Here is a 444,849-nt window from a genome sequence, read left to right on the forward strand (position 1 = left end):
CGAAGGTGCTTGGCCTGCCCGTCGACAAGGTGCGCATCGTGCCGACCGCGACCGGCGGTGGCTTCGGCTCGAAACTCGACGTTTCGCTGCAGCCGCTGATCGGCCTTGTGGCGCTTAAGACCGGCCGGCCGGCCGCCTTGGCCTACACCCGCAACGAATCGATGATGTCGACCACCAAGCGCCATCCGGCCGAAATGAAGGCGACCATCGGCGCCGATGCCGACGGCCATGTCACCGGCATGATCTTTTCAGGCGATTTCAACACCGGAGCCTACGCCAGCTGGGGGCCGACCGTCGCCAACCGCGTGCCGGTGCATGCTTCCGGCCCCTATGCGACGCCGAACTACCGCGCCGAGGGCCGCGCCATCCATACGCATGGCCCGATCTCCGGCGCCTTCCGTGGCTTCGGTGTGCCGCAGGCGACGATCATGCAGGAGACGCTCTATGATGAGCTGGCCGGCAAGCTCGGCATCGACCGGCTCGACTTTCGCCTGAGAAACTGCCTTCGGAACGGCTCCGAAACGGTTACCGGCCAGAGGCTGGAGTCCGGCGTCGGCATTGCCGAATGTCTTGAGGCCCTGCTGCCGCATTGGGCGCGGGCGCAGGCTGATGCGGATACTTTCAACAGCAACCATGAAGAAAAAAAGCGCGGCGTCGGCGTGGCTTCGTGCTGGTATGGCTGCGGCAACACCTCGCTGCCCAATCCGTCGACCATCCGGGTCGGCATCGCGGCTGACGGCACCGTCATCCTGCATCAGGGCGCCGTAGATATCGGCCAGGGCTCCAACACCGTCATCACGCAGATCTGCGCCGACGCGCTTGGCCTGCCGCTGGAAAAATTCCGGCTGAAGAGCGCCGATACGGCAATCAGCCCCGACGCCGGCAAGACCTCGGCCTCGCGCCAGACCTTCGTGACCGGGAAGGCGGCCGAAAAAGCCGGGCGGGCCTTGCGGGAAAAGATCCTGCGCTTCGCCAATGTCTCCGCAAAGGCAACTTTGCAACTGGACGGCGCGGCGATCGTCATCCGCGAGGGCGAAGCCACACGCCGCGTCGATCTCGCCTCGCTCGACATGGATGCCGCCGGCTTCGTCTTCCGCGCCGAGGAGACCTACGACCCGCCGACGCTGCCGCTCGATGCCAAGGGCCAGGGCAAGCCCTACGCCGTCTATGGCTATGGCGCGCAGATCGCCGAACTCGAGGTCGATCTCAAGCTCGGCACGGTGAAGCTGATCAAGATCACCGCCGCGCATGATGTCGGCAAGGCGATCAACCCGCTGCTGGTCGAGGGCCAGATAGAAGGCGGCATCGCGCAAGGCATCGGCATGGCGCTGATGGAAGAATACATTCCCGGCCGCACCGAGAATCTGCACGACTATCTCATCCCGACCATCGGCGACGTGCCGCCGATCGAGACCATCCTGGTCGAGGTTCCCGATCCCGAGGGGCCGTTCGGCGCCAAGGGGCTGGGCGAACATGTGCTGATCCCGACCGCACCCGCGATCCTCAACGCCATCCGCCACGCCACCGGCGTGCTGGTCACCAAGGTTCCGGCGACGCCGACGCGCATCCGCGCTGGCATCCTTGAAAAAGATGGCATCCGCGAAAAGGAGGCACGCGCATGAGCGAGCTTGCCGAGCGTTTTGAGACCCATGACCCCGGCGAGAAGCAGGTGGCGGAGAAGATCCGCTGCGATGCCTGCCCGGTCATGTGCTACATAGCCGATGGCCGCACAGGCGCCTGCGACCGCTACGGCAATGCCGGCGGCCGGATCGTGCGCATGGATCCGCTGACCATTCTCGACCACGCGGCCGAGTCCGGCGGGACAATCGTGCCCTTCGTCGCCGAAGGCGAGGCATGGGACGGCGAACTGGTCAACACCGGGCGCCGCTTCGTCACGGCAATCGGCGCCGGCACCACCTATCCCGACTACAAGCCGGCGCCGTTCATCGTCAGCCAGCAGGTCGAAGGCGTCGATCTCGTCACCGTCGTCACCGAAGGCATTTTTTCGTATTGCGGCGTCAAGGTGAAGATCGACACCGACCGTCATATCGGACCCGAAACGGCAATCGTGCGCTCGCAAGGCGAGGCGATCGGCCATGTCACCACGGGCGAATACGGCTCGCAGATGCTGTCGCTGGGCGGCGTGCATCATCTGACCGGCGGCTCCAAGGCGGAAGGCCGGGCAACTTGCGATGCGCTGCTCAACCTGTGCAACCGCAAGCCGGTGGAACTGACCATCGATGGCGGCGCCACCATCATCGTCGAAGCCGGCAAACCACCTGTCATCGACGGCAAGCAGGAGCACCGCATGCGCGTCGGCTGCGGCTCGGCCACGATCGGCATGTTCGCCACGCAATGGCGCGGGCTGGTCGACGAGGTGGTGGTGGTCGACGACCATATCACCGGCGTCGTCTCCGAACACCAGGCCGGCAAGGTGCTGGGCTGGCAGGACACCGGCATCAAGATCATCGGACGCCGCTCGACGCCGGGTCGCTATTTCAAGGTCTCCGAGCCCGGCCTCGGCTGGGGCGGCACCTCGATTTCCGACCCGCTCTCGATCCTTGGTGAGTGGAACGCCAAGAAGGGCGCGCGGCCGGGCCTGTCGATGCTGATGGTTTCGACCACCGGCGAGCAGTACGCCTATTACGAACTCGACGACGAACTGAAGCCGGTCGAAAAGCCGTTTCCAGAACGGCTGCAGAAGTCCGTGAACCTGATCGAGGACAATTGCGAGCCGGCGCTATGCACCGTGCTGTTCATCGGCGGCGCCGGCGGCTCGCTGCGCGCCGGCGTCACCGAAAACCCGGTCAATCTCACCCGCTCGGTGCAAGGCCTGACGACTTATGTGACGGTCGGCGGCGCGCCGGTCTATGTCTGGCCGGGCGGCGGCATCACGCTGATGGTCGACGTGACGCGCGTGCCGGAAGGCGCCTTCGGCTATGTGCCGACGCCGGCGCTGGTGGCGCCGATCGAGTTCACCTTGCGCCGCGACGACTATGTCAGGCTCGGCGGCTACGAGGCCGAGATCCGCAGCGTCGAGGACATCGTCGCCAAGGGCGGCGAATACCTCAACCCGCGCCACGGCACTGGTGCGCCGTCCGACAATCCATGGCCGCCGCTGGCGCAATTGCGGCGCGCCGCGTCGAACGGAGCCGGATGATGGACGGCCCGCAAGCGCATTGGCTGCAGGACGGCAAGCGGCTGCATCTCAACCATGGGCCGATCGACCTGATCATCGAGGCCTTTGGCGAGGCGCAGGAATGCCGTCTGGCCTATGAGCAAGCCGTGTCGCGCTTCCAGACGATCCTGATCGAGCTGGTCAGGGAGCTTCCCGAATTGCGGCTCCCGGCATTTTTCCTGGCGCCGCGCGCCTTTGACGGCCCGACGGCGCGCCGCATGGAAGCGGCCGTCATGCCGCTCGCGGAATGTTTCATAACACCGATGGCCGCCGTTGCAGGATCGGTAGCCGACGAAATTCTCGCCGCATTGCTTGCCGGCCGCAAACTCGAGCGCGCCTATGTCAACAATGGCGGCGACAGCGCCCTCCACCTCGGCAAGGGCCGGTCGATCGGCCTGGCGGTCGCCGGCACCGGCAACGGCATGGCCGACCGGATCACGATCCGCGCGGAGGATGGCGTTCGCGGCGTCGCCACCAGCGGCTGGCGCGGCCGTTCCTTCTCGCTTGGCATTGCCGACGCCGTCACCGTGCTGGCGCGGACCGGCGCCGAGGCCGATGCGGCGGCGACACTCATTGCCAATGCGGTGGACCTTCCCGGCAATCCCGCCATCAAGCGCATACCCGCACGCGAACTGTCGCCCGACAGCGACCTCGGCGCGCGGCTGGTGACGCAAGGCGTCGGCATGCTTGCGCCTGGCGAGGTGGCGCGGGCGCTGGACAATGGCCTTGCCGTCGCCGAAGATTTTCGTCGGCGCGGCCTGATTGCCGGATCGGCGCTGTTTCTTGGCGGTGAGGCCCGCATCAGTGGTTCCGTGGCGCTTGCCGCGCCCAACAAAAATCCGAGGGAGGAAGTTGCCCATGCCTGAGTTTCCGATCCGCAAGATCGCGGTGCTGAGCGAAGAGATCTTTCATGATGGCGGTCCGGTCGCGGACGTGCCGCGCCGGCGTGCGGCGGCCATGGCCGTGGTCAAGAACCCATTCGCCGGGCGCTATGTCGAGGATCTGCAGAGCGCCATGGACGATCTGAAGCCGCTTGGCCTGCTGCTTTCCGACAGGCTGATCGCCGCGTTGGGCGGCGACGTCAAACAGATCGATGGCTACGGCAAGGGCGCCATTGTCGGCACGGCGGGCGAACTGGAGCATGGCGCGCTCTGGCATGTGCCGGGCGGCTACGCCATGCGCGAGCGGCTCGGCGACGCCAAGGCGATCGTGCCCTCGGCCAAGAAGGTCGGCGCGTTCGGCTCAAAGCTCGACGTGCCGCTCGGCCACATCAACGCCGCCTATGTGCGCAGCCATTTCGATGCCATGGAAGTCGGCATCAGCGACGGGCCGCGTCCCGACGAGATTCTTTTTTGTCTGGCCATGACCTGCGGGCCGCGCATCCACAACCGCATGGGCGGGTTGGCGGCAGCCGACATCAAGGCCTGGGACGGGCTGCGGTGAGCGGCGAGGACAATCTGCTCAAGCTGGTCGAGGTCGAAGAGCCCGAGGACCAGGATTACCTCCTGCAGGAGCAGGTCGGCTTCATCCTGCGCAAGGCGCACCAGCGCCATGTCTCGATCTTCGCCGCGCATATCGGCGACCTGACGCCGCCGCAATTCGCCGCACTGGCCAAGCTGCGCGATGTCGGCGAGACCTCGCAGAACCAGCTCGGCACGCTGATCGCCATGGATGCGGCGACGGTGAAGGGCGTGATCGATCGCTTAAAGGCACGCGGCCTGGTCGAGCTCTCCAAGCATGAGGTCGACAAAAGGCGGCTGCTGGTCAATCTGACCGCCGAAGGCCGCGACGCCATCGAACGCCTGATCCCGTTGGCGCGCGAGATCACCAGGGAAACGCTGGCGCCGCTCTCGGCCAAGGAGATCGCCACCTTCATGAAGCTGCTGGCCAAGCTGGCGTAGGTGCCGCCACGATCCATCGCGTCAAATGGCGATCAGAGCGGGAACGCTTCCCTGCACAGGTCCTGCAGCTTCGAAAAGACGCCCTTGCCGCCGGTGATGACCTGCGTGCCGCTCTGCAGCACCGTCTTGGGATCCGCCTTCAGGACGGTGCCGCCGGCCTCTTCGATCAGCAGCATGCCGGCCAGGCAGTCCCAGGCGTTCATGTGTTCCTCGACATAGCCAAGCAGCCGGCCCGAGGCCACATAGGCCAGCATCAGGGCGCCGGACGCATTGCGGAAGAAGACACCGCCTTCGGCGAGGAGCTTCTTGATCAGCACGGCGATGTTCTCGGCCTCGGCCCGGTTCGAGAATCCGGTCCCCACCGAGCCTTCTTCCAGGCTGGCCGCGGCACTTGCCTTCATCGGCCTGCCGTTGATGAAGGCGCCGCCACCGAGCCTGCCGTGAAACGTCTCGCCGGTCGACGGTTCGTGGATGACGCCGACGACCGTCTCCCCGTCCTTTGCGCAAGCGATCACCACGCACCAGGCCGGAATGCCGCGCACGAAATTGGCGGTGCCGTCGATGGGATCGATGACCCAGGCATAGCCGCTCGAGCCGGAAACCGAGGCGTGTTCCTCGCCGACGATGCCGTCCTGCGGATAGTCCTTGGCGATCGCCGCGCGGATGAACAGCTCGACCTCGCGGTCGGCTTGCGAGACCAGGTCCTGATGACCCTTGCTCTCGATGGTCAGGCTTTCCAGATCGCGGAAATATTCGAGTCCGCGTTCGCCGGCCCGCCGCGCCAGATCGATGGCAAACTGCGTGCGGGCGTCGAGTTCATGGGTCACGGTAAGGCTCGCTCTGCGGAAGGATGCGCCGCACTTAGAGCAATTCCAGGAAAAGTGTAAGCGGTTTTCCGTCTGGAATTGCGTCAAAACAAAGAGTTAGAGCATCGCTGCCGGCAAAAGCATCTGGCCGATAAAAGTCAGGCCGCCTGCGACAGCGATTTGTGCGCGTCAGCCAAGATCTCGAATGACCGCACCCGCGCGGCATGATCAAAGATCTGCGCGGTCACCATCAGCTCGTCGGCGCCGGTGCGGCGCACGAAGGCGTCGATGCCCTGGCGGACGGTTTCGGGAGAGCCGACGACGGCGCAGGACAGCGCCTGGCCGAGCATGGTCTTGGCCATCGGGTCGAGATCGCGGTCATAATTCTCGACCGGCGGCGGCAAGCGTCCGGGACGGCCGGTGCGCAGATTGACGAAGGCCTGCTGCAGCGACGTGAACAGCAGCCGTGCCTCGGCATCGGTGGGCGCGGCAAAGACGTTGAGGCCGAGCATCACATGCGGTCTGTCGAGCTGTTCCGACGGCTGGAAGCGCGAGCGGTAGATGTCCAGCGCATGATCGAGCTCGGCCGGCGCGAAATGCGAGGCGAAGGCGTAGGGAAGGCCAAGCATGGCGGCGAGCTGCGCACCGTAGAGGCTGGAGCCGAGAATCCAGATCGGCACGGTCTGGCCCTCGCCGGGCACGGCGCGCAAGCGCTGGCCTTCCTCCGCGGGCAGGAAATAGCCCATCAGTTCGACGACATCCTGCGGGAAACTGTCGGCGCCGGCCTCGAGGTTGCGGCGCAAGGCGCGCGCGGTGTTCATGTCGGTGCCTGGTGCCCGGCCGAGGCCGAGATCGATGCGGCCCGGAAACAGGGCGGCTAGCGTGCCGAACTGCTCGGCGATGACCAGCGGCGCATGGTTGGGCAGCATGATGCCGCCGGCGCCGACGCGGATGGTTTTGGTGCCGCCGGCAACATGGGCGATGACCACGGATGTGGCGGCGCTCGCAATGCCCGGCATGTTGTGGTGCTCGGCCAGCCAGTAGCGCTTGTAGCCCAGCCGCTCGGCATGGCGGGCGAGATCGAGCGAGTTGGCCAGCGACTGCGAGGCATCGCTGCCTTGGATGATCGGCGACAGGTCGAGAACGGACAGTTCGGTCATGCGGTGGTCTCCACGATCTTCGTCTCACGCACTTTGGCCTCGAAAGCCGTGCGGTCCGGAATGATGATGCCGAGCAGGCCTTGCAGCGTGTCGGCGAGTTCGGCGGCGGTGGCTATCTCTGTCTGCTCGGTGCGGCCGCCAAGGTGATGGATCGACAGGCGGTTTCCGCGCAGCGCGTAACGCCGGTCCGGCGCGGCGCGGGCCGCTATGACGGAGGAGAGGAAATGCGATGCCGGGCTGGTCGACAGGAAGTAATTGGTGACGGAGTAATCGACCTCGTATTGCGGCTGCAGATCGAAGCGGTAGAGCGAGCGCCAGTCGCCGCCGATGGCGGCCTGCAGGCGGAAATGATCGCCGGCCTCGACGATGCGGAACGGCTCATGCGGGGTTTTCTGTTCGCGGCCCGGTTCCAGCTGCAATGGCGCGGTCAGGGTCAGGCCGCCGAAGCCGACATCGGCGATACAGGTCCGGCCATCGAGCTCGACGCGCAAAAGCATGTGGCTGCGCGCGGTGATGGCGTCCTCGCTCTGGCCCCAGAGCACACGCGCGGCCAGGCCGACGACCTCGAAGCCGAGCGCCCGCAGCGCATGCATGAAGAGCAGGTTATGCTCGAAGCAATAACCACCACGCCCACCAAGGACGATCTTGTCGTGCAGCGCGGCGAGGTCGAGCCGGACCGGGCGGCCAAGAAACGGATCGATGTTCTCGAAGGGGATCGACTGCGGATGCGCGAAATGCAGCGCCCTCAGCGTATTCAGCGACGCGTCACGCGGACCGGCGTAACCGATGCGCGCGAGATAGGCGTCGAGGTCGAAGGCGGGAGCATCGCTCATAAGGAAGGCACCGGGCGTTGATCGGCCGGATATAGGCATTCGATCCAGCCGCCGCAAACGGCGTCCGCCTTCTATGCCGTGGCCTTGCCGTTCTCCTCGACGGGTTCGTCCTCGACCACGGCGGTTTGCTGCGCGGCGAGGAAATTGCCGACATGGCCAAGTCCCTCGAAATGGTCGCAGAACACCTTGATGACGACCAGCAGCGGCACCGCCATCAGCGCGCCGACGAAACCCCAGAGCCACGACCAGAAGGCAATGGCGATGAAGATCGCCACCGCGTTGATCTCGAGACGCCTGCCGACCACCATCGGTGTCACGAACTGGCCTTCGACGACATCGCACAAAAGCACGAAGGCCGGCGCCAGAAGCGCGTAGGAGATGGTGTCGAAGCTGATCAGCGCCATCACCGCGACCAGCACGATGGTCAGCAGCGCGCCGACATAGGGCAGGAAGTTGAACAATGCAGCGGCGACACCCCAGACCAGAGGGTTCGGCATGCCGAGCGCCCACAGGCCTAGGCCGATGACCAAACCGAGGCCGACATTGATGATGGTGACGGTGAGCAGATAGTGCGAGATTTCGCGCTCGACGTCATAGACGACGCGCAGCGCCCGCTTCTTCTCGCTTAGGCTGGCGAAGGACTGGATGATCTTCTCGTAGAACATCGTGCCCGAGGCGAGCAGGAACAGCGACAGCACGAAGATGATGGTCAGGCTTGTTCCCGCCGCCAGGATGTTGCCGGCGGCCGACGACAGGATGCCGGACTGGGCGACCGCCACCTTCTGGACGCCAGGCTCCTGCGAGGTCTCGGTCATCTGCTCGACCTGATGCGAGACCTGCATGATCTTTTCAAGCGGACGCCGCAACTGCGCCAGCCGCTCGGTGAGCTGCTGGCCGATCGACGAGGTGTTGTTGAGGAGATCGATGACAGGACCTGAGAGCAAATAGCCGGCGATGGCGAAGACGCAGATCGACAAAAGCACCAGGAGCGTCGCCGAAACCGCTTCGGGAATACCGCGCTTGCGCAGCAGCCGCACGATCGGCGTCAATGTCAGCGCCAGAAGGAAAGCCAGCATGACCGGCATGAAGAAGGCGCGGCCGAAGTAGAGCGCATAGACGCTCATGAAGATGAATATGCCGACCAGCAGCGAACGCATCAAATGCGTGTCCGCGCGGGCCTCGACGCGCGGATCCGGGCTTTCGGCAACGCCTGCGCCCGTAGCGGCGGGTTCGGCTTTCATCATGGACCCTCAGCGGTGCACCGCAACTGGTGCAGTCCGTTGATGGAAACGCCCGCGTCGCTTCAAGGTTCCTTTAGCCGGCAAGGCCCGCGGGTACGGAGCTTTGCCGTTGGCTCATGCGACGGGCGCTGCCACCGCCGGCGCGGACTTCGCCGTTTCCTTGCGCACGATCGGCGCCACTTTGGTGCCGTAGAGTTCGATCGCCTTCATGATCTTGGCATGCGGCATGGTGCCGATCGCCATCTGCAGCAGGAAGCGGTCATTGTTGAAGATCCTGTGCTGGGCGACGATCTTTTCCGCCACCTGCTCGGGGCTGCCGACGAACAGGGCGCCGTTGGGACCACGCGACTGGTCGAAATGCGCCCGCGATGTCGGCCCCCAGCCGCGCTCGCGGCCGATGCGGTTCATCACCTCGGCCTGCGGGCCGTAGAAATCGTCGGCCGCCTGTTCGGTGGTGTCGGCGATGAAGCCGTGCACGTTGATGCTGGTCGCGAGACCCGCCGGGTCGCTGCCGGCGCGCCTGGCGGCCTCGCGGTAGAGATCGAACAGCGGCGCGAAGCGAGCCGGCTCGCCGCCGATGATGGCGAGCGCCAGCGGCAGGCCGAGCGCACCCGCGCGGGCCGCGGACTGTGGCGTCCCACCAATCGCGATCCAGACCGGCAACCTGTCCTGGAAGGGCCGGGGATAGACACCGCGATCGTTGATCGGCGCGCGCAGATTGCCGGACCAGGTGACCTTGACGCTATCGCGGATAGCGAGCAGCAGGTCGAGCTTTTCGGCGAAGAGCTCGTCATAATCTTCCAGATTGTAGCCGAACAGCGGGAAGGATTCGATGAACGAACCGCGCCCGGCCATGATCTCGGCACGGCCGCCCGAGAGAAGATCGAGCGTGGCGAACTGCTGGAAGACGCGCACCGGATCGTCGGAGGACAATACCGTGACCGCGCTGGTCAGCTTGATGCGCTTCGAGCGCTCGGCGGCAGCGGCGAGCGCCACGACTGGCGCGGAGGCGGCGTAGTCGGGTCGGTGATGTTCGCCGAGACCGAAGACGTCGAGACCGACCTGGTCGGCGAGTTCGACCTCCTCGATCAGGTTGCGCAGGCGCTCATGCGGCCCGATGGCGCCCGGGCCTGGCTGCGGGCTGACGTCGGCGAAGGTGTAGAGACCGAGTTCCATGTGATGTCATCCTGGTGTTGGGTTTTGCCGCTAGAAGTAGCCACCGGCTCGCCTCGCCGCCAGAGGGGCTATCGGTGAACAGTGCATGTCGGTTTGGGCGGCAAAAGGCGTCTCCCGGCTGCAACATCGCGGAATTTCATGGCTGGCATACCGATTTGGCGCTTGAACTCTCGGCATTCGCGCGTATGTAAGCCTCGCGAATTGACTTCAGGGAAGTGGACTTGGCTATCTACAGGGAAAAAGACATTTTCGAGCGGCGCAATGCCGCGAACGAGGCAAAGAAGGCGCTTCTGGAGCGCTTCAAGTCAAAGCCGGCGGCAGATGATCCTGCGGTGCTGGCGCGACAGGCCGAACGCAAGGCAATCCTCCAGGCTCGTGAGATCCGCGAAGCCGAGAAGGCTAGGCTGAAGCAGGAAAAGCTGGCACGCGAAGCCGCAGAGAAGGCCGAGCGCGAGGCAGCAGCCGAAGCGGCACGCATCGCCGCCGAAGAGGCAGCCCAAGCCGAGGCCAAAATTCGGGAAGCCGAAGAGACCGAGCGCATTGCCCGCCTGCTCGCCGACGAGGCCGAGCGGAAGGCCAAGCGTGACGCACGCTATGCGGCGCGCAAGGCACGGACCGGCCGAGCTCCTCCGGGCTTCTCGGCCCGCTAGCAGCTTCGGCGCAGCCAAGTTCGAACATTGAATCAGGGTCGCCTCGCAGCGGCCCTGAAGGTGTTTGTGCGGAAGGTGCGCTTTTTTGGGCGACTTCCGCTCAGGCCGCGAATTTCAGCCCCATAATGCCGCAGACGATCAGCGCGATGCAGGCAAGCCGGATCGCGGTGGCGGGCTCGCCGAGCAGCCAGATGCCGAGCAGGGCCGTGCCGACCGTGCCAATGCCGGTCCACACCGCATAGGCGGTGCCGACGGGAAGCGCCTTCAGCGCCAGGCCCAGCAAGGTAAGACTGACGATCATCGAGGCGACCGTGAGCACGGTCGGAACAAGCCTGGTAAATCCGTCAGTGTATTTGAGGCCGATCGCCCAGCCGATTTCGAAGAGGCCGGCGAAAAACAGAAAAGTCCAAGACATCGGAACGCTCCATCCAGCATCGGGCCGGAGACAGGATCCGATCCTCAGATGCCGATCATTATGGCGGGTCGTCCCGACCGAATTGTTGGGGAGGCGCGGGGTCGTCCCCGCACTATCGATATAGGTTATCCAAATACCCGATCAACCCGGCGGCATTGTCTGACGCCGCCGGTGGGATTTGCCGCGCCTGACCTGCCGAGGCCTACTTTTCCTTGATGCGCATCGCCTTGACCGGCGGCGCCTTCAGGACGGGAGCGGGCGCCGGCTTCTTGGCATCCTTCTTCGGCTTGCGGGCTTCCTTGCCTGCCTTCATCGCGCCTTTAGCCATGATTCGTTCCTCCTGTTGCGGGGAGCGAAGTGAAACAAGAGAAACGCTTTGCTGCAAGAGGGCAGCGCTGGCGGGAAGCCTCAGGCTGACTGCTTTCAACCAATTTCTAATTTGCTCGCAAACCATGGCCGTCCGTGCCATTCTCTTCTTCGCACTGCAACATCGACCCGCGCTTTCGCCGGGTGATCGTCGGGCAGGCCGGTCAGGACGACAATGCGGATCCACATCGGCTGCGAGATGAGCTTCGACTTCCCGCAGGAAACGCCGCTCATCGCGATGCTCAATGTCCACTATTCGCGCGCCTCCGACCTCGAGCGCCCGGATTTCCTGACCTCCAGCCCGCCGGTGCCGATCGAGAGCTACCGAGATAGTTTCGGCAATTGGTGCAACCGCTTCGTCGCGCCGCCCGGACGGTTCACCTTCGGCACGGATGCGGTGATCCGCGCGCCCGGCACATTCGAGATGGCCGAGCTGATGGCCTGGCAGCACGAGGTGCGCGACCTGCCGGCCGAAACCCTGCTTTTCCTGCTGCCCAGCCGGTTTTGCGAGAGCGACCTCTTGGCCAGCGAAGCGTGGCGGCTGTTCGGCCACACACCGCTCGGCATCCCGCGCGTGCAGGCGGTGTGCGATTTCGTTCACAACCACATCGCCTTCAACTACGGCAATGCGCGGCCGACGCGCACCGCGGCGGAAGCCTATCGGGAACAGAGCGGCGTGTGCCGCGACTTCGCGCATCTTGCCGTCACCTTCTGCCGGGCGCTCAACATCCCGACGCGCTACTGCACCGGCTACATCAGCGATATCGGCATGCCGAAGCCCTGGTCGAGCATGGATTTCGCCGCCTGGATGGAAGTCTATCTCGGCGGCCGCTGGCATGTCTTCGACCCGCGCAACAATGCGCCGCGCATCGGCCGCATCCTGATCGCTTCCGGCCGCGACGCGGCGGATGTGCCGCTGACCCATATTTTCGGACCGGGGACACTGGCCGGCTTCAAGGTGTGGACCGACGAGATCGTCGAATAGTCGCCGTCTCCGCGGCCGATCCAAACAAATCGCGTCTTGAACGACCCGGCCGTTGGCGCGTTATGGTGGAGCTGCGGCCATCCGGCCGCTAGACTGGGCACGTTGAACGGGGACCAGACCGCATGGCCGGGCACGGCGGCTCCAAGATGGTCATCTATGCGGCGCTCGCCGGCAATCTGGCAATCGCGCTGACCAAATTCGCCGCCGCCTTCTTCACAGGCAGCTCGGCGATGCTGTCGGAAGGCGTGCATTCGCTGGTCGATACCGGCAATGGCGGCCTTCTGCTCTACGGCATGCACCGTGCCGCGCGCCCGGCAGACAGCACGCATCCGCTTGGCTATGCCCGCGAACTCTATTTCTGGAGCTTCATCGTTGCCCTCCTGGTCTTCGCGCTGGGCGCCGGCGTGTCGTTCTACGAGGGCATTGTCCACATCATGACGCCGGAGCCTGTCGCCAACGTCAAGGTGAACTATGTCGTTCTCGGCTTGTCCTTCCTGTTCGAGGGCAGCTCCTGGCTGGTGGCGCTGAAGGAATTCCGCCGAGAGAAAGGCAAGCAAGGCTGGCTGCAGGCCGTGCAATCGAGCAAGGACCCGAGCGTCTATACCGTGCTGTTCGAGGACAGCGCGGCGCTTCTCGGCCTGATCGTCGCCTTTGCCGGCATATTGGCGGCGGAGCTGCTGGAGATGCCGGAGCTCGACGGCGCCGCCTCGATCGGCATCGCGCTCATTCTCGGCGCCACGGCGATTTTCCTCGCCCGCGAAAGCAAGGGGCTGCTCATCGGTGAGCCGGCTTCGCCCGAGGTGCAGAAAAAGGTGCTGGCGATCGCGCAGCAGGATCCGGCGGTGCAGCGCGCGAACGGTGTCCTGACCGTCCATATGGGACCGCAAGAGATCGTTGCAGGGCTCAGCATCGAATTCGAGGACCATCTGTCGGCGCCGGAGATCGAAGCCTGTGTCGAGCGCATCGAGGCACGGCTGAAGAAGGAGATGCCGGAGATCACGCGGCTGTTCGTCAAGCCGCAGACCACGGGCACCTGGGAGCAGCGGCGCAAGCTGATCGAAGCCGCTTCCAATTAGTCCTGGACCAGCGTTGCACCGTTGCCCCGTCGCGTTGCCTTGCTAAGATCAGGCGATGGATTTCGGAGGATAGACCATGAAGATCGACGGCGGGTGCCATTGCGGCGCCATCACCTACGAGGCGGAGGTCGACCCGGCAAAGACCTCGATCTGCCATTGCACGGATTGCCAGCAATTGACCGGCACGGCCTTTCGCGTCACCGTTCCCGCGCCCGAGGATCACTACCAGATCACCAGAGGCACGCCAAAAATCTATATCAAGACCGGATCGAGCGGCGCCAAGCGCGCCCAAGCCTTTTGCGGCGACTGCGGGGCGCATCTTTACGCGACGTCGGTTGGCGACGGCCCGAAGATCTATGGAATCAGGACGGGCACCGCGCGGCAACGCGAGGATCTGGTGCCGACACAACAGAAATGGCACCGGTCGGCCCTGCACTGGCTTCCCGAATTCGAAGGCATGAGCATCGTGGAGGAGCAGTAGCACCTGCCTCCCGGCCGAAAGCCGCCCAAGACAGGCAATTCTGTGCTAGCTTCGCTCACCTCAGACGGGCGGATAATAGCGATGTTGGAAACGGACAAGCTGTTTGCCGGCTCGATCCCGGAAAACTACGACCGCTATATGGTGCCGTTGATTTTCGAGCCGTTCGCCGCGGACCTTGCACGGCGGGCAGCGTCCTTCTCGCCCAAAGCCGTGCTGGAAGTCGCCGCGGGCACCGGGGTCGTCACCCGTGCCTTGGCGCCGAAACTGTCCCCTGACGCAAGCTATGTCGTGACCGACCTGAACCAGCCGATGCTCGACTACGCCGCTTCGCTACAGGCTCCCGACAGTCGCATCAAATGGCGCCAGGCCGATGCCATGGCGCTGCCGTTTGAAGACGCGGCCTTCGATCTGGTTTGTTGTCAGTTCGGCGCGATGTTCTTTCCCACCCGTCCATCCGCCTACCGCGAGGCCAGGCGGGTGCTGAAGCCCGGCGGACATTTCCTGTTCAACGTATGGGACCGCATCGAGGAGAATGTCTTTGCCGATGATGTGACCAATGCGCTGGCCAGGCTTTTTCCGAACGATCCGCCGCGCTTTCTGGCCCGCACGCCGCATGGCTACCACGATACGGCGCTGATCCGCGGAGACCTTGAGGAGGCCGGCTTCTCCGATGTGGCGATCGAGACGAGAGCCGAACAGAGCCGTGCGCCCTCACCGCGCATTCCGGCCGTTGCCTATTGCCAGGGAACGGTGCTTCGCACCGAAATCGAGGCCAGGGATCCCGGGAAACTGGACGCTGCAACGGATTATGCCGCATCCGCGATTGCGGCCAGGCATGGCAGCGGTGCGGTTGCCGCCAAAATTCAGGCACACGTCATCGTGGCGGTGGCCTAAGCCGGGATTGCCGGCTAGTCGTCGCCTTCGACGACCCGCAGCCTGAGCTGCCCGGTCTTTGAATCGGCAACGCGCGGGCCGGGCTCGATTTTCGCCGCAGGCGCCCGTGACGGCGTCTCCGGGCCGGCATCGCCATCGGCCTGCGCGCCGAACTCCAGCGCCTCGATCTTCTGGCCGCGCTTGGTCACCTTCGACGTCGAGACGAGGATGTCGTCGATGTCCTTGGCCGACTGGCCGAAATGCACCTGCAGCTTGCGCACACGTTCGTCGACGCGCGCGACATCCTCCATCAGCCGGATGACCTCGCCCTGGATCAGATGCGCCTGTTCGCGCATGCGGGCGTCCTTGAGGATCGCCTGGATGACCTGGATCGACAGCATCAGCAGCGACGGCGAGACGATGACGACGCGGGCGCGGTGCGCCTTGTGGACGATCGCCTCGAAATTCTCATGGATCTCGGCGAAGACCGATTCCGACGGCACGAACATGAAAGCTGTATCCTGCGTCTCGCCCTGGATCAGGTATTTTTCCGAGATGTCGCGGACATGGATTTCGATGTCGCGGCGGAAGGCCTGGGACGCGACCTTCTGCAGGTCCGCACCGTCGGCGGCGCGGATGGCGTTCCAGGCTTCCAGCGGAAATTTGGCGTCGATGGCAAGTGACGGCGCGCCGTTCGGCATCTTCACCAGGCAATCGGGCCGGCTGCCATTCGACAGCGTCGCTTGGAATTCATAGGCGCCATGCGGCAGGCCGTCGGCGACGATCGCCTCCATGCGCGACTGACCGAAGGCACCGCGCGTCTGTTTGTTGGAGAGGATGGCCTGCAGCTGCACGACCTGGCCGGCGAGCGACTGGATGTTGCCTTGCGCGGTGTCGATGATCGCCAGCCGCTCCTGCAGTTTCGCCAGGCTCTCATGGGTGGATTTGGTCTGCTCGGTCATGGTCTGGCCGATGCGGCCGGTCATGGCGTCGAGGCGCTGGCCGATTGACTGCGTCAGCTCCGCCTGGCGCGCGCCGAACACTTCGGCAATGGCGCCCATGCGGCCCTGCATCTCGGCCTGGCTTTGCAAGATGCCGGCCATCCGCGCCTCGGCGTCGCGGGCATGGTCGGCGGCTTCCGCCGCAGCGACGGCGCGCGCCTTGGCCGACCGCCACAGCGCGATGACCAGCGCCACGAACAGGCCGAGAAACAACAAGGCGCCGAAGGCCAAGGCGTGGCCCAGCGTGATTGTCGACGCGCCAAGCCGTGCGACAGGCTCGGAAAGGATGGTGCTCAGATCATTCATGTGGACAGCATAGCCGATTCGTGGGGCCGGCACAGATCAAAACGTGAACGAGGCTCAGGTCCACCGGTTGACGCTTTTCGCTGGACGTCTTACGTGGGACGCCATGCCGATCAAGCAGCTCATCATCCTTCCCGATCCCATCCTGCGCCAGGTTTCCAAGCCGGTGGAGCGCATCGACGCGCCTTTGCGCAAATTGGCCGACGACATGCTGGCGACCATGTATGACGCGCCCGGTATCGGCCTGGCGGCAATCCAAATCGGCGAGCCGCTGCGCATGCTGGTGATCGACCTCGCCAAGGAAGACGAAACGCCGGCGCCGCACGTCTTCATCAACCCGGAGATCCTGGAAACCGCTGAGGCGCGCTCGGTCTACGAGGAAGGCTGCCTGTCGATCCCGGACTATTATGCCGAGGTCGAACGCCCGGCTTCGGTGCGGGTGAAATATCTCGACCGCGACGGCAAGCTGCAGGAGATGGAGGCCGAGGGGCTGATGGCGACCTGCCTGCAGCACGAGATCGACCATCTCAACGGCGTGCTGTTCATCGACCACATCTCGAAGCTGAAGCGCGACATGGTGGTGAAGAAATTCAAGAAGCTCGCCAAGGACAAGGCGCCGGGCAAGCTGGTGGGATAGGGGAAAGAATGCCCCTTCGCGTCATCTTCATGGGCACGCCGGAGTTTTCGGTGCCGACGTTGCGCGCGATCGCCGAGGCCGGACATGAGGTATCGGCCGTCTACACCCAGCCGCCACGCGCGGCCGGCCGGCGCGGGCTGGAGCTGACGCCGTCGCCGGTACAGCGCGAGGCCGAGCGTCTGGGCATCGCGGTGCGGACGCCGGCCTCCCTCAAGGGCGAGGCCGAGCAGGCTGCTTTCAGCGCCCTGCGGGCCGATATCGCCGTGGTCGTGGCCTATGGTTTGCTGCTGCCTAAGGCAATTCTCGACGCGCCCCGGCTTGGCTGCATCAACGGCCATGCATCGCTTTTGCCGCGCTGGCGCGGCGCCGCCCCCATCCAGCGCGCCATCATGGCGGGTGACCTGGAAAGCGGCATGATGGTGATGCGCATGGAAGAGGGTCTCGACACCGGTCCGGTGGGATTGCTTGAAAAATGCGCCATCGACCCCGATATGACAGCCGGCGATCTGCATGATCGGTTGATGAGCGTTGGTGCTGCCCTGATGGTGGAAGCGCTGGCGCGGCTGGAAGGGAACATCCTGACATTTACCGCGCAAGCGGCGGAAGGGGTGACTTACGCCAGAAAAATCGATAAATCCGAGACGCGGGTGGATTGGACGCGGCCCGCGGCCGAGGTCCATAACCATCTTCGTGGCCTGTCGCCCTTTCCCGGCGCTTGGTCCGAAATTGACATTGGCGGCCGCGTGGAACGGCTGAAACTGCTTCGCTCGACACTATCCGAAGGCCTGTCGCTTTCGGAAGGTTCGGGCGAGTCGGGAGGAATTCTCGATGACCGGCTGACGGTCGCCTGCGGGGCAGGCGCGATCAGGCTGGTCGAAGTTCAACGTGCGGGCGGAAAGCCCGCCGCCGCGTCGGAGTTCCTGCGCGGAGCCAAGATCGTAAAAGGAATGAAGTTCTCATGAGCATGATGTCGATACGCGCGGCGACGCCGCGGGATCGCGAGGCCATTCGCCTCGTCGAGGAACATGCATTCGGCCAGCAGGCGGAGGCCGGGCTGGTCGACGCGCTGGTCACCGGCGGCGACGCCGTCGTCGAACTGGTGGCGGAAGAAGATGGCCAGGCGGTAGGCCACATCCTGTTTTCCCGGCTGTTCGTCCAGAATGGCGGCAAGAGCTTCGCGGCCGTGGCGCTAGCGCCGCTGGCGGTGGAACCTTCGTTCCATGGCAGCGGCATTGGCGGCGCGCTGATCCGCGAGGCGCATATTCGCCTGAAGGATGCCGGCGAGACGCTGGCCGTGGTGCTGGGCGACCCGGCGTATTACGGCCGTTTCGGCTACAGCCATGCGCGGGCCGAAAAATTCGAGAGTGAGTACCAAGGCGAGGCGCTGCAGGCGCTGGCCTGGGGCGACGCTCCGGAGGCCGGCAGGCTGGTCTACGCTTCCGCCTTCACCGCTCTCGCCGCGTAGAGCAGTCCACCGTTTCATGGAAACGGTGACCTGCTCTACCTCTTTGTTTTAACGCAATTCCGGACGGAAAACCGTTTCACACTTTTCCAGGAATTGCTCAAGGCGAGAGCTCTAGCCGCAAATGCCGCGTTTTCGCCTCGACATCGAATATGACGGCAGCCTGTTTGCCGGCTGGCAGCACCAGGCCGACCAGCCTTCGGTGCAGCAGGCGATCGAGCAGGCGATCGAGAAATTCTGCGGCGAGGCGGTGCGGCTGCGCGCCGCCGGCCGCACCGATGCCGGCGTCCATGCGACCGCTCAGGTGGCGCATGTCGACCTCGCCAAGCCATGGCCCGGCGACAAGGTGCGCGATGCCGTCAACGCCCATCTGCAGGCGGCCGGCGCGCATGTCGCCATCCTGAAGGCGGCGATCGTTCCCGACGATTTCGACGCCCGCTTCTCAGCCACCGGCCGCCACTATCTCTATCGCATCCTCAACCGCCGCGCGCCCGCGGCGCTGGAAAAGGGCAAGGTGTGGTGGGTGCCGAAGCGGCTCGATGCCGGCACCATGCACGAGGCCGCGAAACTCCTGCTCGGCCGGCATGACTTCACCACCTTCCGTTCGACCCAGTGCCAGGCCAACAGTCCGGTCCGGACACTGGAACGGCTCGATGTGAGCCGGGCGGGCGACATAATCGAGGTGAGAGCTTCGGCCCGTTCCTTCCTGCACAACCAGGTGCGCTCCATGGTCGGCTCGCTCAAGCGCGTCGGCGATGGCGGCTGGACCGAGGCCAACCTCAAGGCGGCGCTCGAAGCGCGCGACCGCGCCGCCTGCGGCCAGGTGGCGCCGCCCGACGGGCTTTTCCTCATTGGCGTCGATTATCCCGGATGAGCCGGCAGGCTCTATTCTGAACAGTGCCCAGAAGCTCTGTTCAGAACAGAGTCCGTAGCCGCTATTCAGAGCCCAGGCAGGCTCTACCCCGGTAGAGCCAGGCAGGCTCTACCCCGGGAACGGTCCGGAAAGGCTCTGAGCCCCGATATCGTCCGGCACGGTGATGCCAAGCAGTATCTGCAGCCCGAACAGCACCAGCAGCGAAGCAATGAACATGCCGACGAAAACGGCGGTGCCGACCGCCGCGCCCTTGCCGATTGTGGCATTGGTCATGCGCCAGGTCAGCGCCATCGACAAGGCAAACAGCAACAGCGACACAAGGCTCGCGACCTGGCTTGCCGACGACAGGAAAAGCCTGATCAGCGCCGAGGGCAGCATGAGCCAGGCGGTGATGGCGGAGGCCCAGTTGCTGGCGACGACATAGTGCACGAAGCGCCCACCAATGCCGGCGCGCGGCGCGACCAAGGCGAGCGCGACCAGCGGCAGCACCCAGGAACCGATATCGACCGTCGCCAGGCGCAACAGCATGCCGAAACGGCCCACGAAGGCGTCGGGATCGCCGATCTGGTTGGCGATGCCGACCCAGCCCACGATCAGCGCCGGCGCGGCAACGACGATGGCGAAGAAGGAATTCCAGAAGCCGTCGGCCGACAGGTCGAGCAGGCGCAGGCCGTCGGCCTTGCCGAGCATCAGCCGCCAGGCACCGGTCAGCGAAGCTTGGGTTTCATCCGCCGAAAGCATGCTGCTCAGCCCTGCCCGAACCAGTCTTCGATGAAGCGCTGGTAGATCCGCGTCAGCGTTTCGAGATCGGCAAGGGCGACGCGCTCGTCGACCATATGCATGGTCTTGCCGACCAGACCGAACTCGACCACCGGGCAGTAATCCTTGATGAAGCGCGCATCCGATGTGCCGCCCGAAGTGGACAGCGCCGGCTTCTTGCCGACCGCCGCCTTGATCGAACCGGCAAGCGTGTCGACCAACTTGTCGTCGCGGGTCAGGAAAACATGGCTTGGCCGGTCGCGCCAGACAAGGTCGTAGTCGACCGGCGTCTTCTTGCCCGGCCGGTACTTCTTGCGCTTCGCCGCCTGGTCGAGCCGGTTGTGGATTTCGGCCTGGACGGTCTCGGCCGTCCAGGTGTCGTTGAAGCGGATGTTGAAGGTCGCGGTGGCCTTGGCGGGGATGACATTGGTGGCCGGGTTGCCGACATCGATGGAGGTGACCTCCAGATTGGTCGGCTGGAAATCCCTGGTTCCCTTGTCGAAGACGGGATGCAGCAAGGCGTCGACCAGGCCCATCAAGCCGCGCACCGGATTGTCGGCAAGCTGCGGATAGGCGGCATGGCCCTGGCGGCCATTGACCGTGATCGACCCGGACAGCGAGCCGCGCCGGCCGATCTTGATCATGTCGCCGAGCGCATCCGGATTGGTCGGTTCGCCGACGATCGAGGCATCCCATTTCTCGCCCCTGGAAGCGGCCCATTCGAGCAGCTTGACCGTGCCGTTGATGGCCGGGCCTTCCTCGTCGCCGGTGATCAGCAGCGAGACCGAACCCTTGGGGCCGCCATTGTTCTCGACATGGCGCGCTATCGCCGCGACGAAGCAGGCAATGCCGCCCTTCATGTCGACGGCGCCACGGCCATACATCTCGCCATTGGCGATCTCGGCGGCGAAAGGCGGATGCGTCCAGGCGGCTTCGTCGCCGACCGGCACGACATCGGTATGGCCGGCGAACATCAGATGCGGACCGTTGCCGGACCGCCTTGCATAGAGGTTCTCGATGTCTGGCGTGCCGTCTTCCGAAAAGACCGGCCGGTCGACCAGGAAGCCGAGCGGCTTCAGCATCGTTTCCAGCGCGCTCAGCGCGCCGCCTTCGGCTGGTGTCACCGAGGCACAACGGATAAGGGCGGCGAGGTTTGCGGCGGGGTCGGTCGGCAGCGTCATGGCAAAAGCGATAGTCGAAAGCTGAGGGCCTGTCACGGGCAGACATAGGGGCCAGCGCAATGGCAGACGATGCCGCCGACATTATGGTTTTCATGTCGTATAGTCGGGCCGGTGCGGAGCAAGAGATGGCAGACGGGGAAAAACGGATCGTCATCGCAGGCGCCGGCAGCATCGGCTGCTATGTCGGCGGTTGCCTGGCGCTCGCCGGGCGGCAGGTTGTCCTGCTGGCCCGGCCGCGCATCGAGGCAGCGCTGCGACAGGGCGGATTGCGTGTCAGCGACCTTGAAGGCCGCGATCGCCTGGTCAAGCCGGACGCGCTCGGGGTCACCGCCGATCCCGCCGTCGCTCTGCCGCAGGCGGATGTGATCCTGGTGACCGTCAAGAGCGGCGCGACACAGGAGATGGCGGCGCTGATCAAGGCCCATGCCCGACCCGATGCGGTGGTGATCCGCCTGCAGAACGGCGTCGACAACGCCGACAGGCTGCGCGCCAGGTCTGGCCAGCGAACCGTGCTGGCCGGCATGGTGCCGTTCAATGTGGTGCAATCGCTTGACGGCGAGCTGCCGCTGCGCCTCCACCGCGCCAGCGAGGGCAAGGTGATGATAGAGGATGGCGGCCTTGCCGGCCTTCTCGATGTCGCCGGTGTTCTCGATGTTGAAGGGCTGGCGGTCGAGACGCATGGCGACATGAAGGCTGTGCTGTGGGGCAAGCTTTTGATGAACCTCAACAACGCGCTGGTGGCGTTGTCGGACCTGCCGTTGGCGCGCGAACTCGCCGATCGTCGCTGGCGGCTGATCCTGGCCGGCCAGATCGACGAGGCGCTGCGGGCGATGAACGCCTCCGGCATCGCGCCGGCGCGTATCGCCGGACTGCGGCCGGCGCTGCTGCCGAAAGTGCTGCGGCTGCCTGACTGGCTGTTCAAACTGCTGGCGCGGCGCATGCTGGCGATCGATCCTCAGGCGCGCTCGTCGATGTGGGACGATCTGCAGCGAGGCCGGCCGACGGAGATCGGCGAGCTGCAAGGCGCGGTGCTCGGCCTCGCCCAGAGAACGGGGACGCCGGTGCCGCTCCTGAAAAGCGTTACCGCTTTGGTGCGCGCGGCGGAAGCGGCACGGCTTGGCTCGCCCGGCCTGGCGCCGGAACAGGTTGTGCCGCCGGGTGCCTCTCGATCAGCGTGATCTTCTGCCAGATCTTGCGCGACAGGTTGGACGCCAGGTTCTCGATGTCATTGACGCCGTCGATGACGACATCGTCATTGACCGACTGCGCGAACAGAGCGGCGATCTTGCCGGTGATCGACAGCATTTCGGAGCAATAGTCGAGGTAACGCGCGAGATCAGCGGCATTGGTGATGCGGGCCGGGGAATGCGCCGTCGGCCTGAAATCGGCCGAAAGAGCCGCCGGATCCTTGGTCAGCTGATGCATGTCGATGACGTGGATCAGCGAGCGCAGACCGTGCAGTTGGCGAAACACCCGCTTGCGCTTGATGCGCTCCTCGGTGCGAATCAGCGCCAGCAGGCCGAGCACGGCAAGGATGATCATGTTGATCGTGGCTTCGATGCCTTGCACCGACTGCACCGCATCGTCAGCCTGGGAGATGTGGATGAGCGGCAGGATGGTGCCGACGAACAGGAAGATCAACGCGCCGGCGAGGACGGCGGCGATGATGAGCCCGCGCAGCCACCAGATCGGCGCTTCGAGCGCCTGGGCCGCCTTAGCCAGATCGCGAGACAGCGACACCAGTTCGGCGGCGACGCCGCGCAGCCCGGCCTGGGGAAACCGTTCCGCAACGCGCTCTTCAAGCCGTTCGGCGGTCTCGATGATCAGTTTCGGATCAAGCGTGCGGTAGCGCATGTCCGATCGGCCCTCAGAGCATGATGCCGAAAAATGTGAAGCGGTTTTCGGACGGCATCATGCTCTATCTCTTTGATTTAGAGACGAATTCAGATTTCAGGTCGATTCGACCTGAAATCATCCGGCTCTAGGGTTGTGCCGGCTCGTTGGTGCGCCGGCCATAGCGGTTGGGTCCAGGCTGCCCTGGAAACAGACACAACACAAGAAAGGCGACGATCGAGACGACCGGTACGAACAGAATCAGCGCGGCAATGCCCGGCTTGTCGAGGTCGTGCAGCCGCTTCACCGCCAGCGCGATGTTCGACCATAGCGAGGCAATGAAGGCGATGAAGAAGATGAACGACCACATATTGCTCTCGGCCGAGCCTTCCGGCACCAGCGTGAAGCGGTAGAGCGGGAAGGCCTGGATGATGGCGACGAGCAGGCCACCAAGAAAATAGGCCGCGCGGCTGACGCGGCCCGATATCTTGAAGAAAAGCCAGGTGAGATTTGAACTGTCAGGCAAGCGGGTCCGGTCCGTATTGATTGGCACCCCTGGCGCCTTCGAGAATGCCGCATTCCACCAGGAACCAGATCGCGCCGATAAAGGGTACCAGGATGATCAGGCTCCACCAGCCGGACTTGCCCCGATCATGCCAGCGCTTGGCGTAGACGGCGAAGACCGAATAGAGCATGGCCAGCCCATAGAGCAAATAGATAAAGCCGTAGGGCATTTGGTTGAATGTCGTGCCCAGTATGTTGTCGAGGATCATCGCGATGACCGCGCCAACGAAAATGATGCCAACGCAGGCCCAGAACTTGGCGCGGTTGATGCGGCCGTCGAAACTTGTGAGCAGATATTTCCAGTCCATGTCACCCCTCCATGTCGAACCAGCGCGACGGATTGTCGCGTCGGCGGAAGGTGCGCCCGCTTTGCGGAAAGATCAATCGCGCAGCAATTCGTTGATCGAGGTCTTGGACCGGGTCTTGGCGTCGACGCGCTTGACGATGACGGCGCAGTAGAGGCCGGGGCCGGGCTCGTTGTTCGGAAAAGGCTTGCCCGGCAGCGAGCCGGCGACGACCACCGAATTGGGCGGCACTTCGCCGTAGAAGATTTCACCGGTGGCGCGGTCGACGATCTTGGTCGACTGGCCGATGAAGACGCCCATGCCGAGCACCGAGCCTTCGCGCACGATGCAGCCCTCGACGACTTCTGAACGCGCGCCGATGAAGCAATTATCCTCGATGATGGTGGGGCCGGCCTGCATCGGCTCCAGCACGCCGCCGATGCCGACGCCACCCGACAGATGTACGTTCTTGCCGATCTGGGCGCAGGAGCCGACGGAGGCCCAGGTGTCGACCATGGTCCCCGTATCGACATAGGCGCCGACATTGACGAAGGATGGCATCAGCACGGCGCCCGGAGCGACATAGGCGGAACGGCGCACGATCGACGACGGCACGGCGCGGAAGCCTGCCTTCTCGAAATCGACGGCGCTCCAACCATCGAACTTGGACGGCACCTTGTCCCACCAGACGGCCTGGCCCGGGCCACCCTTGATGATCTCCATCGGGTTGAGCCGGAAGGAGAGCAGCACGGCCTTCTTGAGCCACTGGTTGACGTGCCACTTGCCGTCGGCCTGGCGCTCGGCGACGCGCGCCGTGCCACGGTCGAGCAGGTCGAGGGCCGACTGGATGGCGTCGCGCGTCTCGCCGCGGGTCGCGGTCGAAATCGTATCGCGTTCGTCGAAGGCCTTCTCGATGGTCTTTTCGAGGCTCGCCAGATCGGGCTTCGACATGAATTCGCTCCATTACCAAGCTGTTAAGGGGCTGCGCCTTAACCTGTTTTGACGTCGCGTGGACCGCAGGCATGCTTCGTCTGCCTGGGTCTTTGCATGTAGCAGGTTCTTGTCGCAAAACCGCCGGACACGTTTGCGCGACCTGCTTATGTTAAGGCTCAGTGAGGGTCAATCGCACCTGCGTCATGGGACGGCGCAGTCAAGGAAATTTGGACGGGTAATTTGATGACACCTATGGAAAAGGCGGGGTGGACGCCGCTGCCGCATTCGGACGAGGATCTGGAGCGGTCGAAAAGCGTGCCGGACACGCCGCAGACGCGGGCCGAGACCTACCGGCTTGCCTGGAACGATCCCGACTTCATGACGCGGCGCGAATTGCGCGCGGTGCGTCTGCAGCTCGAACTCTTGAAGCCGGAAATGATCCTGGCCGAGCGCGGCATCCGATCGACGGTGATCCTGTTTGGCGGCGCGCGCCTGCCGGAACCCGGCGGCGTGGCCTGGGCGGCCAAGAACGAGACGCAGAAGAAGAACCTCGAGGAAAACAGCAAATATTACGAGGAGGCGCGCAAATTCGCCCGCCTGTGCTCGCAGCAATCGGCCGCCTCGTATTACCGCGAATATGTCGTGGTGACCGGCGGCGGCCCCGGCGTGATGGAAGCGGGAAACCGCGGCGCCGACGATGTCGGCGCACCGTCGATCGGGCTCAACATCGTGCTGCCGCATGAACAGGCGCCGAACGCCTATGTGACGCCGGAGCTGTGTTTCAACTTCCACTATTTCGCCATCCGCAAGATGCATTTCGTCATGCGCGCCAAGGCGGTGGCCGTGTTTCCCGGCGGCTTCGGCACGATGGACGAGTTCTTCGAGACGCTGACGCTGATCCAGACCGGACGCATGGAGCGCGTGCCGGTGATCCTGTTCGGTAAATCGTTCTGGAAACGCGCGATCAATCTCGACTTCCTCGCCGAGCAAGGCACGATCAGCCCCGGCGACCAGGACATCATCGATTTCGTCGACACCGCCGACGAAGCCTGGGGGATTGTCAGCCGGTTCTACAAGTTGGGGGAGTAAGGCAGTAGGCAGTAGGCAGTAGGAGGATAAGGCGTTTGCAGTCGCTGCTTCCAGATCAATTTCCCCTACTGCCTACTGCCTGTTCTCCCGCAACTATCGCCGTCAGAAACCCCGCCAGATCGTCGGTGACGAAATCGACGTCGTCTTCCTGCGCGGGGTCGCGTTCCCAGATCTCGGCGAAGGTCGGCTCGAAATTGCGCGGCACGACGAGCACGGTGGTCATGCCCAGTGCCTTCGGCACCTCCAGGTTGCGGGCGAGGTCCTCGAACATCACCGCATTGTGGCCGGTAACGGCATGCAGCTCGGCGAACTTCTCGTAGGTCTGGCGCGCGGGCTTGGGATTGAGGCCGGCGGCGACGATATCGAAAATGTCGTCGAAATGGTCGAGGATGCCGAGCTGGCGCGCGGTGCGCTCGGCGTGCCGGCGGTCGCCATTGGTGAAGATGAACTTACGGCCGGGGAGCTGGCGGATGGCGGTGCCCAGGACAGGGTCGGGCACCAGCCAAGAATAGTCGATGTCATGCACCTTCTCGAGGAAATCATCGGGATCGATGCCATGGCGTGTCATCAGCCCGTTCAGCGTCGTGCCATATTCGCGATAAAGCTCCTTCTGTAGCTTGCGCGCCTCCTCGCGCGGCAGCGACAGCAGTTCCCCGACATAGGCGGTCATCTTGACGTCGATCTGCGAGAACAGATTCGAATGATGCGGATAGAGCGTGTTGTCGAGGTCGAACACCCAGTCGGTGACATGGGCGAAGCGGGCGGGATCAGGCTGCGTGGTCATGCGCTCCTTATGGCATGAAACGCGGATACTGAAAGAGACTTTATCCACAACTTCCACGCGCTTTTAGTGGCAGAAATGGCCGCACGATTCAAATTTTATGCAACCGGGAAAGGTGGCCTTCAGGGCTTGCTGGCACAGAGACAGTCCTGTGGGGAGCCCGCGATGAACAGCATCATTCTGAAATCCGCCGCTATCGCTTTCGCCTCCGTCGCCGCCTCGCTTCTTCTGACGCTGATCATCGTTCCGGCCCTGGGATTCCCGGTCAACCGAACGATCTGGCTGAGTTCGACGCTCTGTCCGCTGGTGCTTGCATGGGTGGCCTGCGCCAGCACCTTCTGGCAGAGCGACCGGCTGAAAAACGCGCACCGCGAACTGGCCCGGGCGCACGCCCAGCTTGCAGCCGCGCACCGCCGCCTGTCGGAGAAGGCTAGCCGCGACGACATGACCGGCATGCTCAACCGGGAAAGTTTCTTCGCCGCGCTCGACGGTTCGCGGCGCAAGTCCGACCGCGGCGCGCTGCTGATCATCGACGCCGATCATTTCAAGAAGATCAATGACAGTTTCGGCCACCTGACCGGGGACGACGCGCTGCTGCTGATCGCCAGCGCCATCGAGCGCGGCGTGCGCAGCGGCGACGTGCTTGGCCGCATCGGCGGCGAGGAATTCGGCGCCTTTCTGGTCGGCGCCACCGAGCAGGAAGCCAAGCGTGTCGCCGAGCGCATTCGCCGCGAAGTCGAGCTGATCCGCTTCCGGCCGGTGGACGAACGCACCATTCCACTGACCGTCAGCATCGGCGGCACCGTGTGCGGCGAGGACGTCAACGTATCGGAGCTGATGCGCGCCGCGGACCGGCGCCTCTACCAGGCCAAGCATGGCGGCCGCAACCTGACGATTCTCGATACGGACATTTCCGCGGCCGCGTGAGCCGGCCGGTCCGGCACACCTCGCCCGTTAAGGAATTTCTAACCCTGTTTGCATTCGGTTGTACCGCTTGCCCGCCTTTTCACGCCTTGGGGCCGGGCTTGGCACGATACTGGCCTCTGTGACGATGCGTGTGCCGTTCGGGGATTGTCATGCGCGCATCGAGGCCCTATCCGAGAGACCTGGCATGAGTTTCTTCAAAAAAATGTCGCGCCGCACGCTCGTGCAGGCGCTGATCGCCCTGCCTGCCCTGTCCTTGTTCCGCAAGCTGCCTGAAGCCGACGCGGCCCGTGCCGGTCCTTCAAGGTCCGATCCATCACCGGACGACCCGAATGAGATCGTCGAGGTCAATGGCTGGATCCTGAAGCGGAGCGACCTGGCATGATCTTCGACAGCTATGAGGCGTATCGCGCCGCCAACTTCAAACCCAAGGTCTGCATCCTCGGTTCGGGTCCGGCCGGCACCACCATTGCCCGCAAGCTGGGCGCCGCCGGCATCCCGGTCGTGGTGCTGGAGGCCGGCTCGCGGGAGTTCAGCGACGAGTCGCAGGATTTCTACCGCGGCACCACGGTCGGCGATTTCTATTTCGACCTCGACATCACCCGGCTGCGATATATGGGCGGCAGCTCCAACCATTGGGCCGGCTGGTGCCGCGTGCTCGACAAGCAGGATTTCGAGCCGAAGGCCTGGGCACCCGACACAGGCTGGCCGATCCGCCGTGCCGACATCGAGCCCTATCTGCCCGAGGTGCACGATATTCTCGAACTTCCCGATTTCCGGCCCGATGTGCCGATCTCGGACGACATTCGCTGGGTGCAGCTGATCAAGAGCCCGGCGGTGCGCTTCGGCGAGAAATTCGCCGACGAGCTCGACAAGAGCCGCAACATCGCCGTCGTGCTCAACACCTATGCCACCGAGCTTGCCGGCGACGGCAAACGCGTGAACGGCGCCAAACTATGGTCCAACGGCCAGGACGCGGGCGCTTTCAGTGCCGACTATTTCATCGTCTGCACCGGCGGGCTGGAGAATTCGCGGCTGCTTCTGTGGTCGAACCAGCGCTCCAACGGCGGCGTCGTCCCGAACGCCACGGCACTTGGCCGCTACTGGATGGAGCACCCGACCTTCGAGGGCGGCAATGCCATCCTGGCCGACTACGGTGAGTTCGAGGTCGATGCCGTCAATGAGGCCTTCTTCTCGCCGACGCTTGCCGCGATGGAGCGCCTGCGGATCATGAATTTCGGCATCCGGCTGATCGAGACGCCCTATGCCGGCGTCAAGCATGTGATTGCCGACCTCGCCTGCACGGCGCCCGACATGGCCGAATGGGTTGCCTATCAGCTCAGCCAGAACCTGCGCTGCGCGGCCCAGCTCTACGTCGCCTGGGAACAGGCGCCGCTGGCCTCCAACCAGATCGAGCTGTCCAAGACCGATGTCGACCATGCCGGCGTGCCGCGCATCGCGCTGCACTGGAAGAAATCGGAGCTCGAACGCCGCACGCTAGTCGAAGGCCTGAAGCTGTTCGGCACGACGCTCATCGAAAAGGATCTCGGCCGTGTCCGTCTCATGGACTGGATTGCCAATGGCGAGGATTATCCGACCGACGAGGAGACCGCTGGCCACCATCATATGGGCGGCACGCGCATGGGCACCGACATCACCAGAAGTGTTGTGGACGCCAACTGCAAGGTGCACGGCATGGACAATCTCTATGTCGGTGGCTCCTCGGTGTTCTGCACATCCGGTCAAGCCAACCCGACGACGACGATCACCGCGCTGGCCTGCCGGCTGGGCGATCATCTGAGCAAGGTGATCGCTGTCTGAACGGCTGGGGTCTTCCGCGCCCGCGACCGGCGCGGAAATCCAGTCAGGTCGACGGTTTTTCGAGCGGTGTCAGGTCGGCACGGTAACGCGTCATGGCGCGGTTCGTGCGTGCGCCCAAGCGGACGAAGAACGGCAACATGAGGTCACGCAGGAACAGAGCGACGCGGCCTTTCACCTGCTTTTGCGCGCCGATCCGCCGGCTGACCTTGACGATGTGCTCGACGCGGTCCTGGCGCAGCGCCTGAAAGGCGGCGAAGGCCTGCGCCGGCAATGGTGTCGCATCCAGGCACGCGGTCAGCACGACGGCGTCCTCGATGGCCATCGACGCGCCCTGCCCGGAATGCGGCGCGACGGCATGCGCGGCATCGCCCAGCAGGACCACCCGGCCGGTGTGCCATTTTGGCAGATGCAGCATGTCGAACACGGGGTAGGCGCGCGGGATTTGCGTGACGGTGTCGACGATCTGGCGGATCGTCCGGGGATCGCCGGCATGCAACTGGCGAACGGTTGCCGCCAAATGCAGGGGATCAGGTCGAACCAGGGCGGCATCCTCGTCCAGCGGGAAGGACGAGAACCACAACACCGGTCCGTCATCCGGTTTCATGTAGCCGAAGAAGGCTTTCTTGCCGAACACCATATGCATCAGGCCGTCGGTCGACTCGACAAAGGGCAGTTCCGCCACGCCGCCGACGCCGGTCAGTCCGGTATAGACCGGATCCGGGGAGGCTGGAAAACAGACGCGACGGACGCGTGACCAGACGCCATCGCAACCGGCCAGCCACGCGGCATCGACCGTGACGCCATTGCCGAAGGCAAGGCGCACACAATCAGGCTGGTCTTCGATTTCGGCGAGCGCATGGCCAAAACGGATGTCGGCGCCAAGCGCCAGCGCCTCATCCAGCAGCGCGCCGAGCAAGTCCGAGCGCCGCAACGTGACGCTTTCGGCGCCGGCCTCGCGCATCGATAGCTGCTCGTCAAGATGGATGAGCCGGCGCCCGGCGGCGTTCATGATCTCGAAGCCAAGGGTGCGAATGCCCAGCGCGCTTACCCGCTCGGCGAGCCCAAGCGCACGCAGCGCGTTGATGCCGTTGGGGGCCAGAGTGAGGAAGGCGCCTTCGCTCAACGCTTCGCGCGACCGCGCCTCGAACAGGCGGACGGCAAGCCCCTGCCGCCGAAGCATGACGGCAAGGGCCAGCCCGGCAACACCGGCGCCAATGATGGCGACCAGCAATGCCGAGGGGGTGGTGACGGCCATGGTCACAGGCCGTAGATGGCGATGCGCACCAGCACCGCCGCGGCGGCCAGCGCCACGAGCAGGATGCCGAGGCCGATGGGGGAACCCCAGCCATACCATTCCATCGCCAGCTTGGCGTATTTGAATTCATCCTCGTGGGAGAGAGGGGTACGTTGTTGAATCAAGCTCATTTTTTCACTCCTTGTCGGCGGCCGGCTCTTGCCTTGTCGGTGCTACGGCCGCATATTGCTGCGACAGTCTAAATGTTAGACGGATTGATAGTTAGATGATCGAAATAAATTCGTCAAGCAGGTATCGCGACGAAATCGCGGCCGCGATCGGCCTTGCCGTGATGCAATGGCAGGACGCCACGCAGGCCTATGACGAGGCGGTGGGGGCGAGGCTCGGGCTGAACATGGCCGAGCGCCATTGCATCGGACTGCTCTATGGCGGCCCGCAATCGGCCGGCGCGATCGCGACCGCGACCGGGCTGACGCCGGCCGCCGTGACGGCGCTGATCGACCGGCTCGAGGCACGCGGGCTGCTGACGCGCACGCGCAGCCTCGAGGACAGGCGCAAGGTGGTGATCGAAGCGACCGAGGCGACGCGGGACCTGTCGGCGCGCTATTACGGCGCCATCGCCAAGGAGGGAGAGAAGGTGATCGCCACCTTCAGCGACGCCGAACTCGCGACCATATCACGCTTCGTCAACGCCGCGCTCGACCTGCAGCGCGCCCAGCTTGCGCGGCTGAAAGCCGAGGGGTCGGACACCTCAGGGCGATAGGGGCGCATTTTTTGTTCGCGGCGTTACCGCAATGTCGGCGGGGAACGCGACTATTTCGGCTGGACCCCATAGACGGCCAGAAATGCCTCCACCGAGGCATCCGCGTGCCGTTCCAGTTCGGCTTTGGAGCGCCGGTTGCTTCCCGTGAACATGGCTTCATTCATGGGGATCCAAAGAAGCATTCCAAAAAGATGGCTGGCTGCCAGATAGGGATCGCTGGTCTGTATCAGTCCTCGATCGGTGAGCTTTTGAAAGCAGGACGCCGTCGAGGCAAGCATGCGCTCAAAACCTTTTTCGTACCAAGCGCGGCCAAGCTGCGGCATTCGATCCGCGTTGGCGATGATCAAGCGCCGCAGCTTCAACAACTCTTCGTCCATGAGAACCGCTATCAGACGTCGGGCAAGCTGCTGCAGGCCGCCTTCCATGAATTTCGCCTCGGAAAGCAGCGTCGTCACGGACTCGATAATATCGTTGACCTGGCCAGCGGTTGACAGAACGACTTCGCCGAACAACGTCTCCTTGTCGGTGAAATGCTTGTAGACGGTCTGCTTGGAGGCCCCCGCTTTGGTAGCGATTTCCTCCATGCTGGTCCCGTCATAACCCTTGCCGATGAACGCCGCCGTGGCGGCCTGGATGATCTCGCGATCCTTGCGTTCCGATCTGGTCTCACCGTCGATTTTCAAGGCGCTCTCCTGGCCAGTACTAGACGGTACCGTTCCCGCATGGTAGCCATGAAACGGTACTGGACTGACTAGTACCTGTCAACAAAGGCAAGGCTTAGACCGATGACCAAGATGATCTTCATAAATCTGCCGGTGCGCGATCTGCAGGCGGCGACCAACTTCTATCTCGCGATCGGCGGCACGCTCAATCCGCAGTTCTCGAACGACCAGGCCAGCTCGATCATGTTCTCCGACTCGATCGGGGTGATGCTGCTGACGCACCAGCACTACGGCCAGTTCACGACGCGCCAGATCGGCGACGCCAGGCGCGACAGCCAGATGCTGATCGCGCTCACCGCCGGCAGCAAGGACGAGGTCAATGCCACGATCGAGAAGGGCGTGGCGGCCGGTGGCCGCGCCGATCCCAACCCCGCGCAGGACCTCGGCTTCATGTTCAACCGCCACATCGAAGACCCCGACGGCAACGTCTGGGAGTTCCTGTGGATGAACCCTGCCGCCATGCAATAGCCCCGCGGATCAAAGCGTCCAAAGCGCGTCGCGTTGAAACGGATTCATGCGACGCGCTTTGCGTTTTAGACCGTCGCCGGGTCGAGCGCCTTCTGGTCCTTGTGGCGCGCGACAATCGCCTCGAAATCGGCGGTCTGGAAAGCGTCGCGCAAGGCGTCGAAGGACGGCAGCACGAAATAGGCGCGCTGGAACTTGTCGATCTCGTAGCCGGTGCGCATCACCATTTCCAAGTCGAAAGGCACGTGATGGGCGTCCTTGCCCTCGACGGCGAACTGCAATTCGGTGAAGGACGACATCAGGCCGGCGCCAAAGGCCTTCAGCGGCTGGCCGGCCTCCTGCATCAGGCCGTATTCGGCCGTGTACCAGTAGAGCCGGGTGATCATCTCGTCGCCGCCGAGCGCGATGATGTCGCCGGCCTTCTTGCCGTACATCTGCATGAAGTCGGCGAAGACCGGCTGCGACAGCACGGGCACGTGGCCGAAGAAATCATGGAACATGTCCGGCTCGACGATGTAGTCGAGCTCCTGCCTGGTGCGCAGCCAGTTGGTGACCGGGAAGCGGCGGTTGGCGAGATGGTCGAAGAAGGGGGCGGCGGGAATAAGACCCGGCACGGCAACGATCTCCCAGCCGGTCAGCTTGCGCAGCTTGGCGCTGACGTCCTCGAAATCGGGAATGCGGTCAAGCAGGCCAAGTTTTTCAACACCGTCGAGATAGGAATGATGGGCGAGCTTGCGCGTCAGCTTCGTCTGGCGATCGCACAGAGTGCGCCACACCGCCTGTTCCTCGTCGCTGTAGTCATAACCCTGGGCCACGGTGAAATCGGCACGGCAGACCGAATAGTCGCCGCGCAACCCCTGCGCCGCGCAATCGCGGGCATATTCGGCAACACTCATCGTCGTCATGGTTTTTCTCCTCGCAAATCGGCAATTGCAGACGTGTCCATAGGATAACCGGATTTGGCGAGGCAATTCGGTTTTGATGATGGCTCATCAGCAATGTTCGGGATAATATTCACTCACAATCCGCATCCGAGGAGTGAAAATGCCTCAATTCGATGATTTAGAGATCAAGATGCTCGATGTACTGCAACGCGACGGGCGCAAGCCTGTCTCGGAACTGGCGCAAGAGATCGGCCTGTCGACGACGCCATGCGCGCGGCGCTTCGAGGCGCTGCAGGATGCAGGTGTCATCAAGGGTTTTGCCGCGGTGATCAGCCGCCGCGCGGTCGGCCTGACGGTCGAGGTGTTCATCCAGGTGCGCCTTGTCAGCCACAGCGATGGCTCGCCGGAGAAGTTCATTGCCGCGGTGCAGCGCATGGACGAGGTGTCTTCGTGCTGGACGATGACCGGCGACCACGACTTCCTGCTGCATGTGATGGTACCTTCGGTCGACGAGCTGAACGCCTTCGTCATGCACCGGCTGATGCGGCTCGACGGCGTGCGCGACGTCCACACGCAGCTGGTGCTGCAAAACATCAAGGGGCCCGGCCACGTGCCGCTCGCGCATCTCAGGAAGTAGCGCCATCTCCAGCGCTCCTGCGGAAAAGCTGCACGCAAACTGCTGAAACGGGCCAATTGGGCGGCTAGATCGCCGGCCAGCATATGCGGACCAACTGCCTAAGAGGTCCGCCATGAAAATCGTCCTGATCAATCCACCGCACACAGCCATCGGCAGCCGGGTGCCGGACGATCATTTGCCGCCGCTTGGCCTGCTGGCGATCGGCGGCCCGCTGATCGATGCCGGCCATGATTTGCGGCTCGTCGATGCCGAACTCGGGCCGATGCCGCTCGAAAAGGTGGTGCGCGACGCCCTGGACTGCTTTCCGGACTTCGTCCTGATCGGCCATTCCGGCTCGACCTCGGCGCACCCGACCGCCTTGCTGATCGCCAAGATGATCAAGCAGCGCGAGCCGGCGACGATCGTCATCTATGGCGGCGTCTTCCCGACCTACCACTGGCGCGACATATTGGCGGCGACCGACGTCTTCGACTTCATAGTGCGCGGCGAGGGCGAAGCGACCGTCGTGGCGCTGGTCGAGGCGCTGGAAATGCACCAGCCGCCGGCGAGCGTCGCCGGCATCGCCTTCCGTGACGATCTGCGCCGTCCCTTTGCCACGCAGGGCGCCATGACCATCGCCGATCTCGACGCTTACCGCGTCGGCTGGGAGCTGATCGACCACGGCCGATATAGTTACTGGGGCGGCAAGCGCGCCGTGGTGATGCAGTTTTCGCGCGGCTGTCCGCATCTGTGCAACTATTGCGGCCAGCGCGGTTTCTGGACCCGATGGCGGCACCGCGATCCCGTAAAATTCGCCAAGGAGATCGCCTGGCTGCACCGCGAGCACGGCGTCAAACTGATCAACCTCGCCGACGAGAACCCGACCGTTTCGAAGAAGGCGTGGCGCGCCTTTCTCGACGCGCTGATCGCCGAGAACGTGCCGGTGCTGATCGTCGGCTCGACCCGCGCCGACGACATCGTGCGCGACGCCGACATCCTGCATCTCTACCGCAAGGCCGGTGTCATCCGCTGGCTGCTCGGCATGGAGAACACCGACGAGCAGACGCTGCAATTGATCCGCAAGGGCGGCAGCACCTCATCCGACCGCGAGGCGATAAGGCTGCTGCGAAAGCACGGCATATTGTCGATGGCGACCTGGGTGGCCGGCTTCGAGGATGAGGGGTTTCGCGACCTGTGGCGCGGCTTTCGCCAGCTCATCGCCTATGACCCCGACCAGATCCAGGCGCTCTATGTGACGCCGCATCGCTGGACGCCGTTCTTCCGCATCGCGCGCGACCGCAAGGTGATCCAGAAGGATGCCCGGCTGTGGGACTACAAGCACCAGGTGCTGCAGATGACGCGGCTGAAGCCGTGGATGCTGTTCTTCAGCGTCAAGCTCATCGAGCTCGCCGTGCAATCGCGGCCGAAGGCGCTGGCGCGCATCCTGTTCCACCCCGATCCCGAGCAACGGCATTCGATGCGCTGGTACACCAAGATGGGCCGCCGGGTCTGGTTTCGCGAGGTCTGGGGTTTCCTGGCCCGTGATGGCAGGGTGAAGGACGGTCCGACGCTTGCCGAATTCTGGGGCGCGCCGCAGGACGCGGAGGAGGAATCGATGATCGTCGCGCGACAGCCGCGCAAGCCGGAGCTTTCCGCCTCCAAATAGCGGGCTGCCGGCCAGAAGATTAGCCGGCTGAGGCCGACTAAGGCACGATCAGCGTGCCGGCGCCGTGTTCGGTGAAGAGTTCGAGCAGCACCGCATGCGGCGTCTTGCCGTTGAGGATGACCACGCCTTCGACGCCGCGCTCGATCGCCTCGATGCAGGTCTCGACCTTGGGGATCATACCGCCCGAGACCGTGCCGTCCTTGATCAGCGCCCTGGCCTCGGCGACGGTCAATTCGTCGATCAGCTTCTTGTTCTTGTCGAGTACGCCCGGCACGTCGGTAAGGAACAAAAGGCGCGAGGCCTTGCAGGCGCCGGCAATGGCGCCGGCGAAAGTGTCGGCGTTGATGTTGTAGGTGTGGCCGTCGCGGCCCGGCGCCACCGGCGCCAGCACCGGGATCATTTCGGAGCGGGCCAGGAGGTCGAGCAGCGTGCGGTCGACCTCGACCGGCTCGCCGACGAAGCCGAGATCGAGCACGCGCTCGATGTTGGAATCGGGGTCGATCATGGTCTTGCGCGCCTTTTCGGCGAACACCATGTTGCCGTCCTTGCCGCAGAGGCCGATCGCCCATTCGCCTTCGGCGTTGATGAGCGCAACGATCTCCTTGTTGATCGAGCCGGCCAGCACCATCTCGACGATCTCGACCGTCTTCTGGTCGGTGACGCGCAGGCCGCCCTCGAACTTGGATTCGATGCCCATCTTGGTCAGCATGGCGCCGATCTGCGGCCCGCCGCCGTGAACGACGATCGGGTTGACGCCGGACTGCTTCAGCAACGCGATGTCGCGGGCGAAGGCCTTGCCGAGCTCGATGTCGCCCATGGCGTGGCCGCCATATTTCACCACGACGGTCTTGTGTTCGTAGCGCTGCATGTAGGGCAAAGCGCGCGACAGCAGGGCGGCCTGCATTTCGGCGGTGGCGGCGATGTCCGTCATCGGGCGGTTCCCTGGCTTTTTGGTTTATGCATGTCGTTGCTCCAAAACCGCCGGGCACTTTTGGGCGACATGCATCAGGTAAAGACGGCGGCGTCTTAGCGGGATTTGGCCCGGGGGGCAAATGGCATTGCTGTCATATTCGCCGCGTTCACGGCCTCGTCATCATGACGGCACCATGAGCGGCGCCCGCCGTTTCAGCCAACCCGAAAGCTTCTCCATCTGCGCGGCGAAGGACAAAAGCGTCTCCTCGTCGCCCGGGCGCCCGGCGGCCTGGATGCCGAGCGGCAGGCCGGCCTCGGTGACATGGACGGGCAGCGCGATCGACGGCTGGCCGCTGACATTGTGGATTGCCGGCCAGTGCGTGAACAAAAGGCTCTTGTCCATCAGCTGGCCGAACAAGGGTTTCAGCTTGAGCAAAGACGTCAGGTGAAGCTTGTCGAGAAGGTTTTCGACCAGCTCATCGGTGCCTTTCGGGTCCATGGCGCCGCAGGCGAGCGGCGGGTGCGCGATAACAGGCATCAGCACAGCGTCATATTGCGCGGTTTCCTCGATCATCCGGCGCGAGGTGGCATGTAGCCGCTGCAGGCCGGCATAGATTTCGCCGGCCGAGACCATTTCGCCCAACCGGCCGAGCACCCGCGTGGCGCGCTCGACGTCGCCGGTGACGGGACGGCCGACGCGCAGCGCTTCGGCCCGCAGCGTGCCGGCGACGGCGGAAGCAACCGTCCTGCAGAAGTCGGCCATGAAATCGCGGCCGATGAAGGGCAGGTCGATTTCCACGGTGGTGTGGCAGCCCTCGCGCGCAAGCGCCACAGCCGTGTCGAGCGCTTTCATCGTCTCGGCCGAGATCGGCAGGCCAAGCGGCGACTTGCGGTAGACGGCCAGGCTGAGCTTGCCGGGATCGCGCGCGGCGGCGGCGGCGAACGTGCCCTTTGGCGGCAGTGCCGCATAGGGCGACAGGGAGTCGGGACCGTGGGTGAGGTCGAGCAGCAGCGCGCTATCGCGCACCGAGCGGGTGACGGCATGATCGACCACCATGCCGTACCAGCTTTCGCTGACCAGCGGCGTCAGCGGGATTCGACCCCGCGAGGTCTTGAGGCCGACCAGGCCCGTGCAGGCGGAAGGCACGCGGATCGAGCCGCCGCCATCGGAGGCATGCGCCACCGGCACCACGCCGGCAGCGACGAGGGCCGCCGCGCCACCCGATGAGCCGCCGCTGGTGTGGCCGGTGTTCCAGGGATTGCGGGTGATGCCGAAGGCCTTGGATTCGGTCATCAGCCGCAACCCGTGCTCCGGCGAAGTCGAAGTGACGATCGGGATCAGCCCGGCGGCAAGGTAGCGGTCGGTCATCAGCGAATTGACGTCGGGCACCGAGGCCGGAATGCGGCTGCCGCCATGCGAGGGCACACCCTTGATGGCGATGCCGAGGTCCTTGATGGCAAAGGGCACGCCGGCCAGCGGCAGCGAGCGGTCCATGGTTTTCGCCCGCGCCCGCGCGGCCTCGTAGAGCGGCTCGGCCGTGGCATTGATTTCAGGCCTTGAGGCCTCGGCGCGCGCGATCGCCGCTTCGGTCAACTCGATCGCCGACAGTTCGCCCTTGCGCACCAGACCGGCGAGGCCGGTGGCGTCTTCTTGCCACAGAATGCGTTCGACCGACATCGGCGCCTCCCCGTTCCCGCCAAGCTAGCCAGCGGCTGATCCCTTGGCAATCGAAGCCTGCGCCAGCACGCCGGACTTTAGGTGCACGGAATATTTCCAGCGTTGCAAATACAACGCAATCGCCTAACTTGGCGCACATGACGCCGCAGGACATCACCAAGCTGATCGTCCGGACTTCGATGAAGGATCGGGCCGCGTTCGATCTGCTCTACCGGCAGACCAGCGCGAAACTTTTCGGCGTGTGCCTTCGTGTATTGAACGACCGGGGAGATGCTGAAGAAGCGCTGCAGGAAGTCTTCGTGAAGATCTGGACGAAGGCGGATCGTTTTGCCGTCTCCGATCTGAGCCCGATCTCCTGGCTGGTGGCAATCGCCCGCAACCACGCGATCGATCGCGTCAGGGCGCGGCGCAAGCCTGCCGCCGATATCGATGCCGCGCTCGACGTGGCCGATCCGGCAGCGGGACCTGAAGCGATGGTGGTGGCGGGCGACGAATCCGTACGCATCCATCATTGTCTCGAGGAGCTGGAGAAGGACCGGGCGGCGGCCGTCCGGGGCGCTTATCTCAAGGGCGAAAGCTATGCCGAACTGGCGGAGCGCCACGGCGTGCCGCTGAACACGATGCGTACCTGGCTGCGCCGCAGCCTGATGAAACTGAGAGAATGTCTGGAAAGATGACACTGGCAGAGGACAACGGACCGGAACGCGGAGGCGACGACCTGCTCGCCGCCGAACACGTTCTCGGCGTTCTGCCGGTGGAAGAGCGGCAGATCGCGTCCAGGCGCATCGAAACCGAGACCGATTTCGCGCGGCTCGTCGATGGCTGGGAGGTTCGCCTGTCGCCACTGGCATCAGCCTATGCCGAGGTCGAGCCGCCGGCTTCGGTGAAGGCGGTTATAGACCGCCGGCTGTTCGCATCGACCGCGTCCCCGCCGGCCGAGGCGCGCGCCGGCTTGTGGTCCAGCCTCGCCTTCTGGCGCGGCCTTGCCGTCGCGGCTGTTGCTGCTCTGGCGCTCTATATCGCCGTGCCCTATGTCAATCGGCCGGCCGAACAGCCGCAGGCGCGGCTTGTTGCCTCGCTGGCGGCCGACGGCAGCGATGTAAAATATCTCGCCGTCTATGATTCCGAGCGGCATGACGTCAGCCTTTCGCACGTTTCCGGCACGCTCGCTTCCGGCAAGGACTTCGAACTTTGGATGATCGAGGGCAAGAACGCTCCGGTCTCGATGGGCGTCATCCCGGCCGGCGCGACCGCGCATATCGGGGTCTCGCCCGCCACGCAGCAGAAGCTGGCGCAGGGTGCGGTGCTGGCCGTCAGCCTGGAACCGGCCGGCGGCTCGCCGACGGGACAACCGACCGGACCGGTGGTTGCCGCTGGCGACCTGAAGGGCATCTGACCTGCTGCATCTCGCAGCGAATCCGTTTCCGGAATTTCCCAAATATATCTTATGTAACACCTGCCTAAAATAGGTGTGCGTGCCGGTAAGAAGGTGCGCCATAAAATCTCTTTGCCCGAGCGAAAAATTCAAAAATCCAAAAATATTCTGAAACTCGCGCGTTTGTGTTGCGTATCTCCTCGCGTCCCCAACAATGGGAAGAGAAAACCGAGGAGTTCGAACATCATGCGTAGATACGCCACCCTTTTGCTTGCCGGTACGATCGCTGTTTCCGCGCTTGCCACCGCCGCCTATGCCGAAAACCCAATGGTCGGCGGCGCCGCCATGTATGCCCAGAAGAACATCGTCGAGAACGCCGTCAATTCGAAGGACCACACCACGCTGGTCGCCGCCGTCAAGGCGGCCGGCCTGGTCGACACGCTGCAGGGCGCCGGTCCGTTCACCGTCTTCGCGCCGACCAACGAGGCATTCGCGGCACTGCCGGCCGGCACGGTCGACACGCTGCTCAAGCCCGAGAACAAGGACAAGCTGACGAAGGTCCTGACCTGCCATGTCATCGGCGCCAAGGCGATGGCGGCGGATGTGGCCTCGATGGCCAAGGCCGACGGCGGCACGCACAAGGTCAAGACGGTCGGCGGCTGCGAGCTTTCCCTGAAGGCCGAGGGCGGCAAGGTCACCGTTACCGACGAGAACGGCAATGTCGCCAATGTGACGATCGCCGATGTCGAGCAGTCCAACGGCGTCATCCACGTCATCGACAAGGTTCTTTTGCCGAAGATGTAACAAGGGGCCAGCCGCGGACGAACCTGCGGCAAGAGCTCTCCGCCGATTGCGTCGTCCCGCTCCCCTGATCCGCAATCGACACGCACGCTCCGCGCCGCCCACAGCCAACTGTGGAACGGCGCGGAGTGTCGTTTGGGGGCAACCGTCACCGGCTTTTGATTTTGGCGTGGCGGTATAGTTTGGCAAAAGGAACAACCGGAGGAATGGTCATGAACCGTCGCGACTTTCTTTTGAGCGGTGCCGCCGCCCTTGGCGTCGTCGGGGCCGCCGCAACCATGCTGCGCATGGGCGCTCCGCAGCCCGCGCTGGCGGCCGAAAAATTCGAGATCACCAAGACGGATGACGAGTGGAAAGCCATCCTGTCGCCTGCCGCCTTCGACGTGCTGCGCAAGCAAGGCACGGAATATCCGGGCACCAGCCCGCTGCTCAACGAGCACCGCAAGGGTATCTTCGCCTGTGCCGGCTGCGACCTGCCGGTCTACCCCTCTGAGACGAAATTCGATTCCGGCACCGGCTGGCCGAGCTTCTGGCAGGAGATCGCCAACGGCGTCGGCAAGACCGAGGACAGGTCGCTCGGCATGACCCGCACCGAGGTGCATTGCCGCCGCTGCGGCGGCCATCTCGGCCACGTCTTCGACGACGGTCCGGCGCCGACCGGCCTGCGCCACTGCATCAACGGCGTGGCGCTGACCTTCAAGCCGGCCACGGCCTGACGAAATTCGACCGGAAACGAAAAACTCCGGGTCTTGCGGCCCGGAGTTTTTTGCGCGGTCAGAGCTTTTCGGGCGTGGACTGGAGGAGCTTCCCGAAACCGCTGCCCACGTCTGTGTTTCTGTCTTGACGCAATTCCTGTGGGAAAACCGCTTCACACTTATCCTGGAATTGCTTAGTGCCCGCCACCTCCGCCACCACCGGGCGCGGCCGGCTTGTTGATCAGCATCGTGAACAGGCCGAGCGTCGCGAACAGCACCGTCAGCATGTAGAACACGTCCATGAAGGACAGCAGCGCCGCCTGCTGCTGGACCATGCCCGACAGCTTGGAGATCGCCGCGCTGGCCGCATCCAGGCCAGTGGTCTGTTCGAAGTTCAGCGTCATGTTCTGCAGCTTGGTCTGCGCGGCGGCACTGCCCCACTGCACATGCTCTGCGAGCCTCGCATAGTGGAAGGCGTTGCGGTCGATCAGCACGGTGTTGATGAGGGCAAGGCCGACAGCGCCGCCGAGGTTGCGGGTGAGGTTGAACAGGCCGGAGGCGTTCTTCAGCCGGTCGGGCGGCAAGGTGCCGAGCGCGATGTTGTTGATCGGCACCATGCACAGCATCATCGAACAGCCGCGCAGGATCTGCGGGATGAGCAGTTCGTAGAAATCCCAGTCGGCGGTCAGATGCGTCATCCACCAGGTGCCGGTGGCGAAGCCGAAGAAGCCGATCATCATCATCAGCCGCAAGTCCATCTTGCTCGACAGGATGCCGGAGATCGGCGCGGTGACGAACATCGCCAGGCCGCTGACGAACAGCGCCTCGCCGATCATCATCGAATCATAGCCGCGGATACGGCCGAGGAAGACCGGATAGAGATAGGTCAGGCCGTAGAGGCCGATGCCGATGACGAAGGAAAACAGCGAGCCGAAGGCAAAGTTGACGTTGCTGAAGGCCCGGAGGTCGACGATCGGCTCCTCGGCGGTGAAGACACGCCAGAAGAAGATCACCGCGCCGACGCTCATGACAATGGCGCAGATGAACACGCCCTGGTCCTGCAGCCAGTCATTGTTCGGACCCTCTTCCAGCACGTATTCCATACAGCCGAGGAAGGCCGCCATTCCGGCGAGGCCCCACCAGTCGAACTTGTTGAACAGCTTGAGATTGGGCTTGTCGAAATCGATCAGCGCCCAGGCGGCGCTCGCCACCAGGATGCCGGGCACGACATTGACCAGGAACAGCCAGTGCCATGAAAAGGCGTGGCTGATATAGCCGCCGACGGTCGGGCCGATGGTCGGCGCCAGCGTCGCCACCAGGCCGATCATCGGCGAGACGACGGCGCGCTTGGAAGGCGGGAAGATGGTGAAGGCCGCGGCAAAGACGCTCGGGATCATGCCGCCGCCGATGAAGCCCTGCACGGCGCGGTAGACGATCATCTGGTCGATGTTGGTGGCGGTCGCGGCAAGCGCGCTGGCCGCGGTGAAGCCGGCGGCGGCGATGGTGAACAGCACGCGCGTCGACAGCATGCGGCTGAGGAAGCCCGACAGCGGGATCATGACCACCTCGGCAATCAGATAGGCCGTCTGCACCCACGGAATTTCATCGGAGCTGGCGCTGAGGCCCGCCTGGATCTCGGCCAGCGAAGCCGACACGATCTGGATGTCCAGGATCGCCATGAACATGCCGAACACCATCGCCAGGAAGGCGATGACGCGGCGTGTGGAGATGGTGTCAGGGACCGCCGGTCTTGCCGGCGGCGATCCTGCGGTGATGGTAGCGGTTGCCATTTCATGGGCCTCCTTGAGGCCGGCCGGGCGGCCCAGCGCTTCATCAGCCGCCGAGCCACCCTCCGAAAGCGCTTAGTTGGTCGTCGCGGCAGGTGCGGTGCGGCTGTCAACGTTGACGACAACGCTGAGGCCAGCACGCAGCTTGCCGGTCTTCAGGGCATCGGCCGGCACGTCGATGCGGACCGGGACGCGCTGCACAACCTTGGTGAAGTTGCCGGTGGCGTTTTCCGGCGGCAGGAGCGAGAAGACCGCGCCTGAAGCCGGAGCGAGCGACGAGACGGTTCCCTGGATGGGATGGCCGTCGATGGCGTCGACCGAGATGTTGACCTTTTCGCCCGGAACCAGCCGGGCAAGCTGCGTCTCCTTGAAGTTGGCGACGATGTAGAGCTTGTCCAACGGCACGACGACGGCGAGCTTCTGGCCGGGGCTGACAAGATCGCCCTGCTCGACCGAGCGGTTGCCGACGACGCCGTCATAAGGCGCCTTGAGCACGGTGAAGGACAGGTCGCGCGCGGCCTTGTCGCGGCTGAGCTGCAGCGAAGCGAGCGTGCTCGCCGACTCGGCGCGCTGCGCCTCGAACACGCCGATATTGGCCTGTGCAGCGGCGATCTGCGCATCGGCGCCAACCAACGCGGCATTCGCCTGGTCGAGCGCAGTCTGGGCATCGTCCAGTTGCGCCTGCGTGCCGACATGCGTCTTGACCAGTTGCGCGGCGCGCTGCTGGGCACGGGCGGCGTTGTCGGCCGCGGCCCGATCGGCGACCTTCTGCGCCTGCGCCTGCTGCAGGGAGGCCTGCGCCGCCTTGGTCTGCGCGTCGATGCGGTCGAGCGTCTTGGACAATGTGGCGATCTGCGCTTCGGCCTGGGCAACGGCGATCTTGTAGTCGCCATCGTCGATCGTCAGCAGCGGGTCGCCGGCCTTGACCAGCTGGTTCTCGCTGACCTTGACCTGATCGACATAGCCGGAGATCTTGGGCGAAACGAACGCCATGTCGGCCTGGACATAGGCATCGTCGGTCGAGATCATGAAACGGCCCGTGGTCCAGTAGTCATAACCGTACCAGGCGCCACCGCTCAGGAGGGCAAGGCCGATGATCGGCAACAGGAAGGAACGCACCGAGCGCTTCTTCTTGGCTGGAGCTTCGGCCGCCGGCGGCGGTGCCACGGGCAGGACGGGAATCTCCGGTGCTTCCGTCGCCGGAGCGACCTTGGCGTTGGGGAAGGGGCGGACTTCGGCTGTGTTGGGCGCGTTCGAGGACATGACATCTCTCTAAAGTAATAATACTGAACCGTTCGGTTCGATCCGGCCGTTGACATAGCGTGAAAAGAGGACCATATCAAGGGGCAATCGAACCGGTTGGTTCGAATTATTTTCGAGGTGTGACTTTTATGGCCGAGACAACGCCTGACGTCGAAACCGACAACTGCAACGACCTGCTGGAAAGCCTGCGCCGCGGCCGCCCGGCGGCCGGACAGGATCCGGCCAAGCGCAGCCAGATCATCGACGGCGCCCGCCGAGTCTTCATAGACAAGGGCTTCGAGGCCGCCTCGATGAACGACATCACGCGCGAGGCCGGCGTTTCGAAGGGCACCATCTATGTCTACTTCGCCAACAAGGAAGAGCTGTTCGAAGCGCTGATCGAGGAAGAGCGCGGCACCATCTTCAAGAATATGTACGACATGCTCGACCGCGCCGACGATCTGCGCCAGACCCTGGTGAAGTTCGGCAAGGTGCTGTCGATGAAGATCACCTCGGCCAGGGTCATCCAGGCGCAACGCACGGTGATCGGCGCCTCCGACAGGATCCCCGACATGGGCGCGCGGTTTTATGAACGCGGCCCCAAACGCGGCCATGACAAGGTGGTGGAGTTTCTCAATGCCGCCATCGAACGCGGCCTGCTCAAGATCGACGATGTCGATCTTGCCGCCTACCAGTTTACCGAACTGTGCCTGGCCGGCCTCTTCCGGCAGTGCATCTTCGCCTACCGCACCAAGGCTCCGAGCGACGAAGAGATCGACCACATCGTCAGGTCGGGCGTCGGCATGTTCCTGAAGAACTATGGCACCGAACGGCTCGCGGAGGAAGAAAGCCACCAGATGATTGCGCTGGAGGCAAAGGCCTAGAGCGTTTCACCGTTTCATGGAAACGGCGAACCACTCTGACTCTTAGTTTGACGCAATTCCCAAGGGAAAACCGCTCACACTTTTCCTGGAATTGCTCTAGCCGCCATTGGCGGCAAGCACGATGGCGGCCTGCAATTCCTCCAGCCCCTCGCCCTTTTCCGATGACGTCGCCAGGACGAACGGAAACGCCGCCGGCCGTTTCTTGATCTTTTGCAGCGTCTCCTCGATCAGCCGCGGCACGCCGGCGACCTTGATCTTGTCGGTCTTGGTCAGCACGATCTGGTAGGACACCGCCGCCTTGTCGAGCAGCGACAGCACCTCGTCGTCCTTGGCCTTGATGCCATGGCGGGCGTCGATCAGCACATAGACCCGCTTCAGCGTGACCCGGCCCTTGAGATAGTCGAAGACCAGCTTGGTCCACTCGTCGACTTTCTCCTTGGGCGCGGTGGCGTAGCCGTAGCCCGGCATGTCGACCAGCGCCATCGGCGGCAGGTCAGCGCCCTCGCCGGAAAATCCGTCCGGCACGAAATAATTCAATTCCTGCGTGCGCCCCGGCGTGTTGGAGGTGCGCGCCAGCCCCTTCTGGTTGACCAGGGCGTTGATCAGCGACGATTTGCCGACATTGGAGCGGCCGGCAAAGGCGATTTCCGGCGGCCCTTCCGGCGGCAGGAACTTCATGGCCGGCACGCCGCGGATGAAGATCCACCCGCGCGTGAACAGGTCGGTGGTGATCACAGTGCTGTTCAGAGCGTTCAAGCTGCTGCCTCCAGAAGAGAGATATCGGCGCCCCTGATGGCATCGAGGTTGCGGCCGATCATGTCCACGGGCCAATGCCACCATGCCAGTGCCAGCAACCGCCTGATCGTCCTGTCGTCGAAACGCATCTTCACCACCTTGGCGGCGTTGCCGGCGACAATGGCATAGGGCGGCACATCATGCGTCACCACGGATTTGGCGGCGATGATGGCGCCATGGCCGATTTCCACGCCGGGCAGGATAACCGCCTCCATGCCGATCCAGACATCGCTGCCGACTACCGTGTCGCCGCGCACCTCCTTCGACCATGTCGCCGGGTCAAAGCCTTTTTCCCAGCCATGGCCGAAAATGTTGAACGGATAGGTGGAAAAGCCGGACATTGCGTGGTTGGCGCCGTTCATGATGAAGCGCGCGCCTTCGGCGATGGCGCAGAACTTGCCGATGATGAGCTTGTCGCCGATGAAGGGATAGTGGTGCAGCACGCATTTCTGCGCGAATTTGTCCGGTCCGTCCGGGTCGTCATAATAGGTGAAGTCGCCGATCTCGATGTTCGGCTCCGTCACCAGCGGCTTCAGGAAGCCGACGCGCGTGTGCATCGGGATCGGGTGCTTGATGTCGGGGTTGGGTCCGTCCATGTCGGGTCTTCCGGGAATTGGCAGACAGGCGCATCCGAACCGGAGGCGCCTGGTCAAAATAACGTGATCCGCCCTATAGCACCAATCGGCCGGGGTGCGAGTCTTCCGTGCGTGCCAGGCTCATTTGTCGCCGCGGCAGATCACGATCGGATTGGACAGCGCGCTGTCGAAACCGCTGCCCTGGTAGACGGTGACGTTGGCCGCACCTGGCGGCAGCAGGAACGTGCCTTCGACGACCTTCTGGTCGCCCGCCATGGTGTGGAGAGCCCAGCTAAACGTGCAGAATTGCGGCGGTGCCGCGGGTTCGACGTGGCTGCAGTTCAGCTGCGCGCCACCCAGCATGGCGGCGCCGCCGCAGCTCACCGCCTCCTTTGCAACCGCGATGCCGGGACACCCGACGAGAGCCGTCACGGCTGCGATCCTAATCCAGTTCATCGTCGAAATCCTTGCCGGAAAAATTCGCGCCGCAGGGGCGCCTCTTCCGTGTCGTGGCCCATGCGATTTTTGGCCAACGCGGCTTAGTCCGTCTTGCACGCGCCGTCCAGCGGGATTATGTGCATGATGATAATAAGCATGCTCACGAAAACTTGTCCGTAGATCCCGATCTCTTCCCATGTCCTCCTCGCCCCATATCAGCTTCGTGCTGCACAACGTCGCGCGCCTGCTTCGAACGCGGTTCGAGCAGCGTTTGCGGGCGTCGGCGCTGAGCCGTCCCCAATCGCAGGTGCTGGCCTGGCTGCCTTACCTGGCCCCGCTGGTCCGCCGGCTGCTCGAGATCATGCGCGGCAACGGCCGGAGAACGCGAGACGAGGCCTTCGCCGGCCCTTCTCCTGAAGAAACACGGCAGCATCGGCTGCAAACCCCAAACTTTATCGAATCCAATCTGCTCGCGGCTCGCACCCAGCCAGCCGGCGACCGGGAGAAAGTCCATGGCTGAATCAACATCCCCCAAGAAGCCTGCCGAAAACGACCCCGCCACGGGTCGCCCCGGCGACCAGATCATCCGGCTGGACAGCGAGCGCGAACAGAGGCGTGCCAATGTCGTCATCGACAATGACGAGCTGGAAGCGCCGGTTGCGCTGCAGCCGGCGGCACTCGAGGCGCCGACCAAGGAGCCGCAGCCGCAGCCGGCTCCTATCGCCGTTGCCCCTCCCCCTGCTGCCCCGGCCAAGCCGAAGCGCAGTCTGAAGCGGCCGGTGCTGTTTGCCTTGCTTCCCATCGCGCTCGCCGTAGGCGGCTATTACTACGTGACCGGCGGCCAGGTGATGACGACCGACAATGCCTACATCCAGGCCCAGTCGCTCGGTGTGTCCACCGACGTCTCCGGCACCGTGCAGGAGATCGACGTACACGAGAACCAGGTGGTGAAGAAGGGCGACGTGCTGTTCCGCCTGCGGCCGGCCTCCTTCGAAACCGCTCTTGCCGCCGCCCAGGCCCAGCTCGGGACGGTGCGCAACCAGGTGCTGACCCTGCAGGCGAGCTACCAGCAGTCGCTGTCGCAGATCGAACAGGCGCAAGCCGACATTCCCTATTACGAGGCCGCCTTCCAGCGGCAGCAGGACCTTCTCAAGACCTCCACCGCCTCCAAGGCGTCTTTCGATAGCGCCCAGCACGACCTCGTCGCGGCGCGCCAGAAAGTGGCCGTCGCCAAGGCGCAGGCGCAGGCCACGCTTGCCCAGCTGGGCGGCGACGCCAACCAGCCGGTGGAAAAGAACCCGTTCTACCTGCAGGCCCAGTCGGGCGTCGACGATGCGCAGCGCAACCTCGCCGATTCCGTGGTCAAGGCGCCGTTCGACGGTGTCGTCACCAATGTCGATGCGCTTCAGGTCGGCAAATATCTGCCGGCCTCGCAACCGGCCTTCAGCCTGGTTTCGTCGACGGATCTGTGGATCGAGGCGGAGCCGAAGGAAACCGAACTGACCTATGTGCGGCCGGGACAGACGGCGACGATCAGTGTCGACACCTATCCAGGCGCCGTCTGGCACGGCACGGTTGCCTCGATCAGCCCGGCCTCGTCGTCGAGCTTCTCGCTGCTGCCGGCGCAGAACACCACCGGCAACTGGGTCAAGGTCGTGCAGCGCATCCCGATGCGCGTGACGGTCGATGACACCAAGGGCAAGCCGCCGCTGCGCGGCGGCATGAGCGTGGTGGTCGACGTCGAGACCGGCCATGCGCGCGGCCTGCCGGACTTCGTCACCAACCTCATCGACCGGTTCGGACAAAAATCATGACCAGCGCGACCGCGGCAGGTGCCACACCGGTGGTCGCCAATCGCGGCGCCATCACGGCTTGCGTGATCCTGGCGGTCATCATGCAGGCGCTGGACACGACCATCGCCAATGTGGCGCTGCCCTACATACAGGGCAGCGTTTCGGCCAGCGCCGATCAGATCAATTGGGTGCTGACCTCCTATATCGTCGCGGCCGCCGTCATGACGCCGCCTTCGGGCTACCTTGCCAACCGCTTCGGCCGCAAGCGCATCCTGTTGACCTCGATCACCGGCTTCGTGGTCGCCTCGGTGCTGTGCGGCTTCGCGCAGTCGCTGCCGCAGATCGTCGGCTTCCGCCTGCTGCAGGGCCTGTTCGGCGCCGCACTGGTGCCGCTGTCGCAGAGCATCCTGCTCGACATCTACAGCGTGGAGGAGCGGGGCTCGGCGATGGCGCTGTTCGGCGTGTCGGTGATGGTCGGGCCGGTGTTGGGCCCGGTCATCGGCGGCTGGCTGACCGAGAACGTCTCCTGGCGCTGGGTGTTCTACATCAACGTGCCGATCGGAGCGCTGGCTTTCGCCGGCGTATCGCTGTTCGTGCTCGAAACCAAGCTGGACATCAAGGCAAAGCTCGACTGGCTGGGTTTCGGCATGCTCAGCATCACCATCGCGGCGCTGCAAATGTTTCTCGACCGCGGCGAGCAGCTCAACTGGTTCTCCTCATCCGAGATCATCGTCGAGGCGCTGATCTGCGCGTCGGCCTTCTACATCTTCCTCGTCCACACCTTCACCGCCAAGAACACCTTCGTGAACCCGCGGCTGTTCCTGGACCGGAATTTCGCCGTCGGCATGATCTTCATCTTCATCGTCGGCATCACCTATCTCGCCTCGCTGGCGCTGATGACACCCTATCTACAGACGCTGATGGGCTATCCGGTGGTGACGGCCGGCATCGTCATGGGTCCGCGCGGCCTTGGCACGATGGCGTGCATGTTCCTGGTCGGCAGGCTGGTCGGCAAGGTGGACACACGCTGGCTGCTGTTCATCGGCCTCGCGATCACCGCCTGGGCGATGTACGACATGACCGGCTGGACGCCCGATGTCTCGCAATGGACGATCATCAGCACCGGCTTCATCCAGGGTGCGGGGCTCGGCTTCCTGTTCGTGCCGCTGACCACCATCACCTTCGCCACGCTGGCGCCGGAACGGCGGGCGGAAGGCACCGGGCTTTACAATTTGTCGCGAAATATCGGCTCCAGCGTCGGCATCTCGGTGGTCACCGCGCTCCTGACGCAGAACGTGCAGATCAACCATGCCAACATCGCCACCTATGTGACGCCCTTCAACCAGGCATTCGGCAATCCGGCGATCGCGCAGGCGATGAACCCCTACACCGCCGCCGGTCGCGCAGCACTGGACGGCGTGGTAACGCTGCAGGCGACCGTTATCAGCTATATAGACGACTTCAAGCTGATGATGATCCTGTCGCTGGCCGCCATCCCGCTGGTACTCTTGCTGCGCAAGCCAGGCACGCCGGCCAAGGTCGACCATAGTGCCGTGATGGAATGATGCGCTGGAAGCGGTCGAAGTTCGATCGCTGAAGCCAAGCGTCTTCACGGTACGCAAAAAGAAACCGGGGCCCTGTGAGGGACTACAGGACCCCGGCCTCGCCGATAACGACTTCCCCAAGAAACTTGGCGCCTCGTCACGAGGCGGGGATGGCAGGCCAAGAAAGCCCCAACGACCTGCCACTGCCCCTTTCACCGGAAGCCGTTACTTCGGCAACAGCACCTTGTTGACGACATGGATGACGCCGTTCGACTGGTTGACGTCGGCGATGGTCACCTTCGCCTCGCCGCCGGACTCATCCATGATGAAGAGCTTGCCCTTCTTGACCTCGGCGGTGAGCGTGTCGCCCGAGACGGTCTTCATCTCGTATTTGCCGCCCATCGCCTTGGCCTGCTTCATCATCTCGGCGCCCGAGATCTTGCCAGCCACGACATGCGCGGTCAGGACCTTGGTGAGCTTGTCCTTGTTCTCGGGCTCGAGCAGCGTGTCGACCGTGCCGGCCGGCAGTGCCGCGAAGGCCTCGTTGGTCGGTGCGAAGACGGTGAACGGGCCGGCGCCCTGCAGCGTGTCCACCAGCCCGGCGGCCTTGACGGCGGCGACGAGCGTGGTGTGGTCCTTCGAATTCACGGCGTTCTCGACGATGTTCTTGGTGGTGTACATCGGCGCCCCACCGACATTGGGGTTCTTGGCGTAGGCGGGGGCGGCAATCGCCACGCCGGCGACGAGAGCGGAAATGGCGATGATCCTGAATGACGGCAAGTGCATGTGGTCTTCCTCCGGGTGAGGGCTGATCGGAATTGATAGCCTTTGGAAATGCACACGCAGTCACGCTCCGCGACCGCTCGCAGTTTCGCCGATCACGGGAACGTGAACGGATATCCACCCAAAGAAAAAGCCCGGACGAACCGGGCTTTCGCGAAGAGAAAGCTTCTATTCCGCCGGTGACGGTTTCTTTTTGAACAGGGCCATCAGATTGTCCCATAGCTCGATCTTGGCGCCCTGGCGCTTCATGATCACACCCTGCTGCAGGATCGACAGCGTGTTGTTCCAGGCCCAGTAGATGACCAGGCCGGCCGGGAAGCCCGCCATCATGAAGGTGAAGATAACAGGCATCCAGGTGAAGATCGCGGCCTGCGTCGGATCCGGCGGCGTCGGGTTCATGCGCATCTGCAGGAACATGGTGACGCCCATGATCAGCGGCCACACGCCGATCATCAGCATGTGCGGCAACGTCACCGGGATCAGACCGAACAGGTTGAACAGCGACGTCGGATCGGGCGCGGCCAGATCCTGGATCCAGCCGAAGAACGGCGCGTGCCGCATCTCGATGGTGATGTAGAGCACCTTGTAGAGCGAGAAGAAGACCGGGATCTGCAGCGCCACCGGCCAGCAGCCGGCAAGCGGATTGATCTTCTCGGTCTTGTACAGCTCCATCATCGCCTGCTGCTGCTTCATCTTGTCGTCCGCGTATTTCTCGCGGATCTCCAGCATCTTGGGCTGCACCTTCTTCATGTTCGCCATCGACGCGTAGGACTTGTTGGCGAGCGGGAAGAAGATGGCCTTGACGATAACGGTGGTGGCGAGGATCGCCAGGCCGAAATTGCCGAAGAATTTGTAGAGCGTGTCGATCAGCCAGAACATCGGCTTGGTGATGAAATAGAACCAGCCCCAGTCGATCAGCAGATTGAACTGACGAATATGACGGTCCGCCTCGTAGGCGTTGATCTTGGCGACTTCCTTGGCGCCGGCGAAGATCTCAGTCTCCACCGTCGCGGACTGGCCGGCCTCGACATTGATGGCATCGGTCAGGAAGTCGGACTGGTAGCGGTGCCGGCCGTCCTCGAAAAAGGCGTAGCGCGGCTGGAAAGGCTGCTTTTCGGTCGGCACCAGCGTGACGGCCCAGTATTTGTCGGTGATGCCGAGCCAGCCATCGGTCGACTTGCCGGGCGTAATCTGCTTGTCGGATTCGATCTTGGCGTATTTGTACTCGGCCAGGCCCTCGGTGCCGGTAACGCCGATCAGACCTTCGTGCAGCACATAGGTGCTGGCAACGGCGGGCTTGTCGTAGCGCGTGACGCGGCCGTAATTGAACAGCGAAACCGCGCTCGAGCCGGAATTCTGCACCGTGTCCGACACCGTGAACATGTAATTGGCGTCGACGGAGAAGATGCGCTTGAAGGTCAGGCCCTTGTCGTTGGTGTAGGTGAGCGTCACCGGCGTCGATGGGGTCAGCGTCGGGTTGCCCTCGACATTCCACACCGTTTCGGCACCCGGTACCGTACCCGTCTTGTCGTTGCCGACGAAGCCGATCTCGGCGAAATAGCCGGTGGGCAGCGCCTGCGGGTTGAGCAGTTCGATCTCGGGCGAATTCTTGTCGACGGTCTCGGTGTAGTGCTTGAGCTTGAGGTCGTCGAGGCGCGCGCCAGTCAGGTTGATCGAGCCCTCGAGGCTCGGCGTGTCGATCTTGACGCGCTTGGAAGCGGCCAGCGCCTGATCGCGGCCAGCAGCGGTGACGGTGTCACCGCCGGGCGCGTTGGGAATGGTGCCCGGCGCCGGAGCCGGCGTTCCAGCACCCGGATTGGCGGCCTCGGCCGCCTTCTTCTGCTCTTCCACCCGCTGCTGCTCGATCTTGGCGGCCTCGCGCTGCTGCTCCACGCGCGGGTTCATGTAGAAAACCTGCCACAAAGTCAGGATCAGCACCGACAGCGCGATGGTGATGAAGAAGTTCCGGTTGTTTTCCATCGAGAGCCTTTGGCCTATCGTGTTCCGCGAAGTCGGCGGGAGAGTTCAGCCTTCAACTGGCCGAAAGGGGCGCGCAGCGCATCGTCGCGCCCGACGATGACATAATCATTGCCGGGCACCATGTCATCTGCGGCATGGACGCGGACGGCCTCTTTAAGCCGCCGCCTGACGCGGTTGCGCACAACAGCGTTGCCGACCTTCTTGGTGACGGTGTAGCCGACGCGCGGCACCCCGCCATCGCCGCGGTCGAGGACCTCGACGAGGAAAAACCGTCCGCGTCGCTTTTCACCACGACGGACGGCCAGGAATTCCGCGCGTTTCAGAAGCCGCTTGGGATTTTGCCCCACTGGCTTGCCGGTTGCGGGCAACGATATCGTCTCGCTTAGGCGCTGAGCCGCTTGCGGCCGCGGTTGCGGCGAGCTGCGACGACTCCACGACCACCCTTGGTGGCCATGCGGGCACGGAAACCGTGCCGGCGTTTGCGGACGAGTTTGGACGGTTGGTAGGTACGCTTCATTTGTTTTAATACCGCGGGGTGCGGCCCTTCTTGATTCTGTCACTCTGTAACAGGAGCTTTGCCGGGCCGGCTTTGGCGCGATCGAAACCGCGCCGGGACGAGTGGCCCGAGCGTGAGCGGGCTTATAGAAAGAAGGGTTTTGGAAGTCAATCCGGCGTCGGCGCGGCGCGGACGCCGGCTTCATGACGGTAATTTAATGTTCCGGCCAAAGGATGAAATTGGCAAAAATGCCGTAATCGCCTAATCTTGGCCGATCAAGTGATCGTGAAGACAGAGTCGCATGAGCGAAACCAGCCAAGCGGGGGAAGGGAACGGAACGGCGCCCGCCGCCGTCCGCACGGTACCCCTGTCACGCGGCCTGTCGACGAAACTGCTGCTGCTGACCATCGTTTTCGTGCTTCTGGCCGAAGTGCTCATCTTCCTGCCCTGGATCGCCAGCTACCGGCTGAGCTGGCTCAAGGAACGGCTGAGCACGGCGGCGGCCGTGTCGATCGTGCTGGTGCAGGGCGAGTCGACCTCGCTGTCGCGCACGGCACAGAATGACGTGCTGATGGCGATCGGCGCCAAGGCGATCGCGGTGCGCGACGGCGGCGTCTCGCGGTTGCTGGTGGTGGCGGACATGCCGCCGCAGGTCGACGAGCATATCGACCTCGCCAGCGTCGGCATGATCAAAGGCATGACCGGCGCGCTCGACACGCTGTTCTTCGGCGGCGACCGGATGCTGCGCGTCTTCGGACCGGTCGGCGACAGCGACAAGGAATTCGAGCTGATCATGCCGGATTACTCGCTGCGCAAGGCCATGCTCATCTATTCGCGCAACGTCGCCTTCGTCTCGCTGCTGATCTCGCTGTTCACCGCCATGCTGGTCTATGCCGCGATCGACCTGATCATGATCGGGCCGATCCGCACGATGACGCGCTCGATGCTGTCCTTCTCCGAAGCGCCCGACGACCCTGGCCGCATCATCCATCCCGCCGCCCGCTCCGATGAGATCGGCGTTGCCGAACGCGAACTGTCGCAGATGCAGGAGCGGCTGCAAAAGATGCTCTCCGAGCAGAAACACCTTGCCGATCTCGGCCTGGCTGTCTCGAAGATCAACCACGACATGCGCAACATCCTGGCCTCGGCGCAGCTGATTTCGGACCGCCTGCGCCTGGTCAAGGACCCGACCGTGCAGGCCTTCGCGCCGAAGCTTTTGCGCGCGCTCGACCGGGCCGTCTCCTATTCCGAAGGCGTGCTTCACTATGGCCGCACGCAGGAGCCGCCGCCTTCGCGCCGCCGGGTGCGGCTGCGCCAGCTGGTCGAGGACGTGCACGGCCTGCTCGACATCGAGGAAGGCATCGAGTTCATCAACGCCGTCGAGGCGGCTTTCGAGGTGGACGCCGATTCCGACCAGCTGTTTAGGGTGCTCACCAATCTTTGCCGCAACTCGGTGCAGGCGATGGCGGCCGACACCGAGAGCGCCGTGGTGCGGCGGCTCGCCGTATCGGCCGAGCGCATGGGCAGCGTCAGCCGCATCGCCGTCACCGATACCGGCCCCGGCCTGCCGCCGAAGGCGCGCGAAAACCTGTTCGCGGCGTTCCGCGGCTCGGCGCGCAGCGGCGGCACCGGCCTTGGCCTGGCGATCGCCCATGAACTGATCAGGGCGCATGGCGGCACGGTGGAACTGGTCGAATCGATTGGCGGGCGCACCACTTTCGCCGTCACCATCCCCGACCAGCCGGTGCGGCTCGACCAGGCCCGCGGCAGCCTGCGCCGCCCGGCGTGACGGGCTCGGCGCTGCTTTCCCGAGGCTTCTGCCCTTCAAGCCTGACGCTTTCGATGACCTTCGCCGCGACTTTTCCCCACTCGGCCTGAATCAGACTGGCTTCGCGGCAGCTTCAAAGCCCTGAGATCGGGGCCGTCGTCACTGGATGACACACCCACGACAAAACTTTTGCCGGATCGGCTTGCTTTTCCCAAATTCAGTCGTTAGGGAACTGCACACATTCGCGGCCGGTCCTTGGGATCGGATCGCGGGGCCGTTGAAAACATGGCCTGATGCGCGCCCGTAGCTCAGCTGGATAGAGCACCAGACTACGAATCTGGGGGTCAGGAGTTCGAATCTCTTCGGGCGCGCCAAAAACTCATCCATGTCGTTGGGTATTCGGATCGAGTGGCCCCGTCGGAAGCCACGCGAGAGTCGATCTGTCGCACAGGTGTCACACCGAGGCGGATGATAAATCGTGGCGACGATCCGGAAACGAGGTTTCAAGCCCTCTCTGCCGGCGGCATGCAAGCGAATCGCGGTTCAGTTCCTCGGACAGACGCGCGCAAATCGGACCTTGCGCGGCAACCAGCATTCCGCCGATCACCGCGCTCATGCCAGCGAGAATCAGACCCGCTGGCACCCGGCTATATCCGCCTGAACATGTAGGTCGTCGCGTGCAGCGCCTTGCCGTCCGGGTCCCAAGCGAAGTCGGGGATCACACCAGCCACCTCGAAGCCGACGGAAGCGTATAACGGCTCCGCGGCGTCCCCGGTTCGCGTGTCGAGGGTTACGAGGGTTTTCCCCAGTTCACGCGCGCGATCCAGCGCTTCATTCATCAGGGCTCGCCCGATGCCGAGCCTGCGTGCCTGCGGATGGACGATCATCTTTGCGATCTCGCAGCGATGCGGCTGGTTGGGCGGCATGACGGTGAGAAGCTGGACGGTTCCGACGATCTCGCCGTCCCGCTCCGCGCCGAAAAGCACTCTGCGTCCTGCAGCGACCTCACGTCGAACATCGCCCGACCAGAACCGAGCCGCGTCCTCGTAGGGCATGGGCGCCATGAAGCTGATAGCCGCGCCATCGGCTACGCTGTCCGCGAGAACCCTGGAAAGCTCGCCCAGCCTTTTTTCGATGGCGAGACCGTCGAGTTCAATGATCTGCATTTCCATGTATGGCGGTTCCTTAAGCCATGGCGATAATGTAGCGGGCCGATTGTTCGCCGGTCTCAAAGGAAGAGGCGCCACGCAGCCGATAGCGCAGGCAGTCACCGGGACGCAGGTCGTGCCGAACGCCATCGACGATCAAAACAAGCGCACCTGCCAAAAGCACGAGGTGGTGTTCGTGCCCCGAAAGAGCGGGCCGATCGTAGACGATGCGCTGGTTGGGCGCGATCTCGCACTCGATCATTTCGAGCTTCAGCTGTCCGCTGGGCGGCGAAAGAGCACGACGAGTGAAGCCCTTCTCCTGATCCGACCATATGCTTTGGTCAGCGTGGTGGACAAGCGGGGGAAAGTCCGGCTCGAGCGGCGCCAGAAGCTGGGAAAGCGGCAATGCGAAAGCCGACGCCAGACGACCAAGCGTTTCCGCTGTGGGGCTGACTTCGCCATTCTCGATCCGCGACAGCGTCGCCCGACTGACCCCGCTGTTTGCCGCGAGCTCCTGAAGGGTAAGCCCACGATCTGCTCGAAGCAGACGAAGATGGTCGGCCAAGGCTTTAACGTGGCGAGACGCTGTGTCCATATGTGGGAAAATATCCCAAGTCAGGGAAATTGCAAGCGCGAGACCTGATCGTAAACATGTCTGTCGCACGGCCCCAAAGGCAGTTTCTGGGAACGCTGGAAGCGGCGGTGAATGTCTCGAGGAGGCCGGAAGCGACGCGCCAAAGCGCATAGCCGGCGGCTCGAAGCCTGGGCCATCTGCAAGAAGGAGGACCTGGAGGCGATAGCGTAGACAAGTGATCATCTTAGCCCGGTGGGCCCAACCCAAGACCGGACTTCAGCGGCGATTTCATTCGACGGGCCGCGAGCTTATACAGGAACGTAGGTCAACCTGATCACATCCTCGCCGATCCGATCGTGGGTCATAAGGCGCAGCGGTGGCCGGGGTCCGGCAAAATAGGGCTTGCCGTGCCCAAGCACGACGGGATGCAAGTAGATCCGATACTCATCGATCAGGCCAAGTTCGGTGAGGGTTTGCGCCAGGTTCGGGCCGGCAACTTCGATCTCCCCATCGCGGTCGGCCTTCAACTCTCGCATCGCGCCCTCGAGATCATCCCCGACGAGCCTGGCGTTGGGACCAACCGACTTCAACGAGCGCGAGACGACCCATTTCGGGTGGTTCCGCCACGCCGCCGCGAAGGCGCGTTCGTCCGCATTCCATTCGGGATGATCGTCGTCCCAGTACCGCATGATTTCATACATCCGGCGGCCATAGACACTGCCCGCCTGCGCCTGAGCCTCCTCGATGAAGTGGCGGAAGAGCGTGGGGCCTGGCGCAAATCCCATATGGTCGACATAGCCGTCCAGGGACTGGTTCATTCCGAACACGAGCTTGGCCATACCTCTTCCTTCCTCACCGGCACGTCCGCGCGGTTCCGATTGTGTTATGCAATCGGTTATAGGCTAGATCGACTGATTTTGGATCGCAATTGGTTTTTGGCGGGGTCGCGCTCGGCGAGGTCGAGCAAACCTACATGGCCCGGCTCAGCGAACGCGACGCCTTCTGGCGGGCGATGGAAAGCTGTCAGGTCACGCGCGTGGGTCGAGGCGTCCTCTAAAGCGCGCCGCGCCTGAACGGATTCATGCTTCGCGCTTTGGTCTCCTCAGGACGCCTTGGCGAGAAAGCTCTGGTAGTCCGACTTTGCCTGCAGCAGGCGCAGCACGTTTTCGCGTGAGCCGCGCACATGGGCGCGGGCCAGGGCGCCGGCCCGGGTGGCATCGCCGGCGCAGATCGCTTCGACGATCTCCGCATGCTCGTCGCGGGCGATCTTCCATTCGTCGAGCCACAAGAGTTCGGTCCAGACATAGTGCTGGCACTTGTCGAGGATGCCGCACAGCATGCCGTGCAGCATGGCATTGCCGCTGATCTCGGCGATGACGCGGTGCAGGTCGATGCCGACCTCCAGCTCCTGGAATTTTTCCTTTGTGGTGCGGTCCGGAATGGCGGCCAACCGCTCGCATTCGGCCAGCATGGCGCGCAGCCGCGCTTTGTCCTTGTCGGTCGCGGCGGCCGCGGCCAGTTCGGTCGCATGGCCGTCGAGCAGTTCGCGGATGGCGAAGGCCTCGCGGAACATGTTGATGTCGAACTCTGTGACGACATAGCCCTGGCGCGGCCGGCCGGTGACCAGGCCGTCGCGCTCGAGGCGGTTGAAGGCTTCCCGCACCGGCGTGCGGCTGACATTGAGTTTTGCGGCTATGTCGCTCTCGGTGACGCGCGAGCCGGGCGGAATCTGGCCGGTCACGATCATCGCCTTCAGCGACGTGTAGACCGAGTCGCGCAGTGTGTTTTTGGGTTGCTTGCTCAAAGATCCGTCCCCACCGGCAATCGATATTTGCCTATCTCTATTCGCAGTCGGCGCGATTTGCCACGCCTTGACGGCGCTGCTCACGCCCGCCTGCATCGTGCCTGTCAGCCAGGTTCGGACGGTGTTGACATCGTCGATCCCTAGGCTACACTTAAAATTGTATACAAAATCGCATGCTAAATCAAAACAAATGGGAACACCGGCTGGAGAACCGACATGAAAACCATCAATAGCCTTGGGATTGCCGCGGTCGCGGGCCTCATGGCATCGGCAGCGGCGCCCGCCTTTGCCGCCGATACGATCACCGTCGCCTCGTGGGGCGGCACCTATCAGGAGGCGCAGACCAAGGCGTTCTTCGATCCGACCGCCAAAGCGCTCGGCATCACCATCAAGCAGGACACCACCAACGGCCTCGACGATGTGCGCCTGCAGGTGACCGGCAATGCGGTGAAGTGGGACATCACCGAACTCGGCGCCGACGAATGCGCGCGCGGCTCGAAGGAAGGGCTGTTCGAGAAGCTCGATTACGGCTTGATCGACAAGAGCGGCATCAACCCGAAGCTGGTCCATGACGACTGGGTCGGCATTTCCTACACCTCCGTCGTGCTGATCTACCGGACCGATGTGTTCGGCGACAAAGGCCCCAAGACCTGGGCCGATTTCTGGAACGTGGAAAAATTCCCGGGGCGGCGCGCGCTCTCCAGCAGCCAGGCGACCGAGACGCTGAGCGTCGCCGCTCTCGCCTCCGGCCTGCCGATCGACAAGGTCTATCCAGTCGACATCGACGGCGCCTTGAAATCGGTCGACAAGATCCGCGGCCATGTCGACGCCTGGTGGACATCAGGCGCACAGGCCATGCAGCTGGTCAAGGACGGCGAGGTCGACATGGCGAGCATCTGGAACGGCCGCGCCGGCACGCTGAAGAAGGAAGGCGCACCGGTCAGCTTCTCGTTCGACCAGGGCGTGCTGACCGCCGACTGCATGGTCATCCCCAAGGGCGCCAAGAACAAGGAAGCGGCGATGAAGGCGCTGGCAATGTTCGTCAGCCCGCAATTGCAGGCCAACCTGCCGCTCTATGTCGACAATGGGCCGGTGAACGAAAAGGCCTTCGAGACCGGCAAGATCCCGCCCGAGCGGATCAAGGACATCAACTCGGCGCCCGAAAACGTCAAGAAGCAGGTGCTGCAGGATGCCGAGTTCTGGCGCGACACGCTGGTCGAGGTGACCGAGAAGTTCAACAATCTGATCCAGCAATAGCTGCCCGGCAGACACTTCACGGCAGGGCGGCGCAAGCCGCAAAGGCTGCTTCGCCCCGCCCTCCTCTTCGCCGCCCAGAGCAGTTCACCGTTTCTCCGAAACGTCGAACCACTCTATCTCTTTGTTTTTACGCAATTCCTGAGGGAAAACCGCTCCTCACTTTTCCTGGAATTGCCCTAAGGAGAAAAGAATCTTGTCCATCGCGCCATCCGCGCTGCCGATCAGCATGCGCCGGATCGAGAAACGATTTGGCAGCGTATCGGTGCTGCGCGACCTGAACCTCGATGTCGAGGCCGGCGAGTTCCTGACGCTGCTCGGGCCTTCCGGCTCCGGAAAGACGACGCTGCTGATGATCCTGGCAGGTTTCGTGCGGGCCGATGGAGGGTCGATCCGGGTCGGCGACGACGAGATCATCACCACGCCGCCGCATAGGCGCAACATCGGCATGGTGTTCCAGAACTACGCGCTGTTTCCGCATATGAACGTTTTTCACAACATCGCCTTTCCGCTGAAGCAGCGCGGCGTGGCGGCCACCGAGACCGCCGAGCGTGTCGAAAAAGCACTGGAACTGGTGAAGCTCAAGGGCCTAGGCGAACGGCGTGTCGACCAGCTTTCCGGCGGCCAGCGCCAGCGCGTGGCGCTGGCGCGCGCCATTGTCTTCGAACCGCGCATCGTGCTGATGGACGAGCCCCTGTCGGCGTTGGACAAAGGCTTGCGCGAGCATATGCAGATCGAGCTGCGCGCCCTGCACCGGCGGCTTGGCATGACGACGGTCTATGTCACGCACGACCAGCGCGAAGCCATCACCATGTCGGACCGCATCGCGGTGATGAATGCCGGACGCATCGAGCAGCTCGACAAGCCCGAGACGCTCTACGCCGCGCCGAAGACGCAATTCGTCGCCGGCTTCATCGGCGAATCGAATTTCATTCCGGTCGAATGCCGCAACGGTTCGGTCTGGTATGAGGACAGGCGCATCCAAACGGCGGGGGCGGCACCGGCCCCCGGCCAACATCTGATGGTGGTGCGGCCGGAAAAGCTGCGGCTGGTCACGGCGGCCGAACCGTCGAGCGGCATCAATGTGCTCGATGCCACGGTCGGCGACATCATCTACCAGGGCGACAGTTTCGTCTGCTACGCGGTCCTGCGCGACGGCCGCCAGCTGACTCTGCGCGACTACTGCCGCAGCGATGTGCTGGCCAGGCTGCCGGCGCCCGGCCAGCCGATCCGCCTCGGCCTCGATGCGCAGGACACCATCCTGGTGGCGGCCGAAAGATGAGCGCGCCATCCGCCCTCCTGAGAGAACCAGCCGGCGCGGGCCGGGACCTCAACGCGCAGGCGCTGCGCGCCGACGCGCGGCGCGAGTCGCTGCGGCTGCTGGCACTTTTGTCGCCCAGCCTGTTCCTCGTCTTCGCCATCATCATCGTGCCGATCGGCTGGCTGTTCTGGCTATCGCTGTTCGACGAGGCCGGCGCCTTCAGCACATCCAACTATGCGCGCTTCTTCGAGCAGGCCTCCTACATCAAGACCTTCGTCACCACCTTCAAGGTCGCCTTCATCGTCACCGGCGCCTGCGTGCTGCTGGGTTATCCCCTCGCCTACATGCTGTCGCAGCTGCCGCGCCGGGCGGCATCGATCTGCCTGATCTTCGTGATCCTGCCGTTCTGGACGTCGGTGCTGGTGCGTACCTATGCCTGGCTGGTGATCCTGCAGCGCAAGGGCCTGATCAACAGCTGGCTGATCGACCTCGGCGTGATCAGCCAGCCGCTGTCGCTCGCCAACAATCTGTCCGGCGTGGTCATCGGCATGACGCATATCCTGCTGCCGTTCCTGGTGCTGCCGCTCTACGCCTCGATGAAGACCATCGACACCGACTGCCTGCGCGCCGGCATGAATCTCGGCGCCGGTCCGGTCGCAACCTTCCGGCAGATCTTCTTTCCGCTGTCGCTGCCCGGCCTTGCTTCGGGCGTGGTCATCGTCTTCGTGCTGTGTCTCGGCTTCTTCGTCACCCCGGCGCTGATGGGCGGTGGCAAGGTGATCATGTGGGCGATGCGCATGGAGCAGACCACCAGCCTCTATTCCAACTGGGGCGCGGGTGCCGCGCTCGGCGTGGTGCTGCTGGTGGTCACGCTGGCGCTTCTCGGCCTGTTCCAATGGCTGCTTGGCGCGCGCGCCACCGGCGTGTGGAGTTCGCGATGAGCGCAGATGTCGGCCTGCCAATCTCGCATCGGCAACGCCTGTGGCTTTACGCTCTGGGCGGCCTGGTGCTGCTGTTCCTGATCGCGCCGTCGGTGATCATCGTCATCATGTCATTTTCGGATTCGACGCTGCTGCAGTTCCCGCCGCAGCAATGGTCGCTGCGCTGGTACGAAACCTATTTTCAGTCGGTGGAATGGCGTGATGCGACCATCGTCTCGGTCAAGGTGGCTGTCATGACCGTGCTGGTGGCGACACCGCTCGGCACCGCCGCCGCCTATGCGATCAACCGGGGCACGCTGCGCTTCAACGGCACCATCAATGCGCTGCTCACCGCATCGCTGATCATCCCGGTGATCCTGATCGGCATCGGCACCTTCTTCCTCTATGCCCGCATCGGTCTCAACAACACGCTGACCGGCCTGGTCATCGCGCATACGGTGCAGGCCTTGCCGCTGGTGGTGCTGACCGTGCTGTCGGGCCTGCGCTCCTACGACATGAACCAGGAGCGCGTGGCGCGCAGCCTGGGCGCCGGGCGCATCGGGGCCTTCTGGCAGGTGACGATGCCGCAGATCCGTTTCTCGATCGTCTCGGGCGGGCTGTTCGCCTTCATCACCTCCTTCGACGAAGTGGTGGTTTCACTGTTCATCTCGGGCGGCGAGACCACCACGCTGACGCGGCGCATGTTCAACGCGCTGCGCGACCAGATCGACCCGACCATCGCCGCCATCTCGACCTGCCTGATCGTGCTTTCCGTCCTGCTCCTGTCGGTGGCGCAGATCTTCGGCCGGCGGCATTGATTTCATCAGACCATGGGATACCCAGACGACAATGCGTGATTTCCAGTTTCCCGGCCGCTCCCCGGTTCGTGCCACGCAAGCGATTGCCGCGACCTCACACCCGCTTGCGACCCTTGCCGCGATCGAGATGCTGCGTGCCGGCGGCAACGCCATGGACGCCGCCGTCTGCGCCGCCGCCGTGCAGGGCGTGGTCGAGCCGCAATCGACCGGCATTGGCGGCGATTGCTTTGTCCTCTACTGCCCGAAGGGACAAGGCGACGTGCTGGCCTTCAACGGTTCGGGCCGCGCGCCCGCCAAGGCCACCGTCGACTGGTACCTCGACAAGGGTTTCAGCGAGCTTCCCAAGCAGGGACCTCACGCGGTGACCGTGCCGGGCGCCATCGACGCATGGTGCCGGCTGCTCGATGACCATGGCAGCAAGGACCTTGCCGAGGTGCTGGCGCCGGCCATCCATTATGCCGAGGACGGCTATGTCGTGCATGACCGCGTCGCCTTCGACTGGGCGGACCCGGAGATCGACCTTACCGCCGACGAACACGCCGCGCGCATCTTCCTGCCAGGCGGCCAGGCGCCGAAGGCCGGCGACATCCACCGCCAGCCGGAACTCGCCGCCACCTTGCGGATAATCGCAAAGCATGGCCGCGTCGGTTTCTACGAAGGCGCCGTTGCCGACGACATGGTGCGCCGGCTCAACGAACTGGGCGGGCTGCATAGCCACGAGGATTTTGCCGCGACCAAGGGCGACTATGTGGCGCCAGTCAGCACCGCCTATGGTGGCTATGACATCCACCAGATGCCGCCGAACAACCAGGGGCTGACGGCGCTGCTGATGCTGAACGTTCTGTCCGGCTTCAAGCTCGGCGGCCTCGACCCCAACGGCGCCGAGCGCCTGCATCTGGAGATCGAGGCCGGTCGCCTGGCCTATCAGGACCGCGACCGTTTCGTCGGCGACCAGGACCAGGTTCATGTGCCGATAAAGCAGCTCCTGTCCGGCGCCTATGCCGACCGGCTGCGCGCCGAAATCCATCGCGACCGCGCCATGACGCATCTGCCGCGCCTGGAGCTGCCGGGCAGCGACACGGTCTATATCTCGATCGTCGACCGCGACCGCAATGCGGTCTCCTTCATCAACTCGACCTATTATTCCTTCGGCAGCGGTGTCGTCGGGCCGAAGACCGGTGTCGTGCTGCAGAACCGTGGCTCGAGCTTCCGCCTCGACCCGGCGCATCCGAACGCGATCGCGCCCGGCAAGCGGCCGATGCACACGATCATGCCGGGCATGGCGACCAGGAATGGCCGCGTGGTGATGCCTTTCGGCGTCATGGGCGGCGGCTACCAGCCGTTCGGCCATGTCCATCTCCTGACCAACATGATCGACTTCGGCATGGACCCGCAGCAGGCGCTGGATGCGCCGCGTGTGTTCTACAATGATGACACGGTGGAGGCGGAGCGCAGCGTTCCCACTGCTGCGATCGAAGGCTTGCGCGAGCGCGGCCATCGCGTCGTCGAGCCGTACCAGCCGCTCGGTGGCGGCCAGGCGGTGCTGATCGACTGGGACAAAGGCACGCTGACCGGCGCCTCCGATCCGCGCAAGGACGGCATGGCGCTGGGATATTGAGGGCCGCCGGCTTCACACTGTGTGTCGCTGCTGGATTTCGACAGATTGGAACAATAGTCGGTGACCATGAGCACGAATTCAAAAGACCTTTCCCATCGCCTCGCCGCAGGCGCCGACGACGCGCCGGCGATCCTGGCGCCCGACAGGGCGACGCTGACCCATGGTGGGCTGCGCGCCCTGATCAAGGCCACGTCCGAGCGGCTGCATGCGCTCGGCATCGGCCGGGGCGACAGGGTGGCGATCGTGTTGCCGAACGGGCCGGAGATGGCCACCGCCTTCGTCGCTGTGGCGGCGACAGCCTCGACGGCGCCGCTCAATCCTGCGTACCGCGCCGACGAGCTGGATTTTTACCTGACCGATATCGGTGCCAAGGCAATCCTGGTTTCGGAGACCGAGACCGGTCCGGCGGTGGCGGTTGCCGAACGTCTCGGCATCGGCGTGCTCAGGCTTGTCGTGCAAGCCGACGCGCCTGCCGGCTCCTTCACCATCGAGGGCGCGGCGATCGGCCCACAGGCGGCGCCCGACATGGCGCGGGAAGGCGACATCGCGCTTCTGCTGCACACATCGGGCACGACATCGCGGCCCAAGCTGGTGCCGCTCAGCCATGCCAACATAGCCGCTTCGGCCACCCATATTGGCGCAACCCTTGGCCTGAGCGCCGATGACCGCTGCCTCAACATCATGCCGCTGTTCCACATTCACGGCCTGATTGCCGCGGTGCTGTCGTCGCTGGCTGCGGGCGGCAGCATCTACTGCACGCCAGGCTTCAACGCGCTGCGCTTCTTCCAGTGGCTCGCCGATGCCAGGCCAAGTTGGTACACGGCGGTGCCGACCATGCACCAGGCGATCCTGCCCCGAGCGGCGCGCAATGCAGAAGTGCTGGCGGCGGCGCGCCTGCGCTTCATCCGCTCGTCCTCGGCATCGCTGCCGGCGCAAGTGATGGGGGAACTGGAAGCGACCTTTGGCTGTCCGGTGATCGAATCCTACGGGATGACCGAGGCGGCGCACCAGATGGCGTCGAACCGGCTGCCGCCGGGCCAGCGCAAGCCGGGCAGCGTCGGTGCCTCCGCCGGCCCGGACGTGGCTGTCATGGCGCCCGACGGGCGGTTGCTGAAAGCCGGCGAGACCGGCGAGATCGTCATTCGCGGACCCAATGTCACGGTGGGCTACGAAAAGAACCCGGATGCCAACGCCACGGCTTTCGCGCATGGCTGGTTCCACACCGGCGACCAGGGCGTGCTTGACGAGGACGGCTATCTCCGCGTCACCGGACGGCTGAAGGAGATCATCAACCGCGGCGGCGAAAAGATCTCGCCGCTCGAGGTCGACGATGTGCTGATGGATCATCCGGCGGTGGCGCAGGTCGTCACCTTCGCCATGCCGCATGACAAGCTCGGCGAGGAGGTGGCGGCGGCCGTGGTGCTGCGCGAAGGCATGATCGCCACCGAAAGCGACATCCGCAGCCATGCCGCCACGCGGCTCGCCGACTTCAAGGTGCCGCGCAAGATCCTGATCCTGGACGAGATCCCCAAGGGCGCGACCGGCAAGCTGCAGCGCATCGGGCTTGCCGCCAAGCTCGGGCTCTAATGCATGTCGCTTGGAAGTGTCCTCGGTTCCAAGATAACGACATGCATGAAATAAAAGGCCACTAAGATGAAGATCACCATTTTCGGCGCCGGCGCCATCGGCGGCTATCTCGCCGCCAAGCTGGCGCTCGCCGGCCGTACCGACCTGTCGATCGTCGCGCGCGGCGCGCATCTGGAAGCGATCCAGGCAAACGGCCTGCGCCTGATCGAGGACGGCGAGGAATCGGTTGCGCCTGTGAGAGCCGCCGCCAACGCCGAAAAGCTCGGCGTCCAAGACATTGTCGTGCTGGCGCTGAAAGCCCATTCGCTGACCCCGGCGCTTGACCAGATCGCGCCGCTGCTCGGGGATCACACATCCGTCGTCACCATGCAGAATGGCGTGCCATGGTGGTATTTCCATCAACTGGGCGGGCCGCTCGAAGGCACAAGGCTGAGCGCGGTCGATCCCGGAGGGGCGATCTGGCAGCGGATCGGGCCGGAGCGCGTCATCGGCTCGGTCGTCTATCCCGCCGTCGAGGTCGACGCGCCCGGCCTCATCCGCCATGTCGAGGGCAAGCGGTTCTCGCTCGGCGAGCCCTCGGGCGAACGCAGCGAACGGGTGACGCGACTGGCGGAGGAAATGGTCAAGGCCGGCCTGCAGGCGCCGGTGCGCGAGGATATCCGCAGCGAAATCTGGGTGAAGCTGTGGGGCAACCTCTCCTTCAACCCGATCTCGGCGCTGACCGGCTCCACGCTTGCCGCAATCGTCGCCGACGAAGGCACCCGCGCGCTTGCCCGCACGATGATGCTGGAGGCGCAAGCGATCGGCGAAAGCCTCGGCGTGCGTTTTCCGATCGGGGTCGACCGCCGCATCAAGGGCGCCGGCGATGTCGGCGAGCACAAGACCTCGATGCTGCAGGACCTGGAACGCGGCCGACCGATGGAAATCGACGCGCTGGTGAGCGCGGTGCAGGAGCTTGGCCGGCTGACGGACAAGCCGACGCCGACCATAGACACGGTGTCAGCACTGGTGCGCCGGCTGGCAGTGGAGCGGGGGTGTTACGGGTGATGGCGGCACGGCGGGCCGAACCTTGACGCGCTGACGCCCTGCCCAACATATCGTGGGCCGCCCTCGTTGCCGATCCGAGATGGGCGTGCCGAAACAGATATGCCCTGACCCGCATCCAGCCTTTGGTATCAAGGAACCGCCTCCATGCTCCGATATGCCTGCCTCTTCGGAATTCTGGCCATGACAACGGCTCATCCAGCGATGGCGCAGAGCGATGATGAAATGAAAGCGTGCGTCGACCGGTCCGGCGGTGCCACGTCGGAAATGCTGGATTGCGGGAAAGTCGAGATCGACAAGTTCGATGCCAGGTTGAACGCGGCTTACAATACGCTGATGCATCGCGAACAAGGCCCTCAACGTGCCCGGTTGCAGCGCGAGCAGCGCGCCTGGCTGAAACATCATCTGCGGGAAGCGCATCGTCTTGCCGCCGATCCGAACAACGGATCGGCCGCTTTCCTTACATCTCAAAGCTTTGAATTGGACGATTTGAGCGCGCGCACAGCCGAACTCGAAAAACGTGTCCAGCAAAACCCGTAGTCGCTCAACCGGGGGTCATCGTTCGCCGGCACCCTGGCGTGGCCCGATCAATCGCGCCCGGTCGATCTGGAACTGATCAGTGCTTGCCCTGTCGCTTGAGAAGCCGCGCATAAAGTTCGCCGACAATGCCGCGCCGGAAGACCAGCACGCACACCATGAAGATCAGCCCGGTGGCGATGGTCACCGGGAAACCGGAGGTGGCAAGCGTGTTCTCCAGCCCGACGACGAGGCTGGCGCCGACAATCGGCCCGACCATAGTGCCGATGCCGCCCAGAAGCGTCATCAGGATCACCTCACCCGACATCTGCCAGGTGACGTCGGTGAGCGTGGCGAACTGGAAGACGATCGCCTTGAGGGAGCCTGCCAGCCCGGCCAGCGCCGCCGACATGACGAAGGCGCCGAGCTTGTAGTTGGCGACGGAATAGCCCAGCGAAATGGCGCGGCTCTCGTTTTCCCGGATCGAGCGCAGGATCATGCCTAAGGGTGAATTGACGATGCGCCAGATGGCGAAAACGCCGATCAGGAATACCGCGAGCACGAAGTAATACATATTCAGCGAGACGTTCAGGTCGAGGACACCGAACAGCATGCCGCGCGGTACGCCCTGAATGCCGTCCTCACCCTCGGTGAAAGGCGCCTGCACGCTGAAGAAGAAGAACATCTGTGATAGCGCCAGGGTGATCATGGCGAAATAGATGCCTTGCCGGCGAATGGCGAAGAAGCCCATGACCAGGCCGAGCAGCGCGCCGCCCGCCATGCCGAGCAGGATGCCGGCTTCCGGCGGCCAGCCCCACACCTTGACGGCATGCGCGGTGAAATAGGCGGCGCCGCCAAAGAAGGTGGCGTGGCCGAACGACAGCAGGCCGGTGTAGCCGAGCAGGAGATTGAACGCGCAGGCAAGCAGCGCGAAACACAGCATCTTCATCAGGAAGATCGGGTAAACCAGGAAGGGCGCTACCAGCAGCGCCGCTATGCCGAGCCCGACCAGCGTCCATTCGAGCCATGCCGGGGTTCCGGCTGATGTCTCGCGACGCGACAGCCCGGCCATGTCAGATGTCCCTTCCGACATGTCAGGCATCCCTTCCGAACAGGCCGGCCGGCCGGACCAGAAGCACGATCGCCATGATGACGAAGACCACGAGGTTGGAGGCCTCGGGATAGAAGACCTTGGTCAGGCCCTCGGCGAGGCCGAGCATGTAGCCGGTGACGATCGCGCCAAGAATCGACCCCATGCCGCCGATGACGACGACCGCGAAGACGACGATGATGAGATCCGATCCCATCAGCGGGCTCACCTGATAGACGGGGGCGGCCAGAATGCCGGCAAGCCCGGCAAGGGCGGAACCGAGGCCGTAGGTCAGTGTCAGCAGCAACGGTACGTTGACGCCGAAGGCCTGGACGAGACGGGGATTCTCGGTTGCCGCGCGCAGATAGGAGCCGAGCCTGGTCTTCTCGATCAGCGCCCAGGTTCCGAAGCAGACGATCAGCGAGGCGACCACGACCCAGCCGCGATAGTTGGGCAGGAACATGAAGCCGAGATTGGTGCCGCCCGCAAGCAGCGGCGGCACGGCGTAGGGGTTTCCCGACACGCCGTAGTAATAGCGGAATATGCCTTCGAGCACGAGCGCGAGACCGAAGGTGAAAAGCAGGCCATAGAGCGGATCGGTGTCGTAAAGCCGCGACAGCGCCAGGCGCTCGACCACGATGCCGAAGAGGCCGACGATCAGCGGCGCGAGGATCAGCGCGGGCCAATAGCCGATGCCGAGATGGGTCAGCAGCAGGTAGCCGACGAAGGCGCCGAGCATATACTGGGCGCCATGGGCGAAATTGATGACGCGCAGCAAGCCGAATATGACGGCCAGACCCAGGCTCAGCATGGCGTAGAAGGAGCCGTTGATCAGCCCCACCAGCAATTGGCCAAGCAGTGCCTGGACGGGGATTCCGAAGATCATCGTCATGGCGTCCTCATACACCCAGAACGTCGTGGAGCTGCCCCATGCGGTTCGTCAGTTCGCCGACCGGGAACCCGGCGACGACCTTGCCGTGCTCCATCAGGTAGAAGCGATCGGCGACACGGCTGGCGAAGCGGAAATTCTGCTCGACCAGCAGGATCGTCATGCCGCGCTTCTTCAACGTCACCAGCAACTCGCCGATGCGCTGCACGATGACGGGAGCCAGGCCCTCGGTCGGCTCGTCGAGAAGCAGCATCTTGACGCCGGTTCGCAGCATGCGGGCGATCGCCAGCATCTGCTGTTCGCCGCCCGACAGCCTCGTGCCGGGACTGTTGCGGCGCTCCTTCAGATTGGGGAAGAGGTCGAATATCTCCGCGACGCTCATGCCGCCCTCGGCGACGACCGGCGGCAGCACCAGATTCTCGTCGACCGTCAGCGTCGCGAAAATGCCGCGCTCCTCCGGCACGAAGCCGATGCCTTGATGCGCGGTGCGGTGCAGCGGCAGGCGCATCAGATCCGCACCGTCGAAAACGACCTCGCCGGTCCGAGTGCGGATCAGCCCCATGATGGCGCGCAGCGTCGTCGTCTTGCCGACGCCGTTGCGGCCGAGCAGCGTGACCGTCTCGCCCGCAAACACCTCCAGATCGACGCCGTGCAGCGCATGGCCCTCGCCATACCAGGCGTTGAGGCCGCGGACCGCAAGCAGGGGGGCGGCACTAATCATCGGCGGTGCCCATGTAGGCGACCTTCACGCGCTCGTCGCGGCTGACCGTCGCGTAGTCGCCGGCGGCGAGCACCTCGCCGCGCTGCATGACGGTTATCCAGTCGCAGAGATCGGCGACAACAGTCAGATTGTGCTCGACCATCAGCACCGCGCGCTCGCTCGCCACCGAACGGATGAGGTCGGAAATCATGGCGACGTCCTCATGCCCCATGCCGGCCATCGGCTCGTCCAACAGCAGCACCTTCGGGTCGAGAGCCAGGGTCGTGGCGATCTCCAGCGCGCGCTTCCTTCCATAGGAAAGATCGCCGGCCAGCCTGTTCCTGGCGTCGTCGAGACCAACGGAGCGCAACAGTTCGACGGCTCGCGGCGTCAGCCTATCGAGCGCCGCCAGGGAACGCCAGAACTGGACGCCGAGCCCACCCGGCCGCTGCAATGCGACGCGCACATTGTCGAGCACGCTAAGGTGCGGAAAGATCGCCGATATCTGGAACGAGCGCACCAGCCCCATGCGCGCCACCTTTGCCGGTGGCGTGCGGGTGATGTCGTGGCCGAGCAGTTCGATCCTGCCGCTGGTCGGCGCCAGGAACTTGGTGAGCAGGTTGAAAACGGTCGTCTTGCCGGCGCCGTTAGGCCCGATCAGCGCATGGATGTTGCGATGGCGGACGTCGAGATCGACATTCCTGACGGCGACGAAGCCGGCAAAATCACGCCGCAGCCCGCGGGCGGAGAGCACCACCGGCGGCTCGTCGGCGTTGAGATCAGACGGCGCCACGGGCCGCGCCGATCACTGGGCCGCGGTTGGACAGCCGCTTTCCTTCTCGCTCAGGAAGGCCTCGTTGCCGGGGATGGTTGCGAGATATTTGTAATAGTCCCAGTCCTTGGTGCTCTCGCTGGGCGCCTTGACCTGGTAGAGATACATGTCGTGGACCATGTTGCCGTCCGCCTGCACCTTGCCGTTGGTCGTCACGGCGTCGTCAACCGGCATCGAATGCAATTGCTTGGCGACGGCCTCGGTCTCGTCGGTGCCGGCTTTGTCGATCGCCTTCAGATACTGCGTCACCGCCGAATAGGTCGCGGCCTGGATCATGTTCGGCATGCGGTTGGTGCGTTTGAAAAAGCGCTGTCCGAATTCGCGGCTCTTGTCGTCGCGATCCCAGTAGTAGCCCTCGGTCAGCACGACGCCCTGCGCGGCCTGAAGGCCCAACCCATGTACCTCGGCCAGCGTGAACAGAAGTGCCGCAAGGCGCTGGCCGCCCTGGACAATGCCGAATTCGGCCGCCTGCTTGATGGAATTGGACGTGTCAAGGCCGGCATTGGCCAGCCCGATGACCTTGGCGCCCGACGACTGCGCCTGCAGGAGGAAGGATGAATAATCGGTCGACCCCAGAGGATAACGCACTTCGCCCAGCACCTTGCCGCCGTGGCTCTCGACGAATTTGGCGGTCTGCTCCTTGAGCGAATAGCCGAACGCATAGTCGACGGTGACGAAGAACCAGCTGTCGCCGCCCTGCTGCACGAGGGAGCCGCCGGTTCCCACCGCCTGCGAATGGGTGTCATAGGCCCAGTGGAAGCCGTAGGGCGAGCATTGCTTGCCGGTGAGATCGGTGGTTGCCGCGCCGGTAACGATGTCGATCTTCTTCTTTTCCTTGGAAATCCCCTGGACGGCGAGCGCGACCGATGAGGTTGTCAGCTCCATGATGGCATCGACCTGTTCGGTGTCGTACCATTGCCGCGCGATGTTGGAGGCGATGTCAGGCTTGTTCTGATGGTCGGCGCTGATGATCTCGATCGGCGCGCCCTGTACCTTGCCGCCGAAATCCTCGACCGCCATCTTGGCCGCCTCGACCGACCATTTGCCGCCGAAATCGGCATAGACGCCGGATTGATCATTGAGGATGCCGATCTTGACTTTTCCGTCGGAAATTTCAGCGGCCGAGGCGGGGATAGCGGCCGCGGCAAGAAGCGCGGCGGAAACGAAATAGCATACCTTCATTATCGACTTCCTCCCATGATGAATCCGACCGTTCCCCCGGACGATCACCAGCAAGCGGTATTGAACATGAGCAAGATGGGGATGAACGGCAAGGGGCCGATGCGGATTTCTGGTTCGAAGCAGCCCTTCCTCGCCGGGAGTTTACCGAGGGCAGCCAAGCCGATTGGCGATCACGCCAGCCGGAAACCTCGGAAGCAGCAAGACTATGTGAACCGTGACCGGCGGCTTGGCGAGACCGCGCGTCCATGCCCACGAACTTAGTCGGGAGTATTGACTCGACCGCCGGAGTCGCAACGCTTAGATTGCGTACGGATCACTAGCCTTTCCACGGGGGAAGCCAACTGAGGTATCAGGGTGGCTTTGGCAATGAACAGGTCGATAACTGCCATTACTGTGACGCACAACAGCGCGCATACCGTGCGGGGCGCGCTCGCTCGCCTGCCTCCAGGGGTGGAGATCGTATGCGTCGACAATGCAAGTACTGACGATCTTTCCACCGCGCTGTCCGGCCTTGCCGTTCATCGTATCGACAATCCTGTAAACCTCGGCTTCGGGCGCGCCTGCAACATCGGGGCGGCGGCGGCGACGGGGGAGTTTCTGCTGTTCGTCAACCCCGACGTGCGTCTTGGGACGGACGCCGTCGATGCGCTCATGCAGGCGGCTGAACGCTATCCAAATTGCGGCGTCTTCGTGCCGCGCACCAATACGGTGGATGGCCGGCTCTGGTTTCGCGAGGAGAGCGAGATCGATCGCCTTTCCGGCGTGTCGCTGCCCACACGCATCCGGCAGGTCTGGGGAGATTGTTGCGTCCGCTTCGTCAATGGCGGCGTGTTTATGATCAAACGAACGCTCTTCCTCGATACGGGCGGGTTTGACGAGGATATTTTCCTGTATTTCGAAGATGACGACCTTTCATATCGTCTGCTGCAGCGTGACGAACCCATGATCCTTGTCAGCGGCGCGCATGCTGTCCACGACATTGGCACGTCGGTTGCGCAATCAACCCGGTCGCGCATTTTCCGGTATCGCTCGAAGATGCGATCGGAGATCCACTTGCGCAAGAAATACGGCATCGCCTATAGCCCGTTTGTGGACATACTCCGTTACTCGACGAAAATTGGCTTCTATTGCCTGACGCTTAATCGAAACAGATTGATCAATTCCCTGGGCCGACTGATTGGCATATTCGACAGCATCCTTGACCGATCGCGCGCGAATCGGAACGGCGGCTATGTCGCCTGACGCTGCCGACACGAGGGGCGCCTTGCCTGATGTCCTGTCCAGCGAGCCGCGAAAAAGCGACGCCGACCCAAGCAGTGCCGTGAGCGAAATCCACATCCACGCGCCAGGACGCTATATCGTCGAGTTTCGGCCGACAGAGAGGTGGATGCCGTTTCTCCGGCTCGATGTGCGCCGCCCCGGACATGCGGACAGAACCGTCTATGTGCCGGTCACCACGCGGACGTCCTATCTGCTCACAAGCAGCGAAGGCGGCCTGGTGCTGCAATTTGATAGAGGCGACGTCGTTGCGGCGCGTGTTAGGCCCTTAACCATCGGGGATATTGGCGCGCTGCTGCGTCGGCGCCGTCGCCACAAGCGATTTCAGCTGCCGCTTGGCGAAGGCCTGGTCTTGCAGCCTCTTTTCCACGTCTCGGGATCGCAAGGGCGTGAATTGGCCCGGGCGCTCGGCAGTCTTGCCGGTTGGGGCTTTGGCACTGCAAGCGACAATCTGCAGAAGACCCTGTCGCGGCACTTTGATGGTCCGCCAGCCGAGGCCCCCGAGCGCCGGCCCACCGTCGAGCCGAAGATTGCCGTAGCGCTTCACCTGCATTACCCCGATCTCTGGCCCGAGTTCGAGGCGTTGCTGGAAGCAACCGGTCGTCAATTCCAGCTCTTTCTCACGCTGACCCAGCCTGACGCGGCACTTGCGCAACGCGTTCAGGCAAGATTTCCGGGTGCCGAGATCACGGTCTACGAAAATCGTGGCCGCGACGTCGGCCCTTTCATCCAATTGCTTCGCGAAGGAAAGTTCGATCCCTTCGATCTTATCTGCAAGCTGCATGGCAAGAAGTCGGGGCAGAGCGGGCCGCGCATGGTTCTCGGCGAGATCTGGCGCCAGGTGAGCGCGTTCGACCTGATCGGATCCCGCGGCGTGGTCGACCGCATCATCGCTGAGTTCGAGCGTTCCCCCGAAACCCAGATGATTGGATCCAGACGCTTTCGGCTGCCCAATGAATGGAAGGGGGAGAAGGCTGCGTGGGGCGAGAACAGGGCGATGGCCCTCAATCTGCTGGAGGCAATGGGGATGCCCGGTTCTCGCCTCGATTTCTTTGCCGGGACGATGTTCTGGGTCCGCCGCGGCGCGCTGGAACCACTGCGACGGCTGGATCTGCCTTTGGCAGCCTTTCCCGAAGAGGCAGGCCAACAAGACGGCACATTGCAGCATGCCCTCGAGCGTGTTCTTGGAATGATCTGCACAAAGATCGGCGTTGCCTCGGATGGTGACATGACGACGGATTCCCGCGAGGCAGACCCGATTGGATAGATCCGAATTTTTGATCTTTGTAAGATCGCTCACCAGCAGAAGCCGATGGAAGAGATTTCGCCTGCGGCAACGAATTCGGGCCAGCGGCCTGTTCGATGTGTCGTGGTATATGGTTCAAAATCCGGATTTAGCCCGGAGCGGGAAAGATCCGATCCTGCATTACATCAGGTACGGTGCCGCGGAGTCCCGAAACCCGAGTCCGGACTTCGACAACGAATACTATCTGGCGAAAAATCCCGACGTGGCCGCCGCGTCGATGAATCCGTTGGATCACTACATTCGTTTCGGCAAGAGCGAGGGGCGCAGCCCCCGACGTGCTCCGGGCACAAATGCCGGCGCCATCCAGAGACCCGACACCTACGTGCCGCGATCCAACGAGAGGCGACCCGCCGCATTAAAGGCGCGCCTCATTGCCTTCTACCTACCACAGTTTCATCCGATTCCTGAAAATGACGCCTTTTGGGGAAAGGGCTTCACGGAATGGACGAATGTGACACGCGCGACGCCGCAGTTCGACGATCATTATCAGCCCAGGCGGCCGGCGGACCTCGGCTTCTACGATCTGAGGGTGAAGGACATCCAGAAGGAACAGATCGAGATTGCCCTTCAGTACGGCATCTCGGGGTTCTGCTTTCACTTCTACTGGTTCAACGGCAAGCGCGTCCTCGAGATGCCGATCACACAATTTGTCGAAAATGACGCGCACGAACTGGGCTTCTGCATCAATTGGGCAAATGAACCCTGGAGCCGCCGTTGGGATGGGCGCGAGCAGGAGGTGCTGATTGCGCAATCGCATTCACCCGAAGACGACCTGGCCTTCATCGAATATGTATCCCGCTATTTTCGCGACCGGCGATACATCCGCATCGGCGGCAAGCCACTCCTGATGATTTACCGGCCCGGATTGTTTCCGTCAGCCGCTGAAACAGCACAACGCTGGAGAGCCTATTGCCGGGAAGCCGGCATCGGCGAGATTTTTCTTGCCTATCCGCAGTCGTTCGACAAGGACGATCCCGCCAAATTCGGATTCGACGCTGCCGTCGAATTTCCACCGAATCTTGGGAAATTTCGCGAGATCAGCGACAGAATTCCAACGCTCAAGAGCGGCTTCAGGGGAAAGATCTTCGACTGGACGGAGCTCCTCAATCGCAGCCGCGCCTACCCACAGGTTCCCTACACGCTGTTTCGCGGACTTTGCCCTTCCTGGGACAACACCGCACGGAGAATGGAGGCAGCCCACATTCTGATGAACGCATCACCGTCGCGCTACGCAGAATGGCTCGCCAACGCGGTCGCCGATACGTGCGATCGTTTCGCCGATTTCGACAGCCGCCTGATCTTCGTCAATGCCTGGAACGAGTGGGCGGAGGGAGCCTATCTCGAGCCCGACGCCCGCTATGGCTATGCCTATCTGCAAGAGACGCGGAACGTCCTGTCGGCTCCGTCAGCGGCCGGTAAATTCCCCGGGGATGCGTCCTGGCGCGTTTTGTTCGTTTCGCACGATGCGGCTCTCGGTGGGGCGCAGGCTTCGTTGATCGACATCGTCCAATGGCTGCAATCGCACACGGAGCTGGAGGTCAAGGTGCTGTGCCTGGCAGGCGGTGAACGGCTCGAACAGTTTCGACGCATCGTCGATACCGCCCTTCTGGACGATCTGGTTTCGCCGACCGAGACGACCGCCACGAAGCTGGTCCGCATCGCCGATTGGTACGGTGGCAGACCGGACCTGATCTATTGCAACAGCCTGGCCACCGGCCGTGTGCATGCGCTGCTTGGTGAACTGGACATTCCTATCCTGACGCATGCCAGGGAATTGGCAGCGAGCGTCGCCCGATACGCCAAGGACGATATGGAGGATGTCGTTTCCCACACGCGGAGATTCGTTGCGTGTTCGCCAAGCGTTCGGGACTACCTGGTGGCCGAGCACAAGGTCGAAACGAACGCCATCGACGTCATTCCAAGCGCGGTTCCGCAGCCCGGCGCCGATCCCGGTCAGACGGAAATCCAGCGTCTTGAACGTCGCCGGCTGGCCGGCTGGCCCGTGGACAAGACCATCGTCCTGGGATCCGGCCTCGCAATGCCATTCCGCAAGGGTGCCGACCTGTTTATCGAGGTGGCCCGAATTCTTCGGGTGCGGGGGATTGAGGACTATCATTTCTACTGGCTCGGCTCGTTTCCGGAGCGGGAACGGGATGAGGTTCTCGGCACCTGGTCGCAGCACCTCGACCGGATGCGGGCGGACGGGTTGGACGAAAAAGTTACATTTCTGGGCGATGTCGACGATGTGAGCGGCTATCTTCGGGCTGCCGATCTGTTTCTTCTGACATCCCGCGAAGAGCCGTTCGGCCGCGTCATGCTGGAGGCGGCATTCGCCGAGTTGCCGGTGATCTGCTTCGCAGGCAGCGGCGGGGCGCCGGATTTCGTCGAGGACGATGCCGGCATCATCGTCGAACGGGTCGATCCGGCCGCCATGGCCGATGCCACGCTGAAACTGATCCGGAACCAGCCGTTGCGGATGCAGCTCGGCAGGCAGGCGGGCGCCAAGGCGCGGCGGCATTTTTCCACCGACCAGGTCTTTCCGCGCCTGCTGTCGACCATGCGGAAGGTTGCAGGCCAGACGCCCGCGGTTCCGATCATCGTGCCTAACTAAATTATGCCCGCCTATGTACGATCAGCGCCGTGCAACTGCTTCCGCCGCCAGGCGGCAGGCGCTTCGCCGACGCGTCCGTGGAAGAACCTTGGGAAATAGGCGGGGTCGTCGAAGCCGATCTCGTAGGCGATGTCTTCGACCATGCGCACGGTGAACAGCAAGAGCCGCTTGGCTTCCAGCAACCGCCGTTCGCTGACGACGCGCTTGACGCCGCTGCCCAGCAACATCCGCGCGGCCTTGTCGAGAAGATGCGGCGTCGTGGCCAGCGTCTCGACGTAGCGGTCGACCGGCCAGTTATCGCGGAAAATGCGCATGACCGTGGAAAGTTCTGCCGCGACGAACCGAACGCCTCAGCTCTCACCCTCGATCAGACCCTCCAGGAGATCGAGCAGCAGCTCTAGCTTCTCATGCCCAAGCCGCCGCTCGATGTCGTCGTAGATGACGCGGCGCTCGGGCGACAGGGCGTCGATCAGGGCGGAACCGGCCGGGGCGATGGTCAGCACGACGCGGCGGCCGTCGCCTTCCGCCTTGTTGCGGGTGATGAACCTTCGGCCCTCGAGCGCCTTGATGATGCGCGTCAGGCTGGGCGGCAGCACCGATGCACGATCGGCGAGCTCGGTCGCCTCGACCGGGCCGGCCTCACTCAGCACGCGCAGCACACGCCATTGCTGCTCGGTGACGTCATGCGCGGCGAGCATCGGGCGAAACCGCGCCATCACCACTTCGCGGGCATGAAGCAGCGCCATTGGTAAGGACCGGCGGGTGTTCTCGGGCAGCAAGTGAAATTCTCTCCAGCGCAGGCTTGCAATCGGCAGGCTTTGCCGAGCGCTAGCCCTAAAGCCGGTCACCTTCATCCCGTATCGTCGCCTCAGGCCTGATGCAAGGCTTGACTTCCGATGTCCCCGGATCGCGGCGCGCTGGCGCCATGGTCGGTCCGGCGCCGTCTTGTGCTCCCGCCCTTCAGATTTTTGAGAGAATATTCCCGGCTTTGCCGAGAACGGCGAAACACGTTCTTTGATAAAATCGATAGAATTTCTGACGATGTGACCAAGCTTGGGCAATCCGCCTTGCTGTCATGACTTCACAACCGCAGAGATCAATCATGTCCGACGTCAACAACACTTTGCCCTCTTCCCTTTGGTCAACCCTCAACCGGCGCGGCGGCCTTGCTCTGCTGTTCGCATCGGCCGTCGCGGTCGGCAGCCTGATGGCGCCGCATGCGTCCTTCGCCGAGGACAAGAAGGCAATCAAGGTCGGCATCATCAGCGGCGAGGACGAGGATGTCTGGCGCGTCGTGGTCGCCCAGGCCGCCGAGAAGGGCCTGACCATCGAGACCGTGGTGTTCAACGATTACACGCAGCCCAACGAAGCGCTCGAGCGCGGCGAGATCGACGCCAACGCCTTCCAGCACCAGCCCTATCTCGACAACCAGATAAAGACTCAAGGCTATCACATCGTGCGCGTCGGCTATACCGGGGTCTGGCCGATCGGCCTTTACTCCAAGAAGTACAAGGCGGTCGCCGACCTGCCGGGAGGCGCTGTCATCGGCGTGCCGAACGACCCGTCCAATGAAGGCCGGGCGCTGCGCGTGCTGCAGAACGAGGGCGTGATCAAGCTGAAGGACGGTACCGGCATTCTGGCCACCACCGCCGACATTGCGGAGAACCCCAAGAAGGTCGAGATCAAGGAACTTGATGCCGGCATCGTCGGCCGCTCGGTCGAGGATCTCGACGCCGCCGTGGTCAACACCGACTGGGCGCTGAAGAGCGGCCTGACGCCGGAAAACCGCATCGCGCAGGAACCCATTGCCGACAATCCGTACCGCAACTTCATCGCGGTCAAGGTCGGCAATGAAAACGACGCCTGGGTGAAGACGCTGGTGGCCTCGTACCAGAACGACGCGGTCAAGGCCGAGTTCGACAAGGTCTACAAGGGCACCGGCCTCAGCGCCTATTGATCCGCGACCGGACGCCCGGTTCGAGAGCAAATGCGGTCCGCGCCTGAGCGCGGGCCGCACTTGCATTTTCGGATGGCGAGAGCAGGAACACGCATGAACCAGCATATCACGGCATCCCAGGCGATCGCCGATCCGAACCACGCGAGACCCGACGCGTCGCAAGACGTGGTGCGCCTTGTCGACCTGAAGCGCCACTTTGGCGCCACGCCGGCGATCGACGGCATCTCGCTGACGGTGCGCAAGGGCGAGATCCTTGGCATTATCGGCCGCAGCGGCGCCGGCAAATCGACGCTTATCCGCTGCCTGAACGGGCTGGAGCGGCCCGATTCCGGCGAGGTGTTCATCGAGGGTCGCGAGATCAGCCAGCTCGGCGAGCGTGACCTGCAGCCGCTGCGCCGACGCATCGGCATGATCTTCCAGCACTTCAACCTTTTGTCGGCCAAGACGGTCGAGGACAATGTGGCGCTGCCGCTGAAGATCGAGGGCCGTCCGAAGGCCGAGCGGCTGGCGCGGGCGGCGGAGCTGCTTGAACTTGTTGCCCTGTCGGAGAAAGCCCGGGCCTATCCGGCATCGCTGTCAGGCGGCCAGAAGCAGCGCGTCGGCATCGCCCGGGCGCTGGCCGCGCGCCCGGCGCTGCTGTTGTCGGACGAAGCAACTTCGGCGCTCGACCCGGAGACGACGCGCTCGATCCTGGCGCTGCTGAAAGACATCAACCGGCAGCTTGGCCTGACCATTCTGCTGATCACCCATGAGATGGAGGTGATCCGCTCGATCGCCGACCGTGTGGCGGTGATCGATGCCGGGCGCATCGTCGAGGAGGGGCCGGTCTGGTCGGTGTTCGCCGACCCGCAATCGGACATCACCAAAAGCCTGCTCGGCGCCATCCGGCCGCAACTGCCGGCCGAACTGGCGGCGCGGCTGCTGCCGGCTTCCGGCGCGGAGACGATCCTGCGTATCGATGTGGCTGGCGAGGTCGCGCGTGGACCATTGCTGTCCGACCTTGCCACTTCTGTTCCGGGCGCCTTCCGCCTCGTCCATGGCGGCATCGACCATATCCAGCAGCAGCCGATCGGGACGCTGTTTCTCTCCGTTCCCGGCAGCGATGCGAGCCATCTCGCTGCCGTCATCACATTCCTGAAGGCCCGCCAGGCGCGGGTGGAGGTGCTTGGCCATGTCGCCAATCCTGTTTGAGCTTCTGCTGCGTTCGATCTGGGAGACGGTGCTGATGATGGCCGCCTCCGGCCTGATCTCGCTGGTCTTCGGCCTGCCGCTTGGGCTGGCCTTGATATCAACCGAACGCGGCGGCATCGCCGAGAGCCTGTGGGTCAACCGCGTGCTCGGCGCCGTCATCAACGGCTTCCGCTCGGTGCCGTTCATCATCCTTCTGGTGGCGCTGATCCCGCTGACGCGGCTGATCGTCGGCACCTCGATCGGCACCTGGGCCGCCATCGTGCCGCTGTCGATCGCCGCCACGCCCTATTACGCCCGCATCGCCGAGGTTTCGCTGCGCGAGGTCGACCACGGCCTGATCGAAGCGGCGCGCGCCATGGGCGGCAACCGCTGGACGATCATCCGCGAGGTGCTGGTGCCCGAGGCGCTGCCCGGCATCGTCGCCGGCTTCACGGTAACGCTGGTGACGCTGATCGGCGCCTCGGCCATGGCCGGCGCCATCGGCGCCGGCGGCCTCGGCGACCTCGCCATCCGCTATGGCTACCAGCGCTTCGAGACCTCGGTGATGGTGGCGGTGGTGATCGTGCTGATCATCCTGGTGTGTGGAATCCAGTGGGCGGGGGATCGATTGGTGGCGCGGCTGTATCGGCAGGGGTGAGCCGGTGCCTCGGACCCACTAAAACTGTCAATCAGGGCCTGAATCACCCGGTCACGGTCGAGGATATCGGCGTTGAACGTGAAGCCTGCGTGCTCGGCGAGCATGGCAAGGAATGTAAGCTGGGTACGGCCATTGCCTTCACGAAATGGGTGATGGCATTGATCTCCGCGATGATGTGCGCCAGATGCTTCGCAAAGCTGACTCTATCAACGATTCCAGGCAAGCCGGGCTACCCCCTCAACCTCATACCCTCCGGATCGAAAAACGGCATCGGCGCCACGACCGCGCGGGTCGGCACGCCATTAATGTCGATGCTGAGTTCGGTACCGACCGCCGTGAACGGCAAGCGCAGATGCGCGGTGGCCAGCACCCTGCCGAGAGAGTAGCCGTGGTCGCTGTAGGTGACGATGCCGGCATCCTCGCCATCGGCCAGGATCCTGGCGTCCGTCGCCGCCGGTTTGTCGCCGTCGAGGATCAGTCCCGTCCAGCGCTCGTCGAGGCCCTTGTCGCGGATTTTGAGCAGCGCTTCGCGGCCGATGAAATCGCCCTTGTCGAACTTGATCCAGCGGTCGAGGCCGACATGGAACGGCGTGCGGCTCTCGTCCATGTCGATGCCATGCGCCGGATAGGCCTTTTCCAGGCCGAGCGTGAACATCGCCAGCACGCCATAGGGTTTCAGGCCGAAGTCCTTGCCGGCCCGCATCAGCGTATCCCAGACGGAGGCCGCCTCGTCGGCCGGCACGAAGAGTTCGAAGCCGAGCTCGCCGGTGACGCCGGTGCGCGAGATCAGGACGCGAGTGCCATTGACATGGCCCGACGTGAACGCCCAGCGCTTGAGACCGTCCAGATCGGCATCCGAGATCATCGCCTTCAACAGTTCGCGCGAGCGCGGACCCTGGATGGTCGGGAAGGCGACGGCGGCGGTGATGTCGGTGACATAGGCCTTGCGGCCCTGGGCATGGTGCTGCAGCCAGGGCAGCATCTTCAGCCGGTTGACCGAGCCGGTGACCAGCATGAAATGCTCAGTCGCCAACCGGAACACGGTGAGGTCGTCCATGATGCCGCCATCCTCGCGGCAGACCGTGGAGTAGCGGACCTGGCCCGGCTTCATCGCCGCCGCGTCGTTGACGATGACATGGTTGACCAGCGCCTCGGCCTCCGGCCCCTTGATGTCCATCTTGCCCATGGTGCTGAGATCCTGCACGCCGACATTGGCGCGCGTGTTCAGGTGCTCGTCGGCGATGCCGGAATAATATTTGGCCGAGATGAAATCGCCGCCGACCCGACCCATGGTCGCGCCGAGCCCGACGATGCTGCTGTAGAAGGGGGAACGCCGCTCAGCCAAGAAGGTCTCCATCATTCATGAAAAGCAGCAGCGCCAAGCGGCGCTGCCGGAAGGCATTGGTTGCCGGTCTCAGTTGCCGTAGACGTCGAAGGCAAAATACTTGTCGTTGATTTCCTTGTATTTGCCGTTGGCGCGCAACGCGTCGATCGCCGCATTGAACTTACCGGCAAGTTCCTTGTTGCCCTTCTGCAGGGCGATGCCGACGCCGGGTCCGTGAATGGCCGGATCGGCCGTCAGCGTGCCGAGCAGCTTGCAGCAGGCGCCATCGGGCTTCTTCAGCCATTCGGTCAGGATGATCGAGCCGTCCATCATGGCGTCGAGGCGGCCATTGGCCATGTCGGTGCGGGCATCGTCGCCGGTCGGGTAGGCCTTGACGGTCGAGCCCGCATATTTCTGCTCGGCGAATTTCTGGTGGATGGTGGCGGTCTGCACGCCGAGCGCCTTGCCCTTCAAATCGTCGGGTGAGGTGCCCGCGATGGTCGAATCCTTCGGCACGGCGATGGCCGGCGGCGTCTGGTAATATTTGTGGGTGAACTCGACCTTCTCGGCCCGCTCGGGCGTAATGGTGATGTTGATGATGGCATCGAACTTGCCGGCTTGCAGCGCCGGAATAGAGCCGTCGAAATCCTGAACGGTGAATTCGCATTCGGCCTTCATCTCAGCACACAACGCCTTGCCGAGATCGATGTCGAAGCCGCCGAGCGTGCCGTCGGCATTGGCATAGTTGAAGGGCGGATAGGCGCCCTCGGTGCCGATCCTGAGCTTGTCCTGGGCGCTGGCGGCACCGCTGGCAAGGGTAAGGGCGACGGAAGCGGCAAGCACGAAACGACCGAAAAGACGCATGTTCCAGATCTCCGTTGACTGGGGAAGTCTACGGGCTTTGGTGCTTTCGGCGGAGACGGAAGCGACATGTGCTGCGGCGATCACGGCGCCGTGAGCGATCCACGCCGTGGCGGATAGCAGTGCGTCAGCCGGCGCGCTGCCTGTCCGTCGCCTTGCGGTCAATTGTGAGACCGCCCGCCGAAAGAACCACGCCGAACTTCTCGCTGGCTTCCTCTGAGGTGTAGTACCCCAGCGCAACGTCGCGAAGCACGAGATTGGCGTCACGCTCTAACGGATCGCCATAGCCGCCACCGCCTGGCGTGCCGACGCGCACGCGGTCGCCGGCCTTGAGCGGGATGTCCTGCTCCTTGGACAGATGCGGCGGCACATGTTCGACGCCGCCACGAAAGACGGTCACGCTGTTGGGTTCGCCATCCTTGCCGCCGAGCGCGCCTTGCGGGCCGAAACGGCCGTGATCCATGACGAAGGAGGCCCGCGCATCGCCGCGCAGGATCTCCACCTCATAGGCGAGGCCAAAACCGCCGCGATGCTTGCCGGCGCCGCCCGAGCCTTCGCGCAGGGCGTAGTGGCGGTAGAGCACCGGGAAGGCCTGCTCCATGATCTCGACCGGCGGCGATTTGGAAATGCCGATGGTCGAGCAGCCATTGGTCAGCCCGTCATGGCCCGAATTGCCGCCATAGCCGCCGCCGGAGATCTGGTACATGACGTAATCGCGGCCGCGCGCCGGGTCGTTGCCGCCCAGCGCGAAATTGCCGCTGGAGCCGGCGGGTGCGGCCGTCACCTTGTCCGGCAGAGCCTGCACCATGGCCGCGAACACCGCTTCGGCGATGCGCTGCGAGACTTCCGCCGCGCAGCCCGACACTGGACGCGGATATTTGGCATCGAGGAAGGTGCCTTCCGGCCGCTTGACGATCAACGGCTCGAAGGCGCCGGCGCTGATCGGCACGTCCGGGAAAATGTGGCGCATGGCTAGATAGACCGAGGACAGGGTCGTCGCCAGCACGCTGTTCATCGGCCCGGCGCAGGGCCTGGACGAGCCGGCGAAATCGAAGGTCAGCGTGTCGCCCTGTTTCTCCACCGCAAGCGCGATGGTCAGCGGCTCGTTGACCACGCCGTCGGAATCGACAAAGGCCTTCGAATGATAGGTGCCGTCGGGAATGGCCGCGATGTTGGCGCGCATCTGCTCGGCGGCGCGGCGGCGCAGTTCGGCGATCGCCTCGACAACAGTTTCGTCTCCGTAACGATCCAGGATTCCATTGAGCCGATCCTGACCAATCAGCAGCGCCGCTGCCTGCGCCCTGATGTCGCCGATGCGCTGGTCGGCGACGCGGATGTTGGAGCAGATGATGGCGTAGATTTCCGCGTCGAGCACGCCCTTCTTGAACAGTTTCACCGGCGGCAGCCGCAAGCCTTCCTGCTCGACCGCCGTCGCGGAAGCCGAGAAACCGCCCGGCACCGAGCCGCCAATGTCGGGCCAGTGGCCGGTGTTGGACAGCCAGCAGAAGATCTTGCCGTCGCGGTAGACCGGCATGGCAAAGCGCACATCCATCAGATGCGTGCCGCCGAGATAGGGGTCGTTGACGATGTAGATGTCGCCCGGCTCAGGGGCCAGGCAACGGCCGTCGGCGATCATCTCGATCACCGTTTTCGTCGAATATTGCATGACGCCGACGAACACCGGCAGGCCTTGCGATCCTTGCGCGATCAGCGAGCCGTCGACGGCCGAATAGATGCCGTCGGAGCGGTCGTTGGCTTCCGCAATGACCGGCGAGAAGGCAGCGCGCGAGAATGTCAGGTCCATCTCGTCGCAGACCTGCTGCAAGGCAGCCTGGAGGACCGAAAGCGTGATGGCGTCGAGCTTTGCCATATTGATGTCAGACATCTCAGGCCTCGCCAATGTCGATGATGATATTGCCGTCGGCGTCCGACCTTGCGCGGTCGCCGGGTTCGAGCACCGTGGTCGCATCCATCTGTTCGAGGATCGCCGGCCCTTCGATGACTGCATCGATCGGTAGCTTTTCGCGTGCGTATACCGGCGTGTCGTGCCACTGGCCCGCATACCAGACCGGTCGGATCTCGCGCCGCGCCGCGTCCAGCGTCTCGGCGCGCCCGGCCGGGTCGATCAGGCGCGACAGGTCGATCGCCGGGCGCACGCCGGTAACCGAGGTGTTGAGGTTGACCAAGTTGGCGCGGATTTCCGGCAGCTCGACCTTGAAGCGGGCGAAATAGGCCTTTTCGAACAGGGCTTGCAGCTCCTGCCGGCTCACGGTCGAGGACGGCAGCGGCACGTTGATGATGTGGGTCTGGCCGACGAACTGCATGTCGGCGGAGTGGGTGACGCGGATCGTCTCCGGCTTCACCGCTTCTTTGCCGATCAGCTCCTCACCTTCGTTTCGGTGCCGTTCCAATACTTGGCGCATCTGAGTTTCGTCGAGCACGGCAACCGGCTGGTTGATGGTGTTGACGAAGTCATGGCGCAGGTCGGCGACGACGCAGCCGAGCGCATTGGTGATGCCGGGACGCGCCGGCACCAGCACCCGTGGCAGGCCGAGTTCGCGCGCCAGCGCGGTCGCATGCAGCGGCCCGGCGCCGCCGAAGGCAAACAGGGCGAAATCGCGCGGGTCATGGCCGCGCGAAACAGAAACCATGCGGATGGCGCCCGCCATCTTCATGTTGCCCAGCCTCAGCACCGCGCCCGCCGCTTCGACGCCCGACAGGCCGGTTGCCTTGCCGATCTTGTCCTCGAAAATGCCGGTGACGCGCTCCACGGTGACCGGGTTTTCGACGGCCAGCAGCTTCTTCGGCGCCAGCCGGCCGAGCACCAGATTGGCGTCGGTGATGGTCGGCTCGAGGCCGCCGCGGCCATAGCAGATCGGGCCGGGATTGGCGCCGGCGCTCTCGGGACCGATCTGGATCAGGCCGGCCGCGTCGACGCGGGCGATCGACCCGCCGCCGGCGCCGACCGTGTGTACCGCCACCATCGGCACATGGATCGGCATCGCATATTCGATCTCGATCTCGTTCGACACCGCCGGCTCGGCGTTGCGGATCAGCGCCACGTCGGTCGAGGTGCCGCCCATGTCGTAGGTGACGAGGTTTTCGAAGCCGGCACGCTTGCCCGTATAGGCGGCGGCGATGACGCCCGAGGCCGGGCCGGACATAACGGTCTTGGCCGATTCACGTGTGACGAAGCGGGCCGAGATCATGCCGCCATTGCCGTTCATGATCAGGAAGTCGCGGGCATAGCCTTTTGCCGCCAATTCCTTGCGCAGCCGCTCGACATAGCGCTCGAGGATCGGCTGCACCGAGGCGTTGACGGAAGCCGTGACTCCGCGCTCGAATTCGCGCGCTTCCGACAGCAGCGCATGGCCCGTGGTGATGTAGCCGTTCGGCCAGAGCTCCGCGGCGATCTCGGCGGCGCGCCGCTCATGCGACGGGTTGGCGTAGGAATGCAGGAAGTGGATGACGAGGGATTCGCAGCCGGCCCCGATCAGCGCCTTCACCGCCTCGCGCATCCCGGCCTCGTCGAGCGGCGTGCGCACCGCGCCGGAAGCCTCGACGCGCTCCGACACTTCGAGCCTCAGGTTGCGCGGAATGACGGGGACGAAAGTGCCGGTCATGCCATAGGGTTGCGGCCGCGTGCGCCGGCCAAGCTCGATCACGTCGCGAAAGCCGCGCGTGGTGATCATGCCGGTCTTGGCCAGCCGGCGCTCCAGCACGGCATTGGTGGTGGTGGTCGTGCCGTGCACGATGAGGTCGATGCCGTCGATCGCAAATCCGGTGGCGCCAAGTGCCGAAACCACGCCGAAGGCCTGGTTGTCGACCGTCGTCGGGGTCTTGGCGATATGCACCTTGGCGCCGTGCTTGCCGTCGATCAGAAGCAGGTCGGTGAAGGTCCCGCCGACATCGATGCCGGCCACGACGCTGCCCAGGGAATCCGGCGGCTGCACCGAAAAATTCTCTTTCATTGTCGAAACCCGAAATGCTGGGACTACGGATATGGCACAGTTTGGAAAGGTGTTTCGCGGCGGTATCTTGACGCAAATATCGTTTGTATACTAATAAATTCCGGACACAAGAGCTTACCGCTTTGGAGTGTGCGAGCAGCACGCCGGGACCTGAACGGTCCGGGCGCGCAGGTAAAAGTTTGGCGCCCGCGTCCCCGGTTGGGCCAGAAAGTTGGATTTGATGAACACCACATCCGCCTTCAACACCGCCGGCGCCCGCCTGCTGCAGTTTCCTGTACCGGCCAATGTCTATGCCGAAACCGTCGTCTCGGTGAAGCACTACACCGACCGGTTGTTCTCGTTCCGCATCACCCGTCCGCAGTCGCTGCGCTTCCGCTCCGGCGAGTTCGTCATGATCGGCCTGCCCAATGCCGAGAAGCCGGTGTTCCGCGCCTATTCGGTGGCAAGCCCGGCTTGGGACGAAGAGCTGGAATTCTTCTCGATCAAGGTGCCGGACGGCCCGCTGACCTCGGAACTGCAGAAGATCCAGGTCGGCGACACCGTTATCATGCGCCAGAAGTCGACCGGCACGCTGGTGGTCGACGCGCTGACCCCGGCCAAGCGGCTGTTCATGATTTCGACCGGCACCGGCATCGCGCCGTTCGCCAGCCTGCTGCGCGACCCCGACACCTATGAGAAATTCGACCAGCTGATCCTGACCCATACCTGCCGCGACAATGCCGAGCTGACCTACGGCCAGGAATTGGTGGCGGCGCTGGAAAGCGACCCGCTGATCGGCGAACTGACCACCGGGCGCGTCACGCTCTACAATTCGACGACCCGCGAAGAATCAGCTCGCATGGGCCGCATCACCGCGTTGATCGGCTCTGGCAAATTCTACGCCGATCTCGGCATCGAGAAGCTCAATCCGGAAACGGACCGCATCATGATCTGCGGCTCGATGCATATGCTGAAGGACGTCAAGGAACTCGCCGAAAGCCTCGGCTTCCAGGAAGGCTCGCTCAGCCATCCCGCGACTTTCGTCGTCGAGCGCGCTTTCGTCGGCTGAGGGCCTCTGCCCAACCTGAGGACAGGCTGCCTTTCCAGGCGAATACCGAAGCCCGGATAGACTGCCGCAACAGCTCCGGCCACTCCTTCCCAATAGCGAATACGGCAAGCGCGCGCCTGTCGCGTCGTCCCAGCCATATCTGATTTCAGGCCAGGCGAAGTGCCCCGCAATGGCAATGGCGACGTCTCCTGCGTCGACCGGACCGATGTATCCGTGGGCGGTTAACAAGCGCCTCGCATCCCCCCGGTCGATCGAGGCTCAGCCCTGACCCCGGGAGTAACTTTATTGCGATGGTGCATTCAGCGCGGCCTCACGCATCCTTGAATGCTGCGGCGCAACATGACCGACTTGTAACCTGACAGGGCTGGGTCGTCGGGACTACTGTCCCGGTGATCGACGCGGTCGGTCCTAACCCCCAACCATCCCGAAAAAGGCTTGATATCCTTGCCAGCCAGGTGGACGGCACCATGACTAATTCCACGACACAGCAAGCCAGGCGAAAACGACCCATGCGCTCTCGGGGCATCGTCCTGTTGACCACACTCCTCCTGCTCGGCGGCGGTTACGGCATATGGCGCAACCACGCCGAGGCAAGGGCAGCCACTCAAACGACGCCGCCCGCACCCAAGGTGCCGGTTACCGTGGCCACCGTGCAAAAGACCGATTTCCCGCTCTACCTCTATGGACTCGGCACGGTTACGCCGCTGAACAGCGTCAGCATCTCGAGCCGGGTCGCCGGTGTCGTCAACCAGGTTCCGGTCGATCAGGGACAGATGGTCAAGCAGGGCGATCTGCTCGCCGAGATCGACCCTCGCCCGTATCAGGCGGCGCTCGACCAGGCGAAGGCCAAGGAGGCGCAGGACGAAGCGACGCTCAAGAACGCGCAGGTCGTTCTCAATCGCCTTTCCACGCTCCTGAAAAAGACGTTCGAAACGCAGCAGGATGTCGATAACCAGCAAGCAGTGGTCACGACGGCAGCCGCCACGATCGAGGGTGACAAGGCCGCGGTCGAGGCGGCGCAACTCAACCTCGATTTCACCAGGATCAAGGCGCCGCTGACCGGCAAGACGAGCTTCCGCACCATCGATCCGGGCAACATCGTGCAGGCCGGCCAGAGCCCCGGGCTTTTCACGGTCGTGCAGCTTCAGCCGATCTATGTGTCATTCACGCAACCGCAGGACGAGGTTTCGACCATCAACAAGGTTTTCGCGGCCGGTCCGGTTGCGATCGACACACTTGGCGCGGATATGAAGACCGTGCTGGCGAGCGGCAGGCTGGAAGCGATCCAGAACGCGGTCGACCAGGCTTCCGGCACGATTTCGCTCAAGGCAACGTTTACGAACCAGGACAATGCGCTATGGCCGGGCCTGTCCGTCAACACACGCATACGCATCGGCACGATGGCAGGCGCGATCGTGGTGCCCGACGAAGCTGTCCAGCATGGCCCTGACGGGCTCTTCGCCTATGTCGTCGGCGACGACGGCAAGGTCCGTCGCCAGACCGTCAAGACAGGCCCTTCCGATGGCGGCGAGACGGTCGTCACCGACGGTCTCGCCGCGGGGCAACGTGTCGTGGTTGCCGGCCAATACCGGGTGGTTGACGGCGCAAGCGTCGACGCCGCCACGGGTCCCGGCGCCGGACAGGCGCAGAGCGGCGCTGCCGGAGGTGCAAGCTGATGGCACAGATCGGTGTTTCCACGCCTTTCATCCGCTATCCCGTCGCCACGTCGCTTCTGATGATCGGCGTGCTGTTCGTCGGCGTGGTCGCCTATCTCAACCTGCCGGTCGCGGCGATGCCGAACGTCGACTTTCCGACGATCCAGGTGTCCACCAGCCTGCCGGGCGCCGATCCGATCACCATCGCGTCGTCGGTGACCCAGCCACTCGAGACGCAGTTCGCGCAGATACCGGGCATTGCCGAAATGACATCGAGCAGCCTGTCCGGTTCCAGCCAGGTCACCTTGCAATTCGCGCTCGACGTCGACATCGCATCGGCGGCCGGGCTGGTGCAATCGGCCATCAATGCCGCCGGCGGACAGCTGCCGAAGAACCTTCCCAATCCGCCCACCTACCGGGAGGTCAACCCGACGGATTCGCCGATAATGCTGATCGGGGCCAGTTCGACCGACTTGCCGCTGACAACGTTGAGCGACGACGTCTACACCAAGCTCGCGCAGGTGATCAGTCATGTCGACGGCGTCGGCCAGGTGCTGGTCGGCGGCCAGCAGACACCGTCGATCCGCGTCCAGCTCGATCCGGCCAAGCTCGCGGCAAGGGGCCTGTCACTGGAAGCGGTGCGTACCCCGCTGTCGATCGGCACGGTGGACCTGCCCAAGGGCAACATCCAGGGCGAAGTACGCTCCTTCACCATCTTCTCCAACGACCAGATGACAGCGGCCGATGACTGGAACAACGCCATCATCGCCTATCGCGACGGCGCGCCGGTGCGGGTCAAGGATGTCGGCCGGGCCGTGCTCGACGCGCAGGACTACACCCAGGCCGGTTGGACCGACACGACACGCGGCGTCGTGCTCGTCATATTCAAGGAGCCCGGCGCCAACATCATCGACACGGTCGACAGGATCAAGGCGGAGCTGCCGATGCTGACCGCCTCGATGCCGGCTTCACTGAAGCTGCAGGTGCTTTCCGACCGCACCCAGACCATCCGCGCCTCGGTGGCGGACGTGCAGTTCACGCTGATGCTCACCATCGGGATGGTGGTGATGGTGATCTTCCTGTTCCTGCGAAATGTCTGGGCAACCGCCATCCCGGCTTTCACCGTGCCGCTGGCGCTGCTTGGCGCATGCGCCTTGATGTGGTCCGCCGGCTACAGCATCGACAATCTGTCGCTGATGGCGTTGACGATCTCTATCGGCTTTGTCGTCGACGACGCCATCGTCATGCTGGAGAACATCGTCCGCTACATCGAGCATGGCGAAAAACCGATGGATGCCGCGATCCGCGGTGCCAGCGAGATCGGCTTCACCATCATGTCGATCTCGATTTCGCTGGTGGCCGTGCTGATCCCGCTGCTCCTGATGAGCGGCATTATCGGCCGCCTGTTCAAGGAGTTCGCGGTGACGCTGGCGATGACCATCCTGGTTTCGGCCTGCGTTTCGCTGACGCTGACGCCGATGCTGGCCTCGCGTTTCATCAAGCCGGCGAACGAGGAGCGTCACGGCAGGCTCTACAGGTGGAGCGAAAGCGTTTTCGACGGGATGCTGCGCGCCTATGAGCGCGGCCTCGACCATGCGCTCGGGCATCGTTTCATCACGCTGCTGGTGTTCCTGACCTGTGTGGGCCTTACCGGCTATTTCTTCACGCTGGTGCCGAGCGGCTTCTTCCCACAGCAGGATACCGGCCTGATCTTCGGCCAGGTGATCGCCGGGCAGGATGTCTCCACCGGCCAGATGCAGTCCTACATGGCGCGATTTGCCGGGATCGTCTCCAAGGATCCGGCGGTGGCGCATTTTGCGGCATCGACGGGCGGCAATGGCAACACGCAGAACACCGGCCGCATGTTCATCCAGCTGAAGCCACGCGACGAACGGGACGTTTCCGCCGACCAGATCATCCGGCGGCTGCAGCCGAAGCTTTCAGCCGTCCAAGGCGCGCGCTTGTTCATGCAGGCCTCTCAGGACGTGCGCGTCGGCGGCAAACTGTCCGCGTCGCAATATCAATATGTGCTGGAAAGCAGCGACCTCGACACGCTGGATAGCTGGGCGCCCAAGCTGTTGACGGCCTTACAGCGCCTACCCGAATTGCGGGACGTCTCGACCGACCAGATGAGTTCCGGCACGACGCTGACGCTGCAGGTCGATCGCGATCAGGCTGCCCGCTATGGGCTAACGGCGAACGATGTCGACAACACGCTCAACGATGCCTTCGGGCAACGCCAGATCGCCCAGTATTTCACGCAGCTTTCGACCTATGACGTGATCCTGGAGGTGCTGCCGTCACTGCGCGGCGACATCAAGGCGCTCAACCAGATCTATCTGACGACGCCGAGCGGTTCGCAGGTGCCGCTCTCGGCGATTGCCAGATGGACCACGAAGCCCGTACAGCCGCTGGTGATCAACCATGAAGGCCAGTTCCCGTCGGTGACGATCAGCTTCAACCTGGCGCCCAATGTCGCGCTCGGCCAGGCCACCGCCGCGATCGACAGAACCGCCGCCGAGATGCGGCTGCCGGCGACCATCCAGACCAATTACACAGGGACGGCGCAGGCCTTCCAGCAGTCGCTGTCTTCGGTGCCAGTGCTTATCCTCGGCGCCCTGGTCGTGGTCTACCTGATCCTCGGCATCCTCTACGAAAGCTACATCCACCCGCTGACCATTCTCTCCACGCTGCCCTCCGCCGGGCTTGGCGCGCTGGGTACGCTGCTCGTCTTCCATATGGAGTTCAACCTGATCGGCCTGATCGGCGTCATCCTGCTCATCGGCATCGTCAAGAAGAACGGCATCATGATGGTCGACTTTGCCATCGCGGCCGAGAGGGACCAGAACCTCAGCTCGCTGGAATCGATCCGCCAGGCCTGCCTGCTGCGCTTCCGGCCGATCATGATGACCACCATGGTCTCCATGCTGGGCGCGCTGCCGCTGATGCTGGAGAACGGTACGGGGGCGGAAATCCGCCAGCCGCTCGGCTACACGATGTTCGGCGGGCTGCTTGTCAGCCAGGCGCTGACGCTCTTCACCACGCCGGTGATCTATCTCTACCTCGACGACCTTTCCCATTGGCTCACCTCATTGCGCAGGCATGAGCAGGATGACGGCGAACCCGAAGGCGTGGAGGCTGAAATCGGCCCGGCTCGGCGTAAGCTGGCGGCCGAGTAGGCCCTACGTCAACGCCTAAGGTCGGCATCGGACCGACAGGCTTGTGGCCTCGGTCCAAACGATCGTGTAAGTATCGCCCTAAACGAGAAAGGGCAGGAAATGAGCAACACGATCCGCGAAGCCGAGCCTGGCACCAGCGCGTCCAAGGTGACGCCGCTGCCGGCCCGCGCCGCCGCCAACACCCCCGTACCGCTGGACCATCGCATCGCGCGCAATCCCGGCATGAAACTCGACCTCGGCTTCATGGAATCGGTGCGCAGCGTCAACCGTTCGGCGCTGGAACGGCGCGTCGCCAGCCTGACCAAACGGCGTTCGATCAAGGCCGACAACCAGGCGGCCTGGCTGCTGCGCGCCGTCGCCTGCATGGACCTGACGACGCTGAACTCCAACGACACCGAGGAGCGCGTGCGCCGGCTCTGCGCCAAGGCGATCAACCCGTTCCGCCGCGACATCGTCGAAGGCCTCGGCATTGCGGGTGAAACCATCCGGCCGGCTGCCGTCTGCGTGTATCATCCCTTCGTCGCCACGGCCGTCGATGCCGTGCGCGGCACCGGCATCCACGTCGCCGCCGTCTCCACCGCCTTTCCGCATGGCCTGGCGCCCCTGTCGACCCGGCTGCAGGAGATCGAGGCTTCGGTGCGCGACGGCGCCGACGAGATCGACGTCGTCATTCCGCGCGGACTGGTGTTCGGCGCCAAGTGGCGGGAGCTCTACAACGAGATCGTCTCGATGCGCGCCGCCTGCGGCGACGCGCATCTGAAGGTGATTCTGGGCACCGGCGACCTCGCCACTTTGCGCAACGTCATGCTGGCCTCGATGGTGGCGATGATGGCGGGCGCCGATTTCATCAAGACCTCGACCGGCAAGGAAAGCGTCAACGCGACGCTGCCCGTTGGCCTCGCCATGGTGCGCGCCATCAGGGCCTATTTCGAGGAAACCGGCTATCTCATCGGCTTCAAGCCGGCCGGTGGCATTTCCACGGCAAAAGCCTCGCTCGACTGGCTGGTGCTGATGAAGGAAGAACTCGGCCGGCCATGGCTGGAGCCCGAGCTGTTCCGCTTCGGCGCGTCGAGCCTTTTGACCGACATCGAGCGGCAGCTCGAGCATCATCTGACCGGTCACTATTCGGCCAATCACCGCCACGCAATGGCTTGAGCACCCACCCCGATCGGCCTGGCCGGTCGACCCTTCCCGCGAAGGGGAAGGGTGAAGGAGGCACCCCCATGAATATTCTCGACCGCTATCATGCCATGGAATACGGCCCGGCGCCGGAAGCCCGCAACGAGGCCGATGCGTGGCTTGCCGCGCGCGATTTCGGCAAGGCGCTGTTCATCGACTGCAGCTGGAAAGCCGCTTCCGGCGGCAAGACCTTCGACACCAGCGAGCCGTCTTCCGGCAAGCTGCTGGCCAAGGTCTCCGACGCCAGTGCGGCCGACATCGACGCGGCGGTTGCGGCCGCCACCAAGGCGCTGCCGAAATGGAGCGCCAGTTCAGGCTACGCCAGGGCAAAGGTGCTCTACGCCATCGGCCGCGCCATGCAGCGGCATCAGCGCCTGTTCGCGGTGCTGGAATCGATCGACAACGGCAAGCCGATCCGCGAAAGCCGCGACATCGACGTGCCCCTGGCGATCCGCCATTTCATCCATCATGCCGGCTGGGCGCAAGCGCTGGACAAGGATTTTCCCGGCCACACGGGCGTCGGCGTCGTCGGTCAGATCATTCCGTGGAATTTCCCGCTGCTGATGCTGGCCTGGAAGATCGCGCCGGCGCTGGCAGCCGGCTGCACGGTGGTGCTGAAGCCGGCGGAGTTCACGCCGCTGACCGCCATCCTGTTCGCCGAAATCTGCGAACGCGCCGGCGTGCCGAAGGGTGTCGTCAACATCGTGCAGGGCGGACCGGAAGCGGGCGCGGCCATCGTCAACCATCCCGGCATCCAGAAGATCGCCTTCACCGGCTCGTCAGAAGTCGGCAAGATCATCCGGAAAGCCACCGCCGGGTCCGGAAAAAAGCTGTCGCTGGAGCTCGGCGGCAAGTCGGCCTTCATCGTCTTCGAGGACGCCGATCTCGACAGCGCCGTGGAAGGCCTGGTCGACGGCATCTGGTTCAACCAGGGCCAGGTCTGCTGCGCCGGGTCGCGGCTCCTGGTACAGGAAGGCATCGCCGAGGCCTTGATCGCCAAGGTCAAGACGCGGATGAGCCGGCTGCGCGTCGGCAGCCCGCTCGACAAGAACACCGATATCGGCCCGCTGGTCGACTTGACCCAGCTTGACCGCGTCAAAGGCCTGGTCGCCGAAGGCGCCAGGCAGGGCGCCGTCTGCTGGCAGCCGGACGTAGCACTGCCGTCTTCCGGCTACTACCATCTGCCGACACTCGCCACCGGCGTTTCGCCGGCTAATATCCTGGCGCAGGAAGAGGTGTTTGGACCGGTTCTGGCGACCATGACCTTCCGCAACACCGAGGAAGCGATCGAGCTTGCCAACAACACGCGCTATGGGCTCGCGGCGAGCGTGTGGAGCGAGAACGTCAACCTCGCCTTGCACGTGGCGCCGCAATTGAAGGCCGGCGTGGTCTGGGTCAACGGCACCAACATGTTCGACGCCGCTTGCGGCTTCGGCGGCTACCGCGAGAGCGGCTTCGGCCGCGAGGGCGGGCGCGAAGGCATGTTCGAATATCTCGCGGCAAAACTGCCGCTCGGACCGGTCATCAAGCCGGCGGCGGTTTCAGCGCAACCCGTCGAGCAGGCTGACGGCGCGGCCATCGACCGCACCGCAAAACTGTTCATCGGCGGCAAGCAAATTCGGCCCGATAGCAATTATTCGCTGGCTGTCGCCACCGCCAAGGGCAAGCTGGCCGGCGAAGTCGGCTTTGGCAACCGCAAGGACATCCGTGACGCCGTCGCCGCCGCACGCGCCTGCAAGGGCTGGCCGGAAGCCACGGCCTATAACCGCTCCCAGGTTCTGTATTACCTGGCGGAGAATCTTTCCGGCCGCGCCGGCGAATTCGCCGCCCGTCTCAGTGAGCTGACCGGCGCCAACGCCAAGGCCGCGCGGGAAGAGGTAGAGCAATCCATCGAAAGGCTGTTTCTCTATGCCGGCCTCGCCGACAAGTTCGAGGGGCGCGTGCACCAACCGCCGGCTCGCGCCGTGACGCTGGCGCTGCATGAGCCGGTCGGCGTCGTCGGCATCGTCGCGCCGGATGCCTCGCCGCTGCTCGGCCTGATCTCGCTGATCGCGCCGGCGCTGGCCATGGGCAATACGGTGGTCGCGGTGCCTTCGGAACGCTATCCGCTGCTCGCCACCGATCTCTATCAGGTCATCGAATATTCCGACGTTCCGGCCGGCGCGATCAACATTGTCACCGGCCGCACGGCGGAACTTGCCGGCGTGCTGGCCAAGCATGACGATGTCGACGGGCTCTGGGTGTTCGCCGACGCCGAGACCTGCGCCAAGGCGGAGGTCGAATCCATCGGCAACCTCAAGCGCGTCTGGAGCGGCAATGGCCGCAGCCTCGACTGGGCATCCGACGAGGCGGCCGGCGATGCTTTCCTGCGCCGCGCCGTCGAGGTGAAGAATGTCTGGGTGCCTTACGGCGACTGACATTTCCAGACGGTCGCAATGGTGATCGTGTTCGGGCTTGACGCCCGGACACATGTTCTTTAACGAGAAAAAACATCTTTATCAGTGAACTGGCTGCGACACAGGCCGCACAATCGAGCCTGACTGGCACATGACGCCTTGGCCGGCCGCCGATAAAGGCAGTTGACCCAAGCAGGCGAGGAAAGAAGCATGGCGGATCTGGCAGGCAAGGTGGTTGTCATCACGGCGGCGGCGCAAGGCATCGGCAAGGCGAGCGCGCTGGCCTTCGCCAAGACTGGAGCCACCGTCCACGCCACCGACATCAACGAGACGCTTCTCGCCGAACTCGCCAAGACGCCAGGGATCAAGACCCGCAAGCTCGATGTGCTCAACGACGAGGCGGTCAACGCCGCCTTCGCCCAGATCGGCCGCGTCGACGTGCTGTTCAACTGCGCCGGCTTCGTCCATTCCGGCTCGATCCTGGAGATGAAGGATGGCGATCTCGATTTCGCCTTCAACCTCAATGTCCGCGCCATGATCCGCACCATCAGGGCCGTGCTGCCCGGTATGCTGGAGCGCGGCGACGGATCGATCGTCAACATGTCTTCGGTCGCCGGCGCCGGCAAAGGCGTGCCGAACCGCTTTGCCTATGGCGTTACCAAGGCCGCTGTCATCGGCCTGACCAAGGCGATTGCCGCCGACTATGTCGGCAAGGGCATACGCTGCAACGCCATCTGCCCCGGCACGGTCGAGAGCCCGTCGCTGCAGGACCGCATGCATGCGCAAGGCGACTACGAAGCCGCCCGCGCCGCCTTCATCGCCCGCCAGCCGATGGGCAGGCTCGGCACGCCGGAGGAAATCGCCGATCTCGCCGTCTATCTGGCCGGCGCGACCTACACGTCCGGGCAGGCCTATAATATCGACGGCGGCTGGTCGATCTGAGATCGGGCTCCGCCCTAATTTTTGCCGGGGATCGGGAAGTCTGAAAATCCAGCGCGCGGGCCCGCCCAACAGCTGTCCGCGCTTGCCCGAGATGAGGTCGATGGGTACGGTCCGCCCGGCTCCTCGGGGAGCCATCGCCTCGGCGGAGAGTTTGCAAAAGGCCGCGAGGCCGCAACCAGGAGAAGGATTTAGATGAAACTGCTGCGCTATGGCGAGGTGGGGAGCGAACGTCCCGGCCTGCTCGATGCGGATGGAACGATCCGCGATCTCTCCGCCCATGTCGCCGACATTGCCGGCACCACGCTTCATCCGGCCTCGTTGGAGATGCTGGGCAAGCTCGATCCGAAGTCGCTGCCGGTGGTTTCCGGTAAGCCCCGCCTCGGCGCTTGCGTCGCCGGCACAGGCAAGTTCATCTGCATCGGCCTCAATTATTCCGATCACGCCGCCGAAACCGGCGCCACCGTGCCGCCGGAGCCGATCATCTTCATGAAGGCAAGCTCGGCCATTGTCGGGCCGGACGACGACGTGCTGATCCCGCGCGGCTCTGAAAAGACCGACTGGGAAGTCGAGCTCGCCGTGGTCATCGGCAAGACGGCGAAGTATGTCAGCGAAGCCGATGCGCTGGATTATGTCGCCGGCTATGCCGTCGCGCATGACGTCTCCGAGCGCGCCTTCCAGGCCGAGCGTCAGGGCCAGTGGACCAAGGGCAAGAGCTGCGACACGTTCGGCCCGACCGGCCCGTGGCTGGTGACCAAGGACGAAGTCGCCGATCCGCAGAACCTGAAGATGTGGCTGACCGTCAACGGCAAGACCATGCAGAACGGCTCGACCAAGACCATGGTCTATGGCGTCAAATATCTGGTGTCTTATCTCAGCCAGTTCATGTCGCTGCATCCGGGCGACATTATTTCGACAGGCACGCCGCCCGGCGTCGGGCTGGGCATGAAGCCGCCGGTGTTCCTCAAGGCCGGCGACGTGGTGGAACTGGGCATCGAGGGCCTGGGCCAGCAGAAGCAGACGTTCAAGGCTGATTTGTAGGCGGCGGCTCCTGACCTTCTCCCCTTGCGGGAGAAGGTGGCCTCGCGAAGCGAGGTCGGATGAGGGGTGCTCCAGGGAACGCCGACGTCTCACTCCGCTGGAGCACCCCTCATCCGTCTCGGCGCTAGCGCGCCGATCCACCTTCCCCCACAAGGGGGGAAGGAAGAGCGCGGTCCCGCGCTACTTGATCGTCTTCCCATCCGCGCCAAATCTATACGTCTTCGCCGGATCCGGCGTCGCATAGAGCGTCGCGCCCGGCTCGGCGTCATAGACGCCGAAAATCCGCACCGTAATCAGTCCGGCCTTTTCGCAATCAAGATAAAGATTGGTGTCGGCGCCGAGATGCTCGGCATGCACCACCGTGCCCTTCCAGGCGCCTGATTTCGTGTCGACGGTCAGATGCTCCGGCCGCACGCCGATGGTCTTGGCCGTCTCGCCGAGGCGAGCGCCGTCGATGAAATTCATCTTCGGCGAGCCGATGAAGCCGGCGACGAATTCGTTTGCCGGTGAATTGTAGAGCTCCATAGGACCGCCGATCTGCTCGATCCGGCCGGCGTTCAGTACCACGATCTTGTCGGCCAGCGTCATCGCCTCGACCTGATCGTGGGTGACGTAGATCATCGTTGCCTTCAGCCGGCGGTGCAACTGCGCGATCTCAAGCCGGGTGTTGACGCGCAGCGCCGCATCGAGGTTCGACAGCGGCTCGTCGAAGAGAAACAGTTTTGGCTCGCGCACCACCGCGCGGCCGATGGCGACGCGCTGGCGCTGACCACCGGAGAGTTCGGCCGGGCGCCGTTCGAGATAGGGCTCCAGCGACAACATGGACGAGGCGATGCCGATACGGCGATCGATCTCCGGGGCGGGCGTGCCGGCCTGTTTCAGGCCGAGGCCCATATTGTTCTTCACCGTCAGATGCGGGTAGAGCGCGTAGGTCTGGAAGACCATGGCGATGCCGCGCTTGGCCGGCGGCGTGACGGAGACGTCCTGACCGTCGATGACCACGCGGCCCGAGGTCGAATCCTCCAGCCCGGCGATGACCCTGAGCAAGGTCGACTTACCGCAGCCCGACGGGCCGACGAAGACGACGAATTCGCCATCGGTCACTTCGAGGTTGATGCCCTTCAGCACCTCGACCGGCCCGAAGGCCTTCTTCACATTCTCGATCTTCAGCGAGCCCACAATATTGTTCCTAGCTTTAGAGTTTGACGGCTGCGCCGCTGCGCACGCTCTCGTCGGCGGCAAGGCAGACGGCGAGCGACTTGACCGCGTCGTCCATGTGGCGGGTGAGATCCATGTCCTCGCGGATCGCCTTCAGCACGAAGGCCTGTTCGAGATCGCAGAGGTCCTGGTGGCCGGGTTCGCCCGCCATGGACAGCATCTCGTCCGCCTTGACAAACTTCCCGTCCGGGCCGGTCGCCGCACTGTGCAGCCGGATGGTCGAGGTCTTGGTATGGGTGTCGATGTCGTCGGACTTCACACCTTCCTTCATGACGATCGACACGCAGCCATTCGGCGAGATGACGTCCTTCACGAAGAAGGCGGTTTCGGAAATCATCGGCCCCCAGCCGGCCTCATACCAGCCGACCGAGCCGTCATCGAACAGCACCTGCAGGTGGCCGTAATTGTACATGGTCGGCGCGACCTCCTGCGTCAGCCGCACGCCCATGCCACGCACCTCGACCGGCCTGGCGTCGGTGATCTGCAGCATGACGTCGAGATAGTGGACGCCGCAGTCGACGATCGGCGAGGTCGTCTGCATCAGCTGCTTGTGCGTCTCCCAGGTATGGCCTGAGGATTGCTGGTTGAGGTTCATGCGGAAGACATAGGGGCCGCCGAGCTTGCGCGCCTCGGCGATCAGCCGGATCCAGGACGGATGGTGGCGTAGTATGTAACCGATCACCAGTTTCCTGCCGTTGGCCTTGGCGGCGGCGACGACGCGTTTGGCGTCGGCCACCGTCGTTGCCAGCGGCTTTTCGACAAAGACGTGGCAGCCGGCCTCGAGCGCTTTCACCGCATAGTCGGCATGGCTGTCGGAATAGGTGGCGATGCAGGCGACATCGGGCTTTTCCTCGCGCAGCGCCTCGTCGAAAGACCGCCTGATGCCATAGGCCGACAGGCCTTCCGGCAGCGGCACGTCGGAGCGGTTGATCAGGGCTGCGATCTCGAAGCCCGGATTGGTGTGATAGGCCAGCGCATGGCTGCGGCCCATATTGCCGAGCCCGGCGACGACGACGCGAAGAGGCTTTTGCGAACTCACTTGACGGCTCCGGAAGTAATGCCGCGGATCAGCTGCCGCGAGAAGATGACGTAGAGGATCAGCACCGGCATGATCGCCAGCGAGAGTGCGGCCAGGATGGCGTTCCAGTTGGTGACGAACTGGCCGAGGAAGAGCTGCGCGCCGAGCGTCACCGTCTTGGTCTCTTCCGACGGCGCCAGGATCAGCGGAAACCACAGATCGTTCCAGATCGGGATCATGGTGAAGACGGCGACCGTCGCCATCGAAGGCCGCACCAGCGGGAGCACCAGCCGGAAGAAGATGGTGTATTCCGACAGGCCGTCGATGCGGCCGGCATTCTTCAAATCGTCGGACACCTGCTTCATGAATTCCGACAGGATGAAGACGGCGAGCGGCAGGCCTTGCGCGGTGTAGACCAGGATCAGCGCGGTCAGCGTGTTGACCAGCCCGCTTGCCACCATCAATTGCAGGATGGCGACGGTACCCAGCCGGATCGGGATCATGATGCCGAGCGCGAGATAGAGCCCCATCAGCGAATTGCCGCGGAAGCGGTATTCCGACAGCGCGAAGGCCGCCATCGCGCCGAACAGGAGCACGAAGAACAGCGAGGCGACGGTGACGACGAGGCTGTTCTGGAAATAATGGATGAAGTCGCCCTGGCCGATCACCGTGGTGTAGCCGATCAGGTCGAAGGTCTTCGGCGTCGGCGGCGTCAACGGCGCGCCGAAGATGCCGGCGCGGGATTTGAACGAATTCATGATGACCAGGATCACCGGGAACAGCGCGATCGCCGTGTAGGTCAAAAGGATTGCGTGGGCGCCGATGGTGCGAGGCAGCGAACGGGTGGCGGTGCTCATTGGATGGTCTCCTGGACAATCGCGATCCGTGAGGTCGGCGCCCAGGCACCCCCCTCTGCCCTGCCGGGCATCTCCCCCGCAAGGGGGGAGATTGGCAGCTTTTGCGTTGCCGCACGTCTTGCAACGCTGGAGATTGGCGAAGGCCGAAATGACATCCGATCTCCCCCCTTGCGGGGGAGATGGCCGGCAGGCCAGAGGGGGGTGTTCAGCCGTAACATATCCACCCCTCAGAACTGGTAGCGACGCAGGCGCGTCTGGACGAGGAAGAGGTATACGCAGACGCCGCCGAGGATGATCATGAACATCATCGTGGCGATCGCCGCGCCCATATTGGGATCGCCGACCTGCAGCTGGAAGCCGAAGAAGGCGCGGTAGAGGAAGGTGCCAAGAATGTCGGTCGAATAGTTCGGCCCGGCGAGCGCGCCCTGTGCGGTGTAGATCAGGTCGAAAGCGTTGAAATTGCCGACGAAGGTGAGGATCGAGATGATGCCGATCGACGGCAGGATCAGCGGCAGCTTGATCTTCCAGAACTGCGACAGGCCGGTGATGCCGTCGCATTCGGCGGCCTCGATCACCTCTTCGGGAATCGACAGCAGGGCGGCGTAGATCAGCATCATCGGGATGCCGACGAACTGCCACACCGAGATCAGGCTGAGCGCGGTCAGCGCGTACTGCTCCTTGCCGAGCCAGGGCGTGAACAGGCTTTTCAGGCCGATAAGGTCCATCATATGCGGCGCCACGCCCCACAGCGGCGACAGTATCAGCTTCCAGGCGAAGCCGACGATGACGAAGGACAGGATGGTCGGCACGAAGATCGCCGTGCGGTAGAAGGCCGCGAACCTAAGCCTGGGGCTGGACAAGAGGGCGGCCAGCATGACGCCGATCGGGTTCTGCACCAGCATATGGATGATGAAGAACCAGACATTGTTGCGCAGCGCATTCCAGAAATTCACCGACCAGTTGGGATCGCCGAACAAGGTGCGGAAATTGTCCAGACCGACAAAGACCTGGTGCTGCTCGATGTTGCGGAACAGCGAGAGCTGCAGCGTGCCGGCAAGCGGCAAGATCATGATCGCCGTATAGACGAGCACGGCCGGCGCCAGGAAGATGGCGATGTGCCAGCGAAACGGTCTTTTCGGTCTGATATCTGCGGCCATGAGTTCGGTTCCCGCCGTCTCTCGGTTCCAGACGATGTTGTTGCTAGATGATGCCTCGATGCACGGCCCCAACCTCCTTGCCCGGTGCGGCAAGAACAAAGGCCTCGACTGATCAGCTAGCCTTCCCCAAGACGAGCAAGGGTAAGGCCGCGAGGCGGTGCCGACAATCGCTATCTGAACGGACTTATTCTGAAGGCCAGGGTATCCGGAACCGGCCAGGCAAGCGCCCGGCCGGCTCCGTTGCCTGAGCTCTTACTTCGCCGGCTTATACCAGCTGTCGAGACCGGTCTGCAGCTTCTTGGCCGCGGCTTCCGGCGTGTCGGTGCCGTTGATGACGTTGGCCGATTCAACCCAGGTCTCGTTTTCGAGGTTCGGCGTGCCGCGCGACAGGATCTGGTAGGTCGAGCGGATCGTCGACTTGCACTTGCCGCGCCAGGAGACGAATTCCTGCGCCAGCGGGTCCGCCATCTTCACCGGCGAGGAATTCAGGCTGAAGAAGCCCGGCAGCGCGTTGGCGTAGATGGTGGCGAAGTCCGGCGAGGCCACCCAGGACAGGAAGGTCTTGGCCGCGTCGGCATGCTTGGAGGCTGCATTCAGACCCATACCGATATCGGTATGGTCGGAGATGTAGCAGGTGTCGCCGGCCTTCTCGACCGGTGGCGGGAAGGCGCCCATCTTGAACTGGGCCTGGGTGTTGAACAGGCCGATCTCCCACGAGCCGGCCGGGTAGATGGCGGCGCGGCCGAGCGTGAACAGGTTCTGGCTGTCCGGATAGGTCTGCGCCTCGAAACCGTCGCCGAGGTAAGGCTTCCACTTGGCCAGCTCCTCATAGGGCGCGACCCAGTCCTTGTCGGTCAGCTTCTGCGTGCCCTTGATCAGCGCGGCGCGGCCGTCCTCGCCCTTCCAGTAGTTGGGGCCGATATTCTGGTAGCCCATGGTCGCGGCTTCCCAGAGGTCCTTGGTGCCCATCGCCATCGGGATGTAGGTGCCGTCTGCCTTGATCTTGTCGAGCGCGGCGAAGAACTCGTCGCGGGTCGTCGGCACCTTGATGCCGAGCTTGTCGAAGGCGTCCTTGTTGTAGATGAAGCCGTGGATGACGGACGCCATCGGCACGCAGAAGCTCGCCTTGCCGTCATCGGTCTGCCAGGCGGACTTGGCGACCGGCGAGAAGTTCTCCATGCCGGGCAGCGCCGAGAGATCGGCGAGGTTGCCCTTCTTGTAGAGCTCGAGCGACTTGTCGAAGGGGCGGCAGGTGATCAGGTCGCCCGCCGAGCCGGCGGCGAGCTTGGCGCCGAGTGCTGCGTCATATTCGGTCGGAGCCGATGGCGCGAACACCACCTTGATGCCGGGATTCTTGGCTTCGAAGGCCGGGATCAGCTTGTCCTTCCAGATGGCAAGGTCGTCGCCGCGCCAGCTTTCGATGTTGAGCGTTACGTCCTCGGCATGAGCCAACCCGGCCGAGCCGAGAATGCTGGTGCCCAGAAGCAGTGCCGTCAGTAATTTCGTTGTCATGCTCAGTCTCCCTGTTGACCTTTTTCAGGTTCGGTTTTGATGAGAACAGAGGTTTTAGGCCCCTTGCTCCCCTCGATCGCGGAAAGCGCCGGTCGCAGCTTCTGGCCGGTTCCTTCCAGCAGTTTCTCCGCCGCATCGGCGCTGTCGGCGCCGGCGGCGAGCAGAATGGCGGTCTTGACCGCGCCGCCGCTCTTTTCGAGCAGCCGGGCGGCTTCGTCCCTGTCGCGCCCGCTGATGGCGGCGACGATACGCGCGGCGCGGTCGCGCAGCTTGATGTTGTCGGACATGAGATTGACCATGTAGCCGTCATGGACATGGCCGAGATGGACGGCGGTCAGCGTCGACAGCATGTTGAGCGCGATCTTCTGGGCGGTACCGGCCCCCATGCGCGTCGAGCCGGCGATCACTTCCGGCGGCGTTTCCAAGAGGATGGCGGTTTCCGCCTGACGCAGCAGCGCTGAGTCCCGGTTGTTGGCGATGCCGATGGTGGCCGCGCCACGGCGCCGGGCGTCCTCGATGGCGCGCACCGCATAGGGCGTGGTGCCGCTGGCGGAAAGGGCGATCAGGCAATCGCCGGCGCCGATGCCGGCCTTGGCGACCGCCGCCGCGGCTTCCTCCGTATCGTCCTCGGGGCCGCCGGCCAGCGTCTTGAAGGCCTCGTCGCCGCCGGCGATCAGGATGGCGATGCGGTCGCGCTGGATGCCGAAAGTGCCGGGAAGCTCCAGGGCGTCGGCCAAAGCCATCAGGCCGGAACTGCCGGCCGCGGCATACGCAAGCTTGCCGCCGCCGTTCAACCGGCTGGCGATGATCTCGGCTGCCCGAGCGATGGCGGGGATGGCGTTGTGGACGGCCTTGGCGGCTTCGATCTGCGCATCGGCCAGCGAAACAAGGATGGCTTCCGGAGCCTGGATATCCAGCCCCTCGGCATTCCTGTGAAGCGCTTCGGTGCGCGTTTCAGCCATCCGTGTTCCTCCAATACCAGAACAATACCAAAAAAATACCACTTGTCCACACGCATTAACGAAATCGCGGAGAGGAAATCGTTCAGCCGACGAAATGTTCAGGATTTTCAATAAAATACGGCTTAATCTTTTTGAAACGGAAATTAACTCTTGGCTATTGGTATTTTATTGGTATTATCCGCCCGGAGGAGAAATCGCGTGAAATTCGTGCTCGGTATCGATGGCGGCGGCACCAGCTGCAGGGCCGCCCTGGCAACGGTTGAAGGTTCGGTCATCGGCCGTGCCAAAAGCGGCGCCGCCAACATCCGCACCGACCTCACCGGCGCGCGCTCGAACATTGTCGACGCCGCGCGGCAAGCCTTCATCGCCGCCGGGAAGGATCCCGAACTCATCCCGCAAACACCGGCCATTCTCGGCCTTGCCGGTGCCAATGTCGGCACCTACCGGCAGCAGCTCGAAGCCATCCTGCCGTTCAGCACAAGCCGTGTCGAGACCGATGCCGAGATCGCGCTCGAAGGGGCCGTCGGCTCCGGTGACGGCGCCATGGCCATCCTCGGCACCGGCACCGCCTATATGGCGCGCAAGGATGGCACGTCGCGCGCCATCGGCGGCTGGGGCTTCCAGGTCGGCGACCAGGGCAGCGGCGCCCGCATCGGCCGCGACCTCCTGGAGCAGACGCTGCTTGCCCATGACGGCGTGCGCGCGGCTTCGCCGCTGACCGACGCCATGATGGCGATCTTCCGCAACAATCCCGAGGACGTGGTCGAATTCACCACCAATGCCAAGCCCGGCGATTTCGGCGGCTTCGCGCCGAAAGTGTTCGAGCATGCGCAAAAGGGCGATGCCGTCGCCAACTGGATCGTCGACAAGGCGGTCGGCGATGTCGAGGCCTCGCTGGGCGCACTCGGCCTTTCGGATGACGCACCGCTTTGCCTGCTCGGCGGGCTGGCGCCGCTTTACGCGCCGCGCCTGTCGGCGCGCTACCGGGCACTGCTGAAGCCGCCGCTCGACGACGCGCTGGGCGGCGCGGTGCAGATGGCAGTCCGGCTTTTCGCCAAGCCAGTGGAGGCGGCGCGATGAGCGACGCCGCCGACCAGATCTTCGCCACGCTGAAGCAATCCGCGCAAAGCGGCGCGCCGCTCTACCTGCAGCTGCGCAAGAGCATCGAGGACGCCGTCAACCGCGGCCTGATCGGCCCGGGCGACGCGCTGCCTTCCGAACGCGACATCGCCACCAAGGCCGACATTTCGCGCGTCACCGTGCGCAAGGCGGTGCAGGATTTGGTCAAGGGCGGGATTCTCGTGCAGCGCCACGGCTCCGGTACTTTCGTGGCGCCGCGCATGGAGCGCGTCGAGCAATCGCTGTCGCGGCTGACCTCGTTTACCGAAGACATGGCGCGGCGCGGCATGGCGGTGCGTTCGGCATGGCTGGACCGCGGCCTCTACGCGCCCTCGCCCGACGAGATGATGGTGCTTGGCCTGTCGTCGAGCGAGCTGGTGGCGCGCGTGGCGCGCCTGCGCATCGCCAACGACACGCCGCTGGCGATCGAACGCGCCTCGCTGTCAGCGAGCGTGCTGCCCGACCCAGCTGGTATCGGCTCCTCGCTCTATGCGGCGCTGGAATTGACCGGCAACCGCCCGGTACGGGCGGTGCAGCGCATCTCGGCCGCCAATCTCGGCGACAGCGATGCGCGTCTGCTCGAAGTGCCGCCCGGTATCGCCGGCCTGCATATCGAACGCATTTCCTATCTGGCAAGCGGCAAGGTGATCGAATTCACCCGCTCCATCTACCGGGGCGACGCCTATGATTTCGTTGCCGAACTGCGGCTGACAGGGCCGAGCGAAGAGGGCCGACCATGATCTCCAACACCACCCATATGCAGCGCGAGATCGAGGAGATCCCTGAGGCCGTCGCCCGGCTGCTCGACGGCTCCGGCGCCGTGCTCGCCGAGGCCGGGCGCGGTATCAAGGAGCGCGACCCGCATTTCGTCGTCACCGTGGCGCGCGGGTCGTCCGACCATGCGGCCACCTTCATGAAATATGCCGTGGAGCTGACCGCGGGCCTTGCCGTCGCTTCGGTCGGTCCGTCCATCGCCTCGATCTATGGCCGCAAGCTGAGGCTCGACGGCTCGGCGTGTCTCGCGATCTCGCAGTCGGGCAAGAGCCCCGACATCGTCGCCATGGCCGAAACCGCCCGCGCCGGCGGCGCGCTGACCATCGCCGTCACCAACACCGCCGACTCGCCGCTGGCGCGCGCCTCGGACTATGCGATCGACATCCTTGCCGGGCCCGAGCGTAGCGTCGCGGCCACCAAGACCTTCGTCAATTCCGCGGTCGCCGGTCTCGCGTTGATGGCGCATTCCACCGGCGACGAAGCACTTCTGGCAGCGTTGGCCCGCTTGCCCGAGCATTTCGGCAAAGCGATCGCCTGCGACTGGATGAGCGTGCTGGCTGAAACCATCGAGAAGCAGAAATCGCTGTTCATCCTTGGCCGCGGCCCGTCGGCGGCGATGGCCAACGAGGCGGCGCTGAAGTTCAAGGAAACCTGCGGCATGCATGCCGAGGCCTATAGCGCGGCCGAAGTCATGCATGGCCCGCTGGCGCTGATCGGTCCCGATTTTCCGGTGCTGGCGCTGGCCGCGCGCGATGCGTCAGAACCGTCCATCACTGAGGCGGCCGACGGGCTGGCGGCCAAGGGGGCGCCGGTGTTCGTCACCTCAGCGCTTGCCAACCGCGCCACGCGCCTGCCGCATGTCGCCACCGGTCACCCGCTGACCGATCCGCTGACGCTGATCGTTTCGTTCTACGTGTTCGTCGAGGCCTTCGCGCGCCATCGCGGCCTCGATCCGGACACGCCGCGCAATCTTCGCAAGGTGACGGAGACCGTATGAGCGACCGTTTTGCCCTGACTGGCGCCCGCATTTTCGACGGTGACGACTGGCATGAAGGCCACGCCCTAGTCGTGCGCGACGGCCTGGTCGAGGCGATTTTACCCACCGGCGCCATTCCCTCGGATATCCGCGCCGCCGACACAGGCGGCGGCATGCTGGTGCCGGGCTTCGTCGACATCCAGGTCAATGGCGGCGGCGGCGTCATGCTCAACGACCACCCCGATGTCGCCTCGATCGAAACCATATGCCGGGCGCATGCGCCGTTCGGCACGACGGCGCTGCTGCCGACGCTGATCACCGACACGCCCGCGATCACCGCTGCCGCCATCGCCGCCGGCGAGGCCGCCGCGCGGCAAAAGGTGCCGGGCTTCCTCGGCCTGCATCTTGAAGGCCCGCATCTGTCGATCGCGCGCAAGGGCGCGCATGATCCGGCGCTGATCCGGCCGATGACGGATGCCGACCAGGCAATGCTGATCGCGGCGCGGCCGAAACTGCCGGTGCTGCTCACCACCATCGCACCGGAATCCGTCGATCCGGCACGCGTTACGGCCTTGGCCAAGGCCGGCATTGTCGTCAGCCTCGGCCATTCCGACACGGGCTACGCCACGGCAAAGGCCTTTGCCGAGGCCGGTGCCGGCGTGGTCACGCATCTGTTCAACGCGATGAGCCAGATCGGCAACCGCGAGCCTGGCCTCGTGGGCGCGGCCGTCAACATCGGCACATTGTCAGCCGGACTGATCGCCGACGGCATCCACGTCCATCCGGCCAGCATCCGGATCGCGCTCGACGCCAAGCAGGGGCCGGGCAAGATCGTGCTGGTCACCGATGCGATGGCGACGATCGGCACCGACATGACCTCGTTCACGCTCAACGGCCGCACCATCTACCGCAAGGACGGGAGCCTGCGGCTTGCCGACGGCACGCTGGCCGGCGCCGATCTCGACATGATCTCGGCTGTGCGGTTCATGCATGAAGTCGTCGGTGTCGATCTGTCCGAGGCCTTGCGCATGGCCTCGCTCTATCCGGCGCAGGCGATCGGCCAGTCGCACCGGCTTGGCCGTCTGGCCAACGGCACGGCGGCCGACATCGTTGCGCTGTCGGACGATCTTGGCATAGGAAGCGTCTGGATCGGCGGCGACAAGGTGTTCGAGGCCGGCGCTTCACGCTGAAGGCGGGGCCATGCAGACAATCGATTGTGTCGTCGCCGGAGCGGGCGTCGTCGGGCTTGCCGTCGCCAGGGCGCTGGCCGTGTCGGGCCGCGAGGTGGTGGTGGTCGAGCAGGCCGATGCGATCGGCACCGCCACCAGTTCGCGCAATTCCGAAGTCATCCATGCCGGGCTCTATTATGCGCCGGGAAGCCTGAAGGCCCGACTCTGCGTCGAAGGCCGCCGGCGTCTCTACGCTTACTGCGCCGAGCACGACATCGCCCATAAGCGCACCGGCAAGCTGATTGTCGCCAGCGAGCCCGGCCAGACCGACGGGTTGCGGAAGATCGAGGCCAATGCGCGACGCAGCGGGGTTGATGATCTCGAGTTTTTGACGCAAAGCGAGGCCGAAAGCCTGGAGCCGGCACTGACCTGCGCCGGCGCACTGCTGTCGCCATCGACGGGCATTGTCGACAGCCATGCGCTGATGCTGTCGCTGCGCGGCGAGGCCGAAGCCGCCGGTGCGTCCTTTGCTTTCCTGACCACCGTTGCAAGGGCGACGGTGGAGGCTGGCGGGATCCGGATCGAAACGCGCGATGCCAATGGCGAGGCCCTCGCCCTGGATGCCGGCGCTTTCATCAACGCTACGGGCCTCGATGCGCAGGCCCTGGCCGGCCGGATCGACGGTTTCCCCGGGGATTTCATCCCCCGGCAGTGGCTGGCGCGCGGGAATTATTTCGCGCTTCCCGGCCGGTCGCCGTTTTCGCGGCTGATCTATCCGGTTCCGGTCGAAGGTGGCCTCGGTGTCCATCTGACGCTCGACCTTGGCGGCAGCGCGCGCTTCGGACCCGATGTCGAATGGATTGACCATGTGGATTACACGGTCGATCCCGGCCGAAGTGCTGCCTTCTACGAAGCGATCCGGCGCTATTGGCCCGATCTTGCCGACGGCGCCTTGCAGCCAGCCTATGCCGGGGTCAGGCCGAAACTATCAGGTCCCGGCCAGCCTGCCGCCGATTTCATCATCCAGGGTCCGGCCGACCACGGTGCAGGACGGATTGTCAACCTGTTCGGCATCGAGAGCCCCGGCCTGACGGCAAGCCTGGCCATCGCCGACCATGTCGTCGAACTGCTGTACCCGCGATAGCGGTCGCAGCCGGGAATTTTGCCATATCAAGCGGGCGGCATGAAACCTTTTGATTTCAAGCTCGTTGTCGGGGCGTATGTCCGAGGCGAAACCCAGATCGAAACCGGCCGACGGCATCAAACCGCGCGGCACCCCCAAGCCGCGACGGCAAAAGCCGCGTGACGAGAGACCGCGCGGGGAGGAACCGGGCGAAAAGAAGCCGCGCGACAAGAAGGCATCGACCGTGGAAGCGGCGGCGTCCGAGATTGTCGGCGAAGCCCCACCGCCGGAGGCCGCCGAACCCGATCCCGAGCTGACGCCCGAGCAGGTAGAACAGGCGCGCAAGAAATATTTGCTGAAACGGTTCTGGATCAGCGGGCGCGGCTATTGGGGGCGGCACGGCGACAGGCTCGGCTGGCCATTGACGATCGGGCTGCTGATCCTGATCGGCATCAATGTCGGCTTCCAGTACGGGATCAATGTCTGGAACCGCTCGATTTTCGACGCCATAGAGAAGCGCGACGCCCACACCGTCTATTTCCTGAGCGCGGTGTTCGTGCCGCTCGTCATCGGCAGCATCAGTCTTGTCGTCACGCAGGTCTATCTGCGCATGACGATGCAGCGCCGCTGGCGCGCCTGGCTGACCACCTCGGTGATAGCGCGTTGGCTCGCCAATGGCCGCTACTACCAGCTGAACCTCGTGCAGGGCGACCACCAGAACCCCGAGGCCCGCCTCTCGGAAGATCTGCGGGTCGCCACCGAGGCGCCCGTCGACTTCGTCGCCGGTGTGATTGTCGCCACCCTGTCGGCCTCGACCTTCATCGTGGTGCTGTGGACGATCGGCGGGGCCTTGAGCTTCACCCTGGGAGGCTCGACTTTCACGGTGCCCGGCTTCCTCGTCGTCACGGCGGTGATCTATGCCGCGATCACCTCCACGTCGATGTTCGTCATCGGCCGCGATTTCGTGCGGCTGTCCGAAGAGAAGAACCAGGCGGAAGCCGAATTCCGCTACGTGCTGACGCGCGTGCGCGAAAACGGCGAGAGCATCGCCTTGCTCGGCGGCGAGGAGGAGGAACGCAGCGGCATCGACAAGACCTTTGCCGGCGTGCTGAAACGCTGGGCACAACTGACCGGCCAGCACATGCGCACGGCATTGGTGTCGCAGGGTTCGAGCCTGTTCGCACCGGTCGTGCCGGTGCTGCTGTGCGCGCCAAAATTCCTTGAAGGCTCGATGTCGCTCGGCCAGGTCATGCAGGCGGCGTCCGCCTTCGCCATCGTGCAGGGCTCTTTCGGCTGGCTGGTCGACAATTATCCGCGCCTCGCCGACTGGAACGCCTCCGCACGCCGCATTGCTTCGCTGATGATGTCGCTCGACGGGTTGGAGCGCGCCGAGCAGAGCGACGAGCTCGGGCGCATCCAGCACGGCGAGACCAAGGGCGACACCATGCTCTCCCTCGACAATCTCTCCGTGACGCTCGACGACGGCACGTCCATGGTGAAGGAAACGGAAGTCGCGGTCGAAGCGGGCGAACGGGTGCTGGTGTCGGGCGAATCCGGCTCGGGCAAGTCAACTCTGGTGCGGGCGATCGCCGGCCTGTGGCCATGGGGAAGCGGCAGCGTCAATTTCCATCCCGACAAGCGGTTGTTCATGCTGCCGCAGCGGCCCTACATCCCTTCGGGCACGCTGCGCCGGGTGGTCGCCTACCCCGCGGCCGCCGACAAGTGGAAGCTCGACCAGATCAAGGCCGCTCTCGACAAGGTCGGCCTCGGCCACCTCGCCGGCCGGATCAAGGAGGAAGCGCCCTGGGACCAGATGCTGTCGGGCGGCGAAAAGCAACGTGTCGCCTTCGCGCGCCTCTTGCTGCATCGCCCCGACATCGTCGTGCTGGACGAGGCAACGTCGGCGCTGGACGAAAAGAGCCAGGACCAGATGATGGAAACGGTGATCCGCGAACTGCCTGAGGTTACCATCGTCAGCGTGGCGCATCGCACCGAGCTGGAAGCGTTCCACACCCGCAAGATCACGCTGGAGCGGCGCAAGGGCGGCGCGAAACTGGTCGGGGATATCGATCTCGTGCCGCGCAACCGCAAACGCGGGCTATTTCAGCGCGCCTTGTGGGGTTCCGGCACCAGGATCAACAAGCCGCGCAAGACGGCGAACGGCAGTTAGGACGCGTAAATATCCTTATAGGCGTCGCGCAGAAGATTCTTCTGGACCTTGCCCATCGTGTTGCGCGGCAATTCGTCGACGAAGATCACTTGCTTCGGGTGCTTGTACCTGGCCAGTCGCCCGGCGATGGCGCCGAGGATTTCGGCTGCGGTGATCGCTGCCCCCGGCGCCCGCACGACGACCGCGGTGACGCCTTCGCCGAAATCCGGATGGGCGACGCCGATGACGGCGCTTTCGCTCACTCCATCAAGCGCGTCGATCTCGCTTTCGAGTTCCTTCGGATAGATGTTGTAGCCGCCCGAAATGATCAGGTCCTTGCCGCGGCCGACGATATGGACATAGAAGTCGGCGTCGACCATGCCGAGATCGCCGGTGATGAAGAAACCGTCGGCGCGGAATTCCGCCTTGGTCTTTTCCGGCATGCGCCAGTAGCCGCCAAAAACGTTCGGACCCTTGACCTCGATCATGCCGACCTGCCCTTGGGCCAGCGGCTTGCCGCTGTCGGGGTCGACGATGCGCAAAGCGACACCCGGCAAGGGGAAGCCGACCGTGCCGGCGCGCCGTTCGCCCTCATAGGGGTTCGAAGTGTTCATGTTGGTCTCGGTCATGCCGTAGCGTTCGAGGATGGCGTGGCCGGTGCGCTCGCGCCAGGCCTTGTGCGTGTCGGCCAGCAGCGGCGCCGAGCCGGACACGAACAGGCGGATGGTCTTCGTCGCCTGTCGGTCCAGTCCATCCTGCTGCAGCAGCCGCACATAGAAGGTCGGCACGCCCATCAGCGCGGTGGCGCGCGGCAGCAGCGCGACGATCCGGGCCGGGTCGAATTTCTGCTCGAACAGCATCGAGGCGCCCGCCATCAGGACGACATTGGTGGCGACGAACAGGCCATGGGTGTGGAAGATCGGCAGCGCATGGATCAGCACGTCGCCCGATGTGAAGCGCCATTGCTCCACCAACACCCGCGCATTCGAGGCCAGGTTTTCGTGGCTGAGCATGGCGCCTTTCGAGCGGCCTGTGGTTCCCGATGTGTAGAGGATTGCCGCGAGATCATCGGGCCCGCGCGCCACATCGTGAAAATCCGACGGCAGACGCGAGGCCTGGTCCGCCAGCGATCCCCGGCCGTTGCGGTCGAGCGTGACGACGACGGCGCCGGATGGCTCGACCATGCGCCCGATATCGGCCGCCCTTGCCGGATCGCAGACGATGACGCGCGGCGCCGCATCCCCGAAGAAATAGGCAAGCTCGGTCAGCGTGTAGGCGGTGTTGAGCGGCAGGAAGACAGCGCCGGCGCGCACGCAGGCGAGATAGAGCAGCAGCGCCTCCGGGCTCTTGTCGACCTGCACGGCGACCCGGTCGCCGGGCTTGACATCCAATTGCAGCAGCGCATGCGCGAACTGTGCCGACCGCGCCAGCATGTCGCCATAGCTGAGCGAGCGCCCGTCATCGGTTTCCATCAACAGATGCCCGGGCGCCGGCATCCGGGACTTGAACGCATCGAACAGATGATTGCTCATGAAGTCTTCCCGCAGTGACGGCAATGGCGACGCCGGCAACGCCTTGAGGGCTACATGAGTCGGCGGCGAAGAGTTGGCGTTTCCAAGCCATGCCGTCAAGGCCGCAAACGGCGGTCCAGCACGTCACTCCCGCCGAAGGTCGCGACAAGGCGCCAAGGGAAAGATCGTTACCGCCGGGCGCGTGCGGCCGAGGCGGCGACCTTTGAGACTTCACCTTGCTTGAAACGCTCCATGCATATGGAAGCGGTCAGCTGGTAGTGCTCGATCAAGGCCTGGACCGCGCCATCGGCATTGCCGTCCAGCGCGTATTCGGCGATCAGCCGGTGTTCGGCGGAACCGTCGCGCGGGACGCTTTCGCCGCCATTGGCCATTTGCCGGTAGCGATAGGCGTGATCGGAAAGCTGATCGCAGAAACCCACGAGCCAGTGCGACCGGCAGGCGGAGATGAGCACGCGATGGAAGGTGCGATGCAATTTCTCCCAATCCGGATCGAGCGACGAGGGATCTTGCTGCGAAAGACGTGACGCGCGGCCCAGGCGATGCAGCGCCAGCACCAGTTGTTCTTCCCATTCCGCGGTGCGGTGGGCGATGGATTCGCGAAGCGCCCGCTCCTCGAGCCAGCAGCGGGTGCGCGTCAGCTCCTCGAGCTCCGCCGCACTGACCGGCATGATGAAAAAGCCACGCTGGTCGTGGCGACCAAGAAGTCCTTCGGAGGCAAGGCGATTGAGAGCTTCGCGAACCGGGGAAGCGCCGGCGCCATATTTGGAAACAACCCACTCGACCCGCAGCTTGCTTTCGGTTTCAAGAGCGCCGCTGAGAAGATCCTCCCGCAATTGTTGGTAGACCGTACTGGCAAGTGTGCTCTTGGATCCTGTGCCGTCGTCGTTCAGGTTGGCAGCTCCGTATGTCAAGGTTGACTCCTTGTCCCCAATTTTCCGGGCAATGCGAGTCCTAGAAGAATCTTCCGTACGTGTACCATACAATGTCTGCGTCAAGGGGCTCAAGCAGAAGATGGCGCTATTGTACTTAAGCACAAAGAAATATACTCCGCTCTGCATCTGATCGTGGAAACTTGCGCATCTCTACAACCAGCAGAAACTTAACGTGTTTTGTATACACGCAGGTTTATCCGTTTCTTGTGTGCCTGTGCGAGCATCTTTTCTGTCGCGCGCAAAGACTGCGGGCGGTTTGCCCCAATCAGGCCCGTCAGCGAATCCGATTCGTGGCGGCGCGTTAGAGCAATTCCAGGAAAAGTGTGAGCGGTTTTCCCGGGAAAAGCGCGGAGCGCTTTCCCTTGAGAATTGCGCCAAAACAAAGCGTTAGAGCGATCCGCCGTTTCCGTGAAACGGTGAAACGCTCTAGCCGGCGGCCTTGTCGGCCGCTGTCCTGATCGCCTCGATGTTGGCGCGGTAGGCTTCAACGCTGCCGCCCTTGAAGATGGCCGCACCCGCCACCAGCACATCGGCACCGGCTGCCGTGACCAGGGGGGCTGTCTCCGGCGACACACCGCCGTCGATCTCGATGCGGATCGGCCGGTCGCCGATCAGCGCCTTGACCCTTCTCACCTTGTCGACGACCCCCGGGATGAAAGCCTGGCCGCCAAAACCCGGATTGACAGTCATGATCAGGATCAGGTCGAGCCGGTCGAGCACATATTCGATCATCGTTTCCGGCGTCGCCGGATTGAGCGACACACCGGCCTTCTTGCCGAGATTCCTGATGGTCTGCAGCGAACGGTCGAGATGCGGCCCGGCCTCGGCATGCACGGTCATGCCGTCACAGCCGGCCTCGGCGAAAGCGGCGAGGTAGGGATCGGCCGGCGCAATCATCAGATGGCAGTCGAAGAAGGCCTTGGTGCGGTTGCGGATCGCCTTGATGACGGGCGGGCCGAAGGTGATGTTGGGGACGAAATGGCCATCCATGACATCGAGATGGATCCAGTCGGCGCCTGCCGCCGCGACGGCTTCGACCTCGTCGCCGAGCCTCGAAAAGTCCGAAGCCAGCACCGATGGTGCGATCAAGGTCTTTCTGCTCATCCTGCGGCCTTTCCGGGCGCCCTTTTCATACCGGTCACTCTGGACCGACTGCCTAATGCCCGGCGGGTGACTTGTCGAGGGTGCAGACGTGGCGGCTCCACAGGCTTGGGTGGCGTTGCCGCGTCTGCGATCCCCGATTGCCGGTGCCATGAAGAAAAACCCGCCGGATTGCCCCGGCGGGTTTCTGGTCTGGCGTCGAGCAGCTGGTTACTGCTGCTGGAGCTTCAGGATTCTGTTTGGTGCTGGATCCTGCTGCTGGTCGACCTGCGGCTGACGCCGTGGCAGCACCTGCTGCAGCAGCAGTCCCGGGTTGATCTCAAGCGATGGTTGTCCCCGGATCGGACGGCAGTTTGGATACCGTCCGATCGTGCCTTCCGGGCAGCGCCGCTTGAAGATCGGCTGGCACTGGCCATTGATCATCTGGGTGCCCGGCGCGCACTCCGTCTGCTGCCTGGGCCTGCGGCATGCGCCGTCGATCACCTCGGTCCCGCGCGGACAGACACACTCGCCGCGCTTGTTGTGGACCTGGCCGCGTATGTCGCATTGCTCCAGTTGCGGCTGCTTGCGCCGACATGCGCCGTCGATCACCTCAGTCCCACGCGGGCAGACGCAATCGCCATTGGCATCGTGCACCTGGCCGCGGATAGCGCACTGCTCAGGCTTCGGCCGGACCGGACGGCAGGCGCCGTTGCGCACCTCGGTGCCCTGCGGACAGACGCAATCGCCATCGCCATTGCGGATCTGGCCGGGGATGCGGCACTGCTGAGGCTTCGGCCGCACTGGACGGCAAGCGCCGTTGCGCACCTCGGTCCCCTGCGGGCAGACGCAATCGCCATCGGCATTGCGGATCTGGCCGGGGATGCGGCACTCCTGGGGCTTCGGCCGGATCGGGCGGCAGGCGCCGTTGCGCACTTCGGTCCCTTGCGGGCAGACGCAGTAGCCGTCGGCGTCGTGGATCTGGCCGCGGATGGTGCACTGCTCGGGCCTGTTGGTGCTGACGCACTTGCCGTTCTCCAGCGCCGTGCCGCGCGGGCAGATGCAGCGCCCGTCCTCGGTGCGGATCTGGCCTTCGAGCAGCACGCAGCGCTTCGGCGGCGGTGGCGTCGGCAGAATGTTGGTGCCGCCGCCGGTGCACTGGCCGTTGCGGAAGGTGGTGCCTTCCGGGCAGACGCAGCGGCCGGCATCGTTCATGACGAAGCCCGGCGAGCATTCCTTCTTCACCTCATGGGTGATGATGAAGGGATGGCACGCATAGGCTTTGCCGCGATCGCCCTGCACATTGGCCGCATCCTTGGACAGCACGTCGCCGCCGTCCTCAACCCGCGTGTCGGGAGACAGGACGCCAACGCAGTTCTGGCCATTGACGTTGCCCTGCAGGTTGGCCAGACGCCCGTCGTCGGGAATGACTACGGTGACATGATGCGACTGGCTCTCGCCGGCGCCGAGCGTCAGGTTGGCGATGCAGGACAGAGGCAGGGTTGCCGGTTCGGGCGAGCAGCCGAAGGGCGGATCGATCGAGGTGATCGCGACGCCGTCCAGCCGGCCGAGACCTTCGACGCCGATCGCATCGCCGATGCGGACCGGGCCGGAGAAGGGGCTCGTCCCGTCATTTGATATGGTGATGTCGAACGAGCAGGGCTGGCCGAGCCGGCATTCGCGGTCGCCGGTCTTCTCGACACGGATGGTCGAAGCGCCGCCGCCCTTGGCGCAGGCCTGGCCGATCGGATAGACGATGTCGTCGCCAGGCGCCCGACCATAGGAGCCGCGCGCGCAGTTTTCGAACTCGCCATTGGCCGAGACCGTGACGTCGAAGTGCCTGCTGGTTCCGGGCGTCATGACGGCGCCGGGAATCTGGCACGACAGCGTGTTGGCCGGAACCGGTCCGCACGCCCATTCCGCGCCGTCAGGAGTGACGGTCTGGATCTGGACGGGCGCGCCGCCCGACACCAGCGTGGCGGCATCGTTGACCCGCACCGGCCCGGTGGGGGCGGCCGTGCCGGCGTTGGAGACGGTGATGCGGCAAGAGACGACCGCGGCACCGGCCAGCGAGCCGTTGCACACCTTGGTGATGCGCAGGCCAGGCTTGCCGCCATTGGGACGACGGATGCGTTCCTTGGCGCAGGCCTTGTTGTTGGTGAGATCGACCTCACCGGGAATGGCCTTCACCGCGGCGCAGTTCTCGACCGTATCCGACTGATAGTCGGCCGGCATGACCGCCTTGACGAAGATCGGCGTCGAGGCGCCCGCGGGCAGCGAGATGCCGGCATTGTCGCAGCGGAACTGGCCGGGGCCGTTCGGACCGCATGTCCAGGGCGGGCTCGGCCCGAAGGTCGAGGAGCTCGGTGCGCCGCCAGGATAGTTGTCGATCACCGTCAGCGGCCCGTTATAGGTCGATGTGCCGTTGTTGATGATGTCGATCACGAAGTAGCAGACGCCGTCCGGCGTGCAGACCGGGATGCGCGCGCGCTTCTTCAGGATCAGGTCGACCTTCTTCTCGACCGGCGGCTGGCAGTCGCGGTCACGATCGCCACGGCGGCAGATCGGGATCGAGGCGCAGCCACGATCATTCGACTGGCTGCCGAACAGCGGCTTGCCGCTGGCGGCATAGTTGTAGGTCGCGCAGTTGCGCAGCGCACTGCCTTGCCAGCCCCCGGCCTGCTTGAAGCCGAGCTTGAGGTCGACAAAGGCCCCCGGATTGAGCGTGGTCACCGGATAGGTGCATGTCATCGGCGTGGTGCCGGGCACGCAGACCCAGGGCGGATTGGGCCCTGAACTCAGCGTCGAGCCGGCCGGCAGCGTCACCTCGTCGAGCACGATCTTGCCGTCGTAGGGCGCGGTGCCGACATTGGTGACCCTGATGGTGAAGTCGCAGCCGCCGGCCATGGTGCAGCGTGGGACATCGGCGCGTTTCTCGACCTTGAGATCCGGCTCCTTGTCCTTGGGCGGGCACCGCTGGTCACGCGGGATGACGATGTCGATGGTCTGCGTGCAGCACAGGCCCCAGCCCTCCTTCGGCCCGGCATAGGTCTCGATGCCGGTGACGATGAGGTGGATGACGTCGCCGGGCGATGCGCCGACGATCTTCCAATTGAGCACACCGCCGCCCACCGGCACCAGCTGGGTGTCGGGGATGATGGTGATGCCAGGCGTGGTGGTCGACACCTGCACCCACTTGCCGCCCATCTCCGGACCGACCGGCATGTGGTAGATGAAGGCGCCGCCGCCGGGCACGCAATCGACCGTGCCGCGTTCCACCTTGAAGCATTCCTTGCCGGGAGGTGGTGGCGGCGGGTTGCATTTGGTGACATCGATCTTGATCGAGGTCTTCACACCGGTCTTGTAGTCACCATCGTCAGGCTTGCTCGGATCTTGCGACGGGATGATGGTCCCGGTGCCGGCTTCGTTGCTCACCTTGATCAAGCCCTGATTGTCGACGATCGTCGGCGCGGGAAACGCCGCATGGTCGATCTTGGCGGTGATCTGGAAATTGATGACACGTTCATTGGCGGCACCGGCGCCGTCGAGATCGGCGGCGGAGAGCCGGAAATCGGACACCGTGGCGGTATCATTGGGACCCGCCGTATTGCTGATCGTCGCGCTCGGCAGGGGTCCGCCGGAGGCATCCGTGCCGTCGCCGGACACATTGACGTTGACGATGGCAAGGCCGTGCGGAAGCTGGTCCTTGAACTCGATCTTGAGTTTCTTCAGCAAGCCCATCAGGCCCGGATCGGCAAAACCCTGCGGGTCACCGCGCAGGCCGAAGCTCAGGGAGTAGACGACATAGTCGCAGCCTCTCTGGGTGCCTTGCTTGGTGAAGAACGGGACGACCCGCTCCGGCCTCGGATTGACGACGCGCGAATTGTCGAGATCGAGCCTCAGTTCCGGGGTGATCGGAGCGGCGTCTTCCGCGTGGCTCGCGAACGGGGTTAGCATGGCGACCGCGATACCGGCCGCCATCAGCCAGCGCGCGCCGCGCCTGGCGTATGACAGGGGTTTCATGATCGTCTCCATGACGGTTGCGTGGTTTTGCGCGAGCGGGGAGAGTGCGAGATTGTTCATCTTCCCCTCCTCAACGTTCGCAGCTGACGGCTGGGGTGCGGAGCGGCAAGGTCATCTTGCAGCAAGGGTAGTAGCCACCCTTGTCCTTGTCGGACTTCCTGTAGAAGCAAAGTCCAACATCCACTCTGTCGCCCGGATAATGGCCGGTGATGCCGATCGTGTAAGGCTTGCCGGGCGCATGCGACATGGGTGACGTCACCGCGACGCCTGGCGTCCCGGACTGGGCCTTGATCGAATCGCCGCCGAAGCCGGCATGGTCATGGAGATAGAGATCGGCCTCGAGGCCCGAAGGCGTGCAGTAATATTGCACGTCGTCGACATCGAGACAGGGAGGCAGATTGCCGGGCGGTGGGAAGTCCGGCGGGTAGAAGGGTGGCAGATAGCCGCCCGGGATTTCTTCATAGTAGCCGGCGCGGCCCTCGCAGGGGTGCCAGACGGCGACGTCGCCGACATGGCCTTCCACCTCGGGATCCTCGAAATAGCCGTCGAAATCGACGAACCAGGAACCGAAGGGCGGCACGTTGGCCGGCTTGACCAGGTCCTTGGGCGTGATCTGCACGCCGTGCACGGCGAGCGGCCCGCCGGCGGCGAGTTGCTCGGCAAGCGTCGGATTGTCGCGCAGTTTGTCGCCGGTGTTGACCAGCGTCTGCGTGCATACCGAGGTGTCGAGATTGCCGTCGGCGTCATAGCCATATTGCAGGTCGAGGCCGCCGGCCGACTGCCGGTTGCCTTGCGGGAAACCGACCGCGTATTCCTGCGGCACTTCCACCCAGACCGATTCCGTTGCCGGATCGTCCGGATTCTCACGCCAATAACGGATGACCTCGCCTTTGCCGGAATCCGCGAACTGGCTGTAATCATAACGGTTTTCGACCGGGCCGCGCTGGGCGAGATACATGAAGCCGCTGTTGTCGAAGGCGATGTCGGTGACGGCGTAGTCCTTGTCGGCCTTGACCGTCAGTTCCCAGCGCGGGTCGCCGGCAAAGCTGCCGTCGCGGGCAATGCCCACCGACCAGATTTCCGACTTTTCGCCGACCGAATAGTAGAGCCGGCCGCCATGGTAGGAGACGGCCCAGACGCGGCGCTCGTCCTGGGTGTAGCCCCAGGTCTCGGGGTCTTCGGTGTCGAAGGCGGCACCCTGAATGTCCATCACCGCGCCGTCGTCGGCGACGGGAGCCAGGCCATGCGCCGGGCGCCCGGCGACGCCATGATCGAACGTGTCGATCAATCTGCCGGTGGCGTCGATGCGATGGATCAGGCCGGTGTCGAGATCCGAGGCGAAAAACTGGCGGTGGTTGGGATCGAAGGTGAGATTGCCGATGCCGGGGCCGCTGTTGGTGTCGATGTCGGCGAATTTGGCGACCTGGCCGGTGATGCCGTCGATCTTCCAGATGGTGCCGGGTCCGCCGCCGTTTTCGGTGCCGAACTGGCCATCCATGAAGGCGGCGCCCGCCGTGCCGCGGCGCTGCCGCTCCGGCCTGCCGTCATTGTCGGTATCAGGCGTGACGATGCGGATGCCGTGCAGCGAGGTGGCGGCGGCGTAAAGATTGGGAACGCCAGACGGAACGCCTTCGCGCACGCCGTCATCATAGGTGAGGCCGAAAACCTGGCCGATCTGGCCGGCCGTGACCTCGAAGGGCGGCGGCGTGAAGACGAGCTGGCCCGAGGCCGGCCCGCCGAGATGCGAAACATCGAAAACGCGCAAAGTGGCGCGCGTGGTGTCGATGAAGGTTTCGTCGACCGGATCGACACCGGGCGGCAGGCCTTCGTCGAAATTCGGAATGATGGTGCCGGAAAATCCGGTGACCGCCATCGAGCCGGGATAGATGATCTGGGTGTCCTGCGCCCGGGCGACGCCGCCAAGCCAAAGGCCGGCGGTCAGGGCAAACACAAGAAGTTCGCCGGTTGCCTTGATCAGGCGGTGCAACCGGCTGGTGCGAGAAGACACGAACGGGCCGTGATCGCAAGACATGGAACTCCCCCCGAAGTCTGCGGGAGGAGCCTCCGGCTGTGCCGCGCGAACCAGGGCAAGGCGCGGCGGTCCGGCTCGTTCTTCCCTGCTCGAATTGTCTGCTTTCCTCGTTGTTACGATACGCCTGCTCTTACGCAGGGTCAACGGAATCAGCGGGAAGCCCAGCGCATCGACCCCGTCCCGAAGGCGGTGGTCGCGCCGAGCTCCTGTTGTTCCCGGAGACCTCAGAGCCTCTGGGTTGCTGGTCATGGGGGCTTCCTTTCCGGGCCGCACCATGCGGCACCTTGACCTCTGTCGCGGACGGAGGTGGAAAGGTTCATGGAAGCCTTGCGCAGAATGCTTGCGCCCGATGCTGCCTGTTCTTATATACGCGCCAAGCCGTGCGACGCCGGGACACCGGTGGCCGGACGGGATTTCTTATGAACAGGGGCTTTCGTCGGAACGCCTTCATGGGTCCTGAAAGCCTGCTTAGAGGAGAGACTAGAAAAATGGCAAAAGTAATCGGTATCGATCTCGGCACCACCAATTCCTGCATCGCCATCATGGATGGCAAGGAGCCCAAGGTGATCGAGAATGCGGAAGGCGCGCGCACGACGCCTTCCATCGTCGCCATTTCGGGCGACGGCGAACGTCTGGTCGGCCAGCCGGCCAAGCGCCAGGCGGTCACCAATCCTGAAAACACCATCTTCGCGGTCAAGCGCCTGATCGGCCGCCGCTATGACGATCCGGTGACGGAAAAGGACAAGAAGCTTGTCCCCTACAAGATCGTCAAGGGCGACAATGGCGATGCCTGGGTCGAGGCCGGCGGCAAGAAGCAGTCGCCCAGCCAGATCTCGGCCATGATCCTGCAGAAGATGAAGGAAACGGCGGAAGCCTATCTCGGCGAGAAGGTCGAGAAGGCGGTCATCACCGTTCCGGCCTATTTCAACGACGCCCAGCGCCAGGCCACCAAGGACGCCGGCAAGATCGCCGGCCTCGAAGTGCTGCGCATCATCAACGAGCCGACGGCTGCCGCGCTCGCCTACGGCCTCGACAAGAAGGATGGCAAGACCATTGCCGTCTATGACCTTGGCGGCGGCACGTTCGACATTTCGGTGCTCGAAATCGGCGACGGCGTGTTCGAGGTGAAGTCGACCAATGGCGACACCTTCCTCGGCGGCGAGGATTTCGACATGCGCCTGGTCGAGTATCTGGCGGCCGAGTTCAAGAAGGAACAGGGCATCGACCTGAAGAACGACAAGCTCGCCTTGCAGCGCCTCAAGGAGGCGGCTGAAAAGGCCAAGATCGAGCTGTCGTCCACCACGCAGACCGAGATCAACCTGCCCTTCATCACCGCCGACGCGACCGGCCCGAAGCACCTGACGCTGAAGCTGACGCGCGCCAAGTTCGAAAGCCTGGTCGAGGATCTCGTCCAGCGCACCATCGACCCGTGCAAGGCGGCGCTCAAGGATGCCGGCCTGAAGGCCGGCGAGATCGACGAAGTGGTCCTGGTCGGCGGCATGACCCGCATGCCCAAGATCCAGGAGATCGTGAAGCAGTTCTTCGGCAAGGAGCCGCACAAGGGCGTCAACCCGGATGAGGTCGTTGCTCTCGGCGCCGCCATCCAGGCCGGCGTGCTGCAGGGCGACGTCAAGGACGTGCTGTTGCTCGACGTGACGCCGCTGTCGCTCGGCATCGAGACGCTGGGCGGCGTGTTCACCCGGCTGATCGAGCGCAACACGACGATCCCGACCAAGAAGAGCCAGGTGTTCTCGACCGCTGAAGATTCGCAGTCGGCCGTGACCATCCGCGTCTTCCAGGGCGAGCGTGAAATGGCCGCCGACAACAAGGCGCTCGGCCAGTTCGACCTGGTCGGCATCCCGCCGGCGCCGCGCGGCGTGCCGCAGATCGAGGTCACCTTCGACATCGACGCCAACGGCATCGTCAACGTTTCGGCCAAGGACAAGGGCACCGGCAAGGAGCACCAGATCCGCATCCAGGCCTCGGGTGGTCTTTCGGACGCCGACATCGAGAAGATGGTGAAGGACGCCGAAGCCAATGCCGAGACCGACAAGAAGCGGCGCGCCGTGGTCGAGGCCCGCAACCAGGCCGAGGCGCTGGTGCATTCGTCCGAGAAGTCGCTGAAGGAATATGGCGACAAGGTCTCGGAAGCCGAGCGCACGGCGATTTCCGATGCCATCGCGGCGTTGAAGACCGCCGCCGAGGGCGACGACGCGGCCGACATCGAGGCCAAGAGCCAGGCGCTTGCCGAAGCTTCGATGAAGCTTGGCCAGGCCATGTACGAGGCTTCGCAGAAGGAAGCGGCGGAAGCCGATGCCAAGGCGGACGCCGCCAAGGACTCCGACGTGGTCGATGCCGATTTCGAGGAAATCGACGAGGACGACGACAAGAAGAAGTCGGCCTGAGCCGCCTGACGGCAAGATAAAGCGGAAAGCCCGGCATAAAGCCGGGCTTTTTTGCAACCCTTGCCGGAAAAGTGCGGGACCTCCCCGAAAAAAAGACAGAAAAACCCGGACAGAGGCACGCCAGCACTGGCATCCGGGCGGCACCGATCCTAAATCGAGACAGCGTGCCGGCAAAAGACGCAACAATGCATCAAGACGTTGAGCATCCGGACAGCGGGAAAAAATGAAAGCTGATTTCTACGAAACGCTGGGCGTGCAAAAGGGCGCCGACGAGAAGGAGCTCAAGAGCGCTTTTCGCAAGCTCGCCATGCAGTTCCATCCTGACCGCAACCCCGGCGATCATTCCTGCGAGCACAAGTTCAAGGAAATCAACGAAGCCTACGAGACGCTGAAGGACCCGCAGAAACGCGCGGCCTATGACCGTTTCGGCCACGCCGCCTTCGAACAGGGCGGCATGAATGGCGGCGCGCAAGGCTTTGGCGCCGGCGGCTTCGCCGACATCTTCGAGGATATTTTCGGCGACATGATGGGTGGGCGCCAGCGCCGATCGTCAGGCGGCCGCGAGCGCGGCGCCGACCTGCGCTACAACATGGAAATCTCGCTGGAAGAGGCTTTCGCCGGAAAGACCGCGCAGATCCGGGTGCCGGCCTCGATCTCCTGCACGGAATGCTCCGGCAGCGGCGCCAAGCCCGGCACCCAGCCGGTGACCTGCTCGATGTGCCATGGCCACGGTAAGGTGCGCGCCACGCAAGGCTTCTTCTCGATCGAGCGTACCTGCCCGCAATGCCAGGGCCGCGGCCAGACGATCAAGGATCCGTGCCCGAAATGCGCCGGCCAGGGCCGCGTCACCGAGGAGCGTTCGCTGTCGGTCAACATTCCGGCCGGCATCGAGGACGGCACCCGCATCCGCCTTGCCAATGAGGGCGAGGCCGGCCTGCGCGGCGGGCCTTCGGGCGACCTCTATATTTTCCTGGCGGTGAAGCCGCATGAATTCTTCCAGCGCGACGGTGCCGACCTCTATTGCAAGGTGCCGATCTCGATGACGACGGCCGCCCTTGGCGGCTCCTTCGAGGTGACGACGCTGGATGGCAGCCAGACCAAGGTGAAAGTACCCGAAGGCACGCAGAACGGCCGCCAGTTCCGCCTCAAGGGCAAGGGCATGCCGGTGCTGCGCCAGCCCAATGTCGGCGACCTCTACATCCAGACCGCTGTCGAGACCCCGCAGAACCTGTCGCGCCGCCAGCGCGAGTTGCTGGAGGAGTTCGAACAGCTGTCCTCGCAGGACAATTCGCCCCAATCGAGCGGGTTTTTCGCCCGCATGAAGGATTTTTTCGAGTCTTTCGGCGAGCGCTGATAGTGCAAGAACGGCGCGGGAATGCATGAAACGCGCCGTGTTTTGAGACGCGACGAAATCTATCTTATCCACGACATGCGTCTCGCAACGCCTTGCCTTGCGTCAACCAGATGTTAAGTAGCTTTGCGGGGAGCCTTGAGGAGAGCTTGCATGACACGTGGTCACGGACTGCGGAAGGCGCTTGCCGAGAAGTTCGACGACGAACTCAAATTCTTCAAGGGCTGGATCGACAAGCCGAAGACGGTCGGTTCGATCGTGCCGACCAGTTCGATCACCGCGCGCAAGATGGCCTCGATCGTCAATCCCAGGTCCGGCCTGCCGGTGCTTGAAGTCGGTCCGGGCACCGGTGTCATCACCCGCGCCATCCTCGCTCAGGGCGTACGGCCCGAAAACCTCTATGCCGTCGAATACAACACCGATTTCGTGCGCCATCTGCGCCAGCTCTATCCCGGCGTCAACGTCATCGAGGGCGACGCCTTCAACCTCAACGCGACGCTTGGCGAGAGGAGCGGGATGATCTTCGATTCCGTCGTGTCCGGCGTGCCGCTGCTCAATTTCCCGGTCGCCCAGCGCATTGCCTATATAGAGAGCCTGCTCGACCGCATCCCGGCGGGCCGCCCGATCGTGCAGCTGACCTATGGCCCGATGTCGCCGATCCCGGCCGGCCGCGGCGACTACACTGTCAAGCATTTCGATTTCATCTTCCGCAACATCCCGCCGACGCAGCTGTGGATCTATCGAAGAGAGGGATAAGGCAGTAGGCAGTAGGGAATAGTCAGGAACCGCTTATCTCCTACTGCCTATTCCCCACTGCCTACTCTCTTTGCGAAGCAATGGCAGTGATCCCGAAAATCCTCGTCTTCGCCGGCTCGGTGCGCAGCGGCGCCTATAGCGGCAGGACCGCCGATGTGGCGCAGAAGGAACTTGCGGTGCAGGGCGCCGAGGTGACCCGCATTTCGCTCGCCGATTATCCCTTGCCGATCCTCGACGAGGATCTGGAGAAGGAGGAGGGTGTCCCCGAAAACGCCGTCAAACTCGGCCGTCTGATTTCAGCCCATGACGGATTGCTGATCGCCACGCCCGAATATAACGGCTCGATCCCGCCGCTGCTCAAGAACACGATCGACTGGGTGAGCCGGGTGCGCCGCGATGGCGGCCGATCGGTCAGGCCGCTTGCCGGCAAGGTCGTCGGGCTGTGTTCGTCCTCCAATGGCCATTTTGCCGGCATACGCTGCATCAACCATCTGCGCGCGGTGCTGGTACGCTGCCAGATGGAGGTGGTGACACCGGAATGCTCGGTGCCGAACGGCGGCGACGCCTTCGACGAAGGCGGCAATTTCCGTGACGAAAGACTGTACAAATCGATGGAGCATTTATGCCGCACGCTGATCGAAACCTCGCGCATGCTGTCGACCCGGATCGAGGCGTGACCGCCACGACCATGCAGGCCAAATCCATCCGGGCCCAGTCCATCCAGGAAAGACTGATCGTCGGCCTCGACGTGCCGACCGTGCGGGAAGCCGAGCAGGCGGTGCGCGAACTCGACGGCGTCGTCTCCTTCTACAAGATCGGCTATCAGCTGGCCTTCGCCGGCGGGCTCGACTTCGCCAGGGAGCTGGCCAGCGGCGGGACAAAAATCTTCCTCGACATGAAGCTGCTCGACATCGACCACACGGTGGCCAAGGGCGTCGAGAACATCGTCAAGATGGGCATGACGATGCTGACCATACACGCCTATCCCAAGGCGATGCGTGCGGCCGTGGACGCGGCCAGGGGCAGCGACCTTTGCCTGCTCGCCGTCAGCGTGCTGACCTCGATGGACGAGCAGGACATGATCGATGTCGGCTATGAATATGACCCGCACACGCTGGTGCTGCGGCGCTCGGAACAGGCGCTGCATGCCGGCATGGGCGGCATCGTCTGCTCGGCCGCGGAAGCCGAAGCGGTGCGCCGCATCGTCGGACCCGACATGGCGGTGGTGACGCCCGGCATCCGGCCGGTGGGCAGCGACCATGGCGACCAGAAGCGCGTGGTGACGCCGGCGCAAGCGATCCGCAACGGCGCCAGCCATCTCGTCGTCGGCCGCCCGATCGTCGCGGCAAGCGACCGCCGCGCGGCGGCGCAGGCGATCCTCGACGAAATGCGCTCTGCATAGAATAAGGGAGAGAACAATGCCCAAGGGATACTGGATCGCCCGCGTCGATGTGCGCGATGCCGAAGGCTACAAGGAGTATATCGCCGCTTCGAAGCTCGCCTTCGACCGTTTTGGCGCGAAATTCCTGGCACGCGGCGGAGCCCATGAGCTGGCCGAAGGGCCTGGCCGCGCCCGCAACGTGATCATCGAATTCGAATCGCTTGCGATCGCGCACGACTGCTACCATTCGCCGGAATATCAGCGCGCGGTCGCCATCCGCCAGAAGGTCGCCGACGGCGAGATCGTGCTGGTCGAAGGGGCCTGAAGCGCGCCGCGCTTTTCCCCGGAACTGCTCTTTCAGACGAAGTCCTGAAGGTTCACATCCCGCAGCTTGGCCCCGCCAAGCAGCGCCCCGACCAGTTGATGCTTGAGGGCAAGGCACTGCGAGCGGGCGAGTTTCACGATGCCAGGAACGTCGCTCTTTTCGCAGGCCTGCAGCAATTGCTTCTGCTGTTCGATGATCAGCGGCATGAAATCGCGCGACTTGAAGCCGAGATGGAGCGCCCGTTCCGACTGGTCGAGGATCTGGCTGAGCAGCTGTGCCAGCCGCAAATTCTCGGAAAGCTCGGCGATCGCCAGGCGGAAGGCACGGTCGGCCGCGAGGAACGCAACAGGGCTGCGCAGCGTCTCCGGCTTCAGCACCTTTCTCGCCGCCAGCCTGATCTCGTCCAGCCCGCGCTCGGTGATGCCCGTGGTGGCAACCCGGAACACTTCCGGCTCGACCAGGCTGCGCACGTCGAAGATCTCGTTGACGTCGCGTAGGGTCAGCGTGGTGATGACATAGCCGCGACGCGGCTCGCTCCTGACCAGACCCTCCTGCATGAGCCGGGCAAGTGCGGAGCGGATCGTCGCCTTCTTGATGCCGTAGCGTGCCTCGATCTGCTTTTCGGTCAGCGCTTCACCAGGCGACAGAACGCAAGCGACGATATCGCTCTTCAGCTGTTCGTAGGCCTGTTCGCTGCGCAGCACATCCGCCGTCGACAGCGCCGGCGTACCATCCGGGGACGCGGCCGATTTCGATGGCGTGGCTTTTGTCGGCTTCATGCTTGTCTCGCCTTGCATCGGTCTTGACATTGGCCATCTTAGCTATACTAACTGAGCATCTCAGTCAGGAGCTGTGGCATGCCTCTATCGGCCGACTCCCCTCTCTACCGCGCGATCAGGGATATCGTCAACGCGGCGGCCGGCGCCAATCCCTTCGAGGACGTCAAGGCTGTCTTGAGCGACTATACCAACCGCTTCCATGCGCTCGGCGGGCTGGTTCACGAGGAGGAGGACGACGAGCTTTTGCTGCATGCCAGCCCGAAGCTGACGATCTACCACATCACGCTTTCGCCCGGGGTGCAGTATCCGCCGCATAACCATCTGATGGACGCCCTGGTCGGCATCTATTGGGGCGGCGAGACCAATTTCATCTACCCGCTCGCCGGCGAAAAGGTCGACGAGCCGGAGCGGCAGGATTTTTCGGCGCCCTCGCTGGTGCACATGTCTTCCAGCACCATCCACTCAGTCGCCAATACCGGCAGCGCCCGCTCCGGCGCCCTGCATGTCTATCTCGGCGATCTGCCGGGCACCGACCGCCAATTGTGGAGCCTGGCCGACAACCGGCCGGAACCCTTCGACAACGCCAGGTACATGGCCGGCGCGCGACCGATATAGGCCAAGCCTAGCCGCTGCGGCGCTGACCGATAAATCGGCCTGCCGCCGTCGCCGCCATGGCATCGGCGAGGTTCAGGCCCCATTGCTGGCGGCAATAGGCGCGGAAATCGAAGCAGGGAAGGCCGGGGCAGACCTCGAACTCGATCAGGTGAACCGTGTCGTCGGCCTCGACGCGCAGGTCGATGGAAAACACGTCGCGCAGGCCGAGCCCGCCGATCAGCCGCCCGGCGATCGCCCTGACCCTGGCGTCGGCGACCGGCTGGGCATCGGCGACGGCGACGAGCTCCGGTTCGGCATAAAGTCCTGCCGCCTTCGCCGCCTCGCCGGTTTCGCCGTAGAGCGCCATGCTGTCGGCCATGGTCTGGAAATCCGCGCCGGAATCGACAAAGGCGATGCCGAGCGCCTCGACACCGGTTTGCGGCGTCAGCCCGAGGAAGCTGGCGCGCACATTGCGGCCGGCGACATAGGGTTGGACGACGACATCGTCGCGATAGGCGGCGAAGACGCGCCGGCTAAGCTCCAGCGCATGGGCCAGCTCATAGCACCGGGAATCCGGCCAGATGCCTATCTTGGCGCCAAGCCGATTGGGCTTGACGAACCAGCCGGCGGTGGAGGCCGGCGGCTCGACCAGCCATTTGCCATCGCGGGCAAGGCCGGCCTGCGGCGCCGGCAGGCCGAGCGCGCCAAGGACGGCGCCGGAGCGGAACTTGTCCTGGCAGAGCGCGAGCAGCGAATCGTCGGCTCCGATCGTCCGCAACCCCTTGAGCCGGGCCAGCGCAGGAGCCGCGCCGCCACGGAAATAGGCGACGCCATCAGACAACGTCCAGACCAGCGTGTTCTCAACATCCTCACCCTCCAGCGCCTCGGCGGCATCGTCGAGCGCCACCGGCGCAAAGGCGAGACCGCGCGCCTCGCAGGCGACGGCGAGTGCCGCGAATTCGGGAGCGATGTCCGTCGACTGCGCCAGGTAGGACGAGATTTCGGTGGCGCGCCGCGGCGGGAAGCCGTCGGCGACCAGCCGGTCGAAGCAGGCCTTCTCCGGCTCGTAGACAAGGATCAGCTTCGGCTTGCGGCTCGACATGAGATGGACGATTCCCGGCGATGCGATCGCCTACCATCGCACGGCCGACGCAAACAGCTTTCGCGAAACCGACCCAAGCCGGACGCCTGCGTGACAACACCGCTATGAAGAGGGGCGGCGCCGATCGCCCAGTCTGTTCGGGCGCTCTCTGTTCAGGCGATCAGCACGCGCGGTTCGAACCGGCCGTTGACGGGGATGTCGATGAGGAAGGTCATGCCCGCCTGCGGATCGAGCTTGCGCTGCTTGTCGTCCTTGCCCTTCCAGGCCGAGGTCACCGCCAGACGGTCGGCCTTGGCGCCGACAAAGGCCGGACAGGAGGCCTGCGTCACCGGCATGGGAATTTCGCGCAGCAATGCGCCATCGGGCGAATAGGCCTTCACCGCCGCGCCGCCCCAGACGGCATTCCACAGCACGCCATCGCGGTCGACGACGGAGCCGTCGACATAGCCCTTCGAGGAGCGATGGTCGACGAACACTTTCGGTACGCCAACCGGCAGGCCAGTCGCCGAATCGCAGGCGACGCGCATCAAGAGGCCGGTCGCGGTGTCGGTGTAATAGGCGATCGTCCCGTCCTGCGAAAAGCAGATCGAGTTCGACACGGTGATGTCCGAAAACAGGCGGCGCAACTCGCCCCTGAAAAACCAGTAGATCGCGCCCGCACCCTTGCTCTCGTCCTTGGCCATCGTGCCGACCCAAAAGGCACCGCAGGGATGGACGCGGGAATCGTTGGAGCGGGTGAGCGGATTGTCGGCCTCGATGGGCGTATGCAGCGTCATCGCACCGGTCGCGACATCGCGGACAAAAAGCCCGGTCTCGGTGGCGATCAGCTGGCGCTGGTCGTCGATGATGGCGATGGCACTGGCCATCTGGCCAAGCTCGTGGATTTTCAGCGCGCCCGTGAGCGGCTTTTCCAGAAGCTTGCCGTTGACGATATCGAACCAGAACAGCGCATCGCTGGCCGGATCGTAGCTCGGGCCTTCGCCGAGCTGGCAGATGTGATCGGAAAAAACCGAAACTTCGCTCATCATGCTTCTCCGAACACCGCGTCCCAGGCCGCGACGGCGGCGTGCGCACGCGCCGCGACGTCGTCGACGCTCATGCCGGGCTTGAACAGGCTTGAGCCCAGGCCGAACACCGTGACGCCCACCGCCTTGTAGCCGGCAAAATCCTTCTCCGAAACGCCGCCAACGGCACCGACCAGCGTCTGTGCCGGCAGCACCGCCCGGATGGCGGAAATGCCGGATGCGCCGAGCGCGCTTGCCGGAAAGAATTTCAAGGCCGAGGCGCCCAGCCGGATCGCCTGAAAGGCCTCCGTCGGCGTGAACACGCCGGGCATGGTCACCATGCCGTAGTGCATGGCGCGCGCCATCACCTCGGCATCGATGTTGGGGCTGACCAGCAGCCGCCCGCCGGCCTGGTGCAGGCCGTCGACATCGGCCGCCGTCAACACCGTGCCGGCCCCGATCAAGGCCGACTTCGGCAGCACTTGGACAATCCTGGCGATCGACGAGAAGGGCTGGGGCGAGTTGAGCGGCACTTCGATCGCCTCGATGCCGGCATCGAACAGCGCCTGCCCCATGGCAATCGCCTCGGCGGGTTTCAGGCCACGCAGGATGGCGACCAGCCCGCGCTTGAGTTTTGGAAAGGCTGCGGTCTCGGTCATGCCAAGGCTCCGGTTCTGGCGATCATGCCGTTTTCGCGCGCGGCTTCGGTGAGTCCGGCGCGCACCGCTTCGTCGGCGTCGACGGCGCGGACGGCAAGCCCTGCGAGGTCGAGTGCAGCCTGGTAGAGCACAGCGAGCGTACCCGAGGCAATCAGCACGACCGGCGCATCGCCGGCGCCATAGCGGCGCTTCGCCGAGGCGATCTCGCCGCCGATCAAAAGCCCGGACAGGCCGGCCGCCGCATCTTCCGACTTCAGGTCCTGCAAGAGCCCGGCGGCACGGATGGCAAACAGCTTCGAGGTGACATCGCCACCCTCGCCGAGCGCGCGTTCGCACCATTGCCGGAAGAATGGATTGTCCCCGGTGACGGGAGCCGGATGCTCGCCCAGCGAATGCTTGAGGATGGAGTGCGCGGCCAGCACCGAAAACAACTCGCCGGTCGGCCATGTGCCGAAGCCGGCAACCGCGCCATCCTCGACCAGCACCCATTTCGAATGGGTGCCGGGCATGCAGGCGAGATGTCGCCCCTTTGCCGGCAAACCGGCGCCGGCCAATTGTGTTTCCTCACCGCGCATGACATCGGGCGCATCGGCCAGGCGCTGGGCGAGGCCCGGCACGATGCGGATGTCGCGTTTCTGATCAGCCACGCGAGCGGCACCGCCAAGGATGGCGCCGATCGGCGCCGGTACGGTCACATACGGCGCCTCGATCCAGCCCTGACGAGAGCCGGCCATGCCGCAGATGATGACGGGCAGTGTTTCCGGCGCGCCCATGGCGGCCAGATGGCCTTCCAGAACGTTCGAAAATCCTTTTTCGCGCGCGGTGATCAGGCCGTCATCGCCGCGGCGCTCGGCCAGCACCTTGCCGCTGCCGTCGATCAGCCATGCGCGAAGCCGGGTCGTGCCCCAATCGAGCGCGGCGACCGCCGGAGCGTTGCCGGCAAATTCCGGGCTCACAGAAAACCTCCGTCGACGATCAGCATCTGCGCGGTCAGCATGCGCGAGGCGTCCGAGGCGAGGAACAGCACCGTGCCGACCATGTCGTCCGGGCGTATGACCTCCTTGATGCACTGCTTGGCGACATGGGCGGCAAGCGCCCCTTCGGTCACCCAGCGTTCCTGCTGCCGTTCGGTGATCACCCAGCCTGGCGCGACGGCGTTGACGCGGATGCGGTCAGGCCCGAGCTTGCCTGCCAGCCCCTTGGTGAGGCCGAGGATGCCCGCCTTGGCGGCGGTATAGGCCGGCATGTCAGGGTGGTTGATGAGGTAGGATGTCGAGGTGAAGTTGATGATCGAGCCGCCGCCGGCCCGCTTCATGCCCGGTGCCACCGCCTGCGCGGTGAAGAAATGTGGTCTGAGGTTGATCGCCTGGTTGTTGTCCCAGAACTCCACCGTCACGTCCTCGACGGCGTGGCGCTCGTCCCAGGCGGCATTGTTGACCAGCACGGTGACATCGCCATGCGCCTGTGCCGCCCTGGCAGCCGAGGCGCGCAGCGCCTCGATGTCGCGCAGGTCGGTCTTGAGGTAGAGCGGCCGGCGGCCGAATTCCTTCTCGATGCGGTCGGCAAGCAGCGTGCTCGGCCCCTCGGCGATGTCGATGAAGGCGACATTGGCACCCTGGCGCACGAAACCCTCGGTCAGCGCCGCGCCGATCCCGGAACCGCCGCCGGTGATCAGCACCGAGGCTCCCTTGAGGTCGGCAAAATCCGCCGATGGCATCATATTCTTCTCTCCCGGCGCATGACCCCGAAAATCGGATCGATTTTCGGGGTCATGCGCAAATATAAGTTGCTACAGCGTCCTTTGCGCGTCCCAAGGACGCGCGGTGCTGTAGGCATGAACGGCGCGCATCCTAGCCACGCAAGTCGCGCGGGCAAGGGCGAAACGTCGGATTTGCAGGCTTATGTCGGACAAAACGACAATGCGCCGCACCGGAAGCGCGCCGCGATATCGGCGGAATGTCGATTAGGCCGAAAGCGCCAGTCAGATCGCCTTGGCGCGCAGGGCGCCACGGAAGGAATCGCGGAGATAGCCGAGCGTGGCGTCGGCATCGACCGGCTTGCCGAACAGATAGCCTTGCCCGCCGGCGCAGCCGAACTGGACCAGGCGATCGGCCTGCGCTTCCTCTTCTATGCCTTCGGCGACCACATCCATGCCCAACCCTTCGCACATGGCGAGAATGGCGCGGATGATGTGTTCGGACGGGCGGTCGTCGAGGATGGAGGCGACGAAGGCGCGGTCGATCTTGAGCTTGTCGAAATGGAATTCGCGCAGGCGGCCGAGCGAAGACTGGCCGGTGCCGAAATCGTCGAGCGAGACGCGGATGCCGACGCGCCGCAGATCCTCGACGATCTGCGCGGCGGAGGCCGGGTCGTTCATCAGGCCGGTCTCGGTGATCTCGATCTCGAGACGGCGCGGATCGAAGCCGGTGCGGTCGAGGATCGCCAATATGTGCAGGCCGGTGTTCTGGTCGACGAGCTGCGAGGGCGACAGGTTGAAGGACAGGAACAGGTCGCTCGGCCAGCTCCTCGCCGCCTCGGTCGCCTTGCGCAGCACCAGCTGCGACAGCGGGCCGATGATGCCGCGTTCCTCGGCGATGGGGATGAAGACCGTCGGCGGCACGGCACCGAGATCGCGATCGGTCCAGCGCGCCAGCGTCTCGAAGCCGATGGTGCGGCGCGTGGTGAGGTCGACGATCGGCTGGAAATGCGGTTCCACCTCGCCGGCCGAGACGGCGCGGCGCAGCGCCTGCTCGATGCGGGTGACGCGCTTGGCCGCCTCTTCCATCTCGCGGGTGTAGACGACGACGCGGCCACGGCCGGAACGCTTGGCGTGGTAGAGCGCCGTCTCGGCCTTGTTAACGAGGATCTCGGTGGTCTCGTCGCCGGAATAGAACAGCGAGCAGCCGACCGAGGCCGACAGCCTGGCGGTGCGTTCGCCGACATCGTACGGCGCCGACAGGATCTCGATCAGCATGCGGGCTTTTTCCGCCGCCGCGTCCTCGGAGAACACCAGCGGATAGAGGAAGGCGAATTCGTCGGCGCCGATCCGGCAGACCGTCGAATGGCCGTCCATCGAGGCGCGCAGCCGCATGGCGACCTGGATCAGGATGTCGTCGCCGGCCTTGTGACCGAACAGATCGTTGATAGGCTTGAAGCCGTCGAGGTCGAGAATGCCGACTGTGAAGGGCGCGGGATCATCGGCGCGGTCGCTGATCAGGCGATCGACCTTGTCGAAAAAGCGGCGATGGTTGCCAAGCCCGGTCAACGGATCGGTGAAGGCCAGATCCGTGCTCTCCCTGTTTGCCTGACCGGTGCCAAACGGAGTTTGCATCGGTGTCCCTGTTTTAACGTCGGAATTTGTGTCGGAGACTGCCAGCAAACCCTTTAGGAAACGTATCTCGAAAATCGATTTTTCGCGGCCGGAACGTAATCCGGAAAAGCGGAATCCGGGTTTCACCGGCGATCTTGCCGGGGCAGAAAGCCGGATACCCCGGGGAGCCGGCTAAACCAAGCGTCAAGCCTTTGTTTTCGCGCTGATTTTCAGCCGCCGAGCTTGACGCGATAGAGCTCGAGCTGGGCACCCCGTGTCTCCGCCACTGGCTCCAGCCAGTCCGGCAAATTGCCGCGCGTCAGCCCGGCCAGAAAGCCGTCCGGCGCCCTGCCGACGAGCAGGCGGGTTTCCGGGTTGCCGCGGCAGAGCGCGACAAGCCCGACATGGTGGCTTTCGACCACCGACCTGGCATCGGCGGCCGATCCGAGGAAGGTATCGAGTGCAAGCAGGTTTCCTGCGACGTTTCGATGATACGGCCCGGCGAACACGCGATGTCCGGAATAGGCCAGGATGGGCGAGCCAAGATTGGAAATGGCGAGCACGGTGGTGTCCGGCAGCTGGCTGAGCGCTGCGAACGCGGTCTTGCCTTGGCAGTTCCCATCGACACTGGCGGCCTTGACGGCCTCAGCGGTTTCGAAGGCGCTCGATGCGGCCACGGCCGCGCACGCCCAGAGTGCGTTGACCGAGACCAGCCAGGCTGCGGCCACCCTGAGCGCGGCACCGCGCGATGGGCTGGCTTCGGCCCGCTGCCGCCATTTGGCGATCCAGGCGCAAAGCGGGATCACCGCCAAGGCAATGGAGAAGGTCGAGCCGCGCACTTGCCAGGCACTGACCAGGAACGCCACCACCAGCAGCGCGCCAACGAGGCTGTCCTGCCGCCGCGAGCCGCCACGGCCGAGGCCAAGCGCCATCAGCAGGATCGCCACCAGTGGCGTGGCGAAACGCTCCACCACCGCGACCTGGTTGTAGATGACGAGCTTGTACAGCGACTGCGCCTCTTCGATGTTGTCGAGCCACAATTCCTTGAGGCGCGGATCGAGGTTCGCATAGGGGGCTGCCAGGCATTGCGGGAAAAGCGACACCACGACAGCGCCCAGCACGAGCACGAGCAGGCCGAGCGCAAACAGGCGACGGCCGAGCGTGGCGTTGGCCATGTCGAGCGATGCCACGGCGGCAAGGCCGCATCCGGCGAGCGCGGCCATCACGAACTGCACTGTCGAGAAAGCATCGCATTGCGGCTGGCCCCACGCCGATGGGGCGATGGTGGTGAGGAAGACCAGCCCCGAAACGCCGGCAAAGCCAAGGCCGAAATCCCTGGCGATCCGCCCCTCGCCGCTGGGGTCGGCGACAAACAGCAGGGCAATGCACGCGCCGATGGTGGCGACGTAGGGCGCCGTTTCCATGCCGACGGCCAGCATCAGCGCCGCGCACAGGCCCGCGAGCAGCGCCGCCCAGCGCTGCACGGGTGCATCGAGCAGCAGGCTCAGGCAGGCCATGGTCAGCGTCAGCTGGACATTGTGATGATCGAGCGAGCCGGGCGAAAAGATGCCGATGAAATGCAGCGCCGCGGCGCCGATGACGACAGCCGGCAGCACGGCCGCGGCACCGGCGAAACTGCGCGCCGCGCGGGCGGTAAAGAGCAAAGCGAGGTAGAAGAGCAGTGCCGGCCAGAGCACCTCGGCGATGGTCTCGGCCCTGGCCATGCTGCCGGTCAGCGCCGAGGCTACGAGAACGATGGCGGCGAGCGGCGCGTCGACCAGCCGCGACCAGTGCATGACGAAGCCGCCTTCAAGACCCATCCGGTACTGATGCAGGTCGAACCAGCCCTGGCCGGCCAGCATGTCGCGAACCTCGACCAGACGCAACAGATTGTCATTGTCGCCGCCGGCGTCGGTCAAGTCGCGGAATCCGCTGAGGGCGCTGACGGCAACCATCACCAGCGTGGCGACGAGCACGAGCGCGAGGTCGTTGCGCCGTGACGGAAGTGGCTTGGCCTCGACGGAGATCATGGTATCGGCAGGAGTCACGGGACGGCCTCTGGGCGCTCTTTTCGCGACGGAAGTTATCGCGAACTCACTGCGCAAATCTTAAACCAGCCTTGCACGTCGTCGCATCGCGTCGGCGGGCCGCCGTCGAATGCCTTCACGCGGCTCTTTGATCGTCGCGAAACACCCAGACCGATGAGAGCACATAGCTCGCGGCGCTTGCGGCGACGGTGATAATGGCTGACATGATCAGCGGCGAGGCGGAAAATATCGACACCGCGACATGGGCGGACAGGCCTGCAAACGCTGCGCAGACCAGCTGGGTGACGAGATAGCGTGGAAACGCATGGGCGTGGTCGTGGCGTCCCTCGAACGTCCAGCCACGTTGTGCCGAATATGCCACGACGAAGGCCAGCATATAGGCGATGACGCTTCCGACGAATGGCGGCAAACCGGCCGACACCAAGGCCCATGACAGCATGAACAACAGCAGCGCCGCGCCAACGCCGACGATGACAAACCGGACAAGCCGTACCGCGGCGAATCTTCGTAGAAGCCGGCTCATTTTTCGGCAGTCGCGGCGGCTTCGCCGGATCCGCCGGGCTGGCCGGCTTTCAGCCGCTTGACCGGGATCTCCAGGACACCGAGCAGGAATGCCGAAAAGAAGGCCTGGAACGAAATGACGATCAGGCTCAGGCCCAGCACGACGATGCGCGGGATTTCGGAATCGTTCAGCGGGCCGAAGCCAAGATGCGCCCAGCGCAGCACCGCATAGCCGAAGAACAGGACGCCGCCGGCAAAGCAGATGCCGGCATTGGCGGCAAGACGGTCGGTGCTGATGGTCCTTCTCAGCCAGTCGGACCCGCGGCTGCGCGGCAGGATGCCGGTGATCTCGGCATAGTATCGCGATATGGCGCCGAAGGTGATGAGCTGGATGCCGGTGATGATCATGAAGCAGGCGGCGACGAAAGTGTTGAGGTCGAGCGAAAGATTGTCGATCACCCGCAGCGGTCCAAACACCAGCAGGGCTGCGAACAGCATGCCCAGGCCGCACAACGCCGCGCCCGGGATGAAGAACATCCAGCGCGGATTGTAGACGAGCAGGAATTTGAGATGCCGCCAGCCGTCACGCCAGGTCCTGAGATGCGGCGGCCGGCTGCGGCCGTCGGGTTTGAGCGTGGTCGGCACTTCCTCGATGCGCAGCCCGGCAAGCGCGCTGCGCACCACCATTTCGCTGGCGAATTCCATGCCGGTCGTCTGCAGGTCGAGCTTGCGGATGCTCTCGGCGTTGAAGCCGCGCAAGCCGCAGTGGAAGTCCCCGGTCTTGATGCGGAAAAACAGGCGGCCGACGAAGCTCAGCACCGGATTGCCGAGATAGCGATGCAGCGGCGGCATGGCGCCGGTTTCGATGCCGCCCTGGAAGCGATTGCCCATGACCAGGTCGGCGCCGTCGCGCAGGCGCGTCATGAAGGCATCCAGCGCGCCGAAATCGTAGCTGTCGTCGGCATCGCCCATGATGATGAAGCGCCCCCTGGCGGCGGCGATGCCGCCGAGAAGTGCCGCGCCATAGCCCTTCTGCGCCACCGGAACGACACGAGCGCCGCCCTGGGCCGCGATCTCCTGCGAACCGTCGGTGCTGCCATTGTCCGCGATCAGCACCTCACCCAGGATTCCGGCCTTGTCGAGGAAAGCCCTGGCCTTGCCGATGCAAACGGCCAGCGTCTCGGCCTCGTTGAGGCACGGCATCAGGATGGTGAGTTCAAGCTGTTTGGTCGCGGCGGCGCGGATGGCGGTGAGCGCGTTCATGGTCGTTGTTCCATCGAGGGCCCCCGTCCGGCGCCTGCCGTTGGGGTATTCGAGGCCTATTCTTGTACAGCAAGGCTTAAGAAAACGATGACGCGGCCGCTTGCCTTGTCGCGATCGGGCTGGCGGGGATTGTGCCCTGCTGTTGCCGATCTTCAGATGTCGCGATTGGCAGAAGGCGCGGCGACCCTTATATCGCTCTCGTCGACTGCGCTGGGGACCCGCCATGAAGCTGAAAATCGCCGTCCAGATGGACCATATCTCCACCGTGTCGATCGCCGGCGACACGTCGTTCGCGCTGTCGCTGGAAGCGCAGCGGCGCGGCCACCAATTGTTCCATTACACGCCCGACCGGCTGTCGCTACGCGACGGCAAGGTGTTTGCGCGCATCGAGGAGATGCAGGTGCGCGACGAGAAGGGCAGCCATTACTCGCTGGGCGACAAGGTGCGCACCGACCTGTCGGAGATGGACGTCGTCCTGCTGCGCCAGGATCCGCCCTTCGACATGAACTACATCACCACCACGCATATCCTCGAGCGCATCCACCCGAAGACGCTGGTCGTCAACGACCCGGCCTGGGTGCGCAACAGCCCGGAAAAGATCTTCGTCACCGAGTTTGCCGACCTGATGCCGGACACGCTGATCACCAAGGACAGCCAAGAAGTCGCCGCCTTCCGCAAGGAATTCGGCGACATCATCGTCAAGCCGCTCTACGGCAATGGCGGCGCCGGCATCTTCCATCTGCACGAGGCCGACCGCAACCTCGCCTCGCTGCTCGAAATGTTCGGCCAGCTGTTCCGCGAGCCCTATATCGTGCAGCGCTACCTCAAGGATGTGCGCAAGGGCGACAAGCGCATCATCCTGATCGACGGCGAGCCGGTCGGCGCCATCAACCGCGTGCCGGCCGAGCATGATTCCCGCTCCAACATGCATGTCGGCGGCCGCGCCGAGAAGACCGAACTGACCGAGCGCGAGCGCGAGATCTGCGCCCGCATCGGGCCGTCGCTCAGGGAACGCGGCTTCATCCTGGTCGGCATCGACGTCATCGGCGACTACATGACCGAGATCAACGTTACCTCGCCGACCGGCGTGCGCGAAGTGCAGCGCTTCGGCGGCGCCGACATTGCCAGCCTGTTCTGGGATGCGGTCGAGGGGAAGCGGAAGTAACCTCCGACACCCTGCTGCCTAAGCGACCCTGGAGGAGAAATGTGGCAAGCATCCTATATGGAAATGTCTTTTTAATACTCGCCGTTTGTTTCGGTATTGCGGCATCACTGGTGAATTTATTTGGGTTGACAGCATGCGAGGTAAATTCTTTCGTCCTCTCGACGAGAAGGACCGAAGCCTTTACGGACTTGCTTCGATACTGGTTATCCTGGCAGTCATTTTCATGGCTGCTCATATTCACTCCCTGGGTGGATCGAAATGAGACCTGCCGCGAGACTGGGGCTGACAATTCTGTGACGATGTCGCGCCTCACTGCGGTCATAGGCACACAGCGATATTTTCCGTTTTCAGTTCGTATTAACCATGTTCCGCCTTTTCAACCGGGCTCAATCCGGCTGCAACCATAGCGATTGCCTTGTTCTCGTAATGTTCTTGATTTGACCGGCAATCTGTGATTGTCTTCTGCCGGGGCCACGTTCCAGGCCTATCGCATGGGTTGCGGCCCATATCCGGGGTGGGAAAATGGTGGCGCGGGTTCGCACGGTCGCTTTCCAGGGCATCGAGGCCGTGCCGGTCGACGTGCAGGTGATGATCGCGCCCGGTAAGGTCGGCATGCAGATCGTCGGCCTGCCCGACAAGGCGGTGGCCGAAAGCCGTGAGCGGGTGCAGGCGGCGCTGCATGCGTCGGGCCTGTCGATGCCGTCGAAGAAGGTGACGGTCAATCTGGCGCCGGCCGACCTGCCCAAGGAAGGCAGCCATTACGATCTGCCGATCGCGCTTGGCCTGATGGCCGCGCTTGGCGCCATTCCGGGCGACATGCTGGCCGGTTATGTCGTGCTTGGCGAATTGTCGCTCGACGGCACCATTGCCGCCGTCGCCGGTGCCCTGCCGGCGGCGATCGGCGCCAATGCCGAGGGCAAGGGGCTGATCTGTCCGTTCGCCTGCGGGCCGGAAGCCGCCTGGGCCGGCAAGGACTTCGATATTCTGGCGCCGCGCAGCCTGATCGCCATCGCCAACCATTTCCGTGGCACGCAGGTGCTGTCGCGGCCGGAGGCCGGTATCCACGCCGCGGCGCGCGACCTGCCCGACCTTGCCGACATCAAGGGCCAGGAGACGGCCAAGCGGGCGCTGGAAGTGGCGGCGGCCGGCGGCCACAATCTGCTGATGGTCGGCCCGCCAGGCTCGGGAAAATCGATGCTGGCGCAGCGGCTGCCGTCGATCCTGCCGCCGCTGGCGCCGAAGGAATTGCTCGAAGTCTCGATGATCGCCTCGGTGGCGGGCGAGCTCGGCGAAGGCAAGCTGACCGACCGGCGGCCGTTCCGCGCCCCGCACCATTCGGCCTCGATGGCGGCAATGGTCGGCGGCGGGTTGCGCGCACGGCCGGGCGAAGTCTCGCTCGCCCACCACGGCGTGCTGTTCCTCGACGAGTTCCCCGAATTCACGCCGCAGACGCTCGACGCGCTGCGCCAGCCGCTGGAGACGGGCGACTGCATGATCGCGCGCGCCAACCACCGCGTCACCTATCCGGCGCGCATCCAGCTGGTGGCGGCGATGAACCCGTGCCGCTGCGGCATGGCCGGCGAACCGGGCTATCGCTGCCTGCGCGGCGAACGCTGCCGCACCGATTATCAGGCACGCATTTCCGGTCCGCTGCTCGACCGCATCGACCTGCGGATCGAAGTGCCGGCGGTCTCGGCCAGCGACCTGATAAGGCCGGATCGAGCGGAGAAGAGTGCTGATGTGGCGCTGCGCGTCGCACGCGCCCGCACCCTGCAGCGCGAGCGTTTCGAACGGCTCGGCGTGACCAGCGCCACCACCAACGCCCATTGCGCACCTTCTGTCATCGAGGACTTCGCGATGCCCGACGCAGCCGGCCTGTCGCTGCTCAAGGACGCCAGCGAGAAACTCGCTTTCTCGGCGCGGGCCTATCACCGCGTGCTGAAAGTGGCGCGCACGCTGGCCGACCTCGACGCCAGCGAAACCGTCGGCCGCATCCATCTTGCCGAAGCGATTTCCTATCGCATGAGTTCGGAACGCGTGGCGCAGGCGGCGTAGAGCGCCTTCCGCCGTCGCCAATCACTTGCGCAGCACCCAGGTACTGTCTCGCCCCAAAGCCGGCATCCATGCCTCGGTGCGCGACCTGCTTCGTGAGCGCACCCGGCTGAATCCCACGAAGCCGGTGAAGCGAGTGCGCTCCGAATGCGTCGCCTCGTCCGGCTTTTGCGAGATGCGCAGCCTCGTCGGCTGCCGCTCATGAAGGAAGTTCATCCCGCCATTTGATAGCTTCCATCTCGACGCGGACCGCGTCCTGAACGTCGATGACCTGATGGACGTCGAATTGGAACGCCGGGAAGGTCGAACACATTTTGTGGACTACCAGCGGGTCATCTGCCTCGATCAGCATGCTGCCACCCCATTCACCCACCCGCGCCACGAAGGCATGTACCTTGACTTCGCTGGGTATCTCCCAGTGCCGGAAGATTTTCAGGATGCGCTTTTGGACGTTCTCGTATTCGATCGCCGATCCCTGTGGCCGCTCGTTCCAATTTACGAGGTATTTCATAATCTCCTCCCTCTGGGGTGACCGTAAATCCCCGAGCGGCATTGTAGCTCCCCTCCTTCAAAAAGAGGTAGGCATCACGACACGCGCGCGACCAGCCCGTCGCTGGGAGCTACAGGTGCGGCTTCGGGGGAGCCACCTATGCTAACATTGTGGTCAATTAAACCGCGCGTCGGGCCGATCCGCCTTTGCCCGGATCAATCGGTCGCGGGGATCAACTTCTGCAGCGTCGGCGTCAGGATCATGCCAAAGGTCAAGGCATCGCCATAGGCTCGCGCGGAAAGCATTGCCCCGTGGACGGTCGCCATGAAGGCTTCCGCTTCCACACGCGGCGCATTCGATATTGCCAGTGTCCTCTGTTCTGCGCCGCGCTCGATGACGCCAGTCAGCCATCCCGAGAGAAACTGGAAATACGCCCGGACTTCCACGGCAACCTCCGGCGGAAGGGCGGGCAGCTCGCTGGCAAGCAGCGCGCAGACGCAGAACGGCACGCTCGCATCCTCGATGCATCGGGCCCAGATGCCGGCATAGGTTCGAAGCAACTCGGGCGGTTCGGGGACATCGCGCTCGAGCCCTCCCATGCCGATGACGGCATCCTCGAGGTAACGCTTGAGCAGGGTCTGCACGAGGTCGACCTTGCTGGGGAAATGGTGATGGATGCTGGCTTTGCGGATGCCAACCACCTCGGCGATATCGGCGTAGCTGAATCCATTGTAGCCGCCCGCGACGATGAAGGCTCGCGCGGCGGCCAGGATCTCGTCGGCGGTGTTCGAAGGCTTGCTCATGACTTGCTCCGGCGGAGGGCTCCTCTGCACTTAGAGCGGTTCGCCGTTTCATGGAAACCGGCGAACCGCTCTAACCCGTTTGTTTTGAAGCGATTCCCAAGGGAAAGCGCTCACACTTTTGCTGACATTGCCCTAACTTGCGACCCGCGGCGACTTGCGAAGGACGTCGCTGACCGACAGCCACAGAGCGGACACGAAGAAGTAGAAGGCGCCGAACGCGGCATAAGGTGCAACATTGGCGATGCCGATGATCTCCGTGCCGCCGGCCATCTTGACGAAGAACAGACCCGCCAGCGCCGATTGGGCGCCGCTCAGGATCATCGGCCATTGCGCACCGTTGGTTTTCCAGCGCCGCGCCGCGGTCAGGAGCTGAAACACGCCGGAGACAACGGCCCAGACGCCGTAGACCGAGAGCACCGCATTCATGCTGTGACCGAGCGCGATGGCGACCGCAATCGTGGCGACGATGCTGACGGCGAAGTTCAGCAATTGCGACTTGTTGCGGCCGAGCCCGCCGGTGCGCCGGGCGTCGATGTAATTCGCAAGCGCATCCCATGCAGGATAGGCAACCAGCATGGCGGCAGCGAGCGGCGGGCTGCTTTTCGCGACGGTGAAAGCCGCCACAACCCAGGCTGCCGATACGGCAAACCGCAGATAGTAATAGCTTTTGAGCCAGCCGTTTGATGACGGGCTCTGATCGTTCATTTGTCCAGGCATGATGGGGTCTCTCGTTTAATCTACCTACCAACTAGTAGGTAGATTAATGGTCGTCAAGGCGCCTGGAACTGATTGCCGGTCACCTCGACATCGCATTTATGTGATCAGCATTCGCTTGCGCCTGCGCTGGCGCCAAGGAACGACAGTGGCTGCTTTAGGCATGTTTTTGACTTGAGTGGCAGCCTTCGCTAGCGCGCGCACTGGCCGGCGCCAGCGAGACGGTCGGGCGCATCCACAGCGTCGAGGCGATTTCCTACCGCATCAGAGCGCGTGGCGCAGGCGGCGAGGCGCTTGGGGCCGGCCCTGCTTTTCAGGTCCTATCGCGCGCCTTCAGCTCCAGCCGCCGCGCGTGCAGCACCGGCTCCGTATAGCCGTTGGGCTGGCTGGTTCCCTTGAACACCAGGTCACAGGCGGCCTGGAAGGCGATGGAGGTGTCGAAATCCGGCGCCATCGGCCGGTAGAGCGGATCGCCGACATTCTGGCGGTCGACGATGGCCGCCATGCGCTGCAGGGAATCGCGTACCTGGATCTCCGAACACACCTTGTGGCGCAGCCAGTTGGCGATGTGCTGCGAGGAGATGCGCAGCGTGGCGCGGTCTTCCATCAGGCCGACATCGTTGATGTCGGGCACTTTCGAGCAGCCGACGCCCTGGTCGATCCAGCGCACGACATAGCCCAGAATGCCTTGAGCGTTGTTGTCGAGTTCGCGCTGGATCTCGTCGGGTGTCCAGTTCGGCCGCACGGCCACCGGAACGGACAAGATATCGTCGAGTTTCGCCTTCGGCCGGCTCTTCAACGCCGCCTGCACGGCATGGACGTCGACCTTGTGATAGTGCGTGGCATGCAAGGTCGCGGCCGTCGGCGACGGCACCCAGGCGGTGTTGGCGCCGGCCTTGGGATGCGCGATCTTCTGTTCCAGCATCGCCGCCATCAGATCCGGCATCGCCCACATGCCCTTGCCGATCTGGGCATGGCCGGCGAGCCCGCATTCGAGCCCGGTGTCGACATTCCAGGCCTCGTAGGCGGAGATCCAGGCGGCCTGCTTCATGTCGCCCTTGCGGATCATCGGGCCGGCTTCCATCGAGGTGTGGATCTCGTCGCCGGTGCGGTCGAGGAAGCCGGTGTTGATGAACACCACGCGTTCCTTCGCGGCGCGGATCGCTTCCTTGAGGTTGATAGTGGTGCGCCGCTCCTCGTCCATGATGCCCATCTTGATGGTGTTCTTCGCCATGCCGAGCAGCGCCTCGACACGGTCGAAGATCTCGACTGCGAAGGCGACTTCCTCCGGCCCATGCATCTTGGGTTTCACCACATACATCGAGCCGGCGCGGGAATTGGCGCGGCGGCCTTTCGACCCGACATCGTGCAGTGCGATCAGCGCCGTCAGCGCGGCGTCCATGATGCCTTCTGGCACCTCGTTGCCGTCGCGGTCCAGGATCGCCGGATTGGTCATCAGGTGGCCGACGTTCCTGACCAGCATCAGCGAGCGGCCGGGCAGCGTCAGCGTGCCGCCGCCGGGCGCGGTGTAGGCGCGGTCGGGGTTGAGCTTGCGGACAAACGTCTTGCCGCCCTTGCTGATCTCTTCGGCGAGGTCGCCCTTCATCAGGCCGAGCCAGTTGCGGTAGACGACGACCTTGTCCTCCGCATCCACCGCCGCGACCGAATCCTCGCAGTCCTGGATGGTGGTCAGCGCCGATTCCAGGATGACGTCGGCAATGCCCGCCGGATCGGTGCGGCCGATCTGGTTGTTGCGGTCGATGACGATCTCGATGTGCAGTCCGTTCTTCACCAGCAGCACGGCATCGGGGTTGGCGGCATCGCCGCGATAACCGACGAATTGCCTGGGGTCGGCCAGCGTGGTGCCGCCGGCGCCGGCGCCAAGCTTCAGCGCGCCATGCGCCACCGACAGGCCGTTGACCCCCGCCCATTTGCCCGAGGTGAGCGGCACCGACTGGTCGAGGAAATCCTTGGCCCAGGCGATGACCTTGGCGCCGCGCGCCGGGTTGAAGCCTTTACCCTTTTCCGCGCCGCCGGTCTCGGGAATGGCATCGGTGCCATAGAGCGCATCGTAGAGCGAACCCCAGCGCGCATTGGCGGCGTTGAGCGCATAGCGCGCATTCATCACCGGCACCACCAACTGCGGCCCGGCAACAACGGCGATTTCGGGATCGACATTTCCCGTCGACACGCTGAAGGCCGGCCCTTCGGGAACGAGATAACCGATCTCTTTCAGGAAGCCCCTGTAAGCCTCCATGTCGACCGGCGCGCCATTGTCGCGATACCAGCCGTCGAGCTTTTCCTGCATGGCGTCGCGTTTTTTGAGCAGCGCCCGGTTCTTCGGCGCGAGGTCGTGGACGATGGCCGAAAAACCGTTCCAGAACGCATCTGCGGCGATGCCGGTGCCGGGCACGGCCTCGCCAGCCACAAAATCATGCAGCGCGCGGGCAATCCGCAATCCAGCGATCTCGATGCGATCGGTCATCAGCTTGTCTCCAGACGAAAGGCTCGGGCGGGCCTTTGGCATGTCAGGTCTACAGGGTCAATTCGGCTTAAGGTGAAGGGGACATTTAGGCAAGGTTGGCGAAGCTGCGTCCTTCTCCCCGTTCTATGGGCAGAAGATGGCGGCAGCCAGATGAGGGGGCGGCGCGGCGTTGGCCGAACGGGCGGCACAGTGAAACTGCATTCCCTTGGCTCTGCCCCTCATCCGCCCTTCGGGCACCTTCTCCCCGTGAACGGGGAGAAGGAAGGCGCTCACATCGCGATCCTTGGCCGTCCCGAGGCGACCGCCACCACATGCGCCTCGATGAACATGCGCTGGGCTTCGACGGTGGAAACCTTGAACTCGGTCGCGACGTCGATCTCGGCATTGTCGGTACCGGCGTCCCGGGCGCGCTCGGCCACGATCGCTCGCACATCGGCCTCGGCAGCGGCGATCGCCGCAGCCTCGTCGAGGAAATCGCGCACCGTTTCTCCGGAGGCCAGACGGAACAGCCCTTCCCTGGGCTGGCTGACCCGCGCTTCGGCCGAGACCCTGACCTGGCCGACGACGGCGCCGAGCGCGTTGGCGACATCGGTGTCCTCGGGCACCACGCAGTCATTGCCGACCAAGGGCGCCAGGCCGGCGTAGTGCAGCGGCGCGGAAGCGCCGAGGCCGATGACCGGGCGGTCGAGCGCGACGCTCAACCGGGCGATGCCGGGATGGGCATCGACGGCGCGCTGCACCAGCGCGTGCGCCACGGTCGCGGCGCCATCGAGCCCGTCCTCGGCGAAGGCGGTTTCGAGGATGTATTCGGCCGACCAGCGCGTCAGCGTCACCAGCACGCGCTCCGAGATCACTTCCGGCGACGCGGCGATAGGCTGGCCACGGCCATCGCGCTTGCGGGCGAACAGCTCGGCGCCGAGGCGGGCGGTGGCGGCATCCCAATTGGCTTGCTTGCCCAGCACGTGTGCTGCGTCCGACGGGGTGAAGCCTGAGATATGCACCAGCCCACGCGAGACTAGCCGGTTCAAGGTGGCGTTCTGGGCATTGGACGTCAGCAACCTGTCGAGGGCAAGCGGCGTCGCGCCGATCGCCTCGTAAAGCCGCGCTTCCGGAGCGGTGAGACCCGCCGCAAGCCTGTCCGGCACGCCGGTGCGCACCGCGAAGCGGCCGTCCATGCGGCCGGGATTGGGCGAACGCAGCTGGCGTTCGAGCTCCGATTTGACGGCGTCGCCATGCGCCATGCCGGCCAGCGCCAGCGGCACCAGGCGGCGCGGCCCGAGCAGGATTTTTGGATTGAGCGCGCCGTCCTCCAGCGCCACTTCGGAATCGCCGCCAAGGCCGAAGGTGCGCATGGCGACCGCCTCGACCATGGTGCGGAAGCCTCCGACGGTGGCGCCTTCGGGATCCAGGCGCGGCCGGCCCTTGTCGAGCACGGCGACATCGGTGGTGGTGCCGCCAATGTCGGAGACCACGGCATTGTCGAGCCCGGTCATGTGGCGGGCACCGACCAGGCTGGCCGCCGGACCGGAGAGGATGGTCTCGATCGGCCGCTGGCGGGCGAACACCGCCGAGACCAGCGCACCGTCGCCGCGCACCACCATCAGGGGAGCGGCGATGTTGCGGGCTTGCAAAAACCCTTCGGTCGCCGCCACCAGCCGGTCGATCATCGAGATCAGCCTGGCGTTGAGCAGCGTGGTCAGCGCCCGACGCGGGCCGCCGAGCTTGGCCGAGAGTTCGTGGCTCGCGGTGACCGGCAGGCCGGTCTTGTCGCGGATCAGTTCGCGGGCGGCGATCTCATGCGCCGGGTTGCGGGTGGCGAAATAGGCGCACACGGCAAAGCCGGACACCGAGGCACCGAGTTCCGGCAGGGCCTCTTCCAGCCCTGACAGATCGAGCTTGGCGGCATTGCCGTGGACATCATGGCCGCCCGGGCAAAACACCACCGGATCGGTGCCGAGCGCGGTCTTCAGCCCATCGCGGGCGAGGTCGGCTTCGGAAAAGCCGATCATGACGAGCGCGACGCGGCCCCCCTGGCCCTCGACCAGCGCATTGGTGGCCAGCGTCGTCGACATCGAGACCAGTTTGATCGCGGCCGGATCGGTACCGGCCTTTTCGAGCACCGCGTCGACCGCGCCGGAAATGCCGACAGCGAGATCATGCCTGGTGGTCAGCGCCTTGGCCTTGGCCAGCACCTTGCCCTTGTTCGGCCCCTGCTGCGGGCCCTCCGTCTCGGACCACAGCACGGCATCGGTGTAGGTGCCGCCGGTGTCGATGCCGAGGAACAGAGGTTTTGACTTGGTCTTGGCGGTCATTGGCAGTCCGGGCGGTGGGGAATTTTGCTTCCCGCCCTTAGCCTATCGCGGCCGGCCGATAAAGCCACGAGCGCTGGGCCAACACGCGATGACCGCAATAGGATCCCCGATCTCCCCCTGGGAGGGGATCGGCGGCTTTGACCGCAACGCCAGGGACCCTCTGGCGAGGCTGCCGCTATTTGGCTGTGACAATGCCCTTCATCGAGCTGTGGATCGCACAATGGAATGGATGTGCGCCGGCCGCCGATACCTTGACCTTGGCGCTCTTGCCGGTGGCGAGATGGCCGGTGTCGAAGGAGCCATCGAGCGCGGTGGCGGTGTGCGTCATCGAGTCGGCATTGGTGAAAATGATGGTATCGCCAACGGCGACCGCGATTTTCGGTGGGTTAAATTTCATGCCCTTGATCTGGACCGCATGATTGGCGGCGTAGGCGGGCACGGCAAAGGCAAGCAAAGCAAGAACGAGCATGGTGCGCATGATGGATTTCCTCCTGAGCGCGAACCCTCATCCTACACTAACGCTGGCGAACGGCCTTTTATGCCACGAAGCCGATCTTCTTATGCGTATTGTCACAAAACGGCTTGTTGGCCGAGTGGCCGCAGCGGCAGAGGAAGGTGCGCTGCGTGCGGTCGATCGTGTGGCCGGTGCCGGTGACGATCTCGACATTGCCTTCCAGCTTGAGTGGGCCGTTGGTGGTCGGCGTCACTTTCAGCGGGCCGTTGCGCGCTTCGAGCGCCGGCGTGTCCTTCAGCGGCGGTTCGCCGGTGGCGGTGAAGCCGGCCTTGCTGTGGCTGCCGTCGCAGAACGGCTTGTTTTCCGAAGCGCCGCAGCGGCACAGCGTGGCGCGATAGAAGGTTTCGCCGTCGAGGACGATCTCGGCGTGCACGGCAAGCGGGCCGTTTTCACGCAGCCGCACGGTGTTGACCACCGGCGGCTGTTCCTGCGGCCCGCCATCCTTCCTGACATAGGTGATGGCGCCCGACGGACAGCTTTCGGCGATGGCGACAATCTTTTCGACACTGGCCGCGTCGGGATGGATCCATTGCCCCGGCGCGTTGGGCACGAAGACATGCGGGTCGCCGAGCACGCAATTGCGCGAATGGATGCAGCGCTTGCCGGAAAAGCCGACGTCGATCTTCTCACCCTCGACCGTGCCTGCCATTGCCGTACTCCTCTTGCCTGGGGCGCGTCGCGGCTGAACCGACGCGGCGCGCTTTGGGTATCGGCACAGGCTATCGCTCCCATGGGGGAGACCGTCAAGCTGGCAAACCGGTCAGGGGACGAGATTGATCTCCTCGGTCTCGCCGCCGCTGCAGGTGTAGCAGCAATCCTCGCATTTTTCCTTGTTGCCGGGGCCGACGCCCCAATAGGTGCCCTCGTCGCCATCGACCCAGGCGCCGTAGCAGATGGATTCGCCTTCGTTGCAGGAGATCGGCAACGACTTGGTCTCGCCGTCATCGAGATAGAAGTCCTTGCCGTTGCCCGGCCAGACATAATCGCGATCCTGGCTGTAGAGCTCAAGGCGCATGGCGTTGGGATGGCTGTTCTTGATGGCAAAGGTGACGTCGCCGGCATGGGCGGCTGGTGCAAAAAGGATGGCAAGCGAGAACGCGGCGGCAAGCCGGCGCGCTGGTATGAAAGACATGGAAACCCCCGATGAAGAATCGGCCCCCACGGCCGATGGGGTCATCATGCCATGACGGGGGCCGGTGCTAAAGGGGGATGACGACAATCCCTGATAGAATCGCGGGAGCTAAACGACGAACCGGCGTCATTGCAGGCTTCGCCCTATCGTTGCCAGAACGGCAGCTTGGCGATCTCTTCATCGACCTCCCGCCTGGTCAGGCCGATATCGTCGATCAGATGCGGATTGACTTCCGAGATCCGCTTGAGGTCCCAGCGATAGCGTGTCTGTTGACGCCAGGCCGCGATGGTGTTCCGCAAGGTGGCAAGGCTGTAGCGCCGGCGCGATGTCTGCCCCACGCGCGCTCTACACCGCACTGCCTGATGCGGGGCCGAAGCAAAGATATTGGTCATGACAACCTCCATATGTTTTGGCGCCCACAGGCTTGAGAATGGGCGGCCTTTGATCTGAACGAGGTTGAATTCTGCAGGATATGGAGGGCGCCGTAATTAAGCCCCGCCAAATAGTTCTCAAAAGTTCCAAACAGGCGCTAACGCGTTGTTTTGACGCCATTCCCTAGGGAGGCGCCGCGCGCTTTCCCCGATGAAACCGCCTCACACTTTTCGCGGAATTGCTCTATAGATGCGCCCTATGCAGGGATCGCGCTTTGCCTTTGGTCCGTTCGTACTTGATCCGGGTGCGGGAACGCTGCTTCGGAACGACGATCCTGTTGCTGTCGGCTATCGTGGGCTGAAGCTGCTTGCCGCGCTCGTCGGACGGCCCGGCGAAATCCTGGAGAAAGCCGAGCTGATGGATGCGGCGTGGCCGGGAACGGCGGTCGAGGAAGGCAACCTCACCGTCCAGATCGCGCAGCTGCGCAAGCTGCTTGGTCCGCCCGCCGATGGCGGAGAATGGATATCGACGGTTCCGCGCGTCGGCTACCGCTTCACGGGCGCCATCGAAAAGCTCCACCGGGCAAAGCGTAAACCCTTGCCGCTGCCCGACAAGCCATCGATAGCGGTGCTGCCTTTCGTCAATCTCAGCAACGACCCCGAGCAGGAGGCCTTCGCCGACGGGTTAACCGAGGATCTGATCACCGACTTGTCCAGGGCCCCGGGCCTGTTCGTCATCGCCCGCAACTCGACCTTTGCCTACAAGGGCAAGGCGATGGACGTGCGCGCGATCGCCGAAGAGCTTGGCGTGCGCTATCTGCTGGAGGGCAGCGCCAGACGCGCCGCGGGGCGCGTGCGCATCAACGCCCAGCTGGTCGACGCGATAAGCGGCGAGCATCTGTGGGCCGAACGCTTCGATCGCGGCCTGGACGACATATTTGCCGTTCAGGACGAGGCCACGGCCAAGATCGTCGAGGCGCTGCTCGGACGGCTGCGGGCGCCGCCGCCACGCAACCGGCCGACAAATCTCGAGGCCTACGATCTGTGCGTGCGGGCGCGCAAGCTGATCGACGAATCACCACAGACGGCAAGGGAAGCGCATCTGTTGCTGACGCGCGCGGTGTCTCTCGACCCGGACTACGCCGAGGCTCATCGCTGGCTTGCCATGAACCATTGGATGGGATGGGTGCATTGGGGCGAGCCGGTCGACCCCAACCGTCGCATCGCGCTGGAACTGGCGCGCAAGGCCGTGGCGATCGATCCCAACGATGCCGGCTGCCGTTGGGTGCTCGGCAATCTGCTCGCCTATGAGCACAGTTTCGAAGAGTCGGAAGCCGAATTCGCCAAAGCGTTCGAACTCGACCCGAACGAGGCCGACGCCTGGGCGACCTTGTCCGACATCGCGGTGCTGGCCGGACGAGTCGAGGAAGGCCTCGAGCACATCCGCAAGGCGTTCCGGCTCAATCCCTATCCGGCAAGCTGGTACTATCTGACGCTCGGCGAAGCACAATATGCGGCGCGCGACTACGAAGCCGCCGTCGAGACCTTGCGCCGGGAGGAGACTTACCGGACGAGCTCACGCCGTTTCCTGGCGGCGAGCCTGGCGCAACTCGGCCGGCTCGACGAGGCGCGGGCCGAGGTCGAAATGTTCCTCATCGGCAACCCGCACTTCACGACCAGCTACTGGGTCTGGACGGAGCCATTCCGCGACACCGCGATGCGCGATCATTTCGTCGACGGTTTTCGCAAGGCGGGCCTTCCCTAGAGCAATTCCTGACCGAAACCATTTCACAATTTCCCGGAATTGCTCTGGTGACGCCCGGCCAATCACGGCACCAGATCGATCGTCTCGGTCGTGTGTTCCACGCAGATGAAGCAGCAGGTGTCGCAAGGCTGGTCGTTATCAGGCCCGACGCCGGCCGAGATCCGGTCATTGCCGTCGACCCAGGCGCCATAGCAGATGCGCTCACCCTGATTGCAGGAAAGGGGCACCGATTTCTGGGAATTCGGGTCGATCAGGAACACCTTGCCGTTGCCCGGCCAGACGGTCTCGCGGTCGCGGCTGAACAGCTCGACCGCTACCGCTTCCTTGCGCAGGTTCTTGACGAAGAAGGCCATGTCGGCGGCCTTGGCCGAGGTCGTGCAGACGAGCGCCGCGAGCACGGCCATACGAAACAGCGTCACGGTCGGACCTCCCGAATCACCACCGCAGAATCGCATGACCGCCCATGCCTGTCGCTTCGCTTTTGGAACTATTTCACGGAAGAACCTTCCGCCATGATCTGCCGCCCCAGCCGCACCGTTTCGCCGACCAGAAGATCGAGATCGTCGCGCCTTGTGCGGTGGTTGGCGATCGCCACGCGCAGCCAGTGTTCGCCATAAAGGGTGGTGTCGGAAAGGGCGGCAATGCCCTTTTCCTGCAGCCGCAGCATGATCTCGGTGTTGAGCGCCTTCAGTGCCTCGCCGGTGACGCCGGGCTGGTAGCGGAAGCAGACGATGTTGATGGTCGGCGCCATCGCCAGCTCCAGCAGCGGCTCGGCCTCGATCAGCCCGGCGAGATAGGAGGCCTGCGCGATGTTCTGGTCGATGAGGCGGCCGAATTTATCGGCGCCATGTTCCTTCAGCGCCATCCAGACTTTCAGCGCGCGAAAACCGCGCGAGGTCTGCAGGCCGTAATCGTGCAGCCATTCGCCTGAGGCGAGGCCGCGCGGCGTCGATTCCAGATATTCCGGCGTCACCGCGAAGGTCCGGCGATGCGCGACGGCGTCCCTGACCAGGGCGCAGCCGACCTCGAACGGCGCGTGCAGCCATTTGTGCGGATCGAGCGCGACGGAATCCGCCCATTCGATGCCGGCGACGCGATGCGCATTGTCGGGCGCGATCGCGATCAGCGCGCCGATGCAGCCATCGACATGGAACCATAGGCCTTCCTCATGCGCGAGCTTGGCGAGCGCCCGCAGATCGTCGATCGCACCGGTGTTGACGGTGCCGGCATTGCCGATGACGCAGGCCGGATTGAAACCGCCTTCGCGATCCTCCGATATCGCCGCGCGCAAGGCCGGTATGTCGATGCGCAGGCCGGCATCGGTCGGGATGCGGCGCAGCGCCCGGTTGCCGAGGCCGAGCGCTTCCATCGCCTTCCGGTGGCAGGAATGGATCTGGTCCGAGCCATAGAAGCGCAGCGGCTTTTCGATTGCGGCGACGCCGTGCTCGCGCACGTCGATGCCGGCCTTGGTGTTGCGCGCCACGGTCAGGCCGATGATGTTGGCCATCGAGCCGCCGCTGACCAGCGTGCCAGAGGCGGAAGCGGGAAAGCCCAGCATCTGCTTGCACCAGTTGACCACCTGGCTGTCCATCAGCCCGGCGGCGTGGTTGCCGCCGCCGAGATTGGAACCCTGGATCGCCGCCAGGAAATCGCCGAGCGCGCCGGTGAAGTTGCTCGACCCCATGTACCAGGCCCAGAAGCGCGGATGGATGTTGCCCATCGGATAGGACATCACCGTGCGCGACACCTCGCCGTAGACGGCGGCCAGCGGCGCCGGCGATCGCGGCAAGGGTGCCGCGAAGGCTTCTCGCACCTCCGCCGGCATCTCGCGCCAGGCCGGGCGGTCCCTGATGTCGCTGAGGTAATCGACAGCATCATCAATGACCTGGTGCGACAGGGCTTGCACTGCGGCCCAGTCGGCGGGGTCGAGCGTTTCCTCGGCGGCCACGCCGAGGGTTTCCTGCGCGATGTCCATGACCGGTCTCCGTCAAGCCGCCGGGAACTGGCAGCCGGGCGTCGAGCGCGACAGCGCCATCTCCTCGGCATCCATCTCGGCCTCGATGCCGTCGAACAGCGGCGTCGACATGTAGCGCTCGCCGGTGTCGGGCAGCATGCACAGGATCACCGATCCGGCCGGCGCCTTTTCCGCGACCTGCCGCGCCACGGCGAAGGTGGCGCCGCCGGAAATGCCGGTGAAGATGCCCTCCTTCTGCGCCAAGGCCTTGGCCCACTTCATGCCTTCGGGTCCGGCAATCGGCACCACCTCGTCATAGAGGCTAGCGTCGATGGCTTCCTGCAGCACGTTGGGGATGAAGTCCGGCGTCCAGCCCTGGATCGGATGCGGCTCGAAGGCCGGGTGGCTGGCGGCAGGGGCGCCATGGGCACCGCGCTGCTGCGCCTTGCCGCTGCCGACCAGCTGCGCATTGGCCGGTTCGGAGAGCACGATGCGGGTCTCCGGCCGCTCACGGCGCAGCACGCGCGCCACACCGACGACCGTGCCGCCGGTGCCATAGCCGGTGACGAAGCAATCGAGCCGCGACCCGGCGAAATCATTGATGATCTCGCGCGCCGTGGTGGCCTCGTGGATGGCGGCGTTCGCCGCCGTCTCGAACTGCCGGGCGAGGAACCAGCCATTGGCCTCGGCCAGTTCCACCGCCTTCTTGTACATGCCAAAACCCTTTTCGGCGCGTGGCGTCAGCACCACCTTGGCGCCGAGCATGCGCATCAGCTTGCGGCGCTCGACCGAAAAGCTGTCGGCCATGGTGACGACCAGCGGATAACCCTTCTGCGCGCAGACCATGGCCAGCCCAATGCCGGTGTTGCCGCTGGTTGCCTCGACCACCGTCTGGCCGGGCTTCAACGCGCCGCTGCGCTCGCCCTCCTCGATGATGTTGAGCGCCAGCCGGTCCTTCACCGAGGCGGCGGGGTTGAAGAACTCGGCCTTGACGTAGATTGTCGCATGGGCCGGTGCCAGATTATTGATGCGGATCACCGGCGTGTCGCCGACGGTGTCAAGAATGCTGTCGAACAGGCGACCGCGCCCGGTGGTGGTTCTGATTTTCTGTCGATTCAACATGTTTGATCTCCTCGATCGTGTTCGTCTTCACAGGCCGGTTACAAACCGGCGGGTTGGGCGGCGAGGTTTCGAGACATGGCCGCGCTAGGACTGACATGCCGACGATGCGGCAATGACGGTATCCGGCGCGAGATTCGCCCCGGATGCGCCGTGTCACGTTTGGTGATACAGCAAGGGTCGACGGGCCAGCGTGGGAGCAGGCGTGGAAACGCACGTGGAATCCGCACCATCGAGGCTGGAGGCTGACAGGCCGATCCTGTCCTTGCGCCTGCTCGGACCGCTGGAAATCCTGCGCGACGGCGTGCCAGTGGCGCTGCCGGCATCGCGCAAGTTGCGCGCGCTCCTGGCCTATCTGGTGCTGGCGCCGCACGCCGTGGGCCGTGGCCGCCTGTGCGAGTTGCTGTGGGATGTGCCCAACGACCCCCGCGGCGAATTGCGCTGGTGCCTGAGCAAGCTGCGCGCCGCCCTCGACACGCCGGACCGGCGTCGGGTCATCACGCCAGGCGATACGGTCGCGCTCGATCTCGAAGGCTGCCATGTCGATGCGCTGGAGATCAGCCATGCCGCCGCGCAAGGGATCGCTACGCTTGATGTGGAGCGGCTGCAGGCGCTGGCAGGACTCTTCGCCGGCGATCTGCTCGACGGGCTGGAGCTGGAGCGGAGCCCGCTTTTCGACGGCTGGCTGGTCGCCCAGCGCCGGCGTTTTCACGCATACCACGCCGCCGTGCTGGAACAGCTTGCCGCAAACCATCCGGCGGGCTCGCCCGAAATGTCCACGCATCTCGATAAATGGGTCGAGCTGGCGCCTTTCGACACGCGCGCTCATCTGGCCTTGCTATCCAATCTGGCCGAGCGCGGCGCTATCGGCGCGGCCGAGGAGCATCTGGCGTCGGCTGCTCGCCTATTCCAGTCGGAAGAGCTGGATTTCGCCCCGCTTCGCGCGGCCTGGCAGGCCATCCGCCATCAACAGTCAAGCAGCCCGCTCAAGTCACAGCCGGCCGGCCTTTCCACACTGCCGCAATTGGTGGTCACAGCGGATGACGTGGCCACGGTCGAGCCAAGCCAGGCGTCGCTGGCGGTGATGCCTTTTGTCGAGGAAAGCGGCGGGCGTGGCGGGCTCGCCGACGGTTTCACCCACGACATCATCACCCGGCTTGCCAAGCTTAGGGATTTCTTCGTCATCGCACGCGGATCGGTTTTCGCGCTGGCCGAGAAAGCCATCGCACCCGAGGAGGCAGGCAGAAAGCTTGGCGTCGACTATGTCGCCACCGGCACGGTGCGCAGCCTGACCGGCCGCCTGATCGTCAGCGTCGAGCTGGTCGAGGTGCGCACGGCCAGGATTGTGTGGGCCGAAACCTTCGAGCGGAGGCCCGACGACCTCTTTGCCGTGCTCGACGATATCGGCGACAGCATCGTGTCGTCGATCTCGGCCGAGATCGAAACGGTCGAGCGCAACCGCGCCATGCTGAAGGCGCCCAACTCGCTCAATGCCTGGGAAGCCTATCATCGCGGCCTCTGGCACATGTACCGCTTCACCCAGGCCGAGAACGAGCAGGCGCGGCATTTCTTCGACAAGGCCTTGCAGCTCGATCCGACCTTTGCCCGCGCCTATGCCGGCCTGTCCTTCACCCACTGGCAAAATGCCTTCCAGCGCTGGGGCGACCGCGACCGGGAAAGCGCGCTGGCCTATGAGAGCGCCGGCCACAGCCTGCTGGTCGACGATCACAATCCGGCCGCGCACTGGGCGATGGGCCGGGCGCTGTGGCTGCGCGGCGAGCAGGACGGGTCGCTCTCCGAACTGGAGCGGGCGGTGGATCTCAGCCCGAATTTCGCGCTTGGCCATTACGCGCTGTCCTTCGTCCACTCGCAGTCGGGCGACCCGCAGGCGGCGATAAGCTCGTCCGACCATTCGCGGCATCTCAGCCCCTTCGACCCGCTGCTGTTCGGCATGCTGGGGTCGCGCGCCATGTCGCATGTCCGGCTCGGCCAGTTCGAGGAGGCGGCCGAATGGGCGCTCAAGGCGGCGGCGCGGCCCAACGCGCATACCATCATCCTGGCGATCGCCGCGCACTGCCTGGCGCTTGCCGGCCGGCTCGAGGAGGCGCGCGGCTTCGCCGCCGCGATCCGCAGGACATTGCCTGATTACCGTGCCGACGATTTCATCGGCACCTTCCGCTTCGACCCCGATGCCGAGGCGCTGTTCCGGCAAGGCGCGAGGCGCATCGGGCTCAGCTGATTTCGCGCTTGCGGCCCCGTTAACGAAGTCGGAAGGAGTTGCTTAACAGTTCACCTCTATGTGACCCCTCGGGGGGTCCATGGCAAAGTGAGTATGATGAGCGACAGCCCGGACAAGCGCAGCAACGAATGGCGCGCCATTCTTCATGTACAGGCCCGTGTCGCCGTCCTGTTCGTTCCGGTGGTGGCCAGCCTGCTGCTCATAGCCGCGCTTGCCGGCAATGACCGCAAGTCCGTTCCGGATGTAGACCGGACCGTTACCGGATCCGTGCGATAGGCGGCACCACAACCGGCCGCGAACGCCTGTTGGACGGCCGCGCATGTCGAGGGGCCGCCAGCCATCCTGCCAGGCGGCCAGCGTGCGCTATTGGGCGCGTCATCCTTTGGCGCTATGGTCATCCAATGGCAACATTGAGCGAATGGGCCCGGGCGATCAAGCGCGACGTGCATGCGCTCTACCTTGCCGCGCGCGATCCCCGAACGCCATGGTACGCCAAGGCGCTTGCTGTGTGTGTCGCGGGCTACGCCTTGTCGCCAATCGATTTGATTCCCGATTTCATCCCCGTGGTTGGCTACCTCGACGATGCGGTCCTGGTCCCCTTGGGCATCCTTGCCGTGGTCAAGATGATACCGCCCGAGGTCATGGCAGAACACAGGGCGGCCGCCGCCCTCGCTGTCGACAGGCCGGTGAGCCGCGGCGCGGCGCTGATCATCGCCTGTATCTGGGTCGCTTCGGTGGCGCTGGCGGGATGGCTGGGGTATCGGTACTTCGCGGGCTGATCCTGAAGAGCCGTCCCGTCGATCGCGTTCTGAACGCGTCCGTTGGCGGCCTAAAGAACTTTGGTCACCAGATTGTCCAGCCGGGAGTTGTCGCGGTAAGCCAGTCGTACCACGTGGCTGGTTGTGAGGTGGATTGTTGAAACCCGTCGATGAACACCGCATCCATCAGATCTTCGAAGTCAGCGTATGGCTGAAGGGCGCGCATGCCCTGATCGAATGCATCGGCGGGCTTCTGCTCTATGTCGTCACCACCGATACCATCGCCTCCTGGGTCAATGCCCTCACCGCGGAAGAATTGATCGAAGATCCGAACGATTTCATAGCTGGGCATCTGTCGCAGATGGCAAGCCATTTTTCGATCGCCAGCAAACAGTTCTACGCCTTCTACCTGCTCAGCCACGGCCTGATAAAGCTTGCCCTGGTTGTCGGGCTTTTGAGAGGCAAGCTCTGGTCTTACCCGGCCTCGCTCGCGGCCTTGGGCCTGTTCATGATCTATCAAGTCTACCGCTACTCATACACCCATTCACCCGGCCTGCTGGTCCTGACCGTCTTCGATGCGGTCGTGATGGTGTTGATCTGGCATGAGTGGAGGATCGTGCGACAGCACAAGCCGGCATGACGGTGCCGGCACAAGGTGGACCGACGGTAAACGCTGCTGCTGTCCGGCCACAAACGCCTGATTGCAAGGCGCGCCTGCTTTGCCGGCGGAACCGCGTGCCGCGTCGAACATTGTCTTCCAGGACAGCCCTGGAGGACATCATGACCCGAGCCCTCGACGTCAACGAAAACACCGAGCAAAATCCCGAGGGTCCGCCGCAACCGCAGACCGGCGACGATCTCAGGAAAAAGAAGGTCGAAGGAAAGGCCTTCCAGGTGAATGAGAACAGCGTCGACAATCCGGCACGCGCGCCCGTGACGCCAAAGCGGGACTGATCGCGAGATCGGCAGTATCGGGCGGAAACTTGGCCGCGTGCGCGGCGCCTCAATAAAACCTTGGGATCGGCCCGTTCTGCGGCGTCGTGCGGTCGCCGAGGTCGAGAAAGACCTCGTCGACATAGCACCAGCCCCAGCCTTCCGGCGGATCGTAGCCCTCGATGACGGGATGGCTGGTGGCGTGGAAATGCTTTGTCGCGTGGCGGTTGGGCGAGTCGTCGCAGCAGCCGACGTGTCCGCAGGTGCGGCAGAGCCGCAGATGCACCCACCACGAGCCGCTCTTCAGGCATTCCTCACAGCCGAGCGCGCTCGGCGTCACATCCTTGATCCCGGCCGCATGCTTGCATTCGTCCGCCATCACTCTCTCCTGAAATATCTCTTCGTTGAAGCGTGATCTTCTTCCGAAAACCGGTTGCCACTTTTCGGGATCATGCTTTGAGGCGTGACGGCGGGGCTGCCGTCCCGCGCGAGATAGGCATGCAAGGCCGCGACCACCTGGGCACCTTCGCCGACGGCGGCCGCGACGCGCTTGACCGAGCCGCAGCGCACGTCGCCGATGGCAAACACGCCGCTGCGGCTGGTCTCCATCAGGCCATGCTCCGGTCCGAGCTCAGATCCGGTGCGGACGAAGCCCTTGGCGTCGAGCGCCACATTGCATTGCGCCAGCCAGTCGGTGTTGGGATCGGCGCCGATGAACAGGAAGAGGTGGCCGATCGGTCGTGTCGTCTCCTGCCCGCTGACACGGTTGCGCCAGCGGACAGTGGCAAGATTGCCTTCCTCGCCCTCCAGCGCCTCGATTTCGGTCTCGGTCAGCACCTCGATGTTCGGCTGCGCCTTGATGCGCTCGACGAGGTAGCGCGACATCGAGGCATCGAGGCTGCCGCCGCGCGCCAGCAGCGCCACCTTGCGCGCATGGCTGGCGAGATAGACGGCCGCCTGCCCGGCCGAATTGCCGGCGCCGACCAGCGCCACCTCCTGCCCGGCGCAAAGCCGGCCTTCGATCGGCGAGGCCCAATAGTGGACGGACGTTCCCTCGAACTGCGACAAATTAGCGACATCGAGGCGGCGATAGCGCGCGCCGCTGGCGATCACCACGCTGCGGGTGCGCACCGTCTCGCCGTCGCCGACATCGAGCAGGTAACGGGCGCCCGAATTGTCGGTCGCGGCACTCAAAAGCTTCGCCTCGTCCGGGATCACCATTTCGACGCCGAATTTCTGCGCCTGGTTGTAGGCGCGCGCCATCAGCGCCATGCCGGTGATGCCGGTGGGGAAGCCGAGATAGTTCTCGATGCGCGAGGAAGCGCCGGCCTGGCCGCCGAAGGCCCGGCAATCGAGCACGATGGTCGACAGCCCTTCGGAGGCGGCATAGACCGCCGCCGCCAAGCCCGCAGGCCCGGCGCCGACAATGGCGACATCATACAGCGTATCGGCATCGATCGGCCGCAGCAGGCCGATGCAGCGGGCGAGGTCCTTCTCACCGGGATTCATCAGCAGCCTGCCGTTCGGGCACAGCACGACCGGCAGATGGTGCGGGTCGACATCGAAACGCTCGACCAGGGTTTTGGCGCAAGGGTCGCTGCCGGAATCGAGCACGCGGTGCGGCTGGCCGCTGCGAGCCAGGAAGCCCTGCAGCCGCAGCACGTCGGCATTGCCTGATGGTCCGATGATGATCGGCCCGCTTGTGGCGCTTTCCAGGAGCCCGACGCGGCGCAGGATCAGCGCCCGCATGATGCGCTCGCCGAGATTGGCCTCCTGCACCATCAGGTCGCGCACCCGCCGCGAGGGAATGACGAAGGCCTCGACCGGCTCGGCGGCCTCGGCATTGACCAGCGAGGGCCGGGCCGAAAGCTGCGCCAGCTCGCCGACGAAGCTGCCGGGGCCGTGGGTGACGATCGTCTCGCGCCGGCCAAGACCATCCTGGGTGATATCGACCTTGCCCGACAGCACGACGATGAGACCCGGCGCGACATCGCCGGCCCTGATGATGTGCTCGCCGGCCGCATAGGCGCTGGCCTCGCCGAAACGGCGCATGTGGTCGATGTCGGCCTCGCTCAGCGTGGGAAACGCCTGGTCGCGACGGGCGCCGAAGATCGCGGTGCTGGATTGAGACATGGCCGCAAGCGTAGCGAAGCCGCGGCCCGGTTTGAAGTGGTTTGTTCAGCGCCTAGCCGCGAGGGCAGGTTTGGTTGACGGCCGCCGTCGTCCCGTTCGTTTCGAGGTGACGACTGGAGGCTCAAGGATCGGTGCTGTCGACGGTGCCGGGGCCTGACAGCCAATTGTCAGGTGGATCGTGAGACATTGTTTCCGAATAGCCGCGAAGCCGATTCGCCGGCACGGGATTCAAGGTGAAACGAGCCCATGAAACAGATTGCCCTGTCACTTTTCGTGATCGCGTCTTCGGGCGCCTATGTATGGGACCAGGCAGGCAAGGGTCCTGCCGGCGACATGATCGACACAGCGGGTTCCGCCAATGCGGCCGAGGACAGTGTGGTGCAGCCCCCAGCTCCGGCCAGCCCCGTTCGGACCGATCCCACTCCAGCGCCTGCGCCGCCATCGCCTGGGATCCGCCAGCAGAGTGTGCGGTTCGATCCTCCTGCACCCAAGCCAACATCGGTCGGCGACGAAACCACCGCCGCGATCTCGGCGCCCACCCCGAAGCAGCAGGCGATAAAGCCGCCGCTCTCATCCAGCCCTCCGCAGCTTTCTCAAGCGCCCGCAGCCCAGCCCGAACAGGCGCCAGTTCAAACTGGCGCCGATGCCGCGCCACGGACGGCATCCTTCACCATAACCCCGGCCGTCTATATCCCCATTCCCCAGCCGAGGCCGGACTATCCGCAAGCACCCGCCCGCGTCTTCAAGGCCGCCATGAAGCTGGCTGTGAGCCCCAAGCCGGCGGGGCACGGCTTTGCCGACGGTACCTACACCGGTCCTGCCGCCGATGCCTATTACGGCCTCATCCAAATTCAGGCCTCCATCCAAGGCGGCCGTCTCACGGCGCTCAAGGTGCTGAAATACCCGAATGACCGCCGCACCTCGGTCAGCATCAACAGGCAGGCGCTGCCGATGCTGCGTGACGAGGCGATCAGTGCGCAGAGCGCCAATGTCGACATCATTTCGGGCGCCACGCTGACCAGCAAGGCCTTCATCCAGTCGCTTGGCGGCGCATTGAAGAAGGCATCGTCCTGATCGATGCGCGACACGAGGATCTTGATGGGCATGCCCATCACCGTCGACATCGCCGGTGCCTCGGGTGCGACCCTTGTAGAAGCGGCCTTCGATTATTTCGAGCACATCGACCGCCGCTTCAGCACCTACAGGACCGACAGCGAGATTTCGGCCATCAACCGGGGTGATCTTCCGATCCGCGACTGGAGCGCCGAAATGATGGAAGTGATGGCGCTTGCCGCACAGACGAAAAACCAGACGGACGGATATTTCGACATCCGCAAGCCCGACGGATCGCTGGACCCGTCCGGTATCGTCAAGGGCTGGGCCATCCGCAATGCCGCCGGGATCGTTCGCCGGGCCGGCGTCGGCGATTTCTTCATCGAGGCGGGCGGCGACATCCAGTCCTGCGGCCGAAATGCTTCGGGTCTCGACTGGAGCGTCGGCATCCGCAATCCCTTCAATGCCGAAGAGATCATCAAGATCGTCTACCCGCGAGGACACGGCGTCGCCACCTCCGGCACCTATGTGCGCGGGCAGCACATCTACAATCCGCTCGGAGCCGATCCGATCACCGAAATCGTCAGCCTGACCGTCATCGGCTCGGATGTGTTGGAGGCCGACCGTTTCGCCACCGCCGCCTTCGCCATGGGCCGGCAGGGCATTCTCTTTCTCGAACAGGCGCCTGGCCTCGAAGGCTACGTCGTCGACAGCAACCGTCGGGCCACGCCGACGAGCGGCTTCGGAGCTTTTTGCCAGCCATGATCAAGACCATCGACCGGCTTCTCGACCATCAGACCATGTACCGGCTGGTCCTCTATTACCTGATCGCCCTGCTGGGCACGGCCTTCGTGCTCGGTTTCCTCAAGCTGGTGCCGCATGACCCGGTCATGCTCGCCTTCACGACGGGGCTGATGCTGGCAGCCTGCTGGATCACCAACAGGGTTTTTGCCGCCGTCTTCAAGGTTCCGGCCAACAACGAGTCGGTCTACATCACCGCCCTCATCCTGGCGCTCATCCTCGATCCGGTGGCCGCCACGGACCTCAAGGGGATATGCGCGGTGGTATTCGCCTGCGTCTGGGCGATTTCATCCAAGTTCATCCTCGCCATCGGCGGGAAACACCTGTTCAATCCCGCGGCGCTGGGCGTGGCGCTGACCGCGCTGCTGCTCGACCAGCCGGCCACCTGGTGGGTCGGCGGCAATTTGCCATTGCTTCCCGTCGTGCTTCTTGGCGGCCTTCTCATGGTGCGCAAGCTGCGCCGGCTCGATCTGGTCGCCACCTTCGGTGTCGTCGCGCTGGCGACAATCCTGGCAACCACCGAGCCGTCGCAATACGCTGCCGCGCTGACGGAGACACTGGGCTCGTCGCCGCTGCTGTTCTTCGCCTTCGTGATGCTGACCGAGCCGCTGACGGCGCCGACGACACGGTGGCCACGCATCGCCTTCGCCGCCATCGTCGGCTTCCTGTTCGCGCCCAACATCCATGTCGGCTCGTTCTATTTCACGCCGGAACTGGCGCTTCTGACCGGCAATCTGTTTGCCTACGCCGTGAGCCCGAGAGGACGCCTCGTGTTGACGCTCGAGCGCATCGAGCAATCGGCGGTCGACAGCTATGATTTCATCTTCAGGTCACCGCGAAAGCTTGCCTTCCAGGCTGGACAATATCTGGAATGGACACTTGGGCTCGACCGATCGGACAGTCGCGGCAACCGCCGCTATTTCACGGTGGCGTCGGCGCCCACGGAGCAATCCATACGGCTCGGCGTCAAGTTCTACCCGCAATCGAGCGCCTTCAAGCGAATGCTGGGCGCGATGAAGCCGGGCAGCACGATCCACGCCTCCCAGCTGGCCGGCGACTTCACCTTGCCGGCCAATCCCCAAACCAAGATTGCCTTCCTGGCCGGCGGCATCGGCATCACGCCATTCCGCTCGATGCTGCAATATCTCATCGACAGCCATGAAAGGCGGCCCATCGTCGTCCTCTACGGAGCAGAGACCCAGCAGGACATCGCCTATCGCGACGTGCTCGGCGCGGCGAGACGGGAACTGGGTATAAGGACGGTGCTTGCCGTGGCCCGGGGGGCCGAGCGGGGCCAGTATCCCGGCTATATCGACGCGCGCCTGGTGCGCCTGGCCATTCCCGACTATCTGGAGCGGACCTTCTACATTTCCGGCCCCCAGGCCATGGTCAAGGCGCTGCGCGACACGCTGCTGGCCATGGGTGTTCGCCGCTCGAAGATAAAGGTCGACTATTTCCCCGGCTTTGCCTGAGTGTCGATCAACCCTGGCGGGGGAGGGTGATGGTCACGACCAGGCCGGGATCGGCGTTGGCCATGGTCAGCCGCCCGCCATAGGCTTCGACAATGTCCGAGACGATGGCCAGGCCCAGCCCGCTGCTGCCGCCCTTGCTGTCCAACTGCACCCCGCGCGACAGGGCGGATTCCCGGTCGGCATCGGGGATGCCCGGGCCGTCGTCGGCGACGGCTATGGACACCTCGCCGCCGGTTGCCCACGCATTGACCTTGACCGAGGATCTCGCGAAGCGCGCGGCGTTCTCCACCAGATTGCCGAGGATTTCCGAAAGGTCGCCCTCGTCGACCGGCGCCATGAAATCGTCCGCGACGTCGACCAGGAACGAGAGCTGCTTGCCGCCCGGCGTGCGCTTGATGACGGCGATGACGCCGGCCGCGGCTTCCCTGACGCGGCACGATGCCTTGCCGGAAACGCCGGGCGCCAGACGGGCGCGCGCGAGTTCGCGCTCGACATGACGTCGGATCGCTCCAGCGCTCTTCTCGATCTCGTCGGCCAACTCGGTTTCGCCCTTCCCGCGCAGGGCCCGGATGTCGGCCGACAGCACCTGCAGTGGCGTTTTGAGGCCATGCGCCAGGTCGGTGGCGCGCGACCGGGCGCGTGCAAGGGCCTTCTCCTGCGCATCGAGGAGGCGGTTGATTTCGTCGGCGAGCGGCTGCACCTCGCTCGGCGCCGCCACGTCCAGTCGCGCCGTCCGCTGCGCGATCACGTTTCGAACGGCGACCCGCAGGCTTTCCAGCGGCGCGAGGCCAACGGTGATCTGGACGAAGAAGGCCGCCATGAGGGCGGCGGCGAGCAGGATGAGCGCCGGGATGAGATCGCGTACATATTCGCGCACCGACACTGTGACGCTGCTATGATCTTCCGCCACGATGGCGCGAAACGACCGGCCGTCTGCATCGGTTATGGTGCGCACGACGGCTACGGTGAGTTCGTCGCCAGGCCCCTTGAGCTCCTCGATCGTTCTCAGTTCGCCGCTCGCGCCTTGGCCGGGCAATGCAAGCTTTGCGTCCCACAACGAACGCGAGCGCACCAGGCCATGGCTGGCCAGGTCTTCCACCTGCCAGTAATGACCCGACAGCGGATTGGTGAAGCGCGGGTCGGTCAGGCCCGGGGCGACCGAAAGCTGGCCGTTGGCCGCGAAGCTGGTCGCGCCGATCAGTTCATTGAGATCGGCGGTCAGTTCGCCGACGATACGCCTCTCGACATTCAGCTCGAACAGATAGCGTAGCCCGACCCCGGCGATGGCAAGGGCGACGAGGATCGAAATGGTGGCCGCCGACCAAAGCCTGAAGCGGATCGAATTGCCCATCAGGACGGCTCGTCGGGTACGAAATATCCGAAGCCGCGCCGAGTCTCGATGACGTCGTTGCCGAGCTTGCGGCGCAGGCGCGCGACAATGACCTCGATTGTGTTCGGATCGCGATCATTGCCGGAATCGTAGAGATGCTCGGCGAGTTCGGTCGGCGCCACCACGCGCCCGGCATGATGCATCAGGAACGCCATCAGCCGGTATTCCAGCGGCGACAGTGCGACGGGAACGCCGCGCAGCGAAATGCGCATCTGGCGCGTGTCGAGGACCAGCGGTCCGGATTTCAGCACCGGTGCCGCCTGGCCTGTCGAACGGCGAAGGATAGCGCGCAGCCGCGCCAGCAGCTCGTCCATTTCGAACGGCTTGGGCAGGTAGTCGTCGGCGCCCGCATTGATGCCTTCGACGCGCTCGGTCCAAAGGCCCCGTGCCGTCAGGATCAGGACGGGAAAGCGACGCGTGTTGGCCCGCCAGCGCTTCAGCACCGTCAGGCCATCGAGTTTCGGCAATCCGAGATCGAGGATCGCCGCGTCGTAATTCTCGACGTCGCCCGCGAACCACGCGGCCTCTCCGTCGCGCACGGTATCGACGGCCATCCCCGCGGCCTTGAGCACTGCCGCGATGTCGCCCGCGATGCGCGGCTCGTCTTCGGCAAGGAGTATTTTCATCAATCACCACCCCTGTCGCGCATCAGCACGCCGGCGCCGGCGTCGACGTCAACGATCCTGCGGCGTCCGTCAGAGGCGACGACCTGGAAGCGATAGACCCAGCGGTCGCCAATCCGGATGAAATCGACGGCCACGATGTCGCCGGGAGCATCGGCGTGAACCACGCCCAGTATATTGGCCAAGCCCTTTATTTCGCCACGCTCGTAAAGGTCCCGCGCCCGGTCGTGATCGCCGTCGTCATCCTCGTCCGCGCGGGCGTGGAACGGTCGAAGCAGGACAAGCCCGACCAGGCTCGCCGTCGCCAGATGTTTCAGTATCGGTTTCATCCAAGGGCCATGCAGCAGACCTTGTGTTTCAATCCGGCTCGTCACCTGGCCAGTCTCCTGGCCCACGAACACGACAAAGGGCATCGCCCGCCGACGTTTGACTCGCGATCAGGGGCCACTTGTCCCCGGCAGCATACGCTTGAGCACGTCGTCCCGGCGGACATAGTGATGCCAGAGCGCAGCCGCCGCATGCAGGCCGGCAAGGATAAGGATCAGATTGGCGCAGAGGCTGTGCAATTCTCTTATGGTTCGGGCCGTGGCGCTGTCCGCGGAGACCGGAGCGGGGATGGTGAAGAGGCCGAAGAAACTCAAGGCGTCGCCCCTGTACCAGGTCACCAGGATGCCAAGAACCGGAATGGCCACAAGCAGCCCGTAAAGCACGAGATGCGCGACCTTGGCCACCCATCGTTCCAGCTCCGACATTTCCCGCGGCAGCCCCGGGGTTCCCAAGATCAGGCGCAGGCCAATGCGGATGACGACCAGCGCAAACAGCAGCATCCCGAACGAGATATGGAACCACCAGACGAGTGCCCGGCCGGGGTCGTTGCGTGGAAAGATATCCGCGACATAAGTCAGGCCGTAAAGGCCGATAACCAGCAGAAACACGGCCCAATGAATGGCCTTCTGTGCGCTTGTGTAGGTAGGATTCATGCAGGGCTGTCCAATTTCGAATGTTTCTAAACTAGCCGCGATCATGTCAAAGCTTTGTCAGGTCCCTTCGACGGCAATCGAGGGGGCCGTGACGGTTCCCCGACGAGAGCGGTCCTGGAACCGGGCTTTGGCGATCGTGACCTAGTGGGACATTGGCTGGAGGAACCTGTCAATTCGCTGACAGTCGGACACCGGACAACGCCGATATGCCGGACAAAGAAAAAGCCCGGACGAACCGGGCTTTTTCTTTGGGTCTCTGAACCATCGAACGGTTCGAAACGGGAATTTGGTGCCCAGAAGAGGACTCGAACCTCCACTCCTTGCGGAACACGGACCTGAACCGTGCGCGTCTACCAATTCCGCCATCTGGGCTGGTGCGGGCTCATGTAAGCGGGCAAGCGATTGCTGTCAACGCGCTTTTTGGACCATGTCGCCGAAAGCTGGAAACACAGCTTTGGCAAAAGCGCCACGTTCCAGCCAGGGCCTGGACTTCCACTTGCCGGCTCAGCAAGCGTCAGCTCTCCAGCACTTCCTTCGACGCCACGGTAGAATCGGCGTTCAGCTGGTAGATGACCGGCACGCCGGTGCCCAGTTCCAGCTTGACGATCTCCTCGCCCGACTTGCCGTCCAGCGCCATGATCAGTGCGCGCAGCGAATTGCCGTGCGCGGCGACCAGCACGGTGCCGCCGCGCAGCACGTGCGGCTGCAGGTCGTGCAGGTAGTAGGGCCAGACGCGGGCGCCGGTGTCCTTCAGGCTCTCGCCGCCGGGCGGCGGCACGTCATAGGAGCGGCGCCAGACATGCACCTGCTCCTCGCCCCATTTCTTGCGGGCATCGTCCTTGTTGAGGCCGGAAAGGTCGCCATAGTCGCGCTCGTTGAGCGCCTGGTCGCGGATGGTCTTGAGATCGCTCTGGCCGACCGCGTCGAGAATATGCTGGCAGGTCTTTTGCGCCCGGCTCAGCGCCGAGGTGAAGGCGATGTCGAACTTCAGGCCGCGCGCCTTGAGTTTCTGCCCGGCGGCCTTGGCCTCGGCATGGCCCTGCTCGGTCAGGTCGACGTCACGCCAGCCGGTGAACAGGTTCTTCAAATTCCATTCGCTCTGGCCATGGCGCACGAGCACGAGGGTTCTCGACATGTTTGCTCCTTCAGATTGGCAAAATTGGCAGATTGGCCGCTTCAGCTCAGGCCGAGCACGTCCCGCATCGAATACAGTCCAGGCTTCTTGCCACGGGCCCACAGCGCCGCCTTGACGGCGCCGCGCGCGAAGATGGCGCGGTCCTCGGCATGATGGGACAGCGTGATGCGCTCGCCGGTGCCGGCCAGGATGACGCTGTGGTCGCCGACCACCGAGCCGCCGCGCAGCGTGGCGAAGCCGATCGACCCGGTTTTTCGCACACCCGTATGGCCGTCGCGTGAACGCACATCGTTGCCGGCGAGCGCAATGCCGCGCCCGGCGGCGGCGGCTTCGCCGAGCAGCAGTGCCGTGCCCGACGGCGCGTCGACCTTGTGCTTGTGGTGCATCTCCAAAATCTCGATGTCGAAATCGTCGGCGTCGAGCGCGCGTGCCGCCTGTTCGACCAGCACCGCCAGCAGATTGACGCCGAGGCTCATATTGCCCGACTTGACGATCGTCGCGTGGCGCGCCGCGGCCGCGATCCTGGCATTGTCGTCGGCTGAGCAGCCGGTGGTGCCGATGACATGGACGATGCGCGCCTGCGCCGCGTAGCCGGCGAATTCGACGGACGAGGCCGGCGTGGTGAAGTCCAGCACGCCGTCGGCCTTGGCGAAGACCGGCAGCGGATCGTCTGATATCGGCACGTTGATGATGCCTATGCCCGCGAGCTCACCGGCATCCTTGCCGAGATGGGGCGAATCCGCGCGCTCGACCGCGCCGATGACGCGGGCGCCCGGAATGGTGTGGATGGCGCGGATCAGCGTCTGGCCCATGCGGCCGGCTGCCCCCACCACCACAAGGCCCATATCGCCTGCTTCGCTCATGTGCTCCTCACCGCCGTCTTTTTCGCACGCGTGGCCCGGACCGGAGTTTGGATCGGCTTGCTGTCATCGACAAGCCCCAGACCCTTCTTGCCCTGCACCCGGTGGAACCGTGCATAGACACTGTGCTGGTCGGCCATCAGCTCGGCATGCGTGCCTTCCTCGACCACCCGGCCCTGTTCCATGACGACGATGTGGTCGGCATTGACCACCGTCGACAGGCGGTGGGCGATGACGATGGTGGTGCGTCCTTCCATGACATGGGTCAGCGCTTCCTGGACACGGGCCTCCGCCTCGTTGTCGAGCGCCGAGGTCGCCTCGTCGAGCAGCAGGATCGGCGCCTGGCGCACGATGGCGCGGGCGATCGAGACGCGCTGGCGCTGGCCGCCGGACAGCGTCGCGCCGTTCTCGCCGACCGGCGTGTCGTAGCCTTGCGGCTGCTGGCGGATGAACTCGTCGGCCGCCGCCTGGCTTGCCGCGCGCTCGATCTCGGCGTCGGTGGCCGAGATACGGCCGTAGCGGATGTTGTCGCGAATCGTGCCTTCGAACAGATAGGGCGACTGCGAGACATAGGCGATCGAGCCGCGCAGCGACTGTTTGGTGACCTTGGAAATGTCCTGGCCATCGACCTCGATGGTGCCGGACTCGACGTCGTAGAAACGCTGCAGCAGCGCCACCAGCGTCGTCTTGCCGGCGCCCGAGGCCCCGACGATGGCGGTCATCTTGCCGGCGGCTGCGACGAAGCTCAGTTCCTGCAGCACCGGCGTCTCCTCGACATAGCGGAAGGACACGTTGTTGAAGCGCACTTCACCCGACGTGAAGTGTGCCTCGACGGCATCCGGCGCGTCGCCCTGCTGCGGCTTGAGGTCGAGCAGTTCGTAGATCATGCGGGCATTGACCAGCGCGCGCTCCATGCCGACCTGCATGCGCGCCAGGCGCCGGGCCGGATCGTAGGCCAGGATCAGCGCGGTGATGAAGGAGAACACCGCGCCCGGCGGCTGGCCGAGAACGAGTGCCCGGTAGCCGGAATAGGCGATGACGGAGGTGACGGCGAGGCCGGCCAGCATGTCGGAAATCGGCGCCAACCGCTCCGAAACGCGGGCGATCTTGTTCGAGCGCTGTTCGGCCGTGTCGGCCAAGGCGCCGATGCGGCTCGCCAGCTGGTCCTCCATGGTGAAGGCCTTGACGATGGCGATGCCTTGCGTGGCTTCCTGGACGGCGCCGATGAGCCGGGAATTGATCAGCACGGATTCCCGCGTGATACGCCGCACGCGACGCGTCAGGTAGACGACCGCCCAGATCAGCGGCGGTCCGATCAGCAGCGAACTCAGCGATAGAACCGGATCCTGGTAGATCATGATGCCGACAAGGCCGACCAGGGTCACCGCGTCGCGGGTGATGGATGTCAGCGTGATCGACAAGAGGTCGCGGATGCCGCCGACATTCTCGTTGACCTGCGCCGCCAGCCGGCCGGAGCGCGTATCGTTGAAGAAGCCGACGCCGAGCTTCATCAGATGGTCGAAGATGCGTTTCTGGTAGCGCGCCACCAGATTGTTGCCGATCGTGGCCAGCGCCACCGCCTGGCCGTAGCCGGCGAAACCGCGCACCAGGAAGGCCGCCATGATCCCGGCGCAAATCCACACCACCAGGTCGCCGCGCCGTTCGTAGAAGATCTGGTTGACGATCGGGCTCATGATCCAGGCCGTGAAGGCCGTTGTGCCCGACACCAGCAGCATGCAGGTGATGGCGACGACATAGGACCAGCGATGATCGCGGCCGTTTTCGGAGAGGATGCGGCGCAGCACCGCGTTGACTTCGCCAACGCTGGCTTTCTGCTTGTTTGGAGCTTGAAGTGTCAAATCGGGAGCTTCGTGGGTTTTTCGCCTGGGGCCGGGCTGCAATTCGGCACTCCTCTTAGCGCCATGCGGCCGGCTTGCCTATGCCCGCGGCTGATTAACTTCGTCGCGGGCGCCCCGACGCTTCGCGCCGAGGGTTCAGGCCTGCCAGCGCCGGCCGGCCGTCTGGACGCCGAACAGCGACGGGTTCCTGGCATAGGCGGCAAGGCCGAGAAGGGCCGCCAGCGGATGGGTAATGACATAGACGGGCATGGTGCGCATCAGCGCGCTGTGCGGTGCCTTGTCCTCGAAGGCGGCGCGGAAATTGCCCTCCTTCAGCGCCGGCACGATTTTTTGGGCGATGCCGCCGGTCAAGAACACGCCGCCACGGCTCATGAACACCAGGGCAAGATCGCCGGCGGTGCGCCCAAGGCAGGTGACGAAGGTCTCCAGCGCTTCCTGCGCCACCGGATCGGTCTTGGCCAGCGCCGCGCCGGTGATCTCGGCCGGCGTGGTGAAAGGCGCCGGCTTGCCGTCCGCCTTGGCGACAGCCCGGTAGACGTTGACGAGGCCGCGCCCGCACAGGATCTGTTCGCCGGAAATGCGGCCCTCGAGCTTCTCGATATGCGGGAAAACCTCGAAATCGCGCGGCGTGCGCGGACCGATGTCCATATGGCCGCCCTCGCCGGGCACCGGGATCCAGTGGTGCAGCGCATGGACCAGCCCGGCGACACCGAGCCCGGTTCCGGGCCCGAGCACGACGCGGCCGGCATTGGGCTCCGGCGTGCCGCCGCCGATCTTTTCCATATGCTCTTCGCCGAGCGCCACGACGGCCAGCGCCTGCGCCTCGAAATCGTTGAGCACGACGATGTCGCTCAAGCCGACATTGGCGAACATCTGCTTCGGCTTGACGACCCACGGGCAATTGGTGAGTTCGATCTCGTCGCCGTCGACCGGACCGGCCACCGCCAGCACCGCCGAATTGGGGCGGACCGACGAGCGGTCGAGCACCGCCGCCTGAATCGCCTCGTCGATCGTGTTGAAACTTGCGGTCTGGACGATCTGCGGCTCGGTCGGTTCGGAATTGGCGTCAAGCACGATCGAAAAGCGCGCATTGGTGCCGCCAATGTCGCCGATCAGGATCGGAAACCGCAACGACGTGTCGGTATCGCTTACGCTTGGCATGCTCTCGTCCGTCCCCGGCGCCCCCTGACGGCGTGTCGCCGTTCCTCCGTTGACTAGCGCATGAGTTTGAAAAGGGAAACGGTTTTCGAACCCGTCGGTGCGCAGAGAGGGGTTCTGCGGCCAAACGGCCACTATTTCCCGAAAACGGCTGGCTAAACCGATTGAGCCGACCGGTGGCGCGGAGGCAATCAGTTCGCGGGCGGTCGAGGCCTTGGCACCGGCGCGCCCATTCTGGGGGTCGCGGCGAATGCATTTGCCGCGCTCGGCAAATCGCCGCTATCGCTGGCCGGGGTGGCGGGCTGGGACGGCGCCTCCGGTTCAGGTGCCGCGGCCGCGACCGGCACGGCGCCGCCATGAAAGGTCGCCGCCTCGGCTGACACCGGCCCCGGCGCGTCGAGCACGGCGCGGCATTCCTTGGGCAGGTTGGCCATCGTCATCACGTCGCGGGCCTTCGGCGCATCCGGGTTCTTGTTGGGCCGCCACGGTTCTTCGGTGAACCACCAGGCCAGCGGCTTGCCGCAGCCGTCATCATCCGGCGTCGCCTCCTGCGCCTTGCAGTCGGGCGAGCCCGGCTGGCAGCCGATGCGCATGTGGAAATGATAGTCGTGGCCCCAGAACGGCCGGATCTTGCGCAGCCAGCTACGGTCGCCCTTGACGGTGTCGCAGAGCTTTTTCTTGATGCCGGGATTGACCAGGATGCGTTCCACCTCGGGGTAGCTCGCCGCCCGCTTCAAGAGCGCCGTGTGCTGGGGCGTCCACAGCGCGTCCTTCACCAGATGGGTCTTCTCGTCGACCATCAAGGTGGCGCTCATCGATTCGCGCTGCGCCCTGGTCATGGCGCGGTCAGGCATCGGCGTCAGCCAGATGTCGGCATCGAGCCCGATCTGGTGCGAGGCATGGCCTGTCATCATCGGGCCGCCGCGCGGCTGCGAAATGTCGCCGACCAGAAGGCCCGGCCAGCCGTCGGCGGCGGCGTCGCGCGACAGTTTCTCGATCAGCGCGATCATCGCCGGGTGGCCCCAGCGACGGTTGCGCGAGGGCCGCATGACCTGCCAGGTCGGGCCGTCCATGGGGATGGCGACACCGCCGGCGAAGCAGCCCTTGGAATAGAAGCCGAAGGATTGCGCGGCGGTCGCGGCCGGCAGTTTTTCGGCGCCGAACAGGTCCTTGGCCCGTTCCTCGGCCGCCGCCGGCTGGATGGCGAGGCCAAGCAAACCGAGTACCGCTGCCAGCAGTGATTTCTTGCCAAGCCGCATCGCTGTCTTCATGAAACCGGATCCCCACCGCAATCCCAGGCCGAATCATAGCACGCCGCGCAGTATGCTTCGATCGTCAGCGTTTCATCGGGCTGCGCGCTTCGCCGTCGCGCCAGTCGCCGCTTGCCCACATATGGTCGAAAGCGGCGCGGTAGTCCGGAAAGCGCAGGGAATAGCCCGCCGCCTTGATCGCCGCATTGGCGACACGCTTGTTCTCGCCATAGAAGGACCGCGCCATGGGCGAAAGTTGGGCGGTGTCGAAAGGAATTTCGGGCGGCGGCTCGACGCCCATCAGCGACGCGGCATAGGCCACGACATCCTGCGGCGGCGCCGGCTCATCATCGGTGACGTTGAAGATGCCGCCTGTGCTGCCCTCGACGAGCTGCCACAACGCCCCGGCAATATCGTCGCAATGGATGCGGTTGAACACCTGGTCCGGCTTGACCAGCCGCCGCGCGGTGCCGTTTTCCAGATTGACCAGCGCATTGCGGCCAGGACCATAGATGCCGGACAGGCGCAGGATCGCCACCGGCTTGCCGATTTCCGCGCCGAGCTTCAGCCACGCCTGCTCAGCCTCAACCCGCATGACGGAGCGCTTCGACACCGGCCGGCATGCGGCCGTTTCATCGACCCAGGCGCTGCCATAGTCGCCATAGACGCCGACGGTCGAGAGATAGCCGATCCATTCGAGCGCCGGCATCCCCGTGATTGCCTCCCGGGCGGCATTCAAGACTGGGTCGCCGGTCTCTTCCGGGGCGACCGAAATCACCAGATGCGTCGTTTTCGCCAGCGCCTCGCCGATTTCGCCGGTCAACGCGCCATCGAACAGCAGCGGCGCGATGCCGGCCTGGCGCAGCGCGTCGAATTTTTCATCGGACCGCGTCGTGCCAAGGATCACGGCGGCATCCCTGTTGGCGCGGGCAAAGGCCTTGCCGGAATAACCGGCGCCGAAGATGAAGATTTGCTTCTCGCTCATGCATGCGCCCCGTCTGGCGGCGCCAGGCGCCATTCCTCGCGCACCGCCGCATCGTTCTCGGTTTTTAGACCGGTCGCGGCCCATTTGGCATATTCGGCGTCAGGCACCAGCCGCGCCAGCGCCCATATTGCCGCGCCCCGCACCAGCGGCGAGGGATCGCCGAGCAGCGCACGCACAGGGACGGCCAGCGCGGCATCGCCGGAATTGCCGGCGGCGATCAGCACGTTGCGGATGAAACGATCGCGGCCGATGCGCTTGATCGGCGAACTTGAGAAGAAGGCGCGGAAGGCCGCGTCGTCCAGTTCGAGCAGGTCGGCGAGCGGCGGCTTGCGCAGATCGTCGCGCGCGGCGAGTTTTGCTTCCGATGCCGCGCGGGCGAACTTGTTCCAGGGGCAGGCGGCCAGGCAATCGTCGCAGCCATAGATGCGGTTGCCGATCTTTTCGCGGAATTCGTGCGGGATCGGACCCTTGTTCTCGATGGTGAGGTAGGAAATGCAGCGCCGCGCATCGAGCCGGTAGGGCGCGGGAAAGGCATCGGTCGGGCAGGCATCGAGACAGGCGCGGCAGGAGCCGCAATGATCGATCTCGGCCCGGTCGGGCGCGAGCTCAACCGTGGTGAAGATAGTGCCGAGGAACAGCCACGAACCATGTTCGCGGCTGACCAGATTGGTGTGTTTTCCCTGCCAGCCAAGCCCGGCGGCTTCGGCCAACGGCTTTTCCATCACCGGCGCGGTGTCGACGAACACCTTCACGTCGCCGCCGGCGCGCGCGACGATCTTGCCGGCGATTTCCTTCAGCCGGCCTTTTATCACATCGTGATAGTCGCGGTTTTGCGCATAGACCGAGATGGCGCCCCGGTCGCGCCTGGCCTGCAGCGCACGCGGGTCGTGGTCGGGGCCGTAATTCATCGCCAGCACGACGATCGAGCGCACTTCAGGCCAAAGCGTGGAAGGTTCGCTCCGCCTTGCAATCGTCTCGGCGATCCAGTCCATCGAGCCGTGAAAGCCGTCGGCGACGAATTCGGCGAGCCGCGCCGGCGCCAGCGGGATCGCATCAGGGGTGGCGACGGCAATGGCATCGAAGCCGGCGCGCTGCGCCTCCGCGTCGATCAGCGCGCGCAGTTTTGCGGCGTCAGAAGTCGAGGTCCGCATAATGCGACACCGGCGACAGACCGCGCACGCGGTCGGTCAAGAGTGGCCGGAAGGAGGGCCGCGACTTCACCCTCGTATACCATTCGCGCGCCGCGGCGTGTTCGCGCCAGTCGATCTCGCCGAGATAGTCGAGCACCGACAGCGTCGCGGCGGCGGCGAGATCGGCATAGGTGACCCTGCCTCCGGCCAGCCAATGGCGGGTGCCGGCCAGCCAGTTGGTGTATTTCATATGCTGGCGGATGTTGGCGCGCGCCGCACGGATGGCACCCGAATCGGGCGAGCCGCCGCCCGCCGTTTCCGGCATGATCGGCTTCAGCACGCGTTCGCGCACCAGATGGCGGGTGACTTCGCTTTCGGCCTTGTTGAGATACCAGTCGATCAGCCGGCGGATTTCGGCGCGCTGCATCGGGTCCTCGGCGAACAGCCGCTTGTCGCGCTTGAGCACACCGCGGGTCTCGTCGAGATATTCCGAGATCACCGTCGCGCCGACGATCGGCACGTCGCCTTCGGCGAGCAGGATCGGCAGCGTGCCGGCCGGGTTCAGCGCCAGAAACTCCTTGCGCCGCGTCCACGGCTTTTCCTCGATCAGCGCCAGCTCCTCGCCATACTCGCCGAAAGCAAGGCGGACGAAGCGGCAGGTGGCGAACATGGGATGATGGAAAAGCGTCAGCATGGTTCCGCGATGATAAAGCGCACTGGCGAATCGCCGGTCGCACCGGTAAGTCTTGGCCGCCCGGTTAGCGGGCCGTCAGGTGTTGCGACCTATAGGGGGAGTTCAACGCCATGACAAGCAAGCCGTTCTGTTAGCCGTCGCGCAAAGCCGAGGTAGCCATGGAAAGCCAGACCATCGTCGAAGCCCTGCTGCTCGGCCTGCTGGAGGGGTTGACGGAGTTCATACCGGTGTCCTCGACTGGCCATATCCTGCTTGCCGGCCATTTCCTCGGCTTCAACTCGACCGGCAAGGCCTTCGAGATCCTGATCCAGCTCGGCGCCATCCTGGCGATCCTGAGCGTCTATTTCCGCCGCCTGTGGCAGATGCTGCTCGACCTGCCGCACGACCGGCTGACGCGGCATTTCGTCATCGGCATCCTGATCGCCTTCCTGCCGGCGGCCATCATCGGCGCGCTGGCGCATGATTTCATCAAGACGGTGCTGTTCGAATCGCCGAGGCTGATCTGCATCATGCTGATCATCGGCGGTGTCGTGCTGCTGGCGGTCGACCGCATGAACCTGAAGCCGGTCTACCGCGACGTCGAGCGCTTCCCGACTAGGCTTTACCTGCAGATCGGCCTGTTCCAGTGCCTGTCGCTGATCCCCGGCACGTCGCGCTCGGGCTCGACCATCGTCGGCGCGCTGCTTCTGGGCGTCGACAAGCGGGCGGCGGCGGAATTTTCCTTCTTCCTGGCGATCCCGACCATGGTCGGCGCCTTCGCCTTCGACCTGTTCAAGAACCGTAATGTGCTGACCTCGGCCGACCTGCCGATCATCGCCATCGGCTTCGTCGCCGCCTTCGTCGCGGCGCTCATCGTCGTCCGCTTCCTGCTCGATTACGTCTCGCGCAACGGCTACTCGCTGTTCGGCTGGTGGCGGCTGGTGGTGGGCATCGTCGGCCTGGTGGCGTTGATGATCTGGGGGTGAGGAGTGATCCGCGAAGCGGACGGAAAGCCAATTGCTTGGCTTTCCGAACGACGAACGCCCTGAGCCGGCGAAGGGCGAGCAATGCCTCTCTGAGGTCCCCCCTAATTCCGTCCATAAAACGCATTTTCGACATGCACCGGCCAGCGCCAGGGCAGCACGGCGACCATGTCGAAGCGCATCGACAGCCTGCCATAATCCGCCTGCCGCGACAGCCAGATGTCGGCCGCCGCTTCGATGCGGCGCTCCGATTCACGGCCGATCGCTTCCATGGCTTCCATCAGCGTGCGCCGCGCCTTGACCTCGACGAACAGCACCAGGTCGCCACGCCGCGCGATCAGGTCGATCTCGCCGAAGCGGGTGCGATGGCGGCGCGCCAGAATCCGGTAGCCCTTCAGCATCAGTGCGGCGGCTGCCAGCCACTCGCCGCGATGGCCGCGCCGATAGGCTTTCTGGCGGCTGGCGCTCGGGCGCTCAGCCACCGTCGCTTTCTCCTGAGGCGTCCCTGAGTTCCAACAGTCGGCGATACAGCGCCTGCTTCTGGCCACCGGTCATCTTCGCGGCCTCGGCCGCTGCCTTGGAGGCCGGCATTTCGGCAGCGAGCGACAAAAGCAACCGGTCAATGTCTGCGGGCTCGTCCGCCTTGGCCTCGGCCGGGCCGACGCAGACGACGATCTCGCCCTTCGGCGTGTCGGCCGCCGCATAATGGTCGGCCAGCGCCCGTAGCGTGCCGGTGCGCATTTCCTCGAAGGTCTTGGTCAGTTCGCGACCGATGGCGGCTTTGCGCTCGCCGCCGAGCGCCTCGAGCATGGCGCCGAGCGATTCGGCCAGCCGGCGCGGCGATTCAAAGAAGATCAGCGTCGCCGGTACCGCCTTCAGCGCCTCCAGCCGCGTCAGCCGCTGCCCTGATTTGACCGGCAAAAATCCGGCGAACAGGAAGGCGTCGGACGGCAGGCCGGACGCGGTCAAAGCCGCAAGCGGGGCCGACGGACCGGGAATCGGCACGACGCGAATGCCGTGGTCGATCGCTTCCCCGACCAGCCGGTAGCCGGGATCGGAGACCAGCGGCGTGCCGGCGTCGGAAATCAACGCCACGCTCTGGCCGCCTTGAAGCGCCGCGATCAGCTTCGGCCCGGCCTCGCCGGCATTGTGCTCATGATAGGCCGTGGTGCGGCGGCGGATGCCGTAGCGGTCGAGCAGCACGCGCGACACCCTGGTGTCCTCGCAGGCGACGACGTCGGCGGCGGCCAGCGTCTCCAGCGCGCGCAGCGTGATGTCGGCGAGATTGCCGATCGGCGTCGCCACAAGGTAGAGCGCCGGCTCGAGCGGACGGGCGGGGATTTCGGTCTGCCCGACCACATAGCTGCGTCTTCCCGTCTCTTCGGTCACTGATGCCGTCTCCGTTCCGCCCTGTTTGGCCTGCCAAATCTTGTTTGGCATGGCTGGCGCGGCCTTGCAAAAGGTCATGCCGATGTAAGGTGATCGCCATGCCTTCGCCACAGTAGGGAACCAAACCGGCATTGGCAGATTTAGCCCCTGATTCCTAAAGGGAGGACAGGATGGACAGCCTGAAGATACAGGACGCTTTCGAGCCTTACTATGCCGGCCGCAAGCGCGTTGCCGCCGCCAGGGACAAGCGCCTGCCTGCCAAGACCGACACCAGCCTGATCGAGCGGGCGACAACCGCCCTGCCGACGAATGTCAGGCTTTCCGACAACCAACCCGATAGCACGACGGAGCACTGACCGGACGATGCCCAATCGCTTCGATATCTTCATCACCCGTCTTGAAACGAAAAGCGCCAGGGAAGGCGTGCCCCCGCACCCGATGAACGACCAGCACAGCGTTCGCCGCGAAAAGGCCGACGCCAAACCGGCCCGGAACGGCGAGGCGCATGCCGAGAAGGATCGCGGCAAGCGCCGTTTCAAGCACGACGCCTGACAAGCCCGACTGGCCGAGACCGTTCTGCCTTCGTCTGGGTCACCCCAGATAGCGTGAAACGCGCGCCTTCAGAAGGTCAATCAGCTCCAGATCCATGAATTCATAGTTGTCCGGTATATCGAGGCAGATGACCCGGGCCTTCTTCAGGCTGGTCTTGAATTTCTTCTGCAGTTTCGTGCGGTGCACCTTTTCCATGACGAAGATGATGTCGGCCCAGGCGACGAGCTCATGAGTCAGCGGCGTATCCGCGTCATGGTTGGTGCCGGCCGACGCAACTTCGATATCCCGGCGCGTTGAAAACACCTGTTCGGCGGTCGGGCTGCGCAAGCGATTCTGGCTGCAGACGAAGAGGACGTTTTTCAAGACTTTTGCTCAAGCATGATCTTGACCGAAAACCGGCTTCCACTTTTCGGGATCATGCTTAGCGCGCCAGATCCGCGACCACGGCGTCGAGAACGATCATCCCGGCCGGCGTGGCGCGCAGACGGGCATTGCCGATCGGCGCTACCAGCCCCTCGCCCTGCAGCACCGACAGCCGTGCGCTCGACAGGCCGCGGCCGGAAAACGCCTCGTAGCGCGAGAGGTCGATGCCCTCGGCCAGTCTCAGCCCCATCAGCAGGAACTCGTCGGCCTCCTCCGAGCGTGTCAGGATCTCGCCGCCGGTGACGCCATGGCCCTTGGCCTCGACGAGGTTGGCCCAGGTTTCCGGCATCCGCTCGGCGATCGTCACCGTGCGGCGGCCGTTCTCGACGAAGCGGCCATGCGCGCCGGGGCCGACGCCGACATATTCGCCATAGCGCCAATAGGTCAGATTGTGCCGGCTTTCGGCGCCCGGCCTGGCGTGGTTGGAAATCTCATAGGCCGGCAGGCCATGCGCGGACGTAATCTCCTGCGTCAGCGCATAGAGGTCGGCGGCGTGGTCATTGTCGGGAATGGCGAATTTCTTTGCCGCGTGCAAAGCGTGGAAGGGCGTACCTTCCTCGATGGTCAGCTGGTAGAGCGAGAGATGGTCGGCGGCGTGGCCGATCGCCTGTTCGAGCTCGGCTGCCCAGGCTTCCGGCGTCTGGCCGGGCCGGGCGTAGATCAGGTCGAAAGACAGGCGCGGAAAGATTTCCCGCGCGAGGCCGATGGCGTGCAGCGCCTCGTCGACATTGTGCAGCCGGCCGAGGAAACGCAAATCCTTGTCGTTCAGCGCCTGTACGCCGAGCGAGACGCGGTTGACGCCGGCCGCGCGATAGCCGCGAAAGCGTTCGGCCTCGACCGAGGACGGGTTGGCCTCCAGCGTCACTTCGATGCCGTCCGGCACCGTCCAGTTCTTGGCCACGGCGTCCAGAACCCTGGCCACGGTTTCCGGCTTCATCAGCGAGGGCGTGCCGCCGCCGAGAAAGATGCTGGTCACCTCGCGCGGCCCGGTGCGCTCACGCATCGTCGCCAGTTCCGCCTCGAAGGCGGCGGCAAAGCGCTCCTGGTCCACCGGCTGGTGGCGGACATGGCTGTTGAAGTCGCAATAGGGGCATTTGGCCGCGCAGAACGGCCAATGGATGTAGACGCCGAAGCCGGGGCTGCGGTCGAGCGACATGGTCATGCCGGGTCCAGTCATGCCGAGCCCAATCTCGGCAGATCCAACCGTGCTTGGGCGAATTTCTGGAAAGCACGGGCGCGATGTGAGAGCGCCGCAGCCTGGCCGGGTTTCCAGCCGTGCTTTTCCTCGGCGCTCATCTCGCCGAACGTCTTGTCGAAACCATTGGGCAAGAATACCGGATCGTAACCGAAGCCGAGCTCGCCACGCGGCGGCCAGACCAGAGTGCCTTCGGCCTCGCCGCGATAATATTCGGCCTCGCCGTCGGGGAAGGCGAGACAAATGACGGCGACGAAGCGGCCCTTGCGCTGTTCGGCCGAGGCCGCGCCGACTTCCTGCAGCGCCACTTCGGTGCGCTGCATGGCCATGGCGAAATCCCTGCTGCCGTCAGGGGTTTCGGCCCAGTTGGCGGTGTAGACGCCGGGCGCGCCGTCGAGCGCGTCGACGCACAGGCCGGAATCGTCCGACAGCGCCGGCAGGCCGGTCGCCTTCGCCGCGGCCAGCGCCTTGATGTAGGCGTTTTCCTCGAAAGTGGTGCCGGTTTCATCCGGTTCAGGCAGGCCATAGTCCTTGGCCGACTTCGCCTCGAAGCCGAACGGCCCCATCAAATCGGCGAATTCGCGCAGCTTGCCGGCATTGTGGCTGGCGACGACGATCTTCTTGCCATCAAGTGTATGCATCAAAGACCCCAGATTCTCGGCTCGGCGAACTCGATCGAATTGCCCGAGGGGTCGCGTATATAGAGCGAACGGCCCCCTTGCGGCCATTCGAATTCGCTTTCGATGGCGATTCTTTTTGCCCCTAAATGCGCTTTCCAAGCCACGATTTCATCCGCGCTGGCCGCAAAGCAGAGATGACCTTCGCCGACCGCGCCGTGCGGCGGCACGGGCAGCCGGGCATCCGGCGCCGGCGGTATTCTGGTCGCCTCGGCGTTGAAGATGAGCAGCACGCCCGGCCCGCAGCGAAAGAAAAGATGCCTGCCGTCGACCTTGCCGAGCAGGTCGAGGCCGAGCACGCCGACATAGAATTTCTCCGCCGCCGCCAGATCGGTGACGTAGAGGGCTGATTCAAGGATGGCGGAGGGGGTCACCAGAAAATCGATGGCTTACGCCACCGCCATCTGCTGCAGGCTGACCAGGCGCTGGATGCCTTTCTTGGCCAGGCCCATCAATTCGGCGAACTGGTCCTCCGAGAAGGGCTCGCCCTCGGCGGTGCCCTGGATCTCGACGATGCCGCCCTTGCCGGTCATGACGAAATTGGCGTCGGTGCCGGCCGCGGAATCCTCGAGATAATCGAGGTCGATGACCGGCTGGCCGTCATGGATGCCGCAGGAAATCGCCGCGACATGGTCCTTCAGCACCTTGGCGACGCTCGCCATCTGCCGGGCTTCCATCCAGCGCAGGCAGTCGTACAGCGCCACCCAACCGCCGGTGATCGAGGCGGTGCGGGTGCCGCCATCGGCCTGGATGACGTCGCAATCGACGGTGATCTGCTGTTCGCCCAGCGCCTGCAGATCGACGACGGCGCGCAAGGACCGGCCGATCAGGCGCTGGATTTCCAGCGTGCGGCCGCCCTGCTTGCCGGCCGAGGCCTCGCGGCGCATGCGCTCGCCGGTCGAGCGCGGCAGCATGCCATATTCGGCCGTCACCCAACCCTTGCCGGAATTGCGCATCCAGCCCGGCACCTTCTCCTCGAGGCTCGCCGTGCACAGGACATGGGTGTCGCCGAACTTCACCAGGCACGAGCCTTCGGCGTGCTTGGAGACGCCACGCTCGAAGGAGATGGCGCGCATTTCGTCGAATTGGCGTTTGGAGGGGCGCATTCAGGCTTCTTTCCCAGTCATTTTTCGGAATCGTGGCCGGCTTTTAGACGGATGGGGGGCAGCGCGCAAAGGAAAACGGACCGGGCGATCCGATACAGAGACCGGGTTGCGCCCACCGTGCCGAAGTCTATATCCTGAACAAGGAGGTTTTTGGCCGAATGACCAAGGCAATCGATCCGGGTTCGCAGTCGCTTGCACTTCAATCACTCGACATGCGCTCTCGCGACATCTTCCGGCGCATCGTCGATTCCTATCTCAGGGACGGCGAGCCCGTGGGTTCGCGCAGCCTGTCGCGCATCCTGCCCTCCTCACTGTCGCCGGCCACCATCCGCAATGTGATGAGCGACCTCGAGCATCTCGGGCTGATCTACGCGCCGCACATCTCGGCCGGCCGGCTGCCGACGCAGGCGGGCCTGCGCTTCTTCGTCGATGCCTTCATGGAACTTGGCGACCTCTCCGACGAGGAGCGCCGCACCATCGAGGCGCAGGTGCGGGCCTCCGGCTCGGGCGCGACGCTGGAGCACATGCTGACCGAGGCCAGCCAGATGCTGTCGGGCATGTCGCGCGGCGCCGGCCTGGTGCTGGCCGCCAAGAACGAGGTGGCGCTGAAGCATATCGAATTCATCCAGCTGGAGCCGACCAAGGCGCTCGCCGTGCTGGTGTCGCAGAATGGCGACGTCGAGAACCGCGTTGTCGAGCTGCCGGCGGGCATCACCGTCTCGCAGCTGCACGAAGCCTCGAATTTCCTCAACGCCCATATTCGCGGCCGCACGCTGGCCGAGGCGCGCACCGAGATCGCCCGCATCAAGGAAGAGACGAGAGCCGCCCTCGACACGCTGTCGCAGGACCTCGTCGAGAAGGGGCTGGCGGTGTGGGCGGGTGCGGAAAGCGGCCTGCCGGCACGGCTCATCGTGCGCGGCCGCGCCAACCTGCTCGAAAACGTCACCGCCCAGGCCGACATCGAATTGCTGCGGCATCTGTTCGAGGACATGGAGACGCAGGACGGGCTGATCCAGCTGCTTGACCTCGCCGAGCAGGGATCGGGCGTGCGCATCTTCATCGGTTCGGAAAACAAGTTGTTTTCGCTGTCGGGCTCGTCGCTGGTGGTCGCGCCCTATCGCGACAAAGATGCCCGCGTCGTCGGCGCGCTCGGCGTCATCGGGCCGACCCGGTTGAACTACGCCCGCATCGTGCCGATGGTCGATTATACGGCGCAGCTGATTTCACGCATGCTAAGGTAGGGCCCCGAACGGGAAGAGACGGGCAGCAAGGAGAAAAGAATGGCGCTCGAAGAACTCAAGGCCCGGATCAGCCTGCTGCTCGAGGAGATGGTCAACCAGCCGGAAGACCAGCACGAAATCCAGGAACAATTGCGCGAGAAATTGCGGGAAATGCGCGCCATGGGCCTGCCGCTGCCGGCCGATCTGGTCGCGCTGGAAAAACGCCTCGACGACGATTTTTACGCTGCCGGCACATAAGACCGGATTTTCGCTTCCTCGTCAGGTCGAGCGAGCGGAACCCGGAGACAAGCCGGCCGTTGGTTTCCTTCGCGACCAGATGGAGGACAAGATGATCCGATTGGCCGGACTGGTGATCCCCGCCCTGTTCCTCACAAGCGCGGCGTTCGCACAGCAGGCGGACCAGCCGGTGCTGAAGGGCGCGGCGGCCTTCGGCGACTGGCGTGCCGACAAACCGGGCGTGCGCCGACTGATCAAGCCGGAAGACCTGCCGAAGCCCTATGTCACCAAGTCGGTGTCGAACAGCGCCGGCCTTGCCGACATGCCGGCGGGCGCGAAGCCGCAATTGCCGCCGGGTTTTTCGGCCGAGCTGATCGCATCCGGCATCGACAATCCGCGCGCCGTGCGCGTCGCACCCAATGGCGACCTGTTCGTCGCCGACAGCGAAGCCAACCAGGTCCGCGTCTATCGCCTGGCCAAGGACAGCGCCAAGCCCGCCGAGGACGGCATTTTCGCCGGCAATCTCAACCAGCCCTATGGCATTGCCTTCTATCCGCCGGGGGACGACCCGCAATGGGTCTATGTCGCCAACAGCGACAGCATCGTGCGCTTCGCCTACCGCGGTGGCGACCTGAAGGCATCCGGCGAACCCGAAATCATCGTCGCAAACATTCCCGCGAACCATCACTGGACCCGCGACATCGTCTTTTCGCCTGACGGCAAGACGCTCTATCTGTCGGTCGGCTCCGGCTCGAACGTCGCCGAGGACATGGGCAAGGAGCCCGATGGCGGCCTTGAAGCATGGGTGAAATCGCAGCCGCTGGGCGCAACCTGGGGCTCCGAAGAGGGGCGCGCCGACGTGCAGGCCTTCGATCCGGACGGCAAGAACGGCCGCATCGTCGCCACCGGCCTGCGCAACTGTTCTGGCATGACCATCCAGCCGGCGACCGGCGCGCTGTGGTGCGTCGTCAACGAGCGCGACGCGCTGGGCGACAATGTGCCGTTCGAATACGCCACCTCGGTCAAGGACGGCGCGTACTATGGCTGGCCCTGGTACTATATCGGCAACCACGAGGACCCGCGCCACAACGGCGCGCGGCCCGACCTCGCCGGCAAGGCAACCACTCCCGACGTATTGATGCAGGCGCATTCGGCGCCGCTCAACATCGCCTTCTACGACCGCAAGGATTTGCCCGCCGACAGCGGTTTTCCCAAGGAATACAGGGGCGATGCCTTCGTTGCCCTGCACGGTTCGTGGAATCGCGGCAACCGGACCGGCTACAAGGTCGTCCGCCTGCTGTTCAAGGACGGCAAGCCGACCGGCGAGTATGAGGATTTCATGACCGGCTTCGTCGTTTCCAGCGGCGAGGTCTGGGGCCGGCCCGTGGGCGTGGCGGTGGCCCATGACGGCGCGCTGATCGTCACCGAGGACGGCAATGGCACGATCTGGCGCGTGACCTATGACGGCGGCCGTTCCTGAGGGATTTTACTCGGATGGCGCGGTATCTGGTGCAATAGAATCCGACCGCCAGGGAATTCAATCCTGGTCCGTTCCGTGCGAAAAGGCCGCCTGATCCAGGACCACTCGCCATGACCCTCACCGGCTTCCTCGCCTACAGTGCCGCCCTCGGCATCGCCGCCGCCATTCCCGGCCCCGGCGTCACCGCGCTTGTCGCGCGGGCGCTCGGTTCCGGCTTCCGCTCGTCGCTGGCCATGTCCTTTGGCCTGATGCTGGGCGATCTCACCTACCTGACCGCCGTGGTGCTCGGCCTCGCCTTCGTCGCGCAGACCTTCGGCATGGTGTTCCTCGCCATCAAATGGGCCGGCGTCGCCTATCTGGCATTTCTGGGCTGGCGCTTCTGGACCGCCGGCATCACGCCCGAGACGGTCGAGGCGAAAAAGGGCAAGGGCGGACTGGTGTCGAGCTTTGTCGCCGGCCTCACCGTCACGCTCGGCAATCCGAAGACGATGATCTTCTACCTGGCGATCACGCCGACCATCGTCGACCTGAAGACGATCAGGCTGGCCGATTACGGCATTCTCGCCGCGCTGACGGTGGTCGTGCTGTTCGTCGTGCTGGTTCCCTACCTAGCGCTCGCCGCCAAGGCGCGCTGGTTCCTGAAATCGCCGCGCGCGCTTAAGCTGCTGAACCGCACCGCCGCCGGCTTCATGGTCGGCGCCGCGGCAGCGATCGCGGCCCGCCAGTAGCACGCTTTCTGCCAAAACATTCCGGGGCCAGGCTTCCCCGCGAAATGCTTTTCCGGGACTTGGGCGTTTTAGACACAGGCCCCACTCGGATATTTCCGGCCGACAGCTTATGTTGCGCGGCTGAAAGCCCTATCTTGCCGGCTGCAATGCCACTTGCCTGAAATCCTGGGAGCGAAAACCAATGAACAAGCCCGTCACCTCCGCCCGCGTCCCCGGCCGCGGCCGCATCTACAGTTCCATCACCGACACGATCGGCGACACGCCCCTGGTCCGGCTCGACAAGTTCGCCAAGGAGAAGGGCGTCGTCGCCAATCTGGTCGCCAAGCTCGAATTCTTCAACCCGATCGCCTCGGTCAAGGACCGCATCGGTGTGGCGATGATCGAGGCGCTCGAGGCTGCCGGCAAGATTGCGGCCGGCAAGACGACGCTGATCGAACCGACCTCGGGCAATACCGGCATCGCGCTTGCCTTCGCCGCCGCCGCCAAGGGCTACAAGCTCATCCTGACCATGCCCGAGACGATGTCGGTCGAGCGCCGTAAGATGCTGGCGCTGCTCGGCGCCGAACTGGTGCTGACCGAAGGGCCGAAAGGCATGAAGGGCGCCATCGCCAAGGCGGACGAACTGGCCGCGACGATCCCCAATGCCGTCATCCCGCAGCAGTTCGAAAACCCGGCCAACCCGGAAATCCACCGTAAGACGACGGCGCAGGAGATCTGGAACGACACGCAGGGCGAGGTCGACATCTTCGTCGCCGGCATCGGCACCGGCGGCACCATCACCGGCGTCGGCCAGGTGCTGAAGAAGCTCAAGCCTTCGCTGCATGTCGTCGCCGTCGAGCCGGAAGCCTCCCCGGTGCTGTCGGGCGGCCAGCCCGGCCCGCACAAGATCCAGGGTATCGGCGCCGGCTTCGCGCCAAAGATCCTCGACACCACGATCTATGACGAGATCGTCAAGGTTTCCAACGAGGATTCGGTCGCCAATGCCCGCCTCGTCGCCCGCCTCGAAGGCGTGCCGGTCGGCATCTCGTCGGGTGCCGCGCTGCAGGCGGCAATCGTCGTCGGCTCGCGGCCGGAGAACAGGGGCAAGACCCTGGTCGTGGTCATTCCCGACTTCGCCGAACGCTACCTGTCGACGATCTTGTTCGAGGGATTGGGGGCTTAGGCCTAACAGCTTCGTCATCCCAAGGGCGGAGCGACGCGAAGCGGCGCGCAGACCCTGGGATCCATGCCGTGATCGCGGCCGAGGAGTGCCGCGGTTCAGGATGAAGCTCTATTTGCATCGTCGCGGCGCTTTGAAGTCGCGGCATGGATCCTCGGGTCTGCGCCGCGTCGCTTCGCTCCTTCCTCCGCCCGTGGATGACGAAGCGAAGGGCAGCGTCGTGACCCAATCTCGCTGGCCCGTTGAAAAATCCTCCCGTGGCGCCTGTGAGCCGGCTTGAGCAGGACCCTGCTTCCGGTGCATATCGCCCCGGTCCGCTTTGCGCGGATCAGGGGAGAATTTCATGTACAAGCTCTATACCCGTCCCGGCAGCGGCGGCTTCGTCGTCGAGGCGGCGCTGGCGCTCGCCAACGCACCGTTCGAACAGGTCGATGTGCCGAAGACCGACCGCCCCGATCCGGCCTTCCTCGACATCAGCCCGCTGAACCAGGTGCCGGTGCTGACCTTGCCGGACGGCAGCTCGATGACCGAATCGGCGGCGATCTGCATCCTGCTCGCCGAGCGCCATCCCGAGGCCCGCCTGGCGCCGGCGGTCGATGCGCCTGCCCGCGCCGATTTCCTGCGCTGGATGGCCTTCATGTCGTCGGTGCTCTACCCGGCGGTGCTGCGGTTCTACTACGCCCATCGCTACACGGCAGACGCCGACGGCACGAAAGCCGTCAAGCAGGCGGCAGTCGCCGAGATGGACCGTGGCTTCGCCGTCCTCGATGCCGCTCTGAAGGGTCGTGACTGGCTGGTTGGTGACCAGATGTCGCTGGCCGACATCTATCTCGTCATGCTGGTGGCCTGGCATCCCGACATCGACACAGCGCGAGCGGCATGGCCTGATATTGAACGTCTCTGGGCCAGGCTGCGCGGCCATCCGCTGCTGAAGACGCTCAATACATCACATGAGATGTGGCCGGGCTGAAGATCAGTTTCGCAGCGCCGCCCTTTTGCCTTGCAGGAACCGGCGCACCGCCGGGTCGCGTTCGAGACCGATTGCCCTGTCATAGGCCTCGGTTGCCTGCGGCGCCTGGCCAAGCCTGGCCAGGAGACCGGCCCGCGCCGCCCAATAGGGCTGATACTCATTGAGCCGCTTGTCGTCGCCCAACACGTAAAGCGCCGCCAGCCCCGCCACGGCGCCCTCCGTCTCGGCAAGCGCCACCGCGCGGTTGATCGCCACCACCGGCGATCCGACGATCGAAAACAGCGCGTCGTAAAGCGCGCGGATCGCCGGCCAATCGGTGCGGCCGGTCAGCCGCCGCGCCGCGTGGGCGGACTGGACGGCCGCCTCGAGCTGGTAGCGGCCGACGACGCCGCTCATCGCGGCATGGGACAGAAGCGCCTCCGCCTCGTCGATGAGGGCGCGGTCCCACAGGTCGCAGTCCTGTTCGGCCAGCGGCACGAAGTCGCCTTCGGCACTGCGCCGGGCAGTGCGGCGCGCCTCGGCAAACAGCATGAGCGCCAGCAGGCCAAGCGCTTCCGGCTCTTGCGGCATCAGCGTCACCACCAGGCGGCCGAGCCAGATGCCTTCGGTGGCGAGGTTGCGGCGCTGCGTCTCGGTGCCGACCGGATCGGACCAGCCTTCGGCGAAGGCGGCGTAGATCGCTTCCAGCACCGCGCCCAGCCTTTCGCCGAGTTCGGCCCGCTCCGGCACACGGAACGGAATGCCGGTTTCGCGGATGCGCGTCTTGGCGCGCACCAGGCGCTGGCCCATCGTTGCCGGCGAGACCAGGAAGGCGGAAGCGATCGTCGCGGCATCGAAGCCCAGCACTGTCTGCAGGATCAGCGGCGCCCGCACGCCCGGCTCGATCGCAGGATGCGCGCAAGCAAACATCAGCCGCAGCCGTTCGTCGGGCAGCTCTTCGTCGGTCATGCGCGCCTCCATCTCCTCGGCGATCAGCTTGAGATGATCGCGGGCCGCCTCCCGGGTGAGCCGCCGGCGAACCGCATCGACCCGCCGCCGCCGCGCCACGGCCAGCAGCCAGGCTTCCGGCTTTTCAGGCACGCCTGACTTCGGCCAGCGCTCGAGCGCGGCGGCAAAGGCGTCCGCCAGCGCATCCTCGGCCGCGGTCACGTCGCGCGTGCGCGCCGCGAGCCAGGCGACCAGCTTGCCGTAGCTCTGCCGGGCGGCGGCCTCGGCGGCCGCCCGGGCGATCTCCGGGCGACTGTCCATCACATGGTCATTTCCTGGCACGTCGTCATTGCTTGGGCATGTAGTCGGCCATTTCCCAGATCGGCCGCAACTCGACCGTGCCGGTGCTGGCCGCCGGACAGCGCGCGGCCCATTCGATGGCGGTGTCGATATCGGCCGCCTCGATCATGTAGAAGCCGGCAAGCTGCTCCTTGGTGTCGGCATAGGGGCCGTCGATCACATTGGTCTTGCCGTCGGCGATCCGGACCGAGGTGGTCGCCTGGGTCGGGCGCAGGCGTTCGCCGGCCAGCCAGGCGCCGGATTTCTTCAACGCTTCGGTATAGGCGCCATAGGCCGCGCTCATCTGCTGGGTCTTCTCGATCGGCATGGCCGCCATTGCGGCTTCGTTATTGTTGATCATCAGCATGTATCGCATGGGTCTTCTCCCGTGGTTTCGAAGGCCGCGTCCTTGCGGGGCCAGACGTATGTCGCGCGGCGTCGACCGATTTCGACAGGCGCCAAGAAAAAACTTTCGGCTTCGTCACGCGGTTTCGCAAGGACCAGGTTTCGCCAAGCGGCCGGCGGCGCTGGCCATGATGCCTCGCCGCGCTATCCTTTGTGATCTAGGCACGTCACGCCAGAGATGGGAGATGAGCAATGGAACTCGTGACCCGCAAGAAATTCAAAAGCGGCCGATTGATGCCGTGGGGCAAGGGGACCGTCGTCAGCGGCGCGAAGGGATTCGTCTACCTTTGCGGAAACACGGCGACCGCCGCCGACTACGATCCGGCCGGCAAGCAGGGCGGTCGTTTCGCCGGCGATGCGGCGGCGCAGTGGCTCGAGGTTCTGGGCAACATCAAATCCGATCTGGAGGAGCTGGGCACCGCGCTTGAACACCTTGTCAAACTGACCTTCTTTGTCCGAGGACCATTTCCCGACGGCGGCGTTCTCAGCTCTCCCAATTTTCGCCTGGACGTTCTGGACGCGTTCTTTGCCGAGCATTGCCCGAAGCACTGCAGCTACAACAACCCGCCGCCCTCGGAGGTGATTGGCGTTGCCGCGCTCGCTCAGGCCGACATCGTCATTGAAATTGTCGCGATCGCGGCCCTGCCGGATTGAGCCGGGCCTTGGCGTGCCTCCCTCACCCCCATGCGCACGAGGCCGGAGCGCAGTACGCAGACGCCATCGAAGACGATCAGCGGATGGCTGGTATCGAAAGATGGTTCAGCGGGAGGGCTGGGACTGGCCAGACGTGACTGGGGCGGACTGGACCGAGGAAGGTCGGTCACGCGGTCCTCGGCTGCTCGTGTCCTGGGACACCAGGCCAGCCGGGGGCGGGATCAAAGACGTGGCGATGTCGCACGACGCCTGTCGCTCAGAGCCGGGCGCTCGGAACGATAGGTGGTGGCGCGGGTCGTGGCACCCGGCCTGCAGATACGGCTGTTGTGGCGGCTCTCGAACGTCATGGTCAGTGCGCGCCCAGCGACGTGCCGCGACGGGCGCAAGCCGGACCGGGGCCGCGCATGTAGTAGCGCTCCGGCCGATAGGTCGGCGCGACGAATTCGCGGATGGCGGCGGCGTAGCCGATGAGGTGCGTGAGGAAGTTCATTTACCCTGTCCCTGTCCCGATTTTCGGATGTCCCTTCCGAATTGCGCGAAGGATAGCATCGAGGCGTGAATAGTCGGTGAACACGATGTTAATATCTGGTCGAAAACCCGTTGCTTCGTGGCCGGAATGCGGCTGTTTCGGGGTGTTTCCGCGCCTTTTGTCGCCATTCCGGCCAGTGTGACTTTTGCATCACATATGTTTCGTTTGAATGTCGCCTGGGCGCGGTTGTGTTTCAATTTCCGGCTGGCTGATGGAATTTCCTTGCTCAGGCAGGAAGGAAGGAACCGGCATATAGGGCGGACGTTGACCGTCGGGACTGGCGTGGCCGGCCCGCGATTGCCTGCAAGCCGCAGGCACGTACACCAACACCGCAAGAGCAAATGGAAAGGCTAGAACCATGGGCTTCTTTTCGAAGGACATCAAAACGCTGGACGACCTGTTCGTGCACACATTGCGCGACATCTATTACGCGGAAAAGCAGATCGAGAAGGCATTGCCGAAGATGATCGACAAGGCCACCAACGCGCAGCTCAAAGCAGGCTTCGAAAAACATCTTGAACAGACCAGGGGCCATATCGAACGCGTCGAAGAGGTGTTCGAGCTGCATGGCGTCAAGGCCAAGGCCATCGACTGCCCGGCCATTGACGGCATCCTCGAGGAAGCCGACGAGGTGAGCGGCGACATCGCCGACAAGGAGGTCCTGGACGCCGCCCTGATCGCGTCTGCGCAAGCAGTCGAGCATTACGAAATGACCCGCTACGGCACGCTGATTGCATGGGCCAAGCAACTCGGCCGCAGCGATTGCGCCAATGTACTCGCGAAGAATCTCAAGGAAGAGCAGGCGACCGATCACAAGCTCACCGAGATGGCGGAAAGCAAGATCAATCTCCAGGCTGCCGAATAGGTGAGATGGCAGGCAAGATCGGCGCGGCAACGGCGCCGACTTGCCTTGTCGCGCGGTCGGAACCGGAATGGGCTTTGCCCCGTTCTGGATTGAACCCATTGCAAGGAGTTTGTCATGGCACCGCGTCCAGCCTGGAAGGGCTACCTGAAGCTGTCGCTGGTCACCTGCGCGGTCGAACTGACCAATGTCGTCACCCATACCGAAAGGGTGTCGTTCCGCATTCTCAACCGCAAGACGGGCAACACGGTGAAGCGCATCTATGTCGATGCCGAAACCGGCAAGCCCTTGGACGACGGCGACGAGATCAAGGGCTATGAATTGGACGACGGCGATTTCGTCCGTATCGAGGAAGACGAGATCGAGGCCGTGCAGATCGAATCCTCGCACACGATGAGCCTCGACGGTTTCGTCGACAAGGCCTCGATCCAGCAGATCTATCTCGACACGCCCTATTATGTCGCGCCGGCCGACAAGGTGTCGGAGGAAGCGTTCGCCGTCATCCGCGATGCCATGGCGGGCAAGAAGATGGCCGGGCTGGCGCGGATCGTGCTTTATCAACGCGAACGGCCCGTGGTCATCGAGCCGCTCGGCAAGGGCATGGTGGTGACGACGCTGCGCTACGACAATACGGTGCGCCAGCCCGACAGCGTGTTCGGCGAGATCAAGGCTGTGAAGACCGACCAGGAGATGACCGATCTCGCCGAACTGATCATCGACAAGAAGAAGGCGAAGTTCGATCCGTCTAAATTCGACGACAAATACGAGGACGCGCTGCTCGAACTGATCCGGGCCAAGAAGGCGGGGCACAAGGCGCCCAAGGCGAAGGCGGCGCCAAAACCCTCCAACGTCGTCAATCTGTTCGACGCGCTGAAGAAGAGCCTGTCATCGGATTCCGGCTCGCCTAAATCATCATCCGCAAAAGCCAGGCCGGCGGCCAAACGCGCCAAGCCGAAAGCGGCCGCGCCGAAGCGCAAATCGGCCTGAGGAGACCAAGGATGGCCGGCCTCGAACAGTATCATGCCAAGCGCGATTTCAAGAAGACATCGGAGCCGGCGGGCAAGGTCGCACGCACCGGGAAAAACGAAGCCGGGGGCATCTTCGTCATCCACAAGCACGCGGCGACCAGGCTGCACTACGACCTTCGGCTCGAGCATGGCGGCGTGCTGTGGAGCTGGGCGGTGACGCGGGGGCCCAGCCTCGATCCGCACGAGAAGCGGCTGGCCGTCCATGTCGAGGACCACCCGATCGACTATGCGCCGTTCGAAGGCACGATCCCGAAGGGCGAGTATGGCGGCGGCTCGGTCATCGTCTGGGACGAGGGGACATGGGTGCCTGAGACCGACCCGGCCAAGGCGATGAAGAAGGGCCACATCAGTTTCGAGCTCAACGGCCACAAATTGCATGGGCTGTGGCATCTGGTGCGGCTGAAGCCGCGGGCGGGCGAAAAGCGCGACAACTGGCTCTTGATCAAGTCCGACGATGCCGCGGCGCGCCCGGGCGAGGACATTTTGAAGGAGAGGCCGGAATCGGTGAAGTCGGGCCTGACGATCGAAGAGGTCGGCGAGGGCAAGGCGGCCAAGGGTAAGAAGCCAGAAGTCTGGCACTCCAACAAGCCGGCCGCCGGCACGGCGAAGGCCGCAAGCCGCAAACTCGTTTTCATCGAGCCGCAACTGGCGACGCTGGAGCGGGACGCACCACCGGGCAAGGACTGGCTGCATGAAGTCAAATTCGACGGCTATCGCATGCAGGCGCATATCGCCGGCACGGATGTGCGGCTCTTGACCCGCACCGGCCTCGACTGGACGGAAAAATTCGGCGGGGAGATCATTGCCGAGCTCGCCGGGCTGAAGTGCAGCGACGCCATCATCGACGGCGAAATTGTCGTGCTGGCCGACAGCGGCGTCTCGTCCTTCGCGCTGCTGCAGCAGGATCTGTCGGCGAAGCGGGCAAACCGCTTCCTCTATTACGTGTTCGACCTGATGCGTCTCGACGGCAAGGATTTGCGCGCCGAGCCGCTGGTCGAGCGCAAGCAGGCCTTGCAGGAGCTGCTCGGCAAGCAGGCCGAGAACCCGGCGGTGCGTTTCTCCGACCATTTTTTCGAGCCCGGCAAGATCATGCTGGAGCATGCCTGCAGGATGGGGCTGGAAGGCGTCGTGTCCAAACGCGCCGATGCGCCCTATCGCAGCGGGCGCGGCCCGACCTGGGTGAAGTCGAAATGCACGGCACGGCAGGAATTCGTCATCGGCGGCTATCTGCCTTCGGACAAGACCGGGCGCGGGCTGCGCTCGCTGCTGGTCGGCTATTACGAGGGCGGCAAACTGCAGTATGCCGGTCGTGTCGGCACCGGTTTTTCCGCCAAAGGCGCGACGGAGCTGAAGAACAAGCTCGACGCGCTGCAGGCGAAGGCTTCGCCCTTCGCCAAGGCCGTGCCGAAAGGCAAGGGGCTGGTCTGGGTCAAGCCGGAATTGGTCGGCGAAGTGGAGTTTCGCAGCTGGACGTCGGACCGTATAATACGTCATGCCTCGTTCCAGGGGCTGCGCGAGGACAAGCCGGCGGAGGACGTTGTGCAGGAAAAGCCCAAGGCAGCGACAGGCAAGGGCAAGCCGGCCTCGAGCGGCGGCGGGACGATGACGACCAGCGTAAAACTCTCGCATCCCGACAAGCTGCTATGGCCCGACGAGAAGATCTCCAAGCAGGGCCTGCTCGACCATTACGCCGAGGTTTGGCCGCGCATGGAGCAGTTCGTCGTCAACCGGCCGCTCAGCCTGGTGCGGGCGCCGGACGGCATCGGCGGCCCGCGCTTCTTCCAAAAACATGCCTCGGCCGGCATGAGCGACAGAATAGCCCGGATGAAAGACCCGACGGATGGCGAGGAAATCCTGTTCGTGCGAGATTTCGACGGGGTGGCGGCGCTCGTCCAGTACGGCGTGGTCGAAATCCACATCTGGGGATGCACGATCGACAAGCTTGAACAGCCGGACCAGATCATCTTCGATCTCGACCCCGATGAAGGTGTCGACGTCAAAGCGGTGCGCGAGGCGGCGCTCGATATCAGGGGCAGGCTCGACGAGCTGTCGCTGCCGAACTTCGTCAAGACATCGGGCGGCAAGGGCTATCATGTGCTGGTGCCGCTGAAACCGTCGGCGGACTGGGAGGCGGTGAAGACCTTCGCCCATGATTTCGCCAAGGCGCTCGAACAGGGTGCCCCCGACCGCTACACGGCGACGCTGTCGAAGAAGGCGCGCACCGGGAAAATCTTCGTCGACTATCTGCGCAATGGCAGGGGCTCGACAACGGTCGCTCCGTATTCCTCGCGCGCCAAGAAGGGCGCCACCGTATCGATGCCGGTGACCTGGGCCGAGATCGAGGCCGGCCTGGCGCCGAACGCTTTCCCCATAGGCGACAAGACGACGCTGAAGCAGTTGGCGGAAGCCGATCCTTGGGTGGATTTCTTCAAGCAGGGCAAGGTGTTGAAGCGGGGGTAGTTCTCGGCGCTCAGCTCAAAAACACTTTCTCGAAGGCCTGCTTGCCCGGTGGCGAGAAAATCACCGCGCGGCTGTCCTTTTCGCGGCGCGCCCATTTTTCCAGAAGGATCTTGTCGAGGATGGCGGCGCCCAGCGTGCCGGCGAGGTGCGAGCGGCGCACGCTCCAGTCGAGGCAGGCGCGGCAGACCGGGCGGCGCGGTTTGGCGTCGACATCGATGCCGATCGCGGCAAAATGCGACGACGCGGATGGCCCAAGCCTGATCTCCCTGTCGTCGCGCAGCAATATGTCTTTCTCGACCAGACGGTCGAGCATCGCCACCGCCTGCTCGCCGGCGAGATGGTCGTAGCAGACGCGGGCGACGCGCATGGCGCCGTCGCGCGGGCCGGGCCGCACGCGCTTGGGGCCGACAGCCTCGGCGACACCGGTGATGGCCTCGATCATGCCCGCCACTTGCGGCCCGGCAAGGCCGTAATAGCGGTGCCTGCCCTGGCTGGCCAAGGTCAGCAGCCCGCCCTCCATCAGTTTCGACAGATGCGAAGAGGCGGTCGGCAGCGACACGCCGGCTTCCAGCGCCAATTCGCTCGCCGTCAGCGCCGTGCCGCCCATCAGCGCGTTCAGCATGTTGGCGCGGGCCGGGTCGCCGACCAGGCTGGCGATGCGGGCGATGTCAGGTCCTTCACGCATAGTTCGTTCCTCATCGAAGCATTCTTGTCAGATAGCCATTATTCTCCGGCCAGATCAAGGAGCCGGCGACGCAAGCGACGATGGCTCCTGACACGAACTGCCTAGCACACCAATGCGTATGACGTTTCGACCGCGCTCGAAGCGTCGATGCAGAACCCAAGGAGACGACCGTGACCATCACCTGCTTTATCCGCTATGAGATCGACCCGTTCGGCAAGGCCGCCTTCGAGGAATACGCCCGCAACTGGGGCCAGGCCATTCCGCGCTGTGGGGCCGATCTGATCGGCTACTATGCCCCGCATGAAGGCTCGGCGACGACGGCCTACGCCGCCTACAACGTCGAGAACCTGGCGGCCTATGAAGCCTATCGCGCCCGGCTTGCCGCCGATCCCGCCGGCAAGGCAAACTATGAGTTCGCCAAGCGCGAACGATTCATCCTCAAGGAGGACCGCATGTTCCTGAAACACGTCTCCGGGCCGCACGCCAAGCTGGTGCTGCCGTGATCGCCGTCATCTTCGAGGTGCAGCCTGCGGAGGGCAAACGCGATGCCTATCTCGGCATCGCCGCCAATCTGCGTCCCTTGCTCGACGGCATTGACGGCTTCATCTCGATCGAACGTTTTCAGAGCCTCGCCGACCCGAACCGCATCCTGTCGCTGTCGTTCTGGCGCGACGAGGACGCGGTGAAGGCCTGGCGCAACACCGAAGAGCACAGGCAGGCGCAGCAGGCCGGCCGCGGCGGCATCTTTGCCGGCTACCGATTGCGCATAGCGCATGTGGTCAGGGATTATGGGCTGACCGAAAGGGACGAGGCGCCGGCGGACAGCCGGGCCGTGAATGGGTAGTGGAGAGGCGCGTTTCTTCCTTCTCCCCTTGCGGGAGAAGGTGGCCGAGCGAAGCGAGGTCGGATGAGGGGTGTTCCAGGGAACGCCGACGTCTCACTCCGCTGGAACACCCCTCATCCGTCTCGGCGCTACGCGCCGGTCCACCTTCCCCCACAAGGGGGGAAGGAAGAACTATGCATTCCCGATCAGCACGCCGGCCGCGAACACCAGCGCGCCGCCCAGCACCACCTGGAAGGCGGCGCGCAGGAACGGGGTCTGCATGTAGCGGTTCTGGACGAAGGCGATGGCCCACAGTTCGAAGAACACCACGACGGCGGCAACCGCCGTCGCCGTCCAGAAATGCGGGATGAGATAGGGCAATGCGTGGCCGAGACCACCGGCCGATGTCATGACGCCAGTGGTGATGCCGCGCTTTATCGGCGAGCCGCGACCCGAGAGCTTGCCATCGTCGGAAGCGACTTCCGTAAAACCCATGGAGATACCGGCGCCGATCGACGCGGCAAGCCCGACCAGGAAGGTCTGCCAGGTGTCGTGCGTGGCAAAGGCAGCGGCGAAGATCGGCGCCAGCGTCGACACCGAACCGTCCATCAGGCCTGCCAGGCCCGGCTGCACATAAGTCAGGATGAACTGGCGCTGCTCGGCGGCGGCCTCTTCATCCTTCACTTCGCCAGGCACATGCTTCTGCTCCAGCCGCTGGGCGAGCGTCTCGTGGCCCTGTTCGGCTATTGCCAGGTCGCCGAGAAGTTTTCGCGTCGAGGCATCGGTCGTGCGCTTTGCCGCCTCGACGTAGAACAGATAGGCCTGCCGCTCCATGGCCTCGGCCTGGCTGCGCACATGCTCGATGCCGAGCGGCCTCACCAGCCAGTCGGGCTTGCGCTCATAGTAGCCCTTCACATGTTCGCGCCGGATCAGCGGGATGCGCTCGCCGAAACGCTTGCGGAAGAGCTCGATCAGCGAGTCGCGATGGCCGTCCTCTTCCTCGGCCATCTCCTCGAACACTTTCGCCGATTGCGGGAAGTTTTCCGCCAGCCCGTCGGCATAGGCGCGGTAGATGCGCCCGTCATCTTCCTCGGATGAAATGGCCAGCGCCAGGATTTCCTGTTCGGAGAGCGATTCGAAGGGGCGGCGGCCGAAACCGAAAACACGGGAAAGCATGAGGAAAGGACCCTAGTTTAGAATTGTTCTAAACTAGGGTCTGCGGTGCTCCGGGTCAATCGCGCTGAAGTCTCGGGGTTCAAGAATTGTTGAAGCGCTTGAGCGGCGTCGACCCTTATCTATTGGCAAAGCTTCACCTATATAACTGAACCTAAGACAAGAATGAGGATTTTGAGCGTATGACGAAGCCGCACCCCCAGCATTTCGACCCGAAACCCGTTCTCGATCTCATCGCCAGCATCGAGGCCGATCTGCAGCGCCTGAAGGGCCTGGTCGAGCAGCAGATCGAGAAATTCGACCCCGCCAACCCGCACAACAAGGCCCCCGACGGCAAGCTGACCGAGGAAGGGGTGGAGTGCTGCTACCGCATGTTCGACGAAGGCAAATCGCGCTATTCGGTCGCCCAGCAGATGAAGATCTCGTTCGCCGCCGCCACCCACCGCTTCAACAATTGGCGCAAGCTGGGTGGGACGAAGAGGCAACGGACGTTGCTGGGGTGAGAACCCGGTTCGCCGCGGGCGAATTGAAAGGGTCCGGTGGACCTTTCAACGGGTTCGAACCGGGGAGCTGCCGCAGGCAGCGGGCCTCCGGCTGAGCGCTCCGACTGCAGGAAACAGAACATCGCAGACGTCGGCGGGACAGCACCCCCGTCTGTCCGGCAGGACAGAGGGGGGGTGGCCGGCCGTAACGCTAGCCACACTTGGCACCTAGCTCACATCGCCAACTTTGTATCGGTCACATCTTTTCGTTGGCATGGCGCGGCCGTTTGCGTGCACCATGGCCGGATCACATCGCCACAGGATCCGCCATGACCACCTCTCCCGGCATCGCCGACATCCATGCTGCCGCCGCCCGCCTCTCCGGCCTGATCGTCGAAACGCCATTGATCGAATCGGCCGAACTGAACAAGCGCTTCGGCGGGCGCATCCTGTTCAAGCCGGAGACGTTGCAGCGCACCGGCTCGTTCAAGTTCCGCGGCGCCTACAACAAGCTGTCGTCGCTGAGCGAGGAAGAGCGCAGCCGTGGCGTCGTCGCCTTCTCCTCCGGCAATCATGCGCAAGGGGTAGCCGCTTCGGCGGCCATCTTCGGCGTCAAGGCGGTCATCGCCATGCCGGCGGACGCGCCGGCGATGAAGATCGGCAATGTCCGCAGGATGGGGGCGGAAGTGGTGCCGTTCGACCGCTTCCGCGATGACCGCATGACCGTGGTTCGCCCCTATATCGACAAGGGCATGGTGCTGGTGCCGCCCTTCGACGATCCGGCCATCATTGCCGGGCAAGGTACGATCGGCCTTGAACTCATGCGGCAGGCCAAAGCGCTCGGCGTCAGCCTCGACGCCGTCGTCATTCCCTGCGGTGGCGGCGGGCTGTCGAGCGGCATTTCAGTCGCGGTCAAGGACGCCTCGCCGGGCACCGCGGTCTGGGCGGTGGAGCCCGAGCATTTCGACGACACGCGCCGCTCGCTCGCCGCCGGCGCCCGGGTTTCGAACGAACCGGGTTACAGCTCGATCTGCGACGCGATCCTGACCGCCGAGCCGGGCGCCATCACCTTCGAAATCAATCGCAAGAACCTCGCCGGCGCCATTGCCGTCTCCGACAAAGCGACCGCACAGGCGATGCGCGACGCCATGGCCTATCTCAAGCTGGTGGTCGAGCCGGGCGGCTGCGTGGCGCTCGCGGCACTATCGTCAGGCGAGATCGAACTGTCCGGCAAATGCGTCGCCGTGGTGCTGTCCGGCGGCAATGTCGATTTCGGCACCTATGCCGGGATCATGGCAGCCGCCTGAACGCCCTATACTCTCCGGGGTGCCCACTATCGGCGCGGCCCGACGGCCTGCCATCCAACCCAAGTGGCCTGCACGTAGCGTAGCCTTTTCAGCGACCTCCTTGCGAGCGCCGGTCAGTCCAGCGTGCGCCTGAACCGCAGCAGCGCGGTGCCCGCGAAGACCAGCACGAACACGGCCAGCCAGCCGACCTCGGTGGCGATGGCATGGAAGTCGGCGCCCTTCAGCATCACCGATCGGGTGATGCGCAGGAAATGCGTCAGCGGGAAGATTTCGCCCAGCGCCTGGGCCCAGCCCGGCATGCCCCGATAGGGGAACATGAAGCCGGACAGGAGCAGTGACGGCAGGAAGAAAAAGAAGGTGAGCTGCATGGCCTGCATCTGCGAGCGGGCCATAGTCGAGATGGTGTAGCCGAGCAGCACCAGCGACAGCACGAAGACAAGCACCGACGACAACAGCAGCGTCAGGCTGCCGACGAAGGGGATATCGAACAGAAGCTTCGCCGCCACCAGCACCACCGCCACCTGCACCGCGCCGACGACAAGGAAGGGCAGCACCTTGCCCAGCATGATCTCGGCCGGACTGGACGGCATGGCGAGCAGGTTTTCCATCGTGCCGCGCTCGGTTTCGCGGGTCAGCGCCATGGCCGTCATCATCACCATGGTCATCTGCAGGATGACGCCGAGCAGACCGGGCACGATGTTGTATTGCGAAATGCCTTCAGGATTGTAGCGATGGTGCACCACCACCTGCAGCTGCTGTCTGGCATTCTCGGCGGCCGCCGCCTGCATGCCTTGCGCGCGCAGCAGCGCCTGGCTCGCCACCGTGCTCAGCGTGGAAATGGCGCCGCTCGCGGCCGAGGGATCGGTCGCGTCGGCCTCGATCAGGATCTGCGGATTGTCGCCGCGCTCGACTCGGCTGGCGAAGTCGGCCGGGATGGTGACGACGAAGGAAACGTCGCCGCGCGCCATCAGGAACTCCGCCTCTTCGGCGCTTTCGGTGACATGGTCGAAATGGTAGTAGCCCGTCACCTGCAGCGCCGAGACCATGGCGCGCGTATACTGGTCGTTGCTCATCGCCACCAGCGCCGTCGGCAGGCCCTTCGGATCGTTGTTGATGGCAAAGCCGAATAGAATGAGCTGCAGCAGCGGCACGCCGAGCATCATGGCGAAGGTGATGCGGTCGCGCCGCATCTGGATGAATTCCTTGATCAGCAGGGCACCGAGCCGGGCGAAAGAGAAGACGCTGTTCATGCCATATTGTCCTTCGACCCCGACATGAACTGGATGAAGACATCCTCCAGGCTGGTTTCGCCCGGCGCGACCGTCACGCCCTCATGCTCCTTCTCGACATCGGCAAGGGCTGCCTCGAGCTTCTTCCTGTCGGAACCGACGACATGCAGCGTGGCACCGAAAGGCGCCACCTGGTCGACGCCGGGGCGGCCATGCAGCTCTTCGGCCACCTTGGCGAGCCGTGGACCCTGCACCACGAACGTCGTCAGGCCGGCGTTTTTCACCACCTCCTCAACGGTGCCGGTGGCCAGCATCTTGCCATAGGAGATGTAGCTGATGCGGTGGCAGCGCTCGGCTTCGTCCATGTAATGGGTCGAGACCAGCACGGTGAGCCCGCCGCTGGCGAGGCGATGGATCTCGTCCCAGAATTCGCGCCGCGCCTTCGGGTCGACGCCTGCCGTCGGCTCGTCGAGCAGCAGCAATTTCGGCTTGTGCATGATGCAGGCGGCGAGCGCCAGTCGCTGCTTCCAACCGCCGGAGAGCGTGCCGGCCAGCTGGCTGCGGCGCGTGGTCAGCCCGAGTTCCTCCAATGTCCTGGCGACATACTCCTCGACCGGTTTCAGCCGGTAGAGCCGCGCCACGAATTCGAGGTTCTCGCCAATGGTCAGATCTTCGTAGAAGGAGAATTTCTGCGTCATGTAGCCGACTTCGCGCTTGATCCTGAGCGACTCCGTGCGGATGTTGAAACCGAGCACCGTGCCTTCGCCTTCGTCGGGCGTCAGCAGGCCGCACATGATGCGGATGGTGGTGGTCTTGCCTGAACCGTTGGGGCCGAGGAAGCCGACGATCTCGCCTTCGGCGACCGACATCGTCACATGGTCGACGACGGTCTTGTCGCCGAACCGCTTGACCAGGCCGTGAACGTCGATGGCGTTCATTTTGCCGTTCCCGCAAGATCGACGTCGACGATCTGGCCGGGCTGCAGCGGGCCGGCGTCGCCCTCCGGCCGCGCCTCGACCAGATAGACCAGCTTCTGCCGGTTCTCGAGCGAATAGATCACCGGCGGGGTGAATTCGGGATCGGGCGAGACATAGCTGACGCGCGCCTTCACATCGGGGCCGCAGCCGTCGCAATGGACGCTGAGCAGGCTGCCGATCCTGACCGAGGCGAAGGCGGCTTCCGGTATGTAGACGCTGAGCTTGACCGCACCGTCAGGCAGCATCGAGATGACCGGCGCGGTCGGGCCGGCGGTGTCGCCGGGATTGCGGATGACGTCGTTGACGCGGCCGGGCGAAGGTGCGGCGAGCGTGCGCTTGGACAGCCGCCACTGAGCCTGCTGCAGGGCTGCCTGCGCCTGCTTGACCTGGTTGTCGGCGGCCTTGATCGTCTCGGGCCGCGCCGGCAGGCCGCCGACGGCGAGATTGGCCTGCGCCTGGCCGACCTGGGCGTTGGCGGTCTCCAGCGTCGCCGAGGCGGTGTCGTAATCGGCCTGGGTGCCGGTGCCGCGCTTGAACAGATCGGCGGCGCGGTCGTATTTGCGCTTTGCATCGTCGGCCTGCGCCTTGGCCATGTCGACCTGCGCCTTGAGTGCGGCGATCTCTTCCGGCCGCTTGCCGACCTGCAGATCGGCGAGCTGCGCCTGCGCCTGGGCGAGGCTTGCCTCGGCCTGCGCCACCGCGATCCTGGCGTCGGCGCTTTCCAGCGTCACCACCGTCGCACCGGGCGTGACGCGATCGCCGCGCTTGACGGCGACGGTCTCGACCTGCGCCACCTCGATCGGCGCCAGCAGCACATAATCACCCTCGACATAGCCGACGGCGAGTGGAGCGGCGGGTGCACAGGCACTGAGGAGCTTGGCGGCAAGCGGCAAGGAGCAAAGGAAACTCATTGTTTTGATCCAATTGGGGGTTTTGATCCCATTTTGGGTTTTGATCCCATTCGGGCGGCCAGTATGGCGCTGAGATTGTCCGTCGTGACCGCCACGACCTTGGCGGCCTCGGCGGCGCCGATGTCGTGCCAGCCCATGCGGCGCTTCACCGCCTCGCGGCCGATGCGGAAATAGACGACCTGGCCGATCAGCGTGAACACGGTGAGCCGGGTCCGCTCGCTTTCAGCCGGCTCGCCGGTCGCCTGCTCCCAGAGATAACATAGCCGGCGATGCGTGGGCTCGAACACGCCGTCATAGATGCGGTCGAGCGCAGCGGTGGGATGCTGCAGTTCGCGCAGCAAGAATTGCACGATCTCGCCGGCGTGCGGCTGCGCCACGACGAAACCGACGATCCCCTCTATTGCGGCGAAAAGCTGCGCGCGCGCCGCCTCGGGATCGCCCGCCGGCGCGGCCTGGCCACTGGCTGGCGCCTGGCCGGCGGCCAGTGCCCGGCCGGCAACAGCCTGGACGGTTTCGACGATATAGTCGGCGACGGCGGCGCGGAGGCCCTCCTTGCCGCCGAAATGATAGGCAATCGAGCCGATATTGGCCTGCGCCTCGCCCGCGATCTCACGGGTCGAAGTGCCGTCGAAACCCTGCCGGCCGAACAGTTTCAGCGCCGCCTGCACGAGTGCTGCACGGGTCGGCTCCGGTGATGTCTCGCGGCGGGAATTTTTGGCGTCGGGCAATTTGATCATGACAGGGCTTTAATCAATCGATTGATTAAAGTCAACTTGTGTTCGGAGCTGTCTTGCCACCGCCCGCGCCAAACGCTTTAGTGCGCGGCCATGGGCAAGGAAGTCGAGCGCAAGTTCCTGGTCTCCAGCACCGCATGGCGGGAGCTGGCCGAGGCGGACATCCGCATCCGACAGTTCTATCTCGCCACGGCGCCCGGGCGAACCGTCCGCATCCGCATCAGCGACGGCGCTTCCGCCAAGCTGACTCTCAAATTCGGCAGCGGCGCTCGCGAGCGCGACGAGTTCGAATATCCGATCCCGCTTGCCGATGCCCTGGAGATGCTGGACTTCGCCATCGGACGTGTCATCGAGAAGACACGTCACCATGTTAGGCATCGCGGCTATCTCTATGAAGTCGATGTCTTTGGCGGTGCACTGGCGGGACTTGTGGTGGCCGAACTCGAAACTCCGGAAGATGTGCCGGACGAAATGCTGCCTGACTGGCTCGGCCGTGAAGTGACCGGCGAGCAGAAATTCTATAACGCGTCGCTCGCCCTCGGGGGGATACCGGAGATCGCCGCATGAGCTCTCGCATCGACCCGCGCCTGCCGCTGAGCGGCGAGGTCAGGCGCATCCTTGCCGCGGAAATCGGCAAGGCGCTCCAGCATCTGGATGCGGCGCGCAGCCGGCCGGAACAGGGGCTGCATAAATGCCGCAAGCGGCTGAAGAGCGCGCGTGCCTTGCTGCGGCTGGTTCATTCCGGTAACGAAACATTCTGCACGACAGAGAATCAATGCTATCGCAACGTGGCGGCGCTGCTTGCCGCCCCCCGCGAGGCGACGGCGCTGATCGAGACTCTCGACCGGCTGGCCGCAGCTTTTCCCAAGGAGAGCGCCGATGGCGGGCTCGACGCCGTGCGCGACAGGCTGGTCGCCCGTCAGCACGATTTGCATGAAGGCGCCGGCCTCGAAGCCGCGATCGGCGCGGCGACCGCTGCCTGCGAAGACGGCATGAAGCGAATCGAAAGCCTCGCCTTGCCCGACCAGCCGGAACAGGCGGCCGACGTGCTGGCCGAGGGCGCACGCGTCACTCTGCGCCGCGCCAAAAAGGCGCTCGACAAGGCCGGCGCGCGTGGCGAAGCCAATGATTTCCATGATTTGCGCAAGGCCGCCAAGACGCATGGCATGCACCTGTCCCTGCTAGGAAGGCTGTGGCCGACGCCGATCAAGGCGCGGCGCAAGGCGGTGGATGAACTGGGCGAGCGGCTCGGCGAACTGCATGACCTGTTTGTCATGCGCGCGCTGCTCGAGGCGGACGACGAGCCGCTGGGGCCGCACGAGGACACAAAGCTTCTCGGCAAGCTGTTGAAGCGCTCGGAGAAGAGCCTGAGGAAATCCTGCCTTGCCGAGGCGGCCGAGCTGTTCGGCGACAGCCCCAAGCGCTCGACACGCAAGCTGGCCCGCAAGGCGCGCGACGACCTGGCCAGCCCGGCGCCGCATGACGAGACGAACGCTTCCGCCGGCTGACCAAACGCCGGCGCGCTGGCACTCCCCCGCCGGCCCGTGCTAGTCACGCTCTACCATGACCGAGCCCGGCGACACGCTTCTGGATCGACTTGGCCGCTGGCTGGCCGGCCGGCTGCAGCAAGAATCCTCCGGCTATGAGCCCTATACCCCATCCGACGCCGAGACGCTGCGCCGCACGCTGGAGCCGGGCGACATCCTGCTGGTCGAGGGCAACCAGAAGATTTCGGCGGCGATCAAATACCTCACCCAGTCAACCTGGTCGCATGCGGCGTTCTATGTCGGCGACGCGCTGGCCGAACCGGAGGACGGAACCGAGCGGCGGCGGCTGATCGAGGTGACGCTCGGCGAAGGCTGCGTGGCGGTACCCCTGTCGCGCTATCGCACCTACAACACCCGCATCTGCCGGGCGAGCGGGCTGACACCGGAGGACCGCGATCACGTCGTCGCCTTCATGATCGGCAAGCTTGGCCTGAGATACGACCTCAAGAACATTTTCGACATGTTGCGCTACTTCTTCCCGACACCGCCGGTGCCGGTGCGCTGGCGGCGCCGCATGCTGGCCTTCGGCTCCGGCGATCCGACGCGGGCCATCTGCTCCTCGCTCATCGCCGAGGCCTATGGCCAGATCCACTACCCGATCCTGCCCGAGATCACCCGTGCGCCGGGCCGCGCTTCGGCGCAGTCGACCTACATGCGCAAGGAAATCCTGCACATTCGCCACCACTCGCTCTACACGCCTCGCGACTTCGACCTGTCGCCGTTTTTCCGCATCGTCAAGCCGACGCTGGAATATGGTTTCGACTACCGGCAGATGGTCTGGGACGACAAGGCTGCGGGCGCGGAGACGAGGGCCGCCGAATAGCAGATGCTAGGCCGGCATGGGGCGACGTGTCTTGGCGACCCGATCGTCGGGCCTTGCCCCGGCATCGCGCGGGTGCGGGCCGATCGGCATGATCGCGGGGAACGGCGTCGCGCCGAAGGCAAACGTGAATTTGTAGCCGGTGAGCCCGTCCTCGGGCGTCGTATGCTGGTCGTGATGGGCGAGCAGCTTGGCGCGCTCGGCCAACTCCTCGGCCTCGCGCCGTACCATCTCCGCCGTCTCCGGCCGCATCCGCCTGGAGAAGCTGACGAAGGTCGCCTCCTTGTCGATATGGGTGATGGCCCAGCCGATGAAATTCTTGTTGGTCATCTCGAACAGCGGCCTCAGCGGCCCTTCGAAATTCCACTGGATCGGCGTCTCGACCAGCAATCTTGCCGAAAGACCCCGGCCGAGCGCGATCAGGCCGAGCTCCTCGAGGTCGCGCAGATAGAGGAACATCGAGGCCTCGCTCAGGCCTTGCGAGCGCATGATGCCTTCGGGCGTGAACTTTTCCGACAGCATGACGAAGATGAACAGCAGCGCCGGCCGGCCGGCCAGCCTCTGTTCGATCTCGGGCGCGATGTGGTTGACCGGACCCGGCCCGCGGTTCATCGAGCCGAGTACGTTCTCCAGCTCCACGCCGGCGGCCGTGCAGATCTCCACCAGCCGGTCGAGCTTGCAGTTGCGCTCGTGGAAGATGCGCTTCACCGTCGGCTCGGAAACGCCCATGCGTTCGGCAAGCTCGCGATAGGTGACGCCCTTGGCCTTCAGCGTCCGCTTCAGCGCCTCGAAGATCAGACCGTTCATGGCATGCACCTCTTGCCGGCAGTTTCGTATCGATATTTGATACTAGCGGTAATCTGGCTTCCGGAAAAGTATCGAAAATCCTAGCTCTTGCCTGTCATCACAGGAGAACAGCCATGAACCGCCTCATCCTCTCAGCCTTTGCCGCCGCCATCGGAATTACCGCCGCACCCGTGGCCCGGGCCGGCGAGCTCTGGCGCGCCACGGGCCTCGAACAGCCGGAATCGGCGCTGTTCGACGCCACCAACAACCGCATCATCGTCTCCAACATCGTCGGCAATCCCGGCGCTGCGGACGGCAACGGCTATCTCTCGGTGCTCTCCCTCGACGGCAAGACGATCACCCAGCACTGGACCGACGGCATGGACGCGCCCAAGGGCATGGCGATATCCGGCGGCAAACTCTATGTCGCCGACATCACCAAGGTCCGCGTCGTCGATCTCGCCAGCGGCAAGCTGATCGCCAGCATCGTGGTGCCGAATGCCGTCTTCCTCAACGACATGACCTCGGACCAGACAGGCAAGGTCTATGTCAGCGACATGCTGGCCGACACGATCTACCGCATCGACGGCGACCGGCCGGAGCTGTTCGTCAGGGATGCGCTGCTGGCTTCGCCCAACGGCGTCTTCGCCGATGGCGACAGGCTGATCGTCGCCTCCTGGGGCAAGGGCATCAAGCCCGACTTCAGCACGGCGGAGCCAGGCGGGCTGCTCGCCATCGACCTCGCAAGCAAGGCGATTTCGCCGCTGCCCGGCGCGCAGAAATTCGCCGACCTCGATGGCGTCGTCGCCATTGGCGACACCATCTACGCCACCGCCTACATGACCGGCACGCTTTACCGATACAAGGCCGGTGGCGCACCGGAAGCGGTGGCGCATTTCAAGCCGGGCAGCGCCGACATCGGCACCGACGGCAAGTCGATCCTCTATGTGCCGCTGATGAACGAGGGCGAAATCGCGGCGCTGAAGCTGGACTGAGAGCCGGCGCCTCAGGGTCGATCCGCGCGATCTCTGGCTAACAGCCGTGGGATGGACCGTGCTACGACGGTCCATCCCACGGTGACGGTCAAGGAGGATTGCGATGGAAGACATTGCCATGGAAGACCGGGACATCCCCGTGGCTCTGGATCGTCACTGGGCCGCCTCGGATGCCGGTGATTTCGAGGCAGAGCATGAGATCTATCGGGAGGATGCGGTGCTTGACTATCCGCAATCGGGCGAGCGCATCCACGGGCGGCGCAACATCCAGGCCTCCCGCGCCGCGCAGCCCAACCGCAAGCGTTTTGCCGTGCGGCGGATCACCGGCACGGATGGTCTCTGGGTCACCGAATATGTCCTGACCTATGACGGGCGGCCCTCCTATACAGTCAGCATCATGGAGTTCCTCGACGGCAAGGTGGCGCGCGAGACCCAGTATTTCAGCGACCCGTTCGAGCCGGGACCGTCGCGTGCGCAATGGGTCGAGCGCATGCCGTGAGCCATGGGGAAGATCATCCGCCGATCGCTCGTTCGGGACTGCCTGATGATACGGCTGCGTTAGCCCGCTTCCTCATCGGCAAGCTGGTGGTGCGCGATTTGCCGGAGGGCATGGTCAGCGGCCGCATCGTCGAGACGGAGGCCTATGTCGTCGGCGACGCCGCCGGGCATGGCTTCAGGGGGATGACCCCGCGCAACCGTTCGCTGTTCCTCGAGCGCGGCCACGCCTATGTCTATCTCGCCTATGGCGTCTCCATGATGCTGAATGTCTCGAGCGAGGCGGAAGGAATCGGAACGGGCGTGCTGATCCGGGCGCTCGAGCCACTCGAGGGCATCGCCATCATGCGTCAGAATCGCGGCGTCGAGCGCTTGCGCGACCTGGCGCGCGGACCGGGCAGGCTGGCCGCGGCGCTGCGTATCGATCGGTCGCTCGACGGGCTCGACCTCTGCCGGAAAGGGCCGCTATGGCTGGCGAAGGACGGCCAAAAGGCCGGCGAGATCGGGCAGGGCATCAGGATCGGCATTACCAAGGATGCGGACCGGCTGCTGCGGTTCTATGTCAGGGGAAGCCCGTTCGTCAGCGGTCCGAGATCGCTTCAGAAATAGCAGACCAGCCAGCTTTCGCAGCGCGCCGCGCTTAAGCTCTAGACGGCAATTTGCAGCGTCCCGTAACGCTTTACCTCAGCCTCGATCTCCCTGACCAGAGTCTCGAGCGCGGGGTTCCTGGGGGTGCGCGCGCGCCTGATGACATAGGCCAGGTCTGGCGGCTTGGGGAATGTGTTGTCGACAATCTCCATGTCGGGCTGCAGGTACCGCTGACTCAGGAGTGCCACGCCGAGCCCCGCGGTCACGCCTGCAATGATCCCGGCCGCGCTGGAGCATTCGAACACGGTCTCCAACACCGTATCCTCGTCCTGCCCGACGTCGATGCCCCAGCGCCGGTAAAAGCAATTCTCATCGAAGGAAAGAAATGGGACCGGCTTCCCGTTCGACAGAACCAGGTCGCGAGATTTCACCCAATGCAGCGTCTCGCGGAACAGGAGGATGTCGGCGGGGCGGACCTCGTGCTGGAATACCTGGATGATGGCGGCGTCAAGGGCTCCCTGGCTGAGCTGCTCCTGCAAGACGAGGCTCATGCGCACCTGCGTGCGGACGCTCACCTCCGGGTAGAGCCGGCGAAACCGGCCAAGAATGCGCGAAAGGTCCGTGCAGGTGGTATCCTCGGTCATTCCCAGCGCGATCTTGCCTTGCAAAGAGCTTTTCGACAGGCTCAGGACCGCCTCGTCATGGATGCCCAGAATGCGCCGCGCATAGCCAAGCAGGTCCCGTCCGGCCGTGGTGAACATCGGCGCGTTTGCTTTCCGGGTGAGGATTTCGCAGTCGAGACTCGTTTCGAGTCTCTTGATCTTGTGGCTGACGGCCGACTGCGACAGGCCGAGAATCTCGGCCGCGCGCGTGACGCCGCCGTGCTTCTCGATCGCGACCAGTGCGCGCAAGGCGTCGACATCCAAGCGGCGGCTCATCAGTCCGGTCATGACAATCTTCGCTCGAAACCAAAGAGACGCGCCAATTTCTGATCCTCCGATGCGTTTCAGGCAAGCCAGTATGGCGATTTTTCTGACTGCTTCATGATCGTATCGAAATTTGTCATGTGCAAACACGCGCTGGAGCCTTCAATGGTCTGAGCCACGTCGGCCATGCTCCGCTTCGGGGTCACGGGCCGGCTTGAACAGAGAGATTTCATGACGCTCCCGCAAACCAAGATCCATCGCCTCGTGTGGCCAACAATGGCGACGGCGCTGGTCGTAAGCTGGAGTTCCGGCTTCGTCGGCATCCGCTACGCCAGCGAGAATGCCGATGTCATGCTGGTGCTGTTCTGGCGGACCTTGATGTCCGGGCTGATCCTCCTGCCATTTGCTCTCCTGATCGGACCGCGCATAAGCGCCCGTGCCCTTGTCCAGCAGATGGTCTTCGGCGTGGCGACGATGTTCCTCTATCTCGGCGGATTCGCGCTTGCTATCGGCCAGCGCGTGCCGACCGGGCTTGTCGCGCTGATTTCCGATCTTGTCCCGCTCGCAATCGCGGCCTTGTCGCAGCCGGTTCTGGGACATCGATTGACCGGGAGACAATGGATCGGAACGGCTCTCGGAGTGACCGGCGTTCTCATCGTCTCGCTGGACAGCCTGAGCCTCGGGACGGCCCCGGCCTGGGCATATCTGTTGACAGTCGCTTCCATGATGGTTCTGGCGCTGGCAACGGTGGTGCAGAAGCGGATGGGGACGATCAATATGCCCATTCATCAGAGCCTGTGCATTCAATGCCTGACGGCAGCAGTCCTTTTCGCCGCTTGCGCCGGATGGAATGGCGGCCTGATGCCGCCCCTCGATGCCAGGTTCGGATTCGGCATCGCCTGGCTGGTGCTGTTTTCGACCTTCTTCTGCTACGGCACGTACTACGCAAGCCTGCGCCTCTACACGGCCTCACAGGTCAGCAGCGTGATCTATCTCAGCCCACCCGTGACGATGCTCTGGGGCTGGTCGATGTTCGGCGAGCCGCTTTCGAAGGCGATGCTGGCTGGCCTTGCGGTGACGCTGTCCGGCGTCTGGTTCATCTCGTCGGGCAGCGCAGCGTCGAAGGACTTTCAGTTCAGTCAGCATCATGTCGGCTAGTCGCCGAGGCGAAATCGACCTGATGATTGATGGCGATCCGCGTCAGTGTCGCTTCACCCATGGACTTCAAAGGAGGTAGTTTCATGAAACTCACAGAATTCAAAGCCCTGACCTTCGACTGCTACGGCACCCTGATCGATTGGGAGTCGGGCATGATCGCCGGCCTGAAGCCGCTGACAGAAAGGGCTGCCCGCAGCTTGAGCCGGAACGAGATCCTCGAGGCGCACGCCCGGCACGAATCCAGTCAACAGAAATGGACGCCGGGGAAACGCTACCGCGACCTCCTGCCGATCGTTTACAAGCGACTTGCGGAGGAGTGGGGTGTCGTCGCCACTCGAGAGGAATGCGTGGCGTATGGGGAAAGCGTGAGGGATTGGCCGGCTTTCGCCGACTCCGCGGAAGCCTTGCAGTACCTCAAAAAGCACTACAAGCTGATCATCCTCTCCAACGTCGACAACGAAAGTTTCTCGTTCAGCAACAAGAAGCTCGGCGTTGATTTCGACGCGATCTATACGGCGGAAGATATCGGCTCCTACAAGCCCTCCGACCGGAACTTCGACTATATGCTCGAAAAGCTCGGTACAATCGGGGTAGAAAAGCGAGAGGTCCTACACACCGCGGAAAGCATGTTTCACGATCACGCTCCCGCAAATCGCTTCAGCCTGACATCGTGCTGGATCTATCGCCGGCATGCGGATCAGGGCTTCGGCGCCACGATGAACCCCGGCGATGCACCGACGGTGGATTTTCTCTTCGACAGCATGGCCGACCTCGTGAAGGCGCACGCTGAAGAAATACGGGGCGCTGGCCTCTGAGCCGCCAGGCTGCCTATTGCGTGGCATCAACCGCCGGCGGAACCGTCAGTTGCGCCCGCGCATCGCTGATCGAAGCGGCATAGGTCACCAGCGGCCGCTTGACGCCGTGGTTGATCAGGGTGCGCCGTATCTGCGGAGAGGCACCCGATATGATGAAGCGCACACCGGCGCGCCTGGCCTTGTGGGCCGCGCTTTCGATGACATTGGCGGCCGTCGAATCGAAGAAAGGCACCGCCGAGCAGTCGAGGATGAAATTCTTACGCTGGTCGGCAATGCGGTCGAGCACGCCGCCGACGGTGGAAGCGGCGCCGAAGAAGAAGGCGCCCGAGATGCGGTAGACGACGGTGTCGACGTCGCTCGCCTCGCTGGCATCATAGGCGCGACCGCTGCTGTCGGCGACATCGTCCTGCACCAGATCCGCCTCGACAGCGATCGACTTGGCCATGCGGTCGATGAACAGGATCGAGCCCAGCGCGAAACCGACGACGATGCCTTCGGTCAGGTCGCGGAAGACGACGATCAGGAAGGTCGCCATCAGCACCAGCGCGTCGCCGCGCGAGGCGCGCAACAGCGTCGCGAAGGCCTGTTTCTCGAACATGTTCCAGCAGACCACCGCCAGCACGCCGGCAAGCGCGGCAAGCGGGATGTAGCTGGCCAGCGGCGCGGCCACCAGCATGAAGACCAGCAGGAACAGTGAATGCAGCATGCCCGAGACCGGCCCATGCGCGCCGGCCCGCACATTGGTGGCGGTGCGGGCGATGGTGCCGGTGACGCAGATGCCGCCGAACAAAGCGGATGCGATGTTGGCGAAACCCTGCGCCACCAGCTCGCAGTTGGAACGGTGCCGCCGGCCGGTCATGCCGTCGGCAACCACGGCCGACAGCAACGATTCGATGGCGCCGAGCAGGGCAAAGGCAATGGCGTCCGGCAGCACCGCGACGATCTTGCCCATGCTGAGCGTCGGCAGCGTCGGAAACGGCAGGCTGCGGGGAATGCCGCCATAGCGCGTGCCGATGGTTTCAGCCGGCAACGCCAGCAGCGCCACCACCAGCGAGGCAAGTCCGACGGCGATCAGCATGCCCGGCCAGCCCGGCCGCCAGCGCTTCACCGCGACAATGGTGACGATGGTCAGCACCGCCACCAGCGTCGCCGAGATGTTTACCGTGCCGGCCGCCTGCCCGATCGCCATCAATTTCGGCAGCAGCGGCCCCGGCTCCGGCCCCGCAAGCTTAAGCCCGAACAATTCGACGATCTGGCCGGAGAAGATGATGATCGCAATGCCGGCGGTGAAGCCGACCGTCACCGGATAGGGGATGAATTTGATGTAGGTGCCAAGCCTGAGATAGCCGATGGCGAGCAGGAACACGCCGGCCATCATCGTTGCCAGAAGCAATCCATCGACACCTTCGCGCTGGACGGTCGCCGCCACCAGCACGATGAAGGCGCCGGCCGGCCCGCCGATCTGGAAGCGGCTGCCGCCGAATGCCGAGATGATGAAGCCGCCGACGATGGCTGTGAACAGGCCGCGCTCCGGCGTCACGCCGGAGGCGATCGCAATCGCCATCGACAGCGGCAGCGCCACGATGGCGACGGTCAGCCCGGCCATGAAGTCGGCCTTGAACTGCGGCAGGTGGTAACCTTCGCGCCAGACCGTCACCAGTTTGGGCGTGAACAATTCGGCAAATGTCGGGCTTGCCGACCCTTGGGCCGACCCTTGGGCCGACCCACGAGTCGATTTGTGGGCCGACCTTTGGGTCGATTGATGCACTGCCTGCCGTGTCTGATCCATGGACTGCCTTCCGCACATGAAGGCGGCGGGATCGTCGGCAGGAATGTCGGCGGTCGCCGTCGCGACTTATGCCGGCTCAGCCCTGGGATCTGGCGGCACGGCGGGTTTGAGGCGCACGCCCCTGCCGCCGCGCTCGCTGGCCTGGTTCTCGCCGATCAACTCCACCCCGGCCTCGTCGAGCGCCTGGATGACCTTCATCAGCGTATCGACCACGCCCCGGACCACGCCATCGCTCGCTTCCATGCGCTGGATGGTCGGAAGCGAAACGCCTGCGCGTTCGGCGAGCGTCTTCTGGTCGATGCCGGCCAAGGCCCTTGCGGCACGCATCTGCGCGGCAGTGATCATCGGCCGGACCCCATGTCTGAGTCTGCAGGAATAAGGTATAATACCATTGTCATGATGTTTCAAGCATCAATATGAATGTCTGAGGCGTAAGCGCCTTCGCCTGATTGTCCATTTTTTCCGATACTTCCCGAGGATTGCAGGCTAGGGTGCTGCCCATCTGGGCAGGGGGTAACGCGGTGAATATTTTCAAGACCTTGATGACATCCGCATCCCTGCTTTCGATGGTTCTGGCTCTGGCAGGCTGTGGTGGACACCTCATCAACCGCTTGATCTGAGCGCAAGCCCGAGGGTGCGGTCAGGCGCCATCGGCATCGTCGCTCACCACCTTGCGGCGCTGCAACACACGCGCCACCAGCCAGCACAGCATCGCCCAGGCGAAGCCCGCGCACCAGCCGGCCAGCACATCCGACGGCCAGTGGACGCCGAGATAGATGCGGCTGACGCCGACCAGCACAGTCGTCAGCACGGCCAGCGACAAGACGTAGATCTTCGTCGCCCTGCCATGCAGGAAGCGCGCCGCGAGCGAACCAAGCGTGAGATAGGTCACCGCCGACAGCATGGCGTGGCCGCTTGGGAAGGAAAGCGACGTCTCGCTGACCAAATGCGAAACGAGCTCGGGCCGCGGCCGGTCGACGCCGACCTTCAGCAGGCTCGACAGCACCTGGCCGCCGGCCACGGCGACGAAGATGAGAAGTGCCGTCCCCGGCCGGCGGATCAACAGCAAAAAGAGGATCGTTGCCGTCGTGATCAGCACCAGCACGCTGGCGCTGCCGAGGCTGGTGATGTCGCGCATCGCGCCTTCCAGCCACGATGGGCCGATCGGGATTGCCGGTTGGCCAACCTGGCGGAAGGCAAGCAGGATTTCGGTGTCGAAGGCGTGCGACGCGGTTGCCCGCGCCACCTCCATGAGCTCCACGAAGCCCCACAGGCCGCCGGCGATGACCAGGCCGGCCAGCAGCACCGGGAATTCGATGCGGTTGAGCAGGGTGCTTGCGGTGTCTTTCATCGGGCCGGTGTCGCAATCTTCATCTCGATCAACGCCCCTGCAGATAGGGCCCAAGCGTGATCAGCGCCACTGCGGCGATCGCCAGCACGATGCCGGTGGCCTGCAGCGCGTTGACGCGCTCGCCGAAGAACACCAGCGCCACGACGTTGACCGAGACCAGCTGGATGACCGCCGAGAGGCTGAACGACACCGACATGCCGAATTCGCGGATCAGCCGCAGCATGATCAGATTGCCCAGCGAATAGAGCGCGAGCGTCAACAGGATCTTGCCGAGGCTCGGCGCCAGTCCCCATTGCTTGGCGGCGGTCGCCGCCAAAAGGAAGATCACCGTCGAAAAGCCAAGCTGCAGCAGTCCCGAAAAACTCAACGTCCCATCCCCCTCGAAGCGGCTGCCGCCGCATGTGCCGCGGACCTTGTTTCCGAAGCGCCTCGAGACGTCAAGCGACCTCGTTCTAACGACAGGGTCTTGGCAACGGCAAGACTGAGGCTCAATGTGCGATGTCGCCCAGCTGTTCGATGGAAGGGCGGTCAGGGGATCATGATTCGCATTCTGCAGAATTTGGCGCGGCGCTGGAGCGAGCTTTCGCTTGCCCTGCAATTCCTCGTTGCCGGCGGCTTTGGCCTGCTGGCCGTCATGCTGGTGGTGGGTGCCTGGGTGACGTCGCAGATCCGGGACGGCGTCACCCGCAATTCGGCAGCCACGACGGCGCTCTATGTCGACAGCGTGATCGCGCCGCTGCTGCCGGACCTGCGCAAGAGCGAGGAGCTCAGCGAGTCCGTCAAGCAGGCGCTCGACGAGACGCTCGGCCAGGGCGCGCTCGGCAAGCGCCTGGTCTCGTTCAGGCTCTGGCGCCGGGACGGCACCGTGCTCTACGCGAAAGATGCAACTTTGATCGGCCGCCGCTTTGATCTGACCGACGATCTGCGGTCCGCCTTTCAGGGCAACGTCACCGCCCAATTCGACACGTTCGACGAAACCGAAAGCAAGGAGCAGGCCGCGGGCGTGCCATTGCTGGAGATCTACAATCCCGTGCGCGAACCCTGGTCGGGCGAGGTGGTGGCCGTCACCGAATTCTTCGAGGTCGCCACTGATTTCAAGGCCACGCTGGCCTCTGCCCTGCTGTCGAGCTGGCTGATCGTGGCCGGCACCACCCTGACGGCTTTTCTGCTCCTGTCGAGCATCGTGCTGCGCGCCAGCCGCACCATCGACGATCAGCGCGGGGCGCTGCGCCGCCAGGTGTCGGAGTTGCAAGGCCTGGTGACGCAAAACAGCGCCTTGCGGCAGCGTGTGCAGAGGGCGTCCCGCCGCGCCACCGCGCTCAACGAACGATATTTGCGCCGGATCGGTGCCGACCTGCATGACGGACCGGCGCAACTCGTGGCCCTGGCGGCGCTGCGCATGGACAGCCCGGTATTCTCCGGCGACGGCCATTGGGGCGAAAACCGCGCGACCGAGGTCGCGATGATCCGCAAGACGCTGGAGGATGCGATGCGCGAAATTCGCGGTATCTGCACCGGTCTCGTCTTGCCGCAGATCGAAACTGCCGCGGCAACGGACATATTGCGGATGGCGGTCGACGAACATCAGCACCGGACGGGAACGTCCGTGCTGCTCACGCTACCCAGGCATTTGCCTGAGCTCGGCACTTCCGAAAAGATCAGCATCTATCGTTTCGTGCAGGAAGGGCTGAACAATGCCTATCGCCACGGGCGGGCCAAGGATCAGACGGTGCGGGCCGGGATGAAGAATGGCAGGCTTTTTGTCGAAGTGTCGGACGGCGGGCCGGGTTTTGATCCGGCGCGGGTCGACGGGTTGGGGCTCGCCGGCCTCAGGGAGCGGGTCGAAAGCATTGGCGGCCAGTTCGAGACCTTGACCGGAGCGCAAGGCACGCGATTGGTGATCAGTCTTTCGATCGAGGAGCAAGCATGATTGGCGCTATCCGCATCGCTATTGTCGACGATCATCCGCTGTTTCGCGAAGGCGTGACGCGCAGCCTGTCGGAGATCGGAGGTTTCGAGATCGTCGGCGAAGGCGCGACAGCGCAGGATGCCGAACGCATCGCCTCGACGGTGCAGCCTGACATATTGCTGCTCGACATCTCCATGCCGGGCGGCGGCCTGTCCGCGGTTGTCAGCATCCTCGCCGACCATCCTGCCCAGAAGATCGTCATGCTGACGGTTTCGGAGACCAATGCCGATGTAACCACGGCGCTGAACGCAGGCGTGCAGGGCTATATCCTCAAGGGCGTCGGATCGCGCGCGCTCGCCGACATCCTGCGCAATGTGGCTGCCGGCGAGGGCTACCTTACGCCGACGCTGTCGGCACGGCTGCTTTCCGATCTCCAGTCCCCGCAACCTGCCAACGGCGTGGCGGACCGGTTGCGGCAACTGACTGAACGGCAGACGGAAATCCTGCGGCTGGTGGCGGAGGGGCTCAGCAACAAGGAGGTTGCCTTGCGCCTGGAGCTGCAGGAGAAGACGGTCAAGCACCACATGACCGGGGTGCTGTCCAAACTCAATGTGCGAAACCGCACGGAAGCGGCTCTCATGGTGCGCGAGTTCCGCGACCGGGACAGAAACCGCTCTTAGAGCAATTCCAGGAAAAGTGTGAAACGGGTTTCCCGGGCAAAGCGCATGGCGCTTTTCCCTTGGGAATCGCGGCAAAACAAACAGTCAGGCCATTGCGGACCCGCGCAAGGGCCGGACAAGGGAAGATCACCTCCGCCGGGGGCGGCGGAGGTGACGTGTGAAACCGGCCGTTGCCTGCTAGCCAGTTTCACAAGGCCTTTAGACGGCTGACATCGGCCGGCGTGGCCCGGCGGTCGATGATCGTGCGACCCAGCGCATCCTTCATTTTGAAACGGCCGTTTTCGATCTTTTCGGTGATGCCGTCGGGATGTGTGACCGTGATCTTGTTGCCGCTCACCGAGACCTTGTCACCGGTCGCGGCGTTGACATGGCTGACGCCTTTGTCGCTCTGTCCTTTGCCGGATGCCGAGTTGTCACCACTGCCATCCGTTCCGGAATTGCCGCCGTTTCCATTTCCGTTGCCGCTGTTACCGCCGCTGCTGTTGCCGCCGTTACCGCCGCTGCTGTTACCGCCGTTACCGCCGCTGCTGTTACCGCCGTTACCGCCGCCGCTGTTGCCGCCATTACCGCCGTTGCCACCGCTGCCGCCACCGCCGTTGCCACCGCCACCGTTGCCGCCACCATTGCCGCCATTGGCGGCCTGTGCTGATGCGGCGTCGATTCCGGGGGCGGAGCCGTGCAGGGCAATTCGATAGGGAATGATGGTCAGCGCCAGAGCAGCCGCCGAAACGAGCGTCAGCCGGCGGCACCGGGCCGTGATCGATCCGTGCATCCTGATCTCCGTCGATTGAGCCGGCGCGCCCACCCCAACGTTGCAACCAGCAACATCGCCGAAAGATGTATTGGCCGGAAGCGACCTCCGACCGTTGCGTTTGTCCTCCAGGACTTTTGCAAGCGCAAGGTTGGACTAAAGTCCGATGTCACGGTGACAACCACCTCGCGTCGAGCGGCGGAGCAGGTATGATGTCACGAAAATGTGATCAGTTGGCTGTAGGGGTCGAAAGGCGACAAAAAAGCTCCAGCCACTCCAAAGCCAGAGGCCCTTCGTGACCGAACATCGCTCTCCCGACACCCGATTCCGCACCAGCCTGCTCGAGGAAAACGAAGGACCGGCCACCAACCCCACCGACAACCGCACCATGGGCGAGATCATCGCCGCGCGGTTCTCGCGCCGGGGATTCCTGAAGGGATCGCTCGCCGTCTCGGCGATCGCCGCGACCGTCGGCCCGCTGGCCATGATCGCCGCCGACGATGCCCGCGCCGCGGAAGGCTCCGCCTTCAAATTCGACGAGCTCGAGGCCGGGATCGACGACAAGCATCATGTCGCGCCGGGCTACGACGCCGACGTGCTGTTGCGCTGGGGCGATCCGCTGTTTGCCGATTCGCCGCAGTTCGACCCGACGAAACAGTCGGCCGAGGCGCAGGCCAGACAGTTTGGCTACAACAACGACTATGTCGGCTACATCGCGATCGACGGCTCGGCCGAGCACGGCCTGCTCGTCGTCAACCACGAATACACCAACCCGCATCTGATGTTTCCGGGCATCGTTTCGATCGTCGAGAAGGACGGGAAGAAGAAGGCCGAGGTCGCGCCGCTCTCGAAGGAGCAGGTCGATGTCGAGATGGCGGCGCATGGCGGCACCATCGTCGAAATCCGCAAGGTGTCAGACAAATGGCAAGTGGTGCGGGACGGCAAGCTCAACCGCCGCATCACCGCCACCACCGAAATGGCGCTGTCGGGCCCGGTCGCCGGCCACGACCGCGTCAAGACCAATGCCGACCCGTCCGGCACGAAAGTGTTCGGCACTTTCAACAATTGCGCCGGCGGCGTCACCCCTTGGGGCACCTATGTGATGGCCGAGGAGAACATCCACGGCTATTTCTCCGGCGAATTGCCCGAGGGCCACAAGGAAGCCGCCAACTACAAGCGGCTCGGCATTCCGGAAGGTGCCTATGAATGGGGCGCGCATTACGACCGCTTCAACCTCGCCAAGGAGCCGCACGAACCCAATCGCTTCGGCTGGATCGTCGAGGTCGACGTCAACGATCCGACATCGACACCGAGGAAGCGCACCGCCATGGGCCGCTTCAAGCATGAGGGCGCCGAATCCATCGTCGCCAAGGACGGCCGCGTCGTCTTCTATCTCGGCGACGACGAGCGCTTCGACTATGTCTACAAATTCGTCACCAAGGGCACGTTCAACGCCAACGACCATGCCGCCAACAAGGACCTGCTCGACGAGGGCACGCTGCATGTCGCCAAATTCGCCGAGGACGGCACGGTCGACTGGCTGCCGATCGTCTTCGGCCAGGGGCCGCTGACGGCGGAAAACGGCTTTGGCAGCCAGGCCGACGTGCTGATCGAGACGCGGCGCGCCGCCGATCTGCTTGGTGCCACCAAGATGGACCGGCCCGAGGACATCCAGCCCAATGGTGTCAACGGCAAGGTCTATGTCATGCTGACCAACAATTCGAAGCGCAAGGCAGACCAGGTCGACGCCGCCAATCCGCGCGCCGAGAATGCCTTCGGCCACATTATCGAGATCACCGAGACCGACGGTGATTTCACCGCCGCCAAGGGCAAATGGGAAGTGCTTTTGAAATGCGGCGATCCGTCGGTTGCCGATGTCGGCGCCACCTTCTCGACGGCGACGACGGCCCATGGCTGGTTCGGCATGCCCGACAATTGCGCGGTCGATTCGGCCGGGCGCCTGTGGGTCGCTACCGACGGCCAAGGCCCGAAGGCCACCGGCCGCACCGATGGCTTGTGGGCGGTCGACACCGAGGGGGCTGCGCGGGCAACTTCGAAACTGTTCTTCCGCGTGCCGATCGGCGCGGAAATGTGCGGCCCGCTGTTTGCGCCCGACGACCGGACCGCCTTCGTTGCCGTCCAGCATCCGGGCGATGGCGGCGAGGATTGGGAAGGCTTCGGCCGGCCGTCCTACTATGAGGATCCGTCGACGCGCTGGCCGGACTTCAAGTCCGAAATGCCGGTGCGGCCGTCGGTCGTCGCCATCACCAGGCAAGGCGGCGGCAAGATCGCGGTGTGATATCAGGCGGCTGGAGCACGCAGCGGATTTGACCGAGCCCTGCGTGCCGGACCGCCTCCCCAACGTCGATGGATGTTTCCGCCAATCGCCAAGGTTCAAGCCCCGGGAAAGATCGGCAATTTACTGGTGGCGCCCTAACGCGCGTCGAAACGGATTCGTGCGACGCGCGTTAGGTCTTTGTCTTGTGCATGTCGTACTCCCAAAACCGGAGCCGCTTTTGGGCGAGATGCATTGGGTCGTTTCCTGGAGCCCGCCACCATGTCGAAGTCAGTCTATGACCGGGGCCTGCTCAAGCCCGGCGACATCGCCAGGCTGCAGCGCGTCTTTGACGAAGTCTGCCTGCGGCGCACAGCTCAGCCCGATTCGCCGGAAGCACGCGAGATCGCGCTCACCCTGCTCGCGCTGCACAATGCCGGCATGGTCGACGAGGAGATGCTGATGCAAGCCGTCGGCTTCCGCCGGCTCGAGCCGAAATCGGCGTGAGGCGTCAGGTCGCTAGAGCTCTTTGTTTCGACGCAATTCCCAAGGGAAAGCGCTCACACTTCCCGGAATTACGCTAGCGGCCCGCGCCGGCGATCCGCCTGGCGATCGCCTTGCCCAAAATGGCGGCATTGGCGAAGCAGCCACGAATGCTCGGCCGCATACCGGTGAACCACAGGCCGGGCAGTTTCGGGTCGGCTTCACCGCCGTTGAAGAGCGGGACACCCTTGCCGTCGAGCACGCCGAGATCGCCGACCATGCGCTCCAGCCCGGTGCGGTAGCCCGTTGCGGCAATGACGATATCGGGATCGATCAGGCGACCATTGGCCAGGATCACGCCATCGCGGGTGAATTCCCGTATCGCCGGCACCACTGTAATCTTGCCAGACTTTATGGCGTCGACTGCACCGTCATCCGCGGCAATCGCGGTGTAGTCCGAGGCCAGGCGGCTGGCGCCGCCCGACGGCGCGGGCGGCATGCCGAATTTGGTGAGATCGCCGAAAACCAGCCGCTGCGTCGCGGCCATCACCGCATCGGCAACGCGCAGCGGCAAGCGCGCCATGAGCGGCGAAAGCCGGTGCACGGCGATCTTGCCGATCCGCTTGGGCAGAAGGGCGGGGCCATTGCGGGCCGACAGCCAGAGAGAAGCCGTATCCACGCCGGCCAGATGATTGAGGGCATCGAAGCCCGAATTGCCGGCGCCGACGACCAGCACCTTCTTGCCGGCATAGGACTTGGCGTCGCCAAAATCCGCCGAATGGATGATCCGGCCCGCGAAGGCCTGCATGCCCACCCACTGCGGCGTGAAGGGCTCCTTGTCACGACCGGTGGCGACGATGACATGACGCGCCAGACGCGAGCCGGCGCTGGTGCGCACCAGCCAATGGTCGCCCTTGAACACGAGGGTCTCGACGGCAACGCCGAACTCCACAGGCAACTGGTTCGCCTCGCGGAAATCGTTCATATGGCGGATGACGACGCTCTTGGGTGGAAAGGCTGGCGTACCCCCGGGAAAGGAAAGGCCGGGCAGCGCCGAGAGATCGCGATGGGTGTTGAGATGCAGCTGCTGGTGCCGCCGATGCCAGGGTTCGGCCAGCCGGCTCTCCTGTTCCAGGATCGCCACCGGCACGCCGGCCTTGATCAGGGCCTGCGCGACAGCCAGTCCGGCGGCGCCGGCGCCAATGACAATCGCCGGCTCGATCGCCGCCACCTGCTCCACCTTCGATCTGGTTGTCGTATCTGCCATTCGCTCTCAAAATCCATTCAACCGCCCGCCTTACAAGCTGGCAGGACGCTGTAACCGTTTGATCGCGCGCAAACCCAACAGCGGATCGGTGCGCTCAAGTGCCTTGCGCCGCCAGGGCGCAAACAACTCCCGTCGCGCAAATGCGGCTAAACCAACGACATGGAACGGAATGCCCCGCTTCCGTCCGAAACCATGCAGCCCTATATGGCATATCAGCGGCATCGGCGATAATCAGGTCGCGGCAATGTGATTGATTCGAGTTCCGAGGGGCTGGCGGATCTCGTTACCGACGCAGGAATTCGAAACCGAAGCGATTTCGGCTTCCCGTGAAAAATCAAGGCGCCGTGGTGCGTCTGGCGTGCCGAAAGGCACGTCGCGCCACAGACGGCACGCGGAATCCGGACCATGCCCTCCTTGCGGATCTATCTCGACAAAATCCTCGAGGGTGCCTCGCCCAGGGTCGAGCGCCAGGCATTGACGCATGTCGAACGCCTGGCGATGGTCCGTCGCCATGGCGACTTCTCGCTCGCCTATTCGACTGCCGTACAGCGCAAGCTTTCCTATTTTGGCGACGCCGACGGCTACATCGCCTTCGGCACCAAGATGAAGCATCATTTCGCGCTTGGCGACCCGGTGGCGGCGCCGGCCCGGCGGCCCGACTATATCAGGCGCTTCGTCGAGACCGCCGGCGACCCGTGGTTCGTGCAGGTTGGCGAGGAGACCGCGCGGGTGCTGGCCGGGCTCGGCTACAAGGTCAACCGGCTGGGCATCGACACCCGCCTCGCCCTGCCCGAGCATGATTTTTCCGGCAAGCGCAACGAGACCGTGCGCTATTCCGAGCGCTGGCTCTTGAAGAAGGGCTTTTCGTTCGAGGAAGACAAGCGGACCGTATTCCTCGACGAAATCGCCCGGCTGTCCGAGAACTGGCGCGGCGACCGCATCGTCAAGCGCTGGGAGATGGGTTTTCTCAACCGCCCATTCTACGATCAGCTTGGCACCGACATGCGCCGCTTCGTCCTGCATGGCCCCGATGGCGAACTCATCGCGCTGCTCGATTTCGATCCGTTGTTTCGCGACGGCAAGGTCATCGGCTACACCACCGCCTTCAAGCGCAAGCACATCGATGCCTCGCCGCACGCCGAGATCGGCCTGACCAAATTCGCTGTCGACCGGTTTCGCGAAGAGGGCATTTCGGCGGTCACGCTCGGCCTGTCGCCGCTTCTCGACGTCACCCCCAGCGGGTTTGCCGAAAGCGATTTCTGGCGCAACACTTTTCAGCGCGCCTACTCTTCGCCATGGGTCAACCGCCGCAGGTTCAACCTGCAGGGCCAGGCGGCATTCAAACGCCGCTTCCATGGCATGGAAGAGCCGGTCTACATCGCTTTCCGCAAGGGGACCTATATCGAGATGCTGGGCCTGCTGCGGCTGGTGAAAGCAATCTAGGGACCCGGCGCGGTCCTGGCCAAAGCCTTATCATTCGTCATCCCTGCGCCGTCGCTCCGCCCCTTGCCTTGCCCTCGAATGACGAATGCCGGGTTGTCGTGGAAGATACTTCCGCACCTTTGCGCCAATTCGCAAAATCATTCCTCTACTAGGAACGCATCTGGCTCGCCCAGAAATTCACCGCCGTTCTGGTCACGCACGATGTCGCCGAGGCGGTCGCCCTCGCCGACCGGGTGGTGGTGATCAGCGCCGGCAGGATCGCGCTCGACCTGGAGGTGCCGGTGGCCCGGCCGCGCCGGCGCGGCTCCGCCGAGCTCGCCCGCCTCGAAGGCACGATCCTGGACCGGCTGTTCGGTTAGGGGTGTCGGGGGCGGCGCGAACCTCCAGACGGCGGCGCGACAGCGCCCACGCTCGTTCTGCAACGCAGTCTAGCGCCACTCATCACCCCTACCGGTTCGCCCACACCAGCCCGGCCAGGCCGAGCAGCATGGCGACGAGACCGATATAAAGCCATTGCGACTGGCCGGTCATGAAGCTGCCGCCGATCACGCCGATGCCTTGCAGCGCCCACACCGCGCCGACAGCCAGCACAATCAAGGCCAGCAGGTTTTTGGTCAGTCTCATTGACGGATCTCGCTTTTCAAGTCGATCGTTTGCCGCGCAGTGAGCGTGATGAAAGAGCCAAAGGAAGGCACCCAATCACGTCGGATTCTACTTGGATATTTATCCGATATCTTGTCAAAGACATCTCGCATATCGGCCCGAAGATCATCGGAAATGAATCAAATCGCGCCGGAAAATCCCTGACAGACTGTTACCTTCTGACTCCAAACGTGTGATCTCGCCACGGAACGGACAGATGCTTGCCGCATTTCCTGCCTTATTCGGCACCTAACGGCTGGGGTCTGTCAAAAACGGAGCCACCCCTCAAATATGAAGACCCTAAACCAGACCGCGCTTGTCGCGGTAACGATCGCTGCTGGCCTGATGGTCGGCGCTTCGGCCACTTCGGCAACCGCCGCCGGCCAGTGTGGCCGTGCTTCCTGGTACGCGCTGCACTCGCGCACCGCATCGGGCGAGCGCATGAACCCGTCGGCGTTGACAGCCGCCCACCGCACGCTGCCGTTCGGCACCAAATTGCGGGTCACCAACCAGAACAATGGCCGCAGCGTCGTCGTGCGCATCAACGATCGCGGCCCGTTCATCCGGGGTCGCGTGCTCGACCTGTCGAAGGGCGCCGCCGGCCAGCTCGGCTTCATCGGTTCCGGCCATACCTCGGTCTGCATGGCGCGCGTTTGATATGATTTTCCCTGGACCATGATCTTCTTCCGAAAACCGGAACCACTTTTCGGGATCATGGTCTGGTGTCCGGCAGCAGGGCCGGACACATTTCCTACACATTTCGGCACTGCACATTGAGCCGGCTCGGCCGTCCCAGGCGGATTTGCAACGCTTTGGACGAAAGAACCATTGGTCACGCCACGTGACGTATTGCATCGCAGCAATTAGTTGTTAACCTCGCCACGAGACATTTGAGGCTCGGCGCTGCTCGTCGTCCCTTCGGTCGCAGCAGCAGCGGGGTTGTCGATGTTCTACCAGCTCTACGAATTGAACCATGCGGCGCTGCAGCCGGCCCGGCTCTATGCCGATGCGGTGCGGATGTTCTATTCCAACCCGCTGAACCCGGTCTCGCACACGCCCTGGGGCCGTTCGGTCGCGGCGGGCGCCGAACTGTTCGAGCGCACCACGCGCCGCTACGGCAAGCCCACCTTCGGCCTCGACAAGACCGTCGTCGACTGGAAGAGCGTCGAGGTCACCGAAAAGACCGTCTGGTCGAAGCCCTTCTGCAATCTCGTCCGCTTCGAACGCGCCGTGCCGGCCGGCCGCAAGCCGGATCCGAAGCTGCTGATCGTGGCTCCGATGTCGGGCCACTATGCGACGCTGCTGCGCGGCACGGTGGAAGCCATGCTGCCCCATGCCGATGTCCACATCACCGACTGGGTCGACGCCCGCATGGTGCCGCTGGCCGACGGCAGCTTCGATCTCGACGACTATATCGACTATATCGTCGACATGTTTCACACGCTGGGTCCCGACACCCATGTGATGGCGGTGTGCCAGCCTTCCGTGCCGGTCCTGGCGGCGGTGGCGCTGATGGAGGCGAAGGGCGATCCCTTCGTGCCCTCGACCATGACCCTGATGGGCGGCCCGATCGACACGCGCCGCAACCCGACCGCGGTCAATCTCCTGGCCGGGGAAAAGGGCATCGACTGGTTCCGCGACAATGTCATCATGCGAGCGCCCTGGCCGGTGCCGGGCTTCGGCCGCGAGGTCTATCCGGGCTTCCTGCAGCTGTCGGGCTTCATGAGCATGAATCTCGACCGACACATCATCGCCCACAAGGACTTCTTCATGCACCTTGTGAAGCATGACGGCGACAATGCCGAGAAGCACCGCGACTTCTATGACGAGTACCTGGCCGTCATGGACCTGACGGCGGAATTCTACCTGCAGACCGTCGACACCGTGTTCGTGCGCCATGCCCTGCCCAAGGGTGAGATGATGCATCGCGGCACCAGGATCGATCCGTCTGATATCCGCAACGTCGCCTTGTTCACGGTCGAGGGCGAGAATGACGACATATCGGGCCTCGGCCAGACCAAGGCGGCGCAGGATCTGTGCGTCAACATTCCGGCCGACAAGAAGGCGCATTACATGCAGCCGGCGGTCGGCCATTACGGCGTCTTCAACGGCTCGCGCTTCCGCTCCGAAATCGTGCCGCGCATCGTCGACTTCATCACCAGCTATGGCCGCCAGAACCGCGTCGCGGTGAAGCCGAAACTGGTCCGGACCGCCAAGCGGTAGGCCATTCCGGGACAGATCGGCTGCAGGGCCGATTCTGTTGCACAATAGACGCTGTCCCTGCCCGCGGGTAACCATGCCGCAAATCAGTCCGTCGTCGTAATTGACACGGACTGTCAATCGCCCTTAACGTTTCGTTAATAACAGGGTGAGCGGGGACAATGAATTCCTCAACAATGGCGAGAAGGCTGCGTTTGTGCGTGGCTGCGGCCGGTCTGGCAGCCACGGGAAGCTGGCCGGCAATGGCTGCCGGAGCGATGGCGACCGGGGGCATCACCTCGCAGCCGATCGGCCACTATGATTTCTGCAAGCAGCACCCGGGCGAATGCTCGATCCGTCCGAGCAATCTGGCGCCGGCCAGGATGACCAACGGGCTGATGAGCAAGCTCGCCGGCGTCACCGCCAGGGTCAACGCCGCCGTCAAGCCGATGAGCGATATGGACATTTACGGCAAGGACGAGGTCTGGGCCTATCCCGACAAGGGCGTCGGTGATTGCGAGGACTATGTTCTGGAAAAGCGCCGCCGGCTGTCCCACATGGGCATCTCGCTGGCCGACCTGCTCATCACCGTGGTGCGCAAGCCCGATGGCGAAGGCCATTCCGTGCTGACGGTGCGCACCGACAAGGGCGACTACGTGCTCGACAATCTGACCGACAAGGTCAAGGCCTGGGACCAGACCGGCTACCGCTTCCTCAAGCGCCAGGCGATCGACAACACCGGCCGCTGGGTCTCCATCCGCGGCGGCCAGCAGGTGCTGGTCGGGTCGGTGGAGTAGGGGCTGCGGCTGCGGTTTTAGAGGCGCCGCCGTTCTTGCGAGTCCCATGGGCGCTGTCGGCCATTGTAGTCAAATAGCAGAGGTCGGCGCCGCCCCTCATTGCCCTGCCGGGCATTTCTCCCCGTATAGTGACGGGGAGAAGATGCTGTCATCGCCGCTTTCGCCAATCACCAACGCCGCAAGACAAGCGTCAACCGCGCGGCTGTTCCCTTCTCCCAGTAACTATACGGGAAGAAGGTGCCGGCAGGCGGATGAGGGGCGGCGCCAACATAGACAGCCACCCACCTCACGCATCCCTCCCGAAAAAATTCCACACCTCTCCATGAACCATTTCCGTCCGCCCGGCGACACACAGCCGTGAACGACGAAAACCCAACCATGGAGACTTCAAATGACTGCTTTCCTGCGCAACACCCTTCTCGCCTTCGCTGCCGTGTCGGCCCTGGGCGGATCCGCAATGGCCGACCAGACGGTCAGCTGCGTCCACACCAACCTCAATGATCTCTGGGCCGGCCGTTGTTGCGGCACTGCCGGCGCGTCGGACTGCCTGGGCGGCGGCAACAATGGCCACGACCATGGCGACCCCGGCACCAAGGGCGGCAACCCCAATGGCAGCACGGCCGGCAAGCCCTGATCCCGCCACAGTGGCCCGCCGGCTGCCGCCGGCGGGCCCTGTTTTTGCGCTCCGGCAGGCCGTCGCGAAATCCGTGTAAAACCTGCTACTTCAGCCTGCCAAGCGCGGCGCGGATCGAGGCGGTGATGCGGCGCAGCTCCGCTTCGTCGAGCTTCTCGATGTTCTCGGCCAGGAGATTGGCGAGCTCGGTGGCGGCGGGATTGAGACCCGACGTGTCTAGCCGAACACGCGGGTGCGAGGCTTCGGCCAGCCGCGCCAGCTCCTCGGCATCGTCCCAGATGATGTTGAAATAGCCGATGATCTTCTGGATCAGCGTCCAGGTCGGCGCGCCGCGCCTGCCATGCTCGAGCGCCGAGAGGTAGGCGGCGCTGACGCCGATTGCCGCGGCCATGTCCTTCTGGCTGACGCCGCGCTCGCGCCGCAGCGCCCGCAGCCTCTCGCCGAACGGCGTCATGCGGCCTGCCCTCCAGCCCTCATGAGCGTGCCCGCCGCAGCCTGATATAGAGCGCGCCCGCGCCGCCATGGTTGCGTGCGGCATGGTCGTGGCTGGAGACCAGCGGCCGGAAGGCCGGCGTCGACAGCCAGGCGGGCACCGCGCGCCGCAGCACGCCGTCGCCGCCGGAGGACGACCCCTTGCCGGTAATGACCAGGACATAGCGGATGCCGCCGGCATGCGCCCGGTGCAAGAACGAGAACAGCAGCGAATAGGCCTCGTCCTGCGTCATGCCATGCAGGTCGACGCGGCCTTCGATCGGCAGCCTGCCTTTCGACAATTTGTCCAGCGTCGGCTCGTCGAGCCGGTGCGTGACATGCTGCACCTTCGGCTTTGCCGCGCCCGCCGCATTGGCGGCGGGCTGGGCCGCCTGCGGCGCCGCCGGCTTGGCCTCGATGGCCATGTCGGGAATGTCGACCGAGGCCCTGCCCTTGAGCGGCTTGGCCGTGCGCGCCACCAGGTTCCACAGCACCCGGTCGTCTTCGCTCAGCCTGTCCGGGCGCTTGCTCATTTGGCGCCCCCGGCCAGCGCGCGGGGCACCAGCGCATAGAAATCGGCGGCGTTGCGCACCACGCCGGCGATCTCGCCGGCGGCATCGCCCGAGCCGGCGAAGAGGTCGCCGCGCGCCGGGCCGGTGATGGCCGAGCCGGTGTCCTGCGCGATCATCAGGCGGCGGAACGGTTTTGCGTCGAAGGCGGTCAGCGTCGGCGCGTCGATGTAGAAGGGCGTGCCGAATGTGTGCAGCAGCCGGTCGACCGCGACGGAGCGGCCCGGCGTCAGCGGCACCTTGGCGGCGGCGATCGGGCCGAGCGCGGCATCCTCCACCTCAGCCTCGCGGAAGAAGATGTAGGAGCGGTTCTGCCACAGGATCTCGTCGATGCGCTGCGGATGTGCCTTGAACCAGGCGCGGATCGACTGCATCGTCACCTGCGCCAGCGGGATTTCGCCGAGCTCGCTCAGCACCTTGCCGGGTCCTGCAAAACGCTGGCCCGACTTGGCGGCGTAGGTGACGCGGCGCAGCCGGCCGTCGGTCATGGCGAGCCGTGCCGCGCCCTGCACATGGATGAAGAAGGCGTCGACCTTGTCGGCCAGCCAGGCGATCTCCAGCCCTTGGCCGGCAAGCGCCCCGCGCTCGATAGCGCCACGGTCGAAATACTCGGCCAGTCCATCCGTCGTCCGGCGCGCGAAGGCGAGGTAGGGATCCATCCCGGCGGGCCGGTTGGCGTCGTCGACATCGACGAGATCGGCCGGCCGCGACAGCAGCGGCACGACGAAGCGCTCCGTGCGCACCGGCGAGGCCTCGACCTGCGGCTCGTAGAAGCCGGTGACGAGGCCGGCGCCGCTCTCGGGGCGGACCAGCATGGGGACAAAATGGCGCTCGAAGAAAACGCGGGCTTCCGCTCGGGTCGCAGGCGAAGCGCCGCGCGCCTCCGCATAAGCCGCCGTGAAGGCGCCAAAATCGACGCCGAGGGCGCCGCTGCGATAGGGCTTTACCGGCGCATGGAAGGCGGAACGGCGGAACGCGGCGAAGGCCGGCACAGCGTCGTCATCGCCCCAGCCAGGCAGATCGTCGAAGGATTTTTCGATGAAGAGAGGCGATAGCGACACCGGAGCCCCGTCGCTTTAAAGCGCGTCGTGTTTGAAGAGGGTCATGCGACGCGCTTGGAGTCTTGATTTTGCTGCAAGTCGTTGTCCCAAAACCGCTTCGCACCTTTGGGCGACATGCATCGGGGCTCAGTCTTCTTCTTCGGTGGCGACGAGCTTCCAGTTCGGATCGCGCGAGCGCGTGTCGCGGGCGAAGGTCCAGACATCCTTGACCTCGGCCACGGTTTCCGGATCGCCGTCGATCACCGTGCCGGCCTTGTCGCGCGTCGCCGAAATCAGCTCGCTGATGATGCGCAGCGTCACATGCGCCTCGCCGCCCTTCATCTCGGCCGAGACGATATCGGCCTTGTCGATGCCGACGAAGGAGGACTGGATCTTCTCCGACTTGGCCTCGCGCTCGCCGATCGCGGCGACGAAACCGTCGAACACCTCGCGCGACAACAGGTTCTTCAGCGTTTTGCGGTCGCCGTCGGCATAGGCCATGACGATCATCTCATAGGCCATCTTGGCGCCGTCGATGAAACCCTTCGGGTCGAAGGACGGGTCATTGTCCTTGACCGCGCGCAGGCCCTTGTTGAGGTCGGTGTCGGGCTTGGCGAAGGCGTCGATCGCCGTATAGGCGTCGGCCGGCGCCGGCTCGCCGGGCAGGCGCTTGCGCGGCAGCGAAACGACATTTTCGGGCTTCTGCGTGGCGTCCTTGTCGGTGCGCGCCGCCGAGTACGGATCGAAGGGCGGCCGCTCGCTACCGGTCCGACGGCCCAGCACGTTGCGCAGCTGGAAGAAGATCACCACCGCCGCGATCAGGAAGAAAATCGTGCCGAAGTCGAAGAAACCCATATCTTCCGCCAATCAATCCCTGCCTCGAGGCCGGACCATCCGGCCAACAGGCCGCGGTCGCATAGCGTTCAACATTCAAAGCATATAGAACGCAAGGTGCAATCATTCAAATTAAAGGCAGGCATACCTATCTAACAGCCTCAGTGCCAGCGGCGATTGGCCGCCAGGGGCCAAAACAATCGAAACGACCAACAAGGTTGGCAAGACTTGCGCATTTCGCTGCTTCCCCTTTTTCTTCTCGCCCTTCCGCTCATGGAAATCGCCGGTTTCGTCATCGTCGGCCGTGAGGTCGGCGCGCTGGCGACGGTCGGCCTGGTGCTGGCCTCGAGCATCGCCGGCGTGCTTTTGCTGAGGCACCAGGGTTTCGGCGTCATGGCGCGGGTACGCGCCGAGATGGACGCCGGCCATGATCCCAGCCGCCATCTCGCCCACGGCGCCATGATCGTGGTCGCCGCGATCCTGCTGATCATCCCCGGCTTCATCACCGACATCATCGGCCTGCTCCTGTTCCTGCCGCCGGTGCGCGACCTTGCCTGGCGCCGGTTCAAGGGCCGCATCGTCGTCGCCACCGATTTCTCGGCCGGCGGTTTTCGCCGGTCGCGCGACAGGGTCATCGACCTCGACGACGGCGACTATTCGCGCGAGGACGATTTCAAGCGCGGCCCGGATCATAATTCGCCGTGGCGGCGGCTGAAGGACGACTGAGACTGCACCGAGATTCAGGTGATGCCGGTCTGCAAAGGGCGGCTTCCTGCGCTTCCGGTGCTCACGTACTTCAAGTACGCTCCGCTCCGGTTCTCGGAAACCACCCTTTTCGCCTCGGCCTGACCTGAATCTCGATGCAGTCTGGGTCCGCTCCGGTCACAAGGCGGCAAACCTTGTCTTGTCATGCCGACCATGGTAGCGAACGCCCGATTTCAATTCGGTCAGCAAGGCTGCCCAGGGGAAAAGGATATAAGGCTCATGGCCAGCAATGATGACGCGCCGACCGGCGCAGCCAACGGCAACGGCAATGCGGCGCAGCCGTCGCTCAACGTGCTTGCCCAGTATGTGAAGGACCTGTCCTTCGAAAGCCCCGGCGCGCCGAACTCGCTGCGCGGCCGCGACAAGGCCCCCGGCATCGCCATCAACGTCAATGTCAATGCCAACCCGCTTTCCGACAAGCAGTTCGACGTCAATCTGACGCTGAACGCCAAGGCCTCCTTCGACCAGGAAGTGCTGTTCAATGTCGAGCTGGTCTATGGCGGCGTCTTCGCCATCTCCGGCTTCCCGCAGGAGCACATGCTGCCGATCCTGTTCATCGAATGCCCGCGCCTGCTGTTCCCCTTCGCCCGCCAGATCATCGCCGAGGCGACCCGCAATGGCGGCTTCCCGCCGCTGATGCTCGACCCGATCGACTTCGCGCAGATGTTCCAGCAGAAGATCGCCGAGGACCAGGCCGCGTCGAAGGTTCAGGTGAGCTGAGCTATATCTAAGGAATGCCTCGAAAAACCCGGCCTTGAGCCGGGTTTTTTGTTGGCCACGGCCGGCCGGGTCCCCGCTGCTTCGCGGCGTCCCGGCGTTTGCTGCCTTTCATCGTGCCCCAGGCACGACGAATTCACTTCGTGAACCGGCACTCACTCTGCGGAGCAGCGCACAACTCCTGCGGATTCCAGAACACTCCGCTACGTCACCCCGCCCTATCATCGCCGCCTCAGGCAAAGGCGTCCCGGCGGTCGTAGCCGCCCCGCGTCGGCGATCCGCCGGGACGAGCCTGCTTCCGTGCAAGCCCCAAAACCCCAGCGCTTTTGGGCGGCCTGCACCAACGACAAGGGAACGACGATGAGATTCATGCTGACCGACCGCAAATTGCATCCGCAGGCCAAGCCCGTCGCCGAGGATTTCAAAACCGGCGGCATCAGCCGCCGCGAATATCTGGCGCTGATGGCCGGCCTCGGCGTCAGCGCCGCCGGCGCGTTTGCGCTCGGCGGCTTCGCCCCGACGCCGGCCCGCGCCGCCGAACCGAAGAAGGGCGGCACCTTGCGCGTCGCCATGAACGTCAAGGGTTTCAAGGACCCGCGCACCTTCGACGGCGTCGAAATGTCCAATGTCGCCCGCCACTGCAACGAATATCTGGTGCGCTGGAACACCGATTTCTCGTTCGAGCCCTGGCTGCTCGAAAAATGGGAGATGAGCGACGACGCCAAGACGCTGACGCTGCATGTGCGCAAGGGCATTTCCTGGTCGAACGGCGACGCCTTCAACGCCGACGATGTCGTCCACAACCTCACCCGCTGGTGCGAGGCCGGGGTGGCCGGCAATTCGGTCGCCGCGCGCATGGGCGCGCTGGTCAATGCCGACACCAAGAAGGTGGTCGATGGCGGCATCGAGAAGGTCGACGACCACACGATCAAGCTCAACCTGCCGAAGCCCGACATTTCGCTGATCGCCGGCATGGCCGACTATCCCGCGCTGATCATGCACCGCTCCTATGAGGGCGACGGCGATCCGATGAAGGCGCTCGCCATCACCACGGGCCCCTGCGAACTGGTGAAATGGGACGCCGAGACGGGGGCGGAGGTCAAGCGCAAGGACAAGCCGTGGTGGAAGGGCGAGTTCTATCTGGATGGCATCCAGTGGATCGACTACGGCTCCGACCCCAACGCCATGCTGTCGGCCTTCGAATCCGGCGAGATCGATACCGACCATGAAACCGCCTCCGACGCCGTCGCGCAGACCGACAAGATGGGGCTGAAGAATTCCGAGATCGCCACCGGCTCGACCATCGTCGCCCGCTTCAATATCGGCAACGCGCCCTATGACGACATCAAGGTTCGCCGCGCCGCCCAGCTCGCCGTCGACAATGCGGCCGTGCTGGCGCTCGGCCTCGGCGGCCGCGGCAAGCCCGCCGACAACCACCATGTCGGCCCCATGCACCCCGAATATGCCGATATCGGCCCGGCCAAGCGCGATGTGGCGGAGGCCAAGAAGCTGCTCGCCGCCTCCGCCAAGCCGGACCATGAATATGAGCTGATCTCGGTCGACGTCGAATGGCAGAAGAGCACCGGCGACGCGATATCAGCGCAGATGCGCGAGGCCGGCCTCAAGATCAAGCGCACCGTGCTGCCCGCCGCCACCTTCTGGAACGACTGGAGCAAATACCCCTTCTCCTGCACCGAATGGCTGGGTCGCCCTCTCGGCGTCCAGGTGCTGGCGCTGGCGTATAAATCGGGCGCCGCCTGGAACGAAAGCGCCTACGCCAGCAAGGAGTTCGACGAGTTGCTCGACAAGGCGCTCGCCACCCCCGACGCCAAGGCGCGCAAGGAGATCATGGCCGGCATCGAGAAGAATTTGCGCGATTCCGGCATCATCATCCAACCCTACTGGCGCTCGGTCTACCGGACCTACCGCAAGGGGGTCGAGGGCTGCGAGCAGCACCAGGCGCTGGAGCAGCATTTTGAGAAGGTTTGGTTGGAAGGCTGAGACGCGGGCGCTGGTCTTTCCTTCTCCCCTTGTGGGGTGAGGGGCGGTCCGCGTCAGCGGACGGAAAGCCAACTGCTTGGCTTTCCGAGCCTCGAACGCCCTGAGCCTGCGAAGGGCTGAGGGCGCTGGCGCTGGTCTTCCCTTCTCCCCTTGCGGGAGAAGGTGGATTGCCGCGAAGCGGCAAGACAGATGAGGGGTGCGTGACGGAGTGAGGCTTTGCTATTTAAGGCCTTGAGTCCGTAACTTTCGACGGTATCGCCAAGCTGGAACACCCCTCATCCGTCTCGGCGCTAGCGCGCCGATCCACCTTCTCCCACAAGGGGAGAAGGAAAGGCGCGCTCCCCTCACCGCCCATCCCGCACCAACGTCCAGATCCACCCGATAAAGGTCAGCACCAGGAACGGATAGCCGGCCGCCGGCAGCGGCGACGAGGTCGGCAGCAAGGGCGCGCCCCACAGGATCATGCCGGCCGAGACGACAAACAGCACGGCGGCGACGAGCGCGGTAAGCCGCATCCACAGCGCGAACGTGCCCGGCGCGCTGACCATGACCAGCCCCGCCGCCCACAGCGAGATGCCGCCGACATAGGAGGGAACGCTGGCCTGCAGGCCCGCCGCATTGCCCGCCAGCAGCAGGCTCTCGCCGGCCAGGAAGGTCAGGAAGCCGGCGGCGACGCAGTCATTGCCGAGCCGCTGGTATTTCATGGTGAGCAGCGCGGTGGCGACGACCAGCGCCACGCCGTCGATCGCCCAGAGCGTCTCGCGCAGCGGAGCGCTGGCGACGAAGGTGCCGGCGAGGCCGAAGGCGCCGCCGATGGCGAGGCCGAGAGAGGCGACGGTGTCTGAGGTGGTGCGCATGTGGTGTTTCCCGAGCCGGGGAGAGGATACGCCGCTAAAGGACGTTCTCAAAGGGTGACCCTCAGTCTGGCCCGCCCATCGGTGTGACGCGAATGCGGGCGGCAGCGGAACTGTCTACTTGACTCTTGCGGTCTTCCGAGATTCCCATCAGTTGAATGCCTCTCAAATTCTATGCCTATGTGGACGAAGCGGGCGACGAAGGCTTCGGTAAGTTGCGCAGTCCCACCAAATCCGGCCAATCACGTTGGCTTGGTCTTGGCGCGGCGCTTGTCACTGAGGAAAATGACCGGTTCATGCCGGTGTGGCGTGACGAGATCGTAGCACTGTTCGACAAAAAGAAGAACCGGCGCGACCTGCACTTCCGACACCTCAATCACAATCAACGTGTGGCCGCCTGCAATGTCCTGAAGGATAAGCCGGTCGGCATTTGCGTCATTGCCTCGAACAAAGAGACGATCCTGGATAGCGAGGAAATCGACGTCTTCAAACGAAAGCAGCATCTTTACAACTATCTCGTTCGCTTCCTTATGGAGCGTTTGACGGCTGCTTGCGCTTCGAAAGCGAAGACCCAAAACGACACCGCCAGTCTGTTCGTCACATTCTCTCGCCGCGCCGGTACAGACTATCAACAGATGCGCGCCTACTTCGAACTGATGCGGGATGGGCGAGAGGTGTTGAAGCCGGTGCGCACAATCAATTGGACGGTGTTCGATCCTGCAAACTTGAGGGTGGAAAACCATGCTGTCCGTGCAGGACTTCAGATTGCTGATGTCGTGACCAGCGCCACGTGTTGCGGGCTTGAGCCGAATGAATATGGCAACGTCGAATCCCGTTATGCCCTGTCGCTCAAAAAACGATATCTGATGGAGCGCAGCCGCATCCTAAATTGCGGCCTCACGCTGATACCGCCAATAGGACGCTGCCCCCTCAGTGATGAGCAGGCAGCGTTCGTTAGTCAGTTAAACAGTAGGTGACAGGCCCCCGGACCCCTGATGCACATCGCGAAGGATGCTGCTGCCGTAAAGACAACTCGGGGTAATCCCGGCGCTTGCCTGCCATGCATAATATGACATTGTTCCTATTTTGTTTCAAGATGTTTTCACGATAAAATATAGCCGAATCAAACTGTTACAGCAGCAGTTTGCCGTGAAACACCAGTAAGCCATTGAAAACGAGTCGTTTTTTCCTGCGCTGCTCGTATCGCCAAAGAGGTAGTTTTAGCTGGATGGGCTCGCGATAGCGTTCCTGCTTAGACCTCAACAGGTCTGCGGTAGGCGCTTGCCCATGGCACCTTAACGAACTCGCCAGCGCCGCCCATGGGCGTGAAGTCATCCGAGCGCATAGCCGCACCCCCGGGGTGGGACCCGCTGCCTCCGGCAGCTCCCACCCGGACTTGCGCTCGCTTCGACCCACCGGGTCGATGCGTCGGGCCGAAGGCCCGACCGCTTAATCCCCCATCTTAAGCGCCTGGATAAACGCCTCCTGCGGGATATCCACCTTGCCGAACTGCCTCATCCGCTTCTTGCCCTCTTTCTGCTTGTCCAGCAGCTTGCGTTTGCGCGAGACGTCGCCGCCGTAGCATTTGGCGGTCACGTCCTTGCGCAGCGCCGAGATGGTTTCGCGGGCGATGACCTTGCCGCCGATGGCGGCCTGGATCGGGATCTTGAACAGATGGTGCGGGATCAGCTCCTTCAGCTTCTCGCACATCTGCCGGCCGCGCTTTTCAGCCGCCGTGCGGTGCACCAGCATGGAGAGCGCGTCGACCGGCTCCTCATTGACCAGGATCGACATCTTCACCAGGTCGCCCTCGCGGTAGTCGGTCAGGTGATAGTCGAACGAGGCATAGCCCTTGGAGATCGACTTCAGCCGGTCATAGAAGTCGAAGACGACTTCGTTGAGCGGCAGGTCGTAGGTCAGCATGGCGCGCTTGCCGACATAGGACAGGTCGGCCTGGATGCCGCGCCGGTCCTGGCAGAGCTTCAATATGCCGCCGAGATAGTCGTCGGGGGTGAGGATGGTGGCGCGGATCCACGGCTCCTCGATGGCCGAGATCTTCACCACGTCGGGCATGTCGGCCGGGTTGTGCAATTCCTTCACCGAGCCGTCATTGAGCAGCAGCCGGTAGACGACGGATGGCGCGGTGGCGATCAGGTCGAGGTTGAACTCGCGTTCCAGCCGCTCCTGGATGATTTCCAGATGCAGCAGGCCGAGGAAGCCGCAGCGATAGCCGAAGCCGAGCGCCGCGCTGGTTTCCATTTCATAGGAGAAGGACGCGTCGTTGAGGCGCAGCTTGCCGACGGCGGCGCGCAGGTCCTCGAAATCGGCGGCGTCGACCGGGAACAGGCCGCAGAACACCACCGGCTGCGCCGGCTTGAAGCCGGGCAGGGCCTGCGCGGTCGGGCGCTTGTCCTCGGTGATGGTGTCGCCGACGCGGGTGTCGGCCACTTCCTTGATCGAGCCGGTGAAGAAACCGAACTCGCCGGGGCCAAGCTCTTCGACATTGATGCGGGCGGGCGTGAACACGCCGGTGCGCTCGACCAGGTATTTGGCGCCGGTGCCCATCATGCGGATGGTCTGGCCCTTCTTCAGCACGCCGTCGATGATGCGCACCAGCACGATGACGCCGAGATAGGCGTCGTACCAGCTGTCGACCAGCATGGCCTTCAGCGGCGCTGTCGCATCGCCCTCGCGCGGCGGCGGCAATTGGTGGACGATGGCTTCCAAGACATCCGGAATGCCAAGGCCCGTCTTGGCCGAGATCAGCACGGCGCCGGAAGCGTCGATGCCGATCACCTCCTCGACCTGCTCGCGGATGCGCTCGGGCTCGGCGGCCGGCAGGTCGACCTTGTTCAGCACCACGACGATCTCGTGGTTGTTGTCGATGGCCTGGTAGACATTGGCGAGCGTCTGCGCCTCGACGCCCTGCGAGGCGTCGACCACCAGCAGCGAGCCCTCGCAGGCGGCCAGCGAACGCGACACTTCATAGGCGAAGTCGACATGTCCGGGCGTGTCGATGAGGTTGAGGATATAGTCCTCGCCATTGTTGGCGCGGTATTTCAGCCGCACGGTCTGCGCCTTGATGGTGATGCCGCGCTCGCGCTCGATGTCCATCGAGTCCAGCACCTGCTCCTTCATGTCGCGCAGCTCCAGACCGCCGGTGGACTGGATCAGGCGGTCGGCGAGCGTGGATTTGCCATGGTCGATATGGGCGACGATGGAGAAATTGCGGATGTGGTCGAGGGGCGTGCTCATGTCGCGCGCTTTAGCAGGGGTGGCTTGCGGCGGCAAGGCTTGCGGCGCAAGGGCGGCGCCTTCGATCACAAAGCGGTGAGCCGCGCCAAATGCCGGTCCCGGCGGCCGCGGATGCTTAAACTTTGATCGATCGCGTTAGACCTTGGTTTGCTGCCGCGTGGTATATGCGGCATCACTAATATCCGCGGGGTAAAAAAAATGCTGAAAATTGCAGGCGGGTTCGCCCGTTCGCGCAGCGGCTCGATGATGCCGCTGTTTTTCCTGAGCCTGGTGCCCTTGATCACCGCCGTCGGCTTCTCCGTCGACTATACCAACGCCGTCGAGACCCGCTCCAACATGCAGGAAGCGCTGGATGCCGCGACGCTGGCCATCACCACGCTGCCGCCGACCACGACGCAGCCGGTCCGCCAGCAGGCGCTGCAGGACAATTTCACCGCCAACAACGGCCAGGGCACCACGACGCTGGTGAGCTTCAACGTTGCCGCCGACGGCACCGTCACCGCGCAGACCTCGGCCAGCTTTGCCATGCCGACCAATTTCATGACCATCGCCCGGATCAACACCGTGCCGGTCGCCGTCGCCTCGGGTGTCAACAAGGCGCCCGGCCTGGTGCAGGCGACGTTCAAGATCGACAAGGTGTCGGGCTACTGGAACAAGATCATGACGCTTTACGGCACGGCCTTCAGCGCGACGACGTCGCAAAAGCTGATGACCGCCAGCTATGTCTACTCGCCCTACACCTATTCATACAAGGTGAACGGCAAGTCCTATTCCATGACGGAACCGAAGGGTTACGGCACGACGACGATCTCGCTTGTCAATGGTTCGACATCGACGATAGTCCAGACGCAGACATGCTCGACCATCGGTGCGACGGCCGCTTTCACCAGCCCGCCGTCGGGCGCGATCCTGAGCGCCGGGCAGTACGACAGCAACAGCGGCAAGACGGTCTATTTCCAGACCACATGCGTCACCACCAACGTGCCGGCCACCGGTGCCGGCGCCGCCGTCGACGTCAGCCAGATGGGCCAGCTTTACCTGCAGATGGATGTCACGACCGGCAACAAGGCAACGTTCAAATCGAACGACGCCACCACCTCCGACCACCTCTATCTGGGCACCACACCCACGCCCTTGACCGAGGTCGCCGCGGGCAAGCTCATCGACATCTTCAGCGTCGTGCCTTGCTCGCAGACCAGCTACCAGGCCTGGGAAGACGGCGGCACCACCCTTCCCGCGGATTATACCAATGCCGACTTCGTCTACAACATCTCCGGCAAGTGCGACTTCAACCAGCGCCCGTCGCTGACGGCGCTGACGCAGTAAGGCAGCCAATCTCCGGCGCTGAAAAAATCCGCACTCAATCTTGATTGGCACGGTATTGGCGGACAGGGTCGGCGGGGCCTAGCCTGGGGCACGTCAACTCCCGGAGAAGAACCCGATGCCTGATTCCGTGCTGCGTGTGTCCATCCTGCGCTGCGATGCAGCGAAGTTCGCGTCGTTGCGAGAGATGATGGTGGACGCCGAAGCAGAGCTTCGGCCCGGCATCGAGGCCCTGCCGGGGCTGCTCGTCTTCTACGCCGGCGCCGACGAGGCGACATCGTCGCTGATCAATACCAGTGTGTGGGACACGCTGGAGCACGCCAGGCAACTCGATACGTTCCAGCCCATGCTGGATGCGGGAAAGCGTTTTGTCGCCGAAGGCGCAAGGTTCGAGCGGCCGATCATGCACTACACCTCGCTCTGGCGTTTCGGGCCGCTCGCGTAGGCCTGGCGAGGCGCTCCAATCACAAACCGGTGAGCGCTGTAACGAAGCGGCAGATGGCAGCGAAATGGGGGAATGACCGGCGCGTCTCAGCGCCGTCCCCCACGGAGCCCGCCCTATGCCGAGATCCTCAAAGTTCATTGCCCTGTCCAGCCTGGGGGCGTTGGCGCTCGCAGCCTCGCTCGGTGCCGCCGCCGCGCAGCCGCTCAGCGTCGTCGAGCTGTTCACCAGCCAGGGCTGCTCGTCCTGCCCGCCGGCCAATGCCAATCTGATCAAGGTCAAGGACCAGCCAGGCGTGCTGGCGCTGTCCTTCAACGTCACCTACTGGGATTATCTCGGCTGGAAGGACACTTTTGGAAAGCAGGAGTTTACCCAGCGCCAGGTTTCCTACGAGCCGCCGCTCGGCCATGACGGGCCGTTCACGCCGCAAGTGGTGGTCAACGGCCATGCCGATGTGGTCGGCGCCGCACCGGGCGAGATCGAGCATCTGATTTCCGCGACCGGCAAGACCGGCGGCCCCTCGCTGTCGCTCGGGGGCGGCAAGGTGACGATCGGCGCCGGTGCCGCACCGGGCGGCAAGGCCGATGTGTGGCTGGTACGCTATGCCAAGGGCGTCGTGCAGGTGCCGGTGGCGCGCGGCGAAAACACCGGGCGCACGCTGCCGCATGCCAATGTCGTGCATGCGCTGGAAAAGCTCGGCAGCTGGACCGGCGGCGCCACCGCCTATGCGCTGCCGGCCGCGCCCGGTGGCTTGAGCACCGCCGTGCTGGTGCAATCGCCGGGCGGCGGACCGATCCTGGCCGCCGCCACCAACTGATTTTCTTTCTCTTCGCGCGGGGCCGCATGCAGCGGCAACGCATCACCCGGCCCGCTTGCGCGCCAAAACCCAAGGAAACATCCATGACCAAGTACCTGACCCTGCCGGCGCTCGCCTTCGCGCTTTCGGCCGCCGTTTTCGTCGCCGGCGCCCGTGCCGACGAAGCGACCAACGCCATGAAGCCCGCCAATGCGATGGCCACCGACGCCATGAAGCCGGCGACGGATGCGATGAAGCCGGCGGATGCCATGAAGCCCGCAACCGACGCGATGAAGCCGGCCGACCCGATGGCCACCAATGCGATGAAGCCCGCAGCGGACGCGATGAAACCTGCCGCCGACGCCATGAAACCGGCGGCGGACGCGATGAAGCCAGCGCAGTAAGCAGGTCGGCTGCCCCTCACCCAGCCTCCGCTTCGCTCGCCTGACCGTTCCGGGGCGAACGGCGCCAACTTTTCTTCTCCCCCTCGGGGAGAAGGTGGCCCGAAGGGCCGGATGAGGGGGAGTGCCTGCGGCGGGAGCCGCCGCACGGCAAATTGAGACCTCTTGGCGGCTCACGTCGTATATATTGGAACAACAACAGGAGATCAGAACATGACCGGTATCGAAAAGACACGGCCGTTCTTTACCCGCGGCGCGCTGGCCGTGCTCGGTTTTGCCGCGGTGGCGGCGGCCGCCTTCTGGCAGACCCCGGCGCGCTCCGCCGAGGACGCGGTGGTGATCCCGCCGCCGGCAATGGACGAGAAGGCCGCCCCGGGCAGCGAGACGGCGATCTTCGCCGGCGGCTGCTTCTGGGGCGTGCAGGGCGTGTTCCAGCACGTCAAGGGCGTCAGCAAGGCCGTCTCCGGCTACACCGGCGGTGCCAAGGATGACGCCGTCTACGAGACCGTCGGCACCGGCCGCACCGGCCATGCCGAATCCGTCGAGATCACCTACGACCCGTCCAAGGTGACCTACGGCCAGCTGCTGCAGGTCTATTTCTCGGTCGCCCACAATCCGACGCAGCTGAACTTCCAGGGACCGGATTCCGGCACCCAGTACCGCTCGACGATCTTCGCCGAGAACGACACGCAAAAGAAGATCGCGCAGAGCTATATCGAGCAGCTCGACAAGGCCAAGCTCTATCCGGCACGAATCGTCACCACGATCGAGACCGGCAAGACCTTCTATCCGGCCGAGAACTACCACCAGGATTTCCTGACGCTGAACCCGACCTATCCCTACATCGTCTACAACGACCTGCCCAAGGTGGCGAACCTGAAGCAGCTGTTCCCGGCGCTGTACAGCGACAAGCCGGTGCTGGTGCTGTCGGCCAGCAATTGAATTCAAAAAGGGGCGCGCATCTTACCTCCAAGGGTGGATACGCGCCCCTTCTATCCAGCCGGTTACATGGCCTTCATCGCGTCGCATGACACATCAGGGTTCATGTCGGCGAAGGTGCCTGTCGGGTTCTTCTTCCAGGCCCAGACATGCAGCTCGTAGAAAGGCCCCAGGCCATACCGGTTGGGCGCGCTGTTGAAGTTGAACAGCTGTCCTTCCAGGGAGGCCGGACCTTTCGAGGTGATGTATTCGACGGCCACCAGCTTGAGCTTGCCGTCTGCCATCGGCTCGTACATCACGGCCTCCGGCTTAGCGAGGTCGACGGCATCGTCCTTCAGGTAGGCCGCATTGACGTAGTGAATGCCCATGGCGCCGCCGGTGATGCCGCTGGCGCAAGGGATCGGCGCATAGCCTTCCGCGGTGGCCTTCGCCACATCCTCGAAACGGCTGTCGGCTGCCCGCACCTTCTCATCCAGCCTGCCCGTGTCATTGGCATTCGCCGCCGTTGCCGCGATCGACAGGATCGACAGGTTGATGAGGTGCCTGGTCCACACATGAATGTTCATTTTCTCTCCTGGTTTGTTGATTGCGCGCGGGGACAGCCGCCCCGCCGCGAAGTCGGGCCTGGGCTGGGCGCATCATCTGTCCGACCGGGTGAAGTCCCAGTATTGCGGCAGCTCCACGAGCTCCGGCAAGCCGATGTCGCGTCTCAGATAATCGTCCTGCGGTGGCAATCCGCGCCGGCTCGGGCGCAAGGGTGCGAACAGCAAGGCGGCAAGCTGCCGGAAAAGCCGGCCCAGTAACGGGTCTCGTCCGACCGGTCTCGAAGCCGCCGACACCTCGCTGGACGCGTTGTCAGGCAAGCCGCCATCGCCGCGAAGGGCAGTTGGATGCGCATTGCCGCGATCAACGGTAAAAGTAAGGGTCAAGAACCCGCACCTCCGTGATCTTGTCGACCGGAAGCGCGTTTTTCTGGGCAGTGCTGCGGATCGCTTCGGGCGAGGGCGCATCATAAATGCAGAAGCTCTGCTTCTTGTCCGGCGAGACGAAGGACTGCACCCAGGTCACGCCCTTCTCGGCGTTGCGCATGATCACGCCGCCAAGCGCCTCAGCGCCGACATCGTTCATCGGCACGCTGAGGCCATCGGGAAATGTGCGTTCAACCACATAGCGAGGCATATTGGTTTTCCTTTTTCCATGGTTTCACGCTCGATTTGAGCGCGCCAGGACATTGACCACGCTCGCCATGGACGCGCATCGGAGCCTTTCCCTATGTTTTGTGGGAAGATTCCCTATAATGGCGACGTTATGTGTGAGATTGCACCGAAATGTGTGGAGGGTCACATTGTCGGTGATGGTCCCGGACGCTTCTGGCGGACGTCCAGGGAACCGCCGAAACACAATCCTTTCTGGGCGTATGATGATGCTTCTGGAACGGCAGACACAGCTGGCGCAGCTGGATGAACTTCTCGCAGAGGCCGCGAATGGTCGCGGCCGCGTGGTGGCGCTGTCGGGCGAGGCAGGCGCCGGCAAGTCGGCGCTTGTCGAGGCCTTCGTTGGCGGAGTTGCCGATGGCACGCGCATCTTCCGCAGCGCCTGCGAGGATCTGTCGATCCCCGATCCGCTCGGCCCGCTCTACGATCTTGCCCGCGAGGCGCAATGGGCGATGCCGCAGGCGATCGACGCGCGGCAGGGGCAGAGGTTGCCCCTGTTTTCCGACGCGCTGGGAGTCTTCGAGGCAAAGAGCCAGCCGACGCTCCTGGTCATCGAGGACCTGCACTGGGCCGACGACGCGACACTGGATTTCGTTCGCTTCCTCGGGCGCCGCATCGCCAACACCCACATCCTGCTCGCCCTGACGGCGCGCACCGACCGCAGTGAGGGGCAGATGCGCGTGCGCCGCGCGCTCGGCGAAATCCCCGCCGGCAACGTCGTGCGCATCGATGTGCCGCTGCTGAGCGAGGCGGCGGTGCTGTTGCTTGCCAATGCCGCCGGCCGTGATGGCGATGCCATCTACCGCGCGACGGCGGGCAATGCCTTCTTCGTCACCGAGCTTTTGTGCGCGGACAATGAGATGACGCCACCCGCCAGCGTACGCGACGCCGTCGTCGCACGGGCCGAACGGCTGTCGGCCGGCGCCCGCTCGATGCTCGATGCAGTTTCGGTGTTTCCCAGACGCGCCGACGCGTGGGCCTTGCAGGGCCTGTGCGGCGTCGCGGCTGCCGGCCAGCTCGCGGAATGCGTGTCGAACGGCCTGCTCGACGATCTCGGCGACGGCTACGCCTTCCGTCATGAGATCGCGCGCCGCGCCATCGAGATGATGCTGACGACCAGTTCCAGGAGATTGTTCAATCAGCGTGCGCTGTCGGCGCTGCTCGAGAATGGTGGTGTCGCCACAGCGCGCCTCGTCCACCATGCGGTCGAGGCGCACAATCTGCAGGCGGTGCGTGAGTTCGCACCGATTGCGGCGCGGGAGGCCTCGCGTGTCGGCGCCCATCGCGACGCCGCCGGCTACTACGAGGTTGCCCTGCGGCAGGCCGATAGCTTGCCTCAAGACGAGCGCGCCGGCCTTTACGAGCAATATGCGTTCGAGTGCCATTTGATCGCTCGCATAGACGAGGCCATCAAGGCGCAGGAACAGGCACGTGTGCTGCAACAGGCGCTTGGCAACAGGCTGAAGGAAGGCGACAGCCTCAGATGGCTGTCGCGCTTCGCCTATCTTCTGGGGGACCGACAGGCAGCCGACATGTTCGGCGCCCAGGCGGTCGCATTGCTGGAAACCGTTCCGGCCAGCGCCGAACTCGCCATGGCCTATTCGAACCTTTCGCAGCTTGCGATGCTGGCCGAAAGGCTGGACGAGACCTTGTCGCTCGGCGCCAGGGCGATCGAACTCGCCGAACGGTTGAACAGGCCGGAAGTCGTTTGCCATGCTCTCAACAATGTCGGCGCCGCCGAGCAGTGGCTGGACCTGAGCAGCAGCAGGCTGCATCTTGCCCGCAGCCTCGAGATCGCGCTGGAGCAGAATTTTCAGGAACATGCCGCGCGCGCCTTCACCAACTGCGCTTGTGGCGAGATGAACCAGTTGGGCTACAGCCAGGCCCAATCCTTCCTCGATCGCGGCATCGACTATTGCGTCGAGAACGATCTGGCGACCTGGCGCGATTACATGCGTGGGGTGCGGGCCCAGTTGTTGGTGCGCAACGGACGCTGGGATGACGCGGCTGCCGAGGCGCTGGATGTGATTGCCAACGACCGGGCGACGGCGCTGGTGCGCTATCCCGCGCTCGTAGCGCTGTCGCGGCTGAGGGTTCGCCGCGGCGACCCCTCGGCAGAGCCGCTCCTGGCGGAGATGAAGCGGTTTCTGGAGAAGGGCGCCGAACTGCAGCGGCTGTTGCCCTACGCGGCTGTGATGGCCGAACTGGCCTGGCTGGGGGAGGCGGACAAGGACGAGGCGCTGCGGCTGATCGACCTTGCCGAGGGCATGTCGCCGACCCGGGCGGTGTTCGCCGAACTGGCAAGCTGGCGGCAGATGCTGGCGCCCGATGCAGATGCGGGCGACACATTAGGCATGGCCGCGCCCTACCGGATGCTGCTGGCCGGCGACTGGCGGGGAGCGGCCGCGGCGTGGGCCGAACTCGACGCGCCTTACGAACGCGCCCTGGCGCTGGCGCAGGGCGATGAGGCGGCACAGCGGGCGGCGCTGGAGATCCTTGAGGCGCTCGGCGCCCGGCCGGTCGCGAGCCATGTGCGCGACATCATGCGGCGAAACGGCGTCATCGGCATCGCGCGCGGACCGCGCCGCACCACGCGCGCCAACAGCGCCGGCCTGACCCAGCGCCAGATGGAAGTGCTGCAGCTGATCGAGCGGGGTCTCTCCAACAAGCGCATAGCCGAGCATCTCGCCATTTCGCCCAAGACGGTCGATCACCACGTCTCGGCGGTGCTGGGCAAGCTGGATGCCGTCTCACGCGGCCAGGCCTCCGCGTCCGCGCGCGCCAGCGGGCTGATCTGAAGGCGGCAGGCCAGTTTGAACGGCCGGCCCCTCAATCGTAGGTCAGATCCGTCGCCTTGCCGCCGAACACCCGGTAGGCATAGAAGGAATAGAAGATGATGATCGGCAGCACCACCACCGTGCCGACAAGGATGATGGCCAGGCTTTCGGTCGCCGACGCCGCCTGCCATATCGTCAATCTATCGGGCACCACGAACGGGTAGAACGACCAGGCGAGGCCGGCAAAGCCGAGCGCGAAGATGGCGGCCAGCGTCAGGAACGGCGTCAGCGCATGACGGTCGTCGGGCTTCGGCAGATGGAAGGTCTGCCGCCACAGCCACAGGAACAACAGCGCCGACAGGATCGGCAGCGGCGACAGATAGAGAATCTGCGGCCAGACGAACCATTTATCGAAGATGCGCGGGCTGGCGAAGGGTGTCGCCAGCGACACCGCCGCCATGCCGAGCGCCGTCAGCACCAGCGCGGTGCGCAGCCAGCGCACCGCCTTCTTCTGCAGCTCGCCTTCGGTCTTGTAGATCACCCAGGCGGCACCCATCGCCGCGTAGGCGGCGGCCAGGCAGAACGCCACCAGCACGCCGAAGGCCATGCCGCCCAGGCCGACATCGAGGCCGAGCACATAGACGCCCAGCATATAGCCCTGCGCCAGCGAGGCGATGACGGAGCCGAGGAAGAAAATGCGGTTCCAGCGATGCTTCTTGCCGCTCGGCACCTTGGCGCGAAAATCGAAGGCGACGCCGCGCAGGATCAGCCCGACCAAGAGCACGAAGACGGGAATGTAGAGCGCGCTGAGGATGACGCCATGCGCCATCGGGAACGCCACCAGCAGCAGGCCGACGGCCAGCACCAGCCAGGTCTCGTTGGCGTCCCAGAACGGACCGATCGCCGCGATCATCGTGTCCTGTTCGCCGTCCTCGGCCACGGCGAACAGAATGCCGATGCCGAGGTCGAAACCGTCGAGAATGACATAGATCAGGATGGCGAGGCCCATCAGGCCGGCGAAGATGAGGGGGAGAGCGGTGGGCCAGTCGAAGGTCATTTTTCTTACTCCCCAGCCGCCGGCTGCGACATGGCTGCTTTCATGACGCCCGGCAGTGGTGATGAATCGCCATCCTTCGCCGCCTTCAGCGCCAGATGCACCAGCACGCCGAGATAGGCGAGCAGCAGCAGCACGTAGAGGATGAGATAGACGGCGAGCGTCAGCGCGACATGGCTGCCCGCCACCGGGCCGACGGCATCGGCGGTCTTGAGCACGCCGGTGACCAGCCAGGGCTGGCGGCCGATCTCGGTCGTGTACCAGCCGGCCAGCGTCGCCAGCCAGCCCGACAGCGCCATCGGCACCATCAGCATGGCGAGCGGCTTCGGCAGGCTATGCCGGCGCTTGAGGAAGAAGGCGCCCGACCAGGAAACGGCGAGCATCAAAAGGCCGGTGCCGACCATGATGCGAAAACCCCAGAACACCGGGAAGACCGGCGGATGGTTGCCGGGATAATCGTTCAGCCCCGGCACCACGCCGTCGGTCGAGTGCCGCAGCACCAGGCTGGCGCCGTCCGGAATGGCGATCTCGAACCGGTTTTCCTTCGCCGCCTCGTCGGGCAGCGCGAACAGCACCAGCGGCACGTTGGGGCCGGTGTTCCAGTTGGCCTCCATGGCGGCGATCTTCTGCGGCTGGTGCTCCAGCGTGTTCAGCCCATGCTGGTCGCCGGCAAAGATCTGGATCGGGATCAGGATCGCGGCGGTGAAGACGCCGGTGCGCAACGCCTTCCACATCGATTCCGAGCGGTCGCCATTGAGATAACGCAGCGCCGACAGGCCCGATACCAGGAACGAAACCGTCAGACCCGATGCCAGCAGCATGTGAACGAGGCGGTAGGGCATGGACGGGTTGAAGACGATGGCCCACCAGTCGACGGCATGCGCCTTGCCGTCAATCATCTCGAAGCCGGCCGGCGTCTGCATCCAGGAATTCAGCGCGATGATCCAGAAGGCCGACAGGGTGGTGCCGCCGGCGACCAGCACCGTGGCCAGCGTGTGGACGCGGTTGGAAACGCGGCGGAAACCGAACAGCATGATGCCGAGGAAGGCCGCCTCTAGGAAGAAGGCGGTGAGGATCTCATAGGCCAGCAGCGGTCCGGCGATGTTGCCGACATGTTCCATATAGCCCGGCCAGTTGGTGCCGAACTGGAAGCTCATGGTGACGCCGGACACCACGCCCATGGCGAAGGACAGCGCGAACACCTTCACCCAGGTGAAATAGGCGCGCATCCAGGCGGAATCGTTGGTCGCGTTGTAGCGCAGCTTGAAGAACAGCAGCACCCAGCCAAGTGCAATGGTGATTGTCGGAAACAGAATATGAAACGAAATATTCGCGCCGAACTGGATGCGCGACAGTATGAGCGGGTCCATGGCGGGCTCCGGCTGCTATTTGCTGGCGTCAGCGTATGCCCGTTATGCGAGTTGGTCAAAGCGGCGTCCTGCCGCGAGGCTGAACGCCACAGGACAATTTTACCGGTTCATGCGGTACATCTCCAGCCGCTCCCGGCACTGGCTGTCCAGAACTGTCAGCAGCGCCATTGACTTGCGGTTGCACGCGACGACATTCGGCCTATATCAGGGGACCTCTTTCAGGCAGCCGTTTTCAGCCCATGCCCTCCATTCTGTCCATTTCCGGGGTCTCCAAGACCTATGCCACCGGTTTCACCGCGCTCAAGGAAGTCAATCTCGACATCCAGCGCGGCGAGATCTTCGCTTTGCTCGGGCCAAACGGCGCCGGCAAGACGACCCTGATCTCGATCGTCTGCGGCATCGTCAACCGCTCAACCGGCACTGTTACGGTGGACGGTCACGACATCAGCAAGGATTACCGCGCCGCGCGCAGCCTGATCGGCCTGGTGCCGCAGGAACTGACCATCGACGCTTTCGAGAGCGTCTGGGCGACGGTCAACTACAGCCGCGGCCTGTTCGGCAAGCCGGCCAATCCAGGCTTCGTCGAGAAGGTGCTGCGCGACCTGTCGCTCTGGGACAAGAAGGACGCCAAGGCGATCACGCTGTCGGGCGGCATGAAGCGCAGGCTGATGATCGCCAAGGCGCTGTCGCATGAGCCGCGCATCCTGTTCCTCGACGAGCCGACCGCCGGCGTCGATGTCGAGCTGCGCCAGGACATGTGGGAGATGGTGCGCCGGCTGCGCGAGGATGGCGTCACCATCATCCTCACCACCCACTATATCGAGGAAGCCGAAGCGATGGCCGACCGCGTCGGCGTCATCAACCGCGGCGAAATCATCCTGGTCGAGAACAAGGCCGAGCTGATGCACAAGCTCGGCCGCAAGCGGCTGGTGCTGGAGCTGCGCAATCCGCTGACGACGATCCCGGAAACCTTCTCGCGCTATGCGCTGGAGCTGTCGCCGGATGGCGGGCAATTGACCTACACCTATGACAACCAGGCCGAGCGGCCGGGCGTCGCCTCACTGATCCGCGACCTCGAGGCATCAGGCATCCAGTTCCGCGACATCGACACGCAAAACAGCTCGCTCGAGGAGATCTTCGTCAATCTGGTGAGGAGAGAGCCATGAACCTGCGCGCAGTGTGGGCGATCTACCGGGTCGAGATGGCGCGTGCCTTCCGCACCGTGCTGCAGAGCATCATCTCGCCGGTCATCTCGACATCGCTGTACTTCGTCGTCTTCGGCTCGGCCATCGGCTCGCGCATCACCGAGATCGACGGCATCAGCTACGGCGCCTTCATCGTGCCCGGGCTGATCATGCTGTCGCTCTTGACGCAGTCGATCTCCAACGCCTCCTTCGCCATCTATTTCCCGAAATTCGTCGGCTCGATCTACGAGCTTTTGTCGGCGCCGGTCTCCTATCTGGAGATCGTCATCGCCTATGTCGGCGGCGCGGCGACCAAGTCGATCATCCTCGGCCTGATCATCCTGGCCACCGCCTCGCTGTTCGTGCCGCTGCAGATCGAACATCCCTTCTGGATGATCGCCTTCCTGGTGCTGACGGCGGTGACCTTCAGCCTGTTCGGCTTCATCATCGGCATCTGGGCGAAAAGTTTCGAGCAGCTGCAGCTTGTGCCGTTGCTGATCGTCACGCCGCTGACCTTCCTCGGCGGCAGCTTCTACTCGATCCACATGCTGCCCGGCATATGGAAGACGATCACGCTGTTCAACCCGGTCGTGTACCTGATCAGCGGTTTCCGCTGGAGCTTTTACGGCAAGGCCGACGTCTCGGTCGGCGTCAGCCTCGGCATGACGCTGGTCTTCCTGGCCGTCTGCATCGCCATCGTCGCCTGGATATTCAAGACCGGCTACAGGCTGCGGAACTGACGCAGTGCTAAAGTCGTCGTCCTGGGGCAATTCCAGGAAAAGTGTGAGCGGTTTTCCGTCCGGAATTGCTTCAAAACAAAGAGTTGGAGCGATACAGGGAACGAAGCTCCCTGGAGCTCTCACTGCGACCAATACTGCCAGGCCCAGTAAAAATTTTCGTCGCGCGGCGGCAGGCGGTCGCGGCCGGTCGGGAATTGGACCGACGCCGGCGAGAGCTCCTGGCTCGCCGCCTTGTCATCGGACGCGAGGCCGAGCAGCCAGGCGCCGAAATGGGCGAACAGCACGGCGGTGGAATGGGTCATCGTCACTCTCCTGCGCTTGCGGTTGATCATTCCCGTCCCGCCCACGGGACGAGCGCGCGCTCGATCCGGCGGATGGTGAATTCGAGCACGAAGGCGATGGCCGCGATCGCCAGAATGCCCATGATCACCACGTCGGTGACCAGGAACTGCGCCGCCGACTGGATCATGAAGCCAAGCCCGCGCGTCGCCGCCACCAGCTCGGCCGCCACCAGTGTCGACCAGCCGGCGCCGAGCGCGATGCGCAGCCCGGTCAGGATCGAGGGCAGGGCGCTCGGCAGGATGACGTGGCGGACCACCTGGCGCCTGGTCGCGCCGAGCGAGCGCGCCGCGTCGATGCGCTCCTGCGAGACGCCGCGAACACCCGATGCGGTCGACAGCGCCACCGGCGCCAGCATGGCGATGGCGATCACCAGGATCTTCGATGGCTCGCCGATGCCGAACCAGATGATGACCAGCGGCAGATAGGCCAGCGGCGGGATCGGCCGCAGGAATTCCAGCAGCGGATCGAAAATGCCGCGCCCGACCGTGCTGATGCCGATGGCAAGACCGACCGGCACGCCGACGAGGATGGCGGCGACCAATGCGGCGAACACCCGGCCGAGGCTGGCGACAGTGTGCTGCAGCAGCGTCGCGTCGACGAAGCTGTCGCGCGCCACGACGATGAATTTGTTCCACACCGCGACCGGCGAGGGCAGGAACACCGGCGACACCAGCTGCAGGCGGGCCGACAGCCCCCACGCCCCCAGCACCAGCAGTATGGTGACCGCGCTGATCATGCGGGCCGAAACCCCTTTGCGTTTCGGGCTGGGCCGCGACCACGGCACCGATAGGCCGTCGGCCTCTTCGGTCCTGTGGCCGGCGCGCTCGGTGTAGGAGGAGATGGTCATGCCGCTTCTCCCTCGAAGATGGCATCGGTCAGTTCGCCGCGCGCCGCGGCGAAGGCCGGGTCGGCCTTGATCGCGCGGATGCCCTCGCCCGCGGCGTAGCGCCTGGAGAAGCCTGGCTCGAAGCTGCGCACGACGCGGCCAGGGCCTAGCGCCAGCACGACGATGCGGGTGGCGAGCACCAGCGCCTCCTCGATGCCGTGCGTGACCATCAGCACGCCGGCATGGCTGGCCGTCCAGAGATCGAGCAGCGTCGTCTGCATGCGCTCGCGCGTCAGCGCATCGAGCGCGCCGAGCGGCTCGTCGAGCAGCAGGAATTGCGGTTCGGCGGCGAGCGCGCGGGCAAGGCCGACACGCTGGCGCATGCCGCCGGACAGCTCCCAGATGCGCTTGTCGCCGGCGTCACCGAGCTTGACCAGCGCCAGAAGCTCGTCGGCGCGCCGCGCACGCTCGGCCGGCCGGACACCGCGCAGACGCAGCGCGAAGGCAACATTTTCGCGCGCGGTCAGCCAGGGAAACAAGGCATCGTTCTGGAACACCACGGCGCGATCCGACCCTGGCGCCGTGATCGGCCGGCCGTCGGTCGTGGCATTGCCGCGCGCCGGCGTGACCAGGCCGGCGGCGACATTGAGCAGCGAGGTCTTGCCGCAGCCGGAACGGCCGACAAGGACGACGAAATCATCCCCGGCCACATCGATCGACACACGCTCGACGGCAGGTGCCGGCTGGCCGTCATAGTGGATCGAGATCTTGTCGAGCACGAGATGCGGCATGGAGCCTCTCAGGACGTTCATTGAAACTCGCCTGCCCCGAAAACGCGCCTCGTCAGCGATTCCGGGGCAGGCACGCGGCGTCAGGGAAGGAGATCCGCGCGCGTTCAGGTGGCGCCAGGCGCTCAGTTCGAGGCCAGCGCCTCGGTGACGTATTTCGATGTCACATATTTCGAATAGTCCGGCAGCACGGCATCGACCTTACCCTGCTCCTTGAGGAAGGCGGAGGCCGCCGCGACCGCCTTGACCGTGCCGCCGCCGAGGAATTTGTCGGAGGCCTGCTCTTCCAAGGTCGGGAAGACATAGCCCTTCAACAGTTCCGGCACCTCTTCCAGCTTGGCGCCGGTGAGCTTGGCGATCTTGCCGGCCTGCGGCGAGGACACCGACCAGGCGTCGGGCTTGGCGAGGTACTCGGCATAGGCCGCACCCGTCACCTTGACGAAGTCGCGCACGGCTTCCGGGTTCTTCTGCGCAAAATCGGTGCGCACGATCCAGGCGTCGAAGGTCGGCGCTCCCCAGGCGGCGACCTGCGAGGAATCCACCACCACCTTGCCCGTCGTCTTGATCTGGCCGAGCGCCGGATCCCAGACATAGGCCGCATCGATGTCGCCGCGGGCGAAGGCGGCGGCGATTTCCGGCGGCCGCAGATTGAGGATCTGGACCGACTTCGGATCGACATTCTCGTGCTTGAGCGCGGCAAGCAGGCTGTAATGCGTGGTCGAGACGAAGGGCACGGCGACCTTCTTGCCGGCGAGGTCGGCGACCTTCTCGATGCCGGCGCCGTTGCGCGCGACCAGCGCCTCGGACGGTCCGATCAGGCCGACGACGAAGATGGTCTGGATCGGCAATTCGCGGCTGGCCGCGGCCGCCAGCGGGCTCGAACCGACATAGCCGATATCGACCGAGCCGGAAGCGACCGCGGTGATGACATCGGCGCCGGAATCGAATTTGCGCCAGTCGATCGCGGCCTTGGTAGCCTTTTCATAGGCGCCATCGGCCTGCGGCACCTTGGAGGGTTCGACCACCGTCTGGTAACCGATGGTGATCTTCAGGTCATCGGCCAAAGCCGGGCTGAGAAAGGCGGCGCCGGCGAGGGCAGCCGACGACAGAAGGAGAATGCGTCGCGAAATGGTGGACATCAAAGGGCTCCATGAAAACAGAGAAAACCGGATTGCCCTATGATAGTCCGCTAATTCTATCGGCCTTGTAGAGTTAAATCCTTCCAACGAAGGCGGGTTTGTTGGAAAAAATCTGCCGACGAGATGGCGCCAAGGCGGAAAGGGCGGCTGCAGCGGCGGTCACCCGCGATGGTAAACCTCCATATGAAGGGGAATGACGCCCCACGAACGCCAGACTTCGTCATCCCGGGCGAAGCAAGGAGCGAAGCGACGCGGCGCAGACCCTAGATCCATGCCGGGACTCCGGAGCGCTGCTGCGGTTCAGGTTCTGGTCCGCTGCACCCTTAGACCAAGGTCGCGGCATGGATCCATTGGGCTGCGGAGCAGCTCCGGGGGTCTCCGCGACGGAGCTTCGCTCCTGCTCCGCCCGTGGATGACGAAGTCGGGAAGGCTCGGGGCAGGTCGACAACCGTCGGCACCCATCACCCACGAAATGACAATTTTCGCTTTTGCGATTGCCACGAAAAATCCATGCCTCAAACAGCCACGGAATTGACATGCCATTCCGCGTGTTCGAGGGTAAGTATAGTATCCTTATCGACATGAGGGATTGGAGGCGACGATGAGCGGGCACCCCACCACCATGATCGTTCACGGCATGCGTCGGCTGAAGGCACCACATCAGTCGGCGCGCGACACGGCGGACCTGCGGGAAACCATTTGCCGCCTCTTCGCCATCGAGATGCATTTCTGTGCTCTTATTGGCACAAAGGCCTGACAAAATGGCTATTGCGGCTTGAAAACGAAGAAAATTCAACGTTTCTCGGCTTGTACATCATGTCACTAGAATTTATGTGTCATGGATGCTTGGGCGCGGCGGGGAGGCTCGCCAGGCGTTTCGCAACGGATGGCTTCGTGCCATCGCAGGACAGAGAAACGTTCGGTCAATGCTCACCAAAAAAGGCAAGTACGGCCTCAAGGCGCTGGTCCACCTCGCGCATATGCCGGCCGGGCAGCTGGCTTTCGTCAACGACATCGCGACCGGCAACAACATTCCGAAGAAATTTCTCGACGCCATACTGGGCGAGCTGCGCAATGCCGGTTTCGTCCAGAGCCGCAAGGGCAAGGATGGCGGCTACCGCCTGGCGCGGCCGGCCGACGAGATCAAGGTCGGCCATGTGGTGCGCGTCCTCGACGGGCCGCTGGCGCCAATTCCCTGCGCCAGCCGCACACAATATCAGCGCTGTGAAGACTGCAACGAGGCGACATGCCAAGTCCGACATCTGATGCTCGAGGTCCGGCAGGCGATCGCCGAGGTGCTCGACCAGCGCAGCCTCGCCGAAATGCGCGACATCGTCCTCGACGACCTTACGGTCGCGAGGGCTATCGACGAGCTACCAGTGAAGGTCCAGGCCTGACGCCTCCCGTCCTGCGGAGGCGCGCATGAGTGGCCGCGCGAACTCGATCATCATCGTCGGCGGCGGCGCCTCGGGCGTCGTGATGGCCGCGCATCTCCTGAAATCACCCAATCCGGATCTGCGCGTCACACTGATCGAAAGGCGCCCGCATTTCGGTCAAGGCATCGCCTATTCGACGCTGCTGTCGGCCCATGTCTTGAACGTCAGCGCCGCCGGCATGAGCGCCTATGCCGACGATCCCGGCAATTTCTGGCGCTGGCTGCAGGGGCGGGGCCTGGTCGACCCGGAGCAGACGCCGCAGACACCCTTCTACGCGCCGCGCAGTATTTATGCCCGCTATCTCGGCGAGCTGCTCGACGAGCTCGAAGCGCGCGAGCAGCCGACCGGACGGCTGCGCCTGATCCACGAAGAGAGCCTGTCGATCACGCCGACCGCGTCGGGCGTCGAGGTGGCGCTTGCCAACGGCACCAGCGTCGTCGCCCATCTGGCCATACTCGCCACCGGCCATGACGAACAGCCGGCGCAAGGCCATGCGATCCGCATGGGCTCGGAGGCCGACACCGCGCTCGACCCGGAAAGCCGCGTCATGGTGCTGGGCACCGGCCTCAGCATGGTCGATGCGTTCCTGGCGCTGGAACAGCGCGGCCACACGGGCGAGATCGTCGCGGTGTCGCGGCGCGGCCTGCTGCCGTCGCCGCACCGCAAGGGCAATCCGATCAAGCTCGACGTCGCCGACATCCCGCTCGGCACCCAGCTTTCCTATTTCGTCGGCTGGTTCCGCGACCTGATCCGCGAGAACCAGAAGGCCGGCGTCGACTGGCGCGACGTGGTCGATGGTCTCAGGCCGTTCAACCAGAAGATCTGGCAGAACTGGCCGGCTTCGGCCAAGCGCCGCTTCGTCGAGCACACCAAGGCCTGGTGGGACATCCACCGCCATCGCATGGCGCCGGAAGTCTACGCCAAGGTGACGCAAGCCGTGCAGGCCGGCCGCATCCGGCTTGTCGCCGGGCGCGTCGTCGGCATCGTGCCAAGCGAGGCTTTCAGCGTCGACATCCAGTCGCGCCACAGCCAGCTTGTCGAGACTTTAGTCGTCGCCCGTATCTATGATTGCTCGGGCATCGTGCGGGACATTTCGACCTCGTCGAACAGCGTGGTGCGCTCCCTGGTCGACCGCGGGCTCGCGCGGCCGGATCCGATGCGCATCGGCCTCGACGTCTCGGCCAATTGCGAGATCATCGCCAGCGACGGCACGGTCTCGCGCAAGATCCTCGCCGTCGGCCCGCTGACGCGCGGCACCTTCTTCGAGATCGACGCCATTCCCGACATCCGCGTCCAGTGCGCGCGGCTGAGCAAGCAGTTGCTGGGATAAATGCCGGCTGGCGCTCAGCCGCCTAGCGCCTCGCACACCAGGCGCGCGGTGTCGGCGCCGGAGAAATTCTGCTGGCCGGTGATCAGATTACCGTCGCGCACGGCGAAGCCGCGCCACAGCCCGGCCTGGACATAGTTGGCGCCGATCGCCCTCAACTCGTCCTCGATGCGCCAGGGCATCAGATGCTTGCCGCGCTCGAGCGCGCCCATCTCCCAGGTCGCCTTGTCGGCGAAATCCTCCTCGGCATTGGCGAAACCGGTCACGGTCTTGCCGGCGGCGAGCAGCGCCCCATCGGCGCGCCTGGCGTAACACAGGATGGCGGTGCCGTGGCAGAGTGCGGCGGCCACCTTGCCGGCCTCGTGGAAGGCGACGAAGGTCCGTTGCAGGTCGGTCGCGCTCTCGTAAGAGAACATCGGCGCCTGGCCGCCGGCAACCACAATCGCGTCAAAGCTGCCGACATCGATCTCCGCCGCTGGCCGCGTGGTCTCGACCAGGGCCGCGAGTTTCGGGCTCGACAGGAAGCCGAGCGAGATGAGATCGGTTTCGGAATAACCCGAGGGATGACGCGGATCGCTCAGCGCGTCGGCCTCGCATCTGCCGCCCTCGGGCGAGAAGATTTCCACCGCATAGCCGCGCTCGGTGAAGGCGAACCAGGGATGCGTCAACTCGCTCCACCAGAAGCCGACCGGCCATCCTGTCGTGGTCGATACCGCCGGATTGGCGATGACGATGGCCACACGCTTCGGCTTGCGTGCATTGACCGGATTGGCATCCCTGACGCTCATCTTCGCTCTCCCTCATGAAACTGTCGCCGACAAAGCCGGGCTCGGCAATCTGGCCACATGGCCGGGCAAAATCCGCTTCCGTCGCGGCTGCGCCTTGCTTAGAATCGATGCCATGACACAACGCGGTAGACTCTATGGCTGCCCGGTCGAGTTCGCGCTCGACGCGCTCGGCGGCAAATGGAAAACGGTGATCATCGCGCGCATCAAGCAAGGGCCGCTGCGCTATTCCGAACTGCGCCGGCTGATCCCGTCGCTGTCCGACAAGATGCTGACGCAGCGCCTGGCCGATCTCGTCGAGATCGGCTTCGTGGTGCTCGAGACGTCGCCCGACGGCAAGGCGCGCTACGCCTTGACCGAGCGCGGCCAAGATCTGGCCGCAGCGCTCCAGGCGCTCTACGACTGGGGCAGCGTGCATGGCCGCGCCGAGGGCGTGCGCTTCCGCGGTGATATCGAGGCGGCGGCCTAGCAACTTTTGTCCCTCACGCCGCATCGGCAAGCGCGCCGCAAAAGCCGGCGACATCGGTGATGACGGCCTCGCCGAGGAAACGCAGCGTCGCCATCGAGCGGTCGCGCGCTTCCTGGTTGCCGAAGCCGCAGGCGTCTTCGATCACCACAGCCGTAAAACCATTGTCGGTCGCCTGGCGCACGCTCGGCTCTATGCCGATCTCCATGGCGATGCCGGCAAGGGCGACGGCGCGCACGCCGCAATCGCGCAAGGCGAGGCCCAGGGCGGTGGAATCGAAGGCCGACATGGTCAGCTTGTCGAACACGGCTTCGTCGGCGCGAGGCGCCAGTTCGGGGACAATTCTCGTCGCTTCGGCGTCGCGCAGGAACCACGGCTCTACCGCGTCGGGACTGTCGCGCCGCTGCCAGGCCATGGCGGTGCGCAATTGGGTGGCGCCCATCCATTTGCGCGGCAAGGAGAGATGGCGCGTGAACGCCACCCGCATGCCGGCCGAGCGGGCAGCTTCGAGCACGATGCCTGTGCGCTCGACGATATCGGCCGCGCCGGCGACCTGGCGGCAGATGCCGACCTGCATGTCGTAGACCACCAGCGCCACGCGGCTGGGATCACACCATTCGGCCAGGTTGGTTGGAACCTCTATGCCTTCGCTCGACCGGATCATGCCGCGGTCCGGTCCCAGGGTTGGGCGATGTCGACGCCGGGGTCGAACAGATATTCGAGCGGCAGCGGTGCCGGATCGAAGGCGAGAAAATGCCACTCGAGCAGCCCGGCCTTCGACAGCGGGAAGTCGTCCGTATAGCGCCTGGCTTCATCGACGCTGTCGAGCTCGAAGACGATGATGACGCCGCCGATATCGGCGCGGGCATAGTTTTCGCGCACGATGCCGGCCTTCCACAGCCGCCAGACATTCGACACCTCGTCGCGCAGATAGGGTTTCAAATCATCGAGTGTGACGCCGGGCTTGAAGTTGTCATAGGCGATGATCTTCATCGGCTGTCTCCTCTTGGCATGTCAGGATCGCGCGGCCTGCTTGTTTCGGCCTGCATCCCGTTCGGCTAGCATGTCGAAAATGGCGGCTTCAACGAACGAGATGGTTCGTTGAACGAGCCGGCCGGTTGCCCTTTCGTGGCGCATGGCATCCAGCGGAGAGGAGACAACAATGGCCATCGAGCGGCTGAACCCGAAGGGCATGCACAGCAACCCGGCCTATTCGCAGGGCGTGGCGCTGCCGGCCTCGGCGCGCATCGTACTGATCGGCGGCCAGAACGGCATCGACGCCAATGGCCAGATCGTCGGCAAGGGCGACATCGCGGCGCAGACCGCGCAGGCACTGGCCAATCTGGCGATGGTGCTCGATGCCGGCGGCGCCAGGCTGGAAGACCTCGTCCGCCTGTCGATCTACATTGTCGGCGATGCCGACATCAGCCCGGCCTTCGGCGCCTGGATGGCATTTTGGGGCGATCGCGGGCCGCCGCCGGTGGTGACAGGCATACGCGTGCTCGGCCTCGCCAATCCGGATTTCCTGATCGAGATCGAGGGGCAGGCGGCGATCGTGTAGAAGCCCTGCTTTGGTGCCATGGGGGATGAGCAGCTGCCGCTTGGAATTTCATTCCTCGTCTGGCCGGCTGATTGGCACGTTCTATCTTCTTTCCCGCGACAAACGGCTGGAAAAGAGGCTACGCTGCCGCTCTGCCCCCGAGCCGGTTGCTTGATCAGGGAGCTTCGATATGAGCGAGCACGGAAAAGCTGCGCCAGGCAGCCCGGATGGCCAATCCTCGCGCCTGCGGCCGCCTTACAAGTCGGTTCTCGATCTGATCGGCCAGACGCCGGTGGTCGAGCTGACCAAGTTCGACACCGGCAAATGCCGGCTGTTCATCAAACTCGAAAGCCAGAATCCCGGCGGCTCGATCAAGGACCGCATCGCGCTGTCGATGATCGCGGCGGCCGAGAGAGAGGGCAGGCTCAAGCGGGGCGGTACCATCGTCGAGGCGACCGCCGGCAATACCGGCCTCGGCCTTGCCCAGGTCGGCATCCCCAAGGGCTACCGCATCGTGCTGGTCGTGCCCGACAAGATGTCGCGTGAAAAGATCCAGCATCTGCGCGCGCTGGGCGCCGAGGTGCGCATGACGCGCTCGGATGTCGGCAAGGGTCACCCGGAATATTATCAGGACATGGCCGAGAAGATCGCGGCGGAGGTGCCCGGCGCCTTCTATGCCAACCAGTTCGCCAATCCGGCCAACCCGCTGGCGCATGAGACGACCACCGGCCCGGAGATCTTCTCGCAGCTTAACAGTGATGTCGACGCGGTGGTCGTCGGCGTCGGCTCGGGCGGTACGCTGACCGGGCTAGGCCGCTACTTTGCCAAGGTGTCGCCGAAGACCGAAATGGTGCTGGCCGATCCGGTCGGCTCGGTGCTGGCGCCCTTGATCAAGACCGGCAAGATGGAAGAGGCCGGCAGCTGGACGGTGGAGGGCATAGGCGAGGATTTCGTGCCGCCCAATGCCGACCTGTCGCTGGTGAAGAAGGCCTATTCGATATCAGACAAGCAAAGCATGCTGGCGGTGCGCGATCTCCTATCGCGCGAAGGCATTCTGGCCGGCTCGTCCTCGGGCACGCTTTTGTCGGCCGCCTTGCGCTATTGCCGCGAGCAGACGGTGCCCAAGCGCGTCGTCACCTTCGTCTGCGACAGCGGCAACAAGTACCTGTCGAAGGTGTTCGACGATTTCTGGCTGGCCGAGCAAGGGCTGGCCGAGCATGAGCAGCATGGCGATCTGCGCGACCTCGTGATGCGCTCGCACCGCACCGGCGACACCGTCTATGTCGGCCCGGACGAAAGCCTGCTCAACGCCTATGGCCGCATGCGCCGTTCGGATGTCTCGCAGCTGCCGGTTCTGGAAGATGGCAAGCTGATCGGCATCGTCGACGAGAGCGATATACTGGCCAAGGTCGACGGACCCTATGACGGCCGCTGGGAGCGTTTCAACGGTCCGGTGCGCACGGCGATGACCTCCAATTTGCACACGCTGCAGGCCAGCCAGACGCTGGATGCGCTGCTGCCGGTGTTCGACCGCAACGAGGTCGCCATCATCTTCGACGGCGACGAGTTCGTCGGCCTGATCACCCGCATCGACCTGATCAACCATTTGAGGCGCGCACGATGACCAGCCACACACCACCTCCATCGGGCAAGAACCGCCTGGCCTTCTCCACGCGCACCATCCATGGCGGCCAGAGCCACGATCCGCTGACCGGCGCGGTGATGGTGCCGATCTATGCGACCTCGACCTACGGCCAGCAGTCGCCCGGCGTGCACAAGGGGTTCGAATATGCCCGCAGCCAGAACCCGACGCGCTTTGCCTTCGAGCGCGCGGTGGCTGACCTCGAAAGCGGCACCGCCGCCTTTGCCTTCGCCTCCGGCCTGGCGGCGATCTCGACGGTTCTGGAACTGCTCGACAGCGGCGCCCATATCGTCGCCACCGACGACATCTATGGCGGTTCCTTCCGGCTGATGGAGCGGGTGCGCAAGCGCTCGGCGGGTCTGCAGGTCTCTTTCGTCGACTTCACCGACCTTGCCGCCGTCGAGGCGGCGATCCGCCCGGAGACGAAGCTGCTGTGGGTCGAGACGCCGACCAACCCGCTGCTGCGCATCGTCGACCTCGAAGGCGTCGCCGCGCTGGCCAAGCGCAAGAGCGTCCTCACCGTCGCCGACAACACCTTCTGCAGCCCCTATATCCAGCGGCCGCTGGAACTCGGCATCGACATCGTCGTGCACTCGACGACAAAGTATCTCAACGGCCATTCCGACATGGTCGGCGGGGTGGCGGTCGTCGGCGACAACAAGGATTTGGCGGCCCAGCTGAAATTCCTGCAGAACGCCATCGGCGCCATATCGGGCCCGTTCGACAGTTTCCTCGCGCTGCGCGGCCTGAAGACGCTGGCGCTCCGGATGGAGCGCCATTCCGACAACGGGCTAAAGATCGCGCAGTGGCTGGAAGCGCGAAAAGATGTGCGCCGCGTGATCTATCCAGGCCTCGCCAGCCACCCGCAGCATTCCATCGCCGTCCAGCAGATGCATGCTTTCGGCGGCATGATATCAGCTGTGCTCGACCGCGATCTCGCCGGAACCAAACGCTTCCTCGAACGCACGCAATTGTTCACGCTGGCCGAAAGCCTCGGCGGCGTGGAGAGCCTGATCGAGCATCCGGCGCTGATGACGCATGGGTCCATTCCCGCCGAGAAGCGCGACGAGATCGGCATTTCGGATTCGCTGGTGAGGCTGTCGGCGGGGATCGAGGATGGCGATGACCTGATCGCCGATCTGGAGCAGGCGCTGGGGGGATAGCGCCAGCGGTTGACGCCAAGCGCCATTCGCCCGAGATGTAGCGGCCATGGCAACGCGCGAACCCGAAAAACCCACCGATCCCCTGACCTTCGCGGTGCTGGTGTTCCCCGGCTTTCCGATGATGGCGTTCAGTTCCGTCATCGAGCCGCTGCGCGCCGCCAATGTTCTGGCGAAGCGGCAATGCTATCGCTGGATCATCGTCGGCGGCACGAAAGGGGCGGTCGAGGCCTCGAACGGCGTCGTCATCCAGCCGGGGTTCTACGCCGAGGATGCGCCGAAGGTCGACCGCATCGTCGTCTGCTCGGGCGGCGATGCCGATCATCTCGTCGCCGAGGACGCGGCAAGCTGGATCCGCCGCAGCCTGCGAAATGGCGCGCATATCGGCGCGGTGGCGGATGCGGCGTTCTTCCTGGCGCGCGCCGGCCTGCTCGACGGCCATGCCTGCACCTTGCACTGGACCAGCCAGGCCGCCTTCACCGAGGCGTTCCCCAACATCGAGCTGCGCCGCGATCTCTATGTCATCGACCGCAAGCGCTTCACCTCGGCCGGCGGCGTCGGCAGTCTCGACATGATGCTGGAGATCATCACCCGCGACTATGGCGCCGAGCTTGCCGCCGGCGTCGCCGAATGGTTCGTGCACAGCCAGCTGCGTTCCAGCGTCGACCGCAAGCTGATGCCGCTGCGCCTGCGCACCGGCGTGCAGAACGAGCTGGTGCTGTCGGCCATCGCCATCATGGAAGACGCGGTCGAGGAACGGCTCGGCATGGCGGAGCTGACGGCGCGGCTCGGCGTCTCCTCCGACAAGCTCGAGCGCTCCTTCCGCTCCGAACTCGCCATCTCGCCCAATGGCTACTACCGGCGGCTCAGGCTCAGGCGCGCCGCCGACCTCTTGGCGCATTCGACGCTCGCCGTGCGCGACGTGGCGCTCGCCTGCGGCTTTGCCTCGATGTCGAGCTTTGCCCGGGCTTTTCGCGAGGAGCATGGCCATCCGCCGAAGCTGGCGCGGCGGCATTAGGGCCGGCGCTCGCTGACGCGATGAGACGTTGGCGGGACAGCGCCCCCCTCTGTCCTGCCGGACATCTCCCCCACACGGGGGGAGATCGGCTGTGGCGACGGCTTTCGCCAATTTCCGAGATTGGGAAGTGAAGCGCGGGTGGTCAAGCTGCCAATCTCCCCCCTCGTGGGGGTGATGCCCGGCCGGGCAGAGGGGGGCGTGAAGGATCGCGACGCAACTGATTAGCCAGCGGCATCCCGCACAACAAACGCGGTTTTCCGCACAATACCTCGACCCCTCCTGCGCCATGGTCGGACCTTGCAACCGACCCAAGGCCGAACCCCATGAGCATCGTCATATTCGACCCCGACAGCACCGAGGACGTCGACTTCAAGGACCGCATGCGCCACCCGGCGGCGGCTGATCCGGCCGGCGGCATGTGGCTGTCTGACACCGAGCCATCCTTCATCGACGCCGATGCCTTGCGCAAAGGCCGGCTGGCCAAATTGAGGGGCTGGATGCGCGACGCCGGCTATGGCGGGGTGGTGCTGTTCGACCCGTACAACCAGCGCTACGCCACTGGCTCGCGCAACATGTTCGGCTACTTCCTGCGCAATTCGACCCGTTACTTCTTCATCCCGACCGAAGGGCCGATCGTGCTGTTCGAGTACCCGCAGAGCTACCATGTCTCGATGGTGCTCGACACTATCGACGAGGCGCGTCCGTCCAAGCTGGTCTGGTCGTCGGTTTCGGGCCGCGACGACGAAACCGCCGGCCCCTTCGCCGACGAGATCGCCGAACTCCTGAAGAAGCATGGCGGGGGCTCGATGAAGCTCGGGCTCGACCGCTGCAGTCATCTGCAGGCGCTCGCCCTGGAAAAGCGCGGATGCGAGGTCAAGGATTGCCAGGGCGAAATCCTGGCGGTGCGCGCGGTGAAGACGCCGGAGGAGGTCAAATGCCTGCAAGTGTCGATGGCCGGCGCCGAGGCCGCCGTCTATGCAGTGCGTGAGGCGATCAAGCCCGGCGTTTCCGAGAACGATTTGTTCGCCATCATGTATGGCGAGGTCATCCGCCAGGGCGGCGAGTTCATCGAGACGCGGCTGTTGACCTCAGGCCAGCGCACCAATCCCTGGTTCAACGAGGCGAGCGGCCGCAAGATCCGGCCCGGCGAACTGCTGGCGCTCGATACCGACACGATCGGCTGCTACGGCTATTATTCGGATTTCTCGCGCACCTTCCGCTGCGGACCGGGCAAGCCGACCGATTACCAGAAGTCGCTCTACCGCATGGCGCACGACCAGGTTCAGCACAACATCTCGATCGTCAAACCCGGCATGGCGTTTCGCGAAATCGCCGAGAAGGCCTGGAAGATCCCCGACCGCTTCGTCGACCAGCGCTATACTTCTGTCATGCATGGCGTCGGCATGCATGGCGAGACGCCGTTCATCGCGCATGCCATGGATTACGAGACCTATGGCCGCGATGGCCATATCGTGCCAGGCATGGTGGTGAGCGTGGAAAGCTATATTGGCGAAAAGGGCGGCCGCGAGGGCGTCAAGCTGGAGGACGAGATCCTGATCACCGAGACGGGCACGGAGCTTCTGTCGCGCTTTCCCTATGAGGACGAGTTTTTGGCGTGAAGGCTCCCATCTCCATCAAGCGCGGCACGGTGGCCGCCGTGTTCATAGACCTGCAGGAAGAGCACCGGCAGGACAAGCGCTACCTCGTCGAGGGCTTTGCCGGCATCCTCGCCAATGTCCAGCGGCTGCAAGAAGCGGCGCGCGCCAATCACGTGCCGCTCCAGCACTGGGCCTATATCGTCGATCTCGACAAGCAGGACCGGCCCTTTCATCCGCTCGGTGCCGACGGCAAGTCGGCCTTCTCAGACAAGAGCGATCCGCTGACCGAGATCTGCCGTGAGGTAGCGCCGGCCAGGGACGAGGTGCTGCTGATCAAGGCCGAGGCCAGCGCGTTGCGCAGCGGTCCGGCGGCCGATCGGCTCAAGGCCTCCGGCATCGAATGGCTTGTGGTCGCCGGCGTCTGGACCGAAGCCTGTATCGACGCCACCGTAAAGGACGCCGTGGCGAAGGGATTTCGCGTGCTGCTGGTCAAGGATGCCTGCGGCAGCGGCAGCGCGGCCATGCACCAGACCGGCATCCTCAACCTCGCCAACCGGCTCTATGGCGGCGCGGTCACCGATACGGACGGCGCCTGCCGGCTGCTGGCCGGCGAGACCGTCACCGCCTGGCAGGTCGAGGGGTCGGTGCCGCTGCGCTTCACCTTCGACAATGCGGCGGCGCTCTACGCCGATCTATGACAGCAGACCGACACCGCGGCAAATATGAAACACGGCTCGACCCGGCGCTGTGGGCCTATATCGACACGGTCAACGCCTGGTACCCGCCCGAGGTTATCGGCCTGCCGATCGACAAGCAGCGCGCGGTCTATGACAGGATGTGCCGGGCTTTCCATCAGGGCCGTCCCCCGGGGGTCAAGGCCAGCGATGGCCTGGTCGCCGCTTCGGGCCACGGCATCCCGATCCGCCACTACCAGCCCGCCGGCAAGGCAGCGCGGGCCATGGTGCTCTATTTCCATGGCGGCGGCTTCATCCTCGGCGGGCTCGACAGCCATGACGACATCTGTGCCGAGATCTGCGCCGGCACCGGCTTCGACGTGCTGTCGGTCGACTACCGGCTGGCGCCCGAGCATGTGCACCCCGCCGCCTTCGACGATGCGATGGCCGCCTTCGCATGGGCGGCGACGTCGGGCCTGCCGCTGGTGCTGTGCGGCGAGAGCGCCGGCGGCAATCTGGCGGCGGCCGTGGCGCAGGCGACGCGCCAGCATATCAGGGCCGCGATCGGCCAGGTGCTGATCTATCCCGGCCTCGGCGGCGATGAGGCAGCTGGCTCCTATGTCGAACATGCCGAAGCACCGCTGCTGTCCGTCAGCGATATCGCCTTCTATCGCAACGTCCGCTCGGCCAAGCGGCAATCGCCCGACGACCCGACCTTCTCGCCGTTGCGCGACAACGACTTTTCCGGCCTGCCGCCAACGGTGATCATCACGGCCGAGTGCGACCCGCTATCGTCCGATGGCGAAACCTACCGCGACCGCATCGTTGCGGCCGGCGGCAAGGCATGGTGGCATGAGGAGAAGCGCCTGGTTCACAGTTTCCTGCGCGCCCGCACCACGGTGCCGGCCGCGGCGGAGGCGTTCGCGCGCATCATCGCGGCGATTGCATCGCTGGGGCGGGGCGAGTGGCCGTATTGAGTGTTTGTCCTACGACGCCGCAACGCTCTTTTCGGAGGAATTGGCTTTCAGCCAGAGCGCCTTTTCGCCGAGCGTAGCGACCATGGCGGCATGCGCGGCGCGCTCCGCTTCGGTCAAGCGCGCCGGCAGCGGCCTCGGACGCTCGGCGACGATGATCTCGATATGCCGGACATTCTCGCCCTGCGCCGGCGCGGTGGCGCTGTCGAGGATGAGCGCCGCCTGCTTGCCGCCGATCAGTTCGATATAGACCTCGGCGAGCAATTCGGAATCGAGCAGCGCGCCGTGCTTGGTGCGCTTCGTGTTGTCGATGCCGTAGCGCCGGCAGAGCGCATCGAGCGAATTGGGGCCCATCGGGTGCTTGCGGCGCGCCAGCGCCAGCGTGTCGACGACACGGCCGGGATCGACGACGGGATGGCCGAGTCGGCCGAATTCGACATTGAGGAAGCCGATGTCGAACGTGGCGTTGTGGGCGACCAGCTTGGCGCCGTCGGTGAAGGTCAGCCATTCCTCGGCGATGTCGGCAAAGGTCGGCTTGCCCGCGAGATCCGCCGCGCTGATGCCGTGCACGGCCTGCGCCTCCTCATGGATCGCCCGGCCCTGCGGGTTGATATAGTGGTGGAACGTCCTGCCGGTCGGGAAACGGTTGACCAGTTCGACGCCGCCCAGCTCGATCACGCGGTCGTCGCGCGAATCAAGGCCGGTGGTTTCCGTATCGAAGATGATCTCGCGCATCGAATCAGTCCGTTCTAAGCAAGCAGAATCATACAGCGGAACAAAATGGCAATGGCAATGCCTGTTTTCTCTTCTCCCCTTGTGGGAGAAGGTGGATCGGCGCGTAGCGCCGAGACGGATGAGGGGTGTTCCAGCGGAGTGAGACGTTGGCGTTCCCTGGAACACCCCTCATCCGTCGCCTTCGGCGACACCTTCTCCCACAAGGGGAGAAGGAAAGCGTCAGCGACCAGACCCCCCGGAGAGCTCGGCGATAATGGTGGCAACGGCGGCACGCGCCGCCTCCAATCCTTGGCCGGTGTCGATGACGAAATCCGCCAGCCTGCGCTTCTCCGCATCCGGCACCTGCTTGGCCAGGATCGCCGCCAGTTTTTCTTCCGTCATGCCCGGCCGGGCCAGCACGCGCTGGCGCTGGATTTCGGTGGGCGCCGTGACGACGACGACCTTGTCGACGCGGCCACGGCCGCCGGTTTCGAAGAGCAGCGGAATATCGAGCACGGCGATCGATTCGCCGGCGTTACGATGCATGGCCAGGAAGGCGTCGGCATCGGCGCGCACCAGCGGATGGATGATCGCTTCCAGCCGCTTCAGCGCGGCGGCATCGCCAAGCACGCGCGCGCCAAGTTTTGCGCGATCGACCACACCATCGACAACCGTTCCGGGAAAAGCGGCCTCGACCAAAGGCGCCGCCGCACCGGAATAGAGGCGATGCACCGCCTCGTCGGAATCATGGACCGGCACGCCCGCCTCGGCGAACATTTTCGCCGTCGTCGACTTGCCCATGCCGATCGAGCCGGTGAGGCCGAGCACGATCATGGTTTCGGCACCAGATCGGCAACGATGAGTGCGCGAAGCTCCGCCGTGACCCGCGGCCTGATGCCGAACCAATGTTCGAAGCCGGGCACGGCCTGGTTGAGCAGCATGCCGAGGCCGTCGACTGTCTTCAGCCCCCTGGCGCGCGCGGCGGCGAGCAGGGGGGTTTCAAGCGGCACATAGACAAGGTCGGTGACGATGGCGTGGTCCGGCAGCAAGGCCGGATCGGCGGCGAGGCCTTCATTGCCGACCATGCCAAGTGCCGTGGTGTTGACCAGCAGGCCGGCGTCGGCCAGCAATTCGTGGGTCTCCGCCGTGCCATGCGCCGAAACGCCGGCGCCGAAACGATCCCGCAATTCCTGCGCCCGGGCGAGCGTGCGGTTCACGATTCTGATATCGCCGACGCCACGCTGCTTCAGCGCCTGGATGACGGCGCGGGACGCGCCGCCGGCGCCGAGCACGACCGCGGGGCCGGTGTTCGCCCAGCCCGGCGCGTAATCATCGAGGTTGGCGGCAAAGCCGTGGCCGTCGGTGTTGCCGCCCCACAGGAGACCGTCCTCGAACCACAGCGTGTTGACGGCGCCGATCTCCTCGGCCGCCTGGTCGCGGCGGTGGACAAGAGCGAAAGCGGCTTCCTTGTGCGGAATGGTGACATTGCCGCCGCGAAACCCGTTTGCCTGCAAAGCCGCGATGAATTCGGCAAAATCCTGCGGCGCCACGTCGATCGCCTCATAACTGCCGTCGATGTCGTGCTTTGCCAGCCAGTGGCCGTGGATCTTCGGCGAGCGCGAGTGCTTGATCGGATGGCCGGTGACAAAAGCCTTCTTCGTTGCCTCAGCCATCGATGGCCCCCAGCGTGCGCAGTTCGGCCAGCAGCGGCAAAAGCGGCAGGCCGACAATCGTAAAATGATCGCCCTCGATCTTCTCGAAGAGCTGGATGCCTTCGCCCTCGACCTGGTAGGCGCCGACGCTGGCCAGCGCCCTGGCGCCGACACGGGCGAGATGGCGGCCGATGAAGCCGGGGTCGAGCTTGCGCATGGTCATGCCGGCGATGCCGACATGGCGCCATAGCACCTTGCCGTCGCGCACCAGAACGGCGGCGCTGTTGAGCTGGTGGGTCTTGCCCGACAACGCCAGGAGATGGCGGCGCGCGCCTTCCATGTCGGCCGGCTTGTGGAACACTTCGTCACCCAAAGACAAAGTCTGGTCGCAGCCGAGCACCAGCGCGCCGGGCCGGCGTTCGCTGACCTCGGTGGCCTTGGCCTCGGCCAGAACCAGGGCGACATCCTCGGGCGAAACGCCGCTATCCTGCAGCGGCGCCTCGAGCGCGCGCTCATCGACATCGGCCGGCACGGCCTCGACATCGAGCCCGGCATTGAGAAGCATCGCCTTGCGGAACGGACTGCCGGAGGCGAGGATGATTTTTTCGGTCATTTTTCACTCAGGCGCAGGTACAGGCGCGGTTGGGATATGAGCTTCAATCTGCAACGTTGGCGCCGCCCCTCATTGTCCTGCCGGACATTTCTCTCCGTATAGAGACGGGGAGAAAGGGGCAGCTTAAGCGCAGGCGCTCTTCTTCGGCTACGCTGGTGATTGGCGAAACCTTCTACGACAGCGCCCCTCTCCCCGTCACTATACGGGGAGAGGATGCCGGCAGGCAGGTGAGGGGCGGCGCCGAGTTTCCGCTAAGAAGTCTCGGAAAACGCACTCCTCGTTCAATTATCTGTTCTTCCCCCGCAGGGCAACGATCGCCGCCGCCGTTTCCTCGATCGAGCGGCGGCTGACGTCGATCATCGGCCAGCCATGGCGCGTGCAGATCTGGCGGGCATAGGCGAGCTCCTCGTTGATGGCGGCGCGGTCGACATAGTCGGTCGGCACATAGGAACTGCTGTTGCCGAGGATGCGGTTCTGGCGGACATGCGAGATGCGCTCGGCGGTGGCGATCAGCCCGACGATCAGCGGCTTGGAGGCGCTGATCAGGCTTTCGGGCACCGGCACGCCGAGCACGATCGGGATGTTGGCGGTCTTGATGCCGCGATTGGCGAGATAGATGCTGGTCGGCGTCTTCGACGTCCGCGAAATGCCGATCAGCACGACATCGGCATCGTCCATATTCGCCGGCAGCTGGCCGTCATCATGGTCCATGGTGAAGTTCAGCGCATCGATGCGGCGGAAATATTCGGCGTCGAGAACGTGCTGGGCGCCGACACGGCGGCCGGCCGGCGTGCCGAGATAGGACTGGAAGACGGTGAGCACCGGCTCCAGCACCGACACGCAGGGCAGGCCCATTGTGGCGCAGCGCTCGTCAATGCCGCGCGCCAGCTTCTGGTCGACGACCGTATAGAGGATGATGCCCGGCTCCTCCTCTATGTCCTCGAACACCTTGGCCACCTGCTTTTCGGTACGGATGAGCGGGTAGATGTGCTCGATCGCCCGTGCATCCTTGTATTGCGCCGAAGCCGCCCGCCCGGCGGCGAGCAGCGTTTCGCCGGTCGCGTCGGAAATCAGGTGCAGGTGAAAGAAGCTCTGGGGTTTGTTCACAGGGATCACCTGGGGCTGTGGGCGGATGTGGATAAAGCGGGACAGAAAGAGGCGCCGGTCGGAGGCGACTGTATCAGATGGCAGTTTGTCCACAATTCGCTGTGCTGTCAGCTTGGTCGGGCGGCTGGGGACAAGTCTGGGGACGGCCGCCTTTGCCTTTCAGCCGTCCACAGGGCGGGATTCTTCCTCGGTTTGCTAAAGCTTTGACTCCGATGATGGATTCCGGATGATCCCCAGAACCCTTAAGTCGGGAGAGGGAAGCGCGCGACAATATGCTTGCTGGCTTTTTGGCTGGCGAAGCGGGACAGGTGACAACCACCACAACCAACAGACTCTTAGAATCAGAAGAATCTTAGATATAAGAATCTTTGATTATAGGAAGGCTGGGAGAGGGTAAGCGCTCAATGCCCAAAAGCCGGATCATGCTGGACGTCCTGAAGGGCGAGGCGCACTTTCCGCCTCCGCTCTGGATGATGCGTCAGGCCGGACGCTATCTGCCGGAATATCGTGAAACACGCAGGCGCGCAGGTTCGTTCCTCGATCTCTGCTACGATCCCGACCTTGCGGTGGAAGTGACCTTGCAGCCGATAGAGCGCTTCGGCTTCGACGCCTCGATCCTGTTCTCCGACATCCTTGTCGTTCCGCATGCGCTCGGCCGCGACGTTCGCTTCGAAGAGGGAAGAGGCCCGCTTTTGACGCCGATCTCCGTGGCCGAGATCATGGCTCTGGAAAGCGATGTGTTTCACGTGAATCTCGAACCGGTCTACGAGACGGTTCGCCGGTTGCGGGCAAAACTGCCTGACGAGACCACGCTGATCGGCTTCTGCGGCGCGCCCTGGACGGTGGCGACCTATATGATCGCCGGCCATGGAACGCCCGATCAGGCGCCGGCACGGCTGTTTGCCTATCGCGAGCCGGCGGCGTTTCAACATCTCCTGACGGTGCTTGCCGACCAGTCGGCGGCCTATCTGATCCGGCAGATCGAAGCCGGCGCGGATGTGGTGCAGATTTTCGATTCCTGGTCCGGCGTGCTCGACGATGCGACGTTCGACCAGTTTTGCGTTTGGCCGGTGGCCGAGATGGTCCGCCAGGTTCGCGCCGTTCATCCCGATGTGCCGATCATCGGATTTCCCAAGGGCGCCGGCGCGCGCTACCGGACCTATCGCCAGAAGACCGGTGTGACGGGGCTGGGGATCGACTGGACGGTGCCGCTAGCGGCGGCGAAGGATCTGCAGCGTTCGGGTGCGGTCCAGGGCAATCTCGATCCCTTGAGGCTCGTGGCCGGCGGCAAGGCGCTGTCTGATGGCGTCGAGGCGATCCTCAAAGCGCTGGGAGACGGGCCGCTGATCTTCAATCTCGGCCACGGCATCACGCCGGAGACACCGATCGCGCATGTCGAGGCGATGGTGAAGCAGGTGAGGAGCGCGACACGCTGATGGCTGAGATGAACAACACCAACAGCACCGGACAGGCGATGATGCGTATGGTCGTCAGCATCGCTGTGCTGATCGTGCTGACGGCGCTTCTGTTTTTCGTCGCGCCCGAAAGTTTCTATCCCTGGGCAAAGGCGATCCATATCGTTGCCGTCATTTCGTGGATGGCCGGCATGCTCTATCTGCCGCGGCTGTTCGTCTACCACGTCGATGCCGAGAAGGGCTCGGTGCAGTCGGAGACCTTCAAGGTGATGGAGCGGCGCCTGCTGCGCGGCATCATCAATCCGGCGATGATCGTCACCTGGGTGTTCGGCCTTTGGCTTGCCTGGAAAGTCTTTGGATTCCAGGGCGGCTGGCTGCACGCCAAGATCGGTTTGGTGTTGTTAATGTCCGCCGTTCACGGCTATCTGGCCGGCGCGGTGCGCAAATTCGCCGAGGATCGCAACGAAAAAGCGGCGAGGCACTGGCGGATCGTCAACGAGATCCCCACATTTCTGATGATCGCCATCGTGATCTTGGTTGTCGTCAAGCCGTTCTGAGGCCGATCAGGCCGTTTAAAACGCGGCTTGCTCTTTCATCCGACCGACGATAAAAGACGGGTCTTCCTTCCCGTCATGCGCCGCCCCTCATTGTTTTCGGCCGCGCCCGGCATTTGTCGCATCCCGCCGATATTTTTCTCCCAAAGCTCACCCAGAGTCCGTCTATGCAAGAAATGAAACTTACCGAATTCAAGAACAAGAAACCGCCAGAGCTGATCGCTTATGCCGAATCGCTCGAGGTCGAGAACGCCAGCGTCATGCGCAAGCAGGAGCTGATGTTCGCGATCCTGAAGAAGCTGGCCGCCCAGGACGTCGAGATTATCGGCGACGGCGTGGTCGAAGTGCTTCAGGACGGGTTCGGCTTCCTGCGCTCGGCCAACGCCAACTATCTGCCAGGTCCCGACGACATCTACATCTCGCCGTCGCAGATCCGGCGCTTTTCGCTGAAGACCGGCGATACGGTCGAAGGACCGATCCGCAGCCCGAAAGAGGGCGAGCGCTATTTCGCGCTGCTCAAGGTCAACACCATCAATTTCGACGATCCCGAAAAGATCCGCCACAAGATCCACTTCGACAATCTGACGCCGCTCTATCCGACCTCGCGGCTGAAGATGGAAATGGAGGTTCCGACCTCCAAGGACATCTCGCCGCGCGTCATCGACCTGGTGGCGCCGCTCGGCAAGGGCCAGCGCGCTTTGATCGTCGCGCAGCCGCGCACCGGCAAGACGGTGCTGCTGCAGAACATCGCCCATTCCATCACCACCAATCACCCGGAATGCTATCTGATCGTGCTTCTGATCGACGAGCGGCCGGAAGAAGTGACCGACATGCAGCGCTCGGTGAAGGGCGAGGTCGTCTCCTCGACCTTCGACGAACCGGCGGTGCGCCACGTCCAGGTCGCCGAAATGGTGATCGAAAAGGCCAAGCGCCTGGTCGAACATGGCCGCGACGTCGTCATCCTGCTCGATTCCATCACCCGCCTCGGTCGCGCCTACAACACCGTCGTGCCGTCATCCGGCAAGGTGCTGACCGGCGGTGTCGACGCCAACGCGCTGCAGCGCCCGAAGCGCTTCTTCGGCGCCGCGCGTAACATCGAGGAAGGCGGTTCGCTGACCATCATCGCCACCGCGCTGATCGATACCGGCAGCCGCATGGACGAAGTCATCTTCGAAGAGTTCAAGGGCACCGGCAATTCGGAAATCGTGCTCGACCGCAAGGTCGCCGACAAGCGCATCTATCCGGCCATGGACATCCTGAAGTCCGGTACCCGCAAGGAAGACCTGCTGGTGCCGCGTCAGGACCTGCAGAAGATCTTCGTGCTGCGCCGCATCCTGGCGCCGATGGGAACCACCGACGCGATCGAGTTCCTCATCGACAAGCTGAAGCAGACCAAGACCAATGCGGATTTCTTCGATTCGATGAATACGTAAGGGCCGGTCCGAAGCTTCCGGACCTGTATCGAGCCCCATTCCAGGAAACTGGGATGGGGTTTTTCTTTGCTGGGTTAGGTCGGCGGGCCTCGCGGCAAATCGCATAAGTCGGCGCCGCCCCTTATTGCCCTGCCGGGCATTCCTCCCTGTAAACGGGGAGAAAGAGGCTGGAACCAGCGCCGGCGCCTTCCTCCGGAGCGCTGACAATTGGCGAAAGCAGCGACAACAGCGTCCCTCGCCCCGTTTACGGGGAGAGGATGCCGGCAGGCAGGTGGGGGGCAGCGCTGACGTTGAAATTTGGGGGCACGGAGCAGTCAGCTAGGTCTCCGGCTCCGCCTATCGACGGCTCAACAACCGCTCCAACTCCTCAGCACTTGTCACCACCGGCAAACAAACCTGCCCTGTACAAAGCCAGGCACCCGGCCTGTCGGTCGGCGGCAGAATCCCGCCCGGCAGCAAGGGTCGATTCGTTTCCGAACCAATCGCGGCAATGATGTCGACGCGGCGCGGGTCGGGGCATCGATTCGCGACCGGAACAAGCTTTGGATCTTCTGGATTGTCGACGATGACCAGTTTCAACGGCTCGATGGCAAGCGTGCAGGCATTGACGATGCCGGCCTGGCCATAGGCCTGTTGCGCTGCGCGGCCGGCGGCGTGCTCTGCGATCTTCCAGGCTTTTTCCCCGAGATCGAGATCGCCGGTCACGGAGGCGAGCCGCACAAGTGCCGCGATGATTTGACTGGTGGCTGACGAAATCGCCTCGTCGACATCGCCCCTGATGCGGATCGGCACGTCGGTGCTGTCCGAGGCGGTCAGATAGTAACCTGTGCCGGCTTCGTCGGCATGCCAATGGTCGAGCTGCTCGATGAACTGTTTCGCCCGGTCGATGTAGCTCCAATCGCCAGACGCCTCGAACAGCGAAATCCCCGCATTGGCCATGGCGGCATAGTCGCTCGACAGAGCGGGAAACAGTTTCCTGGCGCCAAGCATGGAATGCGGCAAGCGGCCGTCGCGGCTGGCGCCGGAGATATGGGCAAAGGCCTTGGCCGCGGCCTCGATCCAGTCGGGCCGGCCCAGCGAGCGACCGGCCTCGGCGAGTGCCGCAATCATCAGGCCGTTCCAGTCCGTGAGGGTCTTGGCATCTAGGCCTGGCCGGACGCGTTCCTCCCGCACGGCGAGAAGCCTGGCTTTGAGCGGAATGAGTTTTTCGCGATCGGCGACGCTTTGGGCTTGCTGGGCGCTGGAATGGTGGACGATAGGCTTGCCTTCCCAGCCATGCGGGCTGGAAACCGTGAAGTACTTGAAAAATAAGGCTGAATCGTCACCAAGGACGGCTTCTATCTCTTCCCGGCTCCAGGTGTAGAACAGCCCTTCCTCGCCATCGCTGTCGGCATCGAGACTGGCGGCGAAGGCGCCGCCTTCGACGCGCATTTCACGCAGCAGCCAGTCGACGGTCTCTTCGATTCGTATCCGGAACAAATGATTGCCGCTTGCCGAAAACGCCCAGTTGCAGAAGCGGATCAGCTCCGCATTGTCGTAGAGCATCTTTTCGAAATGCGGCACCAGCCATTCCGCATCGGTGGAGTAGCGGCTGAGGCCGCCACCAATATGGTCATAGATGCCGCCGGCCAGCATCCGTTCCAGGCTGACCAGCACGTCATCGCGATGCGCGGCGTTGCCATCGCGCAGCCAGGACAGCCACAGGGTGAGCATGAATGGCGCGTTGGGGAATTTCGGCGCGCCGCGCAGGCCGCCAAGCTCGCGGTCGATCATGCCGTCGATGCGGCCGGCGAAGTCGGTGAGCGTGCCGCGGTCGAGGCTCTGCTTGCCATGCGTGCCGGAAAGCCGCGCCTCGACATGGGAGGTCAGCCCGTCGGCGCTCTGGTGCAGGCTGTCGCGCTTCTCGCGCCACGCCTTGTCGACCGCTTCCATGACCTGGATGAAGCCCGGGCGGCCATAGCGCGCCTCGCGCGGAAAATAGGTGCCGCCCCAGAATGGCTTGCCGTCCGGCGTCAGGAACATGGTCAGCGGCCAGCCGCCTTGCTCGCCCATCGAGGACAGCGCGGCCATATAGATCTGATCGATGTCGGGACGCTCCTCGCGGTCGACCTTGATATTGACGAACAGACGGTTCATGACGGCGGCGACGCTGTCATTCTCGAAGCTTTCATGCGCCATCACATGGCACCAGTGGCAGGCGGCATAGCCGACGGAGAGCAGGATCGGGCGATCGAGCGTCCTTGCTTCTTCGAGCGATGCCGGCGACCAGGCCCGCCAATGGACGGGATTGGCGCTGTGCTGCTGCAGATAGGGGCTGGCCTCTTCGGCAAGCAGGTTTTGCGCGGGCAATGTCACAATGGGCAACTCGGGTTGTTTGAAGGCGCGAGGCTAGGGCGGTTCAACAGAGCGGGCAAATGATTTCAGGCGATTCGATCGTTGCGCTGTCGAGCGGTCGGCTTCCGGCCGGTGTCGCCGTGCTGCGTATCTCCGGTCGGCAGACTCGATTCGTAGTCGAAACGATTGCCGGTGGCATGGTTAAGGACCGGGCGGCGGTTCTGCGCAGGTTCAGAGCGCCGGATGGAACCGTGCTCGACAGCGGCCTGGTCATCTTCTTTCCCGGTCCGGCGAGCTTTACCGGGGAGGACGTCGCGGAATTTCATGTCCATGGCGGGCGCGCCGTCGTGGCGCGGATGTTGGAGATCATCGCCAGCTTTGACGGCGTCAGGCTCGCCGAACCCGGCGAATTCACGCGTCGCGCCTTTCTTAACGGCAAGGTCGACCTCGTCGAGACGGAGGCGCTGGCGGACCTGGTCAATGCCGAGACCGAGGCGCAGCGACGTTTCGCGGTCCAGAATGCCGAGGGTGTCCAGAGCGATCTGTATATGAGTTGGCGCCGCCGGCTGATCCACGCGCGGGCCATGATCGAGGCCGAGATCGATTTTGCTGACGAAGACGACGTGCCGGGATCCGTTTCGGATACGGTCTGGACGGATGTCCAGGTGATGATCGGCGAAATCGATCGCCACATCGCCGGATTTCACGCTGCCGAAATCATTCGCGACGGTTTTGAGGTGGTGATTCTGGGCGCGCCTAATGCCGGCAAGTCGAGTCTGTTCAACGCCTTGGCGCGGCGCGATGCAGCTATTGTAACGGATGAGCCCGGCACGACCCGCGACCTGCTCGAGGTGACGCTGGATCTCGGCGGCCTTCGCGTCAGGCTGACGGATACGGCCGGCTTGCGCGACGCACAGGGCAAGGTCGAGGCGATCGGCATCGAGAAGGCGCGGGCCAAGGCCGATCGCGCCGATCTCTTGCTGCTGCTGGAGGACATTTTGGCTCCCAGGGCCATCGGCGCGGTCGAGTCTACGGCACCTCTGTTGCGCGTCGGCACCAAGCTCGACCTGCTGGATGGGCAGGCGGCGGGTGATGCGGCTGGCAGATACGACTTCGTCATTTCAGTTATGAATGGCACTGGTGTGGAGGCGCTGCTCGCCGAAATCGGCCGTTGCGCGGCGGACGCGGCTGGCGACGTCGGCGATATCCTGCCGTCCCGCCTGCGCCATGTTGAACTGCTCGGTGAGGCGAATCGCCATTTGCTTCGCGCGATCGATGAGCACACCGGCGGCCAGGAACTGCGGGCCGAGGAGCTGCGGCTGGCGGCGGATAGGTTGGGCCGAATTGTCGGCGCGATCGATGTCGAAGATATGTTGGATGTGATCTTTTCGCAGTTCTGCATCGGGAAATGATTCACGTGAAACTATGCGGCGTATTGCTTTCCGTGACTCACGTGAAACACAGCGATCCAGAATATGCCGTGTCCTATGAAGCAGGTGCGGGGGCAATTTGCGAGATAGTGGCGGATGGTGGCGCTGCCCCTCACCTGCCTGCCGGCATCCTCTCCCCGTATGGTCACCGGGAGAGGGCGCTCGCACGAATGGTTTCGCCAATCGCCGACGTCCCAAGAGGGGTGCCGTGTTGCGGCCAGCTACTTTCTCCCCGTTACTATACGGGGAGAAATGTCCGGCAGGACAATGAGGGGCGGGCGCCTTCCAGGACTGATCAGCCGTACCGATTGGCGCAGTACCGTCGCCGCGCTGCATCGCCCCCTGTTTCACGTGAAACTTGTCGCGAAGTTTTCTTGACAGCTTGGCCCCGCGGGGACATGTGTCCCTCAATCTTCTTGAGTCCAGGATTTGAAATGACCGGTCACTATGATGTGGTTGTGGTGGGTGGCGGCCATGCGGGGTGCGAGGCGGCCAGTGCAGCCGCGCGCGCCGGCGCGAAAACCGCGCTGGTGACGCTGCGCTTCGACACAATCGGCGTGATGTCGTGCAATCCCGCGATCGGCGGGCTCGGCAAGGGCCATCTGGTCCGCGAGATCGACGCGATGGACGGGCTGATGGGCCGGGTGGCGGATGCCGCCGGCATCCAGTTCCGCCTGCTCAACCGCCGCAAGGGTCCGGCGGTGCGCGGCCCGCGCACACAGGCGGACAGAAAGCTCTATCGCCTTGCCATGCAGGAAGCGATTCGGCAGCAGAACGATCTCGACGTGGTCGAGGGCGAGGTGCTGGATTTCGAGATCAACGACGGACGGATCGCCGCTGTTCTGCTCGCCGACGGCCGCAGGCTTGCCTGCGGCGCCGTGGTGCTGACGACAGGCACCTTCCTGCGCGGCCTTATTCATATTGGCGAGAAGAAGATCGTCGCCGGCCGCATGGATGAGCAGGCGAGCCTTGGGCTGTCGGCGACGATGGACCGCGCCGGCTTCAAGCTCGGCCGCCTGAAGACCGGCACACCTCCACGGCTGGACGGAAGGACCATCGACTGGGCGTCGCTGGAAAGCCAGGCGGCGGATGACGATCCTGTGCCGTTCTCGCTGATGACCGATCGAGTCGAGACACCGCAGATCGAGTGCGGCATCACCCGCACGACATCAGCCACGCATGAGCTGATCCGTGCCAATCTTGGCCGCTCCGCCATGTATTCCGGCTCGATTGAAGGCGTAGGCCCGCGCTATTGCCCGTCGATCGAGGACAAGATCGTCAAGTTCGGCGACCGGGACGGCCACCAGATCTTTCTGGAGCCGGAAGGGCTCGACGACGACACCGTCTATCCCAATGGGATTTCGACCTCGCTGCCGCAGGATGTGCAGCTCGAGATCCTCAAGACCATTCCGGGGCTGGAGCGTGCAGTCATGCTGCAGCCTGGCTATGCCATTGAATATGATCACGTCGATCCGCGCGAGCTGCAGCAGACGCTGGAGACCAAGCGCGTTGCCGGCCTCTTTCTCGCTGGGCAGATCAACGGCACCACCGGTTATGAAGAGGCGGCCGGGCAAGGCCTGCTTGCTGGCCTCAACGCGGCACGACGGGCGTTGGGCGGCGAACAGATCGTGCTCAGCCGCACCGAGGCCTATATCGGCGTGATGGTCGACGATCTGACCAGCCGCGGCATCAGCGAACCCTACCGCATGTTCACCTCGCGGGCCGAATTCCGGCTGTCGCTGCGCGCCGACAATGCCGATGAGCGGCTGACGCCGCTCGCCGAAAAGCTGGGGATCGCCTCGGCGCAACGCATGCAGCGCTACGGTGATGTCATGCAGCGGCTCGACGCGGCGCGCGAATTGGCCAGGTCGGTGGCGATGACTCCGAATGAGGCGGCGCGGCATGGGCTGGAGATCAACCGGGACGGCGTGCGCCGGTCGGGTTATGAGCTGCTGGCCTATCCCGACGTGGATGTTGCCTGGCTGGCCAGGGTCGAGCCGAAATTTGCGGCGATCGACGCCAAGACCGCCGATCGTCTCGAAACGGAAGCGAAATATTCTGTCTATCTCGACCGGCAGAAGAGCGATGTCGCGCAGATCCGCCACGAGGAGAGCCGGCTGATCCCCGAGACGGTGGATTTCGCCGGCGTGCCCGGCCTGTCCAACGAATTGAAGCAGAAGATGCAAGCGCGGCGGCCGCGGTCCATTGCCGACGCGCAACGCATGGAGGGCATGACGCCGGCGGCGCTGGCGATCATTGTCGCACATGTCCGGCACCATGAGAGTATGCAGAGACCCCGGAGCGATCAAAGGGTTGTTGCGTGAGCTCTTTCTCTTGGAAGAGCCTGCAGGACGCGGCGGGCCCGGTTTCACGTGAAACATTCGATCGCCTGGTGGCATTCGAAGCGATGTTCCAGAAATGGAATCGCAGCATCAATCTGGTGGCGCAGTCGACCGCGGGCGATGTCTGGCAGCGCCACATCCTCGACAGCGCGCAGCTGGCGCGCGTAGAGCCCACTGCCGCGCGCTGGGTCGATATCGGTTCGGGCGGTGGATTTCCGGGCCTGGTCATGGCTTTCCTGCTCGCCGAGCGCGATGGGGCCAGCATCGATCTGGTGGAGAGCAACCGCAAAAAGGCTTCGTTCCTGCAGACCGTGATCGGCCAGTTCAACCTGCCGGCGCGGGTTGTCGCGCGCCGGATCGAGGACAGCCATGCGCTTGTTTCGCAACCGCAAATCGTCACGGCGCGGGCTCTGGCCTCGCTTTCGGTCCTGCTCGACCTGTCGGCGCCGTGGCTGATGTCGGGTGCACGCGGGCTGTTCCACAAAGGCCGGGATTATCGCGCCGAAGTGCAAGAAAGCGTTAACCGATGGGCCTTCGATCTGGTAGAACATGCCAGTGTGACGGACCCCCAAGGCGTGATCCTGGAACTGTCAAACCTGCGACCCGTCTGATCTTCGACTTGTCGGGCTATTTGGCGACCCAAAAATGAATTTCTGGCATAAACCCATGAAGAACGGCCCCCGAATCATCACCGTAGCCAACCAGAAGGGCGGTGTCGGCAAGACCACCACCGCCATCAATCTGGCCACCGCTCTGGCCGCGATCGGCGAAAAGGTGCTGATCGTCGACCTCGACCCGCAAGGCAATGCCAGCACCGGCCTCGGCATCGACCGCAAGGACCGCACGGTCTCGTCCTACGACGTGCTGACCGGCGAGCTGGAACTGGAAGCCGCGGCCATTCCGACAGCCGTGCCCGGCCTGTCGATCGTGCCGTCGACGCTCGACCTGCTCGGCATCGAAATGGAGATCGCCTCGGCGCCCGACCGGGTGCTGCGGCTGCGCAACGCCTTGCGTGCCGCCTCGGCGCGTTCGGCAGGCTTCGGCTATGTGCTGATCGACTGCCCGCCGTCGCTCAACCTTCTGACGTTGAATTCGATGGCGGCGGCCGATTCGGTGCTGGTGCCGTTGCAATGCGAGTTCTTCGCGCTCGAAGGTCTCAGCCAATTGCTGGAAACCGTCGAGCAGGTGCGCCGGTCGATCAATCCGGACCTCACCATCCAGGGCATCGTGCTGACCATGTATGACGGCCGCAACAATCTCGCCAACCAGGTGGTGCAGGATGTGCGCCAGCATATGGGCGACAAGGTCTACGAGACCATCATTCCGCGCAATGTGCGGGTGTCGGAGGCGCCGTCCTACGGCAAGCCGGCAATCCTTTACGATTTGAAGTGCTCTGGCAGCCAGGCCTATCTGCAACTGGCCTCGGAAGTGATCCGCCGCGAGCGTAAATTGCGCGCCGCTTGATTGGATCGGATGCAGAATTAACAGCCGATTCGATACCGAAACGATCCAAAGACGATTATCCAAGATAGACCTGGAATTGACATGAGCGAAGACCTTTCGAGGAAAAGACTGGGCCGTGGCCTGGCGGCACTGATCGGCGAGATCGATCGCCCGGCGGCGCCGGAAAAGCCCGGCATGAGCGCCGACGGCAAGGTGCCGATCGAGTTCGTGAGCCCCAACCCGAAGAACCCGCGCCGGCATTTTGGCGACGCCGAACTGACCGATCTCGCCCAGTCGATCCGCGAACATGGCGTGGTGCAGCCGGTGGTGGCGCGGCCGTCGCCGACGCAGGCGGGCCGCTACGAGATCATCGCCGGCGAGCGGCGCTGGCGGGCGGCGCAGCGCGCCGGGCTGACCGAGATCCCGGTCATCATCCGCGAGGTCAACGACCGCACCGCGCTCGAGCTGGCGATCATCGAGAACGTCCAGCGCACCGACCTCAACGCCGTCGAGGAAGCGCTGGGCTACCAGCAGCTGATCGACGAGCACGGCTACACCCAGGCCGATCTCGGCAATGTCATCGGCAAGAGCCGCAGCCATGTCGCCAACACGCTCAGGCTGCTGAAGCTGCCGGATGTGATCCGCGACATGCTGGTCGACGGCGCGCTGTCGGCCGGCCATGCCCGTACGCTGGTGACGGCGGAGGATCCGGCCGGCCTTGCCAAGCGCATCGTCGAGGAAGGGCTTTCCGTGCGCCAAGCCGAAGCGCTGGCGCAGATGCCGGCCGGCCCCACGCCGGCCAAACCGAAGCAGCCGCAAGCCGCGCAGGAAAAGGATACCGACACGCTGGCACTGGAAAAGCTGATGACCGACACGCTCGGCATGATCGTGGCCATCGATCACAAGGGCAAGGGCGGCGAGCTGCGGGTGTCCTATCGCTCGCTGGAGCAGCTGGATGAGCTGTGCCGGAGATTGAAGCAGGAACGGTAGTTAGCCGGCGAATTGTATTAAGCGAAAGCTTGACTAAACGCAGAGAAAAAGAGGGCTGGCCGTTTGGTCAGCCCTTTCTGTTTGCGGCGTGATTGGCGAAATCGGCGAAGCGATCAATCTCCCCCCTCCTGGGGGAGATGCCCGGTAGGGCAGAGGGGGGCGCCGTAGAGCGCTGCCTCTGTCATCTGCGGCTGGCCGAGAACCCGCATCACGATCGATCGAGAGGTCGGCGGGCCAGCGCCCCCCTCTGGCTTGCCAGCCATCTCCCCCACGCGGGGGGAGATCGGCCAATCGCCGACCGCAGCTCCAGTCTAGCACTATGCTTGACAGTGCCCGGCAACGGCGTAACTTATATTAGACTTGGCTTAAATTAATTGCCCTGGCGTGCCGGTCGCGGCGAGGGCCATTTGCCATTCCTGCAGTCGTCGTGAAATGGCACCGCCTCGCCAAAAGAATATGCCGACGCGCCTGACGCATGGGAGGTGCAAATGGCAGTCCGTTGGCAATTGTCCGGAAGCTACTTCGAAAATTGCAGCTGCGATGTCGTGTGTCCTTGCCTGCTGTCCACCAAGGCGCAGCTGACATCGAGGCCGACGAAAGGCGTCTGCGACGTCGGCCTGGTCTTTCATGTCGATACGGGCAATTACGGCGACGTTCGATTGGACGGGCTCAGTGTGGCACTGGTTGCTCACACGCCGGGTCCGATGGCAGACGGCAATTGGACGGCCGCGGCCTATATCGACGAACGGGCCGATGACAGGCAGACAGAGGCGCTGGGTGCCATCTTCACTGGCGCCGCGGGCGGCCCCATGGCGGTGTTGGCACCCATGATCGGCACGAACCTCGGCGCCAAGAAGGTCCCGATAGACTACCGCATAGACGGCAAGAAACGGTCCGTGGCGATTGCCGGCGTCATGCAGCTGGCGGTCGAGCCGCTGCCGACAATGCGCGAGGACGGGCAGATGTGGGCGGCCACCGGCCATCCTGTCAATCCCGACTGGCTCGGCATGGCGATGGGGGCGCAAAGCAGTACGTTCAGCGACCATGGCATGAGCTGGGACAATTCCGGGCAAAACGGACATTACGCCCCAATCAATTGGTCCGGCGAGTAGCTGTTGGCCGTATAGTACGGGAGGATCGCTCGCCTAACGCTGCCCCAGCCTGGCGCTTTCCACCGCAATGCCGAGCAGCGCTTGGCGCGCCAGCGCTTCCGACAGATCGGGCCGCTTGCGGGTCTGCAGCACGGCAGTCTGCAGCCGGGTCAGTGCGCGGCTCAGCGCATCGCTGCTCCAGCGCTCCAGCGCTTTCTCCACCAGCTTGCGCCGCGAAAAGAAAACCGGCGGGCGGGCGCCGGCGACGACCGATGCGGCATTGCGCCCGGCCGAGTCCATCTGGCCGCGCATGATCTGAATCTGCTGCAGCTGGCGCATCGCCGAGGACAACACCAGGAAGGGCGGGCCGCCGGACTGGCAGTGGCGGGTGAAGGCGGTGTCGAAGTCGCCGATCTTGCCTTCGAGCAGCGCGTCGACGGCATCGTCGAACGAGGCGCCGGACACGTCGCCCGACATCGCCCTGACATCGTTCAGGCCGATCTCCTTCTGGCCATGGGCGTAGAGGATGAGCTTTTCGATCTCGCCGCGCGAAGCGAGTCTGTCGCCGCCGAGATTGCGGCGCAGCGCTTGTCTGGCTTCCAGCGTCATCGACATGCCGGCCTTGCGCAATTCGTCGTCGATGACGGTGTCGATGTCGCGGGCCTCGTCGGAGTAGCAAGGCAGCGCCATGGCGTTGTCGGCGCCCTCGACCACGGCGCGCAAGCCGACGCCCTTCTTGAGGTCGCCGGCCTCGATCAGGATGATGGCATCGCGCGCGGGCTCCGCCGTCAGCGCCTTGACGTCCGCGGCCAGCGCCTTCTGGCCGGTGGCATTGCGCACCCAGAGCAGCCGGCGGTCGGAAAACATCGGCACGGTGCGGGCCTCGTCCAGCAGCCGGCCCTCGTCGCGATCGACCTCCGAGCCCTCGAGCCGGACCACGGAAAAGGGATCGTCGAGCGGCAGGCCGGTCTTTTCGGCAAAGGCCTTTGCACGCTCGGAGACGAGGCCGCGATCGGGGCCGTAGAGCAGGATGATGGAGATGCGCGCGTCAGGCCGCGCGAGCCAGGAATCGACCTCGAAAGCTTTCTTCTGTGCCATGGTGGGTGGTTAGCATGATGTGGGGTTGGGGTGAATGGCGATCGGCACCGACGCTCTTTTCCTTCTCCCCTTGTGGGAGAAGGTGTCGCCGAAGGCGCTGCGCGCCGATCCACCTTCTCCCACAAGGGGAGAAGGAAGACCGCGCGATGGTCCGCCGCCCAATCACCTTATCTTCCGACAAACCCTGCCCAAGCTTGCGCCAAATTGCGCGCCGCCGTGAAACATCGACAAGAAATTTCGCGGACATATCTTCATCTTGCGCCGGGGAGGCTGGATCGGCCGGCGCGGCCGGTCCGACGACCTTCGGCGAATTCGCACTGGACGCGCGGATGTGCAAATATCGGCGCCAGGCAACATTGGAGGACGAAGGTCATGGCCGATGCTGGGATGTTGCGTTTTCACGTTCCGGAGCCGGAAGTGCGGCCGGGCGGCACGCCTGATTTCTCCAACGTGACCATCGCCGCGGCCGGCTCGGTGCCGCGCCCCGACATCGATGTCGATCCGCGCACCATCCGCGACATGGCCTTTTCGATCATCCGCGTGCTGAACCGCGATGGCGAGGCGGTCGGCCCGTGGGCCGGGCTGCTGTCCAGCGAGGAGCTGCTGGAAGGCCTTCGCCATATGATGATGCTCCGGACCTTCGATGCCCGCATGCAGATGGCGCAGCGCCAGGGCAAGACCTCCTTCTACATGCAGCATCTCGGCGAAGAGGCGGTGAGCTGCGCCTTCCGCAAGGCGCTTAGTCCAGGCGACATGAATTTTCCGACCTATCGGCAGGCCGGCCTGCTCATCGCCGACGGCTATCCGATGGTCACGATGATGAACCAGATCTATTCCAACGAGGCCGACCCGCTGAAGGGCCGGCAGCTGCCGATCATGTATTCGTCGAAAGAGCACGGCTTCTTCTCCATATCCGGCAATCTGGCGACGCAGTACATCCAGGCGGTCGGCTGGGCGATGGCTTCGGCGATCTCGAACGATTCGAAGATCGCGGCGGGATGGATCGGCGACGGCTCGACGGCGGAATCCGATTTTCACTCGGCGCTGGTGTTCGCCTCCACCTACAAGGCGCCGGTCGTGCTCAATGTCGTCAACAACCAGTGGGCGATCTCGACTTTTCAAGGCATAGCGCGCGGCGGCTCCGGCACCTTCGCGGCCCGGGGCCTCGGTTTCGGCATCCCGTCGCTGCGTGTCGACGGCAACGACTATCTCGCCGTCCATGCGGTGGCCAAATGGGCGGCCGAGCGGGCGCGGAAGAATCTCGGGCCGACGCTGGTCGAATATGTCACCTACCGCGCCGGCGCCCATTCCAGTTCGGACGATCCGTCGGCCTACCGGCCGAAGACCGAATCCGACGCCTGGCCGCTCGGCGATCCGATCGTGCGGCTGAAGAACCATCTGATCGGGCTCGGCGCCTGGTCGGACGAACGCCACGCGCAGGCCGAGGCCGAAATCCTCGACACGGTGATCGCGGCGCAGAAGGAGGCGGAAAGCCACGGCACGCTGCATGCCGGCGGCAAGCCGTCGACGCGCGACATGTTCGAGGGCCTCTATGCCGAGATGCCGCCGCATCTGCGGCGCCAGCGCCAGCAGGCGGGAGTCTGAGCCATGCCGAGACGGACCATGATCGAGGCCATTCGCGACGCCATGGATGTGTCGATGGGGCGCGACGACAAGGTCGTCGTGTTCGGCGAGGATGTCGGCTTCTTCGGCGGCGTCTTCCGCTGCACGCAGGGCCTGCAGGCCAAATACGGCAAGAGCCGCTGCTTCGACGCGCCGATCAACGAATCCGGCATTGTCGGCTCGGCCATCGGCATGGCCGCCTACGGGCTGAAGCCCTGCGTGGAAATTCAGTTTGCCGACTACATGTATCCGGCCTACGACCAGCTAACCCAGGAAGCGGCACGGCTGCGCTACCGTTCAAACGGCGACTTCACCTGCCCGATCGTGGTTCGCATGCCGACCGGCGGCGGCATTTTTGGCGGCCAGACGCACAGCCAGTCCCCGGAAGCCTTGTTCACCCATGTGTCCGGGCTGAAGACTGTCGTGCCGTCCAACCCGCATGACGCCAAGGGGCTGCTGATCGCGGCGATCGAGGATCCCGATCCGGTGATTTTCCTCGAGCCGAAGCGGCTCTACAACGGCCCCTTCGACGGCCATCACGACCGGCCGGTGACGCCCTGGTCGAAGCATGAGCTCGGCGAGGTCGCCGACGGTCACTACACCGTGCCGCTCGGCAAGGCGGCGATCCGCCGGGCCGGCTCTGATGTCACCGTGCTCGCCTACGGCACCATGGTCTATGTCGCGCAGGCCGCGGCCGGGGAGACCGGCATCGACGCCGAGATCATCGATCTGAGAACGCTTTTGCCGCTCGACCTCGATGCCATCGTCGCCTCGGTCAAGAAGACCGGGCGCTGCGTCATCGTGCATGAGGCGACGCTGACCTCCGGCTTCGGCGCCGAGCTGTCGGCGCTGGTGCAGGAAAACTGCTTCTACCATCTGGAGGCGCCGGTGGCGCGGGTCGCCGGCTGGGACACGCCCTATCCGCACGCGCAGGAATGGGATTATTTCCCCGGTCCCGCCCGGGTCGGCCGCGCGCTGATCGAAACATTGGAAGCCTAGAGTGGGGGAGGCCTGACATGGGCGAACACATCATCAAGCTTCCCGACGTCGGCGAAGGCGTTGCCGAGGCCGAGCTCGTCGAATGGCACGTCAAGGTCGGCGACATGGTGCGCGAGGACACCGTGCTTGCCGCCGTCATGACCGACAAGGCGACGGTCGAGATCCCTTCCCCCGTCGATGGCGAGATCCTGTGGCTGGGCGCCGAGATCGGCGACACGGTGGCGATCGGCTCGCCCATCGTGCGGCTGAAAGTGGCGGGCGAGGGCAATGTAAAGCCGCAGGGCGATGCCAAGGCCGAGGCGGTGGCCGCCGAGCCGCCGGCCAAGCTGCCGACGCCGAAGCCGGAGACCGCCGCGCCGGTCGCGAAGACCCCGCCAAAGGCTGGCGCCCTGGAGGCGAAACCCGCTCCGGCCGTTGCGAAAAGCTCCGAGCAGAGGTCCGTCCCCGGCGGGCCGCGCCCGGAGGGTGAAAAGCCGTTGGCGTCGCCCGCCGTGCGGCTGCGCGCGAAGGAGGCTGGCATCGATCTCAGGCAAGTCACGGGAAGCGGCCCGGCTGGGCGCATCGGCCATGAGGACATCGAGGCGTTCCTGGCGCGCGGGCCGCAGGTCGCCAAGGCATCGGGCCTGGCGCGCAACGATGCCGTCGAGGACATCAAGGTGGTGGGCTTGCGGCGCAAGATCGCCGAGAAGATGACGCTGTCCAAATCGCGCATCCCGCACATCACCTATGTCGAGGAGATCGACGTCACGGCACTCGAGGACTTGCGCGCCGCGCTCAACAAGGAGAAGCGGGCGGACAGGCCGAAGCTGACATTGCTGCCGTTCCTAATGCGGGCGATGGTCAAGGCGATCGCCGACCAGCCCCAGCTCAATTCGCTGTTCGACGACGAGGCCGGCATCATCCACCAGCATGGCGGCATCCATATCGGCATCGCCGCGCAGACGCCGTCCGGGCTGGTGGTGCCTGTCGTCAAACACGCCGAGGCGCGCGACATCTGGGATTGCGGCGCCGAGGTCAACAGGCTGGCCGAGGCGGCCAAGTCAGGCACGGCGACGCGTGACGAGCTGTCCGGCTCGACCATCACCATCACCTCGCTCGGCGCCATGGGCGGCATTGCGACGACGCCGGTCATCAACCACCCGGAAGTGGCGATCATCGGCGTCAACAAGATGATGGTGCGGCCGGTGTGGGACGGCACGCAGTTCATCCCGCGCAAGATGATGAACCTGTCGTCCAGCTTCGACCACCGGGTGATCGACGGCTGGGTCGCGGCGGTGTTCGTGCAGCGCATCAAGGCGCTGCTGGAAACGCCGGCGCTGATCTTTGTGGATTGAGGGGATGCAGTCGTCATGAAAGAAATCTCCTGCAAGCTGCTGGTCATCGGCGCCGGTCCGGGCGGTTATGTCTGCGCCATCCGTGCCGGCCAGCTCGGCGTCGACACGGTCATCGTCGAGGCCGGTAAGCCCGGCGGCACCTGCCTCAATGTCGGCTGCATTCCGTCCAAGGCGCTGATCCATGCGGCGGAGGAGTTCGAGAAGGTCGCCCACATGGCCGGCGGCAAGAGCCCGCTCGGCATCGCGGTATCGGCGCCCGTGCTCGACCTTGGCAAAACCGTCGCCTGGAAGGATGGCATTGTCAGCCGGCTCAACAGCGGCGTCGCCGGCCTGCTAAAGAAGGCCGGCGTCAAGACCGTGCATGGCTGGGCGACGTTCCGCGACGGCAAGACCGTCGAGGTCGAGACCGAGACGGGAAGCCAGGTGATCCGGGCCGAGACGATCGTTATCGCCACCGGCTCGGCGCCGGTGGAACTGCCGTTCCTTCCCTTTGGCGGGCCAGTGATATCGTCCACGGAAGCGCTGGCTTTGAGTGCGGTGCCCAAGAAGCTTGCGGTGGTCGGTGGCGGCTATATCGGGCTGGAGCTCGGCATGGCCTTCGCCAAGATGGGCGCCGAAGTGACCGTGGTCGAAGCCTTGCCGCGCGTGCTTGCGCAATATGACGCCGAGCTGACGCGGCCTGTCGTGAAGCGGCTTGCGGCGCTTGGCATCGAAGTCATGACCGGGGCCAAGGCCAAGGGGCTGTCGACCCAGGGACAGGCGGGCAAGGGCGACGCGCTGCTGGTCGAGACGGCGGACGGCAAGAATGCCAAGGTTTCCGCCGACAAGATCCTGGTGACGGTTGGGCGCAAGCCGGTGACCGAAGGCTGGGGCCTGGACCAGATCGACCTCGATAGGACAGGCAAGTTCATCAGGATCGACGACCAGTGCCGCAGCTCGATGCGCGGCATCTTCGCCATCGGCGATGTCACCGGCGAGCCGATGCTGGCGCATCGGGCGATGGCGCAAGGCGAAATGGTCGCCGAGATCGTCGCCGGTCACAAGCGCAACTGGGACAAGCGTGCAATCCCCGCCGTCTGCTTCACCGATCCGGAGCTGGTGACGGTTGGGCTGTCGCCGGAGGAGGCCAAGGCTCAGGGCGAGATCAAGATCGGGTTGTTCCCGTTTGCCGCCAATGGACGGGCGATGACGAAGCTCGGCGAGGATGGTTTCGTCCGCGTCGTGGCGCGGGCCGACAACCATCTGGTGCTCGGTATCCAGGCGGTCGGGCAGGGCGTGTCGGAACTGGCTGCGGCGTTCGGCCTGGCGCTGGAGATGGGGGCGCGGCTGGAGGATATCGCCGGGACCGTCCACGCGCATCCGACGCAAGGCGAGGGGTTCCAGGAAGCGGCGCTGAAGGCGCTGGGGCACGCGCTGCATATTTAGAGGGAGCGGTTCTTCCTTCTCCCCTTGTGGGGTCCGAAGGACGGGGCGAGACAAGTGGCTCGCCCGGGGCGGTGTCGCCGAAGGCGACGCAGGAGGGGTGTTCCAGCGGAGCGAGGCGTTGGAGTCCCCTGGAGCACCCCTTGTATCTGCACGGAGGAGACTTTGTGCGATGGAAGCGACTGAGCCTCGAACCGGACGGCCATCCGATTCGAGGCTTGGCGAAGTCGCCCGACACCCCTGCGGCTACAACCGTGGATGAGCCTGGGATCTTCGTCTTCGTCACGCACGACCGAATAGTCGCTTGGCTCCAATCGCACGCACAAGGCAGGTTACCGTGAACACGACCCTCTGTGGAATAGATATTTCGAAAGACTGGCTCGACGCTCATATCGAGCCGATGGGAGCGGCAAACCGCTTCGCCAACGATGCGGCAGGCATCGCCGATCTGGCCGCCTGGTGTCAGAACCATGATGTCGAACTCGTCATCATGGAGGCCAGTGGCGGCTACGAACGGCTGGCCTTCCTGCTCTTGTGGGAGATGGGCCAACCCTGCGGCATGGCCAACGCGAGGAGCGTTCGCTACTTCGCCGAGGCAATGGGTTTCCTGGAGAAGACCGACAGAATCGATGCCGCCGTGATTGCCCGTTATGGTGCCGTCAAGCGGCTCAAGCCGACGCCGCCGCCGAGCGCGGCCCAGCAGCGGCTCAAGGCGCTGGTTGCGCGGCTTTCCCAGGTGGGAGGAGATCTCACCATTCAAAAGCAGCGCAAGAGCACCGCCGACGCCGAAACTATCGCCAGCCTCGATGAAGTGATCGCGCTGCTTGCGCGCCAGAGCCGCAGGCTCGAAGGTGAGATCGCCACGCTCATCGATGACGATCCGCTGTGGGCATGCCTCGACCGAGCCTTCCGCTCGCTCAAGGGTGTTGCCTCTCGCACCGTGGCGCGGCTGATGGCGCAGTTGCCGGAGATCGGCATCCTCTCCAACAAGGCCATCGCCAAGTTGGCCGGCCTGGCGCCGATCGCCAATGACAGTGGCAAGCGCAGCGGTCGAAGACCAGTGCGCGGCGGTCGGGCAGGGCCGCGCGGCGTCCTCTTTCTCGTTGCCAGCATCGTTGCCAAATATGATCCGCATCTGGCAGCTTTCAAGCAACGGTTGCAGACTGCCGGAAAGGAGAAAATGGTCATCCGCATTGCGCTCGCCCGCAAGCTGCTCGTCATTCTCAATGCAAAAGCACGCGACGCGCGTAACGAATTCGCAAATGCAACTTGACACCTCAGATAGTCGCTCATCCGTCTCGGCGCTACGCGCCGATCCACCTTCTCCCACAAGGGGAGAAGGAAGAGGAGCGGCTCCTCAGCTCGCGAGCCGGCTCACCATCTCATGTTGCGCATAGGCCCGCCCGAAACGATTGGCCAGAAAGGCATCCAGCGCGATGTCTTCCTGCTTGACGAAGCCGGTCGCCGGCAGGCTGCCGTCGGCCAGCATGTCGAGAACGGCGCAGATGCCTGACGCCGTGGTGATCTGGATGGCGCTGCGTACCTGGTTGCCAACGCGCTGCGAGTAGATCTTGTTGGCGTAGGTTTCCTGCAGCAGGCGGCCGTTGCGGCGGCCGGAGACGGTGACGAAGACGATGACCACGTCCTGCAGCGTCGCCGGCAGCGCGCTTTCAAAAATGTCCTTCAGCACGTCGCGGCGGTGGCGCAGGCCAAGGTCGTTGAGCAGCGCCTTCATGATGGCGGCGTGGCCGGGATAGCGGATGGTGCGGTAGTTCAGCGTGCGCACCTTGCCCTTCAGCGTCTCGGCCAAGGTGCCGAGCCCGCCCGAAGTGTTGAACGCCTCATAGGTGACGCCGTCGAGCGAGAATTCCTCGCGCTCCTCCAACGGCGGCACCTCGATCAGCTCGCCCTCGACGATCGCCTCGCAGGGCTCGCAATATTCGTTGATGACGCCGTCGGTGCTCCAGGTCAGATTGTAGTTCAGTGCATTGGACGGGTACTGCGGCAGCGCGCCGACGCGCATGCGCACGCTTTCCAGCGTGTCGAAGCGGCTGGCCAGATCATTGGCGACGATCGAGATGAAGCCCGGCGCCAGCCCGCATTGCGGGATGAAGGCGCTCTTGCCCGAACGCGCCAGTTCCTTGACGCGGCGGGTCGAGACGACGTCCTCGGTGAGGTCGAGATAGTGCACGCCGGCACTGGCCGCCGCTTCGGCGATGCGCGTGGTGAGATGGAAGGGGGCGGCGCTCAGCACGGCGAACTTGCCGGCGAGCGCTGCTTCCAGCGCCCCGGCTGCGGCGATGTCGAGTTCGAGCGCCTCGACGCCGGCGGGCACTTCGGCCGCGGCAAGCTGCGCCGTCGAGCGGTCGACGAGGGTGACGCGGTAGTCGCCGGTCGCGGCGAGCATTCCGGCGATGGTCGAGCCGATCTTGCCGGCGCCGACGATAACGATGTTGTTCATGGTCAAATACCCCTGCCAATTTCGATTTGCTTTACGCAGTCCGGACGGAAACCGCTTCACACTTCCTGGAATTGCTCGCGAATTGGCGGAATCATCGCAGCATGCCTGTCGAAAGGAAGTGTGAAATCTGGCAGAGTGAACCCTATCTTTCATCGATCCGCCGAAGGAGATCGTCGAAATGCTCAGTGAAGCCGAACAGGCGCTGCTTTCCCTGCTGCGCTCCAACGCCCGCGCCTCGACGGCCGAACTGGCGCGGCGGCTCGGCGTGTCGCGCACGACGGTGCAGAGCCGGATTGAGCGGCTGGAGCAGCGCGGCATCATATCAGGCTACGGCGTCAAGCTTTCGCCGGACTATGAGCAGGGCCTGGTCAAGGCGCATGTGCTGCTCACCGTGACGCCCAAGCTCGCCGACAAGGTGGTGCGCGCGCTGCAGGCGCTACCGCCGGTCAGGACGCTGCATTCGGTCAGCGGCAATTTCGACATGATCGTCATCATCGACGCGCCATCGATCCGCGACCTCGACGCGCTGCTCGACCAGATCGGCGCCATGGACGGGGTCGAGCGGACCTCGTCGTCGATCATTTTGTCGACACGCATCGATCGGTGAAGGCCGGCTCCGGCTGTGCCGCCGGATCGCCCGTGAACAATTTCAACCTCTTACTGATTTGTAAGAACCCGGCAAAGCGGCCGTATGGCTGGTGAGGCAGTGTGACGCCTGGACCGCTGCGGCTAAGATCATCCCGAGCCGAAAGCCTGTCGTGTTCCGAGAGGTGGCTTTGACCGTACCGCGCAATATTCCCGCCCAGGCTGGCCAGCGGATCTGGATCACGATCGGCATCATCCTGCTGGCTGCCGCCTGCCTGACCGCCGTCATGGCGGGAAATGGCCCGGCGCCGGAGTCCCACATGTTCTGGTTCTGGTAGGACACCAGATGCAGATCGAGGAGACCTGGCAAGGCGCCGGCGTAGCCACGTGGCCCGCTTCCAGCGCGGCGCGCGCTTTTCCGTTCCACCCGGCTTCCCAGATGGCACTTCTCGTCGCCGTGTTCCTGGCCTTCAGGATCGCGCTTGCATCGGTCATTCCGTTGTCGATCGACGAGGCCTACGCGGTCGTGGTGTCGCGCAGCCATTCGCTTTCCTATTTCGATCATCCTCCGATCGGCTTCGCGCTTGCCCGGTTCATGGCAGATGTCTCCGGCTGCGAATGCCGGCTTGTGGTGAGGCTCCCCTATGTCGTGCTCGGCTCGCTGTCGGCGCTGTTGCTGTTTGCACTGACCCGGTATGCCTACGGCGCCATCGCCGCTTTCTGGGCGGTGGCCTGGTATACGGTCGCCCCGTTCTTTCTCATCTCCGCCGGCCATTTCGTCGTTCCCGACGGGCCGCTTGATTTCTTCTTGCTTGCCGCCGCGTGCCTGGCCGCGCCGATGCTCCTGGGCGCAGACTCACGTTTTGCGTTGCTGCGCTGGTGCGCGGCCGGCGTGGCGCTCGGGTTGGCGCTGGCGTCGAAATATCAGGCCGGCCTGTTCTGCATCTCGGCGCTGCTGGTCCTGCTGCTGACGAAACCCGGCCGCGCCCAGCTTGCAACCGCAGGGCCATGGGTGGCCGGAGCCATCGCGGCACTTGGCCTGCTGCCGGTCGTAATCTGGAACATGGATCATGGCTGGATTTCCCTGGCATTCCAGTCCGGGCGGGGCACCGCCAATGACGGCCATCTGCTGCATCCCGGCAACCTCGCCGTCACGTTGCTCGGCCAGGCGCTGTATGTCTGGCCGCCGATCTGGGCGGTCGCCATGGCGTGCCTGTGGCGAGGCGCCTGGAGCGGCACGGCGGCCGATCGCCTCTTCGTGCTGCTCTCGGCGCTGCCTGTCGTGTTCTTCGACCTGATCGCCCTGGTCAGCGCGCACTCGCTGCCGCACTGGTCGATGAGCGGCTTCCTGTTTGCCTTTCCGCTCGTCGGTCAATGGTGCGCCGTATTCTCGTTGCGCAGGCCAAGACTGCTCGTGGTGTCCATCGTCGTCGCCGCCGTCGTGGTTCCGCTTCTGGCCACCGGGTTCGCGGTGCAGGCGACGACCGCGGCATTGACCAGGCCCTTCTTCCAAAGGGCGTCGAAGTTCGACGTCAACTGGCAGCTCGTCGATTGGTCCGCGCTGTCGGACAGCAAGGTTGCCGACGAGATCAGGCGCGCCAACGGATATGTCGTTGCCACCAACTGGATGCAAGCCGCCAAGCTGGCCTACGAACTTGGTCCGGACATTCCGATCGTGGTGCTTCCCGGAGATCCGCGCCACTTCCAGTTCATGGACGACAGGCGCCTCGCCGGCCAAACCAAGGGCTTTTTCATCGGCGCCATGAATTTCCGCGACGACGAGGCCGCTCAGGAGAAAGCCTATCGCGACAGTGTCGGCGGCCTGTTCGTCGTCGACGGCGACGCCCGGCACATGACGCAACGGCTTTCCGGCTTTCCGGTCTTCGACATGCTGATCCTGCCCGTGACGCGCCCGGCGCCGCCGCTCCCGGAAGCCAATGTCCAGCCGCCTCGGGGACAGCCATGAACCAGGCGGCCCCCCAGCACGGCGCCCTTGCATTGGCGACCGACAGCGTATTCCCCGTCGCGGCCCGGCATGGCGGCCCGGAATTGACGATCGTGGTTCCGACCCTGAACGAGCGCGCCAATATCGGCCTGCTGGTGGCCCGGCTGCGGCATTCGCTGGCACGCATCGACTGGGAAGTGGTGTTTGTCGATGACGACTCGAAGGATGGCACGATCCGGGCGGTCCGCGACATCGCCGCCGGCGATCACCGTGTTCGCGGCATCAGGCGCATTGCCAGGCGCGGTCTTGCCGGCGCCTGCCTCGAGGGCATCCTGTCGAGCTCGGCGCCGATCGTGGCCGTCATGGACGGTGACCTGCAGCACGACGAAAAATGCCTGCCCGCCATGTTGGCGATCCTGCAAGGCGGCGAGGCCGAACTGGTGATTGCCAGCCGCTACCAGGGCGACGGCAGCGCCAGCGGCGGGTTCACCAGGCTGCGGTCCGGCGCCAGCCGGCTGGCGACGCACCTTGCGCGCCTGCTTCTGAAAACACCGATCAATGATCCGATGAGCGGGTTCTTCATGCTGCGCAGGGAAATCGTCGACGCGGTGGCGCCCCGGCTGTCGCGGCAAGGCTTCAAGGTCCTGCTCGACATTGTCGCGTCTTCGCCAAGCGCCATCAGGATCAAGGAAATCCCCTACGTGTTCGGCCCGCGCCTGCACGGAGAGAGCAAGCTCGATTCCCTTGTCGCGCTTGAATATGCCGGCCTGCTGGTCGCGAAAATGTCGGGAGACCTGATCTCGACGCGCTTCCTTGCCTTCGGCCTGGTCGGATCCGCCGGTGTCGTCGTCCATCTCGCGGTTCTGCATGCATTGCTGCCGCACGGGCTGTCGTTTGCCGTCGCCCAGACAGCCGCCATGTTCACGGCGATGGCCTTCAACTACACGCTGAACAACGCCTTCACCTATCGCGACCAGCGCCGGCGGGGCTGGCGGTTCCTGACCGGCTTGCTCATGTTCGCGGCGCTGTGCAGCTTTGGCGTCGTGGCAGGTGTCGGCGTGTCGACGCTTCTCTATAGCGGCCACTCACGCTGGTGGGTCGCCGGCCTTGCCGGCGCCGTCGTCGGCTCCGCGTGGAACTACATCACCAATTCCGCCATAACCTGGCGCCGGCAGTAGACTAGGAAGCGGCGACCAGAGAAAAACTCACCATTACGGCAAGGCCGGGCCGGCAATCCTCGAGGGCGATGGTGGCGCCGTGCAGATCGGCGATGGCCCTGACGAGGCTCAGCCCGAGGCCGCTGCCCGGCGTCGAGCGGCTGTGGTCCAGCCGGTAGAGCCGCTGGAAGACCTTTTCGCGTTCGTCGGCGGGGATGCCGGGTCCATTGTCGGCGACGCCGGCAAGGACATGATCGCCGTCGCGCGCCACCGACAGCTTGATCGTCGTGCCGGGCGGGCAATGGCGCAGCGCGTTCTCGACCAAATTGGCGAACATCTGCGTCAGCAGTTCCGGGTCGCCGTGGATGCGGCCGGCGGTCTGATACAGCTCGACCGACGACAGCGACTTGCCGTCATCCTCGGCCACGTCGGTGTAGATCTCGGCGATGGTTTGCAGGATCTCGCCGAGGTCGACATCGGTGAACCGCGCCTTGCGCGCGCCGGCCTCGATCTGCGCAATGCGCAGCAGCGCGTCGAACGTCTCGTTGATCTGCAGGCTCTCGGCATGCGCCTCGGCCAGTTCACTGCCGACTTTCTGGCCCGACAGGTTCTTTTCCGACGCGCTGTCGAGGATCATCTGCAGCCGGTTGAGCGGCGTTTTCAGGTCGTGCGCGATGTTGGCGCTGACCTGCTTCATGCCGTCCACCAGGCCCGACAGGCGATCGAGCGCCGCGTTGACCTGGCTGGAGACGACGTCGATGTCGTCGCCCGTGCCGGTCAGCGGAATGCGGGCATCGAGCCGGCCATGCGAGACATCGACCATGGTGGCGGCGATGCCGTCGAGACGGAGCTGGACACGCGAGGCAAGCAGGGCGCCGCCGGCGACCGCCAGCCCGGTGATGATCAGGGTCGCCCAGCCGAAGCTCATCAGCATGATCGTCTCGAGTTCCTCCGTCTCGGACAGGCTGATGGCGACCGTCAGGGTGTTGCTGCCGACCGCGCCCGAATAGGCGCGGTACTCGGTACCTTGGGGCAGGCCGGGCATTTCGGCGCCGAACATCGAAAAGCCGTCGGGAAGCCCCGCGGCGGTGAAGTTGCCGGCCAGCCGGTTGCCGGCCGCGTCGGTCAGCGAAAACAGCTGCTCCTTCTTCGGGCTGCGCGTGGCGTGGCTCTCGACGGTCTCGACCAGTTCCTTGGGATCATTGTCGGCATAGCTCGCGGCGATGACGGCGTAGGTTTCCTTGATGGTATCGTCGAGTTGCCCGGCCAGATCGGCGCTCATCATCTGGTAGACGATGGCACCCGACAGGATGAAGGCCAGCATGAACAGGAAGGCGAAAGTGAGGGCGAGCCGGAACGGCGTGCTGCGCAGCAGGCGAGACCAGCTTCCGGTCATGGCGCAAGCGGCGCGTGCAGGCTGTAGCCGGTGTTGCGGATGGTGTGGATGAGCTGGGCCTCGAACGGCTTGTCGACCTTGGCCCGCAGCCGGCTGATATGGGTCTCGACAACACTGGTCTTGGGATCGAAATGAAAGTCCCAGACGCGCTCCAGAAGCATGGTGCGGGTGATCACGCGGCCCTCGCCGCGCATCAGCACCTCCAGCAGGCTGAATTCGCGCGGCTGCAGGTCGATCGGCTGGCCCTGGCGCGTGACGCGCCGCATGATGAGGTCCATTTCGAGGTCGGCGACCCGCAGCATCGTCTTTTGCTCCTGCGCCGCCGGCCTGCGTCCGAGCGCATTGATGCGGGCAAGCAGCTCGGAAAAGGCGAAGGGCTTGACCAGATAGTCGTCGCCGCCGGCCTCCAGGCCCTCGACGCGGTCGTCGATGCCGCCGATGGAGGTGAGGAAGATCGCCGGCGTGCGCACGCCGGCCGCGCGCACCGCCTTGATCATCGACAGGCCGTCCAGACCGGGGATCATTCGGTCGGCGACGATCACGTCATAGCTGCCGCTGGTGGCGGCGAAGAGCGCGTCATGGCCGTTGCGCAGGAGGTCGCAGACATGGCCGGCCTCGGTCAGTCCCCTGACGATATAGTCCGCCGTCTTGTGGTCGTCCTCGACAAGAAGAAGTCGCATCGCTGTTCCGGTTGATCGCCGATATCGGGCACAGGCTATCACCGGCACGGCCCCGTTCCTAGGATGGCAGGATGGCTTTGGCGGGGGCTTTCGCCATAAACCTTCGAGATTGGCCGAGGCCTTCCCCACGTTCGTCATCCTAGGGCGAAGCAGGAGCGAAACTCCGTCGCGAAGACCCTGGGATCCATTCCGTGACCTTGGTCATAGAGTGCAATGGAGCTGAATTCTGCACCGCTGCGTCGCTTTGAAGTCGCGGCATGAATCCTCGGGTCTGCGCTGCGTCGCTGCGCTCCTTGCTCCGCCCGTGGATGACGAAGTGGTGGGGTTCTCTGCCAATTGTCAGCGCTAGCGCATCCTCACAGTCCTTAATCCTGCTCCAGCAGGATCTCGTCGGCATCGTCGGCCGTTCTCTTCAGCGTCATGTAGAGAACAAGTGCCGCGATGCAGCCCAGGAAGATCAGGCTGGTGAAGGTGGTGCCGAAGCCGAGGCCGCCATATTCGGCCGGCTGCGACAGAAGATCGCCGAAGGAGGCGCCGAGCGGGCGCGTCAGGATATAGGCCAGCCAGAAAGCGAGGATGGCGTCGAGGTGAATGAGATAATAGGCCAGCGCGATCAGCGCGATGACGCCGCCGAACATGAGGCCCGACGTGAGATAACCCATGTCGAAACTCTCGGCGACGAGATCGCCGGCGGCGGTGCCGAGCGAGAAGGTGAACAGGATCGCCAGCCAGTAGAAGATCTCGCGCCTCGTCGTGAAGATGGTGTGGATCGACAGTGTTCTTTCGCTCGCGTACCAGACCGCGAAGGTAGCCACGAGCGCCACCGAAAAGGCAATCGTCGTCGTCTGCAGACGCACGCCGAAAGTATCGACGAGGTTGTCGGTGATCAGCGTGCCGACGACGCTGATCAGCACCACCGCCAGCCAGTAGGCCCAGGGCACGTAGCGCTTCTGCGCGAACTGCAGGCCAAGGGCGACGATCAGCACCCCGGTCATGATCAGCGAGGTGACGGTCAGCCCGAGCCCGAGATTGACGGCGAGATAATCGGCCGCCGTCTCGCCCATGGTGACCGCCATCAGCTTGATCAGCCAGAAGTCGAGCGTGACCTCCGGAACCCTGTTACGGTTCGGTCCAGTGGTTTTGTTGGGAGAGAGCATGGCGGCCGTCCTTATGGTTGCCGGATCTACTTGCCCATGACCTTCATGGCCTGGGCGAAGAAGTCGTCGGCGCGCTTGTCGTCGTCGGCATTGCAGCGTTCGATGCCCTTGGTCTCCAGCTCCGAGACCTTGGCTTTGTCGGCTGCGCTGAGCGTGGCCGTGGCCTCCGCTGCGCGAAGGGTCTTCAGCGTCTCCTCGCAAGGCGCGGGGCCTGCGAAAACGGAGGACATCGAGGCGGCGATGGCGAGCGCGCCACCTGCGACGGCAAGTGCGTATCTCTTCATGGAAAAATTCCCTATCTGATGCCGGTGATCCGGGCCGCGGCAATTGCAGCCGAGCCCTAATTGGCGGACCGGCATCTGAACGATAAGGAAGCGACTTCACTCCAGCCTGTCCCGTGGCATACAAATTCGTAAGGATGGCCGTGATTGGCGCAAAAGGCCTTTACGAACGCCGCGTGCTGCGCTGATAGAAAGCGGCGGCCTTGTATCCGCCATCAATGGCGCGCCCCAGTGGCCGAACCCGTAATCCGTGCCCCAGGAAGACACGAATGACCTACGCGTCCCTCAAGCCTGTTTCACAGGCCTTCGTGCAGCGAAAGCGGCTGATCTTCGTTCGGGTGGCGGCGGTGCTGGCGGTTCTGCTGCTGTTTCTCACCAAGCCGGCGCTCAGCGAAGGCTCGAACGGTCACGAAACGCTCGAATTCCTGGGCTTCTGCCTGGTGCTCGCCTGCGTTGCCGGCCGGCTGTGGAGCATCCTCTATGTCGGCGGCAAGAAGAACGAGGAGCTGGTTTCGACGGGGCCGTTCTCGATGAGCCAGAACCCGCTCTATTTCTTCTCGACGGTGGGCGCGGTCGGCATCGGTCTGCTCTACGGCTCGCTGGTGGCGGCGGCCGTGCTTGGCGTCGCCAGCTTCCTCATCTTCCGCGTCACGGCGCGCAAGGAAGCCGAATATCTGCTGGGCAAGTTCGGCCCGGCCTATTCCGCCTATATCAAGACGACGCCGCGCTTCTGGCCGAACCCGCTGCTCTACCGCGACGACGACCAGCTGCAATTCTCGACCCGCGCACTCAAGCGCACCTTCTTTGACGGGCTCTATTTCCTCGCCATCTTCCCGGCCATCGAACTGATCGAGTACTTGCGGCAGACGGGCCTGCTGTTCCCGGCCTTCTTCACCCTGTACTGATCGGCCATTGTCCGGCTAATTTGCGGGTCATGCAGCACTTCGAGGAGCCTGTGGTATCGGCTGAAGGCGAAGGGGCCAGTGTGACGGTCTTCACGGCCGAACACGTGGCCGTCTGGGCCGACCTGATCGCGGCGGTGCCGGCCGAGGCCGGTGATCGGCTGGCGGCGCTGCGGGAGATCGCCGGGGTCACCGGCGTGGCGTGCTACAGCGAGGGCCGCCCGGAGGCAATCGTGGTCGGGCAGCGCCGGCCGGCGGCAGCGATGCTGCGCATCGCCTTGTTCTGGTCTGCTCCGAATTTCATCGCGGGTGACGGCCTGCGCCTGCTGGAGGCGCTGGAGAAGGAGGCGCTTGCGCAAGACGTGCTCTGCCTGCGCGCCGACGAAGATACGGCGCAGCGCATCGGCGGCCAGTGGCAGCGCCGCGACGGGTTCCTGCAACGCTGGACCGGCAGCGAACCGAACCGCCGGCAGGTTCCGCCATCCTGGCCGCAGACGGCGGGTTTTACCTGCGGGCCGTCGGCGCTGGCCATGGCGATGGCCGGGATCGATCCGGCCTTGCGGCCGGACCGGGCGCTGGAGGTCGAACTCTGGCGCGAGGCCACCACCATCATCGGCCCGAGCGGTCCGGGCGGCTGCGACCCCTACGGCCTGGCGCTGGCGGCGCGCCGGCGCGGCCTTCGGGCCGAAATATTCATGAGCAGCGCCGAACCGATTTTCCTCGACCGGGCCAGCTCGGAGGAAAGGCGCGGGCTGATGAGCTTCGTGCAGGAAGGTTTCAAGCGCGAGGCCGAAGCCGCGTCATTACCGATCGAGAGGCGCGCCTTTGCCGTCGAAGACATCGGCCAGGCGCTCGATCGCGGCCTGTCGGCGCTGGTGCTGATCGACCAGGCGCCGATGATGGGCCACACCTGCCCGCACTGGGTGCTCGTCCATGACCATGGCGACGGCGTCTATTTCCTCAACGATCCCTGGATAGAGCCAGACCGGCTCGAACAGAAGATGGACGTCGTCGATCTCCCGGTTAGGGCGGCGGAACTCGGCCGGATGGCCTGGTACGGCAATCCGGCCTACCGCGCCGCGGTGCTGGTCGGGCGATAACGGCTGGGGGATTAGCGGAGGCTTCCATTGCTTCGTCATCCTCGGGTCTTCGCGACGCCGCTACGCGGCTGCTTCGCCCGTGGATGACGAAGTCGGAAGGCCCGGCTAATCCCGAACGCCTATGATAAGCCGAACGAACGAGGGTACCCTGTTACCACAGCCTTTTACCCGCCCCGCTACGGCGTTCTCAGGCCCCCAGCGGATACGGCATGTAGCCGACGAAGCCGGCGATCTTCCAGCTGCCTTCGACCTTCCGGCAGAAATACAGGGTCTGCCATTTCAGCCGGTCGACGCTGCCATCCGCCTTGGCGACGGAGCCGTCGAACTTCTTGTGCAGCACGGCACGGTCGCCGTCGACATCGATGTCGCGCAGATTGGTGACGCGAAACAGCGCCTCGCGCAACGGCTCGGCGAATTTGGTCGCCGCCGTCTCCTTGGCCTGGCGCAGCCACTCGTCGCGATAGATATCCAGCCGCGGGAACTGCAGCCGCCAGGCATCGGCATTGGCGAGGAAATGCGCATGCATGCCGAAGAAGCTTTCTGCGATGAAATCGTGCTCGACCATGGTCCAGTCCTGGCCGATGAAGGCGTCGATGTCGCGCCGCACCAGCATCTCCCACAGCGCATGGCGGTCGGCATCGCCTGAAGGAAACGGGTTCTTGTCGAAGGTCATTCTCGGTTTCTCCGTTCTCGCACAGGCATGTGTCCGTCGCGGCGCGCAGGCCGCCCGGCCGGTGCGCACGATGCAAGCGCTTCTGTAATAAAGCAACACGGATTTCGAAGAATGTTGCTTTCCAACAAGGGCCCTATCGGGACCGCCGCGATCGCGGTAAATCTGCGCGGAAGGGGGCGCCGCCCTGGTGCCCTGCCGCGTCATCAGAGGAGGCGATCCCTTGCCCAAGCAGACTTTTGGAACATCCCATGTGCCGCTGTCGCCCGCCGTGCGGGCCGGCGACTTCGTCTATGTCTCGGGCCAGGTTCCGGTCGGCAGCGACGGCATCGTGGTCAAGGGCGGTATCACCGAACAGACCGAGCAGGTGCTCGCCAATGTGAAGGCGGCGCTGGCCTTGGCCGGCTGCACACTGGACGATGTGGTGAAGACCACCGTCTGGCTGGAAGACGCGCGCGATTTCGGCGCCTTCAACGCGGTCTACGCCAGGCACTTCCCGAAGAACCCGCCGGCCCGCACCACGGTCGAATCGCGGCTGATGATCGATATCAAGATCGAGGTCGAAGCGATCGCCTATCGACCAGTTTGAGACGACAAAGCAAAGAACCGGAGGTTCCCCTCATGCAATTCGACCTCCTGCTGAAGGGCGGACGGCTGATCGATCCGGCGTCCGGCATCGATGCGCTGCGCGATGTCGCCATCGCCAATGGGCGGGTCGCGGCGGTCGATGCCGATATCCCGGCGGATCGCGCCGCGCAGGTCGTCGACGTGACGGGCTGCATCGTCGCGCCCGGGCTGGTCGACCTGCACAGCCACGTCTATTGGGGCGGCACCTCGCTCGGCGTCGATGCCGACCGGCTCGCCGCCAAAAGCGGCACCACCACCTTCATCGATGCCGGCAGCGCGGGCGCCGGCAATTTCCTCGGCTTCCGCCGCCATGTCATGGAGCGCTCCAGGGCGCGCATCCTGGCGTATGTCAACATTTCCTTTGCCGGCATCTTCGGCTTCTCGCAGTCGGTGTCGGTCGGCGAGTGCAGCGATCTGCGGCTCTGCGAGCCGCGCGAGGTGGTCGCCGCGGCGCGCGAGCACGCCGATGTCGTCGTCGGCGTGAAAGTCCGCTCCGGCAAGCATGCCGGCGGCACCAGCGGCATCGCGCCGGTCGATCTGGCGCTGGAGGCGGCCGACAGAGCCGGACTGCCGCTGATGGCGCATATTGACGAGCCGCCGCCCGGCCGCTCGGAAGTGCTGCCGCGCCTGCGCCGCGGCGATATCCTCACCCATTGCTTCCGGCCGTTCCCCAACGCGCCGGTCTTCGCCTCCGGCGCGGTGCGGCCCGACATGCGGCTGGCGCGCGAGCGCGGCGTCATCTTCGATCTCGGCCATGGCATGGGTTCGTTCGATTTCGACGTGGCGCGCGCCATGCTGGCCGAGGGGCTGGCGCCGGATGTCATCTCGAGCGACGTGCATCTCTACTGCGTCGACGGGCCGGCCTTCGACATTCTGGTCTGCATGTCGAAGCTGATGGCGCTCGGCATGCCGCTGGTCGAGGTGCTGCGCGCGGCGACGCAAGCGCCGGCGCGGGCGATCGCCAGGCCGGATCTCGGCACGCTGGCCGTCGGCACCGTCGGCGATGTCGCCGTGCTTCGCCAGCGATCGGGCCGGTTCACCTTCGTCGACGCGGTCGGGGCCGCGCTGGTCGCCGACCAGCGGCTGGTGTCGGAAGGCATCGTCATCGGCGGTACATGGTGGCCGAACGAGGCGGTGAACGATGTCAGCGAGACCGAGCGTTTCGAGGCGCATGCTGCTCATACGCATGTCGAGGTGGCGGCGCGGCATTTCGGGCACCGGCATGATTAGCCGATCTCCCCGTCGTGGGGGTCGACCTTACCCGGCGTTGCTCGGCTTGCCGTAAACCGGCGTGGCAATCCCTTCCATGCGCGCCTTGATCTGCAGCGCCACGTATTTCGAGTAAAACCGCGACAGCGCCAGATTGCCGCCGTGGAACCACAGCGCTTCCTGCGCCGTCGGCTTCCACATATTCCGTAGCTCGCCTTGCCAGGGTCCGGGGTCGCCCTTGACACCGGAACCGAGGCCCCAGCAGGGGCCGACCTTGTCGGCGACTTCGCGCGAGACGAGTGCGGCGACATTCTCGTTCATCGACTGGTAGCCGGTGCAGGCGATGATGGCGTCGGCCTCGAGCTCGCTGCCATCCTCGAACAGGATGCCTGTCGGCGTCAGCGCCTTGATGGCGACGCCGCTGCGGATGCCGATCTTGCCGTCGATGATCAGGTCCGAGGCGCCGACATCGATGTAGTAGCCGGAGCCGGTGCGATAGGCCTTCATCAAGAGGCCGGTCTCGTCGTCGCCGAAATCGATGGCGAAGCCGGAGGCGCGCAAGCGGTCGTAGAAGGCGGCGTCGCGCGCCTTGATCACCTCGTAGAGCGCGCGCTGGCCCTTGGGCACCAGCGCGAAGGGGGTCGAGGCGACGATCATGTCGGCCTTTTCGGTGGTGATGCCGCGCGCCAGCGCGCTCTCCGAGAAGATCTCGAAGCCGACCTCCATCAGCGTGTCCGACTTGACCACGGTGGTCGGCGAGCGCTGGATCATGGTGACGTCGGCGCCGCTTTCCCAGAGATCGACGCAGACGTCATGGCCGGAGCTGGCCGCGCCGATGACGGCGACCTTCTTGCCGCGGAATTTGTCGCCGCTGGCATACTGGCTGGAATGCAGCAATTCGCCCTTGAATTCGCTCGCGCCGGCCAGGTCGATCTTTCGCGGCGGGCCGTAGGCGCCGGTGGCGAAGACGACATGTTTCGGCTTCAGCGTGATCCGCCGGCCGACACGGTCGACCACCACGGTCCACTCCTTCCGCGCCTCGTCATAGGAGGCGCTGAGGCACTTTGTGGCGACCCAGTAGTTGAGCTCCATGACGCGCGTGTACATTTCCAGCCAGTCGCCCATCTTGTCCTTGGGCGTGAAGACCGGCCAGTTTTCCGGGAACGGAATGTAGGGCAGATGGTCGTACCAGACCGGATCGTGCAGCACGAGCGTGCGGTAGCGGTTGCGCCAGGAATCACCCGGGCGTGCATTCTTCTCGATGACGATGGTCGGCACGCCGAGCTGCCGCAGCCGTGCACCCAGCATGATGCCGCCCTGCCCGCCGCCGATGACCAGGCAATAGGGCTGCTCGGTGGCGCCGAGCTCGCGCGTCTCGCGCGCCCGCGCCTCCGACCAGGTCTCGCGTTCGGGGTCGGCCTTGTGACGCACGCCGAGCGGCCGCGCCAAACCCTTGCGCTCCTCGAACCCCTTGAGGTCGGTCATCGCCGTGAACAAGGTGCGGCAGCGGCCGTCGCGCAGGCGCACAATGCCTTGCCCTGACGCCACCGCGGTCTCGAAGGTGAACCAGGCTTCGATGGTGCCCTCGTCCGAGGTCGCCTCGCCGGCCAGCTGCCATGCGGTGGGCTTGGTCGTCGCCAACGTTGCCTCGAGCATGTCGACGATGGCCTCGCGGCCTTCCATGGTCGTGACGTTCCAGGTGAAGCTCAGAAGATCGCGCCAGTAGCAGTCGTCGACGAACAAATTGCTTGCCGCGGTCGCATCACCGGCCGCGAGCGCCTGCGCCAGGGATTCCAGCCATGCGGCTGCCTGTTTCGTCGGTGCCATTTCGAGCATTCTTTTCCCTCTCAGGTTGACGGCTTTCCTTCTCCCCTTGTGGGAGAAGGTGGCCTCGCGAAGCGAGGTCGGACGAGGGGTGTTCCAGCTTGGCAAGGACGGCACTCCGTCACCCACCCCTCAACCGTCTCGGCGCTGCGCGCCGATCCACCTTCTCCCACAAGGGGAGAAGGAAAAAAGCTGTGCCTTAGTCCCCGAGCGGCTCCATCTCCTTGCCGGTGCGGTGGATCTGGGCGTTGTATTTGATGCGGCGGACCGTCTCGCGCGCCGAGCCGTCGAGCTTGTAGGCGGAGGCCACGGCCAAGAGGTCGATCGCCGCCAGGAAGGCGAAGCGCGAAGCTGTCGGCTTCAGCGTGTCGGGATATTCAGGCACCGCCACCGTCAGCCGGACATCGCAGGCGCGGGCGAGATCGGTGTCGGGCGCGGTCACGGCGATGGCGTTGGCGCGGTAGTGCTTGGCGAGTTCGACGGCCTCGATCACCTCGCGCGTGCGTCCGGTCGCCGAAATGGCGATCACCAGGTCGCCCGGCTTCAGCGTCGAGGCGGTCATGCGCATCAGATAGGGATCGCACTGGGCGCTGACGGTGATGCCGTAGCGAAACAGCCGGTATTGCGTCTCCTGCGCCAGCGCCGAGGAACTGCCGCCGAGGCCGAAAACGGTGACCTGGCGAGCCTTGGCGATGAGTTCCGCCGCCTTCTGCAACTCCCCTGGGTCAAGCTGGCGTTCAGCCTCCTGCAGCGCCCGGCGCGCCTCGCCGAAGACGGCGTTCCAGAACGGCATGCCATTGTCGTTGCTGATGGCCGGCGGCTTGGCCAGATAGAGCGCGCCGACGACGAGGCTCTGCGCCAGCTTCAGCTTGAAATCGCGCACGCCCTCGCAGCCGATGGCGCGGCAGAAGCGGGTCACGGTCGGTTCGCTGACCCCGGCGCGTTCGGCAATCGCCGCATTGGAGGCGTCGACGGCGTATTTGACATTGTCGAGCACGACATCGGCGACGCGGCGCTCCGCCGGGCTCAACTCTGCGTAGGAATCCTTGACCAGCGAGATGATGTCGGGGATGCGCCTGATGTCGCGTCCCTCCGGCTCGTGGCTTGCAACGGGCTCTTGCTGGCTGTCAGCTTCGGTCATGAAGTCGGCCTTCCCTGTCTTTTCGACCTGACCTCTTACCATGTTTGCACATCGTCGTTCCATGCGCCCGGCCGCGCTGCAACCTTTGCGTGCCTGGCGATAGGCTCGCATTTCCTTTTCAGAGTATGTAGGAAAGCAACACGTATTTCAAGGCTGGGAAAATTAAGCAGAAACAGTGTATTAAGCGAAGTCTGGAATTTTCATGATACGGTTACCACCGCGAGCGCTTGACAGCAAAGTAGGATAGTTACAGACTGATTTTAGCAGGCGATGACCTACTGGATCATCACGCAATCTCCGAGGGGCGGATGAACGCGGGCGAGACAACAACGCCGAAGCTTGGCGTGCAGGCAGCGACCAAGATCTATCACACGGCGTCAGGCGACCTCCTGGCGCTGGACCGCTGCAGCCTCGATGTCAGGGCCAATGAAATCGTCTCGATCGTCGGCCCGTCCGGCTGCGGCAAGACCACGCTCTTGTGGTCGATGTCGGGCCTGCACGGCCTGACCAGCGGCGAGATCCGGCTCGACGGCGTCAAGATCACCGGCCCGCATCCCGATATCGGCATCGTCTTCCAGGAAGCCAACCTCCTGCCCTGGCGCAATCTCGATGCCAACATCCGCTTTCCCTTCGAGATCAAGGGCGAAAAGCCGGACCGCGCCTGGATCGCGCATCTGCTCAACCGCGTCGGCCTCGACGGTTTCGGCGGCAAGTTCCCGCGCGAGCTTTCGGGCGGCATGCAGCAGCGCGCGGCGATCGTGCGGGCGCTGGCGCTGAAGCCCTCGGTGCTGTTGATGGACGAGCCGTTCGGCGCACTCGACAGTTTCACCCGCGAAGAGATGAACCGGCTGGTCGAGGAAATCTGGCTCGACACCAAGACCACCATCGTCTTCATCACCCACAGCATCGAGGAAGCGATCTTTCTGTCGGACCGCGTGGTGGTGCTGAGCGCCCGGCCGGGCAAGGTCGCCAAGGAGTATCGCGTGCCGTTCGCTCGGCCGCGCTCGCTGGAGATCATGGCGACCAAGGAAGTCTTCGACCTCACCAACCGGATCAAGATGGACATTGTCGGCGAGCGCGCCAGGCCGAAGGCGCCGGAACAGGAGCGCGCCAGCGCCGAGATCGTGAGGATCAGGCCGTGAGCGACGCCATCCCGGAATTCTCCAAATCCAAATCAGGCGATGGCCAGGAGGTCAGCCTGACCAATCTGTCGGCCTTCGCCAGCGGCCCCGGCATCAAGTCGGGCAAGGAGGTGGCGGCCATCATCGCCGTTGCCGTGGTCATCATCGGCGGCATCGAACTCGCGCTGCGGCTGTTCCATGTGCCGCTCTACATCATGCCGCCGCCGAGCTCGATCGCCTATGCGCTGTTCGACGAGTTCCCGCTGATCGCGCCGCATCTCGGCTACACGCTGGTCGAGCTGGTCTCCGGCTTTGCCATCGGCGCCGTCGTCGGGCTGGTGCTGGCCGCCGTCATCACCCAGTTCCCCTTCGCCGAAAAGATCGTCGCTCCCTACATATTGCTGCTGGTCACCACGCCGATGCTGGCGCTGGTGCCGCTGCTCATCCTGCGCTTCGGCTTCGGCTACACGCCGCGCATCATCGCGGTGGCGCTGGCCGCCGGGCCGATGGTGATGATCAACGCCGCCACCGGCTTTCGCCGCGTCGACAGCGCCAAGATCGCGCTCGCCCGCTCCTACGGCGCCAGCACCTTGCAGATCTTCTGGAAGATCCGCGCGCCGATGGCGCTGCCGATGATCCTGGTCGGGCTGATGATCGGCGCCATTTTCGGCCTGCTTACCGCCGTCGGCGCCGAGATGGTCGGCGGCGGCTTCGGACTCGGCAACCGGCTGACCACCTATTCGTCGATGATCCAGATGCCGCAGTTCTTCGCCGTGGTGCTGATCCTGTCGACGCTCGGCATCCTGATCTACGTGCTGTTCTTCCTCATCGGCAAGAAATGGGCGAGCTGGGAGGCTTGAAGACAAGGATTTGAAGCAAGACGCCCGGGAGGCGGGCGGCAGACCGACGTCAAACAAAAAGGGGAATGCCATGACCAAAGACAATTCGATGAACCAGCCAGGCATCAGCCGCCGCTATTTCCTGCAGGTCACCGGCGCCGGCCTGGTGACGGCAACCGCACTCGGCGCCACCGGTTTCAAGGCAAGGGCCGAGGCGTATGGCAAGTTCACCTGGATCTCGCCGCGCGGCACGCTCGAAGTGCTCGACGACTATCCCTACTGGGCAGCCAAGAAAGCCGGCTATTTCGACGGGCTCGACACCGACATGCAGCCGGGGCCCTCGGATGGCACGGCGACGGTGAAATTCGTCGATGTCGGCCAGGCCGATATGGGCTTCCCCTCGCCCGGCGTGTTCTCCTTCGCCATCCAGAACGGCATGAAGCTGAAATCGGTGTTCCACATGGGCGCGCGCGATACGTTCAGCATCGCCTTTCGCAAGGGCGAGGGATCGAACGATCTGAAGAAGCTCGAAGGCAAGACCATCCTGCTCGGCTCCGCCGCCTGGCAGTCGATCACCGATCCGCTGCTCGCCGCGCAAGGCGTCGACATCAAGAAAGTAAAGTATGTCGAGGCCGGCTGGCCGACCTGGGGTACCGCGCTGGCCGGCGGCCAGGGCGATGCAGCCCTGTCGTGGGAAGGGCTGCGCGCCGAATGGATCGCCAAGGGCCTCGACTTCGAATACTGGCTCGGCGTGAAGAACTCCAAGCTGCCGGCCAACACCTTTGTCGTGCGCAGCGCCGACCTCGAGGACCCCGACAAGAAGGCGTTCCTGGAAAAGTACCTGCGCGGCTGGGCGATGGGCCTCGAATTCGGCTACCAGAATCCGCGCGCGGCGGTCGAAGCGGTGTTCGAGCAGTTCCCGACGCTGGCCAAGAATCTCGGACCGGAGCTCGGCACCACCTCGATCCTGCAGCAGATCAACGTCTTCCGCGGCGACATGGACAAGCGCGGCGGCTGGGGCTCGCACGACATGGCGAGCTGGCAGGGCTTCTTCGACGAGATCCACAAGATCGGCCAGATCACCAATCCGGTGAAGGCCGAGGATGTCTGCACCAACGACCTCATCCCGGCCGCCAACGATTTCGACAAGGCCAAGGTCAAGGCCGATGCCGACGGCGTCAAATTGTCGGAAGGCTTTGCCGCGCTCGATGTCGAGAAGATCAAGGCGCATCTGTTCGATTCGGCGGTTAAATAGGGTGCAAAAAAGAGGTCATGCCGTTCCTTGCCCTGTCTTGGCTCGTTTCCTCTCCCTCGATCGACGGGGGAGAGGAAGGGGCCGGGCAACGAGCGGCGGCGCTGACCTGAGGTGATTGTCCCAATGGACATGCGAACGGCGATCGATCGCCGTGTGCGATTCAATCAAGAACCGGGAGGCTGACTTGGCCGACAGAGTAAAAGTGCTGGTGGTGGGTCTCGGCAATATGGGTGCGTCGCATGCCAGCGCCTATCACCGCTCCGAGGGTTTTCAGATCGTCGGCATCATGAGCCGCTCAATCAAGAGCAACACCAAGATACCGGCCGAATTAGCCGGCTATCCGCTCTACGAGGATTTCGACCTGGCGCTGAAGGAGACGAAGCCGGACGCCGTCTCGATCAACAGCTGGCCGAACACCCATGCCGAATATGCGCTGAAGGCGATCGCGGCCAATTGCCATGTGTTCATGGAAAAGCCGCTCGCCACCAACATCGAGGACGCCGAGAAGGTCGTGGCGGCGGCGCGCGCCAAGAACCGCAAGCTGGTGCTCGGCTACATCCTGCGCGTCCACCCCTCCTGGATCAAGTTCATCGAGGTCGGCAAGACGCTGGGCAAGCCGCTGGTGATGCGCCTCAACCTCAACCAGCAGAGCAGCGGCAGCGCCTGGCACTGGCACAAGAACCTGATCGATTCGCTGATCCCGATCGTCGATTGCGGCGTGCACTATGTCGACGTCATGTGCCAGCTGACCGGCGCCAAGCCGGTGCGCGTGCACGGCATCGGCGCCAAATTGTGGGCGGAGGCCGACAAGCAGAATTACGGCCATCTGCACGTCACCTTCGATGACGGCTCGGTCGGCTGGTACGAGGCCGGCTGGGGCCCGATGATGAGCGAGACGGCCTATTTCGTGAAGGACGTGGTCGGTCCGAAGGGCGCGGTGTCGATCGTCGCCGGCCAGGCCGCCAGCACTGCCTCGGACGCCGAAGTGTCGAACTCGGCCGATATCGACCGTCACACCAAGACCGATGCGCTGAAGATCCACTATGCCCAGGTCGACGGCGACAAGAACTTTTCCAAGCCCGACGAGATCGTCAGCATGGAGGACGAGCCCGGCCACCAGGAGCTGTGCGACCGCGAGCAGGCCTTCTTCCTGCGCGCCATCCGCGAGGACCTCGATCTGACCGAGCAGATGGACGCGGCGGTCAACAGCCTGCGCATCGTGCTCGCCGCCGAACAGAGCATTGCGCTGGGACGGACGGTCGAGCTGGCCTGACGCAACCGGTTGCTGGCACTGGAGGCGGCACCGGCAGCGCAGCAGTTTCATCCTTCTCCCCGTCACCATACGGGGAGAAGATGCCGGCAGGCGGATGAGGGGCAGCGCTTACATTTGCAATTAGCCGATAGCGACAGCTCGCGCATTCTTAAGCGCGGTGTCGAGGCATGCAAATTTGGGAGAGAGGCATGGTCACCGACAGTCTTTTGAAAACCTATGCGGACTCCGATGCGCTCGATCTGGTCGGGCTGGTGCGCGGCGGCCAGGTTTCGCCGGCCGAACTGGTCGAGGCGGCGATCACGCTGGTCGAGCGGCTCAATCCGGCGCTGAACGCGGTGATCCATCGCCTCTACGACATGGCGCGGGCGCAGGCGCAGACGGTCGACAGATCGGCACCCTTCGCCGGCGTGCCGTTCCTGCTCAAGGAGCTGGCTTCGTCCTGGACCGGCGCGCCGAACACCAATTCCTGCTTCTACCTCAGGGATGTCGTCGCCGATTCCGACACAGAAGTCGTCCGCCGCATGAAAGCGGCGGGACTGGTGCTGGTCGGCAAGTCGAACGCGCCGGAGAACGGCTGGTCGATCACCACCGAGCCGAAACTCTACGGCGTCACGAAGAACCCGTGGAAGGAGGGCATCACGCCCGGCGGCTCGAGCGGCGGGGCGGCGGCGGCCGTCGCTTCGCGCATGGTGCCGATCGCCGAAGCCAGCGACGGCGCCGGTTCCATCCGCATTCCAGCCTCATGCTGCGGCATCGTCGGCCTGAAACCGTCGCGCGGCCGCGTCAGCCTCGCGCCGTTCGGCGACTATTGGTATGGCGGCGCCTATTTTCTCTGCTGCTCGCGCAGCGTGCGCGACACGGCGGCCTATCTCGATGCGGTGGCTGGCGCGCTGCCGGGCGATCCCTACACGCCGCCGGTTCCCGATGCCTCCTGGCTCAGCCTGTCGGCACGGGCGCCGAAAAGGTTGCGCATCGGCTTCACCCTTACGCCGCCCAACGGCACGGCCATCGATCCGGAGGTGAAGGCAGCGGTGCTGGCGACCGTGGCTACACTCGAACGGCTGGGGCATCACGTCGAGCAGCACGACATGCCGCTCGACGCCAACGGCGCCTGGGCGACCTACACCAACATGACCTGCGTGCAGACGGCGGCGACCTTCGACTATCTTGAAACGGTGATCGGGCGGCCGGTGACGCCAGCCGACGTCGAAGCGGTGACCTGGGCGATCATCGCGCGCGGCCGCGCCACCAGCGGTGTCAGGCACATCTCCGATGTCGAGCAGCTCAGGCAGATCGGCCGCGACATTGTCGGCGATCTCGACGCCTACGACCTCTTCATCACGCCGACGCTGACGCAGCTGCCGCGCCCACTCGGCTATTACGACATGTCGGAGACGGACATCGACCGCTACAACGCCAAATGGACGGACGCGGTGTTTGCCTTCCCCTTCAACATTTCAGGCCAGCCGGCGATCTCGCTGCCGCTCGGCTGGTCGAAAGGTAGCGTGCCGATCGGCGTGCAGCTGGTCGGCCGCTATGGCGACGAGGCGACCGTGCTGGCGGCATCGGCGCAGTTGGAGCAGGAGATGCCGTGGAGGGATCGGCGGCCAGCCGTGAGTGTTAGTTAGCCGGCGCGGCAGGGGCGGAGCGCGACGAATAACGAAACATCGGCGGTCGCGCCCTACGGCGACAACGACCAACCCTACCCAACCGTCTCCAGTCGCCTTGGCAGCCGGTTCATCGGCCTCGGCCCATCCGCCGTGATCAGGAACTGGTCCTCGAGATTGAAGCTGGCGAGGCCGTCTATGTAGAGCGGGATTTCAAAGGCCAGCACCATGCCGGCCTCGATCACCGCATCGCTGTCGGCCGCAATGAACGGCCATTGCTCGGAAAACACCGACTGGCCGACGCTGTGGCCGAAATGGCCGCGGCGGAAGCTGCGCAGGCCTTGCCGCGCCAGGCTGTCGGTGGTGACGCGATGCACATGAGCGAGCGTGTTTCCGGGGATCAGCGCCGCCAGCCCGTCCTCGAAGGCGCGCTCGGCGATGGCATGCAGCTCGGCCTGGTCGGCGGAAGGCGGCCCGAAGGTGAAATTGCGCGACATGTCGGAGGCGTAGCCACCGACCGTGCAGACCATGTCGCATTTCAGGGGATCGCCGGCCACGGCCCTGGCGTCGGCGCCCTTGGCGCGGCCGCCCAGCGTCACATATTCGGCTGTTACGACCGGATGCGACAGCCCGGCGGCCGCGTCGGCGACGCCCTTGCGGTAGAGCGCGACGAGATCGGCCTGTCGCATGCCGGCCATCGCGTCCACCTGCAAGCGCTCCAGCCCGGCTTCCGAGAGAAAGATGCCTTGCTGAAGGAGATCGATCTCGCGCTGTGATTTGACGGCCCGTAGCCTGTCCAGCACCGGCGAGCCATCGACCATCGGGGAATGCGGCAGCAGCGCCTGGATGGCCGCGAAATCGGCGGCCGGGACGAAGTCGAGGTCGATGCCGAGCATTGCGCGCTCCAGTCCGAATTGCTTGAGCAAGGCCTGCAGCTGGCGCACCGAGCCGGCGAGATCGAAAGTGGCGGGACGGGAGAAGTCCGGCGCCCGGCCAAGCGAGGCAAGGCCGGCCTCGATGCGTTCGGCCAGGGGCAACTCGTGCGCTGTCTCGACCGGCGCGGCTTCGATCCAGATCGGGTGCCACCGCACAACCGCTTCGGGTGCGGCGAGCCGCAGCTGCACGGCGTTGAAGTCGGCGACGACAACACCGATCGGCAAATCTTGTTCGGCCGGGATGATAACGAAGCCGCCACCGGCGCGGCGGAACAGCCCGGCCGGGCCGATCCACGCGCCGGTCGCATAATGGAAAGCCTCGGGTGCGCACAGCACCAGCGCCCCGATGCCGGCGCCTTCCATCAACTGCGCGGCGCGCTGGCGGTCGACAAAGCCTGTCATGGGTTTCTCCGGATAGCCTGGCGGCAACGGAGCATTGCGGGCGCGGACAATCAAGGGCCGGATGGGAGATCCGGCTGCCGACAGATCGCGCGTTGGCCGGCAGATGCTGCAGGCGACTGCAAGGGAGACCCGTGGGACTTGATACCCACCCATCTCTTTCCAGGCTTTGGCGCCGCCCCTCACCTGCCTGCCGGCATCCTCTCCCCGTATAGTGACGGGGAGAGGGGAGCTGTCATCAACGGTTTCGCCCGCCACAAGCGTCGCAAGAAAAACGGCGAGGTCGCCGCCAGCTACTTTCTCCCCGTCACTATGCGGGGAGAAATGCCCGGCAGGGCAATGAGGGGCGGCGCGAGCTTCGGCAATGGGCCGCCTCTGCCACGCGTTAGGATTATTGGGGCGTGCCCTATGGCCGTCGCAAGACAGCGGCGAGCGCAATCCCTACTTGATCGATTCCAGCACCCAGCCGCAGAACTCCAAGAACCCGAAGAGCGTATCTCAGTACGACGTTGCCGGCTTCCAGCAGTGCCATAAGTGACGCTCGGCCCTTTGACGGGCGAGATTCCACCCGCCAAAAACGAAAAAGCCGCGGCGGACCGCGGCTTTTCGATGCTTGATTCCCTGGAAGGAAACTGGAGCGGGTGAAGCGATTCGAACGCTCGACCCCAACCTTGGCAAGGTTGTGCTCTACCCCTGAGCTACACCCGCTCACACGGCGTCTTGGCCGCAAGCCGGGCCTATATGGCTGAAGAGCGCGGCGATTGCAACAGGGAAATCGCAGGCTTTTTTCAACACGCCAAACGATGCCGGCAAACCGCCGGTGCGGCGCGGATTTCATCGCGCCTTTGCGCGATGGCCTTGTGCCGGCCACCGCATTGGCCGTAAACGGCAAGGCGGGAAAACGACGAAGAAGAAGACCGATGCCGAAGACCGAAGCCGAACTTTTTGCCTTTCTCGCCGAACTCGGCGTCGCCGTTTCGACGAAACGCCATCCGCCGCTCTACACGGTCGCCGATTCGCAGGCGCTGCGCGGCGAGATCGCCGGCGGGCACACGAAAAACCTGTTCCTGAAGGACAAGAAGGACAATTTCTTCCTGGTCACCGTCGGCGAGGATGCGGTCGTCGACCTCAAGCAGATCCACCAGCTGATCGGCGCCGCCAGCCGTGTTTCCTTCGGCAAGCCGGAGATGCTGATGGAGCTTCTGGGCGTCTCGCCGGGCGCGGTCACCGTCTTCGGCGTCATCAACGACACGGCCAACCGGGTCAAGCTGGTGCTCGACGAGGATTTGATGGCACATGCCGTCATCAACGCCCATCCGCTGACCAATGAGGCGACGACATCGATCGCGTCGGCCGATCTCATCAGATTCGTCGAGGCAACCGGGCACGATGCTGCTATCTTGAAAGTCTCGGCATGATCGCCACATGCATGGCGAAACCGACTTCCAATGACATGGCGCCGACCCGCGGGCCGGCGGCGCGACCGAAAGGGTGACGAGATGAGCGACAACAAGCCGTTTGGCGGGTCATTCGGCAGCAGTGGCGGCCAGTATGCCACCACCGTTCAGTATGGCGGAACCGCAACCGCGCCGGCGAAGGTCTCGCTTGGCGATGCGCCAGCCGCCGCCCCGGCGGGCGATGTCATCAAGGACACCACGACCGCCGCCTTTGCCGCCGATGTCATCCAGGAATCGCGCCGCCAGCCGGTGCTCGTCGATTTCTGGGCGCCGTGGTGCGGCCCCTGCAAGCAGCTGACACCGCAGCTGGAAAAGGCAGTCCGGGCCGCCGGCGGCAAGGTCAAGCTGGTCAAGATGAACATCGACGATCACCCCTCCATCGCCGGCCAGCTCGGCATCCAGTCCATTCCGGCCGTCATCGCCTTCAAGGACGGCCAGCCGGTCGACGGCTTCATGGGCGCCATTCCGGAGAGCCAGATCGCCGAGTTCATCACCAAGGTCGGCGGCAAGGGCAATGGCGCCCCGGCCGTGGCCGAGGCGCTGGCGGCTGCGACCGAAGCGCGCGAGGCCGGCGACATGCAGACCGCCGCCGACATTTTTGACGCTGTCCTGGCGCAGGCGCCGGAGACGATCGAGGCGATCGCCGGACTGGGCGAGCTGCTGTTCGAGGCCGGCGACACGCAAGGCGCCGAGGCGCTGCTGGCAACGGCACCCGAGGCCAAGAAGGACGCGCCTGTTCTCGCCGCCTTGCGCGCCAAGATGGCGCTGGCCGCGCAGGCCGCGGAACTGGGCAATCCGGCCGAGTTCGAGCGCCGCCTCGCCGAAAACCCCAAAGACCATCAGGCGCGTTTCGACCTGGCCATGATCCAGAACGCCAGGGGCGAGCGCACGGCGGCAGCCGACAATCTGCTGGCCATCATCAAGGCCGACCGCGGCTGGAACGAGGACGGCGCCAGGACGCAATTGCTGCAGTTTTTCGAAGCCTGGGGCATGACCGACGAGGCGACGCTGGCGGCGCGGCGCAAATTGTCGGCGCTGCTGTTTTCCTGAGCCGGCGGCTGTTTCGTCGCACGGGCTTGTGGTCGGCGGCGGCCGCGCCAGATTAGGAAGCTGACTTCGGCCAAGCCGACGATCCCGGCGGCGGGCGAAAGAAGTCGATCGGAGGAATGTGGTGCAAGCGGGAAACGCGCATTACCGGCTGGCCAAGGATCTGCCGTCGACGATCCCGATCTTTCCGCTCGAGGGCGCGCTTTTGCTGCCGGGCGGCCGCATGCCGCTCAACATCTTCGAGCCGCGCTATCTGCAGATGGTGGACGAAGCGGTCGCCGGCTCGCGGCTGATCGGCGTCATCCAGCCGCGTCTGGACGGCGCGCTGCGCGAGGATGGCGAGCCTGAGCTGTGCAATGTCGGCTGCGCCGGCCGTATCATCGCCTTCTCCGAAACCGGCGACGGCCGTTACCTGATTTCTCTGCAGGGCGTGTTCCGCTTCCGCATCGCCCATGAACTGACGGTCAAGACGCCGTTTCGCCAGGCGAAGCCCGCGCCCTTCCTCGCCGATCTCGATGACGATCCGGCGGCGAACGAGATCGACCGGCCGGCACTGCTCAAGGCGTTTCGCGCCTATCTGCAGGCCAATGATCTCGAGGCCGACTGGGAAAGCGTCAGCCGCGCCGAAAATGCCATGCTGGTCAATGCGCTGTCGATGATGGCGCCCTACGGCCCGGCCGAGAAACAGGCGCTGCTCGAAGCCGCCGACCTGAAGACGCGCGCCGAAACGCTGATCGCCATCACCGAAATGGCGCTGGCGCGCGAGAATGAGGACTTTGGCTCGAGCCTACAGTAAGATGTGCCGATATTCAGGTGATGCCGGCCTGCAGATGGAGGCTTCCTGCGCTTCTCAGTTCTACTGCGTCGCAGTAGAACTGAGCTCACGTACGAAAAGTACGCTCCGCTCCCGTTCTCGGAAGCCACCATTTTGGTCGCTGCGCGCCCGTCTTCGACTCCGGTTCGGCCTGACCTGGGTCTTGGTACATCTAGGCTAGAAGCTGAGAAGAGGAACCGATGGCGGCGGATGGGCGTGACGGGAAGAAGATCGATGTCGATCCCAAGCTGCTGGAGCTTTTGGCCTGCCCGCTGACCAAGGGGCCGCTAGCCTGGGATCCGGAGCGCGGCGAACTGATCTCGCGGGTCGCCAAGCTCGCCTATCCGGTGCGTGACGGCATCCCGATCATGCTGCCCTCCGAGGCGCGGACGCTGTCGGCGGAAGATGTGCTGGCGCCGCCGCCGAGGCTGAGCGGGCCGGGTTGAGCAGCATAGCCATCCGTCGTTTTGCTCTCCCAAGGCAGCGCAATCGCGAAGCAGCTGGGCGTAGAAGTTTGAGAGGCTGGCGGGACAGCGCCCCCCTCTGCCCTGCCGAGCATCTCCCCCACAAGGGGGGAGATCGGCTGTCACCTCGGCCTTCGCGAATTTTCAGCATTGCGAGTTAAGAGAGGCGGCGAGATCGAAGCTGCCAATCTCCCCCCTCGTGGGGGAGATGTCCGGCAGGACAGAGGGGGGCGCCAAGGATCACGGCGTCTCTTCAGATGACGAAGACAAGGGCCGCGCCTACTGAAAATTGCGCCCCTTGGGCATGACCTGTTCCGCCTCTTCCGACAGCGTTGCGAGGTCCTGCCTTGCCGGCGCGTTCCCAATCTCGGGCCGGCTGCGGCGATCCGAGCCTACCTCTTTGGCATACCCCATCGGTTGGGCCCCCGGCGCTCCGGCTCCGCTGACCTTCTCCAGCAGCACGGTCAGCCAGGGCGTGAGATCCTCGATCTTTTCGGCGACGATATGGATGACACCGGATTCCGACTGCAATTTCCCGGTCACCTTGACGAAGCGCGCGCCCATGACGATGGGCCGGAAGCGGGTAAAGGTCCGCTCCCAGAAGATGACGTTGGCGACCGCCTTGTCGTCCTCCAGCGTCAGGAAGATCGCATTGCCCTTGCCGGGACGCTGGCGCACCAGCACGAGGCCGGCGACCGAAACCCGCCTGCCGTCGCGCTGGGATGGCAAGTTGGCATTGGGCGTGACGCCGGCGCGGTCGAGCCGCTCGCGCAGGAAGGCGACGGGATGCGCCTTCAGCGACAGGCCGAGCGAGCGGTAGTCGTGGATGACATGCTCGCCGAGCGGCATTTTCGGCAGCTTCGTCTCCGGCTCCAGTTCGCGCAGGCGCAGCGCCGGCTGGTCGAACAGCGGCAGCTTTTCGGCGGCACTCTTGGCGCCAAGCGCGCGCACTTCCCACAGTGCGGCACGGCGGTCGAGGCCGATCGAACGAAAGGCATCGGCCTGCGCCAGCCTCTCGATCTCGTCGACATCGAGGCCGGAGCGCAGCCAGACGTCACGGACGGTTTCATAAGCTGAACCCCGCCGCTTTACGAAATCCTCCATGCGTTCCTTGGAAAGACCCTTGATCTGCCGGAAGCCGAGCCGCACCGCATGGTTCGTCTCGATGACACCACGCATATCGGCATGGCGCGGCAGGATGCGGGCCGGATCGAACGGCGCTTTTTCCAGGGTGCAGTCCCAGACGGAATAATTGGCGTCGACCTCGCGGATGTCGACGCCATGGTCGCGCGCGTCGCGCACCAGCTGCGCCGGCTGGTAGAACCCCATCGGCTGCGAATTCAGGATCGCGGCGCAGAACACGTCGGGATAGAAGGTCTTGAACCAGCAGGAGGCATAGACGAGCAAGGCGAAGGAGGCGGCGTGGCTTTCGGGAAAGCCATATTCGCCAAAACCCTCGATCTGCTTGAAGCAGCGTTCGGCGAAGTCCTTGGTGTAGCCCTTGCCGACCATGCCGTCGATCATGCGCTGGCGGTAATTGCCGATGGTGCCGGTGCGCTTGAAGGTGGCCATGGCGCGGCGCAGTTCGTCGGCCTCGCCCGGCCTGAAGCCGCCGGCGACGATGGCGATCTTCATCGCCTGTTCCTGGAACAGCGGCACGCCGAGCGTCTTGCTGAGAATCGCCTCGAGCTCCGGCTTCTGATATTCGGGTTTTTCCTTGCCTTGCCGGCGGCGCAGATAGGGGTGCACCATGTCGCCCTGGATCGGGCCGGGCCGCACGATCGCCACCTCGATGACAAGATCATAGAAATCCTTTGGCTTGAGCCTCGGCAGCATCGACATCTGGGCGCGCGATTCGATCTGGAAGACGCCGAGCGTGTCGGCGCGGCCGATCATGTCGTAGACGCGCCTGTCTTCCGGCGGCAAGGTGGCGAGCACATAGGGTTGGCCATAGGGATCCCGGGCTTTTGGATAGTGATCCGTAAGCAGGGTGAAGGCGCGCTGCAGGCAGGTCAGCATGCCGAGCGCCAGCACATCCACTTTCAGGATCTTCACCGCGTCGAGATCGTCCTTGTCCCATTCGACCATCTTGCGCTCGTCCATCGCCGTCTTGACGATGGGCACGATCTCGTCGAGCCGGTCCCTGGTGATGACGAAGCCGCCGACATGCTGGGAGAGGTGGCGGGGGAACCCCATGATCTCGTTGGCCCGTTCCATCACATGACGCGATGTCGGGTCGCTCTGGTCGAGGCCGCCGGCGCGGGCTTCCTTCTCGCCGACCTCGGAGGTCGACCAGCCCCAGATCGAGCCGGACAGGGACGCCCGGACATCCTCCGACAGGCCCATAGCCTTCGACACTTCGCGCAGCGCCGAACGGCCGCGATAGCTGATGACGGCGGCGGCGAGCGCGGTGCGCTTGGAGCTGTATTTCTCGTAGATGTACTGGATGACGGTCTCGCGCTTCTCATGCTCGAAGTCGACATCGATGTCGGGCGGCTCGTTCCTCTCCTCGGAAATGAAGCGCTCGAACAGCGTGTCGATCCGGTCCGGCCCGACTTCGGTGATGCCGATGCAGAAGCAGACGATCGAATTGGCGGCCGAGCCGCGCCCCTGGCAGAGAATGTCCTGGCTGCGGGCGTATTTGACGATGTCGTAAACCGTCAGGAAATAGCGGGCGTAGTTGAGGCGCTCGATCAAAGCGAGCTCTTCTTCGATGCGCTTGATCACCGAGTGAGGCACGCCTGAGGGATAGCGCCTGGCTGCCCCCTCCCGCGCCAGCCTTTCCAGCTCGGCCTGCGGCCCGAGGCCGGATTCCGTCGGCTCGTCGGGGTAATTGTACTGGAGATCACTGAGCGAGAAGGTCAATTCTTCCGCGAACAGCAGCGTCTCGGCCAGCGCCTGCGGATGCCTGCGGAACAGGCGGGCCATTTCCAGCGGCGGCTTCAGATGGCGTTCGGCATTGGCGCTGAGTTCCAGCCCGACCTCGGCGACGGGCGTGTTGAGGCGGATCGCGGTCAGCACGTCCTGCAGCGGGCGGCGTTCGGCGGTGTGGTAGAGGACATCGTTGGTCGCCATCAGCGGGATGCCGGTGCTCTTGGCAAACGCCGCTGCCTGCTCGATCCGGAAACGGTCATTGCCCGCATAACAGGGCGAGACGCCAAGCCGCAGGGCCTTGCCGAAGCGGTCCTTGAGCTGGCCAAGCAAGGCAAGACCGTCTTCAGCGCCCGCCGCCAGATCGGGCAGGACCGCCAGCGACATCAAATCTCCCCATTCGAGCAGGTCGCCGCGCTGGAGAAGGGTGGCGCCCTTTTCGGTCTCGTCGCGCAGATTGGCCTGGGTGAGCATGCGGCACAGATGCCCCCAGCCTGCCCGGTTCCTGGGATAGGCGAGAATGTCCGGCGTGCCGTCGCCAAAAACCAGCCGGCAGCCGGGGTGATAGGCAAGCTTTTCGACCTTGGCCTGCTGCCAGGCGCGCACCACGCCGGCCACCGTGTTGCGGTCGGCAAGGCCGATCGCCGAAAAACCCATGAGCTTGGCCGCGACCACCAGCTCCTCCGGCTTGGAGGCGCCGCGCAGGAAGGAGAAATTCGACTGGATGCCGAACTCGGCATAGGGAATGACGGTCAGCGCGTTCATGCGAAGACCCCGTGCATGAACCAGCGCGGCGCGGATTGCGAGCCGCCGTAAAGCCCTTGCCGGTAGAGCCAGTAGCGGCGGCCTTCGGCATCCTCGATGCGGAAATAGTCGCGTGTCGATGCCGCCGCGTCGCCTGGCGCCTGGCGCCACCATTCGGCGGCGATGCGTTCGGGACCCTCGGCGCGGGTGACGCGATAGAGCGCGCGCCGCCAGCGGAAATGCAGCGGCGGACCCTCCGGCATTTCGGTGGCCGGCACCTCGATGGGCTCGGGCGCGCGGAACAGCCGGATCGGCCGTTCCGGCGGAAAGATGGTTTTGGGCGCCTGCACCCTGTCCTGTCTCTTCGGCGGCGTGGTCCGGCGCGGCGCTTCGCTGAAGGGGACGATGGCGACGGCACGCTCCGGTAGATGGCTTTCAACCGCGACCGGCTGCAGCACGGCGCCCTCGCCGAGCCTGGCGCGGATGCGGTCGGCGAACAGCGCGATGTCGGCGCCGTCGTCGGTCACCTCGCCGGTCAGATCGGCCTGCGCCATGTCGAAGGCGGCGGCCGCCAGCACCGAAAGCCGCACCAGATCGAAGCCGTAGCCGGCGTCGATGTCCTGCTCGAGGGCGGCCAGCCTTTCATGGAACAGCTTCTGGATCAGCCGGGGATCGCGCATCGGCCGCGAGGTGCCCAAGGCGATGCGGCTGACGGCGCCGTCGACGCGGAAGAGCAGCAGCGCCAGCGTCCGGGCGCCCTCGCCGCGGCGTTCGAGATCGGTCTTCAAGGTCGTCGCCAGCAGGCCGACCAGGCGTTCGATGTCCTCGGTGAGGGTGACGGGTTCGGCGAGATGCCGCTCGACCGAAAGCGGCGCCACGGGAAGGCGCGGCGACACCGCTTCGTCGAGCCGGCCAAGCGCCTGGTCGAGGCGCAGCAGCAAGGTGGCGCCGAAGCGGCGGGCAAGCGGCGCGCGCGGGGCGGCCATGACCGCGCCCGCCGTGCGCAGGCCGACACTTTCCAGGCTGGCGCGGGTTTCCGGCGCGATGCGCAGTGCGGCGAGCGGCAAGGGCGCCAGCAGCGCTTCCTCCTCGCCGCCATCGACGATGCGGTCGCCGCAAAAGCGGGCCGCCGCCCAGGCCGCGCCCGGCGTCGGGGCAAGGCCGGCGCGGACATCGAACCCCTGATGCAGGAAGCGCGACAGGATGTCGTCCAGCATGGCGCGTTCGCCGCCGAACAGATGGGTGCAGCCGGTGACGTCGAGAAACAGGCCGTCCGCCCCGTCCAGCGCCACCAGCGGGGTGTAGCGGTCGCACCAGTCGGCAAGGCCTTCGAGCAGGCGCCGGTCTGCCTCCGGATCGGCCTCGACGATGTCGATCGAGGGATGCATGGCACGCGCGTCGGCAATGCCCATGTCGCGCTTCAGGTGCAGTGCCTCAGCCCGCTCGTCGAGGGCTGAGATGCGCTGCGCGTTGCCCTGGCGGTGGCTGATCACCAGTGGCGGATGAGATGGCGTCGGATGATCTTGGGGCCGGGAACGCCAGGACCGCCCCAGACGCTGCCGCAGGATCCTTTCGGCCGCCAGATAGGGAAACCACAGGGACAGGATTCTTTGCCCGGCCTTCTTCGCCCCTTCTTTCGTCGAATACGCGTTCATCGGGGTTCCACTCCAGTGTGAATTGTCCAGGCAGGGCCGTGCGGCTCTTGCCGATGCTGATGGTGAAGGCCGGGCGGCCGATCGATCCGGCGAGCGGCCCGGCGACGGTTTCGCGCGGCACGGCCGGCGCCGGCGAGACGATGAGGCGGACGGGCGCCGCCGTCGGTTCGGGCTCGGCCGCCTGCCGCAGCAGGAATACGGGGCGGCCGGCACTTTGCGCCCGCGCATGCAGCCGCCGCGTCGCGGTCAGGTCGAGCCGCTGCGGATTGCCGCGGATTTCCAGGATGACCGCGGCGAGGGCCGTCATCCGCGCCGCTTCCTCGGCGACCCACAGCGCATCGACGAGTTTCGGCGCCTCGGAAAACAGCAATTGTTCCGGTTCGATGCCGAAGGAGGCCTGCAGTCCCCTGGCATAGGGAAAGCCCGCCTCGCGGAAGATTTCCGTGGTGCCGATCCACAACACCGGCAGCCCTTGCGCCTGCTTGAGGATCAGGCTGGCGAGCGACAGGGCAAAGCCGGCGACGGCTCCAGAATCGCGGGTTTCCAGGCCATGGATTTCGCTGAGCGCCGCTTTCGGCAGCCCGCCGCTCAGGGCGGCATCGAGGGGGTCGACGCCGACAGGCAGGAAGGCATCCGGCAAGGCAGCGGCAAGACCGCGCCGGACGATCGTGAGATCGGGGCTGGCGTCGGCATCAAGCGGCGCGCCAGCCGGCGCCTGCAGGCGCTCGGGCAGCGTTCCCTCGATCTTCGCGATCTGGCGGCGCAGGGCAAAAACAGTCTCCCGCGCCACGGCTGATATCGCCATGACGGTCAGTGTCCACTCACAATTGTTCCTGTTATGTTCTCTAGGATTCCAGAGCCGACCCGAAGAGTCAAGCAGAGTCACAAGGAATTTATTCCTGCAGACCCTGCACGACAGGGCGTAGCGGCCACTTCATTTGCCTCGCCCGGTGCGAAAGCCTATATGCCGGATCAAAGGACAAAGCATGGCCCGCATCTATAAGACCCGCACCTGGCATGGCGAACTCGCGCCCTCGATGGAGGAGATAGAGTTCCTGGCGCTGGAGGCGTACGCCCATCTGCCGGAGGATTTTCGCAAGCTGACCGGCGAGATCGTCATCCAGATCGCCGAGTTCCCGACCGACGAGATCATGGACGACCTGTCGCTGGAGACGCCGTTCGACCTGCTCGGCCTGTTCGAGGGCCGCGGCATCGCCGAGCGCTGGAACCCGCAGACCGGCGAAGGCCCGAACCGCATCACGCTCTACCGCCGCGCCATGCTCGACTATTGGGCCGAGAACGAGGAGACGCTGGGCGACATCGTCACCCATGTGCTGATCCACGAGATCGGCCACCATTTCGGCCTGTCGGACGATGATATGGAGAAGATCGAAGAGGCAGCCGAGTAGGCTGTGTCGATATTCAGGTGATGCCGGCCTGCAAATTGCGGTCCCCTGCGCTTCCGGTGCTCACGTACCAAAAGTACGCTCCGCTCCGGTTCTCGGGCACCACCATTTTCGACTCGGCCTGACCTGAATCTCGACACAGCCTGCGTCGGCGCTTTGCAAAATCTACCAGTCGCTGAGCTTGGTGTCCGGCCCATATTCCTGGCCGTCGACGTCCTTCACCACGGCCTGGCCGCAGCGCATGGTCTTGGCCTTCTTGTCGTAGGCGTAGGTCGGCGAGCCGAACAGGTGCCAGCCCTTGTTCAGCGCCGCCGTCACCTTGTGGCAGAAGCTGGCGTCGTCCGGGCCGGTGAGAAAGCGGTAGAGTTTCATGTCTCAAGTCCTGTCGTAAGTGCCATAGCCCGCGAGCATGGGGCTATATCATGCGCCGATGGCGGCCGCCTTCGCCAGCAGTTTTTCGGCCTGTGCCAGATGCAGCCGCTCGACCATCTTGCCGTTCAGCGCGATCACGCCTTTGCCAGTATTCTCGGCACGTGAAAAGGCATCCTTCACCGCGCGTGCCTCGGCGACCGCCTGCGGCGAGGGCGCGAAGGCGCGGTTCGCGGCGTCGATCTGGGCCGGATGGATCAGCGTCTTGCCGTCGAAGCCCATGGCCGCCGCCTCCGCACACTCACGGGCAAAGGCGTCGAGGTCGCGAAAATCATTGGCAACGCCGTCGAGCATGTCGAGACCGCCGGCGCGCGCGGCCAGCACCATCTGCATCAGCCATGGCACGAGGTAGCGCCGGTCCGCCGTCACCAGCACACCGGTTTCCTTGGCGAGATCATTCGTTCCGGCCACGAAACAATTGAGCCGTGAGGCCGGATCGCGGCCCAGTTCGGCAATGGCGCCGATGTTGAGCAGCGCCTTGGGCGTCTCGATCATCGCCCAGAGTTTCACGCTGTCGGGGGCAAAATTGTCGTCGAGCACGTCGCCGACTTCGAGGATGTCGCGCGGCGTGGCGACCTTGGACAAAAGGATGCCGTCAGGCTCGACTTTCGCCACGGCCAAGAGGTCGTCGGCGCCCCATTCGCTGGCCAGCGCATTGACGCGCACCACCATCTCGCAGCGGCGGCCGAGATTGTTGGCGACCGGGCGGTTGGCGAAGATCGCGGGCAGTTTTTCGCGGGCGGCGATCTTGTCGGCCGGGGCGACGGCATCCTCGAGGTCGATGATGATTGCGTCGCAGGACAGAAGCGCGATCTTGGCAAGCGCCTTGTCGTTGGAGGCCGGGACATAGAGGACGGAGCGGCGCGGGCGGTAGGGTTCGGTCATATCCGATCTATGCCGTCTGTGGTGGTCGAGGCAAGCGTTGGTGCTGTGCGCAGGGTCGCTGCGAAGCTGCGGGGTCGGCGACCAGCACCCCACCCGGACCTTCGGTCCGACCTCCCCACAAGGGGAGGTAGAAGCTCGGCGCCCTTCCTCAGCCGTTGCGGAAGAGAGCCTTCCTCTCCCCCGTCGATCGGGGGAGAGGTGTCGAGCGAAGCTCGACGGAGCGGGGGGTCGACCCTTGCGTGCAAGGCGGGGCGATGCTTGCGCCTGGTGCCTTCCTATGTCCGTTCGCGGGGGTTGCCAGCTGGTTCCCCCACTCCGTCTCGGCTTCGCCGAGCCACCTCTCCCCCCCTCCGGAGGGAGAGGAAAGGAGCCTGCCTGGGGCAGCGCCAACGTCCGTAGGATGGTGGGGCAGCGCACCAGCCGTGATGCGCGGCCCTGCATGAAAACTGCACAGGCCTGCGGAAAAGCTCCTCGGATCCGCCCTGCCGTTTCCCTGCCGGCCTGCGAAACAGGCGGCATGCACAAGCGAGCAAAACCCCATTGGTCCGTGCCACAGCGCCTGCGCACCGAAGGCTGGTGGCTGGTCGATCCGCCACGCGCGAATCCCATGGCGATTGTCATCCCTTTCGCCCGCAAGTGTCCGCCGACCTTCCGGCTGGACACCATCGGGAGGATCAGGTCGTGACAGCGTTTTTCTCTGCCGCGCCAAGTTATTGCAGCCGCTTCGGTGTTGCCGTGCTGCTGGTCGTGCTGGCGGATTTCCTGTTCTACGGCCAACCCGCCGGCATCACGGCTTTCCTGTTCGCCATCCTGATTGCCGCTGCGGTCGTGGCCGTGCATCCCACGGCCTTCAGCGACATCAGGGTCTGGCTCAAGCCCGCCGCCTTGCTTGTCGCGCTGCTGCCGCTCGCCGAAAATGTCAGCCCCCTGTCCGTCTCGATGGCGCTTGCGGCGCTGGTCGTCTTCGCGCTTTCGCTGAGCGGTCGCCTGCGGCACGGCATGGCCCGTATTGTCGGCCAGATTGCGTTGTTCGGGCTCGCGGCGCCGTTCCGCTTCGTCCGTGATTTCATCCGTTGGCGCAAGACGGCGCGCCGGTTCGGCGGGCGCCGCGTCAGGCTTGCGGCGGTCGCCGTCTGGGTGATGCCGCTGACGCTGGGCGCCGTCTTCCTGGCGCTGTTCGGCGCCGCCAATCCGGTCATCGACTACTGGCTGTCGCTGATCGACCTGATGAAGCTGCTCGATCTCATCCAGCTGGCGCGGATCGCCTTCTGGCTGTTCGTGCTTGCCGGCGTCTGGGCCTTTCTGCGGCCACGCCTGCCGCGTTTTTCGCGGCGCATCTCCCGGCCACCACTTGCCGTTGCTCAACCGGCGACCAATCCGCAACGACACGTCATCGAGGAGACCGTCTTCGGCAAACCCGCCATCCTGCGCGCGCTGATTGTCTTCAACGCGCTGTTTGCGCTGCAGACCGGGCTCGACGCCACCTATCTGTGGGGCGGTGTCGCCCTTCCCGACGGCTTGAGCTATGCCGCCTATGCGCATCGCGGCGCCTATCCCCTGATCGTTACCGCACTGCTTGCCGCCGGGTTCGTGCTGGCGGCGCTCAGGCCGGGCAGCGAGACCTCAGGAGATCCCGTCATCCGCCGGCTGGTCTATGCCTGGGTGGCGCAGAACATCATGCTGGTCATCTCGTCGATCCTGCGGCTCGACCTCTATGTCGGCATCTATGCGCTGACCTATTGGCGCATCGCGGCTTTCGTCTGGATGGGGCTGGTGGCGGCAGGGCTTGCGCTGATCATCGCCCGCATCGCGCTTGGAAAATCCAATGAATGGCTCTCCTCCGCCAATCTTCTGACGTTATCCCTGACGCTTTATGCCTGCTGTTTCATCAATTTCGCCGCGACGATCGCCAATTACAATGTCGACCATTCCCTCGAAATGACCGGCCAGGGTATTCCCCTCGACGCTTGGTACCTGCGCTCGCTCGGCCCGGGCGCGTTTCCGGCGCTCGACCGCTTCTTCGATCATCAGGGCAAGACCCCCGACGCCGGCGCCACACGCGAACTTGCGAGACTGCGTGGCATCGACGAGGGTTGGTACCGAACCGTCCAGGAAAACTGGCGGGCCTGGAGCTTTCGCGACTGGCGCCTGCTTGCCTATCTCGACAGCAAGGGGTCCCTCGTGCTTCCTCAGCCTTCGCAACCTTCCTTGCCGGGCCGCTGACCGATGCCGCATCACATCCTCGTCGCCGACGATGACCCGCACATCCGCGAGGTGATCTGCTTCGCGCTGGAAAAGGCCGGCATGAAGACGCTTGGCGTGGCCGATGGCGCCGCCGCCTTGCAGGAGATCGGACGCCGGGCGCCGGATCTCGTCGTGCTCGACATCGGCATGCCGGAGATGGACGGGCTGGAGGTCTGCCGGCGGCTGCGCCACACATCGGACGTGCCGGTGCTGTTCCTGTCCGCGCGCGACGAGGAGATCGACCGCATCCTCGGGCTCGAAATGGGCGGCGACGACTATGTGACGAAACCGTTCAGCCCGCGCGAGCTGGTCGCTCGCGTCAACGTCATCCTGCGCCGCGCCCGCCCGGCGGCGGCCGAGGCGGCCGACGACCGGCAGTTTTCGCATGGCAAGCTCACTCTGGCGCCGGCCAGCCACGCCGCAAGCTTCGACGGCAAGCCGCTTGCCCTGACGGGGATCGAATTCTCGATCCTGAAAGGGTTTTTGGCGCGGCCGGCGCATGTGCTCGACCGTGACGCGGTGATGGCGAACGCCTATGCCGGCAAGATCCATGTCGCCGACCGCACCGTCGACAGCCATATCCGCAACATCCGCGCCAAGCTGGCGGCGGTGGGCTGCCTGGACGCCATCGAGACCGTGCATGGCGTCGGCTTCCGGCTCGGCCGATGCGGCTGACGACGTCCAGCAAATGGATCGGCCGCAAATGGCGACCAAGGCTTGCCACGGTCGTCGTCGCCATCCTGATCATGGTGATGGCGCTGCCGCTGGTCGGCCTGTTCTTCTTTCGCCTCTACGAAAACCAGCTGATCCGCCAGACCGAGGCGGAACTGATCGCCCAAGGGGCGGCCATCGCCGCCATCTATGCGCAGGAAGTGCGCGACGCCGGCATTCCCCCGGACAAACTCGGCGCGCCGATGCCGCAGGCCAATGGCGGTGCCAGCCGAGCAGCCAATCCCGACGGCCCGTACCGGCCGATCGAGCCGCAGCTCGATCTCGCCTCAGACGCCGTGCGGCCGACCCGGCCCGCCGCCATGCCCGCCACCACCGATCCGGCCTTCGCCGCGATCGGCACGCGCCTGTCCGGCATTCTCGACGCCACGCAGAAAACCACGCTGGCCGGTTTCCGGCTGCTTGATCCCACAGGTGTCGTCATTGCCGGACGTGGCGAGGTCGGGCAGTCGCTTGGCGAGGTCGACGAGGTGCGCACGGCACTTGGCGGCCACTATGCCAGCGCGCTCAGGCTGCGCATCCCCGACCAGCCGACGCCACCGCTCTATTCGGTCAGCCGCGGTACCAAGGTGCGGGTCTTCGTCGCCCTGCCGGTGGCCGTTGATGGCCGGGTCGCCGGCGTGGTCTATGTCTCGCGGACACCCAACAACATCATCAAGCATCTCTATGGCGAACGCGGCAAGGTGACCCTGGCGGCGATCGCCATCCTCGGCGGCACGCTGCTCATCGGCCTGGTGTTCCTGCGCACGGTCAGCCGGCCGATCTATGCGCTGATCGACCGCACGCAGCGCATCGCCGCCGGTGAGCGTGACGCAATTCGGCCGCTCGACCATCATGGCACCTACGAAATGGCCGAGCTGTCCGCCGCCTTCCTCGACATGGCCGAAAAGCTGCAGGCGCGCTCGGATAGCATCCAGACCTTCGCCACCCATGTCTCGCACGAGCTCAAATCGCCGCTGACGGCGATCCAGGGCGCGGCCGAATTGCTGCGCGATTCCGGCAGCACGATGGATGATGAGGAGCGGCGGCGCTTCTCTAACAACATCGTCACCGATGCCGGGCGGCTCAATCTGCTGGTGCGGCGGCTGCTCGATCTGGCCAAGGCCGAAAATCTTGCACCGAGCGGCGAAAGCACCTCGATCGGTGCCGCGCTGGCCCTGCTGCCCGCCGACACCAGGCTGGCGGTCCGCATCGAGGCGGGCGGCGATCTCGCTCTGCGCATCTCGGCCGAGAACGCGGCAATCGTGCTGGCCAATCTCATCGACAATTCCGCCAGGCACGCCGCGACGCTCGTTTCGATCACGGCGGCGAGCGCCGGCGGCAAGGCGACGGTGCTGGTCGGCGACGACGGCGCCGGCATTTCGCCGAGCAACCGGGCGCGCATCTTCGAGCCGTTCTTCACCACGCGGCGCTCCACCGGCGGCACCGGCATGGGCCTCGGCATCGTGCTGGCCCTCCTGAAAGCGCATGATGGTATGATCCGGCTGGTTGACTCCGAGCGCGGCACGCGCTTCGAGATCACACTGCCGGTAGTATGAGAGGGAGCATGATCTCTTCCGAAAACCGGCGGCCACTTTTCGGGATCATGCTCTAGGCTTGGAGAGACATTAAGCGTGCGCTACGACATCGTCATCATCGGCGGGGCCATCGTCGGGTCCTCCATTGCCTACTATCTGCGCGAGGAGGGGTTTTCCGGCTCCATCGCGCTCATCGAGCGCGATCCGCAATTCGCCCATGCGGCAACGACGCTGTCCATGGCCTCGATCCGCCAGCAATTCTCGATTCCCGAAAACATCCGGCTATCGCAATTCACGCTGAAGCTGTTCCGGCGGCTGAAGGAGACGTTCGGCGCCGATGCCGATATCGGGTTCCGCGAGGGTGGCTATCTCATCCTGGCCGGCGAGAACGGCCTGCCGGTGCTCAAGGCAAACCATGATGCACAGGTCGCCGAAGGCGCCGACATCGTGCTCGAGGACGCCGAGCAGCTGACGCGGCGCTTCGCCTGGCTGTCGGCTGAAGGCATTTCCGCCGGCGCCTATGGCCGGACCGGCGAAGGCTGGTTCGACGCGCATGCGATGCTGACGCTGTTCCGCAAGGCGCTGCGTGACAAGAAGATCGATTTCATCGCCGCTTCGGCCACCGGCATTACGCGCAACGGCAACCGCGTCACCGGCGTCTCCCTCGAAAATGGCCAGACCTTGGAAGCCGGCATCGTCGTCAACGCCGCCGGGCCGAATGCCGGCAAGGTCGCGGCCCTCGCCGGGCTGGCGCTGCCAGTCGAGCCGCGCAAGCGCAACGTCTTCGTGTTCGAGGCGCGCGAGAAATATGCCGACATGCCGCTGCTGGTCGATCCCTCCGGCATTTATGTGCGGCCGGAAGGCTCGGTCTACCTCACCGGCGGCGCCGAGCCGGAAGAGGGCGACGGCCCGGCCGATCCCGCCGATTTCGAGGTCGACTGGCCGCTGTTCGAAGAGGTGATCTGGCCGGTGCTGGCGACCCGCATTCCCGCCTTCGAGGCCATCAAGGCGACCCGCGCCTGGGCCGGGCACTATGACTACAACACGCTCGACCAGAACGCGGTGATCGGGCCGCATCCAGAGGTCGGCAATTTCCTCTTCGCCAACGGTTTTTCCGGCCACGGCCTGCAGCAGGCGCCGGCGGTCGGCAAGGCGCTGGCTGAGTTGATCGTGCATGGCGGGTATCGGACGATCGATTGCTCGGCGTTTGGTTATGAGCGGGTGGCCGAGGGGCGGGCGTTCCGGGAATTGAATGTGATTTGAGAAGCGCCTAGTCAACTGTCGCATCGATAGCGAGAGCATTGCCGAGCGCGTGGCCGGCGGCCGTGTTGTCGAAGATGCCCCAGACCTCCGCGCCCGAGGCGGCCGCTGCCTGCAGCTGTCGGCCGATCCGGTCGAGGCTTTCGGCGTCGTAGTCCGAGTAGTAGACACGCGGCACGCCGTGCCAGCGGAAATAGGCAAGGCCGGCCCAACCGCCCGGCACCGCAGCAGGCGGCACTAGAGCGGGATCGGCGGCAACGCGCGCGATCCGCCGGTCGGCGAGGAGCGTTTCCGCCTCTGCTTCGAACCAGCTCGGGTGGCGTGGTTCGCATGCCAGCCTTGCCTTTGTCCGCCTGCCCAGCATGTCAAAGAAACCGCAGGCGATGTCCGGCTCGAACGGCAAGCTCGGCGGCAGCTGCACCAAAAGCACGCTCAGTTTTTCGCCGAGACCTTCGACCTGCTGGAGGAACATTTCCGCAAGCGCATCGCCATCCGCGAGACGATGCTCATGGGTCATTGTCTTGGGCGTCTTGACGGCAAAGCGGAAGTGCTCCGGCACGGAGCGTGCCCAGCGCTCGTAGGTCTCGCGACGGTGTGACTTGTGGAAGGACGTGTCGATTTCGACGATCGGAAATCGGCGGGCGTAGCGTTCGAGATGCGAACCGGGTTGCGGCAAGTCCTCCTTATATCGGGTTGGAATTCCCCAGCCGGCCGTGCCGATGAAACATCCCTGCTTTTCCATGCATGGGATGTGGACCAGATGAAGTGTGGGTCAAGACGAGATGAACGACGAGCCGTTGCCACCGTCCCGCTGCTCAGGCCGCCGCTAGTCTTCCATCCCCGACATAGGCCTGCAGCCAGGCCAGCACCCGGCCCCAGCCCTCGGCATGCTCGGCCGCCGCATCGCTCAGGCCGGCAAAACCGCCATGGCAGATGGTGAGGCGCGTGCCCTTGGCGGTCGGCTCGAGCAGCCAGGCGACCGTGGTTTGCCGCCGGCCAAGCGTCGGATGGTCCCAGGCATAGGCCCGCGTCTGCACGATACAGCGCGGCGCTTCGATCTCGAGGAATTCGCCGCCGGCCGGCAGCTCCCTGCCGCCGGCAGTGCGGACGACGACCGTCCAGCGACCGCCGACGCGAAGGTCGGCCGACCAATCGGCCATCCGGTAGGTGTCGGCGGTCCCCCACCATTGCTCGATTTCTCTCGTGACCAGCGCGCGAAAGATGCGTTCCACAGGCGCTTCGATCTCGGCTGACGCCATGATCGTCTCGCCATTGGTCATGCTCTGTACCCCGAGGACGTGCATCATTTCTGCCTCCACATCCAGTTTGTTTCGGTATCGAAACGAGCCTTTCACCCTTTCGTTGGCGGGCGCTCGAAACCCTTGCCGGTCTCGAGCAGGCTCTTGAGGCTCGCCAGCACCAGCGGCCAGCCCTTGCTGACATTCGGGATCAGCCGGTGCGGGCCGTCGGCCTCGTGGGTGACGGCCAGCTTCATCAGCTCGCCGTCCTGTTCGATTGTGAAGGTGCAGCGCGTGTAGCCGTCTTCCTTGACCTCCGGCATCCATTCATTGCGCCATTTGATGACCAGGCGTCGCGGCGGGTCGATCTCGAGGATCTCGCCCGAGTCGGCGACGCGGCCGTCGGGGAAGATCAGTTTCCAGCTGGAGCCGACCTTCCACTCGCTCTCCTGATAGGAGCAGAGGAAGAACTGCCGGTTGAACTCCGGGTCGGTCAGCGCCTCCCAGAGTTTTTCGGCCGTGGTGCGGATGTAGGTCACGTAAACGAAGCTGTTGCTCATCAGTCTTCCCTTTCGAGGCGTTTCTTCAGATCACTCAATGCATCCAGCCGATGGCGCTCGAACTTGCCGATCCAGCGCTCGGCGATCTCGTTGATGGGGACCGGATTGAGGTAGTGCTGCTTCTCGCGTCCCTTGCGGAGCGTGGTGACGAGGTTGGCTTCCTCCAGGATCGCCAAATGCTTGGTCACCGCCTGGCGTGTCATGTCCATCTCCGCGCACAGCGCGTTCAGCGTCTGCCCGTTCCGGGCATGGAGGTTGTCCAGCAATTGCCGGCGTGTCGGGTCGGCCAGGGCGCGAAAGACTGCATCCATGCTCATCGCTTTAATATGCAACCATTTGGTTGCATGTCAAGCGACAAGATCGCACACCGTCGGCGGCTGGGCGCGGCCACGGGAGAAAAAAGTCAGCCCTTGCGGGAGAACCAGAAGGCGTCGGCCATGCGCTTCATGCCGATGCGTTCGTAGAAGCCGACGGCGTCGGGCATGGAAATCAGGCTGATGGCGACCGACGGCCCAAGCTGCCGTCGCGCCTCGTCCATCAGGCCCTTGCCGATGCCGAGCCCTTGCGCCGATCGGGACACGGCGAGTTCCGAGATGTAGCAAACCCAGGAGAAGTCGGTGACCGCACGGGCCACGCCGATCAGCGGCTTGCCTTCGATATCGAGACGCGCGGTCAGCACAAGATTGGCACCGGACAGCATCGCCCGCAGCCTGGCGGGATCATCGACAGGCCGCGTCTCGCCGAGGCCGGATTCCACCAGCACGCGGCGGAATTCGGCGATGTCGAGCGCGGACTCGCTTGCGTAGAGGACATGGGAGTTTTCAGCCATGCCGGTCAGACTGCATCATCGCCTCGCGAATTCGAAGTCGCTTTGTGGTACGCCCCTTGTGCCAGCGCGCACGAACAGTTGCCTTTTATTTGCCCTCGGCTTTGTGTAAACGGGGCGTCAGCAAATCCCCCGCAACGAAAACACGGGCCAAAGCCATGGAAAAATTCACCAAGCTCACCGGCGTCGCCGCTCCGATGCCGATCGTCAATGTCGACACCGACATGATCATCCCGAAGGATTATCTCAAGACGATCAAGCGCACCGGCCTCGGCACCGGCCTGTTCGCCGAAATGCGCTACAATGACGATGGTTCGGAAAATCCGGATTTCGTGCTCAACAAGCCGGCCTACCGCAAGGCGCAGATCCTGGTCGCCGGCGACAATTTCGGCTGCGGCTCGAGCCGCGAGCACGCGCCGTGGGCGCTGCTCGACTTCGGCATTCGCTGCGTCATCTCGACCTCGTTCGCCGACATTTTCTACAACAACTGCTTCAAGAACGGCGTGCTGCCGATCACCGTCAGCCCCGAAGATCTGGAGAAGCTGATGGACGACGCCTCGCGCGGCTCCAACGCCACTTTGTCGATCGATCTCGAAGCCAAGGAAATCCGCGGCCCCGATGGCGGCGTCGTCAAGTTCGACCTCGACGACTTCAAGCGGCACTGCATGCTCAACGGCCTCGACGATATCGGCCTGACCATGGAGAAGGCCGGCGCCATCGCCTCGTTCGAGAAGAAGAACGCCGAACAGCGTCCCTGGGCCTGAGCGGCACTGTCCGACGATAGGCCCGGCCGCGTTCCGGCCGGGTTTGGTGGCGACTGAAGGGAGGGACAGTCATGGCACGTTCGCTTCTTGCCGGCGTTTGCGGCTTGGCCTTGTTGCTGGTGCCCAGCGCGAGCGCCTTTGCGCAGACACAGACGCCCGCGGCAGCCCAGAAGCCAGCCGACCAGCCGGCGACCGACCAGGGATCGTCGAGCGACGCGGCGCCCGCCGACGACGACAAGCAGGCGCCGATAGCGTTCGAGGGCGGCCAGCTGACCATCACGCAGCCGGAGCAGGACGGCGAGAAGGTGCTCGCCTATGACGGCAAGCAGCTGGCCAGCAACTACGATGTCTTCTTCGACAAGATCGTGAAGATCGGCGACGTCAACGTGGCGCTGGTCGATGTCGGCGACGGCGGCAATCAATGCGGCCCGGCCAAGGTCATCGTCTGGAAGCCGAAGGACGGCGAGATCAAGACCACGACGGTCGAGCAGGACGAATGCGGCGCGCCGCCGGCGGCGATCTCCGACAGCGCCATCTATTTCGTGCCCTATCTGCTGCCGGGCGATCAGAAGCCGGCCCTGCAATGGTCGCCGACCGAAGGCCTGACGACTTCCGGCAACCTCGCTTACACGCCCGAACCCGGCACCGACTGGAAGGATATCGATCCGTCGAAATACGACAACATCATCGATGCCTTCCACAACGAGGCTGTCTACAAGGCGGCCAAGGCGCTGCTCGGCGACACCATGCCCGACATGGCGACCAGCCTGCTGGTCGGTGGCGGCACGGAAAAGACGGCCTCCGGCGCCTTTTACGCCACCGGCTGCGTGCCGCATGATTGCGGCGGCAATGACGGCTTCATGGCGGTCGATCCGGCCAAGCACACGGTCTATTTCTCGCGGCGTGGCGACGATGGCGCGCCAGCGGCCTGGCCGCCGCTCAAGGACTGGCCGGACGATATCAAGAAGGCGCTCGACGACGCGCAGGCGTCGGGGAACTAGGGCACTAGCGTTGCGCGACGGCCAACAGAGCTTCGTCATCCGCGGGTCTGCGCCGCGTCGCTTCGCTCCTTGCTACGCCCCAGGATGACGACGGGAGGGATACCCCGACTAATCTCCGAGGCAGCACTTCGCCGCGTCGTGACAATGGTCCGCCCTGCTTGGCCCACGACCCGCGCCGCGCCGCCTGCTAGACGCAGGCCCAAAATCCAAGGAGGCCTCCCATGCGCAAACTGATCTCCACCGGTTCGCCCTTCGAGAAGACCGCCGGCTATTCGCGCGCGGTGGTGCAGGGCGACTGGTGCTTCGTCTCCGGCACGACCGGCTATGATTACGCGACGATGACGATGCCGGAAACGGTCGAGGCGCAGACGCGCAACTGCCTGGCGACGATCGGCAAGGCGCTGGCCGACGGCGGCTTCGAGATATCAGACGTGGTGCGGGCGCATTACTACATCACCGACCAGGCCTTCGTGGATGTGGTCTTCCCGATCCTGGGCGAGACATTCGGCGACATCAGGCCGGCGGCGACAATGATCGTGTGCCAGCTCAACAAGCCGGAAATGAAGATCGAGATCGAAGTCACAGCGCTGCGGCGCTCGGCTTAGAGCAGTTGACGCAATTCCCAAGGGAAAGCCTGCGCGCTTCCCCGGGGAAACCGTTTCACACTTTTCCTGGAATTGGTCTGAGACATTGAGGCCAAGCCTATGAAGGTCCGGCGCATCGTGGCCAATATCGAGACGCAGGACGCGGCGGCGGCGAAACGCTTCTACCATGACGTGCTTGGCCTCGACATGCTGATGGATCAGGGCTGGATCGCCACCTACGGCTCCGCGGAAAAGATGCAGGTGCAGGTCTCCTTCATGGCGCAAGGCGGCTCCGGCACGCCGGTGCCGGACCTGTCGATCGAGGTCGACGATGTCGAGGCGGCACTTCAAGGCATGAAGGCCGCCGGCTTCGCCATCGAATACGGTCCGGCCGACGAACCGTGGGGTGTGCGGCGCTTCTATGTGCGCGATCCCCTGGGCCGGCTGGTCAACATTCTCTCACATCGGTGATCGTGGTTCTGAACCGCAGGCTTGCGCCGCAAGCGCTTGGCGTTTAGCAAGGCCGCGGTTCAAATTCTTTCTGGGACGGTTTCTCCATGGCAACGAAGCATCTTTTCCTGCTCCCCGGCGACGGCATCGGCCCCGAGGCCATGGCCGAGGTCAAGAAGCTGATATCGGCCATGAACGAAAAGCTCGGCAGCGGCTTCGTCACCGATGAGGGCCTGGTCGGCGGCTGCGCCTACGACGCGCATGGCGCGGCAATCTCCGATGCCGACATGGCCAAGGCGATGGCGGCGGACGCGGTGCTGTTCGGCGCGGTTGGCGGACCAAAGTGGGATGCCGTGCCTTACGAGGTGCGCCCCGAGGCCGGCCTGCTGCGGCTGCGCAAGGACATGGAGCTGTTCGCCAATCTGCGCCCCGCCATCTGCTATCCGGCGCTCGCGGCGTCCTCCTCGCTCAAGCAGGAGGTGGTCGAAGGCCTCGACATCCTCATCGTGCGCGAGCTGACCGGCGGCGTCTATTTCGGCGAGCCCAAGCAGATCATCGATCTCGGCAACGGCCAGAAGCGCGGCATCGACACGCAGGTCTACGACACGTTCGAGATCGAGCGCATTTCGGGCGTCGCCTTCGAGCTCGCGCGGACGCGTCGCAATCATGTCACCTCGATGGAAAAGCGCAACGTCATGAAATCGGGCGTGCTGTGGAACGAGGTCGTCACCCAAACGCACAAGGCGCGCTATTCCGACGTCAAGCTCGACCACATGCTGGCCGATGCCGGCGGCATGCAGCTGGTGCGCTGGCCAAAACAGTTCGACGTCATCGTCACCGACAATCTGTTCGGCGACATGCTGTCCGATATCGCCGCCATGCTGACCGGCTCGATCGGCATGCTGCCGTCGGCTTCGCTCGGCGCGCCCGACGTCAAGACCAAGAAGCGCAAGGCGCTCTACGAGCCCGTGCACGGCTCGGCACCCGACATCGCCGGCAAGGGCATCGCCAACCCGATCGCCATGATCGCTTCCTTCGCCATGTGCCTGCGCTATTCCTTCGGCATGGTCGATGAAGCCGACAGGCTGGAAGGCGCGATCGCCGCCGTGCTCGATCAGGGCCTGCGGACGAAGGACATTTTCTCGCCGGGCATGACCGAAGTCGGCACGGTCGAGATGGGCGATGCGATCATCGCCAAGTTCCTGGGCTAAGGCGTGTCGATATTCAGGTGAGGCCGGCCTGCGAATGACGGCTGCCTGCGCTTCCGGTGCTCGCGTACTTCAAGTACGCTCCGCTCCGGTTCTCGGCAGTCGCCATTCTCGGCTCGGCCTGACCTGAATCTCAACACACCTTGGCGCAGGACCTCCCGGTTTAGCGGATCTCGCCGGCCAGCTGCTGCAGCAGGCCGACGAACTGTGCTTCGTCCACCGGTTCGAAAAAGGCCGCGTCGGCGGTCTCCACGGCAACGATGGCGCGCTGTGCGGCGGCCGCCCCGGCCGGGGTGACGCGGATCACCTTGGCACGCGAATCCCTGGGGTCGGCTTCCCGCGCGATCAGTCCCTTGGCCTCGAGCCGGGCAACAACGTCCGACGTCATCTTCACCTCGGTGCCGGCCTGGGCGGCGAGCTGCACCTGGTTGGGCGGCTCGCCATTGCGGCCGAGCCACATGGCCGAGGCCAAGAGCACGAACTGGACATGAGTCAGGTCGAGCGGCGCCAGCGCCGCCGTCATGACGCGCTGCCAGCGCATGGTGGTTCGCCACAACAACAAGCCCGGGCTCTCCGAAGGTCCGCTGAAGCGCGTTTTCAAATCCTGTCCATCAGCCACCCGTCGCAAACTCCTTTGCCTGCTCGAACAATTTAGCCATCGAGGCGTCGAAATCGCCGCTGATCTGCGGACCGAGTTCGGGTCCGACCTCGGCGGCCGAAGGGCCGGAAATTTCGAGCCGGTGCGTCACCTGCGTGCCGCCTTCGACCGGCACCAGCGTATGCCTGAACAGCCGCTTGGTGTCACCGAACGACGTCTCGTCGGCATAGGTGAAATTATCGACGAGATCGACGATGGTCGATTCAAACGTGTCCTGCCCGACCGGCGTCACCGAAACACGGGTGCCCTTCGCGAACGGGCCGTGCAGCACGAAAGTGTCGGACCCTTCATAGGTCAGGCGGCCCTCGTGCAACGCCTTCAGCGCATTCCAGACGGCTGCTGCGGGAAGGGAGGAAATCGCGGTGTATTCATTGCTCCACATTGTCTTGGCTCCATTCATCCTGGCTGATCGATCATTAGATCTGTGCACAGACTATCTGTGCGCGGATTAAATAGCAAGAGGAATCTTGCTGCTCCGCCTGGATGGTGCAACTCCTTGTTTTTATGCAGTTTCGATCGGCATGCTGCCGAAGTCGCTAAACTCTGACCCCCGTCGGCACCGGTCCCCACTGGTTTTCGCCCGCCTGAGACGGCACAAGCCCAAAGACCAGCACGGCCACCCCGCCGATAGCCGGGATGAAGCAGATCAACACAAGCCAGCCACTCAGGCCGATGTCGTGAAGACGCCGCACGACAAGCGCGATCCACGACCAGCCGAATGCCAGTGTAAAGATAACAGCGGGTAGGAACCCTATCGAGCTTTTGCCCGCGTTGATGCCGAAACCGTTGATGGCCAGATTGACGAGTATCCCGAAGCCAACAAGTGCTAACTGCACAAGGATAAAGCATAGCCAAAAGGCCCAGAATTCCCTGCGGCGGCCGCGTCCGTCGAAATTGAAATAGTTCACGCTCACCGTGCACAGGAAGTACGCCCACAGGCCCGTGGAACGAGTGGGCCCGTTTTCGCCGGTACGGTCAGACTGGCCGGGGGTTGACGACGGCGTGGTTGAGGCCACGGCGGCTATATTGTGAGCCGTCCCATCATCTGGCTGGAATTCGACAAGAGTGCCCCTGACGAGGGTCACCTCATGGCTCAGATCGCTACGGGCAACATGTAGCGTTTGCCGTCAACCCCATTGATGTAACCGAAATCCTGATCCTGGTCGAAGTGATAGACCGTGCCACGCATACTTTGCCCCCGTCATGCCGAGCGGGGACTCTACCTAAAGTTGCAAGTAGTTGCAAGATGCACGTTTAGGTTAGATCCTGACCCCCGCCGGCACAGGCCCCCACTGGTTTTCGCGCCCTTGTGTCGGGATGAGCGCAAAGACCAGGATGATCAGGCTGCCGAAGGTCGGGATCAGGAGGAGCAGGCAGAGCCAGCCGGTCAGGCCGAGGTCGTGCAGGCGGCGCACGATCATGCCGAGGCTGGGCAGGAAGGTGGCCAGCAGGAAGAGGCCGAAAAGCCCCACCGTCATCGCCGGCACCTCGGCGTTGTCGAAATTGCCGATCTCGGCATCGGTGAAAACGCCGATGCCGACGATCACCAGCAACGCGATCGTCCAGAACAGGCAATAGCCCCAATATTCCTTGCGGCGGGCGCGGCCGGCGAAATTGAAGTAGTTCCGGGTCACGCCGCCCCAGAAATAGGACCAGAGGTCGGTGGGCTCGGCCGGTTCGGCCGTCCGGCCGAAAGGCTGCGCCGGCGATGCGCCGGTTGCCGGTGCGGGACTGGCTTGAGCCGGTGCGGGGCTTGTGACGGCGGCCGGGCTTGCCGCCTGGGCGGCGATCGAGAAAACGTCACGCGCCTGGCCGCCACCTGGCTGGAACTCGACCGCCGTGCCCTTGGCCATCGCGCTTTGCCGGCGAAGGTTCTCGCGGGTGAATGTGTAGCGGTTGCCGTCGGCTCCGGTGATGAAGCCGAAACCCTGGTCTTCGTCATAGTGAAGCACTTCGCCACGCATCGCCCACCCCCTTGTCGCCGCGTCCCCGCCAAGGTGTGGCACAGGGCCGATCCCGTGGGCAACACCGTGCGGCATGGCTACCATATTAGCGGCAAATCAAGCATAAGGCTTCACGTGCAGCCGTCTTCGACAAAGCAGATCATGACAGTCGAGCATTCCGATGCCAGAGCCGGGACCGAGGGTAGGCAGGTCGCAAGGCCGCCGAGGTATGCCCCTGCACTGGCCATCGATGCCACCGGCCTGATGTTCTGGCCGCCGGGCAAGGGCCTGGCGGGCATTCCACGGGTGGAGAGCTTTCTCGTCAACGCTGCATTGGCGGATCCCGACCCAGACGTGGAGGTGGTGGCGTTCAGGCCAGGCGAAGGCCGGTTCCGGCCGCTCGCGCCTTTCGAACAGGACCATGTCGCGGCGGGCGAGATTTCACCGCATCGTGTCAAGCGGTGGCCGGGGAGACGCATGGCGCTGTCGCAGGCTTTCGAGGCGGTGCGGCAACAGCCCTGGGACAAGCGTGACGCGGACCGCCATCTGGCCAGGACGGTGACCAATGGCGGCATGGGGATCGCCTGGCAGGCGACGCGGCTGTTGATCCGCGCTTATCGCCTGTACCAGCGGGCGCGGATTCGCTTTGGCTTGCGAGAAGATGCCCCAGCCCGGCCGGCCGAGACGGAGCCCGGCCTTGTGCTGATCAGCCATCACATCCTGACCCAGGAAGACCGGTCCGCCGTTTCGGGCGGCGCCGGCAAGCCTGCCTTCCTGTGCCACGATATCATCCCGGCATTGCGCCCCGACCTGATCGGCTCGAGCGCCGGCGAGCGCCGTTTCGGCTCCGATCTCGAGCAGCTCGTGCGCGCCGGTGCGCCGGCATTCTGCGCCTCCGACGAGGTCGGCGCGACGCTGACCGAATATATGCGCAAGGCCGGCATCGGCGCGCCGGTGGTGTGCCGGTTTCCGATGCCCTCCATCCTGCACGAGACGGCATCGCGCATGGGCAGCACCTCGCGCATCGAGACCGGCGAGCCGTTCGTGTTCTACTGCTCGACCATCGAAGTGCGCAAAAACCACATATTGCTGGCGCGGATCTGGCAACAGGCGCGCGACGAGGGCGTCAAGCTGCCAAGGCTTGTCTGCGCCGGGCGCTGGGGCTGGATGATCGAACCGCTGCGCGCTTTTCTCAAGGCGCATCCCGAACTGCTCCAGTCGGTCACTTTCACCGGGTTGGTCAGCGACGAGCAGCTCATCGGCTATTATCGCAGCGCCACGTTCGGCGTTTTTCCCTCGCATATAGAGGGCTGGGGCTATGGCGCCTCGGAATGCCTCGATTTCGGCGTTCCGGTCATCGTGTCGACGGCGCCGTCGCTGATCGAGGCGAGCGGCGGGCTGATGCCGGCGATCGATTCCGAAGACCAGGCTGGCTGGTACGCCGCCATCCGCAAGATGGCTGAGGATCACGCCTGGCGCTCCTCTTTGGCGGAGCGCATCGCCCAAAACCATCGGCCGACGCCGGCGGCCGCTAGCTGGTCGGCCATCAAGGCCGGGCTGCAGGAGAGCGCGTCCCGGCGTTTATAGGGTTATGAAGGCCGCTTCTTCGGCTTCTTGTGCTTTGGCGGGCTGGCATTGTCGAATTTCGGCTTGCCCGGCTTTTTTGCCCATGGCTTTGCCTCATGCGCGGCTGCCGGGCGCTGATCGACTGAAGCCGGCGCGCGCTTCTCGAATTTGCGCTTCGGCGCGTTCGGGTCGAATGGCGCCTTGCCGCGATGCGGCTTCTTGTCGGGGCTGGGTGGCTGATAGCCGGCCCGCGACAGGTCCGGCGTGCCGTCCAGCCGCCTGACCACGATGTTGCCCTGCAATTTGCGGTCGGGACCGATGGCGGCGAGAAAACGGTCGGCCCAGTCCGCGGCGATCTGCACGAAGGTTTCTTCCGGCTGCATCTTGATGGCGCCGATCTCGCGCTTGGAGATGCTGCCGGTGCGGCACAGCATCGGGATCAGCCAACGCGGCTCGGCATTCTGCCGGCGGCCGACCGACAGCGAGAACCAGACGCTGGCGCCGAAATCGTCGCGGCGGCTCGGCGCCTCGTCGCGCTGCGCGAATTTTTCGCCGGCCGGTCTTTCGCGTGAAGGCGTGAAGGGTGCTACGTCCAAGAGATCCTCGGGCGCCGAGCGGCTGGCGCGGCACTGGCGCACGAAGGCGGCCGCCACCTGTTCGGCGCCATGCCGGCTGAGAAGCGCGTCGATGAAAGCGCGCTCATCGTCCTTCACCGGTTCGTCGAAGGCCGGATCGGCGAGGATGCGCTCGTCGTCGCGGCGGATCACGTCGTCGGCGGAGGGCGGACTCGCCCATGTCGCCTTGAGGCCGGCGTTCTGCAACAGGCGCTCGGTGCGCCTGCGGGCGCTGCCCGGCACGATCAGTGCGCTGACGCCCTTGCGCCCGGCGCGGCCGGTGCGGCCGCTGCGATGCAGCAGCGTCTCGGGATTGGTCGGCAGATCGGCGTGGATGACCAGTTCGAGGTTGGGCAGGTCGATGCCGCGCGCCGCGACATCGGTGGCGATGCAGACTTTCGCACGGCCGTCGCGCATCGCCTGCAGCGCATGGCTGCGCTCGTTCTGGCTGAGTTCGCCCGAAAGTGCCACGACGGAAAAATTGCGGTTGTTGAAGCGCGCGGTCAAATGATTGACGGCGGCGCGTGTGTTGCAGAACACCAGCGCGTTCTTCGCCTCATAGAAACGCAGCACGTTGATGATGGCGTTCTCGCGGTCGGCCTGGGCGACGTTGAGCGCGCGGTATTCGATGTCGAGATGCTGCTTTTCCTCGCCGGCGGCGGAGATGCGCACGGCATCGCGCTGGTAGCCTTGCGCCAGCGTGGCGATCGAGCGCGGCACGGTGGCCGAGAACATCAGCGTGCGGCGTTCGGCCGGCGCGGCGTCGAGTATGAACTCGAGATCCTCGCGAAAACCGAGATCGAGCATCTCGTCGGCCTCGTCGAGCACCACCGCTTTCAGCGCCGACATGTCGAGCGATTGCCGTGTGATGTGGTCGCGCAGCCGCCCGGGCGTGCCGACGACGATATGGGCGCCGCGCTCCAGCGCGCGCCGCTCGGTGCGCATGTCCATGCCGCCGACGCAGGACGCCACCGTGGCGCCGGTCGGCTCGTAAAGCCATTCGAGTTCACGCGTCACCTGCAGCGCCAGTTCGCGCGTCGGCGCCACCGCCAATGCCAGTGGCGCTGTCGCATGGCCAAAGCGCTCGGCGCCGTCGAGAAGCGTCGGCGCCATGGCAAGGCCGAAGGCCACGGTCTTGCCGGAGCCGGTCTGCGCCGATACCAGAGCATCGGCGGACCCAAGTTCCAGCACCGCCTTCTGCACCGGTGTCAGTGCGGAATAGCCGCGTTTTTCCAGCGCCTGTGCCAGCGCCGGGACGATACCTTCAAAGTTGGACATCTCGCTCTTTCGGAATTCAGGGGTCTGCGCTCATCATGGAGCACGAGCCGGGGCCGGCGCCGCGCCAGCCAAACAATCTTGGCCGTTCGTACTTCCTGCCGCCGCTCTTGTACAGGGCGCGCCATGAAGGCCATGCGACGCGCCGCGCATTGACTCCTGCCGCAAACCGCGTAAAAGCCCGCTTCGAACGGGATCGTTTTTCGATGCGCGGCCTTTCGATGGCTCTTCTTGCATTCGATGCCCCCAGCCTCAATGCGAACCATTGGGCCGGGCGCCTCGACTCGTCTCCTCGTTCCAGCAAAACCACGGCCAAAACCACCACCAAAACGGTGTGATTCCCTTGGCCTAACCACCCTCTCCCGGGTTCGGCCCGGGGGACGGAACCCGCATTGGCCGGCGGGTTTTCTCCAAAAACCAAGCGGAGAGGGACAGGAGATCTTTATGAGTTTCAAGGTTGCAGTCGTCGGCGCCACGGGCAATGTGGGCCGGGAAATGCTCAACATACTGGAAGAGCGCGGCTTTCCGGTAAGCGAAGTGGTGGCGCTGGCGTCGCGGCGCAGCCAGGGCACGGAAGTGTCGTTCGGCGACCGCACGCTGAAGGTCAAGGCGCTCGACCAGTATGATTTTTCCGACACCGACATCTGCGTCATGTCGGCCGGCGGCAATGTCTCCAAGGAATGGTCGCCGAAGATCGGCAAGCAGGGTTGCGTCGTCATCGATAATTCGTCGGCCTTCCGCTACGACCAGGACGTGCCGCTGATCGTGCCGGAGGTGAACCCGGACGCGATCTCGCTGTTCACGCGCAAGAACATCATTGCCAACCCGAATTGCTCGACCGCGCAGCTGGTCGTGGCGCTGAAGCCGCTGCACGATTTCGCCACCATCAAGCGCGTCGTGGTTGCCACCTACCAGTCGGTGTCGGGCGCCGGCAAGGAAGGCATGGACGAGCTGTTCACGCAGACCCGCGCGGTGTTCGTCGCCGACCAGGTCGACGTCAAGAAGTTCACCAAGCGCATCGCCTTCAACGTCATTCCGCATATCGACGTCTTCCTCGACGACGGCTTCACCAAGGAAGAGTGGAAGATGGTCGCCGAGACCAAGAAGATGCTCGATCCCAAGATCAAGCTGACGGCGACCTGCGTGCGCGTGCCGGTGTTCATCGGCCATTCGGAAGCGGTCAACATCGAGTTCGAGAAGCCGATCACCGCCGACGAGGCGCGCGACATCCTGCGTGATGCTCCCGGCTGCCAGGTCTTGGACAAGCGCGAGGACGGCGGCTACATCACGCCGCTGGAATCGGCCGGCGAGGACGCCACCTTCATCTCGCGCATCCGCGAGGATTCGACCGTCGACAACGGCCTGTCGATGTGGGTCGTCTCCGACAATCTGCGCAAGGGCGCCGCGCTCAACGCGGTGCAGATCGCCGAGCTTCTGGTCGAGCGCGGCCTGATCCAGCCGAAGAAGAAGGCGGCGTAGTTTACCGCTCACGGGCCGTATCGCCGCTGCCGCGGCGGGCCCTCCGCGAGGGCGCCGGACGACCGGCGGCCCGCGGTCGCGGGCTCGGCCTTCGGCCGGGGCGCTTCTTCCTTCTCCCCCTGTGGGAGAAGGTGGATCGGCGCGAAGCGCCGAGACGGATGGGGGGTTCCAGCGGAGTGAGATGTTGGGGTTCCCTTCATGACTAGCGCTCAGCCCGTAGATACCATCCTGCGTCCGGCCATCGGCTCGGACGCTGCCGCCATCGCGACCATGATGCGGGCGGCGCTCAGCTCCTTCGACTGGATGCCGGTGCTGCATACGCCGGAGGAAGACCTTTTCTTCATCCGCGATATCGTGCTGCCACGGCAGCAGGCGACGGTCGCTGAGGCCGGCAAGGTGATTGCCGGTTTCATTGCCGTCAGCGGCGATTGGGTGGAGCAGCTCTACCTCGACCCGGCCTGGACGGGGCAAGGCATCGGCAGCCGGTTGCTGACGGACGCCACCGCTGCCCTGCCGGTCACCAAACTCCATTGCTTCCAGGCCAACACCGGCGCCCGGCGTTTTTACGAGCGCCACGGGTTCCGCGCCGAGTCGTTTGGCGACGGCATGACCAATGAGGAAGGCCTGCCGGATATTCTGTATGTCCGCAGGCGCTGACGCCTTACTCCACCCGTCCGTTCTCTATCGCCAGTCCACGCAGCAAGATCATCGCCTCCTCGGCCCGTTCCGCCGGCACGAACAGATGATCGTGATAGAAAGCCGAGACCGGATTGACGCCCATGCCGGCGCTAGCCAGCCGCGTGGTGATGGCGGCGAGGAAGCCGACGGCTTCCAGCGATGAGTGGATGTTCAGCGTGATCATCCGGCAGCGGAACGAGGCGCTCAGTCCGGCGGCCTTCGCCGCGTCCTCGGTCACGATCAGCGTCGTGCCCTCGCGCTCGCGAAACACCATCACCGGGTCGAGGTCCTCCGGCTGGGGAACCCCAGGCGCCAGCATGGCGAAGACATGGATGCCGTCGAGCAGTTCCGGTGTCATCGATGCCAACAATGTCTTCAGGTCGGTCTCGCCGGTCATTTCTCTCGCCTGAAAAGGAACGGGCACAGGCTTCTCAATATCGGCAACCGGCACACGCCGATAGTCCGCGCGCACGACATGGCGATGTCGCTGGCGGCCGGGCTTGCGGATCAGTCGCATCGCACAATAGAGCAGCTGAGGGCCGATGCCGGTCCGTGAAAGGCCGTCCATGATCGTTCGCCCGCGCCCCAACTTCCTGCAGCTGTTCTTCATCATGCGCGGCTCCGTGGTGCCGCGCATCCTGCCGCAGATCTTTGGGTTCGCCGTCTATTCGGCGGTCATCCTGGCCCTGGCGCGATGGTTCGAGCTCGATCTCGGCGTCTTCAACATCACGCCGTTCGGGCTGGTGGGCGTGACGTTGTCCATCTATCTGTCGTTCCGCAACAACGCCGCCTATGACCGCTGGTGGGAAGCGCGCAAGCTGTGGGGCACGCTGGTCTTCGAGATCCGCAATCTGGCGCGCGCCACGACCAGCCTCATTCCCGATCCGGCCGAACAGCGCGCCTTGCTGATGGAGGCGCTGGCCTTCTGCCATTTCCTGCGCGGCCAGTTGCGCAAGATCGACAGCATCAAGGACGCCCGCGCCTTCATCGACGCCGAGGCGGAGAGGGTCGCAGCCTTTGCCAATCCGGCCGACGAGATGGTCCGGCGCATGGGGCGGCGCGCCAATGCGCAGCGCCGGGCGGGCGACGTCGATCCGATCGGCTTTCGCATTCTCGATGAGAGGCTGGCGTCGATCACGGCCATCCAGGCCGGCTGCGAGCGGATCGCCGGCACGCCCTTGCCTTTCGCCTATACACTGCTCGTGCACCGCACGGCCTATATCGTCTGCCTGCTTCTGCCCATCGGGCTGATCTCGACCACCGGCTGGGCGACGCCGCTGTTCACGGCGCTGATCGCCTACACCTTCTTCGGCCTCGATGCGCTTTCGGAGGAGCTCGAAGACCCGTTCGGCACCGAAGCCAACGACCTCGCGCTCGACGGCCTGTGCCGCGTTTGCGAGATCTCGGTCTTCGAGGCGCTGGGGGAGGCACCGCCGAAGATGCTGCCAGCCGAGAAGTTTTATTTTTCGTAGAATCTGGACCGGCCTGCCTGACGGCCAAAGGACGGATCGAAAAAACCCAGCCCCCTGTAGGATTGCCGCCTCGTGCCGCGTCCTTGGTTCGACCCCGGCGAAAGGGGTTCGAACCATCAGGAGGGAACACCGATGAGCATTTCCGAAACCGCGCCTGTCTCGTCCGGCGCCTTGTGGACCGGCCGTGTGCTCAGCGGCATCATCATCCTGTTCATGATCTTCGACGGCGCCATCAAGCTGCCGCCGCTCGATGTCGTCACCCAGACGATGGTGCCGCTCGGCTGGCCGGCCGACGCCAACGTCGCGCGCCTGCTCGGCGTCATCGGCCTCATCGCGACCGCGCTCTACGCGCTGCCGCGCACCTCGGTGCTCGGCGCCATCCTGCTCACCGCCTATATGGGCGGCGCCATCGCCGCCAATGCCCGGATCGGCAATCCGCTGTTCTCGCACACGCTGTTCGGCGTCTACCTCGGTGTCATCCTGTGGGGCGGCCTCTATCTGCGCGACCCCAAGGTGCGCGCACTGATCCCGTTCAGCCGATAGTTTTTCAGGTATTTTTCAGGGAGAGAAAAATGTTCAGCACCATCCTCATCATCCTGGTCGTCATCATCGCCGCGGTCCTCATCTATGCCGCGACACGGCCGAACGATTTCGTCGTCACCCGCACGGCCAGCATCAAGGTGCCGCCAGAGGCGATCTTCCCTCTGATCAACGATTTCAGCCGCTGGCCGACATGGTCGCCCTACGAGAAGCTCGACCCGAACATGAAGCGCACGCTCTCCGGCGCGCCAAGCGGCAAGGGCGCCGTCTATGCCTGGGAAGGCAATGGCAAGGCCGGCAAGGGACGCATGGAGATCGTCAATTCGGTGCCGTCGTCGCAGGTCGCGCTCAAGCTCGATTTCGAGAAGCCGTTCCGCGCCAACAACAGCGTCGACTTCACCTTGACGCCATCGGGCGAAACCACCGCCGTCTCCTGGGCGATGCGGGGCAGCCGGCCCTTCATCGCCAAGTTGATGGGCCTGTTCATGAATTTCGACACGCTGATCGGCCGGGATTTCGAGGTCGGCCTCGCCAATCTGAAGCGCAACGCCGAGGCATGATGCGAACGGGCACGGCCGTTCGCGGGAAGTCGCCCGGGCGAGCGGCACCACGATCTTCATTCTCTCTTGGATCAAATTAGCCGTCTGCGAGTTAAGCACTTGGCGGAGCGATGGCGATCCCCCTGTGAGAGGAACTAAAATGAAGAAAATCATGACCATTCTGGTACTGACGATGGCGTTGGGCGCGTGCTCGCAGACGGAAAAAGGCGCTGCAATAGGCGGCCTTGGTGGTGCCGCGGTCGGCGCGGCCGTGGCCGGTGATCCGGTCCAGGGCGCCGTCGTCGGAGGCGCGGTTGGCGCCGTGGCGGGTGCCTTGATTGGCCACGCCAGCGAAAGTGGCCAGTGCCGCTACCGCGACCGTCATGGTCGTGTCTATGTCGACCGCTGCCCAAGTGGCTATTGAGCAGCGACCAGCACTGAAGACAGCAAAACGGCGGGCACTGGCCTGCCGTTTTCGTCTGAAACCGCCCTACAACAAGTCCCTGATGAATTCCCAGGCTTCTTGACCGAGACGCGCATCGGCTTGGTCATTGCCGCCATGGGCGTGCAATGCGGACCGTGGGGTGGTTTCACCCGGCAAGAGAATGCGGTGGCCGGCTCCAGGCTCGAAATGAGGCGCGTGGTCTTTCCGGCATCTTCCCGACGCCGAACAATCGACCGGGCAAAGTCGAGGGATGGCCACAGCGCGTCGTCGCCGCCCGCGACGAGCACAAGCCTCGCCGAGATAGTCTCGACGCGAATTGCGGCCTTGTCGGCCTCCTGCTCGAAGCTTGCCAGGCAATGCTCGAACAGCCCCCTGTAGGACACAAGGCCATCGACGTGGCTCGTGCGCCAGTTCGGCTCGGTCGGAACGAACGGGAGCGGGACCCCCTTCAGCGTCCATGACGATCGCTCGGGCCAACTGATGCCGTCGTCGCCCGGCCCGATATTGCCCCAGACCACCGATGTCGGGCTGATCGCGGCCACGGCATCGATGCGTGGGTCGTGAACCGCCGCGAGCAAGGCCGCCTCGGCGCCCTTGGACGTGCCGACATAGACGATGCGCCGGCAGCCCAGTCCGACAACATGGTCGGTCGCGGCGAAAAAAATCTCGAGCGGGATTTCGCAGATGCCGGGAATCTGACCTTCGCCGCCGAACCACCGGAGCGCCAGGGCGGACGCGCCCTCGCCGGCAAACAGCCGTGCGCGGGCGACGTCGACACGGCCGCTCGATCCGCCCAGCACCACGACGCCCGTTTTGGCGTCGGCGTATCGCAGCAGCGTTCCGGCAACGCCGCCGGACAGGATTTCTTCGGTGACTGCCGGTTCGTCCATCCGACCCGTCCGCGCCTCAGCGAGGCGTGGTCGGCCGGGACCTATTCGCACAGAACCGCGCTACGGCCAGCCAAATCATCGAATGCTGAAGGGTGCCGAGTCCGCAACCGTACCGTCGATAGACAGATCAACACGATAGGTGCCAACTGGCCACCCCGCCGTCGGCTTGCTGAGTTGCGAATCCGCCTCGGTGTTCTCTCCGACATTGAGGTCAACCTTGTCGATCGTGTAGTTGGCCGGCGCAACGCCATGAGAATCGATCGAAATCCAGGAGAATGTGATCGTCGACGTGGCCGGGATGTCCACCAGGTCAGCCGATAAATAGACGACCGGTGTGTCCGCCGGGAACTCGCTCTGGGCCTCGCCTCCCTTCGTCGCTGAAACGACGATGTTGTCGAAACCGGCCGCTTGGGCTGGCATGTCAAGGGTTAGCGCCGCCAGGGCCGCGATGGCCAGAACCAGAACTGATTTCAAGACTCACACCTCTCTGAAGCCGGAAGAAAATCAACGTCGCGGTGCTTCGTCAAGTGGGACGCAGCGGTGCCGGGGCGAGATAAGACCAAACAGCAAAACGGCGGGCACAGGCCCGCCGTTTTGTCGATGCGATGAAGCGATATTTATTCGGCGGTGGCGGCTTCCGCCTCGGCCGGTGCCGCGGACGCGGCCGCGACAGCAGCGGCAGCGTCTTCCTGCGCCTTCTTCAAAAGGGCAGCGCGTTCCTGCGCCTTCTTGCCCGGCTCGGCCTTCTTCGGGTTGGAGCGGGCGTCGCGCTTGGCAAGGCCGGCCTCGTCGAGGAAGCGCAGCACGCGGTCGGTCGGCTGGGCGCCGTGCGACAGCCAATGCTTGACGCGGTCGGCGTCGACCTTGACGCGCTCGCCGTCCTTCGGCAGCAGCGGGTTCCACGAGCCGAGCGACTCGATGAACCGGCCGTCGCGCGGCGAACGGGCGTCGGCGACGACGACGTGGTAGTAAGGACGCTTCTTCGAGCCCGCACGGGCCAGTCTGATCTTCAGTGCCATTTCTTATCTCCTAAAAGCTCTGATTTCGTTGATATGGTTTCGGCTAAATCTTTGGTTTCAGCCGGTTTTCGTCACGCCGTTGGCAGCGGCGATCTGTTCGTGGTGGCGGATCACTTCGCGGACGACGAAGTTGAGGAATTTCTCCGCGAAATCGGGGTCGAGATGCGCGTCCTTGGCCAGCTGGCGCAGACGGGCGATCTGCTGTTGCTCGCGCGCCGGGTCGGCCGGGGGCAGGCCATGCTCGGCCTTCAGCACGCCGACCGCCTTGGTGCAGCGGAAGCGCTCGGCCAGCATGTGGATGAGGGCGGCGTCGATGTTGTCGATCGAAGCGCGGTAGCCTGCCAGGATGGTGCGGGCGTCGGCCATGTCCTTTTCTTCGTTCATCCGTATTCTCACTTCTTCTTGCCAAGGCCCGGCAGTCCGCCTCCGCCGAGGCCGGGAAGCCCCGGAAGTTTCATGCCGCCGGGCAGGCCAGGCAGCCCGCCGCCGGGGGCGGGCAGGCCCTTCATGCCGCCGAGACCGGCGGCCTGCGCCTGCTTCTGCAAGGCTTCGAGCTGCTTTGGGTCCATCTTCGACAAATCGGGCATGCCGCCCATGCCGCCGGGCATCATGCCGCCGAGACCCATCTTGGAGGCAAGGCCGCCCATCATGCCGCGCATCAGGCCGCCGCCTTTGCCCTTGCCGCCCATCGCCTTCATCATGTCGGCCATGCCGCGATGCATCTTCAACAGCTTGTTGATCTCGGCGGCGTCGGTGCCGGAGCCGGCGGCGATGCGCTTCTTGCGCGAGTGTTTCAGAATATCGGGATTGGCGCGCTCTGCCTTGGTCATCGAGGAGATGATGGCGAGCTGGCGGCCGAACATCTTGTCGTCGAGGCCGGCGGCGGCCATCTGGTCCTTCATCTTGCCCATGCCGGGCATCATGCCCATGATGCCGCCCATGCCACCCATTTTCGACATCTGCTGAAGCTGCTGGGCGAGATCGTTCAGGTCGAACTTGCCCGACTGCATCTTCTTGGCCATCGCCGCCGCCTGCTCGGCGTCGATGTTCTCGGCGGCCTTCTCGACCAGCGAGACGATATCGCCCATGCCGAGGATGCGGTCGGCGATGCGCTTGGGGTGGAATTCCTCCAGCCCATCCATCTTTTCGCCGGTGCCGATCAGCTTGATCGGCTTGCCGGTGACGGCGCGCATGGAAAGGGCGGCACCGCCGCGGCCATCGCCGTCCATGCGGGTCAGCACCAGGCCGGTGATGCCGACGCGCTCGTCGAAGCTTTTGGCCAGGTTGACGGCGTCCTGGCCGGTCAGCGAATCCGCGACCAGCAGGATCTCGTGCGGGCTCGACACCTTCTTGATGTCGGCCATCTCGACCATCAGCGGCTCGTCGATATGGGTGCGGCCGGCGGTGTCGAGGATGACGACGTCATGGCCGCCGAGCTTGGCCGCCTGCACGGCGCGCTTGGCGATGTCGACCGGGTTCTGGCCAGCAATGATCGGCAGCGTCGCGACCTTGGTCTGCTCGCCGAGCTGGCGCAACTGCTCCTGCGCGGCGGGCCGCCGCGTGTCGAGCGAGGCCATCAGAACCTTCTTGTTCTGGCGCTCGGTCAGCCGCTTGGCGATCTTGGCCGACGTGGTCGTCTTGCCGGAGCCCTGCAGGCCGACCATCATGATAACGACCGGGGCCGGCGCATTGAGGTCGATGGCGACGCCCTCGGCGCCCAGCATATCGACCAGCTCGTCATGGACGATCTTGACGACCATCTGTCCGGGCTTGATCGACTTCAGCACCGCGGCGCCGACGGCCTTCTCGCGCACCTTGTCGGTGAAGGACCGCACCACTTCGAGCGCCACGTCGGCCTCGAGCAGCGCACGGCGCACCTCGCGCAGCGCCGCCGAGACATCAGCCTCGGAAAGCGCGCCGCGGCCGGTGAGGCCGTTCAGGATGGAGCCAAGACGCTCCTGCAGCGATTCAAACATCTTGCGTCCTTCGATCTCGGTTCATTCGACCCGAGAGGTAATGCGTTCGCGCCAACTGTCCAAGCAAAAGCAAAGCCCAAAACCAAAAAGCACCCGGGGGCGCATTGCGCTGCCGGGTGTTGGCCTCCAGGATCTATTTACAGCACGGCCTCATAGAGGCTTCGGCGTCCTGGTCGGCTTGCTCGGAGGGATACTCGTCGCGGAATTCGAGGCGTGTAGACAGGAAATCGGCCGAAGAGTCAAGACAAGGGCCGGGCGGCGACAGTCTCCAAGTCCTGACCGGGCCATGATCGTGGCATCAGGAAGCTCGACGCCGCCCCTCATCTGCCTGCCGGCATCTTCTCCCCGTATAGTGACGGGGAGAAGGACGCCTTCGCAAAGGGTGGCGCTTCCCAAGACAGGCAATCTGTTGCCGCCTTGGCGAGCGCCGGTTTCTGTCAACGAACCACGTACATGATGCGCCGTGTCTGCGGGTCGATCAGCGCTGGCTGACCGTTCACATAGACATAGCGGTAGTTGTAGTCGGGAATTTCGCGCAGCTCGACCGTGTCGGGCAGGGTCGCGCCGGTCACAACCTCACCGTCGAGATAGACGGGGTCGAGGCGATGCGTATCGACATAGGTGCGGACCTCGGCCGGAGGCGGGGGAAAGGCGTCCTCGGCAGGCTGGCCGGCGACGATGGCACCGGTATAGTCGGTCGAATAATTGCCGATGTCTTCCGGCGGCGAGACGATCGCGACGCTGGAGCCGTGCGGACGCTGCGTCAGGATCACCCGGCTGCCGCTGAAATCGGCCGTCACATAGTCGGAATAGACCCAGCCCTGGCCGCCGGCTTCGGCGATGGTGCACCATTTGCTGTTTTCGATGCAGCCATTGAGCGTCGCCGACTGGCCGGACGCGAGAACGCCGATGACCGGATATTGCGGACCGGGGCCGGCGCGCACGTTGAGATCGGTGACGGCCGAGACGGCGGTGTCGGCAAAGGCAGCTCCCGACATCACGGTCATCATCCCGACGATTGCGGGCAACAAGACGGATTTCATGGTCTCACTCCGTTTTCATGGTTCCTCGGCGGTGAAAACGGGGCAGCGGCGCATGCGTTCCGGCTAAAACGCCCGCGCCAACTCACGATTTGTTCCCGCGTCTTTCGGCAGGCCGGTCAAAAGCTCGTGAACAAAGGCCAGTTTTCGCGCCGTCACGTCCGAAATGACGAAGGGATAGAGGTCGGGCAGACCCATGCAGCGGTTGATCGAATTGGAGGCTTCCGACAGCACCAGCCAGCGGGCAAGGATCTTTTTGAAGGGCTCGGGCGCGTTGGCAGGTTCCGAAGGGGCCGCCTGCAGTTCGCCGCCGGTGTCGCCGCGCGGCAGATCATTGGCCTCCACCGTCTCCAGCCGGCCGAGCGGGAAGTTCAGCGCGTGGACCATCTCCAGCGTGTCGGTGATGTGCAGATGGTGGGCCCAGGTCTCGGCCCAGTCCTCCCAGGGATGCGAGGTGGCGTAAGCCGAGATGTGGTTTTGCTGCCAGTCGGGCGCGGCACCATTGGCGTAGTAGGCTTTCAGCGCCTGTTCGTAATCGGCGCGATCGTCGCCGAACAAAGCGCGGAAAGCGTCCAGCCTTTGCGCATCGTCGCGGATCAGGCGGTCCCAGTAATAATGGCCGAGTTCATGGCGGAAATGGCCGAGCAGCGTCCGGTAATTCTCACCCATCTCGACGCGGCGCTTCTCGCGCTCGGCTGAATCGGCCTCAGCGACGTTGAGCGTGATCAGGCCATTGTCATGGCCGGTCAGGATGCGTTCGCCGCCGGGTCCGCCGCCGATCGGATCGGCGAGAAAGTCGAAGGCGAGGCCCACCTCGTCGGCGGGCGCCTGTTTTGGCGCCACCGGCAGGTCGAAAGCGAGCAGCGAATAGATGGCGCGCTTCTTCGCCGCCTCGACCCGGATCCAGCGGCGGCGGTTGCCGTCGACGGAGAGATCGGGGATCAGCTGGTTCAGCGCGCAGGCGCGGCAAAACCCCTGTCCCGGTTCGGCCATCCAGTTGCAGGCGCATTCATCGGCATTGGTGCACTGGAAGATGCCGTCGGCGCCCGACAAGGCGAAGCGGGCGTGCTCGGGATCGTAGAGCACGAGGCTCGAACAGTTCAGGCACTGCGCGTTCTCGAAGTAGAGACGATGGCCGCAATGCGGGCAGTCGAACAGTTTCATGTCGGCCTCAAAACCTCAGAGCCCAGCGGGCGGCAGGTGCCCAACGCCGAGCGCCGGCCGCCGTTCCGCATGTGTCGACGCTATTTCGCCGCATGCGGCCCATCGCCTGCAGGGTGCCAGCCGCGGCAAGCCCCGCCGCGCCGCCGATGATCACGCCGCCTATGTCGAAAGGCACACCGACATGCCGGGCGCTGGTCCAGGCGCGGCCGCCGACGTGATATCAACGTCTTCCATGGCTATTTCGACCCCGCCACAATAATCACTTGATCGTAGGCAAATTCCCCGGCATTCGCCAGCATCGTGCGGCGGACGGTGACAAATGCTCGTTTCGCTGGCAAATTCGCAGATGGGACGTGAATCAGGCAACCAGGAGAACAATATGGCATTTCTTGCCAAGGGTAGGATTTTAGCGGCCGCGGTGGTGGCCGTACTCGGGCTGGCGACGGGCGCACAGGCGGCGGCCAGCTGTGGCAGCAACGGTGCGGGTTTCGATGCCTGGAAGCCGGGGTTCGCCGCAGAGGCCAAGTCCGAAGGGGTCGGCGCCAAGGGTCTGGCCGCGTTGGCCGGCGCCACTTACGCGACAAAGACAATTTCTGTCGACCGGGGCATTCACAAGGCGTTCAGCGGCTCGGTGGATGCCTTCATGAAGCGCCGTGGCGGCGCGGCGATTATTTCCAAGGGCCGTTCGCTGAAAAAGGCGAACGCGGCGCTGTTCAGCCAGATCGAAAGCAATTACGGCGTGTCGCCCGGCGTGCTGCTGGCCATCTGGGGCATGGAGACCGGCTTCGGTTCATCCATGGGCAACCAGAACACGGTCTCGGCCATTTTGACGCTTGCCTATGATTGCCGCCGTCCGGAATTCTTTCACCCGCATGCCATTGCGGCGCTCAAGCTGGTCGATCGCGGCGCCCTGAGCGCCTCGTCGGTCGGCGCCGCGCACGGCGAGATCGGCCATACGCAGTTCCTGCCCGGCAATGTCCTGAAATATGGCGTGGGCAGCGGCAATTTGCGCGACAAGGCCACCGCACTGGCTTCCACCGCCAACTTCCTGAAAGCCCATGGCTGGCGGCGGGGCGCGAGCGCGGCGGACAATATCGGCGCCATTGCCGGCTGGAATGACGCCAACGTCTACCAGCAGGCCATCGTGCGCATCGCCACGGCGATCGACGGCGACTGATTGAAGTCCCTATCCGACAAGAGCCCGGCCATGCGCCGGGCTTTTTTGTTGCGTGGACGATCACGGAGATCCGGGAATGGCCGAAGCATCCAACTTCGTCATCCTCGGGTCTGCGCTGCGTCGCTGCGCTCCTTGCTCCGCCCGTGGATAACGAAGCGATGGCGTTCCCGGCAGCGGGGTCGTCGCCGATGCGCCGGTCAAATCCCTGAGCCGGGGGCGTATTTCACTTGGCTCAATCGAACTCCGTGCAACGCCGGATTTTCTATTCCACATCAAGCACGTCGGAGCAGCCGGCCAGTGTCTTGCCGGGATGGGAAGTGACGGTCGAAACGTTGAGCGTGATGCGCGTGGAAAGGCTGACGCCGCCGGTGTTGTCTGTGCTTTCGGCAACGACCTTCTCGCCAAGGAACTTGTCCGGCGACGAGACCATTGCCGGGACGTCGAGCTGCCGAGCGAGATCCGCTGCTGCAATGCCGTCAAGCACAGCCATCGGCCCTGATGCGGTAAACACGATTGTCGCCGTCTCGCGCCCGAAGACACGGGTCGGGGCGGGCAGTCGATACTGCCGCAGGAAGGCATTGCCTGACGGCACCTCTTTCCAGCCGAGCGTGCTCGCCGCGCCGGGGTCACCGGCCAGCCAAAGGGCGTAGCCAGTATAAGCGGACACGTCGGCGCGGCATTCGATCAGCGCGGCGAGGTCGAGAGACGCGGGGTCATAGTCGTCGGCTTTGGCAACAGCCAAACTCGCCAGGACAGCCAAGGCCAGCAGGAAACCGGTTCCAGGCGTGGCAAGGCGCGTGATCACATCACTCTCAATGGTTCGCGTAACCGCTCAGCGGGCATTTCTGGGAGATGGGGACCTGGAAAGTGCCGTCAATACCGTTGCAGTTGCGGAAGTAGCGGTTCTGCCGGGCCGGGGTAGCCGCCTTTCGCTTGCCCTCGATGACCGTCGGGACGCCGGAACCCTGCGCGTAACCGCTCAGCGGGCATGGCTGCGAAACGGGAATCTGGAAGGGGCCGTCGAAACTTTTGCAGATACGGAAATTGGGGTTTCGCCGCGCCGGAGCCGCCGCCTTTGGCTTGCCCTCGATGACCGTCGGGACTCCGGAACCCTGCGCATAACCGCTCAGTGGGCATTGCTGGGAGGCGGGAATCTGAAACGGACCATCAAAACTTTTGCAGGTACGGAACTTGGATGTCTGCGCCGCCTGCGTTGATTGGCATCCGGCAAAGACGGCGACCACTGCAAGCAGAAAAATTCCGTTTTTCACTGTAAAACCTCCCCTAGCCCCGTAAGAAAAAGTAAGATCCGAGCGCCTGAGCGCATCACTTTCAATAATGCGCCCAGCCGCTCAGCGGGCATTTCTGGGAAATGGGAACCTGAAAGGCGCCGTCGACACCGCTGCAGTTGCGGAAGTTGGATGACCGCGGCGCTTGGGATCGCGTGGGCGCAGCCGGCTTTGGCTTGCCCTTGAGGACCATCCAGATTTCGGTCGGCTGGTCGAGTTGCAGGCGGTTTATGTCGGAATAGCTGATCCGGCCGCTGTGGATACCATTGTAAAGACGCTGGCAGAACAAAGCCGGCAAGCGCTCGAGCGACACACCCATGAACGAAGCCATATCGTGTTTGGCGGTGGTGTTCCATGAATGGACGACGTCGATGCACCCGGCCGCACCCGCCTTCGGGTCGCGCTTGGCGCTTGCCTGCGAGGGCTGGCATACTGCCAAGACGACGACCGCGCCAAGCAGAAGAGGAATGCTTTTTTTCACGGTCAAAACCCCCAAAACCCGTAAATGAACTTAGATGAAGCTGTCAAAAGGTCAAACAAGAACCGACTGCAGGTGGCTTCATTTTCGTTATATTAGCGGTACAAAATAAAAACCCGGCGTCTCCGCCGGGTTTCTTGGACATGATTGATAGCGCCAGGCCGTTGTTTGGGTATCAGCGCTTGCGGTTGCGTGCGGCAAGCGTGCGCAGCCTGAGCGCATTGAGGCGGATGAAGCCGGCGGCGTCCTTCTGGTCGTAGGCGCCGCGATCGTCCTCGAAGGTGACCAGCGCGTCGGAATAGAGCGTCTTCTTCGACTTGCGGCCGGTGACCATGACATTGCCCTTGTAGAGCTTCAGCCGCACCGTGCCTTCGACGTCTTCCTGGCTCTTGTCGATCATCGCCTGCAGCATCAGGCGCTCGGGCGAGAACCAGAAGCCGTTGTAGATGAGCTCGGCGTAGCGCGGCATGAACTCGTCCTTGAGGTGCGCGGCGCCACGGTCGAGCGTCATCGATTCGATGGCGCGGTGGGCCACGATCAGGATGGCGCCGCCGGGCGTCTCGTAAACGCCGCGCGACTTCATGCCGACGAAGCGGTTCTCGACCAGGTCGAGCCGGCCGATGCCATTGTCGCGGCCAAGATCGTTGAGGGCGGCCAGCATGGTCGCCGGCGACAGCTTCTTGTCGTTGAGCGCTACGGGATCGCCCTTCAGGAATTCGATCTCGATCTCGGTGACCTTGTCCGGCGCGTCCATCGGCGAGACGGTGCGCTGGTGGACGAATTCCGGCGGCTCGCTCCAGGGATCTTCCAGCACCTTGCCCTCGGAAGAGGAGTGCAGCAGGTTGGCGTCGACCGAGAAAGGCGCCTCGCCCCTTTTGTCCTTGGCCACCGGGATCTGGTGCTGCTCGGCGAAGTTGATCAGGTCGGTGCGCGACTTGAACGACCAGTCGCGCCACGGCGCGATGACCTTGATGTCGGGGTTCAGTGCGTAGGCCGACAGCTCGAAGCGAACCTGGTCATTGCCCTTGCCGGTGGCGCCATGCGCGATCGCATCGGCGCCGGTCTCCCTGGCGATCTCGACAAGGTGCTTAGAGATCAGCGGCCGCGCGATCGAGGTGCCGAGCAGATAGGTGCCTTCATAGACGGTGTTGGCGCGGAACATCGGGAAGACGAAGTCGGCGACGAATTCCTCGCGCACATCGACGATGCGAATGTCCTTGATGCCCATCATCTCGGCCTTCTTGCGTGCCGGCTCCAGCTCGCCGCCCTGGCCGAGATCGGCGGTGAAGGTGACGACCTCGGCGCCGAGTTCGGTCTGCAGCCATTTCAGGATGATGGATGTGTCGAGGCCGCCGGAATAGGCGAGCACGACTTTCTTGACGTCTTTGGTCTTGGACATTTCTGCTCCGTCGGTGGCGGACGCCTGGGCAAGGGCGTCACGCATTGTCGGAGCGCCTTTTAGCAGGAACGGCAAAGCGAGCAAGCAGGCGCGGCGCCAGACTGCTGATCCAGCGCGCGGCGAGGGCATAGAACGGCATCAGGCTTTTCGCTGGCGCGGTCCCCGGTTTGCGATAAAGCGCCTGGGAAAACAACCTGCTACAATCATGGGCTGCATTTATGCCTGGGATTTAAGCAAGTTTTCACGTCCTGCCGCTAAACCAGCGACACAGAATTGCCCTGGCCACGCAAGGGTGGCGAAGCGGCTTTTGCCTGCTCATTGCGGGTGTCTCGGGCTTGGACCATTCCTGATGCGCGTCATATCATGCATCGTCACGGAGCATAATCTGTGGCTCGTCCTGCTGGCGGCGCTGATGTGCGTCACCGGCTGCTGGGTGACGATCGGCCTCCTGGACCGCGCCAGGAAAACCGTCGGCGTGCAGATGCGGGGATGGCTTTTCCTGACCGCGGTCGCGGCCGGTTCCTCGGTCTGGTGCACGCATTTCATCGCCATGCTGGCCTATCAGCCCGGCGCGCCGATCACCTTCGATCCGGCGCTCACCATGATCTCCCTGGTCATCGCCATGGTCGGAACCGGGGCGGGCTTCGGTCTTGCGCTCGGCAAAGGCCGCGGCCTGGCGCCGGAATGGGGCGGGTGTGCCGTCGGCCTGGCGATCTCGGCCATGCACTATACCGGCATGATGGCCTATCACGTGGCCGGCATCGTCGAATGGGACGCCTTCTACGTCATCGCTTCCGTGCTGATCGCGATGGCATTCTCCTCCGTGGCGGTCGGCCATGCGATGCGCCGGCCGTACCGCTGGTCGCACTATGTCGGCATCGGCCTTCTGGTGCTGGCGATCATCGGCCTGCATTTCACGGCGATGGCGGCGGTGGCGGTGACGCCGCTTTCCTTCATCACCACGGGCACCAATCCCGACATCCTGGAAGCGATGGCCGTCGCGGTCGCCGTGGTCGGTCTGATCGTCGCCGCCACCGGCTTCGCCAGCTATCTGATCGACGAACGCGGTCGGCTCGAAAGCTTCGAGCGGCTGCAGCATCTTGCCCTCAACGATGCGCTCACCGGCCTTGCCAACCGGGTCTCCTTCAACGACCGCCTCGACCATGAGATCGAGCGGGCGCGCGAGGATCAAGGCACGATGACCGCCGTCATCGTCATCGACCTCGACCGGTTCAAGGAAATCAACGACCTCCGGGGACACGCCGCCGGCGACCAGGCGCTCAAGATCATTGCCCGCAGGCTGGCAAAGCTGGCCGGCGACGGCGAGTTCGTCGCCCGGCTGGGCGGCGACGAATTTGCCGCCATCAAGCGCTTCAAGGACCAGAACGACCTGCTCGGCCTGGTGTCGCGGCTGGAGAAGTCACTGTTCGAGCCGTTGCGGATCGACGATTTCGAGAGCGTCACCGGCGCCAGCATCGGCGTTGCCGTCTATCCGCGCGACGGGGCCGACCGGGAGAGGCTGGTCAGCAATGCGGATCTGGCCATGTACCGGGCCAAGAACGACGTGACGCGGGCCGTCTGCTTCTACGAATCGGCGATGGACGAGACGGCGCGGGCGCGCCGGGCGCTGGCCACCGATCTTCGCCAGGCAATCGACCGGGGCGAGCTCTCGCTGCACTATCAGGTGCAGACTTCGGTGCAAACCGGCGCCACGTGCGGCTACGAGGCGTTGCTGCGCTGGACCCATCCCGTGCACGGCATGGTCCCGCCCGCCGAATTCATTCCGATCGCCGAGGAGAACGGTTCCATCCTGTCGATCGGCGAATGGGTGCTGCGCACCGCTTGCCGCCAGGCAGCCTCCTGGGACAATGGCCACAAGATCGCGGTCAATCTGTCGCCGGTGCAGTTCGCCCATGCCAATCTCGCCACGCTCGTCCACCAGATCCTGGTCGAGACCGGCCTGTCGCCGAAGCGTCTCGAGCTCGAGCTGACCGAATCGACGATCGTCGCCGACAAGGTGCGCACGCTGCACGTGCTGCGCCAGATCAAGGCGCTGGGCGTGACGATCGCGATCGACGATTTCGGCACCGGCTATTCCTCGCTCGACACGCTGCGCTCGTTCCCGTTCGACAAGATCAAGCTCGACCGCTCCTTCATGGCCGATGTCGAGCGCAGCCCGCAGGCAAAGGCGATCATCCGCGCCGTGCTGACGCTGGGACGCAGCCTCGACATTCCCGTGCTTGCCGAAGGCGTCGAGACCCATGTCCAGCTCACCATCCTGCAGGTCGAGGGCTGCAACGAGGCGCAGGGCTATTTCCTCGGCCGCCCAAAGCCGATCGATCAGATCGTGCTCATCGGCGGGCCTGATGGCCAGGACGGCCCGCCCGCCTTCGAGGCGCCTGCCAGGATGCGGGCTGCCGCCGGCTGGCGCTCGCCGCCATAGGCTTGAAACTGCAGTTACCGAAGCGATTGCCATGCTGGATCAACGCTTTATCTGGCGCCGGCGTAACGCATCCTGTATAGGCCTACACGTTCCCTGGGGCCTGCCATGTCCTTCATTCCCGACACCGCCACACTGATCCAGTTCGCCATCGCCACCGTGATCCTGGCGATCACGCCCGGGCCTGACATGACCCTGTTCGTCTCGCGCACGCTGAGCCAGGGGCGCGCCACCGGCTTTGCCTCGATGGCCGGCGCGCTGTGCGGCACGCTGATCCACACCACGCTGGTGGTGGTGGGCGTCTCGGCGCTGATCGTCGCCTCGCCGATGTCTTTCTTCGTGCTGAAGATCTTTGGCGCCGGCTATCTCGTCTTCCTGGCCTGGCAGGCCATCGCCAAGGGCTCGGCCTTTTCGCCGGAGAAGAAGACGGGCCCGCAAATCTCGCTGTTGCGCAGCTGGGCGGCCGGGCTCGGCGTCAATTTGCTCAACCCGAAGATCATCCTGTTCTTCATGACCTTCCTGCCGCAGTTCGTCTCCGCGCATGATCCGAACGCGCCGGGCAAGCTGTTCTTCCTGGGCTCGATGTTCATCGTGCTGTCGATCCCGGTGACAGCGCCGATGGTGCTGGCGGCGGAGAAATTTTCCGCGGCGATGAAGGCCAGCCCGCGCGTCACGCGGGTGGTCGATTATCTTTTCGCCGGTGTGTTCTCGGCCTTCGCGCTCAAGATCCTGACGGCCCAGGCGAAGTAGAGACGTTGTCGTCCTTCCACCAGCTTCCGGCCCAGCGCCCGGCGCTCAGCCAGTAGAAGATGCCGCCGACCATGCCGCCGCCGATCACCGCCATGATGGCGCTGGTGTCGGTGATCGCGAAGGTGGACTCTTGGGCGTGGTCGACCAGGCCGAGGAAGACGGCCGCCACCACCGCACCCGCCAGCGCATAGTACAGCCAGTCGCGCCGGCCGAGGATTTCGGCAAGCAGGATGACGATCACCGCCGGCAGGAAGGCGAAATAGGCGACGAACAGAGCGACGAAGGGGATCGAGAAATACAGCGAAGCCGTCGCCGTCGGGTGCGTGTGGTCAGGGGTGTAGCCGAGCGAGGCCAGGAACAGAACGTTGAGGAAGGCGCTCGCCGCCAGCGAGGCGACGGCATAGCCGAACAGGATCATGGCAAAGCGAACGAGATAGGCGACGAGACGGGTCATCCGGGATCTCGCGGCATCAGACGGCCGGACCTGCGCCCGGCCAGGAGCCAGTAGACCGAACCGGCGACGGTGCCGGCCGTGGCCAGGAAGCCGAGAAAGCCCGGATTGAAGACAAAGCCTCCGGCCGAGCCCGGGACAAGAACGCCAAAGGCGATGGAGGTGATCGCGCCCGTGACCGCGAAATAGAACCATCCCCGCAGCGACAGCCATTCGGCAACCAGGATCGCGGGGCCAACGATCAGCAGAGCGCAGACCGCCACGGTCAGCACGGCGAGCGGGAAGGACCCGAGCCAGTCGAAGGTGAAAACCAGCGACCAGTTGCCATATTCGATGCCTTCCAGCAGCGTGATCAGCAGCACCGGCACCAGGATCGAGGTCAGCACACCGGCGATGTAACCGACGGCTATGATGGCGATGCGTTTGAGCCCGGCGACGAGACGGCTCACGCCTCCCCATGCCCCGCGATCATCATGGCTTCCAGCGCCAGCCGGTCCACTTTTCGCATGCGCTCGGATTCCGATTTCAGCTGGCCGCAGGCGGCGAGGATGTCGCGGCCGCGCGGCGTGCGGATCGGCGAGGCATAGCCGGCATTGTTGATGTAGTCGGCGAATTTCTCGATCGTCTCCCAGTCCGAGCACTGGTAGTTGGTGCCCGGCCACGGGTTGAACGGGATCAGGTTGATCTTGGCCGGAATGCCCTTGAGCAGCTTGATCAGGCCCTTGGCGTCCTCGATGGAATCGTTGACGTCCTTCAGCATCACATATTCGAAGGTGATGCGCTTGGCGTTCGACAGGCCGGGATAGGCGCGGCAGGCGGCGATCAGTTCCTTCAGCGGATATTTCTTGTTGATCGGCACCAAGAGGTCGCGCAGATCGTCATTGGTGGCATGCAGCGAGATCGCCAGCATGACGCCGATCTCCTCGCCGGTGCGGAAAATCTCGGGCACGACGCCGGAGGTCGACAGCGTGATGCGGCGCTTCGACAGGGAAAGCCCGTCGCCGTCGGAAGCGATCAGCAGCGCCTTCTTCACCGCCTCGAAATTGTAGAGCGGCTCGCCCATGCCCATCATGACGATGTTAGACACCTTGCGGCCCTCGGCCGGCACGATGGCGCCGTCCGGCGTGTCGCGGTCGGGGAAGTCGCCGAGCCGGTCGCGCGCGGTGAGCAACTGGGCGAGAATCTCTTCCGCCGTCAAATTGCGCACCAGCTTCTGCGTGCCGGTGTGGCAGAAGGAGCAGGTCAGCGTGCAGCCGACCTGCGAGGAGATGCAGAGCGTGCCACGGCCTTCCTCGGGAATATAGACGGTCTCGATCTCGACCGGGCGGCCGGCGCCGCGCGGCGGAAAACGGAACAGCCATTTGCGGGTGCCGTCGGAAGAAATCTGCTCCTCGACGATTTCGGGACGCGCGACGGTGAAATGCTTGTCGAGCTCGGCGCGCAGGTCCTTGGAGATGTTGAACATGCCGGCGAAGTCGGAAACGCCGCGCACATACATCCAGTGCCAGAGCTGCTGGGCGCGCATCTTGGCCTGGCGCTCCGGCACGATGCCGGACGCGACCAGCGCCTCGCCAAGCTCGGCGCGCGTCAGGCCGATCAGCGACGGCTTCTCGGGCGCGGCGCGGGCGCGCAACGCGTCACGGGCACCTTCAGTGGTGAGGTCGAAGGAAAGGGTCATGGTCGCACTGATATAAGCGGTTTGCGGCCGATTTCATCCATCGTGCCGGGAACTGAAGCGCGGCGCATAGCACAGGTTGCGGGCAGAGTCATGCGGAGCGAACGCAACCATACGCACTTCGGCTGACAGCCCGCTCCGACTATCTGACAGCTTTGCCCTATCTTCCCGCTGCAAAGGAGAGATCACATGGTCGTGTTCGCGTAACGATTCCCATCGCGCCTTCGAAGTCTGAATGGGGCAACCATGCCTCTACAAAATGGGAGTATGCAGAATGAACTCTATCAAGTTCGCCGTCATTGCCGGCCTCGTCGGCCTTTCCGCCTCGCAGGCATTTGCTGAAGACGCAATGGGCACGATGACCATGATGAAGGGCGGAGAAGTGATGGCGATCATGCCGGATGGGCACATGGGCACCATGATGCCGGATGCAAAGATGGGTGCCGAGATGATGAAGATGGCAAAGCCGATCAAGCACTGCATGATGATGATGACCGACGCCAAGGGCAAAGCCTTCATGATCGATACGTCGACCAAGAAGGCTCAGGCCGAATGTGAAAAAATGGCCATGTAAGACTGGACCTGTCACGATCGAGACTCGCCGACGCACACGCCGGCGGGTCATTTTGATACGAGTCCCAACTTCGCCGGACTTCGTTTCCCGCTCCCCGTCATTTAGCTCGCGTGTGACGGCGGCCTGACCTCGCAGGCTTGATCGACCTCATGCCTGTGCTAGGGCTGGGCATTCACCGCGAGGACAGACATGGCCGGAACATCGCGAAAACATCCCATGCTGCGGCGCTCGCGGGCGATGTGGGGCTCGCGGCGTGTGTGGCAGCCGCGGCTGGTGTTCTGGGCCGGCGCGGTCTCGATCGGCGTCATCAGCGTGCTGTTCGCGGTGTTGGCCGACAAGGCGCAGGCGCTGTTCCATATGATGATCGGCGATGGTGGCGGCCGGCGCTTCTATCTGCCGCTTGCGATCACGCCGCTCGGCTTTGTCCTGTGCGCCTGGCTCGCCCACGCCTTCTTCCCGGGTTCGCAAGGCAGCGGCATTCCACAGGCGATCGCCGCGCGCCATTTGCGTGAAGACGACGATCGCAACCACCTTCTGTCGCTGCGGCTGGCGGCGGGCAAGATCGCGCTCACCGTCGTCGGCCTGTTCTGCGGTGCTTCCATCGGCCGCGAGGGCCCGACCGTGCAGGTCGGCGCGTCGCTGATGCTGCAGGCGGCGCGCTGGGGCGGCATGGCGCAGGCGCGCGGCCTGATCCTGGCCGGCTCGGCCGCGGGCATTGCCGCCGCCTTCAACACGCCGCTGGCCGGCATCGTCTTCGCCATCGAGGAGATGGGCCGCACCTATGAGGCGCGCACCAACGGGCTGGTGCTGACGGCGGTGATCCTGGCCGGCCTCGCCTCGCTCGGCCTGCTCGGCAATTACACCTATTTCGGCGTCTCGAAGGAGACGATCGCGTTTGCCGCCGACTGGCCGCTGGTGCTTGGTTGCGGCATCATCGGCGGCGGCTTCGGCGCGCTGTTCTCGCTGCTGGCGCTGAAGATCACGCGGCGGATCCGCCGCTGGCACACGCAGCAGCCTTTGCGGCGCGCCTTGCTGGTGGCGGCTGTCTGCGGGCTCGGCGTGGCGGTGATCGGCATCGCCTCGGGCGGGCTGACCTTCGGCACCGGCTACGCGCAGGCGCGCGGCGCTGTCGAAGGCGCGCCGCTGCCATGGTTCTTCTTTGCCGAGAAATTCCTGGCCGGGCTGCTGTCGATGGTCTCGGGCATTCCCGGCGGCATCTTCGCGCCGTCGCTGGCGGTCGGCGCCGGCATCGGCAGTTCGCTTGGGCTGCTGTTCGGCGCCAGCGCGGGGGCTGCCGCGCTGCTCGGCATGGCCGGCTATTTCGCCGGCGTTGTGCAGGCGCCGATGACGGCCTTCGTCATCATCCTGGAGATGACCGGCAATCACGACAATGTCATCGCGCTGATGCTGGCCTCGATGTTGGGCTACGGCACGGCGCGCATGATCTCGCACGAGCCGCTCTATCATGCGCTGTCGCGCGTCTTCATCGCCGAGGCGATCCGGCGGCGGCGGGCGGAGACCGTGCCGGAACCAGGTCAGGGCTGAACGAGAACGCCTATGGCGGGCCCTCAGGTGCCTGCGGGAGGCGAACCTCACTGTTGCGCCACAGGGAAAGATCGCCCTGATTTTCGATGTCGCCCTGGGAGGCAAGAACGGCTATTCGCTCGGCGATTTCTTCCCAGGTCGCTTCCACGCCGGCTTTGCGAAGTGCTTCTTCTGACTTCGCTATGATCATGGCGGTCTTCTGCCACCGCTCCACGACCATTTGCATAATCGTGGCGTCGATATCGCGATTTGTCATCGGGGTTGGCAGCAGCCTATTTGCACTTGGCGATCGACGACAGCGCCGCCGAAATGCCCTTCAGCGAGAAGACATAGGAGGTGGGGTTGCCGCGGCCGGACTTCGCCGTCACCTTCATGTCGGTGCCGGTCTTCATGGCGGCGATCAGCACCGGCTCCTCGGCGGCGTTCTCGACCCAGGCCGACTTGCCGCGCGTGAACATCGAGAAGGACTTCTTGTCGATGGTGACGGTGGCCTTGGAGCCTTCCTGGAAATTGTAGCCGGCGATGAATTGCGGCTCGTAGGACACCTGCTGGCCGGGACGCTGGCTGACGAAGAAGAACATGTCGCCATGGTCTAGCGTCGGCGGCTGCTTGTCGGTCGGCACGGTGAGCACGTAGCAGACCTTGCCGCCCGATGCCTGGTAGCTGTAGGTGCCCCAGGCATTGTGCTGGCCGATCTTGGTCGCCTGCTGCGCCAGAACGGGCGCTGCCGAGGCCACCAGGACCAGACTCGAAACTAGTGCTATCAATCCGCGCATCGTCTTTCCCGTATTCCAAATGGTGCGGGGGCGGGCCGCATGGCGTCCTGCCGTCGCTTCATTTTGATTTAATCTGGGTTACCAAACGGTGAATTTCCCTCAAGAAAAGGACGCTCACCCCAGGAAACCGCCGCCATTCCCGCGCCGCCGCCTTGTCAGCGGCCGGCGCGACGTCCCTTCGGCGACTTGGAGGCCACGAAAGCGGCAAGAGTTTGACTTTTCAGCAGGCCTCCAAACGCCTCTGTCCACAGGGCGCGCGCCACGTGAAGGTGCTCAGCTCCTGTCGGCGATGGCGTCCTTGGCGGCCTGGCGATGTGCCGGCGTGATGTGGGCGCTGACGGCGGTGATCGCGGCGGTCAGCACGGCGATGTCGTCGGTGAAACCGAGGCCGACGACGAAGTCGGGGATGAGGTCCACCGGCAGGACGAAGTAACCGAGCGCGGCCACCAATATGCCCTTGGCGCGCAGCGGCGTGTTCTTGTCCATGGCGCAGTAATAGGCGGCAACGACCTCTTCCATGAACGGGATCTGCCGCGCGGCCTTCTTGGCCGTGCGCCAGAATTTCTCGCGCACTTCGCCCTCGCCGCCCAGCCTGTCGCCAAAGCCGAAGAAATCAAAACCGGATTCTCGCGCCATCAATCACTCCTTGCGGGCTCATGCGCGTCCTGGCGCATGCCTCGCGGGGGAAAATGTGGTGAAAGCCGGACCCGGCTGCAAGATGCCGGCGCCGATTTGGGCTCGCCGCTCACGGCCAAGCGTGCATTCAGCCGCCGAAATAGTGGTTCATCTTCTTGGCCAGCGCGATGTCGAGTGCCGTGACGCCGCCGGCGTCATGGGTGTTCAGCGTCACGTCGACGGTCTTGTAGACATTCGACCAGTCGGGGTGATGGTCCATCTTCTCGGCAGCCAGCGCGACGCGGGTCATGAAGGCGAAGGCTTCGGAAAAATTCCTGAAAACGAAGCTGCGCTTGATCGAGCCGCCGTCCGGGGCCAGCGACCAGTCGCCGAGTTCGGCAAGGGCAGCGGTGATAGCGTCCTTGCTGAGTTTTTCTCTCGTCATGATGTTTTCCCGTGCTATTTCGAATTTGACCCTCACCATAATGCAAGTTGCCCCGGAGTGCTTCGCGGTTTTGGGGTTCCAAATGCACAAACGGCGCATATCGAATGAGCTTAAAGCCGATAAATTCCATTCTGTTCGTCTGCCTCGGCAACATCTGCCGTTCGCCACTGGCCGAGGGCGTCTTTCGCGCCGTCTGGGCCGAGCGTGGCCGGGGCCGCGACATGCTGCTCGATTCGGCCGCCACCAGCGGCTGGGAGGTCGGCTCGGCCCCCGATCCACGCTCGATCGCGGTCGCGATGCGTCACGGCATCGACATTTCCGGACAGAGGGCACGCAAGGTCCGGCGTGAGGATTTCTCCCGTTTCGACCTGATCCTCGGCATGGACCGCTCGAATGTCGCCGATCTCAAGGCGCTGGCGCCCGCGCGGGACCGGGTGCACCTGTTTTTGGAGTTCGCGCACGGACAGGCGCGTGACGTGCCCGATCCCTATTATGACGGGCCGGAGGCCTTTACCGAAGTCTACCGCATGATCCGCGAAGCGTCGGAGGCGCTGGCGACGCGGCTGGCGGCGCGGGCATCGTTGCCGGACAGCGGCCAGGCTTCCTCGACGATATAGGGGCCGCCGCCGACCGAATCGCGCGACGACATCAGGACGAAGCGGCCGATGCGGAAGGGTAGCGTCGAGAAATTGCCGCGTGCCGACAGGTATTGCGCGACATCCAGCGGGCTCGAATTGCGCAGCCGCGCCAGTGTGACGTGCGGCATGAACTTGCGCGGATCGGCGGGGATGCCGAGCCGCTGGCAGATGCGCTCGATCTCGCCCTGAAGCGCGGCCAGATCGGGCGAGGCGGACGCCCCGGCCCATACCGCATGCGGCTTTTTCTGGCCGAAAGCGCCGACACCGGACAGGGTCAGCGAGAAGGAGGGGCGGTGGACGCGGTCCAGCGCGTTGGCGATCTCGTCGGCGACATGGCCTTCGACATCGCCGATGAAGCGCAGCGTCAAATGGTAGTTTTCGACATCGATCCAGCGGGCCCCGGGCAGGCCGCCCCGGAGCAGGGACAGCGACAGGGCAGCATCACGCGGAATTTCGAGGGCGGTGAAAAGACGCGGCATGAAGAGCCTCCCTTCCTCGAATCGAACTGTCACCCATAGCGAATCATCGATAGTCGAACGGAGCAAGAGGTTTATTGGTCACAGTCTTTGCTAAAAATTTCCCTAACGGAAAGCGGTTCCGGCCGGCCTCACGCGCCTCCGGGCACCGCGGCAATGGCTTTCTCGACCGTCGGGAGGATGCGCTCGACCATCAGGTCGACCCCCTTGGCGCTCGGATGCAGGCCATCCTCGAGCTGCATGCCGGGCTGCCCGGCGACGCCGTCGAGGAAGAACGGGTAGAGCGGGACATCGTATTTTTTCGCCAGCTCCGGAAAGATGGCGTCGAAGGCGGTCTGATAGTCGGCGCCGAGATTGGGCGCGGCGCGCATGCCAGCCAGAAGCACGGCGATCTTGCGCTGCTTGAGCTTGGCCAGCATCTCGTCGAGGTTCTTCTTGGGAATATCGGGCAAAACGCCGCGCAGCATGTCGTTGGCGCCGAGTTCGAGGATGACCAGCTGGGTTCCGTCCGGCACCGACCAGTCGAGCCGCGCCAGGCCACCGCTGGTGGTGTCGCCGGAAACACCGGCATTGGCGACGGCCACGTCACGGCCCTTGGCGCGCAGGGCGGCCTGGAGCTTGTCGGTAAAACCCTCGCCGGGCCCGAGACCGTAACCCGCCATCAGGCTGTCACCGAAGCCGACGATCTTGAAGGGCTCCGCCCGCGCCGACGAAATGGCGCCGCAAAGAGCGAGGAAAAGGATCAAGCCTGCGGCTATCTGGCGTTTGAAAGACATAAGGCAGGCCCCATATGACCAAAGGATTCTTCCGGGCGACGGCTTCCGGCAAACAGAGCCTTCACGCTCCATATAGGACACTTTCATTTTGACAGAAGCCGTCATCGCGCTGAAAGACGTATCCCTGACGCTCGGCGAGGGCGCTTCGTCGGTCCATGTGCTCAAGGGCGTCAGCCTCGAGGTGGCGCGCGGCGAGGCGACCGGCATCGTCGGCCCTTCGGGGTCCGGCAAGTCGACACTGCTGATGGTGCTGGCAGGCCTGGAAAGGGTCGATTCGGGTACGGTACGAATCGCCGGCGAGCTGCTCAACGGCAAAAGCGAGGACCAGATTGCTTCGTTTCGTGGCCGAAACATTGGCATCGTCTTCCAGTCCTTCCACCTCATCCCCAATATGACGGCGCTCGAGAATGTCGCGGTGCCGCTGGAACTGGCCGGCCATGCCGATCCGTTTTCGGTGGCGGCGCGCGAACTGGCGGCGGTGGGCCTGAGCGACCGCGTCACCCATTATCCCGGCGAACTCTCCGGCGGCGAGCAGCAGCGCGTGGCGATCGCCCGCGCCCTGGCGCCGTCGCCTCGCATCCTCATCGCCGACGAGCCGACCGGCAATCTCGACCAGGCGACGGGGCGGCAGGTCGCCGACCTTTTGTTCGCCAAGGCGGCCGAGCGCGGCATGACGCTGGTGCTGGTCACCCACGATCCGGCGCTTGCGGCGCGCTGCTCGCGCCAGGTTTCGATGCGTTCGGGCCGGATTGAAACACCGGCGCCCCTGAAGGTCACAGCTTGATGCCGCTGGCACAGACGCTGAAGCTCGCGGTCCGCTTCTCGGTGCGCGAAATGCGCGGCGGCCTGTCCGGCTTCCTGATCTTCCTTGCCTGCATCGCGCTCGGCGTCGCGGCGATCGGCGGCGTCAATTCGGTTGCGCGCTCGATCAGCGCCGGCGTCGCCGATCAGGGCCAGACGCTGCTCGGCGGCGACCTTCGCTTCCAGATCAACCAACGCGACGCCAGCCAGGCCGAGCGCGGCTTCCTCGACGGGCTTGGCACCGTTTCGCGCACCGCCAGCATGCGCTCGATGGCGCGGCTGGCCGACGGCTCGGACCAGGCGTTGGTCGAGGCCAAGGCGGTCGACGACGCCTATCCGCTCTATGGCGCGCTGGAAACGGAACCGAAGCTGTCGAAGCAGGAGCTGTTCGGCGAAGAATTCGGCGTCTTTGGCGCGGCCGCCCCTGATCTGCTGTTCGAACGGCTGCACCTCAAGCCCGGCGACCGGCTGAAGCTCGGCACCGCCACCTTCGAACTGCGCGCCAGACTGATCACCGAGCCGGATGCCGTGTCCGACGGTTTCGGCTTCGCGCCGAGGCTGATGATCTCGATGGAAGGCCTGGCCGCCACCGGGCTGGTGCAGCCGGGCAGCCTGGTCGAAAACGCCTACAAGATCCGGCTGCCCGCCAACGCCGGCGCGGCGCGGCTCAAGGCCATTCAGGATAAGGCGGCGAAAGACTTTCCCGAGGCCGGCTGGTCGATCCGCACGCGCGACAATGCGGCGCCGGCGCTGTCGTCCAACATCGAACGCTTCTCGCAATTCCTGACGCTGGTCGGGCTGACGGCGCTGGTGGTCGGCGGCGTCGGCGTCGCCAATGCGGTGCGTGCCTATCTCGACGGCAAGCGCGGCGTCATCGCCACCTTCAAGAGCCTCGGCGCTTCCGGCGGCTTCGTCTTTGCCGTCTATCTCGTGCAGATCCTGATCATCGCCGCCCTTGGCATCGTGCTCGGTCTCGTGCTCGGCGCGCTGATGCCGTTCGTGGCAAGTGCCGCCCTCCAATCGGTCATTCCGGTACCGGCGGAGGGTGGCTTCTATCCTGGCGCGCTCGCCATGGCGGCGCTGTTCGGCCTGCTGGTGACGCTGGCCTTCGCGCTGCTGCCGCTTGGCCGCGCCCGCGACGTGCCGGCGACGGCACTGTTTCGCGAGATGGGGCTCGAAGGCCGCGGCCAGCCTCGCCCCGTCTATGTCGCTTCGGCGCTCGGCATCGCGCTGCTGCTGGCGGCGCTGGCGATCCTGTTCTCCGGCGATCAGCGCATCGCCTCGATCTTCGTCGGCGCCACCATCTTCGCCTTCCTGGTGCTGCGCCTGGTCGGCGCACTGGTGCAATGGGCGGCGAGAAAAAGCCCGCGCGTGCGCTTCGTGGCGCTCAGGCTCGCCCTCGGCAACATCCACCGGCCGGGCGCCCTGACGCCATCGGTGGTGTTGTCGCTGGGGCTCGGGCTGACGCTTCTGGTGACGCTGGCGCTGATCGACGGCAATCTGCGGCAGCAGATCTCCGGCAGCCTGCCGGAGCGGGCGCCGAACTTCTTCTTCGTCGACATCCAGGGCAGCGATGTCGATGCATTCTCCGCGCTGATCGGCAAGGAGGCGCCAAAGGGGACGCTGGCGAAGGTGCCGATGCTGCGCGGCCGGGTGATGGCGCTCAACGGCGTCGATGTCGACAAGGTCAAGGTGCCGGCCGAAGGCGCTTGGGTGCTGAAAGGCGATCGCGGCCTGACCTACGACGCCAGGCGACCGGAAAACGCGACGCTGACCGAGGGCAAATGGTGGCCGGACAATTACGCCGGCGAGCCGCTGGTTTCCTTCTCGGCTGTGGAAGGCAAGGAGATCGGACTGAAGCTCGGCGACACCGTCACCGTCAATGTGCTCGGCCGCAATGTGACGGCGAGGATCGCCAATTTCCGCCAGGTCCAATGGGAAACGATGGGCATCAACTTCGTCATGGTGTTCTCGCCCAACACATTCGCTGGCGCCCCGCATGGCTGGATGGCGACACTGACCGAAAGGAGTGCCACCACGGCCGACGACGCGCGCGTCCTCAACGCCGTCACCCGCGCCTTTCCCGCGGTGACGACGGTGCGGGTCAAGGACGCGCTCGATGTCGTCAACCGGTTGGTCGGGCAGCTCGGCACGGCGATCCGCGCGGCGGCCGGCGTGGCGCTGATCGCTTCGGTGCTGGTGCTGGCGGGCGCGCTCGCCGCCGGCAACCGTGCGCGCATCCATGACGCGGTGGTGCTGAAGACGCTCGGCGCCACAAGGAGAACGCTGATCACGGCGTTTTCCCTCGAATACATGCTGATCGGATTGGCCACGGCCATCTTCGCGCTGGCGGCCGGCGGCATCGCGGCCTGGTATATTGTCGCCCGCATCATGACCCTGCCGTCGCATTTCATGCCGGAGGTGGCGGTGGCGACCATCGTCTTTGCGCTGGTGATCACCGTCGGAATCGGCCTCGCCGGCACCTGGCGGGTGCTCGGCCACAAGGCAGCACCAGTACTGCGCGAGCTGTAATTTCGCGGCCGGAGCGACCATCCCGGATTAAATCTTGGTAAGGATGCCGGTCGGAAAGCCCGGGAATCGGCCTTTCGGCCTCTCACGAACCGTTACATCCGGTTACGGTCTTGTTCTTGACGCGAATAACCATCATATTTCGCCATAGGCATGCTGGAGCCCTGCCAGCGGCGCCTGGGTCCGTAAGAGGCCCGACACCGGACGGGGCAGAAGCAATAGAGGATTCCAATGGCTGATCCCATTCGCAACTATCAGACGTCGGCGGTGCCCGGCGTCCGCGCCGACATCGATCAGGGTCTGCGCGCCTATATGATCAAGGTTTACAATCTGATGGGGCTTGGCCTCCTCATCACCGGTCTTGCCGCGGTAGGCACGATCATGCTGGCCACCACCACCGATCCGGCCTCGGCTGTCGCAACGCTGCCGAGCGGCGAGATGCTGACGTCCTTCGGCTATGCGATCTTCGGGTCGCCGCTGCGCTGGGTGGTGATGCTGGCGCCGCTGGCCGCCGTGTTCTTCCTGTCGTTCAGGATTCAGTCGATGAGCGTCGCTGCCGCGCAGACGACGTTCTGGGTCTATGCCGGCCTCGTCGGCCTGTCGCTGTCGTCGATCTTCCTGGTCTACACCACGGCCAGCATCTCGCAGACCTTCTTCGCCACCGCCGCCGCCTTCGGCGCGCTGTCGCTCTACGGCTACACGACCAAGCGCGACCTGACGGCGATGGGCTCGTTCCTGATCATGGGCGTGTTCGGCATCATCATCGCGATGGTGATCAATATCTTCCTGCAGTCGTCGGCGCTGTCCTTCGCCGTTTCGGCGATTGGCGTGCTGGTCTTCGCCGGCCTCACCGCTTACGACACGCAGAAGATCAAGGAGATGTATTTCGAGGGCGATGCTTCCGATATCGCCGGCCGCAAGGCCATCATGGGCGCGCTGAGGCTCTATCTCGACTTCATCAACCTGTTCATGTTCCTGCTGCAGTTCATGGGCGACCGCCGCTAGAGCAGCTCGCCGTTTCAAGGAAACGGCGAACCGCTCGAAATTTTTGTTTGGCGCAATTCCGGAGGGAAAGCGCTACACGCTTTTCCCGGGAAAACCGTTTCACACTTTTCCTGGGGTTGCTCTAAGGCTTCGCATCAGGTCTGACTGGACCATCGAGTTTGGAAAGGGCGGCCCAACGGCCGCCCTTTTCTTTTGCGCCGGCGTTTGCTGTTATCAGAGGCAGACAGAAGGCTTGCATAAAGAATGAGCAATATCGTGATTCGAGCGGCCAGCGCCGCCGACCTCGACACCATCACTGAAATCTACGCCGACGCGGTGACTCACGGCACGGCGAGCTACGAGCTGGAGCCGCCCAGCCGCGCCGAGATGGGCACGCGATTCGCCACGCTCACCGCCGGCGGCTTTCCTTATCTGGTGGCGGAGAAGGACGGCGCCGTGCTCGGCTATGCCTATGCCGGCGCCTTCCGGCCGCGCCCGGCCTATCGCTTCATCGTCGAGGATTCGGTCTATGTCGCGCCTGACGCCAAGGGGCAGGGCATTGGTCTCAAGCTGATGCGGAGCCTGATCGCGGCGGCCGAGGCGGCGGGTTTTCGCCAGATAATCGCGGTGATCGGCGACGGCCATGCCGACAGCGCCTCGGTCAGGCTGCACGAAAAGCTCGGCTTTCGCCATTCAGGCCGCCTCGAAGGCTCCGGCTACAAGCACGGGCGCTGGCTGGACACGGTGTTCATGCAGCTGTCGTTGAATGGCGGCGCTTCGCTGCCGCCCGATCCGGCCTCGCTGCCGGAGCGGAGGTTTCGGGGGACAAAGAAGAACTGAAGAATTGGGAGAATTGAAGAACAAAGAAGATGGCGCTTACGTCAGGTAAGTGCCTTTTCCTCAATTCCTCAATTCCTCAATTCCTCAATTCCTCAATTCCTCAATTCCTATTCCCGGCTCACGCCTCGACCACTCTCAGCTTGCTGTCGAAGACGCCAAGCACGCGGCCGAGCTCCTGGCCGCGTTTGAGGATGCGGCCGCCGGCGGCGATGACGGCGAAGGCGCCCTGCTTGCGGGCCAGCTTCGGATCCTTGACGATCTGGAACAGCGGCACTTCGCTGGCGCGGCGGAAGACGGAAAACACCGCCCTGTCGGTGAGATGATCGATGGCGTAGTCGCGCCATTCATTGGCGGCGACCATGCGTCCGTACAGCCTGAGGATCTGGTCCAGTTCACGCCGGTCGAAGCGTACCGGCTGGTCGAGGCGTGCGCTGCGCACCTCGTGCAGCGGGATCAATATTGCGGATGCGTCACCATCCCCCGTCCCGCCGCTGTCGTCAGTCATGCCTCGATCCTTCAAATTGAATCTTTGCCAACCAAAATTGGCCCCTTCGCGCGGCAATTGCAAGAGCCGGCGAAGCGGTCGTGGCGATGCGCCTTTTCGGTCACGTCCAGTCACGTTTGCAAACCGCATGTTGGAATTGGTGATGCTTCGCCACATTTCTGCCTTTTTTTATCCGCGCTCATGCCCCAATCTCCGACGAATTTACCGGCGTTGCCTGAGACGGTTCGGTCCGGCACCGGCTCGTAAACCCCAAGCCCCCCGCCCACGGGTCTGCGTCGGATCGAACCAACCTCGGTTTTTCCTTGGAAAAATCGGGTGCGACGATCCCAAAACCTAAATGACCGGCGTCAGAAGCAAGCTGACGTCGGTTTTTTCATGCCTGAAGGTCCAGATCAGCGTAGACCTAGCCGGCGCTTGCGAGGTGACCGGGCAGGTACCTGCTGGTGTCATGTAGGTCGGCGCGATCCGATACCGTCAACGTGGATGTCAAAGACGACACTCGCCTCGGTTTGAAGCCGACAGCAATCCTGTTCGGCCTGTTCTACGCTCTCACGGTCGCATTGTGGTCGCTGGGCGGCTGGCTATCATGCATGTCCCTGCCATACGCCGCCGGAATGGCGGTGATCGCCGCTCATCTGGCCTGGCAGGCCCGGCGTATTGACCTTCAGCGCCCGGAGCTGAATTTCAGGCTTTTCCTGTCCAACATTTTGACCGGCGTGCTGCTGGCTTGCACGGCATTCGCCGGGACATGGTGAGGTTATCCGGCTCGCCGGAGATGGTTATAAGTCCTGGGCCTTGTTCAGGGGCTTGTGGATGAAGGCAGCGCCGAGAATAGGCCCCGGCATGCCGTCCTTGCCGACCGACTGCAAAAGCACGGCGCAGCCGCCCTTCTTGGTGATCTCGCTCATCGGCAACTCATAGCGCTGCGCCTTGCCGTGCCACATGCCGGCGGTCTGGATGCTGGTGACGGCGTTCCAATAAGTCATCTTGCGGCCGGAGTTCTCGCCCTGGGCGATCTTGACCGTCTGCGGCGGCTCGAAATACACGATGACGACATGGGCGTCGCTCGGACCGGCGCCGGCATCGCCGGCATCGATGATCACGCGGTCGCTGGTGCGGCTGACCTTGACGGGCACACGCATGCCTTCGCCGGATCTCGCCATGCGGGCGAGCGCGCCGTCGACCTCGCCGCGATTGGCGCCGTTGACATGCGCGCGGCCATTGAGCACCGCCTGCGGCGTATAGACGGAGCGACTGCCGAAGGCGCGCATGTAGTCATATTGCCGCTCGGTGTTTTCCTTGCGGCTCAGCGTGTCCTTCCAGCCGAGATAGTCCCAATAGTCGACGTGATAGGAGAGCGCGACAATGTCATCCTTGGTGGCAAGTTCGGCGAAGAAGGCATCGGCCGGCGGGCAGGAGCTGCAGCCTTGGCTGGTGAACAGTTCGACCACGCCGAGCGGCTTGTCGGGCGAGGGTTTTTCGGCCTGGATTCTTTCGGTCTCGCCGGCATGGCCGGCACCGGCAACCGCCGAGAAGGCCAGCGCGAAGGCTGCCAGCCAAAGTGATCTTCGCCAGGCCATGATCATTCCAATTCCCGCCGGTGGCGCCGGCTTTGTTCTGATTGTCTGAAATATGTGGCAGAAGCGGAAGTCAACGGGAAGTCACGTTGCGGTGAAATTTTTGCCGTTGCCGCCGCAGGTAAGGCCGCAACAGGACCGACACTGCATTTCACGACGTGGTTCGATTAGGGAGTGGCATCACCATCATGTGGCAAACTCTCCTGACCCCTGTCGATCTCTATTGCGAGCGGACCGGGCCTGGACTTTGGGCCGAACCCGCCAATGCTTTGACCAACCTTGCTTTGATTGCAGCGGGACTATGGGGTGTGCGGGAAGTACGCCGATGCAAGGCCGGCACTTTCGCCGAGGTGCTGGCTTGGTGGGTGGTGGCGATCGGCATCGGCTCGACCATCTTCCATACCTTTGCCACCAAGGGCACGATCTGGGCCGATATCCTGCCGATTGCCAGCTTCACGCTCGCGTATACGCTGTTTAACCTGCGCCGCTTCCTCGGCATGGAATGGGGCAAGGCGATCGCGGTCTTCGTCGTTTTCTATGCGGTGGCCGGCGCGATAAGTTTCGCCGTGCCGGATTGGCTGCGCCAGGCATCGAACGGCACGACGAGCTACCTGCCGCCGTTCCTGGCGCTCGCCTTCTTCGGCATCTGGGTGACGGCAAGCGGCAACCGGGCCGGCTGGTACAATCTAGCAGGGTCGGCGATCTTCGTGGTGTCCGCCATCTGCCGGATGATCGACCCGATCGTCTGCGCCGGCTTTCCGCTTGGCACGCACTTCCTGTGGCACCTCCTCAACGGGCTGATGCTGGGGGTGCTGTTGGCGGCGGTGGCGCGGTTTGGAGCGCCGAACGAGTAGGCAGTAGGCAGTAGGCAGTAGGCAGTAGGGATCTTATTCCCTACTGCCCAAGCCCTATTCCCTGGCTGCGGCTACGCAGCCAAATCGCGCAGCACGTACTGCAAGATGCCGCCGTTCTTGAAGTAGTCGAGCTCGTCCAGCGTATCGATGCGGCAGATGATCGGCACGTTCTTCACCGTGCCGTCGCCATAGGTGATCTTGGCGGTCATCGTCTGGCGCGGCTTGATCGTGCTCAATCCGTCGATCTCGACCAGTTCGTCGCCCTTGAGGTTGAGCGAAGCCCAGGACGTGCCTTCCTCGAAGACGAAGGGGATGACGCCCATGCCGACCAGGTTCGAGCGATGGATGCGCTCGAAGGACTGGGCGATGACCGCGCGGACACCAAGGAGATTCGTTCCTTTGGCGGCCCAGTCGCGCGAAGAGCCGTTGCCGTATTCGACACCGGCGAATATCACCAGCGGCACGCCTTCCTTCTTGTACTCCATCGCCGCGTCGTAGATCGATTCCTCTTCCTTCGACGGGTAGTGGATGGTGTAGCCGCCCTCGCGGCCGTTCTCGCCCAGCATGTGGTTGCGGATGCGGATGTTGGCGAAGGTGCCGCGCATCATCACCTCATGATTGCCGCGCCGCGTGCCGTACTGGTTGAAGTCGGCGACGCCGACGCCATGGTCGGTGAGGTATTTGCCGGCCGGCGAGGCGGCCTTGATCGACCCCGCCGGCGAGATGTGGTCGGTGGTGATCTTGTCGCCGAACAGGCCGAGCACGCGCGCGCCCTTGATGTCGCCGATCTTGCCGAAACCTGATGTCATGCCGGCGAAATAGGGCGGGTTCTGCACATAGGTCGAATTGTCGTCCCAGGCATAGGTCTGACCTTCCGGTGCCTGAACCTTCTGCCAGTGCTCGTCGCCCTTGAAGACGTCGGCATATTTGCGGGCGAACAGCTCGCGGGTGACGTTCTTCTCGATGAACTCCTGGATCTCGGCCGAGCTCGGCCAGATATCCTTGAGGTAGACCGGATTGCCGTTCTTGTCCTCGCCGAGCGGCTCGGTCGTCAGGTCCTTGGTGACGGTGCCGGCCAGCGCGTGCGCCACGACCAGCGGCGGTGACGCCAGGTAGTTGGCCTGCACGTCGGGCGAGACGCGGCCTTCGAAGTTGCGGTTGCCGGACAAGACCGCGGCGGCAATCAGACCTTTGTCGTTGATGGTCTTGGAGATCGGCGCCGGCAGCGGGCCGGAATTGCCGATGCAGGTGGTGCAGCCGAAGCCGACCAGGTTGAAGCCGATCTGGTCGAGCTCCTTCTGCAGGCCGGACTTTTCGAGATATTCGGCGACCACCTGGCTGCCGGGGGCGAGCGAGGTCTTCACCCACGGCTTCTGCTTGAGGCCGAGGCGGTTGGCGTTGCGGGCCAGAAGGCCGGCGCCGATCAGCACGCTCGGGTTCGAGGTGTTGGTGCACGACGTGATGGCGGCGATGACGACGTCGCCATGGCCGAGATCATGGTCGGTGCCTTCGACGGCGTAGCGCTTGGAAATCTCCGCCGCCTTCTTGTATTCGGTCTCCATCGCCTTGGCGAAGCCGGCCGGAATGCCTTCCAGCGCGACGCGGCCCTCGGGGCGCTTGGGGCCGGCCATCGACGGCACGACGCTGCTGAGCTCGAGCTCGAGCAGGTCGGTGAAGACCGGGTCGGCGGAGCCGGCCTCGCGCCACATGCCTTGCGCCTTGGAATAGGCTTCGACCAGCGCGATGCGGCTTTCCTCGCGGCCGGACATCGTCAGGTAGCGGATGGTTTCCGAATCGACCGGGAAGAAGCCGCAGGTGGCGCCATATTCCGGCGCCATGTTGCCGATGGTGGCGCGGTCGGCGAGCGTCATGTTGGACAGGCCCGGGCCGAAGAACTCGACGAACTTGCCGACGACGCCCTTCTTGCGCAGCATCTGGGTGACGGTGAGCACCAGGTCGGTGGCGGTGACGCCTTCCTTGAGCTTGCCGGTGAGGCGGAAGCCGATCACCTCGGGCAGAAGCATGGAGACCGGCTGGCCGAGCATGGCCGCCTCGGCCTCGATGCCGCCGACGCCCCAGCCGAGAACGCCAAGGCCGTTGATCATCGTGGTGTGCGAATCGGTGCCGACGCAGGTGTCGGGATAGGCCGTGGTTTCGCCGTCCTCGGTGTTGGTCCACACTACCTGGCCGAGATATTCGAGGTTGACCTGGTGGCAGATGCCGGTGCCGGGCGGCACGACGCGGAAGTTGCGGAACGCCTGCTGGCCCCATTTCAGGAACTTGTAGCGTTCCTCGTTGCGCTCGTATTCGAGCTCGACATTGCGGGCGAAGGCCATCGGCGTGCCGAATTCGTCGACGATGACGGAATGGTCGATGACGAGGTCGACCGGCACCAGCGGATTGATCTTCTGCGGGTCGCCGCCGAGCGAAGCCATGGCGTCGCGCATGGCGGCCAGGTCGACCACGGCCGGAACGCCGGTGAAATCCTGCATCAGCACGCGGGCCGGGCGATAGGCGATCTCGACGCCGGCGGTGCCCTTGTCGGTCAGCCAGCCGGCCACCGCCTGGATCGATTCCTTGGTGACGGAGCGGCCGTCCTCATTGCGCAGCAGGTTCTCCAGCAGCACCTTCATCGAATAGGGCAGCTGGGCGATGCCGGTGAGGCCGTTCTTCTCGGCCTCGACGAGGTCGAAATAGGCATATTCGGTGCCGCCCGCGGTCAGCGTGCGACGGCAATTGAAACTATCGAGGGATTTTGACACGTGCGATCCGTCCTTGTCTGTTCAGCCTGAAAGGGAACGGACGCCGATGGCATGCAATCACGCGCAAAGGTGCGGGTACGGCCATTTCCGCTGTCCGTTCCCAAGCAACCCGAGCCGTTCAAGGCGGCGCGTGCGCTGGTTCGGCGCTAATTCTGTTCCCGAGCCGACCGCTGGCACGGATGCACCGCATATAGAGAATTTTCTGGAATAGTTCTAGACAGTCAAAAAGCAAATTTGTGCGATGCGGCAGCGACCGCGGAACATTGTTTTCGGGGCAGGCGAGGATGCGGCTTATCGCCGAAAATCTGGGCGGCGAACGCGGCGGCGAGGGGGTTTTTTCCGGCGTCGGCTTTGCGCTCGATCAGGGCCAGGCGCTGGTCGTCACCGGGCCGAACGGATCGGGCAAATCGACCTTGCTCCGGATCATCGCCGGACTGCTGCCGAAGGCCGAAGGCCGGCTGCTGATCGAAGGTGGCGGCGATGACTTTCCGTCGATCGCCTCGGCCTGTCATTATCTCGGGCATCAGAACGCGATGAAGACGGCGCTGAGTGTCGTGGAAAACCTGCGCTTTTGGCGTGATTTCAATGGAAGTGGCGATTCGAGTGTCGACGAGGCGCTGGAGACCGTCGGGCTCGGCGGCATCGGCCATCTGCCGTTCGGCTATCTCTCGACCGGGCAAAGGCGGCGCGCGGCGATCGCCAAGCTCTTGGTCAGCCATCGGCCGCTGTGGCTGCTCGACGAGCCGACGGCGGGTTTGGACAAGGCTTCGGAGGCGCGGTTCGCGGCACTGATGATGAAGCATTGCGTGGCTGGCGGGATGATTGTCGCGGCGACGCATCTGCCGCTGGGGATCGAGGCGACGGAGTTGAGGATGGGGGAAGCCACAGAGCGCCTGCCTCAACAAGGGATCATATCGTAATGTGGTCCCTCTTCGCCCGTGACATCCGCCTCAACATCCGCGCCGGCGGCGGCGCGTTGACCGGCGTCATTTTCTTCCTCGCCGTCATCGCCACCATCCCGTTCGGCGTCGGGCCGGACCTGAAGCTGCTTTCCCGCATCGGCCCGGCGATCCTGTGGATCGGCGCGCTGCTCGCCTGCCTGCTCGGGCTCGACCGGCTGTTCCAGGCCGACCGCGAGGATGGCTCGCTCGATCTGCTGGTGCTGGGCAACGACCGGCACATGCTGGCGCTGACCGTGCTGGTGAAATGCCTGGCGCATTGGGCGGGCAGCGTGCTGCCGCTGGTCGTCGCCGCCCCCTTGCTCGGCCTGTTCATGAACATGGAGCCGCTCGGCATCGGCGCGACCGCGCTGACGCTGCTGGTCGGCACGCCGGCCATCACCTTCATTGGCGCCGCTGGTGCCGCGGTGGCGGTGGCGCTGCCGCGCGGCGGGCTGCTGATCTCGGTGCTGGTGCTGCCGCTGACCATTCCGGTGCTGATCTTCGGCGTTTCGGCGAGCTACGGCGCGACGGCCGATCCCGATCCTTTCCTGCAACCCTTCCTCATTCTTGCCGCGCTGACGCTGTTTCTTGGCGTGCTGGGGCCGGCCTCGGCAGCGCTGGCGCTGCGCCACGGAACCGATTGAGCGAGGTTTGGCATGGTTTGCGCGACATCAAGGGCGGCGGCGGGGCGGCCATGTAGGTTTGAAACCACGGCGCGTTGCGCAGCCATGGGCATGTCGCTAAGGGAAAGCATGATCGAACGAGGCAGACGGCTGGAAAGAGGCGCGCCGATGGAGCGGCAGGCATGAGTGCGCACGCACTCTATGTCACGGCCGCCTACGGCATCACGGCGGTTGTTCTGGCCGGGCTGATCGGCTGGATCCTGCTCGACCAAAAGGGCCGCAAGCGCGATCTTGCCGAACTGGAAGCAGCCGGCGTGCGGCGGCGTTCCGACAAGGCGGAGGCAGAAAAGTCGTGAGCAGCGAAACCGAAACGCCGACGCGTGGTCGCCGCCTGTTCGTGCTGTTGCCGCTGCTGATCTTTCTCGGCCTGGCGGGCCTGTTCCTGTGGCAGCTATTGTCAGGACGCGATGTCTCGGAAGTGCCATCGGCGCTGATCGGGCTGCCGGCGCCGCAGACCAATCTGCCGGCACTGGAGGGGTCAAACCTGCCGGGGCTTGATTCCAGGGCGTTCGCCGGCAAGGTCACGCTGGTCAATGTGTTTGCGTCATGGTGCGCGCCGTGCCGCGAAGAGCATCCGGTGCTGCTGGCGCTGTCGCAGGACAAGCGGTTCACCATGGCGGCGCTGAATTACAAGGACCGGCCGGAAAACGCCCGCCGGTTCCTCGGCGATCTCGGCAATCCGTTCCAGGCCATCGGCGTCGACGAAGCCGGCCGCACGGCGATCGACTGGGGCGTCTACGGCGTGCCGGAAACCTTCGTCATCGGCAAGGACGGCAGAATTGCCTACAAGCATGTCGGCCCGCTGACGGCGGAAGCCGCGCGGGATCTCTTGCTGCCGCAGATCGACAAGGCATTAGCAGCACCGAACTGATGGCGTTCTCGCGCTTCGTCATTCTAGGGCGAAGCAAGGAGCGAAGCTACGCAGCGCAGACCCTGGAGTTGCTCAGCAGCCCAAGGAATCCATGCCGGGACGTTGGTCAAGGATACTTCGGATCAGAATAGGCGTTGCGTACAGCGGTAGACAGAAATTCTGCACCGCCGCGGCGCTCGAAGATCACGGCATGGATCCCTCGGGCTGCTGAGCAGCTCCAGGGGTCTTCGCTCCGCTTCGCGTCGCTACGCCCAAGGATGACGAACGTGATAGGTCGAAATACTCAGCCGTAGATCTGCTTGTGGATCTGGTAGAGCATTTCCGAGCGGTCGGCGCGCATGTCGGCCAGATCGCGGCTGGAGAAGCTGTCGATTTCGGCGACGAGGCGGTTGTAGTGCTTGCGCTTGGCGATGTTGTTGCGAGCGCGGGTCATGAGATCGTTGAAGATCATAGCAAGGGTCCTTCTGTGCCGCATTCTGGCGGCGGTTTCTTCCTCCCTTGGTCAATACGAAACATGACATAGGATTGGTGCGTTGCAAAAAGAAGATGTTGCAATGCACCATTGCACGCAGCGCATAGCCGGTTAATCGAGTCCTAAGGCGTCCTGGTTGGACGATCGGGGCCAGAACTGCCTGGGCGGCGGCTTCCTCTCTGTTTTGTCATACAAATTGCGAAGGCCGCGTCTTGCCAGATCGATCGCGGGCTGGCTTGATCCGGTATCACGTGATGCCGGGAGGAAATGCATGGCGGCCGCAGACTATTACGAAATTCTCGATCCGCGCTTCGCGCGCCTGTTCAACGGCAATGCGCAGGTGGAGAAGCTGTTCACCGGATGCCGCTGGGCGGAAGGGCCGGCCTGGTTCGCCGCCGGGCGCTATGTCGTCTGGTCCGATATCCCGAACAACCGCATGCTGCGCTATGACGAGACGGATGGCAGCGTCAGCGTCTTCCGCCAGCCCTCGGGCAATTCCAACGGCAACACCGTCGACCGGCAGGGCCGGCTGGTGACCTGCGAGCATTCGGGCCGCCGCGTCAGCCGCACCGAGCATGACGGCTCGGTCACCACCATTGCCGCCAAATGGAAGGGCAAGCGGCTGAACTCGCCCAACGACGTGGTGGTGAAGTCCGACGGCTCGATCTGGTTCACCGACCCGACCTACGGCATCGACACCGACTATGAGGGCGACAAGGCCGAGAGCGAGATCGGCGCCTGCTACGTCTACCGGGTCGATCCCGACAGCGGCGAGATCGAGGCCGTCATCACCGACATGGTGCGGCCCAACGGGCTCGCCTTCTCGCTCGACGAAAGCCTGCTCTATGTCGTCGACACCGGCCGTACGCACGGCGCTGAGAACCCGGCGCATATGCGGGTGTTCAACGTCGGCAAGCACGGCAAGAAGGTGTCGGGTGGCAAGGTCTTCGCCGACTGCACCGCCGGCCTGTTCGACGGCTTCCGGCTCGACGCCGACGGACGCATCTGGACCAGCGCTGCCGACGGCATCCACTGCTACGATCCGGACGGCACGCTGATCGGCAAGGTCAAGGTGCCGGAGGTGACCGCCAATTGCGTGTTCGGCGGCGCCAAGCTGAACTGCCTCTACATCGCCGGCACCACCTCGCTCTATTCGGTGCGGCTGATGGTGAACGGGGCCAAGACTTTTTGAGGCTGCTCGACACGCTTCTCTGGCGGGTTTTGATGGCGTTGCTGCGCATACCCGTGGCGCCAGTTGCGCCTCGGCTACCGGAGCTGCCGCCATTCAGTTCTCCGGAAAGGATCTCGAAGCAGTCTCTTGCCGGTATCAGACACAATTCAAGGGGAGAGCGTCATGCCATTCGTCAACATCCGCATCGTCAAGGAAGTGATCGCCGCCGATCCGGCAGGCAAGAAGGCTGACATCGCCAAGAAAGTCACGGCGGCCATCATGGACGCCACCGGACTTGGCAATGACGATGTCTGGGTGGTTTTCGAGGAGGTCAATGCCCGCGACTGGTATGTCGGCAGGACCGACGTCGAGACGCTGCGGAAGGGGTAGGGTGGCGACGCTCGACTGCGGGTGCACCTTTCCTTCGTCATCCTCGGGCTTGACCCGAGGATCCATGCCGTGACTTCCGACTCGGAGTGCTGCGGTGCAGAATTCTGTAAGCATTGCAGCGCCTTAGTGTAACGGCATGGATTCCTTGGGCTGCTGAGCAGCTCCAGGGGTCTGCGCCGCGTCGCTGCGCTCCTTGCTCCGCCCTAGAATGACGAAGTCGTATGGTTGGCCGCCAACAGATCAGCGCGAGCGGATAAACTCCGCGAAGGCCGTGAGCCCATTGCGCATTGCCAGCACGCTCACCGGTTCCGCCAGGATGCCATCCACCTCCGGCGGCTTCTTCCCCAGCAATGCAACCTCGATCCCGCCCTCACAAAGCGCGAAGGACATCGTCCGCATGACCTCGGCCAAAGCGGCGCGGGCGAACAGCGAGCGCTGCGAGGCGTGGGCCAGCATGGCGGGCTTGGCGATGGCGGCGTCGCGCGAGACCAGCCAGTCGAGCGCGTTCTTCAGCCCGCCAGGCACGCCATGGGCATATTCGGGACAGGAGACGATGATGCCGTCGGCGCCGGTGACGGCGTCGATCAGCTCGGCCGCTTCGCGCGGCGTGCGCTCGCCCTCGTCATCGGGATTGAAGATCGGCAGACGGCCGAGCCCGCCATAGACGATGACGCGGCAGCCCGCCGGCGCGTTGCGCGCCAGTGCCGCGACCAGGGCGGAATTGGTGGAGGCGGCCCGCAGGCTGCCGGAGATGGCGAGAAGGTTCAGCACAGCGTGGGATCGGTCCGGCGCCTACCACATCGTCTGCTTGTATTCTTCGTCGAGCCAGCGGTCCGTCGCCTCGGCCGAATCGGCGACCACCAGCTGGTCGCGCAGGATCTGGCCGAGCGTCGGCAGCGTCGCGCGGTCGTACCAGGTGTCGGGTTTCCACAGATCGGAGCGCATGAAGGCCTTGGCGCAATGCATGTAGGCCGCCTTGACCGAGACCACGATGACGCTTTGCGGCTCCTTGCCGTCGACGGCGAGGCGCTCGCGCAAACCGGCGTCGACGGTGATGCGGGCGTCGCCATTGACGCGCAGCGTCTCGTTCATGCCGGGGATGAGGAAGAGCAGCCCGACTGAGGGATTGCGCAGTATATTCTCCAGCGTGTCCAGCCGGTTGTTGCCGGGCCGGTCGGGAATGGCGATGGTCCTGTCGTCAAGAGTGGCGGCGAAGCCGGGCTTGTCGCCCTTCGGCGTCACGTCGGCATTGCCGGCACCATCGGACGAGCCGATCAGCACGAAGGGGCTCTTGCCGATGAAGGAGCGGCAATGGCCGTCGAGCGCCTTGAGCTCCTTGCGAATGGAACCGTCGGTCGGCCGTGGCGTCTTGTAGATCGTCCGCAATTCTTCGTGCGTGGCGACGAATTCCATGGCCCTCTCCTCAGTTGTTTGGACGCAATTCCGGACGGAAAACCGCTTCACACTATTCCTGGAATTGCTCTACTTGCCGGCCTTTTCTTCCCCGCTTGCCTTGTCGTCCAGCGAATGGCGCAGGATCAGCGGCATCTGGCTGAAGGTGAACAGAAGCGTGATCGGCATGATGCCCCAGACCTTGAAGGTAACCCAGGCATCGGTGGAAAAATTGCGCCACACCACTTCGTTGACGATGGCCAGGAACAGGAAGAACAGGCCCCAGCGGAAGGTGAGCTTGCGCCAGCCTTCGGCATCGAGCTTGAAGGCAGAATCGAAGACATAGCCGAGCAGCGACCTGCCGAAGTAGAGGCCGCCGAGCAGCACGCCGCCGAACAGCGTGTTGACGATGGTCGGCTTCATCTTGATGAAGATGTCATCCTGCAGATAAAGCGTCAGCGCGCCGAAGATGAAGACGACGACGCCCGACACCATCGGCATGATCGGAAGCGTGCGCGTCAGGAGCCATGAGGCGATCAGCGCGATGGCCGTGGCGGCCATGAACAGGCCGGTGGCGACGAAGATCGGGCCGCCGAATTCGCCCAGAACAGGGAATTTCTGCACCAGCCACTCGCCGCGCGCATTGGCGAAGAAGAACACCAACAGCGGCCCAAGCTCCAGCACCAGCTTGAGCACGGGATTGACGCCTTCCTTCTTCTCTTTCTGCGGGTCGGACGGATCGCGTTCGAGAATGGGTGGGTTCATGATCTTCCTTCTTACGCACGATCCCGTTGAAAAGGGATCATGCCGTTACGCCACTCCAGCGATCGCCCTGGCGAATTCGCTCGCGGAGAAAGGTTCGAGGTCGTCGACCTGTTCGCCGACGCCGATGAAATAGACCGGCAATTTGTGCTTTGCCGCGATCGCCACCAGAATACCGCCGCGCGCCGTGCCGTCCAGCTTGGTCATCACCAGGCCGTTGACGCCGGCGATGTTGCGGAAGATCTCGACCTGGTTGAGCGCGTTCTGGCCGGTGGTGGCGTCGACCGTCTGCAGCACGGTGTGTGGCGCTTCCGGGTCGAGCTTGCCGAGCACGCGCACGATCTTCTCGAGCTCGGCCATCAGTTCAGTCTTGTTCTGCAGGCGTCCGGCGGTGTCGATGATCAGCACGTCGGAGCCGGCTTCCTTGGCCCTCTCGAAGGCGTCATAGGCGAGGCCGGCGGCATCGGCGCCGAGCTTGGAGGCGATGACGGGCGATTTCGTCCGTTCACCCCAGATCTTCAGCTGTTCGATCGCGGCGGCGCGGAAGGTGTCGCCGGCGGCGAGCATCACCGATAGGCCGCCATCGGTCAGTTTTGCCGCCAGCTTGCCGATGGTGGTGGTCTTGCCGGTGCCGTTGACGCCGACCACCAGAATGACATGCGGCTTGTGCGAGAGGTCGAGTTCCAGCGGCATGGCGACAGGGGTCAGCACCTTCTCCACCTCGGCCGCCATGATGGCGCGCACTTCGGTGTCGGAGACATCCTTGCCGTAGCGGCTGGAAGCCAGCGCATCGGTAACGCGCAGCGCCGTCTCCATGCCGAGATCGGCGCGGATCAGCACGTCTTCCAGGTCCTGCAGCGTGTCCTCGTCCAGCTTGCGCCTGGTGAAGACGCCGGCAATGTTGCCGGTGAGCTCGCGCGAGGAACGGGCAAGCCCGTCCCGCATGCGCTGGAACCAGGAGCGCCGCGGCGCCGGCTCCGGCGCCTTCACCGGCTCGGCCTTCTGCTCGACCTTCTTGGCGACGGTCACCTTGCCGGGAGCGGGTTTCGGTTCCGGCTTCGGCTGTGGGACGGGCTGCGGCTCGGGCGCGATCTCGGCAAGGACGGGCTGCGTCTCGATTGGTGCCGGCTGACGAATGGGAGGCGCGATTTCCGCCGCCGGGGCCTGAGGCGCGGCAGTCGCTGGCGCGAGTTCGGCAGCAGGTGCCAAATCTTGCGTGCGCTCGCGCTGCCCCTCACCCTTACCCTCTCCCCGTGAAGTACGGGGAGAGGGGGGCGTCGGCGTCGAGGCTTCTTCTTCAATGTTTGCGAGAGAAGGCGTGGCGTCACTGGCAGCTTCCTTCTCCCCGTCTCTATACGGGGAGAAGGTGCCGGCAGGCGGATGAGGGGCGGCGCCAGCTTCTAAAGTCGGCTGTGCGGACGGGGCCGCCGGTGGAGGCACCTCGATCGGTGCTGGTGTCTCGACCGGGATCTCCGCAGGCGGCGCTGGCACTTCGATCGGTGCCGGTTCGGGCTGCCTTTCCGGGCGCGGCGGCACAATCTCCGGCTCCGCAGGCGCCGGAGCGGGGACTTCTTGCGGCTGCGGCTCGGGAGCGGGCTCCGGAGCGGCGGGGGGAAGTGGAATTTCCTCGGGCGCCGGCGGCTCAGGCGCGGGTGCGGGTTCCTCTTGCGGCGCGGGCTGCGGCAGGGGTTCCGGCTCAGCGGGAATCGCCGGCTCCGGCGTGGCCGGGATGGTCGGAGCGGGCTCGGGTGCCGGCTCCTCGACAGGCGACGGCTGAGGCGCGTCCTTTACCTCCCCCTCGATGGGGGAGGTCCCAAGCGCAGCTTGGGGGTGGGGGTGATCGGCGCTGGCGTCGGCGCTGTCACCCCTCCCCGCTACTTCGTGGAGACCCTCCCCATCGAGGGGAGGGTGGGGCGCCGGTTCCAGTTCCTCGCGCTTCAGAAATTCCGGAACGACCTGTTCGGCAGCCGGCTTCAGCGCATCGAGCTGGTCCCATTTGATCGGGGGCAGAGGGGCGGTCTCGTCGACGCGCTCCTCGACAACCTCTTTCTTGCCGAACGAAAATATCTTCTTGAAAAAACCAGCCATGCTTTGCGTTTCTCAGGCGGCGCGTGCGGCAAGCGGCACTGCGTTGAGCCGGGCGCCATCGTGGCCAGTAATTGTCGCTTCGACGATCTCGCCCGGCGCGCCGGTGCCGAGTGCGGCGAGGGTAAATCCTTCGGTGCGGCCGAGGCCATCGCGCTCGATCAGGATCGACTGACGGGTTCCAGGCAGCGAGGACAGATGGCGCCGATAGGCGGCTTCGCCGGCGGCGCGCAAACGGGCGGCACGCTGCTTGACCAGTTCGCGGCGGACCTGCGGCATGCGCGCGGCGGGCGTGCCCTCGCGCGGTGAAAACGGGAAGACATGGAGATGGGTCAGGCCACATTCCTCGACGATTCTTATCGAGTTCTCGAACATGGCGTCGGTCTCGGTCGGGAAGCCGGCGATGATGTCGGCGCCGAAGACGATCGCAGGGCGCAATTTGCGCACATCCTCGCAGAAACGGATCGACTGGTCGCGCAGATGCCTTCGCTTCATGCGCTTCAGGATCATGTCGTCGCCGGACTGCAGCGACAGATGCAGATGCGGCATCAGCCTGGGTTCGGTGGCGATGGCATCGAGCAAATCGTCGTCGGCCTCGATGGAATCGATCGAGGATAGCCGCAGGCGCTTCACGTCGGGCACCCGCTTCAAAATGGTCTTCACCAGTTTGCCGAGCTTGGGCGCCCCCGGCAGATCGGCGCCGAAACTGGTCATGTCGACGCCGGTCAGCACGATCTCGGCATAACCATTGCCGGCGAGACGCTTGACCTGCTCGACCACGGCGCCCATCGGCACCGAGCGGGAATTGCCGCGGCCATAGGGAATGATGCAGAAGGTGCAGCGATGGTCGCAGCCATTCTGCACCTGGACGAAAGCGCGGGCGCGGCCTTCTATGGCATCGACCATGTGGCCGGCGGTCTCGCGCACCGAGAAGATGTCGTTGACGCGGGCCTTCTCGGTGTCGTTGACGCCGAAATCCGGCAGCGCGCGGTACGAGTTTGCCTTCAGCTTCTCTTCATTGCCAAGCACGAGATCGACCTCGTCCATGGCGGCGAATTTTTCAGGCTCGGTCTGCGCGGCGCAGCCGGTGACGATGATACGCGCCTGCGGATTGTCGCGGCGCGCCTTGCGGATCGCCTGTTTGGCCTGGCGGACCGCCTCGCCGGTGACGGCGCAGGTGTTGAAGATCACCGCGCCGCCTTGCAGCGTGCCGAGACCGGCGCTTTCGGCCTCGCGCCGCATCACTTCGGATTCATAGGTGTTCAGCCGGCAGCCGAAGGTCACCACGTCAATGCGGCTGGGGGCCTCGGAAAGGGAGCCGTCGAAATCCGGGCTCCTGGACAGAGCAACCGACATCAGGCCGCGCTTTCGGTGTCGCGAGCCCAGGTGCCGGTCGAGGGATCGAAGCTGCCGGAAAATTCCCACTCGGCGGCACCGGTCAGGATGACGTGGTCGTCCTCGCGCCATTCGACATGCAGCGTGCCACCGCCGGGGGTCAAAAGGCTGACGCTGCGGCCGGTGCGCCTGGTGCGGGCCGCGGCCACCACCGATGCGCAGGCGGCGGAGCCGCAGGCCTTGGTCAGGCCGGCGCCGCGTTCCCAGGTACGGATGATCATGCTCTCGGGTGAGGTCACCTCAGCAATGGTGATATTGGCGCGCTCGGGAAAGATCGGGTGGTTTTCGAGCAGCGGGCCGAAACGCTCGAGCTCATAGGACCAGACATCGCGGTCGACCCAGAAGATGGCGTGCGGGTTGCCCATCGAGACGGCGGAGGGCGAATGCAGCACCGGAGCGTCGATCGGGCCGATCTGCAATTCGATCATGCGGGTGTCGCGGAACTCCTCGGCGAGCGGAATTTCCTGCCAGCCGAAATGCGGCATGCCCATGTCGACCGAGATCGTGCCGTCGGCATGTTCCCTGGCGTTGAGAATGCCGGCGCGGGTCTCGAAGGTGAAGGTCTTCTGGCCGGTCTCGGCGGCGAGCGCCTGGACGACGCAGCGCATGCCGTTGCCGCAGGCCTGCGCACTGGTGCCATCGGAATTCAGAATGTCGACATAGTAGGCGGTGCCCGGCGTCTTCGCATCATGGATCGCCATGATCTGGTCGAAGCGGGTCGCGGCATCGGCGTTCAGCGCAAGGGCCGCCGCCGCCGTCACCTGATCGGCACGGCCGCGCATATCGGCGACGATGATCTCGTTGCCGATGCCGTTCATCTTGGCGAAAGGGGCAGTGCTTGCCATTGCTCCGCGAAATTCCGTGTCCGTTTGGCGCTATATGGCGGAAACGGGCGGGAATTACCAGTGCGCAGGCGTGTTCCGTCACGGCGAAGACGCCGGACTGGTCACGGCGAAGACGCCGGACTCAGGTCACCGCGAAGATGCCCAGCACCACCAGCAGGAAGATGACGAGAACGATGCCGATGAGGATGCGCGCGCCGGTGGCCGCGGCTCCGGCCAGCGCCGGCATGCCGAGCAGGCTCGCCGCCGCGGCGACGATGAGCAGGATGATGATCCATTTGATCATGGGAATGCCTCGCAAGCTGGTAGATTTCAAAACCGCATGAAAACGCTTCTGTCGCGCTTGGGTTCCCGCCGGCTGCGAGGCGATGTCAGTGGAAAAACCTAGCCGGCGATCTCGATATCGGTGCTGAACGGCGCCGTCTTGGTCGAGTTCTGGTCATGCATGAGGAAGTTGCACTTGTATTTCCCGGGCGGCAGTCCGTCGAGGGACAGGTCGAGTTTGAAGAAGAGTTCGCGGTTGTGCGAGCGGGAAGCGACCTGAACGCTTCCGATTTTCTCGAAGGTGCCCAAAGCTTCGCCCGAGTCGGAAAGCACGGTGAGGTCGACGGAAAGCGCGATCTGGCTGTTGCCGAGGCCGTCCGACCCATAGCCGTAGCCAACCGGCTCCATATAGAGCACGACCTTCTCGCCTGGCTTGTAGATATGATTGGCACGCTCGCTGTAGATGCCGAAGCCGCCGGCCGAATCGACCTGTTTGACATTCTGCACGGCGAGCGGCATCGCTTGCCACAAGGCCTCCTCGGCGCCGCGGAATTTCTCCAGCGCGCCGGCTCCGTCACCTGCCTGCAGCGCTTTTTCGGCCTCGGCGGCGCGATCAGTGATTTCGCCCGCGAAAGCCGCCGGCACCGAGATTGCCAGTGCCATCAGCGCTGCAAGGATAGATTTCATCCGCATTCCCCTTTTCTGCTGGGCGGACCATCGGCGAAAATGACGGTGCCGTAAATGGCCAATGCAGACTTCAGCCGTGCCCGATCGCCGGCACGTCCCAGACCTCGCCGGGCTGCAAGGCGCGAAAGCGCTCCGGCTGCAGGCCCTCGGCCTCAAGCGCCTCGGCCAGTTTGCGGACCGGCTCGTCCATCGGTTCGTCGGTGAGCTGGAATGTGCCCCAGTGGCAGCCGGCGGCGAAGGCGGCCTTGCACAGCTTCATGCCTTGCACCGCTTCCTCCGGGTTCTGGTGCTGCGGCGCCATGAACCAGCGTGGCTCATACGCGCCGATCGGCAGGATGGCGAAGCGGAAGCCGCCATGTTTGTCCGCCATCAGCCGGTAGTTGATGCCGTCGTGGAAGCCGGTATCGCCGGCGAAATAGAGTTTGCCGCCCGGCGTCTCGATGACGAAGCCGGCCCACAGTGCCATGCGCCGGTCACGCGCACCGCGCGCCGACCAGTGATGCGCCGGCTCGATGTGGATGGCGGCGCGGTCACCGATGTCGATCCTGTCGCCCCAGTCATGCGCCGCCAGCCGCATGCCGGGAACCGCCTCGCCGATCAGCACATCGTTGCCGAGCGGCGTCACCGCCAGCGGATCGTGCTTCTCCTTCAGTCGCCTCAGCGTGACGAGGTCGAGATGGTCATAATGGTTGTGGCTGACCAGCACGAGGTCGATCGGCGGCAGGTCGTCGAAGGCGATGCCCGGTGCATTGACGCGTTTTGGCCCGGCGAAGGAGAACGGCGAGGTGCGTTGCGACCAGACCGGATCGGTGAGGATGTTCAGGCCGGCCGTCTGGATCAGCAAGGTCGAATGGCCGACCATGGTGACGGTCAGGTCGGTGCCTTCGACCCTCGCGGACGGCCTCGCCTGCGGAAAGGGACTCGGGCTCGTCGCCGGCCATTTCGCGCGTTGGCCGTTGAGCTGCCATTTCAGCAGATCGGTGAAGCGTCCGGGCATCCGGCCACCGGGATTGAAGAACAAGGTGCCATCGAAATGGTCGCTGGGCGGACCGCTGTAATAGCGGTTGGCGGCTTTCTTTCTCGCGGCCAAGGCATGCTCCAGCGGGTTTCGGCTCCTAGACATAGGCGTTGCGCCGGTTGGCGCAAGCATTTGCAAGGCGAATGCGCGGTCGCGGCCGAACTCCACGGATTTGAGCGACGGGCGAACATGGCAGGTCGTGATTGCGATAAATTTGCAACAATCTTGCCGCAAACCCTATTTTAACCATATCGGGTTGAAATTTCGCCACCTTCTCCATCTTGGTGGAGGGTGATATTGCGCGGACGGCTTCCCCCCAGCCGGATCCGACGGAGGTTGTAATGAATTTTTCGAAAAGCGGTCTTGTGGCCGCATCGCTGGCGGCGCTCGTTGCGAGCGGTTGCTCGACCTCGCGCTTCTCGTCCATGGACGACCAGCAACCGGCGCCGCTGCAGCCGGCGCCGGCCGGCCAGGTGACTTCCAACCAGTTGCCGCCGCCAGCCTCGCCCGGCACCACCGACCCGTCGAAGTTCCCGACCGCTCCGGCGAACACGCAGGTTGCGTCCTTGCCGCCGGACGGCCAGGCGCCCGCCGGGGCCTCGGATCTCAGCGCGGCAGCCGTCGCCGGCGTCTGGAATGCCAGCGTTTCCGGGCAGAGCTGCAAGATCGCGACGCCGCAGACCAAGTTCGGCGCCGGCTTCCGCGCCGGGCCGCTGCATTGCCCGGCTCCGATCGACGGCATCAAGTCGTGGAACGTCGCCGGCAAGCAGCTGACACTTTACGATGAGAATGGCGGCTCGCTGGCGCGGCTCTATTCCTCGGGCGGCTCGAAATTCGACGGCCAGACTTCCAACGGTCAGCCGATTTCGCTTACTAGGTAGCCCGATCTCCCCAGTGCATGTCGCCCAAACTGGGGCTCCGGTTTTGGGGCAACGACGTGCATGAGAAAAACGACGTGACCGATGCATCTGCGTGACGGCCTCCAGACCCATGCGACCGTCAGGCAGCGCTACGACCACCTTGTGGAAACCGGCGCGATCGGACGCGATCCGGCGCAGGAGCGGATCGCCGCGGCGCTCGACCGGCTGACCGACGAGATCTCGGCCAAGCGGCTGGCGCACAAGTCCAGCGCGCTGGGCTGGCTGTTTGCCCGCAAGCGCGAGACGCATGAGGCCGTCAAAGGCCTCTACATCCATGGCGGCGTCGGCCGTGGCAAGACCATGCTGATGGACATGTTCTTCGAGCTGCTGCCGGTCCGGCGCAAGCGCCGCGTGCATTTCAACGACTTCATGGCCGATGTGCAGGACCGCATCCAGAAGCACCGGCAGGCGCGCAAGAACGGCGACGTCAAAGAAGACGATCCGATCCCGCCCGTGGCCAAGGCGCTGGCTGAGCAGGCCTGGGTGCTGTGCTTCGACGAATTCTCGGTCACCGACATCGCTGACGCGATGATCCTGTCCAGGCTGTTTTCGGCGCTGTTCGCCAATGGCGTCGTGTTGATCGCTACTTCGAACGTGGCGCCGCAAGATCTCTACCGTGATGGGCTCAACCGCCAGCTGTTCCTGCCGTTCATCGGCATATTGGAACGACACGCGCAGGTGCTGTCGCTCGACAGCGACAAGGATTACCGGCTGGAAAAGCTCGCCCGCACGCCGGTCTATGTCACGCCAGCCGACGACACGGCCGACCGGACGCTGGACGAGGCCTGGCGGACGATGACGCGCGGCGCGCCGACAGCCGCGACCTCGCTGACGCTGAAGGGCCGGCAGGTTCTGGTGCCGGCCGCCGCCGGTGACGCGGCGCGGTTCTCCTTTGCCGATCTCTGCGAAAAACCGCTTGGCGCGCGTGATTTCCTGGCCATTGCCGGACGGTTCTCGACCATCTTCATCGACCATGTCCCGGTGCTGGGCGAAGGCAAGCGCAACGAGGCCAAGCGCTTCATCCTGTTGATCGACACGCTTTACGATCATCATGTGCGGCTGGTGGTGAGCGCCGAGGCGCCGCCACAAGAGCTTTACGTGGCAAAACGCGGCGTCGAGGTGTTCGAGTTCGAGCGCACGGCCTCTCGCCTGATCGAGATGCAGAGCCGCGACTGGCTGGAGGACTGGGCTGAGCGGCGAAAAGAAAGGGCGCCGCCGGCTGCGGCACCGCGGGCTCAAGCCCTGCCTTCGTCGTCCTAAGCAGATGGACCCAAAGCAGAGCGAAGACCCTGGTCACTAAAGCCTGTACGCATACATGACGAAACTCTCCGCTTCCCCATGCGGCTCCTTGCGCGACTCATAAAGTGCCCGGGCCGGGAGGTTGTCGGGTTCGGTGCCAACCCAGGCCTCCTCGCAGCCATTCTCCCTGCCGATCGCGAACATCGCGTCGAGCATTTTGCGCGCGATACCCTGGCGCTGGAAGGCGGGCGATACGCCGACCTCGTCGATGTAGAGTTCCGCAACCTTGTCAGGATGGCGGTGGATCACCGCCGCACATTGGACAACCGCGCCGTCAGCCAGGGCTACGACCATGAAATGGCCGGGTTGGCTGAGATAGGCTGCCAATCGATCCGGCCTGACCGGTTCGTCGAACACATCCTCGGCGATCCACATCACAAGGGCGTCATTGCCGGCTTCAAGCCTTACGATCTCCATCTTCATTGTGTAACTTCTCCCAAGTCGGCTTACAAACTTTGACGTTTACGTAAATCCCAATCCATCTAACCGATTGAAAATGTTCACTCCAAAATAATCGTTTGAATTTATCTTGCACCGGGGCTATTGGGTGCGGCGAAATCTCGCGGGTTTCCTCAGCATTCCGGCCTCTTCCTCGACGCCGTCATCAAGTCGTCAAAGATTTGGGCGCAGTCACAGACAAAGGGAAAACATCCTCACATGGCACGCAACAAGATAGCGCTTATCGGCTCGGGCATGATCGGCGGCACGCTGGCCCACATGATCGGCCTCAAGGACCTCGGCGACGTGGTGCTGTTCGATATTGCCGAGGGTATTCCGCAAGGCAAGGGGCTCGATATCGCGCAATCGTCGCCGGTCGATGGTTTCGACTCCCGGCTGACCGGCGTCAACGACTATGCCGGCATCGAGGGCGCCGATGTCTGCATCGTCACCGCCGGCGTGCCGCGCAAGCCGGGCATGAGCCGCGACGATCTGCTGGGCATCAACCTAAAGGTCATGGAACAGGTCGGCGCCGGTCTGAAGAAGTACGCGCCCAAGGCCTTCGTCATCTGCATCACCAACCCGCTCGACGCCATGGTATGGGCGCTGCAGAAGTTTTCCGGCCTGCCCAAGACCCATGTCGTCGGCATGGCCGGCGTCCTCGACAGCGCGCGCTTCCGCTATTTCCTGGCCGAGGAATTCAAGGTTTCGGTCGAGGACGTCACCGCCTTCGTGCTCGGCGGCCACGGCGATTCCATGGTGCCGATGATCCGCTACTCGACGGTGTCGGGCATTCCGCTGCCCGACCTCGTCAAGATGGGCTGGACCTCGAAGGAGAAGCTCGACCAGATCGTGCAGCGCACCCGTGACGGCGGCGCCGAGATCGTCGGCCTGCTCAAGACCGGCTCGGCCTATTACGCGCCGGCGGCCTCGGCGATTTCCATGGCCGAAGCCTATCTCAAGGACAAGAAGCGCGTGCTGCCCTGTGCGGCCCACCTCTCCGGCCAGTATGGCGTCAAGGGCACCTATGTCGGCGTTCCCGTGGTGATCGGCGCCGGCGGCGTCGAGCGCATCATCGAGATCGACCTCAACAAGAGCGAACAGAAGATGTTCGACAGTTCGGTGGCGACGGTGCAGGGCCTGACCGAGGCCTGCGTCAAGATCGCGCCGCAGCTCGCCTCGAAGTGAATCCCACCAAAACGTCGACCCCGGCAAAACGACCTGGAGATAGTTCCCGATGAACATCCATGAATATCAAGGCAAGGCGCTGCTGAAGAGCTTTGGCGCGCCGGTGGCCGAAGGCGTGCCGGTGTTCAAGGCAAGCGAGGCGGAAGCCGCGGCACGCGCGCTGCCCGGCCCGCTCTATGTGGTGAAGAGCCAGATCCACGCCGGTGGCCGCGGCAAGGGCAAGTTCAAGGAACTGTCGACCGACGCCAAGGGCGGCGTGCGGCTGGCGAAGTCGGTCGCCGACGTCGTCGCCAACGCCAACGAGATGCTCGGCCACACGCTGGTGACAAAGCAGACCGGCCCGGCCGGCAAGCAGGTCAACCGCCTCTATATCGAGGACGGCGCCGACATCGAGCGCGAGCTTTATCTGTCGATCCTGGTCGACCGTTCGGTCGGCCGCATCGCCTTCGTCGTCTCGACCGAAGGCGGCATGGACATCGAGGCGGTCGCCCACGACACGCCGGAAAAGATCATCACCGTCGCCATCGATCCGGAAAAGGGCGTCACGGCGGATGACGTGAAGGCGCTTAACACAGCCCTCAAGCTCGACGGCGACGCGGCCAAGGACGGCGGCACGCTGTTCCCGATCCTCTACAAGGCCTTTGTCGAGAAGGACATGAGCCTGCTCGAGGTCAATCCGCTGATCGTCATGAAGAACGGCCGGCTGCGCGTGCTCGACGCAAAGGTGTCGTTCGACAACAACGCGCTGTTCCGCCATCCGGACGTGCTTGAACTGCGCGACACCACCGAAGAGGACGAGAAGGAGATCGAGGCGTCGAAATACGACCTCGCCTATGTCGCGCTCGACGGTAATATCGGCTGCATGGTCAACGGCGCAGGGCTTGCCATGGCGACGATGGACATCATCAAGCTTTATGGCGCCGAACCCGCCAACTTCCTCGATGTCGGCGGCGGCGCGTCCAAGGAGAAGGTGACGGCGGCGTTCAAGATCATCACCAAGGATCCGGCGGTCAAAGGCATACTGATCAACATCTTCGGCGGCATCATGAAGTGCGACATCATCGCCGAGGGCGTGATCGCCGCGGTCAAGGAAGTCGGGCTGGAAGTGCCGCTGGTGGTGCGCCTGGAAGGCACCAATGCCGAACTCGGCAAGAAGATCATCAACGACAGCGGCCTCAACGTCGTGTCGGCCGATGATCTGGACGACGCAGCCAAGAAGATCGTGGCGGCGGTGAAGGGCTGAGCCTGTGCCTCCACGCAAGATAAACCTGGTCGAGGCGGCGGATCAAAAGATCAGCAAGGTCTTCGATCCGCATATCGCCGGCGACGTCAATGACAGTCAGGCCAAGGTCGCCAAGTTCGGCGCGACCTTCGACTGGCACGCGCATGACAATGAGGACGAAGCCTTCCTCGTGCTGCGGGGCAGGATCGCCATCGATTTTCGCGACGGACCGGTCGAGCTCGGCGAGGGTGATTTCATCGTCGTGCCGCGCGGTGTCGAGCACCGGCCGCGTTCGCTCACCGCCGAGCCCGTGGTGCTGATGTTCGAGCCGGCGACGACGCTCAACACCGGCAACGCCAAGAGCGACCTCACCGTCACCGATCTGAAGCGGCTCTGACCGATGAACGCTGCCTCCTTCTCCTCGCTTTCCGCCGATCACCAGCGCCTGCAGGCGCTGGTCGGCGCGTGGCGCGGCGAGGAAGAGGTCGCGGCCACGCAATGGACCGATGCCGGCACGGCGACGTCCGAAGTGCTGGCGGAGGCGCAGTTCGGCGGCCTGTTCGTGGTGCAGCGCTATCGCCAGCGCCGCGACGGCACGATTTCCTTCGGTTCGCACAATGTGTTCGGCTTCGACCAGCCGAACCGCCTCGTCACCATGCACCAGTTCGATTCAATGGGCTTTGTCCCGGCCTCGCCGGCGACGGGCACGTGGAATGGCAGCGAGCTCAATCTGGAGCGGTCGTCGCCGCGCGGCGCGGCGCGGGTGACGTATATTTTCGACGATGCCGACACCTATCGCATGCGACTGCATTTCAAACCCGCCGGCAGCGATGGCTGGCAAGACATGGTGAGTGGCGTCTACCGGCGCGTCTCGCCTTCCTCGATCAACAGTCTTTAGAAAAGGGCTCCGATGTCCATTCTCGTCGACAAGAACACCAAGGTGCTGGTGCAGGGCCTGACCGGCAAGACCGGTACGTTCCACACCGAACAGGCGCTGGCCTATCACGGCACCAAGATGGTGGGCGGCATCCATCCCAAGAAGGGCGGCGAGACCTGGACAGGGTCGAAGGGCGAGAGCCTGCCGATCTTCGCCACCGTCGCCGAAGGCAAGACACGGACAGGCGCCAACGCTTCCGTCATCTATGTGCCGCCGGCGGGCGCCGGCGAAGCGATCCTGGAAGCGATCGAGGCGGAGATCCCGCTGATCATCTGCATCACCGAAGGCATTCCGGTGATGGACATGGTCAAGGTCAAGGCGCGGCTCGACCGCTCGACCTCGCGGCTGATCGGGCCGAACTGCCCGGGCGTACTCACCCCTGACGAATGCAAGATCGGCATCATGCCCGGAAACATCTTCCGCAAAGGCTCGGTCGGCGTTGTTTCGCGCTCGGGAACACTTACCTATGAGGCCGTGTTCCAGACCACCAATGTCGGCCTCGGCCAGACCACGGCCGTCGGCATCGGTGGCGACCCGGTCAAGGGCACCGAGTTCATCGACGTGCTCGAGATGTTCCTCGCCGACGACGAGACCAAGTCGATCATCATGATCGGCGAGATCGGCGGTTCGGCCGAGGAAGACGCCGCGCAGTTCCTCAAGGACGAAGCTAAGCGTGGCCGCAAGAAGCCGATGGCCGGCTTCATCGCCGGACGCACGGCGCCGGCCGGCCGCACCATGGGCCATGCCGGCGCGGTCATCTCCGGCGGCAAGGGCGGCGCCGAGGACAAGATCGCGGCGATGGAATCGGCCGGCATCAAGGTCTCGCCATCGCCGGCGCGGCTTGGCACGACGTTGGTTGAAGCCATCAAGGGCTGAGCGTCGGCGCCGGCAGTGGAATGAGAGCCGACGGCGGTTCGTTGGCTTTGAGGGGACAAGAAGGGCGGGTGAATCGCCCACTATCGCGGCGCTGCCGCAAACGTAAGGAGACGGAGCCAGGCTCCGCTGAAACGACATGGCAAGACAAGATCAGGCCAACGACCAATTCTCGCTCACCTCGTTCCTCTACGGCGGCAACGCCGATTACATCGACGCGCTCTATGCCGCCTATGAAGACGATCCCGCCTCGGTCAATCCCGAATGGCAGGAGTTCTTCGCCGGGCTGAAGGACGATGCCGGCGATGTGCGCAGGAACGCCAAGGGCGCCTCTTGGGCCAAGCCGTCCTGGCCGCTGCAGGCCAATGGCGAATTGGTGTCGGCGCTCGACGGCAATTGGGGCATCGTCGAGAAGCATCTGGAAAAGAAGGTCAAGGACAAGGCGGTCACCAACGGCATCGTGCTCTCAGACGCCGACGTGCACCAGGCGACGCGCGATTCGGTGCGCGCCATCATGATGATCCGCGCCTACCGCATGCGCGGCCATCTGCACGCCAATCTCGACCCGCTCGGCATCGCCAAGCCGCTCGAGGACTACAACGAACTGTCGCCGGAGAATTACGGCTTCACCGCAGCCGATTACGACCGGCCGATCTTCCTCGACAATGTGCTGGGGCTCGAATTCGGCACCATCCGGCAGATGCTGGAGATCCTGACCCGCACCTACTGCTCGACGCTGGGCGTCGAGTTCATGCATATCTCGGACCCTGAGGAGAAGGCCTGGATCCAGGCGCGCATCGAAGGCGCCGACAAGGAAATCTCCTTCACCACGACCGGCAAGAAGGCGATCCTGCAAAAGCTGGTCGAGGCCGAAGGCTTCGAACAATTCATCGACGTCAAGTACAAGGGCACCAAGCGCTTCGGCCTCGACGGCGGCGAGGCGCTGATCCCGGCGCTGGAGCAGATCGTCAAGCGCGGCGGCCAGCTCGGCATGAAGGAGATCGTGCTCGGCATGGCGCATCGCGGCCGCCTGAACGTGCTGTCCCAAGTGATGGCGAAGCCGCACCGCGCCATTTTCCACGAGTTCAAGGGCGGCTCGGCAGCCCCCGACGAGGTCGAGGGCTCGGGCGATGTGAAGTACCATCTCGGCGCCTCGTCGGACCGCGAGTTCGACGGCAACAAGGTGCATTTGTCGCTGACCGCCAATCCCTCGCATTTGGAAATCGTCGATCCCGTGGTGATGGGCAAGGCGCGCGCCAAGCAGGACTATCTGTTCGGCCGCGGCCGCGAGGAGATCGTGCCGCTGGAAGAGCGCGCCAAGGTGCTGCCGCTGCTCCTGCATGGCGATGCCGCTTTCGCCGGCCAGGGCGTGATCGCCGAAATCCTCGGCCTGTCGGGCCTGCGCGGCCACCGCGTCGCCGGCACGCTGCACTTCATTATCAACAACCAGATTGGCTTCACCACCAATCCGCGCTTCTCGCGTTCGTCGCCCTATCCGTCCGACGTCGCCAAGATGATCGAGGCGCCAATCTTCCACGTCAATGGCGACGATCCGGAAGCCGTGGTGCACGCCACCAAGGTGGCGATCGAATTCCGCATGAAGTTCCACAAGCCGGTGGTCGTGGACATGTTCTGCTACCGCCGCTTCGGCCACAATGAGGGCGACGAACCGGCCTTCACCCAGCCGATCATGTACCGCAACATCCGCACCCACAAGACGACGGTGCAGATCTATGGCGACCGGCTGATCGCCGAGGGCCACATCACCCAGGCCGAGCTCGACCAGATGAAGGCCGACTGGCGCGCGCATCTGGAATCCGAGTGGGAAGTCGGCCAGCATTACAAGCCCAACAAGGCCGACTGGCTGGATGGCGCCTGGTCTGGCCTGCGCACGGCCGACAATCAGGACGAACAAAGGCGCGGCAAGACCGCGGTGCCGGTCAAGACGCTGAAGGAAATCGGCAAGAAGCTGACCGAGGTGCCGAAGGGTTTCGAGGCGCACAAGACCATCATCCGCTTCCTCGAAAACCGCCGCGAGGCGATCGAATCCGGCGAAGGCATCGACTGGTCGACGGCGGAGGCGCTGGCTTTCGGCGCCATCCTGCTCGACGGCAATCCGATCCGCCTGTCGGGGCAGGATTCCGAGCGCGGCACCTTCTCGCAGCGCCATTCCGTGCTCTACGACCAGCGCGACGAAACCCGCTACATCCCGCTCAACAATCTGTCGGCGGCACAGGCCGGCTACGAAGTCATCAACTCCATGCTGTCGGAAGAGGCGGTGCTGGGCTTCGAATATGGCTACAGCCTGGCCGAGCCGAAGGCGCTGACCTTGTGGGAAGCGCAGTTCGGCGACTTCGCCAACGGCGCCCAGGTGGTGTTCGACCAGTTCATCTCTAGCGGTGAGCGCAAGTGGCTCAGAATGTCGGGCCTCGTCTGCCTGTTGCCGCACGGCTATGAAGGCCAGGGTCCGGAGCATTCCTCGGCCAGGCTGGAGCGCTTCCTGCAGCTTTGCGCCGAAGACAATATGCAAGTCGCCAACTGCACCACGCCGGCCAACTACTTTCACATCCTGCGCCGGCAGCTGAAGCGCGATTTCCGCAAGCCGCTGATCCTCATGACGCCGAAGTCGCTGCTGCGCCACAAGCGGGCGGTGTCGACGCTGCCGGAAATCTCGGGCGAAAGCTCGTTCCACCGGCTGCTGTGGGACGACGCGCAGTTGTTGCCCAACCAGCCGATCAAGCTCACCAAGGACAGCAAGATCCGCCGCGTCGTGCTGTGCTCGGGCAAGGTCTACTACGACCTCTACGAGGAGCGCGAGAAGCGCGGCATCAACGACATCTACCTGCTGCGCGTCGAACAGCTCTATCCATTCCCGGCCAAGGCGCTGATCACCGAACTGTCGCGTTTCCGCAACGCCGAGATGGTGTGGTGCCAGGAGGAGCCCAAGAACATGGGCGCCTGGTCGTTCATCGACCCGTATCTGGAATGGGTGCTGGCGCATATCGACGCCAAGCATCAGCGCGTTCGCTACACCGGCCGGCCGGCGGCCGCGTCGCCGGCGACGGGATTGATGTCCAAGCACCTTGCCCAGCTCGCCGCCTTGCTCGAAGACGCGCTCGGCGAATAAAGCAGGCGAATAGAACAGAACCGACAAGAACGGACAGGCACAATGGCTACCGAAATCCGCGTTCCCACTCTCGGCGAATCCGTCACCGAGGCGACCATCGGCAAATGGTTCAAGAAGGTCGGCGATGCCATTGCCGTCGACGAGCCGCTGGTCGAGCTTGAAACCGACAAGGTGACGGTGGAAGTTCCGGCGGCCGCCGCCGGCACGCTGGGCGAAATCGTCGCCAAGGAAGGCGAGACGGTGGGTGTCGGCGCTTTGTTGGGTTCGATCTCGGCAGGCGGCGCCGCCGCGCCGGCGACCAAGCCGCAGGCGGTTTCGCAGGCCTCGTCGCCGGATGCGGCTTCGACCAGCAAGCAGGCCGCGGCCGAGACCGCCAAGATCGCCGGCGATGGCGGCGCGGTCGAGCCGCGCAGCATGCCGCCGGCGCCGGCAGCCGCAAAACTGATCGCCGAGAACAATCTGTCGGTCGACCAGCTGTCCGGTTCGGGCAAGCGTGGCCAGGTGCTGAAGGGCGACGTGCTCGACGCCATCGCCAAGGGCGCGCCGTCGCAGCCGGCCGAGACGCCCAGGGCGGCGCCGGCACCGATTGCCGTGCGTGCGCCATCTTCCGGTGACGATGCCTCGCGCGAAGAGCGCGTGCGCATGACCAAATTGCGCCAGACCATCGCGCGCCGGCTCAAGGAAGCGCAGTCGACCGCGGCGATGCTGACCACCTTCAACGAGGTCGACATGTCGGCGGTGATGGCGCTGCGGACCAAGTACAAGGACGTGTTCGAGAAGAAGCACGGCGTGAAGTTGGGCTTCATGGGCTTCTTCACCAAGGCCGTCACGCACGCGCTGAAGGAAATCCCGGCGGTCAATGCCGAGATCGACGGCACCGACATCATCTACAAGAACTTTGCCCATGTCGGCGTCGCCGTCGGCACCGAGAAGGGCCTCGTCGTGCCGGTCGTGCGCGACGCCGACCAGATGTCGATCGCCGAGATCGAGAAGGAAATCGGCCGGCTCGGCATCGCCGCGCGCGATGGCAAGCTGTCGGTCGCCGACATGCAGGGCGGCACGTTCACCATCTCCAATGGCGGCGTCTATGGTTCGCTGATGTCGACGCCGATCCTCAACGCGCCGCAGTCGGGCATTCTGGGCATGCACAAGATCCAGGACCGGCCTGTCGTGGTCGGCGGCCAGATCGTAATCCGGCCGATGATGTATCTGGCGCTGAGCTACGATCACCGCATCGTCGACGGCAAGGAAGCGGTCACCTTCCTGGTGCGCGTCAAGGAAAGCCTGGAGGATCCGGAACGGCTGGTGCTCGATCTCTGAGGCGGTCGGATGGCAGCTCGCGGCAGAGGCGGCCAATGATGGCCCGTTTGCTTGGGTCTGCCAAACTAGCTGTGCTTATGGCCGGCATGGCGCTGGCTCCCGCAACCGCCCATGCCGCCTGCCCGATCGAACTCGCCGTCTATGGCGATGCGCAAAGCGGCAGCGAGATCGATTTTACCCCGACCGGCACCTCCGCCACCGTCACCAACACGTTCCGCATGATCCTCGACAACAATGTGGTGCTGAACGGCATCGTCATGTGGACCGAGGGCGTAGCACGGCCGAACGGCGCGCTGATGTTCAAATGCCCGGAGGGCGACACCACCGGCGCCGAGCTCGCCGCCTGTACCCCCTGGCACGGCGTCATCTACACGTCTGACGACAAGGGCAGCATCGGGCTCTTGCCGGCAGAAGGCGTCGAGGCGCCGAAGACGCTGATCCTGCCGGATCTCGGTCCGATGCTGCGTCAGTCGTCGGCCTATGGCGGCAACGGCTTCTCGAAAGTGCCGTCGGACGTTTTTACGTTGAAGGGATGCCAGGAATGAGCGAAGCGCAGAAGGTCCTGCTGGTCACCGGCGGCAGCCGTGGCATCGGCGCCGCCATCTGCCGGCTTGGCGCGAAGGCCGGCTATCGCGTCGCGGTCAACTATGCCTCCAACAAGGCTGCCGCCGACGCGCTGGTCAGCGACATCAAGGCTGCCGGCGGTGATGCTTTCGCGGTCAAGGGCGATGTCGGCAGCGAGGCCGATATCCTCTCGATCTTCGAGGCCGTCGACCGCACCCATGGCCGGCTCGACGCCTTCGTCAACAATGCCGGCATCGTCGACGCCAAGGCGCGCGTCGACGAAATGAGCGCGGCACGGCTCGAGCGCATGATGCGCATCAATGTCGTCGGTTCGATCCTGTGCGCCCGTGAGGCGGTCAAGCGCATGTCGACGCGCCATGGCGGCAACGGCGGAGCGATCGTCAACATTTCCTCGGCGGCGGCGGTGCTGGGCGCGCCGGACAATTATGTCGACTATGCCGCCTCCAAGGGCGCCATCGACACGTTCACCATCGGGCTCGCCCGCGAGGTGGCGCTGGAAGGCATCCGCGTCAACGCGGTGCGGCCGGGCATCATCGACACCGACATCCATGCTTCCGGCGGACAGCCGGACCGGGTGGCGCTGATCCAGGACACGCTGCCGATGAAAAGAGCCGGCACCGCCGATGAAGTCGCGGGTGCGGTTCTCTATCTTCTATCCGATGCCGCGTCCTATACGACGGGCGCGATCCTGAACGTTAGCGGCGGCCGCTGAGCGCCAAGCAAAGGGAAACAAACATGGCTTATGACGTCGTTATCATCGGATCGGGACCCGGCGGCTATGTCTGCGCCATCAAGGCGGCGCAGCTCGGTCTGAAGGTGGCGGTGGTCGAGAAGAACGCCACCTTCGGTGGCACCTGCCTCAACATCGGCTGCATCCCGTCCAAGGCGCTGCTTCATGCCTCCGAAATGTTCGCCGAGGCCGGCCATTCCTTCGACACGCTGGGTGTCGAGATACCAGCGCCGAAGCTCAACCTGAAGAAGATGATGGCGCACAAGGATGCGACGGTGTCGTCCAACGTCAACGGCGTCGCCTTCCTGTTCAAGAAGAACAAGATCGACAGTTTCCGCGGCACCGGCAAGGTGGTCGCGGCAGGCAAGGTGTCGGTGACGGGCGAGGACGGCAAGGTCGAGGAGGTCGAGACCAAGAACATCGTCATCGCCACCGGTTCCGATGTCGCCGGCATTCCCGGCGTCAAGGTTGATTTCGACGAGAAAATCATCGTGTCGTCGACCGGCGCGCTGTCGCTGGACAAGGTTCCCGGCCACCTCGTGGTGGTCGGTGGCGGCGTCATCGGCCTCGAGCTCGGCTCGGTCTGGGCGCGGCTCGGCGCAAAGGTCACCGTGGTCGAGTTCCTCGACACGATCCTCGGCGGCATGGACGGCGAGGTCTCCAAACAGTTCCAGCGGCTGCTGTCCAAGCAAGGCTTCGAGTTCAAGCTCGGCGCCAAGGTCACCGGCGTCGCCAAGGCGAAGAAAGGCGCAACCGTCACCTTCGAGCCGGCCAAAGGCGGCGCCGCCGAGACCGTCGCGGCCGATGTCGTGCTGATCGCCACCGGGCGCCGCGCCTATGCCGACAGTCTTGGGCTGAAAGAGGCGGGGGTCGAGGTCGACGAGCGCGGCCGCGTCAAGACCGACGGGCACCTGCGGACCAACGTGCCGGGCATCTATGCCATCGGCGACGTCATCGCCGGGCCGATGCTGGCGCACAAGGCCGAGGACGAGGGTGTCGCGGTGGCCGAAACCATCGCCGGCCAGGCCGGCCATGTGAACTACGAGGTCATTCCGAGCGTCGTCTACACCAGCCCGGAAATCGCCTCGGTCGGCAAGACCGAGGAAGAACTGAAGAAGGCCGGCATCGACTACAAGGTCGGCAAATTCCCGTTCAGCGCCAATGGCCGCGCACGCGCCATGCTGCACACGGACGGCTTCGTGAAGATCCTCGCCGACAAGGCCAGCGACCGCGTGCTCGGCGTGCACATTGTCGGCTTCGGCGCCGGCGAGATGATCCACGAAGCGGCTGTGCTGATGGAGTTCGGCGGCTCGTCGGAAGATCTCGCCCGCACCTGCCACGCGCATCCGACAATGTCGGAAGCGGTGAAGGAGGCGGCGCTGGCCACCTTCTTCAAGCCGATCCATATCTAAGGCGCCCGACCCTTCGACCGCGCGAAACAAACAAAACGGCCCGCCTTTCGACGGGCCGTTCGTATCTTGATGTCTAGCCGATCAGTTGGCCGGTGCCGGAGCGGGTGCTGGCGCAGGCGCAGGCGCCGGAGCGGGCGCAGGAGCCGGTGCCGGAGCTGGCGCGGGAGCCGGAGCTGGCGCTGGGGCCGGAGCTGGCGCAGGAGCCGGTGTGCTGGCCGCTGGCGCTTCGGCGGGTGCCGGATGCTCGCCGCTTCTGCCGAAAACGTAATACGCGACAATCGCCAGGATAACGACGACCAGAGCAATCAGCCAGGGGCTGCCGCCGCCACCGCCGCTTGGCCTGTCGTTGGATGGATTCGCCATAAAAGTGTCCTCCGTGGATGAAAATGATCAATCAACAGCCATCAACGTGCAACCGTTGAATGGGTTTCACGCTAGGGAAGGAAAGCGCCGAAAACGCGGCGTTTGGCCTCCCACTGCCATCCGACTCAATTGACGGCGGTGACAGTATAGCCGGCTTTGCGGAAATCCTCGACCAGTCCCTCGGGACCGGGCAGGTGGAGCGCGCCGACCGCCATGAAGGCATTGCCCCTGGCCAGGATCGGTCCGGCATGATCGACCATCACCTTGTTGCGGCTGGTGATCATGGTTTCCTCGAAGGCGGCATAGCCCGAGGGGTCGTTCTGCTCGTCCGGCATGGCGGCGCGGAACAATGGCCAGAACATGCCGGTGTCGCCGCGCTGGTAGAGCACGATCATGGTCTCGTTGATGTCATTGACCTTGTCGCCGAGCTTCAGCGTGTCGACCAGGCCCTTCATGTGGAAGGCAAGCGGCAGCGAGGCCATGGCGCGTAGCTGGCTCTCGGCCGTTTCCAGACCTTCCACCAGCTTGCCGGCCGCCTTGGCGCTCTCGGCCAGCTTGACGTCGAGCACCGGTGCTCCGCCGGACTGGCGGGCGAGTTCGCAGGCCGGCAGCGCCATCATCGCCGACAGCATCCACGGCTTCATCTTGGCGACGGTTGCCGGCGGGATGCCGCGCGCGTCGAGTGCTGCGTTCATCGCCGCCGCTTCGTCCGGCTTCAGCAAGGATGACAGCGTCGTGGAGTCGGTGAACATCATCAGGTCCGGCTCCTTCAGCATCGCCGTCATCATCTTCTGCTTGTCGAGCACGTCGGTGGTTTCGATGATGAGGGTGCCGGCGGCGTCAAAGGCCCTCTGTGCTTCCGGCGGCAACGTTGTGACGCGCCGGTCGGTCATGTGCATGGTGCCGAACAGATAGGATGGCTGTTCTCCCGATTTCTCAAGCTTCCACAGCAGGCCCTTGCCATTCAGCGTGGCGGCGGCTTCCGCCTCGATCTTGCTGTAGGTGGCAGGGCTGCTCTTCTGCAGGGCCGACAGCATGTCGGCACCGCTGCAGGTCGGGACGTCCGCATGCGCCCTGCCGGCCGCGAACAGCAGCACGGCAAGGAAGGACAGGAAAAACAGCACGTTGAGTGCGACAAGCAGCTTCAGCGAGATGGAAGCTGCACGGTCGGCGATGGCAATGACGCGTTTCATGGCCCCTTTCTAAGGGGGAAAAGCGGCAAAACGGTTAATTGGTAGGTCGAAATTGAAGGGTTCACGCCCTTGGATGGGCCGATTCGTAGATTTCAAGCAGCCTTGCGGTGTCGACGCCGGTGTAGATCTGCGTCGTCGACAGGCTCGCATGGCCAAGCAGCTCCTGGATGGTGCGCAGATCGCCGCCGCGGCCAAGCAGATGGGTGGCGAAGGAGTGGCGCAGCGCGTGCGGCGTCGCGGTGTCGGGCAGGTTGAGCGCCGAACGCAGTTTGGCCATGTCGCGCTGGATGATGGCCGGATTGAGCGGGCCGCCGCGCGCGCCGCGAAACAACAGGCCTTTCGGATCGAGATGATAGGGGCAGAGCCGGCGGTATTCGGCGATTGCCCTGAGCGCCACCGGCAGCACCGGTACCAGCCGCGTCTTGCCGCCCTTGCCGGTGACGCGCAGCACTGTGTCGGCCTCGGACGCCAGATCGGCGCCGGCGAGGCCGAGCGCTTCGGAAATGCGCAGCCCCGAGCCGTAGAGCAGCGTCAGCACGGCGGCGTTGCGGGCGGCGATCCAGGGCTCTTCGGCCAGCTGGCCTTCGACCGACACGACCTGTTTGGCGTCGCTCGCCGTCAGCGGTTTTGGCAGCGATTTGGGCTGGCGCGGCGCGCGCAGCGCGGCGGCGCCGGCGGCGTTGACCAGGCCACGGCGTTCGAGGAAACGCAGCAGCGAGCGGATGCCGGCCAGGCCTCGGCCCAGCGTGCGGGCGCCGGCGCCGGCGTTGCGGCGGGCGGCGAGAAAGCCGCGCAGGTCGGCCGGGCGCAGATTGGCGATGTCCGAGATGCCGGGCGAGCCACCACAATGGCCGGTCAGGAAATGCAGGAACTGGCGCGTGTCGCGCTCATAGGCTTCCACTGTCTCGGGCGACAGCCGACGTTCACGCGCGAGCATCTTCAGCCAGCTTTCACGCGCCGCCTGGAGATCGGGTTTCGCCGGGATGAGGAATTCCTGCATGGCGGCATTTTCCTGCATCCGGGTTAGGAAGCGGTGAAGAGCCCGCCATTGAAATGACAGCCGCGTGGGGTTAGAGCAGGCCAAAGGATATTCGCGATGAGCAAGCCGCAAAACCCTGTCCAGATGGCCGTGATCGGCGCCGCCCATGGCATCAAGGGCGAACTCAGGGTGAAGACCTTCACCGGCGATCCGATGGCGCTGGCCGATTATGGGCCGCTCTATGCCAGGGACGGCCGCGCCTTCCAGATCACAGACATAAGGCCGGCCAACACCGTCGTCGTGGTGCGTTTCAAGGGCATCAGCGACCGCAATGCCGCCGAAGCGCTCGCCGGTACGGAGCTTTTCGTCGACCGCTCTGTGCTGCCGGACGATGGCGAGGAGGATGAATTCTACCATGCCGACCTGGTTGGACTGGAGGTTCGCGACGACACCGGCACTGCGCTTGGCAAGGTGGTTGCCGTGCATAATTTCGGCGGCGGCGACATTCTCGACGTGACGCTCGCCGGCCGCAAGGGCGTGCTGATCCCATTCACCCAGGCCGCCGTGCCTGATGTGTCGATCGCCGAGGGCTTTGTCCGCGTCGACCCGGTGGCGGCCGGGCTGGTCGAGGACGAGGATGACGATGCGCCGCGCGAGGAAGACTTCGACCCGAAGGGCAGGCCGCGCGGACCGCGCGACGCCGGGGGCAACCGGTGACATTCAAGGCCTCGGTGCTGACGCTCTACCCCGAGATGTTCCCGGGCGCGCTTGGCCTGTCGCTGGCGGGCCGCGCGCTCGAGGCCGGCACCTGGTCGCTGGAGGCGATCCAGATCCGCGACTTCGCCACCGACAAGCACCGCACCGTCGACGACACGCCGGCAGGGGGTGGCGCCGGCATGGTGATGCGCGCCGATGTCTTGGCCAAGGCGATCGACCATGCCTCGCCGCCGGGCGATGCGCGTCCGCGCCTTTTGATGAGCCCGCGCGGCAAACCGCTGACCCAGGCGCGGGTGCGCGAGCTTGCCGCCGGGCCGGGCGCCGTCATCCTGTGCGGCCGCTTCGAGGGCGTCGACCAGCGGCTGATCGACGCGCGCGGCCTGGAAGAGGTGTCGATCGGCGATTTTATCCTCTCCGGCGGCGAGCCGGCGACGCTCGTGCTGCTCGACGCGGTGGTGCGGCTGCTGCCCGGCGTGATGGGCAATGCGGTGTCCGGCGAGGAAGAGAGTTTTGAAAACGGCCTGCTCGAACATCCGCACTACACAAGGCCGCAGGAGTTCGAGGGGCGCGCGATTCCCGAAGTGCTGATCTCCGGCAATCACAAGAAGATCGCTGCATGGCGGCGGGCGGAGTCCGAGCGGCTGACCAGCGAGAGGCGGCCGGACCTTCTCGGCGCTCACCCCTTGCTAAAATAATAAAACGCCAGAAACAGGCCGACGGCGACGACGATGCCGCGCACCACGTTCTGCGGCACGCGCTTGGCGATCCACACGCCGGCATAGCCGCCGAGCGCACCGCCCGGGATCATGACGATCGCCTGCGGCCAGGCAACGACGCCACCCGAGACGAAGACGATGATCGCCACCGCGGCAACGACCACGGCCAGCATGTTCTTCAGCGCGTTCAGCCGGTGGTAGTCGCCGGCCTGCGTCAGGCCGAGCGTCGCCAGCATCATCACGCCCATGCCGGCGCCGAAGAAGCCGCCATAGATGGCGGTGACGAACTGCGCCAGCGAACCGGCGAGCGAGCCGACCGCCGCCTCATGGCCGGGTTTTGGTGTTGGCTTCAGCCACGGCCCGGCGGCAAACAGGGCGGTTGCGCCCAAGAGCAACCACGGCACCATGACGCGGAAGGAAGGGTTGGACAGTGCCAGAAGGATGAAGGCGCCGGCCAGCGCACCGGCCGCCGAGATCAGGCAAAGCACCAGGGCACCGCGCCAGAAGTGCCTGATATCGGTCCAGTAGGCGAGCGTCGAGGTGATGTAGCCCGGGAACTGCGTGACCGAGGAGGTGGCGTTGGCGACGATCGGCGGCACGCCGACCAGTGTCATGGCGCCGAAGGTGATGAAGGTGCCGCCGCCGGCGACCGCATTGGCGGTGCCGGACAGGAAGCCCGCCAGGAACAGCAGGATGGCGTCGAAGACAGACATGGAATGCCGCCGCGGAAAACTCTGTTATGTCAGGCTTAGAAAGGCCTGAGGGCCGGCGCAACCCGGCACGAAGCGATTACGATGGTGCCATGCCGGCAAAAAAGACTCGTGCGCGGGCGTGACAAAGCGCCGAAATAGCTGTATGTCGCCGCCGAACCGGAAGAAGAATCTGCCGGACCCGTCAACAATGACGGTGTAGTCGCCCCTGTCCGATGTCTTGCAGACGAATGTCTCGGAGGCAAAGGACATAGCCGAGCGGTCAATGGAACTGCAAGGCGAGTGTCGGACGCTCTGACTGTCGGAAGAACAAGAAGTGGATTATTGAGATGGATCTCATCCGTCAGCTCGAGGCCGAGCAGGCCGCCAAGATCGAAGCCAAGCGCAAGCTCCCCGAATTCCAGCCCGGCGACACCGTGCGCGTCCAGGTCCGCGTGACCGAAGGCACCCGCACCCGCGTCCAGGCCTATGAAGGCGTCGTCATCGCCCGCGCCGGTTCCGGCTTCCAGGAAAATTTCACCGTCCGCAAGATCTCCTATGGCGAAGGCGTCGAGCGCGTGTTCCCGGTCTTCTCGCCGATGGTCGAGGGCGTCGAGATCGTTCGCCGCGGCAAGGTGCGTCGCGCCAAGCTCTATTACCTGCGCGACCGTCGCGGCAAGTCGGCCCGTATCTCGGAAAACACCGGCGTCCGCGCCCGCAAGCTCAACGATGAGGAGCGCGACGCGCTGAACGCTGAGAAGGCCCGCATCGAGGCCGAGAAGGTCGCCGCCGCCCAGGCGCTGGCCGCCGAGACGGCCGCCAAGGAAGCCGCCGAGAAGAAGGCCGCCGCCGAGGCTGAGGCAGCCAAGGCCGCCGAGGCGACCCCGGCCGAATAAGGCTTTCGGAAATCCCATTAAAAAAAGGCGGCTTCGGCCGCCTTTTTTCGTTTCACCAGACTGTGAACGCTTCCGGCCCTCGAAACAGGATCAGGCTGTTGACGGTATATTATCTTGTGTACTAAATAATCGTGCACAAGATAATTGGAGATTTGAAATGGCACTCTACACCACACAGGCTCACGTCACCGGCGGCCGCGCCGGCCATGGCGAGACCAGCGACGGCCTGCTCAAGGTCGATCTGGCGATGCCCAAGGAACTCAGCGGGCCGGGTGGCGCGACCAATCCCGAGCAGCTTTTCGCCGTCGGCTACGCCGCCTGCTTCGAAAGCGCCATCCGCTTCATCGCGCGCAAACAGAAGCTGCCGCTCACGGATGCCGGGGTAACCTCCACCGTCAGCCTGCTTTCCAATGGCGAGGGCTTCAAGCTCGGTGTCGCGCTCGCGGCGCAGACGAAAGGCCTTGATCAGGCGGCCGCGGAAGCGCTTGTATCGGAAGCGCACAATATCTGCCCCTATTCGAACGCCATCCGGGGCAATGTCGAGGTGGCGCTTTCGGTAAAGGCGGCATGACGGGAAAGACCATAAATAGCCCCAGAGACGTCCCGGCGGCGGCCGCCGGGACAGTGGGGGTTCCGCGACTCGATCAGCAACTCTGCTTCGCGCTCTATTCGGCGAGCGGGCTGATGACCAAGCTCTATCGGCCGTTGCTCGATCCGCTCGGCCTGACTTATCCGCAATATCTGGTCATGCTGGCGCTATGGGAGCACGCGCCGAGCACTGTGGGCGCGCTTGGCGAGGCGCTGGGCCTCGATTCCGCGACGCTGACGCCGCTGCTCAAGCGGATGGAGGCGGGCGGGCTCGTCACCCGCCGGCGCGATGCCGCCGATGAGCGCCGCGTGCTGGTCGAGCCGACGGCCAAGGGCCAGGCTCTGAGTGCGCGAGCGCAGGATGTGTCCGCGGCGCTTGCCTGCAGCGTGCCGCTCCAGCCTGGTGAAGCGAAAGCGCTGCATGCGACGCTCACCCATCTCGTTGCCGACTTGCGCAACGCCGTAGCGGAAGACGCCTCGGCGGATGCGGAGGCGCTGGTTTCCGGTTCGAGATAGCCAGATTATCCCGAAATCCCTGAATTGAGGGCATCCGAATCCCTTTTCGCGCGCGCTGAAGCAGCGGTCCGTCTTGCATGACGCAAGCGGAAAGTTAAAGTCGGCCCGGATTTCCTGTAAGCCCATCCGGGCGCCTTCAATTTTCCGGGAGTGTGTCATGACCAAATCGAAACTGCTGCTGGCCGGCCTGCTGGCCCTCGTGCTGGCGCCTGTTGCCGCCTTCGCGCAGGCGTTGCCCGATCTCGGCGGCAGACAAGTGGTGGTGGTGACCGAAAACGCCTATCCGCCGCTGCAGTTCATCGATCCCAAGACGGGCAAGCAGATCGGCTGGGAATATGACGCGATGAACGAAATCGCCAAGCGGCTCAATTTCAAGGTCGAGTACCAGAACACCTCCTGGGACGCGATGATCCAGGCGGTTTCCGACAAGCAGTACAACATCGGCATGACCGGCATCACCATCAAGGATGACCGCAAGGAGAAGGTCGACTTCTCCGATCCCTATATGCGCTCGGAGCAGTTCATGCTGGTGCGCGGCGATGAAAGCCGCTTCACCGACGCCAAGACCTTCGGCGCTTTCAAGGACGGGCTGATCGGTGCGCAACCCGGCACCACGCCCTTCTACACCGCCGTCTACAGTGTGCTCGACGGCAATGAGCAGAACCCGCGCATCAAACTGTTCGAGACTTTTGGCGCCACGGTGCAGGCGCTGAAATCGGGCGACGTCGATGTCGTGCTGACCGACGGCACCGCCGGCAAGGGCTATGTCGATGCTTCCGAAGGCAAGCTCAAGCTGATCGGCGGCCCGCTCGGCACCGAGGACTTTGGCTTCATCTTCCCGAAGGGATCGGACCTGGTGAAGCCGGTCAACGCCGCGATCGCGGCGTTGAAGGCGGACGGCACGCTCGATGCGCTGAACAAGAAGTGGTTTCTCGACTACAAGATGGGGCAGTAGTCGTTGGCGCGCGTGCTTGCTGACGATGGTGCGCCGCAAATCGCGCTGACCCTGCGCCAGGGCACCCCTCTCTGTCCTGCCGGACATCTCCCCCTCAAAGGGGGGAGATCAGCAGCTTCAGCGCCGGCAGCAGTTTTACGACGTCGGGGATTGGCGAAAGTCGAGACAATATCCAAATCCAATCTCCCCCCTGAGGGGGAGATGCCCGGCAGGGCAGAGGGGGGTGGCTTGCCGCGATCCTCCGACAATCCTTGCGCTGCCACGCTCGCCTGAATGGTACCCTCCTCTTCCGCCAAGTCCGAATTCCCCTGGTGGCTTGCCGCCGCCGCCGTGCTTGCACTGGCGGCGGCCCTGTTCATCGCGGCCAGCGATCTCTATGCCCAGGTCTTCGCCACGGTCGCCAAGGGTATCGCTATCACCGTCTTTGTGACCGTCATCGCCTTCGCCATGGCGTCGATCATCGGTCTCGGGGTTGCCCTGATGGGCTTGTCGGGCTCGTCCTGGCTTCGCCAGATCGCGCGCTTCTATGTCGAGATCATCCGCGGCGTGCCGATCCTGGTGCTGTTGTTCTGGATCGCCTTTGCCGGCGCGCCGGCCTTCGTCGCGGCCTGGAACGCGTTGACCGCGCCGCTGCAAAGTGCCGGCTATCTCGGTGAGCTCCTGGTGCGCGACGTGTCGCTGTTGTGGCGTGCCATCATGGCGCTGACCATCGGCTACTCCGCCTTCATCTCGGAGGTCTTCCGCGCCGGCATCCAGGCAGTCGAGAAGGGCCAGATCGAGGCGGCCAAGGCGCTTGGGCTGAGCCGTGCGCAACGCTTCCGGCTGATCGTCTTTCCGCAGGCGATCCGCACCATCTTGCCGCCGCTCGGCAATGATTTCGTCGCTTTGGTCAAGGATTCCTCGCTGGTATCGGTGCTCGGCGTCGCCGACATCACCCAGATGGGCAAGATCTATGCCGCCGGCTCGTTCCGCTTCTTCGAGACCTATTCGATCGTGGCCTATATCTATCTCATCCTCACCGTTGGCCTGTCGCTGGCGCTCAGGGCGCTGGAGCGGCGCCTGCACCGCCAGCACGAGGAATAGTCTTTGGGCCGAGACAGGGTTACGATCCTGTCGACATCGAGGGAGGTCTCATGATTGCCGACAAGGCCAATGCGGCGCTGGATTCCGTCTATGGCGCCGACACGCCTGAAACGCTGGCGCAGGCCTATGCCGCCTGGGCCGCGACCTATGACAGCGAGACCGCCTCGCTCGGCTATCTCCTGCCGTTCCTCATCACCGCCTGGGTGGCACGCCATGTTCCGGCTGGCGAAGGGCCGCTGCTCGACGCCGGCTGCGGCACCGGCCTGTCGGGGCCGTCGCTGAAGGCGCTGGGCTATGGCGACATTGCCGGGCTGGATCTCTCGGACGACATGCTCAAGATCGCCGGCAGCCGCAACGCCTATGGCGAGCTGAAACAGGCGATGCTGGGCGGACCGCTGCCCTGGCCGGACGGGCATTTCCGCGCCTTCTTCTCCACCGGCGTGTTCACCATCAGCCACGCGCCGGCATCGGGCCTGCACGAATTGGTGCGCATCACCAAGAAGGGCGGCCACGCCATCTTCACCGTGCGCGACCAGGTGTTCGAGAGCGGCGGTTTTCAGGCGGTGTTCGATGAACTCACGCAGGCGAAGAAATGGCGGCTGGTCGAGCAAAGCCCATGGTTCCGTTGCTATGCCATCGCCGAGCCCGATGCGCTGGTGAAGACGTTTGTCTTCGAGGTGATGTGAGTGGTGCCACCTCCCCCAGAGGGGGTAGGGAAAGTCGCACCGCCACGCCGCAATTGCCGAAGAGCCAAAACATTGGTATGAGCCACGCCATGGAAGAGCTTTTTGGCGATCCGGCCTACAAGGGGTTCGTGCTGCAGGACAGAAAACGCCTGCCGTCGCGCTTCTCCGCGCGCGTCTGCGGCGCTCTGACCAGCCGACTTAGCTAGACTGCTTTCGCCGGGCCAAGGCTTGCGGCGTTACACTCTTCCCATTCTCATATCGACGGATTTACGCACATGAGCGCACCGCGCACCCTCTACGACAAGATTTTCGACGACCACGTCGTCGACCGCCAGGACGACGGCACCTGCCTGCTCTATATCGACCGGCACCTCGTCCATGAAGTGACCAGCCCGCAGGCCTTCGAAGGCCTGCGCCTGAGCGGCAGAAAAGTCCGGCATCCGGAAAAGACGCTGGCCGTGGTCGATCACAATGTCTCGACCTCGCCCGAGCGCAAGTTCGGCATCAAGAACGAGGAAAGCCGCATCCAGGTCGAGGCGCTGGCCAAGAACGCCAAGGACTTTGGCGTCGAATATTATTCCGAGAACGATATCCGCCAGGGCATCGTCCACATCATCGGCCCGGAGCAGGGCTTTACCTTGCCCGGCATGACCATCGTCTGCGGCGACAGCCATACCTCGACGCATGGCGCGTTCGGCGCTCTGGCGCACGGCATCGGCACGTCGGAAGTCGAGCATGTGCTGGCGACGCAGACGCTGATCCAGCGCAAGGCCAAGAACATGCTGGTGCGCGTCGACGGCCAGCTGCCGGAAGGCGTTACCGCCAAGGACATCATCCTCGCCATCATCGGCGAGATCGGCACCGCCGGCGGCACCGGCTATGTCATCGAATATGCCGGCGAGGCGATCCGCTCGCTGTCGATGGAAGGCCGCATGACGATCTGCAACATGTCGATCGAGGGCGGCGCGCGCGCCGGCCTGATCGCTGCCGACGAGACGACCTTCGCCTATGTCAAGGACAAGCCGCGTGCGCCGAAGGGCGCGGCCTGGGACGCCGCGCTCGCCTACTGGAAGACGCTGCAGTCCGACGAAGGCGCGCATTTCGACAAGGTGATCGTGCTCGACGCGGCCAAGCTGCCGCCGATCGTCTCCTGGGGCTCCTCGCCCGAGGATGTCGTTTCCGTGCAAGGCATCGTGCCGAACCCGGACGATATCGCCGACGAGAACAAGCGCACCTCCAAGCAGCGGGCGCTCGACTATATGGGCCTCACGCCGGGCACCAAGATCACCGACATCGCGCTCGACCGCGTCTTCATCGGTTCCTGCACCAATGGCCGCATCGAGGATCTGCGCGCCGCCGCCAAGGTGATCGAGGGCAAGACCGTGAATCCGCGCGTCAACGCCATGATCGTGCCGGGCTCCGGCCTGGTCAAGGAACAGGCGGAAGCCGAGGGTCTGGACAAGATCTTCCGCGCCGCCGGTTTCGACTGGCGCGAGCCGGGTTGCTCGATGTGCCTTGCCATGAACGACGACCGGCTGAAGCCGCATGAACGCTGCGCCTCGACCTCGAACCGCAATTTCGAGGGAAGGCAAGGCTTCAAGGGCCGCACCCATCTGGTGTCGCCGGCCATGGCGGCGGCGGCGGCGATCGCCGGCCACTTCGTCGACATCCGCGACTGGAAATAACCTCCGGTCCACACATTCCGATGATTGCCGGACCCCGGAACCGCAATGCGGTTCCGGGGTCTTTTTTCATTCGCGCGGTCCGCATATTCGTCCGGGCTTAACCGCTTGTTTGGGCTTGCGCCCTATGGTCTTCCCTCACGTCACGCGAGGGGAAGTCACCGTCCTTTGGACACCGGCCTGTTGATAGCGCTGCTCAATCCGACGATCGCGCTGGCCCTCGGCGCGGCCTTCCTCGTGCTATGGGCCTATCAGCGTCACCGGCCCTATCTGGCCGTGCTGGCGCTCAGCTATTGTGTTTCGGCGCCCGGCTTTCTGTTCCAGTATTTCACCTTGCCCATCGGCATGGTGCTGACCAAGCTGGTGTCCAACATCTGCTTCGCCATCGCCGGCTGCTGCCTGTCGAGCGCCATCGTCGCCCGTTATGGCCGCAAGGTGCCCTATGTGGCGATCGGCGTGCTGGCCGGTGGTGGGCTGGCCTCGTTCTGCTGGTTCCTCTTCGTCGCGCCTGATCTCACCTGGCGTATCCTGGCGATGAATTTCGCCTTCGGCGGCCTCAGCCTTCTGGTCGCCGCCGAACTCAGGCCGGTGCGCAACAATGGCCCGACCGAGAAGATCCTGTTCGTGCTGTCGCTGCTGTCGGGCCTCAACTTCTTCGTGCGAACCCTCGTCGTCGTCATCGCGCACGGGCCGTTCACCAGCTATGACGGATTCTACAACTCGTCCTACTGGACGACGGCGCTGCTGTCGCATGCGCTGCTGTCGCTGCTGATCGCGCTTTGCCTGTTCACCGCTGCGGCCCTCGACGTGATGAAGGCGCTGAAGGCCGAGACGCATACCGATCCGCTTTCGGGCCTGCTCAACCGGCGCGGCTTCGAGGAGCGCGCGGCCCAGCTTCTGCGACACTGCGCAATGGCCAGGTTCCCGGTGGCGCTGGTGCTGGCCGACCTCGATCATTTCAAGGCGCTCAACGATGTGCACGGGCATGCCGCCGGCGATCGGGTGATCGCCGATTTCGCCGCCAAGCTCCGGTCGGCCACCGGCGCGCGCGGCGCTGCCGGGCGCATCGGCGGCGAGGAATTCGCCGTGCTTCTGCCGCTCAGCGATCTCGCCGCCGCGCGGCTGTTCGCCGAGGCTGTGCGCACGCTCTACTCGGCAGGCGGCGTCGACGGGCTTCCCGCCGGCACCAAGGTCACCGCCAGTTTCGGCGTGGCGGCCCGCAGCGGCGAGGAAGCGCTGGAGCCGTTGATGCGGCGTGCCGACGAGGCGCTCTACAAGGCCAAGAAAAACGGCCGCGACAGCGTGCGCCTGTCGTACGAACGGCCCGAAACGCTGTTCGTGCCGGAGCCGTCCAAGGCCGGCTGAAGCCGTGCGTCCCAGCACACGTTAACGTCTTTTTCGCCCGTCGGTGTTAGGTGACACACGGGGTGCGAAAGAGATGAGCGGCGCGAACTTCATCCTGTTGATCAATCTGTCGGTTGCCGGCCTGCTGGCAGCATCCTTCATGGCGGTCGCGTTTCATGATGTCGGCCGCGCTCCGGCGCGCTGGTTTGCTTCTGGCTATGTGCTGGGCATGGTCTACTCGGCGATCGAATTCAGCATTCCCGCCTTCACCGATGCCCGGCTGCCGGTGGTCACTGCCTTCGCGGTTTTCCTGGGCGCAACAATAGCTTTCAACGTCGGACTGGCCCGCAAATACGGCGTCGCGCCGCCATGGTCGCCGATGCTGTTCTTCCTGGTCGCCGCCACCATCGTCGTCTATTTCGTACAAGACCTGCCGCGCCAGTCGCTGGTCCGCATGATGGCCTACCAGCTCCCCTATGCCGTCATGCAATTCGTCGGATTGGCCATCGTCTGGTCGTCCAGGCAAAGGCGCGGCCGGCTCGATCGCATCCTGATGGCGTTGCTCGCCGCCAGCGCTGTGCAGTTCGCCTCAAAGCCGTTCATCGCGCATGCGTTTGGCGGCTGGGGCGCCAATCCGCAGGCCTATCTGCAAAGCAGCTACGCGCTGGTGTCGCAATCGCTCGGCACCGTCTTTGCCCTGGCCATGGCGCTGCTGACGCTGGCCATCCTGGTCCGCGATGTGTTGGCCGAAGTGACGTCGAGATCGGAGACCGATACGCTTTCGCGACTGCTCAATCGCGGTGCCTTCACGCGCCAGGCCGAGCAGGCCGTGCTTGGCGCCATGCGGCAAGGCGTGCCGGTCGCGCTGGTCATCGCCGATCTCGATCATTTCAAGAGCATCAACGACAATTTCGGCCATGCCTCCGGCGACCGTGTGATCGAGACCTTTGCCGGTTCCCTGCGCGAAGCCGCCGCCGGGCACCATGTCGCGGGCCGCATCGGCGGGGAGGAATTCGCCATCATCCTGCCGGGAACCAATCTGGCCGCCGCCCGGCTGTTCGCCGAGGGCACGCGCAGCGCGTTCGGCGCGCTGCGCATCGACGGGCTGCCCGCGCACATCAGCTGTACGGCGAGTTTCGGGGTTGCCGAACTTGATCCCGGTGAAACCACCGCCGATCTCATGCGGCGCGCCGACGAGGCGCTCTACCTGGCGAAGAATGCGGGGCGCGACTGCGTCCGTGTCTCGGCCGGGCCGGGAGGCGAGTGGTCGTCCAGCGCAATCGTCATCAATTCCAGATCAGCATGACGTTGGTCGAATCGTCATCCTGATCCACCTCTTCGCCGTTTCCGTGAAACGGTGAAACGCTCTAGCGGCAGGGGCTGAGTTCCGGCATCTCGCCGTCGGAAAGCCCGTACATGTAGCTGCGGCCTTTGACGAAGACCGGCGGCCGGTAGCAATCGCTATAGCCTGAAATCTCGTCGGATTCATTCTGGTAGATCACCTTGGGCTGGCCGGCGCTGGTGTAGTCGGCCAGCTTCTTGGCCAGCTTGCCTTCGCCGACGATGATGCGCTTGTAGCCGGCGGCGCTGTCGATGACGAGATTGCCGAAGGAATCGGCGTAGACGCGATCCTGGTGGCGCCCATTGGCCAGCGTGGGCGTCGCCAGGCTGGCGAGCGAAACCGCTACCATAAGCGCCGAGAGGCGTGATCTGCTTGAGTTCGAACGCATGGCGTCTTCCTGATGGTTAGAGGCCAAAGCGCGTCGAGACGCGCTTTTTGATTTCTTGTCTGGATGCATGTCGTTGCCCCAAAACCGCTGACGCACTTTTGGGCGACATGCATGGCTCCTCGAATCAGAAATTAACCTTTTCTTAACCTTTGTTAAGAGGCCGGCGCGTTGCGCGGCGATGTCTCGTCAAACATGGTTAATTTCCGACTGGAGGGAAAACCCGATAGCCATCATTCGGCCATGCTTGGCGGCACCATCGCGGCCGGCATCGAATGGACCCAAAGGCAGCCTCGGGGCAACCTTGATCTTGGTGCAACATCGTGGCTAGTCTGCCGCGCGGGAGGACAGCATATGGCGCTACGCCGGACGGTTTGGGTGTCCGTTTTCCCGTTGCTTGCCGTCGTTGCGGCCTGTGTGCCGCAGGATGGCGCGCCGAAAGCGGCCAATGTCGTCTCGCCCGCGCCGGCACAGCAGTCCATCGCAGCCGCGGCTCGCCCGGCATCCGCGCCTCCGGCACCGGCAACCAAGATCACCACCGATCTCACCGCGCCGCGATCCACAGTGGGTACGGCAACCTATGGATGCGGCAATGGCAGCACGATCACCATTCAGAATCTCGGCTCGTTGTTGCGTGTGATCGAGCCGAATGGCACGACCGAAGAGTTTGCGGCGTCGCCCGCCAACCAGTCCAGCCGCTACCAGGAAGCCGCCACGCATAACGCAATCGTGATCGACGGGCGTGAGGCGCTGGTGATGAAGAGGGGCTCGACGCCGCAGACCTGCAGGCGCTAGGCCGCACGGGCAGGAAGTCGCTTATGCTGCACTGCAGCGATATCGAGCCGGCTTTGGGTCCTCCGCCCCTAATCGATTGAAGCCCGAGCCTGCCTTTTTGTCAGACTAAATGACGTTTCCAAAACGATTTTCTGGCTTTGACGCGGTGCAAAAAGAGCATTAGAAACCGGCTGTCCGAAGTCGCAACCGGAAGCGGCAATGCCGTATTTCCACCTGAGGCTAAAAGCGCGTCGCGCCGAAACGGATTCATGCGACGCGCTTCGGATTCTTGTTTAGTGCATGCCGTCCTCCCAAAACCGAGGTCACTTTTGGGCGACATGCACGAAGACGCCGAACCTGGGGGAGCCATGAGCAAATCACCAGCCACCCGCGAATTCGCCAGACGAGAACGGCCGCTTTCGCCGCACCTGACGATCTACCGGCCGCCGATCACCATGACGATGTCGATCATCCATCGCATCACCGGCGGGGCGCTTTATTTCGGCACGCTGCTGGTCGCGGTCTGGCTGATGGCGGCGGCAAGCTCGCAGGCGACCTTCGACTGGGTCAACTGGGCCTTCGGCACCTGGCTCGGCCGGCTGATCCTGTTCGGCTACACCTGGGCGCTGATGCACCACATGCTGGGCGGCGTGCGCCACCTGGTCTGGGATACGGGCGCCGGGCTGGAAAAGCATACGGCCTCGAAGATCGCCTGGGCGACGCTTGTCGGCTCGGTCCTGCTCACCTTGCTGATCTGGATCGCCGGCTACATGGCGCGAGGAGCCTGATCATGAGCGGCAAGAACAATACCGATATGCGCACGCCGCTGGCGAAAGTCCGCGGTCTCGGCTCCGCCCGCGAGGGCACCGGTCATTTCTGGCGCCAGCGCCTGACCGCAATCGCCAACATCCCGCTGACGCTTTTCTTCGTCGGGTTCCTGATCGCGCTCAACGGCGCCGGCTATGCGGAAGTGCGCGCGGCGCTCGCCAATCCGTTCGTGGCGCTGATGCTGGCCCTGGTGCTGATCTCCGGGCTCATCCATATGCGGCTCGGCATGCAGGTGATCATCGAGGATTACATCACCAGCGAAGGCCTGAAGCTGGCGACGATCGCGCTCAACACATTTTTCACCGTAGCGGTCGGCGTCGCCTCGATCTTCGCCCTGCTCAAGCTGGCATTCGGAGGCTGAGTTGGCCAAGGACGCGAAATCAGCCAAAATGGCAGGCTATAATTTTGTCGACCACAAATTCGACGTGGTGGTGGTCGGCGCCGGGGGCGCGGGCCTGCGCGCCACGCTTGGCATGGCCGAACAGGGCCTGCGCACCGCCTGCATCACCAAAGTGTTCCCGACGCGCTCGCACACGGTGGCCGCGCAAGGCGGCATTGCCGCTTCGCTGTCCAATATGGGCCCCGATTCCTGGCAGTGGCACATGTACGACACCGTCAAGGGGTCGGACTGGCTCGGCGATGTCGACGCCATGGAATATCTGGTGCGCGAAGCGCCGGCCGCGGTCTACGAGCTCGAACACTATGGCGTACCATTCTCGCGCACCGAAGAGGGCAAAATCTACCAGCGGCCGTTCGGCGGCCACATGATGAATTACGGCGAAGGCCCGCCGGTGCAGCGCACCTGCGCCGCCGCCGACCGCACCGGCCACGCCATCCTGCACACGCTCTACGGCCAGTCGCTGAAGAACAACGCGCAGTTCTTCATCGAGTATTTCGCGCTCGACCTGATCATGGAGCCGGACGGCACCTGCACCGGCGTCGTTGCCTGGAACCTCGACGACGGCACCATCCACCGCTTCTCGGCCAAGATGGTGGTGCTGGCGACCGGCGGCTATGGCCGCGCCTATTTCTCGGCCACCTCGGCCCACACCTGCACCGGCGACGGCGGCGGCATGGCGTCGCGGGCCGGTTTCCCGCTGCAGGACATGGAATTCGTGCAGTTCCACCCGACCGGCATCTACGGCGCCGGCTGCCTGATCACCGAAGGCGCGCGCGGCGAGGGCGGCTATCTCGTCAATTCCGAGGGCGAGCGCTTCATGGAGCGCTACGCGCCGTCGGCCAAGGACCTCGCCTCGCGCGACGTCGTATCGCGCTGCATGACGCTGGAGATCCGCGAGGGCCGTGGCGTCGGCAAGAACAAGGACCACATCTTCCTGCATCTCGACCATCTCGATCCGGCCGTGCTGCATGAGCGGCTGCCCGGCATTTCGGAATCGGCCAAGATCTTCGCCGGCGTCGACCTGACCAAGGAGCCGATCCCGGTGCTGCCGACGGTGCACTACAATATGGGCGGCGTGCCGACCAACTACTGGGGCGAGGTGCTGAACCCGACGACGCGGAGCCCCGACAAGGTGTCGCCCGGACTGATGGCGGTCGGCGAGGCCGGCTGCGCATCGGTGCACGGCGCCAACCGGCTGGGCTCGAACTCGCTGATCGACCTGGTGGTGTTCGGCCGCGCCGCGGCGATCCGCGCCGGCCAGGTCATCGACCGCAAGTCGGCGATCCCGTCACCCAACGAAGCCTCGGTCGAGAAGATCATGGACCGCTTCGACGGGCTGCGCCACGCCAATGGCTCGACGCCGACGGCCGTGCTGCGAGAGAAGATGCAGAAGGCGATGCAGGAAGACGCCGCCGTGTTCCGCACGCAGGAATCGCTGGAGAAAGGCTGCAAGCGCATTTCGCAGATCTGGGGCGAGCTCAAGGACATCAAAGTGTTCGACCGCTCGATGATCTGGAATTCCGACCTGGTCGAGACGCTGGAGCTGGAAAACCTGATGGCCAACGCCATCACCACCGTCTACAGCGCCGAGGCGCGCAAGGAGAGCCGCGGCGCGCATGCCCGTGAAGACTTTTCGGCGCGCGACGACGCCACCTGGCGCAAGCACACGCTGGCCAGGGTGAGCGAAGACGGCAAGGTGACGCTCAGCTACCGGCCTGTGCACACCGAGCCGCTGCTGGCCGAAAAGGACGGCGGCATCAGCCTCGCCAAGATCGCGCCCAAGGCCAGGGTGTACTGACGATGGCGCTGGCGGGCACGGGATATTCCAGCAAGCCCCTTCCGGCCAAGCTCGGCCTGAAGGACGGCATGATTGCCGCCTTCATCGCGCTGCCGCCGGAGCTCGACGAACTGGCCGGCGCCGTCGATTTCGCCGAGGTCTACCGGCTGGCCGAATGGTCCGACATTTCGGGCAGCCATCAAAGATACGACGCCGTGCACGCCTTCACCAAACAACGCGCCGAGATCGAGGATCGCCTCGGCGATGTCGAGGCGGCGATCAAGCGTGACGGCATGGTCTGGGTGTCGTGGCCGAAGAAGGCATCGAAAGTGCCGACCGACGTCACCGAGGGTATCGTGCGCACCGAGGCGCTGAAGCGCGACCTTGTCGACGTCAAGGTCGCCGCCGTGAATGAAGTCTGGTCCGGGCTGAAGCTCGTCATCCGAAAGGACCTGAGGTAATGGTCGAACTGACGCTCCCCAAGAATTCGAAGATCCAGCAGGGCAAGACCTGGCCGAAGCCGGAGGGTGCCACCAATCTACGGGAATACCGCATCTACCGCTGGTCGCCGGACGATGACGAGAACCCGCGCATCGACACCTATTTCGTCGACATGGACGATTGCGGGCCGATGGTGCTCGACGCGCTGCTCTGGATCAAGAACAAGATCGACCCGACGCTGACCTTGCGCCGCTCCTGCCGCGAAGGCATTTGCGGCTCCTGCGCCATGAACATCGACGGCTCCAACACGCTGGCCTGTACCAAGGGCTGCGACGACATTTCCGGCGCCGTCAAAGTCTATCCGCTGCCGCATATGCAGGTGGTGAAGGATCTGGTGCCCGACCTCACCAATTTCTACGCCCAGCACGCCTCGATCGAGCCGTGGCTGAAGACGGTGTCGCCGCAGCCGGCCAAGGAATGGCTGCAGAGCCATGAGGACCGCGAGAAGCTCGACGGGCTCTACGAATGCATATTGTGCGCCTGTTGCTCGACCTCGTGCCCGAGCTACTGGTGGAACGGCGATCGCTATCTCGGCCCGGCAACCCTCTTGCAGGCCTATCGCTGGCTGATCGACAGCCGCGACGAGGCCAAGGGCGAGCGGCTCGACAATCTCGAGGACCCGTTCCGGCTCTATCGCTGCCACACCATCATGAACTGCGCGCAGACCTGCCCCAAGGGCCTCAACCCGGCCAAGGCGATCGCCGAGATCAAGAAGATGATGGTGGAGCGCCGAGTCTGACGCCGAAATTACCTGCCGCTTTCTCTCTCGCCGCCATAGCGGCACTCCGCGCTCGCCTCGATCTTGTGCGAAGCCCGGGTGTTAAAATCCTGTTCGCCACTGAAAGCGGCAGTTGCGCCAGGACCTCTCCCGCATCGAAGTCCGTGTGCTCGGTTGCCTGATTGAAATAAGCAACCGTCGAACCGCGCAAGCGACTTGAGCAGAAGGGCCGATGTGGCTGCCCGGCTCTCGTGTCGAACGCCGTCAGTTCAGATGGACCGGCAGTTCTTGCTGGCTGCGCTGTGTCCAGCCAGATGGACCGTCCGCGACCGACCCTGTTTCAAACATGTCGCTTACAAGTCTGGGACGCCAAGGGAGTCCTTGCGGCTAATATTAGCGGCAACTTAAGTAATTGATTGCTGTATGCGCACGATTACTGGTATTGCCTTAGTATAGTTTTAAGCCGTCGTCGATATTCACTTTCGAGATCGCGGTTCGAGTGCAAATCAGTGTGCGGCTTCATCGTGAATGGGTATTCAGTATCTGGGCCATTGATCAGCGCCACAACAGTCGGCTCGCTCACCTGGCTTGTGTCGCTGATCTATTTTCAGGAGAAGGGGCTGCTTGCGGCTCTCGGTTTGGGGGTTTTGATCGCGCTTCTCTGGCTTGACGGGTTCCGGGACAAGAAGGCGGATCGGCAGGGAAGCCGGTGGTTCAGGCCCTATTTCTCGCTCTTCCCCTGCCTTCTATTCCTTGTCTATGTCTATCTGGAAAGCGTCTTCGGCTATTTTGACTGGGGTGCGATGTTCATGCATGCCGGCGCCGGGATGCTGACGCCCGGTGTCGTCTTTGAGTATTTGTGGAATACCGGAAGCACGATGCTGGTTATTCTGGTCGTTCTTCTCGGTCTCGGCGCACTGAAGGCGCGCGGTACGCTGACGAGAGGATTGGATGTCGCCCTGATGGCGTTCTTCCTGGCGGCGAACCCGATGCTGACACGTCCGATCGCGGCAGCAATTCATCCCAATCCCCTGCATGATTTCCTGTCCAAGCGGTTCGTCGATATTGCCGCTTTGGCAGAGCCGGAGGTTGCAGCAGCATCCGTGGCCGTCGAGCCCAGCAACCTCGTTCATATTTTCATCGAAAGCGCCGAGCGCTCCTACATGAACGAGGCGGAGTTCGGTGACGTCATGGGTCCGCTGCTCGAATTCGACAGGCGTGGGGTTTCGGCGAGCAACATGGTGCAGCTTGCCTACACCAACAACTCCATCTCAGGGATGGTCGCTGCGAATTGTGGAACGCCGCTGCTGATAACGTTCTTCACATCGCGCCAGTATCTGGAGGAGCATTCGCAATTCCTGCCTGGCCTGACCTGCCTGGGCGATGTTCTGAAGGCACGGGGTTACCAGCAGAACTTTGTTACCGGTTGGCCACTCAGCTTCACCGGTCAGGGGACATTCTATTCCACCCATGGCTATTCATCGCTTTTCGGGGGCCCCGAAGTGGTGGCTGCGGTCGCCGGGCGCGGCAACAGTTTCGGCGCCGACGACGCTGAAGTCCTGGATTTGAGCTTCGACATTTTGCGGCGTGCGCAGCGCGGCGGCAAACCGTTCTCTTTGACGATCGCCGTCAGCGGTGGGCACGCGATGGATGGCTACCTGACCGACAAATGTATCGGCAAGACGGGACTTTCCCCGCAAGCCCCCAATATTCTCCACGCCGTGAAATGCACCAACATGCTCGTTGCCGACTTCATTCACAAAGCCGAAGCCGACGGTCTGATGGCGAACACCGTTCTGGTGCTGCAAAGCGACCATCTCAGTGCACCTAGCGCGGTGACGGACCGCCTGGACAAGTATGAACGACGCAACTTTTTCTCCCTCTCGGGGGATGGCATTCCGTCCAAGACATATACCGGACTTTCGGGCACGATCGACATATTCCCCACCATCCTCGACGCGCTGGACGTGCCACCCCCCAATGGCCAGGCCGCCTTTGGCGTCTCGCTGCTCGGGGATCGGCCGACGCTGGCCCAGGAACTTGGACAGGACCAGCTCGATGACGCGGTCTATGCCGAGGATATCCTCGTCAGATCATTCTGGCAGCCGAAACCTGAGCGGAAGGCCGAGGCGCCTAGGACTAATGCCCTCTAGTGCCGAAGCGCGCCGGTGCAAATGTCCGATGCCAGATAGCGCCCTGATGCGAGAAAAGGCTGAAAAGTGTGACGCTTCGTAGCGCATTCGTCGATCGAAAATGGGAGACGTTTCGCGGACGGTCATGGTATCGGAAGCTTTGGGTATAGAAATCCATGAGCGAAGACCTTCCCATCCTCTCCCCCATCGAAGCGCGCGTGCTCGGCTGCCTGATCGAGAAGAAGGAGCTGACGCCTGACGTCTATCCGCTGACGCTCAACGCAGCCCTTGCCGCCGCCAACCAGAAGACGGCGCGTGACCCGGTCATGGCGCTGGAGCAGACGGAGGTGCACCGGGCGCTGAAGCTGCTCGAGCAGAAGGGGCTGGTGCGGCAGATGTTCGGTTCGCGCGTCGAGCGCTACGAGCATCAGATGGCGCAGCGCTTCTCGCTGACCACGCCACAGACCGCCTTGATCGGCCTGCTCCTGCTGCGCGGACCGCAGACGGCGCATGAACTCCTGGCTCGAGCCGAGCGCATGGCGCGATTTTCATCGATCGAGGATCTGCGCGCTGAACTCGACATGCTGATCGGCCGGCGGCCGCCGCTTGTCCAGGAAATCCCGCGCGGACCAGGCCAGCGCGAGGATCGCTACGTGCATCTTCTCGCCGGCCCGGTGGACGTTGCAGCCCTGTCGGCCCAGCGTAGCGCGCCGGCCATGCCTCACTCCGACCTCGAAGCGAGGGTGGAAGCGCTGGAGCAGGAAGTCGCGGCCCTTCGCGCCCGGCTTGACGCGCTGGGCGGCTGAGGCCACCTGGAGTTGTTCACATTAAAACGCCGGCTCTCAGGCCGGCGTTTGTCGCTTCAGGTCGCCCTGATCTATCTCTTTGTTTTGACGCAATTCCGAACGGAAAACCGTTTCACACTTTTCCTGGAATTGCTCAGCCGAGCTTGGCGTCGAGCGACACCTTGATGGCGCCGAGCGCCTTGGAGACCGGGCATTCGGCCTTGGCCTTCTCGGCCAATTCCTTGAATTTCGCCGCATCGATGCCGGGCACTTTGCCGACCAGCGTGATCGCGCTGCCGGTGATGCCGGTGCCTGGAACCAGCGTCACCACCGCCTTGGCGTCGAGTTCGGCGGCGGGCGTGCCGTTCTCGGCCAGGAAGTGCGAAAGCTGCATGGCGTAGCAGCCGGCATGTGCCGCCGCGATCAGCTCTTCCGGGTTGGTGCCGGATTTGCCGCTTTCATCCTCGAAGCGCGCCTTGAACGAATAGGGCGTGCCCTTGAGCGTCCCGCTCTGGCTGTCGAGCGTGCCTTTGCCTTCTTTCAGATTGCCTTTCCAGACGGCGGTTGCGGTGCGGTCCATGAAGTCCTCCTTGGTTGCCGTGAACTTGGGGTTGTCGTGAACTTGGTCCGGGTGAAGCCCGGCGTCCGGTCAACTATAGCGCGGGTCGGCGCGAAGACCACTGCACTGTTTGGACCACGGCACGATGACGGCGCATTTGCCTTCGGAAAAATCCGGGCAGCCCGGAAAAAAATAGTCGCGCAAAAATGTCGACTTCCATCCAGCCCGTCCGTCCTGTGGGCGGCCATGGGATTTGTGGCCTGATGGAGGTTCACATGGACAATCTGTTTTTCGCACTGTGGAAGAGCCCGGGCCATGGGCCTGAGCGACAGGAAGACTTCTGGCTGGATCCGCCGGCGCCCGTCTTCGCCAGGCTGCTGGCGGCGGTCGCCATCATCGGGGTCGCGACATGCCTTCTCGACCATGCGGCGGCCATCGACGGCAAGGCTGACACGCTCGTCGTCGCATCCTATGGTTCGTCTCAGCAGGAGAGCTCGCGATGAAATATGTCTGCCTGGTTTATGGTGAGGAAGAGGATCTCTACGCATTGACCGTGGAGCGCGGGGCCAAGCTCGACGCGGATTCACTGGCCTATGACAGGTCCCTGGACCAGGAGGGCAAGCTGATCATCGCGCAGGCGCTGCAATCGGTGAGAACGTCGAAGTCGGTGCGCCGGCGCGAGGGCAAGCGCCTCGTCACCGACGGCCCTTTCGCCGAAACCAAGGAGCAACTGCTCGGCTTCGTCATGGTCGAGGCCGACACTCTCGACGAAGCGCTGGACATCGCCGCCGGTATTCCGCTGGCCGAACTCGGCACGGTCGAGGTCCGGGCGATCTACACTATACCGGGGTCTTAGGTGGTGCCTGGCCTTGGCGGTTGAGGCTACAAACCGGCTGTTTAATCGCCTAAGTTTCACCAGCCGCAATTGAAGTTTCTTCGCCGCAAGCAACTCTCGCGTGTTGAAGCGGCGCGACAGTTCTCTTATCGTCGGATTTCCGGGGGATTTCGACATGCCTTTCCTGATTGCTGTCCTTGGCGTGCTGGGTGCGGCGGCGTTCTGGTGGTACCGGATGAAGGCCATGAACGATGCCGCGCGCGAGGTCGCCGATGTCGTCGGGCGCGTGCAAGGCAACATCAGGCGCAAGAAACTGCGCAAGCAGGCGGCCCTGTCGCCGCTCACGGCGATCGACGATCCGGTGGTGGCCGCCGCGACGCTGATTACCGCGATCGTTTCCGAGAACGGCCCCGTGCTGCCGCAGCGCGAGGCCGTCATCCGCGCTGTAATCTCCGAGATCGCCGACAAGAAGAAAACCGACGAGGCGGTGATTTACGCCAAATGGGCGGCGGCGCAGATCGACGACACCACGATCGTCATCGACAAGCTGGCGCCGTTCCTGCGCGAACGTCTCGACGTCGCCGAGCGCAACGATCTGCTGCAGATGGTCAACCGCGCCGCCCAGGGTGGCGAGAAGCGCCTCGAGATCGCCGACCAACGCATGCTGCGGCTGCGGCAGAAGCTTGGTTTTGAAGTGAACTAGGCTGTGGCGATATTCGCCGGCGTATTGGCGAGGCGCTCTCGGCTGCGGACTCACAAAGGCGCAGCGACAGTCTGATGGCCGCCAAGATCATGCACAATCGCTTGCTTCGAATGTCGGAATTGGGCTCGAGCTCAGCGCATTTCATGGCGGCTCCCCCACTACGACCGGTATAAATTATCGGTCAGTCGATTGGCTCAAGGAGAATTCGCATGCGCGGTCATTGTTTATGTGGCGCCATTGCTTTTGAGGTCGATGGTCCGGCACAAGCATTGCGTGAGCTGTCATTGTGAAAGTTGTCGGCGGCAATGTTCTGCGCCGATGACCACCTATATTGGCGTCTTGGACGACCAATGGCGATGGCTGAGCAAGCCTCCGAAGGTCTTCAACTCTTCTCCCGGTGTGGAAAGAACATTTTGCGATCACTGTGGCTCGCCACTGTCTTTCCGCTCAAAGAGCATGTCCGGTGTCATGCATTTTTTTGCCGCGGCGATGGAGGACCCGGAAAAATTTGCACCAACGCTGCATGTCGCTTTTGAGGAGAAGCTCCCCTGGCTGAAACTCGCCGACGGCCTGCCGACACGTTTTGGGCCTGACTATACGAAAGGCTAGATCGCCTCGCCTTTCAGCAGCCGCGGCGTGTCCGCGGACAATCCCGACGCCTGCCGGATGAAAAACTCCTTCAGGCGCGGCATGCGCTCGACGAGGCCGAGGCCGATGTCGCGCACGGTGCGCAGCGGGGTGATGTCGTTGGAAAACAGCCGGTTAAGCACATCCGTCGTGACGCCCATCTGCACCGTGTCGAAACGGCGCCATTGCTGGTAGCGTTCGAGCACGTCGAGCGCGCCGATGTCCTGGCCGAGCCGGTCGGCCTCGACGATCACTTCGGCAAGTGCGGCCACATCCTTGAAGCCGAGATTGAGGCCCTGGCCGGCGATCGGATGGATGCCGTGGGCGGCGTCGCCGGCAAGGGCCACGCGCGGGGCGACGAAGGCGCGCGCGATGGTGAGGCCGAGCGGCCAGGCGCGCGGCTTGTCGGCAACGCGGATCTCGCCGAGCTTCAGGCTGAAACGCTGTTCCAGTTCATGCTCGAAGACGAGGTCGTCGCCTTCCACCAGCGTTTTGGCATCCTCCGTGCGTTCGACCCAGACGATCGACGAGCGGTTGGTGCCGTCTTCGTCGGGTTTCAGCGGCAGCGTGGCGAAGGGGCCGGCGGGCAAGAAGTGCTCTTCGGCGCGGCCATTGTGCGGGCGTTCATGCGCCACGGTGCAGACGATGCCGGACTGGCCATAGTCCCACTTCACCGTCTTGATGCCGGCCATGTCGCGCAGCTTCGAATTGACGCCGTCGGCGGCGACCAGCAGCCGTGCCGTCAGCGCGGCGCCGTCGGCCAGATGCACGGTGATACCGGCGCCATTGGTCTCGAAACCCTGCACCGCGACGCCTTCGATGATGTCGATGCCGAGCTTTTCGGCCCTGGCGCGCAAGGCGCCGTTGAGCGACTTGTTGGCGACCATATGGGCGAAGGGCTCGCCCGGCGCCACTTCGCCGCCAAAGGTCAGGAAGACCGGGCGCACAGGATCGGCGCTGCGCGAATCGGTAATGATCATCTCGGTGATCGCCTGCGCCTGCGGCGCGATCTCGGCCCAGACGCCGAGCTGGTCGAGCATGCGGCAGGCGGCAGCGGCAATGGCCGAGGCGCGGCCGTCGCGTTGCCAGGCGCCGGCGGGCGCGGCATCGACCAGCGCCACGGCCAGATGCGGTCGCGCCTGTTTCAGCGAGACGGCGGTGGCCAGGCCGACATAGCCTGCTCCGGCGACGAGGACATCGAGCCCGGATCTGGTCTTGGCGTCCGCCTTGCGTTCCATGCCTTGGCTCCTTGCGCGTCGGCCCGGGCTCGCGCCCTTGACGGCTCGTTCTCCCTGTCGGAAACCGCCATAGCAATTTTGCGGCGAGGTCACAAAACATGACGGCGGCGATCGACGAGCTTCTGAGCATTCTCGACCTCGAGAGGCTGGAACACAATCTGTATCGTGGTCGCAGCCCCCAGGTGGAGTGGCAGCGCGTGTTCGGCGGCCAGACCATCGCCCAGGCGCTGGTGGCGGCGCAGCGGACGGTGGAGCCGGACCGCTTCGTGCATTCGCTGCACGGCTATTTCATGCGGCCGGGCGACATCAGGGTGCCGATCGCCTACGAGGTCGACCGCATCCGCGACGGCGGCTCCTTCACCACTCGACGCGTGCTGGCGATCCAGCACGGACAGGCGATCTTTTCGCTGGAAGCCTCGTTCCAGGTCGACGAGAAGGGGCTGGAACACCAGTTCGCGCTGCCCGACGACGTGCCGCCGCCGGAAGGGCTGCTGACGCAGCGCCAGCTGCTCGAAAGAGCCGAGCGTGTGCCGGAGGCGGTGCGCCGCTTCTGGGCGCGCGAACGGCCGCTGGAACTCAGGCCGGTCAATCTCCAGCACTATGAAAGCCGCGACAAGCTGCCGCCCCGGCAGAACGTCTGGATCCGCCTTGGCGGCCCGGTTCCCGATGACCGCGCGCTGCAATCGGTGCTGCTGGCCTATCTCTCCGACATGACGCTATTGGACACCTCGACCTTCGCGCATGGGCGCGGCCTGTTCGATCCCGATATCCAGGCGGCGAGCCTCGACCATTCGATGTGGTTCCATCGGCCGCATTCGCTCGACGGCTGGCTGCTCTATGCGCAGGACAGCCCGTCGAGTTCGGGGTCGCGCGGCTTCAGCCGCGGCACGCTCTATGCGCGCGACGGCACGCTGATCGCCTCGATGGCCCAGGAAGGGTTGATCCGGCTCAAGCGTTGAGCATTGCGAGTCTTGTTTGAGCAGGATCACTGGGCAAACGAAAACCGTTTGTCCGGGAAAACCGGGCTCGACTTTTCGGGATCATGCTCAAAGCCGGCAAATTAGGCAAATTCGAAAAATTGCATATTTTTTGAGCATGTGGCGTGCCGCAGGCATTGGCACCCGCTGCCTCCCATCGCCTCATTCCCTGTGTTTACAACAGGTTAACATGCTGCTTCGGCACTTGGCACGGAGCTTGAATCCTTGTGTGCACTCTCCGGCTCTTTGGGATCGGTGAAGTCGTGCAAACGCGGGGGACCGCAACAGCAAAGGGTGAAACCTTATGAAAATCGTGATGGCAATCATCAAGCCGTTCAAGCTGGACGAGGTACGCGAAGCGCTTACCGCCGTCGGCATCCAGGGCCTGACCGTCACCGAAGTCAAAGGCTACGGGCGTCAGAAGGGACATACGGAAATCTATCGCGGAGCGGAATACGCGGTCAGTTTCCTGCCGAAGATCAAGATCGAGGTCGCTGTCAGTGCCGACATGGTCGACAAGGCCGTCGAAGCCATCACCGCCGCGGCCAAGACCGGCCAGATCGGCGACGGCAAGATCTTCGTTTTCGGCATCGATCAGGCGGTGCGCATCCGCACCGGCGAAACAGACACCGACGCGCTCTGAGCGGCGAACACGTATTCCAATGGAGAGTTCAATGAATATTTCTTCCACCTTGAAGACGACGGGACGGGCGGCCCTTCTGGGCTCGCTTGCTCTGGCAGCATTGGGCAGCGTCGCCGCCTTTGCGCAGGAAGCCGCTCCGGCCGCTGCCGCCGCCGCACCGGCTGCCGCGCCCACCCCGGTGCTCGACACCGGCAACACCGCCTGGATGCTGACCTCGACGGCCCTGGTGCTGATGATGACCATTCCGGGCCTGGCGCTGTTCTACGGCGGCATGGTGCGCAAGAAGAACGTGCTCGCCACCATCATGCAGAGCTTCGCCATCACCTGCCTGGTAACGGTGCTGTGGTTCATGTTCGGCTATTCGCTGGCCTTCACCACCAATGAATCCGCCAGCATGAACAGCTACATCGGCGGCTTCTCGAGATTCTTCCATCACGGCATCACCGTCTCGACGCTGTGGCTGCCAGGGGTCGCGAACATTCCTGAGTTCGTCTTCTCGATGTTCCAGATGACCTTCGCCATCATCACGCCTGCCCTCATCGCCGGTGCCTTCGCCGAGCGCATGAAGTTCTCGGCGCTGCTGATCTTCATGGCCCTGTGGCTGCTGGTCGTCTATGCGCCGATCGCGCATTGGGTCTGGGGTGGCGGCTTCCTTGGCGCGGCCGGCGTGCTCGACTTCGCCGGCGGCACGGTCGTCCACATCAACGCCGGTGTCGCGGGCCTGGTCTGCGCGCTGGTCCTGGGCAAGCGCGAAGGCTACGGCACCACCAACATGGCGCCGCACAACCTGGTCTATTCGGTGATCGGCGCTTCGCTGCTGTGGGTCGGTTGGTTCGGCTTCAACGCCGGTTCGGAACTGGCAGCCGACGGCCTTGCCGGTGCCGCCATGCTCAACACCCAGGTCGCCACCGCCGCGGCGGCTCTCGCCTGGATGTTCGCCGAATGGATCGTCGCCAAGAAGCCCTCGGTGCTCGGCATCATCTCGGGCGCCGTCGCCGGTCTCGTCGCGGTGACGCCGGCTTCCGGCTTCGTCAACCCGACCGGCGCCTTCATCGTCGGCATCGTCGCCGGCGTGGTCTGCTACATCTCGGCGGTCAAGGTGAAGCACATGTTCGGCTATGACGACTCGCTCGATGCCTTCGGCGTCCATGGCGTCGGCGGCGTGGTCGGTGCGTTGCTGACCGGCGTGCTCGCCGATCCGGCGATCAATGCACTCGGCAAAGACGCTTCCATCGGCAAGCAGCTCTACGGCATCGTCTTCACCATCCTGTGGACGGCGATCGCCACCTTCGTGATCCTCTACATCGTCAAGGCGCTGGTCGGCCTGCGTCCGACGACCCAGGAAGAGGTCGAAGGCCTCGACATCTCCCAGCATGGCGAAGTGGTGCCGTAAGGCAAGCTTCGCCAAGGGGCCGGCGGATCCTCCTCCCGCCGGCCCCATATTTTCACGCAATCCCGGGAAAACCTGCAATTCGGCTTTCCCGGAGCTACTCCAGAGATCCCGTCGTGACGTTCTCGAAAGAGGCTCACGCATTGAGGCCCGAAGCAATTCGGGCCTCTTTTTTTGGAAAATCGAACGCTTCGAAAAGAAGAAGGAGGAATCGTTTTTCGATGAGATCACGTTCGCGTGATCAGCCAACGAGGAGAAACATAGAGCCTCCCGGCTCCGTACTGGAGGTGCGAGCGCCGTTCTGGTGCTCGCTACCAACAGGGAAGGAACCAACTGATGAACATCAAGAACATCTTCCTGGGAGCACTGGCTCTGTCGATGGTCGGCGGCGTTGCGCTTGCTGGCGCGCTCGACGAGCCTGACAATATGGCGCCGTTCTTCACCGATGCCGGCATGAAGACCATGAAGTCCGAGGCGGATTTCAAGGCAGCCTGGGCCTCGACGGCCAAGGACAAGCAGGACCAGATGATGAAGGAGTGCCAGGACGCAGCGATGAGCAAGCCTCACGCCGAATTCTGCGCCAACCTGATGATGTACGCCGGTCACAAGTGATCGCGCGGGATCGGGCAGAGGCCCGATCCTTTTGTTGTCGAGCGAAACGATGGCGGGTCCAGGTGCCCGCCATTGTTTCGTTTGCCAGTACGCCTTGGCGGAGACCGCAGGCGTTCCCGATGCCCGTCCGATGGCGGAGTCTATCCGCCGGTGCCGTCGTCCATCATGGTGTTTGTCAGCGCCTCATAGGCACTGCTGCACATCTGGGAACGGGGGCAATTGCGGACAATCAACGTCGGCGCCACCGTCAGCACGGCCGCAATCAGAATTTGCAGGCCAAGACCCGGCACCAAAAATGCCTTGCCGAAGAGAGCCCTGTACAGAAAATACAGGCCCTGTATCAGGCAAGCGGAGGCGAGCAGGTGCAGGAGCGGGCCGGTCGCCCTGGCAAAGGGCGTCACGTGACCATCCGGAAAGCCCACCATCCCGAGTTCGACAAACCAGTGCGCAGCAAGCAGGAGACTAAGCCCTGCCCAGGCCAGGGCCGCCCCGCGAAGGAAGATAGACCGCATGCCTCTATCCACCCCGGTGGCCGCACGGCGACATTGCACATCCCGCCCGCTTCCGCTGCAACCTGAAGTGACGAGTTTGATGATCTCAACCTCTTATAGTTAATGCCCCCTTAACCTTCCCACCGATAGTCTGGCATCCGAATCTGCCGGAGTGCGTCATGCGCTCGGGCCAGGCAATCACTGACGGGGAAGAGCATGCGTTCAGGGGCTTCAGCACCGCTCGCGATGACCGATACGGGGCACGGCATCCAGGCTTTCGCGCGGCGCCAGGTCGGCCGGCTGGTCGGCGCCGGCATGTTTCTGGCTGTGGCCTTCGGGGTTGCCAGCCTCGCCACTTGGAACGTTGCCGATCCAAGCTTCTCACACGCCACCAACAACACCGTCACCAACGCCATGGGCTATGCCGGCGCGGTTTTCTCCGACCTCGCCATGCAGTTCTTTGGCCTTGCCGCGGTTGCGGCGCTGGTTCCGGCTGTCATCTGGGGGTATCTCTTGTTTTCGGCGCGCGGCGTCGACAGGCTGCCCAAGCGCGGGCTGTTCTGGTTCGGCTTCGCGCTGCTCGCCGCCGCCATCGCCGGCTGCATCGTTCCGCCCAAGACCTGGCCGCTGCCCACCGGCCTCGGCGGCGTGTTTGGCGACATGGTGCTCAAGATTCCCGGCGTGCTGATCGGCGGCTATCCGACCGGGCTGATCGCCAGCGTGCTCGCCGTGCTGCTGGCCATGCCGGCGCTCTGGCTGTTCGCCTATGGCTCGGCGCTGATCGGGCGCAAGAACGGCTTCGCCGTGATGGAAGAGCCGGCTGCCGCGGACCCGCGCGAGGACGATCTTCTGTTCGACAATGAAGAGGATGAGGGCGACGAGGGCATATTGGCGCTCGGCGCCATCACCCATTGGTGGCTGTCGTTGCGCGCGTGGATGCATCGCCGCGCGGTGCGCCGCAGGCAGGAACGCGACGAGTACGAGCCGGAGATGGAGGCGCGCCCCAGCGCCTGGCGGCGTGCCGCCGAGCGCGTCGAATCGGCCGAATTCGCCGAGCAACGGATGAGCCCGGATGGCCGCGCCCGCGTCGAGCCGGAATTCTTCGCCGCCATGGTCAATGACCGCAGCGTATCCGTCGATCCAGACGATGACGACATCTTCGACCGCGACGACGAGGACATGGATTTCGACGAGGAGCCCGTCACCCAGCGCCGTGCGGCGCCAACGGCCAAGGTGCAGCAGTTCCGTTCGGATGCCGCCACCCGCGTCGAGGCGCCGGCGCCGCGGCCGGCGCCTGGCGCACGCGTCCAGCGCGAGGCGCAGACCTCGCTGATCGGCTCGGACAAGTTCGAGATGCCGTCGCTGCATTTCCTGTCCGAACCGAAGAACGTCGCGCGTGACCCGAGCCTGTCGAAGGATGCGCTGGAACAGAATGCGCGCCTGCTTGAAGGCGTGCTGGAGGATTTCGGCGTCAAGGGCGAGATCATCGCCGTGCGCCCGGGTCCCGTCGTCACCCTCTATGAGCTGGAACCCGCGCCCGGCATCAAATCGTCGCGGGTCATCGGCCTCTCCGACGACATCGCCCGCTCGATGAGCGCGATCGCCTGCCGCGTCGCCGTGGTGCCCGGCCGCAACGCCATCGGCATCGAATTGCCGAACGCCAAGCGCGAGACGGTGTATCTGCGCGAGATCATGGCGAGCCGCGATTTCGAGACGACCAAGGCAAAGCTCGCGCTGGCGCTGGGCAAAACCATCAATGGCGAGGCCGTCATCGTCGACATCGCCAAGATGCCGCACGTGCTGGTCGCCGGCACCACCGGCTCCGGCAAGTCGGTCGCCATCAACACCATGATCCTGTCGCTGCTCTACCGGCTGACACCGCAGGAATGCCGGCTGATCATGATCGATCCGAAGATGCTGGAACTCTCCGTCTATGACGGCATCCCGCATCTGCTCACGCCGGTCGTCACCGATCCGAAGAAGGCGGTGGTGGCGTTGAAATGGACCGTGCGCGAGATGGAGGACCGCTACCGCAAGATGTCCAAGGTCGGCGTGCGCAACATCGACGGGTTCAACGCACGGGTCCAGCTGGCTGAGAAAAAGGGCGAAAAAATCTCGCGCACCGTGCAGACCGGCTTCGACCGCCAGACCGGCGAGGCGATCTACGAGACGGAGGACCTCGATCTCGAGCCGATGCCCTACATCGTCGTCATCATCGACGAGATGGCCGACCTGATGATGGTCGCCGGCAAGGACATCGAGGGCGCGGTGCAGCGCCTGGCGCAAATGGCGCGCGCCGCCGGCATCCATGTCATCATGGCGACGCAGCGTCCGTCGGTCGACGTCATCACCGGCACCATCAAGGCCAACTTCCCAACCCGCATCTCCTTCCAGGTGACATCGAAGATCGACAGCCGCACCATTCTGGGCGAGCAGGGCGCCGAGCAGCTGCTCGGCATGGGCGACATGCTCTACATGGCCGGCGGCGGCCGCATCCAGCGCGTGCATGGCCCCTTCGTCTCCGACGACGAGGTCGAGAAGATCGTCG

447 protein-coding genes, 3 tRNA genes and 4 pseudogenes (2 of these 454 only partly in view) are annotated in these 444,849 nt (G+C 64.3%); 243 read left to right on the forward strand and 211 right to left on the reverse strand.

The features are described from left to right. The 5 genes in view from JG747_RS02925 to JG747_RS02945 are tightly spaced (each overlapping or abutting the next) and all read left to right on the forward strand, a layout consistent with a single transcriptional unit that may run on beyond the window. A protein-coding gene (locus tag JG747_RS02925; protein ID WP_244748418.1) for a molybdopterin-dependent oxidoreductase crosses the window boundary here: on the forward strand, positions 1–1,622 show its 3' portion. 1,360 nt of this gene lie to the left of the window's left edge; 1,622 of the gene's 2,982 nt are visible here — the last part of the coding sequence; the start codon falls outside the window, past its left edge; the stop codon is at positions 1,620–1,622. After that, positions 1,619–3,160, forward strand: a complete 1,542-nt coding sequence (locus JG747_RS02930) for a 6-hydroxynicotinate reductase (RefSeq protein WP_202361106.1) — start codon at positions 1,619–1,621, stop codon at positions 3,158–3,160. Before JG747_RS02925 ends, JG747_RS02930 begins: the two co-directional genes overlap by 4 nt. After that, positions 3,160–4,044, forward strand: a complete 885-nt coding sequence (locus JG747_RS02935; RefSeq protein WP_202361107.1) for a UPF0280 family protein — start codon at positions 3,160–3,162, stop codon at positions 4,042–4,044. The genes JG747_RS02930 and JG747_RS02935 overlap by 1 nt, the downstream gene beginning before the upstream one ends. Next, the gene (locus tag JG747_RS02940; RefSeq protein WP_202361108.1) at positions 4,037–4,621 is read left to right on the forward strand and encodes an amino acid synthesis family protein; all 585 of its coding nucleotides are present in this window, start codon (positions 4,037–4,039) and stop codon (positions 4,619–4,621) included. The genes JG747_RS02935 and JG747_RS02940 overlap by 8 nt, the downstream gene beginning before the upstream one ends. Beyond that, the gene (locus tag JG747_RS02945) at positions 4,618–5,079 is read left to right on the forward strand and encodes a MarR family winged helix-turn-helix transcriptional regulator (RefSeq protein WP_019862484.1); all 462 of its coding nucleotides are present in this window, start codon (positions 4,618–4,620) and stop codon (positions 5,077–5,079) included. The genes JG747_RS02940 and JG747_RS02945 overlap by 4 nt, the downstream gene beginning before the upstream one ends. A gap of 32 nt (positions 5,080–5,111) precedes the next feature. On the opposite strand, the gene JG747_RS02950 is transcribed toward JG747_RS02945, so the two are convergent. The 5 genes from JG747_RS02950 to JG747_RS02970 all read right to left on the reverse strand — a co-directional run bounded on the left by JG747_RS02950 (position 5,112) and on the right by JG747_RS02970 (position 10,295). Continuing rightward, positions 5,112–5,906 carry an inositol monophosphatase family protein gene (locus JG747_RS02950; protein ID WP_202361109.1) on the reverse strand — a complete coding sequence of 265 codons (795 nt, stop codon included), beginning with the start codon at positions 5,904–5,906 and terminating at the stop codon, positions 5,112–5,114. A 137-nt stretch (positions 5,907–6,043) separates the two neighbouring features. Continuing rightward, complete coding sequence (locus tag JG747_RS02955) at positions 6,044–7,045, reverse strand: LLM class flavin-dependent oxidoreductase (protein WP_019862482.1); 1,002 nt, start codon at positions 7,043–7,045, stop codon at positions 6,044–6,046. Next, complete coding sequence (locus tag JG747_RS02960) at positions 7,042–7,878, reverse strand: arylamine N-acetyltransferase family protein (protein ID WP_202361110.1); 837 nt, start codon at positions 7,876–7,878, stop codon at positions 7,042–7,044. Before JG747_RS02960 ends, JG747_RS02955 begins: the two co-directional genes overlap by 4 nt. 71 nt (positions 7,879–7,949) lie before the next feature. After that, the gene (locus JG747_RS02965; protein ID WP_032921437.1) at positions 7,950–9,119 is read right to left on the reverse strand and encodes an AI-2E family transporter; all 1,170 of its coding nucleotides are present in this window, start codon (positions 9,117–9,119) and stop codon (positions 7,950–7,952) included. 114 nt (positions 9,120–9,233) lie between these two features. After that, positions 9,234–10,295 carry an LLM class flavin-dependent oxidoreductase gene (locus tag JG747_RS02970; RefSeq protein WP_202361111.1) on the reverse strand — a complete coding sequence of 354 codons (1,062 nt, stop codon included), beginning with the start codon at positions 10,293–10,295 and terminating at the stop codon, positions 9,234–9,236. Positions 10,296–10,516: 221 nt separating this feature from the next. On the opposite strand from JG747_RS02970, the gene JG747_RS02975 reads away from it, so the two are divergent. Next, positions 10,517–10,945 (forward strand): DUF6481 family protein, encoded by a 429-nt coding sequence (locus JG747_RS02975; protein ID WP_027047610.1) that lies wholly within the window; start codon positions 10,517–10,519, stop codon positions 10,943–10,945. Between the two features lie 100 nt (positions 10,946–11,045). On the opposite strand, the gene sugE is transcribed toward JG747_RS02975, so the two are convergent. Then, positions 11,046–11,360, reverse strand: coding sequence for a quaternary ammonium compound efflux SMR transporter SugE (gene sugE, locus JG747_RS02980; RefSeq protein WP_010912766.1), 315 nt, complete (start codon positions 11,358–11,360; stop codon positions 11,046–11,048). Between the two features lie 202 nt (positions 11,361–11,562). Then, positions 11,563–11,688 carry a hypothetical protein gene (locus JG747_RS37500; protein WP_080643851.1) on the reverse strand — a complete coding sequence of 42 codons (126 nt, stop codon included), beginning with the start codon at positions 11,686–11,688 and terminating at the stop codon, positions 11,563–11,565. Positions 11,689–11,901: 213 nt separating this feature from the next. On the opposite strand from JG747_RS37500, the gene JG747_RS02985 reads away from it, so the two are divergent. The 4 genes from JG747_RS02985 (at position 11,902) to JG747_RS03000 (ending at position 15,162) form a co-directional block, all read left to right on the forward strand. Next, positions 11,902–12,711, forward strand: coding sequence for a transglutaminase-like domain-containing protein (locus JG747_RS02985; RefSeq protein WP_069090694.1), 810 nt, complete (start codon positions 11,902–11,904; stop codon positions 12,709–12,711). 122 nt (positions 12,712–12,833) lie between these two features. Continuing rightward, positions 12,834–13,787: a cation diffusion facilitator family transporter gene (locus tag JG747_RS02990; RefSeq protein WP_202361112.1), complete on the forward strand. Its 954-nt coding sequence runs from the start codon at positions 12,834–12,836 to the stop codon at positions 13,785–13,787. A gap of 76 nt (positions 13,788–13,863) precedes the next feature. Next, on the forward strand, positions 13,864–14,268 hold the full coding sequence (locus tag JG747_RS02995; protein WP_202361113.1) for a GFA family protein: 405 nt from the start codon (positions 13,864–13,866) through the stop codon (positions 14,266–14,268). A gap of 81 nt (positions 14,269–14,349) precedes the next feature. Next, the gene (locus JG747_RS03000; RefSeq protein WP_202361114.1) at positions 14,350–15,162 is read left to right on the forward strand and encodes a class I SAM-dependent methyltransferase; all 813 of its coding nucleotides are present in this window, start codon (positions 14,350–14,352) and stop codon (positions 15,160–15,162) included. 14 nt (positions 15,163–15,176) lie between these two features. Here JG747_RS03000 and JG747_RS03005 read toward each other — a convergent pair whose 3' ends face one another. Beyond that, on the reverse strand, positions 15,177–16,448 hold the full coding sequence (locus tag JG747_RS03005) for a DNA recombination protein RmuC (protein ID WP_202361115.1): 1,272 nt from the start codon (positions 16,446–16,448) through the stop codon (positions 15,177–15,179). A gap of 103 nt (positions 16,449–16,551) precedes the next feature. On the opposite strand from JG747_RS03005, the gene def reads away from it, so the two are divergent. The 4 genes from def (at position 16,552) to truA (ending at position 19,418) form a co-directional block, all read left to right on the forward strand. Continuing rightward, positions 16,552–17,082, forward strand: coding sequence for a peptide deformylase (gene def / locus JG747_RS03010; protein ID WP_202361116.1), 531 nt, complete (start codon positions 16,552–16,554; stop codon positions 17,080–17,082). 8 nt (positions 17,083–17,090) lie between these two features. Beyond that, on the forward strand, positions 17,091–18,044 hold the full coding sequence (gene fmt, locus JG747_RS03015; RefSeq protein ID WP_202361117.1) for a methionyl-tRNA formyltransferase: 954 nt from the start codon (positions 17,091–17,093) through the stop codon (positions 18,042–18,044). Then, the gene (locus JG747_RS03020) at positions 18,041–18,547 is read left to right on the forward strand and encodes a GNAT family N-acetyltransferase (protein WP_019862469.1); all 507 of its coding nucleotides are present in this window, start codon (positions 18,041–18,043) and stop codon (positions 18,545–18,547) included. The genes fmt and JG747_RS03020 overlap by 4 nt, the downstream gene beginning before the upstream one ends. Positions 18,548–18,668: 121 nt before the next feature. Beyond that, complete coding sequence (truA, locus tag JG747_RS03025) at positions 18,669–19,418, forward strand: tRNA pseudouridine(38-40) synthase TruA (protein ID WP_202361118.1); 750 nt, start codon at positions 18,669–18,671, stop codon at positions 19,416–19,418. Between the two features lie 108 nt (positions 19,419–19,526). On the opposite strand, the gene JG747_RS03030 is transcribed toward truA, so the two are convergent. After that, a complete protein-coding gene (locus JG747_RS03030; RefSeq protein WP_019862467.1) occupies positions 19,527–20,159 on the reverse strand; it encodes a hypothetical protein in 633 nt (210 codons plus the stop codon). A 5-nt stretch (positions 20,160–20,164) separates the two neighbouring features. Further along, positions 20,165–21,358, reverse strand: coding sequence for a succinyl-diaminopimelate desuccinylase (dapE, locus tag JG747_RS03035; protein WP_202361119.1), 1,194 nt, complete (start codon positions 21,356–21,358; stop codon positions 20,165–20,167). Positions 21,359–21,483: 125 nt separating this feature from the next. Between dapE and JG747_RS03040 the strand changes: the two genes are divergently transcribed. Then, positions 21,484–22,536, forward strand: a complete 1,053-nt coding sequence (locus JG747_RS03040) for a 2-dehydropantoate 2-reductase (protein ID WP_202361120.1) — start codon at positions 21,484–21,486, stop codon at positions 22,534–22,536. Here JG747_RS03040 and JG747_RS03045 read toward each other — a convergent pair. The 4 genes from JG747_RS03045 to dapD all read right to left on the reverse strand — a co-directional run bounded on the left by JG747_RS03045 (position 22,439) and on the right by dapD (position 24,990). Continuing rightward, positions 22,439–23,212: a hypothetical protein gene (locus JG747_RS03045; RefSeq protein ID WP_019862464.1), complete on the reverse strand. Its 774-nt coding sequence runs from the start codon at positions 23,210–23,212 to the stop codon at positions 22,439–22,441. The genes JG747_RS03040 and JG747_RS03045 overlap by 98 nt on opposite strands. 127 nt (positions 23,213–23,339) lie before the next feature. Continuing rightward, entirely contained in the window at positions 23,340–23,717 is a 378-nt protein-coding gene (locus JG747_RS03050; RefSeq protein WP_019862461.1) for a DUF805 domain-containing protein, read from the reverse strand. Beyond that, a complete protein-coding gene (locus JG747_RS03055; RefSeq protein WP_019862459.1) occupies positions 23,710–24,063 on the reverse strand; it encodes a DUF805 domain-containing protein in 354 nt (117 codons plus the stop codon). The genes JG747_RS03050 and JG747_RS03055 overlap by 8 nt, the downstream gene beginning before the upstream one ends. A 72-nt stretch (positions 24,064–24,135) precedes the next feature. Next, the gene (gene dapD, locus JG747_RS03060; protein WP_069090686.1) at positions 24,136–24,990 is read right to left on the reverse strand and encodes a 2,3,4,5-tetrahydropyridine-2,6-dicarboxylate N-succinyltransferase; all 855 of its coding nucleotides are present in this window, start codon (positions 24,988–24,990) and stop codon (positions 24,136–24,138) included. A 225-nt stretch (positions 24,991–25,215) separates the two neighbouring features. Here dapD and JG747_RS03065 point away from each other — a divergent pair, with 225 nt between their 5' ends. Beyond that, positions 25,216–26,061, forward strand: a complete 846-nt coding sequence (locus JG747_RS03065; protein WP_027047607.1) for an LOG family protein — start codon at positions 25,216–25,218, stop codon at positions 26,059–26,061. 55 nt (positions 26,062–26,116) lie between these two features. Here JG747_RS03065 and JG747_RS03070 read toward each other — a convergent pair whose 3' ends face one another. After that, the gene (locus tag JG747_RS03070) at positions 26,117–26,845 is read right to left on the reverse strand and encodes a pyrimidine 5'-nucleotidase (protein WP_019862456.1); all 729 of its coding nucleotides are present in this window, start codon (positions 26,843–26,845) and stop codon (positions 26,117–26,119) included. Positions 26,846–27,007: 162 nt separating this feature from the next. Here JG747_RS03070 and JG747_RS03075 point away from each other — a divergent pair, with 162 nt between their 5' ends. From JG747_RS03075 to JG747_RS03085, 3 genes are all read left to right on the forward strand, one after another. After that, positions 27,008–27,769 carry a GGDEF domain-containing protein gene (locus tag JG747_RS03075; RefSeq protein ID WP_019862455.1) on the forward strand — a complete coding sequence of 254 codons (762 nt, stop codon included), beginning with the start codon at positions 27,008–27,010 and terminating at the stop codon, positions 27,767–27,769. A 184-nt stretch (positions 27,770–27,953) separates the two neighbouring features. After that, positions 27,954–28,151, forward strand: coding sequence for a hypothetical protein (locus JG747_RS03080; RefSeq protein WP_027047606.1), 198 nt, complete (start codon positions 27,954–27,956; stop codon positions 28,149–28,151). Beyond that, a complete protein-coding gene (locus tag JG747_RS03085) occupies positions 28,148–29,587 on the forward strand; it encodes a GMC oxidoreductase (RefSeq protein ID WP_019862453.1) in 1,440 nt (479 codons plus the stop codon). Before JG747_RS03080 ends, JG747_RS03085 begins: the two co-directional genes overlap by 4 nt. A gap of 43 nt (positions 29,588–29,630) precedes the next feature. Here the strand turns inward: JG747_RS03085 and JG747_RS03090 are convergent, their stop codons facing one another. Beyond that, positions 29,631–30,842, reverse strand: coding sequence for an FAD-dependent oxidoreductase (locus JG747_RS03090; RefSeq protein WP_202361121.1), 1,212 nt, complete (start codon positions 30,840–30,842; stop codon positions 29,631–29,633). Between the two features lie 2 nt (positions 30,843–30,844). After that, the gene (locus tag JG747_RS03095; protein WP_010912744.1) at positions 30,845–31,012 is read right to left on the reverse strand and encodes a hypothetical protein; all 168 of its coding nucleotides are present in this window, start codon (positions 31,010–31,012) and stop codon (positions 30,845–30,847) included. 95 nt (positions 31,013–31,107) lie between these two features. On the opposite strand from JG747_RS03095, the gene JG747_RS03100 reads away from it, so the two are divergent. Next, positions 31,108–31,605, forward strand: a complete 498-nt coding sequence (locus tag JG747_RS03100) for a MarR family winged helix-turn-helix transcriptional regulator (protein WP_019862451.1) — start codon at positions 31,108–31,110, stop codon at positions 31,603–31,605. 50 nt (positions 31,606–31,655) lie between these two features. Here JG747_RS03100 and JG747_RS03105 read toward each other — a convergent pair whose 3' ends face one another. After that, positions 31,656–32,288, reverse strand: coding sequence for a TetR/AcrR family transcriptional regulator (locus JG747_RS03105; RefSeq protein ID WP_019862450.1), 633 nt, complete (start codon positions 32,286–32,288; stop codon positions 31,656–31,658). Between the two features lie 102 nt (positions 32,289–32,390). Between JG747_RS03105 and JG747_RS03110 the strand changes: the two genes are divergently transcribed. Next, positions 32,391–32,795: a VOC family protein gene (locus JG747_RS03110; RefSeq protein WP_038651191.1), complete on the forward strand. Its 405-nt coding sequence runs from the start codon at positions 32,391–32,393 to the stop codon at positions 32,793–32,795. Between the two features lie 65 nt (positions 32,796–32,860). Here the strand turns inward: JG747_RS03110 and phhA are convergent, their stop codons facing one another. Next, entirely contained in the window at positions 32,861–33,697 is an 837-nt protein-coding gene (gene phhA, locus JG747_RS03115) for a phenylalanine 4-monooxygenase (RefSeq protein ID WP_202361122.1), read from the reverse strand. A 139-nt stretch (positions 33,698–33,836) separates the two neighbouring features. Between phhA and JG747_RS03120 the strand changes: the two genes are divergently transcribed. Together JG747_RS03120 and bchE are read left to right on the forward strand one after the other, a co-directional pair. After that, positions 33,837–34,313 (forward strand): Lrp/AsnC family transcriptional regulator, encoded by a 477-nt coding sequence (locus JG747_RS03120; RefSeq protein ID WP_202361123.1) that lies wholly within the window; start codon positions 33,837–33,839, stop codon positions 34,311–34,313. 112 nt (positions 34,314–34,425) lie between these two features. After that, positions 34,426–35,958 (forward strand): magnesium-protoporphyrin IX monomethyl ester anaerobic oxidative cyclase, encoded by a 1,533-nt coding sequence (bchE, locus tag JG747_RS03125; protein ID WP_202361124.1) that lies wholly within the window; start codon positions 34,426–34,428, stop codon positions 35,956–35,958. Positions 35,959–35,995: 37 nt separating this feature from the next. On the opposite strand, the gene argB is transcribed toward bchE, so the two are convergent. After that, positions 35,996–36,889 (reverse strand): acetylglutamate kinase, encoded by an 894-nt coding sequence (gene argB, locus JG747_RS03130; RefSeq protein WP_038651183.1) that lies wholly within the window; start codon positions 36,887–36,889, stop codon positions 35,996–35,998. Between the two features lie 162 nt (positions 36,890–37,051). Beyond that, positions 37,052–38,548, reverse strand: coding sequence for an amidase (locus JG747_RS03135; protein WP_202361125.1), 1,497 nt, complete (start codon positions 38,546–38,548; stop codon positions 37,052–37,054). 137 nt (positions 38,549–38,685) lie between these two features. On the opposite strand from JG747_RS03135, the gene JG747_RS03140 reads away from it, so the two are divergent. The 4 genes from JG747_RS03140 (at position 38,686) to msrB (ending at position 41,440) form a co-directional block, all read left to right on the forward strand. Further along, positions 38,686–39,225, forward strand: coding sequence for a sigma-70 family RNA polymerase sigma factor (locus JG747_RS03140; protein ID WP_202361126.1), 540 nt, complete (start codon positions 38,686–38,688; stop codon positions 39,223–39,225). Next, the gene (locus JG747_RS03145) at positions 39,222–39,944 is read left to right on the forward strand and encodes an anti-sigma factor (protein ID WP_202362222.1); all 723 of its coding nucleotides are present in this window, start codon (positions 39,222–39,224) and stop codon (positions 39,942–39,944) included. Before JG747_RS03140 ends, JG747_RS03145 begins: the two co-directional genes overlap by 4 nt. A gap of 225 nt (positions 39,945–40,169) precedes the next feature. After that, positions 40,170–40,727, forward strand: a complete 558-nt coding sequence (locus JG747_RS03150) for a fasciclin domain-containing protein (RefSeq protein WP_202361127.1) — start codon at positions 40,170–40,172, stop codon at positions 40,725–40,727. 209 nt (positions 40,728–40,936) lie between these two features. Continuing rightward, positions 40,937–41,440 (forward strand): peptide-methionine (R)-S-oxide reductase MsrB, encoded by a 504-nt coding sequence (gene msrB, locus JG747_RS03155; RefSeq protein WP_202361128.1) that lies wholly within the window; start codon positions 40,937–40,939, stop codon positions 41,438–41,440. A gap of 173 nt (positions 41,441–41,613) precedes the next feature. Here msrB and JG747_RS03160 read toward each other — a convergent pair whose 3' ends face one another. Continuing rightward, positions 41,614–43,209, reverse strand: a complete 1,596-nt coding sequence (locus JG747_RS03160; RefSeq protein WP_069090679.1) for a DHA2 family efflux MFS transporter permease subunit — start codon at positions 43,207–43,209, stop codon at positions 41,614–41,616. Positions 43,210–43,281: 72 nt separating this feature from the next. After that, positions 43,282–44,469: an HlyD family secretion protein gene (locus tag JG747_RS03165; RefSeq protein ID WP_202361129.1), complete on the reverse strand. Its 1,188-nt coding sequence runs from the start codon at positions 44,467–44,469 to the stop codon at positions 43,282–43,284. A gap of 128 nt (positions 44,470–44,597) precedes the next feature. On the opposite strand from JG747_RS03165, the gene JG747_RS03170 reads away from it, so the two are divergent. After that, positions 44,598–45,332: a TetR/AcrR family transcriptional regulator gene (locus JG747_RS03170; protein WP_019862434.1), complete on the forward strand. Its 735-nt coding sequence runs from the start codon at positions 44,598–44,600 to the stop codon at positions 45,330–45,332. Between the two features lie 96 nt (positions 45,333–45,428). Here the strand turns inward: JG747_RS03170 and yihA are convergent, their stop codons facing one another. From yihA to JG747_RS03185, 3 genes are all read right to left on the reverse strand, one after another. Continuing rightward, positions 45,429–46,010 (reverse strand): ribosome biogenesis GTP-binding protein YihA/YsxC, encoded by a 582-nt coding sequence (yihA, locus tag JG747_RS03175; RefSeq protein ID WP_236952371.1) that lies wholly within the window; start codon positions 46,008–46,010, stop codon positions 45,429–45,431. Positions 46,011–46,084: 74 nt separating this feature from the next. Next, positions 46,085–46,723 carry a CatB-related O-acetyltransferase gene (locus JG747_RS03180; protein ID WP_202361130.1) on the reverse strand — a complete coding sequence of 213 codons (639 nt, stop codon included), beginning with the start codon at positions 46,721–46,723 and terminating at the stop codon, positions 46,085–46,087. A gap of 120 nt (positions 46,724–46,843) precedes the next feature. Beyond that, a complete protein-coding gene (locus JG747_RS03185) occupies positions 46,844–47,158 on the reverse strand; it encodes a hypothetical protein (protein WP_019862430.1) in 315 nt (104 codons plus the stop codon). A gap of 178 nt (positions 47,159–47,336) precedes the next feature. Between JG747_RS03185 and JG747_RS03190 the strand changes: the two genes are divergently transcribed. The 3 genes from JG747_RS03190 to JG747_RS03200 are packed head-to-tail and all read left to right on the forward strand — an operon-like array spanning position 47,337 to position 50,498. Further along, on the forward strand, positions 47,337–47,660 hold the full coding sequence (locus JG747_RS03190) for a hypothetical protein (protein ID WP_202361131.1): 324 nt from the start codon (positions 47,337–47,339) through the stop codon (positions 47,658–47,660). Next, positions 47,653–48,954, forward strand: a complete 1,302-nt coding sequence (locus JG747_RS03195; protein ID WP_202361132.1) for an HlyD family secretion protein — start codon at positions 47,653–47,655, stop codon at positions 48,952–48,954. The genes JG747_RS03190 and JG747_RS03195 overlap by 8 nt, the downstream gene beginning before the upstream one ends. Next, positions 48,951–50,498 carry a DHA2 family efflux MFS transporter permease subunit gene (locus JG747_RS03200; RefSeq protein WP_038651159.1) on the forward strand — a complete coding sequence of 516 codons (1,548 nt, stop codon included), beginning with the start codon at positions 48,951–48,953 and terminating at the stop codon, positions 50,496–50,498. The genes JG747_RS03195 and JG747_RS03200 overlap by 4 nt, the downstream gene beginning before the upstream one ends. Before the next feature lie 204 nt (positions 50,499–50,702). Here JG747_RS03200 and JG747_RS03205 read toward each other — a convergent pair whose 3' ends face one another. The 4 genes from JG747_RS03205 to rpmH form a co-directional block, all read right to left on the reverse strand. After that, positions 50,703–51,263 (reverse strand): fasciclin domain-containing protein, encoded by a 561-nt coding sequence (locus tag JG747_RS03205; RefSeq protein ID WP_202361133.1) that lies wholly within the window; start codon positions 51,261–51,263, stop codon positions 50,703–50,705. A 165-nt stretch (positions 51,264–51,428) separates the two neighbouring features. Beyond that, positions 51,429–53,240, reverse strand: a complete 1,812-nt coding sequence (gene yidC / locus JG747_RS03210; protein WP_019862425.1) for a membrane protein insertase YidC — start codon at positions 53,238–53,240, stop codon at positions 51,429–51,431. 14 nt (positions 53,241–53,254) lie between these two features. Next, positions 53,255–53,608, reverse strand: coding sequence for a ribonuclease P protein component (rnpA, locus tag JG747_RS03215; protein ID WP_027040889.1), 354 nt, complete (start codon positions 53,606–53,608; stop codon positions 53,255–53,257). A gap of 14 nt (positions 53,609–53,622) precedes the next feature. Further along, positions 53,623–53,757, reverse strand: a complete 135-nt coding sequence (gene rpmH / locus JG747_RS03220; protein ID WP_008833937.1) for a 50S ribosomal protein L34 — start codon at positions 53,755–53,757, stop codon at positions 53,623–53,625. Between the two features lie 280 nt (positions 53,758–54,037). On the opposite strand from rpmH, the gene JG747_RS03225 reads away from it, so the two are divergent. Both JG747_RS03225 and JG747_RS03230 read left to right on the forward strand, forming a co-directional pair. Continuing rightward, a complete protein-coding gene (locus JG747_RS03225; protein WP_019862423.1) occupies positions 54,038–55,525 on the forward strand; it encodes an ATP-binding protein in 1,488 nt (495 codons plus the stop codon). A gap of 276 nt (positions 55,526–55,801) precedes the next feature. Continuing rightward, positions 55,802–55,878 (forward strand) — tRNA-Arg (locus JG747_RS03230). 80 nt (positions 55,879–55,958) lie between these two features. Here the strand turns inward: JG747_RS03230 and JG747_RS03235 are convergent. The 5 genes from JG747_RS03235 to JG747_RS03255 all read right to left on the reverse strand — a co-directional run bounded on the left by JG747_RS03235 (position 55,959) and on the right by JG747_RS03255 (position 59,030). After that, positions 55,959–56,120 carry a hypothetical protein gene (locus tag JG747_RS03235; RefSeq protein WP_202361134.1) on the reverse strand — a complete coding sequence of 54 codons (162 nt, stop codon included), beginning with the start codon at positions 56,118–56,120 and terminating at the stop codon, positions 55,959–55,961. A 31-nt stretch (positions 56,121–56,151) separates the two neighbouring features. Further along, on the reverse strand, positions 56,152–56,676 hold the full coding sequence (locus JG747_RS03240) for a GNAT family N-acetyltransferase (protein ID WP_202361135.1): 525 nt from the start codon (positions 56,674–56,676) through the stop codon (positions 56,152–56,154). Positions 56,677–56,689: 13 nt separating this feature from the next. Beyond that, positions 56,690–57,217, reverse strand: a complete 528-nt coding sequence (locus JG747_RS03245; protein ID WP_342216765.1) for an XRE family transcriptional regulator — start codon at positions 57,215–57,217, stop codon at positions 56,690–56,692. Between the two features lie 317 nt (positions 57,218–57,534). Next, on the reverse strand, positions 57,535–58,065 hold the full coding sequence (locus JG747_RS03250) for a dihydrofolate reductase family protein (protein WP_202361137.1): 531 nt from the start codon (positions 58,063–58,065) through the stop codon (positions 57,535–57,537). A 263-nt stretch (positions 58,066–58,328) separates the two neighbouring features. Further along, the gene (locus JG747_RS03255) at positions 58,329–59,030 is read right to left on the reverse strand and encodes a GntR family transcriptional regulator (protein ID WP_019862416.1); all 702 of its coding nucleotides are present in this window, start codon (positions 59,028–59,030) and stop codon (positions 58,329–58,331) included. Positions 59,031–59,246: 216 nt separating this feature from the next. On the opposite strand from JG747_RS03255, the gene JG747_RS03260 reads away from it, so the two are divergent. The 8 genes from JG747_RS03260 (at position 59,247) to JG747_RS03295 (ending at position 68,072) form a co-directional block, all read left to right on the forward strand. Beyond that, positions 59,247–60,287: an ABC transporter substrate-binding protein gene (locus tag JG747_RS03260; RefSeq protein ID WP_202361138.1), complete on the forward strand. Its 1,041-nt coding sequence runs from the start codon at positions 59,247–59,249 to the stop codon at positions 60,285–60,287. A 193-nt stretch (positions 60,288–60,480) separates the two neighbouring features. Beyond that, on the forward strand, positions 60,481–61,566 hold the full coding sequence (locus tag JG747_RS03265) for an ABC transporter ATP-binding protein (RefSeq protein ID WP_019862414.1): 1,086 nt from the start codon (positions 60,481–60,483) through the stop codon (positions 61,564–61,566). Beyond that, entirely contained in the window at positions 61,563–62,486 is a 924-nt protein-coding gene (locus JG747_RS03270; RefSeq protein ID WP_019862413.1) for an ABC transporter permease, read from the forward strand. The genes JG747_RS03265 and JG747_RS03270 overlap by 4 nt, the downstream gene beginning before the upstream one ends. After that, a complete protein-coding gene (locus tag JG747_RS03275) occupies positions 62,483–63,283 on the forward strand; it encodes an ABC transporter permease (RefSeq protein WP_202361139.1) in 801 nt (266 codons plus the stop codon). The genes JG747_RS03270 and JG747_RS03275 overlap by 4 nt, the downstream gene beginning before the upstream one ends. A 31-nt stretch (positions 63,284–63,314) precedes the next feature. Beyond that, positions 63,315–64,901, forward strand: coding sequence for a gamma-glutamyltransferase (ggt, locus tag JG747_RS03280; protein ID WP_202361140.1), 1,587 nt, complete (start codon positions 63,315–63,317; stop codon positions 64,899–64,901). A gap of 66 nt (positions 64,902–64,967) precedes the next feature. Further along, positions 64,968–66,488 (forward strand): acyl--CoA ligase, encoded by a 1,521-nt coding sequence (locus JG747_RS03285; protein ID WP_202361141.1) that lies wholly within the window; start codon positions 64,968–64,970, stop codon positions 66,486–66,488. A 66-nt stretch (positions 66,489–66,554) separates the two neighbouring features. After that, a complete protein-coding gene (locus JG747_RS03290; RefSeq protein ID WP_202361142.1) occupies positions 66,555–67,535 on the forward strand; it encodes a 2-dehydropantoate 2-reductase in 981 nt (326 codons plus the stop codon). A 144-nt stretch (positions 67,536–67,679) separates the two neighbouring features. Then, a complete protein-coding gene (locus JG747_RS03295; protein WP_064985303.1) occupies positions 67,680–68,072 on the forward strand; it encodes a lysozyme inhibitor LprI family protein in 393 nt (130 codons plus the stop codon). Between the two features lie 76 nt (positions 68,073–68,148). On the opposite strand, the gene JG747_RS03300 is transcribed toward JG747_RS03295, so the two are convergent. The 5 genes from JG747_RS03300 to JG747_RS03320 are packed head-to-tail and all read right to left on the reverse strand — an operon-like array spanning position 68,149 to position 72,741. Next, positions 68,149–69,120, reverse strand: coding sequence for a branched-chain amino acid ABC transporter permease (locus tag JG747_RS03300; protein WP_202362223.1), 972 nt, complete (start codon positions 69,118–69,120; stop codon positions 68,149–68,151). A 22-nt stretch (positions 69,121–69,142) separates the two neighbouring features. Beyond that, on the reverse strand, positions 69,143–70,030 hold the full coding sequence (locus tag JG747_RS03305) for a branched-chain amino acid ABC transporter permease (RefSeq protein ID WP_069090670.1): 888 nt from the start codon (positions 70,028–70,030) through the stop codon (positions 69,143–69,145). Positions 70,031–70,037: 7 nt separating this feature from the next. Next, on the reverse strand, positions 70,038–70,748 hold the full coding sequence (locus tag JG747_RS03310; RefSeq protein ID WP_202361143.1) for an ABC transporter ATP-binding protein: 711 nt from the start codon (positions 70,746–70,748) through the stop codon (positions 70,038–70,040). Further along, positions 70,741–71,520 carry an ABC transporter ATP-binding protein gene (locus JG747_RS03315; protein WP_019862403.1) on the reverse strand — a complete coding sequence of 260 codons (780 nt, stop codon included), beginning with the start codon at positions 71,518–71,520 and terminating at the stop codon, positions 70,741–70,743. The genes JG747_RS03310 and JG747_RS03315 overlap by 8 nt, the downstream gene beginning before the upstream one ends. A 12-nt stretch (positions 71,521–71,532) precedes the next feature. Beyond that, complete coding sequence (locus tag JG747_RS03320) at positions 71,533–72,741, reverse strand: ABC transporter substrate-binding protein (protein ID WP_019862401.1); 1,209 nt, start codon at positions 72,739–72,741, stop codon at positions 71,533–71,535. A gap of 366 nt (positions 72,742–73,107) precedes the next feature. Between JG747_RS03320 and JG747_RS03325 the strand changes: the two genes are divergently transcribed. Genes JG747_RS03325 through JG747_RS03335 form a run of 3 tightly spaced genes read left to right on the forward strand, consistent with a single transcriptional unit; the run spans position 73,108 to position 77,936 of the window. Next, positions 73,108–73,983 (forward strand): glycosyltransferase family 2 protein, encoded by an 876-nt coding sequence (locus tag JG747_RS03325; RefSeq protein WP_032920834.1) that lies wholly within the window; start codon positions 73,108–73,110, stop codon positions 73,981–73,983. A 22-nt stretch (positions 73,984–74,005) separates the two neighbouring features. After that, a complete protein-coding gene (locus tag JG747_RS03330; RefSeq protein ID WP_167470447.1) occupies positions 74,006–75,286 on the forward strand; it encodes a rhamnan synthesis F family protein in 1,281 nt (426 codons plus the stop codon). Beyond that, entirely contained in the window at positions 75,279–77,936 is a 2,658-nt protein-coding gene (locus JG747_RS03335; protein ID WP_202361144.1) for a glycoside hydrolase family 99-like domain-containing protein, read from the forward strand. The genes JG747_RS03330 and JG747_RS03335 overlap by 8 nt, the downstream gene beginning before the upstream one ends. 11 nt (positions 77,937–77,947) lie before the next feature. Here JG747_RS03335 and JG747_RS03340 read toward each other — a convergent pair. Together JG747_RS03340 and hpaR are read right to left on the reverse strand one after the other, a co-directional pair. Next, a pseudogene (locus tag JG747_RS03340) lies at positions 77,948–78,241 on the reverse strand (helix-turn-helix domain-containing protein); the annotation flags it as partial. A gap of 45 nt (positions 78,242–78,286) precedes the next feature. After that, positions 78,287–78,790, reverse strand: a complete 504-nt coding sequence (gene hpaR, locus JG747_RS03345; protein WP_202361145.1) for a homoprotocatechuate degradation operon regulator HpaR — start codon at positions 78,788–78,790, stop codon at positions 78,287–78,289. Between the two features lie 248 nt (positions 78,791–79,038). On the opposite strand from hpaR, the gene JG747_RS03350 reads away from it, so the two are divergent. The 3 genes from JG747_RS03350 (at position 79,039) to JG747_RS03360 (ending at position 81,721) form a co-directional block, all read left to right on the forward strand. Continuing rightward, on the forward strand, positions 79,039–79,893 hold the full coding sequence (locus JG747_RS03350) for a MetQ/NlpA family lipoprotein (protein ID WP_064985314.1): 855 nt from the start codon (positions 79,039–79,041) through the stop codon (positions 79,891–79,893). A gap of 93 nt (positions 79,894–79,986) precedes the next feature. Then, positions 79,987–81,084 carry a methionine ABC transporter ATP-binding protein gene (locus tag JG747_RS03355; protein ID WP_202361146.1) on the forward strand — a complete coding sequence of 366 codons (1,098 nt, stop codon included), beginning with the start codon at positions 79,987–79,989 and terminating at the stop codon, positions 81,082–81,084. Continuing rightward, complete coding sequence (locus JG747_RS03360) at positions 81,065–81,721, forward strand: methionine ABC transporter permease (protein ID WP_202361147.1); 657 nt, start codon at positions 81,065–81,067, stop codon at positions 81,719–81,721. Before JG747_RS03355 ends, JG747_RS03360 begins: the two co-directional genes overlap by 20 nt. Positions 81,722–81,950: 229 nt before the next feature. Here the strand turns inward: JG747_RS03360 and JG747_RS03365 are convergent, their stop codons facing one another. The 4 genes from JG747_RS03365 to JG747_RS03380 form a co-directional block, all read right to left on the reverse strand. Next, positions 81,951–83,081: an aminomethyltransferase family protein gene (locus tag JG747_RS03365; RefSeq protein WP_038651108.1), complete on the reverse strand. Its 1,131-nt coding sequence runs from the start codon at positions 83,079–83,081 to the stop codon at positions 81,951–81,953. 54 nt (positions 83,082–83,135) lie between these two features. Then, on the reverse strand, positions 83,136–83,909 hold the full coding sequence (locus JG747_RS03370) for an ABC transporter substrate-binding protein (protein WP_038651105.1): 774 nt from the start codon (positions 83,907–83,909) through the stop codon (positions 83,136–83,138). Positions 83,910–84,033: 124 nt separating this feature from the next. Next, a complete protein-coding gene (locus JG747_RS03375; RefSeq protein ID WP_038653625.1) occupies positions 84,034–85,776 on the reverse strand; it encodes a hydantoinase B/oxoprolinase family protein in 1,743 nt (580 codons plus the stop codon). A gap of 16 nt (positions 85,777–85,792) precedes the next feature. Then, positions 85,793–87,877: a hydantoinase/oxoprolinase family protein gene (locus JG747_RS03380; RefSeq protein ID WP_202361148.1), complete on the reverse strand. Its 2,085-nt coding sequence runs from the start codon at positions 87,875–87,877 to the stop codon at positions 85,793–85,795. A gap of 220 nt (positions 87,878–88,097) precedes the next feature. Between JG747_RS03380 and JG747_RS03385 the strand changes: the two genes are divergently transcribed. From JG747_RS03385 to JG747_RS03415, 7 genes are all read left to right on the forward strand, one after another. After that, positions 88,098–88,925, forward strand: coding sequence for a ferredoxin--NADP reductase (locus JG747_RS03385; protein WP_202361149.1), 828 nt, complete (start codon positions 88,098–88,100; stop codon positions 88,923–88,925). Positions 88,926–89,458: 533 nt separating this feature from the next. Then, positions 89,459–90,601, forward strand: a complete 1,143-nt coding sequence (locus tag JG747_RS03390; protein ID WP_244748324.1) for an efflux RND transporter periplasmic adaptor subunit — start codon at positions 89,459–89,461, stop codon at positions 90,599–90,601. After that, positions 90,601–93,759: an efflux RND transporter permease subunit gene (locus tag JG747_RS03395; RefSeq protein ID WP_202361151.1), complete on the forward strand. Its 3,159-nt coding sequence runs from the start codon at positions 90,601–90,603 to the stop codon at positions 93,757–93,759. The genes JG747_RS03390 and JG747_RS03395 overlap by 1 nt, the downstream gene beginning before the upstream one ends. A gap of 99 nt (positions 93,760–93,858) precedes the next feature. After that, entirely contained in the window at positions 93,859–94,914 is a 1,056-nt protein-coding gene (deoC, locus tag JG747_RS03400) for a deoxyribose-phosphate aldolase (protein WP_038651093.1), read from the forward strand. Positions 94,915–94,982: 68 nt separating this feature from the next. Continuing rightward, a complete protein-coding gene (locus JG747_RS03405) occupies positions 94,983–97,355 on the forward strand; it encodes an aldehyde dehydrogenase family protein (protein WP_202361152.1) in 2,373 nt (790 codons plus the stop codon). Between the two features lie 189 nt (positions 97,356–97,544). Then, positions 97,545–98,276, forward strand: a complete 732-nt coding sequence (locus JG747_RS03410) for an SDR family oxidoreductase (protein WP_202361153.1) — start codon at positions 97,545–97,547, stop codon at positions 98,274–98,276. 192 nt (positions 98,277–98,468) lie between these two features. Further along, the gene (locus JG747_RS03415) at positions 98,469–99,314 is read left to right on the forward strand and encodes a fumarylacetoacetate hydrolase family protein (RefSeq protein WP_202361154.1); all 846 of its coding nucleotides are present in this window, start codon (positions 98,469–98,471) and stop codon (positions 99,312–99,314) included. Between the two features lie 180 nt (positions 99,315–99,494). Here JG747_RS03415 and JG747_RS03420 read toward each other — a convergent pair whose 3' ends face one another. From JG747_RS03420 to JG747_RS03445, 6 genes are all read right to left on the reverse strand, one after another. Beyond that, positions 99,495–100,493, reverse strand: a complete 999-nt coding sequence (locus tag JG747_RS03420) for an ABC transporter ATP-binding protein (RefSeq protein WP_202361155.1) — start codon at positions 100,491–100,493, stop codon at positions 99,495–99,497. 16 nt (positions 100,494–100,509) lie between these two features. Continuing rightward, positions 100,510–101,571, reverse strand: a complete 1,062-nt coding sequence (locus tag JG747_RS03425; RefSeq protein ID WP_202361156.1) for a Gfo/Idh/MocA family protein — start codon at positions 101,569–101,571, stop codon at positions 100,510–100,512. Beyond that, a complete protein-coding gene (locus JG747_RS03430) occupies positions 101,568–102,407 on the reverse strand; it encodes a carbohydrate ABC transporter permease (RefSeq protein ID WP_010912697.1) in 840 nt (279 codons plus the stop codon). The genes JG747_RS03425 and JG747_RS03430 overlap by 4 nt, the downstream gene beginning before the upstream one ends. A gap of 227 nt (positions 102,408–102,634) precedes the next feature. After that, complete coding sequence (locus JG747_RS03435) at positions 102,635–103,564, reverse strand: carbohydrate ABC transporter permease (RefSeq protein ID WP_202361157.1); 930 nt, start codon at positions 103,562–103,564, stop codon at positions 102,635–102,637. A 252-nt stretch (positions 103,565–103,816) separates the two neighbouring features. Then, positions 103,817–105,076 carry an ABC transporter substrate-binding protein gene (locus JG747_RS03440; RefSeq protein ID WP_143974041.1) on the reverse strand — a complete coding sequence of 420 codons (1,260 nt, stop codon included), beginning with the start codon at positions 105,074–105,076 and terminating at the stop codon, positions 103,817–103,819. 2 nt (positions 105,077–105,078) lie between these two features. Next, positions 105,079–106,038 (reverse strand): N-acetylmuramic acid 6-phosphate etherase, encoded by a 960-nt coding sequence (locus tag JG747_RS03445; RefSeq protein WP_202361158.1) that lies wholly within the window; start codon positions 106,036–106,038, stop codon positions 105,079–105,081. A 198-nt stretch (positions 106,039–106,236) separates the two neighbouring features. Between JG747_RS03445 and JG747_RS03450 the strand changes: the two genes are divergently transcribed. The 6 genes from JG747_RS03450 (at position 106,237) to JG747_RS03475 (ending at position 113,369) form a co-directional block, all read left to right on the forward strand. Continuing rightward, on the forward strand, positions 106,237–107,118 hold the full coding sequence (locus JG747_RS03450) for an N-acetylglucosamine kinase (RefSeq protein WP_202361159.1): 882 nt from the start codon (positions 106,237–106,239) through the stop codon (positions 107,116–107,118). After that, positions 107,115–107,897: a GntR family transcriptional regulator gene (locus JG747_RS03455; protein ID WP_095202943.1), complete on the forward strand. Its 783-nt coding sequence runs from the start codon at positions 107,115–107,117 to the stop codon at positions 107,895–107,897. The genes JG747_RS03450 and JG747_RS03455 overlap by 4 nt, the downstream gene beginning before the upstream one ends. After that, on the forward strand, positions 107,894–108,928 hold the full coding sequence (locus JG747_RS03460) for an SIS domain-containing protein (protein WP_202361160.1): 1,035 nt from the start codon (positions 107,894–107,896) through the stop codon (positions 108,926–108,928). Before JG747_RS03455 ends, JG747_RS03460 begins: the two co-directional genes overlap by 4 nt. Beyond that, positions 108,925–110,097: an N-acetylglucosamine-6-phosphate deacetylase gene (gene nagA, locus JG747_RS03465; RefSeq protein WP_019862375.1), complete on the forward strand. Its 1,173-nt coding sequence runs from the start codon at positions 108,925–108,927 to the stop codon at positions 110,095–110,097. Before JG747_RS03460 ends, nagA begins: the two co-directional genes overlap by 4 nt. A 10-nt stretch (positions 110,098–110,107) precedes the next feature. Then, complete coding sequence (locus tag JG747_RS03470; protein WP_202361161.1) at positions 110,108–111,220, forward strand: NAD(P)/FAD-dependent oxidoreductase; 1,113 nt, start codon at positions 110,108–110,110, stop codon at positions 111,218–111,220. Positions 111,221–111,296: 76 nt separating this feature from the next. Further along, positions 111,297–113,369, forward strand: coding sequence for an ABC transporter ATP-binding protein/permease (locus JG747_RS03475; RefSeq protein ID WP_202361162.1), 2,073 nt, complete (start codon positions 111,297–111,299; stop codon positions 113,367–113,369). Here the strand turns inward: JG747_RS03475 and JG747_RS03480 are convergent. From JG747_RS03480 to JG747_RS03500, 5 genes are all read right to left on the reverse strand, one after another. Continuing rightward, on the reverse strand, positions 113,366–114,880 hold the full coding sequence (locus JG747_RS03480) for a malonate--CoA ligase (RefSeq protein ID WP_019862371.1): 1,515 nt from the start codon (positions 114,878–114,880) through the stop codon (positions 113,366–113,368). The two genes, JG747_RS03475 and JG747_RS03480, sit on opposite strands and share 4 nt — an antisense overlap. 167 nt (positions 114,881–115,047) lie before the next feature. Continuing rightward, positions 115,048–115,791: a GntR family transcriptional regulator gene (locus JG747_RS03485; RefSeq protein ID WP_202362224.1), complete on the reverse strand. Its 744-nt coding sequence runs from the start codon at positions 115,789–115,791 to the stop codon at positions 115,048–115,050. Between the two features lie 447 nt (positions 115,792–116,238). Beyond that, positions 116,239–116,916 carry a ribulose-phosphate 3-epimerase gene (gene rpe / locus JG747_RS03490; RefSeq protein WP_038651055.1) on the reverse strand — a complete coding sequence of 226 codons (678 nt, stop codon included), beginning with the start codon at positions 116,914–116,916 and terminating at the stop codon, positions 116,239–116,241. Between the two features lie 207 nt (positions 116,917–117,123). Beyond that, positions 117,124–120,975, reverse strand: coding sequence for a DUF7929 domain-containing protein (locus tag JG747_RS03495; protein ID WP_202361163.1), 3,852 nt, complete (start codon positions 120,973–120,975; stop codon positions 117,124–117,126). A 10-nt stretch (positions 120,976–120,985) separates the two neighbouring features. Further along, the gene (locus tag JG747_RS03500) at positions 120,986–123,223 is read right to left on the reverse strand and encodes a hypothetical protein (RefSeq protein ID WP_202361164.1); all 2,238 of its coding nucleotides are present in this window, start codon (positions 123,221–123,223) and stop codon (positions 120,986–120,988) included. A gap of 212 nt (positions 123,224–123,435) precedes the next feature. Here JG747_RS03500 and dnaK point away from each other — a divergent pair, with 212 nt between their 5' ends. From dnaK to JG747_RS03530, 6 genes are all read left to right on the forward strand, one after another. Next, positions 123,436–125,352 (forward strand): molecular chaperone DnaK, encoded by a 1,917-nt coding sequence (gene dnaK, locus JG747_RS03505; protein WP_010912682.1) that lies wholly within the window; start codon positions 123,436–123,438, stop codon positions 125,350–125,352. A gap of 223 nt (positions 125,353–125,575) precedes the next feature. Continuing rightward, positions 125,576–126,706, forward strand: a complete 1,131-nt coding sequence (gene dnaJ, locus JG747_RS03510) for a molecular chaperone DnaJ (RefSeq protein ID WP_019862366.1) — start codon at positions 125,576–125,578, stop codon at positions 126,704–126,706. A 150-nt stretch (positions 126,707–126,856) separates the two neighbouring features. Further along, complete coding sequence (pmtA, locus tag JG747_RS03515; protein ID WP_019862365.1) at positions 126,857–127,459, forward strand: phospholipid N-methyltransferase PmtA; 603 nt, start codon at positions 126,857–126,859, stop codon at positions 127,457–127,459. An 80-nt stretch (positions 127,460–127,539) separates the two neighbouring features. Next, positions 127,540–128,136 carry an NADPH-dependent FMN reductase gene (locus tag JG747_RS03520; RefSeq protein ID WP_202361165.1) on the forward strand — a complete coding sequence of 199 codons (597 nt, stop codon included), beginning with the start codon at positions 127,540–127,542 and terminating at the stop codon, positions 128,134–128,136. Positions 128,137–128,147: 11 nt separating this feature from the next. Next, positions 128,148–128,861: an orotidine-5'-phosphate decarboxylase gene (pyrF, locus tag JG747_RS03525; RefSeq protein WP_038653622.1), complete on the forward strand. Its 714-nt coding sequence runs from the start codon at positions 128,148–128,150 to the stop codon at positions 128,859–128,861. Positions 128,862–128,877: 16 nt separating this feature from the next. Further along, complete coding sequence (locus tag JG747_RS03530; RefSeq protein WP_019862362.1) at positions 128,878–129,165, forward strand: DUF1330 domain-containing protein; 288 nt, start codon at positions 128,878–128,880, stop codon at positions 129,163–129,165. Positions 129,166–129,197: 32 nt separating this feature from the next. Here the strand turns inward: JG747_RS03530 and JG747_RS03535 are convergent, their stop codons facing one another. Then, complete coding sequence (locus JG747_RS03535; RefSeq protein ID WP_038653618.1) at positions 129,198–129,944, reverse strand: GntR family transcriptional regulator; 747 nt, start codon at positions 129,942–129,944, stop codon at positions 129,198–129,200. A 78-nt stretch (positions 129,945–130,022) separates the two neighbouring features. Here JG747_RS03535 and JG747_RS03540 point away from each other — a divergent pair, with 78 nt between their 5' ends. Then, positions 130,023–130,559, forward strand: coding sequence for an autotransporter (locus JG747_RS03540; protein WP_019862360.1), 537 nt, complete (start codon positions 130,023–130,025; stop codon positions 130,557–130,559). 7 nt (positions 130,560–130,566) lie between these two features. Here JG747_RS03540 and JG747_RS03545 read toward each other — a convergent pair whose 3' ends face one another. From JG747_RS03545 to JG747_RS03585, 9 genes are all read right to left on the reverse strand, one after another. After that, on the reverse strand, positions 130,567–131,640 hold the full coding sequence (locus JG747_RS03545) for a D-alanine:D-lactate ligase-like protein (protein WP_202361166.1): 1,074 nt from the start codon (positions 131,638–131,640) through the stop codon (positions 130,567–130,569). A gap of 152 nt (positions 131,641–131,792) precedes the next feature. Continuing rightward, positions 131,793–132,665, reverse strand: a complete 873-nt coding sequence (locus JG747_RS03550; RefSeq protein WP_202361167.1) for an SMP-30/gluconolactonase/LRE family protein — start codon at positions 132,663–132,665, stop codon at positions 131,793–131,795. Continuing rightward, entirely contained in the window at positions 132,665–133,303 is a 639-nt protein-coding gene (locus JG747_RS03555) for a 2-dehydro-3-deoxy-6-phosphogalactonate aldolase (protein WP_038651034.1), read from the reverse strand. The genes JG747_RS03550 and JG747_RS03555 overlap by 1 nt, the downstream gene beginning before the upstream one ends. After that, on the reverse strand, positions 133,300–134,259 hold the full coding sequence (locus tag JG747_RS03560; protein WP_202361168.1) for a 2-dehydro-3-deoxygalactonokinase: 960 nt from the start codon (positions 134,257–134,259) through the stop codon (positions 133,300–133,302). The genes JG747_RS03555 and JG747_RS03560 overlap by 4 nt, the downstream gene beginning before the upstream one ends. Then, a complete protein-coding gene (locus tag JG747_RS03565) occupies positions 134,256–135,023 on the reverse strand; it encodes an SDR family NAD(P)-dependent oxidoreductase (RefSeq protein WP_202361169.1) in 768 nt (255 codons plus the stop codon). Before JG747_RS03565 ends, JG747_RS03560 begins: the two co-directional genes overlap by 4 nt. A gap of 261 nt (positions 135,024–135,284) precedes the next feature. Then, entirely contained in the window at positions 135,285–136,634 is a 1,350-nt protein-coding gene (locus JG747_RS03570; RefSeq protein WP_019862352.1) for a putative bifunctional diguanylate cyclase/phosphodiesterase, read from the reverse strand. A gap of 209 nt (positions 136,635–136,843) precedes the next feature. Further along, positions 136,844–138,661, reverse strand: coding sequence for a polysaccharide biosynthesis protein GtrA (locus JG747_RS03575; RefSeq protein ID WP_064985339.1), 1,818 nt, complete (start codon positions 138,659–138,661; stop codon positions 136,844–136,846). Positions 138,662–138,776: 115 nt separating this feature from the next. Continuing rightward, the gene (locus JG747_RS03580) at positions 138,777–139,184 is read right to left on the reverse strand and encodes a GtrA family protein (protein WP_038651025.1); all 408 of its coding nucleotides are present in this window, start codon (positions 139,182–139,184) and stop codon (positions 138,777–138,779) included. After that, a complete protein-coding gene (locus JG747_RS03585; RefSeq protein WP_069090638.1) occupies positions 139,181–140,425 on the reverse strand; it encodes a glycosyltransferase family 2 protein in 1,245 nt (414 codons plus the stop codon). Before JG747_RS03585 ends, JG747_RS03580 begins: the two co-directional genes overlap by 4 nt. A 223-nt stretch (positions 140,426–140,648) precedes the next feature. On the opposite strand from JG747_RS03585, the gene gshB reads away from it, so the two are divergent. Both gshB and JG747_RS03595 read left to right on the forward strand, forming a co-directional pair. Then, positions 140,649–141,590, forward strand: a complete 942-nt coding sequence (gene gshB / locus JG747_RS03590; RefSeq protein WP_019862348.1) for a glutathione synthase — start codon at positions 140,649–140,651, stop codon at positions 141,588–141,590. Between the two features lie 522 nt (positions 141,591–142,112). Then, complete coding sequence (locus JG747_RS03595; protein ID WP_202361170.1) at positions 142,113–143,645, forward strand: YifB family Mg chelatase-like AAA ATPase; 1,533 nt, start codon at positions 142,113–142,115, stop codon at positions 143,643–143,645. A 21-nt stretch (positions 143,646–143,666) separates the two neighbouring features. On the opposite strand, the gene JG747_RS03600 is transcribed toward JG747_RS03595, so the two are convergent. The 10 genes from JG747_RS03600 to JG747_RS03645 form a co-directional block, all read right to left on the reverse strand. Next, a complete protein-coding gene (locus JG747_RS03600) occupies positions 143,667–143,858 on the reverse strand; it encodes a hypothetical protein (protein ID WP_202362397.1) in 192 nt (63 codons plus the stop codon). Next, on the reverse strand, positions 143,842–144,153 hold the full coding sequence (locus JG747_RS03605) for a DUF3303 domain-containing protein (protein WP_069090636.1): 312 nt from the start codon (positions 144,151–144,153) through the stop codon (positions 143,842–143,844). Before JG747_RS03605 ends, JG747_RS03600 begins: the two co-directional genes overlap by 17 nt. Before the next feature lie 194 nt (positions 144,154–144,347). After that, positions 144,348–144,935 carry a TetR/AcrR family transcriptional regulator gene (locus tag JG747_RS03610; RefSeq protein ID WP_202361172.1) on the reverse strand — a complete coding sequence of 196 codons (588 nt, stop codon included), beginning with the start codon at positions 144,933–144,935 and terminating at the stop codon, positions 144,348–144,350. Between the two features lie 132 nt (positions 144,936–145,067). Then, positions 145,068–145,652, reverse strand: a complete 585-nt coding sequence (locus JG747_RS03615) for a DUF308 domain-containing protein (RefSeq protein WP_064985343.1) — start codon at positions 145,650–145,652, stop codon at positions 145,068–145,070. 310 nt (positions 145,653–145,962) lie between these two features. Next, the gene (locus JG747_RS03620; RefSeq protein ID WP_202361173.1) at positions 145,963–148,134 is read right to left on the reverse strand and encodes a malate synthase G; all 2,172 of its coding nucleotides are present in this window, start codon (positions 148,132–148,134) and stop codon (positions 145,963–145,965) included. A 269-nt stretch (positions 148,135–148,403) separates the two neighbouring features. Next, positions 148,404–150,446, reverse strand: coding sequence for a hydantoinase/oxoprolinase N-terminal domain-containing protein (locus JG747_RS03625; RefSeq protein WP_019862341.1), 2,043 nt, complete (start codon positions 150,444–150,446; stop codon positions 148,404–148,406). A gap of 175 nt (positions 150,447–150,621) precedes the next feature. Then, on the reverse strand, positions 150,622–150,924 hold the full coding sequence (locus JG747_RS03630; protein WP_202361174.1) for a cupredoxin domain-containing protein: 303 nt from the start codon (positions 150,922–150,924) through the stop codon (positions 150,622–150,624). 58 nt (positions 150,925–150,982) lie between these two features. Beyond that, a complete protein-coding gene (locus JG747_RS03635) occupies positions 150,983–151,609 on the reverse strand; it encodes a CDGSH iron-sulfur domain-containing protein (protein WP_202361175.1) in 627 nt (208 codons plus the stop codon). 111 nt (positions 151,610–151,720) lie between these two features. Beyond that, positions 151,721–152,092, reverse strand: a complete 372-nt coding sequence (locus JG747_RS03640) for a hypothetical protein (protein ID WP_019862338.1) — start codon at positions 152,090–152,092, stop codon at positions 151,721–151,723. Positions 152,093–152,235: 143 nt separating this feature from the next. Next, complete coding sequence (locus tag JG747_RS03645) at positions 152,236–152,484, reverse strand: DUF1127 domain-containing protein (protein WP_244748325.1); 249 nt, start codon at positions 152,482–152,484, stop codon at positions 152,236–152,238. A 229-nt stretch (positions 152,485–152,713) separates the two neighbouring features. On the opposite strand from JG747_RS03645, the gene JG747_RS03650 reads away from it, so the two are divergent. Beyond that, entirely contained in the window at positions 152,714–154,228 is a 1,515-nt protein-coding gene (locus JG747_RS03650; RefSeq protein WP_202361177.1) for a winged helix-turn-helix domain-containing tetratricopeptide repeat protein, read from the forward strand. A 62-nt stretch (positions 154,229–154,290) separates the two neighbouring features. Here JG747_RS03650 and JG747_RS03655 read toward each other — a convergent pair whose 3' ends face one another. The 3 genes from JG747_RS03655 to JG747_RS03665 form a co-directional block, all read right to left on the reverse strand. Next, positions 154,291–154,647, reverse strand: coding sequence for a hypothetical protein (locus JG747_RS03655; RefSeq protein ID WP_027047591.1), 357 nt, complete (start codon positions 154,645–154,647; stop codon positions 154,291–154,293). A 68-nt stretch (positions 154,648–154,715) separates the two neighbouring features. Beyond that, complete coding sequence (locus tag JG747_RS03660) at positions 154,716–156,203, reverse strand: pyridoxal phosphate-dependent decarboxylase family protein (protein WP_051726883.1); 1,488 nt, start codon at positions 156,201–156,203, stop codon at positions 154,716–154,718. 12 nt (positions 156,204–156,215) lie between these two features. After that, positions 156,216–157,304 carry a PLP-dependent cysteine synthase family protein gene (locus JG747_RS03665; RefSeq protein WP_202361178.1) on the reverse strand — a complete coding sequence of 363 codons (1,089 nt, stop codon included), beginning with the start codon at positions 157,302–157,304 and terminating at the stop codon, positions 156,216–156,218. Positions 157,305–157,518: 214 nt separating this feature from the next. Between JG747_RS03665 and JG747_RS03670 the strand changes: the two genes are divergently transcribed. The 5 genes from JG747_RS03670 (at position 157,519) to JG747_RS03690 (ending at position 161,252) form a co-directional block, all read left to right on the forward strand. Next, positions 157,519–159,540: a transcriptional regulator gene (locus JG747_RS03670; protein ID WP_051112929.1), complete on the forward strand. Its 2,022-nt coding sequence runs from the start codon at positions 157,519–157,521 to the stop codon at positions 159,538–159,540. A 96-nt stretch (positions 159,541–159,636) separates the two neighbouring features. Further along, entirely contained in the window at positions 159,637–159,816 is a 180-nt protein-coding gene (locus tag JG747_RS03675; protein WP_027047588.1) for a hypothetical protein, read from the forward strand. 125 nt (positions 159,817–159,941) lie between these two features. Further along, on the forward strand, positions 159,942–160,319 hold the full coding sequence (locus JG747_RS03680; RefSeq protein WP_019862331.1) for a YkvA family protein: 378 nt from the start codon (positions 159,942–159,944) through the stop codon (positions 160,317–160,319). Between the two features lie 136 nt (positions 160,320–160,455). Next, positions 160,456–160,938 (forward strand): DUF2127 domain-containing protein, encoded by a 483-nt coding sequence (locus JG747_RS03685; protein ID WP_019862330.1) that lies wholly within the window; start codon positions 160,456–160,458, stop codon positions 160,936–160,938. Positions 160,939–161,078: 140 nt separating this feature from the next. Further along, positions 161,079–161,252, forward strand: coding sequence for a hypothetical protein (locus tag JG747_RS03690; RefSeq protein WP_019862329.1), 174 nt, complete (start codon positions 161,079–161,081; stop codon positions 161,250–161,252). A gap of 49 nt (positions 161,253–161,301) precedes the next feature. On the opposite strand, the gene JG747_RS03695 is transcribed toward JG747_RS03690, so the two are convergent. Together JG747_RS03695 and JG747_RS03700 are read right to left on the reverse strand one after the other, a co-directional pair. Next, positions 161,302–161,610: a UBP-type zinc finger domain-containing protein gene (locus JG747_RS03695; RefSeq protein WP_015314705.1), complete on the reverse strand. Its 309-nt coding sequence runs from the start codon at positions 161,608–161,610 to the stop codon at positions 161,302–161,304. Further along, entirely contained in the window at positions 161,610–163,364 is a 1,755-nt protein-coding gene (locus tag JG747_RS03700; RefSeq protein ID WP_202361179.1) for an FAD-dependent oxidoreductase, read from the reverse strand. Before JG747_RS03700 ends, JG747_RS03695 begins: the two co-directional genes overlap by 1 nt. A gap of 246 nt (positions 163,365–163,610) precedes the next feature. Between JG747_RS03700 and JG747_RS03705 the strand changes: the two genes are divergently transcribed. The 3 genes from JG747_RS03705 to JG747_RS03715 are packed head-to-tail and all read left to right on the forward strand — an operon-like array spanning position 163,611 to position 166,690. Beyond that, a complete protein-coding gene (locus JG747_RS03705; protein WP_038650992.1) occupies positions 163,611–164,438 on the forward strand; it encodes an FMN-binding protein in 828 nt (275 codons plus the stop codon). Between the two features lie 24 nt (positions 164,439–164,462). Continuing rightward, a complete protein-coding gene (locus tag JG747_RS03710) occupies positions 164,463–165,182 on the forward strand; it encodes an FAD:protein FMN transferase (RefSeq protein WP_244748326.1) in 720 nt (239 codons plus the stop codon). Further along, positions 165,179–166,690 (forward strand): RnfABCDGE type electron transport complex subunit D, encoded by a 1,512-nt coding sequence (locus tag JG747_RS03715; protein WP_019862323.1) that lies wholly within the window; start codon positions 165,179–165,181, stop codon positions 166,688–166,690. The genes JG747_RS03710 and JG747_RS03715 overlap by 4 nt, the downstream gene beginning before the upstream one ends. A gap of 7 nt (positions 166,691–166,697) precedes the next feature. Here JG747_RS03715 and JG747_RS03720 read toward each other — a convergent pair whose 3' ends face one another. From JG747_RS03720 to JG747_RS03780, 13 genes are all read right to left on the reverse strand, one after another. Beyond that, positions 166,698–168,041: a sensor histidine kinase gene (locus JG747_RS03720; RefSeq protein WP_019862322.1), complete on the reverse strand. Its 1,344-nt coding sequence runs from the start codon at positions 168,039–168,041 to the stop codon at positions 166,698–166,700. Beyond that, on the reverse strand, positions 168,041–168,706 hold the full coding sequence (locus JG747_RS03725; protein WP_019862321.1) for a response regulator transcription factor: 666 nt from the start codon (positions 168,704–168,706) through the stop codon (positions 168,041–168,043). The genes JG747_RS03720 and JG747_RS03725 overlap by 1 nt, the downstream gene beginning before the upstream one ends. Then, positions 168,706–169,032 (reverse strand): PepSY domain-containing protein, encoded by a 327-nt coding sequence (locus JG747_RS03730; protein WP_244748327.1) that lies wholly within the window; start codon positions 169,030–169,032, stop codon positions 168,706–168,708. The genes JG747_RS03725 and JG747_RS03730 overlap by 1 nt, the downstream gene beginning before the upstream one ends. 108 nt (positions 169,033–169,140) lie before the next feature. After that, on the reverse strand, positions 169,141–169,683 hold the full coding sequence (locus JG747_RS03735; RefSeq protein WP_202361182.1) for a cytochrome b: 543 nt from the start codon (positions 169,681–169,683) through the stop codon (positions 169,141–169,143). A 287-nt stretch (positions 169,684–169,970) separates the two neighbouring features. Further along, a tRNA-Leu gene (locus tag JG747_RS03740) sits at positions 169,971–170,055 on the reverse strand. Between the two features lie 142 nt (positions 170,056–170,197). Then, complete coding sequence (locus JG747_RS03745; RefSeq protein WP_038650980.1) at positions 170,198–170,818, reverse strand: 2,3-bisphosphoglycerate-dependent phosphoglycerate mutase; 621 nt, start codon at positions 170,816–170,818, stop codon at positions 170,198–170,200. Between the two features lie 41 nt (positions 170,819–170,859). After that, positions 170,860–171,681 carry a 4-hydroxy-tetrahydrodipicolinate reductase gene (gene dapB, locus JG747_RS03750; RefSeq protein ID WP_038650977.1) on the reverse strand — a complete coding sequence of 274 codons (822 nt, stop codon included), beginning with the start codon at positions 171,679–171,681 and terminating at the stop codon, positions 170,860–170,862. Beyond that, entirely contained in the window at positions 171,678–173,537 is a 1,860-nt protein-coding gene (locus tag JG747_RS03755; protein ID WP_080643847.1) for an ABC transporter ATP-binding protein, read from the reverse strand. Before JG747_RS03755 ends, dapB begins: the two co-directional genes overlap by 4 nt. Before the next feature lie 135 nt (positions 173,538–173,672). Beyond that, complete coding sequence (locus tag JG747_RS03760) at positions 173,673–174,698, reverse strand: glucokinase (protein ID WP_038653604.1); 1,026 nt, start codon at positions 174,696–174,698, stop codon at positions 173,673–173,675. A gap of 188 nt (positions 174,699–174,886) precedes the next feature. Then, positions 174,887–175,966, reverse strand: coding sequence for a penicillin-insensitive murein endopeptidase (gene mepA, locus JG747_RS03765; RefSeq protein WP_202361183.1), 1,080 nt, complete (start codon positions 175,964–175,966; stop codon positions 174,887–174,889). A gap of 64 nt (positions 175,967–176,030) precedes the next feature. Further along, positions 176,031–176,930: an SDR family oxidoreductase gene (locus JG747_RS03770; RefSeq protein ID WP_202361184.1), complete on the reverse strand. Its 900-nt coding sequence runs from the start codon at positions 176,928–176,930 to the stop codon at positions 176,031–176,033. Beyond that, on the reverse strand, positions 176,927–178,081 hold the full coding sequence (queG, locus tag JG747_RS03775) for a tRNA epoxyqueuosine(34) reductase QueG (protein ID WP_202361185.1): 1,155 nt from the start codon (positions 178,079–178,081) through the stop codon (positions 176,927–176,929). Before queG ends, JG747_RS03770 begins: the two co-directional genes overlap by 4 nt. After that, a complete protein-coding gene (locus tag JG747_RS03780) occupies positions 178,062–178,754 on the reverse strand; it encodes a glutathione S-transferase family protein (protein WP_010912586.1) in 693 nt (230 codons plus the stop codon). Before JG747_RS03780 ends, queG begins: the two co-directional genes overlap by 20 nt. Positions 178,755–178,912: 158 nt before the next feature. Here JG747_RS03780 and JG747_RS03785 point away from each other — a divergent pair, with 158 nt between their 5' ends. Then, on the forward strand, positions 178,913–179,719 hold the full coding sequence (locus tag JG747_RS03785) for an undecaprenyl-diphosphate phosphatase (RefSeq protein ID WP_019862287.1): 807 nt from the start codon (positions 178,913–178,915) through the stop codon (positions 179,717–179,719). Between the two features lie 101 nt (positions 179,720–179,820). Here the strand turns inward: JG747_RS03785 and JG747_RS03790 are convergent, their stop codons facing one another. Together JG747_RS03790 and rsmI are read right to left on the reverse strand one after the other, a co-directional pair. Then, positions 179,821–180,198: a YraN family protein gene (locus JG747_RS03790; protein ID WP_019862285.1), complete on the reverse strand. Its 378-nt coding sequence runs from the start codon at positions 180,196–180,198 to the stop codon at positions 179,821–179,823. Next, positions 180,191–181,156 (reverse strand): 16S rRNA (cytidine(1402)-2'-O)-methyltransferase, encoded by a 966-nt coding sequence (gene rsmI, locus JG747_RS03795; RefSeq protein WP_446720608.1) that lies wholly within the window; start codon positions 181,154–181,156, stop codon positions 180,191–180,193. The genes JG747_RS03790 and rsmI overlap by 8 nt, the downstream gene beginning before the upstream one ends. Positions 181,157–181,275: 119 nt before the next feature. On the opposite strand from rsmI, the gene JG747_RS03800 reads away from it, so the two are divergent. Together JG747_RS03800 and JG747_RS03805 are read left to right on the forward strand one after the other, a co-directional pair. Then, positions 181,276–181,461, forward strand: a complete 186-nt coding sequence (locus tag JG747_RS03800) for a hypothetical protein (RefSeq protein ID WP_019862283.1) — start codon at positions 181,276–181,278, stop codon at positions 181,459–181,461. A 7-nt stretch (positions 181,462–181,468) separates the two neighbouring features. Further along, positions 181,469–181,657 carry a hypothetical protein gene (locus JG747_RS03805; protein WP_038650961.1) on the forward strand — a complete coding sequence of 63 codons (189 nt, stop codon included), beginning with the start codon at positions 181,469–181,471 and terminating at the stop codon, positions 181,655–181,657. A gap of 39 nt (positions 181,658–181,696) precedes the next feature. Here the strand turns inward: JG747_RS03805 and JG747_RS03810 are convergent, their stop codons facing one another. Genes JG747_RS03810 through rph form a run of 5 tightly spaced genes read right to left on the reverse strand, consistent with a single transcriptional unit; the run spans position 181,697 to position 185,058 of the window. Beyond that, entirely contained in the window at positions 181,697–182,020 is a 324-nt protein-coding gene (locus JG747_RS03810; RefSeq protein ID WP_069090624.1) for a low molecular weight protein tyrosine phosphatase family protein, read from the reverse strand. A gap of 58 nt (positions 182,021–182,078) precedes the next feature. Then, the gene (hemW, locus tag JG747_RS03815) at positions 182,079–183,257 is read right to left on the reverse strand and encodes a radical SAM family heme chaperone HemW (protein WP_202361186.1); all 1,179 of its coding nucleotides are present in this window, start codon (positions 183,255–183,257) and stop codon (positions 182,079–182,081) included. Further along, a complete protein-coding gene (gene rdgB / locus JG747_RS03820; protein ID WP_064985363.1) occupies positions 183,254–183,916 on the reverse strand; it encodes an RdgB/HAM1 family non-canonical purine NTP pyrophosphatase in 663 nt (220 codons plus the stop codon). Before rdgB ends, hemW begins: the two co-directional genes overlap by 4 nt. Next, positions 183,916–184,326 carry a VOC family protein gene (locus JG747_RS03825; protein WP_064985365.1) on the reverse strand — a complete coding sequence of 137 codons (411 nt, stop codon included), beginning with the start codon at positions 184,324–184,326 and terminating at the stop codon, positions 183,916–183,918. Before JG747_RS03825 ends, rdgB begins: the two co-directional genes overlap by 1 nt. Before the next feature lie 15 nt (positions 184,327–184,341). After that, complete coding sequence (gene rph, locus JG747_RS03830) at positions 184,342–185,058, reverse strand: ribonuclease PH (RefSeq protein WP_032932415.1); 717 nt, start codon at positions 185,056–185,058, stop codon at positions 184,342–184,344. 158 nt (positions 185,059–185,216) lie between these two features. Between rph and hrcA the strand changes: the two genes are divergently transcribed. From hrcA to JG747_RS03860, 6 genes are all read left to right on the forward strand, one after another. Continuing rightward, complete coding sequence (hrcA, locus tag JG747_RS03835; RefSeq protein WP_041164512.1) at positions 185,217–186,299, forward strand: heat-inducible transcriptional repressor HrcA; 1,083 nt, start codon at positions 185,217–185,219, stop codon at positions 186,297–186,299. 39 nt (positions 186,300–186,338) lie between these two features. Continuing rightward, a complete protein-coding gene (locus JG747_RS03840; RefSeq protein WP_010912574.1) occupies positions 186,339–186,536 on the forward strand; it encodes a hypothetical protein in 198 nt (65 codons plus the stop codon). Positions 186,537–186,627: 91 nt separating this feature from the next. Beyond that, positions 186,628–187,995 carry a PQQ-dependent sugar dehydrogenase gene (locus JG747_RS03845; RefSeq protein WP_244748328.1) on the forward strand — a complete coding sequence of 456 codons (1,368 nt, stop codon included), beginning with the start codon at positions 186,628–186,630 and terminating at the stop codon, positions 187,993–187,995. 110 nt (positions 187,996–188,105) lie between these two features. Then, positions 188,106–188,723: a LysE family translocator gene (locus JG747_RS03850; RefSeq protein ID WP_202361188.1), complete on the forward strand. Its 618-nt coding sequence runs from the start codon at positions 188,106–188,108 to the stop codon at positions 188,721–188,723. A 181-nt stretch (positions 188,724–188,904) separates the two neighbouring features. Then, positions 188,905–189,885, forward strand: coding sequence for a cysteine synthase A (cysK, locus tag JG747_RS03855; protein ID WP_019862274.1), 981 nt, complete (start codon positions 188,905–188,907; stop codon positions 189,883–189,885). A 340-nt stretch (positions 189,886–190,225) separates the two neighbouring features. Further along, complete coding sequence (locus tag JG747_RS03860; RefSeq protein WP_064985367.1) at positions 190,226–190,852, forward strand: glutathione S-transferase family protein; 627 nt, start codon at positions 190,226–190,228, stop codon at positions 190,850–190,852. 3 nt (positions 190,853–190,855) lie between these two features. On the opposite strand, the gene JG747_RS03865 is transcribed toward JG747_RS03860, so the two are convergent. Together JG747_RS03865 and JG747_RS03870 are read right to left on the reverse strand one after the other, a co-directional pair. Then, a complete protein-coding gene (locus JG747_RS03865; RefSeq protein ID WP_019862270.1) occupies positions 190,856–192,100 on the reverse strand; it encodes an RNA polymerase sigma factor in 1,245 nt (414 codons plus the stop codon). 25 nt (positions 192,101–192,125) lie between these two features. Further along, positions 192,126–192,494: a YciI family protein gene (locus tag JG747_RS03870; protein WP_019862269.1), complete on the reverse strand. Its 369-nt coding sequence runs from the start codon at positions 192,492–192,494 to the stop codon at positions 192,126–192,128. Between the two features lie 221 nt (positions 192,495–192,715). On the opposite strand from JG747_RS03870, the gene JG747_RS03875 reads away from it, so the two are divergent. Continuing rightward, positions 192,716–193,177 carry a RidA family protein gene (locus JG747_RS03875; RefSeq protein ID WP_202361189.1) on the forward strand — a complete coding sequence of 154 codons (462 nt, stop codon included), beginning with the start codon at positions 192,716–192,718 and terminating at the stop codon, positions 193,175–193,177. 349 nt (positions 193,178–193,526) lie between these two features. On the opposite strand, the gene JG747_RS03880 is transcribed toward JG747_RS03875, so the two are convergent. Continuing rightward, a complete protein-coding gene (locus tag JG747_RS03880; RefSeq protein WP_013892047.1) occupies positions 193,527–193,667 on the reverse strand; it encodes a hypothetical protein in 141 nt (46 codons plus the stop codon). A 397-nt stretch (positions 193,668–194,064) separates the two neighbouring features. Between JG747_RS03880 and JG747_RS03885 the strand changes: the two genes are divergently transcribed. From JG747_RS03885 to ligD, 3 genes are all read left to right on the forward strand, one after another. Continuing rightward, on the forward strand, positions 194,065–194,571 hold the full coding sequence (locus tag JG747_RS03885; RefSeq protein ID WP_202361190.1) for a YciE/YciF ferroxidase family protein: 507 nt from the start codon (positions 194,065–194,067) through the stop codon (positions 194,569–194,571). A 114-nt stretch (positions 194,572–194,685) separates the two neighbouring features. Continuing rightward, a complete protein-coding gene (gene ku / locus JG747_RS03890) occupies positions 194,686–195,555 on the forward strand; it encodes a non-homologous end joining protein Ku (protein ID WP_019862266.1) in 870 nt (289 codons plus the stop codon). Positions 195,556–195,566: 11 nt separating this feature from the next. Continuing rightward, entirely contained in the window at positions 195,567–198,056 is a 2,490-nt protein-coding gene (ligD, locus tag JG747_RS03895) for a DNA ligase D (RefSeq protein WP_202361191.1), read from the forward strand. Positions 198,057–198,066: 10 nt separating this feature from the next. On the opposite strand, the gene JG747_RS03900 is transcribed toward ligD, so the two are convergent. Next, the gene (locus tag JG747_RS03900) at positions 198,067–198,741 is read right to left on the reverse strand and encodes an ArsR/SmtB family transcription factor (protein ID WP_019862264.1); all 675 of its coding nucleotides are present in this window, start codon (positions 198,739–198,741) and stop codon (positions 198,067–198,069) included. Positions 198,742–198,911: 170 nt separating this feature from the next. Here JG747_RS03900 and JG747_RS03905 point away from each other — a divergent pair, with 170 nt between their 5' ends. Both JG747_RS03905 and JG747_RS03910 read left to right on the forward strand, forming a co-directional pair. After that, positions 198,912–199,244, forward strand: coding sequence for an NIPSNAP family protein (locus JG747_RS03905; protein ID WP_202361192.1), 333 nt, complete (start codon positions 198,912–198,914; stop codon positions 199,242–199,244). Further along, positions 199,241–199,585 carry an antibiotic biosynthesis monooxygenase family protein gene (locus JG747_RS03910; protein ID WP_064985388.1) on the forward strand — a complete coding sequence of 115 codons (345 nt, stop codon included), beginning with the start codon at positions 199,241–199,243 and terminating at the stop codon, positions 199,583–199,585. Before JG747_RS03905 ends, JG747_RS03910 begins: the two co-directional genes overlap by 4 nt. 171 nt (positions 199,586–199,756) lie before the next feature. On the opposite strand, the gene mbfA is transcribed toward JG747_RS03910, so the two are convergent. Next, positions 199,757–200,740 carry an iron exporter MbfA gene (gene mbfA, locus JG747_RS03915; RefSeq protein WP_019862260.1) on the reverse strand — a complete coding sequence of 328 codons (984 nt, stop codon included), beginning with the start codon at positions 200,738–200,740 and terminating at the stop codon, positions 199,757–199,759. Between the two features lie 179 nt (positions 200,741–200,919). On the opposite strand from mbfA, the gene JG747_RS03920 reads away from it, so the two are divergent. Then, positions 200,920–201,240 carry a hypothetical protein gene (locus tag JG747_RS03920; protein ID WP_019862259.1) on the forward strand — a complete coding sequence of 107 codons (321 nt, stop codon included), beginning with the start codon at positions 200,920–200,922 and terminating at the stop codon, positions 201,238–201,240. A gap of 308 nt (positions 201,241–201,548) precedes the next feature. Continuing rightward, positions 201,549–202,526 carry a threonine/serine dehydratase gene (locus tag JG747_RS03925; RefSeq protein WP_202361193.1) on the forward strand — a complete coding sequence of 326 codons (978 nt, stop codon included), beginning with the start codon at positions 201,549–201,551 and terminating at the stop codon, positions 202,524–202,526. 113 nt (positions 202,527–202,639) lie between these two features. Here JG747_RS03925 and JG747_RS03930 read toward each other — a convergent pair whose 3' ends face one another. Genes JG747_RS03930 through JG747_RS03945 form a run of 4 tightly spaced genes read right to left on the reverse strand, consistent with a single transcriptional unit; the run spans position 202,640 to position 206,380 of the window. Further along, positions 202,640–203,776, reverse strand: a complete 1,137-nt coding sequence (locus JG747_RS03930; RefSeq protein WP_010912557.1) for an ABC transporter permease — start codon at positions 203,774–203,776, stop codon at positions 202,640–202,642. Beyond that, positions 203,773–204,693, reverse strand: a complete 921-nt coding sequence (locus JG747_RS03935) for an ABC transporter ATP-binding protein (protein ID WP_202361194.1) — start codon at positions 204,691–204,693, stop codon at positions 203,773–203,775. The genes JG747_RS03930 and JG747_RS03935 overlap by 4 nt, the downstream gene beginning before the upstream one ends. Next, complete coding sequence (locus JG747_RS03940) at positions 204,690–205,643, reverse strand: HlyD family secretion protein (RefSeq protein ID WP_064982303.1); 954 nt, start codon at positions 205,641–205,643, stop codon at positions 204,690–204,692. The genes JG747_RS03935 and JG747_RS03940 overlap by 4 nt, the downstream gene beginning before the upstream one ends. After that, the gene (locus tag JG747_RS03945) at positions 205,640–206,380 is read right to left on the reverse strand and encodes a CerR family C-terminal domain-containing protein (protein WP_064982301.1); all 741 of its coding nucleotides are present in this window, start codon (positions 206,378–206,380) and stop codon (positions 205,640–205,642) included. The genes JG747_RS03940 and JG747_RS03945 overlap by 4 nt, the downstream gene beginning before the upstream one ends. Before the next feature lie 90 nt (positions 206,381–206,470). On the opposite strand from JG747_RS03945, the gene JG747_RS03950 reads away from it, so the two are divergent. The 3 genes from JG747_RS03950 to JG747_RS03960 are packed head-to-tail and all read left to right on the forward strand — an operon-like array spanning position 206,471 to position 208,747. Then, positions 206,471–206,944: a CYTH domain-containing protein gene (locus JG747_RS03950; protein ID WP_019862253.1), complete on the forward strand. Its 474-nt coding sequence runs from the start codon at positions 206,471–206,473 to the stop codon at positions 206,942–206,944. Further along, positions 206,941–207,885 carry a CHAD domain-containing protein gene (locus JG747_RS03955; RefSeq protein ID WP_202361195.1) on the forward strand — a complete coding sequence of 315 codons (945 nt, stop codon included), beginning with the start codon at positions 206,941–206,943 and terminating at the stop codon, positions 207,883–207,885. Before JG747_RS03950 ends, JG747_RS03955 begins: the two co-directional genes overlap by 4 nt. A 55-nt stretch (positions 207,886–207,940) precedes the next feature. Beyond that, entirely contained in the window at positions 207,941–208,747 is an 807-nt protein-coding gene (locus JG747_RS03960; RefSeq protein ID WP_019862251.1) for a hypothetical protein, read from the forward strand. Between the two features lie 6 nt (positions 208,748–208,753). On the opposite strand, the gene JG747_RS03965 is transcribed toward JG747_RS03960, so the two are convergent. Then, on the reverse strand, positions 208,754–209,551 hold the full coding sequence (locus JG747_RS03965; protein ID WP_202361196.1) for a helix-turn-helix domain-containing protein: 798 nt from the start codon (positions 209,549–209,551) through the stop codon (positions 208,754–208,756). A 113-nt stretch (positions 209,552–209,664) separates the two neighbouring features. Between JG747_RS03965 and JG747_RS03970 the strand changes: the two genes are divergently transcribed. The 3 genes from JG747_RS03970 to JG747_RS03980 all read left to right on the forward strand — a co-directional run bounded on the left by JG747_RS03970 (position 209,665) and on the right by JG747_RS03980 (position 211,629). Then, the gene (locus JG747_RS03970; protein ID WP_202361197.1) at positions 209,665–210,525 is read left to right on the forward strand and encodes an SMP-30/gluconolactonase/LRE family protein; all 861 of its coding nucleotides are present in this window, start codon (positions 209,665–209,667) and stop codon (positions 210,523–210,525) included. 118 nt (positions 210,526–210,643) lie between these two features. After that, positions 210,644–211,024 (forward strand): nuclear transport factor 2 family protein, encoded by a 381-nt coding sequence (locus JG747_RS03975; RefSeq protein ID WP_064982325.1) that lies wholly within the window; start codon positions 210,644–210,646, stop codon positions 211,022–211,024. Then, positions 211,003–211,629: a DNA-3-methyladenine glycosylase gene (locus tag JG747_RS03980; protein WP_202361198.1), complete on the forward strand. Its 627-nt coding sequence runs from the start codon at positions 211,003–211,005 to the stop codon at positions 211,627–211,629. Before JG747_RS03975 ends, JG747_RS03980 begins: the two co-directional genes overlap by 22 nt. A 38-nt stretch (positions 211,630–211,667) precedes the next feature. Here JG747_RS03980 and JG747_RS03985 read toward each other — a convergent pair whose 3' ends face one another. Further along, positions 211,668–212,558 (reverse strand): LysR family transcriptional regulator, encoded by an 891-nt coding sequence (locus JG747_RS03985; RefSeq protein WP_019862247.1) that lies wholly within the window; start codon positions 212,556–212,558, stop codon positions 211,668–211,670. Between the two features lie 207 nt (positions 212,559–212,765). Between JG747_RS03985 and JG747_RS03990 the strand changes: the two genes are divergently transcribed. After that, positions 212,766–213,692 (forward strand): DMT family transporter, encoded by a 927-nt coding sequence (locus JG747_RS03990; RefSeq protein ID WP_202361199.1) that lies wholly within the window; start codon positions 212,766–212,768, stop codon positions 213,690–213,692. A gap of 83 nt (positions 213,693–213,775) precedes the next feature. Continuing rightward, positions 213,776–214,507: a haloacid dehalogenase type II gene (locus tag JG747_RS03995; protein ID WP_202361200.1), complete on the forward strand. Its 732-nt coding sequence runs from the start codon at positions 213,776–213,778 to the stop codon at positions 214,505–214,507. Positions 214,508–214,520: 13 nt separating this feature from the next. Here the strand turns inward: JG747_RS03995 and JG747_RS04000 are convergent, their stop codons facing one another. From JG747_RS04000 to JG747_RS04015, 4 genes are all read right to left on the reverse strand, one after another. Then, a complete protein-coding gene (locus tag JG747_RS04000) occupies positions 214,521–216,296 on the reverse strand; it encodes a SulP family inorganic anion transporter (RefSeq protein ID WP_083246499.1) in 1,776 nt (591 codons plus the stop codon). Positions 216,297–216,362: 66 nt separating this feature from the next. Then, a complete protein-coding gene (locus JG747_RS04005) occupies positions 216,363–216,641 on the reverse strand; it encodes a helix-turn-helix domain-containing protein (protein ID WP_010912541.1) in 279 nt (92 codons plus the stop codon). Between the two features lie 295 nt (positions 216,642–216,936). Next, positions 216,937–217,647 carry a phosphatase PAP2 family protein gene (locus JG747_RS04010; protein WP_202361201.1) on the reverse strand — a complete coding sequence of 237 codons (711 nt, stop codon included), beginning with the start codon at positions 217,645–217,647 and terminating at the stop codon, positions 216,937–216,939. Between the two features lie 28 nt (positions 217,648–217,675). Further along, positions 217,676–218,014 (reverse strand): hypothetical protein, encoded by a 339-nt coding sequence (locus tag JG747_RS04015; RefSeq protein ID WP_019862242.1) that lies wholly within the window; start codon positions 218,012–218,014, stop codon positions 217,676–217,678. Positions 218,015–218,185: 171 nt separating this feature from the next. On the opposite strand from JG747_RS04015, the gene JG747_RS04020 reads away from it, so the two are divergent. Both JG747_RS04020 and JG747_RS04025 read left to right on the forward strand, forming a co-directional pair. Next, complete coding sequence (locus JG747_RS04020; RefSeq protein WP_027047576.1) at positions 218,186–219,577, forward strand: sensor histidine kinase; 1,392 nt, start codon at positions 218,186–218,188, stop codon at positions 219,575–219,577. Further along, positions 219,574–220,236, forward strand: coding sequence for a response regulator (locus tag JG747_RS04025; protein WP_202361202.1), 663 nt, complete (start codon positions 219,574–219,576; stop codon positions 220,234–220,236). The genes JG747_RS04020 and JG747_RS04025 overlap by 4 nt, the downstream gene beginning before the upstream one ends. Positions 220,237–220,423: 187 nt before the next feature. On the opposite strand, the gene JG747_RS04030 is transcribed toward JG747_RS04025, so the two are convergent. Beyond that, entirely contained in the window at positions 220,424–221,008 is a 585-nt protein-coding gene (locus JG747_RS04030) for a hypothetical protein (RefSeq protein WP_202361203.1), read from the reverse strand. Between the two features lie 274 nt (positions 221,009–221,282). Here JG747_RS04030 and JG747_RS04035 point away from each other — a divergent pair, with 274 nt between their 5' ends. Continuing rightward, complete coding sequence (locus JG747_RS04035; RefSeq protein WP_202361204.1) at positions 221,283–223,286, forward strand: PhoX family protein; 2,004 nt, start codon at positions 221,283–221,285, stop codon at positions 223,284–223,286. A 258-nt stretch (positions 223,287–223,544) separates the two neighbouring features. Continuing rightward, positions 223,545–223,769 carry a hypothetical protein gene (locus tag JG747_RS04040; protein WP_019862237.1) on the forward strand — a complete coding sequence of 75 codons (225 nt, stop codon included), beginning with the start codon at positions 223,545–223,547 and terminating at the stop codon, positions 223,767–223,769. Between the two features lie 73 nt (positions 223,770–223,842). Here JG747_RS04040 and JG747_RS04045 read toward each other — a convergent pair whose 3' ends face one another. After that, a complete protein-coding gene (locus JG747_RS04045; RefSeq protein ID WP_202361205.1) occupies positions 223,843–225,012 on the reverse strand; it encodes a flavin-containing monooxygenase in 1,170 nt (389 codons plus the stop codon). Positions 225,013–225,417: 405 nt separating this feature from the next. Here JG747_RS04045 and JG747_RS04050 point away from each other — a divergent pair, with 405 nt between their 5' ends. Both JG747_RS04050 and JG747_RS04055 read left to right on the forward strand, forming a co-directional pair. Next, positions 225,418–226,455, forward strand: coding sequence for a phosphatidylglycerol lysyltransferase domain-containing protein (locus tag JG747_RS04050; protein WP_202361206.1), 1,038 nt, complete (start codon positions 225,418–225,420; stop codon positions 226,453–226,455). Positions 226,456–226,607: 152 nt separating this feature from the next. Further along, positions 226,608–226,814 (forward strand): annotated as a pseudogene (locus JG747_RS04055) (ABC transporter ATP-binding protein); the annotation flags it as partial. 88 nt (positions 226,815–226,902) lie between these two features. Here JG747_RS04055 and JG747_RS04060 read toward each other — a convergent pair. Continuing rightward, positions 226,903–227,079, reverse strand: a complete 177-nt coding sequence (locus JG747_RS04060) for a hypothetical protein (protein WP_010912525.1) — start codon at positions 227,077–227,079, stop codon at positions 226,903–226,905. Between the two features lie 309 nt (positions 227,080–227,388). On the opposite strand from JG747_RS04060, the gene JG747_RS04065 reads away from it, so the two are divergent. From JG747_RS04065 to JG747_RS04080, 4 genes are all read left to right on the forward strand, one after another. Further along, complete coding sequence (locus JG747_RS04065) at positions 227,389–227,754, forward strand: septal ring lytic transglycosylase RlpA family protein (protein ID WP_019862233.1); 366 nt, start codon at positions 227,389–227,391, stop codon at positions 227,752–227,754. Between the two features lie 288 nt (positions 227,755–228,042). Beyond that, positions 228,043–229,320, forward strand: a complete 1,278-nt coding sequence (locus JG747_RS04070; RefSeq protein WP_202361207.1) for a polyhydroxyalkanoate depolymerase — start codon at positions 228,043–228,045, stop codon at positions 229,318–229,320. A gap of 158 nt (positions 229,321–229,478) precedes the next feature. Further along, positions 229,479–230,093, forward strand: coding sequence for a transglutaminase-like cysteine peptidase (locus tag JG747_RS04075; RefSeq protein WP_202361208.1), 615 nt, complete (start codon positions 229,479–229,481; stop codon positions 230,091–230,093). Between the two features lie 391 nt (positions 230,094–230,484). Further along, positions 230,485–230,727, forward strand: a complete 243-nt coding sequence (locus JG747_RS04080) for a hypothetical protein (RefSeq protein WP_019862230.1) — start codon at positions 230,485–230,487, stop codon at positions 230,725–230,727. Between the two features lie 85 nt (positions 230,728–230,812). On the opposite strand, the gene JG747_RS04085 is transcribed toward JG747_RS04080, so the two are convergent. The 4 genes from JG747_RS04085 to JG747_RS04100 form a co-directional block, all read right to left on the reverse strand. Next, positions 230,813–231,181, reverse strand: coding sequence for a helix-turn-helix domain-containing protein (locus tag JG747_RS04085; protein WP_019862229.1), 369 nt, complete (start codon positions 231,179–231,181; stop codon positions 230,813–230,815). 19 nt (positions 231,182–231,200) lie between these two features. Next, entirely contained in the window at positions 231,201–231,731 is a 531-nt protein-coding gene (locus JG747_RS04090) for a Smr/MutS family protein (RefSeq protein ID WP_019862228.1), read from the reverse strand. Continuing rightward, entirely contained in the window at positions 231,728–232,828 is a 1,101-nt protein-coding gene (mltA, locus tag JG747_RS04095; protein ID WP_202361209.1) for a murein transglycosylase A, read from the reverse strand. Before mltA ends, JG747_RS04090 begins: the two co-directional genes overlap by 4 nt. A gap of 126 nt (positions 232,829–232,954) precedes the next feature. Continuing rightward, complete coding sequence (locus JG747_RS04100; RefSeq protein ID WP_202361210.1) at positions 232,955–233,662, reverse strand: Tim44/TimA family putative adaptor protein; 708 nt, start codon at positions 233,660–233,662, stop codon at positions 232,955–232,957. Positions 233,663–233,869: 207 nt separating this feature from the next. Here JG747_RS04100 and JG747_RS04105 point away from each other — a divergent pair, with 207 nt between their 5' ends. From JG747_RS04105 to JG747_RS04115, 3 genes are all read left to right on the forward strand, one after another. Beyond that, positions 233,870–234,367, forward strand: coding sequence for an FxsA family protein (locus tag JG747_RS04105; RefSeq protein WP_202361211.1), 498 nt, complete (start codon positions 233,870–233,872; stop codon positions 234,365–234,367). 258 nt (positions 234,368–234,625) lie between these two features. Beyond that, positions 234,626–235,126, forward strand: a complete 501-nt coding sequence (gene secB, locus JG747_RS04110) for a protein-export chaperone SecB (RefSeq protein ID WP_019862223.1) — start codon at positions 234,626–234,628, stop codon at positions 235,124–235,126. Between the two features lie 357 nt (positions 235,127–235,483). Next, positions 235,484–237,124 carry an ABC transporter substrate-binding protein gene (locus tag JG747_RS04115; protein ID WP_202361212.1) on the forward strand — a complete coding sequence of 547 codons (1,641 nt, stop codon included), beginning with the start codon at positions 235,484–235,486 and terminating at the stop codon, positions 237,122–237,124. A gap of 344 nt (positions 237,125–237,468) precedes the next feature. On the opposite strand, the gene JG747_RS04120 is transcribed toward JG747_RS04115, so the two are convergent. Further along, positions 237,469–237,981: a hypothetical protein gene (locus JG747_RS04120; RefSeq protein WP_202361213.1), complete on the reverse strand. Its 513-nt coding sequence runs from the start codon at positions 237,979–237,981 to the stop codon at positions 237,469–237,471. A gap of 155 nt (positions 237,982–238,136) precedes the next feature. Between JG747_RS04120 and JG747_RS04125 the strand changes: the two genes are divergently transcribed. Beyond that, entirely contained in the window at positions 238,137–238,955 is an 819-nt protein-coding gene (locus JG747_RS04125) for a DUF3800 domain-containing protein (protein ID WP_202361214.1), read from the forward strand. A gap of 472 nt (positions 238,956–239,427) precedes the next feature. Here the strand turns inward: JG747_RS04125 and lepA are convergent, their stop codons facing one another. Beyond that, positions 239,428–241,233 (reverse strand): translation elongation factor 4, encoded by a 1,806-nt coding sequence (gene lepA, locus JG747_RS04130; protein WP_027047572.1) that lies wholly within the window; start codon positions 241,231–241,233, stop codon positions 239,428–239,430. A gap of 198 nt (positions 241,234–241,431) precedes the next feature. Here lepA and JG747_RS04135 point away from each other — a divergent pair, with 198 nt between their 5' ends. The 5 genes from JG747_RS04135 to msrA all read left to right on the forward strand — a co-directional run bounded on the left by JG747_RS04135 (position 241,432) and on the right by msrA (position 245,137). Next, positions 241,432–242,559 carry a TadE/TadG family type IV pilus assembly protein gene (locus JG747_RS04135; protein ID WP_069090596.1) on the forward strand — a complete coding sequence of 376 codons (1,128 nt, stop codon included), beginning with the start codon at positions 241,432–241,434 and terminating at the stop codon, positions 242,557–242,559. A 115-nt stretch (positions 242,560–242,674) separates the two neighbouring features. Further along, entirely contained in the window at positions 242,675–243,001 is a 327-nt protein-coding gene (locus JG747_RS04140; protein WP_020629096.1) for a hypothetical protein, read from the forward strand. Between the two features lie 115 nt (positions 243,002–243,116). Continuing rightward, positions 243,117–243,815 (forward strand): DUF1223 domain-containing protein, encoded by a 699-nt coding sequence (locus tag JG747_RS04145; protein ID WP_069090595.1) that lies wholly within the window; start codon positions 243,117–243,119, stop codon positions 243,813–243,815. 83 nt (positions 243,816–243,898) lie between these two features. Next, a complete protein-coding gene (locus JG747_RS04150) occupies positions 243,899–244,198 on the forward strand; it encodes a hypothetical protein (RefSeq protein WP_069090594.1) in 300 nt (99 codons plus the stop codon). Positions 244,199–244,408: 210 nt separating this feature from the next. Beyond that, on the forward strand, positions 244,409–245,137 hold the full coding sequence (gene msrA, locus JG747_RS04155; RefSeq protein WP_083246497.1) for a peptide-methionine (S)-S-oxide reductase MsrA: 729 nt from the start codon (positions 244,409–244,411) through the stop codon (positions 245,135–245,137). Positions 245,138–245,199: 62 nt separating this feature from the next. On the opposite strand, the gene JG747_RS04160 is transcribed toward msrA, so the two are convergent. Together JG747_RS04160 and JG747_RS04165 are read right to left on the reverse strand one after the other, a co-directional pair. Beyond that, complete coding sequence (locus tag JG747_RS04160) at positions 245,200–245,700, reverse strand: hypothetical protein (protein ID WP_038650857.1); 501 nt, start codon at positions 245,698–245,700, stop codon at positions 245,200–245,202. A gap of 340 nt (positions 245,701–246,040) precedes the next feature. Further along, positions 246,041–246,313: a DUF4242 domain-containing protein gene (locus JG747_RS04165; RefSeq protein WP_032932362.1), complete on the reverse strand. Its 273-nt coding sequence runs from the start codon at positions 246,311–246,313 to the stop codon at positions 246,041–246,043. A 244-nt stretch (positions 246,314–246,557) separates the two neighbouring features. Between JG747_RS04165 and JG747_RS04170 the strand changes: the two genes are divergently transcribed. Further along, complete coding sequence (locus tag JG747_RS04170; RefSeq protein WP_202361215.1) at positions 246,558–249,146, forward strand: ATP-binding protein; 2,589 nt, start codon at positions 246,558–246,560, stop codon at positions 249,144–249,146. Positions 249,147–249,177: 31 nt separating this feature from the next. Here JG747_RS04170 and JG747_RS04175 read toward each other — a convergent pair whose 3' ends face one another. Further along, the gene (locus JG747_RS04175) at positions 249,178–250,182 is read right to left on the reverse strand and encodes a cytochrome d ubiquinol oxidase subunit II (protein WP_038650851.1); all 1,005 of its coding nucleotides are present in this window, start codon (positions 250,180–250,182) and stop codon (positions 249,178–249,180) included. Between the two features lie 5 nt (positions 250,183–250,187). Continuing rightward, a complete protein-coding gene (locus JG747_RS04180; protein WP_019862207.1) occupies positions 250,188–251,549 on the reverse strand; it encodes a cytochrome ubiquinol oxidase subunit I in 1,362 nt (453 codons plus the stop codon). Between the two features lie 239 nt (positions 251,550–251,788). Here JG747_RS04180 and JG747_RS04185 point away from each other — a divergent pair, with 239 nt between their 5' ends. Together JG747_RS04185 and JG747_RS04190 are read left to right on the forward strand one after the other, a co-directional pair. Beyond that, positions 251,789–252,715: an ABC transporter ATP-binding protein gene (locus JG747_RS04185; protein WP_202361216.1), complete on the forward strand. Its 927-nt coding sequence runs from the start codon at positions 251,789–251,791 to the stop codon at positions 252,713–252,715. After that, positions 252,712–253,473, forward strand: coding sequence for an ABC transporter permease (locus JG747_RS04190; protein ID WP_019862205.1), 762 nt, complete (start codon positions 252,712–252,714; stop codon positions 253,471–253,473). The genes JG747_RS04185 and JG747_RS04190 overlap by 4 nt, the downstream gene beginning before the upstream one ends. A gap of 119 nt (positions 253,474–253,592) precedes the next feature. On the opposite strand, the gene JG747_RS04195 is transcribed toward JG747_RS04190, so the two are convergent. The 4 genes from JG747_RS04195 to tauA all read right to left on the reverse strand — a co-directional run bounded on the left by JG747_RS04195 (position 253,593) and on the right by tauA (position 256,568). After that, a complete protein-coding gene (locus tag JG747_RS04195) occupies positions 253,593–253,805 on the reverse strand; it encodes a hypothetical protein (protein ID WP_244748329.1) in 213 nt (70 codons plus the stop codon). Continuing rightward, on the reverse strand, positions 253,802–254,662 hold the full coding sequence (locus JG747_RS04200; RefSeq protein WP_202361217.1) for an ABC transporter permease subunit: 861 nt from the start codon (positions 254,660–254,662) through the stop codon (positions 253,802–253,804). Before JG747_RS04200 ends, JG747_RS04195 begins: the two co-directional genes overlap by 4 nt. Continuing rightward, the gene (locus JG747_RS04205) at positions 254,659–255,432 is read right to left on the reverse strand and encodes a taurine ABC transporter ATP-binding protein (protein ID WP_202362227.1); all 774 of its coding nucleotides are present in this window, start codon (positions 255,430–255,432) and stop codon (positions 254,659–254,661) included. Before JG747_RS04205 ends, JG747_RS04200 begins: the two co-directional genes overlap by 4 nt. Positions 255,433–255,554: 122 nt before the next feature. Then, positions 255,555–256,568, reverse strand: coding sequence for a taurine ABC transporter substrate-binding protein (tauA, locus tag JG747_RS04210; RefSeq protein ID WP_202361218.1), 1,014 nt, complete (start codon positions 256,566–256,568; stop codon positions 255,555–255,557). 601 nt (positions 256,569–257,169) lie between these two features. Between tauA and JG747_RS04215 the strand changes: the two genes are divergently transcribed. From JG747_RS04215 to JG747_RS04225, 3 genes are all read left to right on the forward strand, one after another. Further along, complete coding sequence (locus tag JG747_RS04215) at positions 257,170–257,325, forward strand: hypothetical protein (protein ID WP_155772688.1); 156 nt, start codon at positions 257,170–257,172, stop codon at positions 257,323–257,325. A gap of 169 nt (positions 257,326–257,494) precedes the next feature. Continuing rightward, complete coding sequence (locus JG747_RS04220; RefSeq protein WP_064982249.1) at positions 257,495–257,965, forward strand: RrF2 family transcriptional regulator; 471 nt, start codon at positions 257,495–257,497, stop codon at positions 257,963–257,965. 25 nt (positions 257,966–257,990) lie between these two features. Further along, the gene (locus JG747_RS04225) at positions 257,991–259,334 is read left to right on the forward strand and encodes an FAD/NAD(P)-binding protein (RefSeq protein ID WP_202361219.1); all 1,344 of its coding nucleotides are present in this window, start codon (positions 257,991–257,993) and stop codon (positions 259,332–259,334) included. A gap of 14 nt (positions 259,335–259,348) precedes the next feature. Here the strand turns inward: JG747_RS04225 and JG747_RS04230 are convergent, their stop codons facing one another. Further along, positions 259,349–260,119: a type 1 glutamine amidotransferase domain-containing protein gene (locus JG747_RS04230; RefSeq protein ID WP_202361220.1), complete on the reverse strand. Its 771-nt coding sequence runs from the start codon at positions 260,117–260,119 to the stop codon at positions 259,349–259,351. Between the two features lie 112 nt (positions 260,120–260,231). On the opposite strand from JG747_RS04230, the gene JG747_RS04235 reads away from it, so the two are divergent. Beyond that, on the forward strand, positions 260,232–260,585 hold the full coding sequence (locus JG747_RS04235) for a winged helix-turn-helix transcriptional regulator (protein WP_027047566.1): 354 nt from the start codon (positions 260,232–260,234) through the stop codon (positions 260,583–260,585). 13 nt (positions 260,586–260,598) lie between these two features. Here the strand turns inward: JG747_RS04235 and JG747_RS04240 are convergent, their stop codons facing one another. Together JG747_RS04240 and JG747_RS04245 are read right to left on the reverse strand one after the other, a co-directional pair. Beyond that, the gene (locus JG747_RS04240; RefSeq protein ID WP_202361221.1) at positions 260,599–261,246 is read right to left on the reverse strand and encodes a cysteine hydrolase; all 648 of its coding nucleotides are present in this window, start codon (positions 261,244–261,246) and stop codon (positions 260,599–260,601) included. Then, complete coding sequence (locus tag JG747_RS04245) at positions 261,243–261,575, reverse strand: hypothetical protein (protein ID WP_064982244.1); 333 nt, start codon at positions 261,573–261,575, stop codon at positions 261,243–261,245. Before JG747_RS04245 ends, JG747_RS04240 begins: the two co-directional genes overlap by 4 nt. A gap of 169 nt (positions 261,576–261,744) precedes the next feature. On the opposite strand from JG747_RS04245, the gene JG747_RS04250 reads away from it, so the two are divergent. From JG747_RS04250 to JG747_RS04280, 7 genes are all read left to right on the forward strand, one after another. After that, positions 261,745–262,143, forward strand: coding sequence for a RidA family protein (locus JG747_RS04250; RefSeq protein WP_202361222.1), 399 nt, complete (start codon positions 261,745–261,747; stop codon positions 262,141–262,143). A 169-nt stretch (positions 262,144–262,312) separates the two neighbouring features. Beyond that, the gene (locus JG747_RS04255) at positions 262,313–263,746 is read left to right on the forward strand and encodes a pyridoxal-phosphate dependent enzyme (RefSeq protein ID WP_019862192.1); all 1,434 of its coding nucleotides are present in this window, start codon (positions 262,313–262,315) and stop codon (positions 263,744–263,746) included. Then, entirely contained in the window at positions 263,743–264,927 is a 1,185-nt protein-coding gene (locus tag JG747_RS04260) for a trans-sulfuration enzyme family protein (protein ID WP_069090588.1), read from the forward strand. The genes JG747_RS04255 and JG747_RS04260 overlap by 4 nt, the downstream gene beginning before the upstream one ends. 46 nt (positions 264,928–264,973) lie before the next feature. After that, on the forward strand, positions 264,974–265,942 hold the full coding sequence (locus tag JG747_RS04265; RefSeq protein ID WP_202361223.1) for a GlxA family transcriptional regulator: 969 nt from the start codon (positions 264,974–264,976) through the stop codon (positions 265,940–265,942). 323 nt (positions 265,943–266,265) lie between these two features. Beyond that, positions 266,266–267,561, forward strand: coding sequence for a M24 family metallopeptidase (locus tag JG747_RS04270; RefSeq protein ID WP_202361224.1), 1,296 nt, complete (start codon positions 266,266–266,268; stop codon positions 267,559–267,561). Further along, positions 267,558–268,238 (forward strand): isochorismatase family protein, encoded by a 681-nt coding sequence (locus JG747_RS04275; protein ID WP_064982236.1) that lies wholly within the window; start codon positions 267,558–267,560, stop codon positions 268,236–268,238. The genes JG747_RS04270 and JG747_RS04275 overlap by 4 nt, the downstream gene beginning before the upstream one ends. Then, positions 268,235–269,191: an alpha/beta hydrolase gene (locus JG747_RS04280; protein ID WP_019862184.1), complete on the forward strand. Its 957-nt coding sequence runs from the start codon at positions 268,235–268,237 to the stop codon at positions 269,189–269,191. Before JG747_RS04275 ends, JG747_RS04280 begins: the two co-directional genes overlap by 4 nt. A gap of 9 nt (positions 269,192–269,200) precedes the next feature. On the opposite strand, the gene dnaQ is transcribed toward JG747_RS04280, so the two are convergent. The 5 genes from dnaQ to JG747_RS04305 form a co-directional block, all read right to left on the reverse strand. Beyond that, positions 269,201–269,923: a DNA polymerase III subunit epsilon gene (dnaQ, locus tag JG747_RS04285; RefSeq protein WP_202361225.1), complete on the reverse strand. Its 723-nt coding sequence runs from the start codon at positions 269,921–269,923 to the stop codon at positions 269,201–269,203. Between the two features lie 219 nt (positions 269,924–270,142). Beyond that, positions 270,143–270,736, reverse strand: a complete 594-nt coding sequence (gene coaE / locus JG747_RS04290; RefSeq protein WP_202361226.1) for a dephospho-CoA kinase — start codon at positions 270,734–270,736, stop codon at positions 270,143–270,145. Then, entirely contained in the window at positions 270,733–271,575 is an 843-nt protein-coding gene (locus JG747_RS04295; RefSeq protein WP_202361227.1) for a shikimate dehydrogenase, read from the reverse strand. Before JG747_RS04295 ends, coaE begins: the two co-directional genes overlap by 4 nt. Continuing rightward, positions 271,568–272,167 (reverse strand): Maf-like protein, encoded by a 600-nt coding sequence (locus JG747_RS04300; protein ID WP_019862180.1) that lies wholly within the window; start codon positions 272,165–272,167, stop codon positions 271,568–271,570. Before JG747_RS04300 ends, JG747_RS04295 begins: the two co-directional genes overlap by 8 nt. A 285-nt stretch (positions 272,168–272,452) precedes the next feature. After that, positions 272,453–273,367 (reverse strand): pyruvate, water dikinase regulatory protein, encoded by a 915-nt coding sequence (locus tag JG747_RS04305; RefSeq protein WP_446720609.1) that lies wholly within the window; start codon positions 273,365–273,367, stop codon positions 272,453–272,455. A gap of 311 nt (positions 273,368–273,678) precedes the next feature. On the opposite strand from JG747_RS04305, the gene hemE reads away from it, so the two are divergent. The 3 genes from hemE to rho all read left to right on the forward strand — a co-directional run bounded on the left by hemE (position 273,679) and on the right by rho (position 276,676). Then, the gene (hemE, locus tag JG747_RS04310) at positions 273,679–274,710 is read left to right on the forward strand and encodes a uroporphyrinogen decarboxylase (RefSeq protein ID WP_202361229.1); all 1,032 of its coding nucleotides are present in this window, start codon (positions 273,679–273,681) and stop codon (positions 274,708–274,710) included. Then, the gene (gene hemJ, locus JG747_RS04315) at positions 274,710–275,246 is read left to right on the forward strand and encodes a protoporphyrinogen oxidase HemJ (RefSeq protein WP_202361230.1); all 537 of its coding nucleotides are present in this window, start codon (positions 274,710–274,712) and stop codon (positions 275,244–275,246) included. The genes hemE and hemJ overlap by 1 nt, the downstream gene beginning before the upstream one ends. 164 nt (positions 275,247–275,410) lie before the next feature. Continuing rightward, the gene (gene rho / locus JG747_RS04320; protein ID WP_019862177.1) at positions 275,411–276,676 is read left to right on the forward strand and encodes a transcription termination factor Rho; all 1,266 of its coding nucleotides are present in this window, start codon (positions 275,411–275,413) and stop codon (positions 276,674–276,676) included. A gap of 336 nt (positions 276,677–277,012) precedes the next feature. On the opposite strand, the gene JG747_RS04325 is transcribed toward rho, so the two are convergent. After that, on the reverse strand, positions 277,013–279,031 hold the full coding sequence (locus tag JG747_RS04325) for a thioredoxin domain-containing protein (RefSeq protein WP_202361231.1): 2,019 nt from the start codon (positions 279,029–279,031) through the stop codon (positions 277,013–277,015). Positions 279,032–279,090: 59 nt separating this feature from the next. Here JG747_RS04325 and mnmE point away from each other — a divergent pair, with 59 nt between their 5' ends. The 6 genes from mnmE (at position 279,091) to JG747_RS04355 (ending at position 286,327) form a co-directional block, all read left to right on the forward strand. Further along, positions 279,091–280,422: a tRNA uridine-5-carboxymethylaminomethyl(34) synthesis GTPase MnmE gene (gene mnmE, locus JG747_RS04330; protein ID WP_202361232.1), complete on the forward strand. Its 1,332-nt coding sequence runs from the start codon at positions 279,091–279,093 to the stop codon at positions 280,420–280,422. Between the two features lie 452 nt (positions 280,423–280,874). After that, positions 280,875–282,764, forward strand: coding sequence for a tRNA uridine-5-carboxymethylaminomethyl(34) synthesis enzyme MnmG (gene mnmG / locus JG747_RS04335; protein WP_202361233.1), 1,890 nt, complete (start codon positions 280,875–280,877; stop codon positions 282,762–282,764). Beyond that, positions 282,761–283,393, forward strand: a complete 633-nt coding sequence (gene rsmG / locus JG747_RS04340; protein WP_202361234.1) for a 16S rRNA (guanine(527)-N(7))-methyltransferase RsmG — start codon at positions 282,761–282,763, stop codon at positions 283,391–283,393. The genes mnmG and rsmG overlap by 4 nt, the downstream gene beginning before the upstream one ends. Before the next feature lie 55 nt (positions 283,394–283,448). After that, the gene (locus tag JG747_RS04345) at positions 283,449–284,246 is read left to right on the forward strand and encodes a ParA family protein (RefSeq protein ID WP_019862172.1); all 798 of its coding nucleotides are present in this window, start codon (positions 283,449–283,451) and stop codon (positions 284,244–284,246) included. 81 nt (positions 284,247–284,327) lie between these two features. After that, on the forward strand, positions 284,328–285,215 hold the full coding sequence (locus JG747_RS04350; RefSeq protein WP_038650778.1) for a ParB/RepB/Spo0J family partition protein: 888 nt from the start codon (positions 284,328–284,330) through the stop codon (positions 285,213–285,215). 488 nt (positions 285,216–285,703) lie between these two features. Next, the gene (locus tag JG747_RS04355; protein ID WP_027047564.1) at positions 285,704–286,327 is read left to right on the forward strand and encodes a DUF1326 domain-containing protein; all 624 of its coding nucleotides are present in this window, start codon (positions 285,704–285,706) and stop codon (positions 286,325–286,327) included. Between the two features lie 33 nt (positions 286,328–286,360). Here JG747_RS04355 and holA read toward each other — a convergent pair whose 3' ends face one another. Next, positions 286,361–287,404, reverse strand: coding sequence for a DNA polymerase III subunit delta (holA, locus tag JG747_RS04360; protein ID WP_202361235.1), 1,044 nt, complete (start codon positions 287,402–287,404; stop codon positions 286,361–286,363). 372 nt (positions 287,405–287,776) lie between these two features. Here holA and JG747_RS04365 point away from each other — a divergent pair, with 372 nt between their 5' ends. From JG747_RS04365 to JG747_RS04385, 5 genes are all read left to right on the forward strand, one after another. Beyond that, the gene (locus JG747_RS04365) at positions 287,777–289,009 is read left to right on the forward strand and encodes a 3-methyl-2-oxobutanoate dehydrogenase (2-methylpropanoyl-transferring) subunit alpha (RefSeq protein WP_202361236.1); all 1,233 of its coding nucleotides are present in this window, start codon (positions 287,777–287,779) and stop codon (positions 289,007–289,009) included. 3 nt (positions 289,010–289,012) lie between these two features. Next, positions 289,013–290,026 (forward strand): alpha-ketoacid dehydrogenase subunit beta, encoded by a 1,014-nt coding sequence (locus JG747_RS04370; protein ID WP_202361237.1) that lies wholly within the window; start codon positions 289,013–289,015, stop codon positions 290,024–290,026. Positions 290,027–290,043: 17 nt separating this feature from the next. Then, positions 290,044–291,360 carry a dihydrolipoamide acetyltransferase family protein gene (locus JG747_RS04375; RefSeq protein WP_069090572.1) on the forward strand — a complete coding sequence of 439 codons (1,317 nt, stop codon included), beginning with the start codon at positions 290,044–290,046 and terminating at the stop codon, positions 291,358–291,360. A gap of 15 nt (positions 291,361–291,375) precedes the next feature. Continuing rightward, positions 291,376–292,785: a dihydrolipoyl dehydrogenase gene (gene lpdA, locus JG747_RS04380; RefSeq protein WP_202361238.1), complete on the forward strand. Its 1,410-nt coding sequence runs from the start codon at positions 291,376–291,378 to the stop codon at positions 292,783–292,785. 334 nt (positions 292,786–293,119) lie between these two features. Next, entirely contained in the window at positions 293,120–294,055 is a 936-nt protein-coding gene (locus JG747_RS04385) for an IS110 family transposase (RefSeq protein WP_010910050.1), read from the forward strand. Between the two features lie 84 nt (positions 294,056–294,139). Here JG747_RS04385 and JG747_RS04390 read toward each other — a convergent pair whose 3' ends face one another. After that, positions 294,140–295,243, reverse strand: coding sequence for a saccharopine dehydrogenase family protein (locus JG747_RS04390; RefSeq protein WP_202361239.1), 1,104 nt, complete (start codon positions 295,241–295,243; stop codon positions 294,140–294,142). Between the two features lie 178 nt (positions 295,244–295,421). On the opposite strand from JG747_RS04390, the gene JG747_RS04395 reads away from it, so the two are divergent. From JG747_RS04395 to JG747_RS04410, 4 genes are all read left to right on the forward strand, one after another. Next, a complete protein-coding gene (locus JG747_RS04395; RefSeq protein ID WP_202361240.1) occupies positions 295,422–295,850 on the forward strand; it encodes an Lrp/AsnC family transcriptional regulator in 429 nt (142 codons plus the stop codon). Positions 295,851–296,019: 169 nt separating this feature from the next. Next, complete coding sequence (locus JG747_RS04400; RefSeq protein WP_202361241.1) at positions 296,020–296,166, forward strand: hypothetical protein; 147 nt, start codon at positions 296,020–296,022, stop codon at positions 296,164–296,166. An 8-nt stretch (positions 296,167–296,174) separates the two neighbouring features. Next, the gene (locus tag JG747_RS04405) at positions 296,175–297,794 is read left to right on the forward strand and encodes an ArnT family glycosyltransferase (RefSeq protein WP_202361242.1); all 1,620 of its coding nucleotides are present in this window, start codon (positions 296,175–296,177) and stop codon (positions 297,792–297,794) included. Continuing rightward, positions 297,791–298,951, forward strand: a complete 1,161-nt coding sequence (locus JG747_RS04410; RefSeq protein ID WP_202361243.1) for a glycosyltransferase family 2 protein — start codon at positions 297,791–297,793, stop codon at positions 298,949–298,951. Before JG747_RS04405 ends, JG747_RS04410 begins: the two co-directional genes overlap by 4 nt. Before the next feature lies 1 nt (position 298,952). Here JG747_RS04410 and JG747_RS04415 read toward each other — a convergent pair whose 3' ends face one another. The 4 genes from JG747_RS04415 to JG747_RS04430 all read right to left on the reverse strand — a co-directional run bounded on the left by JG747_RS04415 (position 298,953) and on the right by JG747_RS04430 (position 302,447). Continuing rightward, entirely contained in the window at positions 298,953–300,326 is a 1,374-nt protein-coding gene (locus tag JG747_RS04415) for a HAMP domain-containing sensor histidine kinase (RefSeq protein WP_202361244.1), read from the reverse strand. Further along, the gene (locus JG747_RS04420) at positions 300,323–301,006 is read right to left on the reverse strand and encodes a winged helix-turn-helix domain-containing protein (RefSeq protein WP_019862157.1); all 684 of its coding nucleotides are present in this window, start codon (positions 301,004–301,006) and stop codon (positions 300,323–300,325) included. Before JG747_RS04420 ends, JG747_RS04415 begins: the two co-directional genes overlap by 4 nt. 365 nt (positions 301,007–301,371) lie before the next feature. Beyond that, entirely contained in the window at positions 301,372–302,163 is a 792-nt protein-coding gene (locus tag JG747_RS04425) for a COG4705 family protein (protein ID WP_038650742.1), read from the reverse strand. Between the two features lie 26 nt (positions 302,164–302,189). Continuing rightward, positions 302,190–302,447 (reverse strand): hypothetical protein, encoded by a 258-nt coding sequence (locus JG747_RS04430; RefSeq protein ID WP_027047561.1) that lies wholly within the window; start codon positions 302,445–302,447, stop codon positions 302,190–302,192. Positions 302,448–302,713: 266 nt separating this feature from the next. Here JG747_RS04430 and JG747_RS04435 point away from each other — a divergent pair, with 266 nt between their 5' ends. After that, entirely contained in the window at positions 302,714–303,349 is a 636-nt protein-coding gene (locus tag JG747_RS04435; protein ID WP_019862154.1) for a methyltransferase family protein, read from the forward strand. An 80-nt stretch (positions 303,350–303,429) separates the two neighbouring features. Next, the gene (locus JG747_RS04440) at positions 303,430–304,446 is read left to right on the forward strand and encodes a peptidase C39 family protein (protein ID WP_244748330.1); all 1,017 of its coding nucleotides are present in this window, start codon (positions 303,430–303,432) and stop codon (positions 304,444–304,446) included. A 187-nt stretch (positions 304,447–304,633) separates the two neighbouring features. Here the strand turns inward: JG747_RS04440 and JG747_RS04445 are convergent, their stop codons facing one another. Further along, positions 304,634–305,119: a hypothetical protein gene (locus JG747_RS04445; protein ID WP_019862151.1), complete on the reverse strand. Its 486-nt coding sequence runs from the start codon at positions 305,117–305,119 to the stop codon at positions 304,634–304,636. A gap of 220 nt (positions 305,120–305,339) precedes the next feature. Between JG747_RS04445 and JG747_RS04450 the strand changes: the two genes are divergently transcribed. Further along, positions 305,340–305,705: a RidA family protein gene (locus JG747_RS04450; protein ID WP_202361246.1), complete on the forward strand. Its 366-nt coding sequence runs from the start codon at positions 305,340–305,342 to the stop codon at positions 305,703–305,705. A 32-nt stretch (positions 305,706–305,737) separates the two neighbouring features. Next, the gene (locus JG747_RS04455; RefSeq protein WP_038650736.1) at positions 305,738–306,973 is read left to right on the forward strand and encodes an amidohydrolase/deacetylase family metallohydrolase; all 1,236 of its coding nucleotides are present in this window, start codon (positions 305,738–305,740) and stop codon (positions 306,971–306,973) included. A gap of 27 nt (positions 306,974–307,000) precedes the next feature. On the opposite strand, the gene JG747_RS04460 is transcribed toward JG747_RS04455, so the two are convergent. Together JG747_RS04460 and JG747_RS04465 are read right to left on the reverse strand one after the other, a co-directional pair. Then, entirely contained in the window at positions 307,001–308,788 is a 1,788-nt protein-coding gene (locus JG747_RS04460) for a flavin-containing monooxygenase (protein ID WP_202361247.1), read from the reverse strand. Between the two features lie 187 nt (positions 308,789–308,975). Then, entirely contained in the window at positions 308,976–309,917 is a 942-nt protein-coding gene (locus tag JG747_RS04465) for a MurR/RpiR family transcriptional regulator (RefSeq protein ID WP_019862147.1), read from the reverse strand. Positions 309,918–310,225: 308 nt separating this feature from the next. On the opposite strand from JG747_RS04465, the gene JG747_RS04470 reads away from it, so the two are divergent. The 5 genes from JG747_RS04470 (at position 310,226) to JG747_RS04490 (ending at position 316,033) form a co-directional block, all read left to right on the forward strand. After that, positions 310,226–311,059, forward strand: a complete 834-nt coding sequence (locus JG747_RS04470; protein WP_202361248.1) for an ABC transporter ATP-binding protein — start codon at positions 310,226–310,228, stop codon at positions 311,057–311,059. Then, the gene (locus tag JG747_RS04475; RefSeq protein ID WP_038650727.1) at positions 311,056–311,898 is read left to right on the forward strand and encodes an ABC transporter permease; all 843 of its coding nucleotides are present in this window, start codon (positions 311,056–311,058) and stop codon (positions 311,896–311,898) included. Before JG747_RS04470 ends, JG747_RS04475 begins: the two co-directional genes overlap by 4 nt. Positions 311,899–311,968: 70 nt before the next feature. Beyond that, positions 311,969–313,132 carry an ABC transporter substrate-binding protein gene (locus JG747_RS04480; RefSeq protein WP_064981551.1) on the forward strand — a complete coding sequence of 388 codons (1,164 nt, stop codon included), beginning with the start codon at positions 311,969–311,971 and terminating at the stop codon, positions 313,130–313,132. 184 nt (positions 313,133–313,316) lie between these two features. Then, entirely contained in the window at positions 313,317–314,405 is a 1,089-nt protein-coding gene (locus JG747_RS04485) for a Gfo/Idh/MocA family protein (RefSeq protein WP_019862142.1), read from the forward strand. Between the two features lie 188 nt (positions 314,406–314,593). Beyond that, complete coding sequence (locus JG747_RS04490) at positions 314,594–316,033, forward strand: amidase (protein ID WP_202361249.1); 1,440 nt, start codon at positions 314,594–314,596, stop codon at positions 316,031–316,033. Between the two features lie 74 nt (positions 316,034–316,107). Here JG747_RS04490 and JG747_RS04495 read toward each other — a convergent pair whose 3' ends face one another. Next, on the reverse strand, positions 316,108–317,349 hold the full coding sequence (locus JG747_RS04495; protein WP_202361250.1) for a M24 family metallopeptidase: 1,242 nt from the start codon (positions 317,347–317,349) through the stop codon (positions 316,108–316,110). A gap of 630 nt (positions 317,350–317,979) precedes the next feature. Beyond that, a tRNA-Gly gene (locus tag JG747_RS04500) sits at positions 317,980–318,054 on the reverse strand. A gap of 212 nt (positions 318,055–318,266) precedes the next feature. Here JG747_RS04500 and JG747_RS04505 point away from each other — a divergent pair. The 4 genes from JG747_RS04505 to JG747_RS04520 all read left to right on the forward strand — a co-directional run bounded on the left by JG747_RS04505 (position 318,267) and on the right by JG747_RS04520 (position 321,110). Next, positions 318,267–318,764, forward strand: coding sequence for a prolyl-tRNA synthetase associated domain-containing protein (locus JG747_RS04505; RefSeq protein WP_069090548.1), 498 nt, complete (start codon positions 318,267–318,269; stop codon positions 318,762–318,764). An 81-nt stretch (positions 318,765–318,845) separates the two neighbouring features. Further along, positions 318,846–319,853 (forward strand): thioredoxin, encoded by a 1,008-nt coding sequence (trxA, locus tag JG747_RS04510; RefSeq protein ID WP_202361251.1) that lies wholly within the window; start codon positions 318,846–318,848, stop codon positions 319,851–319,853. A gap of 121 nt (positions 319,854–319,974) precedes the next feature. Beyond that, positions 319,975–320,646: an LON peptidase substrate-binding domain-containing protein gene (locus tag JG747_RS04515; RefSeq protein ID WP_027047556.1), complete on the forward strand. Its 672-nt coding sequence runs from the start codon at positions 319,975–319,977 to the stop codon at positions 320,644–320,646. A 218-nt stretch (positions 320,647–320,864) separates the two neighbouring features. After that, positions 320,865–321,110, forward strand: coding sequence for a Trm112 family protein (locus JG747_RS04520; RefSeq protein WP_019862137.1), 246 nt, complete (start codon positions 320,865–320,867; stop codon positions 321,108–321,110). Between the two features lie 297 nt (positions 321,111–321,407). On the opposite strand, the gene JG747_RS04525 is transcribed toward JG747_RS04520, so the two are convergent. Genes JG747_RS04525 through JG747_RS36825 form a run of 3 tightly spaced genes read right to left on the reverse strand, consistent with a single transcriptional unit; the run spans position 321,408 to position 327,203 of the window. Next, positions 321,408–324,764: an error-prone DNA polymerase gene (locus JG747_RS04525; protein WP_202361252.1), complete on the reverse strand. Its 3,357-nt coding sequence runs from the start codon at positions 324,762–324,764 to the stop codon at positions 321,408–321,410. Next, positions 324,761–326,236: a DUF6504 family protein gene (locus JG747_RS04530; RefSeq protein ID WP_032920816.1), complete on the reverse strand. Its 1,476-nt coding sequence runs from the start codon at positions 326,234–326,236 to the stop codon at positions 324,761–324,763. Before JG747_RS04530 ends, JG747_RS04525 begins: the two co-directional genes overlap by 4 nt. Beyond that, a complete protein-coding gene (locus tag JG747_RS36825) occupies positions 326,178–327,203 on the reverse strand; it encodes an ImuA family protein (protein WP_244748331.1) in 1,026 nt (341 codons plus the stop codon). The genes JG747_RS04530 and JG747_RS36825 overlap by 59 nt, the downstream gene beginning before the upstream one ends. Positions 327,204–327,384: 181 nt before the next feature. Between JG747_RS36825 and JG747_RS04535 the strand changes: the two genes are divergently transcribed. Continuing rightward, complete coding sequence (locus tag JG747_RS04535; RefSeq protein ID WP_019862133.1) at positions 327,385–327,807, forward strand: metallopeptidase family protein; 423 nt, start codon at positions 327,385–327,387, stop codon at positions 327,805–327,807. Positions 327,808–327,969: 162 nt separating this feature from the next. On the opposite strand, the gene JG747_RS04540 is transcribed toward JG747_RS04535, so the two are convergent. Both JG747_RS04540 and JG747_RS04545 read right to left on the reverse strand, forming a co-directional pair. Continuing rightward, entirely contained in the window at positions 327,970–328,176 is a 207-nt protein-coding gene (locus tag JG747_RS04540) for a DUF1737 domain-containing protein (protein WP_027047555.1), read from the reverse strand. Positions 328,177–328,224: 48 nt separating this feature from the next. Next, the gene (locus tag JG747_RS04545) at positions 328,225–329,118 is read right to left on the reverse strand and encodes an HpcH/HpaI aldolase/citrate lyase family protein (protein ID WP_064981544.1); all 894 of its coding nucleotides are present in this window, start codon (positions 329,116–329,118) and stop codon (positions 328,225–328,227) included. Positions 329,119–329,799: 681 nt separating this feature from the next. Here JG747_RS04545 and JG747_RS04550 point away from each other — a divergent pair. The 4 genes from JG747_RS04550 (at position 329,800) to JG747_RS04565 (ending at position 334,871) form a co-directional block, all read left to right on the forward strand. Then, entirely contained in the window at positions 329,800–331,341 is a 1,542-nt protein-coding gene (locus tag JG747_RS04550; protein ID WP_202361253.1) for a DUF4153 domain-containing protein, read from the forward strand. 3 nt (positions 331,342–331,344) lie between these two features. Further along, on the forward strand, positions 331,345–332,037 hold the full coding sequence (locus JG747_RS04555) for a response regulator transcription factor (protein ID WP_019862126.1): 693 nt from the start codon (positions 331,345–331,347) through the stop codon (positions 332,035–332,037). Further along, positions 332,028–333,629 carry an ATP-binding protein gene (locus JG747_RS04560; protein ID WP_069090542.1) on the forward strand — a complete coding sequence of 534 codons (1,602 nt, stop codon included), beginning with the start codon at positions 332,028–332,030 and terminating at the stop codon, positions 333,627–333,629. Before JG747_RS04555 ends, JG747_RS04560 begins: the two co-directional genes overlap by 10 nt. 75 nt (positions 333,630–333,704) lie before the next feature. Continuing rightward, positions 333,705–334,871 (forward strand): NAD(P)/FAD-dependent oxidoreductase, encoded by a 1,167-nt coding sequence (locus tag JG747_RS04565; RefSeq protein WP_019862124.1) that lies wholly within the window; start codon positions 333,705–333,707, stop codon positions 334,869–334,871. 7 nt (positions 334,872–334,878) lie between these two features. Here the strand turns inward: JG747_RS04565 and JG747_RS04570 are convergent, their stop codons facing one another. From JG747_RS04570 to JG747_RS04590, 5 genes are all read right to left on the reverse strand, one after another. Next, the gene (locus JG747_RS04570; protein WP_202361254.1) at positions 334,879–335,610 is read right to left on the reverse strand and encodes a DUF72 domain-containing protein; all 732 of its coding nucleotides are present in this window, start codon (positions 335,608–335,610) and stop codon (positions 334,879–334,881) included. Between the two features lie 73 nt (positions 335,611–335,683). Continuing rightward, positions 335,684–336,175, reverse strand: a complete 492-nt coding sequence (locus JG747_RS04575; protein ID WP_202361255.1) for an SRPBCC family protein — start codon at positions 336,173–336,175, stop codon at positions 335,684–335,686. Between the two features lie 44 nt (positions 336,176–336,219). Then, positions 336,220–336,666 (reverse strand): SRPBCC family protein, encoded by a 447-nt coding sequence (locus JG747_RS04580; protein WP_019862121.1) that lies wholly within the window; start codon positions 336,664–336,666, stop codon positions 336,220–336,222. Continuing rightward, positions 336,666–336,977 (reverse strand): ArsR/SmtB family transcription factor, encoded by a 312-nt coding sequence (locus JG747_RS04585; RefSeq protein ID WP_064987727.1) that lies wholly within the window; start codon positions 336,975–336,977, stop codon positions 336,666–336,668. Before JG747_RS04585 ends, JG747_RS04580 begins: the two co-directional genes overlap by 1 nt. Positions 336,978–337,069: 92 nt before the next feature. Continuing rightward, positions 337,070–337,495, reverse strand: a complete 426-nt coding sequence (locus JG747_RS04590; RefSeq protein WP_027047554.1) for a GNAT family N-acetyltransferase — start codon at positions 337,493–337,495, stop codon at positions 337,070–337,072. A gap of 155 nt (positions 337,496–337,650) precedes the next feature. On the opposite strand from JG747_RS04590, the gene leuD reads away from it, so the two are divergent. The 5 genes from leuD to leuB all read left to right on the forward strand — a co-directional run bounded on the left by leuD (position 337,651) and on the right by leuB (position 341,502). Next, positions 337,651–338,256 carry a 3-isopropylmalate dehydratase small subunit gene (leuD, locus tag JG747_RS04595; protein ID WP_019862120.1) on the forward strand — a complete coding sequence of 202 codons (606 nt, stop codon included), beginning with the start codon at positions 337,651–337,653 and terminating at the stop codon, positions 338,254–338,256. A 71-nt stretch (positions 338,257–338,327) separates the two neighbouring features. Next, positions 338,328–339,257, forward strand: a complete 930-nt coding sequence (locus tag JG747_RS04600) for a hypothetical protein (RefSeq protein ID WP_202361256.1) — start codon at positions 338,328–338,330, stop codon at positions 339,255–339,257. 221 nt (positions 339,258–339,478) lie between these two features. Next, the gene (locus JG747_RS04605) at positions 339,479–339,862 is read left to right on the forward strand and encodes a RidA family protein (RefSeq protein ID WP_202361257.1); all 384 of its coding nucleotides are present in this window, start codon (positions 339,479–339,481) and stop codon (positions 339,860–339,862) included. Between the two features lie 99 nt (positions 339,863–339,961). After that, positions 339,962–340,312: a VOC family protein gene (locus JG747_RS04610; RefSeq protein ID WP_202361258.1), complete on the forward strand. Its 351-nt coding sequence runs from the start codon at positions 339,962–339,964 to the stop codon at positions 340,310–340,312. A gap of 86 nt (positions 340,313–340,398) precedes the next feature. Beyond that, positions 340,399–341,502, forward strand: a complete 1,104-nt coding sequence (leuB, locus tag JG747_RS04615) for a 3-isopropylmalate dehydrogenase (protein WP_202361259.1) — start codon at positions 340,399–340,401, stop codon at positions 341,500–341,502. A gap of 160 nt (positions 341,503–341,662) precedes the next feature. Here leuB and JG747_RS04620 read toward each other — a convergent pair whose 3' ends face one another. From JG747_RS04620 to JG747_RS04635, 4 genes are all read right to left on the reverse strand, one after another. Beyond that, positions 341,663–342,061: a MarR family winged helix-turn-helix transcriptional regulator gene (locus tag JG747_RS04620; protein WP_244748332.1), complete on the reverse strand. Its 399-nt coding sequence runs from the start codon at positions 342,059–342,061 to the stop codon at positions 341,663–341,665. A gap of 49 nt (positions 342,062–342,110) precedes the next feature. Further along, on the reverse strand, positions 342,111–342,539 hold the full coding sequence (locus JG747_RS04625; protein WP_202361260.1) for a polyketide cyclase: 429 nt from the start codon (positions 342,537–342,539) through the stop codon (positions 342,111–342,113). Positions 342,540–342,693: 154 nt separating this feature from the next. Then, positions 342,694–343,065, reverse strand: coding sequence for a DUF805 domain-containing protein (locus JG747_RS36830; RefSeq protein WP_244748333.1), 372 nt, complete (start codon positions 343,063–343,065; stop codon positions 342,694–342,696). Between the two features lie 351 nt (positions 343,066–343,416). After that, complete coding sequence (locus JG747_RS04635) at positions 343,417–344,121, reverse strand: DUF805 domain-containing protein (RefSeq protein WP_202361261.1); 705 nt, start codon at positions 344,119–344,121, stop codon at positions 343,417–343,419. Between the two features lie 141 nt (positions 344,122–344,262). Between JG747_RS04635 and JG747_RS04640 the strand changes: the two genes are divergently transcribed. Beyond that, entirely contained in the window at positions 344,263–345,687 is a 1,425-nt protein-coding gene (locus JG747_RS04640) for a glycosyltransferase (protein WP_244748334.1), read from the forward strand. A gap of 2 nt (positions 345,688–345,689) precedes the next feature. On the opposite strand, the gene JG747_RS04645 is transcribed toward JG747_RS04640, so the two are convergent. After that, complete coding sequence (locus tag JG747_RS04645) at positions 345,690–347,558, reverse strand: DEAD/DEAH box helicase (RefSeq protein ID WP_202361262.1); 1,869 nt, start codon at positions 347,556–347,558, stop codon at positions 345,690–345,692. A gap of 35 nt (positions 347,559–347,593) precedes the next feature. Here JG747_RS04645 and JG747_RS04650 point away from each other — a divergent pair, with 35 nt between their 5' ends. The 3 genes from JG747_RS04650 (at position 347,594) to JG747_RS04660 (ending at position 349,691) form a co-directional block, all read left to right on the forward strand. Next, positions 347,594–347,893 (forward strand): hypothetical protein, encoded by a 300-nt coding sequence (locus JG747_RS04650; protein ID WP_202361263.1) that lies wholly within the window; start codon positions 347,594–347,596, stop codon positions 347,891–347,893. Between the two features lie 106 nt (positions 347,894–347,999). Further along, positions 348,000–349,034, forward strand: a complete 1,035-nt coding sequence (locus tag JG747_RS04655) for an aspartate-semialdehyde dehydrogenase (protein ID WP_010912399.1) — start codon at positions 348,000–348,002, stop codon at positions 349,032–349,034. A gap of 198 nt (positions 349,035–349,232) precedes the next feature. Then, on the forward strand, positions 349,233–349,691 hold the full coding sequence (locus JG747_RS04660; protein ID WP_202361264.1) for a GNAT family N-acetyltransferase: 459 nt from the start codon (positions 349,233–349,235) through the stop codon (positions 349,689–349,691). A gap of 4 nt (positions 349,692–349,695) precedes the next feature. Here JG747_RS04660 and JG747_RS04665 read toward each other — a convergent pair whose 3' ends face one another. Beyond that, on the reverse strand, positions 349,696–350,109 hold the full coding sequence (locus JG747_RS04665) for an ACT domain-containing protein (RefSeq protein WP_027047552.1): 414 nt from the start codon (positions 350,107–350,109) through the stop codon (positions 349,696–349,698). Between the two features lie 169 nt (positions 350,110–350,278). On the opposite strand from JG747_RS04665, the gene JG747_RS04670 reads away from it, so the two are divergent. From JG747_RS04670 to JG747_RS04685, 4 genes are all read left to right on the forward strand, one after another. Next, positions 350,279–351,184, forward strand: a complete 906-nt coding sequence (locus tag JG747_RS04670) for a bestrophin family protein (RefSeq protein WP_202361265.1) — start codon at positions 350,279–350,281, stop codon at positions 351,182–351,184. A 132-nt stretch (positions 351,185–351,316) separates the two neighbouring features. Further along, positions 351,317–351,727, forward strand: a complete 411-nt coding sequence (locus tag JG747_RS04675) for a DoxX family protein (protein WP_202361266.1) — start codon at positions 351,317–351,319, stop codon at positions 351,725–351,727. Between the two features lie 29 nt (positions 351,728–351,756). After that, positions 351,757–352,284, forward strand: a complete 528-nt coding sequence (locus JG747_RS04680; protein ID WP_202361267.1) for an SRPBCC family protein — start codon at positions 351,757–351,759, stop codon at positions 352,282–352,284. Between the two features lie 139 nt (positions 352,285–352,423). Further along, positions 352,424–352,687, forward strand: coding sequence for a YMGG-like glycine zipper-containing protein (locus tag JG747_RS04685; protein WP_019862099.1), 264 nt, complete (start codon positions 352,424–352,426; stop codon positions 352,685–352,687). Positions 352,688–352,753: 66 nt separating this feature from the next. Here JG747_RS04685 and JG747_RS04690 read toward each other — a convergent pair. The 7 genes and pseudogenes from JG747_RS04690 to JG747_RS04720 all read right to left on the reverse strand — a co-directional run bounded on the left by JG747_RS04690 (position 352,754) and on the right by JG747_RS04720 (position 358,797). After that, positions 352,754–353,598: pseudogene (locus JG747_RS04690) on the reverse strand (acyl-CoA thioester hydrolase/BAAT C-terminal domain-containing protein). A gap of 75 nt (positions 353,599–353,673) precedes the next feature. Then, positions 353,674–354,072 (reverse strand): hypothetical protein, encoded by a 399-nt coding sequence (locus JG747_RS04695; RefSeq protein WP_038650664.1) that lies wholly within the window; start codon positions 354,070–354,072, stop codon positions 353,674–353,676. A 143-nt stretch (positions 354,073–354,215) separates the two neighbouring features. Continuing rightward, entirely contained in the window at positions 354,216–354,617 is a 402-nt protein-coding gene (gene rpsP / locus JG747_RS04700) for a 30S ribosomal protein S16 (protein WP_019862097.1), read from the reverse strand. Positions 354,618–354,674: 57 nt separating this feature from the next. Continuing rightward, the gene (locus JG747_RS04705; protein ID WP_019862096.1) at positions 354,675–355,001 is read right to left on the reverse strand and encodes a chorismate mutase; all 327 of its coding nucleotides are present in this window, start codon (positions 354,999–355,001) and stop codon (positions 354,675–354,677) included. 8 nt (positions 355,002–355,009) lie between these two features. Further along, the gene (gene ffh, locus JG747_RS04710) at positions 355,010–356,593 is read right to left on the reverse strand and encodes a signal recognition particle protein (protein ID WP_019862095.1); all 1,584 of its coding nucleotides are present in this window, start codon (positions 356,591–356,593) and stop codon (positions 355,010–355,012) included. 437 nt (positions 356,594–357,030) lie between these two features. Then, the gene (locus JG747_RS04715; protein WP_202361268.1) at positions 357,031–357,636 is read right to left on the reverse strand and encodes a DUF1236 domain-containing protein; all 606 of its coding nucleotides are present in this window, start codon (positions 357,634–357,636) and stop codon (positions 357,031–357,033) included. Between the two features lie 63 nt (positions 357,637–357,699). Further along, positions 357,700–358,797, reverse strand: coding sequence for a zinc-binding metallopeptidase family protein (locus JG747_RS04720; RefSeq protein WP_038650655.1), 1,098 nt, complete (start codon positions 358,795–358,797; stop codon positions 357,700–357,702). A 379-nt stretch (positions 358,798–359,176) separates the two neighbouring features. On the opposite strand from JG747_RS04720, the gene JG747_RS04725 reads away from it, so the two are divergent. Beyond that, positions 359,177–359,974, forward strand: coding sequence for a lytic murein transglycosylase (locus JG747_RS04725; RefSeq protein ID WP_027047549.1), 798 nt, complete (start codon positions 359,177–359,179; stop codon positions 359,972–359,974). A 262-nt stretch (positions 359,975–360,236) separates the two neighbouring features. On the opposite strand, the gene JG747_RS04730 is transcribed toward JG747_RS04725, so the two are convergent. The 4 genes from JG747_RS04730 to JG747_RS04745 all read right to left on the reverse strand — a co-directional run bounded on the left by JG747_RS04730 (position 360,237) and on the right by JG747_RS04745 (position 363,140). Next, positions 360,237–360,779 (reverse strand): hypothetical protein, encoded by a 543-nt coding sequence (locus JG747_RS04730; RefSeq protein WP_202361269.1) that lies wholly within the window; start codon positions 360,777–360,779, stop codon positions 360,237–360,239. Between the two features lie 7 nt (positions 360,780–360,786). Then, the gene (locus tag JG747_RS04735) at positions 360,787–361,245 is read right to left on the reverse strand and encodes a hypothetical protein (protein WP_202361270.1); all 459 of its coding nucleotides are present in this window, start codon (positions 361,243–361,245) and stop codon (positions 360,787–360,789) included. Between the two features lie 61 nt (positions 361,246–361,306). Further along, positions 361,307–361,744, reverse strand: coding sequence for a hypothetical protein (locus tag JG747_RS04740; protein WP_244748419.1), 438 nt, complete (start codon positions 361,742–361,744; stop codon positions 361,307–361,309). 172 nt (positions 361,745–361,916) lie between these two features. After that, positions 361,917–363,140 carry an argininosuccinate synthase gene (locus JG747_RS04745; RefSeq protein ID WP_202361272.1) on the reverse strand — a complete coding sequence of 408 codons (1,224 nt, stop codon included), beginning with the start codon at positions 363,138–363,140 and terminating at the stop codon, positions 361,917–361,919. Between the two features lie 349 nt (positions 363,141–363,489). Between JG747_RS04745 and JG747_RS04750 the strand changes: the two genes are divergently transcribed. Further along, positions 363,490–365,583, forward strand: coding sequence for a putative bifunctional diguanylate cyclase/phosphodiesterase (locus tag JG747_RS04750; RefSeq protein WP_244748335.1), 2,094 nt, complete (start codon positions 363,490–363,492; stop codon positions 365,581–365,583). 105 nt (positions 365,584–365,688) lie between these two features. Continuing rightward, positions 365,689–366,330, forward strand: a complete 642-nt coding sequence (locus tag JG747_RS04755; RefSeq protein WP_202361274.1) for a LysE family translocator — start codon at positions 365,689–365,691, stop codon at positions 366,328–366,330. Here the strand turns inward: JG747_RS04755 and JG747_RS04760 are convergent. Genes JG747_RS04760 through rlmN form a run of 3 tightly spaced genes read right to left on the reverse strand, consistent with a single transcriptional unit; the run spans position 366,302 to position 368,459 of the window. Further along, entirely contained in the window at positions 366,302–366,784 is a 483-nt protein-coding gene (locus JG747_RS04760) for a hypothetical protein (protein WP_202361275.1), read from the reverse strand. The genes JG747_RS04755 and JG747_RS04760 overlap by 29 nt on opposite strands. After that, positions 366,781–367,230, reverse strand: coding sequence for a hypothetical protein (locus JG747_RS04765; protein WP_019862082.1), 450 nt, complete (start codon positions 367,228–367,230; stop codon positions 366,781–366,783). Before JG747_RS04765 ends, JG747_RS04760 begins: the two co-directional genes overlap by 4 nt. Further along, positions 367,227–368,459: a 23S rRNA (adenine(2503)-C(2))-methyltransferase RlmN gene (gene rlmN / locus JG747_RS04770; protein WP_019862081.1), complete on the reverse strand. Its 1,233-nt coding sequence runs from the start codon at positions 368,457–368,459 to the stop codon at positions 367,227–367,229. Before rlmN ends, JG747_RS04765 begins: the two co-directional genes overlap by 4 nt. Positions 368,460–368,730: 271 nt before the next feature. Between rlmN and JG747_RS04775 the strand changes: the two genes are divergently transcribed. Then, complete coding sequence (locus JG747_RS04775) at positions 368,731–369,030, forward strand: hypothetical protein (protein ID WP_019862080.1); 300 nt, start codon at positions 368,731–368,733, stop codon at positions 369,028–369,030. 189 nt (positions 369,031–369,219) lie between these two features. Next, positions 369,220–370,575, forward strand: coding sequence for a chloride channel protein (locus JG747_RS04780; protein WP_019862079.1), 1,356 nt, complete (start codon positions 369,220–369,222; stop codon positions 370,573–370,575). Positions 370,576–370,585: 10 nt separating this feature from the next. Here the strand turns inward: JG747_RS04780 and JG747_RS04785 are convergent, their stop codons facing one another. From JG747_RS04785 to JG747_RS04800, 4 genes are all read right to left on the reverse strand, one after another. After that, entirely contained in the window at positions 370,586–370,831 is a 246-nt protein-coding gene (locus tag JG747_RS04785) for a DUF3658 domain-containing protein (RefSeq protein WP_202361276.1), read from the reverse strand. Between the two features lie 16 nt (positions 370,832–370,847). Then, positions 370,848–371,351, reverse strand: coding sequence for an invasion associated locus B family protein (locus JG747_RS04790; protein WP_010912373.1), 504 nt, complete (start codon positions 371,349–371,351; stop codon positions 370,848–370,850). Between the two features lie 273 nt (positions 371,352–371,624). After that, complete coding sequence (locus JG747_RS04795) at positions 371,625–371,987, reverse strand: YkvA family protein (RefSeq protein ID WP_038650638.1); 363 nt, start codon at positions 371,985–371,987, stop codon at positions 371,625–371,627. A gap of 127 nt (positions 371,988–372,114) precedes the next feature. Next, on the reverse strand, positions 372,115–372,411 hold the full coding sequence (locus JG747_RS04800; protein WP_027047546.1) for a 4a-hydroxytetrahydrobiopterin dehydratase: 297 nt from the start codon (positions 372,409–372,411) through the stop codon (positions 372,115–372,117). Positions 372,412–372,515: 104 nt separating this feature from the next. Between JG747_RS04800 and JG747_RS04805 the strand changes: the two genes are divergently transcribed. Further along, positions 372,516–373,028, forward strand: coding sequence for a low molecular weight protein-tyrosine-phosphatase (locus JG747_RS04805; protein ID WP_084791711.1), 513 nt, complete (start codon positions 372,516–372,518; stop codon positions 373,026–373,028). Here the strand turns inward: JG747_RS04805 and thpR are convergent. Both thpR and JG747_RS04815 read right to left on the reverse strand, forming a co-directional pair. Then, positions 372,932–373,528, reverse strand: a complete 597-nt coding sequence (gene thpR / locus JG747_RS04810; protein WP_019862074.1) for an RNA 2',3'-cyclic phosphodiesterase — start codon at positions 373,526–373,528, stop codon at positions 372,932–372,934. The genes JG747_RS04805 and thpR overlap by 97 nt on opposite strands. A 128-nt stretch (positions 373,529–373,656) precedes the next feature. Further along, positions 373,657–374,301, reverse strand: a complete 645-nt coding sequence (locus JG747_RS04815; RefSeq protein WP_202361277.1) for an arylesterase — start codon at positions 374,299–374,301, stop codon at positions 373,657–373,659. Positions 374,302–374,389: 88 nt separating this feature from the next. Here JG747_RS04815 and JG747_RS04820 point away from each other — a divergent pair, with 88 nt between their 5' ends. The 4 genes from JG747_RS04820 to JG747_RS04835 all read left to right on the forward strand — a co-directional run bounded on the left by JG747_RS04820 (position 374,390) and on the right by JG747_RS04835 (position 379,455). Beyond that, positions 374,390–375,085 (forward strand): ABC transporter ATP-binding protein, encoded by a 696-nt coding sequence (locus JG747_RS04820; protein ID WP_019862072.1) that lies wholly within the window; start codon positions 374,390–374,392, stop codon positions 375,083–375,085. Continuing rightward, on the forward strand, positions 375,085–377,634 hold the full coding sequence (locus JG747_RS04825; protein ID WP_202361278.1) for an ABC transporter permease: 2,550 nt from the start codon (positions 375,085–375,087) through the stop codon (positions 377,632–377,634). Before JG747_RS04820 ends, JG747_RS04825 begins: the two co-directional genes overlap by 1 nt. A 228-nt stretch (positions 377,635–377,862) precedes the next feature. After that, positions 377,863–378,636 (forward strand): Bax inhibitor-1/YccA family protein, encoded by a 774-nt coding sequence (locus tag JG747_RS04830; protein WP_038650627.1) that lies wholly within the window; start codon positions 377,863–377,865, stop codon positions 378,634–378,636. A gap of 243 nt (positions 378,637–378,879) precedes the next feature. After that, on the forward strand, positions 378,880–379,455 hold the full coding sequence (locus JG747_RS04835; RefSeq protein ID WP_038650624.1) for a GNAT family N-acetyltransferase: 576 nt from the start codon (positions 378,880–378,882) through the stop codon (positions 379,453–379,455). A 118-nt stretch (positions 379,456–379,573) separates the two neighbouring features. Here JG747_RS04835 and JG747_RS04840 read toward each other — a convergent pair whose 3' ends face one another. Next, on the reverse strand, positions 379,574–379,960 hold the full coding sequence (locus tag JG747_RS04840; protein ID WP_019862068.1) for a DUF2794 domain-containing protein: 387 nt from the start codon (positions 379,958–379,960) through the stop codon (positions 379,574–379,576). 479 nt (positions 379,961–380,439) lie between these two features. Here JG747_RS04840 and JG747_RS04845 point away from each other — a divergent pair. Further along, a pseudogene (locus tag JG747_RS04845) lies at positions 380,440–380,715 on the forward strand (4-hydroxybenzoate octaprenyltransferase); the annotation flags it as partial. A gap of 24 nt (positions 380,716–380,739) precedes the next feature. Here JG747_RS04845 and JG747_RS04850 read toward each other — a convergent pair. Then, on the reverse strand, positions 380,740–381,546 hold the full coding sequence (locus JG747_RS04850) for a DUF1223 domain-containing protein (protein ID WP_019862065.1): 807 nt from the start codon (positions 381,544–381,546) through the stop codon (positions 380,740–380,742). 179 nt (positions 381,547–381,725) lie between these two features. Here JG747_RS04850 and JG747_RS04855 point away from each other — a divergent pair, with 179 nt between their 5' ends. Further along, complete coding sequence (locus JG747_RS04855) at positions 381,726–382,391, forward strand: ceramidase domain-containing protein (RefSeq protein WP_202361279.1); 666 nt, start codon at positions 381,726–381,728, stop codon at positions 382,389–382,391. Positions 382,392–382,462: 71 nt separating this feature from the next. On the opposite strand, the gene acnA is transcribed toward JG747_RS04855, so the two are convergent. Then, positions 382,463–385,153, reverse strand: coding sequence for an aconitate hydratase AcnA (gene acnA / locus JG747_RS04860; RefSeq protein WP_202361280.1), 2,691 nt, complete (start codon positions 385,151–385,153; stop codon positions 382,463–382,465). A gap of 284 nt (positions 385,154–385,437) precedes the next feature. Here acnA and ccmA point away from each other — a divergent pair, with 284 nt between their 5' ends. The 4 genes from ccmA (at position 385,438) to JG747_RS04880 (ending at position 387,648) form a co-directional block, all read left to right on the forward strand. Then, entirely contained in the window at positions 385,438–386,073 is a 636-nt protein-coding gene (gene ccmA, locus JG747_RS04865) for a heme ABC exporter ATP-binding protein CcmA (RefSeq protein ID WP_064981497.1), read from the forward strand. Continuing rightward, the gene (gene ccmB / locus JG747_RS04870; protein WP_019862060.1) at positions 386,073–386,738 is read left to right on the forward strand and encodes a heme exporter protein CcmB; all 666 of its coding nucleotides are present in this window, start codon (positions 386,073–386,075) and stop codon (positions 386,736–386,738) included. Before ccmA ends, ccmB begins: the two co-directional genes overlap by 1 nt. A 161-nt stretch (positions 386,739–386,899) precedes the next feature. Then, entirely contained in the window at positions 386,900–387,073 is a 174-nt protein-coding gene (gene ccmD / locus JG747_RS04875) for a heme exporter protein CcmD (RefSeq protein ID WP_010912356.1), read from the forward strand. After that, the gene (locus JG747_RS04880) at positions 387,070–387,648 is read left to right on the forward strand and encodes a DsbE family thiol:disulfide interchange protein (protein WP_019862059.1); all 579 of its coding nucleotides are present in this window, start codon (positions 387,070–387,072) and stop codon (positions 387,646–387,648) included. The genes ccmD and JG747_RS04880 overlap by 4 nt, the downstream gene beginning before the upstream one ends. 283 nt (positions 387,649–387,931) lie before the next feature. On the opposite strand, the gene JG747_RS04885 is transcribed toward JG747_RS04880, so the two are convergent. Beyond that, a complete protein-coding gene (locus JG747_RS04885) occupies positions 387,932–388,099 on the reverse strand; it encodes a hypothetical protein (RefSeq protein WP_019862058.1) in 168 nt (55 codons plus the stop codon). Positions 388,100–388,391: 292 nt separating this feature from the next. Here JG747_RS04885 and JG747_RS04890 point away from each other — a divergent pair, with 292 nt between their 5' ends. Together JG747_RS04890 and JG747_RS04895 are read left to right on the forward strand one after the other, a co-directional pair. Then, entirely contained in the window at positions 388,392–389,312 is a 921-nt protein-coding gene (locus tag JG747_RS04890; protein WP_019862057.1) for an SMP-30/gluconolactonase/LRE family protein, read from the forward strand. Between the two features lie 162 nt (positions 389,313–389,474). Next, positions 389,475–389,681 carry a tautomerase family protein gene (locus JG747_RS04895; RefSeq protein ID WP_019862056.1) on the forward strand — a complete coding sequence of 69 codons (207 nt, stop codon included), beginning with the start codon at positions 389,475–389,477 and terminating at the stop codon, positions 389,679–389,681. A 240-nt stretch (positions 389,682–389,921) separates the two neighbouring features. Here the strand turns inward: JG747_RS04895 and JG747_RS04900 are convergent, their stop codons facing one another. From JG747_RS04900 to JG747_RS04940, 9 genes are all read right to left on the reverse strand, one after another. Next, complete coding sequence (locus JG747_RS04900; protein WP_202361281.1) at positions 389,922–390,452, reverse strand: NADPH-dependent FMN reductase; 531 nt, start codon at positions 390,450–390,452, stop codon at positions 389,922–389,924. 21 nt (positions 390,453–390,473) lie between these two features. Further along, positions 390,474–391,094 carry a pyridoxamine 5'-phosphate oxidase family protein gene (locus JG747_RS04905; RefSeq protein WP_202361282.1) on the reverse strand — a complete coding sequence of 207 codons (621 nt, stop codon included), beginning with the start codon at positions 391,092–391,094 and terminating at the stop codon, positions 390,474–390,476. A gap of 69 nt (positions 391,095–391,163) precedes the next feature. Further along, the gene (locus JG747_RS04910; protein ID WP_064981492.1) at positions 391,164–391,838 is read right to left on the reverse strand and encodes a septation protein A; all 675 of its coding nucleotides are present in this window, start codon (positions 391,836–391,838) and stop codon (positions 391,164–391,166) included. A gap of 45 nt (positions 391,839–391,883) precedes the next feature. Beyond that, a complete protein-coding gene (gene ftsY / locus JG747_RS04915; protein WP_202361283.1) occupies positions 391,884–393,923 on the reverse strand; it encodes a signal recognition particle-docking protein FtsY in 2,040 nt (679 codons plus the stop codon). Positions 393,924–393,935: 12 nt separating this feature from the next. After that, positions 393,936–395,276 (reverse strand): tRNA (N(6)-L-threonylcarbamoyladenosine(37)-C(2))-methylthiotransferase MtaB, encoded by a 1,341-nt coding sequence (gene mtaB, locus JG747_RS04920; protein ID WP_064981489.1) that lies wholly within the window; start codon positions 395,274–395,276, stop codon positions 393,936–393,938. Further along, the gene (gene dapF / locus JG747_RS04925; RefSeq protein WP_064981487.1) at positions 395,276–396,160 is read right to left on the reverse strand and encodes a diaminopimelate epimerase; all 885 of its coding nucleotides are present in this window, start codon (positions 396,158–396,160) and stop codon (positions 395,276–395,278) included. Before dapF ends, mtaB begins: the two co-directional genes overlap by 1 nt. A 121-nt stretch (positions 396,161–396,281) precedes the next feature. Continuing rightward, positions 396,282–396,443 (reverse strand): DUF1328 family protein, encoded by a 162-nt coding sequence (locus JG747_RS04930; protein WP_010912345.1) that lies wholly within the window; start codon positions 396,441–396,443, stop codon positions 396,282–396,284. Between the two features lie 98 nt (positions 396,444–396,541). Beyond that, complete coding sequence (locus JG747_RS04935) at positions 396,542–397,108, reverse strand: hypothetical protein (protein WP_202361284.1); 567 nt, start codon at positions 397,106–397,108, stop codon at positions 396,542–396,544. A 70-nt stretch (positions 397,109–397,178) separates the two neighbouring features. Further along, positions 397,179–398,231 (reverse strand): MBL fold metallo-hydrolase, encoded by a 1,053-nt coding sequence (locus JG747_RS04940; RefSeq protein WP_202361285.1) that lies wholly within the window; start codon positions 398,229–398,231, stop codon positions 397,179–397,181. Positions 398,232–398,467: 236 nt separating this feature from the next. Here JG747_RS04940 and JG747_RS04945 point away from each other — a divergent pair, with 236 nt between their 5' ends. Both JG747_RS04945 and zapE read left to right on the forward strand, forming a co-directional pair. Beyond that, the gene (locus JG747_RS04945; RefSeq protein ID WP_019862043.1) at positions 398,468–399,007 is read left to right on the forward strand and encodes a protease inhibitor Inh/omp19 family protein; all 540 of its coding nucleotides are present in this window, start codon (positions 398,468–398,470) and stop codon (positions 399,005–399,007) included. Between the two features lie 81 nt (positions 399,008–399,088). Beyond that, the gene (gene zapE / locus JG747_RS04950; protein ID WP_019862042.1) at positions 399,089–400,306 is read left to right on the forward strand and encodes a cell division protein ZapE; all 1,218 of its coding nucleotides are present in this window, start codon (positions 399,089–399,091) and stop codon (positions 400,304–400,306) included. Positions 400,307–400,342: 36 nt separating this feature from the next. Here zapE and JG747_RS04955 read toward each other — a convergent pair whose 3' ends face one another. After that, a complete protein-coding gene (locus JG747_RS04955) occupies positions 400,343–400,768 on the reverse strand; it encodes a GNAT family N-acetyltransferase (protein ID WP_202361286.1) in 426 nt (141 codons plus the stop codon). Between the two features lie 234 nt (positions 400,769–401,002). Between JG747_RS04955 and mdh the strand changes: the two genes are divergently transcribed. The 10 genes from mdh (at position 401,003) to lpdA (JG747_RS05005) (ending at position 412,177) form a co-directional block, all read left to right on the forward strand. Beyond that, entirely contained in the window at positions 401,003–401,971 is a 969-nt protein-coding gene (mdh, locus tag JG747_RS04960) for a malate dehydrogenase (RefSeq protein WP_019862040.1), read from the forward strand. Between the two features lie 49 nt (positions 401,972–402,020). Further along, positions 402,021–403,214, forward strand: a complete 1,194-nt coding sequence (sucC, locus tag JG747_RS04965) for an ADP-forming succinate--CoA ligase subunit beta (RefSeq protein WP_038650580.1) — start codon at positions 402,021–402,023, stop codon at positions 403,212–403,214. A gap of 4 nt (positions 403,215–403,218) precedes the next feature. After that, positions 403,219–403,590 carry a cupin domain-containing protein gene (locus tag JG747_RS04970; protein WP_064981484.1) on the forward strand — a complete coding sequence of 124 codons (372 nt, stop codon included), beginning with the start codon at positions 403,219–403,221 and terminating at the stop codon, positions 403,588–403,590. Positions 403,591–403,593: 3 nt separating this feature from the next. Next, positions 403,594–404,091, forward strand: coding sequence for a DUF1579 family protein (locus tag JG747_RS04975; protein WP_019862037.1), 498 nt, complete (start codon positions 403,594–403,596; stop codon positions 404,089–404,091). Positions 404,092–404,103: 12 nt separating this feature from the next. Further along, complete coding sequence (sucD, locus tag JG747_RS04980) at positions 404,104–405,006, forward strand: succinate--CoA ligase subunit alpha (RefSeq protein WP_064981482.1); 903 nt, start codon at positions 404,104–404,106, stop codon at positions 405,004–405,006. A 136-nt stretch (positions 405,007–405,142) separates the two neighbouring features. Next, positions 405,143–408,130 carry a 2-oxoglutarate dehydrogenase E1 component gene (locus JG747_RS04985; protein WP_019862035.1) on the forward strand — a complete coding sequence of 996 codons (2,988 nt, stop codon included), beginning with the start codon at positions 405,143–405,145 and terminating at the stop codon, positions 408,128–408,130. Positions 408,131–408,172: 42 nt separating this feature from the next. After that, positions 408,173–409,450 carry a 2-oxoglutarate dehydrogenase complex dihydrolipoyllysine-residue succinyltransferase gene (gene odhB, locus JG747_RS04990; protein WP_019862034.1) on the forward strand — a complete coding sequence of 426 codons (1,278 nt, stop codon included), beginning with the start codon at positions 408,173–408,175 and terminating at the stop codon, positions 409,448–409,450. A gap of 38 nt (positions 409,451–409,488) precedes the next feature. After that, positions 409,489–409,995, forward strand: coding sequence for a hypothetical protein (locus JG747_RS04995; RefSeq protein ID WP_223217838.1), 507 nt, complete (start codon positions 409,489–409,491; stop codon positions 409,993–409,995). Next, positions 409,992–410,747: an SDR family oxidoreductase gene (locus JG747_RS05000; protein WP_019862032.1), complete on the forward strand. Its 756-nt coding sequence runs from the start codon at positions 409,992–409,994 to the stop codon at positions 410,745–410,747. The genes JG747_RS04995 and JG747_RS05000 overlap by 4 nt, the downstream gene beginning before the upstream one ends. A 23-nt stretch (positions 410,748–410,770) precedes the next feature. Beyond that, entirely contained in the window at positions 410,771–412,177 is a 1,407-nt protein-coding gene (lpdA, locus tag JG747_RS05005; RefSeq protein ID WP_019862031.1) for a dihydrolipoyl dehydrogenase, read from the forward strand. Positions 412,178–412,665: 488 nt separating this feature from the next. Here lpdA (JG747_RS05005) and JG747_RS05010 read toward each other — a convergent pair whose 3' ends face one another. After that, entirely contained in the window at positions 412,666–413,733 is a 1,068-nt protein-coding gene (locus JG747_RS05010) for a TraB/GumN family protein (protein ID WP_202361287.1), read from the reverse strand. Positions 413,734–413,794: 61 nt separating this feature from the next. Continuing rightward, entirely contained in the window at positions 413,795–414,733 is a 939-nt protein-coding gene (locus JG747_RS05015) for a tyrosine recombinase XerC (RefSeq protein ID WP_064981746.1), read from the reverse strand. Between the two features lie 96 nt (positions 414,734–414,829). Between JG747_RS05015 and rimM the strand changes: the two genes are divergently transcribed. Both rimM and trmD read left to right on the forward strand, forming a co-directional pair. Beyond that, positions 414,830–415,429: a ribosome maturation factor RimM gene (rimM, locus tag JG747_RS05020; RefSeq protein WP_038650557.1), complete on the forward strand. Its 600-nt coding sequence runs from the start codon at positions 414,830–414,832 to the stop codon at positions 415,427–415,429. After that, on the forward strand, positions 415,426–416,124 hold the full coding sequence (gene trmD, locus JG747_RS05025; RefSeq protein WP_202361288.1) for a tRNA (guanosine(37)-N1)-methyltransferase TrmD: 699 nt from the start codon (positions 415,426–415,428) through the stop codon (positions 416,122–416,124). Before rimM ends, trmD begins: the two co-directional genes overlap by 4 nt. Here the strand turns inward: trmD and JG747_RS05030 are convergent. Next, complete coding sequence (locus JG747_RS05030; protein WP_202361289.1) at positions 416,106–416,858, reverse strand: sulfite exporter TauE/SafE family protein; 753 nt, start codon at positions 416,856–416,858, stop codon at positions 416,106–416,108. The genes trmD and JG747_RS05030 overlap by 19 nt on opposite strands. 326 nt (positions 416,859–417,184) lie before the next feature. Here JG747_RS05030 and rplS point away from each other — a divergent pair, with 326 nt between their 5' ends. The 9 genes from rplS (at position 417,185) to JG747_RS05075 (ending at position 425,890) form a co-directional block, all read left to right on the forward strand. Then, positions 417,185–417,730 carry a 50S ribosomal protein L19 gene (gene rplS / locus JG747_RS05035; protein WP_019862024.1) on the forward strand — a complete coding sequence of 182 codons (546 nt, stop codon included), beginning with the start codon at positions 417,185–417,187 and terminating at the stop codon, positions 417,728–417,730. 157 nt (positions 417,731–417,887) lie between these two features. Next, positions 417,888–418,301 (forward strand): organic hydroperoxide resistance protein, encoded by a 414-nt coding sequence (locus tag JG747_RS05040; RefSeq protein WP_202361290.1) that lies wholly within the window; start codon positions 417,888–417,890, stop codon positions 418,299–418,301. Further along, the gene (locus JG747_RS05045) at positions 418,298–418,834 is read left to right on the forward strand and encodes a MarR family winged helix-turn-helix transcriptional regulator (protein WP_038650552.1); all 537 of its coding nucleotides are present in this window, start codon (positions 418,298–418,300) and stop codon (positions 418,832–418,834) included. The genes JG747_RS05040 and JG747_RS05045 overlap by 4 nt, the downstream gene beginning before the upstream one ends. A 157-nt stretch (positions 418,835–418,991) precedes the next feature. After that, positions 418,992–419,789 (forward strand): transporter substrate-binding domain-containing protein, encoded by a 798-nt coding sequence (locus JG747_RS05050; RefSeq protein WP_038650551.1) that lies wholly within the window; start codon positions 418,992–418,994, stop codon positions 419,787–419,789. A gap of 273 nt (positions 419,790–420,062) precedes the next feature. Next, the gene (locus JG747_RS05055; RefSeq protein WP_069090501.1) at positions 420,063–420,872 is read left to right on the forward strand and encodes an amino acid ABC transporter permease; all 810 of its coding nucleotides are present in this window, start codon (positions 420,063–420,065) and stop codon (positions 420,870–420,872) included. A 50-nt stretch (positions 420,873–420,922) separates the two neighbouring features. Further along, positions 420,923–421,558 carry a class I SAM-dependent DNA methyltransferase gene (locus JG747_RS05060; RefSeq protein WP_019862018.1) on the forward strand — a complete coding sequence of 212 codons (636 nt, stop codon included), beginning with the start codon at positions 420,923–420,925 and terminating at the stop codon, positions 421,556–421,558. 275 nt (positions 421,559–421,833) lie between these two features. After that, entirely contained in the window at positions 421,834–423,243 is a 1,410-nt protein-coding gene (gene leuC, locus JG747_RS05065) for a 3-isopropylmalate dehydratase large subunit (RefSeq protein WP_019862016.1), read from the forward strand. Between the two features lie 165 nt (positions 423,244–423,408). Beyond that, positions 423,409–424,605 carry a GGDEF domain-containing protein gene (locus JG747_RS05070; RefSeq protein ID WP_038650542.1) on the forward strand — a complete coding sequence of 399 codons (1,197 nt, stop codon included), beginning with the start codon at positions 423,409–423,411 and terminating at the stop codon, positions 424,603–424,605. A gap of 73 nt (positions 424,606–424,678) precedes the next feature. Next, a complete protein-coding gene (locus JG747_RS05075) occupies positions 424,679–425,890 on the forward strand; it encodes a GGDEF domain-containing protein (RefSeq protein WP_202361291.1) in 1,212 nt (403 codons plus the stop codon). Positions 425,891–425,951: 61 nt separating this feature from the next. Here JG747_RS05075 and JG747_RS05080 read toward each other — a convergent pair whose 3' ends face one another. Further along, the gene (locus JG747_RS05080; RefSeq protein ID WP_019862012.1) at positions 425,952–426,314 is read right to left on the reverse strand and encodes a hypothetical protein; all 363 of its coding nucleotides are present in this window, start codon (positions 426,312–426,314) and stop codon (positions 425,952–425,954) included. A 168-nt stretch (positions 426,315–426,482) separates the two neighbouring features. Between JG747_RS05080 and JG747_RS05085 the strand changes: the two genes are divergently transcribed. The 8 genes from JG747_RS05085 to JG747_RS05120 all read left to right on the forward strand — a co-directional run bounded on the left by JG747_RS05085 (position 426,483) and on the right by JG747_RS05120 (position 434,247). Further along, the gene (locus tag JG747_RS05085; protein WP_342216767.1) at positions 426,483–427,106 is read left to right on the forward strand and encodes a hypothetical protein; all 624 of its coding nucleotides are present in this window, start codon (positions 426,483–426,485) and stop codon (positions 427,104–427,106) included. A gap of 347 nt (positions 427,107–427,453) precedes the next feature. Further along, positions 427,454–427,873 carry a succinate dehydrogenase, cytochrome b556 subunit gene (sdhC, locus tag JG747_RS05090; RefSeq protein ID WP_019862010.1) on the forward strand — a complete coding sequence of 140 codons (420 nt, stop codon included), beginning with the start codon at positions 427,454–427,456 and terminating at the stop codon, positions 427,871–427,873. 2 nt (positions 427,874–427,875) lie between these two features. Next, a complete protein-coding gene (sdhD, locus tag JG747_RS05095; protein ID WP_019862008.1) occupies positions 427,876–428,274 on the forward strand; it encodes a succinate dehydrogenase, hydrophobic membrane anchor protein in 399 nt (132 codons plus the stop codon). A gap of 28 nt (positions 428,275–428,302) precedes the next feature. Beyond that, entirely contained in the window at positions 428,303–430,111 is a 1,809-nt protein-coding gene (gene sdhA, locus JG747_RS05100; RefSeq protein ID WP_171903230.1) for a succinate dehydrogenase flavoprotein subunit, read from the forward strand. A 2-nt stretch (positions 430,112–430,113) separates the two neighbouring features. Then, positions 430,114–430,551, forward strand: a complete 438-nt coding sequence (locus tag JG747_RS05105; RefSeq protein WP_202361292.1) for a DUF3052 family protein — start codon at positions 430,114–430,116, stop codon at positions 430,549–430,551. Then, positions 430,551–431,330, forward strand: a complete 780-nt coding sequence (locus JG747_RS05110) for a succinate dehydrogenase iron-sulfur subunit (protein ID WP_010912301.1) — start codon at positions 430,551–430,553, stop codon at positions 431,328–431,330. The genes JG747_RS05105 and JG747_RS05110 overlap by 1 nt, the downstream gene beginning before the upstream one ends. 530 nt (positions 431,331–431,860) lie before the next feature. Continuing rightward, positions 431,861–433,462: a sulfatase-like hydrolase/transferase gene (locus JG747_RS05115; protein WP_202361293.1), complete on the forward strand. Its 1,602-nt coding sequence runs from the start codon at positions 431,861–431,863 to the stop codon at positions 433,460–433,462. A 155-nt stretch (positions 433,463–433,617) separates the two neighbouring features. Beyond that, complete coding sequence (locus tag JG747_RS05120) at positions 433,618–434,247, forward strand: YceH family protein (protein ID WP_069090494.1); 630 nt, start codon at positions 433,618–433,620, stop codon at positions 434,245–434,247. A 133-nt stretch (positions 434,248–434,380) separates the two neighbouring features. Here JG747_RS05120 and JG747_RS05125 read toward each other — a convergent pair whose 3' ends face one another. Then, complete coding sequence (locus tag JG747_RS05125; RefSeq protein ID WP_069090493.1) at positions 434,381–434,806, reverse strand: OsmC family protein; 426 nt, start codon at positions 434,804–434,806, stop codon at positions 434,381–434,383. A 254-nt stretch (positions 434,807–435,060) separates the two neighbouring features. Here JG747_RS05125 and JG747_RS05130 point away from each other — a divergent pair, with 254 nt between their 5' ends. The 4 genes from JG747_RS05130 (at position 435,061) to JG747_RS05145 (ending at position 436,932) form a co-directional block, all read left to right on the forward strand. Beyond that, entirely contained in the window at positions 435,061–435,288 is a 228-nt protein-coding gene (locus tag JG747_RS05130) for a hypothetical protein (protein ID WP_038650525.1), read from the forward strand. After that, complete coding sequence (locus JG747_RS05135) at positions 435,285–435,641, forward strand: YciI family protein (RefSeq protein WP_038650522.1); 357 nt, start codon at positions 435,285–435,287, stop codon at positions 435,639–435,641. The genes JG747_RS05130 and JG747_RS05135 overlap by 4 nt, the downstream gene beginning before the upstream one ends. Before the next feature lie 154 nt (positions 435,642–435,795). Next, entirely contained in the window at positions 435,796–436,323 is a 528-nt protein-coding gene (locus JG747_RS05140; protein ID WP_069090492.1) for a hypothetical protein, read from the forward strand. 318 nt (positions 436,324–436,641) lie between these two features. Then, a complete protein-coding gene (locus JG747_RS05145) occupies positions 436,642–436,932 on the forward strand; it encodes a GFA family protein (RefSeq protein ID WP_069090491.1) in 291 nt (96 codons plus the stop codon). Here the strand turns inward: JG747_RS05145 and JG747_RS05150 are convergent. Beyond that, positions 436,929–438,188 (reverse strand): ubiquinone biosynthesis hydroxylase, encoded by a 1,260-nt coding sequence (locus JG747_RS05150; protein ID WP_019861993.1) that lies wholly within the window; start codon positions 438,186–438,188, stop codon positions 436,929–436,931. The genes JG747_RS05145 and JG747_RS05150 overlap by 4 nt on opposite strands. A gap of 98 nt (positions 438,189–438,286) precedes the next feature. Here JG747_RS05150 and tesB point away from each other — a divergent pair, with 98 nt between their 5' ends. The 4 genes from tesB to JG747_RS05170 all read left to right on the forward strand — a co-directional run bounded on the left by tesB (position 438,287) and on the right by JG747_RS05170 (position 441,810). Further along, positions 438,287–439,147 carry an acyl-CoA thioesterase II gene (tesB, locus tag JG747_RS05155; protein ID WP_202361294.1) on the forward strand — a complete coding sequence of 287 codons (861 nt, stop codon included), beginning with the start codon at positions 438,287–438,289 and terminating at the stop codon, positions 439,145–439,147. 322 nt (positions 439,148–439,469) lie between these two features. After that, positions 439,470–439,808, forward strand: a complete 339-nt coding sequence (locus JG747_RS05160; RefSeq protein ID WP_013528889.1) for a P-II family nitrogen regulator — start codon at positions 439,470–439,472, stop codon at positions 439,806–439,808. A gap of 31 nt (positions 439,809–439,839) precedes the next feature. After that, positions 439,840–441,201 (forward strand): ammonium transporter, encoded by a 1,362-nt coding sequence (locus JG747_RS05165; protein ID WP_019861991.1) that lies wholly within the window; start codon positions 439,840–439,842, stop codon positions 441,199–441,201. Between the two features lie 333 nt (positions 441,202–441,534). After that, positions 441,535–441,810 carry a hypothetical protein gene (locus JG747_RS05170; protein WP_019861990.1) on the forward strand — a complete coding sequence of 92 codons (276 nt, stop codon included), beginning with the start codon at positions 441,535–441,537 and terminating at the stop codon, positions 441,808–441,810. 140 nt (positions 441,811–441,950) lie between these two features. Here the strand turns inward: JG747_RS05170 and JG747_RS05175 are convergent, their stop codons facing one another. After that, the gene (locus JG747_RS05175; RefSeq protein ID WP_064981462.1) at positions 441,951–442,322 is read right to left on the reverse strand and encodes a hypothetical protein; all 372 of its coding nucleotides are present in this window, start codon (positions 442,320–442,322) and stop codon (positions 441,951–441,953) included. A gap of 195 nt (positions 442,323–442,517) precedes the next feature. Here JG747_RS05175 and JG747_RS05180 point away from each other — a divergent pair, with 195 nt between their 5' ends. Continuing rightward, positions 442,518–444,849 carry the 5' portion of a DNA translocase FtsK gene (locus tag JG747_RS05180; protein WP_202361295.1) on the forward strand. The gene runs 332 nt beyond the window's last position, so only the first 2,332 of its 2,664 coding nucleotides appear in the window; it begins with the start codon at positions 442,518–442,520; the stop codon falls past the right edge of the window.

Origin of the sequence: Mesorhizobium sp. 131-3-5, assembly GCF_016756575.1 — a bacterium.
Classification (GTDB): Bacteria; Pseudomonadota; Alphaproteobacteria; order Rhizobiales; family Rhizobiaceae; genus Mesorhizobium; species Mesorhizobium jarvisii.

Bases quoted from the DNA above. Each gene is read 5' to 3' on its own strand.
- sugE (WP_010912766.1), bottom strand. From the start codon at position 11,360: ATGTCTTGGACTTTTCTGTTTTTCGCCGGCCTCTTCGAAATCGGCTGG.
- JG747_RS03150 (WP_202361127.1), top strand. From the start codon at position 40,170: ATGCGTAGATACGCCACCCTTTTGCTTGCCGGTACGATCGCTGTTTCC.
- JG747_RS04435 (WP_019862154.1), top strand. From the start codon at position 302,714: ATGACCTACGCGTCCCTCAAGCCTGTTTCACAGGCCTTCGTGCAGCGA.
- JG747_RS03595 (WP_202361170.1), top strand. From the start codon at position 142,113: ATGGTGGCGCGGGTTCGCACGGTCGCTTTCCAGGGCATCGAGGCCGTG.
- JG747_RS04495 (WP_202361250.1), bottom strand. From the start codon at position 317,349: ATGACAGGCTTTGTCGACCGCCAGCGCGCCGCGCAGTTGATGGAAGGC.
- JG747_RS03960 (WP_019862251.1), top strand. From the start codon at position 207,941: ATGACCGAGCCCGGCGACACGCTTCTGGATCGACTTGGCCGCTGGCTG.
- ftsY (WP_202361283.1), bottom strand. From the start codon at position 393,923: ATGGCTGGTTTTTTCAAGAAGATATTTTCGTTCGGCAAGAAAGAGGTT.
- hemJ (WP_202361230.1), top strand. From the start codon at position 274,710: ATGGCTGAGATGAACAACACCAACAGCACCGGACAGGCGATGATGCGT.
- JG747_RS03045 (WP_019862464.1), bottom strand. From the start codon at position 23,212: ATGCGCTACCGCACGCTTGATCCGAAACTGATCATCGAGACCGCCGAA.
- JG747_RS04375 (WP_069090572.1), top strand. From the start codon at position 290,044: ATGGGCGAACACATCATCAAGCTTCCCGACGTCGGCGAAGGCGTTGCC.
- JG747_RS04215 (WP_155772688.1), top strand. From the start codon at position 257,170: ATGAGCGGGCACCCCACCACCATGATCGTTCACGGCATGCGTCGGCTG.
- JG747_RS04270 (WP_202361224.1), top strand. From the start codon at position 266,266: ATGAGCATCGTCATATTCGACCCCGACAGCACCGAGGACGTCGACTTC.
- JG747_RS03870 (WP_019862269.1), bottom strand. From the start codon at position 192,494: ATGCGATACATGCTGATGATCAACAATAACGAAGCCGCAATGGCGGCC.
- hemE (WP_202361229.1), top strand. From the start codon at position 273,679: ATGCCCAAAAGCCGGATCATGCTGGACGTCCTGAAGGGCGAGGCGCAC.
- ccmA (WP_064981497.1), top strand. From the start codon at position 385,438: ATGCGGCTTATCGCCGAAAATCTGGGCGGCGAACGCGGCGGCGAGGGG.
- JG747_RS03185 (WP_019862430.1), bottom strand. From the start codon at position 47,158: ATGAACTGGATTAGGATCGCAGCCGTGACGGCTCTCGTCGGGTGTCCC.
- JG747_RS03305 (WP_069090670.1), bottom strand. From the start codon at position 70,030: ATGACGATGATCTTCGGAATCCCCGTCCAGGCACTGCTTGGCCAATTG.
- JG747_RS03635 (WP_202361175.1), bottom strand. From the start codon at position 151,609: ATGGCAGGCACGGTCGAGGGTGAGAAGATCGACGTCGGCTTTTCCGGC.
- nagA (WP_019862375.1), top strand. From the start codon at position 108,925: ATGAGCGACCGTTTTGCCCTGACTGGCGCCCGCATTTTCGACGGTGAC.
- mepA (WP_202361183.1), bottom strand. From the start codon at position 175,966: ATGAAGACAGCGATGCGGCTTGGCAAGAAATCACTGCTGGCAGCGGTA.
- JG747_RS03620 (WP_202361173.1), bottom strand. From the start codon at position 148,134: ATGACCGATCGCATCGAGATCGCTGGATTGCGGATTGCCCGCGCGCTG.
- JG747_RS04725 (WP_027047549.1), top strand. From the start codon at position 359,177: ATGGCATTTCTTGCCAAGGGTAGGATTTTAGCGGCCGCGGTGGTGGCC.
- rdgB (WP_064985363.1), bottom strand. From the start codon at position 183,916: ATGCATACACTTGATGGCAAGAAGATCGTCGTCGCCAGCCACAATGCC.
- dapE (WP_202361119.1), bottom strand. From the start codon at position 21,358: ATGACGCTGCCGACCGACCCCGCCGCAAACCTCGCCGCCCTTATCCGT.
- JG747_RS05010 (WP_202361287.1), bottom strand. From the start codon at position 413,733: ATGAAACGCGTCATTGCCATCGCCGACCGTGCAGCTTCCATCTCGCTG.
- JG747_RS03260 (WP_202361138.1), top strand. From the start codon at position 59,247: ATGAAAACCATCAATAGCCTTGGGATTGCCGCGGTCGCGGGCCTCATG.
- JG747_RS03310 (WP_202361143.1), bottom strand. From the start codon at position 70,748: ATGATTAGTGCCGCCCCCCTGCTTGCGGTCCGCGGCCTCAACGCCTGG.
- fmt (WP_202361117.1), top strand. From the start codon at position 17,091: ATGCCCCTTCGCGTCATCTTCATGGGCACGCCGGAGTTTTCGGTGCCG.
- truA (WP_202361118.1), top strand. From the start codon at position 18,669: ATGCCGCGTTTTCGCCTCGACATCGAATATGACGGCAGCCTGTTTGCC.
- JG747_RS03445 (WP_202361158.1), bottom strand. From the start codon at position 106,038: ATGGCTGAAACGCGCACCGAAGCGCTTCACAGGAATGCCGAGGGGCTG.
- JG747_RS03645 (WP_244748325.1), bottom strand. From the start codon at position 152,484: ATGACCAATATCTTTGCTTCGGCCCCGCATCAGGCAGTGCGGTGTAGA.
- JG747_RS04080 (WP_019862230.1), top strand. From the start codon at position 230,485: ATGACTGCTTTCCTGCGCAACACCCTTCTCGCCTTCGCTGCCGTGTCG.
- JG747_RS03350 (WP_064985314.1), top strand. From the start codon at position 79,039: ATGTCCGACGTCAACAACACTTTGCCCTCTTCCCTTTGGTCAACCCTC.
- rho (WP_019862177.1), top strand. From the start codon at position 275,411: ATGCAAGAAATGAAACTTACCGAATTCAAGAACAAGAAACCGCCAGAG.
- dapF (WP_064981487.1), bottom strand. From the start codon at position 396,160: ATGGCAAGCACTGCCCCTTTCGCCAAGATGAACGGCATCGGCAACGAG.
- JG747_RS02955 (WP_019862482.1), bottom strand. From the start codon at position 7,045: ATGACCGAACTGTCCGTTCTCGACCTGTCGCCGATCATCCAAGGCAGC.
- mnmE (WP_202361232.1), top strand. From the start codon at position 279,091: ATGATTTCAGGCGATTCGATCGTTGCGCTGTCGAGCGGTCGGCTTCCG.
- lpdA (WP_202361238.1), top strand. From the start codon at position 291,376: ATGAAAGAAATCTCCTGCAAGCTGCTGGTCATCGGCGCCGGTCCGGGC.
- JG747_RS37500 (WP_080643851.1), bottom strand. From the start codon at position 11,688: ATGGCTAAAGGCGCGATGAAGGCAGGCAAGGAAGCCCGCAAGCCGAAG.
- JG747_RS04560 (WP_069090542.1), top strand. From the start codon at position 332,028: ATGCGGCTGACGACGTCCAGCAAATGGATCGGCCGCAAATGGCGACCA.
- JG747_RS04830 (WP_038650627.1), top strand. From the start codon at position 377,863: ATGGCTGATCCCATTCGCAACTATCAGACGTCGGCGGTGCCCGGCGTC.
- JG747_RS03085 (WP_019862453.1), top strand. From the start codon at position 28,148: ATGATCTTCGACAGCTATGAGGCGTATCGCGCCGCCAACTTCAAACCC.
- JG747_RS04170 (WP_202361215.1), top strand. From the start codon at position 246,558: ATGCTTCTGGAACGGCAGACACAGCTGGCGCAGCTGGATGAACTTCTC.
- JG747_RS03925 (WP_202361193.1), top strand. From the start codon at position 201,549: ATGACCACCTCTCCCGGCATCGCCGACATCCATGCTGCCGCCGCCCGC.
- sdhD (WP_019862008.1), top strand. From the start codon at position 427,876: ATGAGCGGCAAGAACAATACCGATATGCGCACGCCGCTGGCGAAAGTC.
- JG747_RS04145 (WP_069090595.1), top strand. From the start codon at position 243,117: ATGCCGAGATCCTCAAAGTTCATTGCCCTGTCCAGCCTGGGGGCGTTG.
- JG747_RS04905 (WP_202361282.1), bottom strand. From the start codon at position 391,094: ATGGAATTCGTCGCCACGCACGAAGAATTGCGGACGATCTACAAGACG.
- JG747_RS04165 (WP_032932362.1), bottom strand. From the start codon at position 246,313: ATGCCTCGCTATGTGGTTGAACGCACATTTCCCGATGGCCTCAGCGTG.
- JG747_RS05165 (WP_019861991.1), top strand. From the start codon at position 439,840: ATGAATATTTCTTCCACCTTGAAGACGACGGGACGGGCGGCCCTTCTG.
- JG747_RS04175 (WP_038650851.1), bottom strand. From the start codon at position 250,182: ATGACCTTCGACTGGCCCACCGCTCTCCCCCTCATCTTCGCCGGCCTG.
- JG747_RS04070 (WP_202361207.1), top strand. From the start codon at position 228,043: ATGTTCTACCAGCTCTACGAATTGAACCATGCGGCGCTGCAGCCGGCC.
- JG747_RS04670 (WP_202361265.1), top strand. From the start codon at position 350,279: ATGATCGTTCGCCCGCGCCCCAACTTCCTGCAGCTGTTCTTCATCATG.
- JG747_RS03500 (WP_202361164.1), bottom strand. From the start codon at position 123,223: ATGGTGCGGCCCGGAAAGGAAGCCCCCATGACCAGCAACCCAGAGGCT.
- JG747_RS04230 (WP_202361220.1), bottom strand. From the start codon at position 260,119: ATGAGCGTCAGGGATGCCAATCCGGTCAATGCACGCAAGCCGAAGCGT.
- JG747_RS03145 (WP_202362222.1), top strand. From the start codon at position 39,222: ATGACACTGGCAGAGGACAACGGACCGGAACGCGGAGGCGACGACCTG.
- JG747_RS03710 (WP_244748326.1), top strand. From the start codon at position 164,463: ATGGGCATGCCCATCACCGTCGACATCGCCGGTGCCTCGGGTGCGACC.
- JG747_RS04245 (WP_064982244.1), bottom strand. From the start codon at position 261,575: ATGAAGATCATCGCCTATGACAACTTCAAGCCCGGCGTCACACTCGAT.
- JG747_RS03600 (WP_202362397.1), bottom strand. From the start codon at position 143,858: ATGAACTTCCTTCATGAGCGGCAGCCGACGAGGCTGCGCATCTCGCAA.
- JG747_RS04115 (WP_202361212.1), top strand. From the start codon at position 235,484: ATGAGATTCATGCTGACCGACCGCAAATTGCATCCGCAGGCCAAGCCC.
- JG747_RS03785 (WP_019862287.1), top strand. From the start codon at position 178,913: ATGGAAAGCCAGACCATCGTCGAAGCCCTGCTGCTCGGCCTGCTGGAG.
- JG747_RS03460 (WP_202361160.1), top strand. From the start codon at position 107,894: ATGATCTCCAACACCACCCATATGCAGCGCGAGATCGAGGAGATCCCT.
- JG747_RS04490 (WP_202361249.1), top strand. From the start codon at position 314,594: ATGGTCACCGACAGTCTTTTGAAAACCTATGCGGACTCCGATGCGCTC.
- JG747_RS03675 (WP_027047588.1), top strand. From the start codon at position 159,637: ATGAGCGACAGCCCGGACAAGCGCAGCAACGAATGGCGCGCCATTCTT.
- JG747_RS04585 (WP_064987727.1), bottom strand. From the start codon at position 336,977: ATGGATGCAGTCTTTCGCGCCCTGGCCGACCCGACACGCCGGCAATTG.
- JG747_RS03660 (WP_051726883.1), bottom strand. From the start codon at position 156,203: ATGGACATCGCGCAGGAAACCCTCGGCGTGGCCGCCGAGGAAACGCTC.
- mnmG (WP_202361233.1), top strand. From the start codon at position 280,875: ATGACCGGTCACTATGATGTGGTTGTGGTGGGTGGCGGCCATGCGGGG.
- JG747_RS03135 (WP_202361125.1), bottom strand. From the start codon at position 38,548: ATGTCGGTCGAACGCATTCTGTGGCAAGAAGACGCCACCGGCCTCGCC.
- JG747_RS05125 (WP_069090493.1), bottom strand. From the start codon at position 434,806: ATGGACCGCACCGCAACCGCCGTCTGGAAAGGCAATCTGAAAGAAGGC.
- JG747_RS04150 (WP_069090594.1), top strand. From the start codon at position 243,899: ATGACCAAGTACCTGACCCTGCCGGCGCTCGCCTTCGCGCTTTCGGCC.
- JG747_RS03530 (WP_019862362.1), top strand. From the start codon at position 128,878: ATGCCCAAGGGATACTGGATCGCCCGCGTCGATGTGCGCGATGCCGAA.
- sucC (WP_038650580.1), top strand. From the start codon at position 402,021: ATGAACATCCATGAATATCAAGGCAAGGCGCTGCTGAAGAGCTTTGGC.
- JG747_RS03580 (WP_038651025.1), bottom strand. From the start codon at position 139,184: ATGAGCCGGCTTCTACGAAGATTCGCCGCGGTACGGCTTGTCCGGTTT.
- JG747_RS04975 (WP_019862037.1), top strand. From the start codon at position 403,594: ATGAACGCTGCCTCCTTCTCCTCGCTTTCCGCCGATCACCAGCGCCTG.
- JG747_RS04855 (WP_202361279.1), top strand. From the start codon at position 381,726: ATGTGGCAAACTCTCCTGACCCCTGTCGATCTCTATTGCGAGCGGACC.
- ffh (WP_019862095.1), bottom strand. From the start codon at position 356,593: ATGTTTGAATCGCTGCAGGAGCGTCTTGGCTCCATCCTGAACGGCCTC.
- JG747_RS03985 (WP_019862247.1), bottom strand. From the start codon at position 212,558: ATGACCGGACTGATGAGCCGCCGCTTGGATGTCGACGCCTTGCGCGCA.
- JG747_RS03965 (WP_202361196.1), bottom strand. From the start codon at position 209,551: ATGAACGGTCTGATCTTCGAGGCGCTGAAGCGGACGCTGAAGGCCAAG.
- JG747_RS03970 (WP_202361197.1), top strand. From the start codon at position 209,665: ATGAACCGCCTCATCCTCTCAGCCTTTGCCGCCGCCATCGGAATTACC.
- JG747_RS04640 (WP_244748334.1), top strand. From the start codon at position 344,263: ATGACAGTCGAGCATTCCGATGCCAGAGCCGGGACCGAGGGTAGGCAG.
- JG747_RS03730 (WP_244748327.1), bottom strand. From the start codon at position 169,032: ATGAAACCGATACTGAAACATCTGGCGACGGCGAGCCTGGTCGGGCTT.
- JG747_RS03990 (WP_202361199.1), top strand. From the start codon at position 212,766: ATGACGCTCCCGCAAACCAAGATCCATCGCCTCGTGTGGCCAACAATG.
- JG747_RS04265 (WP_202361223.1), top strand. From the start codon at position 264,974: ATGGCAACGCGCGAACCCGAAAAACCCACCGATCCCCTGACCTTCGCG.
- JG747_RS03930 (WP_010912557.1), bottom strand. From the start codon at position 203,776: ATGAACAGCGTCTTCTCTTTCGCCCGGCTCGGTGCCCTGCTGATCAAG.
- JG747_RS03690 (WP_019862329.1), top strand. From the start codon at position 161,079: ATGACCCGAGCCCTCGACGTCAACGAAAACACCGAGCAAAATCCCGAG.
- JG747_RS03055 (WP_019862459.1), bottom strand. From the start codon at position 24,063: ATGGACTGGAAATATCTGCTCACAAGTTTCGACGGCCGCATCAACCGC.
- JG747_RS04405 (WP_202361242.1), top strand. From the start codon at position 296,175: ATGCAGATCGAGGAGACCTGGCAAGGCGCCGGCGTAGCCACGTGGCCC.
- JG747_RS04540 (WP_027047555.1), bottom strand. From the start codon at position 328,176: ATGAAACTCTACCGCTTTCTCACCGGCCCGGACGACGCCAGCTTCTGC.
- rpmH (WP_008833937.1), bottom strand. From the start codon at position 53,757: ATGAAGCGTACCTACCAACCGTCCAAACTCGTCCGCAAACGCCGGCAC.
- JG747_RS03190 (WP_202361131.1), top strand. From the start codon at position 47,337: ATGTCCTCCTCGCCCCATATCAGCTTCGTGCTGCACAACGTCGCGCGC.
- JG747_RS03070 (WP_019862456.1), bottom strand. From the start codon at position 26,845: ATGACCACGCAGCCTGATCCCGCCCGCTTCGCCCATGTCACCGACTGG.
- leuD (WP_019862120.1), top strand. From the start codon at position 337,651: ATGGAAAAATTCACCAAGCTCACCGGCGTCGCCGCTCCGATGCCGATC.
- JG747_RS04075 (WP_202361208.1), top strand. From the start codon at position 229,479: ATGAATTCCTCAACAATGGCGAGAAGGCTGCGTTTGTGCGTGGCTGCG.
- JG747_RS04570 (WP_202361254.1), bottom strand. From the start codon at position 335,610: ATGGAAAAGCAGGGATGTTTCATCGGCACGGCCGGCTGGGGAATTCCA.
- JG747_RS04520 (WP_019862137.1), top strand. From the start codon at position 320,865: ATGGCGGCGGATGGGCGTGACGGGAAGAAGATCGATGTCGATCCCAAG.
- JG747_RS05135 (WP_038650522.1), top strand. From the start codon at position 435,285: ATGAAATATGTCTGCCTGGTTTATGGTGAGGAAGAGGATCTCTACGCA.
- JG747_RS03205 (WP_202361133.1), bottom strand. From the start codon at position 51,263: ATGCACTTGCCGTCATTCAGGATCATCGCCATTTCCGCTCTCGTCGCC.
- JG747_RS04005 (WP_010912541.1), bottom strand. From the start codon at position 216,641: ATGATCACTGCCGCGCAGATGCGTGCCGCAAGGGCCTTGGCCGGCATC.
- JG747_RS05105 (WP_202361292.1), top strand. From the start codon at position 430,114: ATGGCGCTGGCGGGCACGGGATATTCCAGCAAGCCCCTTCCGGCCAAG.
- JG747_RS03295 (WP_064985303.1), top strand. From the start codon at position 67,680: ATGCTCCGATATGCCTGCCTCTTCGGAATTCTGGCCATGACAACGGCT.
- JG747_RS04350 (WP_038650778.1), top strand. From the start codon at position 284,328: ATGAGCGAAGACCTTTCGAGGAAAAGACTGGGCCGTGGCCTGGCGGCA.
- JG747_RS03875 (WP_202361189.1), top strand. From the start codon at position 192,716: ATGGAACTCGTGACCCGCAAGAAATTCAAAAGCGGCCGATTGATGCCG.
- msrB (WP_202361128.1), top strand. From the start codon at position 40,937: ATGAACCGTCGCGACTTTCTTTTGAGCGGTGCCGCCGCCCTTGGCGTC.
- hrcA (WP_041164512.1), top strand. From the start codon at position 185,217: ATGACCAAGGCAATCGATCCGGGTTCGCAGTCGCTTGCACTTCAATCA.
- thpR (WP_019862074.1), bottom strand. From the start codon at position 373,528: ATGCCGCGTCTTTTCACCGCCCTCGAAATTCCGCGTGATGCTGCCCTG.
- JG747_RS04995 (WP_223217838.1), top strand. From the start codon at position 409,489: ATGGCCCGTTTGCTTGGGTCTGCCAAACTAGCTGTGCTTATGGCCGGC.
- JG747_RS02970 (WP_202361111.1), bottom strand. From the start codon at position 10,295: ATGGAACTCGGTCTCTACACCTTCGCCGACGTCAGCCCGCAGCCAGGC.
- JG747_RS02960 (WP_202361110.1), bottom strand. From the start codon at position 7,878: ATGAGCGATGCTCCCGCCTTCGACCTCGACGCCTATCTCGCGCGCATC.
- JG747_RS04645 (WP_202361262.1), bottom strand. From the start codon at position 347,558: ATGTCCAACTTTGAAGGTATCGTCCCGGCGCTGGCACAGGCGCTGGAA.
- JG747_RS04785 (WP_202361276.1), bottom strand. From the start codon at position 370,831: ATGACAAATCGCGATATCGACGCCACGATTATGCAAATGGTCGTGGAG.
- lpdA (WP_019862031.1), top strand. From the start codon at position 410,771: ATGGCTTATGACGTCGTTATCATCGGATCGGGACCCGGCGGCTATGTC.
- JG747_RS04185 (WP_202361216.1), top strand. From the start codon at position 251,789: ATGCCCTCCATTCTGTCCATTTCCGGGGTCTCCAAGACCTATGCCACC.
- JG747_RS05145 (WP_069090491.1), top strand. From the start codon at position 436,642: ATGACCACCTATATTGGCGTCTTGGACGACCAATGGCGATGGCTGAGC.
- JG747_RS04590 (WP_027047554.1), bottom strand. From the start codon at position 337,495: ATGGCTGAAAACTCCCATGTCCTCTACGCAAGCGAGTCCGCGCTCGAC.
- JG747_RS03435 (WP_202361157.1), bottom strand. From the start codon at position 103,564: ATGGCCGCAGATATCAGACCGAAAAGACCGTTTCGCTGGCACATCGCC.
- JG747_RS04260 (WP_069090588.1), top strand. From the start codon at position 263,743: ATGACCAGCCACACACCACCTCCATCGGGCAAGAACCGCCTGGCCTTC.
- JG747_RS04225 (WP_202361219.1), top strand. From the start codon at position 257,991: ATGAGTGGCCGCGCGAACTCGATCATCATCGTCGGCGGCGGCGCCTCG.
- JG747_RS04050 (WP_202361206.1), top strand. From the start codon at position 225,418: ATGCCCTCCTTGCGGATCTATCTCGACAAAATCCTCGAGGGTGCCTCG.
- hpaR (WP_202361145.1), bottom strand. From the start codon at position 78,790: ATGAAGGTGACCGGCTTTAGGGCTAGCGCTCGGCAAAGCCTGCCGATT.
- JG747_RS04135 (WP_069090596.1), top strand. From the start codon at position 241,432: ATGCTGAAAATTGCAGGCGGGTTCGCCCGTTCGCGCAGCGGCTCGATG.
- gshB (WP_019862348.1), top strand. From the start codon at position 140,649: ATGAAGCTGAAAATCGCCGTCCAGATGGACCATATCTCCACCGTGTCG.
- JG747_RS03065 (WP_027047607.1), top strand. From the start codon at position 25,216: ATGACACCTATGGAAAAGGCGGGGTGGACGCCGCTGCCGCATTCGGAC.
- JG747_RS03860 (WP_064985367.1), top strand. From the start codon at position 190,226: ATGTACAAGCTCTATACCCGTCCCGGCAGCGGCGGCTTCGTCGTCGAG.
- JG747_RS03520 (WP_202361165.1), top strand. From the start codon at position 127,540: ATGGCAGTGATCCCGAAAATCCTCGTCTTCGCCGGCTCGGTGCGCAGC.
- JG747_RS04410 (WP_202361243.1), top strand. From the start codon at position 297,791: ATGAACCAGGCGGCCCCCCAGCACGGCGCCCTTGCATTGGCGACCGAC.
- JG747_RS04345 (WP_019862172.1), top strand. From the start codon at position 283,449: ATGAAGAACGGCCCCCGAATCATCACCGTAGCCAACCAGAAGGGCGGT.
- JG747_RS04445 (WP_019862151.1), bottom strand. From the start codon at position 305,119: ATGACCTTCGACAAGAACCCGTTTCCTTCAGGCGATGCCGACCGCCAT.
- JG747_RS03005 (WP_202361115.1), bottom strand. From the start codon at position 16,448: ATGAATGATCTGAGCACCATCCTTTCCGAGCCTGTCGCACGGCTTGGC.
- JG747_RS03935 (WP_202361194.1), bottom strand. From the start codon at position 204,693: ATGAACGCCATCGACGTTCACGGCCTGGTCAAGCGGTTCGGCGACAAG.
- def (WP_202361116.1), top strand. From the start codon at position 16,552: ATGCCGATCAAGCAGCTCATCATCCTTCCCGATCCCATCCTGCGCCAG.
- JG747_RS03980 (WP_202361198.1), top strand. From the start codon at position 211,003: ATGGGTCGAGCGCATGCCGTGAGCCATGGGGAAGATCATCCGCCGATC.
- queG (WP_202361185.1), bottom strand. From the start codon at position 178,081: ATGCGGACCTCGACTTCTGACGCCGCAAAACTGCGCGCGCTGATCGAC.
- JG747_RS04140 (WP_020629096.1), top strand. From the start codon at position 242,675: ATGCCTGATTCCGTGCTGCGTGTGTCCATCCTGCGCTGCGATGCAGCG.
- JG747_RS03040 (WP_202361120.1), top strand. From the start codon at position 21,484: ATGGCAGACGGGGAAAAACGGATCGTCATCGCAGGCGCCGGCAGCATC.
- yidC (WP_019862425.1), bottom strand. From the start codon at position 53,240: ATGGAAAACAACCGGAACTTCTTCATCACCATCGCGCTGTCGGTGCTG.
- JG747_RS03140 (WP_202361126.1), top strand. From the start codon at position 38,686: ATGACGCCGCAGGACATCACCAAGCTGATCGTCCGGACTTCGATGAAG.
- odhB (WP_019862034.1), top strand. From the start codon at position 408,173: ATGGCTACCGAAATCCGCGTTCCCACTCTCGGCGAATCCGTCACCGAG.
- JG747_RS03235 (WP_202361134.1), bottom strand. From the start codon at position 56,120: ATGAGCGCGGTGATCGGCGGAATGCTGGTTGCCGCGCAAGGTCCGATT.
- JG747_RS04365 (WP_202361236.1), top strand. From the start codon at position 287,777: ATGGCCGATGCTGGGATGTTGCGTTTTCACGTTCCGGAGCCGGAAGTG.
- JG747_RS04430 (WP_027047561.1), bottom strand. From the start codon at position 302,447: ATGAAGAGATACGCACTTGCCGTCGCAGGTGGCGCGCTCGCCATCGCC.
- JG747_RS03405 (WP_202361152.1), top strand. From the start codon at position 94,983: ATGAATATTCTCGACCGCTATCATGCCATGGAATACGGCCCGGCGCCG.
- JG747_RS04840 (WP_019862068.1), bottom strand. From the start codon at position 379,960: ATGACTGACGACAGCGGCGGGACGGGGGATGGTGACGCATCCGCAATA.
- JG747_RS03160 (WP_069090679.1), bottom strand. From the start codon at position 43,209: ATGGCAACCGCTACCATCACCGCAGGATCGCCGCCGGCAAGACCGGCG.
- JG747_RS04460 (WP_202361247.1), bottom strand. From the start codon at position 308,788: ATGCTCGAAATGGCACCGACGAAACAGGCAGCCGCATGGCTGGAATCC.
- JG747_RS04885 (WP_019862058.1), bottom strand. From the start codon at position 388,099: ATGATCTTCAACGATCTCATGACCCGCGCTCGCAACAACATCGCCAAG.
- JG747_RS03545 (WP_202361166.1), bottom strand. From the start codon at position 131,640: ATGTCGAGCCGCAAGCCGAAGCTGATCCTTGTCTACGAGCCGGAGAAG.
- JG747_RS03030 (WP_019862467.1), bottom strand. From the start codon at position 20,159: ATGCTTTCGGCGGATGAAACCCAAGCTTCGCTGACCGGTGCCTGGCGG.
- dnaK (WP_010912682.1), top strand. From the start codon at position 123,436: ATGGCAAAAGTAATCGGTATCGATCTCGGCACCACCAATTCCTGCATC.
- sdhC (WP_019862010.1), top strand. From the start codon at position 427,454: ATGAGCAAATCACCAGCCACCCGCGAATTCGCCAGACGAGAACGGCCG.
- JG747_RS02990 (WP_202361112.1), top strand. From the start codon at position 12,834: ATGGCCGGGCACGGCGGCTCCAAGATGGTCATCTATGCGGCGCTCGCC.
- JG747_RS04180 (WP_019862207.1), bottom strand. From the start codon at position 251,549: ATGGACCCGCTCATACTGTCGCGCATCCAGTTCGGCGCGAATATTTCG.
- JG747_RS04160 (WP_038650857.1), bottom strand. From the start codon at position 245,700: ATGAACATTCATGTGTGGACCAGGCACCTCATCAACCTGTCGATCCTG.
- JG747_RS04705 (WP_019862096.1), bottom strand. From the start codon at position 355,001: ATGAACGAAGAAAAGGACATGGCCGACGCCCGCACCATCCTGGCAGGC.
- JG747_RS04910 (WP_064981492.1), bottom strand. From the start codon at position 391,838: ATGAACCCACCCATTCTCGAACGCGATCCGTCCGACCCGCAGAAAGAG.
- JG747_RS04240 (WP_202361221.1), bottom strand. From the start codon at position 261,246: ATGATCCGGTCGAGCGAAGGCATAGAGGTTCCAACCAACCTGGCCGAA.
- JG747_RS03080 (WP_027047606.1), top strand. From the start codon at position 27,954: ATGAGTTTCTTCAAAAAAATGTCGCGCCGCACGCTCGTGCAGGCGCTG.
- JG747_RS03480 (WP_019862371.1), bottom strand. From the start codon at position 114,880: ATGAGCAATCATCTGTTCGATGCGTTCAAGTCCCGGATGCCGGCGCCC.
- JG747_RS04745 (WP_202361272.1), bottom strand. From the start codon at position 363,140: ATGTCCAAGACCAAAGACGTCAAGAAAGTCGTGCTCGCCTATTCCGGC.
- JG747_RS04545 (WP_064981544.1), bottom strand. From the start codon at position 329,118: ATGACCGAACCCTACCGCCCGCGCCGCTCCGTCCTCTATGTCCCGGCC.
- dapD (WP_069090686.1), bottom strand. From the start codon at position 24,990: ATGTCGAAGCCCGATCTGGCGAGCCTCGAAAAGACCATCGAGAAGGCC.
- JG747_RS02935 (WP_202361107.1), top strand. From the start codon at position 3,160: ATGGACGGCCCGCAAGCGCATTGGCTGCAGGACGGCAAGCGGCTGCAT.
- JG747_RS04940 (WP_202361285.1), bottom strand. From the start codon at position 398,231: ATGTCTAGGAGCCGAAACCCGCTGGAGCATGCCTTGGCCGCGAGAAAG.
- JG747_RS03900 (WP_019862264.1), bottom strand. From the start codon at position 198,741: ATGCGTGAAGGACCTGACATCGCCCGCATCGCCAGCCTGGTCGGCGAC.
- JG747_RS05130 (WP_038650525.1), top strand. From the start codon at position 435,061: ATGGACAATCTGTTTTTCGCACTGTGGAAGAGCCCGGGCCATGGGCCT.
- JG747_RS03290 (WP_202361142.1), top strand. From the start codon at position 66,555: ATGAAGATCACCATTTTCGGCGCCGGCGCCATCGGCGGCTATCTCGCC.
- JG747_RS05000 (WP_019862032.1), top strand. From the start codon at position 409,992: ATGAGCGAAGCGCAGAAGGTCCTGCTGGTCACCGGCGGCAGCCGTGGC.
- JG747_RS04580 (WP_019862121.1), bottom strand. From the start codon at position 336,666: ATGAGCAACAGCTTCGTTTACGTGACCTACATCCGCACCACGGCCGAA.
- JG747_RS03610 (WP_202361172.1), bottom strand. From the start codon at position 144,935: ATGAGCAAGCCTTCGAACACCGCCGACGAGATCCTGGCCGCCGCGCGA.
- deoC (WP_038651093.1), top strand. From the start codon at position 93,859: ATGAGCAACACGATCCGCGAAGCCGAGCCTGGCACCAGCGCGTCCAAG.
- JG747_RS03415 (WP_202361154.1), top strand. From the start codon at position 98,469: ATGAAACTGCTGCGCTATGGCGAGGTGGGGAGCGAACGTCCCGGCCTG.
- pmtA (WP_019862365.1), top strand. From the start codon at position 126,857: ATGACACGTGGTCACGGACTGCGGAAGGCGCTTGCCGAGAAGTTCGAC.
- JG747_RS03780 (WP_010912586.1), bottom strand. From the start codon at position 178,754: ATGCTGACGCTTTTCCATCATCCCATGTTCGCCACCTGCCGCTTCGTC.
- JG747_RS04065 (WP_019862233.1), top strand. From the start codon at position 227,389: ATGAAGACCCTAAACCAGACCGCGCTTGTCGCGGTAACGATCGCTGCT.
- JG747_RS03110 (WP_038651191.1), top strand. From the start codon at position 32,391: ATGACCAAGATGATCTTCATAAATCTGCCGGTGCGCGATCTGCAGGCG.
- JG747_RS04890 (WP_019862057.1), top strand. From the start codon at position 388,392: ATGGCGGCCGCAGACTATTACGAAATTCTCGATCCGCGCTTCGCGCGC.
- secB (WP_019862223.1), top strand. From the start codon at position 234,626: ATGGCCAGCAATGATGACGCGCCGACCGGCGCAGCCAACGGCAACGGC.
- JG747_RS03805 (WP_038650961.1), top strand. From the start codon at position 181,469: ATGCCCAATCGCTTCGATATCTTCATCACCCGTCTTGAAACGAAAAGC.
- JG747_RS04415 (WP_202361244.1), bottom strand. From the start codon at position 300,326: ATGACCGGAAGCTGGTCTCGCCTGCTGCGCAGCACGCCGTTCCGGCTC.
- JG747_RS04505 (WP_069090548.1), top strand. From the start codon at position 318,267: ATGCCGAAGACCGAAGCCGAACTTTTTGCCTTTCTCGCCGAACTCGGC.
- JG747_RS03550 (WP_202361167.1), bottom strand. From the start codon at position 132,665: ATGAGCGAAGTTTCGGTTTTTTCCGATCACATCTGCCAGCTCGGCGAA.
- JG747_RS04800 (WP_027047546.1), bottom strand. From the start codon at position 372,411: ATGACGAGAGAAAAACTCAGCAAGGACGCTATCACCGCTGCCCTTGCC.
- JG747_RS04025 (WP_202361202.1), top strand. From the start codon at position 219,574: ATGATTGGCGCTATCCGCATCGCTATTGTCGACGATCATCCGCTGTTT.
- JG747_RS03225 (WP_019862423.1), top strand. From the start codon at position 54,038: ATGAGCGAAACCAGCCAAGCGGGGGAAGGGAACGGAACGGCGCCCGCC.
- JG747_RS03275 (WP_202361139.1), top strand. From the start codon at position 62,483: ATGAGCGCAGATGTCGGCCTGCCAATCTCGCATCGGCAACGCCTGTGG.
- JG747_RS04235 (WP_027047566.1), top strand. From the start codon at position 260,232: ATGACACAACGCGGTAGACTCTATGGCTGCCCGGTCGAGTTCGCGCTC.
- phhA (WP_202361122.1), bottom strand. From the start codon at position 33,697: ATGACGACGATGAGTGTTGCCGAATATGCCCGCGATTGCGCGGCGCAG.
- JG747_RS04600 (WP_202361256.1), top strand. From the start codon at position 338,328: ATGGCACGTTCGCTTCTTGCCGGCGTTTGCGGCTTGGCCTTGTTGCTG.
- JG747_RS04370 (WP_202361237.1), top strand. From the start codon at position 289,013: ATGCCGAGACGGACCATGATCGAGGCCATTCGCGACGCCATGGATGTG.
- JG747_RS03865 (WP_019862270.1), bottom strand. From the start codon at position 192,100: ATGGACAGTCGCCCGGAGATCGCCCGGGCGGCCGCCGAGGCCGCCGCC.
- JG747_RS03095 (WP_010912744.1), bottom strand. From the start codon at position 31,012: ATGAGCTTGATTCAACAACGTACCCCTCTCTCCCACGAGGATGAATTC.
- JG747_RS05060 (WP_019862018.1), top strand. From the start codon at position 420,923: ATGATTGCCGACAAGGCCAATGCGGCGCTGGATTCCGTCTATGGCGCC.
- JG747_RS04295 (WP_202361227.1), bottom strand. From the start codon at position 271,575: ATGGCTGAGGCAACGAAGAAGGCTTTTGTCACCGGCCATCCGATCAAG.
- JG747_RS04355 (WP_027047564.1), top strand. From the start codon at position 285,704: ATGGCAGTCCGTTGGCAATTGTCCGGAAGCTACTTCGAAAATTGCAGC.
- JG747_RS03540 (WP_019862360.1), top strand. From the start codon at position 130,023: ATGCCTCTATCGGCCGACTCCCCTCTCTACCGCGCGATCAGGGATATC.
- JG747_RS03950 (WP_019862253.1), top strand. From the start codon at position 206,471: ATGGGCAAGGAAGTCGAGCGCAAGTTCCTGGTCTCCAGCACCGCATGG.
- JG747_RS03885 (WP_202361190.1), top strand. From the start codon at position 194,065: ATGGGCTTCTTTTCGAAGGACATCAAAACGCTGGACGACCTGTTCGTG.
- holA (WP_202361235.1), bottom strand. From the start codon at position 287,404: ATGGCACAGAAGAAAGCTTTCGAGGTCGATTCCTGGCTCGCGCGGCCT.
- JG747_RS03455 (WP_095202943.1), top strand. From the start codon at position 107,115: ATGAGCGACGCCGCCGACCAGATCTTCGCCACGCTGAAGCAATCCGCG.
- JG747_RS04575 (WP_202361255.1), bottom strand. From the start codon at position 336,175: ATGATGCACGTCCTCGGGGTACAGAGCATGACCAATGGCGAGACGATC.
- JG747_RS04750 (WP_244748335.1), top strand. From the start codon at position 363,490: ATGCGCGTCATATCATGCATCGTCACGGAGCATAATCTGTGGCTCGTC.
- JG747_RS03535 (WP_038653618.1), bottom strand. From the start codon at position 129,944: ATGAAGCCGACAAAAGCCACGCCATCGAAATCGGCCGCGTCCCCGGAT.
- JG747_RS03945 (WP_064982301.1), bottom strand. From the start codon at position 206,380: ATGATCAAATTGCCCGACGCCAAAAATTCCCGCCGCGAGACATCACCG.
- JG747_RS03735 (WP_202361182.1), bottom strand. From the start codon at position 169,683: ATGAATCCTACCTACACAAGCGCACAGAAGGCCATTCATTGGGCCGTG.
- JG747_RS03475 (WP_202361162.1), top strand. From the start codon at position 111,297: ATGTCCGAGGCGAAACCCAGATCGAAACCGGCCGACGGCATCAAACCG.
- JG747_RS03360 (WP_202361147.1), top strand. From the start codon at position 81,065: ATGTCGCCAATCCTGTTTGAGCTTCTGCTGCGTTCGATCTGGGAGACG.
- JG747_RS03395 (WP_202361151.1), top strand. From the start codon at position 90,601: ATGGCACAGATCGGTGTTTCCACGCCTTTCATCCGCTATCCCGTCGCC.
- JG747_RS03075 (WP_019862455.1), top strand. From the start codon at position 27,008: ATGAACAGCATCATTCTGAAATCCGCCGCTATCGCTTTCGCCTCCGTC.
- JG747_RS04675 (WP_202361266.1), top strand. From the start codon at position 351,317: ATGAGCATTTCCGAAACCGCGCCTGTCTCGTCCGGCGCCTTGTGGACC.
- JG747_RS03300 (WP_202362223.1), bottom strand. From the start codon at position 69,120: ATGGCCGGGCTGTCGCGTCGCGAGACATCAGCCGGAACCCCGGCATGG.
- JG747_RS03355 (WP_202361146.1), top strand. From the start codon at position 79,987: ATGAACCAGCATATCACGGCATCCCAGGCGATCGCCGATCCGAACCAC.
- ku (WP_019862266.1), top strand. From the start codon at position 194,686: ATGGCACCGCGTCCAGCCTGGAAGGGCTACCTGAAGCTGTCGCTGGTC.
- JG747_RS03170 (WP_019862434.1), top strand. From the start codon at position 44,598: ATGGCCGAGACAACGCCTGACGTCGAAACCGACAACTGCAACGACCTG.
- JG747_RS02985 (WP_069090694.1), top strand. From the start codon at position 11,902: ATGCGGATCCACATCGGCTGCGAGATGAGCTTCGACTTCCCGCAGGAA.
- JG747_RS04655 (WP_010912399.1), top strand. From the start codon at position 348,000: ATGAGTTTCAAGGTTGCAGTCGTCGGCGCCACGGGCAATGTGGGCCGG.
- JG747_RS03640 (WP_019862338.1), bottom strand. From the start codon at position 152,092: ATGTCTTTCATACCAGCGCGCCGGCTTGCCGCCGCGTTCTCGCTTGCC.
- JG747_RS04775 (WP_019862080.1), top strand. From the start codon at position 368,731: ATGAACTCTATCAAGTTCGCCGTCATTGCCGGCCTCGTCGGCCTTTCC.
- JG747_RS03020 (WP_019862469.1), top strand. From the start codon at position 18,041: ATGAGCATGATGTCGATACGCGCGGCGACGCCGCGGGATCGCGAGGCC.
- JG747_RS03975 (WP_064982325.1), top strand. From the start codon at position 210,644: ATGGAAGACCGGGACATCCCCGTGGCTCTGGATCGTCACTGGGCCGCC.
- ligD (WP_202361191.1), top strand. From the start codon at position 195,567: ATGGCCGGCCTCGAACAGTATCATGCCAAGCGCGATTTCAAGAAGACA.
- mdh (WP_019862040.1), top strand. From the start codon at position 401,003: ATGGCACGCAACAAGATAGCGCTTATCGGCTCGGGCATGATCGGCGGC.
- JG747_RS05050 (WP_038650551.1), top strand. From the start codon at position 418,992: ATGACCAAATCGAAACTGCTGCTGGCCGGCCTGCTGGCCCTCGTGCTG.
- JG747_RS04895 (WP_019862056.1), top strand. From the start codon at position 389,475: ATGCCATTCGTCAACATCCGCATCGTCAAGGAAGTGATCGCCGCCGAT.
- JG747_RS36825 (WP_244748331.1), bottom strand. From the start codon at position 327,203: ATGGCGATATCAGCCGTGGCGCGGGAGACTGTTTTTGCCCTGCGCCGC.
- JG747_RS04090 (WP_019862228.1), bottom strand. From the start codon at position 231,731: ATGAGCAAGCGCCCGGACAGGCTGAGCGAAGACGACCGGGTGCTGTGG.
- JG747_RS03770 (WP_202361184.1), bottom strand. From the start codon at position 176,930: ATGAGCGAGAAGCAAATCTTCATCTTCGGCGCCGGTTATTCCGGCAAG.
- bchE (WP_202361124.1), top strand. From the start codon at position 34,426: ATGAAAATCGTCCTGATCAATCCACCGCACACAGCCATCGGCAGCCGG.
- JG747_RS03880 (WP_013892047.1), bottom strand. From the start codon at position 193,667: ATGAACTTCCTCACGCACCTCATCGGCTACGCCGCCGCCATCCGCGAA.
- JG747_RS04930 (WP_010912345.1), bottom strand. From the start codon at position 396,443: ATGATCAAATGGATCATCATCCTGCTCATCGTCGCCGCGGCGGCGAGC.
- rlmN (WP_019862081.1), bottom strand. From the start codon at position 368,459: ATGACCCTTTCCTTCGACCTCACCACTGAAGGTGCCCGTGACGCGTTG.
- JG747_RS03440 (WP_143974041.1), bottom strand. From the start codon at position 105,076: ATGACAACGAAATTACTGACGGCACTGCTTCTGGGCACCAGCATTCTC.
- JG747_RS04120 (WP_202361213.1), bottom strand. From the start codon at position 237,981: ATGCGCACCACCTCAGACACCGTCGCCTCTCTCGGCCTCGCCATCGGC.
- JG747_RS05110 (WP_010912301.1), top strand. From the start codon at position 430,551: ATGGTCGAACTGACGCTCCCCAAGAATTCGAAGATCCAGCAGGGCAAG.
- JG747_RS04535 (WP_019862133.1), top strand. From the start codon at position 327,385: ATGGCCCGCATCTATAAGACCCGCACCTGGCATGGCGAACTCGCGCCC.
- JG747_RS03090 (WP_202361121.1), bottom strand. From the start codon at position 30,842: ATGGCCGTCACCACCCCCTCGGCATTGCTGGTCGCCATCATTGGCGCC.
- leuC (WP_019862016.1), top strand. From the start codon at position 421,834: ATGAGCGCACCGCGCACCCTCTACGACAAGATTTTCGACGACCACGTC.
- coaE (WP_202361226.1), bottom strand. From the start codon at position 270,736: ATGATCGTGCTCGGCCTCACCGGCTCGATCGGCATGGGCAAGTCGACG.
- JG747_RS03760 (WP_038653604.1), bottom strand. From the start codon at position 174,698: ATGCCAAGCGTAAGCGATACCGACACGTCGTTGCGGTTTCCGATCCTG.
- zapE (WP_019862042.1), top strand. From the start codon at position 399,089: ATGCATCTGCGTGACGGCCTCCAGACCCATGCGACCGTCAGGCAGCGC.
- leuB (WP_202361259.1), top strand. From the start codon at position 340,399: ATGGCAACGAAGCATCTTTTCCTGCTCCCCGGCGACGGCATCGGCCCC.
- JG747_RS03365 (WP_038651108.1), bottom strand. From the start codon at position 83,081: ATGATGGAGACCTTCTTGGCTGAGCGGCGTTCCCCCTTCTACAGCAGC.
- JG747_RS03410 (WP_202361153.1), top strand. From the start codon at position 97,545: ATGGCGGATCTGGCAGGCAAGGTGGTTGTCATCACGGCGGCGGCGCAA.
- JG747_RS04420 (WP_019862157.1), bottom strand. From the start codon at position 301,006: ATGCGACTTCTTCTTGTCGAGGACGACCACAAGACGGCGGACTATATC.
- JG747_RS04020 (WP_027047576.1), top strand. From the start codon at position 218,186: ATGATTCGCATTCTGCAGAATTTGGCGCGGCGCTGGAGCGAGCTTTCG.
- JG747_RS03725 (WP_019862321.1), bottom strand. From the start codon at position 168,706: ATGAAAATACTCCTTGCCGAAGACGAGCCGCGCATCGCGGGCGACATC.
- JG747_RS02940 (WP_202361108.1), top strand. From the start codon at position 4,037: ATGCCTGAGTTTCCGATCCGCAAGATCGCGGTGCTGAGCGAAGAGATC.
- JG747_RS05170 (WP_019861990.1), top strand. From the start codon at position 441,535: ATGAACATCAAGAACATCTTCCTGGGAGCACTGGCTCTGTCGATGGTC.
- JG747_RS03470 (WP_202361161.1), top strand. From the start codon at position 110,108: ATGCAGACAATCGATTGTGTCGTCGCCGGAGCGGGCGTCGTCGGGCTT.
- JG747_RS05015 (WP_064981746.1), bottom strand. From the start codon at position 414,733: ATGCAGGAATTCCTCATCCCGGCGAAACCCGATCTCCAGGCGGCGCGT.
- JG747_RS03720 (WP_019862322.1), bottom strand. From the start codon at position 168,041: ATGGGCAATTCGATCCGCTTCAGGCTTTGGTCGGCGGCCACCATTTCG.
- JG747_RS04455 (WP_038650736.1), top strand. From the start codon at position 305,738: ATGCAATTCGACCTCCTGCTGAAGGGCGGACGGCTGATCGATCCGGCG.
- dnaQ (WP_202361225.1), bottom strand. From the start codon at position 269,923: ATGCGCGAGATCATCTTCGATACGGAAACCACCGGCCTTGATTCGCGC.
- lepA (WP_027047572.1), bottom strand. From the start codon at position 241,233: ATGAGCACGCCCCTCGACCACATCCGCAATTTCTCCATCGTCGCCCAT.
- JG747_RS05160 (WP_013528889.1), top strand. From the start codon at position 439,470: ATGAAAATCGTGATGGCAATCATCAAGCCGTTCAAGCTGGACGAGGTA.
- JG747_RS04790 (WP_010912373.1), bottom strand. From the start codon at position 371,351: ATGCGCGGATTGATAGCACTAGTTTCGAGTCTGGTCCTGGTGGCCTCG.
- JG747_RS03615 (WP_064985343.1), bottom strand. From the start codon at position 145,652: ATGCCTGGACAAATGAACGATCAGAGCCCGTCATCAAACGGCTGGCTC.
- JG747_RS04010 (WP_202361201.1), bottom strand. From the start codon at position 217,647: ATGAAAGACACCGCAAGCACCCTGCTCAACCGCATCGAATTCCCGGTG.
- JG747_RS04815 (WP_202361277.1), bottom strand. From the start codon at position 374,301: ATGTCTTTCAAACGCCAGATAGCCGCAGGCTTGATCCTTTTCCTCGCT.
- sucD (WP_064981482.1), top strand. From the start codon at position 404,104: ATGTCCATTCTCGTCGACAAGAACACCAAGGTGCTGGTGCAGGGCCTG.
- JG747_RS04395 (WP_202361240.1), top strand. From the start codon at position 295,422: ATGCTCAGTGAAGCCGAACAGGCGCTGCTTTCCCTGCTGCGCTCCAAC.
- pyrF (WP_038653622.1), top strand. From the start codon at position 128,148: ATGCAGGCCAAATCCATCCGGGCCCAGTCCATCCAGGAAAGACTGATC.
- rpsP (WP_019862097.1), bottom strand. From the start codon at position 354,617: ATGGCACTGAAGATCAGACTGGCCCGTGCGGGCTCGAAGAAGCGTCCT.
- JG747_RS03100 (WP_019862451.1), top strand. From the start codon at position 31,108: ATGATCGAAATAAATTCGTCAAGCAGGTATCGCGACGAAATCGCGGCC.
- rimM (WP_038650557.1), top strand. From the start codon at position 414,830: ATGAGCAAGCCGCAAAACCCTGTCCAGATGGCCGTGATCGGCGCCGCC.
- JG747_RS03370 (WP_038651105.1), bottom strand. From the start codon at position 83,909: ATGCGTCTTTTCGGTCGTTTCGTGCTTGCCGCTTCCGTCGCCCTTACC.
- JG747_RS04100 (WP_202361210.1), bottom strand. From the start codon at position 233,662: ATGGGTTTCTTCGACTTCGGCACGATTTTCTTCCTGATCGCGGCGGTG.
- JG747_RS05075 (WP_202361291.1), top strand. From the start codon at position 424,679: ATGAGCGGCGCGAACTTCATCCTGTTGATCAATCTGTCGGTTGCCGGC.
- JG747_RS05140 (WP_069090492.1), top strand. From the start codon at position 435,796: ATGCCTTTCCTGATTGCTGTCCTTGGCGTGCTGGGTGCGGCGGCGTTC.
- rsmI (WP_446720608.1), bottom strand. From the start codon at position 181,156: ATGCCAAACAAGATTTGGCAGGCCAAACAGGGCGGAACGGAGACGGCA.
- JG747_RS03165 (WP_202361129.1), bottom strand. From the start codon at position 44,469: ATGTCCTCGAACGCGCCCAACACAGCCGAAGTCCGCCCCTTCCCCAAC.
- JG747_RS03605 (WP_069090636.1), bottom strand. From the start codon at position 144,153: ATGAAATACCTCGTAAATTGGAACGAGCGGCCACAGGGATCGGCGATC.
- JG747_RS03565 (WP_202361169.1), bottom strand. From the start codon at position 135,023: ATGATGCCATCGGCGGATTTTGCCGACCTCAAGGGAGCCTCGGTGCTG.
- JG747_RS04045 (WP_202361205.1), bottom strand. From the start codon at position 225,012: ATGGCAGATACGACAACCAGATCGAAGGTGGAGCAGGTGGCGGCGATC.
- JG747_RS03250 (WP_202361137.1), bottom strand. From the start codon at position 58,065: ATGGCCAAGCTCGTGTTCGGAATGAACCAGTCCCTGGACGGCTATGTC.
- tauA (WP_202361218.1), bottom strand. From the start codon at position 256,568: ATGTCCACCATTTCGCGACGCATTCTCCTTCTGTCGTCGGCTGCCCTC.
- JG747_RS04525 (WP_202361252.1), bottom strand. From the start codon at position 324,764: ATGAACGCGCTGACCGTCATTCCCTATGCCGAGTTCGGCATCCAGTCG.
- JG747_RS03285 (WP_202361141.1), top strand. From the start codon at position 64,968: ATGAGCACGAATTCAAAAGACCTTTCCCATCGCCTCGCCGCAGGCGCC.
- JG747_RS03680 (WP_019862331.1), top strand. From the start codon at position 159,942: ATGGCAACATTGAGCGAATGGGCCCGGGCGATCAAGCGCGACGTGCAT.
- JG747_RS04650 (WP_202361263.1), top strand. From the start codon at position 347,594: ATGGAGCACGAGCCGGGGCCGGCGCCGCGCCAGCCAAACAATCTTGGC.
- JG747_RS04935 (WP_202361284.1), bottom strand. From the start codon at position 397,108: ATGAAATCTATCCTTGCAGCGCTGATGGCACTGGCAATCTCGGTGCCG.
- JG747_RS03320 (WP_019862401.1), bottom strand. From the start codon at position 72,741: ATGAAGGTATGCTATTTCGTTTCCGCCGCGCTTCTTGCCGCGGCCGCT.
- JG747_RS03850 (WP_202361188.1), top strand. From the start codon at position 188,106: ATGACCCTCACCGGCTTCCTCGCCTACAGTGCCGCCCTCGGCATCGCC.
- JG747_RS03650 (WP_202361177.1), top strand. From the start codon at position 152,714: ATGCGCCCTATGCAGGGATCGCGCTTTGCCTTTGGTCCGTTCGTACTT.
- JG747_RS04850 (WP_019862065.1), bottom strand. From the start codon at position 381,546: ATGATCATGGCCTGGCGAAGATCACTTTGGCTGGCAGCCTTCGCGCTG.
- JG747_RS05175 (WP_064981462.1), bottom strand. From the start codon at position 442,322: ATGCGGTCTATCTTCCTTCGCGGGGCGGCCCTGGCCTGGGCAGGGCTT.
- JG747_RS04985 (WP_019862035.1), top strand. From the start codon at position 405,143: ATGGCAAGACAAGATCAGGCCAACGACCAATTCTCGCTCACCTCGTTC.
- JG747_RS03800 (WP_019862283.1), top strand. From the start codon at position 181,276: ATGGACAGCCTGAAGATACAGGACGCTTTCGAGCCTTACTATGCCGGC.
- JG747_RS03715 (WP_019862323.1), top strand. From the start codon at position 165,179: ATGATCAAGACCATCGACCGGCTTCTCGACCATCAGACCATGTACCGG.
- JG747_RS04255 (WP_019862192.1), top strand. From the start codon at position 262,313: ATGAGCGAGCACGGAAAAGCTGCGCCAGGCAGCCCGGATGGCCAATCC.
- JG747_RS04480 (WP_064981551.1), top strand. From the start codon at position 311,969: ATGACCAAAGACAATTCGATGAACCAGCCAGGCATCAGCCGCCGCTAT.
- JG747_RS02995 (WP_202361113.1), top strand. From the start codon at position 13,864: ATGAAGATCGACGGCGGGTGCCATTGCGGCGCCATCACCTACGAGGCG.
- JG747_RS03695 (WP_015314705.1), bottom strand. From the start codon at position 161,610: ATGGCGGACGAATGCAAGCATGCGGCCGGGATCAAGGATGTGACGCCG.
- JG747_RS03955 (WP_202361195.1), top strand. From the start codon at position 206,941: ATGAGCTCTCGCATCGACCCGCGCCTGCCGCTGAGCGGCGAGGTCAGG.
- JG747_RS03325 (WP_032920834.1), top strand. From the start codon at position 73,108: ATGAACAGGTCGATAACTGCCATTACTGTGACGCACAACAGCGCGCAT.
- JG747_RS03380 (WP_202361148.1), bottom strand. From the start codon at position 87,877: ATGAAAGAGAATTTTTCGGTGCAGCCGCCGGATTCCCTGGGCAGCGTC.
- JG747_RS04040 (WP_019862237.1), top strand. From the start codon at position 223,545: ATGTCGAAGTCAGTCTATGACCGGGGCCTGCTCAAGCCCGGCGACATC.
- JG747_RS04625 (WP_202361260.1), bottom strand. From the start codon at position 342,539: ATGTGGAGCAATGAATACACCGCGATTTCCTCCCTTCCCGCAGCAGCC.
- JG747_RS03665 (WP_202361178.1), bottom strand. From the start codon at position 157,304: ATGTTGAATCGACAGAAAATCAGAACCACCACCGGGCGCGGTCGCCTG.
- JG747_RS05030 (WP_202361289.1), bottom strand. From the start codon at position 416,858: ATGTCTGTCTTCGACGCCATCCTGCTGTTCCTGGCGGGCTTCCTGTCC.
- JG747_RS02930 (WP_202361106.1), top strand. From the start codon at position 1,619: ATGAGCGAGCTTGCCGAGCGTTTTGAGACCCATGACCCCGGCGAGAAG.
- JG747_RS03705 (WP_038650992.1), top strand. From the start codon at position 163,611: ATGAAACAGATTGCCCTGTCACTTTTCGTGATCGCGTCTTCGGGCGCC.
- JG747_RS05055 (WP_069090501.1), top strand. From the start codon at position 420,063: ATGGTACCCTCCTCTTCCGCCAAGTCCGAATTCCCCTGGTGGCTTGCC.
- JG747_RS03240 (WP_202361135.1), bottom strand. From the start codon at position 56,676: ATGGAAATGCAGATCATTGAACTCGACGGTCTCGCCATCGAAAAAAGG.
- JG747_RS04755 (WP_202361274.1), top strand. From the start codon at position 365,689: ATGTCCTTCATTCCCGACACCGCCACACTGATCCAGTTCGCCATCGCC.
- JG747_RS05120 (WP_069090494.1), top strand. From the start codon at position 433,618: ATGAGCGAAGACCTTCCCATCCTCTCCCCCATCGAAGCGCGCGTGCTC.
- JG747_RS04680 (WP_202361267.1), top strand. From the start codon at position 351,757: ATGTTCAGCACCATCCTCATCATCCTGGTCGTCATCATCGCCGCGGTC.
- JG747_RS04000 (WP_083246499.1), bottom strand. From the start codon at position 216,296: ATGGATCAGACACGGCAGGCAGTGCATCAATCGACCCAAAGGTCGGCC.
- JG747_RS04465 (WP_019862147.1), bottom strand. From the start codon at position 309,917: ATGACCGAAGCTGACAGCCAGCAAGAGCCCGTTGCAAGCCACGAGCCG.
- rpe (WP_038651055.1), bottom strand. From the start codon at position 116,916: ATGAGCAGAAAGACCTTGATCGCACCATCGGTGCTGGCTTCGGACTTT.
- JG747_RS03630 (WP_202361174.1), bottom strand. From the start codon at position 150,924: ATGCGCACCATGCTCGTTCTTGCTTTGCTTGCCTTTGCCGTGCCCGCC.
- JG747_RS03495 (WP_202361163.1), bottom strand. From the start codon at position 120,975: ATGAACAATCTCGCACTCTCCCCGCTCGCGCAAAACCACGCAACCGTC.
- JG747_RS03200 (WP_038651159.1), top strand. From the start codon at position 48,951: ATGACCAGCGCGACCGCGGCAGGTGCCACACCGGTGGTCGCCAATCGC.
- JG747_RS04685 (WP_019862099.1), top strand. From the start codon at position 352,424: ATGAAGAAAATCATGACCATTCTGGTACTGACGATGGCGTTGGGCGCG.
- msrA (WP_083246497.1), top strand. From the start codon at position 244,409: ATGACCGGTATCGAAAAGACACGGCCGTTCTTTACCCGCGGCGCGCTG.
- JG747_RS03745 (WP_038650980.1), bottom strand. From the start codon at position 170,818: ATGTCGAGAACCCTCGTGCTCGTGCGCCATGGCCAGAGCGAATGGAAT.
- JG747_RS04825 (WP_202361278.1), top strand. From the start codon at position 375,085: ATGCCGCTGGCACAGACGCTGAAGCTCGCGGTCCGCTTCTCGGTGCGC.
- JG747_RS03995 (WP_202361200.1), top strand. From the start codon at position 213,776: ATGAAACTCACAGAATTCAAAGCCCTGACCTTCGACTGCTACGGCACC.
- cysK (WP_019862274.1), top strand. From the start codon at position 188,905: ATGAACAAGCCCGTCACCTCCGCCCGCGTCCCCGGCCGCGGCCGCATC.
- JG747_RS03845 (WP_244748328.1), top strand. From the start codon at position 186,628: ATGATCCGATTGGCCGGACTGGTGATCCCCGCCCTGTTCCTCACAAGC.
- JG747_RS04955 (WP_202361286.1), bottom strand. From the start codon at position 400,768: ATGAAGATGGAGATCGTAAGGCTTGAAGCCGGCAATGACGCCCTTGTG.
- JG747_RS03430 (WP_010912697.1), bottom strand. From the start codon at position 102,407: ATGAGCACCGCCACCCGTTCGCTGCCTCGCACCATCGGCGCCCACGCA.
- JG747_RS03180 (WP_202361130.1), bottom strand. From the start codon at position 46,723: ATGGACGGACCCAACCCCGACATCAAGCACCCGATCCCGATGCACACG.
- JG747_RS04795 (WP_038650638.1), bottom strand. From the start codon at position 371,987: ATGGCGCGAGAATCCGGTTTTGATTTCTTCGGCTTTGGCGACAGGCTG.
- ccmD (WP_010912356.1), top strand. From the start codon at position 386,900: ATGAGTGCGCACGCACTCTATGTCACGGCCGCCTACGGCATCACGGCG.
- JG747_RS03195 (WP_202361132.1), top strand. From the start codon at position 47,653: ATGGCTGAATCAACATCCCCCAAGAAGCCTGCCGAAAACGACCCCGCC.
- JG747_RS03270 (WP_019862413.1), top strand. From the start codon at position 61,563: ATGAGCGCGCCATCCGCCCTCCTGAGAGAACCAGCCGGCGCGGGCCGG.
- JG747_RS03700 (WP_202361179.1), bottom strand. From the start codon at position 163,364: ATGTCTCAATCCAGCACCGCGATCTTCGGCGCCCGTCGCGACCAGGCG.
- JG747_RS03000 (WP_202361114.1), top strand. From the start codon at position 14,350: ATGTTGGAAACGGACAAGCTGTTTGCCGGCTCGATCCCGGAAAACTAC.
- sdhA (WP_171903230.1), top strand. From the start codon at position 428,303: ATGGCAGGCTATAATTTTGTCGACCACAAATTCGACGTGGTGGTGGTC.
- JG747_RS02965 (WP_032921437.1), bottom strand. From the start codon at position 9,119: ATGAAAGCCGAACCCGCCGCTACGGGCGCAGGCGTTGCCGAAAGCCCG.
- dapB (WP_038650977.1), bottom strand. From the start codon at position 171,681: ATGAGCGAAGCAGGCGATATGGGCCTTGTGGTGGTGGGGGCAGCCGGC.
- JG747_RS04205 (WP_202362227.1), bottom strand. From the start codon at position 255,432: ATGCCGCATCTCGTGCTCGACAAGATCTCGATCCACTATGACGGCCAG.
- JG747_RS04635 (WP_202361261.1), bottom strand. From the start codon at position 344,121: ATGCGTGGCGAAGTGCTTCACTATGACGAAGACCAGGGTTTCGGCTTC.
- JG747_RS05040 (WP_202361290.1), top strand. From the start codon at position 417,888: ATGGCACTCTACACCACACAGGCTCACGTCACCGGCGGCCGCGCCGGC.
- JG747_RS05045 (WP_038650552.1), top strand. From the start codon at position 418,298: ATGACGGGAAAGACCATAAATAGCCCCAGAGACGTCCCGGCGGCGGCC.
- JG747_RS03625 (WP_019862341.1), bottom strand. From the start codon at position 150,446: ATGACCGCCAAGACCAAGTCAAAACCTCTGTTCCTCGGCATCGACACC.
- JG747_RS04780 (WP_019862079.1), top strand. From the start codon at position 369,220: ATGGCCGGAACATCGCGAAAACATCCCATGCTGCGGCGCTCGCGGGCG.
- JG747_RS04085 (WP_019862229.1), bottom strand. From the start codon at position 231,181: ATGACGCCGTTCGGCGAGAGGCTGCGGGCGCTGCGGCGCGAGCGCGGC.
- JG747_RS03585 (WP_069090638.1), bottom strand. From the start codon at position 140,425: ATGAACGCGCTCACCGCCATCCGCGCCGCCGCGACCAAACAGCTTGAA.
- ggt (WP_202361140.1), top strand. From the start codon at position 63,315: ATGCGTGATTTCCAGTTTCCCGGCCGCTCCCCGGTTCGTGCCACGCAA.
- JG747_RS04715 (WP_202361268.1), bottom strand. From the start codon at position 357,636: ATGAAATCCGTCTTGTTGCCCGCAATCGTCGGGATGATGACCGTGATG.
- rplS (WP_019862024.1), top strand. From the start codon at position 417,185: ATGGATCTCATCCGTCAGCTCGAGGCCGAGCAGGCCGCCAAGATCGAA.
- JG747_RS04390 (WP_202361239.1), bottom strand. From the start codon at position 295,243: ATGAACAACATCGTTATCGTCGGCGCCGGCAAGATCGGCTCGACCATC.
- JG747_RS04060 (WP_010912525.1), bottom strand. From the start codon at position 227,079: ATGAGACTGACCAAAAACCTGCTGGCCTTGATTGTGCTGGCTGTCGGC.
- mtaB (WP_064981489.1), bottom strand. From the start codon at position 395,276: ATGTCGGTTGCTCTGTCCAGGAGCCCGGATTTCGACGGCTCCCTTTCC.
- JG747_RS04605 (WP_202361257.1), top strand. From the start codon at position 339,479: ATGCGCAAACTGATCTCCACCGGTTCGCCCTTCGAGAAGACCGCCGGC.
- JG747_RS04200 (WP_202361217.1), bottom strand. From the start codon at position 254,662: ATGACCATCTCCTCCTACACCGAGCGCGCCGGCCACAGGACCGAAGAG.
- JG747_RS04805 (WP_084791711.1), top strand. From the start codon at position 372,516: ATGAGCTTAAAGCCGATAAATTCCATTCTGTTCGTCTGCCTCGGCAAC.
- JG747_RS03385 (WP_202361149.1), top strand. From the start codon at position 88,098: ATGAACACCACATCCGCCTTCAACACCGCCGGCGCCCGCCTGCTGCAG.
- JG747_RS04945 (WP_019862043.1), top strand. From the start codon at position 398,468: ATGAATTTTTCGAAAAGCGGTCTTGTGGCCGCATCGCTGGCGGCGCTC.
- JG747_RS04760 (WP_202361275.1), bottom strand. From the start codon at position 366,784: ATGACCCGTCTCGTCGCCTATCTCGTTCGCTTTGCCATGATCCTGTTC.
- JG747_RS04660 (WP_202361264.1), top strand. From the start codon at position 349,233: ATGACTAGCGCTCAGCCCGTAGATACCATCCTGCGTCCGGCCATCGGC.
- rph (WP_032932415.1), bottom strand. From the start codon at position 185,058: ATGCGCCCCTCCAAACGCCAATTCGACGAAATGCGCGCCATCTCCTTC.
- JG747_RS03120 (WP_202361123.1), top strand. From the start codon at position 33,837: ATGCCTCAATTCGATGATTTAGAGATCAAGATGCTCGATGTACTGCAA.
- JG747_RS03840 (WP_010912574.1), top strand. From the start codon at position 186,339: ATGGCGCTCGAAGAACTCAAGGCCCGGATCAGCCTGCTGCTCGAGGAG.
- JG747_RS04300 (WP_019862180.1), bottom strand. From the start codon at position 272,167: ATGACCGAAAAAATCATCCTCGCCTCCGGCAGTCCGTTCCGCAAGGCG.
- JG747_RS05150 (WP_019861993.1), bottom strand. From the start codon at position 438,188: ATGGAACGCAAGGCGGACGCCAAGACCAGATCCGGGCTCGATGTCCTC.
- JG747_RS03375 (WP_038653625.1), bottom strand. From the start codon at position 85,776: ATGGCAAAGCTCGACGCCATCACGCTTTCGGTCCTCCAGGCTGCCTTG.
- JG747_RS04250 (WP_202361222.1), top strand. From the start codon at position 261,745: ATGGCCATCGAGCGGCTGAACCCGAAGGGCATGCACAGCAACCCGGCC.
- JG747_RS04720 (WP_038650655.1), bottom strand. From the start codon at position 358,797: ATGAAACTGTTCGACTGCCCGCATTGCGGCCATCGTCTCTACTTCGAG.
- JG747_RS04835 (WP_038650624.1), top strand. From the start codon at position 378,880: ATGAGCAATATCGTGATTCGAGCGGCCAGCGCCGCCGACCTCGACACC.
- mbfA (WP_019862260.1), bottom strand. From the start codon at position 200,740: ATGCTTTCCCGTGTTTTCGGTTTCGGCCGCCGCCCCTTCGAATCGCTC.
- argB (WP_038651183.1), bottom strand. From the start codon at position 36,889: ATGACGGACATCGCCGCCACCGCCGAAATGCAGGCCGCCCTGCTGTCG.
- JG747_RS04425 (WP_038650742.1), bottom strand. From the start codon at position 302,163: ATGCTCTCTCCCAACAAAACCACTGGACCGAACCGTAACAGGGTTCCG.
- JG747_RS04190 (WP_019862205.1), top strand. From the start codon at position 252,712: ATGAACCTGCGCGCAGTGTGGGCGATCTACCGGGTCGAGATGGCGCGT.
- JG747_RS03940 (WP_064982303.1), bottom strand. From the start codon at position 205,643: ATGAGTTTCCTTTGCTCCTTGCCGCTTGCCGCCAAGCTCCTCAGTGCC.
- hemW (WP_202361186.1), bottom strand. From the start codon at position 183,257: ATGACTGGACCCGGCATGACCATGTCGCTCGACCGCAGCCCCGGCTTC.
- tesB (WP_202361294.1), top strand. From the start codon at position 438,287: ATGACGGCGGCGATCGACGAGCTTCTGAGCATTCTCGACCTCGAGAGG.
- JG747_RS04665 (WP_027047552.1), bottom strand. From the start codon at position 350,109: ATGACCGGCGAGACCGACCTGAAGACATTGTTGGCATCGATGACACCG.
- JG747_RS04555 (WP_019862126.1), top strand. From the start codon at position 331,345: ATGCCGCATCACATCCTCGTCGCCGACGATGACCCGCACATCCGCGAG.
- JG747_RS05080 (WP_019862012.1), bottom strand. From the start codon at position 426,314: ATGCGTTCGAACTCAAGCAGATCACGCCTCTCGGCGCTTATGGTAGCG.
- JG747_RS04195 (WP_244748329.1), bottom strand. From the start codon at position 253,805: ATGATCAACCGCAAGCGCAGGAGAGTGACGATGACCCATTCCACCGCC.
- yihA (WP_236952371.1), bottom strand. From the start codon at position 46,010: ATGAAGTTCCTGCCGCCGGAAGGGCCGCCGGAAATCGCCTTTGCCGGC.
- JG747_RS04470 (WP_202361248.1), top strand. From the start codon at position 310,226: ATGAACGCGGGCGAGACAACAACGCCGAAGCTTGGCGTGCAGGCAGCG.
- dnaJ (WP_019862366.1), top strand. From the start codon at position 125,576: ATGAAAGCTGATTTCTACGAAACGCTGGGCGTGCAAAAGGGCGCCGAC.
- ccmB (WP_019862060.1), top strand. From the start codon at position 386,073: ATGTGGTCCCTCTTCGCCCGTGACATCCGCCTCAACATCCGCGCCGGC.
- trxA (WP_202361251.1), top strand. From the start codon at position 318,846: ATGAGCGACAACAAGCCGTTTGGCGGGTCATTCGGCAGCAGTGGCGGC.
- JG747_RS03555 (WP_038651034.1), bottom strand. From the start codon at position 133,303: ATGACCGAGACCGCAGCCTTTCCAAAACTCAAGCGCGGGCTGGTCGCC.
- JG747_RS04030 (WP_202361203.1), bottom strand. From the start codon at position 221,008: ATGCACGGATCGATCACGGCCCGGTGCCGCCGGCTGACGCTCGTTTCG.
- JG747_RS04610 (WP_202361258.1), top strand. From the start codon at position 339,962: ATGAAGGTCCGGCGCATCGTGGCCAATATCGAGACGCAGGACGCGGCG.
- JG747_RS03920 (WP_019862259.1), top strand. From the start codon at position 200,920: ATGACGAAGCCGCACCCCCAGCATTTCGACCCGAAACCCGTTCTCGAT.
- JG747_RS04220 (WP_064982249.1), top strand. From the start codon at position 257,495: ATGCTCACCAAAAAAGGCAAGTACGGCCTCAAGGCGCTGGTCCACCTC.
- JG747_RS03570 (WP_019862352.1), bottom strand. From the start codon at position 136,634: ATGCAAACTCCGTTTGGCACCGGTCAGGCAAACAGGGAGAGCACGGAT.
- JG747_RS04125 (WP_202361214.1), top strand. From the start codon at position 238,137: ATGCCTCTCAAATTCTATGCCTATGTGGACGAAGCGGGCGACGAAGGC.
- JG747_RS04280 (WP_019862184.1), top strand. From the start codon at position 268,235: ATGACAGCAGACCGACACCGCGGCAAATATGAAACACGGCTCGACCCG.